This window comes from Agromyces sp. GL_144 (genome assembly GCF_057834305.1).
In genome coordinates this window covers 1,594,926-2,056,298 of sequence record NZ_CM174399.1, presented here as the reverse complement: position 1 = coordinate 2,056,298, position 461,373 = coordinate 1,594,926, and the positions used below count along the sequence as shown (strand labels likewise).

Annotated in this window: 403 protein-coding genes, 15 tRNA genes, 1 other RNA gene, 4 pseudogenes and 3 riboswitches (2 of these 426 running past the window's edge); of the genes and pseudogenes, 155 read left to right on the top strand and 268 right to left on the bottom strand. The window is 70.7% G+C overall.

Going from position 1 to position 461,373, the window contains the following annotated elements; translation table 11 throughout:
- The 19 genes from carA to AC3IPY_RS09190 form a co-directional block, all read right to left on the bottom strand.
- A protein-coding gene (gene carA / locus AC3IPY_RS09280; protein ID WP_489188163.1) for a glutamine-hydrolyzing carbamoyl-phosphate synthase small subunit crosses the window boundary here: on the bottom strand, positions 1-65 show its start. Its footprint begins 1,093 nt before the window's first position; the window shows 65 of its 1,158 coding nt (coding positions 1-65); its start codon is at positions 63-65; its stop codon lies beyond the left edge, outside the window.
- Complete coding sequence (locus tag AC3IPY_RS09275) at positions 58-615, bottom strand: PH-like domain-containing protein (protein WP_489188162.1); 558 nt, start codon at positions 613-615, stop codon at positions 58-60. Before AC3IPY_RS09275 ends, carA begins: the two co-directional genes overlap by 8 nt.
- The gene (locus tag AC3IPY_RS09270) at positions 608-1,951 is read right to left on the bottom strand and encodes a dihydroorotase (RefSeq protein ID WP_489188161.1); all 1,344 of its coding nucleotides are present in this window, start codon (positions 1,949-1,951) and stop codon (positions 608-610) included. Before AC3IPY_RS09270 ends, AC3IPY_RS09275 begins: the two co-directional genes overlap by 8 nt.
- Positions 1,951-2,901, bottom strand: coding sequence for an aspartate carbamoyltransferase catalytic subunit (locus AC3IPY_RS09265; RefSeq protein ID WP_489188160.1), 951 nt, complete (start codon positions 2,899-2,901; stop codon positions 1,951-1,953). Before AC3IPY_RS09265 ends, AC3IPY_RS09270 begins: the two co-directional genes overlap by 1 nt.
- On the bottom strand, positions 2,898-3,440 hold the full coding sequence (gene pyrR, locus AC3IPY_RS09260; protein ID WP_489188159.1) for a bifunctional pyr operon transcriptional regulator/uracil phosphoribosyltransferase PyrR: 543 nt from the start codon (positions 3,438-3,440) through the stop codon (positions 2,898-2,900). Before pyrR ends, AC3IPY_RS09265 begins: the two co-directional genes overlap by 4 nt.
- A gap of 133 nt (positions 3,441-3,573) precedes the next feature.
- On the bottom strand, positions 3,574-4,290 hold the full coding sequence (locus AC3IPY_RS09255) for a DsbA family protein (protein WP_489188158.1): 717 nt from the start codon (positions 4,288-4,290) through the stop codon (positions 3,574-3,576).
- Between the two features lies 1 nt (position 4,291).
- The gene (gene nusB, locus AC3IPY_RS09250; protein WP_157427655.1) at positions 4,292-4,705 is read right to left on the bottom strand and encodes a transcription antitermination factor NusB; all 414 of its coding nucleotides are present in this window, start codon (positions 4,703-4,705) and stop codon (positions 4,292-4,294) included.
- Entirely contained in the window at positions 4,705-5,268 is a 564-nt protein-coding gene (gene efp, locus AC3IPY_RS09245; RefSeq protein ID WP_489188157.1) for an elongation factor P, read from the bottom strand. The genes nusB and efp overlap by 1 nt, the downstream gene beginning before the upstream one ends.
- Positions 5,269-5,343: 75 nt before the next feature.
- A complete protein-coding gene (locus tag AC3IPY_RS09240; RefSeq protein WP_489188156.1) occupies positions 5,344-5,784 on the bottom strand; it encodes a type II 3-dehydroquinate dehydratase in 441 nt (146 codons plus the stop codon).
- 82 nt (positions 5,785-5,866) lie between these two features.
- Positions 5,867-6,952: a 3-dehydroquinate synthase gene (gene aroB / locus AC3IPY_RS09235; RefSeq protein ID WP_489188155.1), complete on the bottom strand. Its 1,086-nt coding sequence runs from the start codon at positions 6,950-6,952 to the stop codon at positions 5,867-5,869.
- The gene (locus AC3IPY_RS09230; protein ID WP_489188154.1) at positions 6,949-7,494 is read right to left on the bottom strand and encodes a shikimate kinase; all 546 of its coding nucleotides are present in this window, start codon (positions 7,492-7,494) and stop codon (positions 6,949-6,951) included. Before AC3IPY_RS09230 ends, aroB begins: the two co-directional genes overlap by 4 nt.
- Positions 7,495-7,499: 5 nt before the next feature.
- Entirely contained in the window at positions 7,500-8,720 is a 1,221-nt protein-coding gene (gene aroC, locus AC3IPY_RS09225) for a chorismate synthase (protein ID WP_489188153.1), read from the bottom strand.
- 21 nt (positions 8,721-8,741) lie between these two features.
- Positions 8,742-9,590, bottom strand: a complete 849-nt coding sequence (locus AC3IPY_RS09220) for a shikimate dehydrogenase (protein ID WP_489188152.1) — start codon at positions 9,588-9,590, stop codon at positions 8,742-8,744.
- Positions 9,583-11,058, bottom strand: coding sequence for an endolytic transglycosylase MltG (mltG, locus tag AC3IPY_RS09215; RefSeq protein WP_489188151.1), 1,476 nt, complete (start codon positions 11,056-11,058; stop codon positions 9,583-9,585). Before mltG ends, AC3IPY_RS09220 begins: the two co-directional genes overlap by 8 nt.
- A complete protein-coding gene (gene ruvX / locus AC3IPY_RS09210; protein WP_489188149.1) occupies positions 11,055-11,531 on the bottom strand; it encodes a Holliday junction resolvase RuvX in 477 nt (158 codons plus the stop codon). The genes mltG and ruvX overlap by 4 nt, the downstream gene beginning before the upstream one ends.
- A 7-nt stretch (positions 11,532-11,538) precedes the next feature.
- Positions 11,539-14,193, bottom strand: a complete 2,655-nt coding sequence (gene alaS, locus AC3IPY_RS09205) for an alanine--tRNA ligase (RefSeq protein ID WP_489188148.1) — start codon at positions 14,191-14,193, stop codon at positions 11,539-11,541.
- A 97-nt stretch (positions 14,194-14,290) separates the two neighbouring features.
- Entirely contained in the window at positions 14,291-14,488 is a 198-nt protein-coding gene (locus AC3IPY_RS09200) for a hypothetical protein (protein WP_489188147.1), read from the bottom strand.
- A 160-nt stretch (positions 14,489-14,648) separates the two neighbouring features.
- A complete protein-coding gene (rpsD, locus tag AC3IPY_RS09195) occupies positions 14,649-15,272 on the bottom strand; it encodes a 30S ribosomal protein S4 (protein ID WP_157427645.1) in 624 nt (207 codons plus the stop codon).
- Positions 15,273-15,523: 251 nt separating this feature from the next.
- Complete coding sequence (locus AC3IPY_RS09190; protein ID WP_489188146.1) at positions 15,524-16,960, bottom strand: replication-associated recombination protein A; 1,437 nt, start codon at positions 16,958-16,960, stop codon at positions 15,524-15,526.
- 136 nt (positions 16,961-17,096) lie between these two features.
- On the opposite strand from AC3IPY_RS09190, the gene AC3IPY_RS09185 reads away from it, so the two are divergent.
- Together AC3IPY_RS09185 and AC3IPY_RS09180 are read left to right on the top strand one after the other, a co-directional pair.
- The gene (locus AC3IPY_RS09185) at positions 17,097-17,888 is read left to right on the top strand and encodes a peptidylprolyl isomerase (protein ID WP_489188145.1); all 792 of its coding nucleotides are present in this window, start codon (positions 17,097-17,099) and stop codon (positions 17,886-17,888) included.
- Positions 17,889-17,977: 89 nt separating this feature from the next.
- Entirely contained in the window at positions 17,978-19,210 is a 1,233-nt protein-coding gene (locus AC3IPY_RS09180) for a DUF349 domain-containing protein (protein WP_489188144.1), read from the top strand.
- A 312-nt stretch (positions 19,211-19,522) separates the two neighbouring features.
- On the opposite strand, the gene AC3IPY_RS09175 is transcribed toward AC3IPY_RS09180, so the two are convergent.
- The 12 genes from AC3IPY_RS09175 to pdxS all read right to left on the bottom strand — a co-directional run bounded on the left by AC3IPY_RS09175 (position 19,523) and on the right by pdxS (position 30,722).
- Positions 19,523-19,720: a hypothetical protein gene (locus AC3IPY_RS09175; protein WP_489188142.1), complete on the bottom strand. Its 198-nt coding sequence runs from the start codon at positions 19,718-19,720 to the stop codon at positions 19,523-19,525.
- Positions 19,721-19,817: 97 nt separating this feature from the next.
- Positions 19,818-22,073 carry a RelA/SpoT family protein gene (locus AC3IPY_RS09170; RefSeq protein ID WP_489188141.1) on the bottom strand — a complete coding sequence of 752 codons (2,256 nt, stop codon included), beginning with the start codon at positions 22,071-22,073 and terminating at the stop codon, positions 19,818-19,820.
- A gap of 72 nt (positions 22,074-22,145) precedes the next feature.
- Positions 22,146-23,162 carry a protein translocase subunit SecF gene (gene secF / locus AC3IPY_RS09165; RefSeq protein ID WP_489188139.1) on the bottom strand — a complete coding sequence of 339 codons (1,017 nt, stop codon included), beginning with the start codon at positions 23,160-23,162 and terminating at the stop codon, positions 22,146-22,148.
- The gene (gene secD, locus AC3IPY_RS09160; RefSeq protein WP_489188138.1) at positions 23,162-24,895 is read right to left on the bottom strand and encodes a protein translocase subunit SecD; all 1,734 of its coding nucleotides are present in this window, start codon (positions 24,893-24,895) and stop codon (positions 23,162-23,164) included. Before secD ends, secF begins: the two co-directional genes overlap by 1 nt.
- Before the next feature lie 63 nt (positions 24,896-24,958).
- Entirely contained in the window at positions 24,959-25,366 is a 408-nt protein-coding gene (gene yajC, locus AC3IPY_RS09155) for a preprotein translocase subunit YajC (RefSeq protein WP_489188136.1), read from the bottom strand.
- 72 nt (positions 25,367-25,438) lie between these two features.
- Complete coding sequence (ruvB, locus tag AC3IPY_RS09150; RefSeq protein WP_489188134.1) at positions 25,439-26,479, bottom strand: Holliday junction branch migration DNA helicase RuvB; 1,041 nt, start codon at positions 26,477-26,479, stop codon at positions 25,439-25,441.
- On the bottom strand, positions 26,476-27,105 hold the full coding sequence (gene ruvA, locus AC3IPY_RS09145; protein ID WP_489188133.1) for a Holliday junction branch migration protein RuvA: 630 nt from the start codon (positions 27,103-27,105) through the stop codon (positions 26,476-26,478). Before ruvA ends, ruvB begins: the two co-directional genes overlap by 4 nt.
- Positions 27,102-27,719 (bottom strand): crossover junction endodeoxyribonuclease RuvC, encoded by a 618-nt coding sequence (gene ruvC / locus AC3IPY_RS09140; RefSeq protein WP_489188132.1) that lies wholly within the window; start codon positions 27,717-27,719, stop codon positions 27,102-27,104. Before ruvC ends, ruvA begins: the two co-directional genes overlap by 4 nt.
- 9 nt (positions 27,720-27,728) lie before the next feature.
- Positions 27,729-28,490 (bottom strand): YebC/PmpR family DNA-binding transcriptional regulator, encoded by a 762-nt coding sequence (locus tag AC3IPY_RS09135; RefSeq protein ID WP_489188130.1) that lies wholly within the window; start codon positions 28,488-28,490, stop codon positions 27,729-27,731.
- Between the two features lie 82 nt (positions 28,491-28,572).
- Positions 28,573-29,103 (bottom strand): DUF1697 domain-containing protein, encoded by a 531-nt coding sequence (locus AC3IPY_RS09130; protein WP_489188129.1) that lies wholly within the window; start codon positions 29,101-29,103, stop codon positions 28,573-28,575.
- A gap of 45 nt (positions 29,104-29,148) precedes the next feature.
- A complete protein-coding gene (gene pdxT / locus AC3IPY_RS09125) occupies positions 29,149-29,796 on the bottom strand; it encodes a pyridoxal 5'-phosphate synthase glutaminase subunit PdxT (protein WP_489188128.1) in 648 nt (215 codons plus the stop codon).
- Positions 29,793-30,722: a pyridoxal 5'-phosphate synthase lyase subunit PdxS gene (gene pdxS / locus AC3IPY_RS09120; protein WP_489188127.1), complete on the bottom strand. Its 930-nt coding sequence runs from the start codon at positions 30,720-30,722 to the stop codon at positions 29,793-29,795. The genes pdxT and pdxS overlap by 4 nt, the downstream gene beginning before the upstream one ends.
- A gap of 43 nt (positions 30,723-30,765) precedes the next feature.
- Between pdxS and AC3IPY_RS09115 the strand changes: the two genes are divergently transcribed.
- Positions 30,766-32,133 carry an aminotransferase class I/II-fold pyridoxal phosphate-dependent enzyme gene (locus AC3IPY_RS09115; RefSeq protein WP_489188126.1) on the top strand — a complete coding sequence of 456 codons (1,368 nt, stop codon included), beginning with the start codon at positions 30,766-30,768 and terminating at the stop codon, positions 32,131-32,133.
- A gap of 31 nt (positions 32,134-32,164) precedes the next feature.
- On the top strand, positions 32,165-33,016 hold the full coding sequence (pdxY, locus tag AC3IPY_RS09110; protein ID WP_489188124.1) for a pyridoxal kinase PdxY: 852 nt from the start codon (positions 32,165-32,167) through the stop codon (positions 33,014-33,016).
- 80 nt (positions 33,017-33,096) lie between these two features.
- Here the strand turns inward: pdxY and AC3IPY_RS09105 are convergent, their stop codons facing one another.
- Positions 33,097-33,672: an HIT family protein gene (locus AC3IPY_RS09105; protein ID WP_489188123.1), complete on the bottom strand. Its 576-nt coding sequence runs from the start codon at positions 33,670-33,672 to the stop codon at positions 33,097-33,099.
- On the bottom strand, positions 33,669-35,600 hold the full coding sequence (thrS, locus tag AC3IPY_RS09100) for a threonine--tRNA ligase (protein ID WP_489188291.1): 1,932 nt from the start codon (positions 35,598-35,600) through the stop codon (positions 33,669-33,671). The genes AC3IPY_RS09105 and thrS overlap by 4 nt, the downstream gene beginning before the upstream one ends.
- Positions 35,601-35,967: 367 nt before the next feature.
- Here thrS and AC3IPY_RS09095 point away from each other — a divergent pair, with 367 nt between their 5' ends.
- The gene (locus tag AC3IPY_RS09095; protein WP_489188122.1) at positions 35,968-38,049 is read left to right on the top strand and encodes a glycosyl hydrolase family 28-related protein; all 2,082 of its coding nucleotides are present in this window, start codon (positions 35,968-35,970) and stop codon (positions 38,047-38,049) included.
- Positions 38,050-38,115: 66 nt separating this feature from the next.
- On the opposite strand, the gene AC3IPY_RS09090 is transcribed toward AC3IPY_RS09095, so the two are convergent.
- From AC3IPY_RS09090 to AC3IPY_RS09080, 3 genes are all read right to left on the bottom strand, one after another.
- Positions 38,116-38,187: transfer RNA gene (locus AC3IPY_RS09090), tRNA-Val, on the bottom strand.
- A 24-nt stretch (positions 38,188-38,211) separates the two neighbouring features.
- A tRNA-Cys gene (locus tag AC3IPY_RS09085) sits at positions 38,212-38,285 on the bottom strand.
- 58 nt (positions 38,286-38,343) lie between these two features.
- Positions 38,344-38,415: transfer RNA gene (locus tag AC3IPY_RS09080), tRNA-Gly, on the bottom strand.
- Between the two features lie 220 nt (positions 38,416-38,635).
- Between AC3IPY_RS09080 and AC3IPY_RS09075 the strand changes: the two genes are divergently transcribed.
- Positions 38,636-38,708 (top strand) — tRNA-Val (locus AC3IPY_RS09075).
- A gap of 156 nt (positions 38,709-38,864) precedes the next feature.
- On the top strand, positions 38,865-39,179 hold the full coding sequence (locus tag AC3IPY_RS09070; protein WP_489188121.1) for a hypothetical protein: 315 nt from the start codon (positions 38,865-38,867) through the stop codon (positions 39,177-39,179).
- A gap of 30 nt (positions 39,180-39,209) precedes the next feature.
- Here AC3IPY_RS09070 and AC3IPY_RS09065 read toward each other — a convergent pair whose 3' ends face one another.
- From AC3IPY_RS09065 to zapE, 3 genes are all read right to left on the bottom strand, one after another.
- A complete protein-coding gene (locus AC3IPY_RS09065) occupies positions 39,210-39,767 on the bottom strand; it encodes a type II toxin-antitoxin system PemK/MazF family toxin (protein WP_489188120.1) in 558 nt (185 codons plus the stop codon).
- 42 nt (positions 39,768-39,809) lie between these two features.
- Entirely contained in the window at positions 39,810-41,030 is a 1,221-nt protein-coding gene (locus AC3IPY_RS09060; RefSeq protein ID WP_489188119.1) for an ammonium transporter, read from the bottom strand.
- A gap of 186 nt (positions 41,031-41,216) precedes the next feature.
- Positions 41,217-42,269: a cell division protein ZapE gene (gene zapE, locus AC3IPY_RS09055; protein WP_489188118.1), complete on the bottom strand. Its 1,053-nt coding sequence runs from the start codon at positions 42,267-42,269 to the stop codon at positions 41,217-41,219.
- 143 nt (positions 42,270-42,412) lie between these two features.
- Between zapE and AC3IPY_RS09050 the strand changes: the two genes are divergently transcribed.
- Together AC3IPY_RS09050 and AC3IPY_RS09045 are read left to right on the top strand one after the other, a co-directional pair.
- Positions 42,413-43,333, top strand: coding sequence for a sulfurtransferase (locus tag AC3IPY_RS09050; protein WP_489188117.1), 921 nt, complete (start codon positions 42,413-42,415; stop codon positions 43,331-43,333).
- 46 nt (positions 43,334-43,379) lie between these two features.
- A complete protein-coding gene (locus tag AC3IPY_RS09045; protein WP_489188116.1) occupies positions 43,380-43,817 on the top strand; it encodes a SufE family protein in 438 nt (145 codons plus the stop codon).
- On the opposite strand, the gene AC3IPY_RS09040 is transcribed toward AC3IPY_RS09045, so the two are convergent.
- The gene (locus AC3IPY_RS09040) at positions 43,783-45,000 is read right to left on the bottom strand and encodes an alpha/beta hydrolase family protein (protein ID WP_489188115.1); all 1,218 of its coding nucleotides are present in this window, start codon (positions 44,998-45,000) and stop codon (positions 43,783-43,785) included. The genes AC3IPY_RS09045 and AC3IPY_RS09040 overlap by 35 nt on opposite strands.
- A gap of 87 nt (positions 45,001-45,087) precedes the next feature.
- Between AC3IPY_RS09040 and AC3IPY_RS09035 the strand changes: the two genes are divergently transcribed.
- The 4 genes from AC3IPY_RS09035 to AC3IPY_RS09020 all read left to right on the top strand — a co-directional run bounded on the left by AC3IPY_RS09035 (position 45,088) and on the right by AC3IPY_RS09020 (position 50,296).
- Positions 45,088-45,684 carry a DUF3000 domain-containing protein gene (locus AC3IPY_RS09035; protein WP_489188114.1) on the top strand — a complete coding sequence of 199 codons (597 nt, stop codon included), beginning with the start codon at positions 45,088-45,090 and terminating at the stop codon, positions 45,682-45,684.
- Positions 45,677-46,873: a ribonuclease D gene (locus AC3IPY_RS09030; protein WP_489188113.1), complete on the top strand. Its 1,197-nt coding sequence runs from the start codon at positions 45,677-45,679 to the stop codon at positions 46,871-46,873. Before AC3IPY_RS09035 ends, AC3IPY_RS09030 begins: the two co-directional genes overlap by 8 nt.
- Positions 46,874-47,021: 148 nt before the next feature.
- Positions 47,022-48,158 (top strand): thiolase family protein, encoded by a 1,137-nt coding sequence (locus tag AC3IPY_RS09025; protein WP_489188112.1) that lies wholly within the window; start codon positions 47,022-47,024, stop codon positions 48,156-48,158.
- The gene (locus AC3IPY_RS09020; RefSeq protein ID WP_489188111.1) at positions 48,155-50,296 is read left to right on the top strand and encodes a 3-hydroxyacyl-CoA dehydrogenase NAD-binding domain-containing protein; all 2,142 of its coding nucleotides are present in this window, start codon (positions 48,155-48,157) and stop codon (positions 50,294-50,296) included. Before AC3IPY_RS09025 ends, AC3IPY_RS09020 begins: the two co-directional genes overlap by 4 nt.
- 66 nt (positions 50,297-50,362) lie before the next feature.
- Here the strand turns inward: AC3IPY_RS09020 and dxs are convergent, their stop codons facing one another.
- Complete coding sequence (dxs, locus tag AC3IPY_RS09015) at positions 50,363-52,309, bottom strand: 1-deoxy-D-xylulose-5-phosphate synthase (protein WP_489188110.1); 1,947 nt, start codon at positions 52,307-52,309, stop codon at positions 50,363-50,365.
- A gap of 206 nt (positions 52,310-52,515) precedes the next feature.
- Between dxs and AC3IPY_RS09010 the strand changes: the two genes are divergently transcribed.
- Positions 52,516-52,863 carry a LysR family transcriptional regulator gene (locus tag AC3IPY_RS09010; RefSeq protein WP_489188109.1) on the top strand — a complete coding sequence of 116 codons (348 nt, stop codon included), beginning with the start codon at positions 52,516-52,518 and terminating at the stop codon, positions 52,861-52,863.
- Positions 52,864-53,033: 170 nt separating this feature from the next.
- Here AC3IPY_RS09010 and acnA read toward each other — a convergent pair whose 3' ends face one another.
- From acnA to dut, 4 genes are all read right to left on the bottom strand, one after another.
- A complete protein-coding gene (acnA, locus tag AC3IPY_RS09005; RefSeq protein ID WP_489188108.1) occupies positions 53,034-55,844 on the bottom strand; it encodes an aconitate hydratase AcnA in 2,811 nt (936 codons plus the stop codon).
- Positions 55,845-56,001: 157 nt separating this feature from the next.
- The gene (locus AC3IPY_RS09000) at positions 56,002-56,784 is read right to left on the bottom strand and encodes a DUF3159 domain-containing protein (RefSeq protein WP_489188107.1); all 783 of its coding nucleotides are present in this window, start codon (positions 56,782-56,784) and stop codon (positions 56,002-56,004) included.
- Between the two features lie 2 nt (positions 56,785-56,786).
- Positions 56,787-57,407: a DUF3710 domain-containing protein gene (locus tag AC3IPY_RS08995; RefSeq protein WP_489188106.1), complete on the bottom strand. Its 621-nt coding sequence runs from the start codon at positions 57,405-57,407 to the stop codon at positions 56,787-56,789.
- Positions 57,404-57,862 carry a dUTP diphosphatase gene (gene dut / locus AC3IPY_RS08990; RefSeq protein ID WP_489188105.1) on the bottom strand — a complete coding sequence of 153 codons (459 nt, stop codon included), beginning with the start codon at positions 57,860-57,862 and terminating at the stop codon, positions 57,404-57,406. Before dut ends, AC3IPY_RS08995 begins: the two co-directional genes overlap by 4 nt.
- Before the next feature lie 38 nt (positions 57,863-57,900).
- Between dut and AC3IPY_RS08985 the strand changes: the two genes are divergently transcribed.
- Positions 57,901-58,365 (top strand): DUF3093 domain-containing protein, encoded by a 465-nt coding sequence (locus AC3IPY_RS08985; protein ID WP_489188104.1) that lies wholly within the window; start codon positions 57,901-57,903, stop codon positions 58,363-58,365.
- Here AC3IPY_RS08985 and AC3IPY_RS08980 read toward each other — a convergent pair.
- Positions 58,362-58,655 (bottom strand): DUF4193 domain-containing protein, encoded by a 294-nt coding sequence (locus AC3IPY_RS08980; RefSeq protein WP_092965404.1) that lies wholly within the window; start codon positions 58,653-58,655, stop codon positions 58,362-58,364. The genes AC3IPY_RS08985 and AC3IPY_RS08980 overlap by 4 nt on opposite strands.
- 191 nt (positions 58,656-58,846) lie before the next feature.
- Here AC3IPY_RS08980 and sepH point away from each other — a divergent pair, with 191 nt between their 5' ends.
- Entirely contained in the window at positions 58,847-59,920 is a 1,074-nt protein-coding gene (gene sepH / locus AC3IPY_RS08975; RefSeq protein ID WP_489188290.1) for a septation protein SepH, read from the top strand.
- Positions 59,921-59,982: 62 nt separating this feature from the next.
- Here the strand turns inward: sepH and AC3IPY_RS08970 are convergent, their stop codons facing one another.
- The 7 genes from AC3IPY_RS08970 to AC3IPY_RS08940 all read right to left on the bottom strand — a co-directional run bounded on the left by AC3IPY_RS08970 (position 59,983) and on the right by AC3IPY_RS08940 (position 66,253).
- Complete coding sequence (locus AC3IPY_RS08970; RefSeq protein ID WP_489188289.1) at positions 59,983-61,083, bottom strand: benzoate/H(+) symporter BenE family transporter; 1,101 nt, start codon at positions 61,081-61,083, stop codon at positions 59,983-59,985.
- Between the two features lie 75 nt (positions 61,084-61,158).
- Entirely contained in the window at positions 61,159-62,439 is a 1,281-nt protein-coding gene (gene clpX / locus AC3IPY_RS08965; protein ID WP_489188103.1) for an ATP-dependent Clp protease ATP-binding subunit ClpX, read from the bottom strand.
- Between the two features lie 199 nt (positions 62,440-62,638).
- Positions 62,639-63,322, bottom strand: a complete 684-nt coding sequence (locus AC3IPY_RS08960; protein ID WP_489188102.1) for an ATP-dependent Clp protease proteolytic subunit — start codon at positions 63,320-63,322, stop codon at positions 62,639-62,641.
- A gap of 27 nt (positions 63,323-63,349) precedes the next feature.
- The gene (locus AC3IPY_RS08955; RefSeq protein WP_092965396.1) at positions 63,350-63,934 is read right to left on the bottom strand and encodes an ATP-dependent Clp protease proteolytic subunit; all 585 of its coding nucleotides are present in this window, start codon (positions 63,932-63,934) and stop codon (positions 63,350-63,352) included.
- 181 nt (positions 63,935-64,115) lie between these two features.
- On the bottom strand, positions 64,116-64,601 hold the full coding sequence (locus AC3IPY_RS08950; protein WP_489188101.1) for a tetratricopeptide repeat protein: 486 nt from the start codon (positions 64,599-64,601) through the stop codon (positions 64,116-64,118).
- A gap of 104 nt (positions 64,602-64,705) precedes the next feature.
- A complete protein-coding gene (tig, locus tag AC3IPY_RS08945; protein WP_489188100.1) occupies positions 64,706-66,130 on the bottom strand; it encodes a trigger factor in 1,425 nt (474 codons plus the stop codon).
- 48 nt (positions 66,131-66,178) lie between these two features.
- Positions 66,179-66,253 (bottom strand) — tRNA-Pro (locus AC3IPY_RS08940).
- A 205-nt stretch (positions 66,254-66,458) separates the two neighbouring features.
- Here AC3IPY_RS08940 and AC3IPY_RS08935 point away from each other — a divergent pair.
- From AC3IPY_RS08935 to AC3IPY_RS08920, 4 genes are all read left to right on the top strand, one after another.
- Positions 66,459-70,274, top strand: coding sequence for an SCO7613 C-terminal domain-containing membrane protein (locus AC3IPY_RS08935; protein ID WP_489188099.1), 3,816 nt, complete (start codon positions 66,459-66,461; stop codon positions 70,272-70,274).
- A gap of 67 nt (positions 70,275-70,341) precedes the next feature.
- Positions 70,342-70,415, top strand: a tRNA-Gly gene (locus AC3IPY_RS08930).
- A 189-nt stretch (positions 70,416-70,604) separates the two neighbouring features.
- Complete coding sequence (locus AC3IPY_RS08925; RefSeq protein WP_489188098.1) at positions 70,605-71,606, top strand: hypothetical protein; 1,002 nt, start codon at positions 70,605-70,607, stop codon at positions 71,604-71,606.
- A gap of 62 nt (positions 71,607-71,668) precedes the next feature.
- The gene (locus tag AC3IPY_RS08920) at positions 71,669-72,157 is read left to right on the top strand and encodes a Dps family protein (protein WP_489188097.1); all 489 of its coding nucleotides are present in this window, start codon (positions 71,669-71,671) and stop codon (positions 72,155-72,157) included.
- Between the two features lie 114 nt (positions 72,158-72,271).
- On the opposite strand, the gene AC3IPY_RS08915 is transcribed toward AC3IPY_RS08920, so the two are convergent.
- The 7 genes from AC3IPY_RS08915 to AC3IPY_RS08885 all read right to left on the bottom strand — a co-directional run bounded on the left by AC3IPY_RS08915 (position 72,272) and on the right by AC3IPY_RS08885 (position 80,251).
- Positions 72,272-72,934 (bottom strand): response regulator transcription factor, encoded by a 663-nt coding sequence (locus tag AC3IPY_RS08915; RefSeq protein ID WP_489188096.1) that lies wholly within the window; start codon positions 72,932-72,934, stop codon positions 72,272-72,274.
- Positions 72,935-73,057: 123 nt separating this feature from the next.
- Positions 73,058-74,470, bottom strand: coding sequence for a sensor histidine kinase (locus AC3IPY_RS08910; protein WP_489188095.1), 1,413 nt, complete (start codon positions 74,468-74,470; stop codon positions 73,058-73,060).
- Positions 74,460-76,016: a multicopper oxidase family protein gene (locus AC3IPY_RS08905; RefSeq protein WP_489188094.1), complete on the bottom strand. Its 1,557-nt coding sequence runs from the start codon at positions 76,014-76,016 to the stop codon at positions 74,460-74,462. Before AC3IPY_RS08905 ends, AC3IPY_RS08910 begins: the two co-directional genes overlap by 11 nt.
- Positions 76,017-76,105: 89 nt before the next feature.
- Entirely contained in the window at positions 76,106-77,626 is a 1,521-nt protein-coding gene (locus AC3IPY_RS08900) for an amidohydrolase (protein WP_489188093.1), read from the bottom strand.
- Positions 77,627-77,723: 97 nt separating this feature from the next.
- On the bottom strand, positions 77,724-78,728 hold the full coding sequence (locus AC3IPY_RS08895) for an Fpg/Nei family DNA glycosylase (protein ID WP_489188091.1): 1,005 nt from the start codon (positions 78,726-78,728) through the stop codon (positions 77,724-77,726).
- Between the two features lie 5 nt (positions 78,729-78,733).
- Positions 78,734-79,234, bottom strand: a complete 501-nt coding sequence (locus tag AC3IPY_RS08890; RefSeq protein ID WP_489188090.1) for a ribose-5-phosphate isomerase — start codon at positions 79,232-79,234, stop codon at positions 78,734-78,736.
- A 9-nt stretch (positions 79,235-79,243) separates the two neighbouring features.
- On the bottom strand, positions 79,244-80,251 hold the full coding sequence (locus AC3IPY_RS08885) for a DUF2332 domain-containing protein (RefSeq protein WP_489188089.1): 1,008 nt from the start codon (positions 80,249-80,251) through the stop codon (positions 79,244-79,246).
- Between the two features lie 150 nt (positions 80,252-80,401).
- Between AC3IPY_RS08885 and AC3IPY_RS08880 the strand changes: the two genes are divergently transcribed.
- The 10 genes and pseudogenes from AC3IPY_RS08880 (at position 80,402) to AC3IPY_RS08835 (ending at position 94,519) form a co-directional block, all read left to right on the top strand.
- A complete protein-coding gene (locus AC3IPY_RS08880) occupies positions 80,402-81,886 on the top strand; it encodes an SDR family NAD(P)-dependent oxidoreductase (RefSeq protein WP_489188087.1) in 1,485 nt (494 codons plus the stop codon).
- Positions 81,887-81,979: 93 nt separating this feature from the next.
- Positions 81,980-84,523, top strand: coding sequence for an aminopeptidase N (gene pepN / locus AC3IPY_RS08875; RefSeq protein ID WP_489188086.1), 2,544 nt, complete (start codon positions 81,980-81,982; stop codon positions 84,521-84,523).
- A 115-nt stretch (positions 84,524-84,638) separates the two neighbouring features.
- Positions 84,639-85,551 (top strand): annotated as a pseudogene (locus AC3IPY_RS08870) (ABC transporter ATP-binding protein).
- A complete protein-coding gene (locus tag AC3IPY_RS08865; protein ID WP_489188084.1) occupies positions 85,548-86,408 on the top strand; it encodes a DUF2705 family protein in 861 nt (286 codons plus the stop codon). Before AC3IPY_RS08870 ends, AC3IPY_RS08865 begins: the two are co-directional and overlap by 4 nt.
- A 10-nt stretch (positions 86,409-86,418) precedes the next feature.
- Positions 86,419-87,705: a sensor histidine kinase gene (locus tag AC3IPY_RS08860; protein WP_489188083.1), complete on the top strand. Its 1,287-nt coding sequence runs from the start codon at positions 86,419-86,421 to the stop codon at positions 87,703-87,705.
- Positions 87,660-88,433: a response regulator transcription factor gene (locus tag AC3IPY_RS08855; RefSeq protein WP_489188082.1), complete on the top strand. Its 774-nt coding sequence runs from the start codon at positions 87,660-87,662 to the stop codon at positions 88,431-88,433. Before AC3IPY_RS08860 ends, AC3IPY_RS08855 begins: the two co-directional genes overlap by 46 nt.
- 62 nt (positions 88,434-88,495) lie before the next feature.
- On the top strand, positions 88,496-91,096 hold the full coding sequence (pepN, locus tag AC3IPY_RS08850) for an aminopeptidase N (protein WP_489188081.1): 2,601 nt from the start codon (positions 88,496-88,498) through the stop codon (positions 91,094-91,096).
- Between the two features lie 87 nt (positions 91,097-91,183).
- Entirely contained in the window at positions 91,184-92,290 is a 1,107-nt protein-coding gene (locus AC3IPY_RS08845; RefSeq protein ID WP_489188079.1) for a mechanosensitive ion channel family protein, read from the top strand.
- Positions 92,287-92,790, top strand: a complete 504-nt coding sequence (locus tag AC3IPY_RS08840; protein ID WP_489188077.1) for a globin — start codon at positions 92,287-92,289, stop codon at positions 92,788-92,790. Before AC3IPY_RS08845 ends, AC3IPY_RS08840 begins: the two co-directional genes overlap by 4 nt.
- A 52-nt stretch (positions 92,791-92,842) precedes the next feature.
- Positions 92,843-94,519: an FAD-binding dehydrogenase gene (locus tag AC3IPY_RS08835; protein ID WP_489188075.1), complete on the top strand. Its 1,677-nt coding sequence runs from the start codon at positions 92,843-92,845 to the stop codon at positions 94,517-94,519.
- A gap of 111 nt (positions 94,520-94,630) precedes the next feature.
- Here AC3IPY_RS08835 and AC3IPY_RS08830 read toward each other — a convergent pair whose 3' ends face one another.
- A complete protein-coding gene (locus AC3IPY_RS08830) occupies positions 94,631-95,311 on the bottom strand; it encodes a DUF8185 domain-containing protein (protein WP_489188074.1) in 681 nt (226 codons plus the stop codon).
- 92 nt (positions 95,312-95,403) lie between these two features.
- On the opposite strand from AC3IPY_RS08830, the gene AC3IPY_RS08825 reads away from it, so the two are divergent.
- Entirely contained in the window at positions 95,404-96,273 is an 870-nt protein-coding gene (locus AC3IPY_RS08825; protein ID WP_489188072.1) for an acyl-CoA thioesterase, read from the top strand.
- A 97-nt stretch (positions 96,274-96,370) separates the two neighbouring features.
- Positions 96,371-97,798 carry a serine hydrolase domain-containing protein gene (locus tag AC3IPY_RS08820; protein ID WP_489188071.1) on the top strand — a complete coding sequence of 476 codons (1,428 nt, stop codon included), beginning with the start codon at positions 96,371-96,373 and terminating at the stop codon, positions 97,796-97,798.
- A 24-nt stretch (positions 97,799-97,822) separates the two neighbouring features.
- Here the strand turns inward: AC3IPY_RS08820 and AC3IPY_RS08815 are convergent, their stop codons facing one another.
- The 4 genes from AC3IPY_RS08815 to ssb all read right to left on the bottom strand — a co-directional run bounded on the left by AC3IPY_RS08815 (position 97,823) and on the right by ssb (position 101,109).
- Positions 97,823-98,299: an acyl-CoA thioesterase gene (locus AC3IPY_RS08815; protein WP_489188069.1), complete on the bottom strand. Its 477-nt coding sequence runs from the start codon at positions 98,297-98,299 to the stop codon at positions 97,823-97,825.
- A 2-nt stretch (positions 98,300-98,301) separates the two neighbouring features.
- On the bottom strand, positions 98,302-99,984 hold the full coding sequence (ettA, locus tag AC3IPY_RS08810; RefSeq protein WP_489188067.1) for an energy-dependent translational throttle protein EttA: 1,683 nt from the start codon (positions 99,982-99,984) through the stop codon (positions 98,302-98,304).
- 5 nt (positions 99,985-99,989) lie between these two features.
- Positions 99,990-100,481: a DUF6993 domain-containing protein gene (locus AC3IPY_RS08805; protein WP_489188065.1), complete on the bottom strand. Its 492-nt coding sequence runs from the start codon at positions 100,479-100,481 to the stop codon at positions 99,990-99,992.
- A 70-nt stretch (positions 100,482-100,551) separates the two neighbouring features.
- Positions 100,552-101,109, bottom strand: coding sequence for a single-stranded DNA-binding protein (gene ssb / locus AC3IPY_RS08800; protein ID WP_489188063.1), 558 nt, complete (start codon positions 101,107-101,109; stop codon positions 100,552-100,554).
- 238 nt (positions 101,110-101,347) lie between these two features.
- Here ssb and AC3IPY_RS08795 point away from each other — a divergent pair, with 238 nt between their 5' ends.
- Both AC3IPY_RS08795 and AC3IPY_RS08790 read left to right on the top strand, forming a co-directional pair.
- Positions 101,348-102,355, top strand: coding sequence for an aldo/keto reductase (locus tag AC3IPY_RS08795; RefSeq protein ID WP_489188061.1), 1,008 nt, complete (start codon positions 101,348-101,350; stop codon positions 102,353-102,355).
- An 87-nt stretch (positions 102,356-102,442) separates the two neighbouring features.
- Positions 102,443-103,111: a hypothetical protein gene (locus tag AC3IPY_RS08790; RefSeq protein ID WP_489188060.1), complete on the top strand. Its 669-nt coding sequence runs from the start codon at positions 102,443-102,445 to the stop codon at positions 103,109-103,111.
- A 127-nt stretch (positions 103,112-103,238) separates the two neighbouring features.
- Here the strand turns inward: AC3IPY_RS08790 and nadE are convergent, their stop codons facing one another.
- A complete protein-coding gene (nadE, locus tag AC3IPY_RS08785; RefSeq protein ID WP_489188058.1) occupies positions 103,239-104,060 on the bottom strand; it encodes an NAD(+) synthase in 822 nt (273 codons plus the stop codon).
- A 135-nt stretch (positions 104,061-104,195) separates the two neighbouring features.
- Here nadE and AC3IPY_RS08780 point away from each other — a divergent pair, with 135 nt between their 5' ends.
- The 11 genes and pseudogenes from AC3IPY_RS08780 to AC3IPY_RS08730 all read left to right on the top strand — a co-directional run.
- The gene (locus tag AC3IPY_RS08780; RefSeq protein WP_489188057.1) at positions 104,196-105,392 is read left to right on the top strand and encodes a cation:proton antiporter; all 1,197 of its coding nucleotides are present in this window, start codon (positions 104,196-104,198) and stop codon (positions 105,390-105,392) included.
- Between the two features lie 30 nt (positions 105,393-105,422).
- Positions 105,423-105,498 (top strand) — tRNA-Arg (locus tag AC3IPY_RS08775).
- A 28-nt stretch (positions 105,499-105,526) separates the two neighbouring features.
- Positions 105,527-105,595, top strand: a tRNA-Arg gene (locus AC3IPY_RS08770).
- Positions 105,596-106,152: 557 nt separating this feature from the next.
- Complete coding sequence (locus AC3IPY_RS08765) at positions 106,153-107,790, top strand: ABC transporter substrate-binding protein (protein ID WP_489188055.1); 1,638 nt, start codon at positions 106,153-106,155, stop codon at positions 107,788-107,790.
- The gene (locus AC3IPY_RS08760) at positions 107,768-108,784 is read left to right on the top strand and encodes an ABC transporter permease (RefSeq protein WP_489188053.1); all 1,017 of its coding nucleotides are present in this window, start codon (positions 107,768-107,770) and stop codon (positions 108,782-108,784) included. The genes AC3IPY_RS08765 and AC3IPY_RS08760 overlap by 23 nt, the downstream gene beginning before the upstream one ends.
- The gene (locus AC3IPY_RS08755) at positions 108,781-109,641 is read left to right on the top strand and encodes an ABC transporter permease (RefSeq protein WP_489188051.1); all 861 of its coding nucleotides are present in this window, start codon (positions 108,781-108,783) and stop codon (positions 109,639-109,641) included. The genes AC3IPY_RS08760 and AC3IPY_RS08755 overlap by 4 nt, the downstream gene beginning before the upstream one ends.
- Positions 109,638-111,359 carry a dipeptide ABC transporter ATP-binding protein gene (locus AC3IPY_RS08750; protein WP_489188050.1) on the top strand — a complete coding sequence of 574 codons (1,722 nt, stop codon included), beginning with the start codon at positions 109,638-109,640 and terminating at the stop codon, positions 111,357-111,359. Before AC3IPY_RS08755 ends, AC3IPY_RS08750 begins: the two co-directional genes overlap by 4 nt.
- Positions 111,356-112,783: an NtaA/DmoA family FMN-dependent monooxygenase gene (locus tag AC3IPY_RS08745; protein ID WP_489188048.1), complete on the top strand. Its 1,428-nt coding sequence runs from the start codon at positions 111,356-111,358 to the stop codon at positions 112,781-112,783. Before AC3IPY_RS08750 ends, AC3IPY_RS08745 begins: the two co-directional genes overlap by 4 nt.
- A complete protein-coding gene (locus tag AC3IPY_RS08740) occupies positions 112,780-114,033 on the top strand; it encodes an acyl-CoA dehydrogenase family protein (protein WP_489188047.1) in 1,254 nt (417 codons plus the stop codon). Before AC3IPY_RS08745 ends, AC3IPY_RS08740 begins: the two co-directional genes overlap by 4 nt.
- Positions 114,030-115,445, top strand: coding sequence for an NtaA/DmoA family FMN-dependent monooxygenase (locus AC3IPY_RS08735; RefSeq protein WP_489188046.1), 1,416 nt, complete (start codon positions 114,030-114,032; stop codon positions 115,443-115,445). Before AC3IPY_RS08740 ends, AC3IPY_RS08735 begins: the two co-directional genes overlap by 4 nt.
- Before the next feature lie 46 nt (positions 115,446-115,491).
- Positions 115,492-116,380: pseudogene (locus AC3IPY_RS08730) on the top strand (IS5 family transposase); the annotation flags it as partial.
- 21 nt (positions 116,381-116,401) lie between these two features.
- Here the strand turns inward: AC3IPY_RS08730 and AC3IPY_RS08725 are convergent.
- The 4 genes from AC3IPY_RS08725 to AC3IPY_RS08710 form a co-directional block, all read right to left on the bottom strand.
- The gene (locus AC3IPY_RS08725) at positions 116,402-117,046 is read right to left on the bottom strand and encodes a hypothetical protein (protein WP_489186147.1); all 645 of its coding nucleotides are present in this window, start codon (positions 117,044-117,046) and stop codon (positions 116,402-116,404) included.
- Between the two features lie 48 nt (positions 117,047-117,094).
- A complete protein-coding gene (locus AC3IPY_RS08720) occupies positions 117,095-117,871 on the bottom strand; it encodes an HAD family hydrolase (protein ID WP_489186146.1) in 777 nt (258 codons plus the stop codon).
- 208 nt (positions 117,872-118,079) lie between these two features.
- Positions 118,080-118,373 (bottom strand): STAS domain-containing protein, encoded by a 294-nt coding sequence (locus AC3IPY_RS08715; RefSeq protein WP_489186145.1) that lies wholly within the window; start codon positions 118,371-118,373, stop codon positions 118,080-118,082.
- A complete protein-coding gene (locus tag AC3IPY_RS08710; protein ID WP_489188288.1) occupies positions 118,256-118,612 on the bottom strand; it encodes a SulP family inorganic anion transporter in 357 nt (118 codons plus the stop codon). Before AC3IPY_RS08710 ends, AC3IPY_RS08715 begins: the two co-directional genes overlap by 118 nt.
- Here AC3IPY_RS08710 and AC3IPY_RS08705 point away from each other — a divergent pair.
- Positions 118,557-118,685 (top strand): hypothetical protein, encoded by a 129-nt coding sequence (locus AC3IPY_RS08705; RefSeq protein ID WP_489188442.1) that lies wholly within the window; start codon positions 118,557-118,559, stop codon positions 118,683-118,685. The two genes, AC3IPY_RS08710 and AC3IPY_RS08705, sit on opposite strands and share 56 nt — an antisense overlap.
- Before the next feature lie 377 nt (positions 118,686-119,062).
- Here the strand turns inward: AC3IPY_RS08705 and AC3IPY_RS08700 are convergent, their stop codons facing one another.
- Positions 119,063-121,429, bottom strand: coding sequence for a sulfatase-like hydrolase/transferase (locus AC3IPY_RS08700; protein WP_489186144.1), 2,367 nt, complete (start codon positions 121,427-121,429; stop codon positions 119,063-119,065).
- A 348-nt stretch (positions 121,430-121,777) separates the two neighbouring features.
- Here AC3IPY_RS08700 and orn point away from each other — a divergent pair, with 348 nt between their 5' ends.
- From orn to AC3IPY_RS08680, 4 genes are all read left to right on the top strand, one after another.
- The gene (orn, locus tag AC3IPY_RS08695; protein WP_489188045.1) at positions 121,778-122,398 is read left to right on the top strand and encodes an oligoribonuclease; all 621 of its coding nucleotides are present in this window, start codon (positions 121,778-121,780) and stop codon (positions 122,396-122,398) included.
- 43 nt (positions 122,399-122,441) lie between these two features.
- Positions 122,442-122,517 (top strand) — tRNA-His (locus tag AC3IPY_RS08690).
- 63 nt (positions 122,518-122,580) lie between these two features.
- On the top strand, positions 122,581-122,931 hold the full coding sequence (locus AC3IPY_RS08685) for a metallopeptidase family protein (RefSeq protein ID WP_489188287.1): 351 nt from the start codon (positions 122,581-122,583) through the stop codon (positions 122,929-122,931).
- Positions 122,932-122,955: 24 nt separating this feature from the next.
- Positions 122,956-124,212, top strand: a complete 1,257-nt coding sequence (locus AC3IPY_RS08680) for a serine hydrolase family protein (RefSeq protein WP_489188043.1) — start codon at positions 122,956-122,958, stop codon at positions 124,210-124,212.
- Positions 124,213-124,260: 48 nt separating this feature from the next.
- Here the strand turns inward: AC3IPY_RS08680 and AC3IPY_RS08675 are convergent, their stop codons facing one another.
- The 16 genes from AC3IPY_RS08675 to AC3IPY_RS08600 all read right to left on the bottom strand — a co-directional run bounded on the left by AC3IPY_RS08675 (position 124,261) and on the right by AC3IPY_RS08600 (position 142,085).
- A complete protein-coding gene (locus tag AC3IPY_RS08675) occupies positions 124,261-124,521 on the bottom strand; it encodes a hypothetical protein (RefSeq protein ID WP_489188042.1) in 261 nt (86 codons plus the stop codon).
- 9 nt (positions 124,522-124,530) lie between these two features.
- Positions 124,531-125,154 (bottom strand): nucleoside/nucleotide kinase family protein, encoded by a 624-nt coding sequence (locus tag AC3IPY_RS08670; RefSeq protein ID WP_489188040.1) that lies wholly within the window; start codon positions 125,152-125,154, stop codon positions 124,531-124,533.
- The gene (locus tag AC3IPY_RS08665) at positions 125,138-125,917 is read right to left on the bottom strand and encodes an energy-coupling factor transporter transmembrane component T family protein (protein WP_489188039.1); all 780 of its coding nucleotides are present in this window, start codon (positions 125,915-125,917) and stop codon (positions 125,138-125,140) included. Before AC3IPY_RS08665 ends, AC3IPY_RS08670 begins: the two co-directional genes overlap by 17 nt.
- Positions 125,914-127,437, bottom strand: a complete 1,524-nt coding sequence (locus AC3IPY_RS08660; protein ID WP_489188037.1) for an ABC transporter ATP-binding protein — start codon at positions 127,435-127,437, stop codon at positions 125,914-125,916. The genes AC3IPY_RS08665 and AC3IPY_RS08660 overlap by 4 nt, the downstream gene beginning before the upstream one ends.
- A gap of 1 nt (position 127,438) precedes the next feature.
- Positions 127,439-128,086 (bottom strand): ECF transporter S component, encoded by a 648-nt coding sequence (locus AC3IPY_RS08655; protein WP_489188036.1) that lies wholly within the window; start codon positions 128,084-128,086, stop codon positions 127,439-127,441.
- Between the two features lie 37 nt (positions 128,087-128,123).
- Positions 128,124-128,224: riboswitch (TPP riboswitch) on the bottom strand.
- Between the two features lie 84 nt (positions 128,225-128,308).
- Complete coding sequence (locus AC3IPY_RS08650; protein ID WP_489188035.1) at positions 128,309-128,641, bottom strand: hypothetical protein; 333 nt, start codon at positions 128,639-128,641, stop codon at positions 128,309-128,311.
- A 29-nt stretch (positions 128,642-128,670) separates the two neighbouring features.
- Entirely contained in the window at positions 128,671-129,978 is a 1,308-nt protein-coding gene (locus tag AC3IPY_RS08645) for a DNA polymerase IV (protein ID WP_489188034.1), read from the bottom strand.
- 161 nt (positions 129,979-130,139) lie between these two features.
- Entirely contained in the window at positions 130,140-131,660 is a 1,521-nt protein-coding gene (gatB, locus tag AC3IPY_RS08640; RefSeq protein ID WP_489188032.1) for an Asp-tRNA(Asn)/Glu-tRNA(Gln) amidotransferase subunit GatB, read from the bottom strand.
- Complete coding sequence (gene gatA / locus AC3IPY_RS08635) at positions 131,660-133,192, bottom strand: Asp-tRNA(Asn)/Glu-tRNA(Gln) amidotransferase subunit GatA (protein ID WP_489188031.1); 1,533 nt, start codon at positions 133,190-133,192, stop codon at positions 131,660-131,662. Before gatA ends, gatB begins: the two co-directional genes overlap by 1 nt.
- Entirely contained in the window at positions 133,189-133,491 is a 303-nt protein-coding gene (gene gatC / locus AC3IPY_RS08630; RefSeq protein WP_489188030.1) for an Asp-tRNA(Asn)/Glu-tRNA(Gln) amidotransferase subunit GatC, read from the bottom strand. The genes gatA and gatC overlap by 4 nt, the downstream gene beginning before the upstream one ends.
- Positions 133,492-133,607: 116 nt before the next feature.
- Positions 133,608-135,392, bottom strand: a complete 1,785-nt coding sequence (locus AC3IPY_RS08625; RefSeq protein WP_489188029.1) for an alkaline phosphatase family protein — start codon at positions 135,390-135,392, stop codon at positions 133,608-133,610.
- Between the two features lie 39 nt (positions 135,393-135,431).
- Positions 135,432-137,768: an NAD-dependent DNA ligase LigA gene (ligA, locus tag AC3IPY_RS08620; RefSeq protein WP_489188028.1), complete on the bottom strand. Its 2,337-nt coding sequence runs from the start codon at positions 137,766-137,768 to the stop codon at positions 135,432-135,434.
- A gap of 106 nt (positions 137,769-137,874) precedes the next feature.
- Positions 137,875-138,633, bottom strand: a complete 759-nt coding sequence (locus AC3IPY_RS08615; protein ID WP_489188027.1) for a phosphotransferase — start codon at positions 138,631-138,633, stop codon at positions 137,875-137,877.
- Positions 138,634-138,697: 64 nt separating this feature from the next.
- On the bottom strand, positions 138,698-139,519 hold the full coding sequence (locus AC3IPY_RS08610; RefSeq protein ID WP_489188026.1) for a hypothetical protein: 822 nt from the start codon (positions 139,517-139,519) through the stop codon (positions 138,698-138,700).
- 158 nt (positions 139,520-139,677) lie between these two features.
- Entirely contained in the window at positions 139,678-140,799 is a 1,122-nt protein-coding gene (gene mnmA, locus AC3IPY_RS08605) for a tRNA 2-thiouridine(34) synthase MnmA (RefSeq protein ID WP_489188025.1), read from the bottom strand.
- A 47-nt stretch (positions 140,800-140,846) separates the two neighbouring features.
- On the bottom strand, positions 140,847-142,085 hold the full coding sequence (locus AC3IPY_RS08600) for a cysteine desulfurase family protein (RefSeq protein WP_489188024.1): 1,239 nt from the start codon (positions 142,083-142,085) through the stop codon (positions 140,847-140,849).
- Positions 142,086-142,124: 39 nt separating this feature from the next.
- Between AC3IPY_RS08600 and glgX the strand changes: the two genes are divergently transcribed.
- The gene (gene glgX / locus AC3IPY_RS08595; protein WP_489188023.1) at positions 142,125-144,278 is read left to right on the top strand and encodes a glycogen debranching protein GlgX; all 2,154 of its coding nucleotides are present in this window, start codon (positions 142,125-142,127) and stop codon (positions 144,276-144,278) included.
- Entirely contained in the window at positions 144,278-144,775 is a 498-nt protein-coding gene (gene ybaK / locus AC3IPY_RS08590; RefSeq protein ID WP_489188021.1) for a Cys-tRNA(Pro) deacylase, read from the top strand. Before glgX ends, ybaK begins: the two co-directional genes overlap by 1 nt.
- Positions 144,776-144,795: 20 nt before the next feature.
- Here ybaK and glgP read toward each other — a convergent pair whose 3' ends face one another.
- A complete protein-coding gene (glgP, locus tag AC3IPY_RS08585; protein ID WP_489188020.1) occupies positions 144,796-147,366 on the bottom strand; it encodes an alpha-glucan family phosphorylase in 2,571 nt (856 codons plus the stop codon).
- 30 nt (positions 147,367-147,396) lie between these two features.
- Between glgP and AC3IPY_RS08580 the strand changes: the two genes are divergently transcribed.
- Both AC3IPY_RS08580 and glgB read left to right on the top strand, forming a co-directional pair.
- On the top strand, positions 147,397-149,472 hold the full coding sequence (locus AC3IPY_RS08580) for an alpha-1,4-glucan--maltose-1-phosphate maltosyltransferase (RefSeq protein WP_489188019.1): 2,076 nt from the start codon (positions 147,397-147,399) through the stop codon (positions 149,470-149,472).
- On the top strand, positions 149,465-151,687 hold the full coding sequence (gene glgB, locus AC3IPY_RS08575; protein WP_489188018.1) for a 1,4-alpha-glucan branching protein GlgB: 2,223 nt from the start codon (positions 149,465-149,467) through the stop codon (positions 151,685-151,687). Before AC3IPY_RS08580 ends, glgB begins: the two co-directional genes overlap by 8 nt.
- A gap of 57 nt (positions 151,688-151,744) precedes the next feature.
- On the opposite strand, the gene AC3IPY_RS08570 is transcribed toward glgB, so the two are convergent.
- Positions 151,745-152,695: a tetratricopeptide repeat protein gene (locus AC3IPY_RS08570; protein WP_489188016.1), complete on the bottom strand. Its 951-nt coding sequence runs from the start codon at positions 152,693-152,695 to the stop codon at positions 151,745-151,747.
- Positions 152,692-154,665, bottom strand: coding sequence for a DUF8094 domain-containing protein (locus AC3IPY_RS08565; protein ID WP_489188015.1), 1,974 nt, complete (start codon positions 154,663-154,665; stop codon positions 152,692-152,694). The genes AC3IPY_RS08570 and AC3IPY_RS08565 overlap by 4 nt, the downstream gene beginning before the upstream one ends.
- A gap of 163 nt (positions 154,666-154,828) precedes the next feature.
- Here AC3IPY_RS08565 and AC3IPY_RS08560 point away from each other — a divergent pair, with 163 nt between their 5' ends.
- Positions 154,829-156,484 carry a coiled-coil domain-containing protein gene (locus tag AC3IPY_RS08560; RefSeq protein ID WP_489188014.1) on the top strand — a complete coding sequence of 552 codons (1,656 nt, stop codon included), beginning with the start codon at positions 154,829-154,831 and terminating at the stop codon, positions 156,482-156,484.
- 17 nt (positions 156,485-156,501) lie between these two features.
- A complete protein-coding gene (locus tag AC3IPY_RS08555; protein ID WP_489188013.1) occupies positions 156,502-157,566 on the top strand; it encodes an AI-2E family transporter in 1,065 nt (354 codons plus the stop codon).
- 64 nt (positions 157,567-157,630) lie between these two features.
- On the opposite strand, the gene AC3IPY_RS08550 is transcribed toward AC3IPY_RS08555, so the two are convergent.
- The 9 genes from AC3IPY_RS08550 to rpsB form a co-directional block, all read right to left on the bottom strand.
- Positions 157,631-158,377, bottom strand: a complete 747-nt coding sequence (locus AC3IPY_RS08550; protein WP_489188012.1) for an alpha/beta hydrolase — start codon at positions 158,375-158,377, stop codon at positions 157,631-157,633.
- Positions 158,374-158,682, bottom strand: coding sequence for a hypothetical protein (locus tag AC3IPY_RS08545; RefSeq protein WP_489188011.1), 309 nt, complete (start codon positions 158,680-158,682; stop codon positions 158,374-158,376). Before AC3IPY_RS08545 ends, AC3IPY_RS08550 begins: the two co-directional genes overlap by 4 nt.
- Before the next feature lie 98 nt (positions 158,683-158,780).
- Positions 158,781-159,392 (bottom strand): aggregation-promoting factor C-terminal-like domain-containing protein, encoded by a 612-nt coding sequence (locus tag AC3IPY_RS08540; RefSeq protein WP_489188010.1) that lies wholly within the window; start codon positions 159,390-159,392, stop codon positions 158,781-158,783.
- A gap of 110 nt (positions 159,393-159,502) precedes the next feature.
- On the bottom strand, positions 159,503-160,057 hold the full coding sequence (locus AC3IPY_RS08535) for a DivIVA domain-containing protein (protein ID WP_489188009.1): 555 nt from the start codon (positions 160,055-160,057) through the stop codon (positions 159,503-159,505).
- Positions 160,058-160,077: 20 nt separating this feature from the next.
- On the bottom strand, positions 160,078-161,061 hold the full coding sequence (locus AC3IPY_RS08530; protein WP_489188008.1) for a phosphatidate cytidylyltransferase: 984 nt from the start codon (positions 161,059-161,061) through the stop codon (positions 160,078-160,080).
- A gap of 10 nt (positions 161,062-161,071) precedes the next feature.
- Positions 161,072-161,626: a ribosome recycling factor gene (gene frr, locus AC3IPY_RS08525; RefSeq protein ID WP_489188007.1), complete on the bottom strand. Its 555-nt coding sequence runs from the start codon at positions 161,624-161,626 to the stop codon at positions 161,072-161,074.
- 32 nt (positions 161,627-161,658) lie between these two features.
- On the bottom strand, positions 161,659-162,390 hold the full coding sequence (gene pyrH, locus AC3IPY_RS08520) for a UMP kinase (RefSeq protein WP_489188006.1): 732 nt from the start codon (positions 162,388-162,390) through the stop codon (positions 161,659-161,661).
- A 169-nt stretch (positions 162,391-162,559) separates the two neighbouring features.
- Complete coding sequence (gene tsf / locus AC3IPY_RS08515; protein ID WP_489188005.1) at positions 162,560-163,384, bottom strand: translation elongation factor Ts; 825 nt, start codon at positions 163,382-163,384, stop codon at positions 162,560-162,562.
- 39 nt (positions 163,385-163,423) lie between these two features.
- Positions 163,424-164,359 (bottom strand): 30S ribosomal protein S2, encoded by a 936-nt coding sequence (rpsB, locus tag AC3IPY_RS08510; protein WP_489188004.1) that lies wholly within the window; start codon positions 164,357-164,359, stop codon positions 163,424-163,426.
- 343 nt (positions 164,360-164,702) lie between these two features.
- On the opposite strand from rpsB, the gene AC3IPY_RS08505 reads away from it, so the two are divergent.
- Complete coding sequence (locus AC3IPY_RS08505) at positions 164,703-165,221, top strand: M23 family metallopeptidase (RefSeq protein ID WP_489188003.1); 519 nt, start codon at positions 164,703-164,705, stop codon at positions 165,219-165,221.
- Positions 165,222-165,277: 56 nt separating this feature from the next.
- On the opposite strand, the gene AC3IPY_RS08500 is transcribed toward AC3IPY_RS08505, so the two are convergent.
- From AC3IPY_RS08500 to AC3IPY_RS08455, 10 genes are all read right to left on the bottom strand, one after another.
- Positions 165,278-166,255 (bottom strand): tyrosine recombinase XerC, encoded by a 978-nt coding sequence (locus tag AC3IPY_RS08500; RefSeq protein WP_489188001.1) that lies wholly within the window; start codon positions 166,253-166,255, stop codon positions 165,278-165,280.
- 84 nt (positions 166,256-166,339) lie between these two features.
- Positions 166,340-167,245 carry a phosphodiesterase gene (locus AC3IPY_RS08495; RefSeq protein WP_489187999.1) on the bottom strand — a complete coding sequence of 302 codons (906 nt, stop codon included), beginning with the start codon at positions 167,243-167,245 and terminating at the stop codon, positions 166,340-166,342.
- A gap of 22 nt (positions 167,246-167,267) precedes the next feature.
- A complete protein-coding gene (gene dprA / locus AC3IPY_RS08490) occupies positions 167,268-168,554 on the bottom strand; it encodes a DNA-processing protein DprA (protein ID WP_489187997.1) in 1,287 nt (428 codons plus the stop codon).
- Entirely contained in the window at positions 168,551-170,086 is a 1,536-nt protein-coding gene (locus AC3IPY_RS08485; protein ID WP_489187996.1) for a YifB family Mg chelatase-like AAA ATPase, read from the bottom strand. The genes dprA and AC3IPY_RS08485 overlap by 4 nt, the downstream gene beginning before the upstream one ends.
- Positions 170,086-170,442: a YraN family protein gene (locus tag AC3IPY_RS08480; protein WP_489187994.1), complete on the bottom strand. Its 357-nt coding sequence runs from the start codon at positions 170,440-170,442 to the stop codon at positions 170,086-170,088. The genes AC3IPY_RS08485 and AC3IPY_RS08480 overlap by 1 nt, the downstream gene beginning before the upstream one ends.
- Before the next feature lie 146 nt (positions 170,443-170,588).
- Positions 170,589-170,912, bottom strand: coding sequence for a DUF2469 family protein (locus tag AC3IPY_RS08475; protein ID WP_156997674.1), 324 nt, complete (start codon positions 170,910-170,912; stop codon positions 170,589-170,591).
- A gap of 5 nt (positions 170,913-170,917) precedes the next feature.
- Positions 170,918-171,619 (bottom strand): ribonuclease HII, encoded by a 702-nt coding sequence (gene rnhB, locus AC3IPY_RS08470; protein ID WP_489187993.1) that lies wholly within the window; start codon positions 171,617-171,619, stop codon positions 170,918-170,920.
- Position 171,620: 1 nt separating this feature from the next.
- Positions 171,621-172,376, bottom strand: coding sequence for a signal peptidase I (gene lepB, locus AC3IPY_RS08465; RefSeq protein ID WP_489187992.1), 756 nt, complete (start codon positions 172,374-172,376; stop codon positions 171,621-171,623).
- A 91-nt stretch (positions 172,377-172,467) separates the two neighbouring features.
- A complete protein-coding gene (rplS, locus tag AC3IPY_RS08460) occupies positions 172,468-172,815 on the bottom strand; it encodes a 50S ribosomal protein L19 (RefSeq protein WP_055857282.1) in 348 nt (115 codons plus the stop codon).
- Between the two features lie 263 nt (positions 172,816-173,078).
- Positions 173,079-173,597 carry a hypothetical protein gene (locus AC3IPY_RS08455; RefSeq protein ID WP_489187991.1) on the bottom strand — a complete coding sequence of 173 codons (519 nt, stop codon included), beginning with the start codon at positions 173,595-173,597 and terminating at the stop codon, positions 173,079-173,081.
- Between the two features lie 87 nt (positions 173,598-173,684).
- Between AC3IPY_RS08455 and map the strand changes: the two genes are divergently transcribed.
- The gene (map, locus tag AC3IPY_RS08450; RefSeq protein ID WP_489187989.1) at positions 173,685-174,452 is read left to right on the top strand and encodes a type I methionyl aminopeptidase; all 768 of its coding nucleotides are present in this window, start codon (positions 173,685-173,687) and stop codon (positions 174,450-174,452) included.
- A gap of 18 nt (positions 174,453-174,470) precedes the next feature.
- Here map and nirD read toward each other — a convergent pair whose 3' ends face one another.
- Positions 174,471-174,827, bottom strand: a complete 357-nt coding sequence (gene nirD, locus AC3IPY_RS08445) for a nitrite reductase small subunit NirD (protein WP_489187988.1) — start codon at positions 174,825-174,827, stop codon at positions 174,471-174,473.
- Positions 174,828-175,028: 201 nt separating this feature from the next.
- Between nirD and nirB the strand changes: the two genes are divergently transcribed.
- From nirB to AC3IPY_RS08415, 6 genes are all read left to right on the top strand, one after another.
- Positions 175,029-177,638, top strand: coding sequence for a nitrite reductase large subunit NirB (gene nirB, locus AC3IPY_RS08440; protein WP_489187987.1), 2,610 nt, complete (start codon positions 175,029-175,031; stop codon positions 177,636-177,638).
- Positions 177,635-178,423: a uroporphyrinogen-III C-methyltransferase gene (gene cobA, locus AC3IPY_RS08435; RefSeq protein WP_489187986.1), complete on the top strand. Its 789-nt coding sequence runs from the start codon at positions 177,635-177,637 to the stop codon at positions 178,421-178,423. Before nirB ends, cobA begins: the two co-directional genes overlap by 4 nt.
- Entirely contained in the window at positions 178,420-179,550 is a 1,131-nt protein-coding gene (locus AC3IPY_RS08430; RefSeq protein WP_489187985.1) for a uroporphyrinogen-III synthase, read from the top strand. Before cobA ends, AC3IPY_RS08430 begins: the two co-directional genes overlap by 4 nt.
- Before the next feature lie 136 nt (positions 179,551-179,686).
- Positions 179,687-181,102 carry an MFS transporter gene (locus tag AC3IPY_RS08425; RefSeq protein WP_489187983.1) on the top strand — a complete coding sequence of 472 codons (1,416 nt, stop codon included), beginning with the start codon at positions 179,687-179,689 and terminating at the stop codon, positions 181,100-181,102.
- Positions 181,103-181,114: 12 nt separating this feature from the next.
- Positions 181,115-183,289: a molybdopterin oxidoreductase family protein gene (locus tag AC3IPY_RS08420; protein ID WP_489187981.1), complete on the top strand. Its 2,175-nt coding sequence runs from the start codon at positions 181,115-181,117 to the stop codon at positions 183,287-183,289.
- Complete coding sequence (locus AC3IPY_RS08415; protein ID WP_489187979.1) at positions 183,286-184,893, top strand: NAD(P)/FAD-dependent oxidoreductase; 1,608 nt, start codon at positions 183,286-183,288, stop codon at positions 184,891-184,893. Before AC3IPY_RS08420 ends, AC3IPY_RS08415 begins: the two co-directional genes overlap by 4 nt.
- A 57-nt stretch (positions 184,894-184,950) precedes the next feature.
- Here AC3IPY_RS08415 and AC3IPY_RS08410 read toward each other — a convergent pair whose 3' ends face one another.
- From AC3IPY_RS08410 to rpsP, 5 genes are all read right to left on the bottom strand, one after another.
- Positions 184,951-185,712, bottom strand: a complete 762-nt coding sequence (locus tag AC3IPY_RS08410) for a sirohydrochlorin chelatase (RefSeq protein ID WP_489187978.1) — start codon at positions 185,710-185,712, stop codon at positions 184,951-184,953.
- A 146-nt stretch (positions 185,713-185,858) separates the two neighbouring features.
- Complete coding sequence (gene trmD, locus AC3IPY_RS08405; protein WP_489187977.1) at positions 185,859-186,548, bottom strand: tRNA (guanosine(37)-N1)-methyltransferase TrmD; 690 nt, start codon at positions 186,546-186,548, stop codon at positions 185,859-185,861.
- Positions 186,549-186,558: 10 nt separating this feature from the next.
- A complete protein-coding gene (rimM, locus tag AC3IPY_RS08400; RefSeq protein WP_489187975.1) occupies positions 186,559-187,158 on the bottom strand; it encodes a ribosome maturation factor RimM in 600 nt (199 codons plus the stop codon).
- A 1-nt stretch (position 187,159) separates the two neighbouring features.
- Positions 187,160-187,396 (bottom strand): RNA-binding protein, encoded by a 237-nt coding sequence (locus AC3IPY_RS08395; protein WP_056651189.1) that lies wholly within the window; start codon positions 187,394-187,396, stop codon positions 187,160-187,162.
- Positions 187,397-187,399: 3 nt separating this feature from the next.
- The gene (rpsP, locus tag AC3IPY_RS08390) at positions 187,400-187,810 is read right to left on the bottom strand and encodes a 30S ribosomal protein S16 (protein WP_156997659.1); all 411 of its coding nucleotides are present in this window, start codon (positions 187,808-187,810) and stop codon (positions 187,400-187,402) included.
- Between the two features lie 234 nt (positions 187,811-188,044).
- Between rpsP and AC3IPY_RS08385 the strand changes: the two genes are divergently transcribed.
- Positions 188,045-188,986 (top strand): ornithine cyclodeaminase family protein, encoded by a 942-nt coding sequence (locus AC3IPY_RS08385; protein WP_489187972.1) that lies wholly within the window; start codon positions 188,045-188,047, stop codon positions 188,984-188,986.
- Complete coding sequence (locus AC3IPY_RS08380; protein WP_489187971.1) at positions 188,983-189,969, top strand: proline racemase family protein; 987 nt, start codon at positions 188,983-188,985, stop codon at positions 189,967-189,969. The genes AC3IPY_RS08385 and AC3IPY_RS08380 overlap by 4 nt, the downstream gene beginning before the upstream one ends.
- An 18-nt stretch (positions 189,970-189,987) precedes the next feature.
- On the opposite strand, the gene AC3IPY_RS08375 is transcribed toward AC3IPY_RS08380, so the two are convergent.
- A complete protein-coding gene (locus AC3IPY_RS08375) occupies positions 189,988-190,650 on the bottom strand; it encodes a GntR family transcriptional regulator (RefSeq protein ID WP_489187969.1) in 663 nt (220 codons plus the stop codon).
- A gap of 141 nt (positions 190,651-190,791) precedes the next feature.
- Between AC3IPY_RS08375 and AC3IPY_RS08370 the strand changes: the two genes are divergently transcribed.
- Positions 190,792-191,967 (top strand): glutamate--cysteine ligase, encoded by a 1,176-nt coding sequence (locus tag AC3IPY_RS08370; protein ID WP_489187968.1) that lies wholly within the window; start codon positions 190,792-190,794, stop codon positions 191,965-191,967.
- Positions 191,968-191,976: 9 nt separating this feature from the next.
- Here AC3IPY_RS08370 and AC3IPY_RS08365 read toward each other — a convergent pair whose 3' ends face one another.
- Positions 191,977-193,428, bottom strand: coding sequence for a GH1 family beta-glucosidase (locus AC3IPY_RS08365; protein ID WP_489187967.1), 1,452 nt, complete (start codon positions 193,426-193,428; stop codon positions 191,977-191,979).
- A gap of 113 nt (positions 193,429-193,541) precedes the next feature.
- Here AC3IPY_RS08365 and AC3IPY_RS08360 point away from each other — a divergent pair, with 113 nt between their 5' ends.
- Positions 193,542-194,342, top strand: coding sequence for a spermidine synthase (locus AC3IPY_RS08360; RefSeq protein ID WP_489187966.1), 801 nt, complete (start codon positions 193,542-193,544; stop codon positions 194,340-194,342).
- 27 nt (positions 194,343-194,369) lie between these two features.
- On the opposite strand, the gene ffh is transcribed toward AC3IPY_RS08360, so the two are convergent.
- From ffh to smc, 4 genes are all read right to left on the bottom strand, one after another.
- Positions 194,370-195,950: a signal recognition particle protein gene (gene ffh, locus AC3IPY_RS08355; protein WP_489187965.1), complete on the bottom strand. Its 1,581-nt coding sequence runs from the start codon at positions 195,948-195,950 to the stop codon at positions 194,370-194,372.
- A gap of 136 nt (positions 195,951-196,086) precedes the next feature.
- The gene (locus AC3IPY_RS08350) at positions 196,087-196,575 is read right to left on the bottom strand and encodes a hypothetical protein (RefSeq protein WP_489187963.1); all 489 of its coding nucleotides are present in this window, start codon (positions 196,573-196,575) and stop codon (positions 196,087-196,089) included.
- 45 nt (positions 196,576-196,620) lie between these two features.
- Positions 196,621-197,496, bottom strand: a complete 876-nt coding sequence (gene ftsY / locus AC3IPY_RS08345) for a signal recognition particle-docking protein FtsY (protein ID WP_489187962.1) — start codon at positions 197,494-197,496, stop codon at positions 196,621-196,623.
- A 37-nt stretch (positions 197,497-197,533) separates the two neighbouring features.
- The gene (gene smc / locus AC3IPY_RS08340) at positions 197,534-201,109 is read right to left on the bottom strand and encodes a chromosome segregation protein SMC (protein ID WP_489187960.1); all 3,576 of its coding nucleotides are present in this window, start codon (positions 201,107-201,109) and stop codon (positions 197,534-197,536) included.
- Between the two features lie 204 nt (positions 201,110-201,313).
- Between smc and AC3IPY_RS08335 the strand changes: the two genes are divergently transcribed.
- Both AC3IPY_RS08335 and AC3IPY_RS08330 read left to right on the top strand, forming a co-directional pair.
- On the top strand, positions 201,314-202,024 hold the full coding sequence (locus AC3IPY_RS08335) for a GNAT family N-acetyltransferase (RefSeq protein ID WP_489187959.1): 711 nt from the start codon (positions 201,314-201,316) through the stop codon (positions 202,022-202,024).
- 21 nt (positions 202,025-202,045) lie between these two features.
- A complete protein-coding gene (locus AC3IPY_RS08330) occupies positions 202,046-202,432 on the top strand; it encodes a hypothetical protein (RefSeq protein ID WP_489187958.1) in 387 nt (128 codons plus the stop codon).
- Here AC3IPY_RS08330 and mutM read toward each other — a convergent pair.
- The 10 genes from mutM to AC3IPY_RS08280 all read right to left on the bottom strand — a co-directional run bounded on the left by mutM (position 202,359) and on the right by AC3IPY_RS08280 (position 213,076).
- A complete protein-coding gene (mutM, locus tag AC3IPY_RS08325) occupies positions 202,359-203,318 on the bottom strand; it encodes a bifunctional DNA-formamidopyrimidine glycosylase/DNA-(apurinic or apyrimidinic site) lyase (protein WP_489187956.1) in 960 nt (319 codons plus the stop codon). The two genes, AC3IPY_RS08330 and mutM, sit on opposite strands and share 74 nt — an antisense overlap.
- A gap of 1 nt (position 203,319) precedes the next feature.
- Positions 203,320-203,982 carry a ribonuclease III gene (gene rnc / locus AC3IPY_RS08320; RefSeq protein WP_489188286.1) on the bottom strand — a complete coding sequence of 221 codons (663 nt, stop codon included), beginning with the start codon at positions 203,980-203,982 and terminating at the stop codon, positions 203,320-203,322.
- 76 nt (positions 203,983-204,058) lie between these two features.
- Positions 204,059-204,262, bottom strand: coding sequence for a 50S ribosomal protein L32 (rpmF, locus tag AC3IPY_RS08315; protein WP_055857210.1), 204 nt, complete (start codon positions 204,260-204,262; stop codon positions 204,059-204,061).
- 9 nt (positions 204,263-204,271) lie between these two features.
- The gene (locus tag AC3IPY_RS08310) at positions 204,272-204,835 is read right to left on the bottom strand and encodes a YceD family protein (protein ID WP_489187954.1); all 564 of its coding nucleotides are present in this window, start codon (positions 204,833-204,835) and stop codon (positions 204,272-204,274) included.
- Positions 204,836-204,846: 11 nt separating this feature from the next.
- Positions 204,847-207,189 (bottom strand): transglutaminase TgpA family protein, encoded by a 2,343-nt coding sequence (locus AC3IPY_RS08305; protein WP_489187953.1) that lies wholly within the window; start codon positions 207,187-207,189, stop codon positions 204,847-204,849.
- Complete coding sequence (locus AC3IPY_RS08300; RefSeq protein WP_489187952.1) at positions 207,179-208,492, bottom strand: DUF58 domain-containing protein; 1,314 nt, start codon at positions 208,490-208,492, stop codon at positions 207,179-207,181. Before AC3IPY_RS08300 ends, AC3IPY_RS08305 begins: the two co-directional genes overlap by 11 nt.
- A 2-nt stretch (positions 208,493-208,494) precedes the next feature.
- A complete protein-coding gene (locus AC3IPY_RS08295) occupies positions 208,495-209,469 on the bottom strand; it encodes an AAA family ATPase (protein ID WP_489188285.1) in 975 nt (324 codons plus the stop codon).
- Between the two features lie 71 nt (positions 209,470-209,540).
- Positions 209,541-210,032, bottom strand: a complete 492-nt coding sequence (gene coaD, locus AC3IPY_RS08290; protein ID WP_489187951.1) for a pantetheine-phosphate adenylyltransferase — start codon at positions 210,030-210,032, stop codon at positions 209,541-209,543.
- A gap of 51 nt (positions 210,033-210,083) precedes the next feature.
- Positions 210,084-212,279 (bottom strand): ATP-dependent DNA helicase RecG, encoded by a 2,196-nt coding sequence (locus tag AC3IPY_RS08285; RefSeq protein WP_489187950.1) that lies wholly within the window; start codon positions 212,277-212,279, stop codon positions 210,084-210,086.
- On the bottom strand, positions 212,276-213,076 hold the full coding sequence (locus AC3IPY_RS08280; protein ID WP_489187949.1) for a hypothetical protein: 801 nt from the start codon (positions 213,074-213,076) through the stop codon (positions 212,276-212,278). The genes AC3IPY_RS08285 and AC3IPY_RS08280 overlap by 4 nt, the downstream gene beginning before the upstream one ends.
- An 87-nt stretch (positions 213,077-213,163) precedes the next feature.
- Between AC3IPY_RS08280 and AC3IPY_RS08275 the strand changes: the two genes are divergently transcribed.
- Positions 213,164-213,796: an RsmD family RNA methyltransferase gene (locus AC3IPY_RS08275; RefSeq protein WP_489187948.1), complete on the top strand. Its 633-nt coding sequence runs from the start codon at positions 213,164-213,166 to the stop codon at positions 213,794-213,796.
- Here the strand turns inward: AC3IPY_RS08275 and thiL are convergent.
- Positions 213,766-214,788, bottom strand: a complete 1,023-nt coding sequence (gene thiL, locus AC3IPY_RS08270) for a thiamine-phosphate kinase (protein WP_489187947.1) — start codon at positions 214,786-214,788, stop codon at positions 213,766-213,768. The genes AC3IPY_RS08275 and thiL overlap by 31 nt on opposite strands.
- A gap of 254 nt (positions 214,789-215,042) precedes the next feature.
- Here thiL and AC3IPY_RS08265 point away from each other — a divergent pair, with 254 nt between their 5' ends.
- Both AC3IPY_RS08265 and AC3IPY_RS08260 read left to right on the top strand, forming a co-directional pair.
- On the top strand, positions 215,043-216,713 hold the full coding sequence (locus AC3IPY_RS08265) for a substrate-binding domain-containing protein (protein ID WP_489187946.1): 1,671 nt from the start codon (positions 215,043-215,045) through the stop codon (positions 216,711-216,713).
- A 24-nt stretch (positions 216,714-216,737) separates the two neighbouring features.
- Positions 216,738-217,274 (top strand): DUF3515 family protein, encoded by a 537-nt coding sequence (locus AC3IPY_RS08260; protein ID WP_489187945.1) that lies wholly within the window; start codon positions 216,738-216,740, stop codon positions 217,272-217,274.
- A gap of 15 nt (positions 217,275-217,289) precedes the next feature.
- On the opposite strand, the gene AC3IPY_RS08255 is transcribed toward AC3IPY_RS08260, so the two are convergent.
- The 18 genes from AC3IPY_RS08255 to AC3IPY_RS08170 form a co-directional block, all read right to left on the bottom strand.
- Complete coding sequence (locus tag AC3IPY_RS08255) at positions 217,290-218,375, bottom strand: D-alanine--D-alanine ligase family protein (protein WP_489187944.1); 1,086 nt, start codon at positions 218,373-218,375, stop codon at positions 217,290-217,292.
- Positions 218,275-219,405 (bottom strand): NAD(P)H-dependent glycerol-3-phosphate dehydrogenase, encoded by a 1,131-nt coding sequence (locus AC3IPY_RS08250; protein WP_489187943.1) that lies wholly within the window; start codon positions 219,403-219,405, stop codon positions 218,275-218,277. Before AC3IPY_RS08250 ends, AC3IPY_RS08255 begins: the two co-directional genes overlap by 101 nt.
- Positions 219,398-220,141, bottom strand: a complete 744-nt coding sequence (locus tag AC3IPY_RS08245; RefSeq protein WP_489187942.1) for a lysophospholipid acyltransferase family protein — start codon at positions 220,139-220,141, stop codon at positions 219,398-219,400. The genes AC3IPY_RS08250 and AC3IPY_RS08245 overlap by 8 nt, the downstream gene beginning before the upstream one ends.
- A gap of 40 nt (positions 220,142-220,181) precedes the next feature.
- Entirely contained in the window at positions 220,182-221,552 is a 1,371-nt protein-coding gene (murA, locus tag AC3IPY_RS08240) for a UDP-N-acetylglucosamine 1-carboxyvinyltransferase (protein ID WP_489187941.1), read from the bottom strand.
- Positions 221,549-222,169 (bottom strand): 3-isopropylmalate dehydratase small subunit, encoded by a 621-nt coding sequence (gene leuD / locus AC3IPY_RS08235; RefSeq protein ID WP_489187940.1) that lies wholly within the window; start codon positions 222,167-222,169, stop codon positions 221,549-221,551. The genes murA and leuD overlap by 4 nt, the downstream gene beginning before the upstream one ends.
- A 1-nt stretch (position 222,170) precedes the next feature.
- Positions 222,171-223,673 (bottom strand): 3-isopropylmalate dehydratase large subunit, encoded by a 1,503-nt coding sequence (gene leuC, locus AC3IPY_RS08230; protein WP_489187938.1) that lies wholly within the window; start codon positions 223,671-223,673, stop codon positions 222,171-222,173.
- A 118-nt stretch (positions 223,674-223,791) separates the two neighbouring features.
- Positions 223,792-224,511, bottom strand: coding sequence for an FHA domain-containing protein (locus AC3IPY_RS08225; RefSeq protein WP_489187937.1), 720 nt, complete (start codon positions 224,509-224,511; stop codon positions 223,792-223,794).
- A gap of 9 nt (positions 224,512-224,520) precedes the next feature.
- Positions 224,521-226,812: a transglutaminase domain-containing protein gene (locus AC3IPY_RS08220; protein WP_489187936.1), complete on the bottom strand. Its 2,292-nt coding sequence runs from the start codon at positions 226,810-226,812 to the stop codon at positions 224,521-224,523.
- Positions 226,809-228,107, bottom strand: coding sequence for a DUF58 domain-containing protein (locus tag AC3IPY_RS08215; protein ID WP_489187935.1), 1,299 nt, complete (start codon positions 228,105-228,107; stop codon positions 226,809-226,811). Before AC3IPY_RS08215 ends, AC3IPY_RS08220 begins: the two co-directional genes overlap by 4 nt.
- A complete protein-coding gene (locus AC3IPY_RS08210) occupies positions 228,104-229,072 on the bottom strand; it encodes an AAA family ATPase (RefSeq protein ID WP_489187934.1) in 969 nt (322 codons plus the stop codon). The genes AC3IPY_RS08215 and AC3IPY_RS08210 overlap by 4 nt, the downstream gene beginning before the upstream one ends.
- A 43-nt stretch (positions 229,073-229,115) precedes the next feature.
- Positions 229,116-234,506, bottom strand: coding sequence for an Ig-like domain-containing protein (locus AC3IPY_RS08205; RefSeq protein ID WP_489187933.1), 5,391 nt, complete (start codon positions 234,504-234,506; stop codon positions 229,116-229,118).
- A 165-nt stretch (positions 234,507-234,671) separates the two neighbouring features.
- Positions 234,672-235,394, bottom strand: coding sequence for an FHA domain-containing protein (locus AC3IPY_RS08200; protein ID WP_489187932.1), 723 nt, complete (start codon positions 235,392-235,394; stop codon positions 234,672-234,674).
- Positions 235,382-237,106: a serine/threonine-protein kinase gene (locus AC3IPY_RS08195; protein ID WP_489187931.1), complete on the bottom strand. Its 1,725-nt coding sequence runs from the start codon at positions 237,104-237,106 to the stop codon at positions 235,382-235,384. The genes AC3IPY_RS08200 and AC3IPY_RS08195 overlap by 13 nt, the downstream gene beginning before the upstream one ends.
- Entirely contained in the window at positions 237,106-238,308 is a 1,203-nt protein-coding gene (locus tag AC3IPY_RS08190; protein WP_489187930.1) for an FHA domain-containing protein, read from the bottom strand. Before AC3IPY_RS08190 ends, AC3IPY_RS08195 begins: the two co-directional genes overlap by 1 nt.
- The gene (locus AC3IPY_RS08185) at positions 238,289-239,173 is read right to left on the bottom strand and encodes a PP2C family protein-serine/threonine phosphatase (RefSeq protein WP_489187929.1); all 885 of its coding nucleotides are present in this window, start codon (positions 239,171-239,173) and stop codon (positions 238,289-238,291) included. Before AC3IPY_RS08185 ends, AC3IPY_RS08190 begins: the two co-directional genes overlap by 20 nt.
- A gap of 160 nt (positions 239,174-239,333) precedes the next feature.
- A complete protein-coding gene (locus tag AC3IPY_RS08180) occupies positions 239,334-240,356 on the bottom strand; it encodes a TerC/Alx family metal homeostasis membrane protein (protein WP_489188284.1) in 1,023 nt (340 codons plus the stop codon).
- A 365-nt stretch (positions 240,357-240,721) separates the two neighbouring features.
- Positions 240,722-240,794: transfer RNA gene (locus AC3IPY_RS08175), tRNA-Glu, on the bottom strand.
- Between the two features lie 135 nt (positions 240,795-240,929).
- Complete coding sequence (locus AC3IPY_RS08170; protein ID WP_489187927.1) at positions 240,930-241,835, bottom strand: YegS/Rv2252/BmrU family lipid kinase; 906 nt, start codon at positions 241,833-241,835, stop codon at positions 240,930-240,932.
- 62 nt (positions 241,836-241,897) lie between these two features.
- Between AC3IPY_RS08170 and AC3IPY_RS08165 the strand changes: the two genes are divergently transcribed.
- A complete protein-coding gene (locus tag AC3IPY_RS08165; protein ID WP_489187926.1) occupies positions 241,898-242,536 on the top strand; it encodes an MBL fold metallo-hydrolase in 639 nt (212 codons plus the stop codon).
- A 36-nt stretch (positions 242,537-242,572) separates the two neighbouring features.
- On the opposite strand, the gene AC3IPY_RS08160 is transcribed toward AC3IPY_RS08165, so the two are convergent.
- The 6 genes from AC3IPY_RS08160 to AC3IPY_RS08135 form a co-directional block, all read right to left on the bottom strand.
- Complete coding sequence (locus AC3IPY_RS08160) at positions 242,573-245,056, bottom strand: transglycosylase domain-containing protein (protein WP_489187924.1); 2,484 nt, start codon at positions 245,054-245,056, stop codon at positions 242,573-242,575.
- A gap of 163 nt (positions 245,057-245,219) precedes the next feature.
- Positions 245,220-246,326 carry a permease prefix domain 1-containing protein gene (locus AC3IPY_RS08155; RefSeq protein WP_489187923.1) on the bottom strand — a complete coding sequence of 369 codons (1,107 nt, stop codon included), beginning with the start codon at positions 246,324-246,326 and terminating at the stop codon, positions 245,220-245,222.
- Positions 246,272-246,604 (bottom strand): PadR family transcriptional regulator, encoded by a 333-nt coding sequence (locus AC3IPY_RS08150; RefSeq protein WP_489187922.1) that lies wholly within the window; start codon positions 246,602-246,604, stop codon positions 246,272-246,274. Before AC3IPY_RS08150 ends, AC3IPY_RS08155 begins: the two co-directional genes overlap by 55 nt.
- A 274-nt stretch (positions 246,605-246,878) precedes the next feature.
- Positions 246,879-246,950, bottom strand: a tRNA-Gln gene (locus AC3IPY_RS08145).
- 157 nt (positions 246,951-247,107) lie between these two features.
- Positions 247,108-248,622, bottom strand: a complete 1,515-nt coding sequence (gltX, locus tag AC3IPY_RS08140; RefSeq protein WP_489187921.1) for a glutamate--tRNA ligase — start codon at positions 248,620-248,622, stop codon at positions 247,108-247,110.
- A 28-nt stretch (positions 248,623-248,650) separates the two neighbouring features.
- Positions 248,651-249,592, bottom strand: a complete 942-nt coding sequence (locus AC3IPY_RS08135; RefSeq protein ID WP_489187920.1) for a LysR family transcriptional regulator — start codon at positions 249,590-249,592, stop codon at positions 248,651-248,653.
- Between the two features lie 81 nt (positions 249,593-249,673).
- On the opposite strand from AC3IPY_RS08135, the gene AC3IPY_RS08130 reads away from it, so the two are divergent.
- Entirely contained in the window at positions 249,674-250,735 is a 1,062-nt protein-coding gene (locus tag AC3IPY_RS08130) for an aminotransferase class V-fold PLP-dependent enzyme (RefSeq protein ID WP_489187918.1), read from the top strand.
- Positions 250,736-250,743: 8 nt separating this feature from the next.
- Here AC3IPY_RS08130 and AC3IPY_RS08125 read toward each other — a convergent pair whose 3' ends face one another.
- The gene (locus AC3IPY_RS08125) at positions 250,744-251,514 is read right to left on the bottom strand and encodes a fumarylacetoacetate hydrolase family protein (RefSeq protein WP_489187916.1); all 771 of its coding nucleotides are present in this window, start codon (positions 251,512-251,514) and stop codon (positions 250,744-250,746) included.
- A gap of 179 nt (positions 251,515-251,693) precedes the next feature.
- On the opposite strand from AC3IPY_RS08125, the gene AC3IPY_RS08120 reads away from it, so the two are divergent.
- Complete coding sequence (locus tag AC3IPY_RS08120) at positions 251,694-252,818, top strand: hypothetical protein (protein ID WP_489187914.1); 1,125 nt, start codon at positions 251,694-251,696, stop codon at positions 252,816-252,818.
- A gap of 37 nt (positions 252,819-252,855) precedes the next feature.
- Positions 252,856-253,536 (top strand): HEAT repeat domain-containing protein, encoded by a 681-nt coding sequence (locus tag AC3IPY_RS08115; protein ID WP_489187912.1) that lies wholly within the window; start codon positions 252,856-252,858, stop codon positions 253,534-253,536.
- 47 nt (positions 253,537-253,583) lie between these two features.
- Here AC3IPY_RS08115 and AC3IPY_RS08110 read toward each other — a convergent pair whose 3' ends face one another.
- From AC3IPY_RS08110 to AC3IPY_RS08095, 4 genes are all read right to left on the bottom strand, one after another.
- On the bottom strand, positions 253,584-254,060 hold the full coding sequence (locus tag AC3IPY_RS08110; protein WP_489187910.1) for a GNAT family acetyltransferase: 477 nt from the start codon (positions 254,058-254,060) through the stop codon (positions 253,584-253,586).
- Positions 254,057-255,172, bottom strand: a complete 1,116-nt coding sequence (locus AC3IPY_RS08105) for a branched-chain amino acid aminotransferase (RefSeq protein WP_489187908.1) — start codon at positions 255,170-255,172, stop codon at positions 254,057-254,059. The genes AC3IPY_RS08110 and AC3IPY_RS08105 overlap by 4 nt, the downstream gene beginning before the upstream one ends.
- A 23-nt stretch (positions 255,173-255,195) precedes the next feature.
- Positions 255,196-256,257: a 3-isopropylmalate dehydrogenase gene (locus AC3IPY_RS08100; protein WP_489187906.1), complete on the bottom strand. Its 1,062-nt coding sequence runs from the start codon at positions 256,255-256,257 to the stop codon at positions 255,196-255,198.
- A 95-nt stretch (positions 256,258-256,352) separates the two neighbouring features.
- Positions 256,353-257,927, bottom strand: a complete 1,575-nt coding sequence (locus tag AC3IPY_RS08095) for an MFS transporter (RefSeq protein ID WP_489187904.1) — start codon at positions 257,925-257,927, stop codon at positions 256,353-256,355.
- Between the two features lie 165 nt (positions 257,928-258,092).
- On the opposite strand from AC3IPY_RS08095, the gene AC3IPY_RS08090 reads away from it, so the two are divergent.
- Positions 258,093-258,716, top strand: coding sequence for a TetR/AcrR family transcriptional regulator (locus AC3IPY_RS08090; RefSeq protein WP_489187902.1), 624 nt, complete (start codon positions 258,093-258,095; stop codon positions 258,714-258,716).
- Positions 258,717-258,780: 64 nt separating this feature from the next.
- On the opposite strand, the gene serA is transcribed toward AC3IPY_RS08090, so the two are convergent.
- From serA to AC3IPY_RS08040, 10 genes are all read right to left on the bottom strand, one after another.
- Entirely contained in the window at positions 258,781-260,370 is a 1,590-nt protein-coding gene (serA, locus tag AC3IPY_RS08085) for a phosphoglycerate dehydrogenase (RefSeq protein ID WP_489187900.1), read from the bottom strand.
- Positions 260,371-260,537: 167 nt separating this feature from the next.
- Complete coding sequence (locus tag AC3IPY_RS08080; protein ID WP_489187899.1) at positions 260,538-260,927, bottom strand: bacitracin resistance protein; 390 nt, start codon at positions 260,925-260,927, stop codon at positions 260,538-260,540.
- Positions 260,924-261,397 carry a DNA polymerase III subunit gamma/tau gene (locus AC3IPY_RS08075; protein ID WP_489187897.1) on the bottom strand — a complete coding sequence of 158 codons (474 nt, stop codon included), beginning with the start codon at positions 261,395-261,397 and terminating at the stop codon, positions 260,924-260,926. Before AC3IPY_RS08075 ends, AC3IPY_RS08080 begins: the two co-directional genes overlap by 4 nt.
- 22 nt (positions 261,398-261,419) lie before the next feature.
- A complete protein-coding gene (locus AC3IPY_RS08070) occupies positions 261,420-262,805 on the bottom strand; it encodes a hypothetical protein (RefSeq protein ID WP_489187895.1) in 1,386 nt (461 codons plus the stop codon).
- Positions 262,802-263,566, bottom strand: a complete 765-nt coding sequence (locus AC3IPY_RS08065; protein ID WP_489187893.1) for a copper homeostasis protein CutC — start codon at positions 263,564-263,566, stop codon at positions 262,802-262,804. The genes AC3IPY_RS08070 and AC3IPY_RS08065 overlap by 4 nt, the downstream gene beginning before the upstream one ends.
- 402 nt (positions 263,567-263,968) lie before the next feature.
- On the bottom strand, positions 263,969-264,997 hold the full coding sequence (gene ilvC, locus AC3IPY_RS08060; protein WP_489187892.1) for a ketol-acid reductoisomerase: 1,029 nt from the start codon (positions 264,995-264,997) through the stop codon (positions 263,969-263,971).
- Positions 264,998-265,069: 72 nt separating this feature from the next.
- The gene (gene ilvN, locus AC3IPY_RS08055) at positions 265,070-265,579 is read right to left on the bottom strand and encodes an acetolactate synthase small subunit (RefSeq protein WP_489187891.1); all 510 of its coding nucleotides are present in this window, start codon (positions 265,577-265,579) and stop codon (positions 265,070-265,072) included.
- A gap of 2 nt (positions 265,580-265,581) precedes the next feature.
- Positions 265,582-267,384: an acetolactate synthase large subunit gene (locus AC3IPY_RS08050; RefSeq protein WP_489187890.1), complete on the bottom strand. Its 1,803-nt coding sequence runs from the start codon at positions 267,382-267,384 to the stop codon at positions 265,582-265,584.
- Between the two features lie 46 nt (positions 267,385-267,430).
- Positions 267,431-269,125 (bottom strand): dihydroxy-acid dehydratase, encoded by a 1,695-nt coding sequence (gene ilvD / locus AC3IPY_RS08045; protein WP_489187889.1) that lies wholly within the window; start codon positions 269,123-269,125, stop codon positions 267,431-267,433.
- A gap of 10 nt (positions 269,126-269,135) precedes the next feature.
- Entirely contained in the window at positions 269,136-271,397 is a 2,262-nt protein-coding gene (locus AC3IPY_RS08040; protein WP_489187888.1) for a bifunctional alpha,alpha-trehalose-phosphate synthase (UDP-forming)/trehalose-phosphatase, read from the bottom strand.
- 151 nt (positions 271,398-271,548) lie between these two features.
- Between AC3IPY_RS08040 and AC3IPY_RS08035 the strand changes: the two genes are divergently transcribed.
- The 12 genes from AC3IPY_RS08035 to AC3IPY_RS07980 all read left to right on the top strand — a co-directional run bounded on the left by AC3IPY_RS08035 (position 271,549) and on the right by AC3IPY_RS07980 (position 282,190).
- The gene (locus AC3IPY_RS08035) at positions 271,549-271,737 is read left to right on the top strand and encodes a hypothetical protein (RefSeq protein ID WP_489187886.1); all 189 of its coding nucleotides are present in this window, start codon (positions 271,549-271,551) and stop codon (positions 271,735-271,737) included.
- A 130-nt stretch (positions 271,738-271,867) separates the two neighbouring features.
- Positions 271,868-272,308: a hypothetical protein gene (locus AC3IPY_RS08030; protein WP_489187885.1), complete on the top strand. Its 441-nt coding sequence runs from the start codon at positions 271,868-271,870 to the stop codon at positions 272,306-272,308.
- A 144-nt stretch (positions 272,309-272,452) separates the two neighbouring features.
- On the top strand, positions 272,453-273,097 hold the full coding sequence (locus tag AC3IPY_RS08025) for a biotin transporter BioY (protein ID WP_489187883.1): 645 nt from the start codon (positions 272,453-272,455) through the stop codon (positions 273,095-273,097).
- On the top strand, positions 273,061-274,323 hold the full coding sequence (locus tag AC3IPY_RS08020; protein ID WP_489187882.1) for an AMP-binding enzyme: 1,263 nt from the start codon (positions 273,061-273,063) through the stop codon (positions 274,321-274,323). The genes AC3IPY_RS08025 and AC3IPY_RS08020 overlap by 37 nt, the downstream gene beginning before the upstream one ends.
- Positions 274,320-275,507, top strand: coding sequence for a thiolase family protein (locus AC3IPY_RS08015; RefSeq protein ID WP_489187881.1), 1,188 nt, complete (start codon positions 274,320-274,322; stop codon positions 275,505-275,507). The genes AC3IPY_RS08020 and AC3IPY_RS08015 overlap by 4 nt, the downstream gene beginning before the upstream one ends.
- A gap of 26 nt (positions 275,508-275,533) precedes the next feature.
- On the top strand, positions 275,534-276,214 hold the full coding sequence (locus tag AC3IPY_RS08010) for an energy-coupling factor ABC transporter ATP-binding protein (RefSeq protein ID WP_489187879.1): 681 nt from the start codon (positions 275,534-275,536) through the stop codon (positions 276,212-276,214).
- Positions 276,215-276,224: 10 nt separating this feature from the next.
- Positions 276,225-276,818 (top strand): energy-coupling factor transporter transmembrane component T family protein, encoded by a 594-nt coding sequence (locus AC3IPY_RS08005; protein ID WP_489187878.1) that lies wholly within the window; start codon positions 276,225-276,227, stop codon positions 276,816-276,818.
- 136 nt (positions 276,819-276,954) lie between these two features.
- Positions 276,955-277,743, top strand: coding sequence for a metal-dependent hydrolase (locus AC3IPY_RS08000; protein WP_489187877.1), 789 nt, complete (start codon positions 276,955-276,957; stop codon positions 277,741-277,743).
- A gap of 49 nt (positions 277,744-277,792) precedes the next feature.
- A complete protein-coding gene (locus tag AC3IPY_RS07995; RefSeq protein ID WP_489187875.1) occupies positions 277,793-278,722 on the top strand; it encodes a 5'-3' exonuclease in 930 nt (309 codons plus the stop codon).
- Between the two features lie 145 nt (positions 278,723-278,867).
- Positions 278,868-280,292 (top strand): SLC13 family permease, encoded by a 1,425-nt coding sequence (locus AC3IPY_RS07990; protein WP_489187874.1) that lies wholly within the window; start codon positions 278,868-278,870, stop codon positions 280,290-280,292.
- A 70-nt stretch (positions 280,293-280,362) separates the two neighbouring features.
- On the top strand, positions 280,363-281,715 hold the full coding sequence (locus tag AC3IPY_RS07985; protein ID WP_489187873.1) for a M20/M25/M40 family metallo-hydrolase: 1,353 nt from the start codon (positions 280,363-280,365) through the stop codon (positions 281,713-281,715).
- 70 nt (positions 281,716-281,785) lie between these two features.
- Positions 281,786-282,190, top strand: coding sequence for a DUF7144 family membrane protein (locus tag AC3IPY_RS07980; RefSeq protein WP_489187871.1), 405 nt, complete (start codon positions 281,786-281,788; stop codon positions 282,188-282,190).
- A 111-nt stretch (positions 282,191-282,301) separates the two neighbouring features.
- On the opposite strand, the gene AC3IPY_RS07975 is transcribed toward AC3IPY_RS07980, so the two are convergent.
- Positions 282,302-282,374 (bottom strand) — tRNA-Lys (locus AC3IPY_RS07975).
- Between the two features lie 119 nt (positions 282,375-282,493).
- Between AC3IPY_RS07975 and AC3IPY_RS07970 the strand changes: the two genes are divergently transcribed.
- From AC3IPY_RS07970 to AC3IPY_RS07960, 3 genes are read left to right on the top strand one after another with little or no spacing between them, the layout of a single operon-like run.
- A complete protein-coding gene (locus AC3IPY_RS07970) occupies positions 282,494-283,408 on the top strand; it encodes an inositol monophosphatase family protein (protein WP_489187870.1) in 915 nt (304 codons plus the stop codon).
- Entirely contained in the window at positions 283,405-284,358 is a 954-nt protein-coding gene (locus AC3IPY_RS07965; RefSeq protein ID WP_489187869.1) for an LLM class F420-dependent oxidoreductase, read from the top strand. Before AC3IPY_RS07970 ends, AC3IPY_RS07965 begins: the two co-directional genes overlap by 4 nt.
- Positions 284,355-284,609 (top strand): DUF1653 domain-containing protein, encoded by a 255-nt coding sequence (locus AC3IPY_RS07960; RefSeq protein WP_489187867.1) that lies wholly within the window; start codon positions 284,355-284,357, stop codon positions 284,607-284,609. Before AC3IPY_RS07965 ends, AC3IPY_RS07960 begins: the two co-directional genes overlap by 4 nt.
- A 33-nt stretch (positions 284,610-284,642) precedes the next feature.
- Here AC3IPY_RS07960 and AC3IPY_RS07955 read toward each other — a convergent pair whose 3' ends face one another.
- Positions 284,643-285,566, bottom strand: a complete 924-nt coding sequence (locus AC3IPY_RS07955) for a DMT family transporter (RefSeq protein WP_489187866.1) — start codon at positions 285,564-285,566, stop codon at positions 284,643-284,645.
- Between the two features lie 81 nt (positions 285,567-285,647).
- Here AC3IPY_RS07955 and AC3IPY_RS07950 point away from each other — a divergent pair, with 81 nt between their 5' ends.
- A complete protein-coding gene (locus AC3IPY_RS07950; RefSeq protein WP_489187864.1) occupies positions 285,648-286,565 on the top strand; it encodes a LysR family transcriptional regulator in 918 nt (305 codons plus the stop codon).
- A gap of 152 nt (positions 286,566-286,717) precedes the next feature.
- Here AC3IPY_RS07950 and AC3IPY_RS07945 read toward each other — a convergent pair whose 3' ends face one another.
- A complete protein-coding gene (locus AC3IPY_RS07945; protein ID WP_489187863.1) occupies positions 286,718-287,554 on the bottom strand; it encodes a DeoR/GlpR family DNA-binding transcription regulator in 837 nt (278 codons plus the stop codon).
- 143 nt (positions 287,555-287,697) lie between these two features.
- On the opposite strand from AC3IPY_RS07945, the gene AC3IPY_RS07940 reads away from it, so the two are divergent.
- Positions 287,698-289,074 carry an MFS transporter gene (locus AC3IPY_RS07940; protein ID WP_489187862.1) on the top strand — a complete coding sequence of 459 codons (1,377 nt, stop codon included), beginning with the start codon at positions 287,698-287,700 and terminating at the stop codon, positions 289,072-289,074.
- Between the two features lie 51 nt (positions 289,075-289,125).
- Positions 289,126-290,625, top strand: a complete 1,500-nt coding sequence (locus tag AC3IPY_RS07935) for a mannitol dehydrogenase family protein (RefSeq protein WP_489187861.1) — start codon at positions 289,126-289,128, stop codon at positions 290,623-290,625.
- 66 nt (positions 290,626-290,691) lie between these two features.
- On the opposite strand, the gene ssrA is transcribed toward AC3IPY_RS07935, so the two are convergent.
- Positions 290,692-291,061, bottom strand: a transfer-messenger RNA (tmRNA) gene (gene ssrA, locus AC3IPY_RS07930).
- 277 nt (positions 291,062-291,338) lie between these two features.
- Between ssrA and AC3IPY_RS07925 the strand changes: the two genes are divergently transcribed.
- From AC3IPY_RS07925 to AC3IPY_RS07910, 4 genes are all read left to right on the top strand, one after another.
- A complete protein-coding gene (locus AC3IPY_RS07925; protein ID WP_489187860.1) occupies positions 291,339-293,552 on the top strand; it encodes a glycoside hydrolase domain-containing protein in 2,214 nt (737 codons plus the stop codon).
- A gap of 51 nt (positions 293,553-293,603) precedes the next feature.
- Positions 293,604-294,893, top strand: a complete 1,290-nt coding sequence (locus tag AC3IPY_RS07920; RefSeq protein ID WP_489187859.1) for a glycosyltransferase — start codon at positions 293,604-293,606, stop codon at positions 294,891-294,893.
- An 83-nt stretch (positions 294,894-294,976) separates the two neighbouring features.
- Positions 294,977-295,636, top strand: a complete 660-nt coding sequence (locus AC3IPY_RS07915) for an SIMPL domain-containing protein (RefSeq protein ID WP_489187857.1) — start codon at positions 294,977-294,979, stop codon at positions 295,634-295,636.
- A gap of 143 nt (positions 295,637-295,779) precedes the next feature.
- Positions 295,780-296,814 (top strand): CE1 family esterase, encoded by a 1,035-nt coding sequence (locus AC3IPY_RS07910; RefSeq protein ID WP_489187855.1) that lies wholly within the window; start codon positions 295,780-295,782, stop codon positions 296,812-296,814.
- Positions 296,815-296,844: 30 nt separating this feature from the next.
- Here the strand turns inward: AC3IPY_RS07910 and AC3IPY_RS07905 are convergent, their stop codons facing one another.
- Together AC3IPY_RS07905 and AC3IPY_RS07900 are read right to left on the bottom strand one after the other, a co-directional pair.
- Positions 296,845-297,582: a tyrosine-protein phosphatase gene (locus AC3IPY_RS07905; protein ID WP_489187854.1), complete on the bottom strand. Its 738-nt coding sequence runs from the start codon at positions 297,580-297,582 to the stop codon at positions 296,845-296,847.
- Between the two features lie 10 nt (positions 297,583-297,592).
- Complete coding sequence (locus AC3IPY_RS07900; protein WP_489187853.1) at positions 297,593-298,273, bottom strand: NAD(P)H-dependent oxidoreductase; 681 nt, start codon at positions 298,271-298,273, stop codon at positions 297,593-297,595.
- A 76-nt stretch (positions 298,274-298,349) separates the two neighbouring features.
- On the opposite strand from AC3IPY_RS07900, the gene AC3IPY_RS07895 reads away from it, so the two are divergent.
- Positions 298,350-298,838, top strand: coding sequence for a MarR family winged helix-turn-helix transcriptional regulator (locus tag AC3IPY_RS07895; protein ID WP_489187851.1), 489 nt, complete (start codon positions 298,350-298,352; stop codon positions 298,836-298,838).
- Here the strand turns inward: AC3IPY_RS07895 and smpB are convergent.
- The 4 genes from smpB to prfB form a co-directional block, all read right to left on the bottom strand.
- Positions 298,835-299,311, bottom strand: coding sequence for an SsrA-binding protein SmpB (gene smpB, locus AC3IPY_RS07890; protein ID WP_489187849.1), 477 nt, complete (start codon positions 299,309-299,311; stop codon positions 298,835-298,837). The two genes, AC3IPY_RS07895 and smpB, sit on opposite strands and share 4 nt — an antisense overlap.
- Before the next feature lie 132 nt (positions 299,312-299,443).
- Entirely contained in the window at positions 299,444-300,355 is a 912-nt protein-coding gene (gene ftsX / locus AC3IPY_RS07885) for a permease-like cell division protein FtsX (RefSeq protein WP_489187847.1), read from the bottom strand.
- Positions 300,352-301,575: a cell division ATP-binding protein FtsE gene (ftsE, locus tag AC3IPY_RS07880; RefSeq protein WP_489187845.1), complete on the bottom strand. Its 1,224-nt coding sequence runs from the start codon at positions 301,573-301,575 to the stop codon at positions 300,352-300,354. The genes ftsX and ftsE overlap by 4 nt, the downstream gene beginning before the upstream one ends.
- A gap of 59 nt (positions 301,576-301,634) precedes the next feature.
- Positions 301,635-302,744 carry a peptide chain release factor 2 gene (gene prfB / locus AC3IPY_RS07875; RefSeq protein WP_489187843.1) on the bottom strand — a complete coding sequence of 370 codons (1,110 nt, stop codon included), beginning with the start codon at positions 302,742-302,744 and terminating at the stop codon, positions 301,635-301,637.
- A gap of 81 nt (positions 302,745-302,825) precedes the next feature.
- Between prfB and AC3IPY_RS07870 the strand changes: the two genes are divergently transcribed.
- The gene (locus AC3IPY_RS07870; RefSeq protein ID WP_489187841.1) at positions 302,826-304,139 is read left to right on the top strand and encodes an MFS transporter; all 1,314 of its coding nucleotides are present in this window, start codon (positions 302,826-302,828) and stop codon (positions 304,137-304,139) included.
- Here AC3IPY_RS07870 and AC3IPY_RS07865 read toward each other — a convergent pair.
- The 6 genes from AC3IPY_RS07865 to AC3IPY_RS07840 all read right to left on the bottom strand — a co-directional run bounded on the left by AC3IPY_RS07865 (position 304,108) and on the right by AC3IPY_RS07840 (position 308,718).
- Complete coding sequence (locus tag AC3IPY_RS07865; protein WP_489187839.1) at positions 304,108-304,551, bottom strand: pilus assembly protein TadG-related protein; 444 nt, start codon at positions 304,549-304,551, stop codon at positions 304,108-304,110. The genes AC3IPY_RS07870 and AC3IPY_RS07865 overlap by 32 nt on opposite strands.
- A complete protein-coding gene (locus tag AC3IPY_RS07860) occupies positions 304,548-305,033 on the bottom strand; it encodes a TadE family protein (protein WP_489187837.1) in 486 nt (161 codons plus the stop codon). Before AC3IPY_RS07860 ends, AC3IPY_RS07865 begins: the two co-directional genes overlap by 4 nt.
- A complete protein-coding gene (locus tag AC3IPY_RS07855) occupies positions 305,008-305,334 on the bottom strand; it encodes a TadE/TadG family type IV pilus assembly protein (protein ID WP_489188282.1) in 327 nt (108 codons plus the stop codon). Before AC3IPY_RS07855 ends, AC3IPY_RS07860 begins: the two co-directional genes overlap by 26 nt.
- 353 nt (positions 305,335-305,687) lie before the next feature.
- Entirely contained in the window at positions 305,688-306,635 is a 948-nt protein-coding gene (locus tag AC3IPY_RS07850) for a type II secretion system F family protein (protein WP_489187835.1), read from the bottom strand.
- On the bottom strand, positions 306,623-307,489 hold the full coding sequence (locus tag AC3IPY_RS07845) for a type II secretion system F family protein (RefSeq protein WP_489187833.1): 867 nt from the start codon (positions 307,487-307,489) through the stop codon (positions 306,623-306,625). Before AC3IPY_RS07845 ends, AC3IPY_RS07850 begins: the two co-directional genes overlap by 13 nt.
- On the bottom strand, positions 307,486-308,718 hold the full coding sequence (locus AC3IPY_RS07840) for a TadA family conjugal transfer-associated ATPase (protein ID WP_489187831.1): 1,233 nt from the start codon (positions 308,716-308,718) through the stop codon (positions 307,486-307,488). The genes AC3IPY_RS07845 and AC3IPY_RS07840 overlap by 4 nt, the downstream gene beginning before the upstream one ends.
- Before the next feature lie 142 nt (positions 308,719-308,860).
- Between AC3IPY_RS07840 and AC3IPY_RS07835 the strand changes: the two genes are divergently transcribed.
- The 5 genes from AC3IPY_RS07835 to AC3IPY_RS07815 all read left to right on the top strand — a co-directional run bounded on the left by AC3IPY_RS07835 (position 308,861) and on the right by AC3IPY_RS07815 (position 312,180).
- The gene (locus AC3IPY_RS07835) at positions 308,861-309,433 is read left to right on the top strand and encodes a TetR/AcrR family transcriptional regulator (protein WP_489187829.1); all 573 of its coding nucleotides are present in this window, start codon (positions 308,861-308,863) and stop codon (positions 309,431-309,433) included.
- Between the two features lie 156 nt (positions 309,434-309,589).
- On the top strand, positions 309,590-310,462 hold the full coding sequence (locus AC3IPY_RS07830) for an alpha/beta fold hydrolase (RefSeq protein ID WP_489187827.1): 873 nt from the start codon (positions 309,590-309,592) through the stop codon (positions 310,460-310,462).
- 216 nt (positions 310,463-310,678) lie between these two features.
- A complete protein-coding gene (locus AC3IPY_RS07825; protein WP_489187826.1) occupies positions 310,679-311,083 on the top strand; it encodes a PadR family transcriptional regulator in 405 nt (134 codons plus the stop codon).
- Position 311,084: 1 nt separating this feature from the next.
- Positions 311,085-312,050 (top strand): permease prefix domain 1-containing protein, encoded by a 966-nt coding sequence (locus tag AC3IPY_RS07820; protein ID WP_489187824.1) that lies wholly within the window; start codon positions 311,085-311,087, stop codon positions 312,048-312,050.
- 48 nt (positions 312,051-312,098) lie between these two features.
- Positions 312,099-312,180, top strand: a tRNA-Leu gene (locus AC3IPY_RS07815).
- Between the two features lie 27 nt (positions 312,181-312,207).
- Here the strand turns inward: AC3IPY_RS07815 and AC3IPY_RS07810 are convergent.
- The gene (locus AC3IPY_RS07810) at positions 312,208-312,570 is read right to left on the bottom strand and encodes a hypothetical protein (RefSeq protein WP_489187822.1); all 363 of its coding nucleotides are present in this window, start codon (positions 312,568-312,570) and stop codon (positions 312,208-312,210) included.
- Positions 312,571-312,777: 207 nt separating this feature from the next.
- A complete protein-coding gene (locus tag AC3IPY_RS07805; protein ID WP_489187820.1) occupies positions 312,778-313,638 on the bottom strand; it encodes an LLM class flavin-dependent oxidoreductase in 861 nt (286 codons plus the stop codon).
- Positions 313,639-313,745: 107 nt separating this feature from the next.
- Here AC3IPY_RS07805 and AC3IPY_RS07800 point away from each other — a divergent pair, with 107 nt between their 5' ends.
- Both AC3IPY_RS07800 and AC3IPY_RS07795 read left to right on the top strand, forming a co-directional pair.
- Complete coding sequence (locus tag AC3IPY_RS07800) at positions 313,746-314,399, top strand: biliverdin-producing heme oxygenase (protein WP_489187818.1); 654 nt, start codon at positions 313,746-313,748, stop codon at positions 314,397-314,399.
- A 192-nt stretch (positions 314,400-314,591) separates the two neighbouring features.
- A complete protein-coding gene (locus AC3IPY_RS07795; RefSeq protein WP_489187816.1) occupies positions 314,592-315,347 on the top strand; it encodes a DedA family protein in 756 nt (251 codons plus the stop codon).
- Positions 315,348-315,392: 45 nt separating this feature from the next.
- Here the strand turns inward: AC3IPY_RS07795 and AC3IPY_RS07790 are convergent, their stop codons facing one another.
- Complete coding sequence (locus tag AC3IPY_RS07790) at positions 315,393-316,322, bottom strand: cation diffusion facilitator family transporter (RefSeq protein ID WP_489187814.1); 930 nt, start codon at positions 316,320-316,322, stop codon at positions 315,393-315,395.
- Between the two features lie 143 nt (positions 316,323-316,465).
- Between AC3IPY_RS07790 and AC3IPY_RS07785 the strand changes: the two genes are divergently transcribed.
- The gene (locus tag AC3IPY_RS07785) at positions 316,466-317,272 is read left to right on the top strand and encodes an alpha/beta hydrolase family protein (protein ID WP_489187812.1); all 807 of its coding nucleotides are present in this window, start codon (positions 316,466-316,468) and stop codon (positions 317,270-317,272) included.
- Positions 317,273-317,301: 29 nt separating this feature from the next.
- Here AC3IPY_RS07785 and rdgB read toward each other — a convergent pair whose 3' ends face one another.
- From rdgB to murI, 3 genes are read right to left on the bottom strand one after another with little or no spacing between them, the layout of a single operon-like run.
- On the bottom strand, positions 317,302-317,931 hold the full coding sequence (gene rdgB / locus AC3IPY_RS07780; RefSeq protein ID WP_489187810.1) for an RdgB/HAM1 family non-canonical purine NTP pyrophosphatase: 630 nt from the start codon (positions 317,929-317,931) through the stop codon (positions 317,302-317,304).
- On the bottom strand, positions 317,928-318,689 hold the full coding sequence (gene rph, locus AC3IPY_RS07775; RefSeq protein ID WP_489187808.1) for a ribonuclease PH: 762 nt from the start codon (positions 318,687-318,689) through the stop codon (positions 317,928-317,930). Before rph ends, rdgB begins: the two co-directional genes overlap by 4 nt.
- Entirely contained in the window at positions 318,686-319,549 is an 864-nt protein-coding gene (gene murI, locus AC3IPY_RS07770) for a glutamate racemase (RefSeq protein ID WP_489187807.1), read from the bottom strand. Before murI ends, rph begins: the two co-directional genes overlap by 4 nt.
- A gap of 98 nt (positions 319,550-319,647) precedes the next feature.
- On the opposite strand from murI, the gene AC3IPY_RS07765 reads away from it, so the two are divergent.
- Complete coding sequence (locus AC3IPY_RS07765; protein ID WP_489187805.1) at positions 319,648-320,967, top strand: nicotinate phosphoribosyltransferase; 1,320 nt, start codon at positions 319,648-319,650, stop codon at positions 320,965-320,967.
- 36 nt (positions 320,968-321,003) lie between these two features.
- Here the strand turns inward: AC3IPY_RS07765 and AC3IPY_RS07760 are convergent, their stop codons facing one another.
- The 3 genes from AC3IPY_RS07760 to AC3IPY_RS07750 are packed head-to-tail and all read right to left on the bottom strand — an operon-like array spanning position 321,004 to position 324,730.
- Positions 321,004-321,291, bottom strand: a complete 288-nt coding sequence (locus AC3IPY_RS07760) for a DUF3039 domain-containing protein (protein ID WP_156997561.1) — start codon at positions 321,289-321,291, stop codon at positions 321,004-321,006.
- Positions 321,292-321,350: 59 nt separating this feature from the next.
- A complete protein-coding gene (locus tag AC3IPY_RS07755; protein WP_489187803.1) occupies positions 321,351-322,925 on the bottom strand; it encodes a hypothetical protein in 1,575 nt (524 codons plus the stop codon).
- Positions 322,901-324,730 (bottom strand): ABC transporter ATP-binding protein, encoded by a 1,830-nt coding sequence (locus AC3IPY_RS07750; RefSeq protein WP_489187802.1) that lies wholly within the window; start codon positions 324,728-324,730, stop codon positions 322,901-322,903. The genes AC3IPY_RS07755 and AC3IPY_RS07750 overlap by 25 nt, the downstream gene beginning before the upstream one ends.
- A 347-nt stretch (positions 324,731-325,077) precedes the next feature.
- Between AC3IPY_RS07750 and AC3IPY_RS07745 the strand changes: the two genes are divergently transcribed.
- Entirely contained in the window at positions 325,078-325,770 is a 693-nt protein-coding gene (locus AC3IPY_RS07745; protein WP_489187801.1) for a phosphocholine cytidylyltransferase family protein, read from the top strand.
- 93 nt (positions 325,771-325,863) lie between these two features.
- Here the strand turns inward: AC3IPY_RS07745 and AC3IPY_RS07740 are convergent, their stop codons facing one another.
- Positions 325,864-326,418, bottom strand: a complete 555-nt coding sequence (locus AC3IPY_RS07740; RefSeq protein WP_489187800.1) for an ECF transporter S component — start codon at positions 326,416-326,418, stop codon at positions 325,864-325,866.
- A gap of 76 nt (positions 326,419-326,494) precedes the next feature.
- Between AC3IPY_RS07740 and AC3IPY_RS07735 the strand changes: the two genes are divergently transcribed.
- Together AC3IPY_RS07735 and AC3IPY_RS07730 are read left to right on the top strand one after the other, a co-directional pair.
- Positions 326,495-327,307, top strand: a complete 813-nt coding sequence (locus AC3IPY_RS07735) for an ABC transporter permease (RefSeq protein ID WP_489187798.1) — start codon at positions 326,495-326,497, stop codon at positions 327,305-327,307.
- Complete coding sequence (locus AC3IPY_RS07730) at positions 327,307-328,110, top strand: ABC transporter ATP-binding protein (protein ID WP_489187797.1); 804 nt, start codon at positions 327,307-327,309, stop codon at positions 328,108-328,110. Before AC3IPY_RS07735 ends, AC3IPY_RS07730 begins: the two co-directional genes overlap by 1 nt.
- A gap of 42 nt (positions 328,111-328,152) precedes the next feature.
- On the opposite strand, the gene AC3IPY_RS07725 is transcribed toward AC3IPY_RS07730, so the two are convergent.
- Entirely contained in the window at positions 328,153-328,551 is a 399-nt protein-coding gene (locus AC3IPY_RS07725; protein WP_489187795.1) for a hypothetical protein, read from the bottom strand.
- Between the two features lie 269 nt (positions 328,552-328,820).
- Here AC3IPY_RS07725 and AC3IPY_RS07720 point away from each other — a divergent pair, with 269 nt between their 5' ends.
- The gene (locus tag AC3IPY_RS07720; protein ID WP_489188280.1) at positions 328,821-329,849 is read left to right on the top strand and encodes a hypothetical protein; all 1,029 of its coding nucleotides are present in this window, start codon (positions 328,821-328,823) and stop codon (positions 329,847-329,849) included.
- Positions 329,850-329,963: 114 nt separating this feature from the next.
- On the opposite strand, the gene AC3IPY_RS07715 is transcribed toward AC3IPY_RS07720, so the two are convergent.
- From AC3IPY_RS07715 to AC3IPY_RS07695, 5 genes are all read right to left on the bottom strand, one after another.
- Positions 329,964-331,280, bottom strand: coding sequence for a CDP-glycerol glycerophosphotransferase family protein (locus AC3IPY_RS07715; protein WP_489187794.1), 1,317 nt, complete (start codon positions 331,278-331,280; stop codon positions 329,964-329,966).
- A 145-nt stretch (positions 331,281-331,425) separates the two neighbouring features.
- The gene (locus tag AC3IPY_RS07710; RefSeq protein ID WP_489188279.1) at positions 331,426-332,271 is read right to left on the bottom strand and encodes a glycosyltransferase family 2 protein; all 846 of its coding nucleotides are present in this window, start codon (positions 332,269-332,271) and stop codon (positions 331,426-331,428) included.
- 46 nt (positions 332,272-332,317) lie between these two features.
- Entirely contained in the window at positions 332,318-333,127 is an 810-nt protein-coding gene (locus tag AC3IPY_RS07705) for a CDP-alcohol phosphatidyltransferase family protein (protein WP_489187793.1), read from the bottom strand.
- Positions 333,128-333,132: 5 nt separating this feature from the next.
- Entirely contained in the window at positions 333,133-334,188 is a 1,056-nt protein-coding gene (locus AC3IPY_RS07700; protein ID WP_489187792.1) for a glycosyltransferase family 2 protein, read from the bottom strand.
- Between the two features lie 136 nt (positions 334,189-334,324).
- Complete coding sequence (locus AC3IPY_RS07695) at positions 334,325-336,196, bottom strand: S1C family serine protease (protein WP_489187791.1); 1,872 nt, start codon at positions 336,194-336,196, stop codon at positions 334,325-334,327.
- A 202-nt stretch (positions 336,197-336,398) separates the two neighbouring features.
- On the opposite strand from AC3IPY_RS07695, the gene AC3IPY_RS07690 reads away from it, so the two are divergent.
- On the top strand, positions 336,399-337,616 hold the full coding sequence (locus AC3IPY_RS07690) for an aminotransferase class I/II-fold pyridoxal phosphate-dependent enzyme (protein WP_489187789.1): 1,218 nt from the start codon (positions 336,399-336,401) through the stop codon (positions 337,614-337,616).
- Positions 337,613-338,218 (top strand): GNAT family N-acetyltransferase, encoded by a 606-nt coding sequence (locus AC3IPY_RS07685; RefSeq protein WP_489187788.1) that lies wholly within the window; start codon positions 337,613-337,615, stop codon positions 338,216-338,218. Before AC3IPY_RS07690 ends, AC3IPY_RS07685 begins: the two co-directional genes overlap by 4 nt.
- Before the next feature lie 144 nt (positions 338,219-338,362).
- On the opposite strand, the gene AC3IPY_RS07680 is transcribed toward AC3IPY_RS07685, so the two are convergent.
- From AC3IPY_RS07680 to AC3IPY_RS07670, 3 genes are all read right to left on the bottom strand, one after another.
- Positions 338,363-339,217, bottom strand: a complete 855-nt coding sequence (locus AC3IPY_RS07680) for a carbon-nitrogen hydrolase family protein (RefSeq protein WP_489187787.1) — start codon at positions 339,215-339,217, stop codon at positions 338,363-338,365.
- Between the two features lies 1 nt (position 339,218).
- Entirely contained in the window at positions 339,219-339,716 is a 498-nt protein-coding gene (locus tag AC3IPY_RS07675) for a ClbS/DfsB family four-helix bundle protein (protein WP_489187786.1), read from the bottom strand.
- Between the two features lie 65 nt (positions 339,717-339,781).
- Positions 339,782-340,735 (bottom strand): SDR family NAD(P)-dependent oxidoreductase, encoded by a 954-nt coding sequence (locus AC3IPY_RS07670; protein WP_489187785.1) that lies wholly within the window; start codon positions 340,733-340,735, stop codon positions 339,782-339,784.
- Positions 340,736-340,951: 216 nt separating this feature from the next.
- On the opposite strand from AC3IPY_RS07670, the gene helR reads away from it, so the two are divergent.
- The 3 genes from helR to AC3IPY_RS07655 all read left to right on the top strand — a co-directional run bounded on the left by helR (position 340,952) and on the right by AC3IPY_RS07655 (position 345,915).
- Complete coding sequence (gene helR / locus AC3IPY_RS07665; protein WP_489188277.1) at positions 340,952-343,150, top strand: RNA polymerase recycling motor ATPase HelR; 2,199 nt, start codon at positions 340,952-340,954, stop codon at positions 343,148-343,150.
- 101 nt (positions 343,151-343,251) lie between these two features.
- A complete protein-coding gene (locus AC3IPY_RS07660) occupies positions 343,252-344,412 on the top strand; it encodes an AI-2E family transporter (protein WP_489187784.1) in 1,161 nt (386 codons plus the stop codon).
- A 30-nt stretch (positions 344,413-344,442) separates the two neighbouring features.
- Positions 344,443-345,915 carry an NAD(P)/FAD-dependent oxidoreductase gene (locus AC3IPY_RS07655; protein ID WP_489187783.1) on the top strand — a complete coding sequence of 491 codons (1,473 nt, stop codon included), beginning with the start codon at positions 344,443-344,445 and terminating at the stop codon, positions 345,913-345,915.
- Positions 345,916-345,963: 48 nt separating this feature from the next.
- Here the strand turns inward: AC3IPY_RS07655 and AC3IPY_RS07650 are convergent, their stop codons facing one another.
- The 3 genes from AC3IPY_RS07650 to AC3IPY_RS07640 form a co-directional block, all read right to left on the bottom strand.
- Positions 345,964-346,302 carry a three-helix bundle dimerization domain-containing protein gene (locus tag AC3IPY_RS07650; RefSeq protein WP_489187782.1) on the bottom strand — a complete coding sequence of 113 codons (339 nt, stop codon included), beginning with the start codon at positions 346,300-346,302 and terminating at the stop codon, positions 345,964-345,966.
- A 359-nt stretch (positions 346,303-346,661) separates the two neighbouring features.
- Positions 346,662-346,738, bottom strand: a tRNA-Met gene (locus AC3IPY_RS07645).
- A gap of 283 nt (positions 346,739-347,021) precedes the next feature.
- Positions 347,022-347,095, bottom strand: a tRNA-Met gene (locus AC3IPY_RS07640).
- A gap of 305 nt (positions 347,096-347,400) precedes the next feature.
- Here AC3IPY_RS07640 and AC3IPY_RS07635 point away from each other — a divergent pair.
- Positions 347,401-349,077 (top strand): glycosyl hydrolase family 18 protein, encoded by a 1,677-nt coding sequence (locus AC3IPY_RS07635; RefSeq protein WP_489187781.1) that lies wholly within the window; start codon positions 347,401-347,403, stop codon positions 349,075-349,077.
- A gap of 72 nt (positions 349,078-349,149) precedes the next feature.
- On the opposite strand, the gene AC3IPY_RS07630 is transcribed toward AC3IPY_RS07635, so the two are convergent.
- Together AC3IPY_RS07630 and AC3IPY_RS07625 are read right to left on the bottom strand one after the other, a co-directional pair.
- Positions 349,150-352,074, bottom strand: a complete 2,925-nt coding sequence (locus AC3IPY_RS07630) for a UPF0182 family membrane protein (protein WP_489187780.1) — start codon at positions 352,072-352,074, stop codon at positions 349,150-349,152.
- 103 nt (positions 352,075-352,177) lie between these two features.
- Positions 352,178-353,314 (bottom strand): YlbL family protein, encoded by a 1,137-nt coding sequence (locus AC3IPY_RS07625; protein ID WP_489187779.1) that lies wholly within the window; start codon positions 353,312-353,314, stop codon positions 352,178-352,180.
- A 215-nt stretch (positions 353,315-353,529) separates the two neighbouring features.
- Between AC3IPY_RS07625 and AC3IPY_RS07620 the strand changes: the two genes are divergently transcribed.
- Entirely contained in the window at positions 353,530-354,897 is a 1,368-nt protein-coding gene (locus AC3IPY_RS07620) for a zinc-dependent metalloprotease (protein ID WP_489188276.1), read from the top strand.
- A gap of 847 nt (positions 354,898-355,744) precedes the next feature.
- Here the strand turns inward: AC3IPY_RS07620 and AC3IPY_RS07615 are convergent.
- Positions 355,745-357,505, bottom strand: coding sequence for an ATP-dependent helicase (locus AC3IPY_RS07615; RefSeq protein ID WP_489187778.1), 1,761 nt, complete (start codon positions 357,503-357,505; stop codon positions 355,745-355,747).
- Complete coding sequence (gene nudC / locus AC3IPY_RS07610) at positions 357,493-358,599, bottom strand: NAD(+) diphosphatase (protein ID WP_489187777.1); 1,107 nt, start codon at positions 358,597-358,599, stop codon at positions 357,493-357,495. The genes AC3IPY_RS07615 and nudC overlap by 13 nt, the downstream gene beginning before the upstream one ends.
- 117 nt (positions 358,600-358,716) lie before the next feature.
- Here nudC and AC3IPY_RS07605 point away from each other — a divergent pair, with 117 nt between their 5' ends.
- The gene (locus AC3IPY_RS07605; RefSeq protein WP_489187776.1) at positions 358,717-359,976 is read left to right on the top strand and encodes a phosphotransferase; all 1,260 of its coding nucleotides are present in this window, start codon (positions 358,717-358,719) and stop codon (positions 359,974-359,976) included.
- Here AC3IPY_RS07605 and AC3IPY_RS07600 read toward each other — a convergent pair.
- Both AC3IPY_RS07600 and AC3IPY_RS07595 read right to left on the bottom strand, forming a co-directional pair.
- Positions 359,928-363,308, bottom strand: a complete 3,381-nt coding sequence (locus tag AC3IPY_RS07600) for an ATP-dependent helicase (RefSeq protein ID WP_489187774.1) — start codon at positions 363,306-363,308, stop codon at positions 359,928-359,930. The two genes, AC3IPY_RS07605 and AC3IPY_RS07600, sit on opposite strands and share 49 nt — an antisense overlap.
- Entirely contained in the window at positions 363,266-366,430 is a 3,165-nt protein-coding gene (locus AC3IPY_RS07595) for a PD-(D/E)XK nuclease family protein (RefSeq protein ID WP_489187773.1), read from the bottom strand. Before AC3IPY_RS07595 ends, AC3IPY_RS07600 begins: the two co-directional genes overlap by 43 nt.
- A 94-nt stretch (positions 366,431-366,524) precedes the next feature.
- On the opposite strand from AC3IPY_RS07595, the gene AC3IPY_RS07590 reads away from it, so the two are divergent.
- Together AC3IPY_RS07590 and AC3IPY_RS07585 are read left to right on the top strand one after the other, a co-directional pair.
- The gene (locus AC3IPY_RS07590; RefSeq protein WP_489187771.1) at positions 366,525-366,749 is read left to right on the top strand and encodes a DUF3107 domain-containing protein; all 225 of its coding nucleotides are present in this window, start codon (positions 366,525-366,527) and stop codon (positions 366,747-366,749) included.
- A 1-nt stretch (position 366,750) separates the two neighbouring features.
- Positions 366,751-367,077, top strand: a complete 327-nt coding sequence (locus AC3IPY_RS07585; RefSeq protein WP_489187770.1) for a hypothetical protein — start codon at positions 366,751-366,753, stop codon at positions 367,075-367,077.
- A gap of 110 nt (positions 367,078-367,187) precedes the next feature.
- Here AC3IPY_RS07585 and AC3IPY_RS07580 read toward each other — a convergent pair whose 3' ends face one another.
- Entirely contained in the window at positions 367,188-367,901 is a 714-nt protein-coding gene (locus AC3IPY_RS07580; RefSeq protein ID WP_489187769.1) for a ferritin-like fold-containing protein, read from the bottom strand.
- 131 nt (positions 367,902-368,032) lie between these two features.
- On the opposite strand from AC3IPY_RS07580, the gene AC3IPY_RS07575 reads away from it, so the two are divergent.
- Positions 368,033-369,568 (top strand): DEAD/DEAH box helicase, encoded by a 1,536-nt coding sequence (locus tag AC3IPY_RS07575; RefSeq protein WP_489187768.1) that lies wholly within the window; start codon positions 368,033-368,035, stop codon positions 369,566-369,568.
- 101 nt (positions 369,569-369,669) lie between these two features.
- On the opposite strand, the gene AC3IPY_RS07570 is transcribed toward AC3IPY_RS07575, so the two are convergent.
- Complete coding sequence (locus AC3IPY_RS07570; protein WP_489187767.1) at positions 369,670-370,542, bottom strand: PHP domain-containing protein; 873 nt, start codon at positions 370,540-370,542, stop codon at positions 369,670-369,672.
- A 66-nt stretch (positions 370,543-370,608) separates the two neighbouring features.
- On the opposite strand from AC3IPY_RS07570, the gene AC3IPY_RS07565 reads away from it, so the two are divergent.
- Positions 370,609-371,634: an endonuclease/exonuclease/phosphatase family protein gene (locus tag AC3IPY_RS07565; protein ID WP_489187766.1), complete on the top strand. Its 1,026-nt coding sequence runs from the start codon at positions 370,609-370,611 to the stop codon at positions 371,632-371,634.
- Positions 371,635-371,710: 76 nt separating this feature from the next.
- Positions 371,711-373,273 (top strand): aminopeptidase P family protein, encoded by a 1,563-nt coding sequence (locus tag AC3IPY_RS07560; RefSeq protein WP_489187765.1) that lies wholly within the window; start codon positions 371,711-371,713, stop codon positions 373,271-373,273.
- Between the two features lie 6 nt (positions 373,274-373,279).
- Here the strand turns inward: AC3IPY_RS07560 and AC3IPY_RS07555 are convergent, their stop codons facing one another.
- Both AC3IPY_RS07555 and AC3IPY_RS07550 read right to left on the bottom strand, forming a co-directional pair.
- Positions 373,280-373,633, bottom strand: coding sequence for a TIGR02611 family protein (locus AC3IPY_RS07555; RefSeq protein WP_489187764.1), 354 nt, complete (start codon positions 373,631-373,633; stop codon positions 373,280-373,282).
- A gap of 102 nt (positions 373,634-373,735) precedes the next feature.
- A complete protein-coding gene (locus AC3IPY_RS07550) occupies positions 373,736-374,482 on the bottom strand; it encodes a YflT domain-containing protein (protein ID WP_489187762.1) in 747 nt (248 codons plus the stop codon).
- Positions 374,483-374,515: 33 nt separating this feature from the next.
- Between AC3IPY_RS07550 and AC3IPY_RS07545 the strand changes: the two genes are divergently transcribed.
- The 4 genes from AC3IPY_RS07545 to AC3IPY_RS07530 are packed head-to-tail and all read left to right on the top strand — an operon-like array spanning position 374,516 to position 378,517.
- A complete protein-coding gene (locus AC3IPY_RS07545) occupies positions 374,516-375,850 on the top strand; it encodes a magnesium transporter MgtE N-terminal domain-containing protein (protein ID WP_489187761.1) in 1,335 nt (444 codons plus the stop codon).
- Positions 375,837-376,358: a DUF1003 domain-containing protein gene (locus AC3IPY_RS07540; RefSeq protein WP_489187760.1), complete on the top strand. Its 522-nt coding sequence runs from the start codon at positions 375,837-375,839 to the stop codon at positions 376,356-376,358. The genes AC3IPY_RS07545 and AC3IPY_RS07540 overlap by 14 nt, the downstream gene beginning before the upstream one ends.
- Positions 376,342-377,553 (top strand): Mrp/NBP35 family ATP-binding protein, encoded by a 1,212-nt coding sequence (locus AC3IPY_RS07535; RefSeq protein ID WP_489187759.1) that lies wholly within the window; start codon positions 376,342-376,344, stop codon positions 377,551-377,553. Before AC3IPY_RS07540 ends, AC3IPY_RS07535 begins: the two co-directional genes overlap by 17 nt.
- A 16-nt stretch (positions 377,554-377,569) precedes the next feature.
- Positions 377,570-378,517 (top strand): hypothetical protein, encoded by a 948-nt coding sequence (locus AC3IPY_RS07530; RefSeq protein ID WP_489187758.1) that lies wholly within the window; start codon positions 377,570-377,572, stop codon positions 378,515-378,517.
- 77 nt (positions 378,518-378,594) lie between these two features.
- Here the strand turns inward: AC3IPY_RS07530 and AC3IPY_RS07525 are convergent, their stop codons facing one another.
- Positions 378,595-380,151, bottom strand: coding sequence for a pyridoxal phosphate-dependent decarboxylase family protein (locus AC3IPY_RS07525; protein ID WP_489187757.1), 1,557 nt, complete (start codon positions 380,149-380,151; stop codon positions 378,595-378,597).
- 2 nt (positions 380,152-380,153) lie between these two features.
- On the bottom strand, positions 380,154-381,563 hold the full coding sequence (locus AC3IPY_RS07520) for an MFS transporter (RefSeq protein ID WP_489187756.1): 1,410 nt from the start codon (positions 381,561-381,563) through the stop codon (positions 380,154-380,156).
- A 69-nt stretch (positions 381,564-381,632) separates the two neighbouring features.
- Between AC3IPY_RS07520 and AC3IPY_RS07515 the strand changes: the two genes are divergently transcribed.
- Positions 381,633-383,183: a succinic semialdehyde dehydrogenase gene (locus AC3IPY_RS07515; protein ID WP_489187755.1), complete on the top strand. Its 1,551-nt coding sequence runs from the start codon at positions 381,633-381,635 to the stop codon at positions 383,181-383,183.
- Positions 383,184-383,319: 136 nt separating this feature from the next.
- Here the strand turns inward: AC3IPY_RS07515 and AC3IPY_RS07510 are convergent, their stop codons facing one another.
- The gene (locus tag AC3IPY_RS07510) at positions 383,320-384,309 is read right to left on the bottom strand and encodes an IS481 family transposase (protein WP_489188275.1); all 990 of its coding nucleotides are present in this window, start codon (positions 384,307-384,309) and stop codon (positions 383,320-383,322) included.
- 116 nt (positions 384,310-384,425) lie between these two features.
- Positions 384,426-384,821 carry a sec-independent translocase gene (locus AC3IPY_RS07505; RefSeq protein WP_489187754.1) on the bottom strand — a complete coding sequence of 132 codons (396 nt, stop codon included), beginning with the start codon at positions 384,819-384,821 and terminating at the stop codon, positions 384,426-384,428.
- 89 nt (positions 384,822-384,910) lie between these two features.
- Here AC3IPY_RS07505 and AC3IPY_RS07500 point away from each other — a divergent pair, with 89 nt between their 5' ends.
- Positions 384,911-385,543 (top strand): O-methyltransferase, encoded by a 633-nt coding sequence (locus tag AC3IPY_RS07500; RefSeq protein WP_489187753.1) that lies wholly within the window; start codon positions 384,911-384,913, stop codon positions 385,541-385,543.
- Positions 385,544-385,634: 91 nt separating this feature from the next.
- Here AC3IPY_RS07500 and AC3IPY_RS07495 read toward each other — a convergent pair whose 3' ends face one another.
- From AC3IPY_RS07495 to dapE, 3 genes are all read right to left on the bottom strand, one after another.
- On the bottom strand, positions 385,635-385,808 hold the full coding sequence (locus AC3IPY_RS07495) for a DUF3117 domain-containing protein (protein ID WP_067875042.1): 174 nt from the start codon (positions 385,806-385,808) through the stop codon (positions 385,635-385,637).
- A 149-nt stretch (positions 385,809-385,957) separates the two neighbouring features.
- Positions 385,958-387,214: a hypothetical protein gene (locus AC3IPY_RS07490; RefSeq protein ID WP_489187752.1), complete on the bottom strand. Its 1,257-nt coding sequence runs from the start codon at positions 387,212-387,214 to the stop codon at positions 385,958-385,960.
- 7 nt (positions 387,215-387,221) lie between these two features.
- The gene (gene dapE, locus AC3IPY_RS07485; RefSeq protein ID WP_489187750.1) at positions 387,222-388,340 is read right to left on the bottom strand and encodes a succinyl-diaminopimelate desuccinylase; all 1,119 of its coding nucleotides are present in this window, start codon (positions 388,338-388,340) and stop codon (positions 387,222-387,224) included.
- A gap of 63 nt (positions 388,341-388,403) precedes the next feature.
- On the opposite strand from dapE, the pseudogene dapD reads away from it, so the two are divergent.
- Positions 388,404-389,352: pseudogene (gene dapD, locus AC3IPY_RS07480) on the top strand (2,3,4,5-tetrahydropyridine-2,6-dicarboxylate N-succinyltransferase).
- Between the two features lie 120 nt (positions 389,353-389,472).
- Positions 389,473-392,085: a penicillin acylase family protein gene (locus tag AC3IPY_RS07475; RefSeq protein WP_489187748.1), complete on the top strand. Its 2,613-nt coding sequence runs from the start codon at positions 389,473-389,475 to the stop codon at positions 392,083-392,085.
- A gap of 120 nt (positions 392,086-392,205) precedes the next feature.
- On the opposite strand, the gene AC3IPY_RS07470 is transcribed toward AC3IPY_RS07475, so the two are convergent.
- From AC3IPY_RS07470 to AC3IPY_RS07450, 5 genes are all read right to left on the bottom strand, one after another.
- Positions 392,206-393,453, bottom strand: coding sequence for a citrate synthase (locus AC3IPY_RS07470; RefSeq protein WP_489188274.1), 1,248 nt, complete (start codon positions 393,451-393,453; stop codon positions 392,206-392,208).
- 232 nt (positions 393,454-393,685) lie between these two features.
- Positions 393,686-394,804 carry a succinyldiaminopimelate transaminase gene (dapC, locus tag AC3IPY_RS07465; protein WP_489187746.1) on the bottom strand — a complete coding sequence of 373 codons (1,119 nt, stop codon included), beginning with the start codon at positions 394,802-394,804 and terminating at the stop codon, positions 393,686-393,688.
- Between the two features lie 2 nt (positions 394,805-394,806).
- Positions 394,807-395,127, bottom strand: coding sequence for a ferredoxin (fdxA, locus tag AC3IPY_RS07460; protein ID WP_489185851.1), 321 nt, complete (start codon positions 395,125-395,127; stop codon positions 394,807-394,809).
- 36 nt (positions 395,128-395,163) lie between these two features.
- Positions 395,164-395,565, bottom strand: a complete 402-nt coding sequence (locus tag AC3IPY_RS07455) for a histidinol dehydrogenase (protein ID WP_489187744.1) — start codon at positions 395,563-395,565, stop codon at positions 395,164-395,166.
- Positions 395,562-396,053: a hypothetical protein gene (locus AC3IPY_RS07450; protein ID WP_489187743.1), complete on the bottom strand. Its 492-nt coding sequence runs from the start codon at positions 396,051-396,053 to the stop codon at positions 395,562-395,564. Before AC3IPY_RS07450 ends, AC3IPY_RS07455 begins: the two co-directional genes overlap by 4 nt.
- A gap of 151 nt (positions 396,054-396,204) precedes the next feature.
- On the opposite strand from AC3IPY_RS07450, the gene AC3IPY_RS07445 reads away from it, so the two are divergent.
- Positions 396,205-397,020, top strand: coding sequence for an enoyl-CoA hydratase/isomerase family protein (locus tag AC3IPY_RS07445; protein WP_489187742.1), 816 nt, complete (start codon positions 396,205-396,207; stop codon positions 397,018-397,020).
- 120 nt (positions 397,021-397,140) lie between these two features.
- Here AC3IPY_RS07445 and AC3IPY_RS07440 read toward each other — a convergent pair whose 3' ends face one another.
- The 6 genes from AC3IPY_RS07440 to AC3IPY_RS07415 form a co-directional block, all read right to left on the bottom strand.
- On the bottom strand, positions 397,141-397,998 hold the full coding sequence (locus AC3IPY_RS07440) for a M23 family metallopeptidase (RefSeq protein WP_489187741.1): 858 nt from the start codon (positions 397,996-397,998) through the stop codon (positions 397,141-397,143).
- A gap of 233 nt (positions 397,999-398,231) precedes the next feature.
- The gene (typA, locus tag AC3IPY_RS07435) at positions 398,232-400,136 is read right to left on the bottom strand and encodes a translational GTPase TypA (protein ID WP_489187740.1); all 1,905 of its coding nucleotides are present in this window, start codon (positions 400,134-400,136) and stop codon (positions 398,232-398,234) included.
- Between the two features lie 315 nt (positions 400,137-400,451).
- Positions 400,452-402,218 (bottom strand): dipeptide ABC transporter ATP-binding protein, encoded by a 1,767-nt coding sequence (locus AC3IPY_RS07430; RefSeq protein ID WP_489187739.1) that lies wholly within the window; start codon positions 402,216-402,218, stop codon positions 400,452-400,454.
- Complete coding sequence (locus AC3IPY_RS07425; RefSeq protein ID WP_489187738.1) at positions 402,215-403,168, bottom strand: ABC transporter permease; 954 nt, start codon at positions 403,166-403,168, stop codon at positions 402,215-402,217. Before AC3IPY_RS07425 ends, AC3IPY_RS07430 begins: the two co-directional genes overlap by 4 nt.
- Positions 403,158-404,087: an ABC transporter permease gene (locus AC3IPY_RS07420; protein WP_489187737.1), complete on the bottom strand. Its 930-nt coding sequence runs from the start codon at positions 404,085-404,087 to the stop codon at positions 403,158-403,160. Before AC3IPY_RS07420 ends, AC3IPY_RS07425 begins: the two co-directional genes overlap by 11 nt.
- A gap of 188 nt (positions 404,088-404,275) precedes the next feature.
- A complete protein-coding gene (locus AC3IPY_RS07415) occupies positions 404,276-405,892 on the bottom strand; it encodes a peptide ABC transporter substrate-binding protein (RefSeq protein ID WP_489187736.1) in 1,617 nt (538 codons plus the stop codon).
- A 206-nt stretch (positions 405,893-406,098) separates the two neighbouring features.
- Between AC3IPY_RS07415 and AC3IPY_RS07410 the strand changes: the two genes are divergently transcribed.
- On the top strand, positions 406,099-406,860 hold the full coding sequence (locus AC3IPY_RS07410) for a CPBP family intramembrane glutamic endopeptidase (protein WP_489187734.1): 762 nt from the start codon (positions 406,099-406,101) through the stop codon (positions 406,858-406,860).
- Here AC3IPY_RS07410 and AC3IPY_RS07405 read toward each other — a convergent pair.
- From AC3IPY_RS07405 to glyA, 6 genes are all read right to left on the bottom strand, one after another.
- Positions 406,806-407,288 carry a hypothetical protein gene (locus AC3IPY_RS07405; RefSeq protein WP_489187732.1) on the bottom strand — a complete coding sequence of 161 codons (483 nt, stop codon included), beginning with the start codon at positions 407,286-407,288 and terminating at the stop codon, positions 406,806-406,808. The genes AC3IPY_RS07410 and AC3IPY_RS07405 overlap by 55 nt on opposite strands.
- A gap of 100 nt (positions 407,289-407,388) precedes the next feature.
- The gene (gene gcvP / locus AC3IPY_RS07400) at positions 407,389-410,280 is read right to left on the bottom strand and encodes an aminomethyl-transferring glycine dehydrogenase (protein ID WP_489187731.1); all 2,892 of its coding nucleotides are present in this window, start codon (positions 410,278-410,280) and stop codon (positions 407,389-407,391) included.
- Between the two features lie 10 nt (positions 410,281-410,290).
- Positions 410,291-410,662, bottom strand: coding sequence for a glycine cleavage system protein GcvH (gene gcvH / locus AC3IPY_RS07395; protein WP_489187730.1), 372 nt, complete (start codon positions 410,660-410,662; stop codon positions 410,291-410,293).
- A gap of 47 nt (positions 410,663-410,709) precedes the next feature.
- Positions 410,710-411,882: a glycine cleavage system aminomethyltransferase GcvT gene (gcvT, locus tag AC3IPY_RS07390; RefSeq protein WP_489187729.1), complete on the bottom strand. Its 1,173-nt coding sequence runs from the start codon at positions 411,880-411,882 to the stop codon at positions 410,710-410,712.
- A 10-nt stretch (positions 411,883-411,892) separates the two neighbouring features.
- On the bottom strand, positions 411,893-413,335 hold the full coding sequence (locus tag AC3IPY_RS07385) for an L-serine ammonia-lyase (RefSeq protein WP_489188272.1): 1,443 nt from the start codon (positions 413,333-413,335) through the stop codon (positions 411,893-411,895).
- 35 nt (positions 413,336-413,370) lie between these two features.
- Entirely contained in the window at positions 413,371-414,696 is a 1,326-nt protein-coding gene (glyA, locus tag AC3IPY_RS07380) for a serine hydroxymethyltransferase (RefSeq protein WP_489187728.1), read from the bottom strand.
- A 42-nt stretch (positions 414,697-414,738) separates the two neighbouring features.
- Positions 414,739-414,837: riboswitch (glycine riboswitch) on the bottom strand.
- A riboswitch (glycine riboswitch) is annotated at positions 414,838-414,928 on the bottom strand. It abuts the riboswitch before it with no gap.
- Positions 414,929-415,108: 180 nt separating this feature from the next.
- On the opposite strand from glyA, the gene AC3IPY_RS07375 reads away from it, so the two are divergent.
- From AC3IPY_RS07375 to AC3IPY_RS07345, 7 genes are all read left to right on the top strand, one after another.
- Entirely contained in the window at positions 415,109-415,861 is a 753-nt protein-coding gene (locus AC3IPY_RS07375) for an NUDIX hydrolase (RefSeq protein WP_489187727.1), read from the top strand.
- Positions 415,858-417,264, top strand: coding sequence for a quinolinate synthase NadA (gene nadA, locus AC3IPY_RS07370; RefSeq protein ID WP_489187726.1), 1,407 nt, complete (start codon positions 415,858-415,860; stop codon positions 417,262-417,264). Before AC3IPY_RS07375 ends, nadA begins: the two co-directional genes overlap by 4 nt.
- A gap of 1 nt (position 417,265) precedes the next feature.
- A complete protein-coding gene (gene nadB / locus AC3IPY_RS07365; RefSeq protein ID WP_489187725.1) occupies positions 417,266-418,870 on the top strand; it encodes an L-aspartate oxidase in 1,605 nt (534 codons plus the stop codon).
- Positions 418,867-419,763, top strand: coding sequence for a carboxylating nicotinate-nucleotide diphosphorylase (gene nadC / locus AC3IPY_RS07360; RefSeq protein ID WP_489187724.1), 897 nt, complete (start codon positions 418,867-418,869; stop codon positions 419,761-419,763). Before nadB ends, nadC begins: the two co-directional genes overlap by 4 nt.
- Entirely contained in the window at positions 419,760-420,905 is a 1,146-nt protein-coding gene (locus AC3IPY_RS07355; protein ID WP_489187723.1) for a cysteine desulfurase family protein, read from the top strand. The genes nadC and AC3IPY_RS07355 overlap by 4 nt, the downstream gene beginning before the upstream one ends.
- Positions 420,902-421,078 (top strand): hypothetical protein, encoded by a 177-nt coding sequence (locus AC3IPY_RS07350; protein WP_489187722.1) that lies wholly within the window; start codon positions 420,902-420,904, stop codon positions 421,076-421,078. The genes AC3IPY_RS07355 and AC3IPY_RS07350 overlap by 4 nt, the downstream gene beginning before the upstream one ends.
- A gap of 154 nt (positions 421,079-421,232) precedes the next feature.
- Positions 421,233-422,804, top strand: a complete 1,572-nt coding sequence (locus AC3IPY_RS07345; RefSeq protein WP_489187720.1) for an MDR family MFS transporter — start codon at positions 421,233-421,235, stop codon at positions 422,802-422,804.
- An 87-nt stretch (positions 422,805-422,891) separates the two neighbouring features.
- Here AC3IPY_RS07345 and AC3IPY_RS07340 read toward each other — a convergent pair whose 3' ends face one another.
- A complete protein-coding gene (locus AC3IPY_RS07340; RefSeq protein WP_489187718.1) occupies positions 422,892-424,727 on the bottom strand; it encodes a VWA domain-containing protein in 1,836 nt (611 codons plus the stop codon).
- 316 nt (positions 424,728-425,043) lie between these two features.
- Between AC3IPY_RS07340 and AC3IPY_RS07335 the strand changes: the two genes are divergently transcribed.
- A complete protein-coding gene (locus AC3IPY_RS07335) occupies positions 425,044-425,691 on the top strand; it encodes a phosphoribosyltransferase (RefSeq protein ID WP_489187716.1) in 648 nt (215 codons plus the stop codon).
- Here the strand turns inward: AC3IPY_RS07335 and AC3IPY_RS07330 are convergent.
- A complete protein-coding gene (locus AC3IPY_RS07330) occupies positions 425,684-426,502 on the bottom strand; it encodes a putative protein N(5)-glutamine methyltransferase (RefSeq protein WP_489187714.1) in 819 nt (272 codons plus the stop codon). The two genes, AC3IPY_RS07335 and AC3IPY_RS07330, sit on opposite strands and share 8 nt — an antisense overlap.
- Positions 426,503-426,664: 162 nt before the next feature.
- On the opposite strand from AC3IPY_RS07330, the gene AC3IPY_RS07325 reads away from it, so the two are divergent.
- Positions 426,665-428,578, top strand: coding sequence for an anthranilate synthase family protein (locus tag AC3IPY_RS07325; protein WP_489187713.1), 1,914 nt, complete (start codon positions 426,665-426,667; stop codon positions 428,576-428,578).
- Between the two features lie 9 nt (positions 428,579-428,587).
- Positions 428,588-429,844 (top strand): phosphotransferase, encoded by a 1,257-nt coding sequence (locus AC3IPY_RS07320; RefSeq protein WP_489187712.1) that lies wholly within the window; start codon positions 428,588-428,590, stop codon positions 429,842-429,844.
- A 60-nt stretch (positions 429,845-429,904) separates the two neighbouring features.
- Here the strand turns inward: AC3IPY_RS07320 and AC3IPY_RS07315 are convergent, their stop codons facing one another.
- Positions 429,905-430,492, bottom strand: coding sequence for a GNAT family N-acetyltransferase (locus AC3IPY_RS07315; RefSeq protein WP_489187711.1), 588 nt, complete (start codon positions 430,490-430,492; stop codon positions 429,905-429,907).
- Positions 430,493-430,555: 63 nt separating this feature from the next.
- A complete protein-coding gene (locus tag AC3IPY_RS07310; RefSeq protein ID WP_489187710.1) occupies positions 430,556-431,464 on the bottom strand; it encodes an Fpg/Nei family DNA glycosylase in 909 nt (302 codons plus the stop codon).
- A gap of 115 nt (positions 431,465-431,579) precedes the next feature.
- On the opposite strand from AC3IPY_RS07310, the gene AC3IPY_RS07305 reads away from it, so the two are divergent.
- Together AC3IPY_RS07305 and AC3IPY_RS07300 are read left to right on the top strand one after the other, a co-directional pair.
- Positions 431,580-431,945, top strand: a complete 366-nt coding sequence (locus AC3IPY_RS07305) for a DUF4180 domain-containing protein (RefSeq protein ID WP_489187709.1) — start codon at positions 431,580-431,582, stop codon at positions 431,943-431,945.
- Between the two features lie 180 nt (positions 431,946-432,125).
- Positions 432,126-432,344, top strand: a complete 219-nt coding sequence (locus tag AC3IPY_RS07300; protein WP_489187708.1) for a hypothetical protein — start codon at positions 432,126-432,128, stop codon at positions 432,342-432,344.
- A 42-nt stretch (positions 432,345-432,386) separates the two neighbouring features.
- On the opposite strand, the gene AC3IPY_RS07295 is transcribed toward AC3IPY_RS07300, so the two are convergent.
- The gene (locus AC3IPY_RS07295; protein ID WP_489187706.1) at positions 432,387-433,250 is read right to left on the bottom strand and encodes a DNA-formamidopyrimidine glycosylase family protein; all 864 of its coding nucleotides are present in this window, start codon (positions 433,248-433,250) and stop codon (positions 432,387-432,389) included.
- A gap of 101 nt (positions 433,251-433,351) precedes the next feature.
- Between AC3IPY_RS07295 and AC3IPY_RS07290 the strand changes: the two genes are divergently transcribed.
- A complete protein-coding gene (locus AC3IPY_RS07290) occupies positions 433,352-434,110 on the top strand; it encodes a hypothetical protein (RefSeq protein WP_489188446.1) in 759 nt (252 codons plus the stop codon).
- Positions 434,111-434,323: 213 nt separating this feature from the next.
- Here the strand turns inward: AC3IPY_RS07290 and AC3IPY_RS07285 are convergent.
- The 12 genes and pseudogenes from AC3IPY_RS07285 to AC3IPY_RS07230 all read right to left on the bottom strand — a co-directional run.
- A pseudogene (locus AC3IPY_RS07285) lies at positions 434,324-434,695 on the bottom strand (maleylpyruvate isomerase N-terminal domain-containing protein); the annotation flags it as partial.
- A gap of 157 nt (positions 434,696-434,852) precedes the next feature.
- Entirely contained in the window at positions 434,853-435,176 is a 324-nt protein-coding gene (locus AC3IPY_RS07280) for a PNPOx family protein (protein ID WP_489187705.1), read from the bottom strand.
- A gap of 47 nt (positions 435,177-435,223) precedes the next feature.
- Positions 435,224-435,769 (bottom strand): RBBP9/YdeN family alpha/beta hydrolase, encoded by a 546-nt coding sequence (locus AC3IPY_RS07275; RefSeq protein WP_489187704.1) that lies wholly within the window; start codon positions 435,767-435,769, stop codon positions 435,224-435,226.
- A gap of 157 nt (positions 435,770-435,926) precedes the next feature.
- On the bottom strand, positions 435,927-437,627 hold the full coding sequence (locus AC3IPY_RS07270; RefSeq protein WP_489187703.1) for an ABC-F family ATP-binding cassette domain-containing protein: 1,701 nt from the start codon (positions 437,625-437,627) through the stop codon (positions 435,927-435,929).
- A 32-nt stretch (positions 437,628-437,659) separates the two neighbouring features.
- Positions 437,660-438,472, bottom strand: coding sequence for a GNAT family N-acetyltransferase (locus AC3IPY_RS07265; protein WP_489187702.1), 813 nt, complete (start codon positions 438,470-438,472; stop codon positions 437,660-437,662).
- A 9-nt stretch (positions 438,473-438,481) separates the two neighbouring features.
- Positions 438,482-439,747, bottom strand: a complete 1,266-nt coding sequence (locus AC3IPY_RS07260) for an MFS transporter (RefSeq protein ID WP_489187701.1) — start codon at positions 439,745-439,747, stop codon at positions 438,482-438,484.
- Positions 439,722-440,933: an amidohydrolase family protein gene (locus AC3IPY_RS07255; RefSeq protein ID WP_489187700.1), complete on the bottom strand. Its 1,212-nt coding sequence runs from the start codon at positions 440,931-440,933 to the stop codon at positions 439,722-439,724. The genes AC3IPY_RS07260 and AC3IPY_RS07255 overlap by 26 nt, the downstream gene beginning before the upstream one ends.
- Positions 440,920-441,954 (bottom strand): ABC transporter ATP-binding protein, encoded by a 1,035-nt coding sequence (locus tag AC3IPY_RS07250; protein ID WP_489187699.1) that lies wholly within the window; start codon positions 441,952-441,954, stop codon positions 440,920-440,922. Before AC3IPY_RS07250 ends, AC3IPY_RS07255 begins: the two co-directional genes overlap by 14 nt.
- Positions 441,951-442,997 (bottom strand): ABC transporter ATP-binding protein, encoded by a 1,047-nt coding sequence (locus AC3IPY_RS07245; RefSeq protein ID WP_489187697.1) that lies wholly within the window; start codon positions 442,995-442,997, stop codon positions 441,951-441,953. The genes AC3IPY_RS07250 and AC3IPY_RS07245 overlap by 4 nt, the downstream gene beginning before the upstream one ends.
- Positions 442,997-443,998 carry an ABC transporter permease gene (locus tag AC3IPY_RS07240; protein WP_489187696.1) on the bottom strand — a complete coding sequence of 334 codons (1,002 nt, stop codon included), beginning with the start codon at positions 443,996-443,998 and terminating at the stop codon, positions 442,997-442,999. Before AC3IPY_RS07240 ends, AC3IPY_RS07245 begins: the two co-directional genes overlap by 1 nt.
- A gap of 71 nt (positions 443,999-444,069) precedes the next feature.
- Complete coding sequence (locus AC3IPY_RS07235; protein WP_489187694.1) at positions 444,070-445,788, bottom strand: ABC transporter substrate-binding protein; 1,719 nt, start codon at positions 445,786-445,788, stop codon at positions 444,070-444,072.
- Between the two features lie 94 nt (positions 445,789-445,882).
- Entirely contained in the window at positions 445,883-446,857 is a 975-nt protein-coding gene (locus AC3IPY_RS07230) for an ABC transporter permease (protein WP_489187692.1), read from the bottom strand.
- A 386-nt stretch (positions 446,858-447,243) separates the two neighbouring features.
- On the opposite strand from AC3IPY_RS07230, the gene AC3IPY_RS07225 reads away from it, so the two are divergent.
- Positions 447,244-448,716 carry a chlorohydrolase family protein gene (locus tag AC3IPY_RS07225; protein ID WP_489187691.1) on the top strand — a complete coding sequence of 491 codons (1,473 nt, stop codon included), beginning with the start codon at positions 447,244-447,246 and terminating at the stop codon, positions 448,714-448,716.
- Positions 448,717-448,767: 51 nt separating this feature from the next.
- The gene (locus tag AC3IPY_RS07220) at positions 448,768-449,454 is read left to right on the top strand and encodes a GntR family transcriptional regulator (protein ID WP_489187690.1); all 687 of its coding nucleotides are present in this window, start codon (positions 448,768-448,770) and stop codon (positions 449,452-449,454) included.
- A gap of 43 nt (positions 449,455-449,497) precedes the next feature.
- Here the strand turns inward: AC3IPY_RS07220 and AC3IPY_RS07215 are convergent, their stop codons facing one another.
- From AC3IPY_RS07215 to AC3IPY_RS07205, 3 genes are all read right to left on the bottom strand, one after another.
- Positions 449,498-449,812, bottom strand: a complete 315-nt coding sequence (locus tag AC3IPY_RS07215; protein WP_489187689.1) for an NIPSNAP family protein — start codon at positions 449,810-449,812, stop codon at positions 449,498-449,500.
- A gap of 60 nt (positions 449,813-449,872) precedes the next feature.
- Positions 449,873-451,294, bottom strand: coding sequence for a hypothetical protein (locus AC3IPY_RS07210; protein WP_489187688.1), 1,422 nt, complete (start codon positions 451,292-451,294; stop codon positions 449,873-449,875).
- Positions 451,295-451,358: 64 nt separating this feature from the next.
- Positions 451,359-451,940 (bottom strand): RNA polymerase sigma factor, encoded by a 582-nt coding sequence (locus tag AC3IPY_RS07205; protein ID WP_489187686.1) that lies wholly within the window; start codon positions 451,938-451,940, stop codon positions 451,359-451,361.
- 147 nt (positions 451,941-452,087) lie between these two features.
- Between AC3IPY_RS07205 and AC3IPY_RS07200 the strand changes: the two genes are divergently transcribed.
- Positions 452,088-452,855 (top strand): patatin-like phospholipase family protein, encoded by a 768-nt coding sequence (locus tag AC3IPY_RS07200; protein WP_489187684.1) that lies wholly within the window; start codon positions 452,088-452,090, stop codon positions 452,853-452,855.
- A 104-nt stretch (positions 452,856-452,959) separates the two neighbouring features.
- Here the strand turns inward: AC3IPY_RS07200 and AC3IPY_RS07195 are convergent, their stop codons facing one another.
- Both AC3IPY_RS07195 and AC3IPY_RS07190 read right to left on the bottom strand, forming a co-directional pair.
- Positions 452,960-456,844: a rhamnogalacturonan lyase family protein gene (locus AC3IPY_RS07195; RefSeq protein ID WP_489187683.1), complete on the bottom strand. Its 3,885-nt coding sequence runs from the start codon at positions 456,842-456,844 to the stop codon at positions 452,960-452,962.
- Positions 456,845-457,006: 162 nt separating this feature from the next.
- Positions 457,007-457,993 (bottom strand): SDR family NAD(P)-dependent oxidoreductase, encoded by a 987-nt coding sequence (locus tag AC3IPY_RS07190; protein ID WP_489187681.1) that lies wholly within the window; start codon positions 457,991-457,993, stop codon positions 457,007-457,009.
- A 39-nt stretch (positions 457,994-458,032) separates the two neighbouring features.
- Between AC3IPY_RS07190 and AC3IPY_RS07185 the strand changes: the two genes are divergently transcribed.
- On the top strand, positions 458,033-458,578 hold the full coding sequence (locus AC3IPY_RS07185; RefSeq protein ID WP_489187680.1) for a TetR/AcrR family transcriptional regulator: 546 nt from the start codon (positions 458,033-458,035) through the stop codon (positions 458,576-458,578).
- Positions 458,579-458,587: 9 nt separating this feature from the next.
- Here AC3IPY_RS07185 and AC3IPY_RS07180 read toward each other — a convergent pair whose 3' ends face one another.
- The 3 genes from AC3IPY_RS07180 to AC3IPY_RS07170 form a co-directional block, all read right to left on the bottom strand.
- Positions 458,588-458,968 carry a zinc ribbon domain-containing protein YjdM gene (locus AC3IPY_RS07180; RefSeq protein ID WP_489187678.1) on the bottom strand — a complete coding sequence of 127 codons (381 nt, stop codon included), beginning with the start codon at positions 458,966-458,968 and terminating at the stop codon, positions 458,588-458,590.
- Positions 458,965-460,038, bottom strand: coding sequence for a redox-regulated ATPase YchF (gene ychF / locus AC3IPY_RS07175; protein WP_489187676.1), 1,074 nt, complete (start codon positions 460,036-460,038; stop codon positions 458,965-458,967). Before ychF ends, AC3IPY_RS07180 begins: the two co-directional genes overlap by 4 nt.
- Positions 460,039-460,121: 83 nt before the next feature.
- A protein-coding gene (locus AC3IPY_RS07170; RefSeq protein WP_489187675.1) for a nucleotide disphospho-sugar-binding domain-containing protein crosses the window boundary here: on the bottom strand, positions 460,122-461,373 show its 3' portion. Its footprint extends 11 nt past the window's final position; the window shows 1,252 of its 1,263 coding nt (coding positions 12-1,263); its start codon lies off the right edge, out of view — the gene reads right to left on this strand; its stop codon occupies positions 460,122-460,124.

Here is a 461,373-nt window from a genome sequence, read left to right as displayed (position 1 = left end):
AACCGGGTGCCGTCTTCGAGCACGAGCACGGCCGGCTCGTGCAGGCGGGTGGTGGTCTCAGTCATCCGAGGCCTCGCTCTCCTTCTGTGGCTGCAGCACTGGACGCGCTGCGGCGATGTCGTTGACGGCGTCGATGATGCGCGCCGAGTCGCCCGGATTGCGGGCTCTGAGGTAGCTGTCGACGTAGGGAGCCACGCGATCGGGCTCGGCGTCGTGGAGGTTCACGATCCAGCTGACGGCGACGAGTCCGCCGGGCTCGACGCCGCGGTCGATGGCGTATGTCGCCTCGCCAGCGGACACGAGCCGGTCGGCCGGGACGAACGAGGGCTGCTCCCCCGCGATGCGGAGCACGAGCCCTTCGCGGAAGACCTCGACACGTCCGGACCCCCGGAACGCGAGGCCCTCGACGGCGAGTCGTTCGAGCGGGGTGCCGATGGGCGTGGTCGCCACGTAGAGCACCTCGGTCTCGAGCAGGGCCGCACCGGCCAGGGCCGGCACCGCGTACGCCGTGAGCTTCTCGTCGCGCGCGACCCGACGCCGCCAGGAACGCCAGGCGAGCCAACCGAGGGCGACGATGACGATGACGGCGACGACGGCGCCGATCCACTTATCCACGGGCACCTCCGGTGGCGAGGATCGCCAGTCGTGCGACCTCGTCGGCGGGCTGCACGACGCCGTCGAGCAGCGTCGCGTAGCCGGCGTGGAAGGTCGCGACGACCCGCCCGGGCAGCGTGCGCCCGAGGTAGGGCGAGTTGACGCTGCGCCCCGCCAGCCGGTCGAGACCGAACTCGGATGCCGCAGCGGGGTCGTAGAGCGTCAGCTCGGGGGCTGCGCCGACGGCGATCGCCTCGCCATGGCCCCGGAGCCGGCCGATGCGGGCCGGCGTCGACGAGAGCACGCGGGCGACGTCGGCCCAGTCGAGCAGTCCGTTCTCGACGACCGAGGCGTGCACCACCGAGAGGGCGGACTCGAGTCCGACCATGCCGTTCGCCGCGGCATCCCACTCGCTCTGCTTGGCCTCGACCGGGTGCGGCGCGTGGTCGGTCGCGACGATGTCGATCGTGCCGTCGGCGAGGGCGGCACGAAGCGCCTCGACGTCTTCGGCGCGGCGCAGCGGCGGGTTGACCTTGTAGCGCGGGTCGTAGCTCGAGACGAGGTCTTCGGTGAGCAGCAGGTGATGCGGCGTGACCTCGGCGGTCACGTCGATGCCGCGGGCCTTGGCCCAGCGGATCACCTCGACCGAACCCGCGGTGGACACGTGGCACACATGCAGGCGGCTGCCGACGTGCTCGGCCAGCAGCACGTCGCGCGCGATGATCGATTCCTCGGCGACCGCGGGCCAGCCGGCGAGCCCGAGCTCGCCAGACAGTGCGCCCTCGTTCATCTGGGCGCCCTGCGTGAGGCGGGGCTCCTGCGCGTGCTGGGCGATGACGCCGTCGAACGCCTTGACGTACTCGAGCGCGCGGCGCATGAGCATCGGGTCGAAGACGCAGAACCCGTCGTCGCTGAAGACGCGAACGTTCGCACGGGAGCGGGCCATGGCTCCGAGCTCCGCGAGCTGCTCGCCCTTGAGCCCGACGGTGACGGCGCCGATCGGCTGCACGGTCGCGTAGCCGGCCGCGAGTCCGAGGCTCGCCTCCTGCTCGACGACGCCGGCCGTGTCGGCCACAGGTGACGTGTTGGCCATGGCGAACACCGCCGTGAAGCCTCCGGCGGCCGCGGCCTGCGTTCCGGTGAGCACGGTCTCGCTCTGCTCGTACCCGGGCTCGCGCAGGTGCGTGTGCAGGTCGACGAGACCGGGAAGGGCGATGAGGCCGTCGGCGTCGACGACCGTCGCGCCCGCGGCATCCGCGATTCGGCCGACCTCGGCGATGATGCCGCCCTCGAGGAGGATGTCGGCGCGCTCACCCGTGGGCAGGGTCGCACCGGTGATGAGGAACGACTCGCGCATCAGGCCTCACCTCGTTCGCCCGAGAGCAGAAGGTACAGGGCGGCCATTCTCACTGATACTCCGTTCGCGACCTGCTCCCTGACCGTGGACTGCGCTGAGTCCGCCGCGAGGGCGGAGATCTCCAGCCCTCGGTTCATCGGCCCGGGATGCATGACCATCGTAGTCGTGGGCAACTGGGAGAACCTGGCATCGTCCAGCCCCCAGGTTCGTGCGTATTCGCGGCTGTTCGGGAAGAACGCCCCGTGCATGCGCTCCGCCTGGATGCGGAGCATCATGACGACATCGGGCTTCGTCGCCAGTGCCTCGTCGAGGTCGAAGAGCACGGTCGCCGGCCACCCGGCCATGTCGACCGGCACGAGCGTCGGCGGGGCCACCAGCGTGACCTCGGCCCCGAGCGTCGTGAGGAGCCACACGTTGGAACGGGCGACGCGCGAGTGCAGGATGTCGCCGACGATCACGACGCGCACGCCGTCGAGGCCCTTGCCGCGGCTCGCCGCGCCGTGCAGCCTGCTGCGCATGGTGAAGGCGTCGAGCAGGGCCTGCGTCGGGTGCTCGTGCGTGCCGTCGCCGGCGTTCACGACGCCGGCATCGATCCACCCGCTCGTCGCGAGCGTGTACGGCGCCCCGGAGGCATGGTGACGGATGACGACCCCGTCGGCGCCCATGGCCTGCAGCGTCTGCGCGGTGTCCTTGAGGCTCTCGCCCTTCGAGACGCTGGAGCCCTTCGCGCTGAAGTTGATGACGTCGGCCGAGAGTCGCTTGGCGGCGGCCTCGAACGAGATGCGCGTGCGGGTCGAGTCCTCGAAGAAGAGGTTCACGACCGTCTTGCCGCGAAGGGTCGGGAGCTTCTTCACCTCGCGGTGCTGCACGGCCGCCATGTCTTCAGCGATGTCGAGCAGGGCGACGGCCTCGTCGCGGCTCAGCTCGCGGGTGCTCAGCAGGTGCCTCATGCGGTGCTCCCCTCGATCGAGACGTGGTCTTCGACGCCGTCGATCTCGGCGAGCCGCACGTTGATGCGCTCGCTCGCGGCGCTCGGCAGGTTCTTGCCGACGAAGTCCGCGCGGATCGGGAACTCGCGGTGGCCGCGGTCGACGAGCACCGCGAGTCGCACGGCGCGGGCGCGGCCGAGATCGCTCAGGGCGTCGAAGGCCGAACGGATCGTGCGGCCCGAGTAGAGCACGTCGTCGACGAGCACCACGGTCCTGCCGTCGATCGAACCGGGGATCTCGGTCGGGGACGGCATGCGGATGCCGGTGCGTGCGAGGTCGTCTCGGTACATCGTCACGTCGAGGGAACCGGCGAGTTGCGCAGGTGCCGACGGCTCGATGCGCTGGATGACGGCGGCGATGCGTTTCGCGAGCACGGTGCCTCGCGTCGGGATGCCGAGGAGGAGGAGATGCTCGGCGCCGCGATTGGACTCGAGGATCTCGTGTGCGATGCGGGTCAGAGCCCGTTGTACGTCAGCTTGGGTGAGCACGATGCGCGCCACGGAAGCGACTCCCTTCTCCGCCTCACGGGACGGTCTTCAAGGTTGCCAGTCCTTCGAGCCTAGCAGGGCGCCCCCGCATGGGCGGCGCACGACGTGCCGCTCGCTGCGGCGCTCGGGCTCGCTCCCGTCTCGATCAGGCCTGCCCGCCGGAGGCGATGAACGAGAGGATCGCATCGCCGTCGGACACGCTGCCCGTGTAGGCGGTGCCGTTCACGACGAGCGTCGGCGTGCCCTGCACCGCGGGGATGTCGGCGCCCTCGATGCCCGCGAGCGCGGCGTCGTTCGACGCCTGGACCCACGCGGTGTACGTCTCGGCCGAGACGCAGTCGCCGACGCCGGTCGCCCCGGACGCCTCGAGCACGGTCGTGATCTCGTCGTTCGTCAGTCCGTCGGAGCCCTCGGCCGGCTGCGCGTCGTAGATCGCCGCGACCGCGTCGAGCAGGGCGTCGGGTCGGCCGACGGCGACGCAGGTCAGCGCCGAACCGGCCCGCGAGGAGTACCGCGTGCCGTTCGAACTGCGGTCGAGGAAGTTCATCGGATGGATCGAGTAGGTGATGCTGCCGTCGTCGACGAGCGCGGCGATGCCGTCGCCCGCTGCAGCCTCGAATCCCTTGCAGATCGGGCAGAGCGGATCGATCCAGACCTGCACGTCGATCGCCCCGTCGCCGGAGATGAGGGCGAAGTCGTCGAAATGCGCCGCACCCTCGACCCCGGTCGGCAACGTGACCGACGCGCCGGGCGACGAGTCGGGGTCGCCCGCGCCGTCGTCGCCTGCCGGCGAGCAGCCGGCGAGCAGCACGAGGGCGAGCAGCGCGCCCACGAGGCCGACGGAACGACGCAGGGCGGGCACGTCAGGCCTTCGAGTGCGAGATGGCTGCGAGGAGGCCGTTGACGAAGCCGGCGGAGTCGTCGGTGGAGAGCACCGTGGCCGCCTCGACGGCCTCGGAGATCGCGACGGGGTCGGGCACCTGGTCGTTGTAGAGGATCTCCCACGCACCGATGCGCAGCAGCGCCCGGTCGACCGCGGGCATGCGCTCGAGGGTCCAGCCACGCGAATGGGTGGTGATCAGTTCGTCGATCTCTTCGCGGTGGTCGACGACGCCGTCGACGATCTCGCGCGCGTAGAGCCAGGACGTCTGACGCTCGGGCTCCCCGGCGGCCCGCTCGGCCTCGACGACGAGCAACTGCTCGACGGGCACCTGCCGCATGTCGGCCGAGTACAGCAGATCGAGGGCGCGCTTGCGCGCCTTCGTACGTGCGCTCACTAGTCGTTCACGCGCCCGAGGTAGGAGCCGTCGCGAGTGTCGACCTTGACCTTGGTGCCGGTCTCGAGGAACAGCGGCACCTGGATCTCGTAGCCGGTCTGGACCGTTGCGGGCTTCGTGCCGCCGGTCGAGCGGTCGCCCTGCAGGCCGGGCTCGGTGTACGTGATCTCGAGCACGACGGATGCCGGCAGCTCGACGTAGAGCGGGTTGCCGTTGTTCAGCGCGACCGTGACCGCCTGGTTCTCGAGCATGAAGTTGGCGGCGTCGCCCACGACCGTGCCGGGCACGGTGATCTGGTCGTAATCGGAGGTGTCCATGAACACGAACCCGTCGCCATCGGCGTAGAGGTAGGTGAAGTCGCGGCGGTCGACGTTCTCGATCTCGATCTTGGCGCCCGCGTTGTACGTGCGGTCGACGACCTTGCCCGACACGACGTTCTTGAGCTTGGTGCGCACGAACGCACCGCCCTTGCCCGGCTTGACGTGCTGGAACTCGATGACGCTCCAGAGCTGGCCGTCGATGGAGAGGACGACGCCGTTCTTGATGTCAGCGGTGCTTGCCATGGAGGTGATTCCGTTCGATTCGAGGAAAGTTGCGGGCGCACGGCGAAGGCATGCGACTGATCGAGTGTAGTCGACTCACCCGAGCGAACGCAGGACGGCGTCGACCGCGAGTCGATACGAGCCGGATCCGAAGCCCGCGATGACGCCGGTCGCGATGCCCGAGATCACGCTCGTGTGCCGGAACGTCTCACGGGCGTGGGGGTTCGAGAGGTGCACCTCGACGAGCGGCACGCCCGCCTGCTTCAGCTGCGCAGCGGCGTCGCGCAGCGCGTAGCTGTAATGCGTGAACGCGGCGGGATTCAGCACGACGGGCAGTCGACGGTCGACCGCTTCGTGGATCCACCCGATGAGCTCGGCCTCGTCGTCGGTCTGCCGCAGGTCGATCTCGACCCCCTCTGGCACGGATGCCGCGAGCTGCGCCTCGACGTCGGCCAGCGTCTCGCTGCCGTAGACCTCGGGTTCGCGGGTGCCCAGTCGCCCGAGGTTCGGGCCGTTCAGCACGAGGATCGTCGTCATCGCCCCAGCCTAGCGGCGCGGCATCCGTCGGCCCTTCGCGAGGTCGCGCGGCGAAGCGCGACCATGGAACGCGGCACCGCGCTCAGGATCCGATCTCCTGGTACGCCGCGAACAGGAGGGACTGGTCGGGCGCCTGCATGACCGTGGGCTTGGCGAGGTCGTCGAGCACGATGAATCGCAGCTGCCCGCCGCGCGACTTCTTGTCGCGCTGCATGGTCGCGAGCAGGGTCGGCCACCGTCCGGCCGGGTAGCTCGTGGGCAGGCCCAGCAGTTCGAGGATGCTGCGGTGCCGGTCGGCGACCTCGTCGGAGAGCCGCCCCGAGAGACGGCCGAGCTCGGCTGCGAACGCCATGCCGACCGAGATGGCCGCGCCGTGACGCCACTGGTAGCGCTCGGCGTGCTCGACCGCATGGCCGAGCGTGTGCCCGTAATTCAGGATCTCGCGCAGGCCCTGTTCGGTCAGGTCCTCTGAGACGACGTCGGCCTTCATCTGGATCGCGAGCTCGACGACGCGGCGGAACTGCGGGCTCGTGGGATCGGTCGCCGCATCGGGATCGGCCTCGATGATGTCGAGGATCTCGGGATAGCGGATGAAGCCGGCCTTCACGATCTCGGCGAACCCGGCGAGCGTCTCGTTGCGCGGCAGCGTGCCCAGCAGGTCGAGGTCGCAGAGCACGGCGGCCGGCGGATGGAACGCCCCGACGAGGTTCTTGCCCTCGTTGGTGTTGATGCCCGTCTTGCCGCCGACCGCGGCATCGACCATGCCGAGCACCGTCGTCGGCACCTGCACGACCCGTACGCCGCGCAGCCAGGTCGCCGCGACGAAGCCCGCGAGGTCGGTGACCGCCCCGCCGCCGATGCCGACCACGGCGTCGGTTCGGGTGAAGTCGGCCTGGCCGAGCACCTGCCAGCAGAACGCCGCGACCTCGATGCGCTTGCCCGCCTCGGCGTCGGGGATCTCGGCGAGCAGCACCTCGAAGCGATCCTGCAGCGACTCGCGCAACGCCGCGGCGCGTGCGCCGAGGGTCGCGGGGTGCACGACGAGCACCTTCTTCACCGCCGGGCCGAGCGCATCGGGAAGGCCCGCGAGCACGCCGTTGCCGATGACGACGTCGTATCCGTCGTCGCCGCCGACGCGGATGCTCGTGCTCGACTCTGGTGCGGTCATCGTGTTCCTCCGAAGTGCTCGGTGATCGTGTCGACGATACGTGCGACCGAGCGGCGCGACGTGTCGATCTCGAGGTCGGCGAGCGAGGCGTAGATCGGCGCCCGCTCGGCCTGGATCGCGATCCAGCGGTCGAGGCCGCCGTCGGCGAGCAGCGGCCGGTTGCCGCCCGCGAGCCGTGACGCCACCGCATCGGCGGAGACCTTCAACCAGACGACCGCGAGCTCGGCGAGGTCGGCACGGGTCTCGGCGTGCAGCACGGATCCGCCGCCGAGCGACACGACCGCCTCCTCGCGGAGCGCCTCGGCGACGAGCTCGCGCTCGACGATGCGGAAGTACTCCTCGCCCTCGCGCGCGAAGATCTGGTCGATGGGGCCGTAGCGCGCCTCGACGAGCGCATCGGTGTCGACGAAGGGCGCACCGACGGATGCCGCGAGCCGGGCTCCGACGCGTGACTTGCCGGCGCCCATCGGACCGATCAGGACGATCGGGAGCCCGATCACCGCGGCCGCACGGGCGGAATCTGTGTCAGCCGTCTCAGGCACGGGCGTCAGCCACGGACGTCGGGCGCCTCCGCCGCGGAGACCTCTGAGCGGAGCGCATCGGGGATCGACGCGAGGTAGCCCTCGAGGTTGCGGCGGGTCTCGCCGATCGAGTCGCCGCCGAACTTCTCGAGCACGGCATTCGCGAGCGTGAGCGCGACCATGGCCTCGGCCACGACGCCGGCCGCGGGAACCGCGCAGACATCCGATCGCTGGTGGTGGGCTGCGGCCGCCTCGCCGGTGGCGACGTCGACCGTCGGGAGCGCGTGCGGAATCGTCGCGATGGGCTTCATGCCTGCGCGCACGCGCAGCACGGTGCCCGTGGACATGCCGCCCTCGGTGCCGCCCGCGCGATCGCTCGCGCGGATGATGCGACCGTCGGCGAGGTGCAGTTCGTCGTGGGCGGCCGAGCCCCGACGGCGCGTGGTCTCGAAGCCGTCGCCGACCTCGACGCCCTTGATGGCCTGGATGCCCATGAGGGCCGCGGCGAGCTGCGAGTCGAGCCGGCGATCCCAGTGCACATGCGAGCCGAGCCCCGGCGGCACGCCGTAGGCGAGCACCTCGACGACGCCGCCGAGCGTGTCGCCGTCCTTGTGGGCCGAATCGACCTCGGCGACCATGAGCGCCGAGGTCTCGGCGTCGAAGCAGCGCAGCGGGTCGGCGTCGAGCGCGTCGACGTCGGCCGGTCGCGGCAGCGGCCGCCCCTCCGGCACGCGCACGGGCCCGATCGCGATGGTGTGGGCGACGAGCTCGATGCCGAGCTCGGAGAGGAAGCTGCGTGCGACGGCGCCGAGGGCGACCCGGGCGGCGGTCTCGCGGGCGCTCGCGCGCTCGAGCACGGGGCGGGCCTCGTCGAAGCCGTACTTCTGCATGCCGACGAGGTCGGCGTGACCCGGGCGGGGGCGCGTGAGCGCGGCGCCGCGGCCACGACCGAGTCGTGCGGGGTCGATGGGCTCGGGGCTCATGACCTCTTGCCACTTCGGCCATTCGGTGTTGCCGATGCGCAGCGCGATCGGCCCGCCGAGGCTCGACCCGTGGCGCACGCCGCCCGAGATCGCGAGCTCGTCCTGCTCGAACTTCATGCGCGCGCCACGGCCGTAGCCGAGTTTGCGGCGCGCCAGGTCGGCACGGATGTCATCGAGTGAAACGGGGATACCGGCGGGAAGACCCTCGAGGATCGCGACGAGCTCAGGGCCGTGCGACTCTCCGGCAGTGAGCCAACGGAGCATGCCGTCTATCCTTCCACAGGGTCAGCGCAGCGATTCGCGCATGACGTCGAGCACGTCACGCTCGTCGGGCAGCACCGCGGACGGATCGCCGCCGACGAAGATGCGCACCTGCAGCAGCGCCTGGTGCAGCAGCATCCCGCTGCCGTCGACGACCCGTGCGCCCCCGGCGATCCACTGCGTCGCGAGCGGGGTCGGCCAGGGCGCGTACGCGACGTCGAGCAGCAGCGCGTTCGACACGAGCGCCGCGGATGCCCCGACCCCGGCGTCCGTTCCGCCGGGCAGCGTGCTGACGACGAGATCGACCGCCTCGGCATGGGCGAGCACGCCGAGGTGCGCGGGTTCGACGACCACCCCGACCGAACGGCCGAGCTCGACGAGCGGCTCCGCCGCCTCCGGCCGCCGCAGCAGCAGGCGCACCCGCGCGACGCCGAGCTCGGCGACGGCGACCAGGGCGGATGCCGCGGTGGCGCCGCCCCCGATGATGATCGCCGTGCGCACGGACTCGAGCCCGGCCTCGGCGAGGGAACGCACGATGCCGCCGACGTCCGTGTTGAAGCCGAGACGCCGACCACCGTCGAAGAGCACGGTGTTCGCCGCGCCCGTGAGGCGCGCGACCACGTCGAGCTCGTCGAGCACGGGGATGACGTCGTACTTCAACGGCATCGTGAGCGAGAGACCGCGCCACGTCGCGTCACGGGTCTGCACGAACTCGCTGAGGCCCGAGCCGTCCATCTCGACGCGCTCGTACGACCAGTCGAGGCCGAGCCGGCGATACGCCGCCAGGTGGAGGCCGGGACTCTTCGAATGGGCGATCGGCTTGCCGAGCACGGCCAGACGTACGCCGTCGAGCGTGCCGTTCGACTCAGCCATACTCGGGGTGCTCGTCCATCCAGGCCAGCCACTTCGCGACCGCGGCGTCGTGCTCTTCGACCGTCGCCGAGAAGATCGTCTCGCCGGTGTCGAGGTTCCACGTCACGAAGAAGAGCCACGGGCCGTCGGCCGGATGCAGCGCGGCATCGATCGCCAGGTCGCCCGGGTTCGAGATCGGTCCGACCGGCAGCCCCGGATGCACGTACGTGTTGTATGCGTTGGATGCGTCGGCACGTTCGTCGTCGGTGGTGGTGACGAGGTGGGTATTGCCCGTGCCGTAGGCGACCGTGGCATCGGACTGCAGCAGCCCGCTCTCCCAGAGATTCGGATCGAGGCGGTTCTGGAAGACGCGCGACACCTTGTAGAAGTCGTCCCGGAGTCCGGCCTCCCGCTGCACGAGCGCGGCCAGCACGATCGTCCTCCAGCGGTCCTCAGGAGCGACGCCCGCCTCGTCGAGGGCTTGGAACTGCCGATCGACGAGGGTCTGCAGCACGTCGTGCGCGCTCAGTCCGGGGTCGAGCGTGTACGTCGCCGGGAAGAGGAAGCCCTCGAGGTTCGTCGCCTCCTTGGGGAGTCCGTAGTTCGCCGGCGGCTCGGCGGCTGCTGCCTGCAGTTCTTCGAGCGGAATACCGCTTCCTTCGGCGATGAGCGGAAGGGCGTCGACCGTCGCCGTGCCTTCGGGGATCACGAACGTGTTCTCGAGCTTGTTCGCCGGGTCCTGGAGGGCAGCCAGCGCCGCCTGCGAGCTCATCTGGCTCGCCAGTCGATACGCGCCGGGCTGGAACTCGGGCTCGGGGCTCTGCGCGAGCAGCAGGTCGTAGAAGGCGTCGTAGGAGGCGACGACGTCGTCGGCGACGAGGTTCTCGGCGATGTCGGACCCGGTGTCGCCGTCGTGGATCATGAAGACGACCTCGCCGGTGCCGGCGCCCTCGTAGTCGGCCGCCGGTGTGAACCGCTCGACGATGGCGCTGATCGGACCCTGCAGGAAGAACGCCGCGCCCGCGACGAGGCCGCCGACGATGAGCAGCCCGATGAGGCATCCCCATGCGCCGCGGCGCTTCTTCTTCGGCTCGTGGTACTCGTCGAAGGCGTTGGCGCGACGGTCGACCCTGGTCGAGACGAACGGGTCGACGGGTGGCTCCGGTTCCGCCTGCGGCTCGGGCGCGGGCGCGGAGACCGCGATGGCCTCGCGCTGCTGCGCCTGTTCGAGTTGCGCTTGCTCTCGCTGCTCGCGTTCTCGCAACTCCCGGCGGGTCAGGGGCTGGTGCTCGTCGGCTCCACCGGTCGCGCCGTCGGGCGCGACCCCGGGCGGCGTCGCCGCCGCGGAGCCGGTCGGGCGAGATGGCTGGGCCGCGGCGGCGGCCTTGCGTGCGGCATCCGCCTGGGCCTCGCCGTTGAGCAGCGCATGCCAGTCGGTGGCAAGGCGGTCAGGGGTGGGGTCTCGGCGCTCTGGGGGGAGCTGAGTCACAGGGTGGAGGGCCCTTCGTCGGTTCGAAGCGCGCGCCCGGGAGGATTGCCGGAGCTGCGCTCGCTGTCGAGTGCGTGTTGCAAAATGATAACGGCTGCGACCTGATCGACCACCGGACGTTGCGTGCGAGTCGAGCGACCCGAGGCCCGCAAGGCGTGTTGCGCGCTCACCGTAGAGAGGCGCTCGTCGACCAGGCGCACGACCGCCCCGGCCACGGCGAGCCGCTCGGCGAAGCCCACCGCGTCGTCGGTCGAGGGCGTGGACGCGCCCGACATCGACAGCGGATGCCCCACCACGAGCTCGAACGCGCCGTACTCCTCGGCCAGCTCGAGCACGCGCCGCACGTCGGCGTCGCCGTCGGCGGCGCGCGCCACCGTCTCGACCGGCACGGCGAGCATGCCGCCCGAATCGCAGCGCGCGACGCCGATACGGGCGCGCCCGACGTCGATGCCGAGCCTCACCCCGGAACGCATCGAACGCCTACGCGAACTGACGCCGCACGGCGTCGAGCGCGGCCGGGATCGCCGAGAGGTCGCTGCCGCCGCCCTGCGCGAGGTCGGGCTTGCCGCCGCCGCCGCCGCCGAGCACGCCGGCCATGGTCTTCGCGAGCGCACCGGCGTTGGCGCCGGCGTCACGTGCGGCCGGCGAGGTGGCGACGATGGCGACGGGCCTGCCGCCGACCTCGGCGGTCAGTGCCACGACGGATGCCGCGTCGCCGAGCTTTCCGCGAACGGCGGTCGCGAGCGAGCGCAGCTCGTCGCCCGAACCCAGTGAGCCGACCGTCTCGGCGACGAGCAGCACGTCGCCGGTGCGCACCGCGTTGGCCGCGAGGGCCGGCACGCGGTCGTTCAGCGCCTTGGCCTCGAACTGCGCGATGCGCTTCTCGGCCGCCTTGAGGCTGGACACGAGATCGCCGACGCGTTCGATGAGCTGATCGGGGCGGGTCTTCAGGTTCGACGTGAGCTCGGAGACGAGCGCGCGTTCGGCGGCGAACCGGCGGAACGCGTCGAGGCCGACGAGCGACTCGACACGACGGTTCGACGCACCGACCGAGGACTCGCCGATGATGTTGATCATGCCGACCTCGGCGCTCGAGCGCACATGCGTTCCGGCACAGAGTTCGCGCGACCACGGACCGCCGATGTCGACCACGCGAACGACGTCGCCGTACTTCTCGCCGAACAGCGCCATGGCCCCGAGCGCCTTCGCCTCGTCGAGCGGCAGCTCGCGGGTGACGACCTCGAGGTTGTCGCGTACGGCATTGTTCGAGATCTCCTCGATCTCGGTGCGGGTCTCGGGCGAGAGCGCCTGGTTCCAGCCGTAGTCGAGGCGCAGGTAGCCGGCCTTGTTGAACGAGCCGGACTGGTGCGCGTTCGGGCCGAGCACCTGGCGCAGCGCCGCGTGCACGAGGTGCGTGCCCGAGTGCGCCTGCGTCGCGCCGCGACGGTACTCCTCGTCGACGACGCTCGTCGCGGGCACGCCGACGCCGACCTCGCCGGTGAGCACCTTCACGGTGTGGCTGATGAGCCCCTTGACTGGCTTCTGCACGTCGAGCACCTCGAGCTCGAAGCCGTCGCCGACGATGCGGCCCTGGTCGGGCGCCTGACCGCCGGACTCCGCGTAGAGCGAGGTCTCGGCGAGGATGACCTCGGCCGTCTGCCCCGCGACCGCGGCCGCGACCGGGAGGCCGTCGACCAGGATGCCGAGCACGCTCGACTCGGTCATCAGGTCGGTGTAGCCCGTGAAGACGGTCTCGCCCTTGGCCCGGAAATCGGTGTAGACCGAGAGGTCGGCGAGCACCTTCTTCTTGGATTTGGCATCGGCCTTCGCCCGGGTGCGCTGCGCGGTCATGAGCTCGTCGAACGCCACGCGGTCGACCGCGATGCCGGCCTCGTCGGCCATCTCGAGCGTGAGCTCGATCGGGAACCCGTAGGTGTCGTGCAGGAGGAACGCCGTGTTGCCGGCCAGTTCCTTCTTGCCCGCGGTCTTCGTCTCGGCGACGGCGACGTCGAGGATCGACGTGCCGGCCTCGAGCGTTCGGAGGAAGGTCTCCTCTTCACCGAGGGCGAGCTGCTCGATGTGCGCGTAGTCGCGCTCGACCTCGGGATACGCGGCCTTCATGGCGTCGCGGGAGGCGGCGAAGAGCTCGCGGAACGTCGGCCCCTCGACCCCGAGCAGTCGCATCGCGCGGATGCTGCGGCGGAGCAGGCGACGCAGGATGTAGCCGCGCCCCTCATTGGACGGGCTGACCCCGTCGCTCATGAGCATGAGCGCGGAGCGCACGTGATCGGCGATGACGCGCATGCGCACGTCGTCATCGTGGTTCGCGCCGTAGGCACGGCCCGAGATCTCGGCGGCGCGGTCGAGTACCGGGCGCACCTGGTCGATCTCGTACATGTTCTCGACGCCCTGCTTGAGGAACGCGACGCGCTCGAGTCCCATGCCGGTGTCGATGTTCTTCTTCGGCAGTTCCTTGACGATGCGGAAGTCGGTCTTCGAGGTCACGTCGTCGATGAGGTACTGCATGAAGACGAGGTTCCAGATCTCGACGTAGCGGTCGTCGTCGGTGGCGGGGCCGCCGTCGATGCCGTACTCGGGGCCTCGGTCGAAGAAGATCTCGGAGCAAGGACCTGCGGGGCCGGGCTGACCGGTGTGCCAGTAGTTCGTGTCCTTGCCGAGGCGCTGGATGCGCTCTTCAGGCAGGCCCGCGACCTTCTTCCAGAGCTCGATCGCCTCGTCGTCCTCTTCGTAGACGGTGACCCAGAGGTCTTCGGGGCGGAACCCGTAGCCGCCATCGTCTTCAGGCGTCGTCAGCAGCTCCCACGCCATCGAGATGGCGCCTTCCTTGAAGTAGTCGCCGAACGAGAAGTTGCCGTTCATCTGGAAGAACGTGCCGTGCCGAGGGGTCTTTCCGACCTCTTCGATGTCGTTCGTGCGAATGCACTTCTGCACGCTCGTCGCGCGCGGATACGGCGCGGGGACGATGCCGGTGAGGTACGGCACGAACGGCACCATTCCGGCCACCGTGAAGAGCAGCGTCGGGTCGTCGGAGACGAGCGAGGCGGACGGCACGACGGTGTGGCCACGGCGTGCGAAGAAGTCCAGCCAGCGCTGGCGGATGTCTGCGGTCTGCATGATTCCGTTCTGGGTTCTGCTGCCGGAGCGGGCTCCGGTTGGGATTCTTTGGTCGGTCGACTCGGTGGACCCGGCCGGGCGTTCGGCCCGGTCCGGTTCAGTCGAGCAGCTCGTCGGCGACCGAGCGCAGCTCGGCCTCGCGCTCGTGGTAGCCGTCGGCGACGGCCCGGCCGAAGGCCTTCGCCTTCGCGTCGACGTTCGAGAAGAACTCGCGACCCTGTGCGGTCTGGTTGACCTGGTGCGCCACCACGAATCCGGCGGCGATTCCAGCTGCGAACCACAGAATGCTCTTCACGAAGTGCTCCCTCTGACCGATCTCGTCGCGCGGCGCACCTGGCGCGCTGCCGCTTGGCTCCGACCAGTCTAGTGGCGACCGAATGCGCCGGATCCGTCGCCGGAGACGGAACAGGGGCCGCGGAGAAACTCCGCGGCCCCTGCCCCTTGAACGCTGTGGATCAGCGAGCGGCGTAGTACTCGACGACGAGCTGCACTTCACAGGTCACGGGGACCTCGGCGCGCTTCGGACGACGGACGAGCTTCGCCTGGAGCTTGTCGAGCTCGACCTCGAGGTAGCCCGGGGTCTTGGGGAGCACGTCGACGTGTCCACCGGCAGCGGCGACCTGGAACGGCTCGGTGCCCTCGCTGCGCGCCTTGACGTGCACGAGCTGGCCGGGCTTCACGCGGAACGAGGGGCGGTCCACGAGCTGGCCGTCGACGAGGATGTGGCGGTGCACGACGAACTGACGGGCCTGCGTGATGGTGCGGGCGAAGCCGGCACGCAGCACGAGGGCGTCGAGGCGCATCTCGAGCAGCTCGACGAGGTTCTCACCGGTCTGGCCCGCGCTGCGCTTGGCCTCGACGTAGGCGATCTTCAGCTGCTTCTCGCGGATGCCGTACTGGGCGCGCAGACGCTGCTTCTCGCGCAGACGCACGGCGTAGTCGCTGTCCTGCTTGCGCTTGGTGCGACCGTGCTCGCCGGGAGCATAGGGGCGCTTCTCCATGTAGCGCGCGGCCTTCGGGGTCAGGGCGACACCGAGGGCGCGGGAGAGGCGGGTCTTGCTACGTGACTGGTTCGACACGAATGTCCTTTCGGAAGAATCTCAAGTGAATTCGCGGCGCGATCGTGCGCCGGGAAACTGTGTCAGAGGGATTCGCCAAGGGTGGATCGGCTACAGATCGCACCCGTTCGCCGGTGACCCTCTCGCAGCCGCGCTCGAGGATCAGGCTTCAGGCCAGAGGACATCGTACCACGGCGGCCCCGAGCGGCCCTGCATGGGCCGAACCGGTCATCACGAGCGGATGCCACGACCCTACGCCGGAGGAACCCCGGTCAGCGCCCGCCTCGCACGATGCGCCGCAGCTTCGAGAGCCGCGCGCCCACCTCGCGCTCGTTGCCGTGCTCGGTCGGCTCGTAGTACACGGCTCCGCGGAGCGACTCGGGCAGGTACTCCTGTGCCACCACCCCGATCGCGTCGTCATGCGGATAGACGTACCCCTTGCCGTGGCCGAGTCGCTTCGCCCCCGGGTAGTGCGCATCGCGCAGGTGCTTCGGCACGCGACCCGCCTTGCCGGCGCGCACGTCGGCGATCGCCTTGTCGATGCCGAGGTACGCCGCGTTCGACTTCGGCGCCGTCGCGAGATGCACGACCGCCTGCGCCAGGGGGATGCGCCCCTCCGGCATGCCGATGAACTGCACGGCGTCGGCCGCGGCCACGGCGACGCCGAGGGCCGTCGGATCGGCGAGGCCGATGTCTTCTGAGGCGAGCACGATGATGCGGCGCGCGATGAAGCGCGGGTCTTCGCCGGCCTCGATCATGCGCGCGAGGTAGTGGAGCGCCGCGTCGACGTCGCTGCCTCGCACCGACTTGATGAACGCGCTGATGACGTCGTAGTGCTCGTCGCCGTTGCGGTCGTAGCGGAGCAGCGCGCGATCGACGGCGCGCGCCACGAGCTCGGCCGTGATGACGGGCTTGGCCGGCTCCGAGGCATCCGCTTCGGCTTCGTCGCCTTCGGTTGCGTCGCCTTCGCCTTCGGCTTCGTCGTCTTCGGTCGCCCCGTCGTCACCTGCCGCGGTCGACTCGTTCGCCACCCCGAACGCCGCGACGGATGCCGCCTCGAGGGCGGTCAGTGCACGCCTCGCGTCTCCGGAGGCCAACCGCACGATCGCCGCTCGCGCCTCGGGCTCGAGCACGACCGCGTCGGCGAGGCCTCGAGGATCGGCCACCGCTCGGTCGACGAGCAGGGCGAGATCTTCGTCGGAGAGCAGCTCGAGGGTCAGCAGGAGCGAGCGCGAGAGCAGCGGCGAGATGACCGAGAACGACGGATTCTCGGTCGTGGCCGCGACGAGGATGACCCAGCCGTTCTCGACGCCGGGCAGCAGTGCGTCCTGCTGGGCCTTCGTGAACCGGTGGATCTCGTCGAGGAAGAGCACCGTCGAGATGCCGTAGAGGTCGCGGCTGGATCGCGCCTCCTCCATGACCTGGCGCACATCGCGCACGCCGGCCGAGACCGCGGAGAGCTCGACGAACTTGCGCCCCGACGAACGCGCGATGGCCTGGGCGAGCGTGGTCTTGCCCGTGCCCGGCGGGCCCCAGAGGATGACCGACACCGAACCGGACTCGCCGGTGCGGTCGCCCGCCAGTGCGACCAGGGGCGAACCCGGCGTCAGCAGATGACGCTGCCCGGCGACCTCGTCGAGGCTCGTCGGGCGCATGCGGACGGCGAGCGGAGTCGCGCCGGAACGCAATCCCTGCGCCGAGTTCACCATGCGCACAAGCGTAGCCGCGACATCCGACACCGCCGCCGTGGAGCCGCGCACGGCCTCATGGACGGCGGGGCGATTGGTGCCGACCCGCGCGCTTGCGTAGAGTCTGCTCGCAGGAGTCCGGCGAGAAGGAGCATGCGTGGTATCGAACGACCGTCAGGCCCGCGAGGAACGAGCGCGGCTTCGCACCTACCAGGCCAGGCAGCAGGTGCACGCAGGCAAGCAGCGCCGCAGATCGCGCGACAACCTGATCGCCGTCATCTCGCTCGTCGTCGTGCTCGCGCTGGCCACGGCCGCGCAGCTGTTCTTCTTCAACGGCGGCCCTGGGACCGTCGAGCCCGTCGCGAGCCCCGAGGCCACGACCGCTCCGCCGACGGATGCCGCGGGCCAGAACACCGGCGACGTGCCATCCGCCGATCTCGCCGAAGCTCGCACCTGGACCGGCACGATGACGCTGAACGACATCCCCGTCGGCTTCGAGCTCGACGGCGCGGCCGCGCCTCAGGCCGTCTCGAGCGAGATCAGCCTGATCCAGTCCGGGTTCTACGACGGCGTCAGCTGCCACCGGCTCACGACCGAGGGCATCTACGTGCTCCAGTGCGGCGACCCGAACGGCGACGGCACCGGCGGACCGGACTACAGCTACGGCCCGGTCGAGAACGACCCCGAAGACGGCGTCTACCCGGCCGGCACGATCGCCATGGCGCGTCAGGGCGGCAACGCCTACAGCCAGGGCAGCCAGTTCTTCATCGTCTACCAGGACACGACCCTGCCCTCCGAGCCCGGCGTCGGCGGATACTCGGTGATCGGCCACGTCACGAGCGGTCTCGACGAACTGCAGGCCGGCGTCATCGACGCGGGCGTCGTCGACGGCGGCACCGACGGAAGCCCCGTGGTGCCGGTCGCGATCACGTCGATCAGCGTCGAGTGACCCCGACGGCACCGGCGCCCGGCGGTGCAATAGGGTTGGAACCGTCAATGCCGCCTTCGGGTGGCTTCCGAGCACGACAGGGTGAGGCCGTGACCGATTCAACACAACAGCCGTGGGGCCGCGTCGACGAGACGGGCACCGTCTTCGTTCGCACGAACGACGGTGAGCGTGAGGTCGGGCAGTACCCCGACGCGACTCCTGAAGAGGCGCTGGCCTACTTCGAGCGCAAGTACGCCGATCTCGCCGGGCAGGTCACCCTCCTCGAGCAGCGCGCACGCCGCGGAGCTCCCGCCGCTGACATCGCCAAGGCCGTGAACACGCTCACCGCATCGATCGCCGACGCGCACGCCGTGGGCGATCTCGAGTCGCTCGCCCGCCGGCTCGAGGCCCTCTCCGGCACGACGAAGGAGCTCACCGAGCAGCAGCAGGCCGAGGCGAAGGCCGCACTGGCCGACGCCCTCGCAGAGCGCACGAAGATCGTCGAGCAGGCCGAGGCGCTCGCTGCGCAAGATCCCGCGAAGACGCAGTGGAAGCAGGCGACCGCCGAGCTCGACGCGCTCTTCACGAACTGGCAGCGACACCAGCAAGACGGCCCGCGTCTTCCCAAGAACGACGCCAACGAGCTCTGGAAGCGGTTCCGCGCCGCCAGGTCCACGGTCGAGACCCATCGCAAGGCGTTCTTCGCCGATCTCGACGCCGCGCACCGCGACGTGCGCGCCCGCAAGCAGCAGCTCATCGAACGCGCCGAGGCCCTCGCGCCCCGTGGCGCCGACGCCATCGGCGACTACCGCGCACTGCTCGACGACTGGAAGCAGGCAGGTCGCGCGGGCAAGAAGCTCGACGACGCGCTCTGGGCCAAGTTCAAGGCGGCCGGCGACGTGCTCTTCCAGGCCAAGGCCGAGATCGATGCCCGCGACGACGAGGAGTACCGCGAGAACCTCACCGCGAAGCTCGCGCTGCTCGAGAGCGCCGACAAGCTCCTCGCCGAGAAGGACCCGAAGGCGGCGCGTTCGGCGCTGAACAAGATCCAGCGCGAATGGGACGAGATCGGTCGCGTTCCGCGCGACCAGGTGCGCCCGGTCGAGGAGCGGCTGCGCAAGGTCGAGAATCACGTCCGTTCACTCGAGGACGAGCGCTGGCAGCGTGAAGACCCCGAGAAGAAGGCCCGTTCCGAGGGCATGCTCGGGCAGCTCCACGACGCGATCGCCAAGCTCGAGGCCGAACTCGCCGCAGCTGAGGCGGCGAACGACACTCGCGCAGCCGCCGAGGCCCGCGATGCGCTCGAGGCCCGGCGTGCCTGGTTGAAGGCCGTCGGCGGCTGATCGACTCGCGCGCCCGGTTCTCCACAGATCGAGCGTTCCCGAGTTCGGCCCGCGCCCGTGACGCCATCATGGGGTGGTGACCAGACTCCCCAGCGTGCTCGGCACCGACGACCTCTCGATCGCCGAGCTCTGCGCGGCCCGGCTCGACGGCGACCTGCATCCGATCGGCGGGGCGTGGGTGCCCATCGACGAACCCGATCTGCCGGCGTTCCGTGCTCAGGTCGTCGCCAAGAGTGCCTCACGATCTCTCGTCGTCGAGCGGATGTCAGCTGCCTGGGTGCACGGCGCCGTGCTCACTCCCCCGCGGCCGGCTCAGTTCTGCGTTCCGATCGATGCGCGGGTCGCGGCCACCGCGAATCCGGCCATCGAGTGCCGGGAGGTGCGACTCGCGCAGAACGAGATCGTCACGATCGGCGGCGTCCGGTGCACGAGTCCCGTGCGAACGGCGTACGACCTGCTCCGCGACACCTCGATGACCGATGCCGAGGTCTCAGCCGTCGTCGCGGTCATGCTCGCTCAACGCCCCGACCTCGAGATGCGACTGCACGACCGGCTCGCCGCGGCCACGCGGCTCCCGCACAAGGCGCGAGCGCACGAGCGGTTGCGATCAGCCGTCGCTGACGCGATAGACGTCGTAGACGGCGTCGATGCGTCGCACCGCGTTGAGCACACGATCCAGGTGGGTCGTGTCGCCCATCTCGAAGACGAATCGACTGATCGCGAGCCGGTCGTTCGAGGTCGACACGTTGGCCGACAGGATGTTCACGTGATGCTCTGAGAGCACGCGCGTCACGTCGGAGAGCAGCCCCGCACGGTCGAGCGCCTCGATCTGGATGTGCACGAGGAAGATGCTCTTCGAACTCGGAGCCCACTCGACGTCGATCATGCGTTCGGGTTCGCGGAGCAGGGACTGCACGTTGTGGCAGGTCGCCTGGTGCACGGACACGCCGGCGCCGCGCGTGACGAACCCGACGATCGCGTCCCCGGGAACCGGGGTGCAGCATCGTGCCAGTTTCACGAGGATGTCGGGAGCACCGCGCACGAGCACACCGGAATCCGAGTGCCGGGCGATCGAGCGCGCGCGGACCGGGATCGGCAGATCGGGCTCATCGCCTTCGTCGACGTCGCGCACGAGCGCGACGACCTTCTCGAGCACCGACTGCGTCGACACGTGGCCTTCGCCGACGGCCGCGTAGAGCGCGGAGACGTCTTCGTACCGGAGCAGGGCAGCGACCTCGGCGAAGGAGTCCTGGCTCATCAGCTTCTGCAACGGGAGGTTCTGCTTGCGCATCGCCCGCGCGATCGCGTCGCGACCCTGCTCGATCGCCTCGTCGCGGCGTTCCTTCGTGAACCACTGCCGGATCTTGTTGCGCGCCCTCGGGCTCTTCACGAAGCCGAGCCAGTCCTGGCTCGGGCCGGAATCCGGGTTCTTCGAGGTGAAGACCTCGACGACGTCACCGCTGGAGAGCTCGCTCTCGAGCGGCACGAGCCGGCCGTTGACCTTGGCGCCCATCGTGCGGTGGCCGACTTCGGTGTGCACCGCGTACGCGAAGTCGACCGGCGTGGCACCGGAGGGCAGGCCGATCACACGGCCCTTCGGCGTGAAGACGTAGACCTCCTTCGCACCGATCTCGAAGCGGAGTGAGTCGAGGAACTCCCCCGGATCCGCCGTCTCCGCCTGCCAGTCCGAGATGTGCGCGAGCCACGCCATATCGGTTTCCTGCGTGTTCGGGGCGTCGTCGGTCGTGCGACCGTTCGCCATCCGCTCCTTGTACTTCCAGTGCGCCGCGACACCGTACTCGGCGCGCTGGTGCATGTCGTGCGTGCGGATCTGGATCTCGACCGCGCGGCCCTTGGGTCCGATCACCGTCGTGTGCAGCGACTGGTACAGGTTGAACTTCGGCGTCGCGATGTAGTCCTTGAACCGGCCGGGCAGCGGGGTCCACCTGGCGTGGATCGACCCGAGCACCGCGTAGCAGTCGCGCACGGAGTTCACCAGCACGCGAATGCCGACGAGGTCGTAGATCTCGTCGAAATCCCGGCCCCGCACGATCATCTTCTGGTAGATCGAGTAGTACTGCTTCGGGCGCCCCATGACCTTGCCGCGGATGCGCGCGCTCTTCAGGTCGTCGTTGACGAGGTCGATGACCTGCTGCACGAACTGTTCGCGCTGCGGCGTGCGCTGGCGCACCAGGCTCTCGATCTCGGCGTAGAGCTTCGGATAGAGCACCGCGAACGAGAGGTCCTCGAGTTCCCACTTGATCGTCTGGATGCCGAGTCGGTGCGCGAGCGGGGCGTAGATCTCGAGCGTCTCGGTGGCCTTGCGCGTCGCCGACGCGGCCGGCACGAATCCCCAGGTACGTGCGTTGTGGAGTCGATCGGCGAGCTTGATGATCAGCACGCGGATGTCCTTCGACATCGCGACGATCATCTTTCGGACGGTCTCCGCCTGGGTGGAGTCGCCGTACTTGACCTTGTCGAGCTTGGTGACGCCGTCGACGAGCATCGCGATCTCGTCGCCGAAGTCCGCACGAACCTGGTCGAGCGTGTAGGCGGTGTCTTCGACGGTGTCGTGCAGCAATGCGGCGGCGACGGTCTTGGAGCCGATTCCGAGGTCGGCCAGGATCTGCGCCACCGCGACCGGATGCGTGATGTACGGCTCGCCGCTCTTGCGCTTCTGCCCCTCGTGGGCGCGCTCGGCAACCGTGTAGGCGCGCTCCACGATGGAGAGATCGGCCTTCGGATGATGCATCCGGACCGTGCGGAGCAGCGTGTCGATCGCACCCGAGGGCTGCGCCTTCGAGAAGATGCGCGGAACGAGGCGGCGCAGCGACGCCGTCGAGTTCGCACCAGCTTCAGTCATGCGCACACCTCCGGGAACTCAATTATCGTCGCTCCGAGACGCTGCACGTGCCGATCTCGCCGAGGGCGGACATCATGCGGTGGGCTGGGCCTCCGCGATGGCAACACCGGCCGCCAGTTCGCGCTCCTTCAGGACCTTCTGGTCGTGACGGCGGATCGCCGGCTCCCGCTCGCGCAGCTGCGAGTACAGCGGGGCCGCGAGGAACACCGTGGACCAGGTGCCGACGAGGATGCCGATGAGCAGCGCGAGCGAGATGTCGCGAAGCGTGTCGGCACCGAGCGCACCCGCGCCGATGAAGAGGATCGAGGCCACCGGCAGCGCGGCGACGACGCTCGTGTTGATCGAGCGCACGAGGGTCTGGTTCACCGCGAGGTTCACCGACTCGGCGAACGTCCGTCGCGAGTCGCCGCTGTCTTGCGCGGTATTCTCCCGAATCTTGTCGAACACCACGACCGTGTCGTACAGCGAGTAACTGAGGATCGTCAGGATGCCGATGGTCGCGGCGGGGCTCACCTCGAATCCGACCGAGATGTAGATGCCGACCGTCAGGATGAGGTCGACGATCAGCGCGAGGATCGCGGCGAGCGACATCTTCCAGGTGCGGAAGTAGATCGCCATGATGATGGCCGCGAGCAGCAGGAACGCTCCGAGACCGAGCAGCGCCTGCCTGGTCACGTCGGCGCCCCAGGTGGGTCCGACGAACGAGGAGGTCACTTCGGACTGCGGTACGTCGTATCCGGCGGCGAGGGACTTGCTGATCGCGAGCGAGTCCGCCTGCGAGAGCTGATCGGTCTGCACGCGGATGCCGTTGCCGCCGACGACGGCCACGGTGACGGTGGCGTCGGGGACGACCTCGGCGACCGCGTCGTGACCGATGGCGGGATCGGGATCGGCCACATCGGCGATCTGGAACTGCGAACCACCGCGGAACTCGATGCTGAAGTGCACCCCGCGAACGGCTGGGATCAGGATGGCCAGGACGACGAGTGCAGCGGCGATGATGTACCAGAGCCTGCGGCCGCCGACGAAATTGAACGAGCGCTTGCCCGTGTAGAGGTCGTTACCGAATGTGGTCAGACGGCTCGCCATCAGGACTCCTTGCCTTCATTCGAACCGGCACCGACGCCGGCGTTCGCCTTGCGCTCGGCGATCGTCTGCCGACGCTGCGCTTCCTTCGAGCTCGACGCGACCTTGCCCGCGGGCACGGCGACCGGCTTGCGGAATTCTGCCCGGCCCCGGTACACCGCGCCCAGCGCGGTCGGGTCGAGGCCCGACCAGGGGTTTCCGCTCGAGAAGAATCGCGTCTGCGCGAGCAACTGCAACATGGGGTGGGTGAAGAGGATCACGACGAGCACGTCGATGATGGTCGTGAGACCCAGGGTGTACGCGAAGCCCTTGACGCTGCCGACGGCGAGCACGAAGAGCACGACCGCTGCGAGCAGGTTGACGCCCTTCGAGGCGAGCACCGTGCGGAAGGCGCGCTTCCAGCCGGCCTCGACCGCGCCCACGAGTGGGCGGCCGTCGCGGAGCTCGTCGCGAACTCGTTCGAAGTACACGATGAACGAGTCGGCCGTGAAGCCGATCGCCACGATCAGACCCGCGATGCCGGCCAGCGACAGTCGATAGCCCTCTCTCCACGAGAGGATCGTGATCATCAAGTAGGTGATGATGCCGGCGATGATGAGCGAGGCGATCGTGACCGAGGCGAGGGCCCTGTACTGGAAGATCGTGTAGATCACGACGAGAATGAGGCCGATGAGGCCGGCGAGCAGACCCGCCTGCAGCTGGGACGTACCGAGCGTCGGCGAGATGGTCTCGGACGACTGCACGCTGAAGCTCAGCGGCAGCGCGCCGAACTTCAGCTGATCGGCGAGGGCCTTCGAGGTCTCCTGTGTGAAGCTGCCCGTGATCTGCGGGCGGCCATCGGTGATCGCCCCGTTCATCGACGGGGCGGTCAGGACCTGCCCGTCGAGGACGAACGCGAACTGGTCGCGAGGAGCCTGGCCCGACATGCCGTAGAGGCGCGTGCTCACGGCCGCGAAGTCCTTGGTGCCCTGGTCGTCGAACTGGATGTTCACGGCCCACGTGCCGGTGCTCGCGCCGGTGGAGGTCGTGACCGTTCCGTTGGTCGCGTCGACGATGTTCTCGCCGCTCGCTTCGACCGGGCCGAGGAGGTACTTCATCGAGAGGGAGCGGTCGCAGGTCACGAGCGGCTCGTCGGCGGGCGCGACCGTGGCCGTGCCCTCGACCAGCGTCGCGCAGTCGAAGGTGTCGAACTGCTCCTGCAGCGCGGGCGTGATCCACGCGGGGTCGCTGCCGTCGGTCGGCTCGGCCGTCGGCGTCGACGACAGCTCTTCTGCCGGGTCCGTCGCGGTCGGATCGTCGCTCGGGCTGATCGAGGAGTTCGCCGCGGCGTCGGTCAGGAGCACCGCGCGGAGCTCGAGCTTCGAGGACTGCTCGATGCGGGCGCGGGTCTGGTCGTCGAGCTCGCCGGGGATGCGCACGACGACGTTCGACCCCTCGGTGTTGATCTCGGGCTCGGCCACGCCGGAGGCGTCGACGCGCTGTCGGATGATCGACACCGCCTGGTCGAGCTGCTCTTGCGTCGCCGTCTGACCGCTCTCGAGCTGGGGCTCGAGGATGATCTGCGTGCCGCCTTCGAGGTCGAGGGCGAGCTTGGGCGACCATGAGCCGCCGCCCCAGATGACGCCGGCGGCGTTGATCGCGAACAGGCCGACGATGATCACGCCGAGCCAGGTCAGCGAGCGCCATGCCTTACGGACGGACGTCGGGCGCGACGACCGCTTGGAGGGTGCAGCCACGGGTTCTGCTTTCTCTGCAGGAGCCCGCGCGCGAAGGCGCGGGCCGAGCCTCGGTTGGGAGTCTTAGTCGTCCGACTTCTTCTTGGAGTCGGATGCGTCGTCGGCTGGAGCGTCGAGCGTGTGGGTCTCGTCGACGCGCTGACCGAACTCGGGCTCGCCATCGAGCTCGGATGCGGCCTCTGCCTCGATCGCGTCGTCGCCGGCGACCGGCTCGACGACGCGTGCGACGGTCTGGCGGTGCACGGCCAGGACGGTGCCCGGGGTGGTCTCGAGGAGGACCACGTTCTCGTCTTCGTCGATCGAGAGGATGGTGCCGTAGACGCCGGAGTTCGTCATCACCTTCGCGCCGGGAACGACGCTCGACTGGAGCTTCTGGGCCTCGGCCTGGCGCTTGCGCGAGTTGCGGAACATGAAGAAGATCAGGACCGCCAGGACGGCGAGCATGATGATGGTGAACGGATCCAGGGTCATGAGGGGGAAGAACCTTCCGGTGTGCGGGGAACCGCACGACGTCGACGGCGGTGAGGACTGAGCCTCAATGGATTATAGGTCATCGATCGGCAGCGCCGTCTCGCCCGACGAAAGGCCGAAGTGGCGCCACGCCGCGGGAGTCGCGACACGGCCGCGCGGCGTTCGCGTGATGAGGCCGATGCGCACCAGGAACGGCTCGACGACCGCCTCGATGGTCTCGGATTCTTCGCCCACCGAGACCGCGAGCGTGTTGAGCCCGACCGGTCCCCCGCCGAACCGGGTCAGGATGATCTGCATCACCGCGCGATCGAGGCGATCGAGGCCGAGCGCGTCGACGTCGTAGAGGTCGAGCGCGGCCCGGACCGCGGTGACGTCGGCTCGTTCGGAATGCACGAGTGCGAAGTCGCGGACGCGACGCAGCAGGCGGTTCGCGATGCGGGGCGTGCCCCGGCATCGCCCGGCGATCTCGGCGATCGCCTCGCGATCGATGTCGAGTCCGAGCATCGTCGCGGCCCGCGCGAGCACCTGCTCGAGCTCGGCCTCGTCGTAGAACTCGAGATGCGCGGTGAACCCGAAGCGGTCGCGCAGGGGGTTCGGCAGCAGGCCCGCCCTGGTCGTGGCGCCGACGAGCGTGAACGGTGCGAGATCGAGCGGGACGGATGTCGCGCCGGCACCCTTGCCGACCATGATGTCGATGCGGAAGTCCTCCATCGCGAGGTACAGCATCTCTTCTGCCGACCGCGCCATGCGGTGGATCTCGTCGATGAAGAGCACCTCGCCCGGCACGAGCGAGCTCAGGATCGCGGCGAGGTCGCCCGCGTGCTGGATCGCCGGCCCGCTCGACATGCGCAGCGGACGACCGCCCTCATGCGCGACGATCATGGCGAGCGTGGTCTTGCCGAGGCCGGGCGGGCCGGCCAGGAGGATGTGATCGGGGGTGCGCTGCTGCAGCATGGCCGCGGTGAGCAGCAACTGCAGCTGGCCTCGCACCTTGGTCTGCCCGACGAACTCGCCGAGGCTCTTCGGGCGCAACGCCCCCTCGAACGCGAGTTCGGCCTCGGACGCGAGCACCGGGTCGGTGAGGTCGACGTGGTCGGCGGCGCCGTCGGTCATCGGGCCCTCCCGGACTGCTGCGCGGGCCCGAGCCGCGCGAGCGACAGCCGCAGCACCGCCGGCACGGATGCCGCCTCGGCCTCGGAGAGCTCGCCGAGGACATCGTCGACGGCCTCGGCCGCCGCACGTTCGCTCCAACCGAGCCCGGTGAGCGCCGCGAGCACGCTGTCGGCGACGCCGCCCGCGCTGACAGGAGCAGTGCCGGGCGCCGATTCGGCGACGCGAGGCGCGATGAGCTTGCCGGCGAGCGAGAGCGTGATGAGCTTCGCGGTCTTCGGGCCGATGCCGCTCACCTTGCGGAACGCCGCGTCGTCGTCGCCGGCGATGGCGGCCGCGATCTGCCCGGGCGCCATCACCGAGAGCACGCCCAGCGCCGACCTGGGCCCGACGCCCGTGACGCCGATCAGCAGCTCGAACACGTCGAGCTCGTCGCGCGTGGCGAACCCGAACAGGGTCAGCGCGTCCTCGCGCACGATGAGGCTCGTGTGCACGTGCACCTCATGACCCTCGCGCGAGGCGAGCACCAGCGCCGGGGTCGTGTTGACCTGGAACCCGACCCCACCGACGTCGATCACGAGCGTTGTTCCGGCGGCGGCGAGCACTGGCCCGCGAAGCGATGAGATCACTTCTTCAGCCTACGGGCGGCCCCCGACACCGCCGCGGATCGCTCTGCGGCGAGCCATGCCTGCTGCGCCGGAGTCGCCGGAGCCGTCGTGCGTCCGGTGGGCGCCGGCGCCGCGGCATCCGTCACGGCAGCGCCCGCGACCCCACCGGTGCGCCACGCGTGGCAGATCGCGAGGGCGAGGGCGTCGGCGGCATCGGCGGGCTTGGGCACCGCATCGAGGCCGAGGATGCGCGCGACCATGGCGCCGACCTGCGCCTTGTCGGCACGACCGTAGCCGGTGATCGCGGCCTTGACCTCGCTCGGCGTGTGCAGCGCGACCGGCAGCCGACGGCGCGCGGCGAGCAGCATCGCCACGCCCGAGATCTGCGCGGTGCCCATGATCGTCGAGACGTCGCTGCGCGCGAACACGCGCTCGAGCGCGACCGCCTGAGGACGGTGCTCGTCGATGATCGCCTCGAGTCCGTCGGCGATGCGCACGAGGCGATTCGGGGTGTCGAGGTCGGCGGGCGACCGCAGCACGACGACGTCGACGAGTCGCGCCGTGCGATTCGGCTCGACGTCGACCACGCCCACGCCACAGCGCGTGAGTCCGGGGTCGATGCCGAGCACTCGCACGGCGATCGGCTACTCCTCGGTCTCGAGCTCGGCCTGGACCTCGGCCGAGAGGTCGAAGTTGCTGTAGATGTTCTGCACGTCGTCGCTGTCTTCGAGCGCGTCGATGAGGCGGAACACCTTGCGCGCCGTCTCGGCGTCGATCTCGACCTTGAGGTTCGGCACGAACGCGGCGTCGGCCGAGTCGTAGTCGATGCCGGCCTCTTGCAGCGCCGTGCGCGCGGCGACCATGTCGGATGCCTCGGTGATGACCTCGAAGGTCTCGCCCTCGTCGGTGACCTCTTCGGCCCCGGCGTCGAGCACCGCGCCGAGCACGTCGTCTTCGGTCAGGCCGTCGGCCTTGCCGACCACGATGACGCCCTTGCGCGCGAAGTTGTAGGCGACCGAACCGGGGTCGGCCATGGTGCCGCCGTTGCGGCTCATGAGCGTGCGGACCTCGGCGGCCGCGCGGTTCTTGTTGTCGGTGAGGCACTCGACGAGCAGCGCCACGCCGTTCGGGCCGTAGCCCTCGTACATGATCGTCGCGTAGTCGACGGACTCACCGGTGAGCCCTGCGCCGCGCTTGATCGCCCGGTCGATGTTGTCGTTGGGGACCGAGGTCTTCTTCGCCTTCTGCACCGCGTCGACGAGCGTCGGGTTGCCCGACAGGTCGGCGCCGCCCATCTTCGCAGCGACCTCGATGTTCTTGATGAGCTTGGCGAACGACTTCGCACGGCGCGAGTCGATGATCGCCTTCTTGTGCTTGGTCGTCGCCCACTTGGAATGCCCGGACATGCGTCTCCTGAATCGATTGCTCGTGCGGCCGCGTCACGGCTCGCGCCTGATCATTCTAAGACAGCGAGGCTTCAGCGGTGGTTCACCCGAGGAGCTTGCGCAGCGTGCGGAGGTTGCGGTTGGTGGTCGTCGGTTTGAAGCGCGCCTTCGCCGTGAGCTTCGCGAATGCGCTGCCGATGCCGCGCTCGCGACGGTTGTGCCAATAGATGACGCCGTTGCCCGGCTCGATCACGTCGTCGGCCGCGTCGAGGCCGACCGCGGCTTCGAGCAGCTCGGTCAGATGCGCGGAATCGGACCCGAAGAGCACATACGGATGCCACCCCTCGAGGTTCTCATCGAAGGGGAACGCCTCGACGACCTTCGCCAGCCGCTCGCGCTCGAGCAGCACGATCCACGCGTCGTACCCGAACCGTTCGCCCAGGGCCGCCTCGATGCGCGCTTTCAGAGGTGCGGATGCCTCGGAGCCGGCGGCTTCGAAGGCGACGTTGCCGCTCGCGACCACGGTGCGCACCGCCGTGAAGCCCAGCGCCTCGAAGAGCGCCTTCAGGTCGGCGGACTTCACCGTGATGCCGCCGACGTTCACGCCGCGGAGCAGCGCCACCCACTTGGTCATGCCGACGACGATACGCGGACCGGCCGACAGGCTGCAGGCCGGACTTCAACCGCCGACGCGCGCGCGGACCTTCTCGAGGAAGTACTCGTGGAAGCGGTGCTCCCCCGTGATCTCGGGGTGGAAGCTGGTGCCGAGCAGGTTGCCCTGCTCGACGGCCACGACGCGCCCGTCGTCGAGGCTCGCCAGGGTGGTCGCGGCCGCGCCGACGGACTCGACGACCGGTCCGCGGATGAAGACGGCATGCACGGGCACGTCGCCGAGGGCCGGGATCGCGAGGTCGGTCTCGAACGACTGGTTCTGGGAGCCGAAGGCGTTGCGCCGCACGACGACGTCGAGTCCGCCGAGCGACTCCTGCCCGTCGATGGCGTCGAGCACGGTGTCGGCGAGCATGATGAGCCCGGCGCAGGTGCCGTAGACGGGCAGGCCCTCGGCGATCGCGGCCTTCAACGGCGCCTGCAGTGCGAACAGGCGGGCGAGCTTGTCCATGACGCTCGACTCGCCGCCGGGGATCACGAGTCCGTCGATCGCCTCGAGCTCTCCCGGCCGACGCACGAGTGAGACCTCGGCCCCGAGGGTCGCGAGCACATGCGCGTGCTCGCGGAAGTCGCCCTGCAGGGCGAGCACCCCGACGCGGGGGCCGGCCGTGGCCGGGCTCCCCGCGTCGAGCGACCCGCTGCGCAGGTTCGTCGTCACCAGCCGCGCTCGGCGAGACGGTGCGGCGCGGCGAGATCGGCCACGTTGATGCCGACCATCGCCTCGCCGAGACCGCGCGAGACCTCGGCGATCACCGACGGGTCGTCGTAGAAGGTCGTCGCCTTGACGACGGCGGCCGCCCGGGCCTCGGGGTTGCCCGACTTGAAGATGCCTGATCCGACGAAGACGCCGTCGGCTCCGAGCTGCATCATCATCGCGGCATCCGCAGGGGTGGCCACGCCGCCCGCGACGAAGAGCACGACCGGGAGCTTGCCCGTCTCGGCGACCTCGAGCACGAGCTCGTACGGCGCCTGCAGCTCCTTGGCCGCGACGTACAGCTCGTCTTTCGTCATGGAGCGGAGCACGTTGATCTCGGAGGAGATCTTGCGGATGTGCTTGGTCGCCTCGGAGACGTCGCCGGTGCCGGCCTCGCCCTTCGAGCGGATCATCGCCGCGCCCTCGTTGATGCGTCGGAGCGCCTCGCCGAGGTTGGTCGCACCGCAGACGAACGGCGTGTTGAAGGCCCACTTGTCGATGTGGTTGACGTAGTCGGCCGGCGAGAGCACCTCGGACTCGTCGATGTAGTCGACGTCGAGCGCCTGCAGCACCTGGGCCTCGACGAAGTGGCCGATGCGGGCCTTCGCCATGACGGGGATCGACACCTCGGCGATGATCGCATCGATGAGGTCGGGGTCGCTCATGCGGGCGACGCCGCCCTGCGAGCGGATGTCGGCGGGCACGCGCTCGAGGGCCATGACGGCGACGGCGCCGGCGTCCTCGGCGATACGCGCCTGCTCGGGGGTGACGACGTCCATGATGACGCCGCCCTTCAGCATCTCGGCGAGGCCTCGCTTGACGCGGCTCGAGCCCGTCTCGGATACGGTCACTGGGGAGTCCTTTCGGGCGGGCGCGCGGTCGTCGCGCATCAGAACAGATCAATGGAACCATTGACCTAGGCCAAAAGATAGCATGGTCGCAGACACGAGGAAGGGCGGTGCCGCGATCATCGACATCGAAGGGCGCTCGGCAGCCGAGATCGCCGACAGCCTGCGCACGTTGGTCGAGCGCGGCGAGCTGCGCGCCGGCGACGCCCTCCCGTCGGTGCGGGCGCTCGCAGAGCAGCTCGGCGTCAACCGCAACACGGTCGTCTCGGCGTATCGACAGCTCACGAACGCGGGGATCGTCGTCACGCGTGGCCGAGGAGGCACGCTCGTGGCCGGGGCGTCCTCGGTCGCTCAGGAGGGCTTCGCCGCCGAGACGGCGCTCCGCGACATCGGCACCGGCAATCCCGACCCGGCACGCATCCCCGACGCCTCGAACGCGCTGGCGAGCATCGCCAGGCGCCCCGTGCTGTACGGCGAGCCGGTCATCGATCCCGACCTGTCGCGCTGGGCGCACGAGTGGATGAGCGCCGACCTGCCGCCGGGAACGCCGATGCGCCTGACCGTGACGAGCGGCGCCGCCGATGCCATGGAACGGCTCCTCGCCCAGGCGCTCACCCGCGACGATGCCGTCGCCCTCGAGGACCCGTGCTTCCTCACGAGCATCCACACCGTGCGGGTGGCCGGCTACCGCCCCGTGCCGGTGCCCGTCGATGAGGAGGGCATGACCGTGGCCGGACTCCGTGCCGCGCTCGAGCAGGGCGTTCGAGCCGTCATCTGCACACCTCGCGCTCAGAACCCCACCGGGGCGAGCCTCACCGCGCGACGCGCCGCCGAATTGCGAGCGGTGCTCCGCGAGCACCCGTACGTCCTCGTCATCGAGGACGACCACTACTCCCTGCTCTCGCAACTGCCGTACCACTCCCTCATCGATGCCGAGCACCGGCGCTGGGCGCTCGTCCGCTCGGTGTCGAAGTTCCTCGGTCCCGACATGTGCCTGGCCGTCACGGCCTCCGACCCCGAGACGGCCGACCGCCTCGCGATGCGGCTGACGCCGGGCACCACCTGGGTCAGCCACCTGTTGCAGCGGCTCGTGCATGCGCTGGCGACCGACCCGACCGTCGCCGCGGACATCCGTGCCGCAGGCGAGCACTACGCCGCGCGGAACTCCGCGTTCACCGAACGGCTGACGGCAGAGGGCGTGCCGACGAGCCCGGGCGACGGGCTGAACGTCTGGGTCCCCCTCGACGCACCCGCCCGCGCGGTCTCGGAGCAGCTCATGCGGCGCGGTTGGCTCGCCCGCCCCGGCGACGAGTTCGCGCTGGGCGACCGCGCACCGTCGCGCCACCTGCGATTGACCGTGCACGACCTCGACGACGCGGCCCTGCAGCAGCTCGCGACCGATCTCGGCGCGTCCGTGCGCGCGGTCCGCGAGCAGACGCGGGCCGCAGGCTGACCGCCGCCGCCGAAGGTGCGATGATCGATCGGTGAAGATTCTCTCGATCCAGTCGGCCGTGGCCTACGGTCACGTCGGCAACTCCGCAGCCGTGTTCCCCCTTCAGCGCATCGGTGTCGAGGTGCTCCCGGTCTACACCGTGAACTTCTCCAATCACACCGGGTACGGCGCCTGGCGCGGCCCGATGATCAGCCCCGACGACGTGCGCGAGGTCATCACCGGCATCGAGGAGCGGGGCGCGTTCCCGCAGATCGACGCCGTGCTCTCCGGCTACCAGGGCGGCGAGGGCATCGCCGACGTCATCCTCGATGCGGTCGCACGAGTGAAGGCCGCGAACCCCGACGCGATCTACGCCTGCGACCCGGTCATGGGCAATGCGAAGTCCGGATGCTTCGTGGCGCCGGCGATCCCGATCCTGCTGCGTGATCGCGTGGTGCCCGCGGCGGATCTGATCACGCCGAACCAGTTCGAGCTCGGTTTCCTCACCGACACGGAACCCGACACGCTCGATTCGACGCTCGCATCGGTCGACCTGATCCGCGCGACGGGCCCGTCGGCCGTGCTCGTGACGAGCGTGGAGCGCCCCGACCGCGAGGTGGGCACGATCGAGATGCTCGCCGTCGACGACGCCGGAGCCTGGATCGTGCAGACCCCCCTGCTCCCGATGAAGGCGAACGGCTCCGGCGATGTGAGTGCGGCGCTGTTCACCGCCCACTACCTGCGCTCGCGCGACGCGGCCGATGCGCTGGCGCGCACGACGTCGAGCGTCTTCGACCTGCTCCAGCGCACCTACGAGTCCGGCGAACGCGAGTTGCAGCTCGTCGAGTCGCAGGAGGCGTACGCGAATCCGCGCATGCAGTTCACCGTGCGACAGGTGCGCTGAGCCCGCCGGGGCTCGCCGCACGCCACGCGCCCGCTCTGCGCTCGCCAGAGGCGCCGTGTCGCGGCATCCGCCCGGTCTGATCAGGCCGGCCAGGCCCCGGCGACGGCCTCGCGAACCTCGCCGAGCAGCTGCGGCAGCGCCTTCGTCCTCGCGATGATCGGGAAGAAGTTCGCGTCGGAAGCCCACCGCGGCACGATGTGCTGGTGGAGGTGCTCGTCGACGCCTGCGCCGGCGACGGCGCCCTGGTTCATGCCGATGTTGAAGCCGTCGCAGCGCGACACCTCGCGCAGCACCCGCATGCCGACCTGGGTCAGCTCGCCGATCTCGGAGACCTCTTCGGCGGTGGCCTGGTCGTACGTCGCGATGTGACGGTACGGGCACACCAGCAGGTGTCCGGAGTTGTACGGGAACAGGTTCAGCAGCACGTACGCGCTGCGCCCGCGGTGCACGATGAGCCCGTCGGCATCCGACTTCTCGGGAGCCGCGCAGAACGGGCACGCCGAACGCATCGCGTCGGCACCGGCGTTGATGTACGCCATGCGGTGCGGGGTCCAGAGTCGCTGGAACGCGTCGGGGACGCCCGCGAGGCTTGCTGCGTCGACGAGCCCGGGCACCGCATCGGTCGCGGCATCCGTGCCCGTCGACGGGTCGGTCACGCCAGGTCCTCGGCCGTGTCGACGAGCTTCTTCGAGGCGATCGCACCGAGGATCAGGGCGACGGCCTCGTCGATGGGCACCCCGTTGGTCTGCGTGCCGTCGCGGAACCGGAACGACACGGTCTCGCCCGATCGGTCCTGCTCGCCCGCGATGAGCTGCACCGGCACCTTCTGGGTCGTGTGCGTGCGGATCTTCTTCTGCATGCGCTCGTCGCTCGAGTCGAGTTCCGCCCGCACGCCCGAGGCGCGCAACTGCGCGATCACGGCGCCGAGGTACGGCGCGAACTCCTCGGCGACGGGGATGCCGACGACCTGCACGGGCGCCAGCCACACCGGGAACGCGCCCGCGTAGTGCTCGAGCAGGATCGCGAAGAAGCGCTCGATCGACCCGAAGAGCGCCCGGTGGATCATGATCGGGCGATGCTTCTCGCCGTCGGGGCCCATGTACTCGAGCTCGAAGCGCTCGGGCAGGTTCGGGTCGACCTGCACGGTCGAGAGCTGCCAGGTGCGGCCGATCGCGTCGCGCGTCTTGAGGTCGATCTTGGGTCCGTAGAACGCGGCCTCGCCCGGCACCTCGGTGAGCTTGAGCCCACTCGCCACGGCGACGTTGCGCAGCGCGTTCGTCGAGTACTCCCAGAACTCCTCGGAACCGATCCACTTCGACTTCTCGTCGTCGCGCATCGAGAGCTCGAGCTCGAAGTCCTCGAGCCCGAAGTCGCGCAGCATCGAGATGACGAACTCGAGCACCCGGGTCGCCTCCTCCTCGAGCTGCTCAGGCGTGACGAAGAGGTGCGAGTCGTCCTGCGTGAAGCCGCGCACGCGGGTCAGGCCGTGCAGCGCACCCGAGAGCTCGTTGCGGTAGACGGTGCCGTTCTCGGCGAGCCGCATGGGAAGGTCGCGATAACTGCGCGCGCGCTCCTTGTAGATGAGGATGTGCATCGGGCAGTTCATGGGCTTCAGGTAGTAGTCCTGGCCCTGCTTGGTGATGTTGCCCTCGGCATCGCGCTCCTCGTCCATGACGATGGGCGGGAACATGCCCTCGCGGTAGGTGACGAGGTGGTTCGAGGTGAGGAACAGGTCCTCCTTCGAGATGTGCGGCGTGTAGACGTAGGTGTAGCCGCCCTCGATGTGCCGCCGACGTGCGTGCTGCTCCATCTCGCCGCGGATGACCCCGCCCTTGGGGTGCCACACCGACAGGCCCGAGCCGATCTCGTCGGGGAACGAGAAGAGGTCGAGGTCCTTGCCGAGCTTGCGGTGATCGCGCTTGGCTGCCTCCTCGAGTCGCTGCTGGTAGGCGCGCAGCTCGTCCTTCGTGGGCCAGGCGGTGCCGTAGATGCGCTGCAGCTGCGGATTCTTCTCGCTGCCGCGCCAGTAGGCGCCGGCGACGCGCTGCAGCGCCCAGCCGTTGCCGATCATGCGGGTGTTCGGCAGGTGCGGGCCGCGGCAGAGGTCCTTCCAGACCACGTCGCCCGTCTTCGGGTCGACGTTGTCGTAGATCGTCAGCTCGCCGCCGCCGACCTCGACGTTCTCATTGTCGCCGCCGGCCGAGGCCGACCCCTTGAGGCCGATGAGCTCGAGCTTGTAGGGCTCGTTCGCGAGCTCGGCACGCGCCTCGTCGTCCGTCACGACCCGGCGCATGAAGCGCTGGCCCTGACGGATGATGCGGGCCATCTCCTTGTCGAGGGCCTTCAGGTCGTCGGTGCTGAACGCCTCGGCGACGTCGAAGTCGTAGTAGAAGCCGTCGGTCACAGGCGGGCCGATGCCGAGCTTGGCCTCCGGGTTGATCGACTGCACGGCCTGCGCGAGTACGTGCGCAGCGGAGTGGCGCAGGATCGAGAGCCCGTCGGGCGAGTCGATCGTGACAGGCTCGACCGTGTCGGAATCCGTCACCGTCGTGGCGAGATCCTTGAGCTCGCCGTTGACGCGCATCGCGACAACGGAACGATCGGTGAAGAGCTCGAAACCGTCGGCCACTGTGAACCACTCCCTGTGAGTTGAGATGAACCCTTCAACTGTAGTGCGGCGTCGACGGTCGGCCTCGCGCGTCCACCGTCACGCCGCGCTCGAGCGTCGGCGCGCGGCATCCGCTCGCTCTCCGCTTGCGTCGCATCTTGCAGCCCGCGGATGTCTCGTGCCGCGTGCTTGCGGTCGATTGCGTGCATCGACGCAAGAACTCGATAATCTCTCGACATTCGGTCATGAACCCTTGTCGGCGTGCTGCACACGGCCATACATTCGCCTCATTCGCCGGGTCGAGGCCCGTGCATCACACGCAATCGAGAGGAACGAGTCGACGATGACCCGTGACATGCTCCATCCCGCGCATCCGCACCCGCCGCTGGAACGCCGCAGGATCCGGCCCCGACGCATCATCGCCGCCCTGACGATCCCCGCGATCGCCCTGGCGGGCGCGCTCTCCGGCCCGATCACGGCCACGGCCGCGACATCCGCACCATCACCGGTCGTCACCCGCGCCGCGATCGACCCGGCCCTCGTCGCCGGTCGAGGCGCCGACGTCGGCTTCATCGAGCAGGAGGCCGAGAACGCGGTGCACACGGGCACCGTGATCGGACCGGGCCGGGACGCCTACACGCTGCCGGCGGAGGCGTCGGGCCGGAGCGCGGTGCAACTCGCGCCCGGGCAGTACGTCGAGTTCACGCTCCCCGCGGCCACGAACGCGATCACCGTCAGGTACAGCATTCCCGACGCGCAGGGAGGCGGCGGCATCAAGGCCCCACTCGCCGTCTCGGTCAACGGCGGCAAGGCGCAGACGATGACGCTCACCTCCGAGTACTCCTGGCTCTACAACCAGTACCCGTTCACCAACGACCCGAACGCCGGGCTCCTGCATCCCGACTGGTGGATCACCGAGTGCGGCTGCGTGCCCGGCGAGGGCTACGAGGTGACGACGCCGTTCCGTCCGATGCACTTCTACGACGAACAGCGGATGCTGCTGCCGAAGACCTACCGGGCCGGAGACGTCATCCGACTGACCGCACCGAAGACCACGAACGCCGCGCTCACGACGATCGACCTGATCGACACGGAACGCGTCGGGCTGCCGCACATCCGCCTGAAGGCCGCGAACGTGCTGCTCTTCGGCGCCGACCCGACCGGGCACCACGACGCCGCGGGCGCGTTCGACCGGGCCATCGCGTTCGCCAAGAAGCACCGCCTGCCGGTCTACGTGCCACCGGGCATCTTCTCCATCAGCCGGCACATCATCGTCGACGACGTCACGATCGAGGGCGCGGGCAACTGGTACACCGTCATCCGCGGGCGAGAGGTGGCACTGGCCCAGCCCGCACCCGACGGCTCGGAGCACACCGGCGTCGGCTTCTACGGCAAGGATGCCGCGAGCGGCGGCAGCTCCAACGTGCACCTCTCGGGCTTCGCGATCGAGGGCGACGTGCGCGAACGCATCGACACCGACCAGGTGAACGGCATCGGCGGTGCGATGAGCGACTCGAGCATCCGCGGCCTGCACATCCGGCACACGAAGGTCGGGCTGTGGTTCGACGGCCCGATGGACGGTCTCGTCGTCGAGGACAACATCGTGGTCGACCAGATGGCCGACGCGTTGAACTTCCACACCGGCGTCACCGGGTCGACCGTGTCGAACAACTTCATCCGCAACACGGGCGACGACGGCCTCGCGATGTGGTCGGAGCATCAGTCGAACTCGGGCAACACGTTCGAGCGGAACACGGTGCAGTCCCCCTCGCTCGCGAACGGCATCGCGATCTACGGCGGCGCCGACACGACCGTCGCCGGCAACCTCGTCGCCGACCCGGTGCGCGAGGGCAGCGGGATCCACGTCGGCTCGAGGTTCGGTGCGGAACCGTTCACCGGGCGACTCGCGATCACCGACAACTCGACCGTGCGCGCAGGCACCTACGAGCTGAACTGGAACATCGGCCTCGGCGCGATCTGGTTCTACGCGCTCGACCGGTCGATCGACGAGGCCGACATCGTGGTGAGCGGCGACCACTTCCTCGACAGCACGTACAGCGCGATGATGCTCGTCACCGAATGGGGCGTCAAGGACCAGTACCGCATCGACGGCGTGCAGTTCCGGGACATCCGCGTGGATGGAACGGGTACGAACGTCATCAGCGCACGAACCGCCGGCTCGGCGAGCTTCGAGAACGTGGATGTCAGAGGCGTCGGGCACTGGGGCGTGAACAACTGCGGAGCGTTCAACTGGGACTGGGACAACGGTTCCGAGTTCTCGCTGGCAGACCTCGGCGGCAACGACGGCGTGGACGCGAACGAGTTCCACCCGGGCACGCCCTGGCTCGCGCCCTACCTGCCGAACCTCATCACGTGCAACGACAACCCGCCGGTGGTCGCTCCCCCGGCGCCGGCGCCGTGGTGACACGCACCGCGTGACCGTGACGTGAGACGCGAACAGCCCCGGCTCGATGAGCCGGGGCTGTTGTTGTGCGCGATACTGGGATCGAACCAGTGACCTCTTCCGTGTCAGGGAAGCGCGCTACCGCTGCGCCAATCGCGCCTGTTCAGGCTATGAAGTTGTGCGTGGAGGTGGATACGGGATTCGAACCCGTGTATACGGCTTTGCAGGCCGCTGCCTCGCCTCTCGGCCAATCCACCGTGTATGGGTTCTCCACCAAAAGAACAGGACCTATGCTTTCGCCCAGATCCTGATCAGAGCGGATGACGAGATTCGAACTCGCGACCCTCACCTTGGCAAGGTGATGCGCTACCACTGCGCCACATCCGCATTCGCTTTCGCATTTCTGCGTGCAGAGAGACTCTAACCGATACTCCGATCGATTCACAAACCGAGCGGCGTCCACCTGATGTTCACCCCGGTCGGGCGCACATTTCGACCGCGATTCCCGGGCGTGTCTCGCCCGAGACCGCGTCCTCGATGTGCATTCGCCGCCGATCGTCCGCTAGTATCGAGTCCGCGGTCACCCCGGTGAGCGTGATTCCCACATGGGCGATTGGCGCAGCTGGTAGCGCGCTTCCTTCACACGGAAGAGGTCGTCGGTTCGAGCCCGGCATCGCCCACGAACGCCCCCACTCCACTGGGGGCGTTCTTCGCATTGACCCGGCGATGTCACAGCCCGACTCGATGTCGCGGCCTGGGCTGAGTCCCTCAACGCACCCGGTGTGGAACCCGTTGGGATCGCTCGCCACGCCGAGGGACGTGCCCCGGAGAGGTGTGTGGATATCGATGTCCTCGAGGGAATGCTGAACGTCGGCGTCTTCGCCGTGTTCGATGGCCGAACGCTGGAGATCTACGGCGATCAGGTCCATGAGGGACGCGTCGGCAACACCATTCGGCTTCACGTGACGCAGATCGCAGGTCTCGACGTGCGACCTGCCGATGGAGGCCCCGAGAACGGGCCGCCGTCTCTGACCTGGGTTCGACGGGACGGCAAGACATTCCCGCTGTCGGTCATCGGCCCGGATCGCACCGCGTTCGCGCAGGAACTGATCCGGTCTGTTCAAGCCTCCACGCGAGATGGTGAGCAATGAGCGGTGAGAGCGGTCGAGCCGGCCATCGGCTCACGACCAGCCGTACCGCGCCGTGAGCGCCTCAGCCAGCCGAAGGTAGCGCGCGGCATCCAGCGAGGCCGCCTCGCGGCGCATGCCGGCCGCGTGCACGACGAAGACCCGATCGATGTTCGCCCAGCTCGGCCGCCCGGCAGAATCCCATGCGCCGGTGCCGAGCGGCACGAAGTCCCGAGAGCCCTCGTGGGCCTTGCTGGTCAACTGCACGGCGAGGAAGGCATCGGTGCCGGATGCCGCGACCACGACCACCGGGCGATCCTTGCCACGTCCGTCCCGCTCCTCGTACGGCACCCAGGTCCACACGATCTCCCCGGGGTCGGGCGCTCCGTCCTTCGACGGCGCATAGGACAGCCGCACTGCGCGGAGTCGGTGCGGATCGATCTCGACGGTTGCAGAAGGCCCGCTCTGCCCCGGTGAGAGCAGATCCGTGGACACGGAGGCGAAGCCCGAGACATCCGCTCGGTTCGTGCTCGTCGGCCTCGCTCGCGTCGATCCGAAGATGCTGCCGAATGCACGACGAAGGGCGGTGAGGAAGCGGCCGGTGTCAGTCACACCCGCACACTACCCCACCGCCCTCGCGGTGATTCAGTGGACTCAGACGGTCTCGAGCTTGTAGCCCTCTTCACCGTGCACGACGGTGTCGATGCCGGCGATCTCGTCCTCGTTCTTCACGCGGAAGCCGATGGTCTTCTCGATCGCGAAGCCCAGGATGAAGGCCACGATGAACGAGTAGAGCAGGACCGCGACGGCCGCGATGGTCTGCACCGCGAGCTGACCGAGGTCGCCTCCGGTGAAGAGGCCGGTCTCGATCGCGAAGAAGCCGAGGTAGAGCGTTCCGATGACGCCGCCGACGAGGTGGATGCCCACGACGTCGAGCGAGTCGTCGAAGCCCAGCTTGAACTTGAGCTCGATCGCGAGGGCGCAGACCGCACCGGCGATGACGCCGAGGAGGAGCGCCCAGCCGGGCTCGAGGTTCGCGCAGGAGGGGGTGATGGCGACGAGGCCGGCGATGGCGCCCGAGCCGGCACCGACCGCGGTGGGCTTGCCGTCCTTGAGCTTCTCGACGATGAGCCAGCCGAGGATGGCCGCAGCGGTCGCGCCGAGCGTGTTCAGCACGATCAGGCCGGCGCCGGCGAGGTCGTTCGCGAACTCGGCACCGGCGTTGAACCCGAACCAGCCGAACCACAGCACCGAGGCGCCGAGCAGCGTCAGCGGCACGTTGTGCGGCTTGTCCATGCCCTTCTGGAATCCGACGCGCTTGCCGAGCACGAGCGCCAGGGCGAGCGCTGCAGCACCCGCGTTGATGTGCACCGCGGTGCCGCCGGCGTAGTCGATGACGGCGGGCAGGCCGAGCGAGTCGCCGAGGTTGAGGATCCAGCCGCCGCCCCACACCCAGGCCGCGACCGGGAAGTAGACGACCGTGGCCCAGAGGCCGGCGAAGATCAGCCACGAGCCGAACTTGGCCCGGTCGGCGATGGCGCCCGAGATGAGCGCGACCGTGATGATCGCGAACGTCGCGCCGAACGCGACGCCGATGAGGTCGGTGTTGGCCGTCTCACCGGTCGCGAGCGCTCCGAGGCCGAAGTCCGAGAACGGGTTGCCCGCGAAGTCCCAGACGCCGCCGACGGCGCTCATGTTGAAGCCGTACAGCACCCAGAGCACGCTGACGAGCCCGAGCGCGCCGAAGCTCATCATCATCATGCTGACGACGCTCTTCGCTTTGACGAGGCCGCCGTAGAAGAAGGCGACGCCCGGCGTCATGAACAGCACGAGCGCTGTGGCCGTGATGGCCCAGGCAATGCTTCCCGTATCCATTGGAATTCCTCACACCTCGGTGAATCTGCAGGGGACATACCGCGAGGATGACGGGGGTGTCGGTCTCGGGTACTGCGATCAGACTGGTGCGAAGAGGTTTCGGGGACGGTGCAAGCGTTGTTTCGCGTCGGTTACGAAGAACGTGCTCGTGTAACGAGCATGTTTCGGGATGCCGCGAGGTCGCCGTCAGTCGTGCGGTGGCAGTTCACCCGTGGTGAGCGCGATCATGCGGCTCATCGCGCGGAGGTACTTCTTGCGGTAGCCGCCCGCCATCATGTCGGCGTCGAAGACCTGGTCGAGCGGCAACCCGCTCGCGATGATCGGCACCTCGGCGTCGTAGACGCGGTCGATGAAGGCGACGAGGCGCAGCGCCGCGTTCTGGTCCGACAACTCGTGCACGCCCTCGAGCGCGATGAACTCGACGTCGGCGAGGAGCTTGACGTACTTCGAGGGATGCACCGTGGCGAGATGTGCGATGAGCTGGTCGAACCCGTCGAGCGAGACGCGGTGACCGCGTTGTGCGAGCGCCGAGGCCGTTCGCTCGACGGCGTCGTCGCCGTCGATGGTCGACGCCCTTCCCTCGGTGTCGCGGCGCCGGTAGTCGAGGCCGTCGATGCGCAGCGTCTCGAAGTTCGCGGAGAGCGCGTGGATCTCGCGGAGGAAGTCCGCCGCGGCGAAGCGTCCTTCGCCGAGCGCGTTCGGCGGGGTGTTCGAGGTCGCCGCGACGCGCGTGCCACCGGCCATGAGTTCGCCGAGGAACCTGGTCATGAGCATCGTGTCGCCCGGGTCGTCGAGTTCGAACTCGTCGATGCAGATGAGTCGGGCACCCGTCAGGAGCTTGACCGCATTCGCGTAGCCGAGCGCGCCGACGAGGGCCGTGTACTCGATGAAGGTGCCGAAGTACTTCGGCCCGGGCGCGATGTGCCACAGGGAGGCGAGGAGGTGGGTCTTTCCGACGCCGAAGCCGCCGTCGAGGTAGACGCCGGGCAGCTCGGCCTTCGGCTTGCGGTTGCGCGAGAAGAAGCCGCCGGGGCGCTGCGCCCGCCATACGCCGGCGAACTCGCCGAGGCGCTCGAGCGCGGCCTGCTGCGACGCGAAATCGGGGTCGGGGCGGTACGACTCGAAGGACGCGTGCTCGAACTGCGGCGGCGGGCTGAGCTCGGAGGCGAGCTCCTCGCCCGAGATCGACGGGTTCCGTTCGACGAGGCGGATGAGGGCATGGCTCGATGCCGTGGTCATGCGTGAATGGCTCCCGTGTTGCACCGGATGACCGGCATGGCGACTCCCGTCGGCACGCCGCGTAGATTCGAGGTGGATCAGGTCACCAGCCTAGACCGCCCGCTTCACGCACCCGTCCGACCGGACGATCACAGGAGGTCCCCATGCCCGCCGAGTTCGACACCGAAGCCAGGTTCGCCCAGTACGCGCACCCCGAACGCCTCGTCAGCACCGAGTGGCTGGCCGCCAACCTCGGCCGGCCGGGCCTCGTCGTCGTCGAGTCCGACGAAGACGTGCTGCTCTACGAGACCGGCCACATCCCCGGCGCCGTGAAGGTCGACTGGCACACCGAGCTCAACGATCCGGTCGTGCGCGACTACGTCGACGGCGAGCGCTTCGCCGCCCTCGTCGGCGCCAAGGGCATCGCGCGCGATTCCACGGTCGTCATCTACGGCGACAAGAGCAACTGGTGGGCGGCCTACGCGCTCTGGGTGTTCACGCTCTTCGGCCATGAAGACGTGCGCCTCCTCGACGGCGGTCGCGACCTCTGGATCGCCGAGGGGCGTGCGATCACGACGGATGCCTCGGTGCCGACGCCCGTCGAGTACCCGGTCGTCGAGCGCGCCGACGCCGCGATCCGCGCGTTCAAGGAGGACGTGCTCGCGCACCTCGGGCAGTCGCCGACCGGCTCGAAGGCGCTCATCGACGTGCGTTCGCCCGAGGAGTACTCCGGGGAGCGCACGAGCGCACCGGCCTACCCTGAAGAGGGTGCGCTCCGTGCGGGCCACATCCCGACCGCGGCATCCGTGCCCTGGGCCCGCGCAGCAGCCGGCGACGGCACGTTCCGCAGTCGCGACGAGCTCGATGCCATCTATCGAGACGAGGTGGGCCTGCAGGACGGCGACGAGGTCATCGCCTACTGCCGCATCGGCGAGCGGTCGAGTCACACGTGGTTCGTGCTCACGCACCTGCTCGGGTTCGAGCACGTGCGCAACTACGACGGCTCGTGGACCGAGTGGGGCAGCGCCGTCCGGGTACCGATCGCGACCGGCGCCGAGCGGGGTGAGGCGCCCGCCCGCGTCTGAGCGATGCGCAGCCCCGCGCGAGGTGCGGGGTGGGAGAATGGAACCGATGGACTCCACGACCCTGCCCCCGCGCCTCGCCGAGACCCGTGACGACTTCCGGGCGCTCGGCATCCCCGATCGGCTGCAGTTGCTGCTCGAGTTCTCGAACGAGCTGCCCGCCCTCCCGCCGCAGTATGCGGATCACCCCGATCTGCTCGAGCGCGTCGTCGAGTGCCAGTCGCCGGTCTTCATCTTCGTCGAGGTGAGCGAGGGCGTCGCGCGCATGTACGCCACGGCACCGGCCGAGGCGCCGACGACGCGCGGCTTCGCCTCGATCCTGGTGCAGGGCATCGACGGGCTCACCCCCGCGGAGGTCCTCGCGATCCCCGACGACTACCCGCAGACGCTCGGACTCGGCGAGGCGGTGTCGCCGCTCCGCGTGCGCGGCATGACGGCCATGCTCGCGCGGGTCAAGCGCCAGTTGCGCGAGCACCTGCCTGCGTAGCGGCCGCGAGGCTCGTCAGGCGATCGCGCACGAGCGCCGACCAGCGCTCCGGGTCGTGATTGGCGAGCTTCGTGTGACGGGCGCCGTCGAAGACCTCGAAGTCGATCAGGTCGGGCCGGGCCGCAGCGAGCCGGCGCGAACCGTCGATCGGCACGAATCCGTCGTCGACGCTGTGCATGAGCAGCATGGGCACCGAGAACTCCTCGGCCCTGGCGATCGGATCGAGCTCGGTCACGTCGACCGGCGCCGCGAGGCCCGTGAGCCCGCCGCTCCAGGGCTCGCCGAGCACATGCGCGACCGCGGATCCGAGGCCATCGGGCAGCCCCATCGCTCGGCCCTGGAATCGCAGGATGTCGACCCAGTCGATGGCCGGCGAGTCGAGGATGACGCCGACGAGCGATTCGCGGACCTCGGCCGAGCGCAACACGGCCTGCAACGAGATCGCCCCGCCCATCGACCAGCCCATGAGCACGATGCGCTGCGCTCCCTGTTCACGGGCGAAGCGGACGGCCGCCGCGACGTCGGCCCACTCGGTGCCGCCGAGGCCGTACCTGCGGTCCGAGCTCGCAGGCGCCTCGCCGTCGTTGCGGAAGCTGATGAGCAGGCTCGTCCACCCGGCCGCGAGTGCCGGCGGCACTGCGCGCAGGCCTTCGTGGCGCTTGGCGCCGCGCCCGTGCACCTGGATCACCCAGTCGCTCGACCGGGCGCCGTCGGGGCCGCCGGGCACCAGCCAGGCCGGCGCCGGCCCGAGGGGGGTGGCGACGACCACGTCGTCGTACGCGTCGGCCACCTCCCAGGGTCCGAGATGCACCCAGCCGCTGATCCGACCCGACGCGGCTCGATCCAGGCGGCCGAAGTCGACCGCCTCGATGCGGCGGGTGACCGTGCGACCGTCATCGTGGAGGATCGCTCCGATGCGGGCGTGACCGGCGTCCTGGTCGAACCAGAGCCCGTACACGCCGACCATGCGAGTCTCATCGGATGCCTCGAGCCGGACCTCCGACCGCAGCAGATCGGCCGACCGGATGCGCACGTCGTCGCGGCGCGCCGGCTCGGGAGTGACGACCCGCCGCGCGAACAGCACGGTGAGGGCCGCGGTCGCCATCGCGATGGACGCCGCGATCACCGCCGTCGCTGCCGCCGCGATGCCGATCGCCGTCGCCGTGCCGGTACGTCCCGCCATGGATGCCTCCGCTCGAAGCCCGAATCGGTGTCACCGGGGGCGGCGTGCCGCCGCGGCGCACTCTGGTCGAGACTCTAGTCTGCACTCGTGCCCGACTCCTCGACGCATCATCCCCCCGAGTTCGAGGCCGCACTCCAGTCTCTGCGTGCGGCATCCCCGCGAGCCGAATTGCGCGTGCAGGAGATTCCCGCGCCCGGTTCGCTCGCCCCGTTCGCGGTGGCGCTCTCGGCGGATGTCGCGCCGTCACCGGGCCCGCACGGCGACGACTCCGAACTCGGCACCGGCAGGTTCGTCCTGCTCTACGACCCGATGGAACCCGAATCGTGGGGCGGTCGGTTCCGCATCGTGTGCTTCGCCCAGGCGCCGCTCGAGACCGACATCGGCCTCGATCCCTTCCTCGCGGATGTCGCGTGGTCGTGGCTCGTCGACGCGCTCGACGCGCGTGGGGCGAACTACGTCGCCGCCTCGGGCACGGCGACGAAGATCCTCTCCACGGGATTCGGTGAGCTGGCGCGTCAGGGCGACGGGGCCCAGATCGAACTGCGCGCCTCGTGGACTCCCCTCGACGCCGGGATCGCCGCGCATGTGGAAGGCTGGAGCGAACTGTTGTGCATGCTGGCAGGGCTGCCTCCCCGATCCGAGGGGGTGACCGCTCTGCCCAGACGGAGGTCGAATCGTGGATGAATTGCGGGTCATCGAGACGCCCGCCGACTTCGACGATGCGGTCCGCCGCATCGCTGAGGGCGAAGGCCCGATCGCCGTCGACGCCGAGCGTGCGAGCGGCTTCAAGTACTCCCAGCGCGCGTACCTGATCCAGATGTATCGGCGCGGAGCTGGCACGTTCCTCTTCGACCCGCCGCAGATCCCCGACTTCTCGACGCTGCAGGCGACGATCGCCGATGAGGAGTGGGTGCTGCACGCCGCGAGCCAGGACCTCGCCTGCCTCCGCGAGGTCGGCCTCGATCCCGACCGCATCTTCGACACCGAGCTGGCGGCACGCCTGCTCGGCATGCCACGGGTCGGCCTCGCCGCCGTCGTCGAAGAGCTGCTCGGCATCCACCTCGCGAAGGAGCATTCGGCGGCCGACTGGTCGACGAGACCCCTGCCGCAGCCCTGGCTCACCTACGCCGCGCTCGACGTCGAACTCCTCGTGGACGTGCGTGATCGACTCGTCGAGCGCCTGGCCGAGACCGAGAAGGCCGGCCTCGCGGCCGAGGAGTTCGACGCGGTCCTCCGACGCGAGCCGAAGCCCATCGGCCCCGAGCCCTGGCGCCGCCTGTCCGGCATCCACGCCGTGCGTTCACCGCGAAACCTCGCGGTCGCCCGCGAGCTCTGGCTCGCGCGCGACGAGTTCGCCTCCTCCTCCGACGTCGCGCCGGGGCGTCTCGTGCCCGATGCCTCCCTCCTCGCCGTCGTGAAGGCGCTCCCCCGCACGCGCAAGGCGCTCTCCGACCTGCGGGCGTTCACCGGTCGTGCAAGCCGTACCGAACTGGATCGATGGTGGGCGGCCGTCGAACGCGGCCTGTCCACCGAGGACCTCCCGGCGGTCCGCGTCCCGAACGATGCGCCGCCTCCTCCACGGGCTTGGGCCATGCGGAACCCCGAGGCCGATGCACGGCTCCGATTCGCCAAGGCCGCCGTGACCGAGATCGCCGAAGCGCTCGACATGCCCGTCGAGAACCTGCTGACCCCCGATCACCTGCGCCGTCTCGCCTGGCATCCACCGGCCGAGCCCGGGGCCGACGCGGTCGCCGAGCAGCTCGAACGGCTCGGCGCGCGGCACTGGCAGATTGACGCTACGGCACAGAAGATCTCCCTCGCCTTTGTGGAGGCGTCACAAGCCGTCCTCGACGCTGAGAAGCCGGTTTCGTAGGAACCGTCAAGCGATTCAGGGCCTCCTCAGGCGCGTTCGTAGGATCGAGTCATCCAGATCGAAAGTGAGCTGCAGCGTGGCACATCAAGCTGATGTCGTGTTCGTCGACGGAGTCCGTACTCCGTTCGGCAAGGCCGGCGAAAAGGGCATGTATTGGAACACCCGAGCCGACGACCTCGTCGTGAAGGCGATCGTCGGGCTCCTCGAGCGCAACCCGAACGTACCCAAGGACCGCATCGACGAGGTGGCGATCGCAGCCACGACCCAGACCGGTGACCAGGGCCTCACGCTCGGTCGCACCGCGGCGATCCTCGCCGGGCTGCCGAAGACGGTTCCCGGCTTCTCCATCGATCGCATGTGCGCCGGCGCGATGACCGCCGCCGCGATGATGGCCGGCTCCATCGGATTCGGCATGTACGACCTCGCCATCGCCGGCGGTGTCGAGCACATGGGACATCACCCCATGGGCTCCGGCGTCGACCCGAACCCGCGGTTCCTGTCCGAGCGCCTCGTCGGCGAGGACGCCCTCGTCATGGGCGCCACGGCGGAGCGGATCCACGACCGGTTCCCGCAGCTCACGAAGGAGCGCAGCGACCGCTACGCCCTCGCCAGCCAGCAGAAGACCGCCGCCGCATACGCCGCCGGCAAGATCCAGCAGGACCTCGTGCCGGTCGCCATCCGCACCGAGCAGGGCTGGGGCCTGGCGACGCAGGACGAGGTCATGCGCCCCGAGACCACGCTCGAGGGCCTCGCCGGCCTCAAGACGCCCTTCCGACCGCACGGTCGCATCACCGCGGGCAATGCGTCGGGCCTCAACGACGGCGCCACCGCGGCACTCCTCGCCTCGAGCGAGACCGCGAAGGAGCTCGGCCTCACGCCGAAGATGAAGCTCGTGAGCTACGCCTTCGCCGGCGTCGACCCCGAGATCATGGGCATCGGCCCGATCCCCGCGACCGAGAAGGCACTCCGCAAGGCCGGCCTCACCATCGACGACATCGACCTCTTCGAGATGAACGAGGCGTTCGCCGTGCAGGTGCTCTCGTTCCTCGACCACTACGGCATCGCCGACGACGACCCCCGTGTGAATCCCTGGGGCGGTGCGATCGCCGTCGGCCACCCGCTCGCCTCCTCGGGCGTGCGCCTCATGAACCAGCTCGCGAGCCAGTTCACCGAACGCCCCGACGTTCGGTACGGCATCACGAGCATGTGCGTCGGCCTCGGCCAGGGCGGCACCATGATCTGGGAGAACCCGAACTTCGACAAGAAGGCGAAGAAGCGCGCATGACCGACTACTCGACCATCGACTTCGACTCGCTCGTCGCCCTCGCGGGCGACGACGAGGTCGTGACCCACTCGTACGTCCGCGACATCCGTCTGGCCTCGGGCAAGACGCTTGCGCTCGTGACGCTCGACAACGGGCGCGACCACACGCGTCCGAACACACTCGGCGCGGCGACGCTGCTCGAGTACGCGGCCACGCTCGACGCGCTGAAGGCCAGGGCGGCCGCCGGCGAGATCGACGCGGTCGCCGTGACCGGCAAGCCGTTCATCCTCGCCGCGGGCGCCGACCTGTCCAAGGTCGCCGAGATCCCCGACAAGGAGACCGCGAAGAAGTTCGTCCAGCTCGGCCACCACGCGCTCAGCAAGCTGTCCGACGTCGGCGTGCCGTCGTTCGTGTTCACGAACGGGCTCGCGCTCGGCGGCGGCCTCGAGATCGGCCTGCACGCCGACTACCGCACGGTCGATGCATCCGCTCCGGCGCTCGCGCTTCCCGAGGTCTTCCTCGGCCTGATCCCCGGGTGGGGCGGCGCGACGATCCTGCCCAATCTCATCGGCATCGAGAACGCCCTCAAGGTGATCATCGAGAACCCGCTGAAGCAGAACCGCACGATGAAGGCGCAGGACGCCTTCGACCTGGGCATCGCCGATGCGATCTTCCCGTCGGTCAGCTACCTCGAGGACTCGCTGAAGTGGGCCGACGGCGTGCTGAACGGCACCATCAAGGTCAAGCGTGCGAACGAGCCCGGCAAGCTCGAGCGGCTCGCCAAGTGGGACATCGCGATCAAGGTCGCGCGCGACATGCTGTCCAAGCGCATCGGCACCGTGCCGCAGGCGCCGTACGCCGCACTCGACCTGATGAAGGCCGCGAAGAGCGGCACCCGTGCCGAGGGCTTCCAGCGCGAGGACGAGGTGCTCGCCGACCTCATCGCCGGCGACCAGCTGCAGGCGTCGATCTACTCCTTCAACCTCGTGCAGAAGCGCGCCAAGCGCCCGGCCGGAGCACCCGACAAGGCGATCGCCAAGAAGGTCACGAAGGTCGGCGTGCTCGGCGCCGGATACATGGCCAGCCAGCTCGCCCTGCTGTTCGTGCGCCGCCTGCGCGTGCCGGTCGTGATCACCGACATCGACCAGGAGCGCGTCGACAAGGGCGTCGCCTACATCGCAGGTGAGATCGACGCCCTGCTCGGCAAGGGCCGCGTCTCCCCCGACGAGGCGAACCGCCTGAAGGCGCTCGTCACGGGCACGACCGACAAGGCGGACTTCGCCGATTGCGACTGGGTCATCGAGGCCGTGTTCGAAGAGCTCGAGATCAAGCAGAACGTGTTCGCCGAGGTGGAGCAGTTCGTCTCCCCCGACGCCGTGCTCGCCACCAACACCTCGTCGCTCTCCGTCGAGCAGATCGGAGCCAAGCTCGCACACCCCGAGCGGCTGGTCGGCTTCCACTTCTTCACTCCGGTCGCCCTGATGCCGCTGATCGAGGTCGTCAAGACCTCGCACACCGACGAGGCGACGCTCTCGACGGCCATGGTCACGGCGAAGAACCTGAAGAAGAACGCGGTCATCACCGCCGACACCCCGGGGTTCGTCGTCAACCGCCTGCTCGCGGTGCTGCTCGGCGAGGCCATGAAGGCCGTCGACGAGGGCACCTCCTTCGAGACCGTCGACACGGCGATCGCACCGCTCGGCCTGCCGATGGCGCCGTCTGCGCTGCTCGACCTCGTGGGCCTCAAGGTCGGCGCCCACGTGCTCGACACGCACCACGCGGCCTTCCCGGACCGGTTCTACCGCAGTGAGAACCTGCACAAGCTCGCCGACTACGGCAAGCTGCTCGACAAGGACGACAAGGGCAAAGTCAAGGGCTTCGACAAGGGCGCCCTCAAGCTCGTCGCCGGCGGCAAGAACCCGCGCAGCGCCGATGACATCCTCGTCTCGCTGCAGGACGGCCTGGCGCGCGAGGTCAAGCTCATGCTCGACGACGACGTCGTCGCCGCTCCTGAAGACATCGACTTGTGCCTGATCCTCGGCGCGGGCTTCCCGTTCCAGATGGGCGGCGTCACGCCGTACCTCGATCGCGTCGGAGCCTCCGAGCGCGTGTTCGGGGCGACCTTCCACAACCCGCCGATCCGCGGGGTCGAGGCGTAACAGCCGACAGATGGGCGAAGGGCTGGATCCGCGTGCGGATCCAGCCCTTCGTTCGTCGGTGCGCCCTCAGCGATCGCCGCCGGCGACGATCGCCGTCGAGCCGGTGTCACTGGAGACACCGCGGGCGTGCGGCAGCTTCGAACCGAGCACCATGCCCGTGACATCGTGGGCGATGTCCTGCGCCGTGAGACGCGTGCGCTCGAGGATCTGCGCGCGCGAGGCGTGGTCGAGGAACTCGTCTGGCAGACCGACCTCGGTGACCGCCGTGTCGACGTTCGCCTCGCGGAGGTCTTGCCGGATGCGCGTGCCGATGCCACCCACCCTGATGCCGTCTTCGATGCACACCACGAGCCGGTGCTCGGCCGCCATGGCCACGACGCTCTGCGGGACGGGGACGACCCAGCGGGGGTCGACGACGGTCGCACCGATGCCCTGAGCTGCGAGTCGCTCGGCGACCTCGAGCCCGGTGCCGGCCATCGGCCCGACGGTCACGATGAGGACGTCCTTTCCCTGACCCTCGTGCAGGACGTCGACCCCGTCTTCGGTGCGCCGCACGGCGTCGTAGAACCGGCCGACGCTGCCCTTCGGGAACCGGATCGCCGTAGGGCCGTCATCGACGGCCACGGCCTCGGCGAGCTCCTCCTCGAGCCGGGCCGAGTCGCGTGGTGCCGCGAGCCTGATGCCGGGGACGACCTGCAGGATCGCGAGATCCCAGACACCGTGGTGGCTCGGCCCGTCGGGACCGGTCACGCCGGCGCGGTCGAGCACGAAGGTCACGCCGGCCTTGTGCAGCGCGACGTCCATGAGCACCTGGTCGAATGCCCGGTTGATGAATGTGGCGTAGATGGCGACCACCGGATGCATGCCGCCGAAGGCGAGCCCGGCCGCGGAGGTCGCGGCGTGCTGTTCGGCGATGCCGACGTCGATGACGCGGTCGGGGAAACGCTCGGCCATCTTGTGCAGGCCCGTGGGGCGGAGCATCGCCGCGGTGATGCCGACGATGCGCTCGTTCTCGGCGGCCAACTCGACGAGCCTGTCGCCGAAGACGCTCGTCCAACTCGCGGCACCGCTCGACTCGAGAGACTCCCCCGTCTCCGGGTCGATCTGGCCGACGGCATGGAACTGATCGGCGACGTCCTTCAGAGCCGGCTCGTAACCGCGGCCCTTCTCGGTGATCGCGTGCACGATGACGGGCGCACCATAGTTCTTCGCCTGCTCGAGCGCCTCGATCATCGCCGACACGTCGTGCCCGTGCACCGGGCCGATGTACTTGATGTCGAGATTGGAGTACAGCGCCTCGTTGTTCGAGAAACGCGCCAGGAAGCCGTGCGTTCCGCCGCGGATGCCGCGATAGATCGCGCGCCCGGGGCTGCCCAGCTTGTCGAAGGCGCGCCTGCTGGTCAGGTAGAGGCTGCGATAGCTGCGGCGTGTGCGCACGCCGTTCAGGAACCGGGCCATGCCGCCGATCGTCGGCGCGTAGGAGCGGCCGTTGTCGTTGACGACGATGATGAGGCGACGGTTGTTGTCGTCGCTGATGTTGTTGAGCGCCTCCCAGGTCATGCCGCCCGTGAGCGCGCCGTCGCCGACCACGGCGACGACGGTGCGGTCGCCCTGGCCCGTCATCGAGAAGGCCCTGGAGATGCCGTCGGCCCACGACAGCGAACTCGAGGCGTGGGAGCTCTCGACGATGTCGTGCTCGGACTCCGAGCGCTGCGGGTAGCCGGCCAGCCCGCCCTGCTGACGCAGCGTCGAGAAGTCCTGCCGGCCGGTGAGGAGCTTGTGCACGTACGACTGGTGGCCGGTGTCGAAGACGATCGCGTCCCTCGGCGAGTCGAACACCCGGTGCATCGCGATCGTCAACTCGACGACGCCGAGGTTCGGCCCGAGATGCCCGCCGGTCTTCGCCACGTTGCGCACGAGGTGTTCTCGGACCTCGACCGCCAGTTGCTCGAGCTGCTCCTTCGAGAGCGCGTCGAGGTCGCGGGGACCTCCGATCGACTCCAGAAGGGACATCGAGACCACCTTTCGTCCATGCCTCGGGGCGGCCGGAACATCACGCCATTCTACGCGGTCGGACTCGACCTGCCCGGTTGCCGGGCCCCGCTGATCGGGTTGAGCACGGCGCGACCATGCCGTTCCTGTCGCACGTCGTCGAAGGATCGGCCCGAGCCACGTACTGTAGAAGAGCCGCTTCACGAGCGGCCGGAGAGAGGCCGTCCATGGAGATCACCCAGCTTCGCCATTTCGTCGCCGTCGCATCGGAACGCCACCTCGGCCGTGCCGCGACGGCGCTCGGCGTGTCCAGGGCGACCCTTCGGGAATCGCTCGATGCGGTCGAGGCCGCCGTAGGAGCGCCGCTCCTCGTGCGCACAGCCGATCAGGTCGAGGTCACCGCAGACGGGCAACGGTTCCTCGTCACCGCACGGGCCGAGATCGCCGCGGCCGAGGCGGCGAACGCACCATCGAAGGTCAACACCGGCGGCAAGGCGAAGGCGTCCAAGGGCAAGGGACGCGCGCCGAAGGTCAAGGGGCAGCCGTTGCCGTACAAGAAGCGCCAGTCCCGCTGAATTCGGCTGCGGCCGCAGGATTCTCACCACGCCGTTGCACCCTCGCACGGCTGCGCCCTTGCACCGCCGTGCCGACCGCGGCCCGTGTCGGCGCTCCGGACGACGCGGAACGCCCGCCCGCCGACCGGACGGATCCGGATCGAGCGAGCGGGCGTTCAGGACGGGTTCGCTCAGACGAGCGAGCGCAGCACGTACTGCAGGATGCCGCCGTTGCGGTAGTAGTCGGCCTCACCCGGCGTGTCGATGCGCACGACGGCGTCGAACTCGACGGTCGCCTTGCCCTCGGGCGAGTGCTCGCTGGGCGCGGCCACCACGCGCACGGTCTTCGGCGTGACGCCGTCGTTCAGTGCCTCGAGACCCGAGATCGAGACGACCTCGGTTCCGTCGAGACCGAGCGACGCCCAGCTCTCGCCGGCCGGGAACTGCAGCGGCACGACGCCCATGCCGATGAGGTTCGAGCGGTGGATGCGCTCGAAGCTCTCGGTGATGACGGCCTTGACCCCGAGGAGGCTGGTGCCCTTCGCGGCCCAGTCGCGCGACGAGCCGGAGCCGTACTCCTTGCCACCGAAGATCACGAGCGGAGTGCCCTGAGCCTGATAGTTCTGGCTGGCATCGTAGATGAACGACTGCGGGGCGTCGGCCTGCGTGAAGTCGCGCGTGTAGCCGCCCTCGACGCCGTCGAGAAGCTGGTTCTTCAGGCGGATGTTCGCGAACGTGCCGCGGATCATGACCTCGTGGTTGCCACGACGCGAGCCGTAGGAGTTGAAGTCCTTGCGCTCGACCCCGTGCTCGGCCAGGTACCGGCCGGCAGGGCTGTCGGCCTTGATGTTGCCGGCAGGCGAGATGTGGTCGGTCGTGACCGAGTCGCCGAGCTTGGCGAGCACGCGGGCCGCGACGATGTCGGTGACCGGGGTCGTCTCCATCGTCATGCCGTCGAAGTACGGGGGCTTGCGCACGTAGGTCGACGCCTCGTTCCACTCGAACGTGGAGCCGGTGGGCGTGTCGAGCCCCCGCCAGCGCTCATCGCCCTCGAACACGCTCGCGTACTGCGTGACGAACATGTCGGTGTTGATCGAGGTGTCGATCGTGTTCTGCACCTCGGCGGCGTCGGGCCAGATGTCTTTCAGGAAGACCTCGTTGCCGTCGTGGTCGGTGCCGAGGGCATCGACCTCGAAGTCGAAGTTCATCGACCCGGCGAGGGCGTACGCGATCACGAGCGGCGGGCTCGCGAGGTAGTTCATCTTCACGTCGGGGTTGATTCGACCCTCGAAGTTGCGGTTGCCCGAGAGCACCGCGGTGACCGCGAGGTCGGAGTCGTTGACCGCGGCAGAGATCTCGTCGAGCAGCGGGCCGGAGTTGCCGATGCAGGTCGTGCAGCCGTAGCCGACCGTGTAGAAGCCGAGCGCCTCGAGGTCGGAGGTGAGACCGGCCTTCTCGTAGTAGTCGGTGACGACCTTCGAGCCCGGCGCCAGCGTGGTCTTGACCCACGGCTTGGCCTTGAGGCCCTTCTTCGCCGCGTTGCGGGCGAGCAGTCCTGCAGCGAGCATGACCGAGGGGTTGGACGTGTTGGTGCACGAGGTGATGGCCGCGATCGCGACCGCACCGTGGTCGAGCACGAAGTTCTCGCCGGAGGCCAGCGTGACATCCGTCGGCTTCGACGCCGTCGCGGGCGCGTGGCTGCGGTGCGTGTGCAGGTGGTGCGAGTACTCGTCTTCGGGCGAATTGCCCGGCGCGTCGGACGCCGGGAAGGACTCGGAGCCCTCGAGGTCGACGAGGTCGTGCTCGACGGTCGCGTAGTCGAGCAGGGCGCTCTCGAACGCCGACTTCGACTCGGAGAGCTCGATGCGGTCCTGGGGGCGCTTCGGACCCGCGATCGAGGGGACGACCGTGGAGAGGTCGAGCTCCATGTACTCGCTGAAGACCGGCTCGTTGTCGGCGTCGTGCCAGAGCTTCTGGACCTTCGCGTACGCCTCGACGAGCGCGAGCTGCTGCTCGCTGCGGCCGGTGAGGCGCAGGTAGTCGATGGTGACGTCGTCGATCGGGAACATCGCGGCGGTCGAGCCGAACTCGGGGCTCATGTTGCCGATGGTCGCGCGGTTCGCCAGCGGCACGGATGCCACGCCCTCGCCGTAGAACTCGACGAACTTGCCGACCACGCCGTGCTTGCGGAGCATGTCGGTGATGGTCAGCACGACGTCGGTCGCGGTGACGCCGGTGGGGATGGCACCCGAGAGCTTGAAGCCGACGACCTTGGGGATGAGCATCGACACGGGCTGGCCGAGCATGGCCGCCTCGGCCTCGATGCCGCCGACGCCCCAGCCGAGCACGCCGAGGCCGTTGACCATGGTCGTGTGCGAGTCGGTGCCGACGCAGGTGTCGGGGTATGCGCGGAGCACGCCGTCGACGGTGCGGTCGTAGATGACCTTGGCGAGGTGCTCGATGTTGACCTGGTGCACGATGCCGGTGCCCGGCGGGACGACCTTGAAGTCGTCGAAGGCCGTCTGGCCCCAGCGGAGGAACTGGTACCGCTCGCCGTTGCGCTCGTACTCGATCTCGACGTTGCGCTCGAGCGCGTTCTCGGTGCCGAAGAGATCGGCGATGACCGAGTGGTCGATGACCATCTCTGCCGGCGAGAGCGGGTTGATCTTGTTCGGGTCGCCGCCGAGGGCGACGACGGCCTCGCGCATGGTGGCGAGGTCGACGATGCAGGGCACGCCGGTGAAGTCCTGCATGACCACGCGGGCAGGCGTGAACTGGATCTCGGTGTCGGGGTCGGCCGTGGGAACCCACGAGCCGAGCGCCTCGATCTGCTGCTTCGTGACGTTCGCGCCGTCTTCGGTGCGGAGCAGGTTCTCGAGCAGCACCTTCAGGCTGAACGGGAGCTTCTCGTGGCCGGGAACCGTGTCCAGCCGATAGATCTCATACGAGGTGTCGCCGACTCGGAGCGTGTCCTTCGCCCCAAAACTGTTCACTGCAGACACGATGTCCTCTCCTTCGCGGGTGCCGCGCGAACGCACGCGCAACACTCCATCTTCACCGTTGGACGCAGGACTGATCCAGCAAGGGTTACCTAAGCGCCCCGATGTCGGACGGGCTCCGCGGGACCGCGAAATTTATCTCGACATCGAGATAACTCTATCACTCGGAGGATCGCTCCGAAGACGGATACACCGCTCGCACGACCAGCCAGGTGAAGACGAGCACGAGGGCGTAGAGCGGCACGCCCATCAGCAGGCGCGAGACACCGAGCGCGGCCACGTTGTCGACGAGGTACAGCGGAACCTGCACGAGCAGGCGCGCAGCGAAGAGTCCGATCCACACGAGGGTGAGGAACTGCGCGACGCGCATCTTGCGTCGGTCGGCTCGCCACGCCGTGCCGTCGCCCATGAGGAACCCGACGATCACGCCGATGACCGGCCACCGCACGAGCATCGACACGAACAGCGCGAGCGCGTACGCGGCGTTGGTGAAGAACCCGAGCACGTAGTTGTCGCGGGCATCGCCCGACCACAGCGACAGGGCCGCGGACGCGATGACGCCGATGAGTCCGGCGATGGCCTGCGTCGGCCGGCCCTTGGTCGCGATGCGGACGACCGTGAAGACCACCGCGAGACCGACGGATGCCGCGAGTGCGGGGACGAGCGCCTCCTGCGTCGGCCATGCGGCGACGCTGGTGAGCATCGCGTAGGCCACGAGGAAGACCAGACCCGGGAGAAGGGCCTCGAGCACGCCGCGGATGCCGCCCACGGCGAGGAGCAGGTCGCGCCCGCTCAGCTTCTCGTCGCGGGCGAGCGCTCCGAGTCCGCTCTTCTCGGCCGCCTCGGCGAACTGCCGGGCGAAGTCGCCGGAAGGCGGCGTTGCGGCGTCCGAGGCATCCGCTCGCTCGTCGCGCTCATCGCGCGGCTGCTGGGACTCGGTCATGCTCACGCGGTGGGCGAACCGGCCGAGGCCGTCGGCATGCGCAGCGGGATGAGGTCGCGCGGAGGCATCGGCGTGGTGCCGCGCACTACGACGATCGAGCGGAACAGGTCTTCGATCTTCGCCGCCGCTGCGGGATCGACCGCGGCCTCGCCGGCGATGACGCCGCGGAGGAACCATCGCGGCCCGTCGACTCCGATGAAGCGCGCGAGGCGCTGGTGTCCGGTCTGCCCCTCGGCGGCCGCGACGGGGATCTGGGCGAGCACCTCGGGACCGAAGGCACCGTCGCGAACCGTGGTGGTGCCGCCCTGGCGTGCGATCTGATCGGCGATCTGCGCGCGGATCTCGTGCCAGAGCCCGCTCTTGCGCGGTGCGGCGAACGGCTGCACCTGCAGCGTCGAATTGGCGTAGTCGAGGCCGATCGCCACCACGCGCTTGGTGCCCTCCTCGACCTCGAGCCGCACGTGCAGCCCTTCGCGGGGAAGCACCTTGACGCCTCCGAGATCGACGTAGGGGCGAACCGGGTTCGCCTCCGACTCGTCGAACGGGCCCGCCTCGGCGCGGTCCTCGGGGGCCGACTTCGGCTGGTCGACGGGGACCTCGTCGATGTTCTCGATATCGCTCACGCGTTCACTCCTGACTTGTGCTCACCGAAACCGGTGGAGCCGAATCCCCCCTCGCCGCGCTGGCTCCCGGGGAGCCGCTCGACTTCGATGAACCGCGCACGGCTCACCGGCATGACCACGAGCTGCGCGATGCGATCGCCCGCCTCGATCGTGTACGACTCGCTCGAGTCGGTGTTCAGCAACGCGACCTTGATCTCGCCTCGGTAGCCCGCGTCGACCGTGCCCGGTGCGTTCACGATCGTGATGCCGTGCTTGAACGCGAGGCCGGACCGGGGCACGACGAAGCCCACGTACCCGTCGGGCAGCGCGATCGCGACACCCGTGGCGACGGTCGCCCGCTCGCCCGGCCCGAGCACCACCGGCTCGGCGGCATGGAGATCAGCCCCGGCGTCGCCGGCATGGGCGTACGAGGGGACGCGGTCAGCGGTGATGAGCACCTCGACGGAATCGGTCACCGTTCGAGGGTAGTGCAGAAGTCTGATCGAATAGAGCCATGCCCGACTACCGTGAACGCCTGTGGCCCAGTGCGTGGATCTACATCGCTCCCCTGCTGCTGATCCCGGCCAGCATCCTCACCCTGGCCCCGGTCTCGCTGCCCGCGGGCATCGTGACCGGCGTGATCCTCTACGGGGCGACGGCCGGTGCCCTGACCATGACGTCGCCGACGATCGAGATCGCCGACGGGATGCTGCGCGCGGGGCGCGCCGAGATCGCCGTCGAGCACACCGGGCATGCCACGGCCGCGTTCGAGGCCGACGCGCGCGCCGAGACCGGGGTGCGCCTGGATGCCCGCGCGTACCTCGTGATCCGCGGCTGGGTGAAGCCCGTCGTGCGGATTCCGATCGTCGACGAGACCGACCCCGTTCCCTACTGGCTCGTCTCGAGCCGCCGGGCGAACGAATTGGCCGCCGCGATCAATGGATCGCGACGGCCTGAGCTCGGGGAGGACGCCGGTTAGGCGGCGCACTCCAGGCAGATCGGCCCGAGCTTGGACTCGTGGTCGATCTGCGAACGGTGCTTCACGAGGAAGCAGTTCACACACGTGAATTCGTCAGCCTGCGGGGGCAGCACGACGACGTCGAGTTCGACGTCCGAGAGGTCGGCACCGGGCAGGTCGAACCCACCGGGGTTGTCGGCGTCTTCGACATCCACAACACCCGACATCTTGTCGGGCACGCGCTCCTTGAGGGCCTCGATCGACTCGGAGTCGTCCTCGGTCTTCCGTGGTGCGTCGTAATCCGTTGCCATTCCCATCCATTTCGTCAGCGCCGAAGATTCGGCGGCCATAGTCTGCATCAAAACGCAGCCATTGGCAAACCATTCAGGCTGGTCTACCATTTGCCCCTCTCAACTTGCGGCGCGCCCGGAGTATTCCCAGAGTCGGCGCGGCCGGCATGGCATCCTTGGGCGGAGACAGAAGCACGGAAGGGCTTGTCGAGATGCAGGAACTCAAAGTAATCGGAGTCGAGAACGGCGCACTGCTGGCCGCATCCGACGATGGCGCGCGATTCCGGATCGAGATCGACGAGGTGCTGCAGTCCCGCATCCGTCAGGCGCAGCCCGACGTGCACACCGGCCCGAAACCCTCGCCACGCGAGATCCAGGCGCTCATCCGATCCGGACTCTCCTCCGAAGACGTCGCGCAGGTGACCGGTGCATCGGTCGACTACGTACGCCGGTTCGAGGGCCCCGTCGTCGCCGAGCGTGAACACGTCGTCACCAGCGCGCTGGCCGTGCCCGTGCACGCCGTGATCGAGACCGACGGAGATGAGCCGGTGACCTTCGGCCTGGCGATCCGCGACCGCCTCGCCAAGCTGGGCGCCGAGGGTGAGCGCTGGGCGAGCTGGAAGGACGAGGAGCGCGGCTGGGTCGTCAAGCTCGAGTTCACCGCCGACGCCATCGACCACGACGCGCGCTGGGGATTCGAACCGCGCAAGCAGTCGCTGCAGCCGCTCAACTCCGAGGCCACGACCCTCTCGCAGCAGGGCGAACTCAAGGGCGGGCTGATGCCGCGCCTTCGCGCCGTCGGCCCCGGCTCCGAGGAGTCCAGATTCGACAGCGGCGCCTTCACCTTCGAGGAGCCGACCGACGCGGTCGCCGATACGGCACCGCACCTCGAGCCGCTCCCCTACGCCCGTTCGACGCCGGCGGTGTCGAGCCCGGCCGTCTCCCGTGCCGCGATCAAGCGCGCCGACGAGCCGGCTCAGGCCATGGGCGAGACCGCAGACCTGCTCGAGGCGCTGCGTCGGCGTCGTGGTGAGCGAGAGGCCTCGGCCGGTGAGACAGAGCAGCCCGAGTTGACGCTGCCCGAGCCCCTCGATGACGTCGCGCCCGAGCCCGACGACGAGGCCGGCCGGGACGAACGATCGTCGAGCCCATCAAGATCGCTCTGGGGCGGAAAGGCCTCCTCCGGCTCGAACGCGTCCAACCGCGCGTCCAAGAAGGGCCGGGCGTCCATGCCGAGCTGGGACGAGATCGTCTTCGGCGCACGCACCGACGACGACCTGGCCTGAGGCTCGGTCGTTCCGGTGCCACGACCTCCCGAATTCTCGAGAGGCCGCGTCGCGCCATCCGCTCATCGCGCTTGCGACGAGACTGCGCGCGTACGCAACCAGGCGAGCATCACTCCCCCGACGACGAGTCCCCAGAACGCCGAGCCGATGCCCACGACGGCGACGCCCGACGCCGTCACGAGGAACGTGCTGATCGCGGGGATGCGCGATGACGACTCTTCAAGAGCGCTCGTGACCGACGTGACGAGCGCACCGAGCAGGGCCAGGCCGGCCACCGCGGTGATGATGATCGGCGGCGAGGCGTGCACGATCGCCGCCGCGAGGCCCGCGCCGACGCCGAGCACCAGGTACGAGGCGCCGGCCGACACCGTCGCGACCCACCTGCGCTTCGGATCGGGGTTCGCCTCGGGACCGGCCATGATCGCCGCGGTGATGGCCGCGAGGTTGATCGCGTGTCCGCCGAACGCGGCCGATGCGACGGTGGCGAGACCAGAGGTGACGAGCACCGGCCGCGGCGGCATGTCGTAGCCGAACGTCTTCATGACGGCGAAGCCGGGCACGTTCTGTCCGGCCATCGTGACGACGAAGAGCGGCAGGCCGAGGCCCACGATCACGGCAGGGTCGAAGACGGGCGACACGAACTCGAGCGACGGCAGCACGGCGGATGTCTCGAGCACGGCCGGACCCGCGAGGATCGCGATGCCGACCACCGCGACCGCCATCGCGGCCGGCACCGCCCAGCGCGGCGCCAGTCTGGCGAGGAGCAGCCACACGAGCACCATCGGGATCGCGATCGCCGGCTGTTCGACGGCCGCCGTCACCGGTGCGATGCAGATCGGGAAGAGGATGCCGGCGAGCATCGCCCCCGCGATCGGCTTGGGGATCGACGTGATGAGGCGTCCGAACGCCGGCCAGAGGCCCGCGATCACGATGAGCGCGCCGCAGACGAGGAAGGCCCCGACGGCCGCACCGAACTGCTGGGTCGTGGCCGCGGCGGAGACGAGCAGTGCGGCTCCCGGCGTGGACCAGGCGAACGAGACCGGGATGCGCAGGGCGATGGGCAGCGCGATGCAGGTGACGCCCGTCGCGAGGCAGAGCGCGAAGAGCCCTGACGCGGCCTGCGCATCGCTCGCCCCGACCGCGGCGAAGCCGGCGATGACCAGCGCGAACGAACTCGCGAACCCCGTGATTGCGGCGATGACGCCCGCGACGACCGTGTGGAAGATGGCCGTGCGCGGTTAGGCGGACTTCTCGGCGCGGCGCGACTTGGCGTGCGGAACGATCGTCGGGGCGGCGTTGTCGAGGACTGCGGCCTTGGTGACCACGACCCGTGCGACGCCGGTGGAGGAGGGCACCTCGAACATGATCGGTCCGAGCACTTCTTCCATGATCGCGCGCAGGCCGCGAGCACCCGTCTGCCGGAGGACCGCGAGATCGGCGATCGCCTGCAGCGCCGCCTCCTCGAAGTCGAGCTCGACGCCGTCGAGTTCGAACATGCGCTGGTACTGCCGCACGAGTGCGTTCTTCGGCACCGTGAGAATCTCCATGAGCGCTTCGCGGTCGAGCGGCGTGACCGTCGCGACGACGGGCAGGCGACCGATGAACTCGGGGATCAGGCCGAACTTGTGCAGGTCTTCGGGGAGCACCTCGCTGAAGAGCTGCGCGTCGCTCTCTTTGTTGTGCAACGGCGCGCCGAAGCCGATGCCGCGCTTGCCTGCACGCGAGGAGATGATGCTCTCGAGCCCGGAGAACGCGCCCGCGACGATGAACAGCACGTTCGTGGTGTCGATCTGGATGAACTCCTGGTGCGGGTGCTTGCGCCCGCCCTGCGGCGGTACGGAGGCCACGGTGCCTTCGAGGATCTTCAGCAGCGCCTGCTGCACGCCTTCGCCCGACACGTCACGGGTGATCGACGGATTCTCGGCCTTGCGCGCGATCTTGTCGACCTCGTCGATGTAGATGATGCCGGTCTCGGCACGCTTCACGTCGTAGTCGGCGGCCTGGATCAGCTTGAGGAGGATGTTCTCGACGTCTTCGCCGACGTAGCCCGCCTCGGTGAGCGCGGTCGCGTCGGCCACCGCGAACGGCACGTTCAGCTGCTTCGCGAGCGTCTGCGCGAGATAGGTCTTGCCGCAGCCCGTGGGGCCGATGAGCAGGATGTTCGACTTGGCGATCTCGACGTCGTCGTGCGCCCGATCGGCCGTCGTGAGCGTGGCCCTGGCGCGCACGCGCTTGTAGTGGTTGTAGACCGCGACGGCGAGGGCCTTCTTGGCGCCCTCCTGCCCGATGACGTATTCCTCGAGGAAGGCGAAGATCTCTTTCGGCTTCGGAAGCTCGAACTCGCCCGTCGGCGTCTCGCCCGCCTCGGCGAGTCGCTCCTCGATGATCTCGTTGCAGAGCTCGACGCACTCATCGCAGATGTAGACGCCGGGTCCGGCGATGAGCTGCTGGACCTGCTTCTGGCTCTTTCCGCAGAACGAGCACTTGAGCAGATCGGCGCTCTCCCCGATGCGTGCCATCGAACCCTCCCTGTCGACGAGTCTGTTCCGAGCCTAGCCCGAGATCGGCGCGCGACGGCCAGACTCGCCCGGATCGGTCGGCGAGCCGGTTCGCGCCGGGCGAACGCGCGAGCCGGTTTCATGCGCCGGCCCGGGATGGGCCCGGACATGACGGATGCCCCGGCGCGTCGCCGAGGCATCCGTCAGATGTTGCGCGCGGTCAGCTCGTGATCGCCGGGAGGGTCTTGCGCGAGGTAAGCACCTGGTCGATGAGTCCGTACTCGAGCGCCTCCTGCGCCGACAGGATCTTGTCGCGATCGATGTCGAGGTTGACCTGCTCTGGCGTGCGGTTCGAGTGACGCGAGAGCGTCGACTCGAGCCACGAGCGCATGCGCAGGATCTCGGCGGCCTGGATCTCGATGTCGGAGGCCTGGCCGTGACCGGCCTCGCCCATCGCGGGCTGGTGGATCAGCACGCGGGCGTTGGGCAGCGCCAGGCGCTTGCCGGGCGTGCCGGCCGCAGCGAGCACCGCCGCAGCCGAGGCCGCCTGACCGAGCACGACCGTCATGACCTCGGGGCGGATGTACTGCATCGTGTCGTAGATCGCCGTCATGGCCGTGAACGAGCCGCCGGGCGAGTTGATGTACATGATGATGTCGCGGTCGGGGTCCATCGACTCGAGCACCAGGAGCTGGGCCATGATGTCGTCGGCCGACGCGTCGTCGACCTGCACGCCGAGGAAGATGATGCGGTCCTCGAACAGCTTCGCGTAGGGGTCCTGGCGCTTGTAGCCGTAGGCCGTGCGCTCTTCGAAGCTCGGCAGGATGTAGCGCGATCCGGGAGCCTGCACGCCGCTGAAGGCGGTGCCACCGAACGCGGGGCCACCGAAGTTGGGTACTGACATTCGCTCGTTCTCTCTTCTCTCGGGTGCCTACGCCTGGGTTCCGCCGCCGCCGGCGACGTCGAGCGCGGATTCGCGGATGTGGTCGACGAAGCCGTACTCGAGCGCCTCCTGCGCCGTGAACCAGCGGTCGCGGTCGCCGTCGGCGTTGATCTGCTCGACCGACTTGCCCGTCTGCGCGGCCGTGATCTCGGCGAGGCGGTTCTTCATCGAGACGATGAGCTGCGCCTGGGTCTGGATGTCGCTCGCCGTGCCGCCGAAGCCGCCGTGCGGCTGGTGCAGGAGCACCCGGGCGTTGGGCGTGATGTAGCGCTTGCCCTTGGTGCCGGCCGTGAGCAGCAGCTGGCCCATCGAGGCCGCCATGCCGATGCCGACGGTCACGATGTCGTTCGGCACGAACTGCATGGTGTCGTAGATGGCCATGCCGGCCGTGATCGAGCCGCCGGGCGAGTTGACGTAGAGGTAGATGTCTTTCTTCGGGTCTTCGGCGGCGAGCAGCAGCAGCTTCGCCGCGATCTCGTTGGCGTTCTCGTCACGCACCTCGGAACCGAGCCAGATGATGCGGTCCTTCAGCAGTCGATCGAAAACTCCGGTGCCGGGTGTCGCTTCGGCCATGTGTCGCTCCTTCTGCGTTGTCGCGTTGTGTCGAATCTATCCGGTGCAACACGCGCGAACGGGGCTGTTCGCCCTCGGCGGATGCCGCGTCGCGCCGGGTTCGCCCACAGCGGATCGGCGCCGACCCCGCGCCAGGTTCGCGACGCGTCAGGCGGTCAGCTCGCGCCAGGTTCGCGACGCGTCAGGCCGTCAGCTCGCGCGCGTAGTTCGTCACCGACCTGGTGTACCTGCGAAGGTGGGGCGCCAGCGCGAGCAGGGCGACGGATGCCGCGCGCTCGGCATGTCCGCAGCTCGTGAGGGCGAGTGCGAGGAACGCGGCGACCTCGTCGCGGTAGGGTGCGTCGGCGTGATCGCGGAGCTCGGCTTCGAGCATGCGGAGCGCCCGGTCGTGCTCACCGAGGTTGCGGATGCTGCTGGCGAGCTGGATCACGGCCTGCGGTCGGTGCTCGTCGTCGAGCCCGAGCTGCAGGGCGCGCTCGTAGAGCGGCACCGCCTCGTCGGGGCGCCCTGCGGAGTCACGTGCTCCCGCACGTTCGTATTCCGCGCGTGCATCGTTCGCGCCGCGTTCCGCGGCGATCGCATCGATGCGTTCGATGACCTCGTCATCGGCCATCGAGCCCGATGCCTGCTCCCAGACCTCGCCGATGCGTCGTTCCCAGTCGTCCATGTGCGTTCCTCTCGTCTGCCTCCCGCGCGGAGTCCTCGTGCCGGTGGGACGACGCAGGGCCGGACGGTTTCCCGTCCGGCCCTGCGCGGCTGCGTTCGCCGGTCCTACTCGGCGTCGGCCTTCTTCGGCGCGCGCTTGCGAGCCGGCTTCTTCTCTTCAGCGGGCGCCTCGGCCTCATCGGCGGCGGCCTCGGCCGGAGCCTCTTCGGCAGCGGTCTCAGCGGCGGGCGCCTCCTCGGCCTCGTCGTCGCCGACCACGGCGGTGAACTCGGAGAGGTCGACGGCGTTGCCCGAGGCATCCGTCACCTTGGCCTTGCCGAGCGCGATCGCGAGCGCCTTGTTGCGCGCGACCTCGCCGACCATGGCGGGGATCTGACCCTGCTGGCTCAGGATCTGCACGAACTCGTTCGGGTCCATGCCGTACTGCGCGGCGCCCTGCACGAGGTACTGCGAGAGCTCCTCCTGGCTGACCTTGACCTGCTCGGCCTCGGCGATCGCGTCGAGCACGATCTGCGTCTGGAAGGCCTTGGTGCTCGCCTCGGTGACCTCGGCGCGGTGCTCGTCGTCTTCGAGGCGGTTCTCGCCCTCGAGGTGACGGTGCACCTCGTCTTCGATGACGGCGTCGGCGACCGGCACCTCGACGAGCTCGAGGAGCTTCTCGACGAGCAGGTCGCGGGCCTGCGAGCCCTGACCGAACGACTTGGTGCGGGCGACCTGCTCGGTGAGGCTCGCGGTGAGCTCCTCGAGCGTGTCGAACTCGCTGGCGATCTGCGCGAAGTCGTCGTCGGCCTCGGGGAGCTCGCGCTCCTTGACGGCGCCGACCGTGACGGTGATCTCGGCGGTCTGGCCCTCGTGCTCGCCGCCGAGGAGCTTCGACGCGAAGGTCGTGGTCTCGCCCGCGGTGAGCGAGTCGAGCGCCTCGTCGATGCCCTCGAGCAGCTCGCCCGAACCGAGCTCGTAGGAGATGCCGTTGGCGGTGTCGACCTCGACGCCCTCGATGGTGGCGACCAGGTCGAGCGTCACGAAGTCGCCCTTGGCAGCCGGCCGGTCGACCGTGACGAGCGTGCCGAAGCGCGTGCGCAGGCGCTCGAGCTCTTCGGTGACCTCGTCTTCGCCGACCTCGACCGAGTCGACGGTGAGCTCGAGGCCCTCGTAGGCGGGAAGCTCGATGTCGGGGCGCACGTCGACCTCGATGGCGAGCAGCAGGTCGCCCGAGAAGTCCTTGTCGCTGGGCCACTCGACGATGTCGGCCTCTGGACGGCCGAGGGGGCGCAGCTCGTGCTCGGTGACCGCGGCGCGGAAGAAGCCGTCGAGACCCTCGTTGACGGCGTGCTCGAGCACGGCACCCTTGCCGACGCGCTGGTCGATGATGGGCGGCGGCACCTTGCCCTTGCGGAAGCCGGGCACGTTGACCTGCTCGGCGATGTGCTCGTACGCGTGGGCGATGCTGGGCTTCAGCTCCTCGGGCGTCACCGAGATGGTGAGCTTGGCGCGAGTGGGGCTCAGCTTCTCAACCGAAGTGGTCGGCATGTGAAGATCTCCTGTTTGGTGGAAGTTCGTGTCGAGTCTCACGACCCGTCGGGGCGACAGGATTCGAACCTGCGACCTCCCGCTCCCAAAGCGGGCGCTCTAGCCAAGCTGAGCTACGCCCCGAGTCGCTGACTCAACTCGTCAGTCACCACGCGCGGGCATGCCGAAGACGGCGTGTGCGCGGGGTTGACCCCGGAAAGTCTACTGCACGGCCGCGGGCGGTTTCTGCGCAGTCGATGCGAGACGAGCGGCGGATGCCTCGAGCCGGTCGCGACGCGCCTGTGGACGGTTGCCCGTGGTCGTGGCCGGCTGCTGCCAAGGTGGTGGCATGAGCGACCACCCAGCCGGCGTGCCGGCGGATCTTCCCCGCTGGCCCGCGGACCCGGCACGGTTCGTCGACACGACGTCGTGCCCGTCCTGCCTGTCGCCGCTCACCTCGGCCCGATGCGCCGTGTGCGGCCTCGACCTCGCCGTGCCCGAGGCCGCCGAACTGCTGGCGAGCGGTCGGCGCATCCACGACGAGGGGGTGCGCCGCTCCGACCTGATCCGGCGCATGTACGCGGCGCAGGCGGCGGCCGCCGCACCCACGACACCCGCGCAGGCGACGCCCGCCGCCGCGCAAGCGCCTGCTCCGAGCACCTGGGTCGCGCCTGCGACGCCCGCCGCAGCGGCGACAGCCTCGGCTCCGGCGGCACCGGTCGGGCCTGCTGCTGCTCCGGCGGCACCGCTCCTGCCCGCCGAACCGGTCGTGCCGACCCCGCCGGCCGTGCCCGCGGCCCCGCTCGCGTCCGCCCCCGCGTTCGCCACCTCCCAGCCCGCCGTCGACGGGGCCGCAGAGGCCACGGCCGCTGCGGGACCACGCCGTTCCGGGGTGCAGGTGTTCCTGCTGACGCTCGGCGTCGTGCTCATCTCGGTCGCCGCGATCGTCTTCCTCTTCGTGGCGTACCTCGTCGCGAGCCTCGAGGTGCGCTCGGTCATCATCGCGCTGGCGAGCGTGCTCGTGCTCGGCGTGGCCTGGCTGCTGCGCAGGCGCCGGCTTCCGGGCACGGCCGAGGGCGTGGCATCCGTCGCCGTCGTGCTGCTGCTCCTCGACGTCTGGATCGTCCGCGCCAACGGGCTGTTCGCCTCCGACCTCGTCGACGGCGCGAGCTACACCGGCGGTGCCTTCCTCGTCGTGGCGGCCCTGCTGGCCGGAACCCGTGCGGTCAGCGGCATCCGCGTCGCCGGGTACGCCGCGGCCGGCCTCGTGCCCGTCGCCGTCTTCCTGCTCGGCATCGGCGCGGCTCCGGCCGGCGAACCCGGCACCGCCGTCTGGATCGGCGGGCTCGCGGCATCCGTCGTCGGCTCGCTGGCCGCCCTGGCTCCGCGCTCGCCGGAACGAACGGTCGTCGTCGCCTCCGGATACCTCGGCGGCGCGCTGGCGCTCTTCGCTGCGCCGCTGGCCCTGGTGAGCCTCGAATGGCACCAACTGTGGGCGTTTATCGGGAGTGCCGCCGCCTGGGCGATCGCCTGCGTCGTCGGCCGTCGCCTGCCGCAGGTCGCCTGGTCGCTCACCGCGGCCGCCGCGGCCGGACTGGCGCTCGCGCTCGCGCCGGGCGTGTCGATGTTCACCGAGCTCGACTTCGAGGTCGCGATCTGGGCCGCGCCGGCCGCGACCGGGCTCGCCGCCGTCGTCCTGGCCGCCTTCGCCGGACGGCGGGCACCGCGGCGCCCATGGGCGTCATGGGCGCTCGGGGCAGCACTGGTGGTGGCCGCACTGACCGCGGGAGTCGGCGCCGTGATCGGCATCGGCTCCGTCGCCGCGCGCATGGCGGGCAGCATCCCCCCATGGGCCGGCGGGGCGGGCGAGTCCGTGCCCGTCGCGACGACGCTGCAGGCGGGGGCGGCGCTCGTGCCGGCGATCGTCGCCGTCGGTGCGGCAGCCGTGCTGCTCCTCATCGGACGACTCGCGTCGCTGCGTGCCGTACCCCTGGCCGCGCTCGGTGTCTCGGTGCTGTTCCTCGGCGTGATCGTCCCGAGCGACATCTGGTCGGCGGTGATCCTGCTCGGTCTGGGCGTCGGCGCACTGGCGTTCGCCGCGTTCGTCCCCATGCCCGGCGGCCCGGATGTCGCGGTGAAGATCGTGCTCGCGGCCGTCGGCGTCTCGGGCGCCGCAGTGGGCTGGGTCGTCGGATTCGCCGACCCCGGGATCTGGCCGTGGACTTCGGCCGTCGCCCTCCTCGCTCTGGTCGGCGGGCGCGTCCTGGCGGCCCGCATCTGGGGCGAGACGCCCGGCCACCCGATCGGGCTCGTGCACTCGACCGCGATCGGCGTACTCGCCGCGACGACGATCGGCGTGTTCGTGCCGTGGCTCGATGCGCTGGGCGTCGCGCTCGCCGAGCCCGTCGCCACCGCCTGGACCTGCCTGGGCACCGGCGCAGCGGTGTTCGTCGGTCTCGCGGCGCTCACGCGCGTCGCGTCCGCGCACGACCGCGTCGCGTTCGTGGTGCCGATGCTGCTCGCCGCGCTCCTCGGGGTGTTCGCGCTCCCCCTGCACCCCGCCGACACCGGCTGGACGTGGCTCGCGTCGGCCGCGCTCGCCGTGGCGGGAGCGCTCTGGCTCCGGCGGTCTGCGCCGCACCCGCTCCGCGTGACCTTCGCCGCCCTCGTACCGCTCGCGACCGGCATGGCGGCCGGCACCGCCACGGTCTCGCTGCTCGATGCCGACGCGCTCGGATACGTGCTGGCGGGCGTCGCGCTCGTCATGGCCGCGCTCGCGCATGTGCTTGCGCGGCCTCGGCCCGACGGGGCCGTCATCGCCTGGATCGCCGCGGTCGTGCTGCTCGGCGGCATCGCACTCTCGGCCGTGGCGTTCACGCCCGGCGAGTCGTGGTTGATCCTCGCCATCCTCGTTCCCGTGCCGATCGTGCTGACCTCGATCGTCGGCGATCCGGTCGCGGGCGATGCACCGACCCGGCACCTGTCGTGGATCAGCGCCGTCCTCGCGATCGCCTCGCTGTATTCGTGGCTCGCGGGCGACGGCGTCGACACGGTCGAGGCGTACACCCTTCCGCTCGCGGCACTGCTGGCTGCGTGCGGCGCCCTCATCACGTGGCGGCGTCGGCCCGCTGCCGAAGCGTCGACCTCGCGCGGTCGCACCGCACTCTTCGCGTCGGCCGCGGCGATCGCCGTGCTGCCGAGCGTCGGTTCGACCGCGGCATCCGAGGTGCGCACGCTCGTGCTCGTCGGCGGCGGCGCCGTCGTGATGCTCGCCGCCATGTTCCTCCCCGAGGGCAGTCGCGGCGTTCCCGCACGCCTGCTCGCCGCGATCACCGGCTGGACCGCGATGTCGGCGGCGGCCGTGGTCCGCGGCACCGCCGTCGCGGCCGGCGCCGACAGTCCCCTACCGGTCGAGTTCTGGCCCGTGCTCGGCCTCCTCGGCTGGCTCGCGATGGCGGTCGCGTGGGCGCGCACCTCGTCCCGACCCACGGTGCTGGCCGAATGGCTGGCCGCGGCATCCGTCGTCCTCGGCGCGGTTCCCACCGTCGCCGCGATCATGGCCGACGACGCCGCCACGCTGCGCACCGCCGCACTCCTCATCCTGCTCGGTGCCGCCGTCGTGGCGGGCGCCGCGACGCGCACTCCCCCGTTCGCCGGGCCCGTCTTCGGGTGGACGACACGCGGCGTCCTCGTGTTCAGCGGCCTCTTCGCCCTCGTCAGCGGCAACGTCGATCCGGCCGACGTGATCACGGCACCGATCGGCCTCGCCCTGATCGCGGTGGGGGCCATCGCCATGGCGCGCAAGCCCGTCGGAAGCTGGCCGGCCCTCGGCGCCGGCATCACCGTGCTCCTGCTGCCGCCGCTCGGCGCCGACTTCACCGATCCGCAGCTGTGGCGCATCGTCGCGCTCGGCATCGCGTCGCTCGCGACCCTCGTCGTCGGCGCCCAGCGGCGGCTGCAGGCCCCGTTCGTGCTCGGCGGTGCGGTGCTGCTGATCCACGCGATCGTGCAACTCTGGCCGGCGATCACGGTCGTGTACGAGGCCGTCTGGTGGTGGCTGTGGCTCGGCATCGCCGGCGTGCTGCTCGTGGTGCTCGCCGCGACGTACGAGCGGCAGCTGCGGCTCGCGCGCAACACGATCCGATCGATCGCGGCCATGCGCTGACCCGCACCGCTGCACGAACCCCCGCGCCGCGTGTACTACGATGATCTGGTGCCCGCGAGCGGGTCACGGGGATGTAGCTCAATGGTAGAGCCTCAGTCTTCCAAACTGATCACGCGGGTTCGATTCCCGTCATCCCCTCCACTTCGAAGCCCCGGCCGAGCACCTCGGCCGGGGCTTCATCCATTCCGCCGACGCTGATACGGCGCGCGCACCCACTCGGGGGTTCTCCCCCGCACCCTTCGGGGGCCTGCAGCCTGACGGCGAAACGGCACCGCTTCATACCGTCTCCCTGTGCCCGGAACTCCGGGCCTCATGCCAGGGGGAGAAGCCATGTCGATCGCCACCGATCTCGACCGTTCCAGCGACGGGCTGCAGCCGCCGAAACGCATCCGATGGCACGGCCCGCTCATGGTGCTCGCGGCCGCGAGCGCCCTCGTGTCGGTGGCCGCGGCGATCGGCCTCGTCGTCGACGACCGCGAGCTCGTCGGCGCGCCGATCTGGGCGAAGGCCCTCAAGTTCGGGCTCTCCATCCTCATCTACGCCGTCACATGGGCCTGGCTCATCGGGCAGCTCCGGCGCTTCCGTCGCACGGCGTGGTGGGCGGGCGCCGCGATCTCGATCACGCTCCTCATCGAACTCGGGATCATCACTCTGCAGGTGATGCGCGGGCATCGCAGCCACTTCAACAACGCCAACCCGTTCGACGAGCTGCTCTGGGACACGATGGCCGTCGCGATCGTGGTGCTCTGGCTGGCGACGCTCGTCGCCGCCATCCTGCTCTGGTTCACCCCCGGATCCGATCGGGCCCGCACGCTCGCGATCCGCGCGGGCTCGATCCTGAGCCTGGTCGGGCTCGGACTCGGCTTCCTGATGACGCTGCCCACCGAGGCCCAGCTCGCGTCGAACGGCGACATCATCGGCGCCCACACCGTCGGCGCCGGCGACGGCGGCCCCGGCATTCCGATCCTCGGCTGGTCGACCGAGTTCGGCGACCTCAGGATCCCCCACTTCGTCGGGATGCACGCGCTGCAACTGATCCCGCTGGCCCTCGTGCTCATCGAACTCGCCTCGCGGCGGATCGTCACGCTCCGCAGCATCCGGGCGCGGGTCGGCCTCGTCTGGACCGTCACCGGCGTCCTCGCCGCGATCGTGGCGCTCGTGACCTGGCAGGCGCTGCGCGGCCAGTCGATCGTCTCCCCCGATGCGCTGACGCTCGGCGCAGCGGCCGCGATCATCCTCGGCGGTACGGCCGGGGTGCTCCTGAGCCTCGCTGCGGGCCGCCGGGCGCTGACGGAAGGCCAGATCAGCCCAGCCTTCCCTTCCTTGAAATAACCAGGATGACGCGTAGCGTTGTACCTGATACAACAGCAGATGCTCCAGGGAAGGTGGACCAGATGACCGACATCCAGACCGCACCGCAGACCGGGTCGACGGCCGATGTGGCCACGGGTGTGGCGCAGTACCTCACGCCGATCGTGCACGAACTCGTCGCGCTCGCCGTGAACGGCAAGCAGGCGCACTGGCACGTCCGCGGAGCGAACTTCATCGCCGTGCACGAGCTCCTCGACACCGTCGTGGACCACGCGCAGGAATGGTCCGACACCGCGGCAGAGCGCGTGGTCGCCCTCGGGCTGCCGATCGATGGCCGCCTCGCGACCGTCGCCGATAAGAGTGGGGCGGCGAACCCCAAGCTCGGCTTCCTGCCCTACGAGGAGGCCATCGCCGACGTCGTCGCGCAGATCGACCTCGCGACCAAGCGCGTGAACGACGCGATCGAGGGGCTCGCAGAGCTCGACCCGGCCAGCCAGGACGTGGCCATCGAGATCCGTCGCGGCCTCGACAAGGACCGATGGTTCCTGTCGTCGCACGTCGCCGTCAAGTAGGCGCCGCCACGTAGCGGCCGAACGACTCCGAGGCCCCGAGCGGGGTGCCCACGCGGCATCCGCTCGGGGCCTTCGTCATCGGCGCCGCAAGCGAAGGCCTGGGGTCGTGAAGGCTCAGCGCTGCAGCCAGGCGAGCACCGCCAGCACTCGGCGGTGATCGGTGCCGGAGTCCTCGAGCGCGAGCTTCTGGAAGATGGACGTCACGTTCTTCTCCACGGCGCCGACGCCGATGAACAGCGCCTTCGCGATGCCGGCGTTCGTGCGCCCCTCGGCCATGAGCGCCATGACCTCGCGCTCGCGCGGCGTGAGCGATGCCAGCGGGTCGCTGCGCCGGCCGAGCAGCTCGCGCACGACCTGCGGGTCGAGCACGGTGCCGCCCTGGCTCACGCGTTCGACGGCGTCGCGCAGTTCGTCGAGTGAGGCGACGCGGTCCTTCAGCAGGTAGCCCATGCCGCCGTCACCCGACGACAACAACTCGTTGGCATAGGTGCCCTCGACGTACTGGCTGAGCAGCAGCACGCCCACCTTCGGCAGGCGGCGACGGATCTCGATCGCCGCCCGCACGCCCTCGTCGCGGAACGTCGGCGGCATGCGCACGTCGAGCACCGCGACATCCGGCGCCGTCTGCTCGAGGGCGTCGAGCAGGGACTCGGCGTCGCCGTAGGCCGCGATCGTGTCGAAGCCGGCCTCGCCGAACAGGCGCACGAGCCCCTCACGGAGCAGCACGGAATCCTCGGCCAGCACGATGCGCAGGGGCGTCTCCGTCGGGTCGGTCATGCCCCAAGCGTATCGATGGGCGGATGCCTCGGGCGGATGCCTCGGGCCCCGCGCCGCGGCGGGGCCGGGGTCTCGACACGGCCCTGAGAGGCCCGCCTCGAGCGCCGCCGCCGACCGGCTGGTCTATGCGGCCGACGCGACCGGGATGAACGGGATGTGCGCGCCGATCGAGGTCGGCCCGCCGACGGGGCTGTCGACCACGAGGATGCCGTCGAGGCCGCGGATGCGCTCCTCGAGCCCGGCGAGACCGTGCCCGGGTGCGAGCGTCGCACCGCCGCGGCCGTTGTCGGTGACCCACAGGTCGATCCACCAGCCGGTGGGGCCGGTGTCGCGCAGCGACGCGCGCAGGCGGATGCCGTCGGCCTCCGCGTGCTTCACGGCGTTGGTGAGCAGCTCGGCGGCGACGAAATACACGTTGCGCTCGATCGAGGCCGGGAGCACGGGCGGCGTGCCGTCGGCCGGCAGCTCGATCTCGAGCGTGACCGGGATGACGCTGCGCGCCCCGAGCGACTCGAGCGCGACCGCGAGGCCACGGTCCTGGAGGATCGGCGGCGCGAACCCGCGCGAGAGCGCGCGCAGCTCGTCGAGCGTCTCGCGCGCCTGATCGCGCGCCTCGCCGAGCATCTCGCGGGCGGCATCGGGGTCGCGCTCGATCGCACGCTCGATGCTCGCGAGGTCCATCTGCAGTCGCACGAGCCGCTGCTGCGGCCCATCGTGGATGTCGCGCTCGAGACGTCGGAGCGAGGCGTCCTCGGCCTGCACGGCGGCACCTCTCGACGCGGCGAGCCGGCTGACCTCGAGCTCGAGCGCCTCGCTGCGCCAGGCGCCGAGCACGCCTCGGGCGATCACCGCATGCAGCGCGGTCAGGCCGAGGAAGACGAACGGCAGGGTCGCGAGGAAGATCACGCCGACGACGAACTCGAAGACGGCCTCGCCCACCTGGGGATCGATCGTGAACGCGTTGCCCGGGAAGACGAAGTCGATGACGACGTCGTGCAGCCAGAACTCCCGGTCGCCCTCCGGGATGTACCGGCGCCAGATCCAGCCGGTCGTGCCCGCGAGCGCGGTGGAGGTCCACGCGATCGTGAGGCTCCACGTGATGACGCTCACGACGGGGTTGATGAGGAAGGTGTGCAGCAGGTAGAGCCAGTAGTGCCCGTCGACGAACGGCGCGAACAGCGAGCGCCAGAAGCCCTCCTCCCGGCCCCCGCGGTTCCATACCGGCTGGGCGATCGGCGGCCGTCCGGCCCACCGCAGCCGCACGAGCTCGAGCACGCCGAACCCGCGCGCCAAGTAGAGCGATGCGACGACGATGAAGATGCCGAAGACGAGCGCGATCGTGCCGAGGCCCGTGAAGAACACGGTCGCCACGAGCACGGTTCCGGTGATCGCGATCGGCATCGTCAGGATGAGGAAGCCGAACTGGCGCGGCACATCGCGCCACAGCGACCAGTACCCTCGGCGCCCGGGCGCGGCATCCGTCGTCGGAATCGGCTGCTCGATGCTCATGTCGGCGCTCACGGTCTCAGTGCTCATGGTGGGTTCCCTCGGTCATCGTCGCACGCTGACCGGGCTCGACGACGGCGAACTGCCCCATCATCCCCTGATCCTCGTGCCACAGCAGGTGGCAGTGGTACATGTACGGCGTGTCGGCGTCGGCGTAGTCGTCGAAGCGCATGAGCAGCTCGTACCGGGTCTCGGGTTCGGTGAAGATCGTGTCCTTCCAGCCCGCGAGCTCGGGCGGCGGCGCCTCGCCGTCGATGGAGGCGACGCGGAACTGCACGTCGTGGACGTGGAAGCTGTGCGGCACGGCGTTCGGGTTCTCGACGACCCACCGCTCGAGTGTGTCCACCGTGACGGTCTCGTCGATGCGGCCCAGGTCCATCGCCTCGCCGTTGATCTCGAAGCTGTCGCCGAGTTCGAAGTGGCGCGTCGTGGCGACGTCGGCCGGGTCGAAGTCGAGGATCTCGGCGAGCTGCTCGGGCACGGATGCCGCGGGGTCGAGTTCGTCGGCAGCGCGGAGCTCGAGCACGTCGAACGCATCGCTGCCGCCGTTCGTCGCCGCGACCGGGGACACGAGGCCGGCGATCTCGGGCGTCATGCGCGACTGCAGCATGACCCGCTCCCCCGGCGCGACGCGCACGAGCACCTCGGCTCGTTCGCCCGGCGAGAGCCGCACGTGATCGAGGGCGACGGATGCCTCGAGCAGGCCGCCGTCGGTCGCGATGAGCTCGATCGGCCGGTCGTCATCCCACGCGAATGCGTAACTCCGCGCCGTCGAGGCGTTCAGGACCCGCAGCCGCACGAGCTCGTCGGAGACGGCGAGATACGGATGCCGGGTGCCGTTCACGAGGAGCTCGTCGCCGAGGCCGCCCGCGTATCCGCGCTGCGCTCCCTCGCGCCGCCCGTCGTCGGAGAAGCCCGTGTCCTGCACGATCACGGGCACGTCGTCGACGCCGTACTCCCCCGGCAGTCCGAGCGAGCGCTCGGCGTCGTCGTGCAGGAGGAACATTCCGGCGAGGCCCATCGCGACCTGCGACTCGGTCTCGCCATGCGGGTGCGGGTGGTACCAGAGCGTCGCCGCGGGCTGGTCGATGCGCCATTCGGGTGACCACGAGGCATCCGGTGCGACCATCTGGTGCGGACCGCCGTCCATCGCGGCCGGCAGGTGCATGCCGTGCCAGTGCACGGTCGTGGGCTCGTCGAGCGCATTGGTGATGTCGACGCGCACGCGTTCGCCGCGGTCGGCGACGAGCGTCGGGCCGAGGTGGCTTTCATTGAAGCCCCAGGTCTCGCTCTCGACGCCGGGCGTGAACTCGGTGCTGCCCGCCTGCGCCTCGAGCGCGAACACGCGGGTGCCGTCCGCGTCGAGATGCGATTCGGCGAGCGGCGGGATCGCGAGCGGCTCGTCGAACGGCGTGTCACCGGTCGTGTCGACCTGGGCCGGACCGACGACGCCGCAGCCGGCGAACGCGAGCGCCACCAGACCTCCGGCGGCGAGCGTCGACAGCGTCGCGAGGGTCGCCTTCGGCCGGCGGATGCGGGGCGGGCGGGTCGCGTCGGGGCGCGCGTCTTGGAGCATGCCTCAAGCCTCGCGAGCGGGCCGCCTCGGCTCCAGCCGGCGGACGCCCGGATGCCGTCGGGGGTTATCCCCCGGATCCTCAGCGCCGGTCAGCCGCCGAGCGCGTCGTGCGTGAACGCGCCCGCGAGCAGGGTCGCCGCGACGGGCATGGTGCGCAACTCGTCGACGGATGCCGCGAACGGGTCGAGCTCGACCACGGCGAGGTCGGCGACCTGTCCGGCGCGAACCGTGTGGCCTGCGCCGCCGGTCGACGCCGCGAGGGCGATGCGCGCTTCGACGGCCTGCTCGGGGTGCCAGGGCTCGCGTCCGTCGCGCGTGCGCCCTACAGCTGCCGCGATCGCCACCCACGGATCGAGGGGTGCCACGGGTGCGTCGGAGCCGAGTGCGAGCTCGACTCCCGCCGCGGCGAGCTCGGCGAGCATGAACGCACGGCCGGTACGCCCCGCCCAGTAGACGTCGGCGACGTCGCGGTCGTCCATGGCGTGCTCGGGCTGCACGCTCGCGATGACGCCGAGACGGGCGAACCGCTCGACGTCCTCGTGTCGCAGCAGCTGCGCGTGCTCGATCGTTCCGCGCCGCGCCCACGAGGCGCTGCCGACGGCCTCGAACGCGTCGAGCACGCGCGAGTTGGCGCGGTCGCCGATGGCGTGCACCGCGGGCACGAGACCAGCACCCACCGCCATGCGCATGAGCGGCACGAGCTCGTCGTACGGCACGGTCGCGAGTCCGAAGGCGTGCTCGCGCCTCTCGAGGCCCGGATACGGGTCGAAACACCACGCCGTGCGGGTGTTGAGCGAGCCGTCGGTGATGACCTTGGCACCGCCGACGCGCACGAGACCACCGGTGCCGTCGACGGCATCGCCCGTGCGGAGCCCCTCGGCGATCGCACGGTCGAGGTGCTGCGGGTACACGCCGAACGAGACCCTGAGCGAGCGGATGCCACGCGCTGCGCGCCGCGCCCAGTCGTCGCGGTTCCAGCGCATCTCGTAGTCGGTGATGCCGACGACGCCGCGCGCGGCCGCACGTTCGGCCGCCTCGCCGACCCACGCGTCGAGCACGTCGTCGGCGAGGTCGTCGAGTTCGCGCACGAGCGCGAAGCAGTCGCCCTCACGGAGCAGCCCGGTGTCGCCGACCAGCTCGAGCACGCCGTGACGCCCCGCGGCGGCGGAGTTCAGCCAGCAGGCGTGCAGGTCGGCGGACACGAGCACGACGGGCACCGCGCCCGAGACGGCGTCGAGCCCGGCGAGCGTCGGCGCATCGGGCCAGAGCCCGTCGCGGTAGCCGAAGCCGATGACCTCGACCTCGCCGCGATCGACGGATGCCGCGACGAGTGCGGCGATCTCGGCGGCCGAGTTCGCGGCGGCCAGATCGAGCCGGCGCGAGACCATCGCCCACTGCGAGGCGTGCACGTGGCGATCGTGGAGGCCGGGCACGACGAAGTGGCCGTCGAGGTCGACGCGGCGCACGGTCGCGAACGGTGCGGCGGCCCCGCTCGGGCTGATCGCGGCGACGGCGCCGCCCTCGAGCAGCAGGTCGTGCAGCCCGCCGACCCCGGGCAGACGCGCGCCGGCGAGGAGCAGGGGCTCGGAGGCATCCGCTCGCTCGGTCATCGCGATCTCGATACGCGCTTCGCGCTACTCGATCGGCGGGCAGGCTTCGCGCCACTCGATCGACGGGCCGGCTTCGCGGCACTCGATCGCCGCTCGGTCATGCCTGGCACCTCGGGCACCAGTAGAGCTTGCGGGCGCCCATCTCCTCGAGCACGATGTTCGTTCCGCAGACGCGGCAGGGCAGGCCCTCGCGCTTGTAGACCCAGTGCCGGTCGTCGCGGCTGGCCATGGCGGCGCGGTAGGCCTCGGGGTCGAGGTCGTCCATGGTCATCATCTGGCCGGTCTCGACGCCGATCGCGAGCAGCTTCGCCCAGTCGCGCCAGAGGTCGCGCACGAGCTCTTCGGGCACGAGCCTTCCGGGGGTGTGCGGGTTCAGGCGCGCCCGGAACAGCAGTTCGGCGCGGTAGACGTTGCCGATGCCGGCGACGGCGTTCTGGTCCATGAGCAGCAGGCCGATGGGCGTCGGCTTGCGACGCACGACGCTCGTGAACCGCTCTTCGGAGGCTGGCCCCGGGTCGAGCAGCGGGTCGGGGCCGAGCTTCGCGACGATCGCCTCGACCTGGGCGGGATCGAGCACCTCGCATGCCGTCGGCCCGCGCAGGTCGGCGCAGACCGTCTCGGTGAGCAGGCGCACGCGTACCTGCCCGATGGGCTCGGGCGGGAAGCTCTCGGGTTCGGCGCCGGCCTTCTCGGACTCGGACATGCGGAGCCTCGTGCGACGCGGCGCGCCGATCGAGGTGATCGAGTTCTCGCCCGCCGAGTCGAAGACGACGGCGTCGGGGTTCGGCCCCTCGAGGAACGTGCCGCGCTGGTTGGTCTGCCCCATGCGACCGTTGGCCGACGCGATCGTGGCGTCCATGAGGATGTCGCCCGCGAAGTCCCACGCGCCGTACATGCCGAGGTGCACGCGCAGCCAACGGTCGCCCTCGAAGCCGAGGAACATCTGCTTGCCCACGGCGCGGGCATCGGTCACGCGTCGCCCGTCGAGGTCGGCCGCGCCCTGCGCGAACCGGCCCTGCGGGCTCGACGCGCGCACGACGTGTCCGACGAAGTTGCGTTCGAACTGCCGCGTGATGCGGTGGACGGAGTGTCCCTCTGGCACGCGGGCTACACCTCGGCCGGGTGGTTCACGCCCTTGCCCGCGATGTCGCCGGTGGTCTCGTACTCGGCGAGCTGCGCGATGCGGCGTGCGTGACGCTCGTCGCCCGAGAACGGCTCGGCGATGAACGCGTCGATGTAGCGGATCGCCTCTTCGACCGTGTGCTGGCGGGCACCGATCGAGATGACGTTGGCGTCGTTGTGCTGGCGCGCGAGGATCGCGGTGTCCATGCTCCACACGAGCGCCGCGCGGATGCCGCGCACCTTGTTGGCCGCGATCTGCTCGCCGTTGCCCGAGCCGCCGAAGACGATGCCGAGCGCGTGCACGCCCGCGGCCTGGTCGGCGGCCACGGCGAGCGCGGCGTTGATGCAGAAGGCCGGGTAGTCGTCGAGGGCGTCGTACTCGGTGGGTCCGTGGTCGAGCACCTCGTGACCGGCGTTGGTCAGGTGGTCGACGAGGGTACGGCTGAACTCGAGGCCGGCGTGGTCGGTCGCGATGTGGATGCGCATGCGCCAAGTCTAGGGATTCGGCGCCCACGTGAGCGCACGTCCGTGGGGTTGCGCCCACGCCTGCTGCACGCCGTCGAGGGCGAGCACGAGGTCGCTCGGTTCGTTCGGCACGTCCTCGCGCAGGCGGATGCCACGGACGACGCGTCGGCCCTCGGCCGAGAGCCAGTGCCCTGGGAGGTCGCGCATCTGCGCGGCGAAGCGTTGGCGCCCCGGCTCGTCGAGGTACATGAGCACCGCGGTGTGGAAGACGACGAGCGTGGCGTCCGGCGGTGCGGCCTCGGCGAGCGCGGCCACCTGCTCGTTGAGGTCGCCGCTGACGAGGTTCGGCGGGTCGCTCGCGGCGATCTCGGCGGCGGCCCGGAGCCTCGCGCGTCGATCGTCGTGTTCGGGCCAGACGAGGGCGTCCAGCCAGGCGACGTCGTCTGGTGAGCGCACGTCGAGCGGGTTCAGGTCGATGCCGGCGCGCCAGACGATCTCGGGCATGCGGGCCGGAACGGGTGCGGGCACGGCACCGCGCAGTTCGCAGTCGAGCACGACGGTGCTCGGGCCGTCGGCGGGGTCGAGCTGCGCAGGGCCGGCGAGGGCTCGGCCCGAGTACCGGTAGCTGTACCGGTCGGGATAGAGGCAGAGCCCGGCGGATGCCCCGACCTCGAGCAGTGCGATGGGGCCCTCGATGCCCGCGAGCACGGGCAGGTGCAGGGCGCAACGTGCGGCCTCGTTCGTCTGCGTGGCATGCGTCAGCGCGACCTCGCGCACCTCGCTCCAGTGGTCATGCAGCCACCCCGCGAAGACGTCGTACGGACCCGGCTCGGCCCCGAGCAGGCGTGCCGACGAGAACACGAGGTTCGGCTGCCGTTTGGGAGCGGGCAGCAGGTCGATGAGGGCCAGCACCGAGGCATCCGTCGCCGCACCGGCCGCCCAGGCCTCGTACGTGGCCGACATGCCGTGGGCTTCGACCTCGGCGAAGGAGCGGTAGCGTTCGGCCGTCGAGGCGGAGGCATCCGTGCTGGTGCTCATGCCGTCACGCTACCTCTGTCGGCCCGTGGTCTCGACACGCTCCTTCGTCGCTACTCGACCGGCCGAGCCCCGTGGATCGGTAGGCACGCCAGTGCCGCATCGAGATCAGCACTCAGGTGATCACGGGGTGGCACGCCGTAGAATTCACGGATGCCCTCCGCCGCCTCAGCCCCCGTCAGCGCGCCGACGATCGACCCCGCAGACCTCGAGACGACGTTGCGCGTGCTGGCGACGCTCAGCGAGCTCGACCAGGACGACCCCGACTTCGAGACCGTGCGTCACGCCACGGCGAAGATGTTCAAGGCGGTCAAGGTCGCCCGGCGTCTCGAGAAGCGGCGCGTCATCCAAGACGCCGACCGCGCGGTCATCGCGGCGACGGCGACGGGCGCGCCGACGCGCATCGACGACGAGACCCGCGGCGCCGACCTCGTCAGCGGCACCGATGCCCGCACGGCCGGCGAGCTGCAGGTCGCGCGCCCCTGCTACATCTGCAAGCAGCGGTACACGCTCGTCGACGCGTTCTACCACCAGCTCTGCCCGACGTGCGCGGCCATGAGCCACGCGAAGCGCGACGCCCGCACCGACCTCACGGGCAAGCGCGCCCTCCTCACCGGCGGTCGCGCGAAGATCGGCATGTACATCGCACTGCGGCTGCTGCGCGACGGCGCGCACACGACGATCACGACCCGGTTCCCCCGGGATGCCGCGCGACGGTTCGCCGCCATGCCCGACGCGGGCGACTGGCTGCACCGGCTGCGCATCGTCGGCATCGACCTGCGCGACCCCGCCCAGGTCATCGCGCTCGCCGACGACGTGGCCGCGCAGGGCCCGCTCGACATCCTCATCAACAACGCCGCGCAGACCGTGCGCCGCTCCCCCGGCTCGTACTCGCCGCTCGTCGAGGCCGAGTCCTCGCCGCTGCCCGACGGCCCGATGCCCGAGCTCGTGAGCTTCGGGCACACGAACGACGCGCACCCGCTCGCGCTCGCCGACTCGGTGTCGAGCCATCCGGTGCTCTCCTCCGGCCTGTTCGCCGGAACCATGACGGCCGACGACCTGACCGCGCTCGCCCTCGCGCCCGGATCGAGCTCGCTCGCCAAGCTCGCCGACCGCACCGCGATCGACGCAGGAGGACTCGTGCCCGACCTGCACCACGAGAACAGCTGGAGCGCCGTCGTGCAGGACGTCGACCCCCTCGAGATGCTCGAGGTGCAGCTCTGCAACACCACGGCGCCGTTCATCCTCGTCAGCCGCCTTCGGCCCTCGCTGGCCGCGTCATCCGCTCGCCGCACCTACGTCGTCAACGTGTCGGCCATGGAGGGCGTGTTCAGTCGCGGATACAAGGGCCCGGGGCACCCGCACACCAACATGGCCAAGGCGGCGATGAACATGCTCACCCGCACGAGCGCGAAGGAGATGCTCGAAGACGGCATCCTCATGACGAGCGTCGACACCGGCTGGATCACCGATGAACGCCCGCACCCCACGAAGGTGCGTCTCGCCGAGGAGGGCTTCCACGCACCCCTCGACCTCGTCGACGGCGCCGCCCGCGTCTACGACCCGATCGTGCGCGGCGAGGCCGGCGAAGACGTCACTGGCGTGTTCCTGAAGGACTACGCGCGCGCCGACTGGTGAGCCGGCTCCCGCGGTCGATCTCACCCTCGAGGGATAGGCTTGTTCGCGTTGCCCGCGGCCACAAGCCGCGTTGATTTCCGCGAAGGAGCCCACGTGCCTGGAGAGAACCTCACCCGATCCGAAGCCGAGGAGCGCGCGGCGCTCGTCACGGTGCACGACTACGACGTCGTGCTCGACGTGACGGTCGGCCCCGAGGTGTTCAAGACGACCACGACGGTGCGCTTCGACGCGACCGCCGGTGCGTCGACGTTCATCGACGCGATCACGGCCGCCGTGCACTCGGTCACGCTGAACGGCGTCCCGCTCGACCCGGCCGAGGTCAGCGACGGCGTGCGCATCCAGCTGCCGAACCTCGCCGCGCAGAACGAGCTCGTCGTCGAAGCCGACGGCCGCTACATGAACACGGGCGAGGGCCTGCACCGCTTCGTCGACCCGGTCGACGGCGAGGTGTACCTCTACACCCAGTTCGAGGTGCCCGACTCGCGCCGCATGTTCGCGGTGTTCGAGCAGCCCGACCTCAAGGCGGCGTTCCGCTTCACCCTCACGGCCCCCTCGCACTGGGAGGTCGTGTCCAACTCCCCCACGCCCGAGCCGGTCGACGCGGGCGAGGGCGCCAGGACCTGGGCGTTCGAGCCCACCCCGCGCATCTCGAGCTACATCACCGCGCTCGTCGCCGGCCCCTACGCGGTCGTGCGCGACGAGCTGACGAGCGCCGACGGCCGGGTCATCCCGCTCGGCGTGTTCAGCCGCAAGAGCCTGTCGCAGCACCTCGACGCCGACTACATCTTCGAGAAGACGAAGCAGGGCTTCGAGTACTTCGAGGCGAAGTTCGGCGTGCCCTACCCGTTCGCCAAGTACGACCAGCTCTTCGTGCCCGAGTACAACGCGGGCGCCATGGAGAACGCGGGCGCCGTGACCTTCACCGAGGTCTACGTGTTCCGCTCCAAGGTCACCGACGCGATCAAGGAGCGCCGCGTCGTCACGATCCTGCACGAGTTGGCGCACATGTGGTTCGGCGACCTCGTCACGATGAAGTGGTGGAACGACCTCTGGCTGAACGAGTCGTTCGCCGAGTGGGCTTCGACCATCGCCACCGCCGAGGCCACCGAGTGGACCGAGGCCTGGACCACGTTCAACTCCATGGAGAAGAGCTGGGCCTACCGTCAAGACCAGCTGCCCTCGACCCACCCGGTCGTCGCCACGATCAACGACCTCGAAGACGTGCTCGTCAACTTCGACGGCATCACCTACGCCAAGGGCGGCTCGGTGCTCAAGCAGCTCGTCGCGTGGGTCGGCATCGACGCGTTCTTCGCGGGCGTCTCGGCCTACTTCACGAAGCACGCGTGGGGCAACACGACCCTCGCCGACCTGCTCGCCGAGCTCGAGGTCGCCAGCGGCCGCGACCTCACCGAATGGTCGAAGCTGTGGCTCGAGACCTCGGGCGTCAACACGCTTCGCCCCGAGATCGAGACCGACGCCTCCGGCGTGATCACCTCGTTCACGGTGCTGCAGTCCGCCGTGGCCGACTACCCCACCATCCGCCCGCACCGCCTCGCGATCGGCTTCTACAACCTCGTCGGCGGCAAGCTCGTGCGCGATCACCGCGTCGAGCTCGACGTCGACGGCGAGCGCACGGATGTCGCGGAGCTGGTCGGACTCGCACGCCCCGACCTCGTGCTGCTGAACGACGACGACCTCGCCTACGCGAAGATCCGTCTCGACGAGGCCTCGCACGGGGTCGCGCTCGGCAACCTCAGCGCCATCGAGGACCCGCTCGCCCGCGCGCTCGTGTGGAGCTCGGTGTGGGACGCCGTTCGCGACGGCGAGACCCGCGCGAGCGACTACCTCGCCCTCGTGCTCGGCAACATCGCCAGCGAGACCGAGTCGACGACGCTCCGCATCGTGCTCGCCAACGCCGTGCTCGCGGCGAGCGCCTACACCGCCCGCGACCGCCGTGCCGACTCGCTGCGCGCCGTGGCCGACGGCTACTGGCGCCTCGCGCAGGAGGCCGCGGCCGGCAGCGACGCGCAGTTCCAGTTCGTGATCAACTTCGCGGGCATCGCCGAGCACGGCTCGCACGTCGACGAGCTCGCCTCGCTGTTCGCCGGCGACCTGGCGCTCGACGGGCTCGAGATCGACACCGACCTCGGCTGGAAGCTGCTCATCGCGCTCGTCGCCGCCGGCCGCGCCGGCGACGCCGAGATCGACGCGCGCCTCGCCGAAGACAACACCGCGACCGGCCAGCAGTCGGCCGCGCACGCACGCGCCGCGATCCAGACCGTCGAGGGCAAGGAGCGCGCCTGGGCGTCGCTCATCGACGTCGACACCGCGACCAACACGGTCGTGCGCGAGACGGCCGCCGGGTTCCTGCGCGCCACCGACCCGGCCCTGCTCGAGGCGTTCGTCGAGCGCTACTTCGGCATGCTCGACGGCATCTGGGAGCGGCGCAGCTACGCCATCGCCGAGAAGCTCGTCGACGGCCTCTACCCGTCGCCGCTCGCGAGCCGCGCCCTCGCCGACGCGAGCCGCGCCTGGCTCGACGCGCACGCCGGGGTTCCGGCGCTCCGACGCCTGATCGTCGAGTCGCTCGCGGGCGTCGACCGAGCGCTCGTCGCGCAGGAGCGCGACGCGCGGTAGGGCGGGCACGACCGCTCGGGGCGGGTCGGCGTGGTACCTCGGTACCACCCCGGCCCGCCCCGAACCATTCCCGCGGCCGATGCGCCCGCGCCGCGGTATCCGTAGCGTCGTAGGCATGATCACCGCAGCAGGGCTCACCAAGCGCTATGGCGCGAAGACCGCCGTCAACGACATCAGCTTCACCGTGCAACCCGGGCTCGTCACCGGGTTCCTCGGCCCCAACGGCGCCGGCAAGTCGACCACGATGCGCATGATCGTCGGACTCGATCGGCCGAGCGCGGGCACCGTGACCGTGAACGGCAGGCCGTACGCCGCCCAGCGCGCGCCGCTCCGCGAGGTCGGGGCGCTGCTCGATGCGAAGGCCGTGCACACCGGCCGCACGGCTGAGAACCACCTGCTCGCCATGGCCGCGACGCACGGCATCGGCAAGCGCCGCGTGCACGAGGTCATCGAGCTGCACGGGCCTCGAGTCCGTCGCCCGCAAACGCGTCGGCGGATTCTCGCTCGGCATGGGCCAGCGACTCGGCATCGCCTCTGCGCTGCTCGGCGACCCCGCGACGCTCCTGCTCGACGAACCCGTCAACGGCCTCGACCCCGAGGGCGTGCTGTGGGTGCGGCAACTCGTGCGCCACCTCGCCGACGAGGGTCGAACGGTGTTCCTCTCCTCGCACCTCATGAGCGAGATGGCGCTCACGGCCGACCACCTCATCGTGCTCGGACGCGGCCAGATCATCGCCGACGCACCGGTCGCCGACGTCATCGCCGGCGGTACTCGCCCCCGTGTCCGCGTCCGATCGCCGCACGCGTCGCGCCTGGCCGACCTGCTCGCCGCGCCCGAGGTCGCGATCGTCCGCTCCGAGGGCGGACTGCTCGAGATCACCGGCCACGAGGCATCCGTCATCGGCGACCTCGCGGCCGCCAACGGCCTCGCCCTGCATGAACTGACCGCCGAGACCGCGTCGCTCGAGGAGGCCTACATGGCCCTCACCGCCGACGCCGTCGAGTACCGAACGGAGGCCGTCCGATGACCGCCGCATCCCTCGCCACCCGCCCGAGCCCGGCCGGCTCGGCGCCAGGAGTACGCCCGCCGAACTTCGCCGGGCTGCTGCACTCGGAGTGGATCAAGCTCCGCAGCCTGCGATCGACGGTCTGGTCGTATGTGATCGTCATCGTCATCGCGGTCGGCATGGCCCTGCTCATGTCGTCCACCTTCGCGGGCGGATCGGCCGGCATCGACGTCTCGGCCATGCCGGCCGAGCAGCAGCTCGGGATCGTCGTGCAGGCCGCGACCTTCGGCGTGCTGTTCGGTCAGCTCGTCGTCGGCGTCCTCGGCGTGCTCTCGATGAGCGGCGAGTACTCGACCGGCATGATCCGCTCGACCCTCGCAGCCACCCCGAAGCGCCTGCCGGTGCTCGCGGCGAAGGCCGTCGTGCTGTTCGTGCCGACCTTCCTCATCGGGCTCGGCTCGCTCGTGGTCGCATTCCTGACCGCGAGCGCGGTGTTCGCAGGAGACGGCGTGACCGTCAGCCTGTTCGACCCCGACGTCGTGCAGCCGCTCCTCCTCGGCGCGCTCTACCTCGGCCTCGTCGCGGTGTTCGCGCTCGGCGTCGGCACGATGCTGCGCTCGAGCGCCGGCGGCATCGCCACCGTGCTCGGCATCCTCCTGCTGCTGCCGACCGTGCTGCAGATGCTGCCCGCCGACTGGGCGCACGACCTCGTGCCGTTCCTGCTGCCGGCCGCCGGAATGGCGATGATCACCCCGCCGGGCAGTGTCGACCCGGCGTCGACCGACCCGAACGCGTGGCAGAGCCTGCTCATCGCCCTCGCCTGGGTCGCGGCGTCGATCGCCGGTGCGGCGACGCTGCTGAAGCGACGCGACGCGTAGCATCCGAAGCATGACCAGCACGCCCGCCCCGCTCGGCGCCGACCAGGCCGCCGAGCGGGGCGTTCGCCTGCCGAAGCCGCCAGGGGTCGTCCGCCAGTTCTGGGCGCGGCACCCGCGCCTGACCGACGGCATCATCGCGGGCGTGTACGTCGTTCCCACGGTGATCATGGCGATCGCCATGTCGTTCGTGCCCGACGCGACCTGGTGGCCGACCATCATCCGGCTCCTGGCCGCCGCGGCCGCCGGAACGGCGCTGTTCCTCGTGCGCCGCACGCGGCCGTGGCTCGTGCTCGCGATCGCCTGGGGCGTGCTGCTCGTGGTCGCGCCGTTCGGCGTCGACGTGCTTCCGGTGCTCCTCGCCCTGTACGCCCTCGGCGCCTATCGATCCACGCGCGACGCGTGGATCGGGTACGGCATCTCGTTCGCCGTCGCGATCGCCGCGGCGTACCTGCAGGACCTCCTCGGCGACACGTTGATCGCCGCCTCCGATCCCGCAGCGACCGCTGCCGCGGGCGGGCCCCTCGCGTCGGCCTCCCAGTACGTGGTGCTGATGCTCGTCGCAACGCTCATGGGCGTGACCGTCGGCAATCGACGCCGCTACCTCGACGCGCTCATCGCCCGCGCGCACGACCTGGCCCGCGAGCGCGACCAGCAGGCGCGCCTCGCCGCCGCCGACGAACGGGCGCGCATCGCCCGCGAGATGCACGACATCGTCTCGCACGGGCTGACGGTCATGATCACGATGGCCGAGGGCTCGGCGGCTGCGGCCCCCCGCGATCCCGCCCAGGCGGCCGACCTCATGCGCGGCGTCGCCGAGACCGGCCGCGAGGCGCTCGGCGAGATGCGGCGCATGCTCGGCGTGCTCACCGATCCGGATGCCCCGGCCGAGCGCCGCCCGCAACCCGACGCCGCCGAGCTGCCCGACCTCGTCGACGGATTCCGCGACGCTGGTCTGCCCGTGCGGCTCACGACCACCGGCGTGCCGCCCACCGATCCGGCGCTCGGGCTCACGGTGTTCCGCATCGTGCAGGAGGGCCTCACGAACGTGCTCCGGCATGCGGCCGGCCCCTCGCGCGTCGACGTGGCGGTGGAGTACACGGCGGCCGGGGTCGACGTCATCGTCGACGACGATGCGCCCGGGCGGCGGGGCGCCCCGGCGACGACCGGCGCCGGGCGGGGCCTCACGGGCATCCGCGAACGCGTGGCGCTCTACGGCGGTACGGTCGAGGCGGGGCCGCGCGCCGGCCACGGATGGCGGCTGCACGCCGGGCTTCACACGAACGAACGGGAGCAGTGATCGTGGATGTCGTCCGCGTCGGCATCGTCGACGATCAGGCGCTCGTGCGCACCGGGTTCCGGCTCGTGCTCGAGGCGTCACCCGGCATCGAGGTCGTCGGCGAGGCATCCGACGGGTTCCGGGCCATCGACCTCGTGCGCGAGACCGCGCCCGACGTGCTGCTCATGGACGTGCGCATGCCCGGCATGGACGGCATCGAGGCGACCGCGCACATCGCGGCCCTCGACGGTGCCCCGCACATCCTCGTGCTCACGACCTTCGACCTCGACGAGTACGCCTTCGCGGCGATCCGCGCCGGCGCGAGCGGGTTCCTCCTGAAGGACGTGCGGCCCGAGGAGCTCGTCTCGGCGATCCGCACCGTGCACGCGGGCGAGGCCGCCCTCTCGCCACGCGTCACGCGCCGCATGCTCGAGCTCTTCGCCGCCGAACTGCCCGCCGGAGCACGCGACGGGAGCGACGGCGCCGACGGCGCGGGCGGATCGGGCTCGGCGTCGCCCGGCCCGCTCGACACCTTGACCCCGCGCGAGCTCGAGATCCTCGTCGCCGTCGCCGAGGGCCTGAACAACACCGAGCTGGCCGCACGGTTCTTCCTCTCGGAGTCGACCGTCAAGACGCATGTCGGCCGTCTGCTCGCGAAGCTCGGGGCTCGCGATCGGGTGCAGCTGGTCATCCTGGCGTACGAGCACGGGCTCCTCGAGCCTCCGAACGGGTCCGGCACGGCTCGCTAGGCTGGCTGGGCGTCATCGCCACCGCGCCCGCGTCACGACCCCGTCATCACGAAGGGACCCCCATGCCTGCAGCCGATCTCACCCGCATAGAAGCCGAGGAGCGCGCGGCGATCATCGCCGACGTGTCGTACGAGGTCGAGCTCGACCTCACGGGCGACGGCGACCTGTTCGCCTCGACCACGCTCGTCCGTTTTCGCGCGGCACCGGGCGCGGCGACGTTCATCGAGGCGACCACGCATGAGGTGCACGAGATCACGCTGAACGGCCGCGTCATCGACCCGATCGCAGCATCCGACGGCCGGCGCATCGTGCTCGACGGCCTCGGGGCCGAGAACGAGCTGCGGGTCGTGTCGACCTGCGCGTACACGAACACGGGCGAGGGCCTGCACCGCTTCGTCGACCCGGTCGACGACGCGGTCTACCTGTACACCGAGTTCGCGGTCGCCGAGGCGAACCGGGTCTACGCCGTCTTCGACCAGCCCGACCTCAAGGCCTCGGTGCGCTTCACGATCACGGCTCCGGCGCACTGGGTCGTGCTGAGCAACGCGCCGACGCCGGAGCCGGTCGCCGCCGCCGCGTCCTCGACCGGCTCGACGGGATCGACGACCTCGACGACGGATGCCGCGACCTGGGCGTTCGAGACCGGCCCGGTGATCTCCAGCTACATCGTCGCGATCGTGGCGGGCGCCTACGCGCAATGGCACGCCGCGGCGAAGAGCAGCGACGGCCGCAACCTCCCCCTCGGCGTGTTCACGCGCGCCTCGCTCGCGCAGCATGCCGAGCCCGAGGTCATGTTCGAGACGGTGCGGGCCGGGCTCGCGTTCTACGAGCAGGCCTTCGGCGTGCCCTACCCGTTCGGCAAGTACGACCAGATCTTCGTGCCCGAGTACAACTGGGGCGCCATGGAGAACGTCGGAGCCGTGACCTTCAACGAGAACTACCTGTTCCGCTCGCGGGTCTCCGATGCACGCCGCGAGCAGCGGGCGATCGTCATCCTGCACGAGCTCTCGCACATGTGGTTCGGCGACTCCGTCACCATGCGCTGGTGGAACGACCTGTGGCTGAACGAGTCGTTCGCCACCTGGGCGTCGACCCTCGCGACCTCGCAGGTCACAGAGTTCACGGGCGTCTGGGCCACCTTCGCGAGCGACGAGAAGACCTACGCCGCCGAGCAGGACCAGCTGCCCTCGACGCACCCGATCGTCGCGCCCATCGAATCGCTCGCCGACGTCGAGGTGAACTTCGACGCCATCACCTACGACAAGGGCGCCTCGGTGCTGAAGCAGCTCGTCGCGTGGGTCGGGCTCGAGGCGTTCCAGCGCGGCGTCGGGGCGTACCTCACGGCGAACGCCGGCGGCAATGCGACGCTCCGCGACCTGCTCGACGAGCTCGAGCGCGCGAGCGGGCGCGACCTGACCCGCTGGTCGGCGCTCTGGCTCGAGACCGCCGGCGTGAACACGCTGCGCGCCGTGCTCGAGACGGATGCCTCGGGCACGATCACGTCGGCGGTCGTCGAGCAGACGGCGGCCCCGACGCATCCGACGCTCCGCCCGCACCGGGTCGCGATCGGCTGCTATGCGAACGACGCCGACGGATGCCTCGTGCGCACGCATCGCATCGAGATCGACGTCGACGGCGCCTCGACCGCCGTGCCCGAGCTCGTCGGCCTCGCCCGCCCCGACCTGCTGCTCGTGAACGACGACGACCTCACCTACGCCAAGGTGCGCCTCGACGAGCCCTCGTTCGCCACCGCTCTCGAGCGCCTCGGCGACCTCGCAGACCCGGTGACCCGCGCCGTCATCCTCGGCTCGGCATGGGACGCCGTGCGCGACGCCGAACTGCCCGCGAGCGCATTCGTGCGGCTCGTGCTCGGCAGCATCGGGCGCGAGAGCCAGTCCTCTGCACGCGGACTCGCCCTGACCCGGCTCGAGACGGCGCTCGAGCGCTATCTCGCCGACGAGCACCGGGAGCGCATCTCGGCCGAGGCCGGCGACGGCGTGTGGGCGCTCGCAGAGCTCGCCGACGCGGGCTCCGATGCGCAACTGCAGTTCGTCAAGGCGTTCACCCGGCTGGCGAGCTCCCAGGCCCACGCCGACGTGCTCGGCAGCCTGCTCGACGGCTCGATCAAGCTGCCCGGCCTCGAGATCGACCTCGACTTGCGCTGGGAGCTCGTGATCGCGCGCGCGGCCCTGCTCGCGGCATCCGATGACGAGATCGATGGCGAGATCGCGACGGCGCTCGCGCTCGACGACACGGCGAAGGGCCGACGCCTCGCCGAGACCGCGCGCGCCGCCCGGCCCGATCAAGACGTGAAGGATGCCGCGTGGCGTCGCGTCGCGACCGACCCGTCGATCTCGAACGACGTCGCGCGCGCCGTCGCCGAGGGCTGGCGCCGCACCTCCGACGCGAGCCTGCTGGCGTCGAGCGTCGACGACTACTTCGCGATCCTCCAGCAGACCTGGGCGGAGCGCAGCTTCACGATGGCCTCGCTCATCGTCAAGCGGCTGTTCCCGGCGCCCCTCGTGAACGCCGAGGTGGCGGATGCCGCGCGCACCTGGCTCGACGCGAATGCGACGCCCGCGCCGCTGCATCGCCTGGTCTCCGAGCAGCTCGACGAGCTCGAGCGGGCGCTGCGGGCCCGTGACGCCGACGCGCTCGGCTGACTCCCACGTGGGCGTCACTAGACTCGCTTCGATGTCAGACCCGACACCGGCCCCTACCCGAACCGACCCACGAGCGGAGGCGACCCCGTGACCGACATCTGGACGCAGTTCATCGAGTGGTGGAACCTCAACTGGCCGATCTTCCTCGGCAACCTCATCGAGGTCGTCGTGATCGTCGTCATCGCCCTGCTGGTGCGATGGATCCTGCTCAGCGTCATCGACCGGGTCGTCGACCAGATCGTCACGGGCGTCAAGCGCAAGCAGGACGTCACCGACACCCAGGCCCTCCAGGCGTCGCCGCTCGCCGCCGTGCGCGTCGTGCAGCGCACCCGCACGTTGGGGTCGGTCTTCCGCAACGTCATCAACGTCACCCTGTTCATCATCGTGACGCTCATGGTCGTGAACGCCATCGACTCGGGCATCCTCGGATCATTCGCGCTCCTCTCGGCCGCGATCGGCGCCGGCCTCGGTTTCGGCGCCCAGAACATCGTGAAGGACGTGCTGAACGGCCTCTTCATGGTCGTCGAAGACCAGGTGGGCGTCGGCGACGTCGTCGACCTGGGGCCCGCCACCGGCATCGTCGAAGAGGTGCAGATCCGCATCACGAAGGTGCGCGACGTCAACGGCACGCTCTGGTTCGTGCGCAACGGCGAGATCCTGCGCGTCGGCAACATGTCGCAGGGGTGGGCGCGCGTGATCGTCGACCTCGCGGTGCCGTACGACGCCGACATCGACGCCGTCGAGGCGCGACTGCTCAGCACCGCGAACGACCTGGCGCACGCGAGCAAGTGGCGCTCGCGCGTGCTCGAGCGGCCCGAGATCTGGGGCCTCGAGTCGATCTCCGACGATGCGATGGTGATCCGCGTGGTGATGAAGGTGCGCACCTCATCGAAGGACGACATCGCGCGCGAGCTCCGCATGCGCCTCAAGCACGCGGTCGACGAGATGGGCGTGAAGATGCCGAGCCTCGGGTCGGTCGTGCTCTCCGGTTTCGACGGCGCAACGCGCGTGAAGGGTGCGAAGCCGCCGAAGACCGCCCCCAGCCGGGTGCTCACGAACGAGGACGCGAAGGCGGCGACCGCCAAGGCGAAGGCCAAGCGCGGTCTCCGCCAGAAGTCGGGCCCCTCGCTCTCATCCGATCCGTCGTCGGCCGAGCGCCCGAAGCAGAACCCCGATTCCGGAGACGTGACATGACCGACGAGACCTCAGCTGCGGCATCCGCCACCGACCGCCCCGCGCCCGCACCGGTCGTCCCGGTGCCGGCCGTGCCGCCGGCATCCGTCCCCCTCCGCGGCAGCGAACACGGTTCGGCGCTCGGCGCCTCGTTCTACGAGACCGTGGGCGGCCGCCCCACGTTCGCGAAGCTCGTGCACGAGTTCTACCGCGGCGTCGCCGATGACCCCGTGCTGCGCCCCATGTACCCCGAAGAAGACCTGGGCCCCGCCGAGGAGCGCCTGCTGCTCTTCCTCGAGCAGTACTGGGGCGGCCCCGGCACCTACAGCGAGCAGCGCGGACACCCCCGCCTGCGCATGCGCCACGCCGGGTTCAAGGTCAACCCCGACGCCCGCGATCGCTGGCTGGCGCATATGCGCACCGCCGTCGACGCGCTCGACCTGCCGCCGCTCGCCGAGGAGACGCTGTGGGATTATCTCCAGCGTGCGGCGTTCGCGATGGTGAACACGTTCGAGGACTGACCCGAACCTCGACGGCCCGAACCGCACGCATCCGAGACGAAGGAGTCCCCCAGTGCCCGCAACCCCCACCGCGCGACCCGAACCCGCCGAACCCGCGGCGATCATCGTCGGCGCCGGCCTCTCCGGCCTCGTGGCCGCTGCAGAGCTCGTCGACGCGGGCAAGCGCGTCGTCATCGTCGACCAGGAGCCCGAGGCGAGCCTCGGCGGCCAGGCGCACTGGTCCTTCGGCGGCCTGTTCCTCATCGACTCACCCGAGCAGCGGCGCATGGGCGTCAAGGACTCGCTCGACCTCGCGCGCCAGGACTGGGACGGCACCGCCGGCTTCGACCGCGACGAGGACGAGTGGGGCCGCAAGTGGGCCGAGGCCTACCTCGAGTTCGCCGCCGGCGAGAAGCGAGCCTGGCTGCACCAGAAGGGCGTTCGATTCTTCCCGATCGTCGGCTGGGCCGAACGCGGCGGGTACAACGCCGTCGGCCACGGCAACTCGGTGCCGCGCTTCCACATCACGTGGGGCACGGGGCCCGGCGTGCTCGAGCCGTTCATCGCGCGCGTGAAGGCGGGCGAGGCCGCAGGGCTCGTCGAGTTCAGGCACCGGCACCGGGTCGACGAGCTCATCGTCGACGACGGCGCGGTCATGGGCGTACGCGGCGCGATCCTCGCTCCGGATGCCGCGGGCCGCGGCGAATCGAGCAACCGCGACGTCGTCGGCGACTTCGACCTGCGCGCCCCCGCGGTCATCGTCGCCTCAGGCGGCATCGGCGGCAACCACGACCTCGTGCGCGCCTCATGGCCCGAACGGCTCGGTACCCCGCCCGAGCACATGCTCTCAGGCGTGCCCGCGCATGTCGACGGCCGCATGCTCGGCATCTCCGAGCAGGCCGGTGCCCGGCTCGTCAACGGCGACCGCATGTGGCACTACACCGAGGGCATCACGAACTGGGATCCGGTGTGGCCGATGCACGGCATCCGCATCCTCCCCGGTCCGTCCTCGCTCTGGTTCGACGCCGAGGGCCGACGCCTGCCGGTGCCGCTGTTCCCCGGATTCGACACGCTCGGCACGCTCGAGCACATCCAGACCACCGGGCACGGGCACACCTGGTTCGTGCTCACCCAGAAGATCATCGAGAAGGAGTTCGCGCTCTCGGGCAGCGAGCAGAACCCCGACCTCACGGGCAAGGACCTGCGGCTCCTCGCCGATCGGCTCGGATCCGGTGCGACCGGCCCCGTCGAGGCCTTCAAGGAGCACGGCGCCGACTTCATCGTCGCCGACACCCTCGACGAATTGCTCTCCGGCATGCGCGAACTCTCCCCCGAGGTGGAGCTCGACACCGCGAACATCGAGAAGGAGATCATCGCGCGCGACCGCGAGGTCGAGAACGAGTTCTCGAAGGACCTCCAGCTCACCGCCGTCCGCGGCGCCCGCAAGTACCGCGGCGACAAGCTCATCCGCGTCGCGACCCCCCATCGCATCCTCGACCCGAAGGCCGGGCCGCTCATCGCGGTGAAGCTGCACATCCTCACGCGAAAGAGCCTCGGCGGCATCCAGACCGACCTCGACGCGCGGGCGCTCGGCGCCGACGGCGCGCCCGTGCCCGGCCTGTACGCCGTCGGCGAGGCCGCCGGCTTCGGCGGTGGCGGCGTGCACGGCTATCGCGCGCTCGAGGGCACGTTCCTCGGCGGATGCCTGTTCACCGGGCGCACGGCGGGGCGCGCCATCGCCAGGGGCTGACGACGCGCCGCCGGTCGAGGAGCTGAGCGCCGGTCGAGCAGCGACGCGTGCCGAGACCTTCACCTCCGGGTCTCGGCACGGCGCTCCGTGCCTGCTCGACCGGCGGAGCGTCTACGCCTTCAGCGTCCAGGGCTTGCGTCGCACGAGCACATGACCGCGGCGAGAACTGAGCCGTGTCCACGGGCCGGTCTCGAAGAGGCGCACGGGGTCGTCGCCCAGGAAGCCCAGGCTGAAAGCTGCGAAGGCCGCACCGGTCGGAACGTACTCGACGCCGTCGACGCCGCGCCCCCAGACCTCGGAGCGCACGCGCTGCACGAGCTGCTCGCCCGTTCCGGCTGGAATCGCTTCTGCGACCTCGTCGATGCCCGCACGGGCGGCGGACTCCAGGGTCGCGGCATCCGTCTCACCCAATGGGCGCCAGCCGCCCCGGGGTGGGGAGATGCCGGCCCAGGTCACGGTGTTGACCTCGGGCGGCCGCGACATCGACACCGGTCGCGACTCCTCGTCTTCGCCGACCTGGCCGCGCGCCCGCACGATGCGCTCGACGAGCGAGCGCATCGGCACCACGGAGTCGAAGTCTTCGGTGTCGTCGAGCGCGAAGGTGCGAAGGCCCAGTACCGTGGGGCTTTCGTCGAGGATGCCGCGGGGATACAGGATCGCGGTGTACACCGCGAGGATTCCGGAGCCGGCGATGAGTCGTACGGACCCGTCTTCGACCCGACCCGCGCGTTGCAGGTAGGTGTGCAGATCGCCGAGCGAAAGGCTGTCGGCAAGCGTGATTTGAGAGACCATCTGCTGTCTAAACTACCAATTGCGCGCCCGCGTGCGGTTCGAACGCGCTCGTCGGATGTCGCGGCCAGCCCCCGAGCGACATCGGAGAGAACATGAACGGACCCATCGACGGCCTGCTGAGCACGCTGCAGCTCACCGACACCGGTGCGCGCACCACTGAAGACATCTTCACCGGCCCGTCGCAGTGGATGCCGCTCGGCCGCGTCTTCGGCGGCCAGGTGCTCGCGCAGTCGCTCATCGCGGCCATGCACACGGTCGACGATGCGCGGGTGCTGCACTCGATGCACGGGTACTTCCTGCGCCCAGGCGATGTCGATCACCCCATCACCTTCTCGGTCGACCGACTCCACGACGGGCGGTCGTTCTCGACGCGGCGCACCCACGCGTACCAGAACGGCGAGCCGATCCTCTCGCTCATCGCGTCGTTCCAGACCGAAGACGAAGGTGTCGAGCATCAGCTCGACATGCCGACCGATCTGCCCGATCCCGAATCGCTGCCGTCGACGGCCGATCTCATCGGCCATCTCGACCACGCGATGGCCCAGTTCTGGTCGAATGCGCGCGCCTTCGACGTGCGCCACATCCCCTCGCCGATCTACCTCAGCGTCGAGGGCGAGCGCGTGCCGCGTCAGGCCGTGTGGATGCGGGCCGTCGGCCGGCTGCCCGACGACCCCAAGCAGCACCGTGCGGCCCTGGCGTACGCGAGCGACTACTCGATCCTCGAGCCCGTGCTCCGGGCTCACGGCGTGCCGTGGGCCACACGCGGGCTGCGGGTCGCGAGCCTCGATCACGCGATGTGGTGGCACCGCGACGCCCGCGTCGACGAGTGGCTGCTCTACGTGCAGGAGTCTCCGTCGGCGCAGGGCGGCCGCGGCCTCTCGATCGGGCGCATCTACACCCGCGAGGGCGTGCTCGTCGCGAGCGTGGCCCAAGAGGGCATGATCCGCGTTCCGGCTCCCTGAACGGCCTCCGCGCCTGAGCAGTTGCCGCGTGGCATCCGCGGCGGGCCCACCACGTCAACCGTGCAGGTCGGGGGCGTGGATCTGCTAGAAATTCGCAATGCCGTCTCAACGCTCGCTGCTTCCGCGTTCAGCGCCTGCCGACTCGGGGATATCCTCCCGTGCGATCTCCGCGATGCTCGACAGGCTCGACACGCGTTCAGGTGAGAGCCACTCCATCATGGTCGTGCACCGCGGTCACGTCGTGGCCGAGGGCTGGTGGGCACCGTACTCGGCCGACCGTACGCACCTGCTCTACTCGCTGACCAAGTCGTTCACGTCGATCGCCGTGGGGCTCGCGATCGACGACGGGCTGCTCTCGCTGGACGACCGCCTGGTGGACGTGCTGCCGGATCGCGTCCCGGCCGACGTCTCGGAGCAGGGGCGCCGCATCACCGTTCACCACCTGCTGTCCATGACGTCGGGGCACGCCACCGACAGCCTCGCCGAAGCGTGGGAGCGGGAGCCCGCCGACTTGGTGAGGGGCTTCCTGAGCCTACCGTTCGCCGCGGAGGCGGGCACGCGTCACGTCTACGACAACTCGACCACCTACATCCTGGCCCGCATGGTGGAGCGGGTCACGGGCCTCGGTCTGCCGGAGTTCCTCGATGCGCGCCTGTTCGAGCCGATGGGCATCGACCACGCCGAGTGGGATCGGGTGGCCGGTGGCGCCGCCTTCGGATTCCATGGACTGCACCTGACGACCGAGGGCGTCGCCGCCTTCGGCGAACTGCTGCGGCGCGGAGGCAGGTGGGGCGACCGACAACTCGTCCCCCGCGGCTGGGTGGACCTCGCGACCAGTCGGCACGTCGACAGCGAGTGGATCCTGGACGGAACGGACCAGGCGGACTTCTCCTACGGCTACGGCTATCAGTTCTGGAGGTCGCGTCACGGCTACCACGGCCACGGCTCCTATGGGCAGCAGTGCGTGGTCGTCCCATCCCACGACCTCGTCGTCGCCGTGACTGCCCAAGGCGAGTCCCAGGAGGTGCTCGACGCGGTTCGGGAATGCCTGCTGCCAGGCGTGGGTCGCCGGGGAAGCGCTCAAGATGACGCGATCCTCGCCGATCGGCTGCAGCGACTGTCGCTGCAGCCGGTGCTGGGTTCGGCCACTCAGTGGCGTGCGGTCCGCGCGAAACTCGACGCCTCGGACGATCGGTCGGCCCTTCCCGACGGCACGACGGTCACGGTCGATCCCACTGACGGCGGATGGCTCGTTCGATTCGAGTCGCTCCTCGAGGTCGAGGTCGGCCACGGCGAATGGCGCGAGAGTGCCCCGCTCGGCCGGCCGATCGTCGCGGTCGGCGCCTGGCACGGCAGCACCTACGTCGCCGATCTCTACGTCATCACCACCCCGCACCGCGTTCGGCTGGTCGTCGATGCCGACTCGGGAATCGCAACGGCGACCTGGAGCACTCTGCCCCTGACCGGCCCAAGCCTGGAACTGCACGTCCGGTCGCCGCTGATGACACGCCCCGACGTCGCGTAGGCCGGCGCTCCAGGAGGCAGGGGTTCAGCGCCGCCGGAACTCGATCGGCGCCTCGAGATAGGGCGTCCACGCCTCGCGTTCGACATCGGTGATGCGCCGCGGTTTCGCGGATGCCGCGTCGACGAGCACGATCGTCGTCGACGCCCGGGTGTGCAGCACCCGCGGCAGGACGCCCTCGGGCGAGTACACCTCGTACGAGACGTCGATGCTCGCACCGCCGAGATGCCCGATCCAGAGCTCGATGTCGAGCGGCTGACGCTGGTACGGGATGGGCGCGAGGTACTCCACCTCTTGGCGCGCGATGAGGGTGAGCGTGCTCGAGCCCGGATTGGCGTCGATCACGGCCGTCGTCGCTCCGACGGCGTGCTCGGCCGTCTCGTCGCTCGTCCAGAATGCCTGGATGCGAGCCTCTTCGAGCAGGCTCAACATGCGAGCGTTGTTGACGTGCCCGTACGCGTCGAGGTCGGACCATCGCAGCGGTGTGGGAACGTGCAGACGCACGACTAGTCCCTGGTCAGCTTGCGGTAGGCCGAGCGATGCGGCTTCGCGGCGTCGGGACCGAGTCGCTCGATCTTGTTCGCCTCGTAGGATTCGAAGTTGCCCTCGAACCAGTGCCAGTACGACGGGTTCTCTTCGGTGCCCTCGTAAGCGAGGATGTGCGTCGCGATGCGGTCGAGGAACCAGCGGTCGTGGGTGATGACCACGGCGCAGCCGGGGAACTCCAACAGCGCGTTCTCGAGGCTCGAGAGGGTCTCGACGTCGAGGTCGTTCGTGGGCTCGTCGAGCAGCAGCAGGTTGCCGCCCTGCTTGAGCGTGAGGGCGAGGTTCAGGCGGTTGCGCTCACCGCCGGAGAGGATGCCCGCGCGCTTCTGCTGATCGGGTCCCTTGAAGCCGAACGTCGAAACGTAGGCGCGGCTGGGCACCTCGGTCTTGCCGACCTGGATGTAGTCGAGTCCGTCGGACACGACCTCCCAGAGCGACTTGTTCGGGTCGATGCCGCCGCGGGTCTGGTCGACGTATGAGATCTTGACGGTCTCGCCGATCTTCACGTCGCCGCCGTCTTTCGGCTCGAGCCCGACGATGGTCTTGAAGAGCGTGGTCTTGCCGACGCCGTTCGGGCCGATGATGCCCACGATGCCGTTGCGCGGCAGCGTGAAGCTCAGGCCGTCGATGAGCGTGCGGTCGCCGAAGCCCTTCTTGAGGTTCTTGACCTCGAGCACGATGTCGCCGAGACGAGGACCCGCGGGGATCTGGATCTCCTCGAAATCGAGCTTGCGCGTGCGCTCGGCCTCGGTCGCCATCTCTTCGTAGCGGGCGAGCCGGGCCTTCGACTTGGCCTGGCGGCCCTTCGCATTCGAGCGCACCCAGTCGAGCTCTTCGGCGAGGCGCTTGGCGAGCTTGGCGTCCTTCTTGCCCTGGACGGTGAGGCGTTCCTGCTTCTTCTCGAGGTAGGTCGAGTAGTTGCCCTCGTACGGGTAGAGGCGACCGCGGTCGACCTCGCAGATCCATTCGGCGACGTGGTCGAGGAAGTACCGGTCGTGGGTGACGGCGAGCACGGCGCCGGGGTACTTGGCGAGGTGCTGCTCGAGCCAGAGCACGCTCTCGGCGTCGAGGTGGTTGGTGGGCTCGTCGAGGAGGAGCAGGTCGGGCTTCTGCAGCAGCAGCTTGCAGAGCGCGACGCGACGCTTCTCACCGCCCGAGAGCACGGAGACCTGCTCATCGCCCGGCGGGCAGCGCAGGGCGTCCATCGCCTGCTCGAGCTGGGAGTCGAGGTCCCATGCATCGGCGGCGTCGATGGCCTCTTGGAGGGTGCCCATCTCGGCGAGCAGCGCGTCGAAGTCGGCGTCGGGCTCGGCCATCGCGAGCGAGATCTCGTTGAACCGGTCGATCTTCGCCTTGATCGGGCCGACGCCCTCTTGCACGTTCTCGAGCACCGTCTTGGTCTCGTCGAGCACGGGCTCCTGCATGAGGATGCCGACCGAGTAGCCGGGGGTGAGCTTGGCCTCGCCGTTGGAGGGCTGATCGAGGCCGGCCATGATCTTCAGGATCGTGGACTTACCGGCACCGTTCGGGCCCACGACGCCGATCTTGGCTCCGGGGAGGAACGCCATCGTGACGTCGTCGAGAATGACCTTGTCGCCGACCGCTTTGCGGGCGCGCACCATCGAGTAAATGTAATCCGCCATGTCGCCTACCAGTCTATGGGTCGCGTCTGCCCGATGAGACAGCCGCCGGTGCCGAGCGCCGGCTGCACGGCTCCGTGGTAGCCGCCGGAGCTCGGCCCGTACTGCCCGACGAGGCATTCGTCGTTGAAGAGCACCGCGAACTGCACGGAATCCGCCGGCTTGCCCTCGGTCGTCTGGTCGCCGGTGACCTGCATGGCCGCCTTGTCGAATCCGGCTGCGACGAGGGCATCGATGAAGTCTCGACCGGCTGCGGCCTCGTTCGCGGCCACGACGGCCTGGTTCACCTGATCGAAGTACGGCAGGTTGTCGGCGGCGGGAAGATCGGGGTGCAGGCCGATGGGCGCCGATTCCTCATCGGTGGGCGTCGGCCGCGACGAGGTCGACGGCGTCGGCTCGGGCGACGTCTGGTCGAACAGCGAGCACCCCGTCAACACCAGCACGGAGAGCGCGGCCCCGGCGATCGCCAGGGCCGCGGACGAACCGTTGTGCCGTGCCATGTGACCCCCGTCCGAGCGCGCCGGATGCGCTTCGAAGCGAGTCTAGGCGCAGGCCGGGGCGCGTCGAGGCTCAGAACGGCACATGAGCCGGTTCGCGGCCGATCTCGATGTCGTCGTCGGCACCGGCATCGACCGATTCGGGGTCGAGCGCCGCCACCCCCGAATCCGCGGGCGACTCGACGCCGAGCGCCGTCGCCCAGCCCGTCGCGGCGGTGTCGTCGGATGCGTGAGGCTCGGTCGCCGCCTCGACGCCCGAGCCGGAGGCGGTTCCCGGCTGATTCTTCGTGAGCGAGGTCGTCGCCCAGTTCAGGTCGTGCCCGACCGAGTCGGCCTCGATCTCGATGGCCGTGCCGCTCTTCTCGCCGCTCTCCCACGCGCGAATGCGCAACCGGCCGTGCACGACGACCCGCTCGCCCCGCCGGATCGACGCCGCGACGTTCTTCGCCAGCTGGCGGAAGGTCGAGATGGTGTACCAGTTGGTCTCGCCGTTCTCCCAGGTGCCCTTCGCCCGGTCGAAGAACCGGCGCGTCGACGCGAGCCGGAACGTCGTGATGGGCAGCCCCTGGTTGGTCGTGTGCACGCGCGGGTCGCCCCCGACGACGCCGATCACCGTGATGTTGTCGGTCATGTCTACTCCAATGCTCGGTATGGTCGCCGCCGCGATCGACGGCCGCGGCATCCGGAGACCGTCGTGCCGTTTCAGGCCCCGGATGCCGCGTGTGCCAAGCCTCGCCGTCCGGTCGACGGATCGGCGCGCATCGTCGTGAACCGTGGAATCCGAGGCCGTGCAGGCACCGGTTGAGGACGAGTCGCGGACGGCACGGGGACGATGCGATCGCGTCGCCGGACCGCCATAGAGTGTTCGCATGAGCTACGAGGCGAACCCGGCACGATACGACACCATGCGCTACAACCGAGTCGGGCGGAGTGGTCTCAAGCTCCCCGCCCTCTCGCTCGGGCTCTGGCACAACTTCGGCCACGAACGCCCGTGGCAGACGCAGCGCGAGATCGTGCGCCGCGCCTTCGACCTCGGCATCACGCATTTCGACCTCGCGAACAACTACGGGCCGCCGTACGGCAGCGCCGAAGAGAACTTCGGCCGCATCCTCGACGCCGACCTGCGCCCGTACCGCGATGAGGTCATCATCTCCTCGAAGGCCGGCTACGACATGTGGCCGGGCCCATACGGCGACTTCGGCTCGCGCAAGTACCTCCTGGCCTCACTCGACCAGAGCCTCGGCCGGCTCGGGCTCGACTACGTCGACATCTTCTATTCGCACCGGCCCGACCCCGAGACCCCGATCGAAGAGACGATGGGCGCGCTGGCGAGCGCGGTCCGCCAGGGAAAGGCACTCTACGTCGGCATCTCGAACTACTCGCCCGAGCAGACCATCGCCGCCGCAGCGGCGCTCGCCGACGAGGGCGTGCCGCTCCTGATCCACCAGCCGCGGTACTCGATGTTCGACCGGCACATCGAGAACGGGCTGTTCCCCGCACTCGAGGAGGTCGGCGCGGCCAGCATCGTGTTCTCGCCGCTCGCACAGGGGCTGCTCACCGATCGGTACCTGTCGGGCGACATCCCGTCGGACTCGCGAGCCGCGACCAGCCGGTTCCTCTCCCCAGACCGCATCAGCGACGAGTACCTCACCCGCATTCGGGGCCTCGCCGAGATCGCCGACTCGCGGGGGCAGAGCATCGCGCAGCTCGCCCTCTCGTGGGTGCTTCGCGAGCGACTCGTCGCCAGTGCCATCATCGGCGCCTCGAGCGTGGCACAGCTCGAGCAGAACGTGGCCGCACTCGATGCGGCGCCGCTCACCGACGACGAGATCGCACGCATCGAGCCGTTCGCAGCCCACGGCACGGCGCTCGGCTGACCCGCTCGGGCGCGCCCGAGCCGGCATCTTCGGGCGCGCCGCGCGGACTGCCGGGGCTCACGCCCTGCACCGAGTACTCTGCGGTGCATGCAGTGGTGGAACGATCTCATCTCCTGGCTGACCTCGAGCGAGGCGCAGTCGACCCTCTTCACGGGCGCGGTGCTCTTCCTGGCGGTGCTCGCCTCCGGGCTGCTCGCCGCATGGATCGCCAGCGCCGCCGTCCGGCGCGTGGTCGATCAGCGCGACCGCGAGTTGAAGACGGCGGCCATCGGCTCCCTGATCGACGCCGCGACCGAGGCATCCGTCTGGAATTCGCTCACGCCCCAGGAGCAGGTGCTCGCCGACCGCACGGTCGGGCAGGCCGACATCCAGGTGCGCCTGCTGCCCATCAGGGGATCCGACGTCGCGGCGAATTGGGCCGCGCACCAACTGCACGAGCTGAAGCGGGCCTCGGCCACGTTCGGATACCAGCTCGACCCCGCCGTCGTGGAGTTCCGCGACCGCATGCTCGACTGGCAGCGGCATCCGTCACGGGCTCGCAAGCAGTTCCAGAACGACCTGCTGCGCTGGCGTGCACAGCGGCAGGAGCCCGAGCAGACCGCGGTCGAAGAGCAGGACGCCTGGGTCGCCGAGCAGCACCACGAGCGCTACCGCGGTGCCACCGAGATCGCCCCGAGTACGACGCCGACGACCGCGCCCACTCCGACGCAGGCGCTGACGGAGCCGCTTCCGCTGAATGACGAGGCGCGCGCCTGACGAACCCCGAGATCAGCAGAGGCCCCATCCGTCTTCCGGGTGGGGCCTCTGCTGATCTCGGGCGCCTGATCACCCGGATCTCGTCACGGGCGTCGCATCACCGACGATGGCCGCGATGCGGCATCCGTCATCGCCACCACTCGTCGAACATCGACACGGGCACCGCTCGCTTGTGCCGGGTCGCCAGGAATCTCGCCTCGATGCGCTCCGCGATGCCGGCGTCGATCTGCTCGCCCTCGAGGAACGCGTCGATGTCGGCGTAGGAGAGCCCGAGGTTCGCCTCGTCGGCCTGCCCGGGGTCGCCGTCGAGCAGGTCGGCCGTCGGCACCTTGAGGGAGAGGCGCTCGGGCGCACCCAGGTGTTCGAGCAGGGCCCGTCCCTGGCGCTTCGTCAGTCCGGTCAGCGGGAGCACGTCGGCGCCGCCGTCGCCGAACTTCGTGAAGAAGCCCGTGACCGCCTCGGCCGCGTGATCGGTGCCGACGACGAGCAGGCCGTGCTCACCGGCCAGCGCGTACTGCGCGACCATGCGCATGCGCGCCTTCACGTTGCCCTTGCCGAAATCGCTGATCGGCGCACCGGTGGCATCGGCGAATTCCTCGGCGAGGCCGTCGACGCCGCGCTTGACGTTGAACTCGACGCGCTCGAGCGGGTCGATGAACTCGAGCGCGACCTCGGCATCGCCCGCATCGTGCTGGACGCCGTAGGGCAGGCGGACGGCGACGAACCGCGACGGATGCCCCTCGGCGACCAGTTCGGCGACCGCGAGCCGGCAGAGGCGCCCGGCGAGCGAGGAGTCCTGACCGCCGGAGATGCCGAGCACGAGGCCGGATGCGCCGGTCGCCCGCACGTAGTCCTTGAGGAAGTCGATGCGCGATCGCACCTCGGCGGCGGGATCGATGACCGACGTGACGTTGAGTTCGGCGATGATGCTCGCCTGGAGGTCTCGCATGCCACGACGATACCGCCCGCGTGTTTCGTCCCGGCTACGTGCCTCCTCCGTTTCGCGGCGCTGGGTTGGATACGATCATGCAGGCGTGCCGCACGCGCGCGGTATGGAGTTGACGTGGAAATCTCGACCGGGACGATGGTCCTCATCCCCCTGATCGCCGTCGCGGCGCCCCTCCTGGTGCGCGCGGTCGGGCACTGGGTCGCCGTGCCCCTCGTGGTGTTCGAGATCGTCCTCGGCATCCTCCTCGGCCCCGACGTGCTCGGCTGGATCCACCCCGACGACTTCGTCGAGGTGCTCTCGGAGCTCGGGCTCGCGATGCTGTTCTTCCTCGCGGGCAACGAGGTCGACTTCCGCGCGATCCGCGGGCGCCCGATGAAGCGCGCCGCCATCGGCTGGATCATCTCACTGGCGGCCGGGTTCGGCATCGCCGTGCTCTTCGCCCCCGACATCCCCGCGGCGGCGTTCATCGGCATCGCCCTGACCTCGACGGCGCTCGGCACGATCATGCCGATCCTGCGCGACTCCGGCGACCTCAAGACGCCGTTCGGCATCGCTGTCGTCGCGCTCGGCGCGATCGGCGAGTTCGGCCCGCTGCTGGCGATCTCGCTCTTCCTGACCGGACGCGCGCCCGGCACCGCCGCCATCGTCCTGCTGGGGTTCGCCGTCATCGCCGGCGTCGCGATCTTCCTCGCCGCGAAGGGGCGCGGCAAGCGCCTGCACGTCGTGATCACCGCGACGATGCACACGAGCGGCCAGTTCGGAGTGCGCCTCGTCGTGCTCATGCTGAGCGCCCTCGTGGCCCTCAGCATCGTGCTCGACCTCGACATGCTGCTCGGCGCGTTCACCGCGGGCGTGCTGTTCCGGGTGCTGCTCTCAGGCGCGCCGAAGCAGGACGTGCACACCCTGGAGACCAAGATCGAGGGCCTCGGTTATGGATTCCTCGTGCCGATCTTCTTCATCACCACGGGCGTCACGTTCGACCTGAAGGCGCTCGCGGAGCCGAGCACGCTCCTGCTCGTCCCGGTGTTCGTCGTGGCGCTGCTGGTCGTGCGCGGCCTCCCCTCGATGCTCGCCGCACCCGTCGGCGCAGACGCGCGAACCAGGATCGCCACCGCCCTCTTCGGCGCGACCGGGCTGCCCATCATCGTCGCCGTCACCGCGATCGGCGTCGACAGCGGCGACCTGACGACGGGCGCGGCGGCCGCGCTCGTGGGGGCCGGCATGATCACCGTGCTCGTGTTCCCGCTCGTCGCGCTCGCCATCCGCAAACGAGGTGCGGATGCCGCGACCCGGACTCACGAGGACACCACGGACGTTCCCATCGAGGGGTGACCCCGCAAAGCCGGTAAGCTTGGCGGGCCGGCCCCCGTAGCTCAGCGGATAGAGCAGCAGCCTTCTAATCTGTCGGTCGCAGGTTCGATTCCTGCCGGGGGCACCACAGATCGATACCACAGACACCGCGAGAAGGCCCCACCGGGTCGGGCAACAGCCTTCTCATCTGTCGGTCGCAGGTTCGATTCCTGCCGGGGGCACCACAGATCGATACCACAGACACCGCGAGAAGGCCCCACCGTATCGGGCAACAGCCTTCTCATCTGTCGGTCGCAGGTTCGATTCCTGCCGGGGGCACCACAGATCGATACCACAGACACCGCGAGAAGGCCCCACCGTATCGGGCAACAGCCTTCTCATCTGTCGGTCGCAGGTTCGATTCCTGCCGGGGGCACCACAGATCCACCCACGGGCCACAGGCCACAGGCCACAGGCCACAGGCCACAGGCCACAGGCCACAGGCCACAGGCCAATTCTGAAGGCCCCTTGTCGACCCGCGGCATCCACCCACCCGCGGGTTTCGCCGACCCCGCGGCATCCGCCCGCCGCACCTGAGCGGTGGGGTGATCGGCGCCGATGGCGACGCTCGTCGACGTGTCAAGCACGTTGCCCTCCATGACGCCGTCGAGCGACGCATGACTCGGGGAGACGATCCGTGACCCCGCGTAAACCGGCGTGACAGGGGGCGTGGCGGCGAGGTTGCGGCGGCGGGTAGCGTCGCCGCTCAACACCTCGCCCGCCATCCCCAGGAGCACGTCACATGACCAGACACCCCCGAGCACTCATCACGCTCGCCGCCGGCACCGCCGCGGTCGCCCTCGCCCTCAGCGGCTGCGCGGCTGCGAGCGAGCCCACCGGAAGCGGTGAGCGCGTCGACGGCGGCACCATCGTCTACGCCCACCAGCAGGAGCCGGCCTGCGTGTTCGGCGGCTGGATCGAGCAGGCCTACCTCAGTTACAACGTGCTCGACAGCCTCGTCTCGCTCGACGACGACCACCAGGTGGTCCCGTGGCTCGCCGAGTCGTGGGGTACCAGCGACGACGGCCTGCAGTGGACGTTCGACCTGAAGCCCGACGTGAAGTTCACCGACGGGTCCGACCTCACGGCCGAGGTCGTCGCATACAACTTCGACTACTGGCTGAACGGCGGCAACAGCACGGCGTTCGCCTGGTTGGGCGGCTACTACGAGTCCGCGACGGCGCTGGACGACCTCACCGTGCAGATCACGCTCTCGAGCCCGTACCCGCGCCTCGCCGACAACCTCACGCAGGGATACTTCGGCATCCAGTCGAAGCAGGCGCTGGAGACCCGCACCGACGAGGAGAACTGCGCCGCTCCGATCGGCTCGGGCGCGTTCGTCGTCGATCACTGGGACCGCGGACAGGAGATCGTCCTCACTCGCAATGAGGACTACACGTCACCGCCCGCGAACGCCGAGCACACCGGCCCCGCCTACGTCGACGAGGTCGTCTGGAAGTTCGTCGCCGACGCGACGACGCGCGTGGCCGCACTGAAGAGCGGAGAGGTCGACGCCGTCTACGACGTGCCCGCCGTGCAATGGAAGGCGACCGGCGACGCCGGGTTCGAACTGCTGAAGTACGTCACCCCCGGCCGTCCGCAGCAGCTCACCTTCAACACCGCGCAGGGCGTCTTCACCGACGAGAAGGTGCGGCAGGCCTTCGCCTACGCCATCGACCGCGAGCAGATCGTCGAGTCCATCGGCCAGGGCGTGATCCCCTACGAGGGCAACGGCGGCGTCAGCCAGACCACTCCCGGCTACAGCCAGAAGGCGGCGGACTGGTACAGCCAGGACGTGGACAAGGCGGCCGAACTGCTCGACGAGGCCGGCTGGACCGGGGAGGACGCCGACGGTACCCGCACGAAGGACGGCGAGCCGCTCCAGGTGACGCTGCCGTACTTCGCCGGCTCTATCATCAACGCCGACGGCGCGTCCATCCTCCAAGGCGTGCAGGAGCAGGCCGCGAAGGCCGGGTTCAAGGTCGACCTCATCCCGGTGCCGCAGGCCGAGGCCTTCTCGGGTGCCTACAGCCAGCCCGACGAGCGCGACATCTACCCCGGATACTGGACTGCGGTCACCAGCGGCATCCTGCAGATCAACTGGGGCGCCGGGACCGACGGCAATCCGAACAACTGGAACGCGTCGTTCACCGACTACCCCGAACTGCAGGCCATCATCCTCGAGGCGAACTCCGAGCCCGATGTCGACGCGCAGAACGCGCTGTACGAGCAGGCGCAGGAGTACATCGCCGAGCACGCGCTCGCCATCGGCGTCTACGACCGGCTCTCCACGCTGGCCGTCTCGCCCGAGCTCCAGGGCGTGTGGCAGGAGAACGCACAGGGAGGACCGACCTTCTATGACGCTCACTTCGTTCAGTGAGACCGATGCCTCGGTGCTCGGCCCCGGGGCCGGCGCACCGGGGCGTGGGCCGGCAACGCTGAGACTCGTCATCGGGAAGGCGATCGGCGCCGTCCTCGTGCTGTTCGGCGCCGCCACCGCGGCCTTCTTCGCCCAGGCATCGCTGCCGGGCGACCGGGCGACGGTGATCCTCAACATCCGCGCCGGGCAGGCGATCGCACGCACGCCCGAGGAGCTCGCGCCGATCAACGCCGAGTACCACCTGCACGATCCGCTCATCGTGCAGTACCTGACCTACCTCAAGGGACTCGTGGTCGGCGACCTCGGCCTGTCGTACCAGCAGCACCGGCCGGTGATCGCGATCATCGCCGACCAGCTGGGGGCGACGATCGTGCTCACGCTCGCGGCGCTCGTGTTCGCGTGGATCATCATGGTGATCTGGGTCACGCTCACAGCCGGTCGCGGTCCCGCGGTGAGCGCCCTCGGCGGCTTCTTCGACACGACCGCGGCGGGCCTCCCCCATTACTGGCTCGGCATCATCCTGCTGCTCGTGTTCGCCCTCACGCTGGGGTGGTTCCCCGTGATCGGCGGCACGGGTCCGGTGGGCATCATCCTGCCGGCCCTGACCCTCGCGATCCCGCTTGCCGGCTTCCTCGGGCAGGCGACGCGCACGGAGTTCGAGCGCGCGCTCGACTCGCCGTTCGTGCTGAGCGCGCGGATGCGGGGCATGGGCGACGTGGCGATCCGCCTGCGGCACGTGCTTCGGCACGCGGTGCTGCCCGCCGTGACGCTCTCGGGATGGGCGCTCGGCGCCACCATCTCGGGCGCGGTCGTGGTCGAGGCGGTGTTCGCTCGCCCCGGAATCGGTCAAGTGCTCGTGACGGCCGTGAGCAGCCAGGACATGCCGGTCGTGATCGGCATCGTCATGCTCGTCGCCGCCTTCTACGTGCTCGCCAACCTGCTCGTCGACATCGCCTACGCACTCATCGACCCGCGCCTGAGGAGGGCATCATGACCGCGACCGATGCACCATCCCTCGCGCAGCCCACGACGTCGGCCAGGCTGCGCAGGCAGCCGTGGGATCTGTACGTCGCGATCGCCGCGACCTCGGTCTTCGCGCTCGCGGCCCTGTGGCCCGACGCGCTGGCGACCCAGGGCGCGTTCAGCATGGATCTGGCGAACACGCTGCAGCCGCCGTCGGCGGCGCACTGGTTCGGCACCGACGAGGCCGGCCGCGACCTCTACTCGCGCGTGATCCACGGAACGGCCGCATCGCTCGGCATCGGCATCGGCGCCGCGGCGGTGAGCCTCACGCTCGCGGTGGTGCTCGGCGCGCTCGCCGCCCTCGGCAACCGCGCCACCTCGGCGGGCGTCGGCTGGCTGCTCGAAGTGGCGTTCGCCTTCCCGGCGCTGCTGCTCTCGCTCCTGCTGATCGCGGTGCTCGGCCCGTCGATCCTCACGCTCATCCTCGCGGTCGGCATCGGCACCGCGCCGGGCTACGCACGCATGGTGCGCGGCCAGATCCTCGGCGCCAAGGACTCGCCGTACGTCGAGGCCGCGATCGCGCTGGGCCATTCGCGCGGCCGCATCCTGCGGCAGCACATCCTGCCGAACTCGCTGCGTCCGCTCGTGGCCGTGTTCGCGCTCTCGATCGGCCAGTCGATCGTGTGGGCGTCGAGCCTGTCGTTCCTGGGCCTCGGCATCGCTCCGCCTGCACCGGAGTGGGGTGCACTGCTCGACGCGGGACGCGCCTACATCACGGTGGCCGGCTGGCTCACGGTGATCCCAGGCGTCGTGATCGTACTGCTCGCGCTGACCACGACGACCCTCGGACGCCACCTGCAGTCGTTCCTCGAGAAGGGGGAGAAATGATGAGCACCATCGAGACGGAGGTCGCCGGCCGCGATCTCGCATCCGCGATCGACGGGCTGCCCGCCTTCCGGCCTCGCCTGACCGTCGAGGGTCTGTCGGTCGGATTCGCCACCGGCGAGGGATACCGGTCGATCGTGCGGGAGGTCTCCTTCGACCTGCATCCCGGTCAGTGCGTGGCGATCGTCGGCGAGTCGGGTTCGGGCAAGTCGGTGACGGCACGCAGCCTCGTCGGGCTCGCCGGGCGCGGCGCACGGGTCGAAGCCGACGCCGTCACCCTGCACGGCCGGGATGTGCGCGCGCTCACGTCGCGGCAGTGGCGCGAGATCCGCGGCAAGGAGGTCGGGTTCATCCTGCAGGACGCCCTCGTCAGCCTCGATCCGCTGCGACCCGTCGGCGCCGAGATCGAGGAGGGCCTGCGCCTGCACGGCTGGGGCAACCGACGAGCGCGCGCGAAGAAGGTCGTCGAACTGCTCGCCTCCGTCGGCGTGCCGAACCCCGAGCTGCGCGCCCGGCAGCGGCCCGACCAGCTCTCGGGCGGGTTGCGCCAGCGTGCCCTGATCGCCTCGGCCATAGCGCTCGACCCCGACGTGATCATCGCCGATGAGCCGACGACGGCGCTCGACGTCACGGTGCAGGCGCAGGTGCTCGAACTACTCGAGGCGTCCAAGCGTCGGGGCGCCTCGATCATCCTCATCAGCCACGATCTCTCGGTGGTCGCGCAATTGGCCGACCACATCCTCGTGATGCAGCACGGACGCGTGGTCGAGCAGGGCGCGGCGGCCCGACTGCTGGGCGATCCGCAAGAGGAGTACACGAGAGCGCTCATCTCGGCGGTGCCGAGCGAGGACACGCGCGGCTCGGCCCTCAGCCTCGGCGGAGAACGCCTGCTGGCCGAGGCCCCGCCCGCGCCCGAGGTGCTCGACGAGGTGGTGATCGAGGCCCGCGACCTCGTCCGGCGCTTCCGCGCGCCCGATGGTTCGGCCACCACGGCCGTGGGCGGCGTCTCCTTCGACCTGCACCGCGGCGAGACCCTTGGCATCGTCGGCGAGTCCGGCTCGGGCAAGAGCACGACCGGGCGCATCGCGCTGGCCCTCGAACGAGCGGATGCGGGCAGCGTCACCCTGCTCGGCCGGCCGTGGTCGGGGATTCCCGAGTCCGAGCGGCGCGGGCTTCGCTCGCGCATCTCCGTGGTGTCGCAGGATCCCCTGTCGAGCTTCGACCCCCGCTGGAACGTCGAGCGCATCCTGCTCGACGCCCTGTCCAGGCGGGCCTTCCCGACGGCAGCCGCTCGTGCAGAGCGCATCCGGGAACTCCTCGACCAGGTCGGCCTGTCGCACGCCGTCCTGGGGCGCTTCCCGCTCCGGCTCTCGGGCGGACAGCGCCAACGGGTCGCCATCGCACGCGCCCTCGCCGAAGCACCCGACATCATCGTGCTCGACGAGGCCGTCTCGGCGCTCGACGTGACCATCCAGGCGCAGATCCTCGACCTGCTCGTCGTCCTGCAGCGACGGTTCGGCCTCAGCTATCTCTTCATCTCGCACGACCTCGGCGTCATCGCGCATCTCTGCCACCGTGTGCTCGTGATGAAGGACGGCGTCGTCGTCGAATCCGGCACACCCGACGAGATCTTCCATCGCCCGCAGCAGCCGTACACCCGTCAACTCATCGAATCCATCCCGGCATTCGAACCGAACCGCATCCAGGAGAAGACCGCATGACCGTCCCGCTGCACTTCAACGCCTTCGTCATGAACACGAACTCGCACATCCATCACGGCCAGTGGCGCCGCCCCGATGCCGGCCAGGTCGACTTCGACGACGTGCAGGTCTGGATCGACCTCGCCAAGAAGCTCGAGGAGGCGAAGTTCGATGCGCTGTTCTTCGCGGACGTCACCGGCGTCTACGGCGACGCCGACGCGGACTTCGACGTCTACATCCGCGAGGGCCTCCAGATCCCCTCGAACGACCCGATCCCGCTCGTCGCGGCCCTGGCCGTGCACACCGAGCGCATCGGGCTGGCGCTGACCTCGAACGTGGCGCAGAGCCACCCCTACCAGTTCGCCCGCCAGGTCTCGACGCTCGACCACATCTCGAAGGGTCGGGTCGCCTGGAACATCGTCACCGGACTGCAGGACAACGGCGCCAGGAACTTCGGGTACCCGCGCCTGACCGATCACACCGAGCGCTACGCATGGGCCGACGAGTACGTCGACGTCGCCTACAAGCTCTGGGAGGGGTCCTGGGACGAGGGCGCGCTCCTGAAGGATCGCGAGCGCGGCCTCTACTCCGACCCGTCGAAGATCCACAAGATCAACCACGTCTCCGAGCGGTACTCGGTGCAGGGACCGCACCTGCCCTCGCCGTCGCCCCAGCGCACCCCGGTGCTCTACCAGGCGGGCTCGTCCTCGTCGGGTCGAGCGTTCGCCGCCAAGCACGCCGAGGCGACCTTCATCATCGCGCCCACCCCTGCGCTCGCGAAGGAGCTCATCGACGACACCCGCCGCCAGGCCGTCGAGGCGGGGCGGCGGCCCGAGGACATCACGTTCTACCAGGGGCTGTCGTTCGTGATCGGCGACACCGAGGAGGAGGCCTGGGCCAAGGCGGCGGAGTACGAGAAGTACGTCTCGATCGACGGATACCTCGCCCACTCCGCCCTCGTCGACAAGACCGGTCGCGCCTACGACCCCGACACCCCGCTCAAGGATGTCGACACGAACACCGCGAAGGGCTTCGGCGAGTGGGTCTCCAAGGCCATCACCGATCGAGAACCGCTCGTGCGCGACGTCGCCCTGCTCATCTCCCGCTCGACCCGCATCGTCGGCACCCCCGAGCAGATCGCGGACGCGCTCGTCGGGTGGCAGGAGGCCGGCGTCGACGGCATCAACGTCATCAACTGGGTGATCCCCGGCTCGTTCATCGAGTTCGCGGAGAAGGTGCTGCCCGTGCTGCGGGCCCGCGGTCTCGCCCAAGAGGACTACGGCCAGGGCGCGACGCTGCGCGAGCGGCTCTTCGGCGCGCCGCGCCTGAACGATCGGCACCCGGCAGCCAAGTACCGCGGCGCGTTCGGCCCTCGAGCGGATGTCGCCTCCGAGGAGTCGACGACGGTCGAGACGGATGCCACGACGCCGGCGGTGATCGGATGAGCGCGTCGCCGACCGCCGTGACGCCCGGCCCAGCACGACCCGGCGCGCGTCTGGGCGGCATCCATGCCGCACGCGCCCGCCTCGCCCCCGTCTTCGCTCGGATCGCCGCGGACGCGCTCGCCCACGAACGGGAGCGCACGCTGCCCTTCGGGCTGACGTCCGAGCTCGCCGCCGCGGGCTTCGGTGCGCTGCGCGTCCCGGCCGACCTCGGCGGCGCCGGCCTGAGCTTCGCCGAGTTCTTCGAGCTGCTCGTCGAGCTCGGCGCCGCGGACTCCAACCAACCGCAGGCATGGCGCAACCACATCGCGTTCGTCGAGGACCGGCTCGCCGGCGAACGCGCGTTCGACCGGCTGTGGCTCGAGCGGATCGCGGCCGGCGCCGTCATCGGCGGCGCGTGGTCGGAGGTCGGCACGACGAACCTGTTGAGCGCCGACACCCGGCTCGAGCGCGTCGACGGTCGGCTGCGGCTGACCGGGGCGAAGTACTACAGCACCGGCTCGATCTTCGCCGACTGGCTGAGCGTGTTCGCGCTGGACGAGCTCGGGGAGGCCGTGCTCGTCGTGGTCGACGCCCGTGCCAGGGGCGTCGAACTCCTCGACGACTGGTCGGGATTCGGCCAGCGCACCACCGGCAGCGGGACGACGAGGTTCCACGCCGTCTCCGTCGACGACGACGATGTGCTGCCGTTCACCGAGCGCTTCGTCTCCCAGGAGGCGGTCTACCAACTGGTGCTGCTCGCGGCGCTCGCGGGCGTCGCCCGCTCGGCACGCGATGAACTCGTGGCAGCCGTGCTGCGCCGCATCCGCTCGTATCCGCATGGACTCGCCGAGCAGCCGCGGGCCGACGCACAGGTGCAGGCCGTCGTCGGGCGCGTCGCGGCACGCGCGGCCTCAGCCGAGGCATCCGTCGCCCGCGCCGCCGCAGTGCTCGATGCCGTGACGGCCGCGACCGAGGACGCGCGCGAGGAGGCCGCGCGACGCGCCGCCATCGCGGTCTACGAGGCGCAGCTGGTGGTGGCCGATGCCGCGCTCGAGGCGTCGACCATCCTCTTCGACGCGCTCGGGTCCTCGGGCGTCGAGCGGGAGGTCGGCCTCGACCGCCATTGGCGCAACGCCCGCACCCTGGTCTCGCACAACCCGCGCATCTACAAGGAGCGCATCATCGGCGACTGGTACCTCAACGGCACCGATCCCCTGCACGTGTTCGCCGGCGCGGATCGCGCCCCCATCGAAGCCGGAGCAACCGCATGACCGACCCGAAGCCGCTGATCCTGAACCTCTTCGAGATGGCCTGCATCAGCCACATCTCGCACGGCTTGTGGCCGCTGCCCGGCAACAACCGGCACCGGTTCGACGAGCTCTCCTACTGGACCGAGCTGGCGGAGATCCTCGAGGACGGCGGGTTCGACGCCGTCTTCCTCGCCGACGTCATCGGCGCCTACGACGTCTTCCGCGACGGGCCCGAGACCGCACTGCGCGAGGGACTGCAGAGCCCGAACCTCGACCCGCTGCTGCTCGTCCCGGCCATGGCCGCCGTCACGAAGCGGCTCGGGTTCGGCGTCACGTTCTCGACCACGTACGAACCGCCGTTCGCGTTCGCCAGGCGCGCGTCGACGCTCGACCACCTCACCAAGGGCCGTTTCGGCTGGAACATCGTCACCAGCTACCTGCCGAACGCCGCACGCAACTTCGGCCTCGAAGGGGAGATCCCGCACGATCGTCGCTACGAGCTCGCCGACGAGTACCTCGACGTGCTCTACAAGCTGTGGGAGGGCTCGTGGGACGACGACGCGCTCGTCTACGACCGCGAACGCCGCATCGCGACCGATCCGGCCAAGGTCAGGTACATCGACCATGTGGGCGAGGCCCATCGCGTCGCGGGCCCGCACATCGTGCACCCGTCGGTGCAGCGCACGCCCGTGCTCTTCCAGGCGACCGGGTCGCCCGCGGGCACCGCCTTCGCCGGCCGGCACGCCGAGCTCGTCTTCACCGGCGGCCGCACGACCGAGGAGTTCCATCGCAACAAGCGTTCGATGCAGGATGCCGCGGTCGCGAACGGGCGGTCCGCCGATGACGTGAAGTTCATCGCGAGCGCCGTCGTCGTGGTGGGCCGCACCGAGGAGGAGGCCGCCGACAAGTGGCGGCTCTACGAGCAGCACGCGAGCATCGACGGATACCTCGCGCATGCGAGCCTCCCGGTCGACCTGACCCGCCTGCCGCGCGACCTCACGGTGCGCGAGGCGATCCAACGCTCCGGCCGGCCGCTCGAGCGCGCGTCCATGCTCCCCCTCGACGTCACGGTGGGAACCCTGCTCGAGAGCCTCCGCGGCGGGCGACGCGAGCGCTTCCACGTCGTCGGCACCCCGACGGTGGTCGCCGACGAGATCGAGCGCTGGCTCGACGAGGACGGCATCGACGGCATCAACCTGCGACAGTTCCACTCCTTCGGCACGGCGCAGGACTTCGCCGAGCTCGTCGTGCCCGAACTGCGCCGCCGCGGCCGGCTGCCCGAGCGCGAGGCGACCTCGCTGCGCGATCGGCTCTTCGGCCGCGGCGACCGGTTGCCCGACACCCACGCGGCGGCGAGGTACCGAGGCGGCGCGAACCTCTCGTCGTCCCCCGAACCGCTGCGGTTCGAGCCTCGGGGCACGGATGCCGCCTAGGGCATGTCTGACAAATGGTCCGAGGTGGATCTGAGATTGTTGGTGTGTGTCGCGGTTTCAGTTGCTTTCGGATCTTCAGTGGTCGTTGATCGAGGAGTTGTTGCCTCGTCCGACGCGGCGGAAGGGGCGGCCGTTCTCGGACGCCCGCTCGATGGTCGAGGGCATCATCTACCGGTACCGGTGCGGGATCGCGTGGCGTGATCTGCCCGAGGTGTTCGGGCCGTGGCAGACCGTGTGGACCTGGCATCGCCGCCTGGCCGGTGACGGGACGTGGGACACGGTCCTGGGCCGTCTGCTGTCGACTGCGGACGCTGTCGGCGCGGTGGACTGGTCGATCTCGGTCGACTCGACCATCGCCCGCGCGCACCAGCACGCGACGAACATCACACGCCTCACAGGGGGCTTCGTCGAATTACACGAATCCCGCCGTCGAGCCGCCTGATCACGCGGTCGGGCGCTCCCGGGGCGGCTTGTCCACGAAGATCCACCAGCTCGTCGACGGCAACGGGCTCCCGCTCGTCGTGCTGTGCACGCCCGGGCAGGCCGGCGACTCGCCCATGCTCGTCCAGCTGCTCGAGCGGCTGCGCATCGATCGGGTTGGGCCGGGCCGGCCGCGCACGACGCCCGACGCGCTGCGCGGTGACAAGGCATACTCCTCACGTGCGACCCGAGCACTCCTGCGATCGCGTGGCATCACCGCGGTCATCCCGGAGCCGGCCGACCAGCAAGGGCATCGGAAACGACGCGGGTCACGAGGCGGCCGACCCCCGCAGTTCGACCCCGTCGATTATCGAGGTCGCAACGTCATCGAGCGCCGCTTCTGCCACGTCAAGCAATGGCGCGGGCTCGCGACGCGCTACGACAAACTCGCCATCGTCTACCGCGCGGCCGCGGTCCTGAACGCCATCATCGCCTGGGCGCGGCATTTGTCAGATCCGCGCACACACGCTACTTCGTCACGGCAGAGGCCAGTGCCTGAGCTCTGTGCGGGCAGTGCCGTTGTTGCCCAGTTGGAACATCGCGATTCCCGTCGGGTGGAAGGTGAATGCTTCAAACGGCTCGGCCTCGAATGACTTCAGATCGTCGAGTTTGCCTTCGCCGATCGTGACGTGGGCAAGATAGTGCTCGCCACTGTGCGCCGGTACGTAGGTCTCGACGTAGTCCAGCGTGTCCTGATTGATGTCGGGCTCGGCATCGGTGGTCACGTAGGCGTCGGCTGTGCCGTGCTCGCCTGTGAACGGACGGATCGCGGTGATGAGTTGGGTCTGGAGGTCGAGCAACGCGGGGCTCGGCTTCACGAGGAGTCCGGCCAGGCCGACTCCGGGGGCTGCAGCCAGTTCCATGTGCGCGATCTTGACGGCGGACAGCTCGAGCGTCGCGACGGAGAGGCCGGCGAGCGACGCTTCGACCGCGGCGGCGACATCGTCGAGGTGATCCGTTTTGACGTATCGCTGCAGGAGTGTGAAATGGGGTGTGTGGTTCGCATCGAGTCTGAAGCCGTCGGGAACGCTCTGGATCAGTCGTGCATTCCATGATGTGGCGTGTGCGGTCATCGTCTCGTCCGGGAGGACGAGGATGTCGATGGCGGTGAGATCGCCCATGGCGAACATCCTCTCGTGTGGGTGGTTGTGGGTCCGTGCGCGACGTGCTCAGTCTCGGCCGAAGACGGTGTTCCAGTCGTTCTTCATGCTGACGATGGTCCAGCCCTGGTCCTTCGCAGCAGCGACCGACCGCTCGGCGGCGGTGTCGTAGCCGAACTCACGGTCGGGGTCGTCGTGGACGACCAGCATTGCGAACGTCGCAGACTCCAGCATCTCGATATCGACATCCGCGTTGCCGCCGGCGAACGCGGGAAGGCGGCCGGTGTGCGCGAAGATGTGCTCAGGCTTGCCGGGGCCCAGAGCCAAACCCCCGAGCGCGGCGTCACCACGTTGGATCTGACCATCCTTGTACTCGTACGTCGGGGCGGTGCCGATCACATGTTCCCGAGGGATGCTCCACGCCGACTCGGCGATCGCCCGCATGAACTCCCGACCGCCGCCTGAGCACACGAACACCCGGAAGTCGTTGGCCTTCAGCAGGTCGAACAGTTCGAGCATCGGCTTGTACACGAGCTCCGGGTACGGCACGCCGAACCGCTCGGACTTCTGCTCGGCGAAGTACTGTCCGACCTCGGCTTCGAACTGCGCCGGAGTCTTCCCCAGCCAGGTCCTCGCGAGTGCCTGCTCGAGGGACTGGATTGCGTCCGGCTGCTGTTGTCCGACCGCCGCGAAGTACGACGAATCGCGTGCGAGGACCGCTTTGTACGGTTCTTCCTGCGCAAGTGCGGGGTCCTCGATCGCGGCCTTCGCGAACGCGCGGAAGATGAAATCGAGCTGGACGGGAAGCGGCTGCTCGATCCAGAGCGTGCCGTCGTTGTCGAACACCGCGATGCGATCGGCCGGGTCGATGAATCCGCCACCCGGCGACACGGCGTCCGCGATGAATCGTTCGACAGCGCGGCGCGCCTCACCGTCGTTCCAACTCGGAAGCTGATCTGACATTGCTGGTCCCCCATCTGGTTTCGTGAGCTGCGCGGTCGCGTGCTCGGTGTGGTCGTGGTCTCCCTCGCGAAAGTCCGGTTCGCCCCCAAAGTCACTCATGCGATGTGGCCTTCTCCGCCTGGAAGGCCTCGACCGCGTCGTCGACCGTCTGGTAGATGTGCGCATTGTCGAAGTGATCGAGCACTCTGAGGGCCTTCAGCACGTGGTTCAGGGTCGGGTCGACGTTGGCGAGTGCGAAGGTCCGCTTCTCGGCGTGGAGGGAGGCGATCAGCCCTTCCAGGTTAACGCTCGCCGAGTAGTCGATGTCTCCGATCGAGGAGCAGTCCAGGACCAGCCACCGGACGGGTGTCGGCGCCGTGTCGATGAGTTCCTGGATGCGGTCCACGAGAGGACTCCGCAGACGAGCGCGACGAGGCTGGTGTAGGCCACCCACTCCGCGGAGTTGGGTGTGAGGCTGGCGATCCCGAGACTGGCGAGTCCGGCTGCCAGGATCGCCGCAGTCGCCGAATCCGCGCCGACCACGAGCAGCCGCGACGAGCCGAGTAGCGCGAACACGAGCGTCGGGAAGATGATCGTGTACAAGCCGGTGATCACCGGCGTCTGCGCGATCGAGGTGTACCCCATCACCTCCGGCACCGCGATCGCCGCGAGGGTGATGCCGGCGATGACATCACCCGACAGCCATGACGGCTTGTAGTGACGGATCCACCGAGGAACAACACGAGAAGCGACCGACATCTCGGCCCCCTTCCTCACCAAACGCACCCCCCGCACCGCCATACGGGGTGCCGCACTCCATCGCAACGCGACGAGATGCTGTGGAACGTATCGGCTTCGCCGCCCGGCGGCATCGCACGAAAGGGGTGATAACGAGGGTGGGCTGCGGCCATACGCCCGACACCTCAACTCTCAAGCTTCATGATGACCTGAGCTTCCTCTGGCCGTGATCCCCAGCCTGCTCACCGTCGCCCGCGTCGAACGAACAAACGGGGACGGATGCCTCGACTTCACGTTGCGGCATCCGCCCCCGTTGTCGTGCCCTGGGCGGGCGCGTGCCCTGCCTGCGGCTTCGCCCTACTGCCGCGCCATGGCGATGCGCATGCGCTCTTCCGGGTCGACGAGGTGGTCGTGATCGTCGTCGCCGAGATCGATCTGCACCCACTGGATCTTGCCGGTGAACCGGCTCGATTCGACGGAGTAGTCGGGACTGACCGGTGTTCCGGACTCGTAGCCCACGTCGGTGGTCTCGTCGGCGGAGAAGACCATTGCCTGGGTGGCACCGACTCGACCCGTGCCGACGGCGGTGCCGTCGTAGTAGAGCGTGACATCCCCGCCCTTGGCGAGCCCGCCGCCGTCGTACGCGAACTCCATGCGCACTTGGTGCGTGCCCGCCGGGATCGCCGTGTCGGCCTCGGTCGCGAACTCCTGGATGCCGAGCACGTTGTAGACGAACTTCGCCTTGCCCCCAGTGACGTAGACGCTCCATCCGCCGAACCGGCCGCCCTGGGCGATGATCACGCCCTCAGCGCCGCCCTCGGGCACCTCGACCTCAGCGGTGACCGAGAACGACTTGTTCTTGATGCTCACGACGCTGTTCTCGGAGAGCCGGCCCATCCCGGCGAAGAACAACTGGGAGTTCCCGTGAATGAGGGTCGGCCGGCCCGCGATGTCGGCGTTGAGGCGGTCGGCAGTGCGGTCGTCGATCGGGAGCACGTTGTACTTGACCGCCTCGATCAGCCAGAGCCGTTGCAGTTCGTGCAAGCGGTCGGGCTGCTCGGCCGAGAGGTCGCGGGCCTGGCTGAAATCGGTGCTGCCGTCGTAGAGCTCCCACACGTCGTCGTCGAACGCGACCATCGTGCCGCCGACCATGACCCAGGGGGTGCGGTGCTTGGTCACCGCGCTCCAGCCCTTGTAGTAGACGCCGCGGTTGCCGAACATCTCGAAGTACTGCAGGTCGTGGCGTTCGGCGGCGCCGGCGTCATCGAACGTGTACAGCATGCTCGTGCCCTCGATGGGCGACTGCTGCACTCCGTTGACCATCGTGGGCTCTGGCAGCCCCGCCGCCTCGAGGATCGTGGGCGCCACATCGATGCAGTGGGTGAACTGTGAGCGCAGTCCGCCTTGCTCCGTGATGCCGTTCGGCCAGTGCACGATCGTGCCGTTGCGGGTGCCGCCCCAGTGCGAGGCGACCTGCTTGGTCCACTGGAACGGGGCATCCATCGCCCACGCCCATCCGACCGCGTAGTGGTTGTACGAGCTCGGCGACCCGAGCTCGTCGAGCTTCGAGAGCATGAATTCGGGCGTCTCGAGCGCGGCCATGCCGTTGAAGTTGGCCATCTCGTTGAAGGCGCCGTTCACAGTGCCCTCGGCCGACGCCCCGTTGTCGCCGATGATGTAGTAGATGATCGTGTTGTCGAGCACCCCGAGGTCTTCGATCGCGTCGATCACGCGCCCGACGTGGTGGTCGGTGTGCTCCAGGAACCCTGCGTACACCTCCATTTGCCGCTCGAGCACGGGCTTGAGCTCGGCGGGCATGTCGTCCCACGCGGGGATTTCGTCGTGCCGCGGGGTCAGCTCGGCGTCGGCCGGAATGGCCCCGAGCTCCTTCTGCCGCGCGAACGTCTTCTCGCGCTGCGCGTCCCAGCCGTCGGCGAACTTGCCGGCGTACTTGTCTGCCCACTCCTTGGGCACGTGGTGCGGCGCATGCGTCGCGCCCGGTGCGAAGTACACGAAGAACGGCTTCTCGGGCATCAGCGCCTTCTGCGTCCGGATCCAGCTGACCGCGTGATCGGCGAGGTCCTCGGTGAGGTGGTAGCCCTCCTCGGCCGTCGCCGGAGGCTCGACCGGCGTCGTGCCGTTGTAGAGCGCGGGCTCCCACTGGTTGTTCTCCCCGCCGATGAAGCCGTAGAACGTCTCGAACCCGCCACCGCCAGACGGCCAGGCGTCGAACGGCCCCATCGGCGACGACTGCCACACCGGAACCTCATGGCACTTGCCGAACTGCGCCGTCGAGTACCCGTTCAGCTTCAGCGTCATCGCAAGCGGCGCCTTCGTGTTCGGCTTCAGCGAGCTGTTGCCCGGTGCCGAGGTAGCCGTCTCGGTGATGCTGCCCATGCCGACCGAGTGATGGTTGCGACCGCTGAGCATCGCCGCTCGCGTCGGCGCGCACAGGGCGGTCGTGTGGAAGCGGTTGTACTTCAGGCCGCCCGCGGCGAGCTTCTCGGCGTTCGGGGTGTTGCATGGGCCGCCGAAGGCGCTCGACGCGCCGAACCCCACATCGTCGAGCAGCACGATCAGCACGTTCGGCGCGCCCTCGGGCGGGAGCAGCGGCTCGATCGGCGGATACGCCGTGTCGGGATCCTTGGCGTCGTAGGTCGTCAGACCCGGCGCCGGCCGGTCGGGAATCGGAAGCATCGTGCGGGCGTGACGGTCAGGTTTCATTGTGGTTCCCCCAGTTTGGACGTTGCTGATCGGCAACCTACTCCCGGAGAGCCCGATACCGCGAGGGTCACATCAGGAGAGCGTGTTCGGCACGCACCGCGATCGCCGGCCTGAGGCAGCCGAAGCCAGCGTGGACGGAGTACGAACCATCGATGCGCCGACCGGGACGGCATCATCGTCTTGGACCGACACGGCGAGAATCAGATCGTGGTCACGCCCGCGCAAACCGACGTGGCGTTTGTCAGACACGCCCTAGCCGCGTTCGCCGTCCGGCGAGGTCCGGCCGCACGGTGAGCCGCGGAACGGCCGCACCCGGTCATGTCCGAGCGCACCGGTAGACTCGCGGGCATGGCAACCGCGAGCGACCGACTGGTCTGGATCGACTGTGAGATGACCGGCCTCGACCTCGAGGTCGACGAACTCGTGGAGATCGCCGTCGTGATCACCGACTACGACCTCAATCCCGTCGACGAGGGTCTCGACATCGTGATCCGGCCCGACGCGAGCGCACTCGAGAACATGGGCGACTTCGTCCGCGGCATGCACACGACGTCTGGCCTGATCGAAGAGATCCCGAACGGCGTGAGCGTCGCCGACGCCGAGTACCAGGTGCTCGAATACGTGCTGAAGCACGTGCCCGACGAGCAGAAGGCCCCGCTCGCGGGCAACTCGATCGGCACCGACCGGGCGTTCCTCGCCAAGTACATGCCGCGCCTCGACGGTCACCTGCACTACCGCAACGTCGACGTGTCCTCCATCAAAGAGCTCGCACGTCGCTGGTACCCGCGTGCGTACTTCCAGTCGCCGGCCAAGAACGGCGGTCACCGGGCCCTCGCCGACATCCTCGAGTCCATTCGCGAGTTGCAGTACTACCGTCGGGCGGTGTTCGTGGCCGACCCCGGCCCCACGAGCGCCGAGCTCCAAGAGATCGCAGCCACCGTGGTGAACGAGTTCGACGCCAAGGTGTAGTAAGCTCTTCGAGTTGCCTGATCACGCAGTGATGGGGCGCATGGTGGGTATAGCTCAGTTGGTAGAGCGCCTGGTTGTGGTCCAGGAGGTCGCGGGTTCAAGCCCCGTTACTCACCCCAAGTCTGGTTCAAATCTCAGGGCCGATCGAAGGTCGGCGCCGTTCGACGTTCAGTCAGGGACACATCGTGCAACTCGACGCCGAAGCCTTCGAAGCCCTGGTCGTCGATGAGCTCGACCGGTTGCCCGACGAGATGATCGACGGCCTCGAGAACGTCGTGTTCGTCGTCGAGGACCGCCCTGAAGACGGATCGCTCGACCTGCTCGGTCTCTACGACGGATTCGCGCTCACCGAACGCGACCGGTACGGCATGGGCGAGATGCCCGACCGCATCATCCTGTACCGCGAGCCGCTGCTGGCGATCTGCGCCGACGAAGACGAGCTCCGCGACGAGGTCCACGTCACGCTCGTGCACGAGATCGCCCACTTCTACGGCATCGACGACGACCGGCTGCACGAGTTGGGCTGGGCGTGACGCGCGCCCGGTTACGCTGATTCCATGCGCTCCCCCGCCCGCGTGATCGGCATCATCGTCGGTTCCCTCGTCATCCTCGGCCTCGGCCTCTACGCCCCCGCGATGCTGCTCGGCCCCCTTCCGGCGGTCACGGTCCGCACGAACCCCGACGCGGTCGCCATGCCCGAGACCGCCCCGCTCGCCCTCCCCGAGCAGGGCTCGAGCGCGCTGGCTCTGGCGGCGGCCGACGGCACGAGCACGGTGCTCGCGACGGCCGGAGCTGCCGAATCCGTCCCCATGGGCGGCGCGGCCAAGCTCGTCACGCTGCTGGTCACGCTCGACTCGCTGCCGTTGCCCGACCCGGGCGACGGGGTCGGCCCGATGATCAAGATCGGCCCCGACGACTACACGAACTACCTGAAGTACGTCGCCGAAGACACCCGCACCCTGCAGGTCTCCCCCGGTGATTCCTGGTCCGAGCGCGACGTGGTGCGCGCCGTGCTGCTGACCTCGAGCAACAACCACGCCGACACGCTCGTGCGCTGGGCCTTCGGCGGCACCGATGCGTACGCCAAGGCGGCCAACGCCTGGCTCGTCGATCACGGGTTCGCCGAGACGCACGTCGACGATGCGACCGGGCTCTCGGGCGACAACGTCAGCACGGCGAGCGAGGTCGCCGCGCTTGCCTCGCTCGCGCTTTCCGACCCCGCCATCGCTGCGATCCTCGACGACCCCGGCAAGGCTCCGCTGGGCGCACACTCGACGCCCGACCTCGTCGACCGCGATTCCGACGACGACGTCCGAGAGGTCACCCGCGGCTACACCGACCAGGCCGGCCTCTCCTCGGTCTTCACGACCGCGATGCCCGATGCCGCCGACGGTGAGGCGCAGCGCCTCGTCGGCGTCATGCTGACGATGCCCGACTACGAGACGCTCGACCCGGCGATCGAGGCCGCGGTGGCGTCCGCCACCGAGGCATCCGCACCGGTGACCGTCATCGCCGAGGGCACGGCGTACGCCGCGGCCGAGTCGGCTTGGGGCGACACCGCCGATGTCGTCGCCACCGTCAGTCGAGCGGATGCCCCGTGGGGTTCGAAGCTCGGCAGCGCCGACGTGAGCGTGGAGCCGTTCAGCACCTCGTCCGATGCGAGGGACGTCGGCCGCGTCACCGTCTCGACCGGTGCGGACACCGTTTCCTCGCCCCTGCGGCTCACGAAGGCCATCAGCGACCCGGGCCCGATCTGGCGCCTCACGCACCCCTTCCCCGTCATCGGCGCCTTCATCGAGGCGCAGGGCGACTGAGCGCGCTGCGCACGGCGGCGCCCGACTGCAGCGCCGACCGAGCGTACGTCAGTCGTTGTCGTTCTCGTCGAACGTGACGGGATCCGAGTCGCCGGCGTCGAACCGGAAGGCCGCGCGGAGTTCGCCGTCGAGCTCGCGACGCTCGACGAGGTCGTACCAGAAGACCGATTCGACCCCGTCGATCGCGGCGATCGCGGCCAGACGCGACTCGGGTTCGCCGGCGACGAGCGAACGATGCTCGACCTGACCTTTGAGCGGTCCGTCGAGGTATTCGACGACATATGAGTCTGAGGTTGCTTCGGCTGCCATGACCCCACGCTAGCCCTCGAGGCCCCGCTCCGCATCGGCCGACGCGCGAACTCGCACGCCCGCCGACCGTCGGGGCTCGCACCGTCGAACGTACGCCCGCCACTGGCGGTCCCAGATCTCCCAGTAGGCGTCGTAGGCCCCGCCGTCGCGATCGAGCGCACGACGCCGCCGCACGTCGTCGGGCGCGTCGACCCAGATCCTGATCGCGGGCACGGTCGGCGGGGCGACGGCGAATGCACCGCAGCCCTCGACGAGCAGCGCGGTTCCGGGCCGCACGGAGGTCTCCGCACCCGGCGCGTCAGCGGCCCAATCCCAACGTCGGTACCACGCGGGCCCACCTCGTCGCCACGGCGCGATGAGCGAATGCGCGAGCACGCGGCCGGCCCGCTCGAGGCCGTACCACCCGGGATACACGTCGTCGAGGCGAACCAGCGTCGGCGGAGGGCCCGGCCACGCGGCCACGAGCGCGTCGGCGAGGGTCGACTTGCCCGCGCCGCTCGGCCCGTCGACGAGCACGAGCGGGCGTCGGATGCCTCGAACCCGCGTGCGGATCTCCGCGGTCGCCGAGGCGTGGCCGATCGAGGCCGGGCACCCGTGCGTCACCGCGCCTGGGGCATCAGGACCAGATGACATTCCAGCTCCCGGTGAGCACCGCGACCGTCGCCGAGAGGACGGCCACGAGGCATCCGACGCCGATCACGATCCACTCCGTGCCGCCGAAGTGCGCCTGCCTCGCCCACGTGCGTTCGCCCTCGGCACCGAAGCCGCGAGCCTCCATCGCCGTCGCGAGGATGCCGCCGCGCCGGATGGAGAGCACGAGCAGCGAGAACGCCTGGCCCAGCGTTCGGCGGATGAGCCCGGTGTCGCCGACGCCGCGCGCACGGCGCGCGAGGTTGAGCGTGCGCCAGTCGTCGATCGCCGATCCGACGAGCCGCAGCGCCGCCAGCGCACCGAGGACGAACCTCGAGGGGAGCTTCAAGGTCTGCGCGAGCCCGTCGGCGAGGTCGGTCGGATCGATCGTCAGGAAGAGCACGACCGCGGGCAGCGCGATCGCGATGACCCGCACGGTCGTCGCGATGCCGATCTGCACCGACCCCTCGGTCACGTGGATGACGCCGAAGTCCCACAGCGTCGCACCCGACGGTGACCCGTAGAGCACCATGCTGATGCCCGTCAGCGGTGCGGCGATCCAGATCGGCAGCGTGCGCGGCGACCAGAGCACACTGCCGAGGCCCACGACCGTGAAGATGAGCAGCTCGCAGGCGATCGCCACGCTCGCCGACACGATGTCGAGCGTGAGGATCAGCACGATGCTGAGCGGAACCGTCGCCGCGACCTTCGCGACGGGGTTCACCTGCGCCAACGGCAGCCCGGGCCGAACGCTCGCGATGCTCATGCGCGTGCACCTCGTGCGCCGCGCTCGGGCGCCGGGCCGTCGGCCGAGTCCGCGTGTGCGAGCTCGAAGCGCTGATCGGCAACGGTCTCGACGAAGGCCTCGTCGTGCGTGACCGCGACGATGCCGACGCCGTCGTCGCGGAGCCCGACGAGCAGTCTCGCGAGCTCGCGCCAGGTCGTGGCATCCTGCCCGAAGGTCGGCTCGTCGAGCACGAGCAGTCGCGGCCGGGTCGCGATGGCCGTCGCCACCGACAGTCGGCGCTTCTCCCCGCCCGAGAGCGTGAACGGGTTGGCGCCCGCGAGGTGCTCGAGCCGGAGCGCGCTCAGCAGCTCGTCGACCCGCGCGCGGCGCTCGGACTCGGAGAGCTTGAGCGCTCGCGGCCCGACCTCGAGCTCGGCCCGCACCGATCCGGTGAGGAACTGGTGCTCGGGACTCTGGAAGACGGTGCCGATGCGCGCCAGCAGGTCGCGCGACCGCCAGCGCCAGGGCTCGGGCCGCAGACCTGAGGCCAGGGTCTCGGATGCCTCGAGCCGGCCGTCGAGCGGAGTCAGGAGGCCCGCCAGGGTCAGCGCCAAGGTCGACTTGCCGACGCCGTTCGGGCCCGAGATCGCGAGGATCCGGCTGGAGTCGGCAGTGAGGTCGATGCCGTCGCGAACCGGTGCGCCAGGGCTGCGCCCGATCGTGAGCGCCTCGCCGGAGAGCAGGGGCGACCCCCCGCTCGTCGGCACCGGTGCGCGCCACGGCAGGTTGTCGGGCAACCAGACGCCGCCGTCGCGGAGCGCCGACCGCTGCGACGCCAGCACCTCGCCGGGGTCCCCGTCGGCGAGCACGCCGCCCGCACCGCCGCCGCCGAGCACCACCACGCGATCGACGACCGGAAGCCACACCGACACACGATGCTCGATGACGACGAGGGTCGCCCCGGTCTCGTCGGCGACGCGGGCGACCGCGTCGCGCACGTCTCGCACGCCCTCGGGGTCGAGGTTCGCGGTCGGCTCGTCGAGCAGGATGAGGCCCGGTCGCATCGCGAGCACGCCCGCGAGCGCGAGCCGCTGACGCTGCCCGCCTGAGAGCTCGGCGGTCGAGTGCTCGAGCGGCAGGTCGAGGCCGACGGCCGCGAGTGCCCGTCTCACGCGCGGCCAGATCTCCTCGCGGCGAACGGCGAGGTTCTCGAGCCCGAAGGCGACGTCGTCGCCGACGCGGGCCATGACGACCTGCGCATCGGGGTCCTGCAGCACGAGGCCCGACCGCCCGCGCGCGGCCGACGGTCGCCCACCGTCGACGAGCAGCTCGCCGAGCGCCTCGCCGTCTTCGTCGCCGCCGAGCACGCCGGCGATGCCGTGCAGCAGGGTCGACTTTCCGGCACCCGAGGCGCCGAGGAGCAGCACGCGCTCCCCGGGACGGATGTCGAGGTCGAGCCCCTGCACCGCGGCCGACCGGCGTCCGGCGTGCCGCCAGCCCCAACCACGGGCCGAGATCGCAGCCGGTGCCGTGCGCGCGATGGATTCGCCGCCCGACACGTCAGACCACCCGGTGCTCGCGCCCGGATGCGAATCGATCGAGCGCCCCTGCGCGTGCCAGACCGCGCACGGCGAGCCACGAGAGGCCGCCGGCGATGACCGCTCCGCCGAGCACCGCGGAGACCGTGTAGACGGTCGCGAACAGCGGTGCGGCGCCCGCGTAGTAGAGCACGAGGTCGTTGATGGCCATCGCGAGCCCGGCGGCGGCACCGGCCAGCAGTGCTGCCGGGAACCGCCAGTAGCGGTAGAGGAAGATCGCGAAGACGAGTTCGGCGCCGAGGCCCTGCACGAGTCCGGACTCGATCGTCAGCAGGCCGCCCCACTGGCTGCCGATGAGCGCCGAGACGATCGCCGCGACGAGCTCGGTGTAGAGCGCGGCACCCGGCTTGCGGATGATGAGGCCGCCGAGCACGCCGGCGATGACCCACAGGGCCGCCGGTGCTGCCTGGAGTCCGGGAAGCAGCGCCTCGATGGGTGCCGAGATCGGCCCCCAGATCACGCCCCAGGCCCAGAAGACCACGCCGACGGCGACGCCGACGACGCTCGCGACGACGATGTCGACGACCCGCCAGCGCAGGTTCGGACGCTCGGGGCGTGCAGAGGTGATGGATGCCGCGGATGCGGCCGGTGACGTTGATGATGCGTGCACGTGTCGTGCCCTCTCTCTCGATGAAAGTGGCACGGGTAATGAGATGCGAATGCCTCCCTGCGCTGGCATGACCCAGATCAGGTTCGACGGTCGAAGGTTGAGGACCTTCCTCTCAGCCCGGCTCACCGGACTCCCGTGTTCGAGATCAGCGTACACGCAGACGATCCCTCACGTTCACCGGAGGCGCAATGAGGCGAGTCGGAGGGAGACGGATGCCCCGGCTCAGCGCTTGAGCGCGCGGATGACCGACTTCAGGGCGTGGCCGACGACGAAGATGAACGGCGTCGCGACGAGGACGAGCCCGATGATGTTCGGCTCGAACCTCACACGCCCCGCTTCGCCGACGTAGGCGCCGAGCGGCACCGAGAGACCTCCTCCGCCGCCACCGCTGCCCTGGAGCTCTTCGCCCGTGCCGCCGCTGCCGGCGCCGAAGCCGTAGTAGCCGAGGGCCACCGGCACGACTTTGACGCCGTCGATGTCGATGGTCTCGCCGTAGGCGGTCTTCACGCCCACGCCGGCGACGGTGTCTGCAAGGTCCAGCACGAGTTCAGCCATGTGGCCACGCTACCCGCGCGGGCCTCGGGCTACCAGCCCCACGCCGCGGCGTTCGGATCGAACGGCTCCTCGGGCTGCGGACCGCGCCGCTGTTCGCGCTGCTCCGCCCGGCGCTGATCGCGGTCGCGCTCGCGCTGCACGAGTGCCGCCGGTCGCACCGCGTCGCGCCCGAACCGGGCCGTCACCTGATCGATCGTGCGCTCGGCGTCGCGCCACTCTTCGTCAGGATCCCAGAGCATCGCGCCCGTGCCGGACTCGCGGAGGTTCTCGGCGCGCACGCCGATGAGTCGCACGCGCGCGCCATCGCCGATGAGGCCCTCGAGCGCCTCGGACGCCTCGTCGTAGATGCGCCGCGCGACATCGGTCGGCTCGGCGAGGGTGCGGGACCGGGTCAGCGTGCGGAAGTCGCCGTACCGGAGCTTCAGCGACACGGTGCGCGCGACGAGCCCGGCCTTGCGCAGGCGCACGGCGACGTTGCCCGAGAGCTGCAGCAGTTCGCGGCGGATCACGATCGGGTCGGTCAGGTCGTGACCGAACGTCTGCTCGTGCCCGATGCTGCGCTCGGTGCGGGTCGTGTGCACCTCGCGCGGATCGTCGCCGGCGGCGAGGCGCGCGAGTCGGCCCGCGAGGGCGGGTCCGACGGCTCGGACCAGGGCGTCGGACGGCATCGACGCGACGTCGCCGATGGTGCGGAGCCCGATGCGCGCCAGCGTCTCTTCGGTGACCCTGCCCACGCCCCAGAGCGCCGAGACCGGGAGCGGATGCAGGAACGCGACCGTCTCGTGCGCCGGAACCACGAGCATGCCGTCGGGCTTGGCCCGGCTCGAGGCGACCTTCGCGACGTACTTGGTGGCGGCGACCCCGATGGAGCAGGTGAGCCCGGTCTCGCGCTGCACGCGGTCGCGGATGGTCCACGCGATCTCGGCGGGCGTGCCGTGCAGTCGCCTGGCGCCCGAGACGTCGAGGAACGCCTCGTCGATCGAGAGCGGCTCGACGAGCGGGGTGATCTGCTCGAAGATGTGCATCACCCGCTTGGAGTACTCGGAGTACGCCGGATAGTTGCCGCGCAGCACGATCGCGTTGGGACACCGCTGCAGCGCGACCGACATGGGCATGGCCGAGTTCACGCCGTAGCGGCGGGCCTCGTAGCTCGCGGCCGCCACGACCCCCCGACCTGCCGTGCCGCCGACGAGCACCGGCTTGCCCCTGAGCTCCGGCCGGGAGAGCAGCTCGACCGAGACGAAGAACGCGTCCATGTCGACGTGCAGGATCGGGGTCGCCGAATCGTCGACCGGCCCCGTGGTGACCTGCCTCGACGAGCCGTCCTGCTTGCTCACGTTGCGACCCTACGCCACGCCACCGTCATCGGTCGCCGCCCCCGAACGCCGCGCAGGACCTCGACGCGGAGTTCGCCGGGCGGATGCCGCGAGCCGGCCCCGAACACGACGCGGGCGGTGCCGGACCGATCGGTCCGGCACCGCCCGCGTCCGGCGCGCGGCTATTCGGCAGCGGTCGCCCGCTCGAGCACGAGCTCGCGCACGCGCGCGGCATCCGCCTTGCCCTGCATGGCCTTCATGACGGCGCCGATGACCGCGCCGGCGGCCTGCACCTTGCCGTCGCGGATCTTCGCGAGCACGTCGGGCTGCGAGGCGAGCGCCTCGTCGATGGCGGCGATGAGCGCGCCGTCGTCGGAGACGACCGCGAGGCCGCGCTCGTCGACGATCTGCTGCGGCGACCCCTCGCCCGCGACGACGCCCTCGAGCACCTGGCGCGCGAGGCGGTCGGTCAGCGTGCCGGCCTCGACGAGCGCGGCGAGCTCGGCGACATGCGCCGGAGACACCAGGCTCGTGGCATCGCGGTCTGCGGCGTTCGCGAGACGCGCGATCTCACCCGTCCACCATTTGCGCGCGGCGGCGGGCGTGGCGCCGGCCGCGACGGTCTCGGCAAGCTCGTTGAGCATGCCCGAGTTCGCCACGATCTGGAACTCGTCGTCGCTGAAGCCCCACTCGGCCTTCAGGCGCCGGCGGCGCGCGGCGGGCGCCTCGGGCAGCGCCGCACGCAGCTCTTCGATCAGCTCGGGCGAGGGCACGACCGGAAGCAGGTCGGGCTCGGGGAAGTACCGGTAGTCGTCGGCATCGGACTTGGGGCGACCGGCGCTCGTGGCCCCGGTGTCCTCATGCCAGTGCCGGGTCTCCTGCGTGATGGTGCCGCCGTCGGCGAGGATCGCCGCCTGACGCTGGATCTCGTAGCGCACGGCGCGCTCGATCGACCGGAACGAGTTGACGTTCTTCGTCTCGGTGCGGGTGCCGAGCTTCTCCTGGCCGCGCGGGCGCAGCGAGACGTTCGCGTCGCAGCGCAGGTTGCCGCGCTCCATGCGCGCCTCGGAGATGCCGAGCGAGATCGCGATGTCGCGGATCGTCGACACGTAGGCGCGCGCGAGCGCGGGGGCATCCGCCTCTGCGCCGAAGATGGGGCGCGTGACGATCTCGACGAGCGGCACGCCGGCGCGGTTGTAGTCGACGAGCGAGTACTCGGCGCCCTGGATGCGACCGGTCGAGCCGCCGACGTGCGTGAGCTTGCCCGCGTCCTCTTCCATGTGCGCGCGCTCGATCGGCACCCGGAAGACCCGGCCGTTCTCGAGCTCGACCTCGACCTCGCCGTCGAAGGCGATGGGCTCGTCGTACTGCGAGATCTGGTAGTTCTTCGCGAGGTCGGGGTAGAAGTAGTTCTTTCGTGCGAAACGGCTCGACGGCGCGATCTCGCAGCCGAGCGCGAGCCCGAGCGAGATCGACTTGCGCACCGCCTCGCCGTTCACGACCGGCAGCGAACCCGGCAGGCCCAGGCAGACCGGCGTGATGAGCGTGTTCGGCTCGGCGACGTGGAACGCCGAGTTCGCCGGGTTCGGCGCCGACGAGAACATCTTCGTCGTGGTGTTCAGCTCGACGTGCACCTCGAGCCCGATGACGGCTTCGAAGAGCTCGAGCGCCTTGTCGAAGTCCATGAGCGCGACGCGGGCCATCAGAGTGCACCTTCCTCGGCCGCAGCCATCTCATGCGAAGACAGGTCGGGCGCGCGGTTCAGCAGCGGCCCGCCCCATTCGGCCTCGAGCAGTCGCTCGAGCGCGCCGCCGACGTTGTAGAGGCGCGCGTCCTGGCGCGCGGGCGCGAGGAACTGGATGCCCACCGGCAACCCGTCTTCGGGCGCGAGACCGGCCGGCAGCGAGATGCCCGGCACGCCGGCGAGGTTCGCCGGGATCGTCGCGACGTCGTTGAGGTACATCGCCAGCGGATCGTCGAGCTTCTCGCCGAGCTTGAACGCCGTGGTCGGCGCCGTGGGCGTGGCGAGCACGTCGACCCTCGCGAAGGCGTTCTCGAAGTCGCGCTGCACGAGCGTGCGCACCTTCTGGGCGCTGCCGTAGTAGGCGTCGTAGTAGCCCGCCGACAGCGCGTAGGTGCCGAGGATGATGCGGCGCTTGACCTCGGGTCCGAAGCCGGCCTCGCGCGTCGCGGCCATGACCTGCTCGACCGTGCCGCCGCCCTCGGGCGTGACCCGCAGGCCGAAGCGCACCGAGTCGAACTTCGCGAGGTTCGACGAGGCCTCGGCCGGGAGGATCAGGTAGTACGCGGCGATGGCGTACTCGAAGTTGGGCGCGTCGATCTCGACGATCTCGGCGCCGTTGCGCTCGAGCAGCGCGAGCGACTCGTGGAAGCGCGAGCGCACGCCCGCCTGCACGCCGTCGGAGTCGAGCTGCTTGACGACGCCGATGCGCACGCCCGAGACATCCGCTCGGCGCACCGCGTCGGCCATCGACGGCCAGGCCTCGGGAATCGAGGTCGAGTCGTGCGGGTCGTGCCCGGCGATCACGTCTTGGAGCAGGGCCGCGTCGAGCACCGTGCGCGTGACCGGGCCGATCTGGTCGAGCGAGGAGGCGAGCGCGATGGAACCGTAACGGCTCACGGCGCCGTAGGTGGGCTTCACGCCGACCGTGCCGGTGACATGCGCGGGCTGGCGGATGGACCCGCCCGTGTCGCTGCCGAGTGCCAACGGCGCCTCGAAGGCGGCCACGGATGCCGCGGAGCCGCCGCCCGATCCGCCGGGGATGCGCTCGAGGTCCCACGGGTTGTGGGTCGGGCCGTAGGCCGAGTGCTCGGTGGAGGAGCCCATGGCGAACTCGTCCATGTTGGTCTTGCCGAGCGGGATCATGCCCGCCTCGCGCACGAGCCGCACGGGGGTGGCGTCGTAGGGTGGGATCCAGCCCTCTAGGATGCGCGAGCCCGCGGTCGAGGGCATGCCCTCGGTGACGAGCACGTCCTTGATGGCGATCGGCACGCCCGCGAGCGGGCCGAAGGACTCGCCGGCCGCGCGGCGACGGTCGACGTCGGCCGCGGCGGCGAGGGCGCCCTCGTCGTTCACGTGGAGGAACGCGTGCACGGCGCCGTCGACCGCGGCGATGCGATCGAGGTGCGCGCGGGTGGCCTCGACCGACGAGACGTCGCCGGCCGCGATCCTCTCGCCGAGCTCGGCGGCCGTCAGGCGGATGATGTCGCTCACTGTTCCTCCCCGAGGATCGCCGAGACCACGAAGCGCGAGCCGTCGGCCTCCGGCGCGCCCGCGACGGCCTGCTCTGCGGTGAGCACGTCGTCGCCGACGACGTCGGCTCGGAACACGTTCTGCATCGGGATCGGGTGGCTCGTGGGCGGCACGTCGGGCGTGGCCACCTCGCTGACCTTCTCGACCGCGTGCATGATCTGGCCGAGCTCCGTCGTGAGATGCGCGATCTCTTCTTCGGTGAGCGCGATGCGGGCGAGGTTCGCGAGATGCGCGACCTGCTCCGCCGTGATTTCGGACATGCTGCTCCGTCGTCTCGTGATGGGGATGCACCGATTCTATCGGGGCGACGGTGTCACGATCTCGCCCCTGCGCGGCTCGACCGGCGAGCACCGACTCGCCGCGTGCGGCGGCCGTGCTACCCCTGCACGCCGAAGAGCCCGTCGCCGTACTCGTGCAGCAGCGCGTACGCCTCGGCATAGGTCTCGGGTTCGGGCTCGTCCTCACGGCCGAAGCGGGCGAGCAGCATGCCGAGCAGGCCGCGCGCCGGCGGGCTGAGCGGCTTGTCCTTGTGGGCGTGGGCCGGATGCGGGGCCTCGGCCTGCGGATTCGGCGGGAGGAACTGCGGCGTGGTCGACGGCCAGGTCGACGGATGCCGCGGAGCATCGAGGTTGACGGCGTTGAAGAGGTTGTTCGCCCCGGCGTCGCGGCGCGTGAGCGGCTTCAGTCCGTGCAGCCGCGAGAGCGTCGCGATCACCGCGGCGTGATGCATCTCGTCGTGCACGATGGTACCGGCGCGCGTGTACGCCGAGACGGCGATGGCCGGCACGCGGCATCCGAGCCGGTCGAACTCGAAGCCCATCTCGCCCGGCTCCTCGTCTTCGTGCGGCGGGATCGCCGCGGGCGGCGGAACGTGGTCGTAGGTGCCGCCGTGCTCGTCGAAGGTGATGAGCAGGAGCGTGTTGAGCGCGTTCGAGCCGGTGGGGCTCGCGCTGGCCCTGACCGCCTCGTAGATGCGATGCACGAGCAGTTCGCCCGCGCGCACGTCGGACACCGCGCTGTCGATGATCTCGGTGCCGTCGAAGTCGGACTCGCGGAGCCTGCCGACCGGCGGATGGAAGTCGTTGTGGTTGTAGACCAGGCGCGGCTCGATGAACGCGTACGCGGGCAGGTCGCCCGTGCGCACATCGTCGTAGAAGCGATCCATCGTCGCGAAGTGGTCGGTGCGCCAGTACCGCTCGAGCGATGGGGCGTGCAGCACCCCCGTGAGCGAGACGAGCTGGAGCTCGTCGAAGTAGATGCGCCAGTTCAGCCCGGCCTCTTCGAGGCGGTTGAAGATCGTCGGGGCGGGCTCCGCGTCGATCCACTTCTCGTAGCCGCCGTCGTGCTTGTTCGTCACGAACCCGTGCGAGGTCGACGCATGGAAGAACGAGCGGTTGCAGAAGGTCTGCGACGGGACGCCGCAGTGCCAGGCGTCGTAGACGGCGAAGTTCTTCGCGAGCGTCGAGAGCACCGGCAGCATCTCGGGCGAGAAGGAGCCCATGATCTGGCCGGCCTCGTCGGCCGTGGGCTGTGCACCCTTCTTCAGCCGCTCGTAGTTGATGACGTAGTCGGTGAGGAAGCCCTCCATGGTCGGCGTGCGACCGGCGGCCGGGGCGTTGTAGGGCGCGTCCATGTCGCCGACCTCCACCTCGGAGTTCGATGCGGGCTCGACGATGCCGAAGAGCTGGGTGTTGACATGGGGGTACTCCTCGCCCGGATCGGGATCGGGCCTGCCCATGATCTCGTCGGTCGTGCCCGTGTACACGTGCACGGGCACTGCGTTGCCGTCGGGACCGGTGTTCGCGTAGTCGCCGAAGGCGAGGCCGTCGAACCGCTGCCCGTCGGGAACGTCTTCGGGCGTGTACAACCAGCCGAGCAGATTGTCGAAGGACCGGTTCTCGCCCATGACGACCACGAGGTGGTCGAAACCCGCCTTCTCGCGCGGGGCGAGGGCCGCGAAGTCGTCGGCCCCCTCGGCGTACCCCCGAGCCTGGCCGACCGCGAGCCCGGCCGCCGTGCCGCCGCCCGCGCCGACCACGGCGCCGGCCGCCGCCGCACCGCCGATCTTCAGGAAATCGCGCCGGGACGCGCCATCGGCCGTGGGACCTCCGCCGCCATCACCACCATCGGTCTGCGGCGCCGTGCGCCTGTCGTCCGCCAATCCGCTCCCCCTCGCGTCAGTCGATCGGTTCTCGCCGGGTCAGCCGTCGAGTGCGGCGGGCCCCTCGCTGACCAGCACCGCGAACTGCGCGGCGTCGAGCACCCGCAGGCCGAGCTCCTCGGCCTTGGCGAGCTTGGAGCCGGCCCCCGGCCCGGCGGCCACGAAGTCGGTCTTCTTCGACACGCTCGAGGCGGCCTTGCCGCCCGCCGCGATGATCGCCTCCTGCGCGCCCTCGCGCGTGAACCCCTCGAGCGACCCGGTGGCGACGACCGTGAGACCTGCGAGCACGCCGCCGGCCTCGGCGGCCGCTCCAGGGCCCGGATGCCCCGGAGTGGAGAACTGCACACCCGCGGCGGCCCACCGATCGACGATGTCGAGATGCCAATCGACCTCGAACCATTCGATGAGCGAGTCGGCGATGATGCCGCCCACGCCGTCGACCTGGGCGAGCTCGTCGCGGGATGCCGCGCGCACGGCGTCGAGCGACCCGAACCAGTCGGCGAGGGCGCGTGCCGCCACGGGGCCGACGTGGCGGATGTTGAGCGAGACCAGCAGACGCCACAACGGCTTGGCCTTCGCCTTCTCGAGTTCGGCGAGCAGCTTCGTCGCGCCCTCGGACGGCCGCACCTCGCGGAAGTCCTTGCGCACGCCCGCCGCCCGTCGTTCGGCCGGGGTCAGCGCTTCGGTGCCGGGCGGATACGTCGCGGGCCCGAGCTTCTGGAACGGCGTGCGCCGCACCGGCAGCCCCGACTCCTCGTCGATCTTCGGCTCGCCGGTCTCGGCGTCGCGCACGACGACCTCGATGGGCACGAGCTCGTCGAGCGAGAGTTCGAACAGGCGCGCCTCGGTCACGAGCGGCGGAACGTCGGGCACGACGGGCTGGGTCAGGGCCGCGGCCGTGACCTCGCCGAGGGCCTCGATGTCGAGTGCGCCACGCGATCCGATGTGCTCGACGCGGCCGCGGACCTGTGCCGGGCAGGCCCTGGCGTTCGGGCAGCGCAGGTCGATGTCGCCCTCTTTCATGGCCCGGAGCGGCGTGCCGCATTCGGGGCAGAGCTCGGGCATCTGCCACTCGACCTCGCTGCCGTTGCGGAGCTGCTCGACCGCACCGAGGATCTCGGGGATGACGTCGCCGGCCTTGCGCAGCACGACGGTGTCGCCGATGCGCACGCCCTTGGCACGCACGACCTGCTGGTTGTGCAGCGTGGCCTGGCGCACCGTGCTGCCGGCGACCTTGACCGGCTCCATCACGGCGTAGGGCGTCGCCCGCCCGGTGCGGCCGACGCCGACGACGATGTCGAGCAGCTTCGTGTGCACCTCTTCGGGTGGGTACTTGTAGGCGATGGCCCACCGCGGGGCGCGGCTGGTGGCGCCCAGCTCGTCGTGCAGCGCGAGCTCGTCGATCTTCACGACGATGCCGTCGATCTCGTGCTCGACGTCGTGGCGGTGCTCGCCGCGGTCGGCGATGTAGTCGGCGACCTCGTCGACGCTGCCGAAGACGCGCGAGTGCGGCGAGACCGGCAGGCCCCACGAGGCGAGCAGCCCGTAGATCTCGGACTGCGCCGTCACGTCGGGATTCGCCCACGCCCCGATGCCGTGCAGGTACATGGAGAGCCGACCGAGACGTTCGCGCATGAGGGCGAGGTCGGTCTCGCTCTTGTTCTCGCGCCGCTGACGCAGGCTGCCGGCGGCGGTGTTGCGGGCGTTCGCGAACTCGGCGTACCGCGTCGGGATCGCATCCGCCGGACGCCCTCTCGCGACCCAGTCGGCCTCGAACGCCGCCTGGAGCTCGTGCTGTCGCTCGTTGAGCGCCTCGAAGTCGGTCGTGCGCAGGAACACCTCGCCGCGCACCTCGAAGAAGTCGGGGTACCCGCCGCCCTCGAGGCGGCGAGGGATCACCGGGATCAGGTCGACGTTCTCGGTGATGTCTTCGCCGACCCTGCCGTCGCCGCGGGTGGTCGCGGTCTCGAGCACGCCGTCGCGGTAGGCGAGGCTGATCGCGAGCCCGTCGATCTTCAGCTCGCTGAGCCAGTGCACGCGTCGGCCCGCGGACGCCTCGGCCTTGGCCGCCCACTCGCGGAACTCCTCGATCGAGAACACGTTGTCGAGGCTGAGCATGCGCTCGGCGTGCTCGTGCTCGGGGAAGCCCGCGGACACGATGGCCGCGCCGACCTGCTGCGTCGGGCTGTCCTGGCCGGCGAGTTCGGGGAACTCGCGCTCGAGGGCCTCGAGACGGTGGAAGGCCTCGTCGTACTCGGCGTCGGAGAGCGGGGACCGCCCGTCGCCGTAATAGGCGAGCCGCGCCTCCTCGATGCGCTCGCGGAGGGCCTCGGACTCGGCGTGGGCAGCTTCGAGGTCTGCTGGGATGTCGCTCACAGCGCCATCCTATGAGCGGCCACCGACGCGTGGAGGCTCGGCCTCGCCGTGACGGTGGCATGCGGGGCGGCGGATGTCGCGAGTCGGCGCGTGTTCGCGCGCTCGATCAGGTCGCGTCCCAGAGTGCGCGGTAGTACCCGATGCGCTCCGCATCGGGTTCGATGCCGTAGGCCTCGAAGTAGGCCGGCTCGTACCCGTCGCCGAAGTTCCACTCGAGGCTCCAGCTCCCGACCGCGAGATCGGCCCACCGGTCGGCCACGCCGAGCCTGGCGAGGTCGACGAGGGCCGCGAAGCCGCCCGCCTCGTCGATGAGCGTGTTCGGCGCGCAGGGGTCGCCGTGGCAGACGACGAGGCGGTCGGCGGGCGGCGGCCGGTGCAGCGCGGCCGGCACCACGATGCCGGCGCGCTCCGCGACGGCGATGCGTGCGCGAACCGACCAGTCGAACGGGCAGTCGGCGGCCTCCACCGTGTCGTGCAGGCGTCGGAGCCCTTCGCCCATGGCCCGCGCCGCGGCATCCGGTCGCGCCCTCCAGCGGTCGGACACCGCGGACTCGGCCGCGATCGCCCCGGTCGCGAGCCATTCGCCCGAGGAATCCGCACCGGATGCGATCACCTGCGGTGCCGGGAACCGGTCGCGCAGCCACGCGAGCCGGTCGGCCTCGGCCGCGAGCGACTCCCCCGACCCGATGGGATCCCACTTCACGAACACGCTCTCGCCGCCCGTTGCGCCGTGGCCGATGCGGAACGTCAGTCCCCCGGCGCTGTTCTCCCAGACGGGCGTCACGGGCGCACCCGCGGCGAGCGCGGCGACCGGTTCGGGCACCGCGGTCTCACCGACCGGCGCCCCCGCGAGCTCCCGCGTCATCGCGGCGCCGCCGAACGACGGGCGACCCCCGGGATCGCCCGTCCGGCGTCGGCGCGGTCTCGGCTCATGCCTCGTCCGCGAACCCCGCACGGTCCACCCGACGGTGGTACCGCGTGCCGCTCATGCCGCCGAGCACCGCGCCGGCGAGGCTCGCGACGAGCACGACGGCCGAGGCGATGAGGCCGGCGACCGTGAACTCCTCGGCGCTCATGCTGAGGCGCGGGTAGAGGTCGGCGTTGGAGAGCACGTCGACCTGGCTGCCGATGATGACGCTCACGAGCGAGACGACGATCGCGATGACGAGCGCCCACACCCACACGGCGAGGCCCTGCAGCGCGCCGTTGAAGCGGGCCATGCGGGCGGCGACGTATCCGCCGCACCAGTACGACGCGAGCAGGATCGCCGCGAACACCGCCACGGCGATCCAGCCGAGGCTCTCGGAGGCGACGCCCGCGATCACGACGGCACGATCGGGCGTGTCGAATCCGAGTACGGCGCCGATGCCCGCCACCGCACCCGTGAGGATCGCGGCCGTACCGGTCGCGGTCAGCCAGCCGAACAGCGCCGAGCCGAGCTTCACCCCGCCGAACGCCTCGCGCTGGCGGGCGACCACGATGCGCCGGGCGGCCGCGCCGCGCAGGGCCGCCTCCTCGTCGTCGATCGGAACGACCTGAGCGGATGCCTCGTCGGCGACGGTCGCGTCGGATCGGACGGGCACGGCGTCGGCCGCGGCCGGCGCGACGGCCGGGTACGCGACCGTGTCGCGCTCGTCGGGCGAGGTCGTGCGGTCGGCGCGCTCGTCGATCACGGTCGCGGTGGTGGTCGCCTGTCGGTCGCCGTCTCGCTCGGCGCCGTCTCGTTCGGCGGGAACTCGGGGGGTGCTCACGTGGTCCTCCTCGGGTGGGGGCGCCGACCTGATGTCGGCGTACGCGCCAATCTATTGGAGGTCGAGACCCCGCCACTGGGCCTTGACACAGGCATCGACGCGCCGGTATTCACGCGCGAACGGTGCTGCCGACAGCGCTGCAGAGCGGATGCCGCGGCTCAGACTCCGACGGGCACCGCGCTGACCGTGCGGTCGATCGTGAACTGCCCGAGCACGCGCGTGCCGACGTAGATCACCGCGGTCTGACCGGGGGCGACCCCGTCGAGCGGGGACTCGGGGGTCACCACGAGTTCGGCCGCGCCCGAGGCATCCGCCATCATCTGCGCGACGGCGGGAACGGGGTCGGCGTGCGCTCGGATCTGCACCTCGCACGCGAACTCGGTCGCCGGGTCTTCGGGCGCGAGCCCGGCCCACGAGAATCGCGATCCGGCGATGACGCCGATGGCCAGGGCCTCTTTCGGGCCGACGACGACCGTGTTCTCTTTCGGGCGCACCTCGAGCACGAAGCGCGGCTTGCCGTCGGCGGCGGGGGTGCCGAGGCGCATGCCGCGGCGCTGGCCGACCGTGAACGCGTGCGCGCCCTCGTGCGAGCCGACCACGGCGCCCGCGCGGTCGACGATGTCGCCCGTCTCGGTGCCGACGCGCTCGGCGAGCCAGCCCTTGGTGTCGCCGTCGGGGATGAAGCAGATGTCGTAGGAGTCGGGCTTCTGCGCGACGCTCAGACCGCGGCGCGCCGCCTCTTCGCGCACGAGCGCCTTGGAGGGCGTGCCGCCGAGCGGGAAGTACGCGTGCGCGAGCTGCTCGGCCGTGAGCACGCCGAGCACGTAGCTCTGGTCCTTCGCCTCGGCGCTCGCCCGGTGCAGCTCGAGCGCACCCGACTCGCCGGGCAGCACCTTGGCGTAGTGCCCGGTGGCGACGGCGTCGAACCCGAGCGCGAGCGCCTTCTCGAGCAGGGCGGCGAACTTGATGCGCTCGTTGCAGCGCATGCAGGGGTTCGGCGTTCGGCCGGCGGAGTACTCGGCGATGAAGTCGTCGACGACGTCGGCCTTGAAGCGCTCGGAGAAGTCCCACACGTAGTACGGGATGCCGAGCACGTTCGCGGCGCGCTGGGCGTCCATGGAGTCCTCGATGGTGCAGCAGCCGCGGCTGCCGGTGCGCAGGGTGCCGGGCATGCGGCTGAGCGCCAGGTGCACGCCGACGACCTCGTGGCCCGCCTCGACGGCGCGCGCGGCCGCGACGGCGCTGTCGACGCCACCGCTCATCGCTGCAAGAACCTTCACCACTCCAGTGTAGGCAGGGTGTCTGAGCGGATGCCCCGTGGCCGACGTCAGCGGTCGAACGACGTGCTGCGGGCCGCGAGCCCGGCCTTGCGCGCCTGGGCGTGCGCCGCGGGCAGGGCGGCGAGGAACGCGTCGACGTCGGCCTCGGTGGAATCGTGTCCGAGCGTGATGCGCAGCGCCCCGCGTGCGTCGGCCTCGCTGCGGCCCATGGCCATGAGCACATGCGAGGGTTCGGGAACGCCGGCCTGGCAGGCCGAGCCCGTCGAGACGGCCACGCCCGCGGCGTCGAGCAGGAACAGCAGCGAGTCGCCCTCGCAGCCGTCGAACGAGAGATGCACGTTGCCCGGCAGGCGTCCGGCCGGGTCGGGGTCGCCCGAGAGCCGCACGCCGTCGACCGCGGCGAGCGCGCCGGCGATGAGCCGGTCGCGCAGCCCCGCCATGCGTTCGGCATCGGCCTCGAGCGAGGCGTGCACGGTCTCGGCGGCGGCCGCGAACCCGACGGCGGCCGCCACGTCCTGCGTGCCGGAGCGCACCTTGCGCTGCTGGCCGCCACCGTGGATGAGCGGTTCGAGCGCGGCGGAGCGGTCGAGCACGAGCGCGCCGACGCCGGCGGGCCCGCCGATCTTGTGCGCCGAGACGCTGAGCGCGACGAGGCCGGCGCCACGGGGAGCCGCGGTCGCCCGGCGGATGCCGCGCACGTCGATCGGCACCTGCCCGTAGGCCGAGATCGCGTCGACGTGCAGCGGCACGCCGACCTCGGCCGTGAGCCGGGCGACCTCGTGCACCGGCTGGATCGTGCCCACCTCGTTGTTGCCCCAGAGCATCGTGACGAGGGCGACGGATGCCGCGTCGCGGCGCAGCATCCGCTCGAATTCGTCGAGGCGCAGACGCCCGACCCCGTCGAGCGGAACCTCCTCGACGACGGCACCCTCGTGGGAGGCGAGCCACTCGACCGTGTCGAGCGTGGCATGGTGCTCGCCGGCGGGGACGAGGATTCGCGCTCGCAGCGCCGACCCGTCGGGCGCCGTCGTCTGCCGGCTCCACCACAGGCCCTTGATCGCGAGGTTGACCGCCTCGGTGCCGCTGCCCGCGAGGATGACCTCGATGCCGTCGACCCCGAGCGTCGCCGCGATGCGCTCGCGGGACTCCTCGAGCACGCGCTTGGCGTTCTGCCCGGCGCTGTGGATCGACGCGGGATTGCCGACGAGTCGCATGGCGTCGACCATCGCCTCGACGGCCTCCGGCCGCATGGGCGTGGTCGCCGCGTGGTCGAGGTAGACCGCCATGCGCATTCCTTCCGTCCGCCGAGAACTACTCTAGATCGCATGTCTTCGAGCGATCCCCTCCGCGATCTGGGCGCGACCGCCGGTGCCGACGGGGGCACGGTGCGGGTGTGGTCCGAACATGCGACCTCGATCGAGCTCGAGGTGTTCGATCGCGCCGACGCCGGCTGGGCCAGCGACCGGGTCGCCCTCGCACGCGACGAGCACGGCGTCTGGCAGGGATCCTCGCCCGCCTTGACGCCCGGCACCCGCTACGGCCTGCGCGTCGACGGCCCGACCGGCGTCGAGCACGCCTTCAACCCGGCGCAGACTCTGCTCGACCCGTACGCCCGCGGTCTCGCCGCGGTCGGCGACGGGTCCTGGCGCGGCGTCGCGCTCGGCCCGCTCGCGAGCGACCTCGCGAGCGGTGGCGATGGCGGCGACGGCGACGGCGGGTCGGCCGGCGACCCCTTCGACTGGGCCGGCGCAGCCAAGCCCCGCGTTCCCCTCGACCACACGGTCGTCTACGAGGCGCATGTGCGCGGGTTCTCCAAGCTCAACCCGGCGGTGCCCGAGGCGCTGCGCGGCACCTACGCGGGGCTCGGCCACGACGCGTCGATCGAGTACCTGACGGGCCTCGGCGTCACGACCGTCGAACTGCTGCCGGTGCACGCCTTCGCCTCCGAGCACCGCCTGAAGCGCCAGGGCCGCGTGAACTACTGGGGCTACAACTCCCTCGCGTTCTTCGCCGTGCACGCGCCGTACGCGACCGCGGCCGCCCGCGCGCAGGGCGCCGTCGCCGTGCGCCGCGAGTTCGCCGACATGGTGCGTCGCCTGCACGGGGCCGGCCTCGAGGTCGTGCTCGACGTCGTCTACAACCACACGGCCGAAGAGGGGCGACAGGGCCCGACCCACTCGTTCCGCGGCATCGACAACGCCGCCTACTACCGGCACGACGCGCACGGGCGCTACGTCGACACCACCGGATGCGGCAACACCCTCGACTTCGGACGCGAGGAGCCCCGGCGCCTCGTGCTGGACTCCATGCGGTACTTCGCCGACGAACTGCAGGTCGACGGATTCCGCCTCGACCTGGCGGCCACGCTCGGCCGCGACGACCACGGCGGCTACACGCCCGACCATCCGCTGCTGCAGGCCATGCTCGCCGACCCGGTGCTCGGCACGACCAAGCTCATCGCCGAGCCGTGGGACGTCGGCCCCGACGGCTGGCAGACCGGCAACTTCCCGCGCGGCTTCATCGAGTGGAACGACCGCTACCGCGACCGCATGCGCGACTTCTGGCTCGGCGACCTGCGCCGCGAACGCGAGACCGGCGACGCGGGCAGCGGCATCGGCCGGTTCGCGACCCGCCTCGCCGGGTCGGCGAACACGTTCACGCGCGAACGCGGCCCGCTCGCGAGCCTCAACTTCATCACCGCGCACGACGGCTTCACCCTCGCCGACCTCACCGCCTACGACGTCAAGCACAACCTCGGCAACGGCGAGGACAACCGCGACGGCACCGACAACAACAACTCGTACAACCACGGCGTCGAGGGCGACACCGACGACGTCTCGGTGCTCGCGGCGCGTCGGCGCAGCATCCGGAACCTGCTCGGCACGTTGCTGCTCTCGGCCGGCGTGCCGATGCTCACCGCGGGCGACGAGTACGGGCGCTCCCAGCGCGGCAACAACAACGCGTACTGCCAGGACTCCGACCTGACCTGGCTCTCGTGGTCCGCCGACGATCGCGACGCCGGGCTCGAGGCGACAGCGAGGCGACTCGTGCACCTTCGCCGCGACAACCCGGCGATCCGCCCGGTGCGCTTCGGCGTCTTCGGCGAGACCACCCCGAGCGCGTCGCAGATGGACTGGTACACCGCCGACGGCGAGACCATGACGATCGACGACTGGAACGACCCCTCGGAGCGCACGCTGCAGTACCTCGCGGCGTCCACGCCCGAGGTCGAGGAGTTCAACCGCATCCTGCTCGTCGTGCACGCCCACGAGGAGCCGACCGAGGTCGTGCTGCCCGCGCACGACGGCGTGACCGGCTACATGCTGCTCTGGGACTCCTCAGACGAGCACCCCGTCACCGAGGCCAGCGAGCACCTTCCGGGCGAGCGCGTCTCCGTTCCCGCGCAGTCGATGCTGCTCTACCGCGCGCTCGGCGACGCGACGAGCGACGCGCCCGCGGCCGTGAGCGGTCGCCTCTGATGAAGAAGCGGGCGGATGCCTCGGCCGGAACGCCGGCGACCGTCGCGCTGACCGGGGCCGGCGTCGCATTCCGCACGCACGCCTACGAGCACGATCCGCGCGCGGCCGCCTACGGGTTGGAGGCCGCCGAGAAGCTCGGCATCGACCCCGACCTCGTCTTCAAGACCCTGCTCGCCTCGGTCGACGGCGCGCTCGCGGTCGCGATCGTTCCGGTCGCGATGCAGCTCGACCTGAAGGCGTTCGCCCACGCGCTCGGCGGCAAGCGCGCCGAGATGGCCGACCCCGCCGTGGCCGAGCGCAAGACGGGCTACGTCGTGGGCGGCATCAGCCCCATCGGGCAGAAGACGCCCCTGCCGACCGTGCTCGACGAATCGGCCATCGTCTGCGAGAGCGTGTTCGTGTCGGGCGGGCGCCGCGGACTCGACCTCGAACTCGCGCCCGACGACCTGCTCGCGGTCACGTCCGGCCGCTACGCGCCCATCGCACGGAGTCGCTGAGTCCTCGAGCCGTCGGCCGCTCAGCCGGCGAGCGCGACCAGCCCGAGCTCGGCGACCGACGCGAGCAGCGGATGCCTCGGCACGACGCGCACCGTGTAGCCGAACGCCCCTGCGCGGTCGAGCACGATCGACCCGGTGAACAGCTGCGGACCGTCGGCCCCGCCCGCGTCGGTGCCCGACACCGCCGGAGCCAGTGCCGTGCGCTGCGCGTGCTCGATGCGCTCGTCGGACCTGCTGCGACCGTGCACCGCCTCGACCACGACATCGTCGGGGGCGAGCCCGCCGAGGTCCACGTGCGCGCGCAGTCGCAGCTCGTCGCCGACGTGCGGCGACTCCACTCCCCCGGACTCGACATGCACGACCTGCACACGCGGCCAGGCCTCCCGCACGCGGTCACGGTACGCGGCGAGCTCCCTCGCACCCCGGTCGTTGTCGGCCGCGACGCGCTCGGCCTGCTCCGCGGCGGGCCGGTAGAGCTCCTCGACGTACTGCTTGACCATGCGGTCGGCGCCGAGTTCGGGGGCGAGCGTGCTGAGCGTCGTGCGCACCCGCCGCACCCACTCGACGGGCACGCCGTCGTCGTCGTGCTCGTAGTAGCGCGTCGCGACCCGGTGCTCGAGCAGGTCGTAGAGCGATGCCGCCTCGAGCGCGTCGCGTTCACCGGCATCGCCGGCGGCATCCGCAGACGGGATGACCCAGCCGAAGTCGTCACCCGCGTACTCGGCCCACCATCCGTCGAGGATCGACAGGTTCAGGGCGCCGTTCATGGCCGCCTTCATGCCGGAGGTGCCGCAGGCCTCGAGCGGACGGAGCGGATTGTTCAGCCAGACGTCGCAGCCGGGGTAGAGCAGCTCGGCCATGCCCATGTCGTAGTCGGGCAGGAAGACGATGCGCTCGCGCAGCTCGGGCTGCGAGGCGAACTGCACGAGCTTCTGGATGAGGCGCTTGCCCTCGTCGTCGGCTGGGTGCGACTTGCCCGCGATCACGAACTGCACCGGCCGAACGGGGTCGGTGAGGATCGCCTTCAGCCGCTCGGGATCCTGCAGCATGAGCGTCAGCCGCTTGTACGTGGGCACCCGGCGAGCGAAGCCGACCGTCAGGGTGTCGGGATCGAGCACGCGGCCGACCCACTTCGGCGGCTGCGCGCCGGCGTGCTGCTCGCTCCAGGCCGTGGCCAGACGACGACGGGCGTCCTCGACGAGCTGGAGGCGCATGGAGCGCTTGACATTCCAGAACTCGGCGTCGGAGACCGCGTCGCTGCGCCAGTCGGCATGCTCGGTGTCGCCGGTGCCGAGGTTGGACTCGGCGAGCGCGAGCAACGCCGGGTCGGTCCACGTCGGCGCGTGCACGCCGTTCGTGATGGACGCGATCGGCACCTCGTCGCGGTCGAAGCCCGGCCAGAGGTCGCCGAACATGCGCCGGCTCACCTCGCCGTGCAGCTTCGAGACGCCGTTCGCGCGCTGCGCGAGGCGCAGGCCCATGACGGCCATGTTGAACGCGCTCGTCGCGGGGTCCGCTCCGGGCTCGACGCCGAGGGCGAGTGCGTCGGCGAGGTCGACGCCCGGCAGCAGCGACGAGGTGAGGTAGCGCTCGACGAGCGCGCGATCGAAGCGGTCGATGCCGGCGGGCACCGGCGTGTGCGTGGTGAACACGGTGCCGGCGCGCACGAGCTGCAGCGCCTCGGCGAACGAGAGCCCCTCGCCGATATGCGTGGAGATGCGCTCGAGCCCGAGGAAGCCGGCGTGACCCTCGTTCATGTGGAACACGTCGGGCAGCGGGCGGCCGGCCAGCTCGGTGTACAGCTTGACCGCGCGCGCACCGCCGACGCCGAGCAGCAGCTCCTGCAGCAGGCGGTGCTCGCCGCCGCCGCCGTAGAGCCGGTCGGTCACCGACCGCAGCGCATCGGTGTTGGCCGGGATGTCGGTGTCGAGCATGAGCAGCGGGATGCGGCCGACGGCGGCCGTCCAGACGCGGGCGTGCAGTTCGGCGTCGTCGGGCAGCGCGAGCGTGACCTGCACCGGGGTGCCGTCGGGGTGGCGCAGCATCGACAGCGGCAGTCCGTCGGGGTCGAGCACCGGATAGCGCTCCTGCTGCCAGCCGTCGTCGGTGATCGACTGCGAGAAGTAGCCGGCCTTGTAGAACAGCCCGACGCCGATGAGCGGCACGCCGAGGTCGGATGCCGCCTTCAGGTGGTCGCCGGCGAGGATGCCGAGACCGCCCGAGTACTGCGGCAGCGCCGCGGTGATGCCGAACTCCGGCGAGAAGTACGCGATGGTGCGCGGCACCTCGGCGCCGAGCGACTGGAACCAGCGCGGCTCGTCGAGGTAGTCCCTGAGGCCTGCGCGCTCGCGCTCGGCCCACTGCACGAAGCCCTCGTCGGCGGCGAGCGCGTCCAGCCGCTCGGGCGCGACCTCGCCGAGCAGCGTGACCGGGTCGCGATTGGACGCGCGCCAGAGCTCGGGATCGATGGCCTCGAACAACCGGCGCGTGGGCTCGTGCCAGGACCACCGCAGGTTCGCGGCGAGCTCCTCGAGTGCGGCCAGCGGGGCGGGGACGACGGCACGGACGGTGAACTTGCGAATGGGCTTCACCCCACCAAACCTACGGCCCGTGCGTGTCGAATGTGTGAACGGCGGGGCACACCCGCGGAGGCATTCCGCGCTACGGTCGATTGCGTGAGCTCCCGTACCGTTCGCGCCGGCCGCATCCCCGTCACCCGGCTCTCCCCCGCGCTGCCCGATCCGCGCTGGCAGCCGAAGGCGTTCGAGGGCGAGGTCGTCCCGTTCCGGGCGAACGTGTTCCGCGAGGGTCACGACCAGGTCGGCGCGATGCTCGTGCTCACGGCGCCCTCCGGCGAGGTGCGCCGCGAGCGCATGCTGCTCACCGCGCCCGGCACCGACCGGTGGGAGGCGAAGGCCCTCCTCGACGAGACCGGCGAGTGGACCTGGCATGTCACCGGCTTCGACGACGAGATCGGCACCTGGCGCCACGATGCCGCGCTGAAGGTCGACGCCGGCGTCGACGTCGAGCTCATGTTCGAGATCGGCGCGCGGCTGCTCGATCGCGCGGTGACCGAGAAGTCCCGCCCCGCACCGGTGCGCAAGCGCCTCGGCGCCGTCGCGACGAGGCTCCGCGACCCCGCGGCATCCGTCGCCGACCGGCGCGCCCTCGTCGACGACCCCGCGCTCGCCGAGTTCGAGACGCGGCCGCTCGCGCTGCTCGCGACCGAGTCCGAGGAGCACGCGATCCGCGTCGAGCGCCGCAGGGCCGGCGTCGGCTCGTGGTACGAGTTCTTCCCGCGGTCCGAGGGCGCGAAGCGGCTGAAGAACGGCACCTGGAGGTCGGGCACCTTCCGCACCGCGATGAAGCGGCTCGACGGCGTCGCCGCCATGGGCTTCGACGTGCTCTACCTGCCGCCCATCCACCCGATCGGCGAGACGAACCGCAAGGGGCCGAACAACACGCTCGACCCGGCGCCCGGCGATCCGGGTTCGCCATGGGCCATCGGCGGGCCCCTCGCCGACGGCACGCCCGGCGGGCACGACGCGATCCATCCAGACCTCGGCACCCTCGCCGACTTCCGCGCCTTCGTGCGCCGCGCGAACGCGCTCGGCATCGAGGTCGCGCTCGACCTCGCCCTGCAGGCGTCGCCCGACCACCCGTGGGTGCACGAGCACCCCGAGTGGTTCACGACCCTGCCCGACGGCAGCATCCGCTACGCGGAGAACCCGCCGAAGAAGTACCAGGACATCTACCCGGTCAACTTCGACCTCGACCCCGACGGCCTCCTCGCCGAGGTCGAGCGCATCGTGCGGCACTGGATGAAGCAGGGCGTGCGAATCTTCCGCGTCGACAACCCGCACACGAAGCCGCTCGCCTTCTGGGAACGCCTCATCGGCGAGATCAACGCGACCGACCCCGACGTCGTCTTCCTCGCCGAGGCCTTCACCCGCCCGGCGATGATGCAGGCGCTCGCGATGGTCGGCTTCCAGCAGTCGTACTCCTACTTCACCTGGCGCAACACGAAGGAGGAGCTCGAGGAGTTCCTCACGAGCGTCTCCCAGCAGACGGCCGACTTCATGCGACCGAACCTGTTCGTGAACACGCCCGACATCCTCACCGAGTACCTCCAGTTCGGCGGTCCCGCCGCCTTCACGGTGCGTGCCACGATCGCGGCGACCGCCGCGCCCAGCTGGGGCGTCTACTCGGGCTTCGAGCTCTTCGAGTCCGTCGCACGCCCGGGTGCCGAAGAGGCCATCGACAACGAGAAGTACGAGTACAAGCCGCGCGACTTCGCCGCAGCGGAGGCCGAGGGGCGCTCGCTCGCGCTCTACCTCGGCATCCTGAACGGCATCCGCTCGGCCCACCCCGCGCTCGGGCAGCTGCGCAACATCCGGTTCCACACGAGCGACGACGATGCCGTGCTCGTGTACTCGAAGCATCTCGAGGGCCGGTTCACCCCCGACGGACTCGACGACACGATCATCGTCGTCGCGAACGTCGACCCCCATTCCGTCAGGGAGACCACCGTGCACCTCGACCTCGCCGCCATCGGCCTCGCGCCCGGCATCCGCTTCACCGTCGAAGACCTGGTCACCGGCCACCGCTGGCAGTGGGGCGATGCGAACTACGTCCGGCTCGACGCCTTCACGCGCCCGGCGCACGTGCTGCACGTGGTCCGTGGTTCCGATGACTGAGCAGACGCCTCCCGCCGGGCCCGCGGTCGCCGACGACGTGCTGCAGGCCGTCGCCGAGGGCCGGCACGCCGACCCGCACTCGGTGCTCGGCCAGCACCCGCTGGCGGCTTCGGCGACGGATGCCGCGGGGTCGGCCGATGCCGGCGAGCTGACGGTCATCCGCACCCGGCGCCCGCTCGCCGACGCCGTCGAGGCCGTGTTCGACGACGGCTCGGCGTTGCCGCTGGAGCACCTCGGCCACGGCATCTGGGGCGGCACGGCACGGGCGGGCCTGCGCGACTACCGCATCGGCGCGCGCTACGGCGACGACTCCTGGACGAGCGACGACCCCTACCGCTTCGCGCCGAGCATCGGCGAACTCGATCTGCACCTCATCGGCGAGGGTCGCCACGAGGAGCTCTGGCGGGTGATCGGCGCCCACCATCGCGCCCACTGGGGCGTCGACGGATCCGTCGACGGCACCTCCTTCACCGTCTGGGCCCCGCGCGCACAGGCGGTGCGCGTGGTCGGCGGCTTCAACCGCTGGGACGGGAGCTCGCATGCCATGCGCAGCATGGGGGCATCCGGCGTCTGGGAGCTCTTCGTGCCCGACGTCGAACCCGGCACCGTCTACAAGTTCGAACTGCTCACGGGCGACGGCTCCTGGCGCATGAAGGCCGACCCGATGGCGCAGCAGGCCGAGGTGGCGCCCGCGACCGGCTCCGTCGTGTCGTCGACCACGCACGAGTGGAGCGACGGCGCCTGGCTGGCGCAGCGCGCCGCGACGAACGCCCACGAGCGTCCGATGAGCATCTACGAGATGCACCTCGGCTCCTGGCGCCCGGGTCGCGGTTACCGCGACGTCGCCGACGAGCTCATCGAGTACCTCGGATGGCTCGGCTACACGCATGTCGAGTTCATGCCGCTGGCGGAGCATCCGTTCGGCGGGTCTTGGGGCTACCAGGTGACCGGCTACTTCGCCGCCACCAGCCGCTTCGGCCCCCCCGACGACCTGAGGTACCTCATCGACCGGCTGCACCAGGCCGGCTACGGCGTGATCATGGACTGGGTGCCGGGGCACTTCCCGAAGGACGAATGGGCGCTTGCACGATTCGACGGCGAGGCCCTCTACGAGCACCCCGATCCGCGCCGCGGCGAGCAGAAGGACTGGGGCACCTACGTCTTCGACTTCGGCAACCCGCGCGTGCGCAACTTCCTCGTCGCGAACGCCCTGTTCTGGCTCGAGGAGATGCACGTCGACGGGCTGCGCGTCGACGCCGTCGCCTCGATGCTCTACCTCGACTACTCGCGCGAAGCCGGCGAGTGGGAGCCGAACATCCATGGCGGACGCGAGAACCTCGAGGCCATCGGGTTCCTGCAGGAGGCCACGGCCACGGCCTACAAGCGCAATCCCGGCATCGTCATGATCGCCGAGGAGTCCACCTCGTTCCCCGGCGTCACCGCCCCGACCTCGGGCGGCGGCCTCGGGTTCGGCTACAAGTGGAACATGGGCTGGATGCACGACACCCTGCAGTACATCGCGAAGGACCCGATGTACCGCTCGCACCACCACCACGACCTCACGTTCTCGTTCCTCTACGCGTTCAGCGAGCATTTCGTGCTGCCGATCAGCCACGACGAGGTCGTGCACGGCAAGGGCTCGCTCATCCGCAAGATGCCGGGCGACCACTGGCAGCAACTCGCCAACGTGCGCGCCTACCTCTCGTTCATGTGGGCGCACCCCGGCAAGCAACTGCTGTTCATGGGCCAGGAGTTCGGCCAGCTCTCCGAGTGGAGCGAGGAGCGCGGACTCGACTGGTGGATCCTCGAGCAGCCGAGCCACAAGGAGCTCGCCGAGTTCGTCGGCGCCCTGAACCGCACGTATCGCGATCATGCAGCGCTCTGGCAGCTCGACGACGACGCGGCGGGCTTCGAGTGGGTCGAGGGCGGCGCCGCCCAGCAGAACGTCGTCGCGTTCCTCCGCTACGACCGCGATCGCCGGCCCCTGCTCTGCATCGTGAACTTCGCCGGCATGCCGCACGAACGATTCCGGCTCGGGTTGCCCTTCGCGGGTCGCTGGCGGGAGGTGCTGAACTCGGATGCCGCGCAGTGGGGCGGCTCGGGAGTCGGCAACCTCGGCGCGGTCGACGCGACCGACACGCCCTGGTCGGAGCGCCCCGCGTCGGCCGAGTTCACGCTTCCGCCGCTCGGCGCGGTCTGGTTCACGTTGGAGTAGACGACGAAAGCCCCGCCGATCGGGCGGGGCCTTCGTCGTGCGAGCGCTGCGCGCGTCTCAGAAGAGCAGGTTCGTGAGCCGTCGCCGCGCGACCGCGACGCGCGGGTCCTCGGTGCCGACGACCTCGAACAGCTCGACCAGGCGCTCGCGCACGAGCTTCTTCTGGTCGGCGTCGAGCTTCGGGAACATCGACAGCAGCCGGTCGAAGGCGTCGTCGACATGCCCGCCCGAGAGGTCGAGGTCGGCGACGTCGAGCTGCGCCTGCAGGTCGTCGGGCCCCGCGGCGGCCGCGTTGCGGATCGAGTCGAGCGTCTTGCCGTTCAGGCGGCCGAGCAGGTTCGCCTGCGCGAGGCCGGCGATGGCCATCTGGTCGCGCGGGTCCTGCGCGATCGCCGTCTTGTAGGCCGAAGCCGCGGCCGCGAAGTCACCGCGCTCGATGGCGTCGTACGCCTCCTGATGCAGGGGCGGCAGCGGGGGCTCGGCGGGCGCCTGCTCGGTGGAATCGGTCTCGCCCTCGGCGGAGGCATCCGGCACCGGAACCGAACCGGTCACGCCGTGCTGCGACGCGAGTTCGAGCAGCTGGTCGAAGACCTGGTCGATGACCTCCTCGGGCTGCACGCCCGCGAAGAGCGGAACGGGCTGGCCCGCGACGACGGCGACGACCGTCGGCACGGACTGCACCTGGAAGGCCTGCACGAGCTGCGGGCTGCGGTCGGCATCGGCCGCGGCGAGCACGAGACGGCCGCCGCGCGCCCTCACGAGGCGCTCGAGGGTCTCGACGAGCCCCGTGGAGGGCTCGCTCCAGGTGGCCCAGACGGCCACGACGACCGGGACGGTGCGCGACAGCTCGAGGGCGGCGCCGAAGCCGGAGTCATCGGTCTGGAAGACGACCTGGTCACCGCCCGCGCCCGCCGGGGGCGCGGCGGCGTTCTGCTGCTGCGGGCGCTGCACGAGCGACGACAGGTCGACCGCGCCGCGAAGCGCGGCGTGCGGGGTGGGGTCGGTCACGGTACCTCCGATGCTCCGATGAGACCCTCGGACCAGCCGAGGAGTCGGATCTTGTCTTCTGAACCGACGGCCGGAACGTAGAACACCATCTGGATGTCGATGATGCGCTGCACGCCCTTGGCGCTCTTGCCGGTGAATCCCGAGAGCGCCGCGCCTGGCGAGCCCTCCTTGAAGCCGATCGTGCCGCCGTCGTTCGGCGTCACGTTCTCGGTCTGCACGATGTCGGCCGTCACGAGGGCGCCCGAGTCGTTCGTCGCGAGCGCGATGGTGGGGCCGTCGCCGACCTTGTTCGAGAAGGCGATGTCGGCCGTCGGCGATTCGGCGTGCAGGTCGTCGCGGGTGGCCTGCTGCCCCTCGACGCCGAGTTGCTGCTGCAGCAGGTCGCCGTCGGAGTCGAACATGTCGGCGTACTCGGAGTCCGCGCCCTTGATGAGCACGTCGGCATACGCGGCACCGACCTGATCGGGCTGCATCACGAGGCCCTTGAACTCGGGCGAGATGAGCGGCGCGCCGATGCTCGCGGGTGCGACCTCCGGCACCTCGGCGTCGGGAGCCAACGCCATGGCGTAGACGGCCCTGTAGTTCTCGCGCGGCGACATCTGCTGCAGGAACAACGCGGTCGGGGCGACCGTCTCGTCGTCGGAGGGCTGCGCGACCACGAGCACCGTGCGCCCCGTCGTCGGCCAGCCCGCGACCTGTTGCGGCAGGATCAGCGTCGGCGTGGTGGCGGGCACCGGCACCGGGCCGGGCTGGTCGGGCAGGCTCGTGCGGATCGCGTAGTTCGCCTTGCGCGCCTCGAGCGCCGGACCGGTGAACCGATCGGCCGCCGCGCCCGCATCGAGCGCGGCATCGGCGTCGGCCGCGGTCGTCGCGACCTCGGTCATGATGCGTTCCATCTGCGGAACGGTCACGGCGGGCACGAGCGGTTCGGCCACGGGCTCGCCGGCGTCCGGCTCCTCGGTCGCGGCGGGGTCGAGCGGCGGCTCGGTCGTCGACGGCGCCGTGGTCGCAGGCGGCTGCTCGAAGCTCGGCCAGTAGTCGGATGAGCACGCGGTGAACGCGAGCACGGGAATGACGAGCACCGGCAGCAGCGCCACCCGCTTCGCCCGCCCGATCGCACGCCGGCCGCCGAGCTGGCTGCGGCGCAACGCAGGGGGCTTCGGGCCGCTCGGGAGCTTCGTGCGACCACCCTGGTTGCGGCGCGGGCCGCGCGAGCGACGGTGGTGCACGAACCCGGAGATCACGAGCGCGATGCCGACGAGGAAGAGCGCGCCGCCGCCGGCGAGCAGCGGACCCGCCCACGGGGTCGCGTTGTCGAGCGGCCAGGTCAGCGAGACCTTCGACGGTGCCGGGTTGGTGCCATCGGATGCGACGAGCACGGCGATGTCCTCAGGTACGTCGATGGTCGTCGTGACCGAGCGCTCGCCCGAGATCTCGTCGAGCCAGAGATCGGAGCCCGCGGGGTTCGCGGCCGGATCGACGACGACCTCGCCATCGGTGTCGGCCTCTTCGGTCGGAGCGGCGGTGGGCTCGGGCGTCGGCGCCGGCGTCGCGGACGGAGCAGGGCGCGACGTCGGCGACGTGGTCTCGTCGGTCTCCGGTTCGTCGGTCTCGGCCTCGCCCTCGGCCGCGGCCGCGGCCGCACGGTCGGCCGCGTCGGTCGTCACGAGCTCGCCCCTCTCGGCGTCGAAGCCGATCGACTCGTAGCCGTCGTCGCCGATCCACGCGACGACATCGCTCATGCGCCCGTACGCGAGGAAGACCAACTCGGACCCCGAGACCGTGAGCGTCTGCTTGCCCTCGTAGGCGTCGAGCGCGCTCGGCTCCACGACGACGTAGGCGACGTCGGACTCGATCGACGACGTCAGCGAGACGCGGTCCGGCTCGAGGAACACCGTGCGCTGCGCGATGCCGAACCCGATCATCACTGCGGCGGCGGCGAAAGCCAGGATGGCGAAGACGAATCGCACGTTACCTCCGGTGCCGCTGGATGCGGCGTTGAACAAAGACAACCAAGCCTACCGGCTCGAGTCTGGGAGTCGCCCCACGCATGGCTGGAGACTCGAATCCACCGTGCATGCCGTGAACGTGCGAACGTGTCGGAACATCCCCGTAGAATCGATGGATTCCCGCATGCGCCCCCACGACGCGGGACAGAGCCCGGAGGAAGAATTGGCCGTCGAAGAGACCGAGTTCACGCAGGTATTCCGTGGATACGACAAAGACGAAGTCGACAAGAGCATCAATGGCCTGCGTCGAGACATCATCACCGCGAACAACCAGCTCGCCGAGCAGACGAAGGAGCAGAAGCGACTCCTCGCCCGCATCGAGGAGTTGAGCGCCGAACTCGAAGAGGTCGGCAGCCCCACCTTCTCGGGCCTCGGCACGAAGCTCGAGAACACGCTCCGTGTCGCCGAGGAGCAGTCCACGCGCCTCATCGCGCAGGCCGACATCGACGCCGAGAAGCTGCGTCGTGCCGCCGAAGACGAGGTGCACCTGCTCCGCTCCGACGCGCACGAGCTCGCCGAGCGCACGCTCAGCGAGGCGAAGGCCCAGGCGGCGCGGGTGCTCGAGAACGCCCGCTCCGAGGCCGACGACATGGTCTCGCGCGCGCACGAGGCGAGCGAGCAGCTCCGCCAGGACGCCGCCCGCGACGCCGCCGCCATCCGCGGCGCCGTGAACACCGAGGCCGCCGAGCTCCGCACGAGCGCCAAGCGCGATGCATCCGCCGCCGTCGCGGGCGCCGAGCGCAAGGCCTCCGAGATCCTCCTCGCCGCGAACACCGAGGCCACCGAGGCCCGTGCGACCGCCGCCGGCCTCGCTCAGGAGACCGAGCAGACCCGCGCCGAGGTCGCGATCGAGCTCGACCGCGCCCGCGCCGAGCTCGCCAAGGAGACCGAGCAGGCCCGCATCGACCTCGCGGCCGAAACCGAGCAGTCCCGCCTCGACCTCGAGCGCGAGGCCGCCGAGGCGCGCGCCGCCATCGAGGCCGAGATCGACGAGCGCCGAGCCGCACTCGTGCACGAGCTCGAGCAGGCCCGCACCGACCTCGACCGCGAGCTCGCGGCGAGCAAGGCCGAACTCGCCCAGCAGCGCGAGCAGACCGAGGTCGACCTCGCCCGCGAGGCCGAGGCCGCACGCCTCAAGCTCCAGCACGAGCTCGAGCGGCTTCGCGCCAAGCACGCCGCCGACCTCGACCAGATGCGCGCCGACCTCGCCCTCGAGCAGGAGCAGGCCCGCGCCGACTTCGACGCCGAGTCCGAACAGTCGCGCATCGACCTCGACAACCAGCTCACCTCCATGCGCAAGAAGACCACGCACGAGGTCAACCGCATGCGTCGTGAGATCGAGAAGGCCCACCTCGACCTCGAGGCCGAGCTGGCCACCAAGCGCGACGAGGCCGAGCAGGAGCTGCTCACCACGCACCAGTCCGCCGTCGCCGAGACCCAGAAGTTCCTCGACGACGCGAACGCAGAACTCGCCGAGGCCGTCGCACGCACGGCCGACAGCCGCGCCGAGGCCGAGCGCCTCGAGACCCAGGTTCGCACCGAGATCGCCGCGGTCCGCGACAAGGCCGACGACGAGGCACGCGACCGCATCGCCGACGCGCATGCGCAGGCCCGCAAGCTCATCGCCGACGCCGAGGAGCGCACCCGTGCACTCGTCGCCGACGCCGAAGACCGCCTCTCGCAGATCAAGATCGAACGCGACGCGGTGGCGGGCTACTTCGAGAGCCTCCGCGGCGTGCTCACCCAGGCCGAGCAGGTCGCCGCGGCGAGCCGCGCGTAGACCGAGCGGCGGGGCCGGTGAAGATCCAGAACGCGTTCCGAATCGGCCTCGCCGGCACGCTCGGCGTCGGCGTGGGCATCCTCATCCTCACGTCGATCGCCAGCCTGTCTACCGTGCTCACATATGTGGGTGCGGCGCTCTTCCTGGCCCTCGGCCTCGAGCCCGCCATCGGGTGGCTCGAGCGCCGGGGGCTTCCCCGTTGGGCGGCGATCCTCATCGTCATGACCGGCGTCGGGCTCATCCTCGCCGCGCTCGTGCTCGCGGTCGTGCCGATCATCGTCGAGCAGGTCAGCCAGCTCGTCGAAGAGGTGCCCTCGATCGTCGAACGCGTGAATTCGACCGACTGGGTCGAGGCACTCTCCCAGCAGTTCCCGCAGGTCAAGATCGAGGAGATCTTCAACCAGGCGACCACGGCCATCACGGACTTCTTCACGAACCCCGAGAAGCTCTCCGAGCTCGCGGGCGGCGTGTTCCAGGTCGCCGTGGCCATCGGCGCCGGCATCTTCGCCGCGATCATCGTCTTCATCCTCACGCTGTACTTCTCGGCGTCGCTCAATGCGATGAAGCACACCGCGTACCAGCTCGTGCCGGCTTCGCGCCGCGCACGGTTCGCCGACCTCACCGAGCAGATCACGCAGTCCGTCGGTCGCTACGTGCTCGGCCAGGCGGGGCTGGCCGCCTGCAACGGCGTGCTGAGCTTCATCTTCCTCTCGATCATCCAGGCGCCCTTCCCCGCCGTGCTGGCCTTCATCGCCTTCATGTTCTCGCTCGTGCCGCTGGTCGGCACGCTTTCGGCGTCGGTCGTCATCGTGCTCGTCTGCCTCATCCCCGGCCTGGGGTCACCGCTCACCGCACTGGTCGCGGCCATCTACTACCTCGTCTACATGCAGGTCGAGGCATACGTGCTGAGCCCGCGCATCATGAACCGCGCCGTCAAGGTCCCCGGCGCCCTCGTGGTCATCGCCGCGCTGGCCGGTGGCACGCTCCTCGGCATCCTCGGCGCGCTCGTCGCCATTCCCGTGGCGGCATCGGTGCTGCTCATCATCAAGCAGGTCGTCATCCCGCGCCAGAACACGCTCTGAGCTTGCCGTCGCGGCGACCGCGCACTCGCCGTGCCGACTCGGCGGACTCGGTCGGCGGCCCGGATCAGCCGGCGGTCGGCGCTGCCACCGGCCACGTCGTCGGCAGCGGGGATGCCGCGGGGTTCACTGCTGCCACGATCTCATCGAGTACCCGCCGGGTCTGCGACTCCCCCACCCAGAGGTGGCGGCCGCCCTCGACGTCGATGCGTCGAATACGTGGAACCACCGCGAATCGCTCGGCCGCGGCATCCGGCCGCAGGTAGTCGTCGAGCTCGGGGATCAGCGCGACCACGGGCACCGACGAGTCGTTCCAGCGCCGCAGTTCGTCATCGGTCGTGCGATGCAGCGGAGGCGAGAGCAGCACGGCCCCCGCGATGTCGTGCTCGAGGCCGTACTTCAGCGCGAGTTCGGTGCCGAACGACCAGCCGACCAGCCACGGGTTCGGAAGCCCGCGCTGCGCGACGAACGCCATCGCGGCCGCGACGTCTTCGCGTTCGGCGACGCCCTCGCCGAACGCGCCGTCACTCGTGCCACGGGGCGAGGTCGTGCCCCGCGTGTTGAAGCGGAGCACGGCGAGGTCGGCAAGCGCCGGGAGCCTCGCCGCGGCCTTGCGCAGGATGTGCGAGTCCATGAATCCGCCCGCCGTGGGCAGCGGATGCAGCGTGACGAGCGTCGCGACCGGTGGTCGGTCGACCGGTGTCGCGAGCTCGCCCAGGAGCGTCAGCCCGTCTGCGGTGTGCAGGCGGACCTCCTCCCGGTTCGCGGGCAGCTCGACGCCCGCGCGGATCTCGATCGGTTCGGTGCTGCTCATCGAGCCCCCATCCTCCAGCAGTGCAGATGCCAGTGACGTCGCGCGGCGAGGTCGGCCGCGTCGCCGAGCACGCCGTCGGCGCGCCACACGACCACATGCGCGACCCCCGTCGCCACCTCGAGCGAACAGCCCGGGCACAGGTAGGTCTTCACCGCCTGCGCCTCGGACACGGGCTGGACGTTCCATTCGCGGCCGGCGCGGACCTCGGTGCGCCGCCAACCCGCGCTCAGGCGCTCGACATCGAGCTCCGGATGCGGCTCGCGAGCCCTGGCCGCGCGCCCATGGGATCGGTTCGAGCGCGGCATGCCTTCGATTCTAGATGCGGATGCGGCATCCGCCGGCCTCGAGCCGATGAGCCGGCACGCTGATGCTCCGGCGCCGATGCGCGCGGGCGCGGTGCGGCTCAGTACCAGCCGGAGGACTCGGAGTGCGACCACGCGCCGCAGGGCGTGCCGTATCGGCCCTGGACGTACCCCAGACCCCACTCGACCTGCGTGGCGGCATTGGTCTCCCAATCGGCGCCGGCGGACGCCATCTTCGAGCCGGGCAGCGCCTGCGGAATGCCATAGGCACCGCTGCCGGCGTTGTAGGCGTTCACGCGCCAGCCGGACTCCTTGTTCCAGAGGGCGACGAGACAGTCGAACTCGGTCGTCGGCCAGCCGCGGGCTGCCACGGCGGTCGCGGCGTACGCCTGCGCGGACCCGGGATCGGGTGTCACGGCGGGCGGGGCCCAACCGGCCTCGGCGCTCGTCGCCGCCGGCTCGACGTACGCCGGCTTCGCCTCGACGTCGTACTGCTCACGCGTCGCATCGAGCGTGTAGTCGCCGTCGACCTCGAGCGCCTGGACCTCGGCGCCGCCGAATCGATCGGAGGCGACACGGTCGGGCGTCGCGGTCGCCAGCGCGGTGGGATCGACCAGGTTCACGGCGACGAACCCGAGCGCGGCGCAGAACGCGAACAGCACGGTCGCAGCCTGCTTGACCGGACCCCGCGTCGTCGACACGGGTCGCGGCACGGCCGGCGTCTCGACGCTTGGTTCGATTCCGTTGTGCCTGCCCACGATGGATCGAGTGTATCCGAGCCGGGGGCCGCTCGGAGACCGGCGACGGCCGGTCGCGCGCCCGCTCAGCGGACGGCCTGCATGACGTCGACGACCGCGTCGAGCACGAGGTCGACCTGCGACTCCCGATACCCGCCGCGCTGGGTCGTGAACACGACGCTGCGCACGTCTTCGACGGAGATCGGCCAGCCGTCGCGGAAGTACCGCGTGAGCTTGTCGGCGAACTTGTCGACGTCGCGAACCCGGTATCCGAGCGCGATCGGACTCACCCGGTCGAATCGGTGCCCCTCATCGCGCGCGAGCCGGTTCGAGACCACCTGGGCCGTCGCCCTGGCCTCGGCGAGCCACACCTCATCGCCGTGCAGGCGTGCGGCGACCTGGCGCTCGTCGGCTGCGAACGCGTCTTCGAGGCGTTCGAGGGCGGCATCGACGTCGGCCGTGACGTAGCCGCCCTTCTGCATGCCGAACGCCGTCAGGCGGATGCGCTCGGAGTTCAGCGGCGGATCGTCGGGCAACGGCGTGCCGTCGTACGCCCGACGCGCGACGTGGAGGAACTCGTCGACCTGGGCCGTGTTGTACCCGCGCTGGGGCTTTCGCGTGCGAGGAAAGGTGGAGTCCACCGACCCATTATCGCCGAGCATCATCCGAAGATGCGGAACGCCACGAACGCGACTGCGGCCGACGGCAGGATCGAGTCGAGCCGATCGAGGAATCCGCCGTGACCCGGGAGCCAGGAGCTCATGTCCTTGATGCCCAGGTCGCGCTTGACCAGCGACTCCGCGAGGTCGCCGAGCGTTGCCGTGAGGAAGATCGCGATGCCGAAGATGAGGCCGAACCACCACGAGTTGTCGAGCAGGAGCACCGACAGCAGCACGCCTGCGACGATGCTCACACCCGCGCCCCCGGCGAAGCCCTCCCACGTCTTCTTGGGACTGATCACCGGCGCCATCGGGTGCTTGCCGAACATCAGGCCGAACGCATAGGCCCCCGTGTCGGCCGAGATCGCCACGATCACGAACGCGAGGGTCCACCACTGCCCGCCGTCGGCGGCGGTCAGCACGACGGCGAACGTCGCGAGGAACGTCACGTACCCCTGCACGAACGCGCCGGCGGCGATGTCGCGCACGAGCGCCCGGCCGGGCGTGCGCGAATGCGACGACACCTGCTCGGCGATCCGCCAGAGCGTCACGAGCACGATGCCGCCGAGCACGGCCAGGAACTGGCCGCCCGCTCCCCCGTAGTAGGCGAACGGCACCGCGAGCACCGCCACGACGACCGACGGGATGCGAGGCACGTCGTAGCCGCCCTTGCGGAGCGCCTGCGCGAGTTCGTAGCTGGCGAACGCGGCGATGACGACCGCGAACACCATGAACAGCTCTTTGATCACGAGCAGGCTCAGCAGGAGGGCGCCGCCGAGGACGAGCCCGATCAGGATCGCACCGATCAGATTGCGACCGGTGCGAGCCTGGATCTTCTCCTGCGCCTGATCGAACTGCGCCTTCGAGGCCTCGAACTGACGCTCGAGGTCGGCCTTCTTCGCGTTGACCTGCGACCGGAATTCATGGCGCGCGTTGCGCTCCCGCCCCCCGGCGTCCGCATCGTCGTGTTCAGGGACGCCCGACATCGTGTTTCCCTCAGACCTCGAGGAGTTCGGCTTCCTTGCGCTTGAACGCGTCGTCGATCGCGTCCACGTTGGACTTCGTGATCTGCTCGAGCTCCTTCTCGCCGCGAGCGACCTCGTCGTCTCCGACCTCGCCCTTGAGCGAGTCGAGGTCGTCCTTCGCCTTGCGGCGGATGTTGCGCACCGAGACGCGAGCGTCTTCGGCCTTCGACTTCACGATCTTGACGTACTCGCGCCGGCGCTCCTCGGTCAGCTCGGGGAGCGTGACGCGCACGATGTTGCCGTCGTTCGAGGGGTTCGCACCCAGGTTCGGGGTGTCGCGGATCGCCTGCTCGATGTCCTTCAGCGCGCTCTTGTCGTAGGGCGTGACGACCAGCGTGCGGGCCTCGGGGTTCGCGAGCGATGCGAGCTGCGCGAGCGGCGTGGGCGTGCCGTAGTAGTTCACCAGGATCTTCTGGAAGAGCTGGGGGTTGGCACGGCCGGTACGCACGGACGAGAAGTCGTCTTTCGCGACCTCGACGGCCTTCTGCATGCGTGCGGTGGCATCGGACAGTACATCCGCGATCACGGTGGCTCCTTCGGTTCGCTGCTCGGGACAGTCTATCGAGTCGGCGAGGACTCGCTGTTGCTGACGATGGTGCCGAGATCGGCACCGAGGATCGCCGCGGTGACGTTGCCGCCCGGCGACATGCCGAACACCTGCATCGGCATGCCGTTGTCCATGCAGAGGCTGAACGCCGTGGAGTCGACGACCTTGAGCCCCCGCTGCAGGGCCTCCTGATAGGTGATGCGGTCGATCTTGTGCGCGTCGGGGTTCGTGCGCGGGTCGTCGGAGTAGACGCCGTCGACGCCGTTCTTCGCGACGAGCACGACGTCGGCGTCGATCTCGAGGGCGCGCTGCGCGGCGACCGTGTCGGTCGAGAAGTAGGGCAGGCCCGCGCCTGCGCCGAAGATGACGACGCGGCCCTTCTCGAGGTGTCGCTCGGCACGACGGGGAATGTACGGCTCGGCGACCTGGGTCATCGAGATCGCGGACTGCACCCGCGTCTCGGCCCCGGCCTGCTCGAGGAAGTCCTGGAGCGCGAGCGAGTTCATCACGGTTCCGAGCATGCCCATGTAGTCCGCTCGGCCGCGGTCCATGCCGCGCTGGGAGAGTTCCGCCCCGCGGAAGAAGTTGCCTCCGCCGACCACGATCGCGATCTCGACCGTGCGAGCGGCGTCCGCGATCTCTCGTGCGAGGGCGCTCACCACATCGGGATTCACGCCGAGCGAGCCTCCGCCGAACGCCTCCCCCGAGAGCTTGAGCATGACCCTGCGTCTACGTTCCGTCATCCCCGACCGTTCCTTCCCCTTGAGAGACAAAGCTAGTGGTTCCCGCCCGCCCGCGCAGTGCGCGGCGTGCAGGGGTTTCCGCGGCCGATCGGCCGGCGGCTGCCCGGTTTCATGCGGACACAGCAAAGGAGTCCGGATCGCCAGGCGATCCGGACTCCTCCACTTCGGCTTACGCCGTGGCCTTGAACCGGGCGAACGCGGTCACGTTGATGCCCGCGTCGGCCAGGACCTTCTGGACCTGCTGCTTGTTGTCGCGGGCGTAGTCCTGCTCGAGCAGGGCGACCTGCTTGAAGAACGAGGTCAGGCGACCCTCGATGATCTTCGGCAGGGCCGCCTCGGGCTTGCCCTCGTTGCGGCTGATCTCGGTGACGATCTCGCGCTCCTTCTCGACGACGTCGGCCGGAACCTCGTCGCGGGTCAGGTACGTGGGGTCGAACATCGCGATGTGCTGGGCGATCGCGCGAGCGGTCTCCTCGTCATCGCCCGAGTAGGACACCACGACGCCGATCTGCGGCGGCAGGTCCTTCGACGTCTTGTGCAGGTACACCGCGAACTTCTCACCCGACAGCGTGACGGCGCGCGTGAGCGCGACCTTCTCGCCGAGGATGGCGGCCTGCTCGTCGATGACCTCGCCGACGGTCTTGCCGTCGAGCGGTGCGGCCAGCGCGGCGTCGACGTCGACGGCGCCGGCAGCGGCGACCGCGTCGAGCACCTTGTCGGCGAGCGTGACGAACTTCTCGTTCTTCGCGACGAAGTCGGTCTCGCACGCCAGCTGGATCAGGGTGTAGCCCGCGGGCGACTCCTTGGCCGCGACGAGGCCCTCGCTCGTGGAGCGGTCGGCACGCTTCGCGTTGCCCTTCGCACCCTTGAGTCGGAGGATCTCAGTTGCCTTCTCGAGGTCGCCGTCGGCCTCCTCGAGCGCCTTCTTGGTGTCGACCATGCCCGTGCCGAGCTGCTCGCGCAGGGCCTTGATGTCGGCGATGCTGATTGCCATTTCCGGCATTCTCCTTTGAGTCTGAGTTGGTCGGCGGAATTACTCTGCTGCGGCCTCGGCAGCGGGCTCAGCGGCCTCGGCAGCTGCCTCGTCGTCGGCCGACTCGGTCGCGGCCTCGTCGACGACCTCGGCGGCCTCGACCTTGGCCTCGGCCTCGGTCTCGGCGACCTTCTCGGTCTCGGCCGACGCCTGCTCGGGGGTGGTCTCGGAGCCTGCCTGGAGCAGTTCCTTCTCCCACTCGGCGAGCGGCTCGACGGCCGAGACGTTGCCGGCCTCTTCGGGCTTCTGGTGGCGCTCGATGAGGCCCTCGGCTGCGGCATCCGCGATGATGCGGGTCAGCAGCGCGACGGAGCGGATGGCGTCGTCGTTGCCCGGGATCGGGTACTGGACCTCGTCGGGGTCGCAGTTGGTGTCGAGGATGCCGATCACGGGGATGCCGAGCTTCTTGGCCTCGTCGATCGCGAGGTGCTCCTTCTTGGTGTCGACCACCCAGAGCGCCGAAGGCGTCTTCGACAGGTTGCGGATGCCGCCGAGCGACTTGTGCAGCTTGTCGAGCTCGCGCTTCTTGATGAGGAGCTCCTTCTTGGTGAAGCCGCTCGTGGTGCCCTCGAAGTCGAGCTCCTCGAGCTCCTTCATGCGCGCGAGGCGCTTGGAGACCGTCTGGAAGTTGGTGAGGAGGCCGCCGAGCCAACGCTGGTTGACGTAGGGCTGGCCGACACGGGTCGCCTGCTCGGCGATGGACTCCTGGGCCTGCTTCTTCGTGCCGACGAAGAGGATGGTGCCGCCGTGGGCGACCGTCTCGCGGACGAAGTCGTACGCCTTGTCGATGAAGGCGAGCGACTGCTGCAGGTCGATGATGTAGATGCCGGAACGCTCGGTGAAGATGAAGCGCTTCATCTTCGGGTTCCAACGGCGGGTCTGGTGCCCGAAGTGCACGCCGCTGTCGAGCAGCTGGCGGATGGTGACGACGGCCATGAGCCGTACTCCTTTGTTCTCAGTTGACGCTCCGACCGGCGGACGGAACCCTGGTGCCCGGCACGGCTCCGCCCGGTGCAGTTCGCGAGAACTGGGTCGAGACTGAATGGAGTCGTTGGCCGAAATGGCACGCGTAGTCACCCCGACGGGCGGGGTGCTCCTGACACTCTACCATCGGCACCTGTCCTCCCCAACCCGGCCGCCCGGTGGAACGTGCCGCAGCGCGGCCGTCGCGCGGTCCCGGATGCCGCGGGCGGGCGAGCATCGCTGCATGATCGTCTCAGCGACCCGACCGCCCCGTCCTCGCCCGGAACGCCGCCGCCCGCGAACGTCTTCCGGCGGAATGCGGCGCGGTTGCACGGCACTCCTGCTCGCCGGCCTCGCCGCCGCCTTCGCTCCAGTCGGACCGGCGGCATCCGCTCCGCCCCCCGCGAAGGCCGCCGTGCTCGTGGAGCGCGGCCCATGGGCCTGGCCGACCGCGCCGCCCATCAGGGTCACGGCTCCGTTCCGGGCCCCGGCGACCCCTTACGCGGCCGGCCATCGCGGCGTCGACCTCGGTGCCGACGTCGGCGAGACGATCGTGGCGCCGGCGGCGGGGGTCGTCTCCTTCGCCGGCATGGTCGCGGGCCGGCCCGTGATCTCGATCGACCATGGCCACGGCGTCATCAGCTCGATGGAGCCCGTGTCGACCGAGCTCTCCGCGGGCGAGGCGGTGTCGGAGGGCGACCCGATCGGCGCCGTCGGCGCGGGCGGTCATTGCGACGGGTGCGTGCACCTGGGCGTGCGCGTCGACGGCGAGTACGTCTCGCCGCTGCTCTTCCTCGGCGGCGTGCCATGGGCCGTGCTGCTGCCGCTCACGTGACGACACGATGCCGGTTCGACCGCTCGCGGCTGCGCCGACGTTCGATGCGTTCCCGCTCACGCCCGTGGATGCGCCGTGCGATAGCTCTGCTTGAGCCGTTCGGCCGAGACGTGGGTGTAGATCTGCGTCGTTCCGAGACTCGCGTGCCCCAGGAATTCCTGCACTGCGCGCAGATCCGCTCCGCCATCGAGCAGGTGGGTCGCGGCCGTGTGCCGCAGGGCGTGCGGCCCGCTCGGCCCGGTGCCCGGCATCTGCTCGAGCAGCGAAGCGACGAGTCGGTACACGCTGCGCACCCCCATGCGGCCCCCGCGCGCGCCGAGGAACACCGGCCCCGCTGCATCCGTCGCCTCGATCCGCGCATGCGGGCTCGACCGCTCGGGCGTCGAGGCGACCTCGGCCGACACGGCCTGCGCGGACGCGAGCATCGACGGTCGCGCCCGCTCGAGATAACGGTCGATCGTCCGCGCAGCCGGGGCACCATAGGGAACCACGCGCTCCTTGCCGCCCTTGCCGACGACCCGCACGGTGCGGCGACGGCGATCGACATGCTCGACGTCGAGGCCGACGAGTTCCGAGACGCGCAGCGCCGAGGCGTACAGCAGTTCGATGATCGCGACGTCCCGCTCGGCCATCGGGTCCTCGCCGGTGCATCGCGCCTCGAGGCGCGCGATGGCCTCCTCCATCGCAGGCTGGGCGACGACCCGCGGCAGGGTTCGCTGCGCGCGAGGCGCCTTGAGGCGGGCCCCCGCATCGATGCCGACCGCCCCGCTGCGGGCGAGCCACGCGGTGAAGCCGCGGGCGGATGCCGCGCGCCTGGCGATGCTCGATCGTGCGAGCCCGCGTTCGGTCGATGCCCAGAGCCAGTCGCGCAGCACCTCGAGGTCGATGCCGGAGACCGAGGTGATGCCCCGCCCCTCGGCGTGGTCGAGCAGGTCGGCGAGATCGGCGCCGTATGCCGCGACCGTGTGCTGCGAGTACCCGCGTTCGGTTCTCACATGCGTCAGGTAGTCGGCCAGCACGGCGTCGAGGTCCACGGCTCCAGCCTGCCGTGCCCCACCGTCACCGGGCCGAGGACGCGCCCGGCCGGCGGATTCCCCGCCGATGCGCTGCCGGTCGTTTCAGTCCGGCTTGCGCGAGAACCGCTCGAGACGCTGCTCGGGTGCGAGGAGCTCGAGCTCCTCGAGAAAGCGGGCGTCGATGCGGGAGACCTCCGCATTCGCCCCGATCGGCACCACCGAGGTCGTCATGGCATCGTCGTAGACGTGCACGAGCGTGAAGGACCTCCCGCCGTCGACGCCGACGAGTGATCGGGTCGAGGCCGAGGCGTCGATCGTGTAGGCGGTCGCGCCCGCCACGGCCACCGGGATGCCGGCGAAGGTGCCGTTGGTCGCGTAGTGGAGGTGCCCGCCGAGGATCATCCGCACGTCGCGGTCGCGCACGATCTCGGCGAACTCGGCCTGATGGCGGAGCTCGAGCACGTCCATGAGCGTCACGGGCGTCGGGATCGGCGCGTGGTGCAGGGCGAGCACGGTGCCGCGCTCGGCCGGTTCGGCCAGCAGCCCGTCGAGCCAGTCGAGGGTTCGCTCGTCGAGATCGCCGTGGTGGTACCCCGGCACGGTCGAGTCGAGCGCCACGATGCGCAGACCGTCGACGTCGACGACGTGGTTCACGGGCGTGTCGTCGGCGGCGCCCTCCACGTCGAGCAGCGCTGCACGGAAGGCGGCACGCTCGTCGTGATTGCCCATCACCCAGACGAGACGGGCCCCGGCGGCGTCGGCGAGCGGCTCGAGCACGGCGCGAACGCGCCCGTACGCGTCGGGCTCGCCGAGGTCGGCCACGTCACCGGTGACGACGATGGCGTCCAGCGCGGATCCCATGCTCGCGAGCCGCTCCGCGGTCTGCGCGAGCGCGATCACGGTGTCGGCGACGCCGCCCAGCCTCCGTCCGCCCGAGAGCAGGTGCGTGTCGCTGAGATGCGCGATCACCTGCTGCGCCGCGGGATACCTGCCGAGCTGAACCGCCATGTCGTGACCTCCCGCCGAAAGCCTACGACCGCCGCCGCCGGATCCACCCGTCGCCCCGCCAGGCGACGACGCCATCGAGTTCGAGTGGACCGAGCACGGACATCACGTCGGTCGCGGGCAGCCCGCTGCGCTGCGCGAGGTCGGCGACCTGACGAGGCGATCGCGTGCTGAGCGCGTCGAGCACGCGGACCGTCTCGGGGCTCTCGCCCTCGACGGTCTCGAACAGCGTCGGTCCATGTCCCTGCCCGGCGGGCGGCGCCCCGCCCGCGAGTTCGAGCACCTGATCGGCGTCGACGACGCAGACGGCGTCGTACTCGCGCAGGAGGCGATGGCACCCGGCCGAGGCGGGGCTCGTCACCTGCCCCGGCAGCGCGCCGAGCGGCCGGCCGAGCGCGGAAGCGTGTCCTGCGGTGTTCAGCGAACCGCTGCGCGTGCCCGCCTCGAGGACGACGGTCGCATCGCTCGCCGCGGCGATCAGCCGATTGCGCTGGAGGAACCGCCATTTCGTCGGCGATGCGCCGCACGGCAGTTCGGAGACCACGGCACCGGTCTCGACGATGCGCTGGAGGAGCGAGTCGTGCCCCATCGGATAGAAGCGGTCGATGCCGCCCGCAAGGTAGGCCACCGTCGTGCCGTGGCTGGCGAGCGCGGCCCGATGGGCCATGCCGTCGATGCCGTAGGCACCGCCGGAGACGATCGTGCAGCCGCGATCGACGAGCCCGGCCGAGATCTCCATGGTCATGTGCTCGCCGTACCCGGTGGCCGCCCGAGCGCCGACGAGGGCGATGGATCGCCCGCCGCTCCAGAGCGCGTCCGGTCGCCCGCGCACCCAGAGCCCGATCGGCGCGTGCACGCCGAGGTCGTCGACGCCGCGCGGCCAGTCCCGGTCGCTCGGCACGAGGAACACCGCACCGACCCGGTGCGCCTGCGCCAGACCGCGCACGAACGCACCCGGCTCGATGCGGGGCGCCCAACGTGCGATGCCGGTCTCGGCCTCCTTGATCGTGATCGCCTCGCCTCCGTCGGCCGCGTCGCCGACGAGTTGCTCGGCGCTCGCACGGCCGAGGATCAGCTCCGCCGCCGGCTCCGCGCCCAGTGCGGCGATCAACCGACCCAGCACACCGTCGCCGGGCTCGGCGAGGGTGCCGAGCACCGCCCTCGCGAGCGCTTCGCTCTGCCGGTCCTCGTCGCCGGCAGGCGCCATGGGAGCGGATGCCGCGGCGTGCGCAGCGGCCGCATCCGCCGCCGTTCGCACGAGCGCGAACTCCCGTCGCCACTGGACGAAGGCTCGTCGGATGAGGCCGCTCATCGCGCGATGCCCTGTCGGAAGTACAGCGCCCGCCCGATGTGGGCGGTGCTCGGCGTCTCGGCACCGGCGAGGTCGGCGAGCGTCCACGCGACCTTCAAGACCTTGTCGTAGCCCCGCATCGTGATGCTGCCGCGCTCGAACGATCGATCGAGATCGGCCGTGATGCGGCCACCCGGGTGCAGGCCGCCTGCCCCGCGCAGCCACGGGCCGGGCACCTCGGCGTTGGTTCTCCACGGCGTGCCTCGCAACCGCTGCGAGGCCCTCGCGCGCGCGGCCACGACCCGACGACGCGCATCGGCCGTCGACAGGCCCGGGCGTTCGCGAGCGACGCGAAGGCTCGCCGGCGAGAGCCTCGGCACCTTCAACTGCAGGTCGATGCGATCGAGCAGCGGCCCTGAGATGCGTGCGAGGTAGCGTCGACGGGAGTTGGGAGGGCAGGTGCACTCGCTCGTGCCCTCGTTGCCGCATGGGCAGGGGTTCGCCGCGATCACGAGTTGGAACCGCGCCGGGAACGAGGCGATCGCGTTCGCGCGGTGGATGCTGATGGTGCCCGATTCGAGTGGCTGCCTGAGCACGTCGAGGACGGCAGCGGGGAACTCCGGCGCCTCGTCGAGGAAGAGCACGCCGTGCGAGGCCCGCGCGGCGGCGCCCGGCCGGATCAGGCGACTGCCGCCGCCGACCATCGCCGCAGCGGTCGCGGTGTGATGCGGGGCCTCGAAGGGCGGCCGGAGCGAGAGCCCGGAGCTCACCGCCCGACCCGCGAGCGAGCGCAGGCAGGACACCTCGAGTGCGGCGTCCGAGTCGAGGTCGGGCAGGATGCCCGGCAGCCGGGAGGCGAGCATCGTCTTGCCTGCGCCGGGCGGCCCGATCATCGAGAGATGGTGCCCGCCCGCGGCGGCCACGAGCAGCGCTTCGACCGCGTCGTCGTTGCCGGCGACGTCGGCGAGGTCGCCGGCCACGACGTCGGCGGCGCCCTGCCCCGCGACCTGCGGGACCGGCTCGACCTCGCGCACCTCGTATCGGCCGCCGTGCCGGATCGCGGCCTCGAGCAGGGAGGCGACGCCGACGACCTCGACGCCGGGCACGAGCGAGGCCTCCCCGGCATTGGCATGCGGGACCATGACCGTGGTGAAGCCCGCCCGCGATGCGGCCAGCACGGCGGGGAGGATGCCGTCGATCGGACGCAGGCGTCCGTCGAGCCCGAGCTCGCCGAGATGCACGACGCTCGCGACCGAGCTGACGGAGAGGTCGCCCGCGGCCGCGAGGCAGGCCATCGCCACGGCCAGGTCGAAGCCGGAACCGTGCTTGGGGAGCGCGGCGGGCGAGAGGTTGACCGTGAGCTTGCGCTGGGGCAACGGACAACCGGCGTTCATGGCGGCGGCCCGAACCCGCTCGCGGGCCTCGGCGAGGGCGGCGTCGGGTAGGCCGATGATCGAGAAGCCCGGAAGCTGCGCCGAGAGGTCGGCCTCGACCTCGACCATCGACCCGGTCAGCCCGAGGAGGGCGACGGCGTACGTTCTCGCGACGGGCATCAGCTGATGCCTTCGAGGTGCTCGATGAGCGCGGGCGCCTCGGTCGGGGCGAGCACGGCGACGGCGTCGATGCGGATGCGCACCGTCGGACTCTCGGTCGCCTCGCACCAGGCGATCGCGAGACGACGCATGCGCGCGAGCTTGATCGGGGTGATCGCCTCGAACGGATGCCCGAAGTCATGCGATGTGCGCGTCTTCACTTCGACGAAGACCGTCGCATCGCCGTCGCGCGCGATGATGTCGATCTCGCCGAGCCGACACCGCCAGTTGCGTTCGATCACGCGCAGTCCGCGGGCTTCGAGATGCTCGACCGCGAGTTCTTCGCCTCGTCGTCCGAGTTCAGCATTGTGGGCCACCAGCACCACCTCCGCGACCAGCGTGCCGGTGCGACGAGGCCGAACCCGGGCTGGAGCGCGAGCGCGGGTCAGTCGCCGCCGGATTCCGTCTGGTGAGGACGAGTCGCGATCGAGACGAGCGGGAGGACCGCCCCGGCGAATGCCGGCTACTCGTCGAGCGCGAGTTCTTTCGGCAGCTCGAACTCGCGCGTGGCGAGCTCTTCGACGTTGACGTCCTTGAAGGTCAGCACGCGGACCGACTTCACGAACCGGTCGGCACGGTAGACGTCCCAGACCCAGACGTCTTTCATCGTCAGCTCGAAGTAGAAGTCGTGCTCGGTGTCGCGACGCACGAGTTCGACCTCGTTCGCGAGGTAGAAGCGGCGTTCCGTCTCGACCACGTACTTGAACTGCGTGACGATGTCGCGGTACTCGCGGTACAGGGCCAGCTCGACCTCGCGGTCGTAGTCTTCGAACTCGTCGTCATCCATCGGATTCATCCTACGCCGAGGTCGAAGAGCGCGGGCATCGGAGCGGCCGGCTGCTTGAGCCAGGTGCGACGGTGCAGGCCGCTCGGGCCGTGCTCGGCGATCGCGGCGAAATGGGCTCGGCTCGAGTACCCCTTGTTCTCGTTCCACGCGTACAGCGGGATCTCGGCGTGGGCGCGGTGCATGCCCCCGTCGCGGTGCACCTTGGCGAGCACGGATGCCGCGGCCACCGAGGCGCAGTCGCGGTCGGCCTTGATGCGCGTGGTGACCCTGACCCGGTTCTCGATCGCGCGGCTCAGCCAATCGTGGTTTCCGTCGAGGAGCAGCGGTGCGTCGACGAGTTCGTGCGAGGTGCCCGCCGCGTCTTCGGCTTCGGAGAGGACGGCGAAGGCGCGGGCGCCGGCGAGCCCGAGACAGGCCATGATGCCGAGTTCGTCGATCTCGGCCGCGCTCGCCTCGCCGACCGCCCAGCGTCGCACCCACGCCCCGGCGCGGGGGGCCATGGCCTCGCGCCTCGGCTCGGTCATGAGCTTGGAGTCGCGAAGCCCGGCGGGCATGCGGCGAACGGATGCATCGATGAGCACGAGTCCGACCGCGACGGGCCCTGCGAGCGCGCCCCGCCCGACCTCGTCGCAGGCGAGGACGACGGATGCGCCGGAGTCGAAGAACTCGCGTTCGACCCGCAGGTTCGGCACGACGGACGGTGCCATCTCAGTCGCCGCCTTCAGCCGCCTCGCCGACGCCCGCGAAGGTGTCGGGGTAGTTGCCGAGCCAGGTCCAGTGCGACACCGGCCAGCTCACCACGAAGGCCCGGCCGACGACGTTCTCGATGGGCACGAAGCCCTTGAGCGGCGTGTCGGCGTTGTAGCGGGAGTCCTTCGAGTTGTATCGGTTGTCGCCCATGACCCAGAGCGACCCGTCGGGGACGACCTCGTCGAAGTCGTCGCGGGACACCTTGGTGTCGCCGGCGGGGAGCACCACGTAGGGCTCGTCGAGCGGAATGCCGTTGACGCTCATCTGACCGAGTGCGTTGCAGCACGTCACGTGGTCGCCCGGCAACCCGATGACCCGCTTCACGAGATGGTCGTTGGAGTCGGGCGCCGAGAGACCGACGAACGCGAGGAACCAGTCGACGGCCGCCACGAGCGGCGGCTGCTGCACCTCGGCGCGCGCGGGGAGCCATCCGCCGGGGTCCTTGAACACGACGACGTCGCCGCGTTCGAGGGGCGTGATCTCGGGCACGAGCTGGTTCACGATGATGCGGTCGTCTTTGACGAGCGTCATCTCCATCGATTCGGACGGGATGAAGAACGACCGGATCAGGAAGGTCTTGATGAGGAACGAGACCAGCACGGCCACCACGAAGATGACGAGCAGATCTCTCAGGAAGAGCAGGGCCCCTCGTTGCCGACGGTTCGCCGATGCACCCTCGCGATCCGTGCGCGTGGTGCCGATGTCTTCTGTCATTTAACCGCCTGAGCTCCTCACCCCAAGTGTAGGGGTGAGGAGCTCAGGTCGATGGCCACGGGTCGTGCGACGCGCGGGCCGCGATGCCGGATCAGGCGTCGCGCTTCTCCTTGATCTTGGCCTTCTTGCCGCGGAGCTTGCGCAGGTAGTAGAGCTTCGCGCGACGCACGTCACCGCGGGTGACGACCTCGATGTGGTCGATGACCGGGGAGTGCACCGGGAACTTGCGCTCGACGCCGACCTGGAAGCTGACCTTGCGGACCGTGAAGGTCTCGCGGACGCCTTCGCCCGAACGGCCGATGACGACGCCCTGGAACACCTGGATACGCGAGCGCGTGCCTTCGATGATGTTGACGTGCACCTTGACGGTGTCGCCCGCGCGGAAGTCGGGGACGTCCGACCGCAGGCTCGCAGCGTCGACGTGGTCGAGGATGTGCATGATGGTTCGCTCTCTGCGCCCGCAACCGGTCGAACGCGGATCTGTGAATGGAAGTGTCTGGTGCCGCCCGCGCGATCACTCGCGCTGTGCATGCTCCCCGGAGGCAGAGTCCCGCGGCGGCACAATCCTCTATTGTGCCATGCCAGGGCCGTCGCGCCAAAGCGACGAGCTCGGGCGACGACCCGGGGCGATGAACCGAGTCGGAACCGGCAGCGCGAGCGGATGTCGCGACCGCGCGTACGCCGGCCTGCGCCACCCGTCCGTCACGGCCGGTCTCGGTGCTCCTCGACGACGATGACCTCGCCGATGTCGAAGGGCGCCTGGGACGACGGCGCCTGCGGCGCGGCGCCCGGCCGGCCGATCGGCGCGCCGGCCTGCGCCGCACGCTCGTACTCGGCCATCGTCTCCTGCATGCGCCTGGCGCCGTCGCGGACGAGCTGCACGATCGCGTACCAGAAGGCGACCAGGGCGAGCGCGATCGACAGGAAGGCGAAGGACGCCATCGAGGGGCCGGAGAACCCGAACCCGATGATCGCGGCGTGCCAGGCGCCGAGCACGCCGACGTCGCCCCAGGAGACGGCGCGCTGCTCGCGCACGCTCGGCCGCATCGAGGTCAGCAGGGCGATGATCGCGAGCGAGATGAAGGTCACCGGCACCGTGATGACCAGGCCCAGCGTGCCCCAGCCGCCGTCGCCGAACACGGCCCAGCCGACCGCCAGCCAGATCGGCAGCACGATCGTGGCCGCCTGGATCCATCGGAAGAAGATGCGCCGGAAGAGCATGTCGACAGCGTAACGCGGCGACCCCGTGCGCGCGCCGGGTGTTCACTCAGGGCTGAGCAGGGAGAATGGACGGTGGAGAGGATGAGCGTGATCGAACTGAGGACCCCCGCCGAGATCGACGAGATGCGGGCAGCCGGGCGATTCGTCGCCGGTGTCATCGAGGCGACGTCGAAGGCCGCGGCCGTCGGCGTGAACCTGTTGGAGCTCGATGCGCTCGCGCACGAGATGATCCGCGAGGCGGGCGCCGAGAGCTGCTACATCGACTACCACCCCTCGTTCGGCGCCAGCCCGTTCGGCAAGGTCATCTGCACCTCGGTCAACGACGCCGTGCTGCACGGGCTCCCCCGCGACTACCGGCTGCGCGACGGCGACCTGCTGAGCCTCGACTTCGCCGCCTCGGTCGACGGCTGGGTCTCCGACTCGGCGATCTCGATCGTGGTCGGCACCCCGCGCGACGAGGACCTGCGGCTCATCGACACCACTCGGCGGGCACTCGACGCCGGCATCGCGGCCGCCCGCCCCGGCAATCGCATCGGCGACATCTCCCGTGCCATCGCGGATGTCGCGAAGGCCGAGGGCTACTCGATCAACACGGACTTCGGGGGCCACGGGGTCGGCCGCACCATGCACGGCGACCCGCACATCCCGAACAACGGCCGCCCGGGGCGCGGACTCCCGCTGAAGCCCGGACTCGTCGTCGCGATCGAGCCGTGGCTGCTCGAGACCACCGACCGCATCTTCACCGATCCCGACGGCTGGACCCTCCGCAGCGCCGACGGCTCGAGGGGTGCGCACTCCGAGCACACCATCGCGGTCACCGACGGCGACCCCATCGTGCTCACGAAGCGCGGCTGAGCCGAGGCATCCGCTCGCTCAGGCGTCGAGGTCGAGCTCGACCTCGACGACCCCGTCGACGACGCGTGCCCGGTACGTGCGCAACGAGAGGGAGCCGTCCGTGAAGCACTCGCCGGTCGCGAGGTCGTAGACCTCCTTGTGCAGGGGCGACGCGATCGTCGGCCGATCACCGCGTGATCCCGTGATGCCCCTGGCCATGACGGGGGCGCGCGCGTGCGGGTCCTCGTGGTCGACGGCGTACACCTCGTCGCCCGCGATGCGCACGAGCGCCACCTGCCGCCCGCCCAGCAGCGCGACCTCGCCCCAGCCCGGCTCGAGGTCGCGCACCTCGCAGGCGCGGATCCAGAGGGTCGTCGTCTCGATGGTCATGCTCATGGCGCACTCCTCGTCTCTGCCTGCTCCGACGCTATGGGCGGGGTGTTTCCCCCGGGGTGCGGCTCGTGTTTCCCGGGCGTGAAACTCCCCTCACACCGCCGATACCAGCGCGTGCGCTCCGGTACAAGTGCGGTTACCCCGACGTAACAGGGTGGAAACGGCCCGGTCGTACGCTCGCAGCAATCGAGCCACGGAGGACCCATGACCGAGACCGACCTCGCCCGCGGTGCGGAACGCCGGATCGTCATCGTCGGCGGTGGCCCGGCGGCCCACCGCCTCGCCGACAGCCTGCACGCCCGCGACGCCGAGCGCACGGTGCACGTCACCGTCGTCGGCGACGAGCCGCACCGACCCTACGACCGCGTCGCGCTCAGCACGCGGCTGGCCGACGGCGACGCCGACCTGACCCTGGAGCCGACCTCGATGTGGGACGAGGGGCGGGTGCGACTGGTCACCGGCGAGCGCGTCACGGCGATCGATGCGACCCGTCGCATCGCGACGACCTCCACGGGCACCGAACTCGTGTGGGACGACCTCGTGCTCGCGACCGGCTCGAGCGCGCCCGTGCCCGACATCCCCGGGGCGGCGAGCGCACGCGTCTACCGCACCATCGAGGACGTCGACAACCTGGTGGCCGAGGCGCGCGGGCTCGCACTCCACCACGGCCGCCCGGCCCGCGTCGTCGTGGCCGGCGGCGGGCTGCTCGGGCTCGAGGCCGCCGGCGGACTCGCGAAGCTCGGCGCGCAGGTCGCGGTCGTGCACTCGGGCGGATGGCTCATGTCGGCGCAGCTCGACGAGGGTGCCGGCCGGGCGCTCGGCCGCATCATCTCGGGCCAGGGCATCGGCCTGCACCTCGGCGCCCGTCCGTCGGCGATCCGCGTCGACGACGACGTCGTCACGGCGGTCGAGCTCACGAACCAGCGGGTCATCGAGGCCGATCTCGTGATCTTCGCGATCGGCATCAGCCCGCGCGACGAACTGGCGCGCGACCTCGGCCTCGAGCTCGGACCGCGCGGCGGCGTGGCGATCGACACGGCCTGCGCGTCGTCGTCGCCGAACATCTGGGCGATCGGCGAGGTGGCCAGCTTCGAGGGCCGGTGCACCGGACTCGTGGCCCCGGCGAACGCGATGGCCGAGGTCGTCGCCGACCGGCTGCTCGGCGGGGCGGCCGAGTTCACGAGCGTCGACGACGCGACCAAGCTGAAGCTCTCGGGTGTCGACGTGGCGAGCTTCGGCGATGCCCTGGCACGCACCGAGCAGGCGCTCGAGATCGTCTACGCCGACCCCGCACGCGGGCTGTACCAGAAGCTCGTCATGACCGATGATGCGAAGACCCTGCTCGGCGGCATCTTCGTCGGCGACGCGTCTCCGTACGCATCGCTTCGCCCGATGCTCGGCATGCAGCTCTCGTCGGAGCCTGCGGCCTACCTCTCGGCGTCGGGCATGGAGGCGCCCGCGGGTGACGAGCTCCCGGCATCCGCCCTGGTGTGCGCCTGCAACAACGTGACGGCCGGCACGATCCGCGAGGCGGTGAACGGCGACGAGCACGCCGAGGGCTGCACCGAGCTCGGCGCGCTGAAGACCTGTACGCGCGCCGGCACGCAGTGCGGGTCGTGCGTGCCGCTCGTGAAGAAGCTCATGGAGACCGAGCTGACCAAGGCCGGCATCACGCCCTCGCGGGCCCTCTGCGAGCATTTCCAACTCTCGCGGCAGGAGCTCTTCGAGTCGATCCGCGTGCTCGAGCTCACCTCGTTCGACGAGATCGTCGCGCGGCTCGGCACGGGCCGCGGATGCGACGTGTGCAAGCCCGTCGTCGGCTCGATCCTCGCGACGCAGCACGGCTCGTACATCCTCGACGGCGGACGCGGCGGCCTCCAGGACACCAACGACCGCGCCATGGCGAACATGCAGAAGGACGGCACCTACTCGGTGGTCCCCCGCATCCCGGCCGGTGAGATCACGCCCGAGAAGCTCGCGGTCATCGCCCAGGTCGCGACCGACTACGGGCTCTACACGAAGATCACGGGCGGGCAGCGCATCGACCTGTTCGGCGCCCGTCTCGACCAGTTGCCCGACATCTGGAAGCGACTCGTCGACGCCGGCTTCGAATCGGGACAGGCGTACGGCAAGGCCCTGCGCAACGTGAAGAGCTGCGTCGGCTCGACGTGGTGCCGCTTCGGCGTGCAGGACTCCGTCGCGATGGCCGTGCAGCTCGAGCTGCGCTACCGCGGCCTGCGCTCGCCGCACAAGCTCAAGTTCGGCGTCTCGGGATGCGCGCGCGAATGCGCGGAGGCGCGGGGCAAGGACGTCGGCGTGATCGCGACCGACCTGGGCTGGAACATGTACGTCGGCGGCAACGGCGGCTTCCAGCCGGCGCATGCCCGGTTGCTCGCGAGCGACCTCGACGACGAGACGCTGCTGAAGTACATCGACCGCTACATCATGTACTACGTGCGCACGGCCGACCGGCTGCAGCGCACGGCCCGGTGGATCGAGGACATCGACGGAGGCCTCGACCACGTGCGCGACGTCGTCGTGCACGACTCGCTCGGCCTCGCCGAGGAGCTCGAACAGGCGGTCGAGCGGCACGTCGGCTCCTACGAGGACGAGTGGGCGGCGACGCTCGCCGACCCCGAGCGGCTGCGACGTTTCCGCTCGTTCGTGAACGCCCCCGACGTGCCCGATCCGTCGGTCGCCCGGGTGCCCGATCAGCGCGGCCAGCTGCGTCCGGCGACGTTCGAGGAGCGCGAGCGCGGCGAAGCGGTGCTCATCTCCGGCGCGTCGATCCCGGTCCGCGGGGTGGACGCATGACCGGCGCTGCGACCGGCCGCGTCACGCTCGTCGGCGGCGGCCCCGGCCGCGAAGACCTGATGACGGTCGCCGCGGTGCGCGCCCTCCGCGAGGCCGACGTCGTGCTCTACGATCGGCTCGCCCCGCACGACCGGCTCGACGAACTCGCACCCGATGCGCTCCTCGTCGATGTCGGCAAGCATCCAGGACACCACGCCATCCCGCAGCACGAGATCGAGGCGCTGCTCGTCGAGCACGCCCTCGAGGGCGACCGGGTCGTGCGGCTCAAGGGCGGCGACCCCTACGTGCTCGGCCGCGGCGGCGAGGAGGTGCTCGCCTGCCACCGGGCAGGCGTGCCGGTCGAGGTCGTCCCGGGCGTGACGAGCGCCATCTCGGTGCCGGCCGCCGCGGGCATCCCGCTCACGCACCGCGGCATCAGCCACCTGTTCACCGTGGTCTCGGGCCACGCTCCGCTCAGCGCGACCGAACTCGAACACCTGGCCGGCCTCGGCGGCACGATCGTGGTGCTCATGGGCGTGAACACGCTCCCGTCGCTCACCGCCGGGCTCGCCCGGGCCGGCATGACCGAGCGGATGCCGGTCGCGATCATCGAGCGCGGATACACGGCCGGCCAGCGCACGACCATCGGCGAGCTCGCCGACATCGTGACGACGGCCGGGCGCGCCCGCGTGTCCTCGCCCGCGGTCGTGGTCATCGGCGAGGTCGTGCGGCTCGCCCACGACGGCGACTCGAGCGCCGCCGAGCTCATGGACCGCGCGGCCGGATTCTCGGCGGTGGCCGGGTGAGCGACCTCCTCGAGTGCGCGCCCGGGTTCCGCGCCGATCAGCTCGCGGGCTTCCGCATCGGCGTCACGAGCGATCGGCGATCGGCCGACCTCATCGACGCCCTCGCCAGGCGCGGCGCGACGGTGATCCACGCCCCGACGCTGCGCATGACGAACGCCCTGTCGGACGATCCCGTCATCGCCGACACCCGTGCGATCATCGACGCCCGCCCCGATGTGCTGCTCGCGACGACCGCCTACGGCATCCGCCGCTGGTTCGAGGTCGCGGATGCCGCGGGGCTCGGTGAAGACCTCGTCGAGGCCCTGGCCGACACGGCGATCCTCGTGCGAGGGCCGAAGGCGCGCGGCGGCATCCGGGCGGCAGGGCTCAACGACGTCGGCATGAGCGCGCAGGAGACGACCGAGTCGCTCATCGACGAGGTACTCGCGAACTACCCCGCCGGGCTCACGGTCGCCGTGCAGCTGCACGGGTTCCTCGAGACCTCCCAGCTCCGACGGCTGAGCGACGCCCACGACCTCGTGCTCACCGTCGCGCCGTACCGCTGGGTCGAGATCGACGAGTCCGACGACCGCGTCGAACGGCTCATCGAGTCGGCATGCACCGGCGGCCTCGACGCCATCACCTTCACGAGCGCCCCGGCCGTGCACGCGCTCTTCGGCGCCGCCGAGGCGATGGGACGCTACGACGACCTCGTCGACGCGATGTGCGGCCCGGTCGTCGCGGCGGCGGTCGGGCCCGTCACGGCGCTCCCGCTCGTCGCGGCGGGCATCGAGCCGATCCAGCCCGAGCGCTACCGCATGGGGGCGCTCATCCGGCTCGTCTGCGAGCATCTCGAGACGAATCGGGTCGTGCGGCTCGAGACGCGCCACGGCCCGCTCGCACTCCGCGGGTCGATCGTCGACGTGGCCGACCGCCGGGTCTCGCTCGCGCCGGTCGCGCTCATGATCCTGCGCTCGCTCGTGCTCGCGCGCGGGTCGGTTGTGGCCCGCGACCGGCTGGCGGCCGGCCTGCCGGGGACGAACGACGAGCATGCGCTCGAGGTCGCCCTCAGTCGCCTCCGCCAGACCCTCGCCGTGCCCGGCCTCATCGCCACGGTCGTGAAGCGGGGGTACCGCATCGACGTGTGAGCACCGCCTCACATCGTCGGCATCGACGGGTGAGCAGGTGGAGACGCAGGGTTTACGGCCGGACCGATCCGCAGAAACACGACCTCAATAGCTTCGATTCGAAGGATCCACTCGTGATCGAACCCCGGAGGCCCCGATGACCCAGACCGTGAGCACCGCTCCCCCCGCGACATCCGACGCACCCGAGACATCCGCAGCATCGACCGCGACGGTGGCGGCGCCGCTCACGATGCGGCCGGGTCGTTGGATCGACGGATGGGACGCCGAGAACGCCGAGCAGTGGCGGGCGCAGGGCCGCGCGATCGCCCGTCGCAACCTCGACTGGTCGATCTTCGCCGAGTTCCTCGGTTTCGTCGTGTGGCAGCTCTGGAGCATCGTCGCGGTCACGCTGCCGGCCGCCGGCTTCGACCTGAGCACGGGCGAGATCTTCTGGCTCATCTCCATCCCGAGCCTGGTCGGCGCGACCCTGCGCATCCCGTACTCGTTCCTCGTGCCGAAGTTCGGCGGGCGCAACTGGACCGTCATCTCCGCGGGTCTGCTTCTGGCACCGACCATCGCGATGGTGCTCTGCGTCGCCAATCCCGAGACGCCGTTCCCGGTGCTGCTCGCCGCGGCGGCGCTCGCGGGCTTCGGCGGCGGCAACTTCGCCAGCTCGATGTCGAACATCACCTTCTTCTATCCCCAGCGCGAGAAGGGCTGGGCGCTCGGCCTGAACGCAGCGGGCGGCAACCTCGGGGCGTCGGTCGCCCAGTTCGTCGTGCCGATCGTGATCACGATCGGCGCGGGCGCGACGCTCAACCTGCCGGTGGCGGGCTGGATCTGGATCCCGTTCATCCTCGTCGCGATGCTCGGCGCAGCCCGCTGCATGAACAACCTCTCCAATGCGAAGGCCGACTTCTCGGGCTCGGCGGCGGCGCTCCGGGAGCCGCATCTCTGGCTGCTCTCGCTGCTCTACATCGGCACCTTCGGCTCGTTCATCGGCTTCGCGAGCGTGTTCCCGAAGCTCATCGCCGACCAGTTCCCCGAGTTCTCCTCGATCGCGGTCGGCGGCGCCTCGGTGTCGCTCGCGTTCCTCGGCGCGCTCGTCGGTTCGCTGGCCCGTCCGTACGGGGGCCGGCTCTCCGACCGCTTCGGCGGAGCCCGCATCACGATGCTCGCCTTCGCATCGATGGCCCTCATCACGGTGGCCGTGCTGCTCACGCTCCAGTTCGGCAGCTTCTGGCTCTTCCTCGGACTCTTCCTCCTGCTCTTCGCCTCGGCCGGCATCGGCAACGGCTCGACGTACCGCATGGTGCCCATCGTGTTCGCGATCCGCGGCGGCGGCACGGGCGACGTCTCGACGCAGCGCAAGGCCGCCGCGGCGCTCGGCCTCATCTCGGCCATCGGCGCCTACGGCGGGTTCCTCATCCCGCAGGCGCTGAACCTCTCCTTCCAGTCAACCGGCACGTACGCCGCCGCGTTCATCGGGTTCATCGCCGCCTACGTCCTGCTGCTCGCGCTCACCTGGGCCGTGTACGTGCGCTCGGGCGAGCTCGGCGCCCACAAGATCTGAATCGAGACCGGCTTGACGCGATCCGCCGACACCCACTGCCCGTACTGCGCACTGCAGTGCGCGATGACCCTGACCCCGACGGATGCCGCGACCGATCGCACGATCGACCGGGCGTACGATCCGGGGGCGGATGCCGCGGGCACGCCCGTGACCGTCACCGGCCGGGACTTCCCGACGAACCGGGGCGGGCTGTGCAAGAAGGGCTGGACGTCGGCGGAGCTGCTGAGGGCGCCGTCCCGTCTCGGCGCCCCGCACGTGCGGGGCGCCGACGGCGCGCTCCACGAGGCCTCGTGGGATGAGGCGCTCGACCTGATCGCGACCTCGCTCCGCGGCATCCGCTCGCAGTACGGCGCCGACGCCGTCGGCGTGTTCGGGGGCGGCGGCCTCACGAACGAGAAGGCCTACCTGCTCGGCAAGTTCGCCAGGCTCGCGCTCGGCACGAGCCGCATCGACTACAACGGCCGGTACTGCATGTCCTCGGCCGCGGCCGCCGGCAACCGGGCGTTCGGCGTCGACCGCGGGCTGCCGTTCCCCCTCGAGGACCTCGACGGCGCCTCGACGATCCTCCTGCTCGGCACGAACGTCGCCGAGACGATGCCGCCGTTCATCGGGCATCTCGCAGGAGCCCAGGCCGCGGGCGGCCTCGTGGTCGTCGACCCGCGCCGCACGGCCACCGCGAGGCTCGCCGACGACGGCAGGGGCCTTCACGTGCAGCCCGTGCCCGGCACGGACCTGCCGTTGCTGCTCGGCCTGATCCACGTCGTCATCGCCGAACGGCTCGTGGACCTCGACTACGTGCAGGCCCGCACGGTCGGGTTCGAGCGGGTGCGCCGCAGCGTCGCCGCCTGGTGGCCCGAGCGCGTGCAGTCGGTCACCGGCGTCGCCGCGCTCACGCTGAAGCGCCTCGCCCGCCGGCTCGCCTCCGGAGACGGCACGTACATCCTCACCGGACGCGGTGTCGAGCAGCACGTGGACGGCACCGACACCGCGACGGCCGCGATCAACCTCGCGCTGCTCCTCGGGCTGCCCGGCCGTGTCGGCAGCGGCTACGGCACGCTCACGGGGCAGGGCAACGGGCAGGGCGGTCGCGAGCACGGGCAGAAATGCGACCAGCTGCCCGGCTACCGCAAGATCGTCGACCCCGAGGCGCGCGCGCACGTCGCCCGGGTATGGGGCGTGCACCCCGACGTCATCCCCGGACCGGGCGTTCCCGCGATCGAGTTGCTGGGCATGCTCGGCGCATCGGGCGGCGTGCGCGCGCTCATGGTGCACGGATCGAACCTCGTGGTCAGCTCCCCCAACGTGCGCGAGGTGCGGGCCGGGCTCGAGCGCCTCGACCTGCTCGTCGTCTGCGACTTCTTCCTCTCCGAGACCGCCGCCCTGGCCGACGTCGTGCTACCGATCACGCAGTGGGCCGAGGAGGAGGGCACGATGACCTCGCTCGAGGGCCGCGTCATCCGCCGCCGACGCGCCCTCACGCCGCCGGCCGGCGTGCGCGACGAGCTCTGGATCCTGCACGAGCTGGCCGAGCGGCTCGGCTGCACGGCCGCCTTCGAGACCGACCCCGAGGCCGTCTTCGAAGAGCTGCGTCTCGCCTCCGAGGGCGGCATCGCCGACTACTCGGGCATCGACTACGCCATGCTCGACCGCGGGGATGCCGCGTACTGGCCGTATCCGCGCGGCAGCGCCGGCACGCCGCGCCTGTTCGCCGACCACTTCGCGCACCCCGACGGGCTCGCACGACTCGTGCCGGTCGCGGTGCGCGAGTCGGCACGCCCCGCGCCCGTCGGCGAGGAGATCACCCTCATCACCGGACGCCTGCTCGAGCATTACCAGAGCGGCGCGCAGACCCGCCGCGTGCCCGAGCTGCTCGCGGCACAGCCCGAGGTCGTCGCCTCGCTGCATCCGGCGACGGGCCTGCGGCTCGGCATCGACGACGGCGACCGGGTCGAGCTCGTCAACCGCCGTGGAACGGTTCGCTGCCGAGCACGACTGAGTCCCGACATCCGCCCCGACGCCGTGTTCCTGCCCTTCCACTACGGCGACGCGCAGGCCGCCAACCTGCTCACCTCCGACGCCGTCGACCCGATCTCGGCGATGCCGGAGTTCAAGACGAACGTGGTCGCCATCCGTCGCGTGCCCGTCACCCCACCGCTGCGCGTCGCAGAGACCGGAGTCCCCGCATGAGCCCGCTGAAGGTCGTCCTCGTGGGATACGGCCCGGTCGGCGCCCGCTTCGTCGAGGAGCTGCTGCCCGGCGTGCGCACCGGTGCCGTCGCGCTCACCGTGCTCGCCGGCGAGGACGTCGAGGCCTACAACCGCGTGCTCGTCGCGGAGTACGCGGTCGGCAACACCGACCTCGAGTCGATGCTCGTCGGCGACCGCGAGTCGGCCGAGGAGGCCGGCGCCCGCGTGCTGCTCGGCGTCGATGTGACCGCGGTCGACCGCGTCGCGCGAACGGTCGCGCTGAGCACGGGCGAATCGCTCCCCTACGACCGGCTGGTGCTCGCCACCGGCTCGCGCGCGAACGCGCCGACCCTCGACGGCATCGAACGCAACCGCCGCGACCTCGCCTCGCTCGAGAAGCACGGCGCACAGCTCATCGCGCGCGACGACCGCCTACCCGCCGGCATCACCGCGCTCCGCGACCTCGCCGACGCCGAACGCGTGCTCGAGGCCGTGCAGGGGCGCAAGCGCATCATCGTGCTCGGCGCCGGCGTGCTGGGTCTCGAACTCGCACTGGCGGCCGCCCACGCGGGCGCGCAGGTCTGCGTCGTGCACCACGGCCCCCACCCGATGCCGCGCAACCTCGATCGAGGCGGCGGGCAGGTGCTGCGCTCCGCACTGCGGCGCACCGGCATCCAGGTCATCGCGCACAGTCGCGCGGAGGCCGTCGCCTTCCGCACGGCCGACGACGGCGATCGCCGCTTCGACATGCTCGTGACCGCTGACGGCAAGCAGATCAGGGGCGACCTGCTCGTGCTCTCCTGCGGCGTGAGTCCGCGGACCGAGCTCGCCCTGCTCGCCGGCCTGCGCACGGCGTCCGGCATCGTCGTGCACCCGACCCTCGCGTCATGGACCGACCCGGCGATCTTCGCCATCGGCGATTGCGCGCAGGTCGTCGAGCGCACGGAGGAACTCGCGGGCCGGCGCACGCTGCCCGGCACGCCCTCGGGGCTCATCGCCCCCGGATGGCGTCAGGCCGCGTGGCTGGCCGGCGCCTTCCTCGACGAAGCGGTCGAGCGCCCGACCACGATGCCGCCGCCCACCGAGCGAGAGGCGCTCGTGATGCTGAAGGCCGAGCACATCGACGTCGTCGCCGTCGGTGACATCTCCGGCGACCCGTTCGACGACGACGCGCTGCACCCTCGGCGCAGGGTCTCGCAGTGGGCGGATCCCGAGCACCTCCGCTACGTCAAGATGGTCACCGAAGACGGCGCGCTGACCGGATTCGTCAGTGTCGGGATGCCCCGCACCGCGGCCGAACTCACGCTGCTGTTCGAGCGGGGCGGCGAGCTGCCCGCCGACCGGTCGCTGCTGCTGCGCTTCGACGGGCCCGACTACGATCCGACCGCCGACGCGGATGCGTTCGCGCCGGCCACGACGGTGTGCTGGTGCAACGCGGTGACCGTCGGCCGCATCGAGGAGTCGGCGGCCTGCGGCAACACGACCGTCGAATGCATCGGGCGCGACACGCGCGCCGGCACGGGGTGCGGCGGATGTCGCGGGCGCATCGCCGAGGTCCTGGCGCGGGTCGCCGACCCGGACGGCGAGCCGACGCTCACGGTGTGAGTGGGGCGGGCTCGCGGCATCCGCCGCACCCTGCTCGGCAAGAGTTGCGTGCGGCGATCAGGCGAAGCGCAGGCGATCGGAGGCGACGGCCGCATAGCGATCGAGCACCACGTCGACCAGCCCCTGCGGCACTGGTCGCCCCTCGGCGATGAGCGGTGCCGCCACGACCTCGGCGCCCACGGCCATCACGGCGTCGTAGAACGCACCGGGTGCCAACAGGTAGGCGGCGATCACGACGCGAGTGCCCGGGTGCACCTCGCGGATCATCTCGATCGCGTCGGGCAGCCGCGGGATCGCCGCCGCGATGAAGCCGACGGTGACCGAACGCCCGAGCCGATGCCCCAGGCGGCGGGCCGTCTCGAAGCATTCGCGCACGGCCCGCGGGTCGTTGGAGCCCGCCGCGGCGAGCAGCACCTGGTCGCCGGGTTCCAGCCCGGCCTCGGCGAGTCGGTCGGCGAGGACGCCGACGATGCGGTCATCGGGGCCGAGCTCCCCCGCGAGGCGCTCGGCCGCGCCGATGCGCTCGAGCCCGAACGAGAGTCCGGTGCGCACGTGGTACCCCGCGGAGAGCGTCAGCGGCACGATCACGCTGTCGACGTCGGCCGCGTCGGCGACGGCGGCCGCGACATCCGCGGTGCTCGCGTCCACGAAGCTGATGGTCACCTCGCGTCCGCCGGCGGACTCGGTCACCCGGTCGACGAGGCGTGCCACCGCCTGCCGATTGGCCGCGGACGGCGCACCGTGCGTCACCGCGACGAGTCGCACGGCAGCGCCGTCGACGAGTTCGGTCGGACGGTTGACGCCACTCGACCCGGCCATGGTGCAACCCGCGCTTCCCGGCGGGTCTCAGCCGCCGGTTTCGACGTTATGCACGGCGTGTTTCGGCATCGGCACCCGACTGTTTCGGGAAGGTGAAGAACACCTCACGCCGAGTGATGCGAAGCGCGGGCCCGGCGTCGGGCGGCTCAGTCGTCGAGCAGCTCGGGGCGCACGCGACGCGTGCGCTCGAGCTGCTGCTCGCGACGCCACGCGGCGACGGCGCCGTGATTGCCCGAGAGCAGCACGGGCGGCACCTCGAGCTCGCGCCACACGGCGGGCTTGGTGTAGCTCGGATACTCGAGCAGGCCGTCTTCGTGCGATTCCTCGACGAGGCTCTCTGGGTTGCCGACGACGCCGGGCACCAGACGCCCCGCCGCCTCGATCATGGCCATGACGGCGACCTCGCCGCCGTTCAGCACGTAGTCGCCGAGGCTGATGAGTCGCACGCGCATGCGCGTGACGTAGTGGTCGGTCACGCGCTGGTCGATGCCCTCGTAGCGCCCGCAGGCGAACACCAGCTGCCGCTCGGCGGCGAGTTCGCGGGCCACGGCCTGCGTGAACGGCTCACCCGCCGGCGAGGGCACCACGAGCAGGGCGCCGGATGCCCCGGGGCCGACGATCGAGTCGATCGCCTCGCCCCAGGGCTCGGGCTTCATGACCATGCCGGCGCCCCCGCCGTACGGGGTGTCGTCGACCGTGCGGTGACGGTCGTGCGTGAAGGTGCGCAGGTCGTGCGTCGCCACCTCGATGATGCCCGCCTGCCTGGCCTTGCCGAGCAGGGAGATGTCGAGCACCGAGAAGAACTCGGGGAAGATCGTGACGATGTCGATGCGCACCGGGTGCTGCCTATTCGTTCGGGGCGTCCGAAGGACGCTCGGCCGCGGCATCCGCCGTCTCGGCCTCGGCGTCGTCGACGTCCTCGAAGAGTCCGGCCGGCGGCGTGACGCGCACGACGCCCGCGGCCACGTCGACCTCCGGCACGATCGCCGACACGAACGGAACCATGACCTCGCGGCCGGCCGACTTCACGATCAGCAGGTCCTGGGCCGGGAAGTGGTCGACCCGCACGACCTCGCCGACCTTCTCGCCGTCGCGGAGGACCGAAAGGCCGACGAGCTGGTGGTCGTACCAGGCATCGGGCTCGGCCTCCTCTTGGTCGACGTTCTCGACCCAGAGGATCGCCTTCAGCAGGCCCTCTGCAGCGGTGCGGTCGTCGACGCCGTCGAAGAACCCGACGGGGATCGCGTTGTACCAGCGCAGTTCGCGGAGCACGAGGTGCCTGCCGTGCCACGGCGACGAGGCCGGAACCTGCAGCGAGAACTCGGCGCCCGGCACGAACCGGCGCTCGGGATCGTCGGTGTAGAGCTCGAGCTTGATGGCGCCCTTGAGGCCGTGCGCCTTCGTGAGGCGACCGACCCGGAGCTGGGTTCTGGGAGCGTCGGACACGTCAGTCGTCGGTGTCGACGACGTCGACGCGAACGCGGCGGCCGTCGGCGAGTGCGGTGACGAGCGTGCGGAGCGCCTTCGCGGTGCGGCCGGCCCGGCCGATCACGCGACCGAGGTCCTCGGGGTTCACATGAACCTCGAGGACCTCGCCGCGTGCGCTCGACGCGGAGACGACCTTCACGTCGTCAGGGTGATCGACGATCCCCTTGACGAGGTGCTCGAGCGCGGACTGGAGCAAGACCTACGCCTCGTCCGTCGACGCCTCGGCGGCCTCGGCCTCTTCGGCCTTCGGCGCGGGCTTCTCGGTCTTGGGCTTCAGCACCGGCTTCTTCTTCTCGTCGGCGACGAAGGCGGCCTTGGGCTCGGCGACCTGCACGGTCGAGACCGCGTCCTTGTCGCCCTTGAACTTGCCCCAGTCACCGGTCAGCTTGAGGATGGCCGCGACCTGCTCGGTCGGCTGCGCGCCGACGGAGAGCCAGTACTGCGCACGCTCGGAGTCGACCTGGATGAACGAGGGGGTCTCGGTGGGGTGGTACTTGCCGATCTCCTCGATGACGCGACCGTCGCGCTTGGTGCGCGAGTCGGCCACGACGATGCGGTAGTACGGCGCACGGATCTTGCCGAGACGCTTGAGACGGATCTTGACAGCCACAATTCTCCTGAAATGTTATGAGGTGGGCGAACTGACAGCCGTGAGCGTGGGGTGCACACTCGGCGGAAGCTCTGAGTGGATCTGTGCGCCGGATAGAGGGTCGGGCGCAACAGAACTCGACTGACCATTCTTGCAGATTCCCCGCAGAAACGGGAATCGTCCTGCTGGTCCGGCTCGAACCTTGCGCCACCGGCGATACGTGACATATTACGCACTACCTCTACGATGTGTTCCATGCGCGGAATCTTCGACACGCTCCGAATCCTCGACGGCCCGGCCATCGCCGAACACGTCACCATGCGCTCGGCCGTCGACGCGCTGCAACGGGTGCTCGTCGACGGCTTCCGCCCCGAGGACGACCCGATGCGGTCGGTCGTCGACGTGCGGCACGGGCAGCTGCTACTCATGCCGTCGGACCTCGGCGTCCTCGCCGGCCAGAAGCTCGCGACGGTCGCACCTGGCAACCCGGCGCGCGGTCTCGAGCGCATCCAGGCCGTCTACATCGTGCTCGACGCGGTGACGCTCGCCCCCGTCGCGCTGCTCGACGGGACGGAGCTGACGAACCTGCGCACCCCGGCGATGTCGGCCGCCGTCGTCGACATGGTCGCCCCTGCGGACGCCACCTCCCTCGTCGTCTTCGGCACGGGACCGCAGGGTGTGCGGCACGTCGAGGCGATGCGCGCCATCCGCCCGGTCGAACGGGTCCGGTTCATCGGCAGGGATCGGGCGAAGGCCGAACGCGTGGCCGAACTCGTCGCCGCGAACGGCGTCGATGCCTCGGTCGGCACGGCGGCGGACGTCTCGCACGCCGACCTCCTCGTCTGCGCCACGACCGCCCGCGAACCGCTGTTCGATGCGTCGCTCGTGCGCGACCGCGCCGTGGTCGTCGCCGTCGGCTCGCACGAGCCGGAGGCCCGCGAGCTGCCGGGGGCGCTCCTCGGTCGTGCGCAGGTGATCGTCGAGTCCGAGCAGGTGGCGCTCACCGAGGCCGGCGACATCATCCTGGCCATCGCCGAGGGGCGTCTCTCCCCCGAGGCGCTCATCCCGATGGCGACGCTGTTCGACGGCGGCCGGCCCGAGGCATCCGGCCGGCCCGTCGTGATCAAGACCTGCGGCATGGGCTGGCAGGACCTGGTCGTCGCCCAGGTCGCCCTGACGAACGAGGTGAGCGCATGATGCGCTGGAAGACCGAGGACTGGCACACGGCGGGCGAGCCGTTCCGGATCGTGCTCGACGCACCGACCCGGGGTGGCACCGTCGCCGACCGACGAGTCGAGGCGATGACCGGACCCGCCGACGCCGTGCGACGCTTCCTCTGCCTGGAGCCCAGGGGTCATGACGACATGTACGGCGGGTTCATCACGCCGCCAGACGACGACGGGGCCGACTTCGGCGTGCTGTTCTGGCACAAGGACGGCTTCTCGACGGCGTGCGGGCACGGCACCATGGCGCTCGGCGCCTGGGCGGTGCAGACGGGCCGCGTCGCCGCACCGGACGACGGCGAGGCGCTCGTCACGATCGACGTGCCGAGCGGACGGGTTCAGGCTCGCGTGCAGCGCACGGGCGGCCGCACGACCGGGGTCGTCTTCCGCAACGTGGAGTCGCGCGTGCTCGCCACGGGCGTCCACCTCTCGACGAGCCGGGGCGACGTCGACGTCGACCTCGTCTTCGGCGGCGCGGTGTACGCGACCCTGTCGGCCGCGTCGCTCGGCCTCGCCGTGACCGCGACCGACACGACCGAGCTCATCCGCATCGGCCGCGAGATCAAGTGGGCACTGAACGACCACCCGGCCGCCCGGCTCTCCGACGACCGCCTGTCGGGCGTCTACGGCACGATCCTCTTCGACGACCTCGGCCGCACCGTCGACGGCCCGCACCAGCGCAACGTGACGGTCTTCGCCGACGGCGAGGTGGACCGCAGCCCGTGCGGCTCCCGCACGGCCTCGCGGGTCGCTCTGCTCGCGCACACGGGCGAGCTCGCCGACGGCGAGGTGCTCACGCACGACTCGATCATCGGCACGACGTTCCTCGCCCGGATCGCCGAGCGCACCGTCGACGGCGTCGTGCCGGAGGTCGCCGGCGAGGCGTACCGCGTCGGCAGTTGCGAGTTCGAACTCGACCCGGGCGACCCGCTCGCCGAGGGGTTCAGCCTGCGGTGAGCCGCGAACGGACGGGGCTCAGTCCTCGTCCTCGCCGCTCCAGAGGCCGCCGACGTGACCGATGTGCCGGGCCATCAGCTCGGCCGCCGCCTCGCCCCGGCCCGCGGTCAGCAGGTCGACGAGCTCGGCGTGCTCGAGTCCGGACTCGGTCAGGGCGCCCCGCTCGGCGAGCTCGACGAGGCCCGTGAGCCGGGTCTGCCGGCGGAGCTCGGCCACGAGTGAGACGAGGACCTGGTTGCCGGTGAGCCCGAGCAGCGTCAGGTGGAACGTAGTGTCGGCCTCGAGGTAGTCCTGGAACCGCCCGTCGTCACCGGCGCGCACGATCTCGGCGGCGAGCGCCCGAAGCTGCTCCGCGGCCGCCTGCGGCACCTGGCCCGCGAGCGGTCGCATCGGCGGCACCTCGAGCAGGAGACGCACCTCGCGCAGCTGACGCAGCTCCGAGAGCGACACCTCGGTGACCCGGAAGCCGCGATTGCGCATGGGGGCCAGGAAGCCCCTCCGGGCCAGGTCGAGCATGGCCTCGCGCACGGGCGTGGCGCTGACGCCGAACTCCAGGGCCATCGTGGGCACGGTGAGCACGGCGCCGGGCTCGTACTCGCCGGCGATGATGCGCGAGGACATCGCGCGTTCGACCTGTTCGCGCAGGCTGACGACCGTCGCCAGCAACGACGAATCACCCATGCATGCTCCCCTGGTCCGTCCTGCCCCAAGCGTAGTCGCGGCGCCACGCGCGCACGGCGCCCCGACGCGCCGCGTGGTTCGCGCCCGCTCATGTCATGATGGGCCGACGGTGGCGCACGCACCGCACGGAAGGGGGTCGGAATGACGATCGAGTTCGCCCGCTCCCCCAGGTCGACGGTCGGCCTCGAATGGGAGATCGCCATCGTCGACCGCGGCACCGGCGAGCTCGCCTCGATCGGCGATCGCGTGCTCGACGTGCTGCACGAGCGCAGCGCGGGCGGGCGGCATCCGTCCATCACCGAGGAGATGCTGACCAACACGGTCGAGCTCGTGAGCGGCGTGCACGTGCGCGTGGCCGACGCCGTGGCCGACCTGCAGGGCCAACTCGACGAGGTGCGCGCCGTGGTCGACGAACTCGGCGACTACGAGCTCATCTGCAGCGGCTCGCATCCGTTCAGCCAGTGGTACGACCAGCACCTGACCGACAAGCCCAGGTACCACAAGCTCGTCGAGCGCACCCGCTGGTGGGGGCGCAACATGATGATCTGGGGCGTGCACGTGCACGTCGGCATCGAGGATCGCGACAAGGCCCTGCCGATCCTCGACGGCCTGCTCACCTACCTGCCGCATCTGCAGGCGCTCTCGGCGTCCAGCCCGTTCTGGGCGGGCGTCGACACCGGGTACGCCTCGAATCGCGCGCTCATGTTCCAGCAGCTGCCGACGGCCGGCCTCCCCTACCACCAGGCCGACTGGGCCGCCTACGAGGCCTACGTCGACGACCTCGTGCGCACGGGCGTCATCGAGGACTACTCCGAGGTGCGCTGGGACATCCGCCCGTCTCCGAAGTGGGGCACGATCGAGGTGCGCGTCTGCGACGGCGTCTCGACCGCCGAGGACCTCGCCGCGATCGGCGCGCTCGTGCAGTGCCTCGTGGAGTGGATGAGCACGCGCCTCGACCACGGCGACGAGCTCACCGTGCTGCAGCCCTGGTACACCCGCGAGAACAAGTGGCGTGCCGCGCGGTACGGCCTCGCGGCCGAGGTCATCACGGATGCCGCGGGCACCGAGCGTCTCGTATCCGATGACCTCCGCGACCTCGTCGTCACGCTCGAGCCGATCGCGCAGCGCCTCGACTGCGCGCACGAGCTCGGGCTCGTGATCGACCTGCTCGATCGCGGCGGCAGCTCGCAGCGCCAGCTCGACGTGGCGGCGGCGAACGACGGCGACCTCACGGCCGTCGTCGCCCACCTGGCGCGCGAGCTCAGGGGCGATGCCTCGGCCGCCGACGAGACCGGCGCCGCCGCGGCATCCGCCTGATCTGCCCGCTCAGGCCGCGGGAACCGGCGCCTCCGGCAGCCGACGCGTGCGGATCAGCTCGGCGTACCAGAGCGCGCTGTCCTTCGGCGTGCGCTCGAAGGTCTCGTAATCGACGCGCACGATGCCGAACCGCTTCGAGTACCCGTAGCCCCACTCGAAGTTGTCCATGAGGGACCACACCTGGTAGCCGCGCAGGTCGACGCCGCGCTGCATGGCACGGTGGGCGGCGGCGAAGTGCCGGCGCAGGTAGTCGGTGCGCTCGACATCGTGCACCGCAGGGCCGTCGGGGCCGTCGACGACCACGTCGGCGAACGCGGCGCCGTTCTCGGTGACCATGAGCGGCAGGTCGGGGTACGCCTCGTGCAGCGTGACGAGCAGGTCTTCGAGTCCGGCCGGGTCGATGTTCCAGCCCATGTCGGTGCGTGGGCCGGGCTGCTCGAGGAACTCGACCATCTCGGACCCGGGCCAGGCCGTGCCGCCCATGTCCTTGTGGCCGTCGGCATTCACGCGCGGGGTCTCGCCGTCCCACATGCGCACGGTCACGGTCGAGTAGTAGTTGACGCCGAGCAGGCTCACGGGCTGGCGGATGAGCTCCGTGTCGCCTGGCTTGACGAACGACCAGTCCGTGACATCCGCGGTGTCGACGATGACGTCGGCGGGGTACTCGCCCTCGAACAGCGGGCCGAGGAACACGCGGTTCGCGAGGCCGTCGATGCGGCGGGCCGCCTCCTGCCCCGTCGGGCCCGACGGGCGGATGACGTGCAGGTTCAGCGTGATCGAGTAGCCGGGGTCGTTCGTCACGACCTCGCGCAGTGCCGAGATGGCGAGCCCGTGCGCGAGGTTCAGGTGGTGCACGGCCGCGAGCGCCTTGGCCCCGTCCATGAGGCCCGGCGCGTGGGCGCCCGAGCCGTAGCCGAGGTAGGCCGCGCACCAGGGCTCGTTGTGCGTGGTCCAGACGGCGACGCGATCACCGAGGCGCTCACCCACGATGCGCGCGTACTCGGCGAAGGCCTCGGCGGTGGCGCGGTTGGTCCAGCCGCCCTCGTCTTCGAGCGCCTGCGGGAGGTCCCAGTGGTAGAGCGTCGCGATCGGTCGGATGCCTCGGGCGATGAGCCCGTCGACGAGTCGTTCGTAGAACGCCAGTCCGGCCTCGTTCGCCTCGCCCCGCCCCGTCGGCTGGATGCGCGGCCAGGCGATCGAGAACCGGTAGGCCTCGAGGCCGAGCCGCTGCATGAGGTCGAGGTCCTCCTCGAGGCGGTGGTAGTGGTCGCAGGCGCGGTCGCCGGTGTCGCCGTTCCAGACCTTGCCGGGGGTGTGGCTGAAGGTGTCCCAGATCGACGGACCGCGGCCGTCTTCGTGCACGGCGCCCTCGATCTGGTACGACGCGGTGGCCGAGCCGAAGAGGAAGTCGTCGCCGAAGGCGAGCCCTGAATCGCGGTAGTCGGGCGAACCGATGCTCATGTGCTGCTCCCGTTGTCGTCGCGGCATCCGTTGCCGCCCGCATCACTGTAGCGCGTTCGCGGACCACTTTGCTTACAGGTCTGTAAGTAAATTCCGACGCCTAGACTCGGCACATGGATGACCGCCGGGTGCTCGCCCTCGACACGGGCGGCCTGCACGCCGAGCTGCTCTCCGGGCGCGGCGCCAACGGCGGCGTCTCGCTCATCGTCGACGGGGTGACCCAGTCCCATGTGAACCCGTCGGATGCGACGGACCTGCAGCTCGAGTACGTCAGGTGCGTGGCCGCGGTGGCCGACGGATGCTTCGAACCCGACCTCCCCCTCAGGGTGCTGCACCTCGGGGCCGGCGCCCTGACGCTCACCAGGTACCTCGGCGCGACGCGCCCGGCATCCGTGCACCACGTCGTGGACCTGCACCGCGGACTCGTCGAGTTCGTGCTCGACGCCCTGCCCCTCGACCCGGCGATCGCCGTGACCTTCGAGTACGACGACGCGCGCGCCGCGGTCGAACGCGCCGCGCGACACGGCGTCGAGTACGACCTCGTCATCGCCGACCTGTTCTCGGGCAGCCGAACGCCGGAGCACCTCTCGACCGTCGGGTTCTTCGAGGCGGCCGCGAGGCTGCTCTCCGACGACGGCGTGCTCGTCGTGAACACGATCGCGACGACCGGACTCGGCATCTCACGCGACGTCGGCGCGACGCTCCGCGACGCCTTCACCGAGGTGGTCGCGCTCGCGGCGCCCACGGTGTTCGCCGAGGCCGGACTCGGCAACGTCGTCTTCGCGGCCGCGCAGCACGAGCTTCCGGTGCGTCGCATCCGTCGTCGCATCGATCACGCGCACCGGCGCATCGACCTGCGCGACGGCGCCGCGCTCACGGACTACCTGGGCCGGGCGACGCCGCGCCACGACTGAGCGGCCGCCGTCGCGGGGGCCGTGACGCTAACGACCGAGGAGCTTCTGCACCTTCGCGAGGTCGTCGGCCGACGGCGTCGGAGCCCCGCCCTTGGTGCCGAGTCCGAAGCCGGCGCCCGCGGCGGCCGACGCACCGGCGACCGGACGGCCGTCGGTGATCGCCTGGTTCTCGGCCGCGCGCTTGGCCGGGTTGCCCGAGCGCGAGCCCGAGCCCTTCTTCTTGCCCTTGGCCGCCTGGCGCTTGCCGCCGCCGTGACCGCCGCCGCCCGGGATCGGCCCCATGCCGGGGATCTGCGGCATGCCGCCGCGGGCCACGGTCTTCATCATCTTCGCGGCCTGCTCGAAGCGCTGCACGAGCTGGTTGACGTCGGTCACGGTCATGCCGGCGCCCTTCGCGATGCGCAATCGCCGCGAGCCGTTGAGCAGCTTCGTGTTCTTGCGCTCGGCGGGGGTCATCGACTGGATGATCGCCTCGGTGCGCACGATCTCGCGCTCGTCGAAGTTCTCGAGCTGCTGCTTCATGCCGCCGGCGCCGGGGAGCATGCCGAGCATCTTCTTGATCGAGCCGGCGCCGCGGAGCTGCTGCATCTGCGCGAGGAAGTCCTCGAGCGTGAACTGCTCGGTCGCGAGCTTCTCGGCGACCTTCATCGCCTCTTCTTCGTCGAAGGCCTGCTGGGCCTGCTCGATGAGGGTCAGGATGTCGCCGAGGTCGAGGATGCGGCTCGCCATGCGGTCGGGGTGGAACGGCTCGAAGTCGTCGAGCCCCTCACCCGTGGAGGCGAAGATGATGGGGCGTCCGGTCACGGATGCCACGCTGAGCGCAGCACCGCCGCGCGCGTCGCCGTCGAGCTTGGAGAGCACGACGCCGGTGAAGTCGACGCCCTCCTGGAAGGCTTTGGCCGTCGTGACGGCGTCTTGACCGATCATCGCGTCGATGACGAACAGCACCTCGTCGGGGTTCGTCGCCTTGCGGATGTTCGCGGCCTGCTTCATCATCTCGGCGTCGACGCCGAGACGGCCGGCCGTGTCGATGATGACGACGTCGTGCAGCGCGCGCGTCGCCTGGGCGACACCGTCCTTCGCGACCTTCACGGGGTCGCCGACGCCGTTGCCGGGCTCGGGCGCGTACACCGGCACGCCGGCCTGGCCGCCGACGACCTGGAGCTGGTTCACGGCGTTGGGTCGCTGCAGGTCGCTCGCGACGAGGAGCGGCGTGTGCCCCTCTTTCACGAGCCACTTCGCGAGCTTGCCCGCGAGCGTGGTCTTGCCGGCGCCCTGGAGGCCGGCGAGCATGATGACCGTCGGCGGGTTCTTCGCGAACTGCAGCCGGCGCTGCTGGCCGCCGAGGATCGCGACGAGTTCTTCGTTGACGATCTGCACGACCTGCTGCGCCGGGTTCAGCGCCTTGTTGACCTCGTCGCCGAGCGCGCGCTCGCGCACATGCGACGTGAACTGCTTGACCACGTCGAGGGCGACGTCGGCGTCGAGCAGTGCGCGGCGGATCTCGCGCACGGTGCCGTCGACGTCGGCCGCAGAGAGCTTGCCCTTGGTGCGGAGATTCTTGAAGGTCTCGGCGAGGCGGTCAGACAGGTTTCCGAAGGTAGCCATGGTGCTTCGATTCTACGGGTCTCTCGGCAGTGCTTTTCTCAGGAAGCAGGAGGCACGCACGGACGATTTCGGCGCCTTCGCTCCTGAGAACGCGGCGTGTCGTGGCATCCGTTCCTGAGAAACGCGAGAACCCGGCTCAGCCCTCGAAGCGCACGTCGACGATCTCGCGCCCGACGTCGATCGACGCGATGAGGCGCTCGTCGGTGTCTTCGGGCGCGAGTCCGAACTCGAACTCCGCGAAGCCCTCGCCCTCGCCGTAGAGCTCGGGCCGCAGGTCGACGCGCACGAGCGTCATCGAGCGCAGCGCGTCGATCTGGCGGTCGCCCGAGTCGCGGCCGATCGCGTCTTCGACCTCTTCGGCGAGCTCGAGCTCGGGGTCGAGCAGCACGTTCAGGAACTTCACCACGGGCGAACTGCCGGAGTCGAGCTGGCTGACGAAGGCGTTGCGCAACTCGTCGTCGACGAGCTCGAGCTCGCTCACGAGCGCGGCCGCGCCGTCGAGGGCGGTGAGCGGCACCTCTTCGTCTTCGGTCTCGAGCACGACCTCGACCCGCTGGTCGGCGTACTCGATCACCTCCGACCAGTAGTCGCCGACGATGCCGAAGTAGTCGTGCTCGGTGGCCATGAGCCGCCCTTTCTGTGAAGTGTCAGCCGACGAGACCGCGAGTCGTCAGCCGACGAGTTTCTGCGCGAAGACGTGCGGCGTGAAGCCGGTGAGGTCGTTGATGCCCTCGCCCTGGCCGATGAGCTTGATCGGCAGGCCGGTCTTCTCCTGTACCGCGAGCACGAACCCGCCCTTGGCGCTGCCGTCGAGCTTGGTGAGCACGAGGCCGGTGACCCCGCCGTGCTCGATGAACGCCTCGGCCTGTGCGAGCCCGTTCTGGCCGGTGGTCGCGTCGAGCACGAGGAGCACCTCGCTGATGGGCGCCTGCTTCTCGATGACGCGCCGGATCTTGCCGAGCTCATCCATGAGTCCGCCCTTGGTGTGCAGGCGGCCGGCGGTGTCGATGATCACGATCTCGATGCCCTCGCGCTTGGCGCGGTCGACGGTCTGGAAGGCGACGGATGCCGGGTCCTGACCCTCGCGCTCGGGTCGCACGATCTCGACGCCGGCGCGGCCGGCCCACGTCGCGAGCTGGTCGACGGCCGCCGCGCGGAAGGTGTCGGCCGCACCGACCACGACGCTGCGGTCGTAGGTGCGCAGGAAGCGGGCGAACTTGCCGATCGTCGTGGTCTTGCCGACGCCGTTGACGCCGACCACGAGCACGACCGCGGGCCGCTCGGTGAGCTTCAGCGTCGGGTCGTACTTGACGAGCCGTTCCTCGACGATCTCGCGCAGCATGCGCTGGACGTCTTTGGGGTCGGTGGTCTTGAACCGCTCGACCTGGGCCTTGATGGCGTCGACGATCTCTTCGGTCACCGCCGGACCGAAGTCCGCGCGGATGAGCGCGGCCTCGAGGTCGTCCCAGGTGTCGTCGTCGATGGTCTTCGCCCCGAAGACCCCGCGGAGAGCCGCGCCGAGCGACCATGATGCGCGTTCTGCCATGCCCCCAGCCTAGGCGAGCGGATGCCTCGGCAAGCGCTCAGCTCGCCTTCGCGGCAGGCTCCTCGCGCACGCGCTGGCCGACCACGGCCGACACGCCGTCCTGGCGCATCGAGACGCCGTAGAGGGCATCGGCGATCTCCATGGTGCGCTTCTGGTGCGTGATGACGATGAGCTGGCTGTTCTCGCGCAGGTCCTCGAGGGTCGTCAGCAGGCGTCCGAGATTGGCGTCGTCGAGCGCGGCCTCGACCTCGTCCATGATGTAGAACGGGCTGGGGCGGGCCTTGAAGATCGCGAGCAGCAGCGCCACCGCGGCGAGCGAGCGCTCACCGCCCGAGAGCAGCGAGAGCCGCTCGATCTTCTTGCCCGCGGGCCGCACGGCCACCTCGATGCCGGTCGTGAGCATGTCGTCGGGGTCGGTCAGCGAGATGCTGCCGGTGCCGCCGGGGAAGAGCACCGGGAACACCTGGGCGAAGGCGGCCTGCGTGTCGTCGAAGGCGTCGCGGAAGATGCTCGACATCTTGCCGTCGATCTCCTCGATGATCGTGAGCAGGTCTTTTCGGGTGTTGGCGAGGTCGGTGAGCTGCTCGGTGAGGAACAGGTGACGCTGCTCGAGCGCCGCGAACTCCTCGAGCGCGAGCGGATTCACGCGTCCGAGCTGGGCGAGCTTGCGCTCGGCGCCGGCGAGGCGGCGCTGCTGCTCCTCGCGACGGTACGGGCGGGTCGCGGCTGGCTCGTCGTCGCCGCCGCCCGCGGCGTCGTCGACGGCGTCGGAGGCATCCGCACCGCCTTCGACGGGGATCGGCACCTCCGGCCCGTACTCGGCGACGAGCACGGCCTCGCCGAGGCCCAGCTCGGACTCGGCGCGCTCGAGCATGCTGCCGACCTGGAGCTTCTTCTCGTAGATGCGCAGTTCGAGCCCGTGCACGTCTTCGGTGACGACGTGCAGCCGCTCGCGAACGGTGCCCTCGTCGCGGCGCAGGGCCTGCAGCTCCTCGTTGCGCGCGGACCGTTCGGCCTCGGCGCGCGCGAGCGCGACGCCGGCCTCGGCCACCGAGGCGTCGACCGAGGCGAGTGCCGCCGGCAACGAGGCCGCGACGGCGGAGGCGGCGGCCAGCTGCGAGCGACGCACGACCGCGCGCCGGGCGGCTTCGGCGGCGGCCTGCCGCTCGGCGTCGTGCTGGGCCTGCATCGCGCGGATGCGGGCCTCTTCGGCGCGCACGCGCTCGCGCGCCGTCTCGAGCCGCAGCTTCGCCTCGACCTCGGCCTCACGTGCAAGATCGAGCCGAGCGGATGCCTCGTCGCGGGCGCTCGGGTCGAGCACGGGCCGGGGCACGGCTCTGGCCGCCTCGAGCGCCTGCTTCGCCTCGGCGGATGCGGACTCGGCGTCGCTCACGCGCTCCTGGGCGTTCGCGGCGGCCTGCCGGAGTCGCTCGGAGTCGGCTTCGGCGGCCTCGGCCTGCACGCGCGCGCGGTTCAGTCGCTCGGTGCGCTGGGCGAGCTGGGCGTCGAACTCCCGCAGCGCGGCGAGCGCGGCCTTCGCGGCCTCCTTCGCCCTCGCGTGCAGCTCGCGCTGCTCGCCGAGCTCGCCTCGACGGATCTCGATCTCGCGACGCACCTCGTCGAGCCTGGCGGCGGCCCGGTCACGCTCGGCCAGCAGTTCGATGCGGCTCTGCTTTCGGCCGGTGCCGCCGCGCACGATGTAGCGCCCCACGAGCGTGCCGTCCCGGGTGATGACCGTGGCCGGCACCGAGCGCGCGGCGAGGGCCGCCTCGGCGGCGCGCACGGCGTCGAGGTCGTCGGCGATGAGCACCTCGGCGAGGATGCCGTGCACCCCGGCGGGCGCGGTGACGACGTCGGATGCCGCGACGAAGCCGTCTGGCAATGCTTCAACACCCGTTCGCACGGACCCCGCCGGCGTCGCGAGCACGAGCGCCACGCGACCCATGTCGCCGCGCTCGGCCTGCACGAGCGCCGCATGCGCGGCGCCGAGGTCGTCGACGAGCACCGCGTCGCTCAACGAGCCGAGCGCGGCGGAGACGGCGGCCTCGTAGCCGGGCTCGACCTGCATCGACTCGGCGAGCAGGCCGTGCACGCCGGCGACGTTCGCGGCGACGAGTGCCGACGAGCCGTCCTTCTGGTCGAGGGCGAGCGAGAGGGCCTGGCTCCTGGCCGCGAGCGCGCCCTGCTCGCGCTCTCGCTCGTGGAGCTCTTCGCGGAGGCGCTCGATCTCGGCCTCGGCCTCGAAGACGGCCGCCTGTGCGAGCTCGTACGCCTCGTCGAGATCGGTCTCGGCCGTCTGCTCGATCTCGGCGTCGCCCTGCGCCTCGGCGAGGGCGGCGGCCGCGACGTCGCGGCGTTGCGACGAGGCCTCGAGCGCGTTCGCGTGCCGCAGCACCTCGCCGCGCACGGCGGCGAGCTTGGAGGCCTCGGAGTCGGCGCGCCCCGAGAGCTTCGAGAGCTCGAGGTCGTAGGCCTGCACCTCGGCGCTGCGACGGGCGATCTCGACGTCGACGGCGTCGAGGTCGAGCCGGGCCCTGCGCGTGGCATCCTGCGCCTCCTCGAGGGCGGATGCCGCGACGTCGATGCCCTCGCGGATGTCGTCGAGTTCGGCCACGGCGTCGTCGATCATCGAGCGGGTGACGGTGGGCGCGGCATCCGTCGTCTCATCGGCCGCCGAGAGCAGGGCGATGCGCTGGTTCGCGAGGGAGTCGAGCGAGCGCAGCGCGGTGCGCGCCTGTTCGAGGGCGAAGTTCGCACTGCGGGCCGTGTCGACGTCGTCGCCGAGGTGCGACTGCTCGAGCGCCGCGACGCGCGCCTGGCGCTGCTCGAGCTGGTCCTGCAGCACGAGTCGCTCGGAGTGCCGCTGCTGCTCGGTGCGACCGTGATCCTCGAGCGCGCGACGCAGGGCGACCACGTCGTCGGCGAGCAGGCGGGCCTTGGCGTCGCGCACGACGGCGGCGATGGTCGCGGCCTCGCGTGCGACCTCGGCCTGGCGGCCCAATGGCTTCAGCTGACGGCGGATCTCGCCGGCGAGGTCGGAGAGGCGGGTGAGGTTCGCCTGCATCGCGTCGAGCTTGCGCAGGGTCTTCTCCTTGCGGCGCCGATGCTTCAGGATGCCCGCGGCCTCCTCGATGAAACCGCGACGATCCTCAGGGGTGGCGCGCAGCACGGCGTCGAGTTGGCCCTGGCCGACGATGACGTGCATCTCACGGCCGAGGCCGGAATCGGAGAGCAGTTCCTGCACGTCGAGCAGGCGGCAGGTCTCGCCGTTGATCGCGTACTCGCTCGAGCCGTTGCGGAACAGCGTGCGCGAGATCGACACCTCGGAGTACTCGATCGGCAGCGCGCCGTCGGCGTTGTCGATCGTGAGGCTCACCTCGGCGCGACCGAGCGGGCCCCTCGTCGAGGTGCCCGCGAAGATGACGTCCTCCATCTTGCCGCCGCGGAGCGTCTTGGCGCCCTGCTCGCCCATGACCCAGGCGAGCGCGTCGACGACGTTGGACTTGCCGGAGCCGTTGGGACCGACGATGCAGGTCACGCCCTGTTCGAAGGCGAACGTCGTCGGCTGCGCGAAGGACTTGAAGCCCTTCAGCGTCAGGCTCTTGAGATACACGCCCCACCCTTCCGACTCGCGAGCACGCTGCCGTCGAGCGTAGCCGAGGTCGGAGCGGCATCCGCTCGCCCTCGCCGCGATGCGCGCGATCGCCCTTTGCCGCGGCGGGCCGCTCGCGATAGCCTGATCGGCTGCGCGGGGCTCGGATGCGCCCGCGGACGACGCGGTGCGAGTGCGCCGACCACTCACCGACGAGGAGGCGACATGTCGATCGAGATCAGGCCGGTGCCCGTGCCCGAGACCCTCGGCACAGCCGATTCGGCCGAGTTCGAGGCGATGGTCGAGGTCTCCGCCCTCGTCGAGGAGTCCGTGTGGGGCCACCGCAGGTTCGCCTGGGACGCGCCGGAACTCCTGCCGCTCTACCGCGACGACGCCTACCAGGGGCGCGCCGCGTTCGCGGCATGGGACGGCGGCCGCTGCGTCGGACGCGTCGAGTGCACGTGGGAGCTCGCCGACACCGCCGAGACCGTCGACCTCGTGCTCGGCGTGCTGCCCGATGCGAGGCGCCGCGGCGTCGCCACCGAACTGCTCGCCGTCGCCCGCCGCCTCGCAGACGACCTCGGGCGCGGCATCCTGGTCGCCATGTCGGATGTCCCGGCCGGGGCGCTCGACGCGCAGGGCGACCGCCTCGAGGCCCGCGACGGCAGCGGGTCGATCCCGACATCCGACGCCGGCGCCGCGTTCGCCCTGCACCACGGGTTCCGGCTCGCCCAACTCGAGCGCGTGAGCGGGCTCACGGTCACCGGGCGCGGCGGGGAGTTCGCCGCGATCTCGGCCCGGCACGAGGCGTCCGCCACCTCCTACCGCCTGCGCTCATGGGTCGACCGCGCCCCCGACGACCTCGCCGACGAGCTCGCGATCGCCCATGCCGCGATGTCGACCGATCCGCCGGCGGGCACCGCCACGTACGACTAGGAGCACTGGGATGCCGCTCGCGTGCGCGCCACCGAGGAGCAGACGATCGCCGGCGGTCGCACGAGCCTCGTCACGGCCGCGATCGACGACGACGGACGTGTGGCCGGGTTCACCGAGCTGCAGCTTCCGACCGGTTCGACGTCGGCGTTCCAGTGGGACACGATCGTGCTGAAGCCGCACCGCGGCCACCGCCTCGGCATGCGCATGAAGGCGGCGAACCTCGTGCTGCTCGCCGGCTCGGCGCCGGAACGCACCGACGTCTACACCTGGAACGCCGACGAGAACGAGCACATGCTCGCCATCAACGTGGCCCTCGGGTTCACCGTGCGCGGACTCAGCGCCCTGTGGCAGCACGACTCCGCCGCAGGCGCTGGCAGCGCGGACACCGGTGCGACGAGCGGTTCATGAACGCCTCGCGCACCATCGGCGTGCCGCAGCGCGGGCACGGCTGCCCGGTGCGCCCGTAGGCGTTCAGCGAATGGGCGAAGTAGCCCGACTGTCCGTTCACGTTCACGTACTGTGCGTCGAAGCTCGTGCCGCCCTCGACGAGCGCCTTGCCGAGCACGTCGCGCACCGCGCGGAGGAGGTCGATGCGGCGCCGGCGCGAAAGGGATGACGATGGCTGCTCTCCGTGCAGCCCCACCGCCCACAGCGATTCGTCGGCGTAGATGTTGCCGATGCCGCTGACGAGCCCCTGATCGAGCAGCACCCGCTTCACGCCAGAGGCGCGCCGCGACATCCGCTCGAAGAAGAGGTCGTCGTCGAACGCGGGGTCGAGCGGATCGCGGGCGATGTGCGCGACCTGCGTGGGGATGGCGCGGGCCCACTCCCCCGTGACGTCGGCGCTGAATCCCGCGATCTCGCCGTCGGATGTCGGCACCATGCGATCGACCGCGAGCGAGCCGAACGTGCGCTGATCGACGAAGTCGACCCGGAGCTCGCCATGCGTCGGATGCTCGAGGTGGATGCGGACCCGGGCGTGCCGGTCGTCGCCCGGGTGCTCGGGGGTGCCCGGCAGCATCTGGCCGCTCATGCCGAGATGGCCGACGATCGCGCGCTGCCCGCGGGCGCCGAAGCCGTCGCGGCCGTCGCCGATCGGCAGCCAGAGGAACTTGCCGCGCCGCACGGCCGCGGCGACGGTCGCGCCCGTCGTCATCGCCTCGAAGTCGCCGGATGCCGCGTCGTGCCGGGTCAGGGCGCGTGCGTCGAGCACGTCGACCGCGACGATGCGGGCACCCGTGACCGCGGGCGCCAGGCCCGCGCGGACGACCTCGACCTCGGGGAGTTCGGGCACGTCAGTTCGCGGTGAGCTTCGTCCAGGCCTCGAGCGCCGCCGCCATCTCGGCCTGCTTCTTGCTCGAGCCCTCACCGGATGCCTCGACCAGCGTGCCGACGACGACCGTCGCGACGAAGTGCTTGTGGTGGTCGGGCCCGCTCTCGGCGACGGTGTAGACCGGCGCGGGCACCCCGCGCTTCGCCGCGATCTCTTGAAGGCTCGTCTTCGGGTCCATGGACGCGCCGAACCGCTCGGGGTCGAGCATGAGCGGCGAGATGAGGCTCAGCACGAACGGCGTCGCGACCTCGCCGCCGCGGTCGAGGTAGACCGCGCCGATGATCGCCTCGACGGTGTCGGCCAGGATCGACGGCTTCGCCGCACCGCCGGTGAGCGTCTCTCCGCGACCGAGCCGGATGTACGGACCCAACCCGATCGAACGGGCGACCTCGGCCAACGCGGCACTCGAGACGAGGCTCGCGCGCCGCTTGGCCAGTTCGCCCTCGTCGAGGTCGGGGTTGTCGCCGAACAGCCGCACGGTGACGGCCTGACCGAGAATCGAGTCGCCGAGGAACTCGAGGCGCTCGTTGGTCGGGATGCCGCCGTTCTCGTACGCGAAAGACCGGTGCGTGAGCGCCAGGAGCAGGAGCTCGGGATCGATCTCGACCTGCAGCTTCTGCTGCAGTTCCTCGAGATTCGGTCTCGCGAGCCCTGTGCGCTCCGTGCGCGTCACGACCGGTCGATGCTGCGGCGGGCGTCGACTAGACGTCGGCGACCTTGCGGCCCTTGTACTCGAGGAACAGCGGGGTGCCCGCCGAGTCCTCGACGACCTTCGCGCGGTGCGGAAGGCTGTACGTGACCTTGCCGTTCTCGACGGTCTTCACCAGCGTGGGGGCCTCAGCCTTCCACTGCGAACGACGCGCGTGGGTGTTTGCTCGCGACTTCTTCCGCTTGGGAACAGCCATGACACTCTCTCAATCTCTCTTCGGGTCGGCGTCGGATGCGACATCCGGGCCCTGGTCTTCGGAAGCTTGGAACCCTGCGAGCGCGGCCCATCGTGGGTCGCGCACATTCGGGGAGTCGAGTTCCGGATGATCAGCCAGTCGCAACCCGGTCTCTGGGTCGAGACCCGGGCAGTCCGGCCGGCAGACCGGCTGGAACGGCAGTGACAACACCACCGCATCTCGGATGAGCGGTTCAAGATCCACGTGGTCGTCTTGAACCTCGAACTCGAAAGCTTCTCCAGAATGATACGCGAAAAGCTCCTGGAACTCGACTTCGACAGGCAGGGCGATGTCGATGAGGCATCGACCGCACTCCCCCTCGGCCACCGCATCGACGCTCGCGCTGGCCAGGATGCCCTCGTGAACGGACTCCAGACGCACGTCGAGATCGAGCTCGGAGCCCTCGCGAACGGCGACGAGCCCCTCGCCGAACTGCTCGCGCGCGGGCACCTGGACGCGGTGCTCGCGCATCTCGCCCGGACGGTTGAGGAGGTCGCGCACATTCATGCGGAACGGCGAATACTGGTTGGCCACGAACGACGAGTCTACGCGCCGCCGCCTGCACGAACGCCGGGTACGGGCGCGACACGCTCGACGAGCGACCGCGGCAGCAGAATGGCGGCCACCTGATCGCTTGCGCCGGCATCGCGCAGCATCGCCGATCGCACCACGGAGAGATCGTGCAGGAGCGCGTGACGCGCCTCATGCGCGGGCGTACCGCCGCCGTCGGGGCCGAACCGCGCTCGCTCGACCGCATCGCGCAGGCGCAGCATCGCCGCGCGCGCATCGGGGTCGTGGAACGCCGGGCGCGCGGCGACCAGCGAGGCGACGGCCCTGGGCGTGCCCGCCTGCACGCCGAGGCCGAGATCGCTCGCCGTGGCGATGAACTCCTGCCACGCGGCATCCGCGGGCCTGTCGCCTCGGCGGACTCGGCGACGGCGCCCGACGCGCTGCAGCGCCCTGACGATCGCGGGGATGGAGAGCAGCAGGACGATCCCGAGCAGGAGCACGCCCAACTGGAGCGGACCGCTGTTCGCGAGCGGGTCGCCCGCCTGCCCGGCGAGGCCGCGGTCGGGATCGAGGTCGGGCCGCCCGCTCGGAACCGACGTCGGCGCCGGCCCGGTCGGCAGCACCGAGGTCGGCGACTGCCCGGCCCCGGGCCGCGAGTACTCGGGAACCGAGCCACGGCCGGGCGTCGGCTCGAACGGCACCCATCCGACGCCGGCGAAGTAGAGTTCGGGCCAGGCGTGCAGGTCGTGCGAATCGACCTGCACCCGCTGCACGCCGTCGACGCGATCGGTGGTCGGCGTGCCGGACGTGTAGCCGATCGAGATGCGCGAGGGGATGCCGACCTCGCGGGCCAGCACCGCCATCGTCGACGCGAAGTGCACGCAGTAGCCCTGCTTCTGCTCGAGGAACGAGGCGATCACCTCGAACCCGCCGCCGTCGTAGCCGCCCTCGACGGGCGCCTCGGTGGAGTAGTGGAACTCGGGCGCGCGCAGGTACGCCTGGATCGCCACGGCGGCGTCGTACGGCGAGGCCGTGCCCGCCGCGAGACCGGCGGCGGTGGTGGAGATGATCTCGGGCATCTCTTCCGGCAGTTCGAGGTACCGCGCGTCGACCGGCGACGCCGGCGACGACGCCGGCACCGGACCCGCCGCACGCAACTGCTCGACCGTGGGCTCGACCGCGAGACGCGTGACCTGATAGCGCTGCCCGGCGGTGTTGGTGTCGGCACTGCGCACCGTGAGCGAATCGTCGTCCCAGAACCACGACCCCTGGAGTCCGTCGATGCGCGTCGACGGATACGGGACGGGCAGCCAGGTGGTGCGCACCTCGTTCACGAGCACGTCGATCGGATGCTCCGACGTCGCGACATCGGGGCCGAGGCCGGCGGGCGTGCCGATCTCGTCGACCGTGTTGTCGCCGTCGACCGGGCGATCGGCGACGGACCAGACGTCGCCCTCGAACCGATCGAGCGTGAGCAGGGTGAAGTAGGGCCGGTCGCCGTCGCGGGCGAGGTAGCGGAACGCCGGCCGCGCCTCTGGACGCCGCAGATCGCGACCCAGGTCGATGAACGGGCTCACGCCGCGCGCGAAGAGCGTGCTCTGCGAGCCGGTGCCGAGCAGCAGGCTCGTCGAAATGCTCGGGGTCGACACGGCCAGCATCGAGGCGACGACGATGCCGACGCCGGCCACGCCGAGCGATGCCCCCAGCGTCGACGCGACCGGCACGCGCCTCGGCGCGGCCACGGTGGCGATGCCGTCGTCGCGGTGCTGCTCGAAGCGCGCCCGACGGCTCACGCGCACGTCGACGCGCAGCAGCAGCAGGTACGAGGCAGCGACGAGCACGAGCACCGGCAGCCCGATGCCCGACTCGACGATGAACCCGGGGATGAGCAGGGGCACGATCACGGGAACGGCGGCGAAGGCGGGCCGCCTCGCGACCTGCACGAGCACGTCGAGCAGGATGGAGAGCACGCCGACGCCGAGCGCGAGCACGAACGAGAGCGCCGGCACGGTCACGGCCGGCACCGACTGCTGGGCGATCGTGCGCTGGGCGCCGGTGAAGAGATCGCCGAACAGCACGAACGTGTCGGGCATCGGGATGACGAAGAGCAGGCTCGTCGAGCCCCCGAAGAGCAGCGTCAGGAGCAGGAGCAGCAGCACGGCCTCGAGCACGGGCACGAGGCCGCCGCGCACGCGCAGTGCGCGCAGCCCGGCGCCGCCGAAGAGCACCCCCGCCGAGACGAACGCGCAGAGCCACCACCATCCGCTGCCCGCGACCAGCGGGCCCAGCGCCATGATCGCCGTCGCCATCAGCGCGAACGACGCCGCCGTCAGTCCGAGTCGCTGCACCGGGGAGAGCACCGCCTGGTCAGGATGCATCGCGCACCACCGTCGAGGCGACGGCCGCCCAGGCGCCGCCGATCTCGGACGCACGACGCACGGTCACGACGTTCCAGTCGGCGTCCTCGAGCATCTGCCGCACGGACGAGGAGACCGAGGTGGTCGCGAAGGCGATGGCCGGCTCGAACCCCGGTCGGAGCGCGACGAGCGCGCCCGCATCGGCCTGGCTGGGGTCGGCGAGCACGGCGAACGCGGGCTCGCGTGCGTCGCGGCCCCTGGTACGGACCTCGGATGCGTGCGCGTCGTCGCGCCGGCGCTGATGCGCGCCCAGGTCGACGCGCGCGAGGTCTTCGAGCAGGAGGTGCTCGCCGCCCGGCATGCGATAGGTGCCGTCGAACGGCGCCGTCGGCCCCAGGCCCCGCTCGTGCTCGGCGATGCTCGTGCACCGCAGGCGGAACCCGTGCTCGAGCAGGTGCACGCCGACCGAGGCCGCCACCTCGATCGCGAGCTCGTACCGCTCGTCGCCGTCGAAGGTGCGCTCGTGGTGCACCGCGAGGCCGGTGCGGCCACCCGACGGCACGTCGAGCAGCACGCGCGCCTCCGGATCGCCGCGCTGCTCCTCTTCACGGACCATGAGCTCGCCTCGGCGCGCGGTCGCCGGCCAGTTCACCCGGCGCAGCGGATCGCCGTAGCGGTACTCGCGGGCGATGAGTTCGTCGGAGTTCGGGTGATTGCGCCGCTGGAGGCCGTGCACCACGCCGTCGATGCTGGCCGCCGTCGCGAGCGCCTCGTGCAGCGGGGTGACCCGCGGCGTCACGACGATCTCGTGCGCCGAACCGGTGTCGCGCTCGATGCCGGCGAGTGCGAAGGGATCGTTCACCCCGATGCGGAGCGGGCCGACCGGGAAGACACCGCGTCGCGGCATGCGCAGACGGTACTCGACCCTGACCCGGTCGTCGCCCGACGGCAGCACCGCCTCATGCGGCCCGAGGGCGGGCAGCAGCGCCTCGGCCGGCCCCACGACGCCCTCGGGCGCGCGGTCGCGCCAGTGGGCCCCGTCGAAGGTGCGGGTGCCGCGGTTCTGCACGACGAGGCTCACTCTGGTGGCCTCGCCGGCCGCGACCACCGCGGGCGCGAAGACGCGCTGCACCGCGAGCCTCGGGCGACGCAGGGCGACGAAGACCGCCGCTACGATCGGCATCGCGATGCCGACGAACGCGAGCACGAGGATGTCTCGCAGGTCGAACCAGAGGGAGATGCCGACGAGGAGCACGCCGACGATCATCAGGGCGGTGCCGCGTCGGGTGAGGCGCGGCCAGGATCTCGGGCGGGGGCGGGGCATGCTCAGTTCCTTCGCGCGCTCCCGACGGGCACTGGCGTGTCGGCGACGATGCGTCGCACGATCGCGTCGATGAGCGGTCCGCTGTCACGGTCGTGGGAGCCGACGGCCCGGCTCGTGGGCACGAGGCGGTGCGCCAGCACGGGCACGGCGAGGGCGTCGACGTCGTCGGGCAGCACGAAATCGCGCCCGTGCATCGCGGCATGCGCCTTCGCGGCCCGGATGAGCTGCAGCGTGGCGCGCGGGCTGGCACCGAGCCGCAGCTGCCGGTCGTCGCGCGTGGCGCGTGCCAGCTCGACCGCGTACTCCTTCACGGGCTGCGAGGTGAACACGTGCTGCACCGCGGTGATCATGCCGCGCAGCTCGTCGACCTCGACGACCTGCTCGAGCCGGTCGAGCGGGCTCGAGGTCTCGCGCGTGGACAGCATCGCGAGCTCGTCGGCCGGGGCCGGGTAGCCCATGGACACCCGGGCCATGAAGCGGTCGCGCTGCGCCTCGGGCAGCGGGTAGGTGCCCTCCATCTCGACCGGGTTCTGCGTCGCGATGACGGTGAACGGCAGCTCGAGCTGGTAGGTCGTGCCGTCGGCCGTGACCTGCCGCTCCTCCATGCACTCGAGCAGGGCGGCCTGGGTCTTGGGGCTGGCCCGGTTGATCTCGTCGCCGATGACGATGTTCGCGAACACCGGACCGCGCTTGAACTCGAAGCGCCGACTCGACTGGTCGAACACGGACACGCCGGTGACGTCGCTCGGCAGGAGGTCGGGCGTGAACTGGATGCGGCTGATGCTGCTGCCGAGCGAACGGGCCAGCGCCTTGGCGAGCATCGTCTTGCCGACGCCGGGCACGTCTTCGATGAGCAGGTGCCCCTCGGCGAGCACGACGGTCAGCGCCGCCGTGACGGCCTCGCGCTTGCCCGCGATGACGGTCTCGACGTTGGCGACGACCCGGGCGGCGAGCGCCCCGACCTCGTCGATGAGCATGACGGATGCCTCGGCCACGGCGCTCGCGGCGCCCGAGCCGGTGTTCGGGGTGGTGTTCACGGGCGACTCGCTCACGGGGTCATCGCCGCCGCGAGGTACTCGGACACCACGGCGGGCACGTACGGGGAGACATCGCCGCCGAGGGCCGAGACCTGGCGCACGAGCGAACTCGAGACGTGGGCGTGCTGCGGGTCTGGGAGCAGGAACACCGTCTCGACGCCGGCGAGGTGGCGGTTGACGATCGCCATCGGCGTCTCGTAGGCGATGTCGAGCTGCGACCGCACGCCCTTGACGAGCACGCTCGCTCCGACGTCGGTGCAGTAGTCGACCAGGAGCCCCATGCTCCACGAGGCGACGATGACGCGGCCCTGGATGCCGGCGTCGGCGATGGCCCGTTCGATGAGCGCGACGCGCTGCGCGATCGGCAGCAGTGCGTTCTTGTCGGGGTTGTGCACGACCACGACGTGGAGTTCGTCGTAGAGGCCGGCGGCCCGTTCGATCACGTCGAGATGCCCCTTGGTGACGGGGTCGAAGGAACCGGGAACGACGGCGATCCGCTGCATACGCACCAGCGTAGTGCGCGGATGCCGCGTCGGAAGGGGTGGGTTGTACTCTCAGCCCTTGCTCAGGAACTCGGTCGAGTCGTCGTCGAGCCGGCGGCGCACCTCGGCCGCGAGCGCCGGATGCCCGGAGAGCTCCGGATCGTCGGCGAGCAGGTCGGAGGCGGCGTCGCGGGCGTCGGCGATGACCTCTCCGTCGCGGACCACGCGCAGGAGCTTGAGCGAGGAGCGGCCGCCGGACTGCATCGCACCGAGCACGTCACCCTCCTGCCTGAGCTCGAGGTCGACCCTGGCGAGCTCGAAGCCGTCGAGGGTCGCCGCCACCGCCTCGACCCGCTGCCGGGCGAGGGACCCCGGGGGCGCTGCGGTGACCAGCAGGCAGAGGCCGGGAACCGTGCCCCGACCCACGCGGCCGCGCAACTGGTGCAGCTGCGAGACGCCGAACCGGTCTGCGTCGGCCACGACCATGACGCTCGCGTTGGGCACGTCGACGCCGACCTCGATGACCGTCGTCGCGACGAGCACGTCGATCTCGCCTGCGGCGAAGGCGCGCATCGTGGCGTCCTTCTCGTCGGAGCCCATGCGCCCGTGCAGCGGCGCGATGCGGATGTCGGCGAACCGCGGGTCGGCGCTCAGCCCCGCGAAGACGGTGGCGACGGATGCCACGGGCGCCGAGGGCGCCCCCTCGGCCGCAGCCGCGTCGGCCTCTTCGACCACCTTCGGTTCGATGGCCGGGCAGACGACGAACCCCTGTCGGCCCTGCTCGACCTCTTCGGCGAGCCGCTCCCAGACGCGCGCGCGCCAGGCGGGCCGCTCGGCGAGCGGGACGACGTGCGACTCTATGCCGGCGCGCCCCGCGGGCAGCTCGCGAATGGTCGAGACGTCGAGGTCTCCGAACACGGTCATGGCCACGGTGCGCGGGATGGGCGTCGCGGTGAGCACGAGGACATGCGGGGGCCGGCGCCCCTTGAGCCGGAGCGCCTCGCGCTGCTCGACGCCGAACCGGTGCTGCTCGTCGACGACCACGAGGCCGAGGTCGGCGAAGGACACCGCGTCGCCGATGAGCGCATGAGTGCCCACGACGATGCGGGACTGGCCCGCCGCCGCGCGCAGGAGGGCCTTGCGCCGCTCGGCCGCGGGCAGCTGCCCGGTGAGCAGCGTCGGCACGAGTTGCGAGGAGAGGTCTGGACCGAGCATGCGCACGATCGAGCGCAGGTGCTGGGCCGCGAGCACCTCGGTGGGCGCGAGCAGTGCCGACTGACCGCCGGAGTCGGCGACGGCGAGCATCGCGCGCAGCGCCACGACGGTCTTGCCCGAGCCGACCTCGCCCTGCACGAGCCGGTTCATGGGCACGGCCGCACCGAGATCGTTGGCGATGTGCACGCCGACCTCGACCTGGTCGCCGGTGAGGTCGAACGGCAGGCTCGCGTCGAAGCGTTCGAGCAGCCCGCCGGGCGTCGGGCGCCGCGCCGTGGCCGTGTGCGTGCGCAGCTCGGCGCGCCTGAGCAGCAGGGTGGCCTGCAGCACGAGGGCCTCGGTGAACCGCAGGGTGCGCCTGGCGGCCTTCCAGTCGCGCTCGGTCTCGGGGCGGTGCACGCGTTCGAGCGCATCGCGATGCGCGAGGAGGCCTCGCGCGGATCGCACGGCCTCGGGGACCGGATCGGCCACGGGATCGAGTCCGTCGAGCAGCAGGGCGACGGCCTTCGCGAGCTGCCAGCTCGCGAGCGTGCTCGTCGCCGGATAGATCGGGATGGGCGCTTCGGCCCAGCGCTTGACCGAGGCATCGGTCGGTGACGTCGACGTCTCCTCGTCGAAGAGCTCGTAGTCTGGATGCGCGAGCTGCCGTGCACCCCGGTAGTCGCCCACCTTGCCGGCGAAGATGCCGCGCACGCCCGGCACGAGCTCGCGGGCCCGCCAGGCCTGGTTGAAGAAGGTGAGGGTGAGGATGCCGGTGCCGTCGGAGATCTTGATCTCGAGGATCGACCCCCGGCGGGTCTGCATCTTGCGCTCGCGCACCTCGATCACCTCGGCGACGATCGTGACGTTCTCATCGAGCGGAAGGCTGGCGAGCGCGGTCAGCTCGCCGCGCAGGGCGTAGCGGCGCGGGTAGTGCGCGAGCAGGTCGCCAACGGTGCGGTACCCGAACGCGCGCTCGAGCGCCGCCGCAGTGCGACCGCCCAATGCCCCTGTCAGGCGGGAGTCGAGCGTGAACCGGCCGACGCCCGCCTCATTCGTCTGCTCGGCCGTCATGCCTCGATCGTAGGCGCGACCACCGTCAACGCCTCGATCTCGGCGAGCACGTACGGGTCGTCGGGCCGGAGCTCCGCGAGCTCGCGCTGCAGCGCGAGCGCCTCGTCGGAGCGGTCGAGGGTGCGCAGGCACCTCGCGACCGACCACCTGGTGACCTGCTGTTGTTCGGCCGAGCCATGGCGGTCGGCGATCTCGACCGCGCGCTCGAACTCCATGAGCGCACCGACGGCGCGCCCCTGATCGTGCTTGGTCCAGCCGAGGTTGTGGTGCAGGGCGATGCCCCAACGCAGCACACGCGGGTCGCGCTGCCCCTCGAGCACGTCGAGCCCCTCGGCGGCCCATTCCTCCTCGTGACCGGGATCGTGCAGCGCGAGCAGGTGCAGCGCGTCGAGCACGAGGAAGGCGGAACCCGCGCGCGCCGCTTCGCGAATGCCGAGCGTGAGTCCGGGCACGGCCGCGGAGGGCTCCTCGCCTGCCGCGATGAGCCTGCCCCGTTCGATCGCGACGCGCGCGCGCAATTCGGCGTCGGCTTCGGCGAGCCCGCGTTCGACGTCGTCGAGCAGCCGGTTCGCCTCATCGGTCGACCCCTGCAATCCGAGGGCACGCGCGAGCTGCGTCGCCATCACGGCACGGATCTCGGACGACGCCTCGTCGTCGTCGGCGGCCGCACGGAACCGTTCGGCGGTCGCCGCCGGATCGGCGAAGTCCCACATGCGGTCGAGGACCGCCTGTTCGACGAGGGCGCGGCGTCTGGCGGCCACGGGAGCGGTAGGGGCATCCACGGTCTGGTCATCCACCCCTCCATCATGTCAGCGCGGCGCGCTCGGCGCCCGGCGATGACGAGGCCACGCCCGCCGCCGTCGGGCCGATAGGCTGCGATGAGCATGACGCGCATCATCGCCGGGGCCGCCGGCTCACTCACCCTCGCCGTGCCGCGTTCCGGCACGCGTCCGACGAGCGACCGCGTTCGGGAGGCGATCTTCTCCGCACTCGAGGCCAGGGACGCCGTCGACGGCGGCGTCGTGCTGGACCTCTACGCCGGATCCGGCGCGCTCGGCCTCGAGGCCGCGAGCCGCGGCGCCGCCGAGGTCGTGCTCGTCGAGCGCGCGAAGCCGGCCGCCGACGTGTGCCGCCGCAACGCCGACGCGATCACGCGGGCCATCGGCCGGGGCGCGGCGCGCATCCGCGTCGTGCCCCGCGCGGTCGCCGCCTACCTCGAGACGGCTCCCGCCGGCGTGGACCTCGCGTTCATCGACCCGCCGTACGACCTCGACGAGGCCGCCCTCGCGCGCGACCTCGAACTGCTCGCCCCGCTGCTGAACGCCGATGCGCTCGTGGTGGTCGAGCGCAGCTCCCGCTCCCCCGAGCCGACCTGGCCGGCCGGCCTCGGGGTCGAGCGCCGCCGCGACTACGGCGAGACGACGCTCTGGTGGGCTGGCGCAGAGCCCGAAGCCGGCACCGGGACCGAGCCGGGCACCGGGGCCGCTCAGCCCGCCCGGCCGTCCCAGCCCGAATAGGGATCCCAGCCGTCGGCGCCGACCTCTCTCCCGTCGAGCAGCACGGTTCCGTCGCCCTCGACCACGCGCCCGAGCAGTTCGAACGGCTCGGGGATCTCGGCGCCCGCGGCGAAGGTCGCCAGGAACCCGTGGTCCTCGCCCCCCGCCAGCGCTCTGCGCACCTGCTCATCGTCGCCGCCGAGCGCGCGCGACGAGAAGTCGAACGAGACGCCGCTGGCCTCGGCCACGCGCCGGGCGTCGCGCGCCAGGCCGTCGGAGACGTCGAGCATCGACGTCGCCCCCGCGAGCGCCGCCGCGACGCCGGCCTGCACGGGCGGCGTCGGTGCCAACTGGGCGCGGACGAGCTCGGGATGCCTCGCACGGAGCGCGGCGGCCAACGTCGAGGACGGTTCGCCCGCGGCATCCGTCGCCTCGGCGAAGAGCAGCGCGAGCCCCCTGGCGGCATCGCCGCGCGCACCGGCGTGGGCGATGACGTCGCCGACCCGGGCTCCGGACCGCAGCACGGGCGCGCGGCCCTCGAGGTCGCCGAAGGCGGTGACCGCGATCGTCAGCACGTCTGAGGCCGACAGGTCGCCGCCGACGACCCCGGCGCCCGGCGCGAGTGCGGCGAGCGCCTCGCGGAGGCCGTCGGCGATGCCCTCGAGCAGCGTCGCCGGCATCGAGGGCGGCGCGGCGATCGCCACGACCAGTGCCGTGGGCCTTGCGCCCATCGCCGCGACGTCGGTGAGGTTCGTCGCGGCCGCCTTCCAGCCGAGCTCGAACGGCGTCGACCACGCGAGGCGGAAGTCGGGTCCGTGCACCAGCAGGTCGGTCGTGACCACGAACCTGCCGTCGGATGCCGCGACGAGCGCTGCGTCGTCGCCCGGGCCGAGCAGCGCCGAATCGCCCGACACGAGCCTGGGCAGGATGCGTCGCAGCGACGCGATCTCGCCGATTCCGCCGATCGTGTCGTCGTCGGATCGAGGCTCGTCCGTGTTCGATGAATCCAGCACGCGCCAAGCCTAGGACAGGCCGTTCATCAGGCCTTCTCCGCCTGTCACCCGTCCGAGGCACATGTCGAGAATGTAACGAATACTTACGTATTGGCCGAACGTGACGTAGGGTGAACTCGCCCCACCAGGCCGCGATACCCGAACCGCGGTGGCTCGAATGTTGCTCACCGTGCAGCAATGGAGCCCAAGTGAATCGACGAAGCGAACGAGCAGAACGCGCACGAGCCCGCGCACGCCGGCGTCGCCGCACGACCGTGATCATCGCCGCCGGAGCCGCGACCGTCGCCCTCGTGGGCATCGCCGGAACGGCCTGGGCCGGCGGATCGCTGAGCGCCTGGCTCGCCGCCGCCCCGGCCTGCGACGAACCCGTCCAGCTCCGCGTGGTCGCCGACACGGCGATCGCCCGCCCCGTGAAAGAGCTCGCGGCCGAGTACGACGCCCGCGAAGACGCCTGCGCCCGCACCGAGGTCGTCGCACAGGACTCGGCCGACACGTCGGCGCTGCTCGCCTCGGGCAACGGCTCCGACATCGACGCGTGGATCCCCGACTCCCCCGTCTGGCTCGTGCGCACCGCCTCGAGCGCCCGCTCGCTCGGGCGCGACGTGCCCGACGTCGCGCTCGAACGCTCGATCGCCTCGAGCCCCGTCGTCTTCGCCGCCCCCGTCACCGGCGCCGACGCGCTCGCCGGTCGCGAACTCGACTGGGGCGACGTGCTCACGGGCGAGCTGCCGGCCCTCCTCGCCGACCCCGAGGCGTCCTCCGCCAGCCTGAACGGCCTGCAGGCCATGGAGCGCGCGACCCCCATCGGGGAGGCGCGCCAGTTCCGCAATGCGATGATCCGTCTGAGCGACGGCGCCCCGACCCGGGTGGACGCCGCGTTCGCCGCGCTGGCCGTGAGCCCGCCCGGCACCGTGGCGATCGCGAGCGAGCAGCAGGTCGCCATGCACAACCACGACGATGCCGCCACGCCGCTCCTCGCCCTCTACCCCGACGACGGCACGCTCGCCCTGCAGTTCCCGTTCCTGCGCATGCTCGACAAGTCCGAGCTCGCCAAGAACCAGCCCGCCGAGGGCGACGAGGCACCGCAGGACGCCGAGCACGAGCACCTCGCCCAGCGAGCCGCGCAGCTGAACGCGCTGAAGATCGCGCTCTGGGACGCCTCCGACCGGTTCGCGGCCGAGGGCTTCCGCGACGGCACCGGCGGCGGCGAGCTCAAACAAGACGGCGTGCTGGCCGACGCGACCGAGGTGGGCTCCGCCGCGGCATCCGCTCAGGTCTCGATCCTGCGCACCTGGGGTGTGCTGAGCCTGCGGTCCCGCATCCTCTCGGTCATCGACGTCTCGGGCTCGATGGAGGAACCCACGGTCACCGGGCTGCGCCGCATCGACCTGCTCACCCAGGCCGCCACCAGTTCCATCTCGCAGCTCTCCGAGGCCGTCGACGTCGGCGTCTGGGCGTTCTCGACGACCCGCATCGGCGATCAGGACTGGGAGCCGCTCTCGCCCATCGAGCCGCTCGCCGACGACGCCCACCGCCAGTCGGTGCTCGACGTCATCGGGTCGTTGCCCGGCAGGCTCGGCGGGGCGACCGGCCTCTACGACACCACCCTCGCGGCGGTGCAGGCCGTGCGCGAGAACTACGACCCGGCCAACGTCAACTCGGTCCTGCTGCTCACCGACGGCAAGAACGAAGACGAGAACGGCATCAGCAGGGACGCCCTCATCGAGCAGCTCAACGCCATCACCGACAGCGACCGGCCGGTGCCGGTCGTGCTCGTCGGCATCGGGCCCGACACCGACCTCGGGTCCATGCGCCTGATCGCCGAGGCGACCGGTGGGGCCGCCTACTCGGCCGAACGCCCCGAAGACCTCAAGACCGTCCTCACCGACGCCCTGTCGCAGCGCTCCTGCCGTCCGAACTGCTGAACCCGACGGGGTAACCTGAAGCGGATGTCTCAGCACCCCGCCATTCCGTCGCGCCGGCACAGCCCGTCACGCCCGCACGGCCCGTGGCGCGGCAGGCTCGTCGGGGTCGCCCTCGCAGCCGTCGTCGCCGCCCTCGCCCTCACGGGCTGCAGCCCGATCGTCAACATGCAGGCCGCACCCGATGCGAGCGACACGGCATGCGCCGACCTCGTCGTGCTCCTGCCCGACACCGTCGCCGATCAGCCCGCCCGTGAGACCGATGCGCAGGGCACGGGTGCCTGGGGCGAGCCGGCGGCCGTGCTGCTGCGCTGCGGCGTGCCCGTGCCGGGGCCCACCACCGACCGGTGCCAGAGCGTCGACGGCATCGACTGGATCGTCGACGAGACGCAGGCGCCGAACTACGTGTTCACCACCTACGGGCGCACGCCCGCCGTCGAGGTCGTCGTCGACTACGACGTCGTCTCGGGTTCGACGGCGCTCGCCGACCTCTCGCGCGCGGTCGGGGTCATCCCGGCCGACGGCGGCTGCACCTCGGTCGAAGACGCGACGCCGGCGGAATGACCCCTCGGTGCCCGCTCAGCGAGCGCCGCGGGCGTACCCGACGTTGATGAGCTCGCCGATCAGCTCGGGGTAGCTGAGCCCGGTGTTCAGCCAGCACGTCGGGAACATCGAGATGGGCGTGAAGCCCGGCATCGTGTTGATCTCGTTGACCACGAAGCCCTCGTCGCCGAGGAACACGTCGACCCGCGCGAGCCCCGAGGCACCGATCGCCTCGAACGCGCGTCGGGCGATGCGCTCGAGCTCGAACGTCTCGCCGTCGCCGAGCTCGGCCGGGCAGACCAGGTCGACACCCGGCGCATCGAGGTACTTCGCCTCGAAGTCGTAGAAGTCGCGGCCGGTGACGACCACCTCGCCGGCGACGCTCACGCGCACGCCGTCTCGGCCCTCGAGCACCGCGATCTCGATCTCACGGCCGGGAACGGCCTGTTCGACGAGCACCGTGCGGTCTTCGGCGAACGCGATCTCGAGCGCGGCGTCGAGCTCGGACCAGTCGGACACCTTCGTGACGCCAACCGACGAACCCGCCCGTGCGGGCTTGACGAACACCGGGAGCCCGAGGCCGCGAACGCGGCGCTGCCAGAGCTCGGCGTCGGCCTCGAGCGCGGCACGCGTGAGCGTGACCCACGGCGCGACCGGGATGCCGGCGGCCTCGAGCGCGGTCTTCGTGAAGTGCTTGTCCATGCCGACGGCCGACGCGAGCACGCCGTTGCCGACGTAGGGCAGTCCGACGAGCTCGAGCAGGCCCTGCACGGTGCCGTCTTCGCCGAAGCGGCCGTGGAGGATCGGGAAGACGACGTCGGCCTCGCCGAGCGAGCGTTCGCCCGAAGCATCCGTCACCCGGATCTCGCGCGAGGCCGAGCTCTCGGGCCAGCGCACGCGCGAGCCGTTGTCGAGCACCTCTGGAAGGTGTCCGGGGTCGAGCGCGAACCGCGCCGGGTCGTCGCTCTCGAGCACGAACGCGCCGTCACGGGTGATGCCGACCGGGATCACCTCGAAGCGGTCACGGTCGATCGCTCCCAGGACCCCGCCCGCCGTTGCGCAGCTGATCGAGTGTTCGCTTGAACGCCCTCCGAAGAGCAGAACCACCCTGAGCTTGTCCATCCATCGTCCTTTCGCCCTGCGGCTCGTCGTCGGTCGTGAGGTGGGGCGCGATGTCGCGCGGCTCGAGCGTTCCGGCGAGCACCTGGCGCACCTGCTCGACGATCGGCATCTCGACGCCCTTGGCGCGGGCGAGCTCGAGGATCGGGCCGACCGAGGCCAGCCCTTCGGTGGTCTGGTTCATCTGGTTCACCACGTCGGCGAGGTGGTACCCCTGACCGAGCAGGCGGCCCGCCGTGTTGTTGCGCGAGAGCGGCGACTGGCTCGTCGCGATGAGGTCGCCGAGACCGGCGAGCCCCGACAGCGTCTCGGGCTGCGCTCCGTAGGCGACCGCGAAGTCCGTCATCTCGACGAGGCCGCGCGTGATGATGGAGGCCTTCGTGTTCTCGCCGTAGCCGACGCCGTCGACGATGCCGATCGCGACGGCGATGAGGTTCTTCAGCACGCCACCGAACTCGGTGCCGATGACGTCGGTGTTCACGAACGAGCGGAAGTACCGGTTGCGCGAGATGGATGCCACGGCCTGGGCGGTCTCGAGGCTCGTCGAGGAGACGACGGCGGCCGTCGGCTGCTCCTTCGCGATCTCGAGGGCGAGGTTCGGCCCCGAGATGACGGCGATCTGCCCCGGATCGATGGGGAGCACATCGGCGATGACCTCGCTCATGCGCAGGCCCGACGACTTCTCGACGCCCTTCATGAGCGAGACGATCGTCGCCTGTGCGTGCAGGTGCGGCTCGGCCGCGACGAGGTTGTCGCGCAACGACTGACTCGGCACCGACATGAAGACGTGCTCGGCACCAGCGAGGGCGAGGTCGAGGCGGCTGGTCGCCCGGAGCCCCAACGGGAGGTTGACACCGGGGAGGTAGTCGCTGTTGCGCTTGCCCTCCTGGATCTCCTTCGCGAGCTCGGGGCGACGGGCCCACAGGACGACGTCGGCGCCGCCGTCGGCGAGGATCTTCGCGAACGTCGTGCCCCAACTGCCCGCGCCCATGACGGCGACGCGCGTGCGGTGGCTCGGTCGGCTCCTAGCCATCGAGACGCCCCGTCTCCTTCTGGCCGTGCTTGGTCGGGTCCCAGCGCTCTTCGGGCGCCGGCTCGCCGCGAAGCTCGGAGAGGAGCGCGGCGATCGCGTCCATGAGTTCGCCCGTCGCCTTCAGCAGGCTCGCCTGGTCGAGCGGCTTGCCGCGGTACGCGGAGAGGTCGAGCGGCTCGCCGATGATCACGTCGATGGTCTTGCGCGGGAACGGGCTCAGCTTCTTGCCGTAGCGGCCCATGAGTTCTTGCGTGCCCCAGTGGGCGGCCGGCACGATCGGGATGTCGCGCTCGAGCGCGATGCGCACGGCCCCCGTCTTGCCGCGCATCGGCCAGAGGTCGGGGTCGCGCGTCAGCGAGCCCTCGGGGTAGACGACGACCATGCGCCCCTTCTCGACGAGCTCTTCGGCCGCGCGCAGGGCCGCGTGGCTCTTGCTCCCGGCACGCTCGACCGGGATCTGCCCGGAGGTGCGCAGGAGCCAGCCGAGCACCGGGTTCTTGAACAGGGACGCCTTCGCCATGAACCGCGGCGCTCGCCCCAGGTGCCAGCTCGCGGCCCCCATCACCACCGGGTCGATCTCGCTGTAGTGATTCGGGGCGAGCACGAACGCCTCCGTCTGCGGCATGCGCTCACGATGGTGGAAGCGGTACTTCACCATCAGGCTCAGGGGCGGCAGGACGATGCCGGCGAGAACCCAGAAGAACGACGGGCGACGGGTCTCCGAACGGGCCTTCACAGGATGATCGGGAGACGCGTCGTCGTGGTGCACTCCCCCATTATGCGTCGAGTTCGAAATCCGCCCCGAGGAGCTCGAGCTTCGTGATGAAGTTCTCGTACCCGCGGGCGATGATGCCGACGTTCGAGACGGTCGAACGGCCGTCGGCGGTGAGCGCCGCGATGAGGTGGCTGAAGCCGCCGCGCAGGTCGGGGACCTCGATGTCGGCGCCCGTGAGCACCGACGGCCCGGAGATCACCGCGGAGTGCTTGAAGTTGCGCTGGCCGAACCGGCAGGCCGCCGAGCCGAGGCACTCCTTGTGCACCTCGATCGATGCGCCCATCTCGACGAGCGCGTCGACGAAGCCGAATCGCTGTTCGTACACGGTCTCGTGCACGATCGAGACGCCCTTGGCCTTGCTGAGGGCGACCACGAGCGGCTGCTGCCAGTCGGTCATGAAGCCGGGGTGCACGTCGGTCTCGATGATCACGGGCTTCAGGTCGCCGCCGGGGTGGAAGAAGCGGATGCCGTCTTCGGCGATGTCGAAGTCGCCGCCGACCTTGCGGAAGACGTTGAGGAAGGTGAGCATCTCGGCCTGGCGGGCACCGCCGACGAAGATGTCCCCCTCGGTCGCGAGCGCCGCAGCGGCCCAGCTCGCGGCCTCGTTGCGGTCGAAGAGCGCGCGGTGCGTGTAGCCGTCGAGCTTGTCGACGCCCTCGATGCGAATGACGCGATCGGTGTCGACCGTGATGATCGCACCCATCTTCTGCAGGATGTTGATGAGATCCATGATCTCGGGCTCGATGGCCGCGCCCGAGAGCTCGGTGATGCCGTCGGCGAGCACCGCGGTCAGCAGCACCTGCTCGGTCGCGCCGACACTGGGGTACGGCAGCGACACCTTCGCGCCGTGCAGGCCGTCGGGTGCCGACATGCGGATGCCGCTCGGGAGCTTCTCGACGATGGCGCCGAAGTTGCGCAGCACCTCGAGGTGGTAGTCGATCGGGCGGTCGCCGATGCGGCACCCGCCGAGGTCGGGGATGAACGCCTCGCCGAGGCGGTGCAGCAGCGGCCCGCAGAACAGGATCGGGATGCGGCTGGACCCGGCGTGGGCGTCGATGTCGGCCATGTGCGCCGTCTCGACGGCGGACGGATCGAGGATGAGTTCGCCCTCGACCGGGCCGTCGGTGACCGTGACGCCGTGCACCTCGAGCAGGCCGCGCACGATGCGCACGTCGCTGATGTTCGGCACGTCCTTCAGCACGCTCGGCGTGTCGCCGAGGATGGCCGCGACCATCGCCTTGGTGACGAGGTTCTTCGCGCCCTTGAGTTCGATGCGACCGACGAGCGGCTTGCCGCCGTTGATCGTGATCTTGTCGACGCTCAAACCGACCGCCGTCCCGTGGTTCTTGGCATCCTGCCCGAGTGTGTTCACAGAGTTCCTGATTCCGCCGGCTCCCGGATGGGGAGCGTCTTCGGCCGCCAGGCCTCTCGGTGCGTCTCGAACTCGGCGATGGCCGGTTCGTCGCGCAGGGTGAGACCGATGTCGTCGAGCCCTTCGAGAAGCCTCCATCGAGTGTAGTCGTCGACGTCGAAGGGCACGGTCAGCGAACCGACGCTGACCGTACGCTCAACCAGATCGACCGTCACCGCTATTCCCGGCTGGGCCTCGACGACCTCCCAGAGCCGCTCGACGTCTTCGTAGGCGACCTGCGCGGCGAGCAGCCCCTGTTTGCCGGAATTGCTGCGGAAGATGTCGCCGAAGCGCGAGCTGATGACCACGTCGAACCCGAAGTCGCGCAGCGCCCACACGGCGTGCTCGCGGCTCGAGCCGGTGCCGAAGTCGGGGCCGGCGATGAGCACGCGCGCACCCTGGTAGGCCTCCTGGTTCAGGATGAACTCGGGGTCTTGGCGCCACGCGTAGAACAGCGCGTCGTCGAAGCCGGTCTTCGTGACCCGCTTGAGGAACACGGCCGGGATGATCTGGTCGGTGTCGACGTTGGACCGGCGCATCGGCACTGCGACGCCCGAGACGGTCGTGAACTTCTCCATGTCAGCGCCCTTCGCCTTCGATGCTCGTCGGGGTCGTCTTGCCGGTTACCAGCGCCGGATCGAGACCAAGATCCCACGGACTGGACAGCGTGCCGCGGATCGCGGTCGCCGCGGCCACGAGCGGGGACACGAGGTGGGTGCGACCGCCCTTGCCCTGACGGCCCTCGAAGTTGCGGTTCGAGGTCGACGCGCAACGCTCGCCCGGAGCCAGCTGGTCGGGGTTCATGCCGAGGCACATGGAGCAGCCGGCGAAGCGCCACTCGGCGCCGAACGCCTCGAACACCTTGTCGAGACCCTCGGCCTCGGCCTCGAGGCGCACGCGGGCCGAACCCGGCACCACCATGACGCGGACGCCGTCGGCCTTCTGCTTGCCCTCGATGATCGAGGCGAAGGCGCGCAGGTCCTCGATGCGGCTGTTCGTGCACGAGCCCATGAAGACCGCATCGACGCGGATGTCCTTCAGCGGTGTTCCGGGCTCGAGGTCCATGTACTCGAGCGCACGCTCGGCGGCGGCGCGCTCGTGCTGGTCGTCGATCGCGGCCGGGTCGGGCACGGTCTCGGAGAGCGAGACCCCCTGCCCCGGGTTCGTGCCCCAGGTGACGAAGGGCTCGAGCGCGTCGGCGTCGATGGACACCTCGGCATCGAACCGCGCGCCCTCGTCGGTGGCCAACGTCTTCCAGTACTCGACGGCGGCCGTCCAGTCCTCGCCCTGCGGCGCGTGGGCCCGGCCCTCGAGGTAGTCGAACGTCGTCTGGTCGGGCGCGACCATGCCGGCCCTCGCGCCCGCCTCGATCGACATGTTGCAGATCGTCATCCGGCCGTCCATCGACAGTGCGCGGATGGCGCTGCCGCGGTACTCGAGCACGTAACCCTGCCCCCCGCCGGTGCCGATCTTCGCGATGACGGCGAGGATGATGTCCTTCGCGGTGACGCCGGGTCGCAGCGTGCCCTCGACGTTGATCGCCATGGTCTTGAACGGCTTCAGCGGCAGGGTCTGCGTTGCCATGACGTGCTCGACCTCGCTCGTGCCGATGCCGAAGGCCATCGCGCCGAACGCGCCGTGCGTCGAGGTGTGCGAGTCGCCGCAGACGACCGTGATGCCGGGTTGCGTGAGGCCGAGCTGCGGCCCGACGACGTGCACGATGCCCTGCTCCTTGTCGCCGAGCGAGTGCAGGCGGATGCCGAACTCGGCGGCGTTGCGACGCAGCGTCTCGATCTGCGTGCGGCTCGTGAGATCGGCGATCGGCTTGTCGATCGCGAGCGTCGGCGTGTTGTGGTCTTCGGTGGCGATCGTGAGATCGGGCCGCCGAACCGGCCGGCCGGCCATGCGCAGGCCGTCGAAGGCCTGCGGGCTCGTGACCTCATGGACGAGGTGCAGGTCGATGTAGATGAGGTCGGGCGTGCCGTCCTCGCCCTTCTTGACCAGGTGGTCGCTCCAGACCTTCTCGGCCAGGGTGCGCGGTCGTGCTTCCGGCGTGATGACGCCGTTGGTCGGTACGTTCATGCGTTCGCTTCCTCAGGAAATATGGACAGCCGACAGCAGACTCCGCGGCGGGATCGGCCTAGAACGAGGCCCCGCCGCGGCAGCGAAGGAGAAGTCGAACTGCGCGCACCATGACAGGCTACACCGTCAATCCGGCGGTACGGCGCAGCGTCAGGGCGAGGTCGCCGAGCCTGAGCACCGACCCGGCGTCGACCGCGGCGGGCGCGCCGGCGTCGAGCACCGTGACCTCGCCGCCGCCCGCCTGGACGGCCACGCCGTTGGTCGAGTGCAGGTCGGTGACGATGACGCGGCCCTCACGCACCTCGATGAGGGCGTGCGTCTTGGACACCGTTCGCGTCGGGTCGACGAGCGCGATGCGGCGGGCGTCGGCGTACACGCCGTCGGCGACCGGATTGCGGCCGAGCACGCAACTGCCGGACACCTCGATCTCGACGCCGTCGCTGCCGACGAGGTGGAACGTCGGCGCTGATGCCGCCGGCAGCACGGGTCGCGGCACGAATGCCGGCGGCATCGTGAGCTCGGTCGGCGAAGCGGTCGGCGTCGGCGACGTCACCGCTGCGGGCGGGGCCGACGTCACGGCCGCCGGCGGGGCCGAGACCGGCGGCGGACCTGCGAGCGCAGAGGGCGGCGCCGTCGGCAACGGCGTGAACGCCGGGAACGGACGAGCGGGAAGCGCCTGCACCGTGCGGTCGGTCGCCCCCGGCACGCTGCCCGTGTGCGGTTGCAGATCGCCGCGACGCGGTGCGCCCGGCCCGGGCTCATTCGATTCGGACTCGTCGGGTTCGGGCGCGTTCGGGATCAGCCCCGGCGGGGGGACGATGAACTCCGGCGCGACCACGAGGGCATTCTACCGACGTCGGCGCAAGCGGTACCTGGCGATGAACCGGCGTGTGCGGCCGACGGCCGCCGAGACCGCGGCGGCCGCGGCATCCGCTTCGTTCCATCGGGTGAGGACGGTCTCGGTCGCGACCTGCTCGCCGTCGAACACGTCCCGGTCGACGCTCGCCGCCAGCGCCATGAGCGCGAGGCCGCCGTCGCCGCCGTCGGGGGCGACGCCCTGCTCGGAGGCCTGCCGTTCGAGGGCGTGGGCGGTCTGCAGTCGCGACGAGCGGGCCGGCGGCTCGAACCCGAGTTCCGCGTAGCGGTCGACGAGTTCGTCCCAGGCGCCGGCGGCGGAGATCTCGTTCGGACTCGATCGACGCGTGTTGCGCCGGCGCGCCTTCGCGAGCGCGACGACGAGCATCGGCAGGAACACGATCGCGAGCGGGATGCCCACCGAGGCGGTCGCCACCCACACCCAGCCGGGGATGCGGAACTCGCGGTCCTTGTCTTCATCGTCGGTGTCGTCGATCTCGACCGTGGAGAGCAGGTCGTCCTCGACCGCTTCGGCGCGCGGGGGCTGGCGCACCTGCGGCTGGGGCTCGGACTTCGGCTTGGGCGTCTGCTCCTGCGGGGCGTCGATCTCGTCGGGCGTGGGGTGGAACGAGACCCAACCGACGCCCTCGAACGGCACCTCGACCCACGCGGTCACGTCTTCGCCGACGACCTCGACGGACTCGTCGTCCTCCCCGACCTCGGGCGCGAATCCCATGACGACCCTGGCCGGGTAGCCGAGTTGGCGGGCCATGAGCGCCATCGCGGCGGCGTACTGCTCCTCGTCGCCGACCATCGAGGAACGAGTGAAGAGCTCGATGAGCCGGTCGGCACCGTGCCCGGCGCGGGAGGCGACCGAGTCGGATGCGCGGCCGTGGCTGAGGAATCCGTTGGTCTTGAGCCCCCGCTCGATGTTGCGGAGCTGTTCGATGGGCGTCGTGGCATCGCCCGCGTACTCCTCGCCCTTCGCGGCGACCACGTCGGGCACGTTCTCGACCGACGGCATCTCGATCGAGGCGACCGGGACGTCGACGAGGGCGTCGTCACTCGGTTCCTGCTGGATCCGGGTCTCCAGGCGGTACCTGGCCCCCTCGGCCACGCCGCTCGTCAGCACGGCCGTGCCCGCGGCGGCGTTGTACCGCAGGTCGCCCGTGCGCGCGGTCGTGCCTGCGTCCTCGAGTTCCAGGTCGGAGCCGTAGCCGACCGTGGGCAGCCACACGTCGTCGTAGCCTGCCACGTCGATCTCGACCGAACGCGAGCTTCCGAGCGTCGCGAGCGGCGGCTGCGGCAGGGTCGGCCCCGTGATCGCGTACCCGCCGTCGGCATCGGAGTCCCCTGGCCCGGCGACGTTCCAGAGCCGGCCCGTGTAGGAGTTCATCGACGCGAGCCGGATGGTGTCGCCCGGCTCGAGCCCGGTGGCGGTGAACAGCGACTCCTCGGCGAGGTCCTTCGTGTAGTTGCGGAACCCGGCGAGCGGACTCGGGAACTCCAGCGGGTCGAACGGCGGCACGATCTCGTCGCGCAGCACGAACCGGTCGGGAGCGATGGGCGCCACCGCGAGCCCGGCGAAGGCGCCGATCGCGACGGCACCGGCGACGACGATCGCCGAGCCGCGCAGCTTCTGCGTCCGGAGCTTCCTGGCGCCGGCCTCGTCGGTCTCGACGTCGGCGCCCCGTCGCCACGCGAGCCAGACGAGCGCGATGACGGCGAACGCGACCCCGCGAACGCCCGCGAAGAACGCCTCGTCGGTTCCGAGCAGGATTCCGGAGACGAACAGCAGCACCGGGCCGATGAGGATCACGGCACTGCGCAGCACGGTGCGGCGGCGCGGCAGCCACCGCAGCACGAGCATCGAGCCGACGAGCGAGACCACCCAGGCCGCGAAGTACGGCACGACCGCGATGTAGTACGGGGCCTCGACCGGCGTGCCGATCGTGAGGATGTCGGCCCAGCCGTACACGGCGCCGATGGCCAGCCCCGCGAGCGAGGTGAGGCTGGGCAGCACGAGGAACAGCGCGGAGTCCGGCATCGTGAACGGCGTGCCGAGCACGAAGTATGCGGCGAGTCCGAGCAGCACCGTGGTGAGCACCCCGAGGCGCAGCATCGTGCCCAGGAGCGCCGCGAGGGTGCCGATGACGAGCCCGGCGGCCGCCGCGAGCAGGAAGTCGAGGTCGCCGAAGCTCGTCTCGTATCCGGCGATGGCGAGCACCGAGAGCACGCCCAGCACGATGAGGTCGGTCACGGCGGACCTGGGGATGTGCGTCACGGGCGGACCCTCCCGACGAGTCCGGCGAGGTCGGCCAGCGAGCCGACCGTGACGACGATGGTGCCGGCGACCTTCGCGATGCGCGACGGCGCGCCCGCCTCGACACGGAACGCGAGCATCTGCGTGTCGGGCCCGAAGACGGTCTCGGCGGCGCGGAACTCGGCCAGCGGCACGGTCGATCCCGCGACGATGATCGCGACGCTCGGCGGGGAGAGCCGCTTCGTGCGCTCGCGCACGAAGGTGCGGAGCGAGTCGTAGGCATCGGATGCCGCGTCGATGCGACTGGTGTCGTCGAGGAGCGCGGTCGGGGTCGCCGTTCGGATCGTCAGCTGCTCGGTCATGATGTCGACGCGCGTCGCGTCGCGCACGACCTGCACTGCGATGGAGGCGAGCACCGAGACGCCGAGCTCGAACTCGTCGTCGGAGGCGTAGTGCGCGCGCTCGGTGCACTGCAGCAGCGCGAGCTGCGACCGCCTCGTCTCCTCGAACTGGCGCACCATGAGCGTGCCCGTGCGCGCCGACGTGCGCCAGTGCACGTTGCGCAGCGGGTCGCCGGGCTGGTACGCCCTGAGCGCGTGGAACGAGATGTCGTTGTCGGTGATCGTCTTCGTGATCTCGCCCTCGAGGTCGCGCACGAGTCCTGCGGCAGACGGCTTCAGCCGCGCGGTCACGGGATGCACGAACAGCTCGACGGGTTCGCTCCAGCGCACGATGCGCCGCAGCAGCCCGAGCTGGTCGCCGCGCACCGAGATGGCCGGGCCCGCGATGATCACGGCGCGGCGCGAGGTCGGCACGGCGAAGAGCTCCTCGTGCTCGGCCGCGGCGGGCAGGCCGGGCACGATGAACTCGGCGAGACCTGCGCCCACCGGCAGTTCCATGCGCGACGGGATCGACGGCTTCTGGCCGACGTTGGTCACCGCGAGTCGCCCGAACGCGCGTTCGCCGGCGACGACGCGCGTGGGCTGCAGCGCGACCTGCACGCGGTAGTGCATGCGCCCGAAGGTGAACGGGATGCTCACGAGCAGCGCTGCGAGCAGCGTCGCGCCGAGGAAGACGAGTTCGATCCAGCCGAGCAGCGCCGCCCCGATGAAGGCGACGAGCGAGGCGAGCAGCACGAACCAGCCCGTCAGCGAGACGACGCCCGTCACGGGCGACGCCCATTGCGCAGCCTGCCGGCCCGCCGACGAGAGCGCGGTCGCGGTCGATCGAGCGGATGCCGCGAGCGAACGCCCGACGGCCCGTGCGGCGATGCGCGCCTGCGACGGGGGTCGGGGCGCGCGCGGCTCCGCGCTCATGCGGCGCGGTAGGCGGGCGGTGCGACGTCGACGAGCACGGAGGAGACGATGTCCTCCGCCTTGGCGCCGGCGAACTCGGCCTCGGGGTCGACGATGATGCGGTGCGCGAGCACCGGGACGGCGAGCTCGCGCACGTCGTCGGGCGTCACGTACGTGCGACCGTGGCCGATCGCCCAGGTCTTCGTCGCGCGCGCCAGGGCGAGCGCGCCGCGCATGCTGACGCCGAGCGCCGAATGCTTGTGCTCGCGCGTGCCGGTGACGATCTCGTTGAGGTAGCCGAGCACGGCCGCGTCGACGTAGACCTCGGAGGCGAGCTGCGCCATGGTCGTGACCGAGCTCGAGGCGATGATCGGCGACACCTTCGACGCCCGCGCACGGTTGGCGGAGTCGAGCAGCAGCGTCACCGCCGTGTCGTGGTCGGGGTAGCCGAGCGAGGTCTTGATGAGGAAGCGGTCGAGCTGCGCCTCGGGCAGCGAGTACGTGCCGGCCTGCTCGACCGGGTTCTGCGTCGCGATGACCATGAACGGGCTGCCGACCTCGTAGCCGACGCCGTCGACCGTGACCCTGCCCTCCTCCATGACCTCGAGGAGCGCCGACTGGGTCTTCGGGCTGGCCCGGTTGATCTCGTCGGCGAGCACGATCGAGGCGAAGATCGGCCCGCGGTGGAACTCGAAGTGCCCCTTGCCCTGATCGAAGATCGTCACGCCCGTGACATCCGACGGCAGCAGGTCGGGGGTGAACTGGATGCGCGAATGCGTGCCGTCGAGGGTGTTCGCGAGCGCCTTCGCGAGCACGGTCTTGCCCGTGCCCGGGAAGTCCTCGAGCAGCACGTGCCCGTCGGACAGCAGCGCGGTCACCACGAGTTCGATCGTCGGCTTCTTGCCGAGGATCGCCTGGTCGATGTTGTCGACGAGTTTCGAGAAGGCGTCCTGGAACCAGGTCGCCTGTTCTTGGGTCACTGCCATGTGTTCGTCTCTTTCCTGTACTCCGACGTGAAGCGTCGCCCGATCACCATGTGTTGTACCCGAGGCTGTTCCACTGGTTGCCGCTGATCGCGCCGAGGCTCTTGGACGTGCCGCCGCTGACGTTCTCGAAGTACACGGCGATCGTCTCGCCGCCCGCCCGGCGCCCGAGGTGGTTCGACAGCTCGAGTCGTCCGTTCGTCGCGACGTCGTAGGTGCCCTTGTAGTTGTCCCAGGAACCGTTGACGGTCACGTACACCCGGTACCGGCCGGCATCCATGTCGCTCCACGTGATGCGAACGTTGCCGCAACCGCTGCCGCCGCTGTCGCAAGACCGGCTCGGGCCCTTGCCGATCGAGCCGGACGCCACCGGCGGCGGCTTCGTCGCAACGCCCACGTTCGTGCTTCCGGCGCTGCCGGTCTTGCCGCTGCCATTGTTCGTCGCGGTGACCTTGACACTGTGGGTTCCCGCACCGACCCCGCCGAACGTCGTCGACGTACCGGAGACGGTCTTCGACGACCCACCGAGCGTCACCGTGTAGGTGACTGCGCCGCCGCCGGTGTCGGCCGGCGCGCTCCAGTTCACGGTGACCGTTGCGGGCGCATAGCCGTCTGCCCCGGCCGTGACGCCGGTCGGCGGACCCGGCGTGCCGTACGGCGTCACTCCCCCGCTCGGCAGCGACCACTCGCCCCAGCCCTTGTGCTGGTTCTCGGCGCGGACGGAGAACGTGTACGTCGTGCCGTTGGTCAGGCCGCCGATCGTCGCGGCGTTGACATCGGCGCCGAACGTCTTCGTTCCGCCTGCCCACTTGACCTCGTACTGGGTGATCGGCGAGTTGTTCGTGGCCGGTGCGACCCAGGTCACCCGCGCCTGAGCGTCACTCGCGGCGGCACCCGGTCGGTTCGGCGCGTCCGGTGGCGCGCGGACGATGACGGTGGCATTGCCGGTGGTGCGCCGCTTCTCGTCCTTCGTGCCGTCCTCGATCGTGTAGATGATCGAGAGCGTGCCCGTGAACGCGGCGCCGGTGCGCACCGTGATGTCCTTCGCCGTGAACGTGACCGAGGCGTTGGACCCGACGTCGGCCTGATTGACCTCGGCGCCCACCACTCGGAGCGGCACGCCGTCTTGCTCGAACGGGTTGAAGTCGTTGGCGAGCACGTCGATGGGCAGCGTCTGGCTCCGCTCCATCTCGGTGCCGAGGTCGTCATTCGCCTTCGGCATGGCCCTCGTCGACGAGACGACCTTCACGTCGACGTACCCCGGAACGGTGAACTCGTTGAAGTTCACGTCGAAGCTCAGCCTGGTCGAGGTTCCGGGCTGCACGCCGAGCGGCGCCGAGATGCGCAGTGTTGCGCCGTCGACGATCTCGGCCTCGATGTCGGCGCTCGTGCCGTCGAGGTTCGTGTAGGTGATGCGCTCGATGTTGTCGGGGTTCGGCTGGTCGCTCGACTGCCGCAGGTCGATCTCGATCGGCTTCTCGCCGGCCTCGATCTGCTCTGCCCGCGGGGTGAAGGTCGGCGGCGAATCGTTGAACTCGGGGTCTCCGACCGTGATCGGCAGCGTGAGGATCGCCGTGCGCCCGATGGGGTCGTCGGCGCTCTCGCCGTCGGTCACCTCGAAGGTGAGCGAGGCCTGACCTCGGTAGTCGGTCTGCGGGATGTACTGCAGATGCGTGCCGTCGACGAACGGATCTTCATCTGTGTTCGTCGCGTTCGCGCTGAGGACGAGGGCGGGGTTGCCCGACGGCACCTCCACGAGGTCGTCGACGCTCCAGGCGATCTCGCCGTTCATGGGCACGACGATGGCCTCGAGGTCCTTCAGGTACGGCGCGGGGAACTTCGCCTTCTCTTCGGCTGCGAGCTGCTCGGGGGTCTTCTGCTCCTCGGGCTTCGGCGTCTCTTGCGGCTTGAGCGTCTCTTCGGTGACGGCCTCGTCGCCGTTCTCGGGGTCGGGCGCGGGCGGCACGATGACGAAGGCCATCGCCGAGAGGTCGTCGAGCTCGTTCGTCAGGCGATAGGCGACGGCGTAGCGCTGGCGGCCGGGCTGCACGGTGATGCGGCCGTCGTCATCGATCTCGGCACGATCGGCGTTGGGGCCCTCGGCCGTGACGACGAGGTCTTCGACGAGCCCGCCGGGGTTGGTCGCATCGGCCAGCGGCGTGACGGTGACCTTCTCGCCGTCGAGGACCTCCTCGGGCTCGATGACCTGGTCTTCGGCGGTCGGAGGCAGGATCACGGCGTCTTCGGTGACCGCGATCTGGAGGAACGCGGCATCCGCGCCGCCGTGCCCGTTCGACATCTCGTACCGGATCGTGTACGCGCCCTCGGCCTCGGGTGCCTCGACGATGACCCTGCGCCGATCACGGACCTCTGCGGTGATGCCCTCGTCGACGTCGGCGAGCTTCGTCACGCTCAGGCTGTAGCCGCTCGGGTCGGAGTCGTTGAGCAGCACCTCGACGGAGGCCGTGCGACCGGGCTTCATCTCGATCGCATCGTCGACGGCCGTCGGCGGCAGCTGCACCGGAGGCCGCGGCACCACGCCGATGCGGATGGTGCCGGTCGCCGTCGCCCCGTAGGTGTCGCGCACCTCGTACTCGAAGGTGTCGGTGCCCGCGGAGCCCGGCATGGCCTCGTAGGTGAGCGTCGTGCTCGTGCGGTCGATGAGTCGGCCGAGCGAGGGTGCCACGGTGATGCCGGTCAGGGTGACCGAATCGCCCTCGGGGTCGAGGCCGTCGAGCGGGATGTCGATCTTGACCGCGGAGCCGGCGAACGTGCGCGAGGTGATCGGCGTGGGCAGCGGCGCGCGGTTGGTGTCGGCGTCGCGGGCGATCACGGTGATGGAGAGCTTCGCCTTCGCCGTCTCTTCGGCATCGTCGCCGATCGTGTACGCGACGCTGTACAAGCCGGGCTCGTCTGGCGCCTGGTACCGCACGGTGTCGTCGTCGACGAATGCGAGCCCCTCGAGATCGCCGACGGCCTCGAGATCGGGGAGCACGTGGAAGGTCGCCGCATCGGGGTGGAAGTCGTTCTTCGTCACGGGCACGGTGACGATGTCGCCGGCGCGCACGATCGCGCGGTCGTCGACCGCGACCGGCGGCTGGTTCTTCACGAGCGGCGGCACCGGCACGACCGTGACGGTCGTGCTCGCCGTGTTGATGCCGTCGGACACGGTGTAGCGGAACTGCAACTGCCGGTCGAGGGCGGCCGAGGCCGTGACGCGAGCGACCGTGTTGGTGAGCAGTTCGACGGAGACGAGCCCGTCGGTGGCGGTGTCGTCGACCGACTGCACGGCGAGCACGCGGCCCGAGGGCGAGACGTCGTTCGCGAGCACGGGAATCGACAGCGGCTCGCCGGGGCGAAGGTAGGCGGTGTCCTTCACGGCGATGGGCGCGAGCGCCTCGGCCGGCTGCTCGACGACCTGCACCCGGATGAGGCCCACGCTGACCGTGGCCTCGGCCCCGAGGTTGTAGATGAAGACGTAGTCGCCCGGCACGCCGCTCTCGAACGTGATCGTGCCGCGCTCGATGTTGGGCGTCACCACGGCGTCGTCCGGCACCTCTTCGACACCGAGCAGCGTCAACGGCGCACCCGAAGGCGAGACGTCGTTCGTCAGCGGCTCGATGAGCGTCGACTCCCCGGCGAAGACGCGCGCGAAGTCGGGCGTGCCGATGGGATTGAGCTTTCCGGAGGGCTTCACGTCGACGGTGAGGGTGCCGGTGGCCGCGGTCTCGCCGTCGGAGACCGTGAACTGCACCTCCTTCTGCCCGATCTCGGCCGACTTGTGCTGGAACGTGAGGTAGCCGTCGGGGCTGAAGCGAACCGAGTCGCCGCCGATCGGAGACGCGTTCACGAGGTAGAGGTCGTCGCCGTCGGGGTCGCGCCAGTCGGCGAGCACGTTGTACGTGACCTGCTGGTCCTGCTCGACGCTGATCGCCCCCGAGCGCATCGAGGTCGGCGCGGTGTTCTCGCTCTCGGGCACGATGCGCACGTTGACGGAGGTCTCGGCGACGCCGCCGCGGCCGTCGTCGACCGAATACCGGAACGAGACGGTGCCCGCGGCCTTCTCGGCGGGCGAGAACTGCAGCGCGCGCCCGCCGTCGATCGGTTCGATGCGACCCATCGACTCGGGGATGCCCGTGGTGGCGGACACGACGAGCACGTCGCCGTCGGGATCGGTGTCGTTCTCGAGCACGTCGAGGATCGTCGTGCGCGACGGGCGCGCACCGTACTCGTCTTCGCGCGCGGTGGGCTGGCGGTTCTGGTCGGTGCGCTCGGCGATGGTGTCTTCGAAGGTCTGCTGCGCGCTCTTCTCGTCGCCCTCGAGCTCGTCGCTCTCTTCGGGCGGCGTGACCTCCTCCCAGTTGTCGACGAGCCGCAACTCGGAGTCGACGAGCCAGGCGTTGCCGTTCGTGAGGTTGTTGAGCGCGATGACGTCGCGATTGATGCGGAACTCCAGGCGGGCCCCGGCGGTCGGCTGGTCGATGGCGATCGTCCGCGGCTTCTCGTCGCCGCAGGCGACGAGGTAGCTGCCCGTCGGCGCCCAGGCCCCATGGACGCAGCCGTCGAGCCATGCCGGCGCCGCGACATCCGCCCGGCCCGCACCGGAGGCCGGCTCGTCGGTGTCGAGCTCGCGCACCTCGCCGTCGTCGAGGCCGACCTCGACCAGGCCCGACGCCGTGGCAACGTAGGCGTGCTCGTTCTCGGCGCTCGACTGCTGCAGGCGGATGCCGGGCTCTGAGAGCTTCGTCTCGCGTCCGTCGACGATGAGCTCGTTCGCCTCTTCGTCGAAGACGACGGCCCGGTCGCCGACCGCGGCGAGCTGGTGGTCGCCGAGCTTCGGCAGCTCGGTGATCTCAGGGTCGTCGGCCGTGCCGCGCACGAAGCGCTGCAGGTTCGCGGATTTCTTCGACGTCGCGAGGATCGTGCCCTCGTCGGTCACGGCGACGCGCGAGCCGTCTCCGAGCTTCGCGAGCGGCTCGGTGCCGCGCCAGTCGAACGAGAGCTCGGCGCCGGCCTGCACGTTCCAGAGCTCGCCCTTGGGCGAGAGCACGGCGATGACGTCGCCGCCGTAGGCGACCTGCGAGGCGGGCGGAACGTCGATGCGCTGCGAGAGCGTCGTGAACGACGGGTCGATGCGCTCGATCGACCCGGCAGCGGGGTCGTAGAGGAACGCGTCGTCGCCGTTCTGGAAGACGTCGGCCTCGTTCGACGCCGTGGAGACGGCCGCATCGAGCTCTTCGATCTGCCGGTTCAGCCGGCCGGCGAGCAGTTCTTCGGCATTCGTCACCCAGACGTCGCGCGCCCGCAGGTCGGGGTCGGTGACGGGAAAACCCTGATGGAGCACTGCGATGGTGAGCGGCACGCCCGCGAGCACCGCGATCGCGACCCCCGAGGCCAGCGTCTTGCGCGCACGCAGCCAAGAGGTGAACGTGCTCACGGTTCGGCTCCTCATGCTGCGGTGATCGGACGCCCCTGGGCTGCGTGTCGGGCGCTCCGGCATAACCTAACACGGGCTCGCGTGTCCCCCGAATGGGGAGCCTTCCCCATGTCTCGGGCCGACATGAACGGATGCCTCGACTCGACGTCGCGGCATCCGCGGGGCTCACTCGGCGGCGTCGGCTCCGGCCGGCTCGGCGCGGTCCAGCAGCGGGAGGTCGTCTGCGCTGACGAGCCGGGTGGCCACGGCGTACTCGACGAGGCGCATGCGCCGGTTCGTCGCGAGCTTGCCGCGGCCGCCGCGGAGGCCGTCGACGCCGAGGCGATCGAGCTTCTCGCACACGTTGTCGAGCTTGCGGTTGAAGGTCGTCATGCTCCACCCGAGGCGTGCCGCCGCCTCGGCCGAAGTCGGCACGGTCGCCCGCCCGGCCGAGGGCTGCAGCAGCACCCGCTCGGCGAGCGAGAGCACGAGCAGGCGCTGCGTCGACGTGAGCGCGACGGGCATGATCGTCGTGCCGCCGTCGGTCGTCGTGGCCGTGAGCGACGTGTTGTAGAAGTCCTCTTCAGCGTGGATCGCGAACTCGTACGTCGTGGCGCCCGCGCTGAAGATGACCTGCACCTGCTGGAACACGAGCGGCAGCTTGGCGCCGGGCGCGACCCAGGCCTGCACGCTGCCCGTCGAATCCGAGACGGTCGCCGCGAGGAGCTGCCCGACGTTCGAGAGCCACCACAGGCCGTACTCGAACGAGAGCGTGAGGAACACGCGGTGCAGGTACGGGTTCTCGTCGATGGTCAGGTCGGCATCGCGGCCGATCGTGAACGTCTGGTCGGTCTCGACGGCGTACCACTCGCCGAGGTACTCGACCTTGAGCGCCTTCACGGCGTGCACCCCGTCGCCGGCTCGGAGGTCTTGCTGCCGCGCTGGGTCTGCACGTCGATGCAGACCCGCTCGCCCGGGTTCACGCCCTCGACGGTGATCGGCGACGCATTCACGACCTCGACCGTGCCGCTGCCGTCGGACCGCTGCCACCGGAAGAGGTCGCCCTCTTCGGCCGCGTCGACCGAGACCTCGAAGGAGACGCTCGTGCCGTCGGCCGAGACGACGCCGGGCTCGACCGTCGGCTTGGGAACGGTCACCTCGGCGACCGCGTCCTGTGCGCTCGTCGAGGCCGGCGCCTCGGCCTCGGGGCCGGGCAGCGACCCCGACATGACGATCGCCGTCACGACGGCGCCGATCACGATCACGCCGGCGACGATCGCCACGACGAGTCCGGTCTTCGAGCGCCGCGCGGCCGGCAGGTCGGCGGCGGATGCCGCGGCGGAGGTCGCGGGTGCCGTGCCCGCCGGGCGCATGATCGTGCCGTCCTCGACCTCGGAGGGTGCGACCGGCACGTCGGACGCGGAGGACGCGGAGGACGCGGTGGACGTCGCACCGCGCACGACCGTGCGGTCCTCGAGGCCGGGATCGGCGGGCACGACCCGGGGTCGGGCCACGGTCGCGTCGCCCGCCGGAGCCTGCGCGGCGACCTGCTGCGGCGCCCTGGCGACCGTCTCGTCGGCGTTCGGTGCGACGACCGGCGTCGCCGCCCCGGCGAGCCCCGCCTGCGCGTCGATCGTGCGGACGGCGCGGGCGCGCGTGGCATCCGCTTCGTCATCGGCATCGTGCGACTCGGCGACGACGAGGTTCGGCACCTCGATCGTCGTCGCCGCGTAGCCGAGCTCGAGTTCGACGCGCTGCAGCGCCCTCGCGAACTCGACCGCGCTCGGGTAGCGGTCTTCGCGACGCACGGCCATGCCCTTCGCGAGCACAGCGGTCAGGCTGCGCGGCACGTCGTCGCGCTGTATGGGCGTGATCGTGCCGCGCTCGATGCGCCCGATGAGGTCGAGCGTGCCGTTCGAGCGACCGGGGATCTCGAACGGCGAACGGCCCGCGAGCAGCGTGTGCACGGTCGCGGCGAGCGAGAACACGTCGCTGCGGGGATCGGGCGTGGGATCGTCCTCGAACATCTCGGCCGGCGACCACGGCACGCTCATGCCCACCGCGGCGGACCCGGTGCCCCCGGTGGCGGATTCGCCAGGACGCACCGTCATCGTGTGCACCGGCAGCTCGCCGTCGAGGTTCGACGAGATGCCGAAGTCCGTCAGGGCCGGCCACCCGTAGTCGTTCGTCAGCACGTTCGCCGGCTTGATGTCACGGTGCAGGATGCCGGCGGCATGCGCCGTCGCGACGGCACCGGAGATGCGGATGCCGGTGCGCAGCGCATCGGCGACGGCGAACGGCGCCCGCTTGTACTGCTCGGACAGGCTCGGACCGGAGCAGTACTCCATGACGAAGTATGGACGGCCGTCGGCCGAGACATCCGCGTGGAAGATCGTCACGATGAACGGGTGCGCCGACAGCTGCGCCATCAGGTTCGCCTCGGCGACGAACTGGGCCCGCGTGTCGCGACCCAGCTGCTCGGTCAGCAGCACCTTGACCGCGACCTTGCGCCGCGGCAGGCGCTGCTCGTAGAGGAAGACGTCGGCGAACCCGCCGGAACCGAGCAGGTTCAGCGCCGTGTACCCGGGCAGCTCGGGAGGCGTTGACGTGGCGCGGCGCATCAGAGCGAGACCACCTGGAGCGTCCAGCCGCCGCCGAGGTCGACGACGGTGCCGGTGAGCACCGGCGTCGGCTCCCCCGCGCGGAGCCGCACCGGGGCCTTGCCCGGCTGCGCGACGTGCGTGCCGTTGCGCGAGTGCAGGTCGGTGACCACGACCGTGTCGCCCTCGACCGTGACGCGCACGTGGTTGCGCGAGATGTCCTGATCGCCCGCTCCGATGGCGACGACCCTCGGCAGGCGTCCTCCGGCGAGCTGGGTGGCGCTCGGCGAGCGGCCGAGCACGACCTCGTGGCTGATGGGCTCGACCGTGCCGTCGGGCATGCGCAGGCCCAGTGCCCTGGTCGGGGTCGACGCCTCGGGCGAGGCCGGTGCGGGGGCCCGATCCGCCCGGCGATCGCGCTGCTCGCGCAGGCGCTGCAGGTCGTGCCCGACGATCGTCATGCCGTCGTGGTCGCCCGCCGGATGCGCCTCGCCCGGGTCGGCCTCGTCGGATTGCGTCTCGGCCGGCGGGATGATGGTCTGCTCGGTGCCGGCGTGCCCGGCGCTCGAGGATGCAGCGCCGAAGCCCGACACCGAGACGACCGTGGCGTCGTCGACGGCTGCGGAGGCGACCGGTTCGGCGGCGGCCGGTGCCGGGGGCGCCGGCGGGTTCGGGAATGCGGGCGCGGTCACCGGCGCGGTCGGAAGCGCGCTCGTGGGCTCAGGGCTCGCCGCAGCGGGCTCCGGTGCCGCTTCGACGGGTTCCGGCTGCGCCGGGCTCGCCTCTGCCACGATCTCGACGGCGGTCGAGGTGACGGATGCCGCGGGCACGACGCCTTCGACGATCGGGAGCGTCTGCGGGCCGCCGGCCGTGGCATCCGTCGCCTTCAGGATGACCGTGCGGCCCCTGACGACGCGCTCGACCCAGGTGGAGACCCCGGCGCCATCGACGAGGTCGAGGTCGACCCGCACCGAGAAGGGGCCGCGCACGACGACGCGCACCTCCGCCCGGCCCTCGCCGCGCACGGCGAGCGCGAACGACGGAGTGTCGGAGAGCCCGTCGGCCGTGAGCCGGTCGAGCACGGCGCGCGTGGGATCGACGTCGGCGAGGTCGTCCCACAGGTCGTTCAGCGCGTCGGCGGCCTCGACGGGCACCAGGAGGACCGTGCCGCCGCGGACCGCGGCGAGCGCGCCGCCCTCGGGATCAGTCGTGTAGGTCGCCACGTGCGCCTTCCTCTCGTCTGGGGGTCGTGTCCTCGGAGACGAACGGCTCGGCGGGCCGGTCCCTGGTGGACGCGTCGTCGGGTGTCGCCAGCGCCGACTCGACGACGACCACGCTCACGTTGTCCCGTCCGCCGTGTTCGAGCGCGAGGTCGACGAGCTCGCCGGCGAGGCCGGCGGCGTGACCGGTGTCGCCCGTGAGCACGCGGGCGATGCTCTCGTCGTCGACCTCCTTGCTCAGGCCGTCGGAGCAGAGCAGGAACACCTGCCGCCCGGAGGCCGGGATGAGCCAGAGATCCGGTTCGACGACGTCGTCGGCGCCGATCGCCCTCGTGATGACGTTGCGGTCGGGGTGGCGCTCGGCGTCCTCGGGCGAGAGCAGGCCGGCGTCCACGAGTTCCTGCACCGCGGAGTGGTCGACGCTGAGCTGCCGGAGCGTGCGGCCGTCCCACGTGTAGATGCGCGAGTCGCCGACGTTGAAGGCCATCCAGTGGAAACCCGCGCCGTCGCCCGCGTCGACGAGCACGACGCCGGTGAGGGTCGTGCCGGCGACGGCCGTGCCCTCGTCGCCCTCCTCGCTCAGGGCGCGCACGGCCTCGTTCGACGAGTGGATCGCGTCGAGCACCTGCTCGGGCGTGGAGGGTGCGCCCACGGCGAGATGACGCCGGAACGTCTCGACGACCGCGCGGCTCGCCGCATCGCCGCGCGCATGGCCGCCCATGCCGTCGGCCACGAGGTAGACGGGCGCCTCGGCGAGGAACGCATCCTCGTTCACGCTGCGCACGCGCCCGACATCGGTTCGTGCGCTGTGGGCGATCACGGCCGAAGCCTGCTCGAGCGCGACGACGTCTTCGCCATCAGGGGACACGGTGCTCCTCGTCGCCGTTCACCACCGGGAGATCCCGGGCGCCGCACCCCGGCGCCGCCACCCCAAACTAGCAAGTCGCGGCGCCCAGGTCGGACGTGCGGTCGGCGGTCGGCCCCGAAGGCCGGGCCGCCGACCGGGCCGCCGCCGGGTCAGGGCGAGGTCAGCGGCGCTCGTCATCGGTGAAGTGCGGCACCTCGTCCATGAGCTTGTGGCCGCGCTGCTTGGCGTCGACGTTCGCCTTGATGACGCTCGCGACCGTGGCCACCGCCATGGCCGCGACGATGACGCCGAGCGACATCCAGGTGGAGATCTCGGGGGCCCACTCGATGTGCTCGCCGCCGTTGATGAACGGCAGTTCGTTGACGTGCATCGCGTGCAGCACGAGCTTCACGCCGATGAAGGCGAGGATGAACGCGATGCCGTACTTGAGGTACTCGAGGCGCTCGAGCAGGCCGCCGAGCAGGAAGTAGAGCTGGCGCAGGCCCATGAGCGCGAACACGTTCGCGGTGAACACGATGAACGGGCTCTGGGTGATGCCGAAGATCGCCGGGATGGAGTCGAGGGCGAAGAGCACGTCGGTCGTGCCGATCGCGATGAAGACGAACAGGATCGGCGTGAACATGCGGTGCCCGCCGACCACCGTGCGGATCTTGATGCCGTCGTAGTCGTCGGAGATCTTGACCCGCTTGCGCAGGACGCGCACGAGGAAGTTGTCCTTGTCGTCGTCGTGCTCGACGAAGGCCTGCTGGTACGCCGTGTAGACGAGCCAGGCGCCGAAGATGTAGAAGATCCAGCTGAAGTTCTCGATGAGCTGCGCGCCGAGCAGGATGAAGATGCCGCGGAAGATCAGCGCGAGGATGATGCCCACCATGAGCACCTCCTGCTGGAGCTTCTTCGGCACGGCGAACCTCGCCATGATGATGACGAAGACGAAGAGGTTGTCGATCGAGAGGCTGTACTCGGTCAGCCAGCCCGCGATGAACTGCCCCGCGTGCTCGGCGTCGCCGAGCAGGAACATGAGCAGCGCGAAGATGAGCGCGAGCGTGACGTAGAAGACGACCCACAGCGTGGACTCGCGGAACGACGGCACATGCGGCCGCTTGAGGACGAGCAGGAGGTCGGCGATCAGGATGAGCGTGAGGACCACGAGGGATCCGGCTTCGAACCAGAGGGGAAGCTGCAGCACGTGCGGCCTTTCGGGAGAAAATGGGTACAGAAGGACCCGAAAGTCTCTCCCGGTCGCACCCTCGGGTGCGCCGCCACGCCCGGAGCGGCGACTTCGGCGCTCGTACTGACGATCGTGGCTCAGGACGCGGACGCCCTGCGGGATACTCCCCTTCGCTCCCGGGAGTCTATCGGGTCACGGTCACAGGTCGAGACCCGACCATCGACTCCTGCGACTGTTTCGGGGACGGAGGCACCCCAGCCGGCGTCCTCCAGCCCGCAAGAGGTCGCGGGATGCGGCGCAGACGAGACGGCCCCGAAACGCCGAATGCCCCCGCCGAAGCGAGGGCATTCCGGGTGTTGTCAGGATGTCACATGGATACGTGACCCCAGCGGGATTTGAACCCGCGCTGCCGCCGTGAGAGGGCGGTGTCCTAGGCCGCTAAACGATGGGGCCGAACTGACAACTTGAAGAGTATGACACACGTTCGCCGCGCCCTCCAAATCGGGCCGGCATCGAGCCCGCGCCGAGCCCGGAACGCCGCGTCGAGGCATCCGCTCGGTGCGCCTTCAGTCGTGGCATCCGCTCGGCTCACACGAAGACGCGGAGCGCGCCGGGGACGATCTCGACCTCGATCGGCAGCGCACCGACCCGCTCGCCGTCGGCGTAGGCGACGACGTCGGGCGCGTCGAGGGTGACGCGCCTCGCCTGGACGAACTCCACCCGCGGGTGCTCGGTGTGCTCGCCCTTGAACACCTTCGGGAAGACGGCCACGAGCCGCGCCCGTGACAGCGGATGCACGATGAACACGTCGAGCAGCCCGTCGGAGAGGTCCGCGTGCGGCACGAGCGTCATGCCGCCGCCGAGCGAGGAGTTGTTCGCGACCGAGACGAGCATCGCGCCCTGCTCTCGCCGCACGCCGTCGATCGTCATCACGTACCGGCGCGGCCGGAAGGTCGCGAGCTCCCGCACGAGCGCGATCGTGTACCGGCTCGGCCCCTTCGGCCGGGTCATGCGGTTCGCGCGCTCGTTCACCAGTGCGTCGAACCCGGCCGAGACGATGCCGGCGAACCAGACCGGAGCGGATGCCTCGCGGCGGATCACGCCCGCGTCGATGACCCTCGGCTCCCGGTCGATCGCGGCGACGAGGGCGTCGACGCCGGCAGCCGGATCGTCGTGGGGCAGCCCGAGGCCGCGAGCGAGGTCGTTGCCCGTGCCGGCGGGCACCACTCCGAACGGCACCCCGGTGCCCGCGACGATGTTGACCGCGAGGGAGACCATGCCGTCGCCGCCGACCACCACGAGGCCGTCGACGCCCCGCGCGAACGCATGCTCGGTCTCGCGTCGGAGGAGTTCGAAGTTCGGCTCCTGCAGCATCGCCACGTCGTGCCCGGCGGCGATCAGGCGACTCGTCGTGGTCGCGCCGACGTCGCGGTGCCGCCCGAACGAGGCCGAAGGATTCACGGCGACGAGCAGTCGCTTGGGGGTGGCGGTCATGCAGCGATTCTGGCATCCGCCGAGGGTTGCATCGCGCGGGCCCGCGGGTGTTGGCTCGGAGCATGCGCCTCACCAAGCTCGAACACGCCGCACTCGTCGTCGACCACTCCGGCGATCGGCTCTTCATCGACCCCGGCTCCTTCACGACGCCGATCACCGACGGCCAGGGCGCCCTCGCGATCGTGATCACGCACGAGCACGCCGACCACTGGACGCCCGAGCAGCTCACGCGCATCCTCGAGGCGAGCCCCGAGGCACGCATCTTCGGCCCTGCGGGCGTCGCCGCCGCGGCATCCGGGTTCGACGTCGAGATCGTGGCGGCCGGCGACGAGATCGAGGTCGGCCCGTTCCGGCTGCGATTCTTCGGCGGGCGCCACGCCGAGATCCACTCGTCGATCCCCCTCATCGACAACGTCGGCGTGCTGGTCGACGACGCGCTCTACTACGCGGGCGATGCGTTCACCGTGCCCGTCGGGGTCGACGTCGACGTGCTCGCCGCACCGGCGAGCGCGCCGTGGATGAAGATCTCCGAGGCGATGGACTACGTGATCGCCGTCGCGCCGCGCCGGGCGTTCCCGACGCACGAGATGCTGCTCTCCCAGGCGGGCAAGGCGCTCTCGAACGCCAGGCTCGCGTGGGCCGTCGAGCAGGGCGGCGGCGAGTACCTCGCCCTCGAACCGGGCGACACGCTCGACTTCTGATCGCTCCGGCCTCCGAGCCGGCCGAGCCGGCCGACGCTACTCGGACTGGTTCGGCCCGTCGCCTCCCTGACCCGGTGGATCGCCGCCCTGATTCGGACTGCCGTCGCGGCCGTCGTCGTCGCGGGGCTCGAGGGTGCGGTCGCCTCGTTGGCCGAGGTCGTCGCCGTCGTCACCGCCACCGCCGGGCGATGGAGCCGGCGCCGGTGCGGGCGCCGGTGCGGGCGGCGGGGGCGGGGGCGGCACGACGGGCGCCAGCGGGACATCGTTGAACGGCGTCGGGGACGTCAACGGCGCGACCGGCCCAGGACCGGCCATCGAGAACTCTCCCCCGCCGTACTTCGCGGCGGCGGCCGACATCACCATCGGCCACATGCGGTGGCGTGCGGTCGCCGCCTCGCCCGAGTCGAAGGATATGGCGCGCTGGTTCGCATCCCCGTTCACGCTCACCACGGCGGCGACCGTCGCGACCGTGGTCGTCGCCCCGACCATCCAGGTGTCCTTCGCGCCGTCGGTCGTTCCGGTCTTGCCGATGACGGGCACCCACGGATCCATCGCACCGCTCGACGACTGTCCAGTGCCGGAGGACATCACCCGCGTCATGGCGTAGTGCATCGCACCGGCGACCTCTGGCGTCACGGCCGCCGCGCACTCCGACTTCGGCGGCGGGATCTCCTCGCCGTCGGGGCCGACGATGCGGTCGATCGCGATGGGCGTGCATGCGACGCCGTCGTTCGCGATGCCCGCGAACGCGACCGCCATGCTGAGCGGCGCCACCTCGTTGGTGCCGAGCACGGCGGACGGATACTGCACGAGCGGATCGCCGTCGGCCCGATGCACGCCGAACGCCCGCGCCTTGTTCGCGATGCCGCATTGATCGATGAGCTTGGCCATGCCGAGGAATCCCGTGTTGATCGACCCGATGGTCGATTCGAGCGCGCTGTACCCCCCGCCCGCCTCGTTGGCGTCGTTGCGCGGGTTCCATCCCGCATCGGCGTACTGGGTGCCGAGGCAGCTGTCGTTGAAGGCGCCCCAGTTGCTCTTGCGGCTCGAGTTCACGCGCTCGTTGAGCCCGTGCCCCTCGGCGAGCCACTCGGCGAGCGTGAAGACCTTGTACGAGGACCCGGGCTGGAAGCCGCTCGAGCCGCCGTAGTCGTAGTCGGTGTTGTAGTTGATGCCCGAGTAGCCCGGATTGCCGTTCACGACCTTCGGGTCCTGGCTGTAGACCTTGTTCTGCGCCATCGCGAGCACGCGCCCGGTGCCCACCTGCACGCTCGAGATGACGCCGCCCACGTCCCACCCTGGATACGTCGACGGCACGTTCTCGGTGAGGGCGCGTTCGGCCCAGTACTGGAGGTCGAGATCCAGCGTCGTGTACACCTGATACCCGCCCCGGCGGAAGTTCAGCATGCGCTCGTCGTCATCGTCGCCGAACGTGGGATCGTTCTGCAGGATGTGCTTGACGTAGTCGCAGAAGTACGCCGAGCCGCCGGCGGTCTGGCATCCGGTGCTGGGTTCCTTGATCACGGGTTCGACCGGGGTCTCGATCGCGGCCTGGTACTGCTCGGGGGTGATCTTCTTCTCGATCATCATCTGGCGGAGCAGGTAGTTGCGCCTGGTCTCGTTCGCGGCGTAGCCGTTCTCGGCGCCGTTGGTCGTGCTCTCGGGCTTGTCGAGCTGGAACTTGACCGGGTTGTTCACGATGGCGACGAGCGATGCGGCCTGCGGCAGCGTGAGCTTCGCCGCCGTCGTGTCGAAGTAGTAGTTCGCCGCCGCCTCGATGCCGTAGACCGTGCCGCCGAAGCCCGCGATGTTGAGGTAGCCGAGCAGGATGTCGTTCTTGGAGTAGCGCTTCTCGACGCCGATCGCGAGGCGCATCTCCTTGAGCTTGCGGTCGATGCTCGTCTCGGTCGCCGAGTCGTAGCAGTCCAGGCGGGCGTCCTCGACGAGGGCGAATCGCTCGTCGCCGGTCAGGGCCGCGACCTCGTCTTCGGTCAGGTCCTCGAGCGCGACCCTGTCGGCGTCGCGCTCGCACTGCTGCACGCGCACGTTCTTCACGTACTGCTGCGCGATCGACGAGCCGCCCTGCGTCTCGCGGCCGGCGGCCGTCGTGAGGGCCGCCCTGAGGGTGCCCTGCAGGTCGACGCCGCCGTGGTCGTAGAACCGCGGGTCCTCGCCGGCCACGGTCGCGTCCTTCACGTAGTCGCTGATCTGGTCCCACCCGACCTCGACGCGGTTCTGGTCGTAGAAGGAGGCGAGCAGCAGGGGCGAGCCGTCGGCCGCGGTCGCGTAGATGTTGCTCTTCTGCGAGAGCTCGCCGATCTTGAGGTAGCCCGGGAGCCGCTCGAACAGGTCGATCGTCCCGGATGCCGCCATGCCGACGGTCGCGAGCGCCGGAGTCACCCCGACGACGATCAGCGCTGCGGCCATCGCGCTCGCCACGATGAGCCCCAGGAACCCGCCGAGCACGCCGATCGGCGTCCGGACCTCGACGAAGTCCCGGTTGCGTTTGTTGCGTTCCATTCCGGCCCACCCCCACAAGCCCTCGACCGTTCGTCCGGTAGGGCGGACGGACTGGTCGCTACCAATGGAACCCCAGCCGGAGGTCCGTGTCCAGTACCGAGGGATCGACGCGCCGCGATCGGCGGTGAACCCCGTTCCAGGTCGACGGCTCGGGTCGCCGCGACTACTGCAGGACAGCCCGGCGGCGTTCCACTGCGCTGAGGCCGCCGGCGATCGCACCGAAGAGCACCGCGGCGATCGGCCAGATGATCCATGATCGGTCCCATGCGTCGCCGATGAGGCTCCACGCGAGGAAGATCGCGACCACGAGGGGCCAGTAGAAGGCTGCCACGACCCCGACGATGCTGTGCCGTTCAGCCTCGGCATCCGCAAGACGGGCCGCAGCACGTCCGGACTTCGTGAGCGTCTCAGCCGCCGACTCGGCCCAACCGCTCCCGATGAAGACGAACAGTCCGACGGCGACCATCACGAGCATGGCGGCGACGGCGACGCCGATCCATGCGTTGGCGATCGCCGGGGGTGCCAACAGGCTCATGGCGAGCACCGGAACGGCGGCCAGGATCCAGAGTCCGATGGCGATCTGCTGCGCGGTCGTGCGCTTCGACGCGACGTCGGCCGCGAGTTGCCCGGCCCACCGGTCGATGCCGGGTGATCGGGTGAACTCGCCGTTGGTCAGACGTGCGAATGGAGCGAGTTCTCCGGAACGCCGAATGATGACGAGCACGCCGATGACGACCACGACCATCAGACAGCCCAACCCGATGAATGCGCTGAGCTGCTGGCCGATGCCGATCACGCCCCCTGCGCTGAGCGTCGAGAGCGCGATCAGCGGTGCCGGAGCGACGACGAACATCGCCGTCGCGAGCGCGAGTCGGGGGTCGGTGCGGCGTCGTGCCGCCGCATACTGCTCGGCCTCCTCCTGCGTGACCGGCGCTGCGGAGAGCGAGCCGACCGCCTCCCTGGACGGCGGGACTTCGCCGACGTGCCCGTCGACCGGTGCGATCTCGGTGGTGATGCCGAGTTGGGGAGCCAGTTCGTCGAGATTGCCGAACTCGGTGATCACCCGACCGACCGCCTCGTTCTCCGAGAGGCCGCGCGCGATGGATTCGCTGTACGCGTCTTCCATCATCGCGTGCAGTTCGGCCTTGGCCTCGAGCATGCGCGGGGTCGGTGGATATGCGCCGAACATCGTCTCGAGGTACGCGGTGATGACGTTCATGCTTCGACTCCTTCGATGAAACGATCGACGACGGACTTCGTGTCGTGCCATTCGGCGACCTTCAGTGCGAGGTGGGCGACACCCTCGGCCGTGATTCGGTAATAGGTGCGTGGTTTGCCGGACTCCGACGCGCCGGCGTACGAGGTCACGAGATTCGCCCCTTCGAGGCGCTTGACCGCCGAGTACAACGTGGTCTGCTTGATCGCGTATTCGGCGCCGGTGACGACATGGATCTGCTTGGCGAGCTCGTATGCGTAGGAGGGGTGTTGTCGCAACAGCGACAGCACCATGAGATCCACGTACCCGCGGATCGCGTCGGCACTGATCATCACGACCTCCGCTCGTTCGCATCGAACGATGCGTTCATGAACGTAGTACGTGTGCCGTAGTACGTCAAGCGTGCTCGTGGCGCCGGAAGCGGTCGCGTGCTCGACGCCGCCTGCGGTGCGGTGCGACCGAACGCGAGCGAACACGGCGAGACCGGGGGTGCGCGCGGCGCACGCTCGTCGTGTTCGCTCGCGTTCGCCCCGCCTTGCCCCGCGCGCCGGCCGAGAACCGACCGAGAAACGCGAAAACCCCCGCCGAAGCGGGGGTCTTTCACTGCTGGGGTACCTGGACTCGAACCAAGAACAACGGAACCAGAAACCGCCGTGTTGCCAATTACACCATACCCCAATGGCTCGAAACCGGAGTTCCGCGCCGACATACGACTCTAGCGTATCGACGGGGCTGGTCCAAACCGAGGCCGGCTCACTCGGCCGCCGCGAGTCGGCCGAGCCGACGAACGACGACGGATGCCGCGGCGCGAGGCCGTGGCATCCGTCGTCGAGGCTCAGCCGACCTGCGCCGCCAGCTTGTCGATGCGCTCGAGCGAGTCGATCTTGCCGAGGATCTGCATGGACTCGAACAGCGGCGGCGAGACGCGACGGCCCGAGATCGCCGTGCGCACGGGCCCGAAGGCGATGCGCGGCTTCAGGCCGAGCCCGTCGATGAGGGCGGCACGCAGCGCCTGCTCGATCTGGTCGTGCGTCCATTCCTCGGCGGGAAGCCGGTCGAGGGCGTCGCGCGACGCCGCGAGCACGGCCGCGGTGTCGGCGGGCAGCCCCTTGAGGGCGTCGTCGTCGTAGGCCAGCCCCGCGGCATCGGTGAACAGGAAGCCGAGCATGCCCGGTGCTTCGCCGAGCAGCCCGATGCGCTCCTGGACGAGCGGCGCGGCCTCGGCGAGGATCGCCTCGTGAGCGGGGGTCAACGGCGCCGTGAGCACCCCGGCCGCCTCGAGGTAGGGCACGGTGCGCGCCGCGAAGTCTGCCGGCTCGAGCAGGCGGATGTGGTCGCCGTTGATCGACTCGGCCTTCTTCTGGTCGAAGCGGGCCGGGTTCGGGTTGACGTTCGCCACGTCGAACGCGGCGACGAATTCGTCGCGACTGAACACGTCGCGGTCGGCCGAGAAGCCCCAGCCGAGCAGCGCGAGGTAGTTGACGAGCCCCTCGGGGATGAACCCGCGGTCGCGGTGGTGGAACAGGTTCGACTCGGGGTCGCGCTTGCTGAGCTTCTTGTTGCCCTCGCCCATGACGTAGGGCAGGTGGCCGAAGCGCGGCACGAACGTGGTCACGCCGATGTCGATGAGCGCGTGGTAGAGCGCGATCTGACGCGGCGTGGAGCTCAGGATGTCTTCGCCGCGGAGCACGTGCGTGATGCCCATGAGGGCGTCGTCGACCGGGTTCACGAGCGTGTACAGCGGCGCGCCGTTGGGGCGCACGAGCACGAAGTCGATGGTCGAGCCGACCGGGAAGTCGATGCGGCCGCGCACGAGGTCGTCGAAGCCGAGGTCGACCTCGGGCACGCGCAGGCGCAGGGCGGGCTCGCGGCCCTCGGCGCGGAAGGCGGCCTTCTGCTCGTCGGTGAGGTCGCGGTCGTAGTTGTCGTAGCCGAGCTGCTTCGGGCGGCCGTTCGCCGCGTTGCGGGCATCGATCTCTTCAGCGGTCGAGAACGACTCGTAGAGGTGCCCGGCGGACTTCAGCCTGGCGATGACGTCTTGGTAGATGTCGCCGCGCTGCGACTGCCGGTAGGGCTCGCTCGGGCCGCCCTTGTGCACGCCCTCGTCCCAGTCGAGTCCGAGCCAGGTGAGCGCGTCGATGATCTGCTCGAAGCTCTCTTCGCTGTCGCGCGCGGCGTCGGTGTCTTCGATGCGGAAGACGAACGTGCCGCCCGTGTGACGGGCGTACGCCCAGTTGAAGAGGGCCGTGCGGACGAGGCCGACGTGCGGCGTGCCGGTGGGCGACGGGCAGAAGCGGACGCGGACGTCGCTGCCGGTGGCCGTGGTCGTGGGGTGCGTGGTGTCAGACATCCCGTCAATCGTACCGAGGGGCCCGCGGCTATCGCGGCGCGAGTTCCTCCAGCACGGCCACGGCCGCGGCCACCGCGGGCACCCGCGCTCCCCCGCGCGCCGTGACGAGGTGCAGCGAGCGCACGTCGGCGCCCGTGGTCGGCCGTGTGACGACGCCCGGATGCCGCGGCGAGGCCGCCAGGGCGAGGTCGGGCAGCAGCGCCACGCCGAGCCCCTGCGCGACCATCGACTCGACGGCGACGAAGTTATCGGTCTCGAAGCCGATGCGCGGGCGGAACCCGGCCTTCGTCGTCAACTCGAGCAGGTGGCCGCGGCAGCGGGGGCACCCGGCGATCCACGCTTCGCCCGCGAGGTCGGCGAGGTCGACGACGTCGGATGCCGCGGCCGTGTGCGCCTGCGGCAGCACGAGCCGGATGCGCTCGGCGCCGATCGAGCGCACGTCGAGGCCCCTGGCGCTCTCGGTGTGCGGGTCGTCGCGGTCGCCCGGATAGCTGAAGGTGATGGCGAGGTCGGCTCGATCGGCGCGCACGGCCGCGACGGCCTCGGGAGGCTCGGCCTCGACGTAGGTCACGGTGACCCCCGGATGCCGCGCCGCGAGGCCCGCGATGAGCTTGGGCACGAGCGTGGCCGACGCCGACGGGAACGCCGCGAGGCGAACGCGCCCGGCCCGGAGACCTCGGATCTCGGAGAGCTCCCCGGCTGCCGCTTCGAGCGTGGTCGCGACGGCGTTCGCGTGCCGTGCCAGCACCCGGCCCGACTCGGTCAGGCGGATGCCGCGTCCGGCCCGTTCGACGAGGGCGATGCCCGTGCGCTGCTCGAAGCGCCGCAACTGCTGGCTCACGGCGGGCTGGCTGTAGCCCAGCGAGGCGGCGGCCGCGGTGAGCGAGCCGTGCTCGCGGATGCGCCCGACGACCCGGACGGTCTGCAGGTCGAGGGCGTCGGCGAAGGCTTCGATCGAGGCGTCGGACATGCCCGAATCATAACGCGTGCGCATGCATTCGATCACATAGTGCCTGTTGTGCAATGTACTGATCCCGCGGAGGCTGGAAGCATGCACCCGGAACGCTCCAGATATTCGGCCGGCCGTGGCTACCTCGCCGCCTGCACGCTCGGCCTGCCGGCCGACGTCACCCGCGAGGCGGTCCGACGCGACCTCGACGCGTGGGCGACCGGAACCGCGACCGCCGCCGACTACTCCGCCTCGCTCGAGCGCGCACGCGGGCACGCCGCGACCCTGCTCGGCGCAAGTCCCTCCCAGGTCGCGACCGGTTCCCAGGCATCGGTGTTCACGGCGCTCGCCGCGGCATCCGCACCGGCCGGCGCCGAGATGCTCTGCGTCGACGGCGACTTCTCCTCGATCGTCGCGCCGTTCATGGCCCGCGGCGACCTGCGCGTGCGTCATGTGCCGCTCGACGCGCTCGCCTCCGAGGTGCGCCGCGACACCTGGCTCGTCTCGGCCTCGCTCGTGCAGTCGGCCACCGGCGAGATCGCGGATGCCTCGGCCATCGCCACGGCCGCGCGCGACGCCGGAGCACTCCTCCTGCTCGACACCACGCAGGCGACCGGCTGGATGCCGACCGACGACCTCGAGGCCGACCTGCTCGTCTGCCACGCCTACAAGTGGCTCGGCGCGCCGCGCGGCGCCGCGTTCGCCGCCTTCTCGGATCGGGCGGTCGCCGAACTCTCGCCGATCACCGCCGGCTGGTACTCGGGCGCCGACCCGTGGGCCTCCTGCTACGGGCCGGGCCTGCACCTGGCGCCGGATGCCACGCGCTTCGACGTCTCTCCGGCCTGGCATGCGTGGGTCGGGGCCGAGGCCGCCCTCGGACTCGCGGCCTCGCTCGATCTGGAGGCCGTGCGACGGCATGACGTCGGACTCGCGAACGCCTTCCGGCAGCAGCTCGGGCTCGCGGCATCCGACAGCGCCATCGTGACGTGGACCGACGCCGACGGATGCGACCTCGGCGCGCTCACGGCCGCCGGCATCACGGCCTCCGGCCGGGCGGGGCGTGCCCGCGTGGCGTTCCACGTCTGGAACGACGAGGAGGATGTCGAGCTCGCGGTCGGCGCGCTGCGCCGAGAGGCCGGCGCGAAGGCGACCACCCTGCGCTGACGGCCGCGCTACATGCGACGCGCGGTGTTCGTCAGGGTGCCGAGGCCCGAGACCTCGACCTCGACGACGTCGCCGTCGACGAGCGGTCCGACGCCGGCCGGAGTGCCGGTGAGGATCACGTCGCCGGGCAGCAGCGTGAACACGCTCGACGCGTAGGCGATGATGGCCGGGATCGAGTGCACCATGTCGGCGAGCTCGCCCTGCTGGCGCACCTCGCCGTTCACGCGCGTCTCGATCGTGCCGTGGTCGAGGTCGAGGTCGGTGTCGATGACCGGGCCGAGCGGGCAGAACGTGTCGAAGCCCTTGGCTCGCGACCACTGCCCGTCGCGGCGCTGCAGGTCGCGGGCCGTGACGTCGTTGGCGATCGTGTAGCCGAAGATCACGCCCGCGGCATCGGCCTCTGCGACGTTCTTCGCGACCCGGCCGATGACGACCGCGACCTCGCCCTCGTGCTCGACCTGCTCGCTCTGCGGCGGAAGCACGATGATGTCGGCCGTGCCGATGACCGAGGTGTTCGGCTTCAGGAACAGCAGCGGCTCGGTCGGCGCCTCGCCGCCCATCTCGGCCGCGTGGTCGCGGTAGTTCTTGCCGACCGCGACGACCTTCGAGCGCGGGATCACGGGGGCGAGCAGCGTCGCATCGGCGAGCGCGACGCGCTGACCCGTGGGCTCGTAGCCCGCGTACATCGGGTCGGCCTTCAGCACGACCAGTTCGCCCTCCTCCTCGTCGAGGACGCCGAACGAGATGGACTCACCGTGTGAGAAGCGCGCGATCTTCATGCCCACCAGCCTACGGCGCCTCGGCCTTCCCGACCCGCCCAGGGTCGGGCGGCAGGGCGGTCCGCACCCTTCGGCGGACGCCGATCGTTTCGAGCATGACCCACGCGCTGCCCGTTGGGGCAGCGCGATCCGTCGGGCCCGGCATACGATCTCAGGGAACGACGATGTCAGGGGGCTCGATGTCCTACGATCTCCAGAACCACCGGAAGCGAAACGACCCGGTGCACACGGCGCCGCCCGTCTCGGGCCGCTCCGCCCCGGCGATGAACGACCTGCAGCGGCTCCAGCGCGATGCCGGCAACTCGGCGGTGTCACAGCACCTCGGCCTGCCCGCGGGCGTCGAGGTCGACGGACCCGATCATGGCGCCGTCGAGGGCGATGGTCCGACGCAGCACTCCGAGGTGATCCGATCGACGGTCTCGGTCGCAATCCCCCGGGCGCCACTGACGGAGCCGGTGCGGGAGCCGGTCGAGGCCCGGGATCGCCCAGCCCCGTCCGATCGCGACGCGGCAGACGAAACGACCGCCGAGGAGGTGGACCCGGCGGCCGTCGATGCAGCGCTCGCGCCGCAGGTCAGGATGCCGGCCGGCGCCGCGCCAGACCAGCCCGTCATGCTGCCCGACCTGGTCGTCCCGGCCGCCCTCATCGTGCCGGAGCAGGACACGATCGCCGCCACCGCGGCCTATGCGGGCACCGTGACCCAGGCCGGGGTGGTGTCGCCGTTCGGCGCGACGGACTGGGCTGCCTTCAGCATCACCGGGATCACGATCACGCCATCGGCGGGCGCCTTCACCACGAGCTTCACCGTCGCGAATCCGATCACCTTCAACGTCGCCTCTCCGAAGCCGGACATCACCTCTGATGCCTCGGCAGCCATCACCCACGCGAACTTCGCGCAGGTCGCGAGCGACCTCACGCCGAACATGGGCGTGGACGGCGGGAAGCCACCGCGCAGGCGATTCTGGGCCAGCGACCTCACCACTCGCCACGAGCGCTTCCACGCGACCGAGCGTCGGGGATTCGCCGCCGCCGGCGTCGCCCAGGCGCAGACGTGGCTGTCGGCACAGACGGCTGCGTCGGCGGCCGACGTGGGCACGTTGATCGCCCGGGTTCCGGGACGCGTCATCGCGTCGTCCACGGCGGCCGCCGGCGATGTCCACACGAAGGAGTCGCGAGCGTACGGCGACGGCGCGCCGCTGTACCTCGCCAGGGCCGACGCGATCCGAGCACGCGGTGCGCTGGGTTCGAGCGGCGGGTACCCCGGCGCCCCGGCCCCGCCCGCCGCACCGGGCGGCACGCCGTGAACGCGGGTCGCCGCCGAGCCGACGAACGGAGTCGACGGTGAGCCAGGACGAGCAGGAGCCGATCCGGATACCGGACATGGAGTTCGGCGTGCCCGACCTGGGCCTTCCCGAGCCGCCCGATGACCTCTCGTACACCGACCTCGAAGACTGGAAGGCCCGATCCATCCTCGCCCGCAACGGCATCGTCGACGACGCCGAGCACCTCGCCGCCGCCCTGGCGTCGGAGCGGACTCCGCTGCTCGGCTTCGCAGTGCACGCGAGCTGGAGGTTCCCCGAACTCGCGGGGGCGTTGCGCGGCCTCCTCGACGACCCGGATGACGCCGTCCAGGTCGAGGCCGCCCACGCATTGGCGCGACAGGGGGATCCCGAGGCGGGGCATCGGTTGCAGGCGGCGCTCGATCGGCCGGTCGGACCGTACCTGAGCCCGCTGACCGCCGCCGGCTACCTGGCGAAGTCCGGGAATCCGGCCGGGTACGCGGTCGTGCGCGACGCGTTGGGCGACGAACTGCGTGCGGTGAACATGCTCGCCACCAAGCAGCTGCTGTTCTTCCTTCCACTCGACGGTCGGGTCGTCGGATCGGACGTGGTCGATGCCCCCGGCCTGTTCCGCCGTGCATTCGACGACCCCGATCCTGACATCGGGGCGCAGGCTCGGGCGGAGCTCGAACGTTCGCCCCTACCGGCTGCCGCCTCGATCCTGGCTTCGGCGGCGGACTGAACGGGCCCGCCGGACACCGCGCCGAGCGGATGCCGCGGGGCGGTCGCTCAGTCTTGCCGCCCGTCGGCGATCAGCCGCTTGCCGAGGCTCGTCACCTCGTCGACCCCGTAGCCGAGGCTGCGGTAGAACGCGACGACCTCGGTGTTCGAGGAGCGCACCTGCAGGTTGAGCTTCGGGCAGCCGAGCTCGGCCAGCAGGCGTTCGGCCTCGGCCATGAGCTGGCGGCCGAGGCCCTCGCCCCGCCGGGTGCCGTCGACCGCGAGGTAGTTGACCCAGCCGCGATGGCCGTCGTAGCCGACCATGGCGGTCGCGACGAGGGCGCCGGCTGACTCCCCCACCAGGAACAGCTCGGGCTGCACCGCGAGCTTGCGTTCGATGTCGCGGTACGGGTCGTTCCACGGCACGACGAGCCCGGCCTGGTGCCAGAGCGCCACGACCTGTTCGGTGTCGGCGGGCACGAACGAGCGGATGCGCACGGCCGAGGCCGAGGCATCCGTCGTCGTGAGGCCTTCGGCCCGGCTCACGCGTCGAGTCGGAGCATCCAACCGTGCCGGTCTTCACGACGGCCGTACTGGATGTCGGTGAGCTCTTCACGCAGCGACAGTGCGAGGTCGGATGCCTCGGAGTGCGCGTGCACGATCTCGAAGTCCTCGGCGAGCAGGCGCCCGATCGGCACCACGACCGCAGCCGTGCCGCAGGCGAAGGCGCCCACGATGTCGCCGGACTCGACGCCCGCGCGCCACTCGTCGATCGGGACGTGACGGCGCTCGACCACGTGACCGCGATCGGCGGCGAGCTGCAGGATCGAGTCGCGCGTGATGCCCTCGAGGATGGAGTCGGACTCGGGCGTGACGAGCGTGCCGTCGCGCTTGACGAGCACGACGTTCATGCCCCCGAGCTCTTCGAGGTTGCCCGCGTCGTCGAGGAACGCGACCTGCTGGCAGCCCTTCTCGTAGGCCTCGGCCTGCGGCAGGAGGCTCGAGGCGTAGTTGCCGCCGGTCTTGGCCGCACCGGTGCCGCCCTTGCCCGCGCGGGCGTAGCTGGTCGACAGCCAGATGTTCACGGGGGCGACGCCGCCCGGGAAGTACGCGGCGGCCGGGCTCGCGATGACGTAGTACGCGACCTTCTTCGCCGGGCGAACGCCGAGGAACGCCTCTTTGGCGAACATGAACGGCCGCAGGTACAGGCTCGTCTCGGGTGCGCCGGGAACCCACTCGGCGTCGACCTCGATGAGCTTCTTCAGCGACTCGATGAAGATCTCGCTCGGCAGCTCGGGCAACGCCAGGCGGCGCGCGGAACGCTGCATGCGCGCGGCGTTCTCGTACGGCCGGAACGTGTGGATCGACCCGTCGGCGTGCCGATAGGCCTTCATGCCCTCGAAGATCTCCTGCGCGTAGTGCAGCACGGCGGCGGCGGGATCGAGCGCGATGGGGCCGTAGGGCGTGACGCGCGGACGGTGCCAGCCGCCCTTCTCGGACCAGCACACGTCGACCATGTGGTCGGTGAAGTGATTGCCGAAGCCGGGGTCGGCGAGGACCGCCTCGCGCTCCTCGGGCGATTTCGCCTGCTCGTTGCGAACGGTCTGCCAGATGAGACCTGCGGGTGACGGAGCCTGGAGCGGAAGGTTGATGGTCATGATGTGTCCTTCGATGCGATGAGTCAGTCGAGTGAGCCGATACGTGCGGCGATCGCGTCGCCGATCTCGGAGGTCGAGCGGTTCGCGTCGCCGCGGGCGGCGATGTCGGCGGCGATCGCCTGCTCGACCCTGGCCGCCGCTTCGGCCTCGCCGAGGTGGCGGAGCAGGAGCGCGACCGAGCCGATGGCGGCGGTCGGGTCGGCGATGCCCTTGCCGGCGATGTCGGGTGCGGAACCGTGAACCGGCTCGAACATGCTGGGGAATCGACCATCGGGGTTGATGTTGCCCGAGGCTGCGAGACCGATGCCGCCGCTGATTGCGCCGGCCAGATCGGTGAGGATGTCGCCGAAGAGGTTGTCCGTGACGATGACATCGAATCTAGCAGGATCCGTCACGAGGAAGATCGTCGCCGCGTCGACGTGCAGGTAATCGACGCTCACGTCGGGGAACTCGGCCGCGACGGCGTCGACCGTGCGCTTCCAGAGCGAACCGGCGAACACGAGCACGTTCGTCTTGTGCACGAGGGTCAGCCTCTTGCGCGGGCGGGCGGATGCCGCGGCGAAGGCGTAGCGCACGACGCGCTCGACGCCGAACGCCGTGTTGACCGACACCTCGTTGGCGACCTCGGCGGGAGTGCCGACGCGGATCGCGCCGCCGTTGCCGACGTACGGCCCCTCGGTGCCCTCTCGCACGACGACGAAGTCGACGTCGCCCGGGCTGGAGAGGGGGCTCGCGACGCCCTGGTGCAGCACCGTCGGCCGCAGGTTGACGTAGTGATCGAGCTCGAAGCGCAGCTTCAGCAGGAGCCCGCGTTCGATGTTCGCGCCCGCGAGGCGCGGATCTCCGGGAACGCCGCCGACGGCGCCCAGGAGGATCGCGTCGTGGCCCTTGATGGCGGCCAGGTCGTCGTCGGTCAGCACGTCGCCGGTCTCGAGGTACCGTGCGGCACCGAGGGAGAACGGCGTCTGCTCGAAGGCCAGGTCGGTGCCGGCCGTGGCCGCGTCGAGCGCCTTCAGCGCCTCGGCGACCACCTCGGGGCCGATTCCGTCACCCGGGATGACCGCGAGCTTGACCGTCTTCACCATGAACTCTCCTTCGTGCGCCAGCCTTCCCAGCGTAGTCGCCGTCGGACCGCCGGCGAAGCCGCGTGACGTGTGGGAGGACGCGGTCGAGAGCCCGCTCAGTCCCCCGCGACGGGCGCGGGGTTTCGGAGCGTCACCGCGGCGACCACGGCGGCGGCGACCATGAGCGCGACGCCGATGAGCGAGGTGAGCACCACGCCTCCGTCGAACGCCGCCGCCGCCGACGCGAGCAGCTGGTCGGCCACGCCGGCGGGCAGCTGGTCGGCCACCGCCGTGGTTCCGGCGAGCGTCTCTCGCGCGGCATCCGCCTGGCTCGCGGTGAGCGACGCGGGCAGCACGATCGCCGAGCGGTAGTGCGCGGCCAGGATGCTGCCGAGCACCGCGGTGCCGAGCACCGCGCCGAGTTCGTACGCCGTCTCGGAGACGGCCGACGCGGCTCCGGCCTTGGCGGGCGGGGCGCTCGAGAGGATGAGCTCGTTCGAGACGGTCTCGGCCGCGCCGATGCCGACGCCGAGCAGCACGAACGCGACCACGATCGGCGCGATCGACTCGGCGTCGGTCATGAGCGCGATGACGAGGTACCCGGCGGCCGAGAGCCCGAGCGCCACGGGCACGAGCACGCGCGGACGCACGCGCCGCGCGATGGGCACGACGACGAGTCCGGCGATGATCATCGCGACGAGCCCCGGCAGCAGGGCGACCCCCGCCTGGACCGGGCTCAGCCCGGCGATGAGCTGCAGGTGCTGCGACACGAAGTAGAGGAAGCCGACGAGCGCGATGACGCTGAACAGGTTCACGATGACGGCGCCGCCGAACGAGCCCTTCGCGAAGAGGCGCACGTCGAGCATGGGCGTCTCGCTGCGGAGCTGCCGACGCACGAACCAGACCGCGCAGAACAGCCCGATCACGATGGCCTGCACGCCGAGGCCGTCGAAGCCCTCGGTCGCGATGGACTTGATGCCGAACACGACCGGCACCATGGCCGCGAGCGAGAGCAGGATGCTCGGCACGTCGATGCGACCGGGCGCCGGATCGCGGCTCTCGGGGATGAGCAGCGGCACGAGCACGATGAGCGGCACCAGCACGGGGACGGCGAGCAGGAACACCGACCCCCACGCGAAGTGCTCGAGCAGCACGCCGCCCACGATCGGACCGAGGGCGCTGCCGGCCGCGAAGCCGGTCGCCCAGATGGCGATGGCGAGCCGGCGCTGCTCGCGGTCGGCGAAGATGGTGCGCAGCAGCGACAGCGTCGAGGGCATGAGCATCGCACCGAAGAAGCCCAGCGCGGCTCGTGCGGCGATGAGGGCCTCGGCCGTGGGCGCGAATGCGGCGCCGATCGAGACGACGGCGAACCCGACGCTGCCGATGAGCAGCATGCGGCGGCGGCCGAAGCGGTCGCCCGCGCTGCCCATGGCGACGAGGAGGCCCGCGAGCACGAGCGGGTAGGCGTCGATGATCCAGAGCTGCTGGGCCGCGGTCGGGCCGAGCGCGAGCGAGATCTCGGGCAGCGCGAAGCTCAGCACCGTGTTGTCGACCGAGACGAGCAGCACGGGCAGCATGAGCACCGCGAGCCCGACCCAGGCCCGTCGTGGCGCGCGTGCGGGCAGCTGCGGCAGTGGTGCGGATGCCGCGGCGGTCGTCTGGGTCGCCGGGTCGGAGATGTGCTCGGTCATGCGTTTCGCTCGTTCTGGTCGGAGGACGGTTACTGTACCGTCCAGTTGGTATAGTAACAGGATGCCGCAACGTCCGCCAACGCCGGAGCCCGCCACGATCGTCGGCCCGACCTCCCGCCTGACCTCCCGCCTGATCTCCGGCCGGATCTCCGCCACAATGGAGTCATGAGCCGACCCCCCGCCGCGCGAGAAGCCGTGCTCGACGCGTTCGAGCGCCTCATCATCGCCGACGGCGAACGCGGCGCGACCATCGACGCCACGGCACGCGCCGCCGGCGTCTCGAAGGGCGGCCTGCTCTACCACTTCGGCACCCGCGACGCCCTCATCGGCGGCCTGCTGGCCCGCCTGCACCGCCTCATCGACGACGATGTCGCCCTCATCGACACCGCGCCCGAAGGCGCCGTCGCCTACTTCGTGCGGTCATCGGTCGAACTCGAGACCCCGCTCGACCGCACCTTCATCGCCACCGTGCGACTCGCGCAGGGCGGCGACCACGCGGCGGCTCGGGCGATCGACGACGTGCGCTCCCGGTGGCTCGAGGTGCTCGGCCGGCACGTCGGCGACCCCACGCTGGCGCTCGCGGTCACCCTCATCGGCGACGGCCTCTACTACCACGCCGCCCTGCGCGCCGAGGCCGACGGCCCCGAACCCGCCGCCGACGACGACGGCACCGCAGTCGTGGCATCCGACCCGCTCGGCCCCGCCGAGATGGACGACCTCATCGCCCTGCTCGAACGCCTCGCAGCCGGCTCGCGCACCTCGCGCGGCACCGATACCGAACTCCCCTGAGACGACGGATGCCGCGACCCCGCCCGTGCTCGGCGGGGTCGCGGCATCCGCCACGGGACGTGCGTTACTCGGTGATGTCGATCTCGACGAAGATCTGCGCGTCGATCGCCTCGCGCACGCGCTCGAGCACCTCGGAGGGCACGGGCGAGTCGACCGTGAGCACGCTGAGCGCCGAGCCGCCGGCCTCGCGACGGGCGATCTGCATGCCCGCGATGTTGATGCCGGCCTCGCCGAACTCCTGGCCGTAGACCGCGACGATGCCGGGGCGGTCGACGTACTCCATGACGATGTGCGTGGTCGCGATGGGCACCTCGAGCTCGTAGCCGTTGATGCCGACGAGCTTCTCGATCTGCTTCGTGCCCGTGAGCGTGCCGGCGACCGACACCTGCGTGCCGTCGGCGAGGGCGCCGCGCAGCGTGATGACGTTGCGGAACTCGGGGCTGTCGGCCTCGGTGATCAGGCGCACCGCGATGCCGCGCTGCTCGGCGAGGAGCGGCGCGTTCACGTAGGAGACGGTCTCGCTCACGACGTTGGTGAAGACGCCCTTCAGCGCGGCGAGCTTCAGGACGCTCACGTCGTAGTCGACGAGCTCGCCGCGGACCTCGACGTCGAGGCTCGTCAGCGGGCCGTTCGCGAGCCCGGAGAAGAGCTGGCCGAGCTTCTCGACGAGCGGGATGCCGGGGCGCACGTACTGGTCGATGACGCCGCCCGCGACGTTGACCGCGTCGGGCACGAGCTCGCCCGCGAGCGCGAGCCGCACGGACTTGGCGACCGAGACGCCCGCCTTCTCTTGAGCGTCGTCGGTGGAGGCGCCGAGGTGGGGCGTCACGATGATGTTCGGCAGGCCGAGGAGCGGGGATTCCTTCGGCGGCTCCTGCACGAACACGTCGAGCGCCGCGCCGGCGATGACGCCGTTCGCAAGCGCGTCGTGCAGCGCCTCTTCGTCGATGAGCCCGCCGCGCGCGACGTTCACCACGTAGGCCGTCTTCTTCATCTTCGCGAGCTGCTCGGTGCTGATCATGCCCAGCGTCTCGGGGGTGCGCGGCATGTGGATCGTGACGAAGTCGCTGCGCTCGAGCAGTTCGTCGAGCGTGACGTTCTGCACGCCCAACTGCTGTGCGCGGGCCGCCGTGATGTAGGGGTCGTACGCGATCACGTTCATGCCGAACGCCTGCAGGCGTGCCGTGATGAGCGCGCCGATGCGGCCGAGGCCGATGATGCCGACGGTCTTCTCGTAGAGCTCGGTGCCGGTGTACGCCGACCGCTTCCACTGCCCGGCGGCGAGCGAGCTGTGCCCGGCCGGGATGTGCCGCGCGAGGCTCAGGATGTGACCGATGGTCAGCTCGGCCGCGGAGATGATGTTCGACGTCGGCGCGTTCACGACCATGACACCGGCGGTCGTGGCCGCCTTGACGTCGACGTTGTCGAGGCCGACCCCAGCACGGGCGACGACCCGGAGCTTCGGCGCCGCCGCGATCGCCTCGGCATCGACCTGGGTCGCGGACCGGATCAGGATCGCCTCGGCGTCGGAGAGCGCGGACAGCAGCGCTGCACGGTCGGTGCCGTCGACGTTGCGGACGTCGAAGTCGGGCCCGAGGGCGTCGACGGTGGCGGGCGAGAGTTCTTCTGCGATCAGCACGACCGGCTTTGACACGAATGGTTCCTTCGGGTCTTGCGCGCACAGGGCGCTGCAGTGTGTGGGTGGGATGCGCCACACGCCGTCGGGGCGCAACCCGCCCAGCCTACTTCAGCCGCGGAGCCGCTCCGTGCGTATGACGGTGCGCGACGACGACGCCGGCCGCGGCCCGGAATCGCTCCGGCTCAGGCGACGACGCCGCCGATCTGGCCGAGCAGCACCGAGAGGCTGAGGAAGAGCACCGCCGAGACGCAGAGACCCGCGAAGTACAGCGCGATGCGGCCGAGCACGCCGGTGCGGCGGCCGAGCGCGAAGGCCGCCCCGAAGCAGACGAGCGGCGCGACGAGCGCCGCGATCATGACGGCCCATCCCCCGCCGCTGAACGTGAGGCCGAGGCCGAGCAGCTGCACGATGCTCTCGACGACCTCCCACACGTCGTAGGCGTAGAAGAGGCCGAAGGCCACCGCGAGCGTCACGTCGAGCCAGGTCGGCAGCGACCTGCCGCCGAGCCGTGCTGCCGTGGCGGATGCCGCGGAGCCGGGCTCGTGGCCCGGAGCGACGGGAGCCGTGCTCATGCGATCGCCCCCAGCACGAACGGCAGCGGCACGAGCACGAGCACGCCCGCGATCAGCCACACGAGCCGGATGCGTCGACCCTGCGCGCGCAGGGCCAGCACGAACCAGCAGGGCGCGGCCAGCACCGCGAGCCAGAGGCCGAGCGAGTACATCGCATCGCTCACGACGCTGATGCCCGGTGACGACGTGCGGAGCGCGGTGATGAGCCACCCGATCGTGTAGAGCAGGTAGACGCCCGCGAGCACGCCGAGCACCACGAGCTCGACCGAGCCGGTCTGCGACGACGTCGCGGCCGCGTCGTCTGCTGCGGCCGGCTCCTCGACGACGGATGCCGCGTCGTCGGCGTCGGCTGCACCTGCGGCCGTCGGCTCGGCGGGGGCCGGGGATCCGACCGCCTTCCAGCCGGGCGCGAGCGTCGGATCGTCGTCGCCCTCCCAGCGCAGCGCGTCGTCGTCGGAGTCTGCTCGCATGTCACCAGCCTAGCCAGCGGCGTCACTCCCCGATGAGGCAGAATCCCTCGACCCGGGGTTGTGCCACGCCGAAGTCGAACGAGATGCGCGCCGACTCGACCGCGCCGAACGAGCCGCGGCCGAGATGCGGTTCGTCGTGCAGCCGCTCGACGCCGCCGAGGCCGACCGCCTGCCATGCCTCCGCGATGCGATCGGCCGCCGCCACGTTGCCGGCGGTCACCTCGCGGTCGTGTTCGTCGCTCGTGGTGTCGGTGATGACCCCGGTCGCGAACTCGCCGTCGATGACGAGGCGAACCCCTTCGTCGCACGGCTCCTCGCGGACCTCGAGCGGTGGCTCGTCCCGCCAGATCGCGCCCTCGCCCGCTGCCGTGAGCGCCGCCTCGGCGAGCTGCGCGAACTGGGCTCGGGCGACGTCGAGCGTTGGGAGCGCACTCGCGTCCGCGGGGGGCGACTCCGCGGCATCCTGGTCCTGCATCGGCGTGCCCGGGATCGGCGTCTGCTCGAGTCCATGGTCCGAGGTCCCGTGGAATCCGCGAATGAGCATCGCCTGGTCGTTCGCGACGAGCGGCAGCGCGACCACGACCGTGGCGATCGCCAGCAGGGCCGCGGTCGAGGCGGACACGACCGCGGCGGCCATCGCCACGCGGCGGCGGCCCACCACCACGAGCAGGGCGCCGATCAGCAGCACGCCCGCGATGACGACACCGCCGATCTGGAGCACCTCGAGCGATTCCGGCGCAAGCGGCGTCTCGGGAGCTGCGGTGCAGGCGACCTGCACCGGAAATGGTCGCACCTCGTACCGGCCGTCGCCGCCGCAGGTGTCGTCGGGGTCGAACCAGGGCCGGCGCGAGTACGCCGTGACCGCCGCGGCCACGACGACGGTCAAGGCCGCGACGGCCGAGGCGAGCAGCCCACGGGAGACGATGCTGCGAGCCTCGAACGGCGCGCGCGGCCGAGTGACCGCCACGCTCAGCACGACGAGCAGACCCGACCCGCCCCAGACCGCGGCCGTGCCGGTCCAGCCGAGGAGGTCGTCGCCCGCGGCCCATGGGCCGATGCCGAGCCGACGGCCGAGCAGCACGACGATCGCGAGCGCCAGCACTGCCCCGACGATCGCTCCCGTGATGCGAGCCGGTTCGGTTCGCCATGCCAGCGACCCGGCCGCGGCGCCCATCGCCGCGGTCCACGCGGCGATCGCGAGACCGAGCGCGATCGGCACGGTGACGAAGAGGAAGATCGGGAACGCGAGCGAGAGCAGCACCAGTCCGCTGCCGACGACGCACGCCCAGAGGGTCGCCCTCGAGACGGACCGCACCGCGTCGAGCACCCGTCGCCGGTTTCCCGGGCGCTCGAGCCGGGGCCCGGTGGCGGAGGCCTCGGGCTCGACCCGCTCGACGTCGAGGGTCATGCGCGCGTGGTCGAACCGGCCTCGGCGCTCACGCCGCCCGCGGCGTGCACGGCCGCCGCGACGAGCGCGGCATCGGTCTCGTCGAATCCGTCGACGCCGCCGCCCGGGCCGCTCGCGCCGCCGCGCAGCGCCCGGCCGCGAGCGGACAGGTGCACGGCGTCGACGCCGGCCGCCGCGAGTGCGGGGATGTCCTCGATCTTCACGCCGCCGCCGGCCATGATCTCGAGGACTCCGGATGCCGCCGCCATGTCCTCGAGCGCCGCGAGTCCGCGGCGGCAGTCGGGCGCTCCGCCCGAGGTGAGCACCCGTCGCACGCCGAGGCCGGCGAGCGCCGCGACGGCACCGCGCGCATCCGCAGAGGCGTCGACGGCACGGTGCACGGTGACGTCGGCATCGCCGGCCGCGTCGACGAACCGGCGCACGGCCTCGAGGTCGAGGAAACCCTGTTCGGTGAGTGCACCGACGACGACGCCGTCGGCGCCTGCGGCGACGGCCGAGCGGATGTCGCGCACGATCGTGTCGAGTTCGTCGGCGTCGTACACGAACCCGCCGCCCCGCGGGCGCACGAGCACGTGCACGAACGACGACGCCCCGGCCGCCGTGGCCACCGACACCGCGAACTCGACGAGACCGATCGAGGGCGTGAGTCCCCCGAGCCCGAGGGCCTGGCAGAGCTCGATGCGCGCGGCGCCGTTCTCGAGGGCGATGCGCGTGCCCGCGGCATCCTGGACGGCGATTTCGACGGGGAGGTTTCGGCTCACCCCGTCACGCTACCCGTTCGGCGTACCGCTGACCGCGCAGCGCACGCGAAACGGCGGGGCCGACCGAGGTCGGCCCCGCCGTGACGGGTGTTCAGTTGTGCGGGCCGCTCGCGTCAGCGAGCGACCTCGCCGTCGCGCCACGCCGACGCAGTCGGCGTGCCATGGGCACAGTGTCTCGCGACTGCGTCGACGCGCGTGGTCGCGAGCGTCAGCGAGCGACCTCGCCGTCGCGCCACGCCGACGCAGTCGGCGTGCCATGGGCACAGTGTCTCTCGCGACTGCGTCGACGCGCGTGGTCGCGAGCGTCAGCGAGCGACCTCGCCGTCGCGCCACGCCGACGCAGTCGGCGTGCCATGGGCACAATGTCTCTCGCGACTGCGTCGACGCGCGTGGTCGCGAGCGTCAGCGAGCGACCTCGCCGTCGACGTAGTCGTCATCGTCGGACGAGTTCCAGGCGAAGAGCGCGCGCAGTTCGCGGCCGGTGACCTCGATGGGGTGCTGCTCGCCCTTGGCGCGCAGTTCGAGGAACTCCTTCTGGCCGTTGTCCTGGTCGTCGATGAAGCGCTTCGCGAAGGTGCCGTCCTGGATGTCGGCGAGGACCGCCTTCATGTTCTCCTTGACGCTCGGGTCGATGACGCGGGGGCCCGACACGTAGTCGCCGTACTCGGCCGTGTCGGAGACCGACCAGCGCTGCTTGGCGATGCCGCCCTCCCACATGAGGTCGACGATGAGCTTGAGCTCGTGGAGCACCTCGAAGTAGGCGATCTGCGGCTGGTAGCCGGCCTCGGTGAGGGTCTCGAAACCGTACTGCACGAGCTGCGAGACGCCGCCGCAGAGCACGGACTGCTCGCCGAACAGGTCGGTCTCGGTCTCTTCGGTGAAGGTCGTCTTGATGACGCCGGCGCGCGTGCCGCCGATGGCCTTGGCGTAGGACTTCGCGAGGTCCCATGCCGAGCCCGAGGCATCCTGCTCGACCGCGATGATGTCGGGGATGCCGCGGCCGGCGACGAACTCGCGGCGCACGGTGTGGCCCGGCGCCTTGGGGGCGACGAGGATCACGTCGACGCCCTCGGGCGCCTCGATGTAGCCGAAGCGGATGTTGAAGCCGTGGCCGAAGACGAGGGTCTTGCCCGCGGCGAGGTTGTCCTTGATGGACTCGGCGTAGATGTGGCGCTGGTACTGGTCGGGAGCGAGGATGACGATCACGTCGGCCCAGGCCGAGGCGTCGGCCACGTTCTTGACCTCGAAGCCGGCCTCCTGCGCCTTGGCGATCGACTTGGAGCCGTCCTTGAGGCCGATGACGACCTCGACGCCCGAGTCGCGGAGGTTCTGCGCGTGCGCGTGGCCCTGCGAGCCGTAGCCGATGACGGCGACCTTCTTCGCCTGGATGAGCGAGAGGTCCGCGTCCTTGTCGTAATAGATCTCAGCCATGTGCTGCTCTTTCTCCTTGTAGTGGGGTTTCGATGACGGATGCCTCGACGGAGGTCTGCGGCATCCGCCGTTCTAGTTCTTGAAGACGCGCTCGGTGATGGACTTGCCGCCGCGGCCGATGGCGAGCAGGCCCGACTGGGCGATCTCGCGGATGCCGTAGGGCTCGAGCACCTTGAGGAACGCGGTGGTCTTGCCCGAGTCGCCGGTGACCTCGATCACGAGCGCATCGGTGGCGACGTCGACCACGCGGGCGCGGAAGAGGTTCACCGCCTCGAGCACCTGCGACCGAGTGGTGTTGTCGACGCGCACCTTGATGAGCAGGTGTTCGCGCTGCACCGACTGCGCCTGGTCGAGCTCGACGATCTTGATGACGTTGACGAGCTTGTTCAGCTGCTTGGTCACCTGCTCGAGCGGGAGGTCTTCGACGTCGACGACGACCGTGATGCGGGAGAGCCCGGGGATCTCGGAGTGGCCGACGGCGAGGGACTCGATGTTGAAGCCGCGGCGCGCGAACAGCCCCGCGACGCGGGTGAGCAGGCCGGGCTTGTCCTCGACGAGGAGCGACAGAACGTGGGTCGACATGCTTAGTCCTCCTCGCTGAAGGCCGGCGCGTGATCGCGGGCGTACTGCACGTAGCTGTTCGAGACGCCCTGCGGCACCATCGGCCACACCATGGCGTCGGCCGAGACGACGAAGTCGATCACGACCGGGCGGTCGTTCGTCTCGAGGGCGAGTTTGATGGCGGCGTCGACCTCGTCTTCCTTCGTGACGCGGATGCCGAGGGCGCCGTACGCCTCGGCCAGCTTCACGAAGTCGGGCACGCGCACGCTGTCGTGCCCCGTATTCAGGTCGGTGTTGGAGTACCGGCCGTCGTAGAAGAGCGTCTGCCACTGGCGCACCATGCCGAGCGACGAGTTGTTGATGATCGCGACCTTGATCGGGATGTCGTTCAGCGTGCAGGTCGCGAGCTCTTGATTCGTCATCTGGAAGCAGCCGTCGCCGTCGATCGCCCACACGACGCGCTGCGGCTCGGCGACCTTCGCGCCCATGGCCGCCGGGACGGCGTAGCCCATGGTGCCCGCGCCGCCGGAGTTCAGCCAGGAGTTCGGACGCTCGTACTTGATGAACTGCGCCGCCCACATCTGGTGCTGGCCGACGCCGGCCGCGTAGATGCCCTCGGGCCCGGTGAGTTCGCCGATGCGCTGGATCACGTGCTGCGGGGCGAGCAGCCCGTCGCTCGGCTGCGTGAAGCCGAGCGGGAACTCGGCGCGGAGGCCGTCGAGCGTGGCCCACCACTCGGCGATGTCGGGCGTGCCAGCCGAGGTCTGCTCGCGGTAGGCGGCGACGAGGTCGCCGAGCACGTCTTTCAGGTCGCCGACGATCGGCACGTCGGCGACGCGGATCTTGGAGATCTCGGCCGGGTCGATGTCGACGTGCACGACCTTGGCGTTCGGCGCGAAGAGCGCCGCCTTGCCGGTCACGCGGTCGTCGAACCTGGCGCCGAGGGCGACCAGCAGGTCGGCCTCTTGCAGGGCGAGCACAGCCGGGACCGTGCCGTGCATGCCGGGCATGCCGAGGTGCTGCTGGTGCGAGTCGGGGAACGCGCCGCGGGCCATGAGCGTCGTCACGACCGGGGCGTTCGTCGTCTCGGCGAGCTCGAGCAGCTCTTCGGAGGCGTTCGAGCGGATCACGCCGCCGCCGACGTAGAGCACGGGGCGCTTGGCCTCGGCGAGCAGCTGCGCCGCCGCCGTGACCTGCTTGCCGTGCGCCTTCGTGATGGGGCGGTAGCCGGGCAGGTCGATCTTCGGCGGCCACGAGAAGGCGAACGAGGCCTGCTGCGCGTCCTTCGTGATGTCGACGAGCACCGGACCGGGGCGGCCTGTGGTCGCGATGTGCACCGCGGCCGCGATGGTCGCCGGGATCTCGCTCGGGTCCTTCACGAGGAAGGAGTGCTTCGTGATCGGCATCGTGATGCCGACGATGTCGGCCTCTTGGAAGGCGTCGGTCCCCATGAGGTTGGAGAAGACCTGGCCGGTGATCGCGAGCAGCGGCACCGAGTCCATGTGGGCGTCGGCGATGGCCGTGACGAGGTTCGTCGCGCCGGGGCCCGAGGTCGCGATCGCGACGCCGAGCTTGCCCGTCGAGGACGCGTAGCCCTGCGCGGCGTGGCCCGCACCCTGCTCGTGCCGCACGAGGATGTGGCGGAGCTTCTTGCTGTCGAGCAGCGGGTCGTAGACGGGGAGGATCGCGCCGCCCGGCAGCCCGAACACGTCGGTGATGCCGAGCATCTCGAGCGAGCGGACGACCGCCTCGGCACCGGTGATCTCAACCGGTGCGTGGGACGGCACGAGGGCGGGCGATGGCACGGGACTGGATTCCGTGGTCATTCGGTTCCTGTTCTGGTGAGCGTGTGTGCGGAGGAACGCGCAGCACTCAGCCCGTCGTGGCGCCTTCAGCGGCCGAGCGCACGAGCTTGGAGTACTTCGCGAGGACGCCTCGGGTGTAGCGCGGGGGAAGCGGAGCCCAGCCTTCACGGCGGGCAGCCAGCTCGGCATCATCGACCAGTAGGTCGATGGAACGAGCTGCGATATCGACCCGTATCAGATCACCATCGCGCACGAAGGCGATGGGACCTGCGTCCACCGCTTCGGGTGCCAGATGGCCGATGCACAGTCCGGTTGTGCCGCCTGAGAATCGACCGTCCGTCAAGAGTAGTACATCTTTGCCGAGCCCGGCGCCCTTGATGGCCGCCGTGATGGCGAGCATCTCGCGCATGCCGGGGCCGCCCTTGGGACCCTCGTAGCGGATGACGACGACGTCGCCGGCCTTGATCTCGCCAGCGGTGAGCGCGTCCATGGCCGCCCGCTCGCGTTCGAACACGCGCGCCGGGCCCTCGAAGGTGGCCGCGTCGAAGCCCGCGGTCTTCACCACGGCGCCCTCGGGGGCGAGCGAGCCGTGCAGGATCGTGAGGCCGCCGGTCTCGTGGATGGGGTTGTCGAGCGTGCGGAGCACCTCGCCGTCGAGCGGCGGGAGGTTCAGTTCCTCGAGGTTCTCGGCCATCGTCTTGCCTGTGACGGTGAGCACGTCGCCGTGCAGCAGGCCCGCGTCGAGCAGCGCCTTCATGAGCACGGGCACGCCGCCTCGGCGGTCGACGTCGTTCATGACGTACTTGCCGAACGGCTTGAGGTCGCCGATGTGCGGCACCTTCGAGCCGATGCGGTTGAAGTCGTCGAGCGTGAGGTCGACCTCGGCCTCGCGGGCGATGGCGAGCAGGTGCAGCACGATGTTCGTGGAGCCGCCGAGCGCCATGCCCACGGCGATGGCGTTCTCGAACGCCTTCTTCGTGAGGATCTGGCGCGCGGTGATGCCCTGCTTCAGCAGGTTGACGACGGCCTCGCCCGAGCGGTGCGCGTAGTAGTCGCGACGGCGGTCGGCCGACGCGGGCGACGCCGAGCCCGGAAGCGAGAGTCCGAGCGCCTCGGCGACCGAGGCCATGGTGTTGGCGGTGTACATGCCGCCGCAGGCACCCTCGCCCGGCGCGAACGCGCACTCGATGCGGTGGGCGTCTTCGGCGCTCATGGTGCCGGCCTTGACCGCGCCGACCGCCTCGAACGAATCGATGATCGTGATGTCCTTCTCGGTGCCGTCGGACAGACGGACCCACCCGGGCGCGATCGAGCCGGCGTAGAGGAAGACCGAGGAGAGGTCGAGTCGTGCGGCCGCCATGAGCATGCCGGGGATCGACTTGTCGCAGCCCGCGAGCAGCACCGAGCCGTCGAGGCGCTCGGCCTGCATGACGACCTCGACCGAGTCGGCGATGACCTCGCGCGAGACGAGCGAGAAGTGCATGCCCTCGTGGCCCATCGAGATGCCGTCGGAGACGGACACCGTGCCGAACTGCAGCGGGTACCCGCCGCCGCCGTGCACGCCCTCCTTCGCGGCCTGCGCGAGGCGGGCGAGCGAGAGGTTGCACGGCGTGATCTCGTTCCACGAGCTGGCAATGCCGATCTGGGGCTTGTCCCAATCGGCATCTCCCATGCCGACCGCACGGAGCATGCCCCTGCTGGTCATGGCCTCGATGCCATCGGTGACGGTGCGACTACGCGGTTTTGGATCGAACTCCGACATGCTGTCGAGTCTATTGCCAGCGGGAGGCGCCGTCGGTCGCCGCCTCCCGCGCCGACGCGAGGCGTTCGAGCAGGTCGGCGACGTCGTCGGGATTGCGCACCCGGTAGGGCGCGATGGACTTGCCCTGGCCGACCTTCACGCCGAGGTCGCCCTCTTCGAGCACCGCGAACGCGTCTTCATCGGTCACGTCGTCGCCGAGGTAGATCGCGGCCGTCGCGCCGGCGTGCTGACGGAGCCGGGTGAACGACTCGCCCTTGTTGGTGGAGCGCACCGAGAACTCGAGCACCGACTTTCCCGCGCGCACCGTGATGCCGCCGAGCTCGGCGGCGACGCGCTCACGGGCCGCGAGCTGCGCGGCGGCGGCCGCACTCGAGGTGAGCCCGCGCGTGTGCAGGGCGAGGCCGGCCGGCTTGTGCTCGACCCCGACGCCCTCATGCGCGGCCGCCACCTCGTCGAGGACGCGGGTCAGCTGCGCGAGCTTCAGCAGCTCGGCGTCGCGCAGGTCGAGCGTGATCGCGCCGGTGTCGAGCTTCAGCTCGACGCCGTGCGAGCCGCTGAGCAGCATGCCCTCCCCGGGCTCGGCGACGGTGCCGAGGCTCTCGAGCGCGCGGCCGGAGACGAGCGCGACCCGCGTGTCGGGCGACGCGAGCAGCCGTGCCATCGCGGCGTTCGCGCGGTCGGTGGCCCTGGCCTCGTCGGGCCGGTCGACGAGCGGGGCGAGCGTGCCGTCGAAGTCGAGCGCGACGAGCAGGCGCTCGGTCGATGCCAGCTCCTCGATCGCCCGCTGCAGCGGATCGGTGATGCCCGCCTTGATGATGCCGGCGCCCGTGAGCGTCTCGAGGAAGTCCGCCGACCACTTGGCGACGTCGTTGTCGATCACGCGGCGCCGCAGGGCGCGCATGCGACGGGCGCGTTCACGCCGCGGCATCCGCACCGCCTCGACGATGGCGTCCTTCAGGCCCTCGATGTCGTGCGGATTGACGAGCACGGCCTGGCGCAGCTCGTCGGACGCCCCGGCGAACTCGCTGAGCACGAGCACGCCGTCGCCGTCGAACCGGCAGGCCACGTACTCTTTCGCCACGAGGTTCATGCCGTCGCGCAGCGCCGTCACGAGCATCACGTCGGCCGCGAGGTAGAGCGCGACCATCTCCTCCCTCGGGTAGCCGTGGTGGAGGTAGGCGATCGCCTGGTGCCCGAGGGTCGCGTAGTCGCCGTTCAGGCGACCGACCGTGAGCTCGATCTCGTCGCGCAGCTGGCGGTAGGTCTCGACGCGCTCACGGGACGGGCTGGCGACCTGCACGAGCGTGACGTCTTCCACCCTCAACCGCTCGTCGCGCAGGAGCTCGCCGAACGCCTTCATGCGGTGCCGGATGCCCTTGGTGTAGTCGAGGCGGTCGACGCCGAGCATGATCGTCTCGGGGTTGCCGAGGCTCTCGCGGATCTCGGCCGCGCGGGCCTGCACCTCTGGCCGCCTCGCGATCTCCTCGAAGCCCTCGGCGTCGATCGAGATCGGGAAGGCACGTGCGACGACGCGTCGCACGTCGCCGTCGCTCGCGGCGGAGTCCGTGCTCGGCACGTCGATGACGGTGCCATGCGTGCGATAGCCGAACAGGCGCCGCACCGCACGCGAGAAGTTGCCGGCGTCGGCGACGCGCTGGAAGCCGATGACGTCGGCGCCGAGCAGTCCGTCGATGACCTGACGCCGCCAGGGCAGCTGCGAGTAGATGCCGTATGCCGGGAACGGAATGTGGTTGAAGAAGCCGATGACGAGGTCGGGTCGCGACTCGCGCAGCATGCGGGGCACGAGCTGCAACTGGTAGTCCTGCACCCACACGACGGCGCCGTCGGATGCCGCGCGCGCGGCGGCCTCGGCGAAGCGGCGATTGACGCGGACGTAGGCGTCCCACCACTCGCGGTGGAACGAGGGCGGCGCGATGACGTCGTGGTAGAGCGGCCAGAGGGTGTCGTTGGAGAACCCCTCGTAGTACTCCTCGAGCTCGGAGGCGCTGAGCGGCACCGGGATGATCGAGATGCCGTCGTGCTCGAACGGGTCGAACTCCCGGTCGGCGACGCCCGCCCACCCGATCCAGGCCCCGTCGGCCGCGCGCATGACCGGTTCGAGCGCGGTCACGAGGCCGCCTGGCGAGCTCTTCCAACCGATGCCGCCGTCTGGCTGCTCCTCGTAGTCGACCGGCAGGCGGTTCGACACGACGATCATGTCGTAGGCGTGATCGACGTACAGGTCGTCGGTGTCCTGGTGAACTGGGTTCATGCGACCGGAGTCCCTCCTCGCGTTCGGATTCAGGCTAACAGCGCACCCGGCGCGAACCTTCGGCAGCGGGATCATTCCTTCACGCGCATCCGGTTGTCAAGGGGCGACGGATGTCTCGCACACGACGTGCCGCGGAGGGTAGCGTTGCTGCATGCGCAAGTACCTCTTCAGCGGAGCCGTCCTCGGTGCGATCCTCAGCGGAGTCGGCGTGGTGCGGGCCACCGCGTCGGGCCCCCGTGACTGGCGACTGCTGCTCATGTGGGTCTCCTGGGCCGCGACCCTCGCCATCGCGATCGGCACGGTCGCCGAAGAGGCGCGCGACGGCGAACTGACGGACTGATCACCCGATAGCATCTGATCACCGCCGTTCCCGGCGTGTTCACCGGCATCCGATCGCTCTTGGGTCGACACTGGATGCAGCTCCGCACGGCCCGAACCGTGCGGTCCGAATCCCACGAGAGGGGCCACCGATGTTCCGCCGTTGGCGCAGAGCGAGGCTTGCCGCACAGGCCTCCGCGCACGCCGCCGCCAAGCCGCCGCGCCCCACCGCGGCCGACCTGCGCGGCGAGCACCTCTTCGAGCTGTTGAACGCGAAGCTGTCGGAGTTCATCGGACCCAACGGCTCCTGGTCGCTCGTGCGCCGGGCTGAGGGCGACACCGATCGCATCTTCGACGCGGTCATCACGCACCAGATCTCGGCCGAGCTGACCCGCGCCGTGCTCGACGAGCGCGACGCCGTCGCGGTCGTCGTGTCGGCCGAGGCGGAGCCGGTCGCCCTCACCTGGGAGCCCGCGCCGCTCGTGGTCTGGGCCGAGCCCGCCGCCGATGAGGCGACGACGGATGCCGCGACCGAGGCCGAGCGCGAGACGCCGATCTACGCCGAGCACGAGTTCGAGGCCCGCGCGGCCTGAGGGCCGGTTTCCAGCCCCGAGCCGGCGCCGTTCCAAAATCCGGACCGGATTCTTGTACGGCGATCCGCGCGGCGCCCTTCCGGTGTTCCCTAGTGTGATGGACGAGCCATCCGGCTCCTCGCCGTCACGATCAGGGGGAACCCGATGACCGCCACCGAGCACGCCGAACGCGACACGACGCCCCGACCGAAGCGTCGCAGCACCGCGACCGACCTCGCCCAGATCGCCGTGTTCGCCGCGCTCATCGCGGCGTTGGGCCTGCCGGGTGCCCTCTCCATCGGCACCACCGGGGTGCCGATCACGTTCCAGACCCTCGGCGTCATGCTCGCCGGGGCGATCCTCGGCGCACGCAAGGGCTTCCTGTCCGTGCTGCTGTTCATCGCGCTCGTCGCGGCGGGCCTGCCCCTGCTCTCGGGCGGTCGTGGCGGGCTGGGCGTCTTCCTGCTGCCCTCGGTCGGCTACCTGCTGGGCTGGCTCCTCGGCGTCGTCGTCATCGGCTGGGCGACCGCCCGCCTCCTGCCGAGGTACCGCGTCGTTCCGGCCCTGGCGTGGACGGCCCTCGGCGGCATCGTCGCGGTCTACCTGATCGGCGTGCCGTTCGTGGCCGTGATGACCGGGATCCCGCTCGGCGCCGCGGCACTGGCCTCGCTCGCGTTCCTGCCCGGCGATCTCGCCAAGGTGGTCGTCACCGTGCTCGTGGCGAAGGGCGTGCATCGCGCCTGGCCAGGCCTGATCACGCCGCGGCCGTGGCCATGGGCGCGCGAGAAGCCGGTGCCCGCATCGGCATGAGCGTCTGGCTCAACGGCTCGCCGCACGAGACCGCCCTCGCATTCGAGGGCGGTGCCGTGCGCTACGACGAGCTCGCACGCGAGGTGGCCGCGACCGAGCTCCCGGTGGGTGACGGCCCGGTGGCCTGTCCGCCCGGGCTCGATGCCGTGAGGCTCGTCGCCCGGGTGCTCGCCGCACTCGATCGGCGTCGGCCCGTGCTCGTCGGCGGCACCCGACGCGACGCCGACATGCTCGCCGCGGACCTCCCCGCCGGGACGGAGCTCGCCCTGCTCACATCCGGGTCCTCCGGCGGATCACCGCGTGTGGTCGCCCGCACGAACCGGTCCTGGCTGGCCTCCGCGGGCCCGCTCGCGGAGGTCGCCGGTCTCACCCCCGCCGATCGCGTCGCCGTCACCGGCCCGCTGCACGTGTCGATGCACCTCTACGCCGTGCTGCACGCCCTCTGGCTCGGCGCGACCGCCAGCGACGCCCTCGAAGGCGCTACGGTGGCCCATGTCACGCCGACCAGGCTCGCCCGCATGCTCGAGGGTGCCGACTGCCCTCCCTCGGCCGTCGTGGCGGGCGCGGTGCTGAGCCCCGACCTGCGATCCCGTGCGCAGGCGCGCGGCATCCGCCTCACCGAGTACTACGGCGCCGCCGAGCTGTCGTTCGTGCTCGCCGGCCAGGCGGGCCCGCTTCGGCCGTTCCCGGGCGTCGAGGTCGAGGCGCGCGCCACCTCGACGACGGATGCCGCGACCGAACTCTGGGCCCGCTCCCCCTACCTCGCCCTCGGCGTGATCGGCGGCGGCATGCTCCGCCGCGACGACGCCGGGTTCGCGACCGTCGGCGACCTCGTGGAGCGCGCATCCGACGGCGGATGGCGCGTGCTCGGCCGGGGCGACGCGGCGATCACCACGGCGGGTACGACCGTGCTGGCCGAGCACGTCGAGGCTCGCATCCTCGAGGGGCCGGGCGTGCTGGCCGTCGCCGTGCTCGGCGAGCCCCACGAGCTGCTGGGCGAACGCGTCGTCGCCGTCGTCGAACTCGACGCCGGCGCCTCGATCGACGACGTCGCCGCGGCCGCACGCTCCCGGTTGAGCGCAGCCGAACTCCCCCGCCGGTGGTTCGCCGCGCCCGTGCCGCGAACGGCGTCGGGCAAGGTCGCGCGCGGTGCGCTCCGCGAGGCGATCGTCTCGGGGCGCCTCGGCTCCTCGGTGCCGATCCCGTCGAATCGGGGCGAGGCGTGACGCCCCGGGCGACCGGCGCGGTCGACCGTGCAGCGGGCGAGAGCGCCGTCATCGTCGCCGCCCGTCGAACGGCGATCGGCACGGCCGGGCGAGCCTTCGCAGCGCACACCGTCGACGCGCTGGCCGCCCCCGTCTTGGCCGAGATCGCCCGGCTGGCGACCCCGCTCGGCGTTCCCGTCGACGACGTCGTGCTCGGCAACTGCATGGGGCCGGGCGGCGACGTCGCCCGCGTGAGCGCGCTGCGGGCCGGACTCGGCTTCGACGTGCCGGGCGTCACGGTCGACCGGCAGTGCGGCTCGGGACTCGACGCCGTGCTCCAGGCGGCATCCCGCGTGAAGGCGGGCGATGCGCGACTCGTGCTCGCCGGCGGCGCGGAATCCGCCTCGACGGCACCGCACCGACATTGGCCGGGCCGCGGCGCCGTCCCGGGCGCCGGCGAGCGCTACACGCGCGCGCCGTTCGCGCCGGCCGGCATCGCGGACCCCGACATGGGGCCCGCGGCCGACGACCTCGCGGTGCGGCTGGGCATCACCCGCACCCGTCAGGACGCCTGGGCGGCGAGATCGCATGCGCTCGCGACATCCGCCCGTGACTCGGGGCGGTTCGACGCCGAGATCGTCGCCGTCGACGGCGTCGACCGAGACGACCGGCCGCGCGCCGGCATGGACCTCGCCCGGCTCGCCCGCTTCGCCCCGGCGTTCTCGACGGGCGCCGACGCGACCGTGACGGCGGGCAACTCGTGCGGGTTCTCCGACGGCGCCGCCGCGATGGCCGTGACCACCGTGCGGCTCGCACGAGAACTCGGCCTGCCCGCCCTGCGCATCCGCGCCGCCGCCGTGGCCGGCACCGATCCCGCGCTGCCCGGTCTCGGAGCGGCGCCGGCGTCCCGCGCGGCGCTCGCCCGGGCCGGGCTCGGCGCCCGCGACCTCGGGTTCGTCGAGATCACGGAGGCGTTCGCCGCGCAGGTGCTCGCCGTGAGCGACGAGCTCGGACTCGACGAAGACCTGATCAGCGCCGACGGCGGAGCCATCGCGCTCGGACACCCATGGGGGGCGTCCGGGGCCGTGCTGCTCGTGCGGCTCGCCGCGCGCATGGCCGCCTCCGACGACCCGCGTCCGGGGCTCGCGGCCTGCTCGATCGGCGGCGGACAGGGCGTGGCGATGATCCTGGAGCGCGTCGGATGAGCAGCGAGGAGCAGCGAGGAGCAGCGATGGACGAGATCGTCTTCGAGGGCGTGAGCCACGACTTCGGCGCAGAGCGGGTCGTCGACGACGTGTCGCTCGTGCTCCGCGAGCGACGCGTCGGGGTCGTCGGGGCGAACGGCTCGGGCAAGTCCACCCTCGCGCGCATGATCAACGGGCTCGTCACGCCCACCGTCGGGCGCGTGCTCGTCGACGGCCTCGACGTGTCGCGCCGCGCCCGCGACGTGCGCCGCCGCGTCGGCTTCGTCTTCACGAACGCCGACAACCAGATCGTCATGCCCACCGTGCGCGAGGACGTCGCCTTCACCCTGCGCCGACACAGACTCGAGAAGGCGGATGCCGCGAGCCGCGTCGACGCGGCCCTCGAACGGTTCGGACTCACCGAGCTCGCCGACCGCCCGGCGCACCGCCTCTCCGGCGGGCAGAAGCAGTTGCTCGCCCTCGCCTCGGTGCTCGTCGCCGAGCCCTCGATCGTCGTCGCCGACGAGCCGACGACCCTGCTCGACGCCCGCAACGCTCGACGCATCGCGCAGGAGTTCGCGTCGCTCGACCAACGACTCGTCGTCGTCAGCCACCAGCTCGAGCTCCTCGAGGACTTCGACCGCGTCATCGTGATGGAGCACGGCCGGGTCGTCGCCGACGGCGCGCCCGACGTCGCCCTCGACGCGTACCGGGCGCTGATCGCATGAGGCGGTCGTCATGATCGGCGTCTTCCACCCGGGCACCTCGTTCGTGCATCGCGCGCCGGCGCTGCTCAAGCTCGCCGTGCTCGCGGTGTTCGTGACCGCCGCGGCGCTCACGGGCTCGCTCATCCTGCTCGGCGCGGCATCCGTGCTCGTGCTCGTCCTCTTCCTCGCGGCGCGGGTGCCCGCGCGCCTCGCGCTCACCCAGATCGTGCCGATCCTCTGGTTGCTCGTGTTCGCCGTTCCCGTGCAGATCCTCTTCGGCGGATGGGAGGCCGCGGCGATCATGGCCGTGCGGCTCGTGCTCGCCGTGGCACTCGCGGCGCTCTACACCCTCACCACTCCGGTCAGCGCGACGCTCGACGCGATGCAGGCGATGCTCCGGCCGTTCCGGCGCTGGATCGACGCCGACCGCATCGGCCTGGCGCTCGCGCTCACCATCCGCTGCGTGCCGCTGCTCGCCGACCTCGTGCGCGAGGTCATGGAGGCCCGCAGGGCGCGCGGGGCCGAGGGGTCGCTGCTCGCCCTCGCTGTGCCCGTGATCGTGCGGTCCCTGCGCATGGCCGAGCACCTCGGCGAGGCCCTCACCGCGCGCGGCTTCGACGACTGACCACGGCCCGGCCTCACGGTTCCCGAGCCGCCCGCACGAGGCATCCGCCCCGCCGTCCACGCGTTGTCGGCGGCACTCGGCAGACTGGTCGACGGCCGATCGGCCGAGCACGCGCCGACCGGAGGAACACCACGCCATGATGGGCATCACGCACGCGACGAGCGGCGCGGCGGCGTGGATCGCCGTCACCAGCACGATGCCCGTCCTCGGCCTCGGGGCGTACCCCCTCGACCCGATCGGCGTGCTCGCCGGCACCGCGGTCGCCGCCGGCGCCGCGCTGCTGCCCGACGCCGATCACCACAGCGCGACCATCGCCCACTCGGTGCCCGTGCTCGGCCGCCTCGTCGCGCGCACGATCGGCACGCTCTCCGGCGGACACCGTCAGGGCGCGCACTCCGCGATCGCCGTGGTCGTCGTCGCGGTCGCCGCATGGGCGCTCACGCTCCTCACCGTCGCGGTCGACGAAGCGGGCGGCACGGTCGCCGTCGGCGCGGGAGTCGGCACGGCCGTGCTCACCTGCTTCGGACTCAAGGCGCGCGGCTTCGTGCGCAGCTGGGCGGCCGCATGGATGTTCGGAGCGGCGACGGGCGCGGCCATCGTGGTCTTCGCGCCCGAACAGGCGGCCTGGTTCCCGCTCGCGGTCACCATCGGGTTCGTCGCCCACCTCGCGGGCGATCTCCTCACGACGGGCGGCGTGCCAGGGGTGCTCTGGCCGCAGGTGCTCCGACCGCCCCGACGACTTCGCGACGTGCCCGTACTCAACCGCGTCTGGCTCGCGAGCGGCCATGTCTCGGTGCCCGTGCTCGGCGACACCGGCTCGTTCCGCGAGACCATCCTGGGCGCCGCGCTCGGGCTCTACTGCTTCGCGAACTTCGCGTACGAGTGCCTTCGGCTGATCGGGTTCGACGGCTTCACGCCCGCGTGATCGTTGCGATCGCACCGCGGCCGACGGTGGTCCGTGGCAGGATCGCCGTGTGACCGAACGCCTGATGCTCCTCGACACCGCCTCGCTCTACTTCCGCGCCTTCTACGGCGTGCCCGACTCGCTCAAGGCGGCCGACGGCACCCCGGTGAACGCCGTGCGCGGCCTCCTCGACATCATCTCCCGCCTCGTCACCGACTACCAGCCGACGCAGCTCGTCGCCTGCTGGGACGACGACTGGCGCCCGGAGTGGCGGGTCGAGCTCATCCCGAGCTACAAGGCGCACCGCGTCGTCGAGGTCGTCGCGGTCGGCCCCGACGTCGAAGAGACGCCCGATCCGCTCGTCGTCCAGATCCCGCTCATCCGCGAGCTGCTCGGCATCCTCGGCATCCCGATCGTCGGGGCCGCCCGGCACGAGGCCGACGACGTCATCGGCAGCCTCGCGACCCAGGCCACCGTGCCGGTCGACGTCGTCACGGGCGACCGCGACCTCTTCCAGCTCGTCGACGACGCGAGCGGCGTGCGCGTCATCTACACGGCGCGCGGCATGAGCAAGCTCGAGGTGCTCACCGACGCATCCGTCGTCGGCAGGTACGGCGTGCTCCCCGAGCAGTACGCCGACTTCGCGGCGCTCCGAGGCGACGCGTCCGATGGGCTGCCGGGCGTCAAGGGCATCGGCGAGAAGACCGCGGCGAGCCTGCTTCGCGACTTCGCCGACCTCGACGGCATCCGCGCCGCCGCGGCAGACCCCGCCGTTCCGCTCTCGGCGACCATGCGCGCACGCATCACCGACGCCGCGGCCTACCTCGACGTCGCCCCGAAGGTCGTCGAAGTCGTGCGCGACCTCGAGTTCCCCGCCTTCGATGCGACGATCCGCCCACTCGACGAGGCTGCGCGCACCGCGTTCGACCGCTTCGCCGAGACCTGGAACCTCGGCGGCGCGGCACCACGCGTGCTCGCCGCGCTCGGCAGCGGCGACTAGCCCGTCGGGCCCCGCGGTCGGGGGCGGCGCGACACGCCCTGCCGATCCGCGCCGCTTCTTGTCTGTCAACCCCTTGCGGCGATACAGTTCAGCCACCGCCAATGCCGGCGGTTTTGTCGGGTCATCGCCGAACTGGGGGGTTGCGATGGACATCGCACTCGTGGTCTTGCAGGGCATTGTCGTCATCGGAGCAATCGCCATGGGCGTGCGCACCGGAGGCCTGGGGTTGGGGCTCTGGGGCGTGGTCGGAACCGTGATCCTGGTCTTCGGTTTCCAGCTCCCGCCGGGTTCCATACCGATCGACGCATTCTTCATCATCATCGCCGTGATCACGGCATCGTCCGCGATGCAGGCGGCCGGAGGCATCGACTACCTGGTCTCGATCGCATCCAAGATCATCCAGCGCAATCCGAAGCGCCTCACCTACGTGGCGCCCATCGTCGCGTTCGTGTTCACGGTGCTCTCGGGCACCTCGAACATCTTCTTCGCCCTCATCCCCGTGATCTACGAGACGTCGTACCGCAACGGGCAACGGCCTGAGCGGGCGCTCGCGGCGTCGACGGTCACCTCTGGACTCGGCATCACGGCGAGCCCGGTCTCCGCCGCGATGGCCGCCTACCTCGTGCTCATGGACGGCACCGGCTTCGGGCTTCCGCAGATCCTCCTGATCACCGTCCCCGCCGCGCTGGTCGCGTGCGTGGTCACGTCACTCGTGCAGCAGCGCCTCGGCAAGGACCTCCTCGACGACCCGGTCTTCCTCGCCCGGGTCGAGGCCGGCACCGTCGAGGTGCCCAAGGTGCTGCGCGCGCGGTACGAGGCGAAGGTCGGCGCCAAGGCGGGCGGGGCATCCGGTCGATCCGACGGCGACGATGCACCGGCCGTCCGCGCAGACCTTATCGAACACCCGGTTCCGCCGGGAGGCGCGATCTCGGCCTACATCTTCGTCGCCGGCACACTGCTCATCGTGCTCTTCGGCCTGTTCCCGTCGCTCCGGCCCGCGTTCCCCGACGAGAGCGGCGAACTCGTTCCCATCGGCATGTCGACCGTCATCGAGATGATCATGTTCACCGTGGCCCTCGTGATCATCCTGGTGCGCAAGGTCAAGCCCGCGAAGGTCGTCGAACAGCCGTTGCTCAAGGCCGGATTCGTCGCCGCGGTGGCGCTCTTCGGCATCGCCTGGATGGCCGACACGTTCATCTCCGCGAACCAGGAGACGATCATCGAACCGCTCGGCGCGATGATCGAGGCGAACCCGCTCCTGCTCGCCGTCGCCCTCTTCATCGTCTGCGGTCTCACGACCAGCCAGTCTGCGACCACGAACACGCTCATCCCGATCGCGCTCGCCGCGGGACTCGCACCGGGCGTGATCACGGCCATGTGGCCTTCGCTCATCGGCGTCTGGCTGTTCCCGGCGAACGGATCCCAGATCGCCTCGGTCGAGACCGACCTGACCGGATCGACCAAGCTGACCCAGATCCCCGTCTGGCACTCGTTCACCATCCCGATGCTGGTCTCGTGGGTCGCGGTCGTCGGGTCCGGCCTCCTGTTCCAGCTCCTCATTCCCGCCTGATCACCTTCGAGATCGTCGCGTGCTCACGGTGAGCCCGCCCGTTTCCCGAATCGTCCGTAGAGGAGAAACCATGTCCGACGCCCAGGAGATCAAGGCGGCCGCCGCGGAGCTCATGCCCGAGGTGATCGAACGACTCGAGACGCTCGTGCGGATCCCCTCGGTCGCGTTCCCGGGATTCGACCCCGAGCCGGTGCATGCGATGGGCGCCGCCGTCGTCGAGCTCTTCGAGGCGGCCGGCGCGCACGGGGTGAAGCTGCTCGACGTGCCCGACGGGTATCCGTGCGTCTACGCGGATCTGCCGGGCCCCGACGGCTCGCCCACGATCCTGCTCTACGCGCACTACGACGTGCAGCCCGCGCCGAAGAGCCAGGGGTGGTCGAGCGAGCCCTTCGAACCCACGACGAAGGACGACGGCCGCATCTACGGTCGCGGCGCCGCCGACGACAAGTCGGGACTCGTGATCCACTACGGCACGCTGAAGCTCCTCGGTCCCGACCGTCCGTGTCACGTGAAGATCCTGGTCGAGGGCGAGGAGGAGACGATCTCGCATCTCGAGGCCTTCGTCGAGGCCAATCCCGAGCTGTTCGCGGCCGACGCGTACGTCATCGGCGACATCGGCCCGCAGCGCGTCGGCCGGCCCGGACTGACCACGGCCCTTCGAGGGGATGTCGCGTGCACGGTCACCGTGCGCACGCTCGCCAATCCCGTGCATTCGGGCATGTTCGGCGGTGCGGCGCCCGATGCGATGACGGCGATGATCCGCATCCTCGACACGCTGCACGACGAGCACGGCGACACGGTCATCCCCGGAGTCGACAGCGGCGCCTGGAGCGGCGCGGACATGGACGAGGAGGTCTACCGCGACGGCTCGTCGATCCTGCCGGGCGTGGAGTTCCTCGGCTCCGGCTCCCTCTCCGATCGGATCTGGATGAAGCCGTCGGTCACCGTGCTCGGCATGGACCTGCCGAACACCGCGGAGGCCTCGAACGTGCTGCTGCCCGAGGTCACCGCCAAGCTGTCCATGCGCATCATCCCCGGCTCCGACGGCGACGCGCAGCTCGAGGCGCTCATGGCCCACCTCCGTGCGCAGCGACCGTGGAACTGCGAGGTCGAGGTCGCGAAGGTGAAGGTCGGCCAGCCGTTCGCCGTCGACGAGAGCCACCCGGCGATCATCGCGGCGAACGACGCCCTCGGCGCTGCGTACGGTGCGCCAGTCGAGTCGATCGGCAGCGGCGCGTCCATCCCGCTCGTGGCGTCGCTCAAGAAGGTCGCCCCCGATGGCGCGATCATCCTGTGGGGTGCAGAGGACACCGCGCAGTCCCGCATCCACGCCTCCGACGAATCCGTCGACCCGGGCGAGATCGAACGCATGATCGCGGCGCAGACGCTCTTCATCCAGGAGCTCGGATCGCGACGGGGCTGACTCGACGGCTCAGCGAGCCTCCGGCGGACGCCGTCCGCCGGATATCAGAAGAGAGCGAACGGAGAGCGATATGAGCGAGGTCAAGGGTTCATCCGGGTGGGTCGGCTGGGTCGCCTTCGCCGCAGCCATCCTCATCCTGAACGGCGTGTTCAGCCTGCTGCAGGGCATCCTCGCGCTGGTGGGATCCAACCTCTACTACGTGGTGGCGAGCGGGAGCCTGTTCCTGTTCGACCTCACGGGCTGGGGGTGGTGGAACCTCATCATCGGCGCGATCCTGCTCCTCGCCGGCCTCGCGCTCCTCTCGGGCGCGACCTGGGCGCGCGTCGTCGCGGTCATCGTGGCCGCACTCAGCGCCATCGGCCAGCTGCTCCTGCTCCCGGCCCAGCCGTGGTGGGCGGTCATCGTGATCGCGATCGACGTGCTGGTCATCTACGCGATCATCGTGCACGGACGGGAACTGCGGCACGAGCGTTGATCGCGGCCGGCACAGTGACGCCGGCATGGTGAAGCCGGCGGTGCGGTGAAGCCGGCACGGCCCCAGACATGAGAAAAGCCCCGAACCTGGCGAGAGGTTCGGGGCTGATCGTGCACCCCCTGGGACTTGAACCCAGAACCCACTGATTAAGAGTCAGTTGCTCTGCCAATTGAGCTAGAGGTGCGTGGCCCCCGGAGATTTTCATCACCTCGGGCCGAGAGACAACGTTAGCAGGAGAGAACGCGTTGCGCGAATCGAGGCCGACAATGAAATGCCGACGGTTCGAACGATAGCCTGAAGCGTGTGACCGTCGACCCATCGCCTCGCGAGAGCACCCACCAGGACCACGCACATCACGACGATCTGGCGCTCGCGCTCGAGCTCGCCGATCTGGCCGACCGCATCGCGCTCGAACGCTTCCGCTCCGCCGACCTCGAGATCGCGACGAAACCCGATCGCACGTTCGTGACGGAATCCGATCTGGCCGTGGAACGCGCACTGCGCGACCGGCTCGCCGAGGCGCGCCCGGCCGACGGCATCCTCGGCGAGGAGTACGGCCGTGATGACCGCGGCTCCCGGCAGTGGATCGTCGACCCGATCGACGGCACGTCGAACTTCCTCCGCGGAGTTCCCGTGTGGGGCGCGCTCATCGCGCTCGCGATCGACGGCGTTCCGGTGGTCGGGGTGGCCTCGATGCCGACGTTCGGTCGCCGCTGGTGGGCCGCCCGCGGGCACGGCGCGTGGACGAACCTTCCGGATGCCACGACCGCCCGCCCCTCGAACGACGACGTCGCACCCGCGGACCCCGAGGCCGCCGCACCCGCCCGACGCATCCGCGTGTCGGGGGTGACCGACCTCGCCGACGCCTCGCTGAGCTTCCAGAGCATCGCGCAGTGGCGCGATGCCGGCCGACTGCCGGCCCTGCTCGCGCTCGGCGAGGCCGTCTGGCGCGACCGGGCGTACGGCGACCTCTGGTCGTACATGCTGCTCGCCGAGGGGCTCGTCGACATCGTCGGCGAGTTCGACGTGAAGGAGTACGACCTCGCCGCGCTCGTGCCGATCGTCGAGGAGGCCGGGGGCAGGTTCACCTCGATCGACGGCGCGTCGGGCCACGCCCACGGCTCGGCGCTCGCGACGAACGGCCTGCTGCACGAGGCCGTGCTGGCCACGATCGCCGGCGCCGCGACATCCGCTCCCGACGACCGGGCGCGCGCATGACCGCCGCCCGCCCGTCGTTCGAGGTCTGCCTCTTCACCGAACCGCAGCAGGGCGCGAGCTACGACGAGCAGCTCGCCCACGCGCAGGCGACCGAGCGGTTCGGGTTCGACGGCTGGTTCCGCTCCGACCACTACCTGCGCATGGGCGGCGGCGACCCGCTGCCGGGCCCGACCGATGCCTGGACCACTCTCGCCGGGCTCGCTCGCGAGACGCGTCGCATCCGCCTCGGCACGCTCGTCTCCTCGGTCACGTACCGCGTGCCCGGCATCCTCGCGATCCAGGTCGCGCAGGTCGACCAGATGTCGGGTGGCCGCGCAGAGCTGGGCCTCGGCACCGGATGGTTCGCCGAAGAGCATCGGGCGTACGGAATCCCGTTCCCCGAGAAGCGATTCGGCATGCTCGAGGAGCAGCTCGCGATCGTCACCGGACTCTGGGGCACCGCCGACGACGAGAGTTTCGACTTCTCGGGCGAGCACTACACGCTCGAGGGTTCACCCGCGCTCCCCCGTCCGGTGCAGCGGCCCGTGCCGGTGATCGTCGGCGGTGGCGGCCCGAGGCGCACGCCGGCGCTGGCCGCGCGGTACGCGACCGAGTTCAACCTCGGATTCCGGGGCGAAGACGACATCGTCGCGAAGTTCGACGGCGTGCGCCGCGCATGCGAGGCGATCGACCGCGACCCCGCGACCCTCAAGCTCTCGGTGGCCCTGCCTGCGGTCGTGGCGACCGACGACGCGACCTACCTGCGCCGCCTCGCCGCGATCGACGCGGACCCCGACACATTCGCCGACGTGAACGTCGCCGGCACGCCGGAGGCCGCGATCGAGAAGATCGAGCGCCTTCGCGAGCTCGGCGCAGATCGCGTCTACCTGCAGACGGTCGACCAGCGCGACCTCGAACATGTCGAACTGCTCGGCACCGCGGTGCTCCCCCACCTCGCCGGGCGCGCATGACCGAGATCACGCCGAACGGGGCACCGGGCGACGCACTCGGCATCGCACCCGGGCTCCACGAGCACTACAAGGGCAACCGGTACGAGGTGCTCGAGCTCGCGCGTCACTCCGAGACCGAGGAGTGGTTCGTGGTCTACCGCGCCCTCTACGGGGAGCGGGGCGTCTGGATCCGCCCCCTCGAGATGTTCGCCGGGCAGGTCGAGGTCGACGGCGTCGAGGTGCCGCGGTTCAGGCGCATCGACCCGGCCTGACCGGCGACGCCCGGTCGCGGCATCCGCTCGGGCTCAGCGTCGCGCCTTCGCCGACCGGCGACTCATCGCGACTCCGATGAGGCAGAGCGCCCCGCCGATCATGCCGAGCAGGGTCGGTAACTCGCCGAGCAGCAGCCAGGAGAGCAGCACGACGATGGCGGGCACGGCGAGCGTCGCCGAGGCGGTGACGCCCGCGGGGCTGCGCTGGAGCACGTAGGCCCACAGCAGGAAGGCCACCGCCGACGGGAACACGCCGAGGTAGACCATGGCCCAGACCGCGGGTGCGGGCGCGCCGCCCACTTCGGCGACCGCCTGCGGCAGGAACGGCAGCAGCACCGCGGCGCCGATGGCGCAGCCCACCCAGGTGGCGCTCAGCGCGTCGGCGGTGCGCAGTGCGACCTTCTGCACGAGCACGCCGAGCGCGTAGAGCACGGCGGCGAGGATGCCGAGGGCGATGCCGAGCGGGTCGCTGTGCGCACCGATGCCGCCGGTGGCGATGATCACGACGCCGACGAAGGCGATGAGCATGCCGATCATGAGCGACCGCGGGAAGCCCTCGCGGAGGAACGCCCCGGCAGCGAGCGCCACCAGCAGGGGCGCGATGTTCACGAGCATCGCCGCGGTGCCGGCGTCGAGGTGGCGCTCGGCGAGATTCAGCACGAGCGTGTAGCCGGCGAACCAGAGCACGCCGTAGAGCGCGACGAGTGCGAGGGTGCGCCCGCGCGGCAGCGGCGGCCGGCGGATCAGGGCGACGACCACGAGCGCGGCCGTGCCGACCAGTTGTCGGCCGAGCGCGAGCGGCCCCGGCGAGATGGCGTCGCCGACGAACCGGATCGCGATGAACGCCGAGGCCCAGAGCACGAGCACCACGGACATGGCCGCGAGCACCCGCCAGCCGGCGACCGGCTTCGGAGCACGCGTGGAATCCTGGGCGGTGGGCGTCGCAGCGGTCGTCATTCCTCGAGCCTGACGCCCGCATCACGTCAGCACAAGCGAACGATCATTGGCATTGCGTAAGCAGAACTGTACGATTGCATCATGGTCGATCCGCAGCGACTCCAGGTGTTCCGCACCGTCGTGCAGACGGGATCCATCAATCGGGCGGCCGCCCGGCTGGGGTACACGGCCTCCGCCGTGAGCCAGCAGGTCAGCGCCCTGCAGCGCGAGACCGGGCTGACGCTCGTCGAGCGACGCGGCCGCGGCATCGTCGCGACGGCCGCGGGCATCGCGGTCGCCGAGCGCGCGACGCGCGTGCTCGATCACCTCGCCGACTTCGACGGCGCCGTCGACGACCTGCGCACGGGGCGCACGGGCACGCTGCGCATCGGCACCTTCATGTCTGCCAACCGCGCGTGGATGCCCCGGGTCGTCGCGGCGCTCACCCGCGAGTTCCCCCAACTGCGGCTCGAGCTCTCGATGATCGAGGTGCGCGGCCAGCTCACCGGCGATCCAGACCTCGAGCTCTACGTCGCCGAGTCCGTGCGCGGCGACCGCGACCCGGCCGTCGCCGACGGCACGAGCGACGCCTACGACCTCGAGGAGCTCCGCACCGAGGACTACGTGGCGGTGCTGCCCGAGGGGCATCGGTTCGCTGGTCGCGAGTCGGTCGGCCTCGACGAGCTCGCCGCCGAGCCCTGGGTCGACAACGACTTCAGCCGTGGCCCCTGCCGCGAGATCGTGATCTCCGGCTGCGCGGCGGCCGGCTTCGTGCCGCGGTTCCGCCTGCAGGCCCCCGACTACACGAGTGCGTTCGACTACGTCGCGCACGGCGTGGGCATCACGGTTCTGCCGCGGCTCGGCGCCATCTGCCTGCCGCCAGGCACCACGATGACCACGATCCGCGATGCGGGCGTGCGTCGCCGCATCATGCTCCGCGTCAAGCGGTCGATGCTCCACAACCCCGCTGCGCAACGCGCCCGGCAACTGCTGCACGAGGCATCCGCACCGATGACCTGAACCGGTGCGAACAAGGACGACGACGTCACTCCGAGCTGATGAGCCGAACGCAGCACCGACCGCGAGAATCGCCGGTGCGGAGAAGAGTCATCGACGAGCACAGCGCTCGTACCCGAAGACCATCCAGGCGTGATCGACCACCGCGCCGGCACTCAGGGGACGTCGACGACGTGCAGAACGGCGTCGGTCTGATCGCGGAACGCCTCGATGTGCTCGGAGCCGGCAGCCGAGTCCACGACGATGTCCTGGAATTCCGACAGCGGAGCGACCTGATAGAGCCCCTGCCCGGTGAAGCGAGTGGCGTCGAGCAGGAGGACCTTGCGGTCGGCGATGCCCAGCAGCACGCGTTTGGTCATGCCGGCCTCGTAGTCGGGGTGGTACAGCTGACCGCCGCGCAACGCCGTGGAGGTGACGAAGACCAGGTCCGCGCGGAGTTCGGCAGCCTGCTGAGCGACACCGTGCCCGAGAAACGAATCCGTCTCGGGGTAGTAGTCGCCGCCGAGGCCGATGAGCGCCGCGTTCAGCCGACGCTCGCTGATCGCGCGCATCAGGAACAGCGAATGCGTCACGACCGTGAGGTCGAGTCGGGAGGCGAGCGGATCGATCATCTCCGACACGGTGGAGGAGTCGTCGAGGGCGAGGATGTCACCGTCGGAGACGAGTGCGGCCGCGCGCGCGGCGAGGGCTCTCTTCGTCGTGGTGCGAACCGACCGACGCAACTGGAAGTCGGTCTCGGTCAGTCGCGGGGCGACTCGACGGATGCCGCCCCGAACGCGCTCGACGAGGCCCCGCTCGACGAGGGAGGCGAGGTCGCGATGCACGGTCATCCGACTCACTCCGAGCATCACGACGAGCTCCTCCACCCGTACCTGCGGACGGGTCTCGGCGAAGTCGAGGATGCGCTCCTGCCGGACCCCGGCCGACCTCGCACGTGGTGCGGACAGTCCGGCCGGGTCGATGCCGTCGTCAGGAGTGGCTGCGTTGCTCACACCTCGATGTTACACCTAGCCGTGCTGATACCAGAGGATTGGGATCTTTGAGATCCTTGTGTGACATTATGGATACGTCTGTTACGTTAACCGTTACATGGATCGGCGATGGATGCAGATCCCCTGGGTGCGAGGACGCACACATGCCCGTTCACACGAACCAGCCCGCGAACATATCCCACGACGGCCGCGACCCGTCGGCATCGCCTTCCGAAGGGGTGCTCGATCGTCTCGGCCTGCCCCGCCATCTCATCTGGGGATTCGTCGGCTTGGCACTGTTCATGATCGGCGACGGTGTCGAGACCAACATCCTCGCGCCCTTCCTCGTCGACGACCACGGCTTCTCGAACGAACGGGTCGGCACGCTCGTGACGGTCTACGGGGTGGTGGTCGCCATCGCGGCATTCTTCTCGGCGGCGCTGTCCGATCTGTGGGGTCCTCGGCGGGTGATGATCATCGGCGCCGTCACCTGGATCGTCTTCGAGGTGCTGTTCCTCCTGGTCGCCCTGAACGGGACCGATCCAGTCCTGGTGTTCGTCCTGTACGGCCTGCGCGGGGTCGGGTATCTATTCTTCGCGTACGGGTTCCTCGTGTGGATCGGAGCGACCACGCAGGCGGAGCGGATGGCGCGGGCCATCGGCTGGTTCTACGTCGCATTCACTGCCGGGCTGCCGACTCTGGGGGCGCTGCTGGCGTCCGCGAGCCTGAACATCTTCCAGTTGAGCTACTACCAGACCCTTTGGGTGTCACTCGGGCTCGTGATCGTCGGCAGCGCCGCGGCGTTCCTCGGCGTGACCGACCGAACGGGACGCCACCCACTCGTGGACGACGCCGGGCAGGTCTTCGGGACGCTCACCTTCGGGCTGCGACTGCTGATGACCAGGCCCAAGTCGCTGCTCGTGATGCTGACCCGCACCATCAACTCGGTTCCCACGTATGGGATGGCGATCTTCTTCCCGGCACTGTTCGTGGACCGATTCGGCTGGTCCGTCGGGCACTTCCTGCTGCTCACCACCGTGATCTACGCCGTGAACATCCCGTTCAACCTCTTCTTCGGCTGGCTGGGCGATCGCATCGGCTGGAGCCGGACCGTGGTGTGGTTCGGAGCCGCACTGTGCGCGGTGTCGATGCTCTCGCTGTACGTGGTTCCCGATTTCGCGACGTCGCATGGCTGGGATTCCGCATACCCGCTCACGCTGCTGTGCGGCGCGGTGTTCGGCATCGGATTGGCCGGGTTCGTCCCGCTCTCGGCGATCGCGGTGTCGCTCGCACCCGCTCACCCGGGTGCCGCGATGAGCGCCTACAACCTCGGCATCGGAGCGGCCGTGTTCGTCGGACCGCTGCTGGTCGCCGTGCTCTACGTGCCGCTCGGCGCCTTCGGGCTCGTCCTGCTGTTCTCGGTCCTCTACCTCGTGGCCGCCGTGATGTCCGCCTTCCTCCGCGGCACCCAGCCTGGTATCGACCGGCGGCCGTCCCGCTCCGCCACCGCCTCCCTCGCGGCAGGCGCGGTCGATTCATAGGCGCAACCCGACGCAACACATCCGCAATCCCCGATGAAAGAGATGACGATCATGGAACTCGACAACGCCCACCTCACCACGCTGCCCGCCGAGATGCAGCGGCCCGCCTATGACCGTGACTCGGTGACCGCTGGCATCGTGCACATCGGAGTCGGCGGTTTCCACCGAGCACATCAGGCGATGTACCTGGACCGTCTCATGAACGACGGTCTCGCCCACGACTGGGGCATCGTCGGCCTCGGAGTCCTGCCATCCGACGAACGCATGCGCGACCTGCTCACCGCCTCCGACGGTCTGTACACGCTCGTGGTGAAGAACCCCGACGGCACACGTGACGTACGCGTGATCGGCTCGATCATCGACTACGTCTTCGCCCCTGACGACCCGGCCGCCGCCGTCGGACGCCTGGCCGATCCGAATGTGCGGATCGTGTCGCTGACCATCACCGAAGGCGGCTACAACTTCCACCAGGTGAGCGGCGCGTTCGACCTGGACAACCCGGACGTGCAAGCGGATCTCGCTCATCCCGACCGTCCAGGAACCGTATTCGGCCTCGTGGTCGCCGCTCTCCGGCTCCGACGCGACCGCGGCATCGCACCGTTCACGGTGATGAGCTGCGACAACGTCCAGGGGAATGGCAACATGGCCCGGCGCAGCTTCACCGCCTACGCGCGTGCCTTCGACCCGACCCTGGCCGACTGGATGGACGAGCACGTCGCGTTCCCGAACTCGATGGTCGACCGGATCACCCCCGCCACCACCGACGCCGACCGCGCCGACGTCGCCGCCCGGTACGGCATCGAAGACGGCTGGCCCGTCGTCTGCGAAGACTTCACGCAGTGGGTCCTCGAGGACTCCTTCACCGCCGGACGCCCGCCATTCGAGCGCGTCGGCGTGCAGATCGTCGACGATGTCGAACCGCATGAGCTCATGAAGCTGCGCCTGCTGAACGCCAGTCATCAAGGCCTGTGCTACTTCGGATACCTCGCCGGGTACCGTGTCGTTCACGACGCCGTCGGCGACCCCCTGATCTCCCGCTTCCTGCTGAGGTACATGGACGAAGAAGCGACCCCGACCCTCGCACCCCTTCCCGGCGTCGATCTCGACGCGTACAAGCATCGCCTGATCGAGCGCTTCACCAACGGGTACGTCGCCGACACCGTCGCCCGCCTGTGCGCGGAGAGCTCCGATCGGATCCCGAAATGGCTCATGCCCGTCGTGCGCGAGAACCTGGCCTCGGATCGCTCCGTCGAGCTCTCGGCCGCCATCGTCGCGAGCTGGGCTCGGTACGCCGAGGGGATCGACGAGCACGGCGGTCCCATCGCCATCGTCGACCGGCTCGAGGATCGCCTCACCTCCGCCGCCGCGCGGTACCCGTCGGAACCGACCGCGTTCATCGCAGACCGGGAGCTCTTCGGCGATGTCGTCGATGACCCGCGCTTCACCGAACCGTACGTTCGCGCACTGCGCTCGCTGCATGAAAGCGGATCACGCGCCACGCTCGAGACGATCCTGGGGCTGCGGGCCGGACTTGCTCGCCAAGCCGGGTGACACGACGAGAGGCCGCCCCGAAGGACGGCCTCTCGCTGAGATTCCACAACGTGCGACAACGGCCGATGGTGGAGATGGGGGGAATTGAACCCCCGTCCATCGCTGTGATTCCACGCCTTCTCCGGGCGCATCCTGTGCAAGCGTTCTACTCGGCCCCGACCTTTGCCACAGGCACCCAAGTCGACAGGCCCAGCCCGAGTGAAGTCCCGTACGGCGCTCAGGCGACGACGTACAGCGAGTTCCCTAAATGACGCCAGCGACCGGGGCGGGAACGAACCCGGGCTGACGGACTATCGAGCTCGCTTAAGCAGCGAGGGCGAAGTCAGACTGCGACTTATTGGCAGTTATTGGTTTCCAGAGATCGTTTACGAGATAACCCTGGATCCTCGGCCCGCTTCTCGTGGGTTCGCAGACGATGTCGAAACCGATCATCCCCATGAACACCGCCCGGTCGTACCGGTTCGGCGAGCCGTTGTCACACGCTGTGGAGTTTCCAATCCGCACGATCTCGAAGATCAGGCGGCCTTACAGACTACAACAGCGCGGGCCCGCTGTCATTCCCTCTCGACCGACATCACCAGCGGATGCCGCATCCCTGCCCCGAGCGGATGCCGCGGGCCGACGCCACCACGCGCCCGCCATCGTTCACGCGACCGTAACCCACCGCGGGCGCCGAGCCCGTAGCGTCCCTGCATGAGCACGATGCGCACGCGATGGGGCCACGCCCGGTGATCCGCCGCGTCGATCCGTTCATCGGCACCGAGGTCACCGACCTTCCGCCGCCCACGGGGCTGGCGGCCACCTGGTGGTGGCCGAAGCCGCAGGTCGGCAACACGCATCCGGGCGCCACGTATCCGCTCGGCATGGTCTCGGCGTGCGCCTATTCCGGCGCCTATCCGACGGGGTACGGCCGCTACGACCTCGGCACCGAGGGCGTGCCCACGAGCATCCACGACCGGCCCGTGGCATCCGGATTCACGCATTTCCAGCAATCGGGCACCGGTGCGATCCGCAAGTACTACAACTACTTCCGCGTGACGCCCATGATCGAGCCCCTCGACGAGCTCGGCCGGCAGTGGGAGATCGGCGAGGAGACCGCGGAGCCCGGGTTCTACGGCGCGACGCTCGAGAACGGCATCCGCGCCGAGCTCACGGTCGGGCCGAAGTCGGCGGTGCACCGGTACACGTTCCCCCGGCATCGCAGCGCGCGCATCGTCATCGACTTCTCGCTCGGCGGCCTCGGCATCCCGTACGGCGAGACCATTCCGCTGCGCGCACGACTCGAGTCGATCGGGCCGGGCATCGCCCAGGGCGAGATCGTCGTCGAGGGCACTCCCCTGGCGGTCTACATCGAATGCGATGCGCATTCGTGGCGCCAGATGCTCTGGTACGACCGTCGGTTGATGCCGGGCGGCACGCGACTCGCGTTCGACCACATCCGCCCGACGACCCTGCGACCGTTCGGGCTCATGTGGGCGGGCCCGAGCGAGCCCGGGCAGTCGGTCGAGGTCCGCATCGGGTTCTCCCTGCGCGGAGTCGAACAGGCGAAGGCGAACCTGCGCGCCGATTGCGGCGAGGGGGCGCCGAAGTTCTCGGCGCGACGCGAGCGCACACGCAAGGCGTGGCGCCGGCAGCTCAAGGCGATCACGGTCGACACGCCCAGCACCGACCGCGACACGGTGTTCTCGACGGCGCTCTACCACTCGCTCATCAAGCCGTGCCTGGCGCCCGATGAGAGCCCGTTCTGGCCGACCGATGGGCCGTTCGTGTTCGACCTGTCGACGATGTGGGACATCTACCGCACCCAGTTGCCGCTCATCACCGCGCTCATGCCCGACCGCGCGGTCGAACTCGGCTCGGCCCTGCTCACCATCTGCGAGGAGGAGGGCAACTTCCCCATCGGCTACCGCATGGCGCGCGGCAGCGACCGGTTCTCCCGGCAGGGCAGCGCGCTCGCGCAGACCTTCCTCGCCGACCTCTGCCAGCTCGGGCTGCCCGGCATCGACTGGGACTGGGCGCTCGTGAACATGAACGCGGACCTCAGGCGCACGTACGGCGAGGACTTCCTGCTGCGTGGCGTGGCGCATCCCATCAGCCACACGCTCGATCTCGCCTACGGCTACTGGTGCACGGCGAAGGTCGCCGAGCGGGTCGGAGACCGCGCGCTCACCCAGCAGTTCACCGAGCTGGCGACCCGCTGGCGCAACGCCTTCGACGAGACGACGGGCCTCCTGCACGACTCGACGTTCTACGAGGGCAGCAAGCACAACTACTCGTTCCGGCTGCTGCACGACATGCGCGGCCGCATCGACCTGGCCGGCGGCGACGAGGCGTTCACCTCGATGCTCGACGCGTTCTTCGGCTACGGCGCGGACCCGGTGCGGCAGCCGGGCATCCGCCCGGGCATCGACGAGATCGCCGCGGGTTACGCGCTCGGCCGCTTCGAGGGCCTGAACAACGAACCCGACATGGAGGCCCCGTGGGCCTACCACTACACCGGGCGCCCCGACCGCACCGCCGAGGTGGTGCACGACGCCGTGCACCAGCAGTTCGGCGTCGGTCGTGGCGGATTGCCCGGCAACGACGACTCGGGCGGGCTCAGCTCCTGGTACGTGTGGGCCTCGCTCGGGCTGTTCCCGGTGGCCGGTCAGAACCTGTTCCTCGTGAACGCACCCTCGTTCGCTGAGAGCGAACTCCGCCTGGGCGACGGCGATCTCACGATCGCGACGCGCGGCTTCGTCGAGCCGCAGGCCGGAGGCCCGCCGCAGTACGTGCAGTCCGCGAGCCTGAACGGAGACCCGCTCGAGCGCACCTGGCTTCGCGGCGGCGAGCTGCACCGCGGCGGCCGACTGCTCATCGAGCTCGGACCAGAACCCGGCGACTGGGGGCGGACCGCCCGCCCGCCCTCCTCGGCACCCAGCACCTGACTCCCCGACACCCGACTCCGCAACTCCGACCGCTCGAATCGAGGAGGCATCATGAACACCATCCCGCGCAACCGTCTCGTGATCGTCAATCGCGCCGATCCCGTGATCTGCGGCCACTCAGTCGAGGGACGCAACCTCGCCGAGGCCGCCCGCCTCCGAGGGTTCGACGAGGTGCGCATCATCACCTGGCCGATCGACCGCCTCGAGGCGACCGGCCTCCCCCTCAAGCCGCTCGACACGATGCTCCCCTACAGCGAGGGCATCCTCGTCGAGCGGCCCGACCCCGTCGGCGACTACAAGGTGCCCGATGGGCGCTACCTCGCGGGCATCACGGGCCGGCTCATCGAGCTCTTCACTGACGGGGTGCCCACGGTCTGCCTCTCGCTCTACCTCAGTCCGCACACGATCGCGGTCGCCGATGCCGTGCGGGCCGCCTGGAACACGGGGCTCCCGGTCAACGTGACGACGATCGCCGAGGCAGTGGGATCGGATGTCACGAACGTCGTGCGTTCCTGCGTCGAGGAGGGGCGCTTCGGTGCCGCCGCCCACGTGCTCTCGAGCTACCTCTCGCAGGACCACTGCGTGGCCGTCTCGGAGTACACACGGGATCTCATCGTGTCGTCGGCGGCCGAGATCGACGCCGTGCACGGAACGCAGTTCGCCGAGCAGTGCCGCGCCCGCATCGCGATCTCCTACCCCGCCATCGACACCTCCGCATACCTCGACCTGGACCCGGCCGTGATCGAGGCGACCCTCGCGATGCGCGGCCTCGAGCGCGACGGGTACGTACTCTTCCTCTCCAGGCTCACCAAGGCGAAGGGCGTCGACGACCTGATCGCGGGCTACGAACGCTCGGCGGCCCGGCACGCACTGCAGCTCGTGATCGTCGGCCGCGGGCCCGAGGAACGGGCGTTGCGGGAGCTCGCGGCGCGGTCGCCGCTCGCCGACCGGATCCGCTTCCTCGACGACGTCGACGACGCGGAGAAGCCGTACCTCATGGCCGGCTGCGCCACGTACGTGCTGCCGAGCAAGCCACGGCCGGAGTTCGTCGAGACGTTCGGCATCGCCCTGGCCGAGCAGATGCTCGCGGGCGGCGGCGCGGTCATCACGACCGACACCGGCGGCATCATCGAGGCCGTCGGCGACCACGCCGCGATCGTGCCCGTCGAGGACCCCGACGCGATCGCCGCCGCGATCGACGCCGCGATCGCGCTCTCGCCCGGCGAGCGGGCGGAACGAGCAGCTGCGGCGCGCGCCTACGCCATGCAGTTCGACCGCGGCATCGTCTTCGAGCGGCTCTTCGACGGGGCGGGGGTGCTGCCGGCGCGCATGCCGGCCTGAGGGCACCGACCGAGGCTCGCAGGCCGGATGTCGGTTCCGCGGCCTAGGCTGGGCGCGACCACGCACCCCGACGAGAGGCCACCATGCCGACCACGATCTCCGTCTCCGGCCACGCCGAGCACCGGGTCCCGCCCGAACTCGCCGCCGTCTCGCTCTCGGCGGGCGCGTCGGGCCCCGACCGTGACGAGATCGCCGCTCGTACCCGTGCCGCGCACGCGCGTCTGCTCGTCGAGGTGCGCGAGCTCGAGGCATCCGGCGCCCTCGAGACCTGGTCGTCCGACCAGTTGCGCGCGTGGTCGCATCGCCCTTGGAACGCCGACGGCAAGCTGCTCCCCCTGGTGCACCAGGCGAGCGCCGACGTCGAGGTCGTCTTCCGCGACCTCGTGCGCCTCGGCGAGTGGGTCGGCGACGCAACCGGGTCGGCCGACCTCACCGTGGGCGGCGTGCAGTGGCGGCTGACGGATGCCACGCGCTCGCGCGTGCAGGAGTCCGCGCAACGGGCGGCCGTCGCCGACGCCGTCGCGAAGGCCCGCGTCTACGCGTCGGCACTGGGGCTGGGCGAACCGGTCGCGATCGAGCTCGCCGACCACGGCCTGCTCACCGCGATCCCCGCCACCGCGCCCAAGGTCATGATGATGCGATCCGTGGCCGATTCGAGCGGCGGGGCGCCGACCGAATTCGCGCCGCAGGACCTCGTGATCGAGGCATCCGTCGAGGCGCGCTTCGCGGCGGAAGTCGCCTGACGAAGGGCATCCTGGGCTCGTCCTGACCGCACGCTGAGCGTGTCACGAGCGTGTCCTAAAACCTTGCGACGTTTGGTATTGTGATCGGCGCACCATCGACACCGCACGCCCGATACGCACGCCCGACACTGCAAAGGAGCAGCATGGTCACGCACGCCACCCCCATGGCCGCCGATCACTCCCCCAAGCCCCGCAAGCGCTCGCGACTGCGACGAGGGCTCATCATCGCCGGCTCGATCGTCGGGGGCCTCGCGCTCGTCGTGGGCGCCCTCGCCGGATGGTTCCTCTACACCCCGACGCCGGCCGAACCCGAGCTGGCCGCGAGCATCGAGCACCGCACGATCACCGTCGACGGGCTCGAGCGCACCTACACCGTGGTGGTGCCCGACGACCTGCCCGCGAATGCCCCGCTCGTGTTCGCCTTCCACGGCTCGAACTCGAACGGCGACCAGATGCGCACCGTCACCGGCTACCGCTTCGACGAACTCGCGATCGAGCGCGGCTTCGTGATGGTCTACCCCGACGGCTACGAGAAGACCTGGCACGACTGCCGCACCTCGACGCCCTACCCGGCGCGCATCGACGACATCGACGACCTGGCGTTCACCGAGGCCATGGTCGTCCAGGCCGCCGACGACTTCGGCATCGACCCCTCGCGCGTGTTCGCGACCGGTCTCTCGAACGGCGGGCACTTCTCGATGCGCCTCGGCGCCGAACGCCCGGATCTCGTCGCCGGCTTCGCCGCGTTCGCGGCCGCGCTGCCGCAGCCCGAGAACTTCGCCTGCGCCGATTCGGGCACCCCCGAGCCGGCGATGTTCGTGCTCGGCACCGCCGACCCCATCAACCCGTTCGAGGGCGGCAAGGCGAGCGCCTTCGGCAGCGACCTCGGCATGGTCGACTCGGCCGCCGATTCCGCGCGGCTCTGGGCCGAGCGCAACGGCGTCACCACTGCAACCGCTCCGGTGAAGGTCGCGAACGGCGTCGAGACCGACGACAGCGACGTGACCGAGACCGTCTACGGTGCGGGTTCGGATGCGCCGGTCGTGCTCTACACCGTCGAGGGCGGCGGGCATGTCGTGCCGAATCCGGTCTACTCGCAGCCGCGCATCATGGGCGGCACGACGCAGGACCTCGACGGACCGCTGGCGGCCGTGGAGTTCTTCCTCGGACTGGGCTGATGTGCGACGACGACGCCCTCGCCGGTGCCGTCAGTCGGCCCGTACGAGCAGCGTCTCGAGGGCCGACAGTTCGGCGAGCGTCAGGCCGGACTCGAGCAGGTACTCGCGCGTCGACCCGTGCGAGCGCTCGATCGTCTCGATGACACCCTCGATCGCCTCACGCGGGCTGCCGCCCATGAGCGTGCGGAGCGCGGGAGTGTCGGGCACGCCGTAGCGGCCGATGAGCTCGATCATCTCTTCGAGCCACTCTCCGGCGAGGTTCGCCTCGGTGCGCGCGTAGTCCTCGATGACCTGCTCGCGGTCGACCCCGACCGCGAGCAGCGTCAGCGCGACGACGACGCCCGTGCGGTCCTTTCCGGCCGTGCAGTGCACGACGACGGCACGTTCGCCCGCGCTCGAGATCTCGCGAACGGCGCTCACGACCACTGACGCGTGCATCGTGACGATGCGCTCGTAGAGCGCCTCGAGCGAGATGCCGGCGGCACCCTGCGACGCGCCGGACCCCTCGAAGACGGGCAGGCGCAGCACCTCGAGGTCGAGCCCCTCGAGATCGTCGGGCATGCGCTCGGCCTCCTGCTCGTCGCGGAGGTCGATGATGATGCCGACGCCCAGCTGCTGCAGCTTCGCCCGGCCGTCTGCACCGATGCGGTAGAGCCCGTCGGAGCGGAAGAGCACGCCGTCGCGCACCGTGCCGGCGCTCGCGGAGAGCCCGCCGACGTCGCGGAAGTTGTAGGTGCCGGGAACCGGAATGCGCGTCGAGGTCTCCATCGCGTCGAGCCTACCTCGCCCTCGCGAGTCGGCGGCTGGGAGCCCGCTCAGAGGTCTTCGCAGGCACCGCGAGGCGTGAGAAGCGAAGCTCCGTCTCGGCCAGCAGCTTCGCCCGTTCGCTCGCGGACCGCTCGGAGACCCGGTCGAAGTTCGTCCACGAGAGATTGCGCACGCCGATCTTGCCGAAGGTGCCCTTGAACATGATCTTGATCACCGGGTTGCCGAACCACCATCGGTAGGCGGCATGCGGCGTGGTCATCACGGTGAGCACGCTCACCCCGGTCAGCCGAGTGAGGAGATTCGTGAACGGGTTGCCCTTGGCCGCGGGGTCCTCGCTGAACACGACGCCCTTCGTGAGCACCTTGTCGAGGAAGCCCTTCGTCGCGGCCGGCATCGCCTCCCACCAGATGGGGAAGACGAACACGAGGTGCTCGGCCGCCATGACCCGCCGCTGGTAGTCCTCGGCCAGCGCATCGGCCGTCGAAGCCAGCCGCCAGGCGACCAGGTCTTCGCGGCGCATGACGGGGTCGAAGCCGTCGGCGACGAGATCCATCACGTCGACCTCGTGCCCCGCGGCCTCGAGTCCGCGGATGGCGGCGACTGCGACGGCGGCCGTGAAGCTGCGTCGATGCGGCACATCCTCGCTCGACGCGAGCGTGTAGGGGTGATCGATGATGAGCGCGACCCTCATGATTTCTCCTTTGGTTTGATGCTCAACCGTTGCATACGCAACGGTTGGCTGTCAAACCATTTGGTACGATGATGCGATGGACGTCACCGATGCCGAGATCGCGAACTTCTGGTTCCTCGTGCGCAAGAGCGCCGCACTGATGGACCGCGCCGGTGAGGAGCTCTTCCGTGAGGGCATCGGCGTCTCGCTCGCGCAGTTCCTGGTCCTGAGCGTGATCGACGCGCGACCGGGCGCCTTCAACCAGCAGACCGTCGCCGACTATCTCGGCCTCACCAAGGGCACCGTCAGTCGACAGATCGAGAATGCCCAGAACGCGGGGCTCCTCACGACCTCGGTCTCGCCGATCTCACGACGCGAGAAGGTCGCCGAACTCACGCCGGAGGGCACCGACATCGTGCGCCTCGGCGACCGACTGCTCGCTCGGTCGCAACTCGCCGCCTTCTCGGGACTCGACGCGGAAGACCTCCGGGCCACCGTCCGCACGCTCAGCCGATTCGTGGAAGGGTTGGGAGGTTCGCCCGCAAGCATGTACGGCACGCCGGCCGACCCGGTGCGCGAACCCTAGTCGCCGAGGTTGCGGCGGCTCGAGATCGCGCGGGCGGCCTCGCGCTTGTCCTGCTTCTCGCGCAGGGCCTGGCGCTTGTCGTACTCGCGCTTGCCCTTGGCGACCGCGATCTCGACCTTCGCGCGCCCGTCGGCGAAGTAGATCTGCAGTGGCACGAGCGTGTACCCGCCCTGCGAGGTGCGGTGGCTGATCTTCACGATCTCCTGCTTGTGCAGCAGGAGCTTGCGCTTGCGCCGCGGCGCGTGGTTGTTCCACGTGCCCTCGGTGTACTCGGGGATGTGCACCGCGTCGAGCCACATCTCGCCGCCGTCGATGAACGCGTACCCGTCGACGAGCGACGCACGACCCTCGCGCAACGACTTCACCTCGGTGCCCGTGAGCACGATGCCGGCCTCGTAGGTGTCCTCGATCGTGTAGTCGTGGCGCGCCTTGCGGTTGGTCGCCACCACCTTCTGACCGCGTTCCCTGGGCACGGCGCACTCCTTCTGTTCTGCTTCGCTGCGGATCGCTCTGATTGCGAACCGCGGATGCCCCGGGGCATCCGGAGCAGCCTTTCACTCTAGTGCACTCGGGGCGGGCGCCGACGCGCGGGCCACACGCGCAGCTCAGACCCGCAGGTACCTCGTGATCGCGATTCCGGCCGAGACCGCGGCGAGCAGCACGCCGACGACGACGAGCAGCGGCACCACGAGCAGGGCGTCGCCGATGTCGACGAACGTGAACGAGAGGTTGTCGGCGAGATAGCCCTGCACGAAGAAGTGCACGATCGCGACCACCGCGCCGCCGGCCAGCAACGATCCGATGAGTCCGGCGAACACCCCTTCGAGCACGAACGGCGTCTGGATGAACCGGTTCGATGCCCCGACGAGGCGCATGATGCCGAGCTCGCGTCGACGCGAGAAGGCCGACAGCCGGATCGTCGTGGCGATCAGGAGCGCGGCCGCGACAAGCATGACCGCGGCCACCGCGATGGCCGTGTAGCTCGCGGCGTTCAGCGCGTCGAAGATCTGGTCGAGGTAGCGACGCTGGTCGACCACCCCCTCGACGCCCGGCATGCCGGCGAGCGACTCGACGAGCACGTCGGACTGCGACGGGTCGACGAGGTTCACCCAGAACGTCTCGTTGAGCACCTCGGGCGTCACGTAGTCGGCGGCGGGCGTGCCCTCGAACTGCTTCTGGAAGTTCTCGTAGGCCTGGTCGTGGTCCTCGAAGTAGAACTCGTCGATGTACGGCGCGAGCGTGTCGGAGTTCAGCTGCGCCTCGATCGCGTCCTTCTGCTCGGGCGTCGCCTCGCCGTCGGCGCAGCCCGCCGTCGACGAGAGGCCGGTGCAGAGGTAGACCGCCACCTGGGCGCGCTCGTACCAGTAGTTCTTCATCTGGCCGATCTGCAACTGCAGCAGCGCGGCAGTGCCGACGAAGGTCAGCGAGATGAACGTCACGAGCACGACGGAGATGACCATCGTGATGTTCCGGCGAAGGCCGTTGCCCGCCTCGGCGAGCACGAGTCCGAACCTCATCGCGTCGGACCCACTTCCTGGTCGTCGTCGCCTTCGCGCGGCCCGCCGGGGGCGCGAAGCCCCAATCGCTCGGCGAGGGTCAGGTGCGCCTTGGCATCGGCCGCGGCATCGGTCGACTCGTCGCCGTCAGCTGCCTCGTCGGTGCCGTCGGCGTCGGCCGGGTCGCCGTCGGTGGCGCTCGACCCCCTCGGGATCTCGATCGACGCCGTGGCCGCGGCCGTGATCTCGGCCGCGGCATCGGTGACCGCGTCGGATGCCTCCGGCTCGACGTAGAGGGGCTGGCTGTGCGCCATCATCTCGGGCGTGACCTTCGGCGCGGCGGCCGTGACCGGCGCCGTGGACTCGGCGGGCTGCGCCTCGCGCATCGCCGTGGCCTCGGCAGGCCGCACCTCGCGCTTCGCCTTGGACCTGGGCTCGCGCTTCGGCTTTCCGGCCGCCGCGGTCGCGACGGCGGTCGCCGAGGCGGCCTCGGCCACATCCGCCCGCTCCTGCGCCTCTGCCGCGGCGAGGTCCTCGTCTTCCGGCAGCGTGCCGGTGACCGTGCCGTACCCGGCCGATCGCTCGTCGCGCACGATGTCGCCGGCGGAGAGCTCGATCACGCGCTTGCGCATCTCGTCGACGATGCCGGCCTCATGCGTGGCCATCACCACGGTCGTGCCGCCCGCGTTGATGCGCTCGAGCAGGGTCATGATGCCCGCGCTCGTGACCGGGTCGAGGTTGCCCGTCGGTTCGTCGGCGAGCAGGATCTGCGGCTTGTTCACGATGGCGCGCGCGATCGCGACGCGCTGCTGCTCACCGCCCGACAGCTCGTGCGGCATGCGCTTGCCCTTGCCGTCGAGCCCGACGAGCTTCAACGTCTCGGGCACGGCGGAGTGGATGTATCCGCGGGACTTGCCGATGACGCGCAACGTGAACGCCACGTTCTCGTAGACGGACTTGTCGTTGAGCAGTCGGAAGTCCTGGAACACGACGCCGAGGTCGCGGCGGAAGTAGGGCACCTTGCGGCTGGAGATCTGGCCGAGGTTCTGCCCGAGCACGTGGATCGTGCCCTTCGACGGCTTCTCCTCCTTGAGGATCAGTCGCAGGAAGCTGGATTTGCCGGAGCCGGAGGCGCCCACGAGGAACACGAACTCGCCGCGGAGGATCTCCACGCCGATCTCGTTCAGCGCGGGCTTCGCCTGCCCGGGGTAGGTCTTGGTGACGGAGTCGAAGCGGATCATCGCGTTCGAGCCTAGACACCGAAGTCGCGGTGACGCTCAGCGACTCGCATTTGCCCCAACTACTCTTCGATCTTGCGCTTGCGCCACTTGATGCCCGCGGCGATGAAGCCGTCGATCTCGCCGTCGAACACCTTCGAGGGGTTGCCCTCCTCGTATTCGGTGCGCAGGTCTTTCACCATCTGGTACGGCGCGAGCACGTAGGAGCGCATCTGGTCTCCCCAGCTCGCGGTGATGTTGCCCGCCAGCTCCTTCTTCTGGGCCGCCTCCTGCTCCTTCTGGAGCAGCAGCAGACGCGCCTGCAGCACGCGCATGGCGGCAGCACGGTTCTGGATCTGCGACTTCTCGTTCTGCATCGAGACGACGAGGCCGGTCGGAAGGTGCGTCAGGCGAACCGCCGAGTCGGTCGTGTTGACCGACTGGCCGCCTGGGCCGCTCGAGCGGAAGACGTCGACGCGGATGTCGTTCTCGGGGATCTCGACCTCTTGGGCCTCTTCCATGAGCGGGATGACCTCGACGGCGGCGAAGCTCGTCTGCCGCTTGCCGGCCGCACCGAACGGGCTCATGCGCACCAGGCGGTGCGTGCCCGCCTCGACGCTGAGCGTGCCGAACGCGTAGGGCGCGTCGATCTCGAACGTCGCGGACTTGATGCCCGCCTCTTCGGCGTAGCTCGTGTCCATGACGGTCGCCTTGTAGTTGTGCTGCTCGGCCCAGCGCAGGTACATGCGCATGAGCATCTCGGCGAAGTCTGCGGCGTCGACGCCGCCGGCGCCCGCGCGGATCGTGATGACGGCGGGCCGGTCGTCCCACTCGCCGTCGAGGAGGATCTGCACCTCGAGGTCGCCGATGGTCTTCTGCAGCGCCACGAGCTCGGTGCGCGCCTCGGCCGCGGAGTCTTCGTCGCCCATCTCGTTGGCGAGCTCGATGAGCACCTCGAGGTCGTCGAGGCGCGAGTCGATGCTCTTCACCCGGGCGAGCTCGGACTGACGATGACTGAGCGCGCTCGTCACCTTCTGCGCGTTCGTCGTGTCGTCCCAGAGGTCGGGCTTGCCGGCCTCTTCGGACAGTCGGACGATGTCGGCCTCGAGGGCTTCGACGTCGATGACGGCGCTGATGTCGCGGAAGGTGGAGCGCAGCGCGGCGATCTCCTGCGTGAGGTCAAGATCCAACATGGCTCCCCCAGCCTAGTCGCGCGAGGCTGCGCCCGCCGCCGAGGTGGGGGCGCGCGCGGTGCAGGTGTAGCGTCGAAGGCGATGACCTCGACCACGACCCCGTTCACCTGGCGCTCGATCATCCTCCCGGCCTACCTGCCGACCCTGCTCTTCTCCATCGGCGAGGGCGCGATCATCCCCGTCATCCCGGTCGTCGCGACCGACCGCGGCGCCTCCATCGCGCTGGCCGGGCTCATCGCCGCGATGATCATGGTCGGCGAGCTCATCGGCGACCTGCCTGCCGGATGGCTCGTGGCCCGCATCGGCGAACGGCTGTCGATGATCGGGGCGTCCGTGCTCGCCGTGATCGGGGTGCTCGTCGCGCTCGTCTCCCCCACGCTTCCGGCGCTCGGCATCGGCGTGCTGCTCGTCGGGCTCGCGACCGCCGTGTTCGGGCTCGCCCGGCACGCGTTCCTCACGAGCTACGTGCCCGAGCCGGTGCGCGCCCGCGCGCTCTCGACGCTCGCGGGGGTGTTCCGCGCCGGTTGGGCCGTCGGACCGTTCATCGCCGCGGCGCTCCTGGCCACGACGGGCTCGAGCGAGCCCGTGCTCTGGGTGCTCGTCGCGGCGTGCCTCGTCGTCGTGGTCGTGCTGCTCGTGCTGCCCGACCCCGAGCGGGTCTTCGGCACGGCCCGCGAGGCGCGCGCCGCAGCCGTGCCGGTCATCGATTCGGCAGCACCGTCACCGGAAGCGGATGCCGCGTCCCACGGCGTGTTCCGTGCGATCGTGACGCACCGCGGCGTGCTCGCCCGCATCGGCACCGGGGTCGGGTTGCTCGCCGCGCTGCGGGCGAGCCGCATGGTGATCCTGCCGCTCTGGGCCGTGTCGATCGGCATGGCCCCCGAGGCCGCGGCACTCATCATCGGCGTCTCAGCGTCGATCGACTTCGCGCTCTTCTACGTGAGCGGCCAGGTCATGGACCGCTTCGGGCGCCTCTGGAGCGCGATCCCGGGCCTGCTCGGGCTCGGCATCGGCCACCTCGTGCTCGCCTTCACGCACGACGTGCCTGGCGCCGAACTCTGGTTCGCCGTCATCGCGGTGCTCTTCGGCATCGCGAACGGCCTGTCGAGCGGTGTCATCCTGACGCTCGGCGCCGACCTCGCCCCGAAGTCGAATCCGGCGCCCTTCCTCGGGGCGTTCCGCACGATCGCGGATGCCGGCCAGGCAGGCGCTCCGCTCGCGCTCGCGGCGATCACCTCGGCCGTGTCGATCATGGCCGCGAGCGCGACGATGGGCCTGCTCGGCTTCATCGGCGCGGCGATCCTCTGGCGCTACGTGCCCAGGTACGTGCCGCACGCCCGCGCCCGCACGGCCGGGCAGCCGGTCAGTGGAACACCGAGCGCGCCGTCGTCGTGACCTCGATGGGCACGCTGAGTGGCAGCAGGTCCGTCGAGATCGGTGCGTGCCATTCGCTGCGCAGGGTCACCGTGGCGCTGCGGCCGTCGTCGGAGACGGCCGCGACCAGCCGGACCCCGCCGGCATCTGCCGCGCCGAGGTACGCCGCGACCGCCGCCTGAACCGCGGCCGACTGCAGTTCGACATCGAGGGCGCCGTCGTCGAGGGAGACCGCGTCGAGGTTCCAGGCCTCGGCGCCCGCGAGCGCGGCCCCGTCGGCCAGGGTGAAGAGCCGCTTGCGCTCGAGGTAGAGCGAGGACGAGGCGACCACGACGAGCACGATCATGATCGCGAGCACCGACAGGAAGATCGCGATGAGCAGCGTCGAGCCCTGCTCGTCGGCGGCCTGGCTCGCCGGCCGGCGGCGTCTCACGGGCCGACCGCGAATCGCGACACGGTCGACGTGGCGGTCGCCTCGACCGGAACGCTCGTCAGCGAGGAACCGAACATCTCGGGCGCGATCGGGAGGGCGATGCGCGCTCGCACCGAGACCGTGACTCGCTCGCCCGCCTGGTCGCAGGCAGGCGTCTCGCAGGCGACGGTGACCGCCGCCGAATCGGCATCGACCCCGTAGTCGTCGAGGATGACGCGCACCGCCTGATCGATCGCGGCCGATCGGGTCGATGAACCGCCGCCGTCGGCGGACATCCGGGCCGCGTGCCGTGCCGCGCCCTCGACCGCGAACGCGCCGGCCTGGATGGCGGACATGCTCAGCACGAGGTAGACGATCGGCACGAACAGGAGGAGGCCGACCGTGAGGAACTCGAGCGATGCCGAGCCCGCGTCGCCGGCCAGGCGACGCCCGAGACCGCGTGCGAGCCGGCGGACCTCAGCCCACTGCTTCGATCGGAGCATGCCCCTCGACCTCCAGTCCGTTCGCGACGCCGATGAGGCCGATGACGGGGAGCGTCGCGCGCACCGTGATCTCGACAGCCTCCATGCCGCCGATCGAGACCGTCGCCGCGGTGACGTCCTCGGCGTAGGCCGAAGAGATCGCCGCGCCGATGAGGTCTCGTGTGCGTTCGGCACCGTCTTCAGGAGATGCGCCGGCGAGCGAGGCGAATCGTGCACCTTCGGCCGCGGCGTCGAGCAGCGTGTTGCGCACGTGCAGGGCGAGCGCGAGTTGCACGACGGCGAGCGCGAGGACGACGAGCAGGATGCCGACGAGGGTGAACTCGGCGACCGCCGAGCCGCGCTCGTCGCGCAGATCTGCTCCGCGCCGCCGGAGCGCGCCGAGGATCGCACGATGGGCGCCGGGCGTCAGATGCCGCTGACCCGATCGATCGCCTGCTCGAAGACGCCCTCGAGCGCCGGCCCGGCGAGGCCCCAGATCAGAAGGACGAGTCCAGCCGTCATCAACGTGATGAGCACCCAGCCCGGAACATCGCCCCGCTCGTCGTCGAGTCGGTTCAGGGTTGCCAACAGCTTGCGCATGGATGTTCCTTTCGAGGGCACTCGATGGGCGCCGCATGGGTGAGGTGGGCGTGTCGTTCATGAGGTCGGTGTGCATCAGAAGTCCGTCTGCAGCACCAGATAGCCGGGCAGCAGTGCGAAGGCGATCGTGATGGGGAGGATCAGGAACACGAGCGGCACGAGCATGGCGATCTCCTTGCGCCCGGCGAGCTCGATGATCGTGCGTTTCGCCTGCTCGCGGGCGTCACCGGCCTGCGAGGCGAGCACCGAGGCGAGCGGGGCTCCGCGATCGAGCGCGCCGAGCACCTGATCGAGGGCACGCGAGAGCGCGGGGTGGTCGAGGTCGTCTCGAAGGGCCCGGATCGCGACCGCCAGGGGCAACCCGGCGCCCACGGCCGCGACCACCCCGGCGAACTCCCGCGAGAGCTCGCCCGATCCGGTGCGGGCGACGCGGCGGATCGCGTCGAGCATGCTCTCGCCCGCTGTCAGGCTGAGCGTCAGGAACTCGAGCACCGTGGGAAGTTCGTCGGAGATGCGCACGAGCCGTTGACTCACGCGACGCTGCAGCATCCACTCGCGCGCGAGCACGCCGCCGACGGCCGCGAGCAGCGGTGTCGCCACGCGCACCGCTGCGGGAAGCATCGCGAACCCGGGCGCCCAGATGGCGAGCGCCGTCGCGACGGCGAACGCGGTCGCGCCCCAGGCGAGCTGCTCCGCCCGGAATCGTTCGACACCGATCGCGGCTCCCGCCTGACGCAGACGGCGCGCGATCACCTCGCCGCCGCCGAACCAGCTCGTCACGACGTCGCGGATGCGCCGCCCCATCGGGCCGAGGACCACCCCGAACACCGGCGAGGGGTCGGCCGGGCGCCTCGCGAGCAGTTCGCGCGCCTCGTCGGAGAAGTCGGCGACGTACGGTGCGACGCGCTCGGCCAGTCGCGGCCTGCCGATGCGCGGGATCGCACTCACGACGAGCCACGCCCCGACCCCGAACAGCACGCCGATGAGCAGCGCGACCGACGCGGTGGCGTTCAGCGGAACCATCGTCGCTCCTCGGGGAGGCGGCCGAGCGCGGTCATCGCGAGGTAGGCGACGACGGTGACGATGACGCCGACCACGATGAGCACGGCGCCGGCAGGCGAGCTGTAGGCCACCAGGGTCTCAGGGCGTGCCGAGAGCACGACGAGCAGCACCCAGGGTGCGGCGACGCCGAGGCGCGCCGCGTTGCGGATCCAGGACTGGCGGGCGACGACCTCTGCGCGCAGCGCCGCATCTTCACGCAGGTAGCCGGCGAGGCTCCTGAGGACGGAGGTCAGCTCGGTGCCGCCGACCTCGCGCGCCATGCGCAGCGTCTCGAGGATGCGGTCGGAGACCGGATCGGCGAGCGTCGCCTTCAACGTGTCGAGGCAGAGTCCGAAGTTGCCCGTTCGGTGGTACTCGGCATCGAACCTGGCGAACGCGGGCCGGGTCGAGGCCGGCCCGAGCACTCCGAGGGCTCCGACGCTCTCGGGCAGCGGCATGCCGGAGCGCACGGAAGCGACGAGGTGGTCGACGACGTCGGGCCAGACGGACCGGTTGGATGCCCGACGCCGGTCGGCTCGGGCCTTGATCGCCAATGGTGCGGCGGCGGCACCGAGGACCGCCGCGACGACGGTGATGGTGGGGACCTGCATGATGGCGTGCGCGACAGCACCGAGCACCGCAGAGATCACGACGCAGACGACCGCGATGACCGGAATGGGCACGTCGGCGAGCCCGGCGAGCGCGAGGTCGTCGCGCAGGCGCCGCCCCATCGCCGACTCGCTCGGAACAGCGGCATCCGCTCTCGACGGCCAGAGGATCGGCGCGAGCGCGAGGAGGACGCCGACGCCGAGCAGCGCTCCGACGACGAGGCTCATGCGCGTGCCTCGCCGAGGAGGCGGTCGAGCTCGATCGCCGCGGCGTCGTACTTCTCGAGACGGCGGGGTCGCAGCCCGGTCGGGCGCAGCACGCCGTCGACGGTGGTGAACAGCCGATCGGCCTCGACCGCGCCCAGTGCCGTGTCGCCCGTCGGCGCCGTGATCTCGACGACCCGACGGCGACCGGCCGAGTCGATGCCGAGGTGCACCACGAGGTCGATGCACGCGGCCACCGTCGGCACGACGAAGGACGCGTCGATATTGCGGCCGGCCAGAAGCGGCAGGGTGCACAGCTTCGCGAGCGCATCGCGGGCGGAGTTCGCGTGGATCGTGCACATGCCTGGAAGCCCCGAGTTCAAGGCGATGAGCAGGTCGAGGCTCTCGGCCTCGCGCACCTCGCCGACGATGAGTCGGTCGGGGCGCATGCGCAGGGACTCCTTGATGAGGCGCCGGAGCGAGATCTCGCCGGTGCCCTCGAGGCTGGGTTGCCGGCATTGCAGTGAGACGAGGTCGCGCACGTCGAGGTCGAGTTCGAAGGTCTCCTCGATCGTGATGACGCGCTCGTCGACCCGCGCAGCCGACATGAGGGCGTTCAGCATCGTGGTCTTGCCCGTGTGCGTGGCACCGGAGACGAGCGTGTTCGCCCCGGCGACGACGCCCGCGCGCAGGAAGGCCGCGGCCGCGGGCGTCAGCGAACCGAGATCGACGAGCGCGTCGAGGGTGCGGATGCGCCGCTGGAACTTGCGGATGTTCACGGCCCAGTGGCTTCTCGCCACATCGGGGATCGCGACATGCAGCCGCGACCCATCGGGCAGCGAGGCATCGACGAACGGGGAGCTCAGGTCGACGCGGCGACCGCTGTGCTGGAGCATGCGCTCGACGAGCTCGCGCACCTCGCGATCGCCGAGCACCACGGTCGTGAGCTCGGCCATGCCGTTGCGGGCGACGAAGACCCGGGTCGGCCCGTTGATCCAGATCTCTTCAACGCTCGGATCGTCGAAGTAGGGCTGCAGCGGCCCGTACCCCGTGATCGCCGCCTCGACGTCGCGCACGGTCGCGAGTTCGTCGATGGGCTGCATCTGCGAGCCGGCGAGCGCGCGTTCGCTGTAGCGGCGCACCTCTTCGCGCGTGAAGCGCGCGGCCGCGGTCGTGTCGCGGGTCAGGTCGACGCCCTCGCGCAGGACTCGGGTGCGCACCCGGTCGGTGATGGTGCGCACGGCGTCGGTCATGTCACCCATCTTGGGGTGACGCCGCACGAGCACCGTGAAGTTATCCACAGACGCCGTGCCTGCTCCGGACGCCGCCCCGCGGCATCCGCTCGGCTCCACCACCCGACCACCGCCAAGACGACCGTTCATCTAACCTACGATCATGGGCAGAGCGAGTTTGCGGGATCAATTGCTCGACGGTGCCGCCAGGGTGCTGCTGGAACGCGGCTACAACGCGGCCAGTGTCAACGACATCGTCGCGGAGGCGCACGTGCCGAAAGGCTCGTTCTACAACCACTTCCGCAGCAAGGAGGACCTGGGCATCGAGGTGCTGCGCCGGTACATCGACGAACTGGCACTGAACGAGCTCTCCACCAGCTCGAAACCGCCCCTCGAAGCGCTGCGGGAGCACGTCGATCGGGTCATCGAGCAGCGGGCGCGAGCCGGGTTGGCGTACGGATGCCTGCTCGGCAATCTCAGCACCGACGTCTCCGCGATCTCGGAGCCGCTGCGGGCCGAGGTCGATCGCGGCTTCGAGCTCTGGACGGGCGCGATCGCCGAGGTCATCGCGCGAGCCCAGCGCGCGGGCGAGATCACCAATGACATGGCCGCGGATGCGCTGGCGCGCTATGTGGTGGCGTCACTGGAGGGTGCCGTCGCGCGCGCGAAGGTGACGCTGACCTCCGAACCGATCTCCGACTTCCTGGCGATCACCTTCGACGCGGTTCTGCGCTGACGGTTCGCTCGCGACCGCACCATGGGGATGCGGTCGCGAGCGGTCGAAGGCGAAGACCGCAGCGCGCGCCGGCATGTCGCTCGGACCGTGGTAGCGTCAATCTAAGACGACCGGTCATATTGGCCGGATCGCGACAGTTCTCAGGAAGGCACAGCCATGTCGAACGAACGTGAAAAGGGCACCTACGGGACGTCCGAGATCCAGACCGTCCTCGCCGCGAACGGCGTCGACTACGCCTACCGCCGGGTCGGCACGCCATCGGCCGACGGCACCCCGCTGGTACTGCTCCAGCACTTCCGCGGAAACCTCGACAACTGGGATCCCTCCCTGATCGACCGGCTCGCCGCCGAGCGCGAGGTCATCGCGGTCGACAACGTCGGCGTCGGCGGCACGAGCGGCACCGCACCCGACACCGTGGAGCAGATGGCGGACGACGCGGTCGCATTCCTCGACGCCCTTCGGCTGCAGGTGGTCGACCTCTTCGGCTTCTCGCTCGGCGGCTTCGTGGCCCAGTCGATCGTGCTGCGTCACCCCGACCGGGTGCGCCGGCTGGTCCTCGCGGGCACCGGCCCCAAAGGCGCCCCGGGCATGGAGCAGTGGGCCGACGACGTGGTCGCGCACGTGGTCTCACCGGACGCCCCTGGAGCCGAAGACGTGCTGTACGTCTTCTACGCCCACACGGAGAGCAGCCAGTCCGCCGGCGGGGCCGCCCTCGGCCGCATCTTCGCGCGCCAGGAGGGCCGGGACGCCGAGACCTCGCTCGAGACGAAGGACACCCAGTACTTCAAGGCGATCCTCGACTGGGGCGTGCGCGACTGGAACGCCGTCGCCCGACTGGCGGACATCGCCCAGCCCACCCTGATCCTCCAGGGAGACGACGACATCATGATCCCGACCCGCGCCAGTCACACGCTGGCCGGCCTGATCCCCGACGCGCGTATCGTGATCTTCCCCGACGCCTCGCACGGGTCGATCTTCCAGCACCCGGACCGGGCCGCCGCGGAGACGCTGGCGTTCCTCAACGGCTGAGCGCACGCAGGAGCGGACCGCACGCCGACCACGCACGCCCGCCCCGCGGCGGCGATGACGGGCGGGACGTCCGAAACCATCGGTTTCGGACGTCCCGCCCGTTCGGTCGTCCGCCGGCCTGCAACGGTCGGGGAGATGGCGTTCATCGCGGCGCAGCGCTGCGCCGCGACATCCGTCGACTTCTGATCTGGTACTTGATCTGGTACAGTACCTTTCATGACCAAGGACAGCGCACCGGGCGCCGCATCCGACTTCGCGCCAGACGACGCCTTCGCCGCCGACCTGCTGCGCGGTCACACCGACACGATCGTGCTCGGCGTGCTCCGCGCGCACGACAGCTACGGCTTCGAGATCTACAAGCTCATCCGCGACGCCACGGGCGGCGCCTACGAGATCAAGGAGGCGACGCTCTACGCGAGCTACCGCCGCCTCCTCCGCGACGGGCTCGCCGAGGCGTACTGGGGCGACGAGTCGCAGGGCGGCCGCCGCAAGTACTACCGCATCACCGACGCCGGCCGGGCCGCGTTCACGCAGAACGTCGCCGCCTGGGTCGCCACCCGCACCATCATCGACTCCCTGCTGGGCACGCCCACCGCGCCCGCAGCCAAGAAGGGCTCCTGACATGACCGACCACCGCTCCTCCGGCGGCGACCTGCACCGACTGCTCGACGAGGCGTTCGCCGGCATCGAGGTCACCCCCGAGATCCAAGACCTGAAAGAAGAGATCCGCGGCAACCTGCTCGCCCGCATGGCCGAGCTCGAGGCATCCGGACTCCCCCAGGGTGACGCCGCGCGCAGGGCCGTCGCCGAACTCGGCGACGTGCGCGAACTCATCGACGGCGAGAGCCCCCAGAGCACCGCGGATGCCGCGAGCGCCGGTTCCTCGGTCGCCGCATCCGCCCGCGGGGCCGGCCGCTCCGAATCGGCCACGGCCGCAGCCCTCCGCAACCGCGTTCGACCCAAGCCCGGATTCGTGGTGCGCACCGTCGTGCTGTCGATCGTCGCGGCGGCCGCGCTGGTGCTGCTCGTGCTCGGCCTCACGCCGCTGCTGTCGCTCGGCGTCGGTGCGCTCATCGGCCTCGCCGCCGTCTTCGGCATCGCGCTCGGCGTGGTCACGGCCGACGCCCTCAGCCAGGAGACCACCACGAACCATCGCATGCCTGCGAGGCGCGCGACGGGCTACGGCGCGGCGACCGGTCTGCTGCTCGCGGGCCTCGCGTTCACGCCCGTCGTCATCCTGCACCTCGAGCTCGGCTGGCTCGTGCTCGCGGGCGCGGCCGTCGTGGCGGCGATCGGCGGCCTGAGTTACCTCGGTGCCACACAGACGAACCGCCACAAGCCGTGGGTCGTGCAGCAGCACCGCGACGCGGCATCCATCGGCACTCGCTTCGAAGACGACCCGGCGTCGGCCGCCCGCTTCGGCATCTACACCGCGGTCATCTGGACCGTCGCGTTCGTGGCGATCCCGGTCATCGGCTTCACCGCCGGTTGGATCTGGGCTCCGCTCGCCTTCGTCGGCGGCTTCGTGGCCATGATGCTCGTGCTCGCGCGCATGCTCTTCGGCGCGAGGGCCGACAAGGCCGACTGACGCGCTGCCGGGTGCCCGTTCGGTCGCGCCTAGACTGAACGGGCACTCGCGGGAGTGGTGAAATCGGCAGACACGCAGGATTTAGGTTCCTGTGCCTTCGGGCGTGAGGGTTCAAGTCCCTCCTTCCGCACTGGATCAGCCGGGCCGCGGCCCTCGCTCAGCCTCGGTCGACGACCGGCGCATGCGGCGCGGTCGGGCTCGACGCGAGCCAGCCCACCTCGGCGCCGCGTTCGAAGAAGTGCCGGAACGCGTCGACGATCGGGTTCCAGACCGTCGGGTCGATGTGCTCGCCCGTGCGGTCGAGGATCGCCGGGTCCGCGTGCACGCGCAGCACCTCGGCCTCCACCATGAGGTAGCTGCCGTCGAGGCCGGGAGTCGCCCGGCGCACGCGGGCCTCGAACTGCAACCGGCACTCGAGCACGCGCGGAGGCGTCACGAGCTCCGACGCCTGCGGCGTCAGCCCGGCCGCGGCGAACTTGTCGGCCTCGAACCGGTATCGGCGCCGCTTGGCCTCGGGCACCGCCGACCCGAATGTGACGGCGCCCCGAGAGCAGCCCGGGCGACCGCCCGAACTCGACCTCGCCGGCGACGCCGTGTGCTGGCTCTCACGGGTCTGCGACGACTGCGGCGCCCTCGTCGAGGGTGTCGGCGCGACCCCCTGCTGGCGATGCGGCACGGTGCTCGCCCGCGACTGACCGTCACACGGCGGCGGCCGCACACGCAGCGCTCACACGACGGGCGGCCCGGCCTCGATGCGGGCCCTGGCCTTCGCCTCGATCTGCTCGGCGGGCACGCTCCAGTCGGATTCGAGCCACCAGGTGACGCCGGCATCGGCCCAGGGCTTGACGGCCGCTGCTGCGGCCGCGGCATCCGTGCTGCTCGTCGTGCCCTCTTGAGTGATCGCATAGGGGCGCTCGGCGACGCCCGCGACCTCGCGTTCGCGACGGATCCAGGCGATGGCCTCGGCCGCGACCTCAGGCGTGTACCCGGATGCCTCGGGCGTGATCTCGGTGCCCGGCGGTGCGAAATTGGGGATCCACCCGTCGGCGAGCGCGGCACGCCGCATCGACTTCGGCCGCGGCCAGACGCCGACGACCCAGGTCGGGATGCGCGGTTGCTGAACGCTCGGCAGCGGCAGCATCTGATCGGTCTTCGTCGCCCGGTAGTGCGACCCTTCGTAGGCGAACGGCTCGCCGCGCCAGAGGTGCCCGAGCATCTCGAGCGACTCGTCGAGCAGCTGCGCCCGCTCGCGCCGGCCGGGGTCGGACTCGAAGATCCAGAAGCGCTGCTCGACCGCCTCGGGCACGCCGAGCCCGGCCGAGAGGATGACGCGCCCTCGTGAGAGCCGATCGACGGTCATGGTCTGCCCCGCGAGCTCCCACGGTCGCCGACGCGGCACGGGGGTCAGCATCGTGCCGAGACGGATGTTCGATGTCATGACGGCCGCCGCAGCAAGGGTCGCCCACGGATCGGTCGCCCAGATGCCCTCCCAGACGAAGAATCCGTGCCAGCCGTGCTGCTCGGCGAGTGCCGCGAGCTCGACGGCGACCTCGGGGTCGCTGCCGGTGTAGATGAACCCGTACTCCATGCCCGAGACGCTAGCCCCGCCCACCGACACACCACGACACCTCGCAGCGCATCGTCTAGGCTGTAAGGTAAGCCTTACTTTTGCACGCTCGATGAAGGATCCGCCCGATGACCATCGCTCCCCCCACCGAGGCCACGGCGGCCACCGAACCGCTCGACGTCGCCGCCCTCGTGCGCGCCGCGACCGCCGAAGACCACCGCAACGCCGAGACGCGCGGCTTCATCACCATGCTCATGGGCGGCGAGCTCTCGCTCGAGGACTACACCCGCTACCTGGCCCAGTTCGCCTGGGTCTACGAGGCCCTCGAGGAGCGCGGCAGCCGGGCCGGCGATCCCGACGTCTTCGACCCGAAGCTCGCGCGCCTGGCCGCGATCGAGTCCGACCTCGCGGCGCTCGGCGCAGCCGACTGGCGCGAGACGCACCCCGCACTGCCCGCGACGGCGGCCTACACGGCACACCTGCGCGCGATCTCCGACGACGACGTGCGCTACCTCGCGCACCACTACACCCGCTACCTCGGCGACCTGTCGGGCGGCCAGGCCATCGCCGCGCTCGTCGGCCGCCACTACGGCGCGACCCCCGAGCAGCTGAGCTTCTACGACTTCGACCTCGGCGACGAGGGCCCCGTGCGCTACAAGCGCCGGTACCGCGAGGCCATGAACGCGCTCGCGCTGCAGCCCGGTCAGGTCGACGTGCTGGTCGACGAGGCGAAGGCCTCCTTCCGCCTCAACGGGGCGATCTTCGAGGCCCTCGCGGCCTGAGCCCCGCTCCGCCCGATCCCTTCGCCGCGGCATCCGTTCAGTTGATGATCGGATGCCGCGGCGCCGTCATACCCGGGGATGATTTCAGGGTTCCCACCCAGTCGGTGCGCACCCCGGCTCGGTAGACTTCAACGACACCCACGCCGCCTGCGATCCGGCATCCGCCGTGTCCGACGACAGGAGCACGTTCCCGTGATCAACACCGCACTGATCCCATGGCTCGACCCCGAGACCATCATCGGCGGCGCCGGCCCGTGGGCACTGCTCGTCGTGTGCGGCATCGTCTTCGCCGAGACCGGCCTCCTCGTGGGCTTCCTGTTGCCCGGTGACACGCTCCTCGTGATCTCGGGCCTGCTCACCCACACCTCGCTCGTCTTCGGCGTCGACATCTGGTGGGTGTGCCTCGCGATCGGCTTCGCGGCGTTCCTCGGCGGCGAGGTCGGCTACCTCATCGGCCACAAGGCCGGGCCGGCGATCTTCGAACGCAAGGAATCCGGCATCTTCAGCGTCAAGAACGTCGAACGCACGAACGCGTTCTTCGAACGCTTCGGCGCCCTGGCCATCATCCTCGCCCGCTTCGTGCCCGTCGTGCGCACCTTCGCACCGGTCGCCGCCGGCGTCGGCCACATGAACTACCGCAAGTACACGCTCTACAACCTCATCGGCGCACTCATCTGGGGCGCGGGGCTCACCTACTTCGGCTTCCTCATCGGCTACATCCCGCCCGTCGCGGACTTCGTCAAGGAGTACATCGACCTCATCCTGCTGGCCGCCGTCGCCGGCACGGCGCTCGTCACGCTCTGGCACTACCTGCGCGAGCGTTCGAAGGCGAAGAAGGCCGAGGCTGCCGGCGAAGACGTCGTCACCGACGAAGACGAGGCCGAGCATCTCGTGCTCGACCCCGAGGTCTTCGAGCGCGGCCCCGAGGACCCTCCGCACGCGCACTGACTCCCGGGCCGAGGGCCGAGACCCCGAGCGAGCGGCTGCGACGACCTAGCGGTGCGAGCCCTGCTCCTGCTCCGCCCGCCCGGCGGGTTCGAGCTGGAACGTCGAATGCTCGACGTCGAAGTGCGCGGTGAGGCATCCGCCCAGCTCATCGAGCAGCGCCCCGGTGCGCCCGGACGCGAACACGTCGGCCTCGACCTCGACATGCGCCGAGAACACCGGCTGGCCCGAGGTGATCTGCCAGACGTGCACGTCGTGCACGGCCACCACGCCGGGCGTTCGCAGCAGGTGCTCGCGGATCTCCGCGACATCCGTGTCGGCGGGGGCCGATTCGAAGAGCACGTGCACCACGTCTCGCAGCAGTGAGATCGCCCGCGGCACGATGAGCACGGCGATGCCGATGGAGGCGATGGGGTCGGCCGCGTCGAAGCCCGTGAGCACGATCACGATCGCGGCGGCGATGACGAGCACCGAGCCGATGAGGTCGCCGAGCACCTCGAGGTACGCGCCGCGGAGGTTGATCGAGTCCTTCGCCCCGCCGCGGAGCACGAGCATCGCGGCGACGTTCGCGAGCAGGCCGACGACGCCGACGACGAGCATGCCGCCGCCCGCGACCTCGTGCGCCTCGCCCGTTGCGCCCTCGACGAGGCGGGAGATCGCCGAGACGGCGACCGTCACGGCGACCCCGGTCAGGATGACGCCGTTCACGAGCGCGCCGAGCACCTCGGCACGCCGATAGCCGTAGGTCTGCCGGTCGGTCGCCGGGCGAGCCGCGATGAACGCCGCGATGAGCGCGACCACGAGCCCGATGAGATCGCTCGACATGTGTCCGGCGTCGGCGAGCAGCGCCAGCGACCCGGTGAGCACCGCACCGACCACCTGCACGAGCAGGAACACGCCGATGATGGCGATCGCGATCCAGAGCCTGGTGCGATTCGCCGCGCCGTGCGCGTCTGCGTGGTCGTGCGAGTGTGCCATCCCCTCCAGCGTAGGCGCGGATGCCGCGACCTGCCCGTGATGGGAATGAGTCGCGTTCTCAGCGCGTGACCTCCCGAGCGCGCGCACGACGTTCCACGACATCCGCTCGACAGCAAGAGTTAGGGACCCTTATCATTCCGAGCATGCTGAGATCCCGCGCCCGGTTCGCGTCCGCCCTCATCCTCGTCGGATGCCTCGCCGTGGGACTCTCGGCATGCGGCGACGCGTCCGGCGACGCCGGCTCAAGCACGGCAGGGGCCGGGGCCGAGGACCGCCCCCAGTCGCCGAGCGAACGCTGCAAGGACACGGGCGTCGAGTCGAGCGCGATGTGGCTGCCCGTCGGCGAGTCGCGCTTCGATGTCGGCGTCGCGGGCTCCGGCACGACCACGGCGATCTTCACGCATCAGAACAACCAGGACGCCTGCGGGTTCTGGCCGTACGCCTCGACCCTCGTCGACGACGGCGTTCAGGTGCTGCTCGTCAACCTCTGCGGCTACGGCGAGACCGACTGCGCCGCGGGCGCCGACGTCGTCGACTCCGGTGCGGACGCGATCCTCGCCGCCGCCGACTGGGCTCGCGATTCGGGCGCCGAACGCGTCGTCTCGGTCGGCGCCTCGATGGGCGGCGCGACGGCGATCGCCGCAGGTGCCCGCGACGGCGCCGACGGCCGGCTGGACGCCGTCGCCGACCTCGCGGGCCCGATCTCCTTCGCGGGTTTCGACACGCTCGCCGTGGCGTCCACGCTCGAGGTGCCGTTGCTGCTCGCGGTATCGCCGCGCGACACGGTCGTGCGGGTCGAGAAGCTCCGGGAGCTCGCCGACGCCACGGCCAGCACCGACGTCACGATCATCAACGAGGGCGCCGGGCACGGCTGGTCACTGCTGCAGGAGGGCGGCGTCGGCGACTTCACCGAGTTCGCCGACACGCTCACCGCGTTCATCACGGGCTGAGCCGGCGAAGGGCTCGGATCCGTCGGTGTCTACATGCCCCGGTCGCCGACCAGCGCCGCGACCCGCTCGAGCTCGGGCAGGAGCTCGACGAAGGCCAGCGCGCGATGGCTCCGCGCGTTCTTCTCCTCTGGCAGCAGCTCGGCGGCCGTGACCTCGAGCCCCTCGGGTTCGAAGACGGGGTCGTAGCCGAACCCGTGCGAACCCCGCGGCTCGTAGCTCACGGTGCCGCGCCAACGGCCCTCGGCGACGAACTCGGATCCGCCGGCGATGAGCGCGTCGGGCACGACGAGGGCGATCGTGCAGCGGAACTCCGCGCCCCGGTTCGGTCGTGCGATGTCGGAGAGCTGGTCGAGCAGCAGGCGGCGGTTCGCCTCGTCGCCTGCGGCGTGACCGGCCCAGCGGGCCGACAGGATGCCGGGCGCCTCGCCCAGCAGGTCGACCACGATGCCCGAATCGTCGGCGAGGGCGATGCGTCCGGTGTGCGCGGCTGCCGCGCGCGCCTTGATGAGCGCGTTCGCGGCGAAGCTCACCCCGTCTTCGACGGGCTCGGGCCCGTCGTACGAGACGACGACGGCCTGCGGCATCCGCTCGCCGATGATGCGCTGGAACTCGGCGACCTTGTGCTGGTTGTGGGTCGCGAGCACGAACTCGAGGCTCACGCGCCCGCCTTCGCCTGGGCGAGCACGGCCTTCTGGATCTCGGTGAGCGAGGCGGTGCCGCCGAGCGCGAGGTCGAGCAGCGCATCGAGCTCGCGGCGGTCGAACGGCGCGCCCTCGGCGGTGCCCTGCACCTCGACGAAGAGGCCGCGGCCGGTGGCGACGACGTTCATGTCGGTCTCGGCGCGCACGTCTTCGACGTAGGCCAGGTCGAGCATGGGAGATCCGTCGATGATGCCGACCGACACGGCGGACACGGTGTCGATGAGCGGCGTCGCCTTCTGGCCGATGAACTTCTTGCCGCGCGCCCATTCGACGGCGTCGGCGAGCGCGACGTAGGCGCCCGTGATCGCGGCGGTGCGGGTGCCTCCGTCGGCCTGCAGCACGTCGCAGTCGATCTGGATCGTGTTCTCGCCGAGTGCCTTCATGTCGACGACGGCGCGCAGGCTCCGGCCGATGAGCCGGCTGATCTCGTGCGTGCGACCGCCGATGCGGCCCTTGACGGCCTCACGGTCGTTGCGCGTGTTCGTGGCCCGCGGCAGCATGGCGTACTCGGCCGTGACCCAGCCCTTGCCCTTGCCGGCCATCCAGCGCGGCACGCCGTTCGTGAAGCTCGCCGTGCAGAGCACCTTGGTGCGGCCGAACGAGATGAGCGCGCTGCCCTCGGCGTGCTCGCTCCAGCCGCGCTCGATGCTCACCTCGCGGAGGTCGTCGGGTGCGCGGCCGTCGGCGCGGACGATGGGGGCGGATGCCTCGGTCATGCGTTCTCCTGTCGAAGTCGGCCGCGGTTCATGGTGAAGCTGCGGTCTGGAATGGTGACCGCGCCCGTCTCGACGAGCTCGACGCTCGGGATCTCGGGGGCGATGAGTCGGTGGGCGAGGTCGAGGAACGCGCTCGTGGAGCCGCCCGTCGCCTCGTATCGGTAGGTCGGCGGCATCGCCGAGCGGCGCTCCATGCCGGTGCCGACGAGCACGCGGTACACGTCGTTCGCGGTCTCGACGTCGCTCGAGACGAGCGAGACGCGCTCCCCCATGACGTACGAGATCGCGCCCTTGAGGAACGGGTAGTGCGTGCAGCCGAGCACGAGCGTGTCGACGTCGGCTTCGCGCAGCGGCGCGAGGTACTGTTCGGCGACCGCGAGCAGTTCGTCGCCGCTCGTGACGCCCGCCTCGACGAACTCGACGAACCGCGGGCAGGCGACGGTGTGCAGGTCGAGGTGCGGCGCCGCGGCGAACGCGTCGTCGTAGGCGCGCGACGAGATCGTGCCCGCGGTGCCGATGACCCCGACGCGGCCGTTTCGGGTCGTGGCGACCGCGCGCCGCACGGCGGGCTGGATCACCTCGACCACGGGCACGTCGTAGCGTTCGCGCGCGTCGCGCAACATGGCCGACGAGGCCGTGTTGCAGGCGATGACGAGCATCTTCACGCCCTGCGCGACGAGGTCGTCGAGCACCGCGAGCGCGTAGCCGCGCACGTCGGCGATGCGCTTCGGCCCGTAGGGCGAGTGCTCGAGGTCGCCGATGTACAGGATCGACTCGTTCGGCAGCTGGTCCTTCACGGCTCGGGCCACCGTGAGCCCGCCGACGCCGGAGTCGAAGATCCCGATCGGTGCATCCGTCACAACTGACCAGCTTAGGCGAGGCCGCGGATGCCTCGCCCACGACCTCGTCCGCAGCGTCGGCCACCGGGCCGGCTCCACGGTGCCACTAGGCTGACCGGGTGACCGGGTCTGCTGCGTTGTTCACCGACCGATACGAGCTCACGATGGTGGATGCCGCGCTTCGCGATGGCACCGCCCACCGTGAGAGCCTCTTCGAGGCGTTCGCGCGCCGCCTGCCCGACGGCCGCCGCTACGGCGTCGTCGCGGGCACCGGGCGCCTGCTCGAGCTGATCGACCGCTTCAGGTTCGACGACGCCGAACTCGAGTGGCTCCGCGAGAACCGGGTCGTGCGACCCGAGACCCTCGACTGGCTCGCCGACTACCGCTTCACCGGCGACATCCACGGCTATCGCGAGGGCGAGGTCTACTTCCCGGGCTCGCCGCTGCTCACCATCCGGGCCAGCTTCGCCGAGGCGGTCGTGCTCGAGACGCTCGTGCTCTCGACGCTCAACTTCGACTCCTCGGTCGCCAGCGCCGCGGCCCGCATGGTCTCCGTCGCCCTCGGCCGCCCGATCGCCGAGATGGGGTCGCGGCGCACCAACGAGCGGTCCGCCGTCGCGGCCGCGCGCGCCGCGTACATCGCCGGGTTCGACGCGACCTCCAACCTCGAGGCCGGCCGCACCTGGGGCATCCCGACCATGGGCACCGCCGCGCACGCGTTCACGCTGCTGCACGATTCCGAGGAGCAGGCGTTCCGGGCGCAGGTCGACGCCTTCGGGCCGAAGACCACCCTGCTCGTCGACACCTACGACATCCGTGAGGGCGTCGAGCTCGCCGTTCGCGTGGCGGGCCCCGAACTCGGCGCCGTGCGCATCGACTCGGGCGACCTGCCCACCGTCGTCGCCGCCGTGCGCGAGCAGCTCGACGAACTGGGCGCCGTGGGCACGAAGATCACGGTGACGAGCGACCTCGACGAGTTCACGATCGCGGGGCTCTCGGGCGCCCCGGTCGACTCGTACGGCGTGGGCACCTCGGTGGTCACCGGGTCGGGCTCCCCCGCAGCCGGCATGGTCTACAAGCTCGTCGCCCGGCGCGACGACGCCGGCGAGTGGGTCTCCGTCGCCAAGGCATCGGCGTCGAAGGCGAGCGTCGGCGGACGCAAGAACGCCGCCCGCCGGCTCGATTCCACGCGCACGGCCCGCGAGGAGCTCGTGTTCATCGGCGACGGCCCCGGCGGCGAGGCCGAGTTCGAGGCGGGTTCACGGCTGCGGCCGCTCCTGGTGCCGCTCATGACCGAGGGCGTCGCGGATGCCGCGTACCTCGGCGCCTCAGGCACCGCGGCCGCGCGGGCGCATCGGGCCGAGGCGATGCAGGAACTGCCGATCGAGGCGTTCCGCCTGGGGCGCGGTGAGGCCGCGATCCCGACGACGTACCGCTGAGCCGGGTTCGGGCCGTGAACGCGGGGCGAGCCTCGCTCAGCCCTTCTTCATGCGCTCGTAGATCTCTTTGCAGGTCGGGCACACCGGGAACTTCTCGGGGTCGCGACCCGGGGTCCACTTCTTGCCGCAGAGCGCCTTGACGGGCTTGCCGGTCATCGCGGACTCGAGGATCTTCTCCTTCTTCACGTAGTGCGAGAAGCGCTCGTGGTCGCCGGGTTCGATCGCCTCGTCCTGCAGGAGCTTCTCGAGCTCGCGATCGAGGACCGACGTGCCCCCGCCCGTGGAGTCGGGGTCGGCGATGCTGGCGGAGACGGGCGCGATCATGACCACGATTCTACGTGCTGCGCGAGCGCGCGCACCCCGAGTCCGACTCCGGCGGAGCGTCAGGCGCGCAGGGCCGCCCCGAGGATCTCGGGCCCGCGGCGGTCGAAGATGCGCCCGCCGGCGAAGATACCGACGATGAGCACGATCACGCCCGCGGCGGTGCCCGCGGTGAACGACAGGGCGTGCCAGCGCACGTCGTCGGTGAGCCCGAGGTAGGCGAACCAGATCGCCGGTGCGGCGATGAGCGCCGAGCCGAGCATCGTGAACGACTGCACGAGCGCGGAGATCGTGCCCGTGGACTGCGGCTGCTGGAACGGCGAGTCCCCCGGCTTCACCGCCGGGTACGGCAGCCACGCCGAGCTGATCGAGCCGATGCCGAGCCCGCCGAAGAGCAGCGCCGTGCTCACGCCGATGAGCGAGGGCAGCACGGTGTCGTCGTCGAGTGCGAGCAGGGTCACTGCGGAGCCCACGCCGATCACGAGGACGCCGCCGATGATGACGGGCACGAGCCGGCCGAGGCGGTCGGCCGAACCGCGCACGCCCGAGACGACGTGCAGCCAGACGGCGGTGCTGTCGTAGGCGGTGTCGTTGTGCAGGGTCCAGCCGAGCAGCAGGCACACGAGCGGAACGGGGATCAGGGCCGTCACGCTCAGCGGGAACCCGGCGAGCGTGAGCGGCACGAGCACGAGCAGCGGCACGAGCGGCAGCATCACGAGCGAGACCCAGTACCTCGCGTCTCGGCCCCAGTAGGTGAAGCTGCGCGCCGCGACGGCACCGGCCGGCGTATGCGGCATCCGATCGAACCAGCCGAGGCCCCGATACTGCTTGGCGGATGCCTCGCGGCCGGGCGTCACGAGCATGCGGGCGACGAGTGCACGCCAGGCCAGCCAGAGCACCCACAGCGTCGCGGCGGCGATGAGGAGCTTCAGGATCGCGGCGCCCCAGGCGCCGGCCGCGGCGTCACCGGGCACGGCGAATGCGGCGCCGAGCGGAGTCCAGCCGAGCACCCCGGCGATGCCCTCGAGCACCAGCAGGCCGCTCGAGGCCCAGTCGAGGGTCGCCAGCACGACGATCACGGGCGAGAGCGCCACGATGACGACGAGGCCGAGCACGCCGCCGATCTCCTTCGCGCGTCTCGTGGAGAGCAGCAGCGAGGCGATCGAGGTGGCCACGCGGCCGACGAGCAGGCAGGTGGCGAAGGCGAGCGCCGCGCCGAGGATCGCGAACAGGATCTCGCCGAACCCGCGTGACCACGTCACCACCGTTCCGAGCAGCACGATGCCGAGCGCCGTGGCCGGGATGCCGATCGCGGCCGCGAAGGCCAGCCCGAGCGCGAGCGTGCGGTCGGGCAGCCCGAAGAGCGCGAACCGTCGCGGATCCATGGTGTCGTCGACGCCGAAGAGCAGCGGGAAGACGATGAACCCGACCACGGTGGCGCTGCCGGCCACGATGAGCCCGTCGCGGATGAGCGTGACGTCCTCGACCGTGCGCAGGCCGACGAGCGCGACGAAGAGCAGTGCCGCGAGGCCGAACCCGTAGAGCAGTCCGAGCGAGACGCCCACGACCTGCCATGGGCTGCGCTGGAAGATGTTGCCGAGCAGGCGCAGTTTCAGTCGGAGAAACTGTGCAACCATTCCATGCCCTCCGCTGCCGTGCGCCCACCGGCGAGTTCGACGAATCGGTCTTCGAGCGTCTGTCCGGCGCGCACCTCGTCGAGGGCTCCGGATGCCAGGACCCGGCCTCCGACGATGATCGCCGCGGAGTCGCAGACGCGTTCGATGAGGTCCATGCCGTGACTGGAGAGCACGACGGTCCCTCCACCCGCGACGTAGCGCTCGAGGATGTCGGTGAGGTTCGCCGCGGACACCGGATCGACCGACTCGAACGGCTCGTCGAGCACGAGCAGTCGCGGAGCGTGGATCATGGCGCAGGCGAGCGCGATCTTCTTCGTCATGCCCGCCGAGTAGTCGGCGACGAGGCGGTCGACCGCGTCGTCGAGTCCGAACGCGGCGATCAGGTCGGCACTGCGCTCGCGGACCGTGCGGTTGTCGAGGCCCCGCAGCGTTCCCGAGTACGAGAGCAGCTGGGCGCCCGTGAGCCGGTCGAAGAGGCGGAGGCGGTCGGGCAGCACGCCCGTGGCGCGCTTGGCCGCGTTCGGATCGGCCCAGGCGTCGATGTCGTTGATGCGCACGCTGCCCGCATCGGGCCGGAGGAGTCCGGTGACCATCGACAGGGTCGTGGTCTTGCCCGCGCCGTTGGGGCCGACGATGCCGTAGAACGACCCGGCCTTGACGTCGAGCGAGATGTGGTCGACCGCGGTGTTGCCGCCGAAGGTCTTGACGAGTCCGTCGATCGCTAGCACGCGCGGAGCGTCGGCCGGAGGTGCCGCTCGCGCGACGCGGAGCGTGCGCTTCTTGCGCGTCGTGGACTTCTGCGGCGCCGCGATCACGGCGACCGCGACGTCGTGCGATCGGTCGGCGTCGCGTTCGACCGACGGTGCCGCGGGCGCCACGGGAGCGGGCGCGGCCGCAGTGACGACCTCCGGTGCCGCCGCCGTGGCGGGCGCCACCGGCTCGGCGGGCGCAGCCTCGGTCGCGACAGGCTCGGGGGCGGGTTCAGGTTCGGGCGCCGTGCGCTCCGGTGCAGGTGCAGGTGCCGGCGCCTGCGCGGGTGCCTCGACCGTCGCATCCGCGGGAGCGGCGCTCGCAGCAGCAGCAGTTGCAGCCGCTGCCGCACGCGAACCCGCCGTGCTTCGCGGTTGCTTCGCCTCGGGCGTCGGGCGTTCGTTCGTCGTCTCGTCGATCGCATCGACGGCCGCCGTGGATTCGACCACGGCCTCGGGGACCACCGGGTCCGGCGTCTTGCGGGCCGGACGCTCCGCGGCCGTCGTCTCGGTGGCCATCGATGCGGCGACCCGCTGGGTCTGCCGCTTCTTCGCCGCTTCGGATGCCGCGCGGCTGCGTGCGCTCGGAGCATCGCTCTTGGCGGTGGTGCGCGTGGTGCGCGCAGACCTCGCGGCCGTGCTGCGGGCCGACGCGGCACCTGCCGACGCCTCGCGCGACGCCGCCGTGCGCTTGGACGCGACCTGTTCGGCGTCGGACCTCGCCGCGGACTCGGCCTCGGCGGCCGCCTTCTTCGCCGCGGCGGCCGCACCGGTTGCGCGCTTCGCGGGCGCCTTCTTCGCGGGCGCCTTGGCCGACGTCGCGGCGGTGGTCTTCGATGCCGGGGTCTTGGCCGAGCCCGCCTCGGCCGAGCCCGCCATCGTCGCGGCCGGCTTCGTGTCCGCGGCATCCGCTGCGGTCTCGGTCCCCTTCGGTGCGGCCTTCTTCGCGGCCGGGCGACGGGCGGCCGGTCGCTTCGCAGACGCGGGCGTGGCCGCATCGCCGGTCGCGCCACTCGAACCCGAGCGCGCGCTGGACGTTCCCCCCTCGGCAGACACCCCCGTGCCCGTGCCTCCGGGAGTTTCGTCGTCGTATTCTGAGCGCGAAACGGAAGTCACCCAGACAACCTACCAACCTCGGTGCTCCCGGCGCGCCTGAGCGGGGCTGCGGCGCGCCCCGGGCGGCTGTGCATTCCCTGTGCGCCGCATCACGATCCGACTACGACCGCGAACTCGTTCAGCGGGATGCAACCCCCGCCCGCTACGCTGGATCACGGCATAACGGTGTGTCTTCAACAGATCTTCCGGGTGAACCGCACGTAAATTCTCGTCACGAACCGATCCTCTTCACGGGCATCGGCTCGAAGCGAGGGTTTCGCGGCATCCGAACCATCGAAGGAGAAGCAATGACCACCCAGATCGTGATTCTGGCGGCCGGCATGGGGAGCCGGCTCGGGCGATCCCTCCCCAAGCCGCTCACCGAGCTCAGCGACGGCCGCACCATCATGGGCCAGCAGTTCGACAACATCGAGCACGCATTCGGCTCCAACGCGAACGTGACCATCGTCGTGGGCTACAAGCTCGAGCACATCATCGAGGCGTTCCCGCAGGCATCGTTCGTCTACAACGAGGAATACGACCAGACGAACACGTCGAAGTCGCTCATGCGCGCCCTGCAGGCGTCGCAGTCGGGCGGCGTCCTCTGGATGAACGGCGACGTCGTGTTCGACCCGCGCATCCTCGACCGTGCGCTGCCCTTCATCGCGCGCGACCAGTCGTTCGTCACGGTGAACCACGCCAAGGTCTCCGACGAAGAGGTCAAGTACACGGTCAGTGCCGAGGGCTACGTGAAAGAGCTCTCGAAGACCGTCAAGGGCGGGCTCGGCGAGGCCGTCGGCATCAACTACATCGCCTCGCGCGACAAGGCCGCGTTCCTCGCGCACCTGCGCCGGGTCGGCGACCAGGACTACTTCGAGCGCGGCCTCGAGCTCGCGATCGAGAAGAACGGCCTGCTCATCGAGCCCATGGACATCTCCGACCTGTACGCGGTCGAGATCGACTTCGCCGAAGACCTCGAGCGGGCCAACCACTTCGTGTAATCACGATCGGTACGAATCACCACACAGCAGTGAAGAGCGGATGCCACGAGGCATCCGCTCTTCGCATGTCGGGCGTTCTCGCGCTCGCGCCTTCTACCGGGCGTCCGCGCCTGCGCCGGCTTGAGCCACGCCCGCCTTGGCGAGCCGGGCGGCGATGAGTCGGCCGATCCACGTGAACAGCACCGGGCTCAGTACCCAGAGCGGCAGGGCGATCGCCCAGGCCCAGAGCGTGTAGTGCTCGGCGCCGAGGGCGAAGAACACGCCGACGGCGAGCACGACGCCCGAGAACACGGCCGCGATGTAGAACATCCACGGCTGCCACCGGCGATACGCGGTGATGAGGAACGGCAGCTCGATGAGCGCGCCGACGAGCAGGCCGGTGCCGACGAAGCGGCCGATCCACCACGGCGCGAACACGGCGCCGACGAGACCCGCGATGACGCCCGCGAGCACCGCGGTGCCCGGGCGCTTCAGCAGCGCGAGCGCCACGATGCTCGGCAGGAAGTGCGCGCCGACGGTCACCCCGTAGAACAGCGGGCCGAATGCCGCGAAGGCCGCGGCGAGGTATCCGGAGGCGCCTGCGACGAGACCGCCGCCGACGCCGATGGCCGCGCAGCTCAGCAGGACCCGGGTCGTTGTACGCCGCACGACGCTCCTCTCAGACGGTGCCCCTGTCGGCACCGCTACAAACCTACCGCCGCGTGGCATCTACGATGAGATCGTGATGAGCACCACCACCTCGGTCGCGTACGGCGACGCCCACCCGTTGCAGCGCACCAGGTGGTCGCGCTACCGGCATTCGCTGTGGCTGCTCACGACCCGCGACCTCAAGGTGCGCTACTCGACGTCGGCACTGGGCTACGTGTGGTCGGTGCTCGACCCGCTCGTGATGGCCGGCATCTACTGGTTCGTGTTCACCCAGGTGTTCCAGCGCCCAGGGCAGCCCCCGTACATCGTGTTCCTGCTGACGGCGCTGCTGCCGTGGATGTGGTTCAACGGCGCCGTGTCGGACTCGACCCGGGCGTTCCTGAAGGATGCCAAGCTCGTGCGGTCGACGATGATCCCGCGCACGATCTGGGTCAACCGCATCGTGCTCTCCAAGGGCATCGAGTTCCTGCTCGCGCTGCCGGTGCTCGCACTGTTCGCGATCGTGTTCGGGGCGCATGTCGGTTGGGAGCTCGCCCTCTTCCCGCTCGCGATCGTGCTGCAGGCCGTGCTGACCGCGGGCGTCTGCCTCATCGTGGCTCCGCTCGTCGTGTTCTTCCGCGACCTCGAGCGCGCGGTCAAGCTCATACTGCGGTTCCTCTTCTACGCGTCGCCGATCATCTACGGCATTTCCGACCTGCCGAGCCAGTTGCACGTGTGGGCCGCGTTCAACCCCCTGTCGGGCATCTTCGGCCTCTACCGCTCGGCGTTCTTCCCGCACGAGCTCAACTGGTTCGACGTCGGCATCGCCGCCCTCATGTCCGCGGCCATCCTCGTGGTCGGGCTGCTCGTCTTCCGTGGCAGCGTGCGCCAGGTGCTGAAGGAGATCTGATGACGGATGCCACGGCCCCCCGCCCTGTTCCCGGACGCGTGCCCGCCCCGGGTACGGCATTGAACGCGCCGTACGCGATCCGCGTCGACGGCCTCGGGATCCGGTTCCGACGCAATCGGCGCGGGCGGCGCTCGTTCAAGGACCTGCTGTCGGGTCGTCGCCGCCGCACGCGGCCCGATGAGTTCTGGGCGCTCCGCGACGTCTCGGTCACCGTGCGCCCCGGTGAGGCGATCGGTGTCGTCGGCCGCAACGGACAGGGCAAGTCGACCCTGCTGAAGCTCGTCGCCGGCGTGATGATCGCCGACGAGGGCACCGTCGAGGTCACGGGCGGTGTCGCGCCGCTCATCGAGATCACCGGCGGATTCGTCGACGATCTCACGGTGCGCGACAACGTCTACCTCACGGCCGGGCTGCACGGCATGACGAATCCGCAGATCGACGCGAAGTTCGACGAGATCGTCGAGTTCTCGGGCGTCGGCGCGTTCCTGGACACGCCGTACAAGCACCTCTCGAGCGGCATGAAGGTACGCATCGCGTTCGCCGTCATCTCGCAGCTCGACGAGCCGATCCTGCTCGTCGACGAGGTGCTCGCCGTCGGCGACAAGGCGTTCCGCGAGAAGTGCTACGCGCGCATCGAGGAGCTGCTCGCCGGCGGACGCACGATGTTCTTCGTCTCCCACAACGAGCGCGACCTGCGTCGGTTCTGCACGCGCGGGCTCTACCTCGACAAGGGGGCGCTGCAGCTCGACGGCCCGATCGACGACGTGCTCGACCGATACAACGCCGATCAGGGCACGGCGTAGGACGCGGGCTCATGCAGGCTCGCCTCTGGAGCGAGCCGCGGCTCACCGAGTGCGGATCGAGGCTCGAGCCCGGCGCAGCGCGCCGTCGACCTCGAGCGATGCGCAGGCATGACGGCTGTCGACCAGCCCGCGGCCGACCATGACGCGGTGGCATTGCTCGGCGAGGCGAAGCTGCGCGCGGAGATCGCTGGTCGGCAGCGCAGGCGATCGGTCGGCGCTGATGAACGACGGCAACGCATAGAGCAGGTCTTCACCGGTCGCGACGCGAAGCAGCGCGCCCGCTGGTTCGAGTTCGCGTTCGACCTCGAGCATCGCGATGCCGGCCTCGAGCAGCATGCGTTCGCCGAGCTCCTCGAGGTGCGCCTCGAGGAGCTCGCGCGCCCGCCCGTAGCGGAGACACGTGGCATGCGCGCGACCGACGATGAGTCGTTCTTCGGCCACGACGATGATCGTCGCCGCCGTGGATACCGGCCGGGGCGTGGGCGGGGCTTCGTGCATGGATGGGCTCGCTTTCAGTTCGGGTCTGATGGAGTCAATCAGCACCCGCCGACATCCATCCGACGACGAAAGAGCAGGTCAGACACGTTTAATCCTGTGGAGAATCCGCCGAACCCGACCCCTGTGGAGGAGGAGTGCCCCGCCGCGTCGTCGAGACCTCACCCGGCCCGCTCGAGGCATCCGCTCTCAGCCCGTTCACGTATCATCGCCGCATGCCCGAGCGCGTGCACAAGATCACCTCGATGGGCGGCTCGGCGCCGAACGAGCCGCCGTTCGACGGTGCGCCGCAGCCTGACGGCGCGCCATCCGACGCGCCCGTGCGCGGCTCCGGCCTCGATCGAGGCATCGACGTCGTGCTGTCGATCCAGCGACCGGTCGTCGTGGCGCATATCCGCAGCATCCGTCGCCGTGTTCCGGATGCCTCGACCGAGCGTCTCGTGCGCATCCTCGAGCGGCGCTACCTGGCCGCCGTGACCACGGGCGGTGCCGCCGTCGGTGCGACCGCGGTGATCCCCGGCATCGGCACCGGGATGACGCTCGCGCTCTCCGGCATCGAGACGGCCGGGTTCCTCGAGGCGACGGCCCTGTTCGCGCAGTCGGTCGCCGAGGTGCACGGCATCGCCATCGACAACCCGGATCGCGCGCGAGCCCTCGTGATGACCCTCATGCTCGGTCGCGAGGGCGTCGATCTCGTGCGCCGGTTCGCCGGCCAGGCGAGCGGTGGCGGCATCGCCCGCGAGGCCTACTGGGGCGAACTCATCACGAACGGACTCCCCCGCGCGCTGGTCGGCCCGGTCGCCGACAGACTGCGGGCCGCGTTCATCAAGCAGTTCGCCGTCAAGGGCGGTGCCGGCATCATCGGCAAGGCGCTGCCGTTCGGCATCGGCGCCGCGATCGGCGGCACCGGCAACCACCTGCTCGGACGCAAGGTGCTGCAGCAGTCCCGCCTCGCATTCGGGCAACCCCCGGTGCTGCTGCCCGCCGAACTCGAGCCCGGCGACTCGCCGACGCTGCTGAACGCGGCCGCTGCGCGCCTGACCCGTGCGGGTGCGGCGGTGGGATCGGTCGCGGTCTCGACCAGTCGCGGCCTGCGCGCCGTGGGGGCGGCGGCGACCAGGCGCGGACGGAAGGGCAGTGACGAGCCCGCGGTCGAAGCGGACCTGCTCGACTCGAGCATCACCGATGCCGACACCGGCACACCGGAGATCGGTCCTGTCGACCCCGACACGATCGGCCCCTGACGCGATCGGTCCCGACGTGCATCGCCTGGGTCGACTCGCCACGCCCAGCACGGTGATGGATTGTCGACGCAGAATGCTGCGGCCCACAGCAGAGGCAGAACGGAAGCGGGCCCGCTACTCCACCTCGAGCTCCTCCTCGACGCGCTCGGCTTCGACGTCGTGGTCGTCGATGTCGCCGTCTTCGGCGTGCAGGGCGGCGAAGCGCTCCCACTCGCCCATGAGATGGTCGACCGCCGCATGGAAACGCTCGGTCGTGACACCCGGGGTCGTGTCGCCGAAGTACCGCTCGACCCAGACCCCGAGGCGCTCGAGCGCGGCCGAATCGTGGGCGACCTCGTCGACGCGAGCGACGAGCGCCGCCGGCGATGTAGGCGACACGGCGTCCCCGGCGTCGAGCCATTCGCAGGCCTGCAGGTAGCCGGCGGTGTCGATCTGGGCCGCCGGATTCACGGGGCGGGTGATGAGCAGGGGCTTTCCGGCCGCCAGTCGGTCGTAGACCATGGCCGAGATGTCGACGATCGCGACATCCGCCGCCGCCAGCTGCCAACCGAGCTTCGGGCCGTCGTCGTAGACGTGCTGCGCCGATGGATCGGCCGCGTTCGCGGCGGCGATGGCCGAGATGACGGCCTGGTTGGCGGACGCGTACGCGGGGTCGACCACGCCCGACCGCGGATGCGGGCGGTAGATGACGCGGTGACGCCCGGTGGCGAGCAGCCCGGTGACGAGTGCGACGCCGTGCGAGGCGATCGAGCCGTAGGCGGCGGCGGCGCGATCGCCCTCCCAGGTCGGCGCGTAGAGCACGACCTCGCGCTCGTCGGGCGTGTACGGCAGCGTCGCGTCGTCGAGGTAGTGGTCGGCCTGGGGTCGCCCGATCGGGATGGCGCGCTTGTCGAAGTCGTAGTCCCAGAGCACCTTCTCGAGGCGGGCACGAGCGGCATCGCCGGCGATGAGGGCGTAGTCGTAGGCCTTGAACTGGTTCGTGGTCATGTACATCTTGTCGGACTCGCCGTGGTTGATGAACACGTGCCAACGCCGCCCGTAGCGCATCATCTGGAAGTTCTTCGCGTTCTGGTTCACGTAGAAGATGACGTGCAGGTCCTGCTCGTGCACCACCCGCTCGAGGTCGGCGACCCGACGCACGTAGGCGACCGGCAGCGGCGACTCGTCGAGCAGCTTCAGTGCGGCGCCCGAGGCACGACTGAGGATGAGCACCGGATGCCGCTCCGCGAGCGTCGCGAGCGGGGCGTACCACTGGCGCAGCTGGTACATGTTGACCTGGCCGTCGGCGAAGTAGACGCCGACCCGGAAGCGGTGCGGCTCGAAGGGCGCCTGCGCGGCGAGCTTGGCGACGAGCGCCCGCTGTGCCCGCCGCGACCACATGATCTCTTTGGCGAGCTTGACGGCCCGGCGTGCATCTCTTCGCAATCCCACCGTTCAAGGGTAGCGACGCGACCCCGAGCGGATGCCTCGGAGCTGCGCCCGCCCGCACACCGATGGCCGATCGTTACGGGCGATCGGGTCTCGATACGCTTCGCCGCTTCGCCGGCGGCAAGCGCGCACGCTCAGACCGCCGCCGTCAGACGATCGGCGGCCGCCCGGCGAGCGTCATGCGCCACACGGTGCGCCAGCTCATTGCGCGCCGCTGCCCCGGGTGTTCGCGCCAGCCCGCCCGCCATCCGGCGAACCAGGCCTTGAGCGCGGCCGGCTGCCGCGCCCAACGCAGCACCTGGATGGCGGTCCACGATCCGACGTAGAACGGCACGAGCACGTACGGCAGGTTGCGCCGTGCGAGCCACACCCGGTTGCGGGCGTTGAGCCGGTAGTAGTACGCGTGCCTGGCGGGGTCGATGACCGGATGCCCCGCCTCGAGGTCGCCCGCATACCAGGCGACGTGCCCGGTGTTCCATACGCGCCACGCGAGCTCGATGCCCTCGTGGGCGTAGAAGAACGGGTCGGCCCAGCCGCCGGCGGCCTCGAACACGCGTCGTGGCATCAGCACGGCCCCCTCCCAGCACGAGAACACGGGGCTGGAGTGCGCCGCATCGCCCTTGCGGATGCGCGGGATCCACCGGCGCGGCGAGACCAGGCCGGTCGGGTCGACGACGCGGGGCTGGATGAGGCCGAGTTCGGGCCGATCGGCCAACATGCGACATCCGTCGTTCAGGAAGGTCTCGCTCGGCAGGAACGCGTCGTCGTCGAGGAAGAAGAGCACGTCGCCGTCGACCTCTGGCACGCCGCGGTTGCGACCGGCCGGGATGCCGAGGTTCTCGGGCAGGTGCAGGGTCTTCACCCCGGCGGGCAGCGCCGGGTCGGATGTCGCGGGGTCCCACCCGTTGCCGACGCAGACGACGTCGACCTCGACGCCCTGCTGGTCGAGCACGCTGCGGATGCCGCGGGCGAGGTCGTCTGGGCGTTTGCCCATGGTGAGCACGACGACGCCGACGCGCGGCGTCGAGACGTCGTGGGGCTCAGGAACGGACACGCCGAGAAGCCATGATCGCGACGAAATGCCCGATGACGGCGAGGATCGCGAGCGGAAGCAGTGCGGCGAGCACGATGCGGTCGACGAGCGGCTGACCGAAGACGAGGCCGACGAGCGCGGCGGCGAACACGATGAGCGTGAGCTCGACCGAGTGGTAGAGGCGGTGGAACGGCAGGAACCTGGCCGCCTTGCGGAGCTTGGCGACGAGGCCGCCGCGCGGCGCGCTCTCGCCATGGGTGTCGGCCAGCTTGGAGAGGCCGGCGTTGGCACGCGCGACGTGCACCATGTCGTTGAGCGCCTTGTTGAGCACGATCACGAGGGCGAGCAGCGCCGCGAGCGTGGTCCAGAGGAAGTCGGCCGGGAACTCGAGCGGATAGGCGGCCGCCCGGATGCCGAGCGCGAGCGGGATGAGCGCCTCGGTCGAGTAGTGGCCGACCTTGTCGAGGAACACCCCCGCGGGCGACGACGTGCGGCGCCACCTGGCGACCTCGCCGTCGCAGCAGTCGACGAGCATCTGCAGCTGCCCGAGCACCACGGCGAGCAGCGCCCCCCAGACACCCGGGATGAGCAGGGCCGCGGCCGTGGACCAGCCCACGAGGATCATGAGGCCGGTGACGCCGTTCGCCGAGATCGGCGTCTTCAGCAGCCACCAGGTGAGGTACGGCGAGAACCGGCGCAGGTACAGCGAGGCCGTCCAGTGCTCGGCGTTGCGGCGGCCGCGCACCTCGGGCGGCTGCGCGACGGCGCGAAGCTCGGCGATGCTCGCCGGCCTCCCGTGCGGGTCGATGCGCGACATCCGTGTCACCTTCCCGTGTGCTCGGCGATGTTGCTCGTCAACGAGAGGTACCCGGGCACGAAGCCGGCCCCCCAGAAGACGTGAATGCATGGCAAGACTACGAGAAACCAGAGCGCCGTGCGCACGCCGTGACCGCGGGCGTAGAGCAGCGTCGCCGCGATCACGAAGAGGAGGTAGACCGCCGGGATCGCGAATCCGATGAGGAGCCACGGCGTCGCGCCGACCGCGGCCTGCACGATGCCGATCACGCCGAGCACGAACCCGAGCAGGGTTCCGACGACCATGGCGGGCGGAATGAAGTAGCGGATGCCGCTGGCACCCGGGAAGCGACGGGCGAGCTCTCCTCGCCAGAGGCCCGTCGAGAACATCTGCCGCGCCAGTCGCTCGAGCGTGGCCCGCGGACGGTAGGTGACCGCGAGGGCGGGCGTGAACCAGACGACGCCGCCGTCGGACCGAAGCCGGTGGTTGAGCTCCCAGTCCTGACCGCGCTTGATGCCCTCGTCGAAGAGCCCGACCCTGAGCAGCGCCTCGCGGCGGAACACGCCGAGGTACACGGTGTCGGCCGGCCCCTCTTCGCCGCCGACGTGGAAGGAGCCGCCGCCGAGGCCGACCTTGGTCGTGTAGGCGAGCGCGACCGCCTGCTGGAACGGCGTGATGCCCTGCGCGTCCATGATGCCGCCGACGTTGTCGGCGCCCGTGCGCTCGAGCACCTCGACCGCGACGCGGGCGTAGTGGGCCGGCAGCTTCGAATGGGAGTCGACCCGCACGATCACGGGATGGACGGCGGCCCGGATGCCGAGGTTGAGCCCCGCCGGCGTCGAGCCGACCTCGTTCTCGAGCACGTGGATGCGATCGTCACGGGCGGCGAGATCGGCGACGAGCTCGTTGGTGCCGTCGATCGACGGCCCGAGGGCGATGAGCACCTCGACCGGCCCCTCGTAGTCCTGCGCGAGGATCGATTCGACCGCCTCGAGCACATGCGAGGCGTCGTTGAGCACGGGCATCACGTAGGACACGCCGACGAGGGGCGATGGGGTCGCCTCGTGGTGCTGCTCGGGCATGTTCCTCACTCGTGATCGGGTCGATCGAGCCTAGCAGTCGGCACCCGACGCTCCGCGGTCGAGGCGGGCGCAGACGCAGACCGCGGTACCGACCCGAGTGTGGGTCGGTACCGCGGTCGATGTGGAACTGCGGGGCTCAGCCCTCGAACGTGCCGAGGGTGACCTCGGCGGTCTTGGACTCGCCGTCACGCGTGTACGTGAGGCTCGCCTTCGCGCCGCCGGGGAGCGCCCGCACCTGCGCGGTGAGGTCGGTCTGGTCGGTGATCGGCACGCCGTTGAACTCGGTGATCACGTCGCCCTGCTGCAGCCCTGCGGCAGCGGCGGCGCCGCCGTCGGCGGGAGCCTCGGCGATGAGCGCGCCGACCGTGTCGCTGCCCTTGGCCGCCTCGGCGGAGGTGACCGAGGCGCCGAGCAGGCCGTGGGTCGCCGCACCGTTGTCGATGATCTCTTCGGCGATGCGCTTCGCGAGGTTCGACGGAACCGCGAAGCCGACGCCGATGTTGCCGGACTCCGACGAGGAGCCGGTCGACAGGATCGCGACGTTGACGCCGATGAGCTTGCCGTCGGAGTCGAGCAGCGCACCACCCGAGTTGCCCGGGTTGATCGCGGCATCCGTCTGGATGACCGGAAGCGAGACCTGGCTCGTCGCGGCCTGCTGCTGCGGCTGCTGCGACTGGCCGCCCTCACCGTCTGGCAGGTCGAAGAAGAAGTCGAACGGGCTGTCGGAGCCGCCCTCGCCCTGATCGCCCTGGCCGCCGTCTTCACCCTGGGTGGAGTCGTCGGGCGTCGTCGGAGCCGCCGAGGAGGCGACGTCGATCGAGCGGTTGAGCGCGCTCACGATGCCGTTGGTCACCGTGCCCGAGAGGCCGAGCGGAGCGCCGATGGCGATCGCGGTGTCGCCCACGTTGAGCTCGTCGGAGTCGGCGAAGTCGAGCGGGGTGAGGCCCGAGGCATCCGTCAGCTTGATGACCGCGAGGTCGGACAGCGGGTCGGTGCCGATGACGGTCGCCCCGTAGAGGTGCCCGTCGGCCGTCTTGACCTGGATGCTCGGGTCTGAGATCTCGCCGTCGAGCGTGACCACGTGCGTGTTCGTGAGCACGTAGCCGTCGTCGGAGAGGATGATGCCCGAACCGGTGCCCGCGGCGCTGCTGCCCGACACCGAGATCGTGACCACGCTCGGGCTCGCCTTGGCGGCGACGGCCGTGATCTGGTTCACGGAGTCGGTGTCGTTGACGACGATGTTCTGCGCGCTGGCCGTGTCGGTCGCGGTCGTGCCCTGGTCGTTGCCGTCGACGAGCGCGTAGATGCCCGCGCCCGAGGCGCCGCCGATGAGGGCCGCGGCCACGAGTGCGGCCGCGACGCCGAACCCGACGCGCTTCTTGGGCTTGTCCTGGCCGGCGACGCCGGGAGCGGTCGGCCCCGCGTTGTAGGGCGGCACGCCCGCGATGGGCATGGTCGGCTGCGTCTCGTCGGGGCGGGGGCCGCCGAACGCCGGCGGGATCTGGCCGGGCTGCGCGGATGCCGCGGCGGGGCCGGATGCCGCGGCGTAGGCCGGTGCCGCAGGAGCGGCGGGAGCGGCCGGCGTCGCGGGCGCGATCGGTGCCGTGGGCGCGGTCGCCGGAGCTGCCGCGCGAACCGGAGCTGCGGATGCCGCGGCGTAGGGCTGGGGGGCCTGGCCGGGCGTGTACACGGTTCCGGTGGCCTGCACGGGGGCGGGAGCCGCCGGGGCGGCCGGGGCCGCGGGAGCGGCGGGGGCCGGAGCTGCGGGAGCCTGAGCTGCCGGGGCGGGAGCGGCGGCGGCATCCGTCACCGGAGCGGCATCCGCCACGGGAACTTCAGGGGCCGCCGGCGCTTCAGGAGCCACGGGCACGGTCGGCGCCGCGTCGGTCGCGGGGGCGGCATCCGTCGTCGGTGCTGCCGCCGAAGCGGTCTCGGGCGCGGCGGTCTCGGGGGTCTGGGCGACCTGCTCGTTCTCGGGCTGCGTGGGTCCGTCGGTGCTGTCGGTCATGATGTGCTCCTTCCAAGGCGAAGCCAGCTTCCCGCCGCAACCTGTGCGGCGCATCGGCGAAGTCTGTGATCTTGCTATCCCCTGGCGGTGAAGGCCCCGAGTGCTCGAATCACCCGCTCGAACACGTGGGGCCGGTGCGGAATCGCGCCCGGGAAACGCCGTGGGACAGCGTAGCGGGCGCACCCTGACATACGGTGTGAGCGTGACCGACTTCGACTCCGCCTCCCGCCTCCGGCCGTGGCAGCGCACCGCGGCGGGCGCCGGCCTGCTCGCCGCCGACGGCACGATCGCCGCGACGATCTTCGCCGAGATGAGCGCGCTCGCCGCGCGCACGGGCGCGATCAACCTCGGGCAGGGCTTCCCCGACGAGGACGGCCCGGCCGAGGTGCTCGAGGCCGCCCGCGCCGCCATCGCCGACGGCGTCAACCAGTACCCGCCCGGCATGGGCATGCCCGTGCTGCGCGAGGCGATCGCGCGCCACCAGCATCGCTGGTACGGCCTCGAGGTCGACGCGGCATCCGAGGTGCTCGTCACGGCCGGCGCGACCGAAGCGCTCGCGGCGACGATCCTCGCGCTCGTCGACGACGGCGACGAGGTGGTCACCTTCGAGCCGTACTACGACGCCTACGCAGCCCTCATCGCGAGGGCGGGCGGCGTGCATCGCACGGTGCCCCTCGCGTTCCCCGACTGGCGACCCGACCTCGACGTGCTCGAGGCGGTCGTCGGCCCGCGCACGCGGCTCATCATCGTCAACACACCGCACAACCCGACGGGCGCGGTGTTCGACGCCGAGACGCTCGTACACGTCGTGCGCCTGGCCGAACGGCACGACGCCGTCATCGTCACCGACGAGGTCTACGAGCACCTCGTGTTCGACGGCGCGCACACGCCGATCGCGACGCTGCCCGGCGCCCGCGAGCGCACGGTGACGATCTCGTCGGGCGGCAAGACCTTCAGCACGACCGGCTGGAAGGTCGGCTGGCTCATCGCCCCGCCGCAGCTGGTGACCGCGATCCTCGCGGTCAAGCAGTACCTCACCTACGTCAACGGCGCGCCGTTCCAGCCGGCGATCGCGACGGGACTCGACCTGCCCGATGCGGTGTTCACGGATGCCGCGACCGCCCTCGCGGGCAAGCGCGACGTGCTGGCGAATGGGCTCTTCGCGGCCGGGTTCGAGCTCGCGCTGCCGTCGGCCGGCTACTTCATCGTGGCGGATGCCGCACCGCTCGGCTTCGACGACGGCGTCGAGTTCTGCCGCCGGCTGCCCGACCTCGCGGGGGTCGTCGGCGTGCCGATCTCGGCGTTCGTGCATCCCGACCGTCGCGGCGCGACGCGGAGTCTCGTGCGGTTCGCGTTCTGCAAGCGCCTCGAGGTGCTGCAGGATGCCTCGGCGCGACTCGCCTCGCTCGGTGCGCGATGACGGCGAACAGCGCGGGCGGGGTCGCGGACGAGCCGGTGGGCGATCCGCCCGGGATCACGATCCGCCACGCGACCCGGCGGGACCTCGACCTGACGGAGTCGATCGAGAACGAGGCGGACGCCCTGCTGGTCGACCTGCTGCGTCCGGCGCAGTGGCGCCCCGCGCCGACCGGCCGCGAACGCGCGGCGCAGCGCGGCTTCACGCTCATGGCGATCGAGGAGGGCACCGAACGGGCCGTCGGCTTCGTGCACGTGCTCGAGGTCGGCGTCGTCGACCAGGGCGGCCTCGACCAGGGCGGCCTCGCCCACCTCGAGCAACTGTCCGTGCTTCCGGACGCCGGCCGGCGCGGTCACGGTCGCCGGCTCGTCGAGGCCGCGGTCGACGAGGTGCGTCGACGAGGGTACGACCGCATCACCCTGCGCACCTACGCCGACGTGCCATGGAACGCCCCGTTCTACGCGAGCTGCGGCTTCGTGGAGACCGAGCCCGACACGGGCTTCCTGCGAGGGCTCGTCGCGGTCGAGCGCGACCACGGATTGGCGTCGCCCCGGCGTCGCATCCAGATGACCAGGGATCTTCGCAACGCCGCGGGCGCCGGCTGAACCGATCCAGCCGTGCACGGGTCGTTCCGGGGCCCGGGGTGTCGTGCTCAACGCCGCGGCACTTTGGCACTTTGGCACCGAATCGAGAGTGAACCCGCCGCCCGCCGCCGCCGGTCTGACCGGCGACGTGCGGCACCAGCTGCGTCAGCGCGGCACGACGCCGAACCGGCGCAGCTGCAGCGCGGGGTTGACCCGCCGCACCGCGGCGATGCGCTCGGCCGAGACCCAGGCGACCGCGACATCCGTCGTCTCGCCGATGGTGGCGAGCTCGACGCCCATGGGGTCCACGATCATGCTGTTGCCGGCGCCGACCGGCGGGGCGTGGTCGGCGGCCGCGACGTAGACCGTGTTCTCGAGGGCCCTCGCCGTGGCGAGCACGCGCCAGTGCGCCTCCTTCAGCGGCCCGCGCACCCACTCGGCCGGCATGCACACGACGTCGGCGCCCGCGTCGACGATGCGGCGCGTGACCTCTGGGAACCGCGCGTCGTAGCAGGTCTGCAGCCCGAACCGCAGGCCGCCCGCCTCGAAGGTCTCCGGCTCCTCGACGGCGCCGGGGGCGACCCACTCGGACTCGCGCTGGCCGAACGCGTCGTAGAGGTGCAGCTTGCGGTACGTCGCCAGGACGCCTGCCGACGGCCCGACCGCCACGACGGTGTTCGACACCCGCCGCTCCCCCTCGACCCGCTCGATCATGCCCGCGACGAGATGCACCCCGAGCCGCTCGGCCACTGCGGCGAGCGCCCGCGTGAACGGACCGTCGACCGGTTCGGACGCCGCGAGCCACGAGGCATCCGGCTGCGGCGTGAAGTAGCTCGAGTACTCGGGGAACACGACGAGGCCCGCGCCCCGGGATGCCGCGAGCTCGGCCAGGCGCGCGATCTCGGCGAGGTTCGCCACGGCGTCGTCGCCCGGCGCGAACTGCGCGACGGCGATGCCGAACGCGGTCGCGGCCGAGACGGATCCGGCAGCGGCAGCGGCAGCGGGCACTGGAGCGCCCATGTCAGGCCCGCGCCGCGTCGAGGGCCTCGAGCGCCCACGCGTAGTGGCCGCCGAGGCACTCGTGCACGGGCTCGGCGAGCGGCCCGCCGAGCCAGTCGTGCGCGGTCGGGTCGAAGAGGGCGTCGTCGCTCAGCGACTCGACGCGGGCGAGCACGGTGATGTGGCTCTCGCGAAGCCGCTCCCGAGCGGCCGCGAGCGACTTCGAGTCGCGGTACCGGTCGCGCAGTGCGACGTTCAACTCGTCGAGCTGCGCCCAGCTGTACCCCTCGGCCGGGTACGCGACCGGCTTGCCCGCCCGCTCGGCGTCGAGCCAGCCGAGCAGCAGCGTGTGCCAGGCGTAGAGGTGGTCGATGAGGTCCCGGATGTCGCGGTCGCGCCCCGCGCGTGGGAACGGCGCGTCGCGCTCGGGCTTCGGGATCGACTCGATGGCCTCGTCGAAACGATGGAACCCACGGACTGCGGATGCCTCGAGCTGGACTCGGTTCGTCGGAACGGACATGTGGCCATGCTAGGACAGCGCCTGCACCGACAGGGCTCGCGACGGCCGGGACGCACGCGAGCGGTTCAGTCGGCGGCGGCGATGCGTCGGGCGAGGCTCCAGACCTCGGCCGCGGCGTCGGCATCGTCGAACCGCCGGAAGCGCCGTGCCTGCGCCGGATGCCCCGACAGCTGGAACGGGCCCGAAGGGGCGATCATGCGCCCGGGCGCGACATCCGTCGTCAGCGCGACCAGCGCGGTCCGGGCCGCCTGTGCCGGCGTGTTGCCCAGGCGCCGGCTGAGGCTCGCCTGGTAGGCCGGGGCCTTCGCCCTCAGGCCGGGCGCGATGCCCGTGTCCGGCGCGATGCCGGGGTGGCAGAGTTCGACACGCACGCCGGGCGTGCGGCGACCGAGTTCGACCCCGAACAGCCCGAGGGCGAGCTTCGACGCGCCGTAGGCGCGCAGCGGCGTGTACCGGTCGATCTCGAGCGTGTCGTGCAGGTCGAGTCGCGCGGTCGCGGCTGCGAGGCTCGTCTGCACGGCGATGCGGGCGCCGCCCGCGACGAGCAGGGGCAGGATGCCCTGCACGAGCAGCGCGTGCCCGAGGAAGTTCGTCTGGAAGTGCAGCTCGTACCCGTCGACGCTCACGTGCCGCACGCGGTCGCCGAGCAGCACGATGCCGGCGTTCAGCACGAGGAGGTCGATCGGGCGGGCCTCGGCCGTCAGCCGCGCCGCGAGGGTCCGCACCGAGTCGAGCCTCGCCAGATCGACGTCCGCGGTCACGAGCCGGGCTTCGGCGACGCCCTCGCGGATGCTCGCCTCGGCAGCCGCGCCCCGGCCGCGGTCCCGAACGGGCAGCACCACCTCGGCGCCCGCGCCCGCGAGCGCGCGTGCGATCTCGAGGCCGATGCCGCCGCTGGCGCCGGTCACGAGCGCCCGCTTGGATGCGAGGTCGGGCAGGCAGGCGGCGGGCTCGTGCCGCTTCGCATGGCCGTGGCCCGGCGCGTACTCGTCGGGCCGGACACCGGTCGATCGCTGCATGGCTGGAGCGTATCGAGCCCGCCCGCCCGGGCGCCTCTGGGCTGTCCCTGATGCGACGGGAGGCCGCATCGGTGCAACGGCCATGCGCCCGGCACGCGAAAGGCGGGCAACCCGTGCCCGCCAGCTTCAGTTTAACGCAGGGAGGGGGCCTTGCCGCAAGGGCCCCCACGTGGTGCACAATGGTCCGTCGCCCGCTTCACACCAGGAGGAGAAGTCCTGACCAGCACCGCATTCAACCTGCCCGCACGCCTCGCCGTCAAGGCGGCGCCCGAGCTCATCGCCGACGACGAGGCGCAGTTCGCCGCGATCGCCGCCACCGTCGAGGAGTCGATCGCCGAGACATCCGCTCGCCTCGAGACCACCCGCAGGGAGCGCGGCGGCCACGGCCAGCGCGCGCTCGATCGCGACCTCGAGGTGCACCGCCTCTCGGGCCGGCTGCGCACCCTGCGCCGGTTCGGTCTCGACCTGTGCCTCGGGCGCATGGTCGGCGACGACGGATCCGATCCCGTCTACATCGGACGCACGGGCCTCACCGACGACGCGGGGCGCCGGTTGCTGCTCGACTGGCGCTCCCCCGCCGCCGAGCCGTTCTTCGGCGCCACGCACGGCGAGCCGATGGGCCTCGCGAGCCGCCGACGCTACCGGTGGACCCGCGGGCGCGTGACCGACTACTGGGACGAGGTGTTCGCACCCGACGGGCTCGAGGGCCGAGCCGCGCTCGACGACCAGTCGGCGTTCATCGCGAGCCTCGGCGGCACGCGCTCGCCGCGCATGCGCGACGTGCTCGGCACGATCCAGGCCGACCAGAACGCGATCATCCGCGCCGGCTCCCGCGGAGCGCTCGTCGTCGACGGCGGCCCCGGCACGGGCAAGACCGTCGTCGCCCTGCACCGCACGGCCTACCTGCTCTACTCCGATCCGCGCCTCGGGCACCGCCACGGCGGGGTGCTCTTCGTCGGACCGCATCAGCCCTACCTCGACTACGTGTCCGACGTGCTGCCGAGCCTCGGCGAAGACGGCGTGCAGACCTGCACGCTGCGCGACCTGCTGCCCGAGGGCCCGGCCGCCGTCGCCGAGAACGACGCCGAGGTCGCGCGCCTCAAGTCGTCGGCGCGGCTCGTGAGCGCCGTCGAGGCGGCCGTGCGCCACTACGAGGTGGCGCCGACGAAGGGCATGGCGGTCGAGACGCACTGGGCCGACGTCTGGCTCGACGCCGCGGACTGGGCCGAGGCGTTCAGCGCCCCCGAGCCCGGCACACCGCACAACGAGGCGCGCGGTCAGGTGTGGGACGAACTCATCTCGATCCTCATCGACAACCACGACGAGGTCGACGTCTCCGACGAGATGGTGCGCCGGTCGCTGCAGCAGAACCCGGCCCTGCGCACGGCGTTCAACCGGGCGTGGCCGCTGCTCGACGCGGCGGGCGTCGTCGGCGACCTCTGGTCGGTGCCCGCCTACCTGCAGGCCTGCGCGCCATGGCTCGGCGCCGACGAGATCCAGGCGCTGCAGCGGACGGATGCGCGCGCGTGGACGGTCGCGGACCTCCCCCTGCTCGACGCCGCCAGGCAGCGCATCGGCGACCCCGAGGCATCCGCTCGCCGGCGCCGTCGCGAGGCGATCGCCGAACGCGAGCGCGAGGAGATGGGCACGGTCATCGACCACCTCATCGACGCCGCCGAGTACGACGACGGCGAGGGCGTCATGACGATGCTGCGCGGGCAGGACGTGCAGAACTCGCTGCTCGCGCAGACCGCGGCACCCAAGAGCGACCCAGAGGTGCTGGCCGGCCCGTTCGCGCACATCGTCGTCGACGAGGCGCAGGAGTTGACCGACGCCGAGTGGCAGATGCTGCTGCTGCGCTGCCCCTCGCGGAGCTTCACGATCGTCGGCGACCGCGCCCAGGCCAGGCACGGGTTCACCGAGTCGTGGCAGGAGCGCCTCGAACGCGTCGGATTCGGTGCCGACGGCATCACGCTCGCCTCCCTGACCGTCAACTACCGCACGCCCGAGGAGGTCATGGCCGAGGCCGAGCCCGTCATCAGGGCCGCCCTGCCCGACGCGAACGTACCGACGTCGGTGCGCAGCAGCGGGCTCCCCGTGCGGCGCGGGTCGGTCGCCGAGTTGCCGTCCGTGCTCGAGGAGTGGCTCGCGGAGCACGACGAGGGCATCGCCTGCGTCATCGGCATGGGCGGCGCGAGCGGCGACCTCGAGACAGGGGCGGATGCCCCGGGCGCGACGCTGCCCGCATCATCACGGGTGCGGTGGCTGACGCCCGAGCTCGCGAAGGGCCTCGAGTTCGACCTCGTCGTGCTCATCGACCCCGACGCGTTCGGCGACGGCATCGAGGGCGCCGTCGACCGCTACGTGGCGATGACCCGCTCGACGCGCGAGCTGGCCATCCTTACGAGTCCCTGAGTCTCGCGGGCGCCTGATCCCGGCGGCGTGAGCCTCACGAGTTCCTGAGCGGGGCGTGTCAATGGGTCGGATGATCCCGGCACGCCCCGTAGCGTCGTGACATGGGCTTCTTCGCACCGCGCCGACCGCGCGACATCCGGCTGCACGATGCATCCGTCGACCTCAAGGCAGGCCGTGCGCCGTGGAGCCTCTGGGCCGACGGGTTCGGCAGGCTCGCGATCCGGTCGATGCAGGCGATCATCGTCGTCGCGGTCGCCGCCGGCATCTACTTCGTCATCCAGTCGCTGACGCTCGTGACGATCCCGCTCGTGATCGCGCTCATCCTCGCGAGCGCGTTCGCACCCGTCATGAACTGGATGCGGCAGCGCGGCATCCCCTCGGTGGTCGCGACGCTCATCACGATGCTCGTGACGGTGCTGCTGCTCGGCGCGCTGGGGTGGCTCATCGTGTGGGCCGTTCGCGACCAGTGGGACGAACTCGCCGTGCAGGCGCAGGAGGGGTTCAAGCAGCTGTCGGCGTGGGCGCAGGACCTGCCGTTCTTCCCGACCGCCGACCAGCTCGACGACTGGATCGCGCAGGCGACCGCGTTCCTGACGAGTGCCCAGTTCGGGTCGGGCGCGATCGCCGGCGTCGGGGCGGTCGCGAGCTTCATCACGGGGTTGGTGCTGCTCGTCACGATCCTCTTCTTCTTCCTCAAGGACGGCCCGCAGATGTGGGAGTTCCTGCTGCGGCCGTTCCGTGGCGAGCACTACGCGCGGGCGCACCGGGTGGGCGCCAAGACCGTGTCGGTGCTCGGCTCGTACATCCGCGGCACGGCGGCCGTGGCGCTCGTCGACGCCGTCGGCATCCTCATCGGCCTGCTCATCCTGCAGGTGCCGCTCGCCCTGCCGCTCGCGGTGCTCGTGTTCCTGCTCGCCTTCATCCCGATCGTCGGCGCGACGCTCGCGGGCATCCTCGCCGCACTCGTGGCCCTCGTGGCCAACGACTGGGTCAACGCGCTCTTCGTGGTGGGGGTCGTCGTTCTCGTGAACCAACTCGAGGGCAACTTCCTGCAGCCGGTGCTCATGGGCCGTTCGATGAAGCTGCACGCCTTCGTCATCCTCGTCGCCCTGACCGTCGGCGCGGCCGTCGGCGGCGTGCTCGGCGCGGTGCTCGCCGTTCCGATCACGGCGGTCGCGTGGGGCATCGTGCAGGTCTGGGACGGACCGGGAACGCCCGCGCGATGGGCACGAGCGAAACGGATGCCGCAGCCCGTCGATTGAGCTGTGCGGTGAGTCTGTAGCGTGGTATCCGTGACGAAGACCCCCACATCAGCACGCAGCTCGCTCCCCCACGTCGTGATCGTGGGCGGCGGCTTCGCCGGCGTGTACGCGGCCAAGGCCCTCGCGAAGGCGCCGGTGCGCGTCACGCTCATCGACCGGCGGGTGTACAACACGTTCCAACCGCTGCTCTACCAGGTCGCCACCGGTGGCCTGAACCCGGGCGACGTCACGCATTTCCTGCGGAGCCTGCGCGTGCGCCAGCCCAACCTCGAGATCGTGCACGAGCACCTCATGGAGATCGACCCCGACGATCGCTCCATCCGCCTGCTCGACGGCCAGACCATCGACTACGACTACCTCGTGCTCGCGAACGGCGTGACCACCACGTACTTCGGCACGCCCGGCGCGAAGGAGCATGCGTTCGCGGTCTACTCGCGCTCGCAGGCGATCCGCATCCGCGACACCCTGTTCACCCGGCTCGAGCGGGTCACGCAGCAGATGGATCGCGACGACGGCCTGCGTGTCGTCGTCGTCGGCGGCGGCCCGACCGGCGTCGAGATGGCGGGCGCGCTCGCGGAGCTCCGCGACCAGGGCCTGCGCCCCGCGTACCCCGAGCTCGAGGGCGACGCCTTCAGCATCACGATCGTGCAGCGCGGTCAAGAACTGTTGAAGCCGTTCATCCCGCGCCTGCGCGTCTACGCGAAGAAACAGCTCGAGCACCGCAACGTCGAGCTCCGCCTCGGGGCGGGCGTCGCCGAGGTGCGCAAGCACGAGGTGGTGCTCACCGACGGCACGGTCATCCCCTCAGACATGACGGTGTGGGCGACGGGCGTCGCGCCGCATGAGGAGGTGCGCTACTGGAGCCTGCCGCTCGACGAGCACGATCGCATCAAGGTCGGCGAAGACCTGCAGGTGCTCGGCCTGCCCGGCGTGTTCGCGGCCGGCGACGTCGCGATCGCCCCTCAAGACCTGCCGCAGCTCGCACAGCCCGCCATCCAGGGTGGCACCCACGTCGGCCGGCAGATCCTGCGCATCATCGCCGGCGAGCCGACGCAACGCTTCGAGTACTACGACAAGGGCCAGCTCGCGATCATCGGGCGGCGCTCGGCCGTCGGCGAGATCCCCGGCATCGCCAACGTGCCGGTGCTGCACGCGCTGAAGTTCCTGCAGAAGGTGCCCGGGTTGCGTCGCACCATCGGCCTCACCGCCTACCCGGCGTGGGCGGTCTGGCTGTTCGTGCACATCGGGAGCCTCCTCGGCGCGCGCAACCGGCTCACGACGATGATCGGCCTCTGGGTCCGCTACGGCTTCCGCTGGTACCGCACGCCCGTGCCGATCGTGGGCGACGTGCCCGCGATCCGCCCCTCGCGTGCGCAGCGGCTTCGGCTCACGCCCGAGGAGCAGCTCCTGGCAGACGCGGCAATGGCATCGGACCGGGCCGACGAGGTCATCACGACCGCGCGGCCTGCGGAGAACGAATCGCCCACCGACGAGCCGGACTGAGCGGGGCGCTCTCGATTCTGCGGTGCGTTCGCGCGGCGCGTTCGCCGCTCAGACCGGGCCGCCGCCGAGGTCGCCGAACATGAATCCGGCGTTCTGCTCCCGTTCGCGCCGCTCTCGCTCGAGGGGATCCAACTCGTCGTCGGTGACGAGCACGGGCCCGCCGGCGCCGCCCTCGCCCACCGCGACCGGCTCGGCCTCCTCTCGCAGTCGCTCGTCGGCCGCATGTTCGATGAGCGACGGCACGTACTGCCGCACCGGGTTGGACTCGAGCCGAGCAGCCTCCTCATCGACGATGAGCCTGATGCGCTCCGCGTCGACCGACGGAAACCGCTCCGTCAGCCGCGTCACGAGGTTCTCGATGGCGTTCTGCTCGACCGGATCGTTCATGCGCCAATGGTCCTCCGTGCGGGCCGCGCTGGCAATGCCCGCTCGGCGACGGGCCGGTGAACGCTCGGTGGCGCAGGGCCCGGCACGCCGACAAACGGATGCCGCGGCGCGGCGCTGCCGCCCCGCTGGCGCCTCGCTGGCACCGAAATGTCGGAGATTCGGCCCTCTGCGTCCCAACGGGGAGGCGAAGGCACCGAAACTCCGACATTCCGCACGTGCCCGGGGCTGACACGCCCGACCCCATCCTCACGTTTCGGCCGATACGCCGGCGCCGCGGTGCTCGGGCGGTGCTGCGCTCGCGCGGTGCTCGCGTCGAACGAGAAGAGGTCGGCCCGGATTTCTCCGGGCCGACCTCGTATTGGTTGCGGGGGCAGGATTTGAACCTACGACCTCTGGGTTATGAGCCCAGCGAGCTACCGAACTGCTCCACCCCGCGCCAGGCCCTGAATCAGGGCCGCACGCTGTTGCGCTTCGTCCAGTATACGCGTGCGGCGGGCCGGCTCCGACCACTCGGGCCTGCGAGAGAGCCGGTCACCGCGGGCTGGAGAATGGACCGCCGCACCGGCAAGCGGATGCCGCCGCGCGGCGTGTCGCCGCAAGAGCAGCCCTGAGTGACCGAGCCGAAGCCCCAAGCCCGCGAATGCCGGCACGAACGCGAAGAGGCCGGAATCGAATTGCTTCGATTCCGGCCTCTTCTGGCGGTATTTCTACCGCTTCGGTTGCGGGGGCAGGATTTGAACCTACGACCTCTGGGTTATGAGCCCAGCGAGCTACCGAACTGCTCCACCCCGCGGCACAAGAGATGAATCTAGCACGGGATCCGGGCGCCATCAAATCGGGGCGGGTTCAGCACCACCGACCCCGAGGACCGGTGCTGACGAGCCACGGGGCGCCGCTGCGAGGCATCCGATCGTGTTGCAGCATGTGCACACGCCTGAGTATTCGCTATGGAACCCCTCCACAGGCGAACGCGTTCCGTTGCGGTTCCCGCAGATTAAGTTAGGACTCCTTTCGAACTCGGTCGCCGCGTTGGTACTGTCCCGGAAACCGCCAGCCGATCGGGGCGACACCGTCCCGGCACGATCGATGAGGATCCACATGACCCAACGCCACCTGCTCCGCAGCGGCTCGATCGCGATCGCCGCAGCATCCGTGCTCGCGGCATCCGTCGTCACCGCCGCCCCCGCATTCGCCGCACCATCGACCGCCGACACCGTGCCGGCCGCCCAGCTCAACGGCTACCGCAGCGTCGGCTACTTCATGGCCGACTCCCCCGTGACCCGCGACTACCAGGTCGCCGACCTCGTGACGACGGGGGCGATCGGCGACCTCACCCACCTCAACTACGCCTTCGGCAACGTGACGAGCGACCTCCGCTGCGACATCCTCGACCAGCCGGGCGAGGGCGACGCGCAGAACGACTTCCTACGTCAGGTCAGCGCGGCCGACTCCGTCGACGGCATCGCGGATGTCGCGGGGCAGCCGCTCGCGGGCAACCTCAACCAGTTGCGCAAGCTCAAGCAGGTCAGTCCCGACACGAAGATCCTCGTCTCGCTCGGCGGCTGGACCTGGTCCGACCACTTCTCGGAGGCCGCCTCCACGGCGGAGGGCCGCACGGCGCTCGTCGACTCGTGCATCGACCTCTACCTCAGGGGCGACCTGCCCGTCATCGACGGTGCGGGCGGCCCCGGCGCCGCGGCCGGCATCTTCGACGGGCTCGACATCGACTGGGAGTGGCCGGTCACCGGCGGGGAGACCGCCAACGCGCGACCAGAAGACAAGGAGAACTTCCTCCTGCTCATGGAGGAGTTCCGCGCCGAGCTCGACGCGTACGGCGCCGAGACGGGCGAGCACTACCTGCTCACGGCGTTCGCCGCGGCGGGCGGTTGGAACGCCGGAGAGGGCGGATGGCTCGACCCGCGTCTCTTCGCATCGGTCGACTTCCTGAACGTGCAGGGCTACGACTTCCACGGCGGCTGGGTGCCGACGCAGACCGGCCACCAGGGCAACCTGCACCCCGACGGAACGCAGAACTGGGGCCTGGGCCTCGACGGCGCGATGGGCATGTACGTGAACGCGGGCGCCGACCCGTCGCAGTTGAACGCCGGGCTCGCGGCCTACGGCCAGGGCTGGACCGGCGTCACCGACGGCACGAAGGCATGGACGAGCGCCACCGCCTCGATCGGCACCGCGACCTACGCGAACCTGCGCACGGTCGGCACCGCCTACTTCGACGCCGAGGTCGGCGCATCTTGGCGCTGGGACGGCAACGACTGGTGGAGCCTCGACGACCCCACCTCGGTGAACGCGAAGGCCGAGTGGCTCGCCGGCGAGGGCTACGGCGGCGCCATGTGGTGGGACGTCACGGGCGACTACCGCAACGAGCTCGGCGGGGCGCTCGGCAGCACGTTGCGGGCCGCGACCCCCGGTCCGGGGGCGGATGCCTCGTGCGCGGCGCCCTGGTACTCGACCGGCGTGTACACCTCGGGCGCCGTCGTCTCGTTCGGCGGCGCGGAGTACCGCGCCAAGTGGTGGACCCGCAACCAGCAGCCGGGCGACCCGAACGGCCCCTGGCAGCGGATCGGCGCATGCGGCACCGCGCCGGCCGTGCCGACGCAGGAGTGCGCGCCCGTCTGGGACGCCGCGGCGACGTACACCGGCGGCGAGGTCGTCTCACGCGCCGGCGTCAACTACACGGCGCAGTGGTGGACGACGGGCGAGCGCCCGGGCACGACGACCTGGGGCTCGTGGAACCCCACCGGGCTCTGCACCTGACACGTTCCGCGACACCGATGGCCGGCAGGGAATCCTGCCGGCCATCGGTCGTTCACGGGACGATCCCCCCGGTCACTCGCCTTCGTCGGCCAGCGCCAGCATCTTGGCGATGGTCTCGGCGAGCTGCGCGTCGGCCGCGCCGTACGCGGCCCAGTCGCCGTCGGCGAGTGCCGCCTGCTTCGCCTTGAGGAAGCCGGATGCCTCGCGCAGGAGCTCCTGCATCTCGGCGCTCGGCTCGCCGGTCGAGCCGCCGGTGCCGCCGTCGGTCTCGCCGCCGTCGGTCTCGTCGCCGTCGGTCTCGCCGTCGGGCGTCGTGCCCGGGTCGACCGCGTTGTCACCGGCATCGGCACCGGAGTCGCCGCCGAAGAGCACGTCGAGCGCGAGGTCGAGCGTGTCCTGGAAGGCGATGTCGTCGCCGAAGGCCACGAGCACCTTCTGCAGCAGCGGGTAGCTCGTATTTCCCGTGGACTTCACGTATACCGGCTGCACGTAGAGCAGGCCGCCGCCGACCGGCACCGTGAGCAGGTTGCCGTTGATCACGTCGGACTGCCCCTGCTTCAGCAGGTTCAACGACTGCGACACCGTCGGATCGGAGTTGAACGTCGCCTGCACCTGGCCTGGGCCGGGCACGTTGTCGTCTTCGGGCAGGGTCAGCAGCCTGAGCTTGCCGTAGCCGTCGGCGCGCTTGCCATCTTCGGCGCCCGCATCGGCGTCGACCGCGAGGTATCCGCGCAACACGTTGCGGCTCTGGTCGCCACGCGCCTCGGGGATGAAGGTCGTGTACAGCGAGTACGACGGGGCGTCTTGACCCGGCATCTGCATCGTCAGGTAGTACGGCGGCTGCAAGAGCGTCGTGTTGGCGCCCTCGGTCGGCTCCTTCGGGGTCGTCCAGGCGTCTTCGCGCGAGTAGAAGGCGCTCGCATCGGTCACGTGGTAGCGGCCGAGCACCGCGCGCTGCATCTTGAACAGGTCGGCCGGGTACCGCACGTGGCTCAGGAGCTCCCCCGACATCGTGCTCATCGGCTCGACCGTCGACGGGAAGATCTTCTGCCACGTCTTGAGGATGGGGTCGTCGGTGTCCCACGCGTAGAGCGTCACCGAGCCGTCGTAGGCGTCGACCGTGGCCTTCACCGAGTTGCGGATGTAGTTGACCTCGTCGAACGGCAGGGTCTGCGGCAGCGTCTCGCTGTCGGCGATCGCCTCGCTCATGCTGACCTTGTTGGAGTAGGGGTACTGATCGGAGAGCGTGTACGCGTCGACGATCCAGACGAGCTTGCCGTCGACGACCGAGGGGTACGCGTCGGAGTCGGGCGTGAGATACGGGGCCACCTTGCGGACGCGGTCGACGGGGTCGCGGTCGTAGAGGATCTGCGAGGTCGTGTTCACCGCGTCGGAGAGGAAGATCTGCTCGGACTGGAACTTCAACGCGTAGGCGAGCTTCGTGAACACGTTGTCGAGCTTCGGACCGCCGTCGCCCTTGAAGGTCGTCTGGGTCTGCTCCTCGTTGTCACCGCCGGCCGGGTAGTCGAGCTCGACCGGCTTCGTGCCCGTCGGTGCACCGACGATCGAGTAGTCGGGCGAGTTCTCGCCGAAGTACACCCGCGGCTCGAACTCGCCGAGGTCGCCCGTGGACGGGATGCCGGACTGCACGAAGACGGGCTGACCGCCTGGCGAGCGCTGGTTGCCCGCCGCGGCGACGAGGCCGTAACCGTGTGTGTAGACGATGTGCGAGTTGTACCAGGTCTCGGCGTCGCCGAGGCCGGACAACTGGAGGTCACGCACCGCGACCACGGTGTCCTGCGTCTTGCCGTCGATCTGGTAGCGGTCGACGTCGAGGGAGTCGGGGAACTGGTAGTACTGGCGGAACTGCTCGAGCTGACGGAATGCCGGGCTGATCACGAGCGGGTCCATGAGGCGGATGTTCGCGGTGGTCTCGGCATCGGCACGCAGCGCGCCGGGCTCGGCGGTGGTCTGCGCCTCGAACGGGATCTCCTCGATGTCGGCGACGCCGTAGGCATCTCGGGTGAGATCGATGTTGCGCTGGATGTACGGCGCCTCGAGCGTTCGCGGGCTCGGGTCGACCTGGAACCGCTGGATCACCCACGGGTACAGCGTGCCGATGAGCAGGCTCGAGACGACGAGGAGCGCCACGCCGACCAGCGGCAGACGCCACCGGCCGATGATGGCGGTCACGACGAAGAGCACCGCCACGCCAACGGCGGCGACCGCGAGGATCTGACGGCCTGGGATCACCGCGTTCACGTCGGTGTATGCCGCACCCGTGATGAGCGAGCCCGTCTCGGTGACCGTGGCGTACTGGTCGAACCAGATGCTGACGCCCTGCAGGAGCAGGTAGAGGCCGGCCGTGATCGCGATCTGCACGCGCGCCGACTTCGAGATGACGACCTCGCGGCCGCTGATGCGGATCGCGCCATACAGGTAGTTGGTCGCCGCGACGAGCAGCAGCGAGAGCAGCACGACCGCCGACGCGAAGCCGATGATCGACCGGTAGAAGGGCAGTTCGAAGACGAAGAACCCGAGGTCGAAGCCGAACTGCGGGTCGGTCGAGCCGAAGGGCGTGCGGTTCAGCCACGTGAGGGTGAGGTCCCAGCGGCTCGACGTCGAGACGCCGGCGAAGATGCCGAGCACGACCGGGATGCCGTACATCGCCAGGCGCCGCAGCGGCTCGAACACCTCTTGGTAACGATCGAGTTGCGAGTTCAGCTTCGCGTACACCGGACGCGTTCGATACGCGATCTGGATCGACGCCCACACGGGCAGGGCCATCGCGACGAAGCCGATGAGGAAGAGCACCGTTCGGGCGACCCACTGCGTGGTGAGCACCTCGAGGAACCCGAGCTGGTCGTACCAGAGCACGTCGGCGTAGAGCCCGACGAACACGAAGAACGCGATCACGAGCACTGCCAACACCCCGATCGTCAGGGCGATGGGCGCTCGGCGGCGCGATGTCCTCGGTTCTTGCGTCTGTGCTGTCACTCTCGGCCTCTTGCTTCGGTCGGGACGGATCGAGATTCCATCCTATGTTCGCGAACCCGAGCATCCGCCCGGAATGGCGCGGTTCGACGCCCTGAGACCCCGGTCAGTCGCTTCCGACGGTGGAGCAGGTCGCGAATTCCGACGTGTCGGCACCTTCCCCAGCCGCCTCGACGATCTCGCGGGCCTGGTCGAGATCGGTCACGGCGAAGACGTCGAGGCCGTCGGGCACGTGTCCGGTGACCTCGTCGCAGTTCGATTCGGGCGCGAGGAAGACGGCGGCGCCGGCATCCTTGGCACCCCAGAGCTTCTGGCGGATGCCGCCGATGGGCCCCACGACCCCGGCGGAGTCGATCGTGCCGGTGCCCGCGACGACCTCGCCGCCGGTCATCGCGCCCGGCGTGAGCTTGTCGACGATGCCGAGCGCGAACATCATGCCGGCGCTCGGACCGCCGACGTCGTCGAGCTGCAGTTCGACGTCGATCGGGAACTCGTAGACCATGCGCACGCCGATGCCGAGCACGGCGGTGCCGCCGTTGTCGGTCGGCGTCACCTCGACATTCGACTCCGCGCCGTCGCGGAGCACCGTGAGCTCGGCCGGCGACTCGGTGCCGTTCTGCTGCACGGCGGCGCGCAGCTCGTCGATCGAGAACACCTGCGTTCCGTTGACGGCCTCGATCACGTCGTCGTCCTCGAGCAGTCCCGCGGCCGGGCCCTCCTCGACGACGCCGGTGACCGTCACCTCACGGGGGAAGTCGTAGCCGAGCTCGACGAGGGCGGCCGCGATGGCGTCCTGCTGCGAGTCGACCATCGCCGCCGAGTTCTGGGCGTCGCGGTCCTCGCTGCTGAGGCCGGGAGGGAAGATCGCCTCGACCGGGACGACCGATTGCTGCGGATCGAACCATGCGCCGAGCACCTCGAACCAGGTGGGCGTCGAACCGGGGCGCCCGACCACCGAGACCGTCAGCAGGTTCAGCTCGCCGTCGGTGGGATACGTCTGCTCGTCGGGGATCTCGATGAGCGGGATCTCTTCTCCCTCGTGCTCGGCCGTGCCGAGGGTGTCGTAGACCGGCCCCGGACGCTCGATCACGTACGGCGTCGGGAAGAGGGCGAACACGACGCCGACCACGGTCGCGACGATGGCCGCCCACCAGCCCACCCGCTCGCGCAGCGGACGACGACGGTCTGCATGCTCCTCGGACGAAGCGGGCAGCGGCGACCGGTCGTCGTCGAACAGGGCCATGGGTGCGTCCTTCCGAGCGGTTCGTGCCACCGCATGGTTCCGGGTGCCGGCTGTTCGCGACGGGCGGACACCGGGAACGCCCAGCTTAAGCCATTTCCCAGCCTGGCGCCCGGAGCGCGGCGCTACGGTTGGAGGGAACTTGACAGGAGGTGGCTCACGTGGCCGATGGGAACGACGAGCCCGACGGAACCAACCCCGAAGAGGAGTTCCGCGAGATGCTCCGCAACCTGCTCTCCGGTGCCGGGGACATCGATCCGGCCCAGTTGGCCGGCGCGGCCGGACTGCCGAACGATCCCGCGAGCCTCGCCGCGTTGTTCGGCCAGCTGCAGCAGGCGATGAACACCGCCGACGACGGCATCGACTGGAGCGTCGCCCTCCGCCAGGGCGAACAGCGCGCGGCATCCGCTCAGGTGCAGATCACCGACGACGAACGCAGTCGGCTCGGCCAGGCCCTGGAGGTCGCCTCGCTCTGGCTCGACGAGGCGGTCGACTTCTCGCGCCTGCCCGACTCCCCCGAGCTGCTGACGCGTCGCGGCTGGGTCGCCGCCACGATGCCCATCTGGACCCAGCTCGCCGAGCCCGTCGCGCTCAGCATCTCCGATGCGCTCACCCGGGTCATGCGCGAGCAGGCCCCCGAAGAGATGCAGTCGATGATCGCGGGAGCGAGCAAGCTCATGCGCGGCATCGGCGGCGCGATGTTCGCCATGCAGCTCGGTCAGGTCGTCGGCCAGCTCGCGAGCGAGGTCGTCTCCGGCGGCGATGTCGGCATCCCGCTGCAGACCGACGGGCGTGCCGCGCTCATCCCGCAGAACATCGCGGAGTTCGGCGCCGACCTCGACATCCCGTCGACCGAGATCGAGCTCTACCTCGCCGTGCGCGAGCTCGCCCACGCGCGACTCTTCCGGCATGCCCGGTGGCTGAGGCTGAACCTCATCAGCGCGATCACCGCATACGCCCGCGGCATCGAGATCGACACCGAGCGGCTCGAGCGGCTCGCCGAAGGCTTCGACCCGTCGAACACCGACGAGCTGCGCAAGGCCGTCGAGTCCGGCGCGCTCATCAGCGCCCGCAGCGAGGCCCAGCAGGCCGCGCTCTCCCGCCTCGAGACGATGCTCGCCCTCATCGAGGGCTGGGTCGACCAGGCCACCGCCGATGCGACCTCCAGACTGCCGAAGTCCGATGCCATCGCCGAGACCATCCGCCGTCGCCGGGCGACCGGCGGCCCGGCGGAGTCCGCGTTCGCGACGCTCGTCGGCCTCGAGCTGCGACCCCGTCGCCTGCGCGAGGCGACGGCGCTGTGGCGCGCGGTCGGCGATGCCGTCGGCGTCGAGCAGCGCGATGCGCTCTGGGCGCACCCCGACCTGCTCCCCACCGCCGAAGACCTCGACGACCCCTCGGCACTCATCGCCCGCCTCACCGGCGCCGAGTCCGACACGGCCGAGGCCGACGACGACTTCGATCAGGCGCTCGAGCAGCTGCTGCGCGGCGAGACGCCCGCGGCGCCCGGCGAAGACGGCAGCGAGCCCGACGCCGCCGACCGCAGCACCGAGGGCGACGACGAAGGCGCGCCGCCGCCCGCCTGACGCTCGCGACGCCGCGACGCCTGTGGAGAGGCGCCGCGGCACCATCGCCAGATCGGGCATGCTCGCCGCATGACGCCTCGTCTCGACCCCGCACTCCCCCTCGTCTGGCGCACGCCCGACACCGTGCAGCTCGGCGCCGCCTCGCCCCGCGCGGTGATCGAGCACCCCGGCGCTCTCGAGACCGGGCTCCTGCAGGCGCTGCGCCACGGTGCGAGCCTCTCGACGCTCGTCACGATCGGTTCCGGATTCGACGGCACGCCCGAGCAGGTGCGCGAGTTCGTCGAGCGGCTCGCGCCCGCCTGCCTTCCGAGCCAGGCCGGGGCGGATGCCGCGACCGGCGCGCCGAGCGCAACCGTGACGCCCGAAGCCATCGGCCTCGACGGCGACGGCCCGCTCGCCGATCTCATCGCCGCCGACCTGCGGGCGCTCGGACACGAGGTACGACGCCTCGACCGCGATCTCGCCGACCGCCTCTCCACCGCTGACGCCTCGGCCGGCGCGGAGCCAACTGATCCCGCCCTCGTCGTGATCGTCGGCGAGTGGGCGATCACGCCGGGCCGGCACCTGCCCTGGATGCGTCGCGACGTGCCGCACCTCGTCGTGCTCTCCGACGACGCCGGCATCCGGGTCGGCCCGTTCGTCGAACCGGGCATCGGCCCGTGCGTGCGCTGCCTCGACCTCGCCCGACGCGACGAGGACTCCGCGTGGCCCGTGATCGCCGCGCAACTCGCCGGGAGACCCGCCCCCGACGACCCGCCACGGCTGAGATTCGAGGCGGCGGCCGCGACCGCACGCGCCGTCGACGACCGGCGTCGCACCGGCGAGTCCGACCTCGCCGAGGCATCCGTCAGCTTCGACCGGTCTCGACCCGGCGTGCACCACCGGCGACACGAGGCGCATCCGCACTGCGGCTGCCGAGCTCCTGGAGGAATCGCGATTCCGCACGCTCTGCCCGGTGCTGACCGCCGACCCTCGCCCAGCTCAGCGAGAGCCGCCGGCGTGCCCGCGTGACGCCCACGTAGAACAGGCGCCGTTCCTCGTCGATCGCGTCGAGTCCCTTGGCGTATGCGATCGGCAGCATGCCCTCGGTGAGCCCCACGATGTGCACCTCGTCCCACTCGAGGCCCTTGGCCGAGTGCAGCGTGGCGAGGGTCACGGCGGCGACCGTGGGCTCGTGGTGGGCCTCGGCGCGCGAGCGCAGGTCGTCGGCGAAGGCGCGGAACGTCGTGCCCGGCGGCGCATCGTCGACGAGCCGCGCGAGTGCGTTGAGCGACTCCCACCGGCCCCGCACGGCGCCGGGACCGTCGGGCGCCTGCGCCGTCCATCCGAGGGAGCGCAGCACGTCGCTCACCGACTTGAAGAGGGGTTCGTTCGCAATCGTGAGGGCCGCGGCGCGCAGCGCCTGCACCGCCTGGCGCACCTCGGGCTGATCGAAGAAGCGCACGGCGCCGCGCACGCGCGAGGCCACGCCGACCTCGTCGAGCGCATGCTCGAGCATCGCCGACTGCGAGTTGACACGCATGAGCACCGCGATCGTCTCGGGCGCGACACCCGCGTCGATGCGCGACCGCACGAGGGTCGCCACCCCGCGCGCCTCGGCGAGCTCGTCGGCGTAGGAGGTCACGAGCGGTTCGGCCGCGGGCCGCGACCGGCTCGCGGCATCCGTCACCGCACGAAGCTGGAGCGAACCCGGGCGTCCGCGCATGAGCCGGTTCGCGGCATCGACGATGGGCTCGGTCGAGCGGTAGTTGCGTTCGAGGCGCACGAGCGTGGCATCGGTGAACCGGCGCTCGAAGCCGAGCAGGTACTCGGGCGTCGCGCCCGCGAACGAGTAGATCGTCTGGCTCGCGTCGCCCACCACGCAGAGCTCGCTGCGATCGCCGAGCCAGAGGTCGAGCAGGTGCTGTTGCGCGGGCGAGACGTCCTGGTACTCGTCGACGACGAAGTGACGGTAGTTCTCGTGCACCTGCATCGCCACGGATGCCTCGGCCTCGACCATGCCCGAGGTCGCGAGCAGCACGTCCTCGAAGTCGAGCTGGCGCCGCTCGTCCTTCAGCCGCTCGTAGGCCGCCACCAGGTCGCGGAACTGCTCGGGGCTCAGCGAACCCGGAGCGCCCCGCACCGCCAGGCGCGCCTCATATGCCTCCGGCGTCATGAGCGCGACCTTGCGCCACTCGATCTCGGCCGCGACATCCCTCAGGGTGGCCTGGTCGACCCGGAGCCGGATCGACTCGGCGGCGGCGCCCAGCATGCGGCCCTTGTACTCGAGCACCCGCGGGGCCGAACCGCCCACGACGAGCGGCCAGAAGTGGTTCAGCTGCGCGAGCGCCGCCGCGTGGAAGGTGCGCACCGGCACGCCGCCCGCGCCGAGCGCCCGCAACCGCTCGCGCAGTTCGGCGGCCGCCCGGGCCGTGAAGGTCAGTGCCATGACGCGCGCCGGGTCGTAGGTTCCGGTCGAGACGCCGTACGCGATGCGGTGGGTGATCGCCCGCGTCTTGCCCGTGCCCGCGCCCGCGAGGATGCAGACCGGGCCGAGCAACGCCTCGGCCGCGATGCGCTGCTCGTCGTCGAGGTCGGCGAGCAGCGGGTCGGCGCTCACGCGCCCCATCCCCGCGGCGAGGACTCGATCGGGGCACCGAACCACCGCTCGAGCAGCCAACCGGCGATCGACGTGCGCCCGGGGAAGCCGACCTCGGGAAGCGCCGCCGCCAGCTCCTCTCGAGTGAACCAGCGCAGCTCGAGGATCTCGACGCCGTCGGGCGTCACCACGGGAGCCGGCGACGTCGAGACCGCACGCGCCGTGAAGCCGAGCATGAGGCTCGCCGGGAACGGCCACGGCTGGGAGGCGGCGTACTCGACCTCGTCGACCGCGAGCCCGGCTTCTTCACCGATCTCGCGCACGACGGCATGCTCGAGCGACTCGCCCGGCTCGACGAACCCGGCGAGCAACGAGAACCGGTTCGTCTCCCACAGGGCGTTCGAGCCGAGCAGCACGCGGTCCTCGGAATCGGTCACGAGCACGATCACCGCCGGGTCGGTGCGCGGGAAGATCGACCCGCCGTCGACCGTGCAGCGGCGTGACCAGCCCGACTCGGCGATCTCGGTCGGCGCCCCGCATCGGGGGCAGAACTGCGAGGCCTCGTGCCAGTTCGCGATCGCCACGGCCTGCGTGAACAGTCCGGCCTCGGAGCCGGTGAGCTGCGACGCGGCCTGGCGAAGACCGGTCCACCGGGCCGGCTCGGGCTCGATCGCGTCGGCGGCGGCATCGTCGAGCACCCAGACCTCGATCGGTGCTGCCGCAGCGGATGCCTCGGCTCGGCCCGCTGCAGACGCCTCGTCGGCTGCCTCGGCCGACGCCTCGATCGGTGCTGCCGCAGCGGATGCCTCGGCTCGGCCCGCTGCAGACGCCTCGTCGGCTGCCTCGGCCGACGCCTCGGCCGACGTGTCTCGCCCGAGGTAGCAGCGCAGGCTCACGCGCTCGTCGGAGCCGAGGAGTTCGCGCACCGCGGCCGGCGGACGAAGGTCGAGCACCGGCGCCACGGCCTCGACGCGCTCGGTGAGCAGCGCCCGACCGGCATGCAGGAGCAGCACGAGCGCCGCGGGATCGGCGTCGAATCGGGCTGCGCGATCGTCGATCGTGCGCGAGATGCCATCGCGTTCGAGGCGCACGCGAGCGAGCGGCGGTGATGTCGAATCGCGCACAACAGGCCTCTCTCGCGTCGGGGCGGAGTCGGCGGCAAGGCGTGGCGCTCGCCCCGGCGACGGAATCACCTGCTTAAGCTGTTGGCCATGGCCAGACCCACACTCACTCTAGCCGCGTTGGCCACGGCGGCGATCCCCGGCCTCGAGGTCACGGCGGTCCGCGCCCACACCCGGCGAGCCACCGGGGCGTTCGACGCCGCTGAGCTCCGCACGGCCGACGGCAGGCGACTGCTGATCCGCGTGCCGCGGTCGCAGTCAGCCGAGACGGAGCAGTCGGCCGACCTCGTCGCCATGACGGCGATGACCGCCGGCGTGCGGTCCAGGCTGCCGTTCTCGGTGCCCTCGTTCGCCGGTCAGGCGCCGATCGACGGCACCCGCGCGGTCGTGACCGAGTTCCTCGACGGTCAGGTGGTGTCGGGCGACGCGCTCACCGCGCACGACCGCATCGCCGAATCGGTCGGCGGGGCCATCGCCGCGATCCACTCGTTGCCCACCGGCTTCGTCGGCGACGCCGGCCTGCACCGCGAGACCGCCGACGAGTCTCGGGACGCCGTCGTCGAACTCATCGGCCGCGCATCCGACACCGGACGTCTGCCGGCCGCGCTGCTGCGCCGCTGGGAGGAGGCGACCGACGACGCCGCGCTCTGGCGGTTCCGCCCCGCGGTCGTGAACGGCGCCCTCTCGGCCGACTCGTTCCTCGTCGACGACGAGCGCGTGCTCGCGGTCATCGGCTGGTCGGCCATCGCCGTCGGCGATCCTGCACAAGACCTGCACTGGCTGCTCACCTCGAGGGGCGCCGCGGCCGAGCGGGCCCTCGAGGCATACATCGTCGGGCGCGGCGGTGCCGCCGACGCGCTGCTGCCGCAACGGGCGTTGCTCTACGGCGAGCTCGAGCTCGCACGGTGGCTGCTGCACGGCGTCGACCGCCATGACGAGGCGATCATCGCCGACGCCGTCGAGATGCTCGACGGCCTCGTCGAGAGCGTGCACGAACGCACGACCGAGGCGCTCTCGCCCGAGACCGGCCCGATCCTGACGGTCGACGGCGTCGAACGGCTGCTCGACGAGACGCCTCGCCCGGCCCCCAACGGCTCGACGCGCGAATCGACCTCTGCGTTGCTCACCGACAGCTACGACTTCTCCGACCTCGAGCGCGACGAGGTCGGCGAGCGCGCCGCCCCGCCTGCGGAGGCGACCGCGCCCATGCCGCTCGATCTCAGCGACTGGGGCGATGCGGCACCGGCCGCAGCCGACGCGACGCCCGGCTCGGGCACCGACGACGCACCTGATCCGAACGCGACCGCGCCGTTGGATCGGGCGACGCTCGATCAGCTCACGGCCGAGGCCCAGGCCCGCCGCAACGCCGCCTCGTCGTAGAGCTCGGTCGGCCGGATGACCCGGTCGTCTTCGACGAAATAGAACACCGCGTCGATCTGCTCGGCCGGCACCCCTGACCAGGCCGCGTACGCCAGGCGGTACAGCGCGAGCTGGGTCTGCTTGAGTTCGAGGTCGCGCGCGTTGCGGGGCGCACGACCCGTCTTCCAGTCGACGACCTGGTATCGGATGCCCCGTGCCGCGAGTTCTCCGTCGGCGGGCACCTCGTACACGGCGTCGAGCTTGCAGACGAACACGTGCTCGTCGATCGGCAGGTGGAGCTCGATCTCGACCGCGATCGGCCGACGATCGCCCCATTCGGATGCCTCGAACGTCGCCCGAAGGGCCTGGAGCCGCTCGCGATCCGCCAGACCCCGCGCGGCGTTCTCGGGTTCGTCGCGCTCACCGCCGCCTGCCTCGTCGACCCAGCGCAGCTCGTCGGAGTCGCCGCGCTCGTCGAACGCGAACAGCCCGTCGTCGATGCCCGCGGCGGCGACCTCACCCGTGGAGCGATGCTCGACCCAGTCGTGGAACAGCGTGCCGAGCCTGGTCGCCCGGTACGGCCGTTGCGGCATGGGCCGGCGCAGCTGGGCGGCCACGGCCTCGGGGTCGTCGAGGTAGTCCTTGAACCGAGACGCCGGAATGCGCGACGGGATCGGGGTCGGCCCCGGCCCGGCCTGACGACGACGCCGCTCCTCGATGAGCAGCGTCAGCTCGGAGGAGAGCTGCGGGCCGATGCCGGAGCCGGTGGGACGCCGCGCGGCCTCGAGCACGGCCCCGGCCGCCCGTTCGACGCCCGAGCGCCGGGCACCGAGCGGATCGAGCGGCCACACTGCATGCGCGGCGGTGCCGGTGCGGGGGTTCTCCTCGTGCTCGGGCGCGGTCGGCAGCGCCGACGGCTCGATGACGCCGGCGACCGCGAGCTCTCGCAGGAACGGGCTCGGCGGGCGGGGCGCCTTCTGCGTCGACCACCACGACCCGCTCAGCAGGAGATCGGATCGGGTGCGGGTGACGGCGACATAGGCGAGCCGGCGCTCCTCTTCGGCATGGGCCTCGCGGTTCTCGGCGGCGAAGGCCGTGACCGCCTCGTCGAATTCTCGCTGGCTCTGCGCCCCCCGCCACCCGAGCTCGGGCAGCTCCTCGTGGTCTCCCTTGAACTCGTTCGGGAGCTCGCCGAACGCGAGCCAGCCCTTCGAGGAACGCGGCTTGGACGGGATCTCGTCCTCGACCATGCGCGGCACGGCGACGGCGTCCCATTCGAGGCCCTTCGACCCGTGGATCGAGAGCACCTGCACGGCCCCCGGCTCGGGTTCGTCTTGACGCGGTGAGAGCCGGTCGCGCTGCTCCGCCTCGGTGAGCCAGCCGAGGAACGCGCCGAGCGTCGGATGCTCCGAGTCCTCGGCGAAGCCCGCGAGGAGTTCGTCGAACGCCTCGAGGCTCGGGCGGCCGAGCGGTTGGTCGGCGTTGGCCGCGGCCTCGATGTCGAGCAGCAACTCTTGCTGCACGAGGTGCACGAAGTCGATGAGGCCGAGGCCGGCGCGACGACGGAGCGCCTGCAACTGGGTTCCGGCCCGGCGCAGTCGGCCGAGGCCGATCTCGCTGATGCCGACGAGCGCACGGTGGTCGTCGGGTGCGGTCAGCACGAAGTCGAGCGCGTCGACGATCGACGGCGACTCCTCGGCGGCCGTCGAGGCCCGCAGTTCGCGCCGCACCTCGTCGTCGAGCCGTCGTCGGGCGAGGTCGCGGTCGACGAGCCAGGCGGCGACCTGGCGGAGCCCGGCGAGGTCGGCGGGGCCGATGCGCCAGCGCGCGCCGCCGAGCACGCGGATCAGTTCGGAACCGGCCGTGGGGTCGTGCAGCACCCGCAGCGTGCAGACGAGGTCGGCGACGACCGGCTGGTCGAGCAGGCCTGCGAGGCCGAGCACGTGCACGGGCACGCCGTGCGTGCGCAGCGCCGCGATGAAGATGTCGACGTTCGCGAACGTGCGGCAGAGCAGGGCGCCGCTCTTCGTGCCGGCCCCGCGTGCGACATGGGTCGCGAACCAGCGCGCGACCCGATCGGCCTCGCCCTCGATCGTCTCGGACCAGTCGATCTCGAGGCGCCCCGCCCCGGCGAACGGCGACGGCGCGAGGGGCGCCTTCGGGATACCTGCGTCGAGCGGCGCGATGAGCGTGTTCGCGGCGTCGAGGACGATGCGCGGATTGCGCCAGCTCGTCGACAGGTGGTAGACCGCGGCGCGGCCCTGCCCGAAGTCGCGGTCGAACCTCGCCAGGTTCGCGGCGCTCGCCCCGCGCCATCCGTAGATCGACTGGTCGGGGTCGCCGACCGCCATGACCGCGTGCCCGTCGAAGAGGGTCGCGAGCAGCTTGGTCTGCACGACGCTCGTGTCTTGGTACTCGTCGAGCAGCACGGTGCGCGAGCGCTCGCGATGCTCGGCGACCACCTCGGGGTGCTCGGTGCAGATCTGCAGGGCGAGCGCGACCTGGTCGGAGAACTCGACGTAGCCGCGCTCGCGCTTGGCCGCGGCGTAGGCGTCGGCGAGGTCGAGCAGGGGCGGCAGCGCGTCGACCACGCCGAGCGCGTCGACGAACGAGGCGAAGTCGGTGCGCTTGCGAGGCGCTTCGACGGGCAGCCCGCGCATCGCGAGGAAGTCCCGTGCGAACACGCGCACGTCACGGCTGTCGGCGACGTTCTCGGCGAGTGCGCGGCTGAGCGAGAGCGTCGCGGCCGTGACCTTGTCGAGCGAGGCGTCGAGCTCGATGAGCCGCGGATCGGCCGATGCGCTGACGACCGAGCGCGCCAGCAGCCATGCGGATGCCTCGCCGAGCACGGTCGCGTCGGGTTCGCGCCCGATGCGCATGGCGTGCTCGCGGTAGATCGCGCTCGCGAACGAGTGATAGGTGCTCACCGTCGCGGATTCGAGCGGATCGATCTCGAGGTCGGCGATGCCCTCGGCCACGAGTTGGGCGACGCGTTCGCGCACCCGCTCGGCGAGTTCTCCGGCCGCCTTGCGGGTGAACGTGAGCCCGAGCACCTCGGCGACGCCCACATGCCCGTTGGCCAGCAGCCACACGACCCGGTTCGCCATGGTCTCGGTCTTGCCGCTGCCGGCGCCCGCGACGACGATGCTCGCGCCGTGCGGATCGGCCTCGATGACCGCCTGCTGCTCGGGCGTCGGCACGTGCAGGCCGAGCCGCGTGGCGATCTCGGCGGCGCTGATCGCCTCGGGTGCGCTGATCGCCGCGGATGCGCCGCTCGCGCCGGTCGCCGCGACGGCCGCGGCCGCCCCGCTCACGCCGACACCGCCGGCACGAGGTGCACGCGATACTGCCACGACCCGAATCTGGATCGGTGCCCGAGCTCGGCGGGGCCCTCGAACGTCGCACCGGCCATCACGCGACCGATCTCGGCGAGCCGCTCGCGGAAGCCCTCTTCGGCTTCGTCGTCGAACGGCTGCTGCGCGCGCTCGGTGTAGGCGAGACCGCGAGACGGCGTCGCGACGTAGACGAGCTTCGCGCCGCCGAGCGTGCCGCCCGACTCGATCGCCCCCTGCCGGGCCGCGAGCTGGTACGCGGCGAGCTGGGGGTGCTCGGCGGTCTGCGCGAAGGTCGGTGGTGTGCGCCCGGTCTTGAGGTCGACGATGACCGTCGTACCGTCGGGCGAGGCCTCGATGCGGTCGATCGTGCCCGTGATGCGCACCCGGTCGACGGTGATCGTGAACCGGCCCTCTGCGCCGAGCAGCACCTTCTGGTCGTCGGCGAACGAGGCGAGGTACTCGGCCGCGCCCTCGGCCATGCGTCGCGCGCCCCGGCGTTCGCGCTCGGCGACCCAGCCCGCCTCGAAGCGCACGCCCTTCAGCCTGGTCTCGACCGAGGACCAGATGGTGTCGAGACTCGTGTCGCCGTCGTCGCGCGCACCGACCTCTTCGACGACCGCGTGCACGATCGTGCCGATCGAGGCGGCGACGCCGGACGGCGGCGAGGCGATGTGGTCGACGAACCAGCCGAGCGGGGACTCCTCGACGCGGTCGATCTGCGACGGCGACACCGAGACGGATGCCTCGGGGTCGCCGTCGAGGTCGACGAGCGGTGCCGCCGTGGTGGGCTCGGCCAGGCCGTACCACTCGGCCGGCCCCGCGCCCGGGACGCCCTCTTCGGCCAGCAGGGCGAGCGCGGCCGCGGATTCGGCGTCGCCGGCGACGGCCTCGCGGCGGAGCACCCCGACCAACTGGCGCAGGTGCAGTGGGCGCCGCCGGGGGCGCACCCGCTCGCGTGCGTAGCCCATGAGCACCGATGGCTGCTCGTCGTCGTTGGCGGTGCACGCGAGCACGACCTGGCGGCGCGCGCGGGATGCCGCGAGCACGAACATGCGCAGTTCGTCGTCGCGCACGGCCGCGCGCGCCTCGGCCGGGGAATCGACCCCAGGCAGCGGCGAGCCGGATCGTTGCGCCTGCACCGCCCGAGGGAGCAGGGCCGCGTGCAGGAGGGTGCCGCGAGGCCGCAGGTTGGGCCACACCGCGTCTTGGAGGCCGGCGATGACGACCACGTCGAACTCGCGCCCGACGACGCCCTGCGGAGTGGTGACGAGCACGGTCTCGGCGGAGCGCCGGGGCGCCAGGGAGTCTTCGGGCAGTTCACTCGCGAGCACCTCGTCGACGAACCGCACGGCGGGTGCATCGGGCTCGCGCTCGACGAACCGGGTCGCCGCGGCGAAGAGCGCGACCGCGGCGTCGAGCTGCCGGTCGGCCTCGTCGGCGAGCACACCCGTGCCACTCGCCTGCCTGCCCCACTCGGCGCCGAGGCCGCTGCCCTCCCAGAGCGACCAGAGCACCTCTTCGATGCTGCCGCCGCTTCCGGCGATGCCGGCGGCGGCGTCGAGCACCCCGGCGAGCTTGGCCGCCCGGCGCCCGGGTGCGGCGTCGATGGTCGTGAATCCGCCGGGTGCGCCGAGCGCGTCGACGAGGAGCTCGTCGCCGCTGCGGTCGCCGCCGGCGGCGAGCTCTTCGTGACGCAGTGCGAGCCTGAGTCGCCGCAGGCCGATGCCGTCGAGGCGCCCGAGCGGACCGGTGAGCAGGGCGACCGCGAGCTCGGCGGTCAGGGGCTCGCGGCCGAGGACGACCGAGCAGGCCGTCAGCAGCGCGGCCGCGGCCGGCGCATCGCGGAGCGCGAGGCCGGTGGCGACGCCGGCGGTGGGCACGTCGGCCAGCGCGAGCGCACGCTCGATCGCCGGCACGTCGGCGCCGGAGCGCATCACGACGGCCATCTGCGACCACGGCACGCCGTCGAGCAGGTGACGCTCGCGCAGCAGGGAGGCGATCGCGAGCGATTCGGCCGCGCTCGACGGCGACTCGATGCCGAGGAGCGGGGCGAGCGCATCGGGTGCCTCGAGCGCGGGCGCGAGGGTCGCCGACCGGTGGGTGCCGCCGAGGGCGGTGCCGACGTGGGCGCGCACGCCGCCGAGCATCTCGGCGATGCCGGGGCGGCCTCGGTGCACGACCGGCAGGTCGACGCGCTGGACCGGCGCCCCGTCGAGCACCGAGGAGAGCGAGCCGAGCAGCTCGGGGCGACCGCCGCGGAATCCGTTGCTCGCGACGTCGGGGTCGCCGATGGCGACGACCTGCACGCCGCAGGCCGCGAACGCGGCGATGAGCGCCGCGGCCGCCTCGGTGCTCTCCTGAGCGTCGTCGACGACGAGCAGCCGCAGTCCGGCGAGCGGCCCGAGTGCTGCGGCGGCCGCGGGGTCGGAGGCGCTGCGCCGCACGATCGTCGCGGCGAACGCCCCGAGCTCGGCGGAGTCGAACTGGTCGGGGCGCACGAGCTCTTTGACCTCGGCGTACTCCCGCATGAACGCCGCGGCGGCGACCCACTCGGGGCGCCCGGCCGCCTCGCCGAGTCGGGTGAGTTCGACCTCGTCGACGCCGAGCTCGACGGCGCGCATGAGCAGGTCGCGCAGCTCGCTGCGGAACCCGCGCAGCGACCGCACCTCGGGGCCGAGCGGTTCGGGCCATGCCGGCCCGAACCCGTCGCGGATGCCGCCCTCGATGAGGTCGGCGACGATTCGGTCGTGCTCGCCGCCCGTGAGCAGCGTGACGGGGGCGCCGATATAGGCGCGGACCAGTTGGAACGCGATCGAGTTCGCGGTGCGCGCGAGCGGACCTCGCGTGGTCGCGGCCAGGCGAACGGCGATGCGGTCGCGCAGCGCGGTCGCCGTCGGTCGCGTGGCGCTGAGCACGAGCACCTCGTCGACGCCGTGGCCCAGACGCTCGACGCGGTCGGCGATGAGCTCGACGGCGAGCGTCGTCTTGCCCGATCCAGGGGCGCCGAACACGGCGACGTGCCCCCGCCCACCGGGGCGATCCTGCTCGTCGGAGAGGCCGAGCGCGTCGACGACCGCCGCCGGGAAGAGCTCGGCGAGGGTGCTCGCGTCGGGCCGCGAGGAGAGGGTGGGGCTGGGCATGGCCACACGCTAACCCGTTCCGCCGACAGTGAACGTGCGCCGGGGCTGGCGAGCCGTGTCCTAGTGTGGTCGCAAGGACAGAAAGGCCCCCACTGTGGACGTACGGATCGGCATTCAGAACTCCCCTCGCGAACTCGGTTTCGAGTCCTCGCAGTCACCCGAGGAGGTCAAGGCGCAGGTCGCCGCGGCGCTCGCGGGCGACGCGAAGTCGCTCGAGTTCGTCGACTCGAAGGGCACCGTCTTCCTCGTTCCCGCGGCCGCGCTCGCCTACGTCGAGATCAGCGGCGAAGAGGCCCGGCGCGTCGGATTCGTCGCCTGACATGGAACTGCTCTTCGTCGTGCTCGGCGGGGCGATCCTCGGTATCGCGGCCCGCTACCTGCTGCCCCTGCGCAACACGCACGGGGTCATGCTGATCCCGTCGATCGGCGCCGGTGCCGCGGCCGTCGTCTGGGTCGCGCTGACCTGGCTCGGCTGGGCCTGGGACGGCGGCTGGATCTGGGTCGTCTCCCTCGTCGTGGCCGGCCTCGCCGCAGCGGCGACGGCCTACCTCATCGGCCCCCGACGCGAGCGAGCGGATGTCGCGCTCTTCGAGCGTCTCGCCCGTCCGGGCGCGAGCACGACCACGAACGCGACCCCGGTGCCCTGACCCGCACCGACCGCGCACGCATCGCAACGGACCGCGTCCTCCTCGGAGGGCGCGGTCCGTTCGCGTCTGCCCGCGGACCGACGCGGACGACGACGGATCCGAAGAACGCCTCAGGCCGTGAGTCCGAGCGCGTCCATGCGACGCGTGTGATCGGCGATGAGCTCGGTGAAGATCGGCTCGACCTTCTCGTCGAGCCCGCGCGCCTCGGAGGCGCGCAGCGCCGAGCGCGCGATGAGCAGGGTGTCGCCGACGAGGCTGCGCCCCCACAGGGCGAGCCGATCGGCGAGGCCGGGCTGCGCGGCGATGGCGGAGGCGAGCTCGGCCTCGAGCACGGTGCCGGCGCCGCCCCGGTCGAGGATGCCGCGCACGCGACGTGCGACGTCGGCCGGCAGCCCGTTCGCGAGGCTCGCGAAGTAGCCGTCGAGCATGCCCGACGTGATGTGGATCGCGAGCAGCAGCTCGTACCAGTCGGCGTCGGACCAGGCCCTGCGCAGGCGGTCGGTCGCGGGGGCGAACGGGGCCATCACGTCGACGGGCTCGACGCCCATGCGCCGCAACTCGGCGATGAGGTCGTGGTGCTTGCCGAGGGCGATGCCCGCGGCGGCGCTCAGCCCCTCTTTCGCGCCGAGCGTGGGCGCGGTGCCGACGGCGAGCGCGAGGCCCTCGAAGAACTCCAGCTGGATGTAGGCGGCCTGGCCGACGAACGGCACCGGCTCGGGCACGAGCTCCGTGAAGTCGACCTTCGTCAGTTCGGTCGGCGCGACGCGGGGACGCAGTCGCGGCGCTTCGGGACGCGCACCGCGTCGACTGATCCAGGACACCACGTGCACAGCCTATCCGAGGCGTTCAGGCAGTCTCGGTTAGGCTGGAGGGTGCATGCGGGCATCGGACCCGCAGCCGTTGCGCCTGAGGAGAAGCAGGGCGCATCACTTCCGCTCTACCGACAGGCAGATTCTTGACTACATTCGCAGAACTCGGCGTCGCGCCCGACATCATCGACGCGCTCGCAACCAAGGGCATCTTCGATGCCTTCCCCATCCAGGAGCAGACGATCCCCCTCGCCCTCTCCGGCCAGGACATCATCGGCCAGGCCAAGACCGGCACGGGCAAGACCTTCGGGTTCGGCCTGCCGATCATCCAGCGCCTCGGCGACGACCCCGAGCCCGGCGTCAAGGTGCTCGTCGTCGTTCCGACGCGCGAGCTGTGCGTGCAGGTGACCGAAGACCTCGAGCTGGCCACCTCGAACCGTCCGACCAAGATCGTCTCGATCTACGGCGGCAAGGCCTACGAGGGCCAGATCGAGCAGATCAAGGCCGGCGCCCAGATCGTCGTCGGCACGCCGGGTCGCCTCCTCGACCTCGCCTCGCAGCGCCTGCTCTCGCTGAAGAACGTCGAAGAGATGGTGCTCGACGAGGCCGACAAGATGCTCGACCTCGGCTTCCTCGCCGACATCGAGAAGCTGTTCGCGCAGACCCCGGCCAACCGCCACACGATGCTGTTCTCGGCGACGATGCCCGGCCCGATCGTCGCGCTCGCGCGCCGCTTCATGTCCAAGCCCATCCACATCCGCGCGACCGACCCCGATGAGGGCCTCACGCAGGCGAACATCAAGCACCTCGTCTACCGGGCGCACTCGCTCGACAAGGACGAGGTCATCTCGCGCATCCTCCAGGCCGACGGCCGCGGCAAGACGGTCATCTTCACGCGCACCAAGCGCGCGGCGGCCAAGCTCGTCGAAGAGCTCAACGATCGCGGCTTCAACGCCGCGGCCGTGCACGGAGACCTGAATCAAGACCAGCGCGAGCGCGCCATGGCCGCGTTCAAGGCCGGCAAGAAGGACATTCTCATCGCCACGGATGTCGCGGCGCGAGGCATCGACGTCGACGACGTCACCCACGTCATCAACCACACGATCCCCGACGACGACAAGACCTATCTGCACCGCGCGGGCCGCACCGGCCGTGCGGGCAAGACGGGCATCGCGGTCACCTTCGTCGACTGGGACGACCTGCACAAGTGGGCGCTCATCAACCGCGCCCTCGAGTTCGGCCAGCCCGAGCCGACCGAGACCTACTCGTCGAGCCCGCACCTGTTCACCGACCTCGACATCCCCGCCGGCACGAAGGGCCGCCTGAAGCCGGCCGCCCCGACCGCGGCGCCGACGCGTTCGAGCACCGCCGGCCGCAACGAGCGCAGCAGCGAGGGCGACACGCGTGCCCCCCGCAGCACGCGGTCGCGCCAGCGCACGCGCGGCGGCCGCACCGACGGCGACCAGGCGGCACCCGCCGCGGCCGCGAGCACGGGCGAGCCCGCGGCATCCGCCCACGCCTCGGGCGAGGGCGCGACCACCGCGACCCGCGAGCCCGGCACCGGCACGCACGACGGCGGCGGCAGCGAGCACCACGACGGCAACGCCGCACCGCGACGCCGTCGGCGTCGCCGCGGCCCGCGCCCGGCCGGTTCCACCGGGGGCGCATCGCCCCAGGCCTGACGCCGCCCGGCACGGCCGAGTCCGAGCACGACGCGAACGACACGAGGAGCGGATGCCACGCGGCATCCGCTCCTCGCCGTCTCAGGCCTGCTCGCGAGGGGTCAGGGCAGCACGGGCGCCGATCCGGTCGCCTCGTCGATGATGCGCGCGACGACGTCGGCGGGGGTGCGCTCCTGGCCGAGCCGGTTGGGCTTGCCCGTGCCGTGGTAGTCGCTGGATCCGGTGACGGCGAGGCCGAACTCGGTCGCGAGCGCATGCAGGCGCGGCTTGGAGCCCGGATCGTTCTCGGGGTGGTCGATCTCGAGTCCGAAGAGCCCGGCGTCGACGAGCTGCCGCAGGCGTTCGCGCGGCACGACGTGCTCGGCGCCCCGGGCGCCCGGGTGCGCGAGCACGGGCACGCCGCCGGCCGCGCGGATGAGGCGCACACCGGTGAGCGGATCGGGGGCGTAGTGCGGGCGGGCGTACCCGTGCCGGGGATGCAGGATGCCCGCGAAGGCCGCCGACCGCGTCGACACGTGTCCGCGCGCGACGAGGGCGTCGGCGATATGCGGTCGGCCGACCGTCGCGCCCACGGCCGTCTGGGCGAGCACGTCGTCCCAGGTGAGCGGGTAGTCGCGCGAGATGCGCTGCACGATCTGCTCGGCCCTCGTCAGGCGCGACTCGCGGATGCGCGTGGTCTCGGCGAGCAGGGCCTCGTCGAACGGGTCGATGAGGTACGCGAGCACGTGCACGCTCGTGTACTGCTCGCGCGTGGAGAGCTCCATGCCCGGGATGAGGGCGACCCCGGTCTCGGGCACCGCCGCGGCCGCCTCGGCCCATCCGGCCGTCGAGTCGTGGTCGGTCAGCGCGATGGCCGCGAGTCCGACCTCGGCTGCCTCGACGAGCAGTTCGGCCGGGCTGCCGGTGCCGTCGGACACCGTGGAGTGCACGTGCAGGTCGGCCTCACCGATCACGGATGCCGACGACGAAGCCATCCCACCATGCTAGGGCCGCGCCCACGGATTCGGCGCCGCCACAGACTCGTCCCCTAGCTTGGAGGAATGCTCCCCCGCATCCTCGGCTGGATCCTCGTCGCCGGCACCGCGATCCTCGCCGCCCTGCTCCTCTGGCCGCAGGCCCTCGGCCTCCAGAACCAGTGGGTGTTCGCGCATGTCGTCGCGCTCCGCGGCGTCGCGGCCCTCGGCGCCCTGGTCGCGGCGGTGCTCGTGCTGCTGCTCGCGTTCGCCCGCCCGCTCCGGGTGGTGGCGTTCTCGCTCGCGGCGATCCTCGCGCTCTTCGCGGTGGGCAACGCGGCGGTGCTCACGGCCCGCGGCTTCGCGTCGACGGATGTCGCGGGCGACGCGGCATCCGCATCGGTGACCGTGGTCTCGTGGAACACCCTCGGCGAGGTGCCCGACGCCTCGACCATCGCCGACCTCGCGCTCGAGGAGGGCGCCGACGTCGTCGTGCTCCCCGAGACGACGGAGCCGCTCGGCGAGGAGGTCGCGATCGCCATGCGCGAGGGCGGCAACCCGATGTGGGTGCACACGGCGGCGTTCGACGACATCGCGAAGGCGCGGTCGACGACCATCCTCATCTCCCCCGACCTCGGCGACTACGACGTCGTCTCGGTCGAAGTGCCCGGGCCGCCCGGCAACACGAACACGGTGCCCTCGGTCGTGGCCGATCCGGTCTCCGGCGACGGCCCCCGCATCGTCGCGGTGCACGCGGTCGCGCCGATCCGATGGGAGCTGCGCAACTGGCGCAGCGACCTCGACTGGCTCGCCGAGCAGTGCGCCGGGGAGAACGTGATCATGGCGGGCGACTTCAATGCGATCGTCGACCACTTCGCCGGCCGTGGCTCCGACGGCGGCGACCTCGGGCGATGCTCGGATGCCGCGGTGCAGGCGGGATCCGCCGGCCTCGGCACCTGGCCGGTCGACCTGCCGCAGGTGCTCGCGAGTCCGATCGACCACGTCATGGCCACGCCCGGCTGGAAGGTCGACGCGTTCCGCGTGGTCGGCGAGCTCGACGACGCGGGCAGCGACCACCGTCCCGTCGTCGCGACGCTCTCCCCGGCGGGCTGACGCACCGGCAGGCCTCACGGGCACAGGTGCCGCGGGCACAGGTGCCGCGTATCTCGGGCGGTGCGAGAATGGGGGCATGGACTCCAGCGACACCTCGACGACCGAGACCCCGGCAGCCGCGACCACAGACGACACCGGCCGCAACGCGAACCGTTCGACGACCCCCGGCTCGGAGGGCTTCAAGGACTTCATCAGCAGCGGTTGGGCCTCCCGTGACGAGACGCTCCCCGCGGCGCGCGAGCAGGCCGCCTACGCGGCCCGTCGGCGCGAGGCCGTCTCGGCCGCGTTCACCGGCATCCGCCTCGTGATCCCCGCCGGCGACATGAAGCAGCGGGCCAACGACACCGACTACCCGTTCCGCGCGCATTCCGCGTTCGCCCACCTCACCGGCTGGGGCTCGGACTCCGAGCCGGGCGCCGTGCTCGTCTTCGAGCCCACGGGCGACGGCCACGAGACGACGGTCTACTTCCGCGAGCGCGCCGGCCGCGACTCCGAGGAGTTCTACGCCAACCCCGCGATCGGCGAGTTCTGGATCGGCCCGCGACCGTCGCTCGCGCATGTCTCGGCCGACCTCGCGATCGCGACGCGCGGCCTCGACGAGTTCGACCGCGTGATCGACGCCGTCGACACCGCGACCCTCGTGCTGCGCGAGGCCGACGCCGACGTCACCGAGCGCATCGACCACGCCCGCATCCGCTTCGCCGCCGAGGAGGCGCTCTCGACCAACGCCTCCGATGCGCCGTTCTCGCTCGAGGTCGGCGGCGAGCACGAGCCCGACGCCGAGCTCGCGCGCGTGCTCTCCGAGTTGCGGCTCGTGAAGGACGCGTTCGAGGTGGCCGAGATGCGTGCCGCCGTCGACGCGACGCAGCGCGGGTTCACCGAGGTCTTCGAGGAGCTCCCGCGCATCACGTCCGAGGTGCGCGGCGAGCGCGTCATCGAGGGCGTCTTCGCCACGCGGGCGCGCCTCGACGGCAACGACGTCGGCTACGGCTCGATCGCCGCGGCGGGCCCGCACGCCACGATCCTGCACTGGACCCGCAACGACGGCCCCGTCGTGCCCGGAGATCTCGTGCTGCTCGACGCGGGCGTCGAGGTCGACAGCTACTACACCGCCGACATCACGCGCACGTTCCCGGTCAACGGCACCTTCTCCGACGTGCAGCGCCGGGTCTACGAGGCGGTGCTCGAGGCCGCCGACGCCGCCTTCGCGATCGTGCGCCCCGGCATCGTGTTCCGCGACGTGCACGCCGCGGCCATGGCCGTGATCGCGCGCAAGACGGCCGAGTGGGGCTTCCTGCCGGTCTCGGCCGAAGAATCGCTGCGCCCTGAGAACCAGTTCCACCGCCGCTACATGGTGCACGGCACGAGCCACCACCTGGGGCTCGACGTGCACGACTGCGCCCAGGCGCGCCGCGAGATGTACATGGACGGCGAGCTGCAGGCCGGCATGGTCTTCACGATCGAGCCCGGCCTCTACTTCCAGGCCGACGACCTCACCGTGCCCGAGGAGTTCCGCGGCATCGGCGTTCGCATCGAAGACGACATCCTCGTCACCGCCGACGGTGCCGAGAACCTCTCCGCCGGCATCCCGCGCACGGTCGCCGAGGTCGAGGCGTGGGTGCAGGGCGCAGCGCGCTGAGGGAGCTCAGGCCGCGTCGCCGGGCGTGACCCGCGCGGCGCGGCGGGCCTGCCACCACGCCCAGAAGCGCGCGAGCACGCGCTTGAGCCAGGCCGCGATGCGGGCGGCCCAGGCGAACTCCGTGCCGAGGATCGCGAGCCCGAGGAACACGACGAGCCAGCCGGGCCCCGGCAGCGGCACGAGGGCGAGGCCGACCACGGCGATGGCGCCGCCGAGCACGCCGACGAGCACGCGGTAGGTCCGGCGCAGCACGGGTCGGTCGTGGATGCGACGACGGATGCCGCGGAGCAGGCGCCTGATCGGACGGTCGGGCCGTTCGGCCTCGACGATCTCGCGAGAGAGTTCGCGCTCGGTCACCATGCAGATCACGATATATCGCGACTTGCGCCGCGTCGCGCGGGTTCAGCGGACTCGCAGCATCGACGGGCCGATCCTCAGGCGCGGCCGGGCAGCCGACGCCGCTCAGGCATCGTCGCCGGCCTGGCGCCGCTCGCGCTCGGCCTTGCGGGCGGCGTCGAGCGCCTCACCGTAGGTGAGCCCCTGCGGCGCGGGTGCCTTCGCGTCGGCGGACTCGCCCTCTGGCTCGTCGGCGGGCGCCTCCGCACGCGCCTCGACGGGCTCGGCGACCGGCGCGGATGCCGGTTGCGGTGACGTCGGACCCGCGGCCGAGGCATCCGTCGTGCTGCTCGTGGTGCGGGTCGGGAATGCCGGCTCGGGCGCGTCGGTCACGTGCAGGATCTGCCGCGCCCGGTCGACGTGGGCCGCCTCGGCGATGATCGAGTACCGCGTGGCGAGCACCTGGGCCACCGAGGTGAAGTCGCGGCGACGACGGTTGACCGAGTACGAGACGACGCTGAAGATCATGCCGAAGCCCGCACCGATGAGCACCGCCGAGAGCAGGATGCCGACCGACGACGGCGACGGCGCGAAGATGAAGAAGAGCAGGCCGAGGAACGTTCCGAACCACGCGCCCGACAGCGCACCGGCGCCCGCCGCGCGGCCCCACGTGAGCTTGCCGGTAATGCGCTCGACGCTCGTGAGCCCGGTGCCGACGATCGCCAGCTCCTTCACGGGGAACTCGGCCTTCGCGAGCGCATCGACCGCGGACTGCGCCTCGGCGTACGTCTCGAAGCTCGCGATGGTCTCGCCCTGCGGCAGTGTGGGGAATGCGCGGGCCGTGCGTCCGCCGAACGGCGATTGGTTGCTCACCCCACCATCCTCCCACGGGCTAAGTTTGTACCCGTGAGCGCAACGAGAGTCTTCGTCGCCCGACTCGCCGGATGCGCCGTCTTCGACCCCGCCGGTGATCGGGTCGGAAAGGTGCGCGACGTCCTCGTCGTGTACCGCAAGAACGACCCGCCCCGCGTCGTCGGGCTCATCGTCGAGGTTCCGGGCAAACGGCGGGTGTTCCTCTCGATCGGGCGCGTGACCTCGATCGGCAACGGCCAGATCATCACGACCGGGCTCATCAACCTGCGCCGCTTCGAACAGCGCGGCGGCGAGGTGCGCGTGATCGCCGAGATGCTCGGCCGAAAGGTGCGCTTCAACGACGGTTCGGGCGAGGCCTCCATCGAAGACGTGTCGATCGAGGAGCAGGAGCAGGGCGAGTGGGAGGTCGAGCAGCTCTTCGTGCGACGGCCGAAGGGCGCCTCGCCGTTCTCGAAGGGCCAGTCCGCCTACGTCACCTGGCGCGAGGTGAGCGAGAGCGCGCGCACGGGCGAGGCGCAGTCCGCCGAGCACCTCATCGCGACCTACTCCGAGCTGAAGCCCGCCGACCTCGCCAACACACTGCTCGACCTGCCCGTCGCGCGGCGTCAGGAGGTCGCCGAAGAGCTCAGCGACGATCGTCTCGCCGACGTGCTCGAGGAGATGCCCGAGTCCGACCAGGTCGAGATCCTCGCGGGCCTCGGCGACGACCGCGCGGCCGACGTGCTCGACCACATGCAGCCCGACGACGCGGCCGACCTCATCGCCCAGCTTCCGGAAGAACGCGGCGAGCACCTGCTCGAGCTCATGGAGCCCGAAGAGGCCGAAGACGTGCGCATGCTGCTGAGCTACGGGCCCGACACCGCGGGCGGGCTCATGACCACCGAGCCGATCATCGTGTCGGCCGACGCGACGGTCGCCGAAGGCCTCGCGCTCATCCGCCGGCACGACCTGCCGCCGGCACTCGGCGCCGCGGTCTGCGTCACGCTGCCCCCGTACGAGGCGCCCACCGGCCGGTTCCTCGGGGTCGTGCACTTCCAGCGCATGCTGCGCTATCCGCCGCATGAGCGGCTCGGCACGCTCATCGACCAGGGGCTCGAACCCGTCGGCGCCGACACGTCGGCCGCCGAGGTGAGCCGCATCCTCGCGAGCTACGACCTCGTCTCGGTACCCGTCATCGACGAGAAGCACCGACTCGTCGGCGTCGTGACCATCGACGACGTGCTCGACTACCTGCTGCCCGATGACTGGCGAAGTCATCCCGAAGATGAGGATGAGGTGAGCAAACGCGCCACCGCCCGTGCGCAGCTGACGACGGGGAGCATCCCGATCCCGACGAGCGGAAGGAGGGCAGGAGATGGCACGAGGTAACGCCGACGAACGTCGGTTCGACACGCCGAAGGGCAGCCGTCGCGCCCCATTCCGCAGCAGCGGCGACAGCGACCGCTTCGGCCGCTTCACCGAACTCGTCGCGCGCGGCATGGGCACCCCGTGGTTCCTCGTCGGGCTCAGCCTGTTCTGCATCGTCTGGCTCGCGTGGAACACGATGGCCCCCGAGGCCTGGCGGTTCGACTCGGCGGCCAACGGGTTCACGGCCCTGACGCTCGTGCTCAGCCTGCAGGCCTCGTACGCCGCCCCGCTCATCCTGCTCGCGCAGAACCGTCAGGACGACCGCGACCGCGTGCAGATCGAGCAGGACCGCCAGCGGGCCGAGCGCAACCTCGCCGACACCGAGTACCTCGCCCGCGAGGTCGTCGCGCTCCGCCTGGCCATGAAAGACCTCGCGACGAGGGACTTCATCCGGTCGGAGCTGCGCGCCGTGCTCGAGGAGCTCGACCGCAAGGACGACGAGGATGCCGCGAATGCCCAGCGAGCCTGAGCGGCCCGGCGCAGCCGGGGCCTCGGCCTCCGCGCCCGAGGCGCTCGAAGCCGCCGTGCATCGCGCCCTCGTGTCGGTCATCGATCCCGAGATCCGCAAGCCCATCACCGAGCTCGACATGGTCGAGTCGGTCACCGCCGACGGCGGTCGGGTCGGCATCGTCATCCGACTGACGATCGTGGGCTGCCCGGCCTCCGACCGCATCGAACGCGACGTGCGCCAGGCCGCCGAGGGCGTCGCCGGCGAGGGCTCGGTCGACGTGTCGCTCACCGTCATGACCCCCGAGCAGCGCACCGCCCTGACCGAGCGGCTGCGAGGCGGCAAGGCGGTCCGCGGCAACCCGTTCGGGCCGGGCACGCTCACACGCGTCGTCGCGGTCACGAGCGGCAAGGGCGGCGTCGGCAAGTCGACGCTCACCGCGAACCTCGCCGTCGCGCTCGCGGCCCGCGGACTGTCGGTCGGCCTCGTCGACGCCGACGTGCACGGCTTCTCGATCCCGGCGCTGCTCGGCCTCGTCGACGACGACGGCCTCGCGGCCCGCCCCACGCAGGTGAACGACATGATCCTGCCGCCCGTCGCGCACGGGGTGAAGGTCATCTCCATCGGCATGTTCGTCGAACCCGCCGAGCCCGGCGCACGCGCCTCCTCGACCGCCGTCGCCTGGCGCGGACCCATGCTGCACCGCACGCTCAACCAGTTCCTCACCGACGTCTACTTCGGAGATCTCGACGTGCTGCTCGTCGACCTCCCGCCGGGCACGGGCGACATCGCGATCTCGCTCGGCCAGCTGCTTCCGAACGCCGAGGTGCTCGTGGTGACGACCCCGCAGCCCGCGGCCGCCGATGTCGCCGAACGCTCGGGCGTGGTCGCCAGGCAGACGGGCCAGCGCATCATCGGCGTCGTCGAGAACATGGCGGGCCTGGCCGGCCCCGACGGCACGGTGCTCGACCTCTTCGGTTCGGGCGGCGGCGACGAGGTCGCCCGGCGCTTGTCGGAGGGGCAGAGCGAGGCCGTTCCGCTCATCGCGAGCGTGCCGCTGAGCATCGCCCTGCGCCAGGGCGGCGACGCCGGCGAACCCGTGGTCGTCGGGGCCCCCGACGACCCTGCCGCCCGCGCCATCGAACGCGTCGCCGAGGCCATCGCCGCGCGCCCCCGGCAGCTCGCCGGCCGCCGGCTCGACGTCTCGGTGCGCTGACGGGCGGGTGAGCCGGATGCCGCGTGCCGCCCGCTCCCGCCGGTCGAACCCGTGCGTGCTCGCCGTCGCCGCCCTGCTCGCGGCGGGCGTGATCGCGATGGTCTCGGCCTGCACCGAGAGCGGGCCCGATGCCGCGACCGCGACCCCGACCGCCCTGCCCCACGGCATCACCGCGAGCGTGCTGCAGAGCCGCACCGATGTGGTCGACGGACGGCTCGTCGTGCAGCTCGACAACGGCTCCGGGGCGGCGCTGACCTTCACCTCGTTCGAGGTCGCAGCGCCGGGACTGGAGCCCGGCCTGCACTTCGAGGGTCCGCGCACCATCCCCGACGGCACCTCGGTGCAGTACCGCATGGACCTCACGCCCGCGCGCTGCGAGGGCGAGCCCGGCCCGGCCGAGATCACGATCACCGCCGAGGTGCCGGCAGACGACGGCTCCGGCGACACGGGTCCCGCAACCACCGCGGTCGGCGCCATCGTGGCCGACGACCCCTACGACACGCTCCCCCGCCTGCAGAACTCCGGATGCCTCACCGCGGCCGTCGAGCGCGTCGCGACGTTCACCCTGGCCGACCGCCTCAGGTCGACGGGGTCGGGCGTGGACCGCCGTGCCTTCCTCGACATCGCGGTCGAGCCGACGGGCGCGGCATCCGGTTCGGTGGAGCTCGAGCAGGTGCTCGGCACGACCCTGCTCTCGGCCGAAGACGGGCTGAACTGGTCGGCGACGACCGCGCACATCGAGGCCTCCGATGCACCCTCGACCATCTCACTGCCCGTGCGCCCGGCGAGATGCGATCCGCACGCGGGCGCGGAGGACAAGCGCGGCACGATCCTGCCGCTCGTGATGACGACGAGCGAGGGCTGGTCCGGCCAGTACGAGGTGCGCGCGTCACCCACGCTTAAGGCCGACCTGTTCGCCTACTTCACCGAGCGGTGCGGGCTGCCCGGCACGCATGTCGAGTAGCGCAGCGTATCGAGACCCGCACGGCTCGCGCCTCGATACGGCGCGGTGCCGCTGACCCGACTACGCGCGCGGCTCGACTACGCGCGCGGCTCGACGACCCGGGCGAGCAGCTCGACGAGCAGCCGACCGGTGAGCTCCGACGGCAGCGCCTCGACCAGAGCGAGCACTGGCGCCATCTGCGCGGGCAGTCCCCCGCCCTCGCCGCCGAGCAGGCCGAGGGCGCCGAGCAGACCCGCCGCGGTGTCGGAGTCGAGGCCGCCGGATGCCGCGAGCAACGGTTCGAGACCGCCGGGCAGCGCGTCGGCGAGTCCGGCGAGCACGAGCTCGCCGTCGACCTTCGGCACGCCGCGCACCGCATCGGCCGCGGCGGCGAGCGCCGCGGAGAGCTCGGGCACGACGTCCTCGGTGACGGGCGTGACGGTGAGGTGCGTGGTGTGCGGCAGGCGCGTGCCGTCGGCCTGCACGAGGCCGGGCTGCAGTTGCAGGAACCAGCCGGCGCCGCGCGCGGCATCCGCCCAGTGGTGCGGGTCGACACGCGACTCGGGGTCGACCGATTCGTCGGTCGCGACGGCGAACAGCGGCCCCGTGGGGCGTCCGACGACGCGGAGGCCATCGATGCCGGCGACGGTCTCGCGCAGCGCCGCGGTGGCCCGTGCGGTCTTGGCCGAGAGCAAGGCGAAGCCGTCTTCGCCGAGCACCTCGGCGATCGCCCAGGCGGCCGCGAGCGGCCCGGCGGGCTTGGATCCGGTCATCGTCGGGTTCACGACCGGGTAGCCCGGCCAGGCGGTCGTGCGGAAGTACTGGTGGCGCTGGCGGTCGCGGCCGCGCGTGAGCAGCACCGAGACCCCCTTCGGGGCGTAGCCGTACTTGTGCAGGTCGGCCGAGAGGCTCGTGACGCCCGGCACCGCGAAGTCCCAGGCGGGCAGCGCGTCGGGCCAGAACGCGAGCGCGAAGCCGCCGATGCAGGCGTCGACGTGGACCGCGATGCCGCGCCGGCGGCAGGCGTCGGCGACGTCGGCGATCGGGTCGAGCCCGGCGAACGGGTACGACGGCGCCGAGACCACGACGAGCGCGACGTCGTCGCCCAGCCGGTCGACGATGGCGGATGCCGCGAGCGTGCCGGTCTCGGGATCGACGGGCACCAGGTCGAGCACGAGGCCGAAGTACTCGGCGGCCTTGTGGAACGCGGCGTGCACCGTGACGGGGGCGACGATGCGCGGCACCCGCGGGCTGCCGACGCGCACGGCGCGCCACGCGTCGCGTGCGGTCTTCACCGCGAGCAGGCAGCTCTCGGTGCCGCCGGAGGTGACGGTGCCGACGACGACCTCGGCCGAGTCGGCGGCATCGCCCGCATCACCGGCTTCACCGGCCGCGCCGGGCTCGCCGTGGAACACCCGCCGCGCGAAGCCGACGAGCCCGGCCTCCATGGCGGCGACCGAGGTGAACGTCGTCGGATCGAGGCCGTTGACGGGCTGCACGAGCCGGGCCGCGGCGGCCGCGAGCTCGTCGAGCTCGGCGACGCCGGAGTCGTACACGTACGAGAGCACTCGTCCGCCGTGGGTGGGCGCGTCGCCCTCGCGAAGGCCCTCGAGCTCGGCGAGCACCTCGGCGGGGTCGCGTCGGAAGTCGTTCATGGTCACACCGTCTCCTGGGGGTCGTTCGCGGGTGCGGGGCTCTGGGGTGCGCGGGCGTCGGCCGCGGCATCCGCATCGATGTCGTGGCGGCGAAGCCGGTAGCGCGCGAGCGGCACGAGGCTGAGGAACACGAGCAGCGCGGGCACGGCGCTGAAGCTCACCGCGATGCCGGCGACGGCGGCGGCGGGCTGCTCGACGAGCGTCGACCCCGTGGACTCGAGGTAGCCGGTCAGCGCGAGCACGATCGTGAGCACGGTCGCGCCGAGCGCCATGCCGGCCGTCTCGCCGGCCGTCCAGATGCCGCCGAAACTGCCGGCGCGGCCCTCGCCGTGCTCGCTCGCGTCATGCGAGATGACGTCGGGCAGCATCGCCATGGGCAGCGTCTGCATGCCGGCGTACGCGGCGCCCGCGAGCGCGACGGGCAGGTACACCCAGGCGCCCGGCGCCCAGATCATGCCGACCATGCTGAGGGCGGCGACCGCGAAGAGCAGGCTCGCCCATCGGAACGCCCGCTCCTTGCCGATGCCCCGCGAGATGCGGCTCCACACGGGGGCGCAGAGCACGGCCGGCGCGATGAGCGCGACGAACAGCAGCGTCAGCGCGTCTTCGCTGTGCAGCACCCACACCGCCACGTAGTTGGCGCCGGCGAGCATGACGCCGGTCGCGAGGCCCTGCAGCACGAACGTCGCGAGCAGTGCACGGAACGGGGCGCTGCGCCGCAGGGCGGCGATGCCCTCGGCGTAGGCCGAGCGGATGCCGAGCCGCGGCGCCTGCACGCCGGGGAGGCCTCGCGGTGCGGTCGTGACCGCGACGAGCATGCCGCCGCCGATGACGACGCCGGCGACGATCGCCATGACGAGGTAGCCGAGCGCCTCGTCGTCGCCGCCCATGCGGCGGAGCACCGGCCCGCCGGCGCCGAAGAGCAGGATCGCGAGGCTCAGCACCACCACGCGCCACGAGAGCAGCCGCGTGCGGGCGTCGTAGTCGGGGGTGAGTTCGGCGGGCAGCGCGATGTAGGGCACCTGGAACAGGCTGAACGCCGTCGCGGTCGCGAGGAACGCGAGGAAGACCCAGACTCCGGATGCCGCGGGGCCGACGCCCGCGGGCACCGCGAACGTGAGCACGAACCCGACGGGCAGCGCGAGCGCGCCGATGCGCATCCACGTGCGGCGGGTGCCGGTGCGGGCGAGGGCGCGGTCGCTGTGCTCGCCGATCCACGGGTCGATGACGACGTCCCACACCTTCGCCGCGGTCACCACGAGACCCGCGACGAGCGCGGTGACACCGAGGGTGTCGGTCATGTAGAAGACGAGGACGAGTCCCGGCAGCGTCGCGAACCCGCCGGTGCCGAGAGAGCCGATGGCGTAGCGGGTGATGACGCCGCGGGAGAGGGGGCGCTCCGTTGCGGTCATGGAGGCAGTGTAATCGGCTCCCGGCACCCGTTCGGACCAGAGTGGGTCAACTGTCCTAGACTGTGGCGCATGCGCGCCTCCCTGGCCTCCCCCGACCTGTTCGCCCGCCTCACCGCCGAGATCGTCGCCACCGGCGACGAGACGATCGAGGTGCCCACGCCGTCGACCGGCGAGACGCTGCACGTGCTGCCGCGCTCGAGTGCCGACGACGTGCACGACGCGACCGCTCGCGCCCGCATCGCCCAGATCGCGTGGGCGCGCGCCGGCTTCGCCGAGCGCCGACGCATCCTGCTCGGGGCGCACGACCTCGTGCTCGCCCGCCGCGAGCTCCTGCTCGACCTCATCCAGCTCGAGAGCGGCAAGACCCGCGGACAGGCCTTCGAGGAGGTCTTCCAGGCGGCGACCGTCACCCGCTACAACGCGCTCACGGCCCGCAAGGTGCTGCGCGGCGGCCTGCGCCGCGGCGGCATCCCGACCGTGCTCACCGCGAGCGTGCGCTACCGGCCCAAGGGCGTCGCGGGCGTGATCACGCCGTGGAACTACGCGCTGAGCCTCGCCGCCATGGACGTCGTGCCCGCCCTCGCCGCGGGCTGCGCCGTCGTGCAGAAGGCCGACGACCAGGGCGCCCTGTCGATCCTCGCTCTTCGGCGGGCCTTCATCGACGCAGGCGTGCCGGAGGCGCTGTGGGCCGTCGTCACCGGAGACGCCGCCGAGGTCGGCGAGGCCGTGACGGATGTCGCGGACTACATCTGCTTCACCGGCTCGACGGCGACCGGTCGCAAGGTCGCCGAGAAGGCGGGCCGACGACTGGTCGGCGCCTCGCTCGAGCTCGGGGGAAAGAACGCGCTGCTCGTGCTCGCCGACGCCGACCCCGTCGACGCCGCCCGCGGCGCGGCGCACGCCGCGTTCTCGGCCATGGGCCAGCTCTGCGTCTCGGTCGAGCGCCTCTACGTCGACCGCAGGGTCGCCGGTGCGTTCCAGCAGGAGCTCGTCGCCCGCCTGCAGGGCGCCGTGCTCGGCTCCGAGCTCGAGTACCGCGCCGACTTCGGCTCGCTCACGAGCGCCGCCCAGCTGGCTCGCGTGCAGGCGCATCTCGAAGATGCCGTGGCCAAGGGCGCGACGGTGCTCGTCGGCGGCCGGCACCGCCCCGATCTCGGCCCGTGGTTCTTCGAGCCGACGGTGCTCACGGGCGTCACCCCCGAGATGAGCGTCTACGCCGACGAGACGTTCGGCGCCATCGCCTCGCTCTACCTCGTCGATGATGACGCCCAGGCGATCAGCGCCGCCAATCGCAGCCAGTACGGCCTGAACGCATCGATCTTCTCGGGCTCGCTGCAGCACGCCTCACGCGTCGCCGATCAGCTCGAGGCCGGCAGCGTCAACATCAACGAGGGCTACCGCGGATCCTTCTCGGCCGTCGCCGCACCCATGGGCGGCGTCAAGCAGTCGGGGGTCGGCCGCCGCAACGGCCGAGAAGGCCTGCTGCGGTTCGTCGAGCCGGTCACCGTCTCACGCGCGACCGGCCTCGTGCCGCTGCCCCGCACGGCATCGGAGTACCGCACGCTCGTGCCCGTCATGACGCTGGTCGCCCAGGCGCTGAAGGCGATCCGCCGCGCCTGACGCTGCGAGACGCCCGACGCCCGAGCCGCGGCATCCGTCGGCACGCGGCATCCGCCCTGTTCGCAGTGCAGGAGATCAGGCGGTCTTTCGGCTGACAGTGCGGATACCGCCTCATTTCCTGCACGAATGAACCGCGCTAGGTGTGATGTCCAGGCAGGTTGTTGAGTCTGCTGATAGGTGGGCCGCCGATCGCGGTGTGGAGCCTGTGTTGATTGTAGAAGTGGATCCAGCCCGGGAGTGCGTTGCGGCGTTCGGTCTCTGAGCTGTAGAAGCGGGCGTAGGCCCAGCCGTCGGCGAGGGTGCGGTGGAAGCGTTCGATCTTCCCGTTCGTTTGCGGGCGGTAGGGGCGGGTGCGTTTCGGGGTGATGCCGAGCTCGGTGCAGGCATCACGCCACGCGTAGGAGCGGTACGCGGATCCGTTGTCGGACAGCACGCGTTCGATGTTCACGCCCCGACCTGCGAACCATGCGGTAGCGCGACGGAGAACGCCGATCGCGGTGTCGGCTCGTTCGTCGTTGCAGATCTCGACGTACGCGACGCGGGAGTAGTCGTCGATGACGGTGTGCACGTACGCGGTTCCGGTGCGCGGTTTGTGGTCCTTTCCGCGTGGTAGGCCTGGCGTGCTGAGCTTGTTCTTCGCGCCTTGCTGGCGGCCGACGAACCGGTGCCCGCCGCCATCGGGGATGTTGCCGAACTTGGTGACATCGACGTGGATCATCGAGCCGGGATGGTCCTGCTCGTAGCGGCGGATTGGTTCCCCAGTGGCGCGATCGATGCGGCTGAGCCGGTTGACCCGGCACCGCACGAGTACCGCGTGCACAGTCGAAGCGGGCATGCCAAGCTCGCCGGCGATCTGCGCGGGTCCGAGCCGTCGCCGCCATCGCAGCTTCACGATCCGCTTCACCAAGTCCGGTGATGTCTTCGTCGGCATCGAGTGGGGCCGGCTGGACCGGTCGAGCATGCCCGCAGCGCCTTCGGCCCGGAACCGGGCAGCCCACTTCCGGGCCGTCGGAGGCGAGATCATGAACATTTTCGCCGCGACCGCGACCGGCCATCTCTCCTCGACGATGAGCTTGGCCAGGCGCAGACGAGCGCGCGGGGTGAGGGCAGCGTTAGCGTGGGACACGAAGGCCTCCTGTTTTGCGTGAGCGGTTCCTAGACAGCTCCACTCTCGCAACGGGAGGCCTTCACCCGTCGTTAGATCAAACGCGATTCACACAACAACGTCCCCGGACATCACAGCTAGGTCGCCTCGGAGTCGAACGGGGCGACCTCGCCCGTGCCGAGGGCCTCGCGCTTGCGCTTGCGCTGCAGGTAGGCGGAGTTCTCGTTGACGCCGGCGCGCGCCACGACCGGCTTGGCCTCTGCGGGCTCGGCGAACGGGTCGGTGTCGCTCAGCGCGTCGCGGATGATGCGACGCGGGTCGTACTGGCGGGGGTCGAGCTTCTGCCAGTCGACGTCGTCGAACTCGGGGCCCATCTCCTCGCGCATGCGGTCTTTCGCGCCGTTCGCGAAGTCTCGCAGTGAACGGACGAACTTGCCCAGCTGGGCCGCGTAGTGCGGCAGGCGTTCGGGTCCGAGCAGGAAGACGGCGATCACCCCGATGATGAGGAGTTTCTCGAACGTCAGACCGAACACCCCTACAGGATAGTCGGCGGCGAGGCGTGCAATTCACACGCGAGCCGGGCCGTAGGCTTGGGAGCTGAGAGAGTGCCGGGAGCCGAATCGTGTCCGAACGAGACCTGAACTGGAAGTACGTCGACGAGTCCGTCGTCGAGACCGACGCGGTCGCCCGCGCCCGCCAGCAGTCCGTCGAACTCGGCATCGACCCGGTCTCGCCCGCCGTGGGCGCCCAGCTCGCGGTCATCGCGGCCGCCGCGCGGGCCGAGTCGATCATCGAGATCGGCACGGGCGTCGGCGTCTCGGGGCTCTGCATGCTGCAGGCCGCCCGCGGCGCGCTGCTGACCTCCATCGACACCGAGAACGAGTACCTTCAGGCCGCGCGTGAGAACTTCGCCGACGCCGGCATCGCCGCCGCACGCGTGCGCCTCATCGCGGGTCGTGCCAGCGAGGTGCTGCCCCGCATGAACGAGAACTCCTACGACCTCGTCGTGATCGACGCCGACCCCGGTCTCGTGATCGAGTACGTCGAGCACGGCCTGCGGCTCGCCAAGCCCTCGGGGTCGGTGCTCGTCGCGCGCGCGCTCTGGCGCGGTCGCGTGGCCGACCCGGCCCGGCGCGACGACGAGGCGACCGCGTTCCGTGCCCTCATCTCCGAGCTCGCGGCCTCGCCCGCGGTGGCGACGGCGGTCTCGCCGGCCGGCGACGGCCTGCTGCAGATCGTCAAGCTCGGCGCCTAGCGCCGACGCACCGGCGAGCACGGACAGACCCCCGGACGTGCCTCGAGCCGAGCACCGCACTGCGGGCTCGGCTCGAAACCTATGGAACTGATCAGGCCGGGTTGACGACGCCACCGAGCACGTCGTAGAGCTCCTTGGCCTCAGCGTCGTTGACCGAGACGACGAGACGACCGCCGCCTTCGAGCGGAACCCGCACGATGATCAGACGACCCTCTTTCACGGCCTCCATAGGCCCGTCTCCGGTGCGTGGCTTCATGGCCGCCATTGAGCTACCCCTTTCGTGGCTGTCATCCCATTATCGGTCATCGGAAGCAGTCCTGAGAAATCGCCGTGAGCCTGTGGATGACATGAAGGGACGAGAACCGTCACGGTCGCGGCATCCGGAGCACCATGCGGGGCGCCGCCCGGAGCGCGTCACGGCGGGGTCCAGTCGGCGCCGTCGATGCCCCACGCGATGAGCAGCCACCCGACCTGCAGGGCGAGGAAGACGACCACGATGCCCCAGCGGTACCAGCGGGCACGCGGGATCGCCGCGGCCCCGAGCAGCGGGAACAGCGGCGACGCGATGCGGAACACGCTCGACTGCGGGAAGAACACGGCCAGCAGGTAGAGCGCGTAGCTCGCCGACCAGAGCCGGATGTCGACGCCGAGGCGTCGCACCGCCGGCGAGACGAGCACGAGCGCGAACGCGACGATGAGCGCGATCACCGCGATGGTGCCGAGGGGCTGCCCGAGCCACCAACCGCCCGATTGGAACCAGGCCGTGAACGGCACGAGCTCGCCGTAGCCGATGTACGCCGCCCGCCAGGCGAGCTCGGTGTCGGTGTAGGCGTGCAGGTCGCCCGTCGCGGCACCGGCCACCAGCAGCCACGCGAAGCCGCAGACCACCGCGAAGACGGTGACGGATGCCGCGACCACGCGTTCGCGCATCGGGAACGGGTCTTCGCGCCGGCGCCACCACCGCCAGAGCCAGTGCAGGCCGAGCGTGAGCGCGAACGCCAGCGCGCCTGGCCGGGTGAACGACCACACCGCGATGACCGGGAAGAGCCAGCCGTACCTGCGATCGACGAGCAGGAGCAGCGCCGTGCCGAGCAGCAGGTAACCGAGGGCCTCGGCGTACCCGAACTGCATGATCGGGGCCACGGGCGCCACGCAGAACAGCACGACGGCGAACATCGCGCGGTCGGGGGCGAGGAACCTGGACATGAGGCGGTGGAACACGAGCGCGGCGCCCAGGCCCGCCGCGAGCGAGACCAGCACGGACGCGACGTTCCACGGGACCGTCAACCACGTCAGCACGCCGACCAGGGCCGGGTACACCGGCATGAACGCCCACGCGTTCTCGGCGACGTGCCCGTCGTCGGTGAGCGGCAGCACGCCCGGGTACCCCGCGAGCTGGATGATCTGGTACCAGCGCGCGTCCCACAGGTTCGCGAACTCGAAGTAGCCGGGCCTTGCGCCCGTCCAGGGGTTCGCGCCCTGGACGCTCGCGAGCGTCATGACGAACACGGTCGTCACGACTCGGGACGCCGCGTAGACGAGCACGACCCGCAGCCACCACGGCGAGACCCGCCAGCGCACGCTCGGCGACCAGCGCGTCAGGCGGAAGGGGTCGGGCTCGCGCGGCTCGGGCGCCGGTTGTTCGGGCGCCGCCGCGTTCACGTCGGTCATGCCGCCGTCACGCGCCGGTCAGCCACGACCGCAGCCCCACCTCGCACGCGAGGATGGCGTCGAGGCGCACGCGCTCGTCGTCGGTGTGCGCGAGGCTCGGGTCGCCGGGGCCGTAGTTCACGGCGGGCACGCCGAGGGCGCTGAAGCGCGCGACATCCGTCCACCCGTACTTGGGCCCGGCCTCGGCGCCGACCGCCGTCAGGAAGCCCTGCACGAACGGGTCGTCGAGCCCCGGACGGGCGCCGGCCGAGGCATCCGTGACCGTGAGCTCGTACTCGGGGAACAGGGCGCGCATCGCCGCGACGGCCTCGTCGACCGAGCGGCTCGGCGCGAACCGGTAGTTGACCGTGAGCACGGCCTCGTCTGGCACGACGTTGCCGGCCACTCCCCCGCGGATGCCCACTGCGCTGAGCCCCTCGCGGTAGGCCAGGCCCTCGACGTCGACCGTCTCGGCCTCGAAGGCCGCCAGCCGGTCGAGCGCCGGCGCGAGCGCGTGGATCGCGTTGACGCCCATCCAGGGACGCGAGGTGTGGGCGCGCGTGCCCGTCGCCCGCAGCTCGACGCGCAGCGTGCCGTTGCAGCCGCCCTCGACCTGCCCGTTCGAGGACTCGCCGAGGATGGCGAAGTCGGCTTCGAAGAGGTCGGGGCGGGTCTCGGCGAGGCGCTTGAGCCCGTTGAGGTCTGCGGTGACCTCCTCGTGGTCGTAGAACATCCAGGTGACGTCGTAGGCGGGCTCGGCGAGCTCGACCGCGAGCTTCAGCGCGACCGCGACGCCGCCCTTCATGTCGGTCGTGCCGCGGCCCCAGAGGTAGTCGACGCCGTCTTCGGTCTCGAACCTGGTCGGCACGTTGCCGTTGATCGGCACGGTGTCGAGGTGCCCGGCGATCACGACACGGCGCTCCCGGCCGAGGTCGGTGCGCGCGACGATCGTGTCGCCGTCGCGGTACAGCTCGAGGTGGGATGCCGCGGCGAGCGCGCCCTCGACGAGGTCGGCCAGCACCGTCTCGTCGCCCGACACGCTCGGGATGTCGCAGATGGCCCTCGTGAGCGCGACGGCGTCGGTGGTCGGGTCGAGCGCGGGCGGCACTCCGGTGCTCGTGGCGGTATCGGCGTTCTCGGCGGGCATGCGTCGAGTCTACGGATGCGAAGCACCGCGTCATCCGCCCGCCCGCATCGCTACCCTTGGAGCATGCCCGCGAACGACGACGCCCTCAGCCCTGCCCGCACCGCTGCCGCCGCCGGCCTCACGACCATCGCCGGCGACGGCACCGTGCTCGACGCCTGGTTCCCGGCACCGCGCCTCGGCGACGAGGCGACGCCGCTCGCCGACGAGCATGCCGCCCTTGCGGGCGACGACGCCCGCCGCAACGTGCGGGTCGAGGTCGTCGAGCTGCACGATCGACCTCGATGCGGCACCCGCGTCGACCGCCGACGCCTACCTGCGCCTGCACCTGCTCTCGCACCTCGTGGCCGCACCGAACACGATCAACCTCGACGGCGTCTTCGCCCACCTGCCGGCCGTCGTCTGGACCAACGCCGGGCCGGTGCATCCGGCCGACTTCGACCGGCTGCGGCCCGCGCTGCAGCGCGCCGGCATCCACGCGACCGGGCTCGACAAGTTCCCGCGCCTGCTCGATTACGTCACCCCAGAGCGGGTGCGCATCGCGGATGCCTCGCGCGTGCGCCTCGGCGCGCACCTCGCGCCCGGCACCACGGTCATGCACGAGGGCTTCGTCAACTTCAACGCCGGCACGCTCGGCACCTCGATGATCGAGGGACGCGTGTCGCAGGGCGTCGTGGTCGGCGACGGTTCCGACATCGGCGGCGGGGCCTCGATCATGGGCACGCTCTCGGGCGGCGGCACGCAGCGCGTCACGATCGGCGAGCGCGCGCTGCTCGGCGCGAACTCGGGCATCGGCATCTCCATCGGCGACGACTCGGTCGTCGAGGCCGGCCTCTACGTGACGGCCGGCACCAAGGTCGCCGTGCTCGGCAGCGGCGAGGCCCGCACGGTCAAGGCGGTCGAGCTCTCGGGCGTCGCGAACCTGCTGTTCCGCCGAAACTCGCTCAACGGCCGTGTCGAGGTGCTCTCCCGCGACGGGCACGGCGTCACCCTCAACACCGCACTGCACGCCTGATCCCTCGAGGGCGCAGGTTCCTCGCCATCTCGGGTGCTCTCAGGCTCGCCCGCTCGATTACAGTGGTGGCTCAGGCCGCCGCGTGGCGGCCCTCGTCATGGGCGATCACGAAGGAGTGACGTGGGCACCGACGCACCGCGAACCCGACACCACAGCGTGCTGAGAGCGCTCACCTGGATCCTCGCCATCGTGCTGCTGCTCGTCATCGCGGCGGCCGGAGTCGGCTGGTGGACCGTGCAGCGCTCCTTCCCCGAGACGAGCGGTCGCATCGACGCGCCCGGCCTCATCTCACCGGTGTCGGTGTACCGCGATGACGCGGGCATCCCGCAGCTCGTCGCCGACAACGACCACGACCTCTTCTACGCTCAGGGGTTCGTGCACGCCCAAGACCGCTTCTGGGAGATGGACTTCCGTCGCCACGTCACCGCCGGCCGCCTGGCCGAGCTCTTCGGCGCGTCGCAGGTCGGCACCGACACGTTCATCCGCACGCTCGACTGGCGCGGCGTCGCCGAGCAGGAGTACGAGGCGCTCGACGAGGCCTCGCGCGCCTACTACGAGGCCTACGCCGACGGCGTGAACGCCTACCTGGGCCAGCGCAGCGGCGCCGAGCTCTCGCTCGAGTACGCCGTGCTCGGCCTGCAGAACCCCGGCTACTCCCCCGAGCCGTGGACGCCCGTCGACTCGATCGCGTGGCTCAAGGCCATGGCGTGGGACCTGCGCTCCAACCTCGGCGACGAGATCGACCGCGCCCTGCTCTCCGCCGCGCTCCCCGCCGAGGAGGTCGCCCGACTGCACCCCGGCTACGACTGGTCGGGCAAGCCGACCATCCTCGGGGGCATGCCCGCGGCATCCGAGACCGCCTCGACCGGGTCGGCCCCGCTCGAGCCGACGGCCGAGGCCTCGAGGGAGTACACCGCAGCCCTGACCTCGCTCCGAGCGACGCTCGACGGCATCCCGGCGCTGCTCGGCCCCGAGGGGGGCGACATCGGCTCCAACTCGTGGGTCGTCTCGGGTGCGCTCACCGAGTCGGGCCTGCCGCTGCTCGCGAACGACCCGCACCTCGGGCCCGCCCTGCCCTCGATCTGGGCGCAGATGGGCCTGCACTGCGCCGAGATCACCGACATGTGCTCGTTCGAGGTCTCGGGCTACACCTTCGCCGGCCTCCCGGGGGTCATCATCGGCCACAACGACCGCATCGCGTGGGGCTTCACGAACCTCGGCCCCGACGTCGCCGACCTCTACCTCGAGCGCATCACCGACGACGGCTACGAACTCGACGGCGTGCAGGTGCCGCTGAACGAGCGCGAGGAGACCATCGAGGTCGCCGGCGGCTCCCCGGTGACCGTCACCGTGCGGTCGACGGGCCGCGGGCCGATCGTGTCCGGCATCTCCGACGACTTCACCGCCGTGGCCGAGCAGTACCCCGCGGCATCCGGCGCACCGGAGGGCGAGTACGCACTCTCGCTGCAGTGGACGGCGCTCACGCCCGGCACCACGCCCGCCTCGATCTTCGCGATCGACCGGGCGAAGGACTGGGACGGGTTCCGGCATGCGGCGTCGCTCTTCGACGTTCCCGCACAGAACCTCGTCTACGCCGACGTCGACGGCAACATCGGCTACCAGGCGCCCGGCGCGGTGCCCACCCGCAAGCACGGCGACGGCACCCTGCCGCAGCCCGGGTGGACGAGCGACGTCGGATGGACCGACGAGGTCGCGTTCGACGACCTGCCCAGCCTCTACAACCCCGAGCGGGGCTACATCGTCACCGCCAACAACGCGGTGACGCACGACGGCCCGTTCCTCACGGCCGACTGGGATCTCGGCTATCGCGCCGCGGGCATCGAGCGCCTGCTGCTGGCGAAGGTCGACGCGGGCGAGAAGCTCACCGCCGGCGACCTCTCGCGCATCCAGCTCGACACGAGCGACGCGAACGCCGCCGCGTTCCTGCCCGTGATCGCCGAACTCGACCTCTCGGGCGACGCCGCACGCGGTGCCGACCTCCTCGACGGCTGGGATGCGCGCGACGAGGTCGACAGCGCCGAGGCCGCCTACTTCGCCGTGTTCTGGCGCAACCTGCTCGACGACATGTTCGGTTCGCTGCCCGAGCAGACCCGGCCGACGGGCGGCGACCGCTGGTTCAGCGTCGTCGGCACGCTGCTCGGCGAGCCCGACGCGGCCTGGTGGACGAACGAGTCGCTCGGTGTCTCGGGGCGCGACGCGATGCTCGCCCACGCGCTCGACGAGGCCTGGACGGAGGCGAAGAGCCGCATGGGCGGCAACCCCGACACCTGGCGCTGGGGCCGCCTGCACACCCTCGAGCTCACCAACCAGAGCTTCGGCACCTCGGGCATCGCCCCGATCGAGTGGCTCTTCAACCGCGGCCCCTACGAACTCGGCGGCGGCTCCTCGATCGTGAACGCCAACGGCTGGGACGCCAGCCGAGGCTACGGGGTCGACTGGGTGCCCTCGATGCGCATGGTCGTCGACCTGCACGACTTCGACGCCTCCACGTGGATCAACCTCACCGGTGCGTCGGGCCATGCGTTCCACCCGAACTACACCGATCAGGCACCGCTCTGGCAGCACGGCGAGACGCGCGCCTGGCCGTTCACGATCGACGCGGTGCGTGGCACCGCGAAGGACACGCTGAACCTGCTGCCGGTCGCGGGCGTCGGACCGTCGGACCCGGTGCCGAGCGAGACGCCCGCACCGACCGAACCGCCTGCGGAGTAGGCCCGCGGCACGACGCCCGCAGCACGCCGAAGGGGGCGCCACCGTGGTGGCGCCCCCTTCGGGCTGTTCGGCGGGCGGGCGATCGGGCAGGCGGTCTGCCGCACTTCGCTCGCCGGAGGGTCAGAGACCCGGGTACTGCCGCTCGGGCTCGCCCACGTACAGCTGCTGCGGGCGACCGATCTTGGTCTGCGGGTCGAGGTTCATCTCGCGCCAGTGCGCCATCCAGCCGGGCAGGCGACCGATCGCGAAGAGCACCGTGAACATGCGCGTCGGGAAGCCCATGGCCTTGTAGATGACGCCCGTGTAGAAGTCGACGTTCGGGTAGAGGCGACGCTCCTTGAAGTACTCGTCTTGGAGGGCGAACTGCTCGAGTTCCTTCGCGATGTCGAGCAGCGGGTCGGCCACGCCGAGGCCGGCGAGCACCTCGTCGGCCGACTGCTTCACGATCTTCGCGCGCGGGTCGTAGTTCTTGTAGACGCGGTGCCCGAAGCCCATGAGCTTGACGCCGTCTTCCTTGCGCTTCACCCGCTCGACGAACTTGCCGACGCCTTCGCCGGAGTCGCGGATCTGCGCGAGCATCTGCAGCACCGCCTCGTTGGCGCCGCCGTGCAGCGGGCCCGAGAGCGCCTGGATGCCGGCAGAGATCGACGAGTACAGGTTGGCGCCGGTCGAGCCCACGAGGCGCACGGTCGAGGTCGAGGCGTTCTGCTCGTGGTCTTCGTGCAGGATGAGCAGCCGGTCGAGCGCCTTGGAGAGCGTCGGGTCGATCTCGTACGGCTCGGCCATGTTGCCGAAGTTCAGGCGCAGGAAGTTGTCGACGAAGCTCAGCGAATTGTCGGGATACAGGAACGCCTGCCCCAGGCTCTTCTTGTGGGCGTAGGCCGCGATGACCGGCAGCTTCGCCAGGAGGCGCACCATGGTGAGCTCGACGTCGTCGGGGTCCGAGCCCTCGTAGTACGTCGAGAGCGCCGACACGGCGCTGGAGAGCACCGACATCGGGTGGGCCGTGTGCGGCAGCGCGGAGAAGAACCGCTTGAGGTCTTCGTGCAGCAGCGTGTGCCGGCGGATCTTCTCGTCGAACTCGCCCAGCTCGTCGGCACTCGGCAGCGAGCCGTAGATGAGCAGCCACGCGACCTCGAGGTACGTGGAGTTCTCGGCCAGCTGCTCGATCGGGTACCCGCGGTAGCGCAGGATGCCCTGGTTGCCGTCGATGTACGTGATCTCCGACTGGGTCGACGCGGTGTTCACGAACCCGTAGTCGAGCGCGGTGAGCCCGGTCTGGCGTGTCAGCGTCGACACGTCGAGGCTCGCCGCACCGTCGACGGCGGTACGGATCGGGAACTCCGCGGTGCCACCGGGGAAGTTCAGGGTCGCCTGAAGGGGCTTCTGGCCTTCGGCATTGTTCACGACGTCGCTCACGGCGCCTCCTGTGATCGTCAAGTGCGGTCACCTGCTTTCCGACCCGCGACACCGTTCGGCCGCGGTCCGAACTACAGCCTAGACGCGCTCCGGGCACACTGTCGCATCCGCCAAGACATCCGGCCGTGGCTTGAGGGTTCGAACAGTTCTGGTGCTCCGGCTGCTCGAACGGTCGGAGAATTCAGACGACGGATGCCGCGAGCCGGCGTGCTGCGGCCTCGACGCGCTCGTCGGTGGCGGTCAGCGAGAACCGCACGTGCTGCGGGTGGTCGCCGCCGTAGAAGTGACCGGGGCCGGCGAGGATGCCGAGGTCGGCGAGGCTCGCGATGGACTCCCATGCGTCGCGCCCCTCGGTGGCCCAGAGGTAGAGGCCCGCCTCGCTGCGATCGATGCGGAAGCCCGCGGCCTCGAGGGCGGGTCGCAGCACGTCTCGACGGGCCCGGTACAGCTGCTTCTGGTGCGCGACGTGGGCATCGTCGCCGAGGGCGACGGTCATGGCGGCCTGCAGCGGCGCCGGGACCATGAGGCCGGCATGCTTGCGCACGTTCGTGAGCTGCTCGATGAGCAGCCCGCAGCCCGCGATGAACGCGGCACGGTACCCGGCCATGTTCGACTGCTTGCTGAGCGAGTAGACGGCGAGCGTGCCGCGCCGGTCTTCGCCGCTCACCCGCGGGTCGAGGATGCTCGGCACGGGCTCGGTGTTCCACGGGGCGTCCCAGCCGAGCTCGGCGTAGCATTCGTCGCTCACGATGACGGCATCGAGCTCGCGGGCCCTCGACCGCGCCGCCCGCAGGGCGTCGACGTCGAGCACCCGCCCGTCGGGATTGCCGGGGCTGTTCAGCCAGACGAGCTTCGTCGCGGCCGGCCACTCGGTCGGGTCGTCGGAGGCGAAGGACTCGGCGCCCGCGATGGCCGCGCCGATCGCGTACGTCGGGTAGGCCGCCCTCGGGTGCACGACGACATCGCCCTCGCCGACCCCCAGCATGAGCGGGAGCAGGGCGACGAGTTCTTTCGAGCCGATCGTCGGCAGCACGTTGCGCTCGCTCAGCCCCGTGCCGACGACGCCTCGGCGTCGCTCGAACCACTCGACGATCGCGCGACGCAGCTCGGGCGTGCCGACGGTCTGCGGATAGGCGTGCGCATCGGTCGCGGCCGAGAGGGCCTCGCGGATGAGGCGCGGGGTCTCATCGACGGGCGAGCCGATCGAGAGGTCGACGATGCCGTCGGGATGCTGCCCGGCCCGAGCCGAGTACGGCGCCATGGCCTCCCACGGGTAGTCGGGCAGCGCGCCCAGCGCCATGCTCAGTGCCCCTGCGGGGGCAGTGCGCTGATGACGGGGTGGTCTTTGGCGATGACGCCGACCTTGGCGGCGCCGCCGGGCGAGCCGAGGTCGTCGAAGAACTCGACGTTGGCCTTGTAGTAGTCGGCCCATTCTTCGGGGAGGTCGTCTTCGTAGTAGATGGCCTCGACGGGGCAGACGGGTTCGCAGGCGCCGCAGTCGACGCATTCGTCGGGGTGGATGTAGAGCGAGCGTTCACCCTCGTAGATGCAGTCGACCGGGCACTCGTCGATGCAGGCACGGTCTTTGACGTCGACACACGGAAGAGCGATGACGTAGGTCACGGTGGCTCGCGTTCCTTTCGGAGGGGGGCTCCCAGTCTATGCCGCGACGCGGGGCGCGGAGCGCGCCGGCAGGTGCGGCCAGGCGACGACGAACACCGTGACCAGCGCCGGGCCGAGCGACCAGATCGTGCCCGTGAGATCGCCGACGACGAGCACCGAGCCACCGGGGCCCGCGAGCGTGAGGACGCCGACCATGACGATGACGCCGAGGCCGACGACGGCCGCGACCAGCCGCCCGCTGAAGACGCGGAAGGCGACGAGCAGCCCGGCGACGCCGACGAGCGCCGCGACGAGGCCCCATGGCACCGTCATCTCGCCGATCGTCCAGACGTGCCGGTGCCCGACCGTGCCGAGCGAACCGTAGAGGGCCCCGACCACGAAGGCGATGACGAGCGTGCCGATGCGGCCGGCGAACCCGGGCTTCGTCACGTCGTTCACTTCGGGGTGACCGTGTACGACACCGTGCCGTCCTGCACGGCGAGCAGCACGCGATACTCGTCGTTCGCGTAGACGGCCGCGTCGACCTGGCCGCCCGTGAGCTGGTCGAGCTGCTCCTGGTCGAGGGAGGCGTCCGGCGCGAAGCCGGCGTCCTCGAGCTTGGCGCGCGCGGCCGCGGCCGCGTCGGGGTCCTCGGACTGCACGACCACGACCCAGCCCTCTGCGCCGCCGGTGCCGAGGCCGACCATGATCTTGCCGTCGACGACGGCGATCGCCTCGGGGAACCCCTCCGGCAGCTCGCCGCCGAGGCTCACATCGCTGCCGGTCGCGCTCTTGATGGCGTCCTCGACGCCGTTCTTCACGAGGTCTTCGACCGGGTTCTGGAAGCAGCCCGTGAGCAGGCCCGCGGCGAGGCCGGCCGTGACGAGCGTCATCGCCGCCCTGACGGCGGTGCGCGGCATCCGCGCGGTGGTCGTCGGAGATGGCATCGGGGCTCCTCGTGGATGGGGCGATCGACGGGGCGGACGCCGGCCCGGCCCCGCACGGAGTCTACCGTCGGACATCGTCGGCGGCCATGGAGCCCCACCGGTGCCGCCCGGACGGGTAGCGTGGAGGCTCCGAACGCCGAGAGGATCGATGATGACCGCACCGGAGCCCGAGACCGCAACACCCAAGGTCCGCCTCGAGTTCGACGCCGACGCCCCGGTCGCCGTCGTCACGATCGACCGCCCGCGCGCACTCAACGCCCTCTCGGGCGACGTGCTCGAGGCCCTCGACGCCGCGTTCACCGAGATCGCGGATGCCGCGACCGACGTTCGAGGCGTGCTGCTCGTCGGGGCCGGCGGCCGGGCCTTCGTCGCGGGGGCCGACATCTCGGCGATGGCCGGTCGCACACCCGAGGAGGGCGAGCGCATGGCGCGGCTCGGACACCGGGTCGCCGCGCGCATCGAGGCGTCGCCCGTGCCGGTCATCGCCTGCGTCGACGGGTTCGCCCTCGGCGGCGGCCTCGAGCTCGCGCTCGCCTGCGACCTCGTCTATGCGACGGATGCCTCGGCCTTCGGCCAACCCGAGGTGCGGCTGGGCCTCATCCCCGGATTCGGGGGCACCGTCCGGCTCCCACGCGTCGTCGGCCCGGCGCGCGCCAAGGAGCTCATCTACACCGGGCGCCGCATCGGCATCGAGGAGGCCGTCGACGCCGGCCTCGTCGCGCGCCGCTTCCCCGACCGTGTTGCGCTGCTCGCGGGTGCGCGCGAGACGATCGCCCGGGTCGCCGAGAACTCCCCCGTCGCCGTGGGCGCGGCCAAGCGCGTGCTCGTCGAGGCCGCCGGGCGCCCCACCGACGAGGCGGTCGAGCTCGAGATCGGCGGCTTCATGGCCGCCTTCGGCACCGATGACATGCGCGAGGGGGTCTCGGCGTTCCTCGAGAAGCGCACGCCCGGGTTCAGCCGCGACTGAGTCGTGCGCGCGCGGCGCGCCCGCGGCCGACCCGGGTCAGCCGAGCCTGCTCAGCCGAGCCTGCTCAACCGAGCCTGCTCAACCGAGGCTGCTCAACCGAGCGCGCTCAACCGAGCGTGCTCAACCGTTGACGCGCGTCGAGAGCCACGCGACGCCGTCGAAGCGCACGCCGTCGGCGCCGAACATCTCGAGGTGCATGTGCGGGCCGGTGGACTGACCCGTCGAGCCGACGAGTCCGAGCTGCTGGCCCGCCGTCACCTGCTGGCCGACGCTCACGGCGATCGAGCCGTTCTGCATGTGTCCGTACGACGAGGTGATGAGCTGGCCGGCGATGTTGTGCTGCACCTCGACGTTCACGCCGAGCCCGCCGCCGTTCTCGGTCGCGAGCACGACCACGCCGTCGGCGATCGACATGACGGGGGTGCCGTTGCCGGGGTTGAAGTCGACGCCGTCGTGGTTGGTCGAGCATCCGGCGCAGGGCGCCGAGCGCGGGCCGAACCCGTCGCTCGTGCGGCTCGGCGTCAACACCGGCCAGACGATGCGCTCGCTCTCGATGAGGCTCACCGCCCCGAGGCTCGCGACCTGCGACGTGATGGGCGGCGGCGCGGCCTCGACCGCGTACCCGCCCTCGGGGGCCGGTGCCACGACGACCCCGCTCGCGACCTCCACGACCTGCGGCTCGAGCTCGACGGTGTCGTTGTACGACGTCTGCGCGGGAGCGTAGACCGACTCCGTCGCGCCGCTCGCGCTCACCGCGAGTGCCGGCGTGCTCGTGCTGAGCGCCAGGCCGAATGCGGCCGCGATGGCGAGCAGGGCGAGGCCCGCCCGGGCGGGCAGGAAGCCGCCCAAGCCGGGTACGGCGGCGACCGCGGCCGAGGTGCGCGAGGCGAACGAGCTGACGAGACGGGGGGCGGCGGGGGCGCGGAATGACGCACGGGTGCGTGCGGCCGCGCGGCGGCCGTGAGGGGGGAAGGTCATATGGTGGAGCAGAGTTTCGGGTCGGGGGCATCCAGACGAACTCGACCACCTTACGTACGGAATCTGAACAAACCCTCAGGTTCTGCTCCACAACCCGTGCACGCGACGCCCGAGCGAACACCTGCATCCGCCTTCCGGCGCTGCTCCGAACCGGTTCGGGCACCCTCGCCGGGCATGCGAGAGGGGCGGATGCCTCGGGCTCGACCCCGCGGCATCCGCCCCTCTCGAAACGACTAGCCCTGCTTCTTCAGGCGCGACGTGGTGCGGGCGCGCGCCGTGGCGTCGAGCTCGACCTTGCGGATGCGCACGGCGGCCGGGGTGACCTCCACGCACTCGTCTTCGCGCGCGAATTCGAGGCACTCCTCGAGCGAGAGCTGGCGCGACGGCGTCATCGACTCGAACGTGTCGGAGGTCGACTGACGCATGTTGGTCAGCTTCTTCTCCTTGGTGATGTTCACGTCCATGTCGTCGTTGCGCGAGTTCTCGCCGATGACCATGCCCTCGTAGACCTCTTCGGTCGGGTTCACGAAGAAGGTCATGCGCTCCTGCAGGGCGATGATGGCGAACGGCGTCACGACGCCGGAACGGTCGGCGACGATCGAGCCGTTGTTGCGGGTGACGATCTGGCCGGCCCACGCGTCGTAGCCGTGCGAGATCGCGTTCGCGATGCCGGTGCCGCGGGTCGTGGTCATGAACTCGGTGCGGAACCCGATGAGGCCGCGGCTCGGGACGATGAACTCCATGCGGACCCAGCCGGTGCCGTGGTTGGACATGTTGTCCATGCGGCCCTTGCGCGAGGCGAGCAGCTGCGTGATCGCGCCGAGGTACTCCTCGGGAGCGTCGATCGTCAGGTGCTCGTAGGGCTCGTGCACCTTGCCGTCGACCTGCTTGGTGACCACCTGGGGCTTGCCCACGGTGAGCTCGTAGCCCTCACGGCGCATCTGCTCGACGAGGATCGCGAGGGCGAGCTCGCCTCGACCCTGCACCTCCCAGGCGTCGGGGCGGCCGATGTCGACGACCTTGAGCGAGACGTTGCCGACGAGTTCGCGGTCGAGGCGGTCCTTCACCATGCGGGCGGTGAGCTTGTGGCCCTTGACCTTGCCGACGAGCGGCGAGGTGTTGGTGCCGATGGTCATCGAGATCGCCGGCTCGTCGACCGCGATGACGGGGAGGGGACGCACGTCTTCGGCGTCGGCGAGCGTGTCGCCGATCATGATGTCCTCGAAACCGGCGACCACGGCGATGTCGCCGGGGCCCGCGCTCTCGGCCGGGTAGCGGTCGAGAGCCTTCGTCAGGAAGAGCTCGGTCACGCGCACGTTCTGCACCGAGCCGTCGTGCTTGACCCAGGCCACGGTCTGGCCCTTCTTGATGGTGCCGTGGAAGACCCGCAGCAGCGCGAGACGGCCGAGGAAGGGCGAGGCGTCGAGGTTCGTGACGTGGGCCTGCAGCGGGTGCTCGTCGTCGTACGTCGGGGCCGGGATGTGCTCGAGGATCGCCTCGAAGAGCGGCTCGAGGTCGTCGTTGTCGGGCAGTTCGCCGTTCTCGGGCTTGTTGTGGCTCGCGGCGCCGTTGCGGCCCGAGGCGTAGACGACGGGCACGTCGAGGATGGCGTCGAGGTCGAGGTCGGGCACGTCGTCGGCGAGGTCGGAGGCGAGGCCGAGCAGGAGATCTTGGCTCTCGGCGACGACCTCGTCGATGCGCGCGTCGGGGCGGTCGGTCTTGTTCACGAGGAGGATGACCGGCATGCGGGCCTCGAGGGCCTTGCGCAGCACGAAGCGGGTCTGCGGCAGCGGGCCCTCGGATGCGTCGACGAGGAGCACGACGCCGTCGACCATCGACAGGCCGCGCTCGACCTCGCCGCCGAAGTCGGCGTGGCCGGGGGTGTCGATGACGTTGATCGTGATCGGGTTGCCGCCGGCGTGCTCGCCGTTGTAGGTGATCGCCGTGTTCTTGGCGAGGATCGTGATGCCCTTCTCGCGCTCGAGCTCGTTCGAGTCCATCGCACGCTCTTCGACGTGCGCGTGCTCGGCGAACGAGTGCGTCTGGTTCAGCATCGCGTCGACGAGCGTGGTCTTGCCGTGGTCGACGTGAGCGACGATCGCGACGTTGCGCAGGTCGTTGCGGGTGGCCTTCGCCATGTGTTCGGTCCTCTGGGCTGGTGGGCTCCGTGCGGCGGGCCCGTGACCGCGACGGGCGGCACGACGGGAACGCGGAAGCGCTTTGGTGAAAGGTCTGGGGAGTGCGGGGCCGAGAACGACGGCACGCGCCCGACAAGCCTACCGTGCCGACGCCTCGTTCACCTGAGAACCGCCCTGACGAGGTGCGGGCGCCGCCGTGCGGACTGCGAACCCGCCCGGGAACGGCGAACGCCCGGCATCCGAAGAGCGGATGCCGGGCGTTCGCGTACGTGCGGAGGCCTGCGTGGACCGGTGGGAGCCGGCCCGTGCGGGCTGCTACGCCCCGAGCTCGATGTTCGCGCCCGGGATGGCCGCGAGCAGGTCTTGGGTGTACTGCTGCTGGGGGTTGTCGAACACCTCGTCGGTGGTCGCCGCCTCGACGATGCGCCCGCGCTGCATGACCGACACGTGGTCGGCGATCACGCGGACGACCGCGAGGTCGTGCGTGATGAACAGGTACGTGAGACCCAGCTCGCCCTGCAGGTCGGCGAGCAGGCGCAGGATCTGCGCCTGCACGAGCACGTCGAGCGCCGACACGGCCTCGTCGAGCACGACGATCTCGGGCTTCAATGCGAGCGCCCGCGCGATGGCGATGCGCTGGCGCTGGCCGCCCGAGAGCTCGTTCGGGTACCGGCTGACCAGCGTGCGCGGCAGCGACACCTGGTCGAGCAGCTCGAACACGCGCTCGCGACGCGAGGTGCGGTCGCCCACGCCGTGCGTCGACAGCGGCTCGGAGATCGTGTTGCCGATGTTGCGCAGCGGGTTCAGCGACCCGTAGGGGTCCTGGAACACCGGCTGCATGCGGCTGCGCAGCTCGAACAGCTGCTTGCCGGTCACGCTCGCGAGGTCTCGACCGCCGACGACGATCTTGCCCGAGGTCGCGTCTTCGAGCTTGAGGAGCATCTTGGCCACCGTCGACTTGCCCGAACCGGACTCGCCGACGAGCGCCATGGTGGTGCCCTTGGGAATCTGGAACGACACGTCGTCGACGGCGGTGAACTCGCCCGCACCGCGGATCTTGAACACCTTGGTGAGGTGCTCGACCGTGATGGCGGGCGGAGCGGACGCGGCGGACGCGAGTGCCTCGGCGCGGGCCTCGGCCGTCGCGATGAGGTCGATCTCATCGCCCGCGGCGGTCTCTGCACCCTCTTGCATGGAGGCCTCGGCGGCCTGCACGCTTCCGGTCGCCTGGATGCGACGCGAGGCGAGGCTCGGGGCCGCGGCGACGAGACGCTGCGTGTAGGGGTGCTGCGGGTTCTGCAGGATCTCGACCGACGGTCCGGACTCGACGACCTTGCCCTTGTACATGACCACGAGCTGCTCCGCGCGCTCGGCCGCGAGGCCGAGGTCGTGCGTGATGAACAGCAGGGTCGTGCCGAGTTCGCGGGTGAGCGACTCGAGGTGGTCGAGGATGACGCGCTGCACCGTGACGTCGAGCGCCGAGGTGGGCTCGTCGGCGATGAGCAGCTGCGGGTCGGCGGCCAGGCCCATGCCGATGAGCACGCGCTGGCGCATGCCGCCCGAGAACTGGTGCGGGAACTGCTTGAGGCGCCGATCGGCGTCTTGCAGGCCGGCCTGCTTCAGCACCTCGATCGCGCGCTTCTTGACCTCTTTGCGGCCCGTCGCGATGCCGTTGGCCCTGATGGCCTCTTCGACCTGGAAGCCGATCGACCACACCGGGTTGAGGTTGGACATCGGGTCTTGGGGGACGAACCCGATCTTGCGACCGCGGATCGCCTCCATCTCCTTCTTCGACGCCTTGGTCAGGTCTTGACCGTCGAGGAGGATCTGGCCGCCCGAGATGTGCCCGGTGCCGGGGAGCAGGTTGATGATCGCGTGCGCGGTCGTCGACTTGCCCGAGCCCGACTCGCCCACGATCGCGAGACTCTGCCCGCGGTAGAGGGTGATGTTCACGCCGTCGACGGCCTTGACCAGGCCGTTCTGCGTGCTGAAGCCGACCTGGAGGTCCTTGATCTCGAGGATCGGACGCTCGCCGCCGGAGTGCTGCGCGGTCGCGCCGCCGGTGTTGACGGTGTCGCTCATCGACGGGCCCTCGCCTTCGGGTCGAGCGCGTCGCGGACGACCTCGCCGAGCATGATGAAGCTCAGGACCGTGATCGACAGTGCGATCGACGGCAGGATCAGCACCTGCGGCGCCGTGCGGAGGTCGGTCTGCGCGGCGCTGATGTCGTTGCCCCACGACATGGTGCTCGAGGGCAGGCCGACGCCGAGGAAGGACAGGGTCGCCTCGGCCACGATCGCGGAGGCCAGCGAGATCGTCGTGATGACGATGACGGGGGCGATCGAGTTCGGCAGCACGTGACGCAGGAGGATGCGGAACCGCGAGACGCCGAGGGCGGTGGACGCCATGACGTAGTCGGCGTTCTTGACCCTCAGGATCTCGGCTCTCAACACACGGGCCGTCGCCGGCCACGCGAATATGCCGATGGCGAGCGAGATCACCCACACGTTCGCGTACTTCGAGAACACCGACATGATGACCACGGCCGCGAGGATGTAGGGGATCGAGAAGAAGATGTCGCCGAGGCGCGAGAGCACCGAGTCGATCCATCCGCCGTAGAAGCCCGCGAACGCGCCGAACGCGATGCCGAGCACGGCGACGAGCACGGTCACGATGATGCCGACCGAGAGCGAGGTCGACGTGCCGTGGATGATGCGCGAGTAGATGTCGCAGCCCTGCTTGGTGAAGCCGAGCGGGTGCCCGTCTGCCGGACCGCCGTTGCTGTTGGACAGCTGGCAGTCGTTGTTCGGGGGCACCTGCGTGAACAGGCCGGGGAACAGCGCGACGACGACGACGAGGACGATGAGGACCGAGGAGATCCAGAACATCGGCCGGCCGCGGACGTCGGCCCACGCATCGGTCCACAGGTTCGTGGGCTTTCCCTCGGTCTTGACCTTGTCGATCGCGACGAGCGGGGTCTCTTCGATCGGAGCGACGAAATGCTGCTGATCGGGTCTGGTGTTACTTGGCATAGCGGATCCTCGGGTCGAGAACGGCGTACAGCAGATCCACCAGCAGGTTCACCACGAGGTAGATCAGCACCATGACGGTCACGAACGAGACGACCGTGGGGCCTTCACCGCGGATGATCGCCTGGTACAGCGTGCGTCCCACACCGGGGACGTTGAAGATGCCCTCGGTGACGGTCGCGCCGACCATGAGCACGCCGAAGTCGACGGCCAGGTAGGTGACCACGGGGATCAGGGAGTTGCGCAGGATGTGCACGGGGACGATGCGGCGACGGGAGAGGCCCTTGCTCGCGGCGGTGCGAACGAAGTCCTGTCCGTCGGTCTCGATGACCGACGACCTTGTCAGTCTCACGATCTGGGCGAAGCTGATCGAGGCGAGCACGATCGCCGGGAGTATCAGGTCCTGCCATGGAGCACCCGGCCCGACCGTGGTTCTGAACCAGCCGAGTTGGATGCCGAAGATGAACTGGGCGACGAAGGCGACCACGAAGACCGGCAGCGAGATCAGGATCAGGCTCACGACGAGCGCGCTGCCGTCGAAGATGCCGCCCTTGCGAAGGCCCGAGACGAGGCCGATCGTGATGCCGGCGACCATCTCGATGACGACGGCCATGAGGGCCAGTCGCAGCGTGACCGGGAAGGTGGTGGCGAGGATCTCGGAGACCGGCTGACCCGAGAACGAGGTGCCGAGGTCGCCGCGGAAGATGTTGCCCAGGAAGATGAAGTACTGGACGATGAACGGCTGATCGAGGTTGTACCGCTCGCGGAGCTGCTCGAGCACCTGCGGCGGGGGCGTCTTGTCGCCGAACAGGGCGACGATCGGGTCGCCCGGCATGGCGAAGACCATGAAGTAGATCAGGAAGGTGGTTCCGAGCAGTACAGGGATCGCCTGCAGCAGTCGGCGCGCGATGTATCCGGCCATCGATCAGGCCTCGCGCTTCGGTGTTGTGGACATTGTGGAAGAAACCTCACCCTTATGCGAGTTCGTCCCCACGATGCTACGCCGATCAGGCGCGCACCGGAGGTTACGTGAGTGTGGGGCGGCAGCCGAATCGGCTACCGCCCCACGGGCGCCTCAGAGTCTAACCCCGAGGCGACCTGGATCGAGAATTACTCGCTCTTGGTGATCTCGTTGTACAGCGGGACCGAGTTCCAGCCGAACTGGACGTTCTCGACCGACTCGCTCCACGCACCGTTGACCGTCGAGTACCACAGCGGGATCGCGGGGAGGTCCTGGAAGAGGATCTCCTGAGCCTGCTGGAACTTCGCGTTGGCGGCGTCGAGGTCGGTCTCGGCGAGGCCTTCCTTGAGGAGACCGTCGAACTCGGCGCTCGAGTAGTCGCCGTCGTTCGAGCCGGCACCGGTCGCGTAGATCGGGCCGAGGAAGTTGAACAGCGCCGGGTAGTCGGCCTGCCAACCGGTACGGAAGCCGGTCTCGATGGTGCGGTCGGTGATCGCGGTGCGCACCTCGGCGAAGGTCGGGTAGGGAGCGCCCGACGCGTCGATGCCGAGGTTGTTCTTCAGCTGGTTCGCCACGGCGTCGACCCAGGCCTGGTGGCCGCCGTCGGCGTTGTAGGCGATCTGGAAGGTGCCGCTCCACGGGGAGATGGCGTCGGCCTGAGCCCACAGGTCCTTCGCCGCGTCGGCGTCGAAGTCGAGGACGTCGGAACCGGGGATGTCCTCGGAGTAGCCGTCGATGACCGGCGACGTGAAGTCGTGGGCCGGGGTGCGGGTGCCCGAGAAGATCACGTCGGTGATCTCAGCGCGGTCGATCGCCTTGGAGATGGCCGCACGACGGAGCTTGCCCTCGTCGCCACCGAAGTGGGCGAGACGGTCGGGGACGGTGAACGACTGGAAGATCGCCGCCGCCTGCGTGACCGAACGGTCGCCGAACTCGTCCTGGAAGGTCGAGAGGGCGCCGTCGGGGATGGCGTCGAGCACGTCGAGGTTGCCGCCCTGGAGGTCGGCGTACGCCGCTTCCTGCGTGGCGTAGAAGATGATGTCGAGACCACCGTTCTGAGCCTTGCGGGGGCCGTCGTAGTCGGGGTTCACGACGAGGTCGATCTTCTCGTTGTGCTTCCAGGCGCCTTCACCGTCGAGCATGTACGGGCCGTTGCCGACGGGGTTGTTGCCGAAGGCCTCGATGTCGTCGAAGGCCGACGCGGGCAGCGGGAAGAACGCCGAGTAGCCGAGGCGCAGCGGGAAGTCCGACTCGGGCTGCTTGAGCGCCACGGTGAACGTGGTGTCGTCGACGACCTCGAGGCCGGTGAGCTCGGAGTCCTCTTCGTAGCTGAAGCCCTCGATCGACTCGAAGAAGTAGCTGGAGAGCTGCTCGTTCGAGAGGAGCGCGCCGTAGTTCCAGGCGTCGACGAACGAGCTCGAGGTCACGTCTTCGCCGTTGGAGAACTTCAGGCCCGACTTGATCTTGATCGTGTAGTTCTGGGCGTCGTCGGTCTCGATGGACTCTGCGACGTCGTTGTGAGGAGCGCCGTCGGCGTCGTAGTAGACCAGACCCGCGAAGATCGAGTCGAGGATCTTGCCGCCACCGGTCTCGTTCGTGTTGGTGGGAACCAGCGGGTTCTGCGGCTCGGAGCCGTTGGTGGTGATGACCGCGGTCGCGCTGGCGCCGCCGGTCGACTCGGGCGAGCCGCTCGTGCAACCGGTGAGCACGAGGGCTCCGGCTGCAGCAAGAGCAATGGCTGCGACGCCGATTCTCTTGATCTTCAATGTTCCTCCTGTGAGACGTGCGTCAGCAGTGCGGCTTCTGGCCGCCCTGGAGCGCGGGATGAGTCGAGACTATGAATCGCAATCCCCCGAAGCAAACTCCTGAGGAAACCGTTACCGACGCGCAACCTTCGACTGGGTTCCTGCGAAAGAAATTGTCATCATGCGCAGGATCTTTGCGCACGGTGCGCATATGCGAGGATCGGTGCATGTCGGCTGCACGTTTGCGGATCGAGATCGCCATCGTCCTCGGGCTCTCGCTCGGCGCCTCCGCGGTCTACTCGATCGTCTCGATCATCGCCAAGATCACGGCCGAGCAGGCCCTCGGCGACCAGTCCGTCGCGCTGAATCCGAGCCGCTCCCAGCGCGAATGGCTCGACTTCACCTACCAGTTCCTCGACGTGTTCTTCGGGCTCTTCGCGGTCGCCCTCGTGCTGTACCTGCTGTGGCGACCGGGCGAGAGCCCGTTCCGTCGCATCGGCTTCGACCTGACCCGTCCGGGCCGAGACGTGGCATCCGGCCTGCTGCTCGTCGCCGTCATCGGCGTGCCGGGGCTCGCGCTCTACGCGGCCGGCCGCGCGATCGGCATCACGGTTGCCGTGCAGGCCTCGCCGGCGGACTGGCTGTGGTGGACGGTGCCGATCCTCGTGCTGCGCGCCCTCGAGGCCGCGCTCTCCGAGGAGCTCATCGTCGTCGGCTACCTCTTCACCCGACTGCGCGAACTCGGGGTGGGTCCGTGGGCCACGATCGTCTCGAGCGCGCTGCTGCGCGGCACCTACCACCTGTACCAGGGCTTCGGCCCGTTCATCGGCAACGCGGCGATGGGCGTCGTGTTCGGCTGGTGCTACCAGCGTTGGGGGCGCACGATGCCGCTCGTCGTCGCGCATCTGGTGCTCGACGTCGTCTCGTTCGTGGGCTACCCGCTCGCGGTCGCCTGGTGGCCGGCGCTCTTCGCGGCGCCCGCCTCGTGAGCGGCGCTCTCGGCGGGCACGGGCCGCGGATCGGGTGACGGCGACGGATGCCTCGTGCGCCACCTCGGCGCCAGGTGCGACCCCTCGGCGAGCGCCAGCACCGTCGCGGGCATGGGCGGCAGCGCCTCTTCGGGCGGCTCGACCCTGAGGTCCGATGCGCTCGCGCGCACGCGCGCCATGTCCATCCAACTGGCGCGACTGGGCGTGCAGACCGCCGAGATGCCGTCGGCTCCGTAGTACCCCGCCTGGGCGATCGAGCTGAGCGAGTCGGCGCGGCGCAGCGCAGCGGCCATGCCGGGGTCGCGTCGCTCGAGGAGCCCGGCCCGCTGCTCGAGCCCGAACACGCGGGAGGCGGCCGCACTGACGAGCACCATGGCCGCGACGAACCCGGCGCCGGCGCCGATCTGCACCAGATCGATGAGGGACATGGACACCTCCTCGTGAGAGTGCCCCCAGTGTAGACCTGAGGGCACCTCACGTACAGGGGTGCTTGCGAGCTGGGCGCTGCGCGACGCGAACGCCGCTCCGCTACGCGAAGGCCTCCACCGGCGGGCAGGCGCACACGAGGTTGCGGTCGCCGTAGGCCTGGTCGATGCGGCGCACCGGAGCCCAGTACTTGTTGCGCACGAGCGAGTGCACGGGGTACACGGCCTGCTCGCGCGTGTAGGGGTGGTTCCACTCCCCCGCGATGACCGACTCCGCCGTGTGCGGCGCGCCGCGCAGCGGGTTGTCGTCGACCGGCCACTCGCCGCGACCGACCGCGTCGGCCTCAGCCTTGATCGCGATCATCGCCTCGACGAAGCGCTCGAGCTCCGCCAGGTCTTCGGACTCGGTCGGCTCGACCATGAGCGTGCCCGCGACGGGGAACGACATGGTCGGCGCGTGGAACCCGTAGTCGATGAGGCGCTTGGCCACGTCGTCGACGCTCACCCCGGTCTCCGCGGTGAGCGGGCGCAGGTCGAGGATGCACTCGTGCGCGACGAGGCCGTTCTCGCCCGTGTAGAGCACCGGGAAGTGCTCGCGCAGGCGCGACGCGACGAAGTTCGCGGCGAGCACGGCCGACGCGGTCGACTGCTCGAGCCCCTCGGCGCCCATCATGCGCACGTATGCCCATGAGATCGGCAGGATCGACGGGCTGCCGTAGGGCGCCGCCGAGACCGGCCCTCCGCCGTGCACGAAGCCGCCCGCGTGGTCGTCGCGCTGGGCCATCGGGTGGCCGGGCAGGTAGGGCGCGAGATGCGCCTTGGCCGCCACGGGGCCCACGCCGGGGCCGCCGCCGCCGTGCGGGATGCAGAACGTCTTGTGCAGGTTCAGGTGCGAGACGTCGCCGCCGAAGTCGCCGAACCTGGCGAAGCCGAGCAGCGCGTTCAGGTTGGCGCCGTCGACGTAGACCTGTCCGCCCGCGTCGTGCACGGCCTGGCAGATGTCGCGCACGTCGTGCTCGTAGACGCCGTGGGTCGACGGGTAGGTGATCATGAGCGCCGCGATGGATGCCGCGTGCTCGGCGATCTTGGCCCGCAGGTCGTCGAGGTCGACGTTGCCGAGCTCGTCGCACGCGACGACGACCACGCGCATGCCCGCGAGCACCGCGGATGCCGCGTTCGTGCCGTGCGCGCTCGACGGGATGAGGCAGAGGTCGCGCTCGGCCTCGCCGTTGGCCCGGTGGTAGCCGCGGATCGCGAGCAGGCCCGCGAGCTCGCCCTGGCTGCCGGCGTTCGGCTGCAGCGACACCGTGTCGTAGCCGGTGACCTCGGCGAGCCAGCTCTCGAGCTGCTCGACGAGGCCCAGCGTGCCCACGACGTCGGCCTCGGGCGCGAACGGGTGCAGGTTCGCGAACTCGGGCCAGGTGACGGCCTGCATCTCGGTGGCCGCGTTGAGCTTCATCGTGCAGGAGCCGAGCGGGATCATGCCACGGTCGAGGGCGTAGTCGCGGTCGGCGAGCTGCTTGAGGTAGCGCATCATCTGCGTCTCGGACTGGTGCGTGTTGAACACCGGGTGCTCGAGGTACGCGCTCGTGCGGCGCAGCTCGGCGGGCAGGCTCGACGGCAGCTCGGAGAGCGACACCGCGACATCCGCTCGCTCGCCGAAGCCGAACGCCTCGACGACGCGGGAGAGCTCGTCGGCGGTGGTCGTCTCGTCGACCGCGATGTGCACGGTCGCCTCATCGGCCTCCCACACGTTGACGCCGAGCTCGCGCGCGCGCTCGACGACGTTGCGGGCGAGGCCGGGCACGTGCACGCGGATGGTGTCGAAGTACGTCTCGTGCGCGAGCGTCAGGTCGAAGGCCGTGAGCGCGTCGGCGAGCGCCTTCGCCTTCGCCGCGGTGGTCACGGCGATGTGCCGGATGCCGCGGGGCCCGTGGTAGACCGCGTACATCGATGCCATGACGGCGAGGAGCACCTGCGCGGTGCAGATGTTCGAGGTCGCCTTCTCGCGGCGGATGTGCTGCTCGCGCGCCTGCAGGGTGAGCCGGTAGGCGGGCGCGCCGACGGCGTCCTTGGAGACGCCGACGAGACGACCCGGGAGCTGGCGTTCGAGGCCCTTGCGCACGGCCATGTAGCCGGCGTGCGGTCCGCCGAAGCCCATCGGCACGCCGAAGCGCTGGCTCGTGCCGACCGCGACGTCGGCACCCAGTTCGCCCGGGCTCGTGATGAGCGCGAGGGCGAGCAGGTCGGCGGCGACGACGGCGAGCGCGCCCTGCGCCTTGGACGCAGCGATGACGGATGCCGGGTTCCAGACGCGGCCCGAGGCGCCCGGGTACTGCACGAAGACGCCGAAGTGCTCGCCGAGGGCGGAGACATCCGTGCCCTCGTGCAGTTCGGTGACGACGAGCTCGATGCCCACGGCCTCGGCTCGGGACTCGAGCAGCGCCCGCGTCTGCGGCAGGGCGTCGGCGTCGACGACGAAGCGGTTCGAGGCCGACTTCGAGCCGCGGCGGGCGAGGAGCATGCCCTCGACGACCGCGGTGCCCTCGTCGAGCATCGACGCGTTGGCCGTGTCGAGCCCGGTGAGGTCGGTGACCATCGTCTGGAAGTTGATGAGCGCCTCGAGACGCCCCTGCGAGATCTCGGGCTGGTACGGCGTGTAGGCCGTGTACCAGCTCGGGTTCTCGAGCACGTTGCGCTGGATCACGGCCGGCGTGATCGTGCCGAAGTAGCCGAGGCCGATCATCGAGGTGCGCACGGTGTTCTGCTCGGCGAGGGCCGCGAGCTCGGCGAGGGCCTCGCGCTCGGTCGCGGCCGCGGGGATCGCGGAGTTCAGCACCTCCCCCATGCGGATGGAGGAGGGCACGGCGGCGGTCATGAGCGCGTCGAGCGAGTCGTAGCCGAGCTCGGCCAGCATGATGGCGTGATCGCTCGGGGTGGTGCCGATGTGGCGGCGCCCGAAGGCGTCGAGGTCGAACGTGGAGGAGGTGGTCATCGGTGCGGCCCTACTCGCCGACGAGAGCGCGGTACTCCGCGTGGCTGAGGAGCTTCGGCAGCTCTGGCGCGGTGATCTTCAGCAGCCAGCCCTCGCCGAACGGGTCGCTGTTGACGAGCTCGGGCGAGTCGACGACGGCCTGGTTGGCCTCGACGACCTCGCCGTTCACGGGCGCGAAGAGCTCGCCGACCGACTTCGTGGACTCGATCTCGCCGACGACGGTGCCCTCGGCGACCGTGGTGCCCGCCGCGGGCAGCTCGACGAAGACGATGTCGCCGAGCTTCTCGGCGGCGTAGTCGGTGATGCCGACGGTGACGGTGTCGCCGTCGACCAGCACCCACTCGTGCTCTTCGGTGTACTGGAGTTCGGTGTTCTCGGTCATGGGGTTCTCCTGGTGTCTGGGGTCGGTCGAGTCGGGGTGGCGGCCGGTCAGGCGCCGCGCTTGTAGAAGGGAAGGGTGACGACGGATGCCTCGATGCGCGTGCCGCGCACGTCGACGGCGAGCACCGTTCCGGGCTCGGCATGATCGGGGTGCACGAACGCCATCGCGATCGGATGCCCGAGGGTCGGCGACAGCACGCCGGAGGTGACGACGCCGATGCCGGGCGCGTCCTCTGCGGTTCCGGCGTGCACGGTGTAGCCGGCGCGGGCCGCACGGCGGCCCTCGGCGACGAGACCGACCAGCACCGGGGCATCCGCTCGGGGGCCCTGCTCGATGCCGGCGCGGCCGACGAAGTCGCCCTCCTTCGAGAGCGCCACGACGCGGCCGAGGCCGGCCTGCACGGGGAAGGTGTCTCGGCCGAGCTCGTGCCCGTAGAGCGGCATGCCGGCTTCGAGGCGCAGCGTGTCGCGGCTCGCGAGGCCGCACGGCACGACGCGAGGGCCGCCCGTCTCGGCCAGTGCCCGCCAGAGCCCCGCCGCGCGCTCGGGGGCGAGGTAGAGCTCGAAGCCGTCTTCGCCGGTGTAGCCGGTGCGCGCGACGAGCACGGGCTCGCCCTCGTACTCGGCGGCGACGGCACGGTAGTACTTGAGCTCGCGGATCGCGGTCTCGAAGTCGTCGTGGTCGTTGCCCGGCCCCTGGATGCCGAAGCCGGGCGTCTCGAGGAGCACCTCGAGCGCGTCTGGCCCCTGCAGGGCGATGAGGGCGACGTCGTCGCTCTGGTCGAAGACCTCGACGTCGAACGGCGAGGTGCGCTCGAGCAGCTCTTCGACGACGACCTCGCGGTTCGCCGCGTTCGCGACGACCATGAAGCGGTCCTCACCCGTGCGGTAGACGACGAGGTCGTCGATCACGCCGCCGTCGCGGGCGAGCAGCAGCGAGTACTTCGCCTGCCCGAGCGCGATCGCCGACAGCCTGCCGGCGAGGGCGTAGTCGAGCGCTGCGCCCGCCTCGGGCCCGACGACGACGATCTCGCCCATGTGCGAGAGGTCGAAGAGGCCCGACTTCGTGCGCACCGCATGATGCTCGGCCAGGTCGGACGTGTACCGCACCGGCATCTGCCAGCCGGCGAAATCGGTGAACGACGCGCCGAGCGCCGCGTGCACATCGTGCAGCGGACTCAACCGACCCGCCGTCGGCTCTGCCTGTGCTGTCTCGGTCATTGCGTTCTCCTCAACATTCCACCACATTGACCGCGAGCCCTCCGGTCGCGGTCTCCTTGTATTTGTCGCTCATGTCGCGACCGGTCTGACGCATGGTCTCGATGGCCTGGTCGAACGAGACCCGGTGCGTCCCGTCACCCCACATCGCCATCTTGGCCGCATTGATGGCCTTTCCGGCGGCGATCGCGTTGCGTTCGATGCACGGGATCTGCACGAGCCCGCCCACGGGGTCGCAGGTCAGGCCGAGGTTGTGCTCCATCGCGATCTCCGCGGCGTTCTCGACCTGCTCCGGCGTGCCGCCGAGCACGGCGGCGAGCGCGCCGGCGGCCATCGAAGACGCCGAGCCCACCTCGCCCTGGCAGCCCACCTCGGCGCCCGAGATGGAGGCGCCGCGCTTGACGATGCCGCCGATCGCCGCCGCGGTGAGCAGGAACTCCACCGCGAGGTCGTCGAGGTCGTCGCCGGCCCGCGCGCGGGGGCTGTAGTTCGTCGCGTAGTGCAGCACGGCCGGCACGATGCCCGCGGCGCCGTTCGTCGGCGCGGTGACGACGCGCCCGCCCGCGGCGTTCTCTTCATTCACGGCGAGCGCGACGAGGTTGACCCACTCCTGGGCGAACTCGGGGCTGCGGTCGGGATCCTCGCGAAGCAGCCGCGCGTGCCATTCGGGCGCACGGCGGCGCACCGACAGGCCGCCGGGCAGCACGCCGTCGCGGCGGATGCCGGTCGCGACGCAGTCGAGCATCGCGTCGCGGATGCGCAGGATGCCGGTGCGGACCCCTGCCTCGGATGCCGCGGCCGTGTCGCCCGACGCCGCGGCGATCTCGTTGCGCATGGCCAGCTCGGCGATCGACAGGCCCTCGGCCTCGCAGGCGCGGAGCAGGTCGGCGGCGTTCGCGTACGGATGCGGCGCCCGGGCCTCGGTCTCGTCGCGCACGGCCTGAGCGGCCCCGTCGCCGTCGCCGTCGCGCACGATGAACCCTCCGCCGATGGAGTAGTACGTCGCCTCGTCGATGCCGTGGCCCTCGGCGTCGAACGTCGCGAAGCGCACGGCGTTGCTGTGCCGCGGCAGCACGGTGCGCGGGGAGAGCACGAGGTCGTCGACGCCGAACGGCAGCTCGACGACGCCGGCGAGGCGGATGCGGCCGGACTCGGCGATCTCGCCGACGCGCTGCTCGACCTCGGCGCTCGAGATCGCGTCGGGCCGGCGGCCCTCGAGCCCGAGCAGCACCGCGGTCAGCGTGCCGTGCCCTCGGCCGGTCGCCGCGAGGGATCCGTAGAGCTCGACCTCGAGCCGCGCCACGTCGGCGGCGGCGGTTCCGAGCCGGGCGACGTAGTCGGCCGCGGCGTGCATCGGACCGACCGTGTGCGAGCTCGACGGGCCGATGCCGATCTTGAACAGGTCGAAGACCCCGACGATCTCGTTCGAGGGGGCATGCGGCGCGGGCGCCGGCACGGGCGGCGCGAGCGCAATCGTCACCGCGACGGCGGTCACGAGACCTCCGCGAGGGTGCGCGCGGCCGTGAGATCGGGGTGACCGGCGTAGAGCGGGTGATCGGCCACGAGCGCGTCGACGCGGTTCGCGTACCCGCCCAGCTCCGCGTCATCCGCCGCCGTCAGGACGCCCGCGATGATGTCGGCGACCTCGGCGAACGCACCGGCGCCGAAGCCGCGCGACGCGAGCGCCGGCGTGCCGATGCGCAGGCCGCTCGTGACCATCGGCGGGCGGGGGTCGTCGGGCACGGCGTTGCGGTTCACGGTGATGCCGATGCGGTGCAGGCGGTCCTCGGCGGCGCGGCCGTCGAGCTCGCTCTCGCGCAGGTCGACGAGCACGAGGTGCACGTCGGTGCCGCCGCCGACGACGCGGATGCCGGCCACCGCGCAGTCGGGCTCGGCGAGACGGGCGGCGAGCAGCCGGGCGCCCTCGAGGGTGCGCTCCTGGCGGTCGCGGAAGCCCTCGGTCGCGGCGATCTTCAGCGCGACGGCCTTGCCGGCGATGACGTGCTCGAGCGGCCCGCCCTGCTGGCCGGGGAAGACGGCGGAGTTGAGCTTCTTCGCGATGTCGGCGTCCATGCTCAGGATCAGCCCGCCGCGCGGGCCGCCGAGCGTCTTGTGCGTCGTGGTCGTGGTCACGTGGGCGTGCGGCACGGGCGAGGGGTGCAGTCCCGCGGCGACGAGTCCCGCGAAATGCGACATGTCGACCAGGAGGAACGCGCCGACCTCGTCGGCGATCGCGCGGAAGGCGGCGAAGTCCAGCGCCCGGGTGTAGGCCGACCAGCCGGCGATGATGAGCGCCGGCCGGTGCTCGAGCGCGAGGCGGCGCACCTCGTCGAGGTCGATCTCCTCGGTCGCGGGGGCCCGGTGGTAGGGCACGACCTGGTAGAGCCGGCCCGAGAAGTTCAGCTTCATGCCGTGCGTGAGGTGCCCGCCGTGCGCGAGGTCGAGTCCGAGGATCGTGTCGCCGGGCGTGATGAGCGCGTGCATGGCGGCGGCGTTCGCCTGGGCGCCGGAGTGCGGCTGCACGTTCGCGAACGCGGCGCCGAAGAGCTGCTTCGCCCGCTCGATCGCGAGCGACTCGATCACGTCGACGTGCTCGCATCCGCCGTAGTAGCGGCGCCCCGGGTAGCCCTCGGCGTACTTGTTCGTGAGCACGGAACCCTGCGCCTCCATGACGGCGAGCGGGGCGAAGTTCTCGGAGGCGATCATCTCGAGGCCCGTGCGCTGGCGTGCGAGCTCGAGGTCGATCGCGGCGGCGACCTCGGGGTCGAGCTCGGCGAGCGGCGCGGTGAGCACCTCGGTGGGGTCGGTTCGGGACATGTGGAACTCCTTCCGGTGCATCCGTCGTCGGATGCGTCGAGTTCCTCCCGCTCTGTCATATGGGCCTGAGAGTTTCCGCGTGGCCGTCGCCGGCTGCGCTTGCCCCGTCGGCGGGCGCCGAAGCGCCGCTTTCCAGAGTGACCTGCCGCCACGGTACAGGGGCCTGAGAGATTCCCGGGAGGGGTTGCTCCTACGGCAGCCGTGCGATGACGGCTTCTCCCGTGGCAGTTGATCGGTCGTTCAGTTGTGGGTTCGATCCTACCGGCATGGAGCGGATGCCGCGTGCGGAGGTTCCGGCGCGGCATCCGGCGTCGGCCGCCCGCGTCCGTGACGTGCCCGATTTCTGTTCGAGTCAACGTGACTGTAAGATGATCGCGTACTTAGAGTCAAAGCGACACGAAGGGAGCAGCGGATGCCTCGACCGATCGAACTCGCCGAAGCACGCCTCGCCGTGTCGACCGTGATCTTCGCCCGCGAACCGGGCGTCGTCACCGGCGAGCCGCCCGCGCAACCCGAGCAGCCCGCCGACCGCTCGCTGTGGATCCCGCTCGTGCGACGCCTGCGCGAACCGGGCGGAGGGCGCTGGGCACTGCCCGGCGGCTGGCTCGGTGCGGCCGAGAGCCTCGAGGGCGCCGCCGCCCGCACCCTCGAGGAGACCACGGGCGTCACGCCCCGATACCTCGAGCAGCTCTACACCTTCGGCGCCCCCGACCGCTCCCCCGACGGGCGCGTCGTCTCGGTCGTCTACTGGGCGCTCGTGCGCCCAGAGGAGACGAGCGGCGCCATCGACGACCCCAACGTGCGCTGGTTCGACGCCGACGACCTGCCCGAGCTCGCCTTCGACCACAACGAGATCGTCGCCTACGCCCTCGGGCGCCTGCGCACCAAGCTCGGCTACTCGCAGATCGCGCACGCGTTCCTCGACGAGACCTTCACGCTCGCCGAGCTCCGCGAGGTCTACGAGACCGTGCTGCGGCGCCCCCTCGACCCGGCCAACTTCCGCCGAACGGTCGAGGCGTCGGGCGCCCTCGTCGAGACGGGCGAGGTGCGCACCGGCACCCCGCACCGCCCGCCCAAGCTGTACCGCCCCGCCGATCCCGCCGACGCGGGCATCCAGGGCTCGTTCCGAATCCCGATCGCCCCGCACCTGAGGAGACACCCATGACGATGGTCCAGCCCAGCGACGTCCGGCTCGCGGCATCCGTCGACCGCTCGATCCAGCTCATCCAGGCGGGCTCCGCATCGGGCAGCACCTGCTCCCCCGACCTCGCCAAAGGCCCGTGGGAGTTCGACGCGGGGCCCGTGGCCTACGGGCCCGGCTCGTCGATGGGCGACGTGATCCCCACGGGCTCGCCCCGCCAGGGCGCCCTGCCCGAGTCGTACCGCACCGCGAGCGACGCCGAGCTGCACGGCCGCATCCGCGCGGCCAAGGCGACCCTCGGCGAGCGCGTCGTCGTGCTCGGCCACTTCTACCAGCGCGACGAGGTCATCGAGCACGCCGACTTCGTGGGCGACTCGTTCCAGCTCGCGAACGCGGCGCTCACGCGCCCCGACGCCGAGGCCATCGTCTTCTGCGGCGTGCACTTCATGGCCGAGACCGCCGACCTGCTCTCCACGCCCGAGCAGGCCGTGATCCTGCCGAACCTGGCCGCGGGCTGCTCGATGGCCGACATGGCCGACGAGGAGTCGGTCGAGGCCTGCTGGGCCGACCTCGAAGACGTCTACGGCGACCTCACGGCGACCGACGCCGACGGGCGCGTGCCCGTCATTCCGGTCACCTACATGAACTCCTCGGCGGCGCTCAAGGGCTTCGTCGGGCGCAACGGCGGCATCGTCTGCACCTCCTCGAACGCGAAGACCGTGCTCGAGTGGGCGTTCGAGCGCGGGCAGCGGGTGCTCTTCTTCCCCGACCAGCACCTCGGCCGCAACACGGCCAAGGCCATGGGCGTGCCCCTCGAGCAGATGCCGATGTGGAACCCGCGGCGCCCGCTCGGCGGCAACGACGCGGCGACGCTCGACGACGCCCGGGTCATCCTCTGGCACGGCTTCTGCTCGGTGCACCGCCGCTTCACGGTCGACCAGATCGCGCAGGCGCGCGTCGACCACCCCGGCGTGCAGGTCATCGTGCACCCCGAATGCCCCATGCCCGTCGTCGATGCCGCCGATGCCGCGGGGTCGACGGACTTCATCGTGAAGGCGATCCAGGCGGCGCCCGCCGGCTCGACGTTCGCGATCGGCACCGAGATCAACCTCGTGCAGCGCCTCGCGGCCGAGTACCCGCAGCACGAGATCTTCTGCCTCGACCCCGTGGTCTGCCCGTGCTCGACCATGTACCGCATCCACCCCGGCTACCTCGCCTGGGTGCTCGAAGAGCTGGTCGAGGGGCGCGTCGTCAACCGCATCACGGTGGCCGACGAGGTGGCCGAGCCGGCACGGGTGGCCCTCGAGCGGATGCTCGCGGCGAAGCCGCCGGCCGCGGCGGCGACGGCGACGGCGGAGCAGGTGCCGCCCGCGACCAACCAGGCGAAGCCGCCGGCCGCTCCCGTCGCGGTGCCCGCGGGGGCCTGACATGACGCGCGTGCTCGTGGTGGGCGGCGGCATCGCCGGCCTCTGGACCGCGGTGCGGGCGGCCGATGCCGGCCATGACGTCGAGCTCGTCACGAAGGCCGAGCTCGCCGACGGCAACACCCGCCACGCGCAGGGCGGCATCGCCGCGGCGCTGTTCCCCGACGACTCCGCCGAGCGGCACTACGACGACACGCTCGAGGCCGGCGCGGGCCTCTGCGATCCCGCCGCGGTGCGCGTGCTCTGCGATGAGGGGCCCGCGCGCGTGCGCGACCTCATCCGCTTCGGCGTCGCGTTCGACCACGGCGACTCCGGCCTCGAGCGCGGCCTCGAGGCCGCGCATTCCCGCGCGCGCATCCTGCACGCGGGCGGCGACGCCACCGGCGCCGCGATCGAGCACGCCCTCGTCGCGACGGTGCGCCGGCGCGCCGTGCGCATCCACGAGCAGACGATGCTCGTCGACCTGCTCGTCGAGGAGGGCGCCGGCGCCCGCGGCGACCACGACGGCGTCCGCGTGACGGGTGCACGCCTGCTCGCGGCATCCGGCGACCTGTTCGACGTGCACGCCGACGCGATCGCGCTCGCGACCGGCGGTGCGGGGCAGCTCTTCGCGCATACGACGAACCCCGACGTCGCGACCGGAGACGGCGTCGCCGCGGCGTGGCGGGCGGGCGCCGAGGTCGCCGACCTCGAGTTCGTGCAGTTCCACCCGACGGCGCTCGCGGCTCCCGGTACCCCGCTCATCTCCGAGGCGGTGCGCGGCGAGGGTGCGGTGCTGCGCGACGCCGACGGTCTCCGCTTCATGACGGAGGTCGACCCGCGGGGCGAACTCGCCCCCCGCGACGTCGTGGCCCGTGCCGTCTGGCGCCGCAGCCTCGAGCAGGGCGGCGTGCCGGTGACGCTCGACGCCACGGCGCTCGGGCGCGACCTGCTCGACCGACGCTTCCCGAGCCTCGGCGAGGCCTGTCGCGACGCCGGATACGACTGGGCCGTCGAGCCCGTGCCCGTGACGCCCGCCGCGCATTACGCGATGGGCGGCGTCGTCACCGACCTCGACGGACGCACGAGCCTGCCCGGCCTCTTCGCCGTCGGCGAGACCGCGCGCACGGGCGTGCACGGCGCCAACCGGCTCGCCTCGAACTCGCTCCTCGAGGCGGCCGTGTTCGCCGACCGGGCGGCACGGGCGATCGACGCCGATGCCGCCGGATTCGGCGTCTCGGCCCGACGCCCCGCACCCACCCCGGCACCCGACGGCGCGTCCGATCACATCTCCGAATCCGCGTACACCCGCGAGGCGCTGCAGGCCCTCATGTGGGAGCACGTCGGACTCGAGCGCACGGCCGGCGGCCTCGCCGAGGCATCCGTCCGGCTCGACGCATGGGTCGCGCCCGAGCCCCGCGACCGCCGCACCGCTGAAGACCGCAACCTGCTCGACCTCGCCCGGCTCACCGTCGCCGCCGCAGCAGCCCGCCGCGAGAGCGTCGGCGCCCACTTCCGAGCGGACGGTCTGCGAGCGGATGCCGCGACCCGGCGCATGCCGTCGGCGTCGACCGCGCCCGACTCGACGCCGCTCCCCCACGAGTTCGCCGATGCCGAGGAGGCAGCATGAGCACCGACCGCCGCGAGATCGATCGCATCGTGACCGCCGCCCTCGACGAAGACGCGCCGTGGGGCGACCTCACCTCCGAGACGCTCATCCCGGTGGATGCCACGGCCACGGCCGCCCTCGTCGCCCGTGAGCCGGGCGTGCTCAGCGGGCTCGAGGTGTTCGCGGCGGCGTTCCGGCTCGTGGACCCGTCGATCGAGGTCGAGCGCCTCGCCGCCGGTGGCGACCCGTTCGAGGCGGGCGACGTGCTCGCCCGCGTGCACGGCCCGGCACGGGGCATCCTGACCGGCGAGCGCGTCGCGCTCAACCTGTTGCAGCGCATGTCGGGCGTCGCGACGCTCACCGCTCGATACGTGGCGGCCGTCGCCGGCACCGGCGCGCGCATCGTCGACACGCGCAAGACCACTCCCGGGTTGCGCAGCCTCGAACGGCAGGCCGTGCGCGACGGCGGCGGGCGCAACCACCGGCGCTCGCTGTCGGACGCGGTCATGGCGAAGGACAACCACCTCGCCGTGCTCACCGCGGGCGGCGTCGACCTCGCGTCGGCGCTGCGCTCCACACGCGAGCGCATGCCGCACACCGCGCACCTCGAGGTCGAGATCGACCGGCTCGACCAGCTCGACGCCGTGCTCGCGGGCGGGGCCGACACGATCATGCTCGACAACTTCACGACCGTCGACCTGCGCGAGGGCGTGCGCCGCATCGACGGTCGGGCCGTCGTCGAGGCGTCCGGCGGCGTCAACCTCGACACGGTGGCCGCGATCGCCGCGACCGGCGTCGACGTCATCTCGGTCGGAGCGCTCACGCATTCGGCGCGCGCGCTCGACCTCGGGCTCGACGTCGAGATCGAGCTCGCCGGCGGTCCCGACGATGCCCGGACCCCGGGGCATCCGTGATCTACCTCGACCACGCGGCGACCACGCCCGTTCGCCGCGAGGCGATCGAGGCGATGTGGCCCTACCTCACGGGGTCCTTCGGCAACCCGTCGAGCCGGCACGAGCTCGGCGACGAGGCGGCGCGCGCCCTGGCATGGGCGCGCGGCGAGGTGGCCGCGGTGGTCGGCTGCCGCCTCGGCGAGGTCGTGTTCACGAGCGGCGGCACCGAGGCCGACAACCTCGCGATCAAGGGCATCGCGCTCGCCCGCCCGCGCGGACGGAGCATCGTCGTCTCGCCGATCGAGCACGAGGCGGTGCTCGAGTCGGCCGAGTACCTGGCGAGGCTGCACGGGTTCACGGCGATCGAGGTCGCCGTCGACGAGGCCGGCATCGTTCGGCCCGAAGCGCTCGCCGCCGTGATCACGCCCGACACCGCACTCGTGTCGGTGCAACTCGTGAACAACGAGATCGGCACGATCCAGCCGATCGCCGAGCTCGCCGCGATCGCGCACGAGGCCGGCGCCCTCATGCACACCGACGCCGTGCAGGCCGCCGGGCACCTGGACCTCGATCTCACCCGGCTCGGCGTCGACGCGATGTCGCTCGCCGGCCACAAGGTCGGCGCACCGAAGGGCACCGGTGCGCTCGTCGCGCGCGGACGCGTCGGCCTCGAGCCAGTGCTGCACGGCGGCGGGCAGGAGCGCGGGCGCCGCTCGGGCACCGAGAACGTCGCCGGCGCCGTCGCGTTCGCCACGGCATTGCGGCTCGCCGAACTCGAGCGAGCGGATGCCTCGGAGCGGGCCGCCAGGCAGGGCCGCGAGCTCACCCGGCGCATCCTCGACGGGGTCGACGGCGCCCGCCTCACGGGCGACCCCGATCACCGCCTCGCATCGACGGTCTCGTTCGTCTTCCCCGGCACCTCGGGCGAGGCCGTGCTGCTCGAACTCGACCGGCAGGGCGTCACCTGCTCGAGCGGCTCGGCCTGCGCCGCCGGCAGCACCGAGCCGTCGCATGTGCTCACCGCGATCGGCGTCCCGGCCGACCTCGCGCAGACCGCGGTGCGCTTCACGCTCGGGCCGACGACGACCGACGAGGAGATCGCGCAGGCGGCGGCATCCGTCGTCCGGGCCGTGTCGGCGGTGCGGGCTATCGTGGAACCATGACCGATTCGAACGCTCCCGAGCACGACGCAGCCGCAGCCGACGAGACGGAAGAGACCGCCGAGCAGCGCCTCGAGAACGAGCGCCTCGAAGACGAACTCGCCCCCGAAGAGTCGCTGCTCGAGGGCTGGCTGCCCACGCCGACCCCGACCGACGGGCCTGCGCCCGCGCCGTAGGCCACGCGCCGACCGGCGGCTGCGCCCGCCCGCCTGATTTCCATACGTTCCGATCCTTCGCCCGATTCGGGAATACGAGCCCGCCGTCGGCTGGTTGTCGCCTTCATCCGGGCGCAACGGAGCGCACACCACCGAAGCCGATAGGAACCGCACCGTGACCGAACGCGCCCTTCCCGACCTTGCGGGTCCCGACCTCACGGGTCCCGACCTCCGCGGCCCCGACCGCACGACCGGCCCAGCCGGCGATGCCGCATCCGCGACCTCGCCCGACCATCACCTCCACACCGATGCCGAGGCGCTGCACGGCGCCCGCAACTCGCGCGTCATCTGGCTGCTGCTCGCCGCGACCTTCGTCGTCATCCTCAACGAGACGATCATGGGCGTGGCCATTCCGCACCTCGTGGTCGACCTCGGCATCACGATCTCGGCTGCGCAGTGGCTCACCACCGCGTTCATGCTGACGATGGCCGTCGTCATCCCGATCACCGGGTTCCTGCTGCAGCGCTTCACCACCAGGCAGCTCTTCATCGCGGCCATGACGCTGTTCTCAACCGGCACGCTGCTCGCGGCGCTCGCCCCCGGCTTCGAGGTGCTGCTCGGCGCCCGCGTCGTGCAGGCGACGGGCACGGCGATCATGATGCCGCTGCTCATGACGACCCTGATGGAACTCGTGGCGGCATCCGACCGCGGCCGGTTCATGGGCCGCGTCTCGACCGTGATCTCGGTCGCGCCGGCCATCGGCCCCACGCTGTCGGGCGTGATCCTCACGTACCTGTCGTGGCGCTTCATGTTCTGGTTCGTGCTGCCCATCGCGCTCGTCATGCTCATCATCGGCATCCGCCGGGTCGAGAACGTCACCGAGCCGAAGAAGTCGCCGATCGACGTCTTCTCGGTCGTGCTGTCGGCGATCGGCTTCGGCGGGCTCGTGTACGGCCTGAGCCTCATCGGCGGCGAGGCCTCCGGCAGTGCGACGCCCACCCAGATGTGGATCTCGCTCGGCGTCGGCGCGGCCGGCATCGTCGCGTTCGTGCTGCGTCAGCTCGTGCTGCAGCGTCGCGACCGGGCGCTGCTCGACCTGCGCACCTTCCGGTCGGCCAACTTCGCGATCTCCGTGGCCCTCATGATCGTGATGATGGCGTCGCTGTTCGGCACGATCATCCTGCTGCCGATCTACCTGCAGAACGTGCTGCACCTCGAACCGCTCATCACCGGCCTGTTGATGCTGCCGGGCGGGCTCGTCATGGGTCTGCTCGGCCCGGTCGTCGGGCGGCTCTACGACCGCCTCGGCCCGCGGCCCCTGCTCGTGCCGGGCGCCATCGTGGTCAGCGCCGTGCTGTGGTCGCTCACGCTCGTGTCCGAGACCACCTCCCCGTGGCTCGTGCTCGTGGCGCACATCGCGCTCTCCGCGGGTCTCGCGTTCATGTTCACGCCGCTCTTCACGACGGCCCTCGGGTCGGTCAAGCCGAACCTGTACTCGCACGGCTCCGCGGTCATCGGCACCGTGCAGCAGGTCGCGGGCGCCGCCGGCACCGCGCTCTTCGTCACGGTCATGACGGCCGGCACGGTCGCCGCCGCTCCGCTCGCGGCCTCACCCGAGGCGGCGCAGGCGGCCGGCATCCACGCTGCGTTCCTGATCGGCGCGATCCTGTCGCTGACCTCGATCGTCGGCGCCGCCTTCGTGCGTCGCCCCGCCGAGAGCGAAGACGGGCCGGCCTTCGCGCACTGACCTTCGCACCGTTCCCGGTGCGGCATCCGCACCGAAACGCAACGGCCCGCCGGCGCATCAGCGCTCGGCGGGCCGTTGCCTGTCGCCTCAGCCGCAGTTCGGGCGGCAGCTGCGCTGCGAGATCGCGTCGACGAGCACCGTCCCGAGGTCTTCGGGCTTGGTCGCCGAGTAGGCACCGCCCTTGGTGACCTCGGCGATCTTCTGCATCGCCTCGAGGTCGGTGTCGGGTCCGAAGCCGATCATGATCACGGGCACGGGCTTCGTGCCGTCGTCGGCCTTGGCCAGCTCCGCGAGGAGCGTGTCGAGGTCGATGCCGTTCTCGTCCTCGTTCTTGCCGTCGGTGATGAGCAGCACCGCGTTGACCTTCTCGGGGTCGTACCCGTCGCGCACGCGGTTCACCGCGGCGAGCACGGTGTCGTACAGCCCCGTGGCGCCGCCGAGCCGCTCGGGCAGCGACTGGATGATGCCGCCGATCTGCTGGGCGTGCGCAGCGTCGCCGAGCGCCGCGATGGGAGCCAGCTCCTCGTAGTCGAGGTCGCCGTCGCGCAGGGTGGAGAACGCCCACACGCCGAGGTCGACCTCGCCCGAGAACCGGGACACCGCCTGCTGCGCGGCCTGCTGGAAGATGTCGATGCGCCGCAGGCCGTTGTCGGCGGGCTCCTCCATGGAACCCGACACGTCGATGACCGCGAGGTAGCGCGCCCGCAGGGTGAGCACGCCCCAGGTGCGCAGCATGGTCAGCTGCGTGGCCGCATCGAGCGGCAACGCCTGCGCCGCCGGGCCGTCGGGGGCGATGCCGAGGATGTCGATCTTGCCGCTGCCGTCGGCCCCACGGAACCCGACCGCGTTCAGCTGCTCGGTCGCGGCCGCAGCCGCCGCCGCGAACGCGTCGAGGTACTTCGCCCTGGCCGAAGGCGCGTCGGTCGCCGGCGCGGTCGCGTCCTCGCTCGACTCGAGCTGCTTCGAGGCCGTGTACGACACCGTGTCGACGACGCCGTCGCCGGCGTGCGCCTCGGCATCGCCGGACTCCTCGGTCGAGTCCGCCGGCTCGTCACCGGCGGGCTCGTCGGCCGCTGCCTCGGCGGCTGCGTCGCCGACGCGCACGAGCGGGTAGTCGACGACGACCGTTCCGTCATTCGGGTAGGCGGCCGTGAGCGTCTGCGAGGGGCCGTCGTCGTTGTACTCGGCGACCTGCGCCTCGGTCGTGATGACGACGCTCGGCTGCTCCTGCGAGGAGAGGGATCCGAAGGCGGCGCTCGTGGAGGCCGGAATCGACTTGCCGAGGGCGATCATCGCCGAAGCGAGCGGTCGCGGGTCTTCAGCCGGGGCGTGGGCTCCGAGCGCGACGAGGCTCGCCAGGCTCGCGGACGAGGCCTCGGGGTTGGGGAGGATCGCCGGAAGCGTCCCGTCGAGCACGCGCTGCCAGGTCACCGGCTCGCTCGCGACCGCGGCGGCGTCCTCGGCGGTCGTGGCGAACACGACGGGCGTCGTGGCGAGCGTCTCGCCGACGGCGGTCTCGGGCGTGCTGCGCCCGAGCGACGACGCGGTCGCCGCGGCGCGATCGACCCAGGCGCCGGACTGCGGGACCCAGGCGTCGGCGGCGAGTCCGCCGGCCGCGAGCACCGCTGCGGTGTCGGCCGAGTCCTGCGCGGTGATCTCGGTCGCGACGCAGCCGTCGTTCGCGGCATCGAACTCGGCGGCGACCTCGGTGAGCACGGGAGCGATGGTGCTGTCGGCGACGATGCGCAGGGGCTGCGCCTCCTCGCAGGCACCGTCGGCGGACGCGGTGGACGGATCGAGGTGCCCGCCGACCCAGAGGTAGACGCCGGAAGCGACCACGCCGACCACGACGACGGCGGCGATGATGGACAGGATGAGGCCGCGCTTCGGCTTCTTCGCCGGCGCGGTGCTGTGACGCCCCACGGACACTCCAAGCCCGACGGTGGCAAGGGAGGCACCGTCGAATCCTTCAGTTCGGGTTCCCACCGGGTACGGGGGAAGGATTCGATCAGTGTAGGTTACGCACGGCGGGCAGCGAAAACGGCCGCTTCGGCTTGTGCCGAAGCGACAGGAATGCCGGGCGAGGCCCCGACGCGGCGGGCGCGGTTCTCCTTCTGCCGGCCGGTGCGGCCGAGCGGGTCGAGGATATGGGAAAGACTCTTTACGAAAGTAGCGCATCCGCCGCCCCGGCGGAACCCGTTTGACGCGTGCGCTCCACGGCGGTAGACCGGGAATCGCCATGCAACGACCGTTCGAGGATCGCCGCGATGCCGGCCGACGCCTCGCGCAGGCGCTCCGCGAGCGCGGCGCGTGGGTCGATGCGATCGTGCTCGGCCTGCCCCGCGGCGGCGTCCCGGTCGCCGCCGAGGTCGCGACCGAGTTGGACGCGCCCCTCGACGTGCTCGTCGTGCGCAAGCTCGGCCTCCCGCACCAGCCGGAGGTGGCCATGGGTGCGATCGGCGAACGCGGCGCACGGGTGCTGAACGAGGACGTGATCCGGTTCGGCGGCGTGAGCGACGGCGACCTCGCCGCGGTCGAGAGACGTGAACGGGCCGAGCTCGAGGCGCGCGTCGCGCGCTTCCGCGAGGGCGCCCCGCCGGTCGAGATCGCAGGGCGCACCGTGGTCATCGTCGACGACGGCGTCGCGACCGGGGCGACGGCGATGGTCGCGTGCGCCGTCGCCAGGTCCTCGGGCGCGACATCCGTGGTGCTCGCCGTGCCCGTCGGCGCACCCGATGCGCTCGCCGAACTCGCCGCGTCGCCCGCGATCGACGCGATCGTGTGCCCGTTGACGCCCTCCTTCTTCATGGCGGTCGGACAGCACTACGTCGACTTCAGGCAGACGACGGACGCCGAGGTGCAGCGGATCCTGCGGGCGCTCAGCTGAGCAGCGTGCCGATCACGAACGTGCCGCCGCGCTCGTCGTCGGTCTCCACCCTCCCGACGAGTCCCCCGGCCTCGACGAGGGCGAGGGTCGTCGGAGCCTGCCGCCGGCTCGTCTCGATGAGCAGCCGGCCCCCTGGCGCGAGCCAGAGCGCAGCGGATGCCGCGACCCGGCGATGCACGTCGAGCCCGTCGTCTCCGCCGTCGAGCGCCATGCGCGCCTCGTGGTCGCGCGCCTCGGGCGGCATCATCGCGATCTCGTCGGTCGGCACGTAGGGCGCGTTCACGGCCAGCACGTCGACGCGGCCCTGCACGTCGGTGGGGAGTGCGGCGAACAGGTCGCCGCCGAACACGCGTGCGCGGCGCGGCTCGAGGTTGCGTCGAGCGGCCAGCACGGCGGCCGGATCCAGGTCGGCGGCGAGCAGATCGACCGGCCCCGCGGCATCCGCGATCACCGCGCCGATGGCGCCGGCCCCGCAGCAGAGGTCGACGACCACGGGAACGCGACCGGATGCCGCGACCTCGCGTGCGAACCCCGTCGCCGTCTCGGCGAGCCGTTCGGTGCGCCGGCGCGGCACGAACACGCCGGGCACGAGCAGAATACGGATGCCCCCGAACTCCGCCCAGCCGAGGAGTTGTTCGAGCGGCTCGCCGGCGACGCGACGCGCGACGAGGCGCTCGAGCCCTTCGGCGGCCTCTGCGGGCGCGAACTCGGCGGACGCGGCCTCGAGGAGCGCGGCCTCCTCCTCGGCGAAGACGCAGCCGGCCGCGCGCAGCCGGGCGACGAGGGCGGCATCGGGCTCTGGGGTGTGCATCACGGCAATGCTAGAGTCGTGCGCATGACCGCGTCGACCTGCACCTGGTGGCCCGCCTCCTAGGCGGACTCCACGTTTCGACGTACGACGACCGCCCGAGGGCGGTCGTTTTCGCATCTGCGGAGGCTCCGGTCCGAGGGCCCGACCACCGGAGATTCCGACATGACCGCACCGCTGCTCTCCTCGCTCGTCGCCGCCGGCGCCGATGCGCCGCCGTTCGCCGTGATCCGCCGGGAGCGCGAACCGGCGCTCGACGTGCTCGTGGGCGAGGTCGTCGACGTCGACCTGCTCGCCGACATCCCGCTCGAGGGCGCGGAGGTGCTCGCCCTGGTGCCGTTCCGGCAGGTGCGCGAGCGCGGCTTCGACGCGCACGACGACGGTGCGCCGATCCGGTGCCTCGTGGTGCGCGAGCGCGAGTCGGTCGCCGTTCACGATGCGCTCGAGCTGCTGCCGCGGCATCCGGTCGTGGTCGGCGATCTCGACGTGGACGTCAGCGACGACGACTACGCCGACCTCGTGCGGCGCGTCATCGACGAGGAGATCGGCCGCGGTGAGGGGGCGAACTTCGTGATCCGGCGCGAGTTCGTCGGCTCGACCGAGGTCGCGGCCCCGACCGCGGTGCTCGGATGGCTGCGGGCGCTGCTCGAGCACGAGCAGGGCGCGTTCTGGACCTTCGCGGTGCACACGCCCGGCCTCGCAGCGGTCGGCGCGACGCCCGAGCGGCACGTCTCCTCGATCGACGGCCTCGTCTCGATGAACCCGATCAGCGGCACGTTCCGGCACGACGTGCTGACCGAGGCGGATGCCGCGGCGGTATCCGTCGACGACCGCCTGCACGCGTTCCTGCACGACGTGAAGGAACGCGAGGAGCTCGTCATGGTCGTCGACGAGGAGCTCAAGATGATGAGCGCGGTCTGCCCCGACGGCGGCCGCATCCGCGGGCCGTTCCTGAAGCGGATGTCGCGGCTCACGCACACCGAGTACCTGCTCGAGGGGCGCAGCGACCTCGACCCGCGTGAGGTGCTGCGGCGCACGATGTTCGCGCCGACCGTGACCGGATCGCCCATGGGCAACGCCTGCACGGTCATCGCCCGCCGCGAGGCGACGCCGCGCGGGTACTACGCGGGCGTCTTCGCCCGATTCACGCCGACCGCGCGCGGCTACGACCTCGACGCGCCCATCCTGATCCGCACGGCCTACCTTCGCGACGGCCGCGTGAGCGTGCCCGTCGGGGCCACGCTCGTGCGGCACTCCGACCCCGTCGGCGAGGTCGCCGAGACCCGGGCGAAGGCCGCCGGCATGCTCACGGCGCTCGGCGCGATCCCGCGAGCCTCGGGAGGCAGGGCGTCCGGTGCGTCGGGCGAGATGGGCGCAACGGCGCCCGCCGACGACGACCGCCACGAAGCACTCCTCGCGCGGCGCAACGACCACCTCGCGGCCTTCTGGCGAGCACCGCAGCGGGCGCACGGACGGCGCGGCGCCACGGCCCTCGTGATCGACGCGAACGACGACTTCACGACGATGCTCGCCCACCAGCTGCGCCACCTCGGCCTCGACGTGCGACTGGTGCCGTGGCACGAGGCCCCGCACGAGGCATCCGACGACCTCGTGGTGTTCGGCCCGGGCCCCGGCGACCCGCGCGACGGCGGCGATCCCCGCATCGTCCGCATGCGCGAGCTCGTGGCAGCGCGCCTGGCGTCCGGGCGACCGCTGCTCGCCGTGTGCCTGAGCCACCAGGTGCTCGCCGACCTCGCGGGGCTGCCGCTCGCGCCGCTGCCGGCGCCGCGTCAGGGGGTGCAACTGCCGGTCGACGTGTTCGGCGAGACGGCGGCCATCGGCTTCTACAACACGTTCTCGGCGCTCGCGCCCGACGGCACGAGAACCCCGGACCTCGACCTCGAGGTGGCGTCGGATGCCGCGACGGGCGTCGTGCACGCGCTGCGGGGCCGCGGCGTGGCCTCGGTGCAGGGGCACCTGGAGTCGGTCACCTCACCCGACGGGCTCGCGCTGCTCGAACGACTCGTCGACGGCGTGCTGGCACCGAACGCGCTGACACCGACCGCACTCGTGCCCTAACCTTCGGGCATGGGTGACGGGCGCACGCGCGAGGTCGAGCTGGAGCTGTGCCTGCCCGACGGGCACCTGCTCGGCACCACGCAGAGGTTCGCGGCGGCCGAGCCCTGGACGCAGTTCGTCTGGCCCGTCGTGGCGGCCGCCCGCGACACGCTCGGGCTCGACGTGACCGTGCTGCGCCTGCGCGCGATCGAGCCGCACGACGACGAGACGCCGGACCTCGTGCGCTACGTCGCCGAGGTCGCGGCGCCGCCCGCCGGCACGGACGCCGCTGGTGCCGCCCCCGCGCCGCCCGAACCGCCCGAACCGCCCGAGCCGCTGCGCATGCCGTGGGCCGAACCCGGCGGACCGGCGCGCGCCCTGCGCTGGGCCGCGGCCAGACTCGACGCGCTCGGCATCGAGATGACCGGGCCTGCCGTGCAGGTGCGCAGCTGGAACCTGTCGAGCCTCTGGCTGCTGCCGACCGACCGCGGCTCGATCTGGCTCAAGCAGGTGCCGCCGTTCTTCGCGCACGAGGGTGCGATCATCGAGCGGATGTCGCGGCACCCCGTGCCGCGACTGTTGGCCCGCGACCCTGGCATCGTGCTGCTCGCCGAGATCCCGGGCGAGGACCTCTACGCCGCGACCGACGCACAGCGTGCCGCCATGATCGACCTGCTCATCGACATCCAGCTCGATGCGGCGAACGGCCCTGCCGACTCGAGCGACGCCGGCGGCATCGCCGGACTGCTCGAGCTCGGACTGCCCGACTGGCGTCTGCCGGCACTCGCAGGCCCGGGAGCACGGGCGCTCGAGGCATCCGCCGATCGGCTTGAGCCGGCGCAGCGAGCCGCGACCGAGCGCCTGCTCGCCGGCATCGATGGGCGCGCCCGACGACTCGAGGCCTGTGGGCTGCCCGACACGCTCGTGCACGGCGACTTCCACTCGGGCAACGTGCGCGGCAGCGGAGCCGACCTCACGCTGCTCGACTGGGGCGATTCGGGCGTCGGGCATCCGCTGCTCGACGAGGCCGCGTTCACGACGCGGTTGTCGGTCGAAGATGCCGCGACCGCGCGTGCGCACTGGGTGCGCGCCTGGTCGACGGCGGTGCCCGGGTCGGATGCCGCGCAGGCGATGAGCCTGCTCGCACCGGTCGCGGCGCTGCGTCAGGCGGTCATCTACCAGGGATTTCTCGACCGCATCGAACCCGACGAACGGGTCTACCACCGCGCGGACCCGCCCGAATGGCTCGCGCGGGCAGCCGAGCTCGCGTCGTCGACGGTCGGATAGGCGCCCCGGCGCCGTGCAGCCGGTCGAGTAGGCGCCCCGGCGCCGTATCGAGACCGACGGTCAGCCGAGCGCGATGACGGCCTCGAGGACCTCGTCGTCGAGTGCGCGATCGGCGAAGACGAGGCGTTCGAGGTGGGTCGTGTCGTCGGCGCCGACGGGCTCGGCCGAGGATGCGCCGCGCCACGCGAGCTCGAGGTCGAGCCGCTCGAGCAGCCGGATCGACGCCGGATTGTTCGCGAGCACCCTGGCCGTGACAGGTGCCTCGGGTGCCGAGTCGCGTGCCCCCTGCAGCGAGAGCCGGGCCGCCTCGACGGCGAGACCGTGACCCCAGGCCTCGGGGGCGAACCGGTACCCGAGGTTCCACGCACCGAACGCCATCATGTTCGCCCCGGCGACGCCGACGAAACCGCCGGGGGCGAGCGCACCGACGGGCTCGCGGAGCCGGACCGCGTTCATGCCGAAGCCGTGCTCGCGCCGGCTCTGCGTGGCCCGCTCGATCGCGCCGGCGGACTGCGCGCGGTCGGCGTGCCGGCCCGACGGCAGGTGCTGCCACGTGAGGGGGTCGCCGTAGATGCGGTGCACGTCGTCGACGTGGTCGAGCGTGAGCGGGGTGAGCAGGAGGCGGTCGGTGAAGTACTCGTCGTTCATCGCATGCAGTCTTGCAGCGACCACCGACACCGGCCGGGCAGCCGATTCGCTCCGATCGGCGGACTACTTGAGCAGCCTGGAGAGCACGCGGTCGGCGAGCGGCTTGCCGCCGGTCTGGCAGGTCGGGCAGTACTGGAACGTCGAGTCGGCGAACCGCACCTCGCGCACGGTGTCGCCGCACACCGGGCACGCCTGGCCGGTGCGGCCGTGCACCTGCATGCCGCGCCGCTTCGCGTCCTTCAGGTCGGCGGGCGGGCGGCCCGACGCCGTCTGCACCGCCTCGGCGAGGGTCTCGCGCAGGGCCGTGAACAGCGTCTCGACCTGCTCGGGCGTGAGCTTGGCGGCGAGCGTGTAGGGCGACATGCGCGCGGCATGCAGGATCTCGTCGGAGTAGGCGTTGCCGATGCCCGCGAACACGGACTGGTCGCGGAGCACGCCCTTGATCTGCGTGCGCCGGCCGTCGAGCACGGCCTGGAAGTCGGCGAGCGTGAAGTCTGGGGCGGTCGGGTCGGGCCCGAGGCGGGCGATGCCCGGCGCGTCGGCCGGGTCGCGCACGACGTAGACGGCGAGCGACTTCTTGGTGCCCGCCTCGGTGAGGTCGAAACCGGCGCCGTCGTCGAGCTTGACGCGCAGGGCGATCGGCCCCTTGCCCGGCTTCAGCACGGTCTTGGGCACCTCGTCGAACCAGCGCAGCCAGCCTGCGCGCGCGAGATGGAAGACGAGATGCACGGCGGATGCCTCGTCGCGGCCGCCCTCGCCGCCGCCGGTGCCCGTGCCGGCCTCGACCCTCAGGTCGACGAACTTGCCGTGGCGTGCCACGTCGGCGATCGTGCCGCCGCCGAGCGCGGAGAGCGGCGGATCGAACGTCTTCAACGCCGAGATCGCCGTGACCGCGGCCGATGCGACCGCGTGCCCGACGGCACGCTCGCGGAGGAACGCGGCGATCGCGTCGACCTCTGGCAGTTCGGGCATGCCTTCATGGTGCCACCACCCGCCCACGCTCGCGAGGGTGTCGAACGGGACGTCGTGGCCTTCGTCGGGTGCTCGGCGTATTCCCCCTCCGGGCCGGCGCGGTTAGGGTCGAGGCATGTCGAACCAGCAGCACGGCCTCGCGAAGGTGTACGCGCTTCCCGCCGAGGGCGAGCCGATCTCGAGCGAAGACGACGCGATCGATCTCATCGGCAGCGTCTGGTCGCACGAGTCGACCACGGCGGCCGTTCCGGTCGAGCGGTTCGACCCCGCCTTCTTCGACCTGAGCACCGGGCTCGCCGGCGCCTTCGCGCAGAAGCTCGTGAACTACCGCATCCGCCTCGCGGTCGTCGGCGACCTCGAGGAGTACACGGCCGAGAGCGGAGCGCTCCGCGACTACGTCTGGGAGTCCAACCGCGGCGACCAGGTCTGGTTCGTGCGCGACGACGAGGAACTGGCGAAGCGGCTGACCGCGCGGACTTGAGCGCCGCCCGGGCCTCACTGCGCCGAGCCTCAGTCTGCCCGATTCGGAGTTCTGGCGACACGCCGCGACACGAACCCGCATCGAACGGCGTGTCGCAGAATCTCCGAATCCGGCAGACGAGCGGATGCCTCGGACCGGCGATCCCGATGCAATGTCGGTGGTCGGTGAGAACCTCTCACTATGAAGACGATCGAGCTGCGGCAGGCCCGCCACCTCGCGGTGGGCGACACCCTGGTGAACGTCGCCGGCCACGTCTACGAGGTCACCAAGGTGACCCGCATCGGTCGCGGCATCCGCGTGCAGTACCTCACGTCCGAGGGGCAGCCTGGCCGGTTCACGGCGGCGCCCGAGGCGATCAGCCGTGTGCTCGCCGGGCGGGCGGCACCGCTGTCGGCCTGATGGCCATCGTCAGCTTCCGTGTCGACGGCGACCTCGCACCGATCACGACTTGAGCGGCAGCACCTCGCCGCCCGCCTGGCACCTCGGGCAGTACTGCGCGGTCGTGCTCGCGAACGAGAAGTCGCGAATCTGGTCGCCGCACACCGGGCACGGCTCCCCCGCTCGGCCGTGCACGCGCATCGCATCGACCTTGGCCGCCTTGAGTCGGGCGATGGGCACGCCGCGCCGCTCGGCGATCGCGGCGCCGATCACGCCGACGGTCGCGTCGAACAACCGGTCGAGCGCATCGCCGCCGAGCGTCGAGGCGTGATCGACGGGCGAGACCTTCGCCTCGTGCAGGATCTCGTCGGAGTAGGCGTTGCCGATGCCGGCCAGCGACTCCTGCTCCTGCAGCACGGCCTTGACCTGCTTGCGACGCCCGACGAGGGCGTGGTCGAACTGCTCGCGCGAGAAGTCGGCCGCCGCGGGATCGGGCCCGAGCTTGGACACGGCGGCGACCTCGGAGGGGTCGTCGACGACCCAGGCTCCGAGCGAGACCCAGTTGCCGGCATCGGTGAGCTCGAGCGCGGCGCCGTCGTCGAACTCGAGCGTCGCGAGCGTTGGCGGCGGGGCCGACACCCCTGCCCCTGCGGTGCCCGATGCCGCATCGCTCGAGGCCCCGCCCCATCGCGCCCAGCCGTGCCGGCCCAGCGAGACGACGAGGTGTCCGGCCTCTCCGAAGGCGAGGTCGATGAGCTTGCCGTGACGCGTCGCGCCAGTGACACGTGCGCCGATCAACGACTCGAGCGGTCGGGCGCGCGTCTTCGCGATGCGGAACTCGACGACATCGACCCCGGTGAGCGTGCGGCCTGGCAGGCGGGCGTCGAGCTCCTCGGCGAGTGCCTGCACTTCCGGTGACTCGGGCATGCGGCCAGCCTCGCACAGGCCGCCGACCTCCGACAGAGGTCTGGGCGAAACGCGTCGCGAACCGGCCGCCCGGATGTCTCCGTGCCCGCTACGCTCTCGCTGTGGACCCGAACACCGCACGCCAGGTGCTGCGCATCTTCCCCGACGCTCCGCTCACCGTCGACCTCGTCGAACGTGCCTTCGCGGGCGAGTCCGCGGCGCGGCCGGCAACGGTGCCCGCAGATCCCGGGTCGGGGCAGCGGGCCGCCACGCTGCAGACGGCGCGCGCCGTCCTGCTGGCCGAGATCGAATCAGAAGCACAGTCCCCGGGGCTGCACGAGCTCTTCCCCGAGGCCACGGCTCTGCCCCCGCGAGATCGCACCCGACTCGGCGGAGGCGCCATCACCGGCATCGTGCTGGCATGCGTGCTGACGATCGCGATGATGCTCGGTGGGGCGGTCGCCCTCGTGATGGCCCTGGACCGAATCGGGTCAGCACTCGCCGCTTCGGAAGCCGACCCCGACCCCCGCACCGAGGCCTTCCAAGACACCGCCTGGTCCGACCGCATGACCTCCCGGGAGACCGACTTCACCTTCCCGGCCGCCCTCGAGGTCTACGCCGACGGCCGCTACGACGACCTCTGCTCCGACATCTACGAGCGCGGATGCTGGCAGGTGGATGTGATCCCCGAGCAGGCCTGCACCGATCTGAAGGTCGAGATCGGGCTCAGCGACGACAGCCTGAGCTCCTACCCCGAAGAGACCCGGGTCAGCTTCATCGGCTCCGCCGAGTCGTTCGAACGCGTGCCGATGGTGTACGGCGAAGACGGCTACCTGTACAGCTGGATCACCGACGTGACGTGCGAGGACGACACGGCCTGAGACGCGGAACCGGGCGCCGGCGTCACACGGACGGGTCCCAGGCTGCGAGCCGGTCGAAGATACGACGGTCGCCTTCGAACTCCAGCGATTCCAGTGGAATGCGGCCGTAAAAGAACAGGACCAGGTCACTGGCTGCGGGGCATCCCAGGCGAGCTGGACGTCGAAGGTGTGCACCGCGATCTCGTGGAGCTGGCGCCGTGCCCAGGCGCCGGAGGTCTGCGGCGACGGCGAGTCCGCCCACCAGGTCCAGCAACGGCGATCCGGACCCGCCTCGCGCAGCACGCTCGTCACGTGCTCGACGGACTCGACCCACCAGGCCAGGAGAGCCTCGCGCTCCCGAGGCGCACCCTTGTCGCCTCCCCAGGCGGACTCCTCCGGCGGGCCGTCCGCGGGCCCGGCGGCGACAATGGCGGCCGCCTTGCGGCGGCCCGTGCCCACGTGTTGCACGTGATCGAACAGCGTCCGTGCGGGGTGCGTCGGCATCCGAGCGTCGAGGCCGGGTGCCGCGGCGACCGCGGCGCGGAAGGCGGCCGACCGTTCGTCGATCAGCCGCAGCTGCTCGGGGAACGCGAGAATCTCGTGCATCCCGCCGTTCTACCACCGTGCCCCGATGACCGGACGGCGATCCGGTGGATGGCGCGAGAAGCCGCGGTCAGGACGACGGCGTGATCACGAGCGCCGTCGAGAGCGAGTCGGGGTCGCGCGCCTCGCGGGCCGAGCGGATCTCGCGGTATCGGTCGCCTTACTTGGTCGTCAGCGCGTCGTCGAGCACGGCCCGCACCTCGGCCGAGTCGTCGACCAGGGCGACGGCCTCGAACACGACCGCCTCGTCGTCGACGACGCCGACACGGTCGGATGCCACGAGCCGAACCCGCGACGTGTGCGCGATGCGCTTCGTCTTGCCCGAGACCGCGACGGTGGTGACGAGCAGCCGCGCGCCGTCGCGCACGGTCCAGACCGGGGTGCGCACCTCGACTCCGGTGCGACGGAAGGTCGTGAGTCTGACGTAGGGCGAATCGCCGAGCGCGAGGAACGCCTCGGCTGCGGGTGCGGTCGTGTGCGGCATCCGTCGATTCTCCCGCACCGCGCACGACGAGCCGGCATCGGTGACGATCAGGCCGCGTTGCGGCGCGCGCCCGCGACGAGTTCGTCGAGCAGCCGCCGACCCTCGGCCCAGTCGCCGAGTCCGCTCGCGGCGTTGAGGTGCCCGAAGGCCCCGACCGACGCGAAGCGCGCACCCCAGATCTCGGAGAGCGCGGCGGCGTACTCGGCGCTGCCGTAGGGGTCGTCGTCGCTCGCCACCACGAGCGCGGGCACCCCGAGCGGATGCCTCCCGATGCGGGCGAACTCCGACGCCTCGTCGGGGTAGTGCTCGCCGTCGGGGTCGGGCGGGGCGACGAGCAGCACGACCGACGCGCGGTCGGGGTTGCGGGCGAGCCACTCGGCGGCGGCGAGGCATCCCATGCTGTGCGCGACGATCACGGCGTCGGGGCCGGCGACGGCGCTCGCCACGTCGAGCGCGAGGACCCAGTCGTCGAGGCGCGGTTCGTGCCACGAGGACGGCGCGATGCGGATGCTGCCGGCCAGCTGCCGTTGCCACTGCGTCTGCCAGTGCTCGGCCCCTGAGCCGCCGATGCCGGGAACGATGAGATGCGTCATGGCTCCATGCTGCCGACGCGAGCCGGCCGAGGCAGCGTCTGTGACTGCCAGTGACCCCGGATTTCCTGACGTTGCGACGACCCCGGAGACGACTGGACACCGAGGCGAGCGGATGCCGCGGGGCGGCGTTCCCGGCGACCCGGCGTCGCCGTGCGGCTCAGCCCTCGGTGACGCGACCGCCCTCGACGTGCCAGCGCCGGTCGAGGTTCACGTGCTCGAGCATGCGTCGATCGTGGGTGACGAGCAGGAGGGTGCCCTCGTAGCTCTCGAGTGCGTCTTCGAGCTGCTCGATCGCGGGCAGGTCGAGGTGGTTCGTGGGTTCGTCGAGCACGAGCACGTTGACGCCGCGCGCCTGCAGCAGCGCCATGCCTGCGCGCGTGCGCTCCCCCGGCGAGAGCGCGTCGACGGGGCGCAGCACGTGGTCGGCGCGGAGCCCGAACTTCGCGAGCAGGGTGCGCACCTCGCCCGAGCTCAGCTCGGGCACGAGCGCCTCGAACGCGTCGGCGAGCGGCGTCTCGCCTGCGAGCTGCGACCTGGCCTGGTCGATCTCGCCGATCGCGACCGAGGACCCGAGGCTCGCCCGGCCGCCATCGGGCGCGATGCGGCCGAGCAGCAGGCCGAGCAGGGTCGACTTGCCCGCGCCGTTGGGCCCGGTGATGCCGATGCGGTCACCGCCCGAGACCTGCAGCGAGACCGGTCCGAGCGTGAAGTCGCCACGCGTGACGGATGCCTCGGCGAGCGTCGCCACGACGGCCGACGACCGCGGGGCCTGCCCGATCGTGAACTCGAGCTTCCACTCCTTGCGCGGCTCCTCGACCTCGTCGAGGCGGGCGATGCGGCTCTCCATCTGGCGCACCTTCTGCGCCTGCTTCTCGCTCGACTCGGTCGCGGCCTTGCGGCGGATCTTGTCGTTGTCGGGCGACTTCTTCATGGCGTTGCGCACGCCCTGGCTCGACCATTCGCGCTGCACGCGGGCGCGCGCCACGAGGTCGGACTTCTTCGAGGCGAACTCCTCGTAGTCTTCGCGGGCGTGCCGGCGCACCGTCTCGCGCTCCTCGAGATAGGCGTCGTAGCCGCCGCCGTAGACCCGATTCGAGTGCTGTGCGAGGTCGATCTCGAGCACCTTCGTCACCGTGCGGGCGAGGAACTCGCGGTCATGGCTCACGAGCACGACCCCGCCGCGCAGGCCGGCCACGAAGGCCTCGAGCCGGGCGAGGCCGTCGAGGTCGAGATCGTTCGTAGGCTCGTCGAGCAGCACGATGTCGAACCGCGAGCAGATGAGGGCGGCGAGTCCGACCCTGGCGGCCTGACCCCCCGAGAGGCCCGTCATGAGCGAGTCGGCCGTGATCACGGCACCGTCGGCACCCGAGGAGGCGATCGCTCCGCCGCTCGCGCCGACGGCGAGCCCCAGGTCCGCGAGCACCGCCGGCAGCCGCTCGTCGAGGTCGGCGGCACCCGACGCGAGCCACCGTTCGAGCGCGACCGAGTACTCCTCGCCGGCGTCGACGCCCTCGGGCAGGTCGGTGGCCGCGAGCATCGCAGCCGAAGCGTCCAGGCGCGCGGATGCCTCGGCGCACCCGGTGCGACGCGCGACGTACTGTGCGATCGTCTCGCCCTCGACGCGTTCGTGCTCCTGGGGCAGCCAGCCGACGAAGGCGTCGGTCGGCGCGAGCGACACCGTGCCGGCGAGCGCGGGGATCGCCCCGCCCAGGATGCCGAGCAGCGTCGACTTGCCCGCCCCGTTGGCGCCGACGACACCCACGACGTCGCCGGGCGCGACCGTGAGATCGAGATCCTCGAAGAGGGTGCGGTGCGCGTATCCGCCGGCGAGGCCCTGGGCCACGAGTGTTGCAGTCACCGGACAACCCTACTCAGCGCGAACGGGTGTCCTCAGCGCCGCCAGAGGTACGGCGTCGTCGTCGAGACCTTGACGAGGCCCGATCGCTCGAGGATCGGCCGCGAGAACTCGGTCGAGTCACTGTGCACGAGGGTCTTGCCGAGCGCGAGGGCGGATCGCGCACGCGCCGCGGTGAGCGCGCGATAGATGCCGCGGCCACGCCATCGCTCGCGCGTCGCGCCGCCCCAGATGCCGGCGAAGTCGGTGTTCGCGACCGGCTCGAGCCGCCCGGCGCTGACGATCTCGCCGTCGGCGGTCACGGCGACCCAGAGCTCCATGCCGTCGTCGAGGGCGAGGCGTCGCAGGATCGCATCGGCCATCGACTCCGACACGGGGTCGCCGAAGACCTCGTCCTGCATGGCGCTCATGGCGCGCACATCGGGCTCCTCGATGATCCGGCGCAGACCGATTCCGGCGGGCAGGGGCACCGCGGCTGCGAGTCCCGCGGTCTCGCCGATCATGATCGACTCGGGCTCGTCCGCCTCGAATCCGTGCGCGAGCAGCGCCTCATGCAGGCCGGGCGCGACATCGTGGCCTCGCGTCTTCCATTCGAACCGGGTGATGCCGGGCGCGGCCTCATAGTGAGCCACCGCGCCCGCGACGAGATCCGCGATGCCCGCGGCATCCGCCCCTCCGAGGTCGCGGTAGGTGACGAACCCGCGCCCGCCGGCGAAGGTCACGAGCCGCAGCGGCCCGAGGCGATCGACCGCGATCGCACTGGGCGTCTCGGCATCCGTTCGCAATTGGTCGTCGTAGGCCCGCAGCAGGCGCGCGCGGTCGCCGATCGTCGGAGTGTTCGCAGTCACCGGTCAACCCTAGTCCGGCACGGTCGGACTCGACGCCGCTCTGCTCGCCGCGAACTCCGTCGGCGCCAGCAGGTCGACCGGGGTGCGGGTGATCGCGAAGCCGGTGACGATCGCCAGCAGCGCCGCGAGCGTCGCCATGAATGCGAATCCGACGCCCCATTCGCCGGTGCTCTCGTGCACGATGCCGATGAGGAGCGACCCCGCACCCGCGATCGCGTATCCCGCACCCTGCCCGATGGCGGACACCACGCCCGCCGATTCCGCGTTCGCCGAGAGTCCGACGATCAGGCTGATCGCGAGTCCGAACGCGGCGCTCTGCACGGCGCCGAGCGTTCCGATCGCCCAGACGTACTGGCTCGTCGGCGCGAGGTAGAGCCAGCCGAGGCCGAGTGCCACGACGACGCCGAGGCTCGGTCCGTACCAGCGCAGCACCCTCGGCTGTCGTGCGATGATCGGCGTCACGAGGGTGGGTACGAATCCCGCGACGCTGAACCACGCGAGCAGCCACCCGCGCATGGCCGCGGGTTCGCCCCGGTCCGCGAGGAATTGCGGAAGCCAGGCCGTGACGGCGAAGTACAGCAGCGCCTGGAGGCCGAACACGGCGGTCACGAGCGCGATCGTCGTGCCTCCGCCGACGGGCAGCGCGAGACGCCGCGCGCCCACCCCTGGCGATGTTTCGGTCGTGCGCGTCGACTGCAGCCCCATCGCGATCGCAGCCGCAACGGCCGGCAACGCCCACACGCCGAGGGCGACGGGCACGCTGCCGCCGGACAGCGCGTGCACCGGCACGACCAGACCCGCGCCGAGCGCTGCGCCGACGCCGAACGACATGCTGCTGAGGCCGACCCAGAGCCCTCCCGCGCCGAGCATCTTCAGGTACTGCGGCAGCAGCGTTCCCGCGGTCATGATCGCCGCGCCGGCCAGGAAGGTCCCGATCAGCAGTGGAACAGGAAGGGTGATCCGCACGACGAGCGCCGCGGCGAGCACTGTCATCGCGACGCCCAGCGCCCGCGAGACTCCGACGCGACGAGCCAACCAGGGCCCGACGGGAGCTGTGAGGCCGAAGGCGATCACCGGCAGGGTGGCGAGCAGCGTCGACTCGGTCGACGTGAGGTCGAAATGCGCGCTCGTCTCGTCGAGCAGCGCCGCGATCGACGTGATCGCCGGCCTGAGGTTCAATCCGACGAGCAGCGCCGCGATCAGGCCGGCGACGCTCCGGGCGGTACCGGTGGTTCGTCCGCTGCGCCCCTCAGCGCCCGATGACACGGAGGCCATCGGCGACGATGCGCCCGTCGTGGATGACGGTGCGGTCGATGCCACGGTCCATCACGGCACTCGTCGCCGTCTCGCCGTCGACGACGAGCAGATCGGCCCGGTCGCCCGCGCCCAGCCCCGGACGGTCGCCGACTCCGGCCACCCGAGGTGACTCGTGCGACATGATGCTCGCCCCGCCCATCGTCGCCACCGCGAGCGCCAGCTCGATGTGATCGTCGCGCCGGAAGTTGTTCGTGAACGCCAGCTGCCAGGTGCGGTCGAGCATGTCGCAATTGCCGTACGGGCTCCAGTAGTCGCGCTGGCCGTCCTCGCCGAGGCCGACGCGGACGCCCGCCTCGGCGAGCGCGACCAGGGAGAGCTGGTTTCGCGCCGCGGGCGCGACCGTGGCCATGGCGATGTCGAGCTCGGCGAACTCCTCGATGAGGCGTCGACTCACGGATTCGGACACCGCACCGAGCTCGTACGCGTGCGACATGGTGACCTTGCCCTGCATGCCGAGCGCCCGCGTGCGTTCGAGCACGAGTTCGGTGCTGAACACACCGAGCTCACCCGGTTCGTGCAGGTGGATGTCGACCTCGACCTGGTACTTCTCGGCAAGGCCGAAGACGATGTCGAGATGCTTTGCCGGATCGCGGTCGAGCTGGCTCGGGTCGATGCCGCCCATGACATCCGCGCCCTGCTTGAGCGATTCCTCGAGCAGTTCCACCGTGCCGGCCTCACGCAGGATTCCGGCCTGCGGGAACGTCATGACCTGCACCTCGGCCTGTCGGGCGAACGTCTCCTTCGCGGCCATGACGGCATCGAACTTCTCGAGACGGCAGTCGACATCCACCTGGGCGTAGGAACGCACGCGGGTGGTGCCCTTCGCGATCATCTGCTCGAGCGTGCCCGCGACCCGCTCGACGAGTCCGACCTCGGCATCACGCCAGTTGCGACGGTCGTTCAGCATCATGCCCCAGACCCCGGGTGCGCCGGTGTGCTCGCGGAACGGCAGGCCGATGCGTGTCGAGTCGAGGTGCACGTGCACGTCGCTGAACGAGGGCAGCAGCAGCCGGCCGCGCCCGTCGAGGTCGCCCTCCCCGACGACGCCGTGGGGGTCGTGCGGCCGGACCTCGGAGATCCGGTCGCCGTCCACGACGACATCGGAGCTGGCTCCGCCCCACGGGCGGACGTCACGGATGAGCATTGGTCAAGGTCCTTTCGGATGGAACGAGCCGGCCGGCTGCGAACGCAGCCGCCTCAGCGGGGTGGTGACAGGCGACGGCACCGCCGGGCACCAGGTCGGTGCAGGTCGCGCGACCCGCGTCGTCGAGACGTTGGAATACGGGGCAGCGCGTGCGGAACACGCAGCCGCTGGGAGGATCCGACGGGTGCGGCAAGTCGCCCACGAGCCGGATTCGGCCACTCCGGTCGGCAGTGGGGTCCGGCGTCGGGACCGATGACAGCAGCGACTGCGTGTACGGATGCCGCGGGCTGCCGAACACCTCGTCGCGACTGCCCTGCTCGAGGATCCGCCCGAGGTACATCACGGCGATGTCATCGGCGAAGTGCTTGACGACCGAGAGGTCATGCGCAATGAACACGTACGAGATGCCGGTGTCGGCCTGGATGTCCTGCAGCAGGTTGACGACCTGTGCCTGCACCGACACGTCGAGCGCCGAGACGGGTTCGTCGCAGACCACGATGTCGGGCTCGAGCGCGAGCGCGCGGGCGATGCCGACGCGCTGCTTCTGCCCTCCGGAGAACTCGTGCGGGAACCGATTGTAATGTTCAGGGCGCAGCCCGACGCGGTCCATCAGCGAGGCGACACGACGCTTCATCCCCTCCTTCGGCACGACCTTCTGCGCGAGGAGCGGGGCCGCGATGGCTGCGCCGACGCTCTGGCGGGGGTTCAACGACGACGCGGGATTCTGGAACACCATCTGCACCCGGCGGCGGAACTGCTGCAGGTCGCCGCCGCGCAACCCCGAGACATCCGCTCCGTCCAGCAGGATGCGTCCCGATGTCGGCTCGAGCAGGCGCATGAGCAGGCGCCCGGTCGTCGACTTGCCGCAGCCGGATTCGCCGACGAGGCCGAGCGTCGATCCGCGCTCGAGCGTGAACGAGACGCCGTCGACCGCCTTCACGATCGACTTCGGGCGCAAGAACCCGGTGTTCACGGCGAAGTGCTTGGTCAGGCCCTCGACGGCGAGCAGGGGCTCGGTCATGCGATCGCCTCCATTCCGGTCGAGGTCCGGCGGGACAGCTCGACACCGATGCGCCCGCCCGGCGTCGCGGGCTCGACGAGATGGCAGCGGGCTCGATGCGAGCCCTCGCCCTCGAGGCCGGGGCGCTCGGTCGCGCAGCGATCGCCGGGAACGAGTCCGGCGACCGGGCATCGCGCCTCGAAGAGGCATCCGGCCGGGAGGTCGAGCAGCGAGGGCGGGTATCCGGGGATCGGCGTGAGCCTGCCCGACTCGTCGGCCATCGACGGCATCGACGCCAGCAGCCCCTTCGTGTAGGGGTGGGCCGTGGCGAAGAAGGCGTCGTGCACGCCCGCCTCCTCCACGCACTGGCCGCCGTACATGACGACGACGCGCTGGCATACCTCGGCGACGACGCCGAGATCGTGGGTGACGAAGATCACCGCCGAGCCGGTCTCGGCCTGCAGCGAGGAGATCAGGTCGAGGATCTGAGCCTGGACGGTGACGTCCAGTGCTGTGGTCGGCTCGTCGGCGATGAGCAGCTCGGGTTCGCAGATGAGCGCCATCGCGATCATCGCCCGCTGCCGCATGCCCCCCGAGAACTGGTGGGGGTAGGCACCGTACCGCCCGACCGGGTCGGGGATGCCGACGCGGTGGAGCATGTCGATCGCCTGCGCCTTCGCCGCCTTGGCGCTGACCCGGTTGTGCACCCGGTAGGCCTCCGCGATCTGCTTTCCCACCGTGTAGAACGGATGCATCGCCGAGAGCGGATCCTGGAAGATCATGCCGATCTTGCGTCCGCGGTATGCACGCATCGCGGCCTCGTCGAGTGCGACCAGGTCGGTGCCCTCGAAGAGGATCTGCCCGCTCACGCGGGCGCTCGTGCCCTTCAGCAGGCCCATGAGCGCCTGGCTCGTGACCGTCTTGCCTGAGCCGGACTCGCCGACGATGCCGACGGTCTCGCCGCGTTCCAGCCTGAGGTCCATGCCGTTCACGGCGTTGACGAGGCCGTCGTCGGTCGGGAAGGCGACGCGCAGGTCGCGGATGTCGAGGAACGGTTCGCCCATCAGTTGAGCCTCACTCTCGGGTCGACGGCCGCATAGCTGAGGTCGACGAGGACGTTCGCGGTGATGATGAAGAACGCGGCGAGCATCGTGATCGCCATCGTGACCGGCAGGTCTCCGGATGTCGCGGCTCGGACCGCCGTGAAGCCGAGGCCGGGAACCGAGAAGATCTGCTCGGTGAGCACCGCACCGCCGAGCAGCGCCCCGATGTCCAGGCCGAGCATCGTCACGATCGGCGTGAGGCCCGCGCGCACGCCATGGGTGAAGGTGATGCCACGGGGGCGGAGTCCCTTCGCCCTCGCGGTCCGCATGAAGTCCTCGCCGAACGTCTCGATCATGTTGTTGCGGGTGATGCGCACGTACTGGGCGCTGAAGAGCACCGCGAGCGCGACCCACGGCAGGAGGTAGTTCGCGAACCAGGCACCCGGTCCGGCGGGGCCGAACGGCGAGGCGATCGTGTTGCTCGTGAACGGAAGGACGCGCAGTCCGCTCACGAAGACGAGGAGGAGGAGCAATCCGGTGACCGGCACCGGGAGCGAGACGCCGACCGACGCCGCTCCGACGATCATCTTGTCGATCGGCCGTCCCTTCCGCAGCGCCGCGAGGAGTCCGAACCCCACCCCGAACAGCGTCCAGAGCACGACCGCCCCGACGGCGATCGAGAGCGTGTACGGCAGGGCCCTGACGATGACGTCGGTGACGCTCTCATTGGTCTGGAACGACTTGCCGAGGCACGGCCAGCTGCAGAGCTGCTCCGCCCCCGGGGCTCCGATCATGCGGTCCCCGAAGAAGCCGCTGATGTAGGTGAAGTACTGCACGAAGAACGGCTGATCCATGCCGAGCGCGACGCGCGCCTCGGCGATGCGCTCGGGCGTGCACTCCTGGCCGCAGGCCGCGGCGGCGGGATCGGCCGGCCCCACCTGGAAGAGGGCGAACGTCACGAAGCTGACGACGATGAGCAGGGCGACGAGCGCGAGCGACCTGCGAAGGAGGAATCCGAGCATTGCTGGGCCTGTGCGGGGGCCGACCGATCGGGGCCGGCCCCCGCCCTTTCATGCGAGTGGGGCGATCGTCGCTATTGCTCGACGCCGACGGTGGACAGGTCGATGCTCCCGAAGAAGTAGCCGACCTGAGCGTTGTGGATCTTCGATCCGACGACGCTGTTCGTGAAGGTGCGGATGAGCGGCACGATGGGGTAGGTCTCCATCGCCTGGTTGTAGAGCTCGGCCCACCTCGTGCTCAGCTCCTCCGAGGTGCCGTTCGTGCCGCGCAGCTCGTACATCTGCTTCGAGAGGTCCTCGTCGTAGAAGCGCGAGATGTTGCTGAATCCGTAGGTCGTGCCGTCGAGGCTCGGCCCGACGTTCGGGTCGACCGTCGTGCGCGTCGATCCGGAGGCCGCACCGCCGCACCAACCGGCCCTGGCGATGTCGGGCATCTCGTCGCTCGCGAGCACGGTGTAGTAGTTCGCCGCGGGGATCGCGGTCATCTGCAGATCGATGCCGAGCGCCTTGAAGTTCTGCTGGAGCACGGTGCCGAGGTTCTTGTACCGGTCGATCGCGTTGGAGTATCCGTACGTGAGCGTGGCGGGCACGTCCTTGCCCTCGAGGAGCTTCTTCGCGGCGTCGAGCTGGGGCGCCCCGTCGATGTCGAGGTCGGTGGTCTCCTCGACGTAGCCGACCATGCTGTCGTTGAGGTACGAGTTCGTGATCTTGCCGAAGCGCTGGCCGCCGTACTGCACCTGGATCGCCGCCCGGTCGATGGCCAGGGCGAGCGCCTTGCGCACGTCGGGGTCGGTGATCGTCTCGGTGTTCAGGTTCAACACGTCGGTGCAGCCGAGGAGCCCGGCAGCCGTGCGATCGGCGATCGCCTGGTCGGTCAGGCGGGACGTGTCGGATGCCTGCAGCGCGCCGTTCGAGTCCAGGGTGATCGCGGTCGGGTCGTTGTCCGACAGGAGCTGCTGGCTGATCGTCGCCTGCGCCGTCGAGAGCGAGAAGGTGAACGTGTCGGGCAGTGCGGTACGGTTCCCGTCGGTCGCGGGGTCCCAGTTGGGGTTGCGCACGAGCTTGAGCTCGCGGCCGCGATCGTAGCTCTCGACCATGTACGGCCCCGACGAGACCGGGTGGTTCGTGTAGTCGAGCTTCGTGTCCTTCGCCTCCGGCACCGGAGCGGTGTTCGAACGCGAGACCAGCGCCGCGAAGTCGGGGAACGGCTGCTTGAGGTGGAAGACGATGGTGCGGTCGTCGGGGGTTTCGACGGCAGCGAGCTCTCCGCCCGCGTACGGGCCCTTGTAGTCGTCCGCGTCGAGCGCCGAGTTGAGCTCCTGCGGCGCCTGCGTGTACACGTCGCGGGCGAACGTGCGGGCGACGCCGTACTTGACGTCGGCCGACGTGATGGGCGTGCCGTCCTCGTAGACAAGCCCCTCCTTGAGGGTGTACGTCCAGGTCAAGCCGTCCTCGGACGGCGTGCCGGTGTCGGTCGCGAGGTCGGCCACGATCGTCGGCGGCTCGCCCGCGGTCTCCTTCGCCATCGTGAGAGTGCGGTAGTAGAGCTGACCGACGTTCGCCGTCTGCACGTAGTTGCTGTTGCCTGGATCGAGCGTCATGAAGTCGCTGGACATGAGCACGTTGACGTTTCCGCCCGGCTCGGTGAATCCGGGCTTCACGATGCGGGCGGCGTACGGATCGCTCGCACCTGCCGACGACGGCGCCGCGGACGGCGCGCCCGCGGTGCATCCGGTGACGGCGAGCGCCACGGCCATCGTGGCCGCGACGATCAGTGGACTGCGGAACTTCATGACTCTCCTTCGTGCTGATGTGGTGGTGCAGTGGTGTGGTGCGGTCGAACGGGAACAGGGGTCGAGCGGGAGTGGAGCCGCGGGCAGGTTCGCCTCAGTTGCGCGAGGCCTTCGGATCGAGTGCGTCGCGCACGGCGTCGCCGAGCAGGTTGAAGGCGAGCACGGTGATCACGAGCGCCATGCCGGGCACGATGAGGAACCACGGGTCGCTGAGGTACCAGTTGCCGGCCTGCGCGGCGTTCAGCATCTGGCCCCACGAGGGGGTCGGGTCCTTGACTCCGACGCCGAGGAAGGAGAGGGCCGCCTCGGCCGAGATGTTGGCCGGGATCATCATCGTCGCGTACACGAGCACGACGCCGAGGACGTTCGGGATCACCTGCTTGAAGATGATCGTGCGGTGCGAGGCTCCGTACGATCGTGCCGCCTCGATGTACTCCTGCTCGCGGATGCTGAGCACCTGGCCGCGAACGACCCTGGCGAGGTACGCCCAGCCGAAGAACCCGAGGATGAGCACGAGCGAGGCGATCGGCACGAAGCTGCCGTTGCCGAGCGGGGTGTCGCGCAGCCGCGACTGGAGGATCGGCGTGAGCGAGAGCACGAGCAGCAGGTGCGGGAAGGCGAGGAAGAGGTCGATCATGCGACTGATGACCATGTCGACCTTGCCGCCGAAGAATCCGGCGGCCGCCCCGAGGATGGTGCCGAGCACGACCGACACGAGCGTGGAGAGCAGCGCGATCACGAGGCTGACCTGCGCGCCGTAGGCGATGCGCGCGAAGATGTCGCGCCCGAGGCCCGGCTCGACGCCCAGCCAGTGCTGTGCAGATGGGTACATGAATCCCGGCAGCGGAAGACCGGGGGTCATGAAGTTGTCGAGCACGTCCGGCCCGGTGTTCGTCGTCGTCGGATCCTGACCCTCGATCGCCACGAGCACCGGCGCCAGGATGGCGAAGAGGACGATCGCGACGACGACGCCGAACGACGTCAGGGCGACGGGGCTCCGTTTGATCCGCAGCCAGGTCGTTCCGAGCAGCGACCGGCCGGTCGCGACCTCTGCTTCCGTGGCGAGCACGTCGACGGACGAGGTCCGAGGCGGCAGTGCGGTCGCCGTGGTCGCCGGGCTGATGGCTCGCGAGGACGGATCCGACCTCGGTGCAGTGCGCTCAGCGGCGGTCGCCGGCACTGCTGACTGCGTTTCCGTCACGATCATCCTCGAGGGTTCGGGTAGGGGTTTTGCAGAACTGTATACCAAAACGAGAACAGTGCAACTTCCGAGGGCAAGATCGATCCTCGATGGCAACGTCTCAGAAGTCGCGATCGAGTGCCTAATCCCGTGCGAATACAGGCAACGTGGCCATCCGCCTCGCCACCTGATCGGGATCGGCCTTGCCCACCAGGACTCGGGCGGATACATTCTTGGATACCAAGACTCGTTGCTCGTCCTCAGATCGGAACTCCGTGCGCACCCTGATCACCGCAGATCACGTCCTCGCCTTCGATGCCGCAACCGGGTCGCATGTCGAGCTCCGCGACGGCGCCGTCATCGTCGACGATGCACGGATCGACTTCGTCGGCCCGGCCGCTGACGCCCCTGCCGATGGCATCGACGAACTCGTGGAACTCGGTGAGAGCCTGCTCATGCCGGGACTCGTCGATCTCGACGCGCTCACGGACATCGACCACCTGGTGCTCGATTCGTGGTGGAGCGGCGAGCACTCGGCGCGACTGCAGTGGTCGAGCGAGTACTTCGACCGCCGCTCGCACGTCTTCACCGCCGAGGAGCGGCGCCGCGTTCGCGAGGTCGCCCTCGTGCAGCTCGCCCTGCACGGCATCACGAGCTACATGCCGATCGCCTCGGAGGTGCACTCCGAGTGGGCCGAATCGGCGAGCGATCTCCTCGCCATGGCCGAGTACTCGAGCCGTATCGGGCTCAGGGGCTTCCTCGGACCCTCGTATCGCTCCGGCGTCAACGTCGTCCGTGCGGACGGCGCACGCGACATCCGCTTCGATGAGGACGCCGGGCGAGACGGGCTCCGGGAGGCCGCCGAGTTCGTCGACCGCATCCGCGCCCTCGACGATCCGCTGCTCACCGGCGTGTTCCTGCCGTGCCGCATCGAGACGCTCACCCCGGAACTGCTCGCCGAGACCGCGACGATGGCACGGGAACGCGAGGCTCTCGTGCGGTTGCACGCCCTGCAGGGAGAATTCGAGCGGGAGTACATCCTCGAGCGATACGGGCGCACGCCGCTGGACCACCTCGACGCGCTGGGGCTGCTCGACGATCGGCTGATCGTGCCGCACGGGGTCTTCCTCGACGTGAACCCCAGAGTGCACGGCGATGACCTCGGCGACCTCGGCCGACTCGTCAAGTCGGGCGTCTCGATCGTGCACTGCCCGCTCACCAATGCACGCTACGGCTCCGAGCTCGAGACGTTCGCCGGCTACCGGGCGGCCGGCGTGAACCTCTGCCTCGGAACCGATTCGTTCCCGCCCGACCTCGTCCGCGGCATCGATGCGGGGCTCTCGGCGGCGAAGGTGCAGCACCACGACCTCTCGAAGGCGGATGTCGCGGCCTACGTCGAGGCGGCGACTCTCGGCGGCGCACGGGCGCTGCACCGTCCAGATCTCGGGCGCATCGTGTCGGGTGCCTCGGCCGACCTCACCGCGTTCCGCCTCGATGACGTGCGCATGGGCGCGATCGACGACCCGATCCGGACCCTCGTGCTGAACGGCACCGCGCGCGACGCCTGCCTCACGATGGTCGCCGGCCGGGTGGTCATGCGCGACGGGGTCATCCCGGGAGTGGACCTCGACGCGGTGCGACACGACATGCAGGTCCTGTTCCGCAAGATGCGGTCGGCGTACGCGGAACGCGACGCGTACGCCGGCAACGTGGATGAGCTGTTTCCGCCGGTGTTCCCCATACAGTAGACGCGAGCAGCGGGACTCCCCCGCCCGAGCGCGACGGCCCCAGGAGGACCGATGCAGCAGCAGGCCCCCGTCGACGAGCGCGACGACGATCGAGAGGCACTCGCCGACGGCGTGTACCGGGAGCTCCTCCGCTCGATCATCGCAGGCCGGCCCGGACCCGGAACGCGGTTGAAGGAACGCGAGCTCTCCGAGCAGTACGCGGTCTCACGCGTGCCGGTGCGGCAGGCGCTCCAACGGCTCGAGTCCGAGGGCTTCGTGGTCACCGAACCCCGTCGCGGTGCGGTCGTGAAGCTCGTCACCCGGCACGACATCGACGAGCTCTTCGACGCTCGGCTCTGCATCGAGCCGTTCGCGACCCGTCAGGCCGCGACCCGGCTGCATCGGGGCGTCGAATCGCCCGACCGGCTCGCTGCGATCCTCACGCAGTCGCAGACGCAGTTCTCGGCCGGCAACGAGGCTCAGGGAATCTCGGCGAACCTGCAGTTCCATGCCGAGGTCGTACGCCTCTCGGGCAACAGCCTGCTGGTGCGCAGCCTGCAGCCGATGCTCGGCCGCATGGAATGGATCTTCCGCCTCACGCACGACGCCCGCGAGGACGAGCAGGTGCTCGAGCACCTGCAGCTCTACGACGCCATGGTCACCGGCAACGCCGATCTCGCGGCATCGCAGGCCTACGCGCATATCGAGCTCGGTCGGGCTCCGATCCTCGCCGCGCTCGGCCCGTTCCTGGCGGACTGACGAAGCGGTCTCCGTCCGCGCGCGTTCGCCCGGAGCGACTCCCCTACTCGAAGATCGGTGCGAGGAAGCGGCGCTCGTAGCGCCGGATGCACTTCGTCTCGACGGCGAAGCGGTACGCCTCGACGCATTCGGGGTCGTCGGCCGAGGCGAGCCGGTACTGCTCGTAGTCGGCGAGCGACGGGAACGTGAAGAGCGCGAACGCCTCGTCGCTGTCGCCCTCGCTCGGCAGGAAGTACCCGTGGTGCGTGCCGCCGAGGCGGTTCACGAGCCGGATCCACCGCCGCCCGTACTCGCGGAAGTCCTCGATCTTGTCGGCATCGATCTCGTAGCGCAGGTGCACGGTGACGGGGTTGCTCATCGAGCCATCATGCCGTACGCGGGCCGGCGTTCCGCACCACGCCGGCCCGCGGCATCCGCTTCACTCCGAGGCGAAGTCCAGAGCCGAGTCCGCGACGGCGATGACCGACCACGTGCCGCCGCCCGCGTCGGTGAACTCGTAGGCGGGGACCTGGAGCACGCTGCCGTCGGGCTGCCACTGGCTCGCGAGCCCGAGGCGGGCGCTCACGATCTCGACGTCGTTGACGGCCCACGCGATCGCGGCGCCCGGCTGCGGCGTCACGGGCGGCGCGGTCGGCGGGGTCCACTGCGCGGTCTCGTCCGAGGCGGTCCCCTCACGAAGCGCGATCGGCAGTGCGGTCATCTGCGCGCCGAACCGCGGATCCGAGAGCCGCTCGAACGCCTCCTGCTCGCTCACGAGGTCGTAGTCGCCGAGGCTCACGAGCCCGGCGAGCGCGCCAGAGGCGTTGACCACGCCCTCCTCTGAAACCTCGGCGGACCACGGCTGATCGAGACGCTGCCCGTCGACGATCGGCCACGCGTACGTGCTGCGCGTGACCGCGCCGTCCCAGGTCTCCGAGGTGTACTCGAAGGCGTCGGCGTCACGCCCGGCGGCGACGATGAGCGAACGCAGCGCCGAGATCGCGGCGTCCTCGCTCGGGGGCGTTCCGGACGGTTCGCACGGCGCGACCATGCCGCCGTCGCCGCCGTCGCCGTCCTCGAGGATGGCACCGGCGTCGCACGCCCACGGGTCGAGCTCGGGGTCGAAGTACGAGAAACTCAGCGTGCCGTCGAGGCCGACGTAGAGCGATGCGGCGCTGCCGTCCTGGGGGCCGACGACCCACGCGCCGTCCTTCAGTTCGGGCGTCCCCTCCACGCCGAGCGCGACCGCGAGCGCCCCCACGGTCTCGGCGTTCGAGGCGGCACCCGGATCATAGGCGTAGGCGACACCCGACCCCGCCTCCGTGGAAAGGCCCGACGAGTGGAAGCTGTTGCGGCCCAAGCCGTACGGATACATCATGTCGGTCGCGCCCTGGGCCGACATCTTCGCGTCGGTCGCGGCGCCGCCGGCCATGTCCTCCTGCGCCATGCCCGGCGTGGCCCCGCCGCCCGCGACACCCTGCAGCGAGATGGGCGGCGCGGCGCCGTCGGCGAGGTCGGTCGGTGCACCGGTCGTGGCCCCGAGCGCGTATCCGGCGCCGCCGAAGACGACGAGCGATGCCGCGACGGCGACGAGGGGGATCCATCGACTGCGGCGTCGCGCTCGCTCGGCGTCGAGGTCGGCCACCGGGGCCGCGGGAGCGTCGGATGCGTCGGCGGCTTCAGGCCGAGCGGATGCCGCGCGCGGGGCGCGTTCCGTCGAGGCATCCGCCGTGCGTGACAGGACCCCGTCGACGAAGCCGGCGCCGGGCTCGACCCCGGCGGCGGGGTCAGCGGCGCGCAGTCGCTCCATCGGGTCGGTCTCGTGCGGGTCGTGCGGGTCGGTCTCGTGCTCGTCGTTCATCGGGATCGCCTCCTGGTCTTCGTTCTCCCTGAATGTGTCGCAGGGGCCGCAGACCTTGCAGCGGCTAGAACGACAGGCGGTCGCCCCACGCCTCGCGGAGACGCTTGCGGGCTCGTGAGAGCGCGGCATCCGCTCCCGACCTGGAGATGCCGAGCACGGCCTCGAGCTCCTCTCCGTCGAGGCCCTCCCAGGCGTGAAGGAGGAGGATGCGGCGGTCGCGCTCCCCCACGCTCGCGAGGGCGCCGCGGAGTTCGTCGTCGAACAGGGCGCTCAGCTCGGGGTCGTCGGCCACGCGCACGGTTCCACGCTCGGGCACCTCCTCGACGGGCAGGTCGACGTGCTTGCGACGGTGGTTCGCGAGCGTGAAGCCCGCGGTGCGGTACAGCCAGGGCAGCACGGCCTCGCGGGGAACGTCGCGGCGTCGTCGCCACGCCGTCGCGAAGACCTCGGCGGCGAGGTCCTCGGCGTCCTGACGCGGGGCGCGGCGGGCGAAGTAGCGCACGAGCGGCGTCGAGTGCTCGCGCACGGCCTCGGTGAACCACGCGATCTCCTCGGGAGACGCGGATGGCGCGAGCGGCTCGTCGGCGTCGGGCATCGCCACTCCCTCGGTCGAGTCGGCATCGGCTGCGGTGCTGGCGGTCGTCACACCATGAATGTGTCGCCCCTGCCGCGAGTCTTGCACGCCGGCATCGAATCGCGTGAAGGCGAGTCGCGCACAGGGTTCTCACTGCTGACGCCCAGAGTCGTCCAACACCGCGGCGGTACGCTCGCAGCATCGACCTCGAGGGGACCCATGACCGACGACCAGGCCTTGGGCCTCACCCTCAGCGGCGGCGCCGCGTTCGGCGCCGCGCATGTCGGCGTCCTGCAGGTGCTCGAAGAGCGCGGCATCCGACCCGGCATCGTCGCCGGCACCAGCTCGGGCGCCATGATCGCCGCCGCATACGCGGCCGGCTTCGATGCGACGGCGATCGAGCGGGCCGCCCTGTCGTTCCGCTGGAACGCGATCGCCCGGTGGTCGTTCGCCCCGCGGCTCGGACTGCTCGATGCGCGGGCCCTCGACGAGGCGGTCCACCGGGTGTTCGGCGCAGATCCGCTCATCGAGGACCTCCCGCGACGGTTCGGCGCCGTCGCCACCGATCTGCGAACCCGTCGGGCCGTGACGATCGACCGGGGGCCCTTGAGCGTCGCGCTCAGGTCGACGATCGCCGTGCCAGGGCTGCTGCCGCCCGTGCGTCGTGACGGCGCCCTGCTCGCCGACGGCGGCATGGTCGACAACGTCCCGGTGGCCGCGACCCGCGAACTCGGCGCATCCCGCGTGATCGTCGTGCGGCTGCACGCGAAGTGGGAGAACGTGCGCATGATGCGCACCGTCAGCCGCACCGCCGAACTCGCCGGCGACCCTTCGGTCGTGCTCATCCAACCCGAGATGGAGGGCATGGCGCAGTGGATGATGTCCGATGCGTCGCGCCTGATCGCCGAGGGCCGCCGCGCGGCGACGGTCGCACTCGATGCAGCGCAGCGGCGCGCGGACCACGCCGAGCTGGCCGCTCGAAACTGACCCGCCCGCGCATGCGGTGAGATGCAGCAAGGGCCGGCCCTCGCGGGCCGACCCTCCCTGCGTCCCATGGCTCAACCTCGGGGCTGAGCCACTCGGGCCTCAGCTCACCACGCGCCGAGATCCTGCCACGGACCGTTGGCATCGCCCGGCTGCTGGTTCCTGGTCCACCACTTGGCCTTCCAGGTGTGCCCGTCGAACGCGACCGTGTGGCCCTCGGTGTAGACCCCCGACGCGGTCCACGCCCGCACATCGGTGCCGGCCGCCGGCACGAGCGCGCCCTGCTCCATCCACGAGCCAGTCGCGGTGGTGCCCGGCTTCTCGTTCTGGGTCCACCATTGCGCGGTGAAGACCTTTCCTTCGAACGAGACCTGGTCACCGGCGTTGTACGCGGTGGTCGCGACCCACGCCGGAAGCGAGGGCTGCGGTGCGACCAGGGTGAAGGCGACGGTCGTGGCGTTGCCCGCCACGTCGTACAACTTCAGCTCGTTCGCTCCGAGCTTCGCCCCGAACGCACCCGGCTTCACGCCGTTGAGGTCGGACCAGGCGTTGTCGGAGAGGTCCTTCTCGACGCCGTTCACCGTCAGCCGGTCGACCTTGTACTCGTCGAACAGCTTGAACGACACCAGTTCGTAGCCGTCGCCGGCCGTGCCGACCGTCTCGGTCGCGCCGTTCTTCACCGTGACCGTCGGGCCGGTGACATCGAGCACGAAGGTGAGTGTCGCCACGTTGCCCGCGGCGTCGAAGACCTTCAGCTCGTTGCTGCCGGCCTTTGCTCCGAATGCACCGGGCACGACCTCGTTCAGGTCGGACCAGACATCGTCGGACAGATCCTTCTCCACCCCGTTGAGGGTGAGCCGGTCGACCTTGCCCTCATCGAACAGCTTGAACGAGACCGAACGGTAGACCCCGTCCCTGCCCTCGGACTCCGACTTCACGTCGATCGTCGGCGCGGTCGTGTCCTTGGGCAGACCGACCCGGATGTCGGTGCGCTGCACCGGCAGCTCCGCCTCGTCGCCGAGGTAGAAGCTCGCGAAGCCGATCTGGTCGTAGCCGTTGTTCTTGTTGGCCACCCCGTTGCGGTACATCGGGTCGTGCATGAGCGTGCGGATGCCGTACTCGGTCGGCGCCAGCGAGGTCACGATGCCCAGCCGGTTGCCGCCGGCCCGGAGGATGAGTTCCTCGCGCCAGTCGCCGAACAGGTCGGCCTTGAGGGTCGGCGTGCTCTTGTTGCCGGTCGACGTCAGGCCGGTCGCGAGGTACGACGAGGCCGCGAAGGTCTGGTCGTTCACGCTGCTGACGGTGGCACCGTTCACGGCCATATGGGTCAGGCCGCCACCGAACCAGATCGCGTTCATGCCCTGCGCGATGCCGCGAGCCGTGCCGGTCGTCGTCAGGACCTCGCCCGTCACCATGCTGCGCACCTCCCGTGATGCGCTCGCCGTGCCGCCCTGGGCGCCCGGCCAACGGTTGGAGTAGTTGCCGGCCACGCTGCCCTCGTCGTCGCTGCCCGCGTACTGGGCATAGATGAGCGAGTTCTCGTAGACGACCTCGCCGTTCTCGTCCAGTCGCTTGCCCTTCATCGGGTCGTATCCGGCCGGCCCGGGGAGCCATCCGCTCTGCACTCCGGTGCGCAGGTCGTCGAAGAGGTGCTCCTCCATTCCCGACCATTCGCGGATGTTGTCCTCCTTGTCGACCGGGAGCAGGGCGCCGCGGTCGCCGTGACGCAGCGGTGCCCAGACGTTGAGCGGATTGTCCCTGACTTCGTCGGTGGCGAACTCGAACGTGCCGGCGACCGGGACGACGCTGTTCTGTCCCTCGATCGTCGGCATGATGTCGCCGTTCAGCACCTTCGGCAGGATCTTGGTCTTGTCGGCGTTCAAGCCGAGGACCATCGCCTTCAGCACGACCTCGTCCCAGCCGTCCCCGTCGAGGTCCGCAGACTTCGTGTCGTGGTTGCCGCGGTTCTGATAGTCGTAGGCGCTGCCTCCGAGCGACCAGTACTGCGGGTCGGCCGAGTCGAAGCTCGCCTGCAGGTGGACCTTGCCGTCGACGAGGTCGAAGGCGGCGAGGGTCGTGCGGTGGTAGTACCCGCGCTGGGAGACGGCGAACTGATGGACGCCGTCGAGCGCGGCCACGACGCCGACGTAGCGGTTTGCGCGGTTGCCCTGCGCATCGCCGAACGACGCCGCCTTCCACGGGTGCTCGAGCCAGTACACCTCGGTCTCGGCGAGGATCTGAGCCTTGTAGTCGGCCGCCGAGGATCCGGAGCCCGGGCCGGGATAGGCCAGGTACGAGTAGTTGCCGCGTTGGGATGCGGGCGTCATGGCCCAGTTCTCACCGTCGACACTGGCCCGGTACGGGAACGGGTAGGTCGCGCTGTCCACGAGCTCTCCCTTGCCGACGTCGCCGTTCCACTCGAACGCGGAGAAGAACTCCTGGTCGTCCTTTGCGGGGCCGATGGGACCGACGTGATACGTCTTGATCCACCGCTTCACGGCCGGATCGTTCGGCCCGTCGTTGCCGCCGCCGGAGGTCGGGCTGCGGTACGCGATGCTGAAGCTGTTCAGCAGCGACCAGTACGTGTCGAGCGCCTGGTCGTCCCCGTTCGCGAAGTACTCCTCGAACTTGTCGGTCGTGGAGCTCAGGCCGTCCTCGCCGCCGACGACGGTGGCCAGGTCGTTCGGGTACACGACGCTCTGGGAGGCTTCGTCCCAGTTGCCGATACGGGTGCCCAGCGCGGTCTTGAGCATGAGCTCGGACGTGCCGTCACCGTCGAAGTCCTCGGCGAAGAGGGTGGTCTCGTGGTCATTGGCCGCGCGCACGTTGTAGCCCATGTCGACGCGGAACAGCAGCGTGCCGTCCTGCTTGTAGACGTCGACGTACTCGGGCGCGGTCGTGGTGCTGCCTCCGCCGAAGATCGGCTCGGAGTACATCGGATCGACCTGGGTGCTACGCCACTTGACGACGATCTCGTACTCACCGTCGCCGTCGAAGTCGCCGACGGTCATGTCGTGCGTGGAGTACGCACCGCTCTGCGCCGTCTCGATCGCGCCGTCGCCGGTCTTCGCGTACGGCAGCGACGTGCCGGAGTCGAGGTTCTCGACATACGTGATGAACTCGGCCTCGAGCTCGTCGAAGAGCGCCTTCGTGATCTTGCCGTCGACGAGGGAGTTCGTCAGCGGCCGATCCTCGGTGTAGCTCGCGACGCCGAGCGCGTTCGGCGTCGTGTTGTGCTCGTTGAGCTCCGCGACCCAGCCGTCGAGCTGCTCCTGCGTGACGGTCGTCTGTTCCTCGTACGCCGAGCGGAAGCCCTTCAGGAGGTCCATGTCGACGACATACCAGTTCTGGCCGCCCGTACCGGGGATCGTCATGTTCGCGGCGTTGAGGTTGAGGTTCGGGCCGCCGAACCGGTTGTCGGCACCACGGTAGCTGAAGTGCGCGAGCGGCACCGGCGCGGGGGCCGGCTTCAGCGGAATGTAGTGCACGGCTCCGCGGTTCGCCTGCCCCGAGCTTCCGGCGAGGGCCGAGAGCACGGGCACGCTCATGCCCTGGCGTTCTCCCTCGACGCCGTCGATGACGGGGGCGACCTCGTAGACGGAGGTGAGCTCGCCGTCGGCGTCGGTGTAGTTCGACGGCGTGACGTCCTCCTTCACGACGCCCGGGTTCGATTCGTAGTCGCTCTCGGGCTGCACGTCGCGGGGCTCGATCGTGGCGATCTTCGCGAAGTCGGCATCGCCGTCCTTGCGATAGACGTTCCACGACAGGCCGTCGGGCTCGTCGCCGAGGAACCGCCAGCTCAGGAACATCCCGTCGGCGACCTGGGCCGCGACGAGGCCGCGCGTGAGCTCCTCCATCTGACGCAGATCGGATGCCGCGGCCGTCGATGGGGCGTCCTCCGCGGCGGCGGCAGGGGAGCTGAAACTGAACAGGGACACGCCCACGGCGAGCGCCAGGGGTATCGGTACGAGCTTGTGCATCGTCTTTCGCACTTCGTTCTCTCCTTTGAGTGATGCTGGGCGAATCTGGGCGGTTCGATCCGTCTCGAGGGTCTGCACTTCGCGCGTACCCATCATCGGGCAAGCGCTTTCCCATCATGATGGCGCGATGCGGCCCCCGGCGCAAGCCCCAATCTTTAACGTTTCAATTCCGGCTCAGTGGAGCTCGACGTGAGGGATGGGCACTCGCGTCCGGGCGAGATCCTCGAGTCCGGCCCAGATCCGCGCGGCGACCTCGCGGTTCGGAGCACTCGTGTGCGACGACGGGACGAGGCGGATCGGAGGCCCGGCGACCCGATTCGGCCCGTACATCTCGCCTCCGACCACGCCGGGGTCGACGAGCGCGCGGACACCCGACCACGCCGCCGCATCCTTCCCCTGCGCCCATGGCGTGTAGGGGTTGCGCCGATAGGGCACCGTCGCGTCTCGGATCCCGGGGCGCTGCGGGGTCTTGGCATCGACGCCGACGCCCGGTCGGGTGACGATCGAGGCGATCGGGAGGCCGGCGGCGCGCACGCGGCGATCCAGCTCGTAGGCGAACAGCTCGGTCAGCGTCTTCGCCACGACGTACGCGCCGATGCCGGTGCGCGGCCTGGCGCGGGCATCCGTCACCTCCGTGCGCAACTGTTCGACGAACCCCGTGGAGGCGTGGACGATCCTGAGCGGACGGTCGTGATCCGCCGGCATGCGGGCCGAGAGGAGCCCGGCGACGAGCGCCACGTTGGCGACCGCGTGCGCCCCGGTCATCAGTGGCAGACCGTCGACCGTCTTCGCCCGGGCGGAGAAGCCCATCGGGCCGCCGTTGAGAAAGATGCCGTCCAGCCGCGGCAGCGCCGCCAGCCGCTCGGCACCCTCATCGACCGAGGCCAGCGACGTGAGGTCGAAGGCGACGGACCCCGTCAGCGCACGCGGCACCTGCCCGCGTATCGCGGCTGCCGCGACGTCGATCTTCCGAGACGACCGGGATACCAGGATCACCTCGGCTCCGGCCTCGGCGAGCTGCTCGGCGGCGAAATAGCCGATGCCACCGGTCGCGCCGGTCACGGCGTAGACGTGACCGGCGAGGTCGGGAAGGCGTGTCGGATCCCAGGTCATGAGTGACTCCTTTGAAATGGATGATCTATCCGATTCAGGATACGTCACGAAACGGATAAGGAATCCATATCTAGTAGGATGCCGGGTATGCCTACGCTCCGATCGGACGCAGCGCGCTCCCGCGCGAAGATCCTCGACGCCGCGCACCGGCAGCCGATCACCGAGCTGCGACTCAACGAACTGGCACGCGAGGCGGGCGTCGGTGTCGCCACCGTCTACCGGCACTTCCCGACGGTGAACGCCTTGATCGAGGCGCTCACCATCGCGGACCTCGAGCAGCTCGTCGACGAAGCCAGAACCGCGGCCGCGGAGCCCGACCCGGCCCGTGCATTCACGCAGCTCGTGCGACGAACGACCACGCGACAGCTCGAGCACCAGGGCCTGCAGCCCCTGCTCCTCTCAGACGAGATCTCGAGCGCGGCGCGTCATCTCCGTGACGAGCTCTTCGAGCTCGCACAGACGGCGCTCACGAACGCGATCGCCGCAGGGGCTGTGCGCTCAGGCATCTCACTCGGCCAGGTGGAGCGCCTCATCTGCGGAGTGGAGCTCGCCGTGCGCCTCGGCGACGGCAGCGACCGCGACCAGCTGCTCGAGGTGATCCTGTCGGGGCTGACTCCGCCCGAGAACCGGTGAGCGGGCCCGTCAGGCCTTCCTGACCACGCTCGACTTCAGCTGCATCTGACCGAAACCCGGCACCTTCGCCTCGAGGTCGTGATCACCGACGCCATCGGAGATCAGCCGAATGCCGGGCACCTTCGTGCCGACCTTGACGGTGCCGCCGCCTGCGCCCTTGACCTTGAGGTCTTTGATCACCGTGACGGTGTCGCCATCGGCGAGCACATTGCCGACCGCATCTCGGATGACCCGGGACCCCGAGACATCCGCCGCGTCATCGCCGTCATGCTCCGCGTCTGCGCGCGCCCACTCGTGGCCGCACATGGGACACACGAGCAGTGCGCCCTGCTCGTAGGCGTACTCGCTCGCGCATTCGGGGCACGGCGGCAACGTGGCACCTTCGCTCATACGTTGAACCGGAACTCCACGACGTCGCCGTCCTGCATGACGTAGTCCTTGCCCTCCATGCGGGCCTTGCCCTTGGCGCGGGCCTCGGTGACCGAACCGGTCTCGACGAGGTCGGCGAACGAGATGACCTCGGCCTTGATGAAGCCGCGCTCGAAGTCGGTGTGGATGACGCCGGCCGCCTGCGGGGCCTTGTCGCCCTTGTGGATCGTCCACGCGCGCGACTCCTTGGGGCCGGCCGTGAGATAGGTCTGCAGGCCGAGGGTGTCGAAGCCGATGCGCGCGAGCTGGTCGAGGCCGGACTCGTCTTGACCGGTCGAGGCCAGCAGCTCCGCGGCATCCGCGGGGTCGAGGTCGATGAGCTCGGACTCGATCTTCGCGTCGAGGAACACGGCCTCGGCGGGGGCGACGAGGGCTGCGAGCTCGGCCTTCTTCGCGGCATCCGTCAGCACCGCCTCGTCGACGTTGAAGACGTAGATGAAGGGCTTCGCCGTCAGCAGGCCGAGTTCCTTGATGGGAGCGAGATCGACGGATGCCGCGGAGAGCGGTGTGCCCTTCTGCAGCACCTCTTGCGCGGCCTTCGCGGCCTCGAGCACCGAGGGGTCGAGCTTCTTGCCCTTGATCTCCTTCTCGAAGCGCGGGATGGCGCGCTCGAGGGTCTCGAGGTCGGCGAGGATCAGCTCGGTGTTGATGGTCTCCATGTCGGACTTCGGGTCGACCTTGCCGTCGACGTGCACGACGTCGGAGTCGTCGAAGCCGCGCACGACCTGCGCGATGGCATCGGCCTCACGGATGTTCGCGAGGAACTTGTTGCCGAGCCCCTCGCCCTCGGAGGCGCCGCGCACGATGCCGGCGATGTCGACGAACGACACCGCGGCGGGCAGGATGCGCTCGGAGCCGAAGATGCCGGCGAGCGTCTCGAGCCGCGGGTCGGGCAGGTTCACGACCCCCACGTTGGGCTCGATCGTCGCGAACGGGTAGTTCGCCGCGAGCACCTGGTTCTTGGTGAGGGCGTTGAAGAGGGTGGACTTGCCGACGTTGGGCAGGCCGACGATGCCGATAGTGAGAGCCACGGGGGTCTATCGTACCGGTGCGCCGCCGATGCGCTCATTCGAAGCGGATGCCGCGGGCCATCGTGCGCTCGCGGCCGGTGTCGTCAACCCGCCGGTCGCCGCGCCGAGGCCAACGCCTCCAGCTCGGCCACCAACGCCCCGGAGTCGATCTCGGCGCGGATGCGCTGGCCGAGCGCCGCGGCCGCGTCGCGGTACGAGGGCTCGAGCAGCACGTCGAAGACCGCCTTCGCGATCGTCGAGGCATCCGACTTCGCCGACAGCGTGATGCCCGCACCGTGGCGGACCGCCCTGGCCGCGTTCTCGGGCTGGTCGCGGCCGAGCGGGATGCACAGCACCGGGACCCCAGCGGCGAGCGCCTTGATGAGCGTGCCGTGCCCGGCGTGGGTGATCACGAGGTCGGCCTGCGGGATCAGCTCGCCGTGAGCGGCCGACTGCACCACGACGATGTGCTTCGCGGCGGGGATGTCGGCCGGGTCGATGGCCGGGCCCGTGGTGATCACGGCCCGCACCGGGAGGGTCGCGAGCGCGCGGGAGATCCTCGTGAGCAGATCGGCCTGTCGCATGTAGGAGCTGGAGAGACCGATCACGACGAGCGGCGCGTCACCGGGCGGAAGTTCGAACGACCCGTCGACGGGAATGTCCTCGAGGACCGGCCCGACGTAGCGCACGTTCGGCGCGTCGGGCGGCGGGTCGTCGAACGCCGAGCCGGTGAGCACGAGTACGCGGTCTGCATGACCCCACTGCTCGCCAGGGTTGCGGACCGGCGCGAGGCCGAGCTCGGCACGGGCCGCGTTGACCGGGCCCATCCCGGCACCGGCGGCCGCCGTCACGAGCGCGTACGCCGCGCGGTCGCGCGCCCGGCCCAGCGCGTTGTGCGCGGGCGCGAGCCCGAGGCCGAACGGCGGGCGCACGCGCGAGGGCTGCAGGTATACGCTCCCGATGAGCACCGCGGTCGGGATGCCTCGGGCCTCGGCGCCGATGAGGGCGCCGAGGAGCAGGCCGTCGGCGAGTACCGCGTCGAACGGCTCGGCATCGAGCGCCGCCACGACGTCTGCGGCGTAGCGAGCGGTCGGGCCGGTCATGATGCGATCGCGCACCCGGATCAGCGCACCGAGCTGCGTGCGGCACTCCCAGTCCTTCAGCACGTCGTCTTCGAGGGCAGTCGACATGCGCTGCGGCGCGGTCGGCCAGGTTCGATGCACGGCCCCGGTGGCGGCGATCGCGTCGGCGAGGGTCGGGTCGCCGAGGACGACGACCTCGTGGCCGCGCTCGACGAGCAGTCGGGCGACGCCGAGGTTCGGCGGCGTCGCACCGCCGCCGTCCCACACGGCGATC

Coding starts and splice junctions, on each gene's coding strand:
- AC3IPY_RS08130 (WP_489187918.1), top strand. CDS start 249,674: ATGCACCCGGAACGCTCCAGATATTCGGCCGGCCGTGGCTACCTCGCC.
- AC3IPY_RS08485 (WP_489187996.1), bottom strand. CDS start 170,086: ATGCCCGTCGCGAGAACGTACGCCGTCGCCCTCCTCGGGCTGACCGGG.
- AC3IPY_RS07860 (WP_489187837.1), bottom strand. CDS start 305,033: ATGCTCCGATCGAAGCAGTGGGCTGAGGTCCGCCGGCTCGCACGCGGT.
- AC3IPY_RS07540 (WP_489187760.1), top strand. CDS start 375,837: ATGGCACGAGGTAACGCCGACGAACGTCGGTTCGACACGCCGAAGGGC.
- AC3IPY_RS07680 (WP_489187787.1), bottom strand. CDS start 339,217: ATGGGCGCTCCAGTGCCCGCTGCCGCTGCCGCTGCCGGATCCGTCTCG.
- prfB (WP_489187843.1), bottom strand. CDS start 302,744: ATGTTGGATCTTGACCTCACGCAGGAGATCGCCGCGCTGCGCTCCACC.
- AC3IPY_RS08105 (WP_489187908.1), bottom strand. CDS start 255,172: ATGACCATCAACCTTCCGCTCCAGGCTCCGTCACCCGCAGGTCTCATC.
- AC3IPY_RS08150 (WP_489187922.1), bottom strand. CDS start 246,604: ATGATCAGTGCCGACGCGATCCGCGGGTACGTGGATCTCATGGTGCTG.
- AC3IPY_RS08915 (WP_489188096.1), bottom strand. CDS start 72,934: ATGACCGACCCGACGGAGACGCCCCTGCGCATCGTGCTGGCCGAGGAT.
- AC3IPY_RS07320 (WP_489187712.1), top strand. CDS start 428,588: ATGGGTGACGGGCGCACGCGCGAGGTCGAGCTGGAGCTGTGCCTGCCC.
- rph (WP_489187808.1), bottom strand. CDS start 318,689: ATGACCGAGGCATCCGCCCCCATCGTCCGCGCCGACGGCCGCGCACCC.
- rnhB (WP_489187993.1), bottom strand. CDS start 171,619: ATGGCACCGTCCGTCGTGCCGAACCTGCGGGTCGAACGCGAGTTCTTC.
- AC3IPY_RS07425 (WP_489187738.1), bottom strand. CDS start 403,168: ATGCCAAGTAACACCAGACCCGATCAGCAGCATTTCGTCGCTCCGATC.
- nirD (WP_489187988.1), bottom strand. CDS start 174,827: ATGAGCATGACCATCGAGACGACGACCCTCTGGATCCGCGCCTGCGAG.
- AC3IPY_RS07960 (WP_489187867.1), top strand. CDS start 284,355: ATGACCGAGATCACGCCGAACGGGGCACCGGGCGACGCACTCGGCATC.
- AC3IPY_RS07295 (WP_489187706.1), bottom strand. CDS start 433,250: ATGCCCGAGTCACCGGAAGTGCAGGCACTCGCCGAGGAGCTCGACGCC.
- AC3IPY_RS08275 (WP_489187948.1), top strand. CDS start 213,164: ATGACGCGCATCATCGCCGGGGCCGCCGGCTCACTCACCCTCGCCGTG.
- AC3IPY_RS08135 (WP_489187920.1), bottom strand. CDS start 249,592: ATGTCCGACGCCTCGATCGAAGCCTTCGCCGACGCCCTCGACCTGCAG.
- typA (WP_489187740.1), bottom strand. CDS start 400,136: ATGGCGAAGGCCACCCGCAACGACCTGCGCAACGTCGCGATCGTCGCT.
- AC3IPY_RS07700 (WP_489187792.1), bottom strand. CDS start 334,188: ATGCCCGAGCAGCACCACGAGGCGACCCCATCGCCCCTCGTCGGCGTG.
- AC3IPY_RS07350 (WP_489187722.1), top strand. CDS start 420,902: ATGACCGATTCGAACGCTCCCGAGCACGACGCAGCCGCAGCCGACGAG.
- ruvX (WP_489188149.1), bottom strand. CDS start 11,531: ATGCGTTCCGGGGTGAGGCTCGGCATCGACGTCGGGCGCGCCCGTATC.
- AC3IPY_RS07620 (WP_489188276.1), top strand. CDS start 353,530: ATGCTCCGCAACCTGCTCTCCGGTGCCGGGGACATCGATCCGGCCCAG.
- AC3IPY_RS07300 (WP_489187708.1), top strand. CDS start 432,126: ATGAAGACGATCGAGCTGCGGCAGGCCCGCCACCTCGCGGTGGGCGAC.
- ftsY (WP_489187962.1), bottom strand. CDS start 197,496: ATGGCAGAACGCGCATCATGGTCGCTCGGCGCGGCTCTCCGCGGGGTC.
- AC3IPY_RS08760 (WP_489188053.1), top strand. CDS start 107,768: ATGACGCTCACTTCGTTCAGTGAGACCGATGCCTCGGTGCTCGGCCCC.
- AC3IPY_RS07570 (WP_489187767.1), bottom strand. CDS start 370,542: ATGGCTTCGTCGTCGGCATCCGTGATCGGTGAGGCCGACCTGCACGTG.
- AC3IPY_RS07615 (WP_489187778.1), bottom strand. CDS start 357,505: ATGGGGCGCGTGAGCGCCGACCCGCTGCTCGCCGACCTCGACGACGAG.
- AC3IPY_RS08370 (WP_489187968.1), top strand. CDS start 190,792: ATGACGATCGAGTTCGCCCGCTCCCCCAGGTCGACGGTCGGCCTCGAA.
- AC3IPY_RS07675 (WP_489187786.1), bottom strand. CDS start 339,716: ATGTCCGTTCCGACGAACCGAGTCCAGCTCGAGGCATCCGCAGTCCGT.
- AC3IPY_RS09115 (WP_489188126.1), top strand. CDS start 30,766: ATGGTCGCAGACACGAGGAAGGGCGGTGCCGCGATCATCGACATCGAA.
- AC3IPY_RS08475 (WP_156997674.1), bottom strand. CDS start 170,912: ATGGATGACGACGAGTTCGAAGACTACGACCGCGAGGTCGAGCTGGCC.
- AC3IPY_RS09040 (WP_489188115.1), bottom strand. CDS start 45,000: ATGGCGGGACGTACCGGCACGGCGACGGCGATCGGCATCGCGGCGGCA.
- AC3IPY_RS09175 (WP_489188142.1), bottom strand. CDS start 19,720: ATGACCGCGACGACGGCTGAGACCTCGGCATCGGTCATCGAGGTGTCG.
- AC3IPY_RS08765 (WP_489188055.1), top strand. CDS start 106,153: ATGACCAGACACCCCCGAGCACTCATCACGCTCGCCGCCGGCACCGCC.
- AC3IPY_RS08550 (WP_489188012.1), bottom strand. CDS start 158,377: ATGAGCAGCACCGAACCGATCGAGATCCGCGCGGGCGTCGAGCTGCCC.
- AC3IPY_RS08360 (WP_489187966.1), top strand. CDS start 193,542: ATGGATGACCGCCGGGTGCTCGCCCTCGACACGGGCGGCCTGCACGCC.
- AC3IPY_RS07495 (WP_067875042.1), bottom strand. CDS start 385,808: ATGGCGGCCATGAAGCCACGCACCGGAGACGGGCCTATGGAGGCCGTG.
- AC3IPY_RS07215 (WP_489187689.1), bottom strand. CDS start 449,812: ATGAGCAACCCCGTCACCGTGCACCTGCGCTACGAGATCGATGCCGAC.
- glgX (WP_489188023.1), top strand. CDS start 142,125: ATGTCTTCGAGCGATCCCCTCCGCGATCTGGGCGCGACCGCCGGTGCC.
- AC3IPY_RS07530 (WP_489187758.1), top strand. CDS start 377,570: ATGCCGCGTGCCGCCCGCTCCCGCCGGTCGAACCCGTGCGTGCTCGCC.
- AC3IPY_RS09050 (WP_489188117.1), top strand. CDS start 42,413: ATGCCCGCCGAGTTCGACACCGAAGCCAGGTTCGCCCAGTACGCGCAC.
- AC3IPY_RS07410 (WP_489187734.1), top strand. CDS start 406,099: ATGTCGGCTGCACGTTTGCGGATCGAGATCGCCATCGTCCTCGGGCTC.
- AC3IPY_RS08260 (WP_489187945.1), top strand. CDS start 216,738: ATGTCTCAGCACCCCGCCATTCCGTCGCGCCGGCACAGCCCGTCACGC.
- AC3IPY_RS07440 (WP_489187741.1), bottom strand. CDS start 397,998: ATGACCTTCCCCCCTCACGGCCGCCGCGCGGCCGCACGCACCCGTGCG.
- AC3IPY_RS08020 (WP_489187882.1), top strand. CDS start 273,061: ATGGGCGCGCGAGAAGCCGGTGCCCGCATCGGCATGAGCGTCTGGCTC.
- AC3IPY_RS08750 (WP_489188050.1), top strand. CDS start 109,638: ATGATGAGCACCATCGAGACGGAGGTCGCCGGCCGCGATCTCGCATCC.
- AC3IPY_RS08735 (WP_489188046.1), top strand. CDS start 114,030: ATGACCGACCCGAAGCCGCTGATCCTGAACCTCTTCGAGATGGCCTGC.
- AC3IPY_RS07840 (WP_489187831.1), bottom strand. CDS start 308,718: ATGACCGACGCCGTGCGCACCATCACCGACCGGGTGCGCACCCGAGTC.
- AC3IPY_RS07785 (WP_489187812.1), top strand. CDS start 316,466: ATGCTGAGATCCCGCGCCCGGTTCGCGTCCGCCCTCATCCTCGTCGGA.
- AC3IPY_RS09190 (WP_489188146.1), bottom strand. CDS start 16,960: ATGGTGAACTCGGCGCAGGGATTGCGTTCCGGCGCGACTCCGCTCGCC.
- AC3IPY_RS07330 (WP_489187714.1), bottom strand. CDS start 426,502: ATGCACACCCCAGAGCCCGATGCCGCCCTCGTCGCCCGGCTGCGCGCG.
- AC3IPY_RS07755 (WP_489187803.1), bottom strand. CDS start 322,925: ATGGTTGCACAGTTTCTCCGACTGAAACTGCGCCTGCTCGGCAACATC.
- AC3IPY_RS08040 (WP_489187888.1), bottom strand. CDS start 271,397: ATGAACCCAGTTCACCAGGACACCGACGACCTGTACGTCGATCACGCC.
- AC3IPY_RS07800 (WP_489187818.1), top strand. CDS start 313,746: ATGACCATCGCTCCCCCCACCGAGGCCACGGCGGCCACCGAACCGCTC.
- AC3IPY_RS08170 (WP_489187927.1), bottom strand. CDS start 241,835: ATGACCGCCACCCCCAAGCGACTGCTCGTCGCCGTGAATCCTTCGGCC.
- AC3IPY_RS07820 (WP_489187824.1), top strand. CDS start 311,085: ATGACCGACCACCGCTCCTCCGGCGGCGACCTGCACCGACTGCTCGAC.
- AC3IPY_RS07585 (WP_489187770.1), top strand. CDS start 366,751: ATGGAACTGCTCTTCGTCGTGCTCGGCGGGGCGATCCTCGGTATCGCG.
- AC3IPY_RS08335 (WP_489187959.1), top strand. CDS start 201,314: ATGTCGATCGAGATCAGGCCGGTGCCCGTGCCCGAGACCCTCGGCACA.
- AC3IPY_RS07515 (WP_489187755.1), top strand. CDS start 381,633: ATGCGCGCCTCCCTGGCCTCCCCCGACCTGTTCGCCCGCCTCACCGCC.
- pepN (WP_489188081.1), top strand. CDS start 88,496: ATGCCTGCAGCCGATCTCACCCGCATAGAAGCCGAGGAGCGCGCGGCG.
- yajC (WP_489188136.1), bottom strand. CDS start 25,366: ATGACCCTGGATCCGTTCACCATCATCATGCTCGCCGTCCTGGCGGTC.
- sepH (WP_489188290.1), top strand. CDS start 58,847: ATGCAGGAACTCAAAGTAATCGGAGTCGAGAACGGCGCACTGCTGGCC.
- AC3IPY_RS07685 (WP_489187788.1), top strand. CDS start 337,613: ATGACGGCGAACAGCGCGGGCGGGGTCGCGGACGAGCCGGTGGGCGAT.
- AC3IPY_RS07940 (WP_489187862.1), top strand. CDS start 287,698: ATGCCCGTTCACACGAACCAGCCCGCGAACATATCCCACGACGGCCGC.
- AC3IPY_RS09170 (WP_489188141.1), bottom strand. CDS start 22,073: ATGACTGAAGCTGGTGCGAACTCGACGGCGTCGCTGCGCCGCCTCGTT.
- AC3IPY_RS08985 (WP_489188104.1), top strand. CDS start 57,901: ATGCCCGACTACCGTGAACGCCTGTGGCCCAGTGCGTGGATCTACATC.
- rpmF (WP_055857210.1), bottom strand. CDS start 204,262: ATGGCTGTTCCCAAGCGGAAGAAGTCGCGAGCAAACACCCACGCGCGT.
- AC3IPY_RS08095 (WP_489187904.1), bottom strand. CDS start 257,927: ATGACCGAGCACATCTCCGACCCGGCGACCCAGACGACCGCCGCGGCA.
- lepB (WP_489187992.1), bottom strand. CDS start 172,376: ATGACAGAAGACATCGGCACCACGCGCACGGATCGCGAGGGTGCATCG.
- AC3IPY_RS09010 (WP_489188109.1), top strand. CDS start 52,516: ATGGAGATCACCCAGCTTCGCCATTTCGTCGCCGTCGCATCGGAACGC.
- AC3IPY_RS08455 (WP_489187991.1), bottom strand. CDS start 173,597: ATGCTCTTCCGGCGCATCTTCTTCCGATGGATCCAGGCGGCCACGATC.
- nirB (WP_489187987.1), top strand. CDS start 175,029: ATGACCGAGACCGACCTCGCCCGCGGTGCGGAACGCCGGATCGTCATC.
- AC3IPY_RS08805 (WP_489188065.1), bottom strand. CDS start 100,481: ATGGCACGGCACAACGGTTCGTCCGCGGCCCTGGCGATCGCCGGGGCC.
- thrS (WP_489188291.1), bottom strand. CDS start 35,600: ATGCGCGTCAACGGCGAGCTCAAGGATCTCGCCACGACGGTGACGGAT.
- AC3IPY_RS08755 (WP_489188051.1), top strand. CDS start 108,781: ATGACCGCGACCGATGCACCATCCCTCGCGCAGCCCACGACGTCGGCC.
- AC3IPY_RS08530 (WP_489188008.1), bottom strand. CDS start 161,061: ATGTCGGGCGTCCCTGAACACGACGATGCGGACGCCGGGGGGCGGGAG.
- tsf (WP_489188005.1), bottom strand. CDS start 163,384: ATGGCAATCAGCATCGCCGACATCAAGGCCCTGCGCGAGCAGCTCGGC.
- AC3IPY_RS08725 (WP_489186147.1), bottom strand. CDS start 117,046: ATGGGCGATCTCACCGCCATCGACATCCTCGTCCTCCCGGACGAGACG.
- AC3IPY_RS08650 (WP_489188035.1), bottom strand. CDS start 128,641: ATGGCTGAACTCGTGCTGGACCTTGCAGACACCGTCGCCGGCGTGGGC.
- cobA (WP_489187986.1), top strand. CDS start 177,635: ATGACCGGCGCTGCGACCGGCCGCGTCACGCTCGTCGGCGGCGGCCCC.
- AC3IPY_RS08680 (WP_489188043.1), top strand. CDS start 122,956: ATGCGCTCCCCCGCCCGCGTGATCGGCATCATCGTCGGTTCCCTCGTC.
- AC3IPY_RS08920 (WP_489188097.1), top strand. CDS start 71,669: ATGACCGACATCCAGACCGCACCGCAGACCGGGTCGACGGCCGATGTG.
- AC3IPY_RS07805 (WP_489187820.1), bottom strand. CDS start 313,638: ATGGAGTACGGGTTCATCTACACCGGCAGCGACCCCGAGGTCGCCGTC.
- AC3IPY_RS07245 (WP_489187697.1), bottom strand. CDS start 442,997: ATGGGCGAACCGTTCCTCGACATCCGCGACCTGCGCGTCGCCTTCCCG.
- AC3IPY_RS07220 (WP_489187690.1), top strand. CDS start 448,768: ATGCAGCAGCAGGCCCCCGTCGACGAGCGCGACGACGATCGAGAGGCA.
- AC3IPY_RS08980 (WP_092965404.1), bottom strand. CDS start 58,655: ATGGCAACGGATTACGACGCACCACGGAAGACCGAGGACGACTCCGAG.
- AC3IPY_RS08910 (WP_489188095.1), bottom strand. CDS start 74,470: ATGAGCACTGAGACCGTGAGCGCCGACATGAGCATCGAGCAGCCGATT.
- AC3IPY_RS08795 (WP_489188061.1), top strand. CDS start 101,348: ATGAGCTACGAGGCGAACCCGGCACGATACGACACCATGCGCTACAAC.
- alaS (WP_489188148.1), bottom strand. CDS start 14,193: ATGCAGACCGCAGACATCCGCCAGCGCTGGCTGGACTTCTTCGCACGC.
- leuD (WP_489187940.1), bottom strand. CDS start 222,169: ATGGAGAAGTTCACGACCGTCTCGGGCGTCGCAGTGCCGATGCGCCGG.
- AC3IPY_RS07240 (WP_489187696.1), bottom strand. CDS start 443,998: ATGCTCGGATTCCTCCTTCGCAGGTCGCTCGCGCTCGTCGCCCTGCTC.
- dprA (WP_489187997.1), bottom strand. CDS start 168,554: ATGAGCGGCCTCATCCGACGAGCCTTCGTCCAGTGGCGACGGGAGTTC.
- AC3IPY_RS07955 (WP_489187866.1), bottom strand. CDS start 285,566: ATGACGACCGCTGCGACGCCCACCGCCCAGGATTCCACGCGTGCTCCG.
- AC3IPY_RS08840 (WP_489188077.1), top strand. CDS start 92,287: ATGACCGACGAGACCTCAGCTGCGGCATCCGCCACCGACCGCCCCGCG.
- secF (WP_489188139.1), bottom strand. CDS start 23,162: ATGGCGAGCCGTCTGACCACATTCGGTAACGACCTCTACACGGGCAAG.
- AC3IPY_RS09135 (WP_489188130.1), bottom strand. CDS start 28,490: ATGTCCGGGCATTCCAAGTGGGCGACGACCAAGCACAAGAAGGCGATC.
- AC3IPY_RS07280 (WP_489187705.1), bottom strand. CDS start 435,176: ATGCCGCACACGACCGCACCCGCAGCCGAGGCGTTCCTCGCGCTCGGC.
- AC3IPY_RS08745 (WP_489188048.1), top strand. CDS start 111,356: ATGACCGTCCCGCTGCACTTCAACGCCTTCGTCATGAACACGAACTCG.
- AC3IPY_RS08250 (WP_489187943.1), bottom strand. CDS start 219,405: ATGGCTAGGAGCCGACCGAGCCACCGCACGCGCGTCGCCGTCATGGGC.
- AC3IPY_RS08210 (WP_489187934.1), bottom strand. CDS start 229,072: ATGGCAGTGACCCAAGAACAGGCGACCTGGTTCCAGGACGCCTTCTCG.
- AC3IPY_RS07185 (WP_489187680.1), top strand. CDS start 458,033: ATGCCTACGCTCCGATCGGACGCAGCGCGCTCCCGCGCGAAGATCCTC.
- aroB (WP_489188155.1), bottom strand. CDS start 6,952: ATGACCGCACCAGAGTCGAGCACGAGCATCCGCGTCGGCGGCGACGAC.
- AC3IPY_RS08885 (WP_489188089.1), bottom strand. CDS start 80,251: ATGAGCACCAGCACGGATGCCTCCGCCTCGACGGCCGAACGCTACCGC.
- AC3IPY_RS07375 (WP_489187727.1), top strand. CDS start 415,109: ATGCCTCGACCGATCGAACTCGCCGAAGCACGCCTCGCCGTGTCGACC.
- nadC (WP_489187724.1), top strand. CDS start 418,867: ATGAGCACCGACCGCCGCGAGATCGATCGCATCGTGACCGCCGCCCTC.
- AC3IPY_RS08860 (WP_489188083.1), top strand. CDS start 86,419: ATGACCAGCACGCCCGCCCCGCTCGGCGCCGACCAGGCCGCCGAGCGG.
- AC3IPY_RS07920 (WP_489187859.1), top strand. CDS start 293,604: ATGAACACCATCCCGCGCAACCGTCTCGTGATCGTCAATCGCGCCGAT.
- AC3IPY_RS08890 (WP_489188090.1), bottom strand. CDS start 79,234: ATGCGCATCCACATCGCGACCGACCACGCCGGCCTCGAGTTCAGCCGT.
- nadB (WP_489187725.1), top strand. CDS start 417,266: ATGACGCGCGTGCTCGTGGTGGGCGGCGGCATCGCCGGCCTCTGGACC.
- AC3IPY_RS07235 (WP_489187694.1), bottom strand. CDS start 445,788: ATGAAGTTCCGCAGTCCACTGATCGTCGCGGCCACGATGGCCGTGGCG.
- AC3IPY_RS07895 (WP_489187851.1), top strand. CDS start 298,350: ATGGACGTCACCGATGCCGAGATCGCGAACTTCTGGTTCCTCGTGCGC.
- nadE (WP_489188058.1), bottom strand. CDS start 104,060: ATGCGAGACCTCCAGGCGAGCATCATCGCCGAACTCAACGTCACGTCG.
- AC3IPY_RS07870 (WP_489187841.1), top strand. CDS start 302,826: ATGACCTCGACCACGACCCCGTTCACCTGGCGCTCGATCATCCTCCCG.
- dapC (WP_489187746.1), bottom strand. CDS start 394,804: ATGGCGCTGGGCGCGCTGCCCGACTACCCGTGGGAGGCCATGGCGCCG.
- AC3IPY_RS08740 (WP_489188047.1), top strand. CDS start 112,780: ATGAGCGCGTCGCCGACCGCCGTGACGCCCGGCCCAGCACGACCCGGC.
- ftsX (WP_489187847.1), bottom strand. CDS start 300,355: ATGAGGTTCGGACTCGTGCTCGCCGAGGCGGGCAACGGCCTTCGCCGG.
- AC3IPY_RS07705 (WP_489187793.1), bottom strand. CDS start 333,127: ATGTCGCGCATCGACCCGCACGGGAGGCCGGCGAGCATCGCCGAGCTT.
- AC3IPY_RS07625 (WP_489187779.1), bottom strand. CDS start 353,314: ATGGCCCTGTTCGACGACGACCGGTCGCCGCTGCCCGCTTCGTCCGAG.
- AC3IPY_RS09220 (WP_489188152.1), bottom strand. CDS start 9,590: ATGGCTGAGTCGAACGGCACGCTCGACGGCGTACGTCTGGCCGTGCTC.
- AC3IPY_RS07450 (WP_489187743.1), bottom strand. CDS start 396,053: ATGCCATCTCCGACGACCACCGCGCGGATGCCGCGCACCGCCGTCAGG.
- AC3IPY_RS09095 (WP_489188122.1), top strand. CDS start 35,968: ATGACCCGTGACATGCTCCATCCCGCGCATCCGCACCCGCCGCTGGAA.
- nadA (WP_489187726.1), top strand. CDS start 415,858: ATGACGATGGTCCAGCCCAGCGACGTCCGGCTCGCGGCATCCGTCGAC.
- AC3IPY_RS08215 (WP_489187935.1), bottom strand. CDS start 228,107: ATGAGCGCGGAGCCGCGCGCGCCCCGACCCCCGTCGCAGGCGCGCATC.
- AC3IPY_RS07790 (WP_489187814.1), bottom strand. CDS start 316,322: ATGGCACACTCGCACGACCACGCAGACGCGCACGGCGCGGCGAATCGC.
- AC3IPY_RS07760 (WP_156997561.1), bottom strand. CDS start 321,291: ATGATCGCGCCCGTCTCCGCCAGCATCGCCGACCCCGACTCCACGGGC.
- AC3IPY_RS08900 (WP_489188093.1), bottom strand. CDS start 77,626: ATGACCGAGCGAGCGGATGCCTCCGAGCCCCTGCTCCTCGCCGGCGCG.
- AC3IPY_RS07250 (WP_489187699.1), bottom strand. CDS start 441,954: ATGACCGAGCCCCTGCTCGCCGTCGAGGGCCTGACCAAGCACTTCGCC.
- AC3IPY_RS08560 (WP_489188014.1), top strand. CDS start 154,829: ATGCGCCCCCACGACGCGGGACAGAGCCCGGAGGAAGAATTGGCCGTC.
- AC3IPY_RS07420 (WP_489187737.1), bottom strand. CDS start 404,087: ATGGCCGGATACATCGCGCGCCGACTGCTGCAGGCGATCCCTGTACTG.
- AC3IPY_RS08025 (WP_489187883.1), top strand. CDS start 272,453: ATGACCGCCACCGAGCACGCCGAACGCGACACGACGCCCCGACCGAAG.
- AC3IPY_RS08675 (WP_489188042.1), bottom strand. CDS start 124,521: ATGGCAGCCGAAGCAACCTCAGACTCATATGTCGTCGAATACCTCGAC.
- AC3IPY_RS07535 (WP_489187759.1), top strand. CDS start 376,342: ATGCCCAGCGAGCCTGAGCGGCCCGGCGCAGCCGGGGCCTCGGCCTCC.
- orn (WP_489188045.1), top strand. CDS start 121,778: ATGGCAACCGCGAGCGACCGACTGGTCTGGATCGACTGTGAGATGACC.
- AC3IPY_RS08350 (WP_489187963.1), bottom strand. CDS start 196,575: ATGGCCACCGAGCACGACTACTTCGGCATCGTCGGCGACTACTGGTCG.
- AC3IPY_RS07695 (WP_489187791.1), bottom strand. CDS start 336,196: ATGACCGACAGCACCGACGGACCCACGCAGCCCGAGAACGAGCAGGTC.
- AC3IPY_RS08705 (WP_489188442.1), top strand. CDS start 118,557: ATGATCGTGTACAAGCCGGTGATCACCGGCGTCTGCGCGATCGAGGTG.
- AC3IPY_RS07980 (WP_489187871.1), top strand. CDS start 281,786: ATGAGCGAGGTCAAGGGTTCATCCGGGTGGGTCGGCTGGGTCGCCTTC.
- gltX (WP_489187921.1), bottom strand. CDS start 248,622: ATGTCTGACACCACGCACCCCACGACCACGGCCACCGGCAGCGACGTC.
- AC3IPY_RS08960 (WP_489188102.1), bottom strand. CDS start 63,322: ATGTCAGTACCCAACTTCGGTGGCCCCGCGTTCGGTGGCACCGCCTTC.
- ffh (WP_489187965.1), bottom strand. CDS start 195,950: ATGGCTACCTTCGGAAACCTGTCTGACCGCCTCGCCGAGACCTTCAAG.
- AC3IPY_RS08385 (WP_489187972.1), top strand. CDS start 188,045: ATGCGCGGAATCTTCGACACGCTCCGAATCCTCGACGGCCCGGCCATC.
- gcvP (WP_489187731.1), bottom strand. CDS start 410,280: ATGACCACCTCCTCCACGTTCGACCTCGACGCCTTCGGGCGCCGCCAC.
- AC3IPY_RS08100 (WP_489187906.1), bottom strand. CDS start 256,257: ATGGTGAAGACGGTCAAGCTCGCGGTCATCCCGGGTGACGGAATCGGC.
- AC3IPY_RS09265 (WP_489188160.1), bottom strand. CDS start 2,901: ATGAGGCACCTGCTGAGCACCCGCGAGCTGAGCCGCGACGAGGCCGTC.
- AC3IPY_RS08300 (WP_489187952.1), bottom strand. CDS start 208,492: ATGCCCCGCCCCCGCCCGAGATCCTGGCCGCGCCTCACCCGACGCGGC.
- AC3IPY_RS07325 (WP_489187713.1), top strand. CDS start 426,665: ATGACCGCACCGCTGCTCTCCTCGCTCGTCGCCGCCGGCGCCGATGCG.
- AC3IPY_RS08905 (WP_489188094.1), bottom strand. CDS start 76,016: ATGCTCCAAGACGCGCGCCCCGACGCGACCCGCCCGCCCCGCATCCGC.
- AC3IPY_RS07670 (WP_489187785.1), bottom strand. CDS start 340,735: ATGCAGCGATCGACCGGTGTCCGGCCCGACGAGTACGCGCCGGGCCAC.
- AC3IPY_RS07730 (WP_489187797.1), top strand. CDS start 327,307: ATGACGGATGCCACGGCCCCCCGCCCTGTTCCCGGACGCGTGCCCGCC.
- ftsE (WP_489187845.1), bottom strand. CDS start 301,575: ATGATCCGCTTCGACTCCGTCACCAAGACCTACCCCGGGCAGGCGAAG.
- leuC (WP_489187938.1), bottom strand. CDS start 223,673: ATGAACGTACCGACCAACGGCGTCATCACGCCGGAAGCACGACCGCGC.
- AC3IPY_RS08050 (WP_489187890.1), bottom strand. CDS start 267,384: ATGACCACGGAATCCAGTCCCGTGCCATCGCCCGCCCTCGTGCCGTCC.
- tig (WP_489188100.1), bottom strand. CDS start 66,130: ATGCCGACCACTTCGGTTGAGAAGCTGAGCCCCACTCGCGCCAAGCTC.
- AC3IPY_RS08160 (WP_489187924.1), bottom strand. CDS start 245,056: ATGGAACGCAACAAACGCAACCGGGACTTCGTCGAGGTCCGGACGCCG.
- AC3IPY_RS07445 (WP_489187742.1), top strand. CDS start 396,205: ATGACCGCACCGGAGCCCGAGACCGCAACACCCAAGGTCCGCCTCGAG.
- AC3IPY_RS09270 (WP_489188161.1), bottom strand. CDS start 1,951: ATGCGCGAGTCGTTCCTCATCACCGGTGCGACCCTGCCCACGGGTGAG.
- AC3IPY_RS08780 (WP_489188057.1), top strand. CDS start 104,196: ATGGTCCTCATCCCCCTGATCGCCGTCGCGGCGCCCCTCCTGGTGCGC.
- AC3IPY_RS08545 (WP_489188011.1), bottom strand. CDS start 158,682: ATGCCGCGCTCGAACCGATCCCATGGGCGCGCGGCCAGGGCTCGCGAG.
- ssb (WP_489188063.1), bottom strand. CDS start 101,109: ATGACCGACAACATCACGGTGATCGGCGTCGTCGGGGGCGACCCGCGC.
- AC3IPY_RS08710 (WP_489188288.1), bottom strand. CDS start 118,612: ATGGGGTACACCTCGATCGCGCAGACGCCGGTGATCACCGGCTTGTAC.
- AC3IPY_RS08665 (WP_489188039.1), bottom strand. CDS start 125,917: ATGAGCATCGCGAGCGTTCGGCCCGGGCTGCCGTTGGCGCAGGTGAAC.
- AC3IPY_RS08165 (WP_489187926.1), top strand. CDS start 241,898: ATGCGCCTCACCAAGCTCGAACACGCCGCACTCGTCGTCGACCACTCC.
- AC3IPY_RS08495 (WP_489187999.1), bottom strand. CDS start 167,245: ATGGCGGTTCAGCTCGGCAGGTATCCCGCGGCGCAGCAGGTGATCGCG.
- AC3IPY_RS08670 (WP_489188040.1), bottom strand. CDS start 125,154: ATGTCATCTGGTCCTGATGCCCCAGGCGCGGTGACGCACGGGTGCCCG.
- ybaK (WP_489188021.1), top strand. CDS start 144,278: ATGAAGAAGCGGGCGGATGCCTCGGCCGGAACGCCGGCGACCGTCGCG.
- AC3IPY_RS08825 (WP_489188072.1), top strand. CDS start 95,404: ATGAACGGACCCATCGACGGCCTGCTGAGCACGCTGCAGCTCACCGAC.
- AC3IPY_RS07845 (WP_489187833.1), bottom strand. CDS start 307,489: ATGAGCCTCGTCGTCGGAGCGCTGCTCGGCGTCGGCGTCCTCCTCGCG.
- AC3IPY_RS07335 (WP_489187716.1), top strand. CDS start 425,044: ATGCAACGACCGTTCGAGGATCGCCGCGATGCCGGCCGACGCCTCGCG.
- AC3IPY_RS07990 (WP_489187874.1), top strand. CDS start 278,868: ATGGACATCGCACTCGTGGTCTTGCAGGGCATTGTCGTCATCGGAGCA.
- AC3IPY_RS07565 (WP_489187766.1), top strand. CDS start 370,609: ATGCTCCCCCGCATCCTCGGCTGGATCCTCGTCGCCGGCACCGCGATC.
- AC3IPY_RS08600 (WP_489188024.1), bottom strand. CDS start 142,085: ATGGCGGTCTACCTCGACCACGCGGCGACCACGCCCATGCGGCCGGAG.
- AC3IPY_RS07905 (WP_489187854.1), bottom strand. CDS start 297,582: ATGGAGACCTCGACGCGCATTCCGGTTCCCGGCACCTACAACTTCCGC.
- AC3IPY_RS08030 (WP_489187885.1), top strand. CDS start 271,868: ATGTTCCGCCGTTGGCGCAGAGCGAGGCTTGCCGCACAGGCCTCCGCG.
- AC3IPY_RS08155 (WP_489187923.1), bottom strand. CDS start 246,326: ATGGCACGACACGAAGTCCGTCGTCGATCGTTTCATCGAAGGAGTCGA.
- AC3IPY_RS09000 (WP_489188107.1), bottom strand. CDS start 56,784: ATGACCGAGTCCCAGCAGCCGCGCGATGAGCGCGACGAGCGAGCGGAT.
- AC3IPY_RS08855 (WP_489188082.1), top strand. CDS start 87,660: ATGGCGGCTGCACGCCGGGCTTCACACGAACGAACGGGAGCAGTGATC.
- AC3IPY_RS08820 (WP_489188071.1), top strand. CDS start 96,371: ATGCCGTCTCAACGCTCGCTGCTTCCGCGTTCAGCGCCTGCCGACTCG.
- AC3IPY_RS07735 (WP_489187798.1), top strand. CDS start 326,495: ATGAGCACCACCACCTCGGTCGCGTACGGCGACGCCCACCCGTTGCAG.
- AC3IPY_RS07925 (WP_489187860.1), top strand. CDS start 291,339: ATGGGGCCACGCCCGGTGATCCGCCGCGTCGATCCGTTCATCGGCACC.
- ilvN (WP_489187891.1), bottom strand. CDS start 265,579: ATGTCGACCCACGTTCTGTCGCTCCTCGTCGAGGACAAGCCCGGCCTG.
- AC3IPY_RS08120 (WP_489187914.1), top strand. CDS start 251,694: ATGTCCTACGATCTCCAGAACCACCGGAAGCGAAACGACCCGGTGCAC.
- rpsB (WP_489188004.1), bottom strand. CDS start 164,359: ATGGCCGTCGTCACCATCCGCCAGCTGCTCGACAGCGGCGTGCACTTC.
- AC3IPY_RS08925 (WP_489188098.1), top strand. CDS start 70,605: ATGTCGATCGCCACCGATCTCGACCGTTCCAGCGACGGGCTGCAGCCG.
- AC3IPY_RS08195 (WP_489187931.1), bottom strand. CDS start 237,106: ATGCGCCGCGCCACGTCAACGCCTCCCGAGCTGCCCGGGTACACGGCG.
- AC3IPY_RS08080 (WP_489187899.1), bottom strand. CDS start 260,927: ATGAGCACGGCTCCCGTCGCTCCGGGCCACGAGCCCGGCTCCGCGGCA.
- AC3IPY_RS07490 (WP_489187752.1), bottom strand. CDS start 387,214: ATGACCGACGTGAACGCGGCGGCGCCCGAACAACCGGCGCCCGAGCCG.
- ilvD (WP_489187889.1), bottom strand. CDS start 269,125: ATGTCGGAGTTCGATCCAAAACCGCGTAGTCGCACCGTCACCGATGGC.
- ettA (WP_489188067.1), bottom strand. CDS start 99,984: ATGGCGGATTACATTTACTCGATGGTGCGCGCCCGCAAAGCGGTCGGC.
- AC3IPY_RS07745 (WP_489187801.1), top strand. CDS start 325,078: ATGACCACCCAGATCGTGATTCTGGCGGCCGGCATGGGGAGCCGGCTC.
- gcvT (WP_489187729.1), bottom strand. CDS start 411,882: ATGACCGAGACAGCACAGGCAGAGCCGACGGCGGGTCGGTTGAGTCCG.
- AC3IPY_RS08125 (WP_489187916.1), bottom strand. CDS start 251,514: ATGAAGATCGCGCGCTTCTCACACGGTGAGTCCATCTCGTTCGGCGTC.
- AC3IPY_RS08415 (WP_489187979.1), top strand. CDS start 183,286: ATGAGCCCGCTGAAGGTCGTCCTCGTGGGATACGGCCCGGTCGGCGCC.
- gatB (WP_489188032.1), bottom strand. CDS start 131,660: ATGGCCCGCGTCGCGCTCATGGACTTCGACAAGGCGCTCGAGCTCTTC.
- AC3IPY_RS07900 (WP_489187853.1), bottom strand. CDS start 298,273: ATGAGGGTCGCGCTCATCATCGATCACCCCTACACGCTCGCGTCGAGC.
- AC3IPY_RS08935 (WP_489188099.1), top strand. CDS start 66,459: ATGAGCGACCACCCAGCCGGCGTGCCGGCGGATCTTCCCCGCTGGCCC.
- AC3IPY_RS07635 (WP_489187781.1), top strand. CDS start 347,401: ATGACCCAACGCCACCTGCTCCGCAGCGGCTCGATCGCGATCGCCGCA.
- AC3IPY_RS08700 (WP_489186144.1), bottom strand. CDS start 121,429: ATGAAACCTGACCGTCACGCCCGCACGATGCTTCCGATTCCCGACCGG.
- glyA (WP_489187728.1), bottom strand. CDS start 414,696: ATGTCCCGAACCGACCCCACCGAGGTGCTCACCGCGCCGCTCGCCGAG.
- AC3IPY_RS08305 (WP_489187953.1), bottom strand. CDS start 207,189: ATGCATCCTGACCAGGCGGTGCTCTCCCCGGTGCAGCGACTCGGACTG.
- AC3IPY_RS07835 (WP_489187829.1), top strand. CDS start 308,861: ATGGGCAGAGCGAGTTTGCGGGATCAATTGCTCGACGGTGCCGCCAGG.
- AC3IPY_RS09240 (WP_489188156.1), bottom strand. CDS start 5,784: ATGACGACGATCCTCGTGCTGAACGGCCCGAACCTCGGGCGACTGGGC.
- pyrH (WP_489188006.1), bottom strand. CDS start 162,390: ATGACGGAACGTAGACGCAGGGTCATGCTCAAGCTCTCGGGGGAGGCG.
- AC3IPY_RS08580 (WP_489188019.1), top strand. CDS start 147,397: ATGTGTGAACGGCGGGGCACACCCGCGGAGGCATTCCGCGCTACGGTC.
- AC3IPY_RS07315 (WP_489187711.1), bottom strand. CDS start 430,492: ATGAACGACGAGTACTTCACCGACCGCCTCCTGCTCACCCCGCTCACG.
- rplS (WP_055857282.1), bottom strand. CDS start 172,815: ATGCACATCCTCGACCACGTCGACGCTGCGAGCCTGCGGTCGGACGTC.
- AC3IPY_RS09060 (WP_489188119.1), bottom strand. CDS start 41,030: ATGGATACGGGAAGCATTGCCTGGGCCATCACGGCCACAGCGCTCGTG.
- AC3IPY_RS08380 (WP_489187971.1), top strand. CDS start 188,983: ATGATGCGCTGGAAGACCGAGGACTGGCACACGGCGGGCGAGCCGTTC.
- AC3IPY_RS07650 (WP_489187782.1), bottom strand. CDS start 346,302: ATGAACGATCCGGTCGAGCAGAACGCCATCGAGAACCTCGTGACGCGG.
- AC3IPY_RS09025 (WP_489188112.1), top strand. CDS start 47,022: ATGTATTGGAACACCCGAGCCGACGACCTCGTCGTGAAGGCGATCGTC.
- pdxS (WP_489188127.1), bottom strand. CDS start 30,722: ATGCGCGACGACCGCGCGCCCGCCCGAAAGGACTCCCCAGTGACCGTA.
- AC3IPY_RS07850 (WP_489187835.1), bottom strand. CDS start 306,635: ATGGTTCCGCTGAACGCCACCGCGTCGGTCGCGCTGCTCATCGGCGTG.
- AC3IPY_RS08950 (WP_489188101.1), bottom strand. CDS start 64,601: ATGGACGACTGGGAACGACGCATCGGCGAGGTCTGGGAGCAGGCATCG.
- AC3IPY_RS07260 (WP_489187701.1), bottom strand. CDS start 439,747: ATGGCCTCCGTGTCATCGGGCGCTGAGGGGCGCAGCGGACGAACCACC.
- AC3IPY_RS07200 (WP_489187684.1), top strand. CDS start 452,088: ATGACCGACGACCAGGCCTTGGGCCTCACCCTCAGCGGCGGCGCCGCG.
- AC3IPY_RS07910 (WP_489187855.1), top strand. CDS start 295,780: ATGGTCACGCACGCCACCCCCATGGCCGCCGATCACTCCCCCAAGCCC.
- clpX (WP_489188103.1), bottom strand. CDS start 62,439: ATGGCACGCATCGGGGAGAGCGCCGATCTGCTCAAGTGCTCGTTCTGC.
- AC3IPY_RS07950 (WP_489187864.1), top strand. CDS start 285,648: ATGGTCGATCCGCAGCGACTCCAGGTGTTCCGCACCGTCGTGCAGACG.
- gatC (WP_489188030.1), bottom strand. CDS start 133,491: ATGTCCGAAATCACGGCGGAGCAGGTCGCGCATCTCGCGAACCTCGCC.
- gcvH (WP_489187730.1), bottom strand. CDS start 410,662: ATGACCGAGAACACCGAACTCCAGTACACCGAAGAGCACGAGTGGGTG.
- AC3IPY_RS07935 (WP_489187861.1), top strand. CDS start 289,126: ATGGAACTCGACAACGCCCACCTCACCACGCTGCCCGCCGAGATGCAG.
- glgB (WP_489188018.1), top strand. CDS start 149,465: ATGACTGAGCAGACGCCTCCCGCCGGGCCCGCGGTCGCCGACGACGTG.
- AC3IPY_RS07660 (WP_489187784.1), top strand. CDS start 343,252: ATGGGCTTCTTCGCACCGCGCCGACCGCGCGACATCCGGCTGCACGAT.
- AC3IPY_RS09020 (WP_489188111.1), top strand. CDS start 48,155: ATGACCGACTACTCGACCATCGACTTCGACTCGCTCGTCGCCCTCGCG.
- AC3IPY_RS08035 (WP_489187886.1), top strand. CDS start 271,549: ATGCGCAAGTACCTCTTCAGCGGAGCCGTCCTCGGTGCGATCCTCAGC.
- AC3IPY_RS08075 (WP_489187897.1), bottom strand. CDS start 261,397: ATGCGAGCAGACTCCGACGACGACGCGCTGCGCTGGGAGGGCGACGAC.
- AC3IPY_RS08090 (WP_489187902.1), top strand. CDS start 258,093: ATGAGCCGACCCCCCGCCGCGCGAGAAGCCGTGCTCGACGCGTTCGAG.
- coaD (WP_489187951.1), bottom strand. CDS start 210,032: ATGCAGCGGATCGCCGTCGTTCCCGGTTCCTTCGACCCCGTCACCAAG.
- AC3IPY_RS08410 (WP_489187978.1), bottom strand. CDS start 185,712: ATGGCCGGGTCGAGTGGCGTCAACCGTCCGACCGAACTCGTCGACGGC.
- AC3IPY_RS07210 (WP_489187688.1), bottom strand. CDS start 451,294: ATGAACGACGAGCACGAGACCGACCCGCACGACCCGCACGAGACCGAC.
- AC3IPY_RS08365 (WP_489187967.1), bottom strand. CDS start 193,428: ATGAGCATCGGTTCGCCCGACTACCGCGATTCAGGGCTCGCCTTCGGC.
- AC3IPY_RS07560 (WP_489187765.1), top strand. CDS start 371,711: ATGGACTCCAGCGACACCTCGACGACCGAGACCCCGGCAGCCGCGACC.
- AC3IPY_RS08615 (WP_489188027.1), bottom strand. CDS start 138,633: ATGACGCGGGAGCTCGCGGGGGCGCCGGTCGGTGAGACCGCGGTGCCC.
- AC3IPY_RS07595 (WP_489187773.1), bottom strand. CDS start 366,430: ATGCCCAGCCCCACCCTCTCCTCGCGGCCCGACGCGAGCACCCTCGCC.
- AC3IPY_RS07830 (WP_489187827.1), top strand. CDS start 309,590: ATGTCGAACGAACGTGAAAAGGGCACCTACGGGACGTCCGAGATCCAG.
- AC3IPY_RS09045 (WP_489188116.1), top strand. CDS start 43,380: ATGGACTCCACGACCCTGCCCCCGCGCCTCGCCGAGACCCGTGACGAC.
- AC3IPY_RS08865 (WP_489188084.1), top strand. CDS start 85,548: ATGACCGCCGCATCCCTCGCCACCCGCCCGAGCCCGGCCGGCTCGGCG.
- AC3IPY_RS08005 (WP_489187878.1), top strand. CDS start 276,225: ATGATCGGCGTCTTCCACCCGGGCACCTCGTTCGTGCATCGCGCGCCG.
- AC3IPY_RS07405 (WP_489187732.1), bottom strand. CDS start 407,288: ATGTCCCTCATCGATCTGGTGCAGATCGGCGCCGGCGCCGGGTTCGTC.
- ilvC (WP_489187892.1), bottom strand. CDS start 264,997: ATGGCTGAGATCTATTACGACAAGGACGCGGACCTCTCGCTCATCCAG.
- AC3IPY_RS08295 (WP_489188285.1), bottom strand. CDS start 209,469: ATGCTCATCGACGAGGTCGGGGCGCTCGCCGCCCGGGTCGTCGCCAAC.
- AC3IPY_RS07965 (WP_489187869.1), top strand. CDS start 283,405: ATGACCGCCGCCCGCCCGTCGTTCGAGGTCTGCCTCTTCACCGAACCG.
- AC3IPY_RS08830 (WP_489188074.1), bottom strand. CDS start 95,311: ATGGTCTCTCAAATCACGCTTGCCGACAGCCTTTCGCTCGGCGATCTG.
- AC3IPY_RS08070 (WP_489187895.1), bottom strand. CDS start 262,805: ATGACCCTCGACGTCGAGCGGGTCGAGCCCGAGGCCTCCGCCACCGGG.
- AC3IPY_RS07430 (WP_489187739.1), bottom strand. CDS start 402,218: ATGAGCGACACCGTCAACACCGGCGGCGCGACCGCGCAGCACTCCGGC.
- AC3IPY_RS07985 (WP_489187873.1), top strand. CDS start 280,363: ATGTCCGACGCCCAGGAGATCAAGGCGGCCGCCGCGGAGCTCATGCCC.
- AC3IPY_RS08255 (WP_489187944.1), bottom strand. CDS start 218,375: ATGGACAAGCTCAGGGTGGTTCTGCTCTTCGGAGGGCGTTCAAGCGAA.
- AC3IPY_RS07180 (WP_489187678.1), bottom strand. CDS start 458,968: ATGAGCGAAGGTGCCACGTTGCCGCCGTGCCCCGAATGCGCGAGCGAG.
- AC3IPY_RS07710 (WP_489188279.1), bottom strand. CDS start 332,271: ATGGGCAAACGCCCAGACGACCTCGCCCGCGGCATCCGCAGCGTGCTC.
- AC3IPY_RS07720 (WP_489188280.1), top strand. CDS start 328,821: ATGCCCGAGCGCGTGCACAAGATCACCTCGATGGGCGGCTCGGCGCCG.
- AC3IPY_RS09130 (WP_489188129.1), bottom strand. CDS start 29,103: ATGACCAAGTGGGTGGCGCTGCTCCGCGGCGTGAACGTCGGCGGCATC.
- AC3IPY_RS07555 (WP_489187764.1), bottom strand. CDS start 373,633: ATGGTGACCGAGCGCGAACTCTCTCGCGAGATCGTCGAGGCCGAACGG.
- AC3IPY_RS08505 (WP_489188003.1), top strand. CDS start 164,703: ATGCGGCGCGGTTGCACGGCACTCCTGCTCGCCGGCCTCGCCGCCGCC.
- AC3IPY_RS07310 (WP_489187710.1), bottom strand. CDS start 431,464: ATGCCCGAACTGCCAGAGGTCGACGCGATCGCCGCGTTCCTCCGCGAG.
- AC3IPY_RS08425 (WP_489187983.1), top strand. CDS start 179,687: ATGACCCAGACCGTGAGCACCGCTCCCCCCGCGACATCCGACGCACCC.
- zapE (WP_489188118.1), bottom strand. CDS start 42,269: ATGACCACGGCATCGAGCCATGCCCTCATCCGCCTCGTCGAACGGAAC.
- AC3IPY_RS08000 (WP_489187877.1), top strand. CDS start 276,955: ATGATGGGCATCACGCACGCGACGAGCGGCGCGGCGGCGTGGATCGCC.
- AC3IPY_RS08955 (WP_092965396.1), bottom strand. CDS start 63,934: ATGGCCGAAGCGACACCCGGCACCGGAGTTTTCGATCGACTGCTGAAG.
- dapE (WP_489187750.1), bottom strand. CDS start 388,340: ATGCCCGCCGAGAACGCCGATACCGCCACGAGCACCGGAGTGCCGCCC.
- AC3IPY_RS07255 (WP_489187700.1), bottom strand. CDS start 440,933: ATGCTCATCCGTGACGTCCGCCCGTGGGGCGGAGCCAGCTCCGATGTC.
- ruvB (WP_489188134.1), bottom strand. CDS start 26,479: ATGACCGACGGCGCCGCCGACCACGTCGACCTCACCGACCCGGTGCTC.
- dxs (WP_489188110.1), bottom strand. CDS start 52,309: ATGTCCCTTCTGGAGTCGATCGGAGGTCCCCGCGACCTCGACGCGCTC.
- AC3IPY_RS08285 (WP_489187950.1), bottom strand. CDS start 212,279: ATGACGGCCGAGCAGACGAATGAGGCGGGCGTCGGCCGGTTCACGCTC.
- AC3IPY_RS08375 (WP_489187969.1), bottom strand. CDS start 190,650: ATGGGTGATTCGTCGTTGCTGGCGACGGTCGTCAGCCTGCGCGAACAG.
- AC3IPY_RS07305 (WP_489187709.1), top strand. CDS start 431,580: ATGTCGAACCAGCAGCACGGCCTCGCGAAGGTGTACGCGCTTCCCGCC.
- AC3IPY_RS08010 (WP_489187879.1), top strand. CDS start 275,534: ATGGACGAGATCGTCTTCGAGGGCGTGAGCCACGACTTCGGCGCAGAG.
- AC3IPY_RS07825 (WP_489187826.1), top strand. CDS start 310,679: ATGACCAAGGACAGCGCACCGGGCGCCGCATCCGACTTCGCGCCAGAC.
- AC3IPY_RS08790 (WP_489188060.1), top strand. CDS start 102,443: ATGCAGTGGTGGAACGATCTCATCTCCTGGCTGACCTCGAGCGAGGCG.
- AC3IPY_RS07525 (WP_489187757.1), bottom strand. CDS start 380,151: ATGAACGACTTCCGACGCGACCCCGCCGAGGTGCTCGCCGAGCTCGAG.
- AC3IPY_RS07520 (WP_489187756.1), bottom strand. CDS start 381,563: ATGACCGCAACGGAGCGCCCCCTCTCCCGCGGCGTCATCACCCGCTAC.
- AC3IPY_RS08880 (WP_489188087.1), top strand. CDS start 80,402: ATGCCCTCCGCCGCCTCAGCCCCCGTCAGCGCGCCGACGATCGACCCC.
- aroC (WP_489188153.1), bottom strand. CDS start 8,720: ATGCTCCGTTGGCTCACTGCCGGAGAGTCGCACGGCCCTGAGCTCGTC.
- AC3IPY_RS07915 (WP_489187857.1), top strand. CDS start 294,977: ATGCCGACCACGATCTCCGTCTCCGGCCACGCCGAGCACCGGGTCCCG.
- efp (WP_489188157.1), bottom strand. CDS start 5,268: ATGGCAAGCACCGCTGACATCAAGAACGGCGTCGTCCTCTCCATCGAC.
- AC3IPY_RS07275 (WP_489187704.1), bottom strand. CDS start 435,769: ATGACGCATCTCATCGTTCCCGGCATCGGCGGCTCAGGGGCCGAGCAC.